This window comes from Pseudomonas sp. G2-4 (assembly GCF_030064125.1).
Lineage (GTDB): Bacteria > Pseudomonadota > Gammaproteobacteria > Pseudomonadales > Pseudomonadaceae > Aquipseudomonas.
Window position 1 is genome coordinate 3,828,782 of sequence record NZ_CP125957.1, and the last position, 461,373, is coordinate 4,290,154.

Sequence of the window (461,373 nt, forward strand, 5' to 3'; positions counted from 1 at the left end):
AGCAGCCAGGCCGAACAACTGCAACAGGCAATGAGCTTCTTCACCCTGGACACACCGCCCAAAACGGCCAGCCAGCCTTTGAGGATGGACCACACGCCGGGGCCGTCCAGCCGCAAGCCCGCCCGAACCGCCGCGCCCGCCGCGCCCAAGGCATTTGCCTACACCATGGCCAGTGCGCCGGACGAATCCGAATTCACTCGGTTCTGACGGTTCGTTCCCACAGGCTCGCTTAAAGGAGATACAGGCATGGGCGCCATCGCGACCACACGTCAAGCCGCCATCGCGGTTGAGGAAGAAGCGCAATTCCTGACGTTTATGCTCGGCACGGAAATGTTTGCCATCGGCATCCTGTGCATCAAGGAAATCATCGAGTACGGCAACCTCACGGTGGTGCCGATGATGCCGACCTTCGTGCGCGGGGTGATCAACCTGCGTGGCGCGGTTGTGCCGGTGGTGGACCTGTCGGCCCGTTTTGGTCGGCAGAACTCGGCAATCACTCGGCGTTCGTGCGTGGTGATCATCGAGGCCAACACCGAAGAAGGACACGCCCAGGACATTGGCCTGCTGGTAGATACGGTCTCGGCCGTGCTGGAAATCCCGGCTTCGCAAATCGAACCGCCGCCGAGTTTCGGAGCGAAGATCCGCGCCGACTTCATCAGCGGCATGGCCAAGGTCGACGGAAAATTCGTGATCGTGCTGGAGGTGGGCCGGGTGCTGTCCATCGACGAAATGTCCCAACTCGCAGAAGCCAGCCCGGTCGGGTTGGAAGTTGACGCCCTGTGAACGCTGACGCTTGCAAGGAACGCACTGCGAACTCACTGGCGCTCAGTGATCGAGAGTTCGGCCAGTTTCAATCCTGGCTGTACCAGGCCGCGGGCATCAACCTGTCACCGGCCAAGAAAGCCCTGGTGGCCGGGCGTCTGTTCAAGCGCCTCAAGCATTACGAATTGAGCAGCTACGGCGAGTATTTCAAGCTGATCATGAACGGCCAGCGCACCGATGAGTTACAGGTGGCGCTGGACCTGCTCACCACCAACGAAACCTACTTTTTCCGCGAGCCCAAGCACTTCGACTTCCTCCGTCAGCAGGTGCTACCCCACGCGGCCCCAGGCAAGGTCTTTCGCCTGTGGAGCGCGGCCAGTTCGTCGGGCGAGGAGCCCTACAGTCTGGCCATGACCCTGGCCGAAGGGCTGGGCACCACGCCCTGGGAAGTCATCGGCTCGGACATCAGCAGCCAGGTGCTGGCCAAGGCCCGCGCCGGGCATTATCCAATGGAGCGCGCGCGTACCCTGCCCCACCCACTGCTGGTGAAATACTGCCTCAAGGGCACCGGCAGCCAGCAAGGCACGTTCCTCATCGACCGGACGTTGCGCAGCCGGGTCAATTTCGTCCAGGTCAACCTCAACGACACCTTGCCGGAGCTGGGTGAATTCGATGTGATCTTCCTGCGCAACGTGATGATCTATTTCGACCAGCCCACCAAAAGCAAAGTGGTCGCCCGGTTGCTCCCCAGGCTCAAGTCCGGCGGGTACTTCATCGTGAGCCACTCGGAAAGCCTCAACGGCGTATCCGATGCGTTGAAACTGGTGGCTCCCTCGATTTATCGCAAGCCATGAGCGTCGCGATGATGGAAGTGGCCGAGGTGTACCTGGCGCCGGGGGAGTTTCGCTTTGCCACTTGCCCGACCCGCTTGCGCACCATCCTCGGTTCGTGCGTGGCGGTCACCCTGTGGCATCCGACACGCAAGATCGGCGGCATGTGCCATTTCATGCTGCCCAGCCGGGTGCGCTGCTCTACGGCCCTTAACGGCCTGTACGCCGACGAAGCCATTGAACTGTTCATCCGCCAGGCCAGGGCCCATCACACCGAGCCCGAGGACTACCAACTCAAGCTGTTCGGCGGCGGCGAGATGTTCCCCGAGCTGCAACGCCATGTGCCCTATGGCGATGTGGCGCGGTTGAACGTCAACGCCGCGCTGGAAATCGCCGCGCTCTATCGCCTCGACCTGATCGCCCAGGACATGGGCAGTACCGGTCACCGAAGCATCATCTTCGACCTTTGCACTGGCGACGTATGGGTCAGGCACCAACCAATAAGGACCCGGCATTAACCATGTCAAAAAAGATAAATGTATTGCTGGTGGATGACTCCGCGGTGGTGCGCCAGGTGTTGCTGGCAATCCTCAGCGACACGCCGGACATCCATGTCATGGGTGCTGCCTCCGATCCGATTTTTGCCATGGACAAACTGGCCCGCGAATGGCCCGACGTGATCGTGCTGGACGTGGAAATGCCGCGCATGGATGGCATCACCTTCCTGAAAAAAATCATGAGCGAGCGCCCCACGCCGGTAGTGATCTGTTCTTCCCTGACGCCCAAGGGCGCGGAAACCACGTTGCAGGCGATGGCTGCCGGCGCGGTGGAGATCATCACCAAGCCCACCACAGGGCTGAAGAATTTCCTGTTGGAGTCGGCGCCGGAACTGGTCTCGGCGATCCGCGCCGCAGCCCAGGTCAATGTCCGCAACCTCGGCAAGCGCCCCGCCCCGGTCGCGCTGACGCCAGCCACCAAACTGACTGCCGACGCCATGCTACCCGCCGCCAATGGCCATGCCATGGCGCAGACCACCGAACGTATTGTCGCCCTCGGCACCTCCACTGGCGGCACCCAGGCCCTGGAAGCGGTGCTGACTGCCCTGCCGCGGGTGTGCCCGGGCATCGTCATCGTCCAGCACATGCCGGAAAAATTCACCGCTTCGTTCGCCGCCCGGCTCAACAGCCTGTGCCAGATCGAGGTACGCGAAGCCCGCAACAATGACCGCATCCACCCCGGCCTGGCACTCATCGCCCCTGGCGGCAAACACATGATGGTGACCCGCAGCGGCGCGTTCTATCACGTGCAAGTGGTGGACGGCCCCCTGGTCAACCGCCATCGCCCTTCGGTGGACGTGCTGTTTCGCTCAGTGGCCAAGTTCGCCGGCCGCAACGCCACCGGCATCATCATGACCGGCATGGGCGACGACGGCGCCCGCGGCCTGAAGGAAATGCTCGACGCTGGCAGCACCACCGTGGCCCAGGACGAAGCCAGCTGCGTGGTCTTCGGCATGCCCAAGGAAGCGATCAAACTCAACGCCGCGCAACGGGTCATGGGGTTGCAGGAGATTGCCCAAGTGATTTTGCATCGGTAGCGAGGACTGACACGCGGCGCGGTGAAGGGGCTCTCGAATCAGTGTCAGCCTCGAACAAATCCCCAGCCTGACCGGAATGCCTTTGTGGCGAGGGAGCTTGCTCCCGCTGGGCTGCGCAGCAGCCCCCTCAATGGCCATTCAATCAACCTGATACACCGCGTCGCCGAGTTTTAGGGCCGCTGCGCGACCCAGCGGAGCAAGCTCCCTCGCCACGATCCTGACCACTCAGTGCTCCTTGACCAACTGCTTGAGCCGGCTCGCTTCAGGCTTTTTTGCAAAGACCTTCTGCGGCAGTAACAGCCACGCCAGTGCCGGCAGCAGGATCAAGGCACCCAGCATGTTCACCAGGAACATGAAGGCCAGCAAGATGCCCATGTCGGCCTGGAACTTGATTGGCGAGAAGGCCCAGGTCGAGACTGCCACCGCCAGCGTCATGCCGGTCAGCAACACCACCTTGCCGGTGAACAGCAGCGATTGATAATAGGCTTGGGCCAAGGTATCGCCGGCGCGCATTCGCGCCAGGATCACGCTCAACACATAGAGTGCATAGTCGATGCCGATGCCCACGCCGAGGGCAATCACCGGCAGGGTCGCGACTTTTACGCCCATGCCCAAGGCGACCATCAGCGCCTCGCAAAGAATCGAGGTGAGCATCAGCGGTAGCACCGCGCAGAGGGTCGCGCGCCAACTGCGGAAGGTTACCAGGCACAACAGGCTGACCGCGCCATACACCCAGAACAACATCTCGCGCATGGATTTCTTCACCACGATATTCGTCGCGGCCTCGATCCCGGCGCTGCCGGCGGCGAGCATGAACTTGACCTCCGGGACCTGATGTTCGGCGATGAACTGTTCGCTGGCTTCCACCACCCGGTTCAAGGTATCGGCCTTATGGTCGGCCAGGTAAACGTAAAGCGACAACATCGAGCAGCCCTGATTGAACAGCTCCCGCGGCGCTCGGGTTTGCACCGCGCCCAACGCACCGTCATTGGGGATCAGCTCGAACCATTTGAAGCTGCCTTCGTTGTAACCCACCGTGGCCATCTTGCTCAGCGCCGCCATGGAGGTGGTCGACTCCACGCCCGGCAGTTGCTCCAGGCGCCAGGCCAGCGCGTCCACCGCCGACAGGCTGGCGTAGCGGGTGCATTGATCTTCCGGAGTCTTGATCATCACCACGAAGATGTCCGAGCTGGCCGCATAGTTGCGCGTCATGAACAGTGCATCGCGGTTGTAGCGCGAATCAGCCCGCAACTCGGGGGCACCGGGATCCAGATCGCCGATCTTCAGATGCAGGCTCACGGCGAAACCGAACGCGGCCAGCAACAGCCCACCGACCATGGCGCCGATAGCCCAGCGCCGCTGGGTGAACAGATCGAGAAAACGCCACAAGGGATGCTTGGTCCGGGCCTGCAACTCGGCGGTTTCCGAACGCAGGCTGCGTTGTGCCGCCGCCGGACTGACACCGATGTAGCTGAGCAGGATCGGCAGCAGAATCAGGTTGGTGAAGATCAACACCGCCACGCCAAGGCTGGCGGTGACCGCCAGGTCCTGGATGACGCGGATATTGATCAGCAGCAACACGGCGAAACCCACCGCATCGCAGAGCAACGCGGTCATGCCGGCGGCGAACAGCCGGCGGAAGGTGTACCGCGCAGCCACCACCCGGTGGGTGCCACGACCGACGTCCTGCATGATGCCGTTCATCTTCTGCGCGCCATGGCTCATGCCGATGGCGAACACCAGAAACGGCACCAGCGCCGAATAGGGGTCCAGTTCATAACCGAGGATGGCGAGCAAACCCAGCTGCCACAGCACCGCCACCAGCGAACAGGTGACCACCACCAGGGTACTGCGCGCGCAACGGGTGTAGCCATAAAGCACCACCACGGTCACCAACACCGCCACCACAAAGAACAGCAGTACCTGGGTCAGCCCCTCGATGAGGTCGCCGACGATCTTGGTGAAGCCGGTGATGTGAATCCGCAGGTCATCGGTCTGGTACTTGTCGCGCAAGGCTTCGAGTTGCCGGGAAAAATCACCGTAATCCAGGGCCTTGCCGGTCTGCGGATTGATCTCCAGCAAGGGCACGAAGATCACACTGGACATGAAGTTACCCGCCACCAACTGACCGACTTCGCCAGAGCGGGCGACGTTGGTGCGCACCTGCTCGAGGCTGGCCGCAGAACCGTCGTAGTCGTCGGGAATCACCGTCCCCCCATCAAGCCCCTCCTCCGTCACGGCGGTCCAGCGGGTCGTCGGGGTCCACAACGACTTCATGTAGGGTCGATCGACACCCGGCAGCAGATAGAGCTCGTCGTTGAGCTTGACCAGGGTATCGAGGTAGTCCTTGGTGAAGATGCTGCCCTGGCGGACCTCCACGGCAATCCGCAACGAGTTGCCCAGGCCACTCAACTCACTGCGATTCTCCAGGAAGTTGGCCACATAAGGGTGGCCGGTCGGGATGGTTTTCTCATAACTGGCGTTGATGCCGATGCGCGTGGCTTGCCAGCCGAGCAACAAGGTCACCAGCAGACACAGCAGGATCACCAGCGGTCGATGGTTGAAGATCGCCCGCTCGGCGAAGTTGCCCGAAGCCTGGTCGAAGTCCGCCAGGCGGCCGATCACGGTTTGAGTTTTATCGTCTTTCAAGTCTGACTCCTGCTGCACGGGCCATGGCCCGATAGTGCTACACCGTGAAATTTCAAGGTTTGCCGGATATCCGCGGATCCTGGTCAGCGGCCACGCCGCTCAAACCGACGCTGGCCAGGCTGCCCTCAACGGTCTGCTGCACGGCGGCAATCGTCCCGCCGCTGCGGCTCTGTCGTTTGTCGAAGCTGCGGCCCTGGTCGTGGCTGAACAGAAGCTCACCGTTCTGGCTGGCCATCAGCAGGCTGCCATCGCGCAGTTCGACGGCGCTCGCAAGGGTCGATTCGATGCCGGTGTCAAGGCGACGCCAACTGTCGCCACGGTCATCGGACCACCAGGCGTTGCCGCGCAAACCATAGGTAATCAAGGCGCCGCTGCGGGTGCCAAGCAAGCCGAAGAAGCTGCCTTCATAAGGTGATTTCAAGGCTTGGAAGGACTGCCCCGCATCGCGTGAGCGCAACAGCAGGCCCCGCTCCCCCACGATCAGCAAGTCATGTCCCAAGGCACGGATGCCATACAGATTCAGGCCCTGTGGGTTGTCCACATGCTGCATCCACGGTTGCCAATTCTTGCCACCGTCCTCGGTGCGATAGATCTGGTTGTAGGCGCCGACAATGTAGCCGTGCAGCCGATCACTGAAGTACAGGTCAAGAAACGGCTTGTCCGGGCCATCGCTCAGTAAAAGCTGCGCCTTGCGCAGGTTGTCAGCGCCGCCCGGTTCCCCGGCATCCCGCTGCGCGGCGCGTACCGCCAGCGCCGCAGCCGTTTGGCCGTCGAGTTGTTTGTGCCAGGTTTCCCCGCCGTCCTCGCTGTGCAACACCACACCCAGATGCCCCACCGCCCAGCCCTGCTCGGCATCGACGAACTGCACCGCCGTCAGGCTGACGCTGACCGGCACGCGAGCCTGGCGCCAGGTCGTTCCCGAATCGTCCGAGAGCAGCACGATGCCGCGCTCGCCGACCGCCACCAGACGCTCCCCGGCCCGGGTCAAGCCAAGCAACACCGCCCGCGGTGCCTTGGCCGTCGCCAGTGCCGATTGCTGGAGCGCGGCGAACGTCGTGGTCGGTGCCGCGATGGCGCTATTGGCCAACAGACACGACGCCAGGACACAGGCTCCCCAGCGTCGGCCAAAACTCGCAAAGCATTGTTCAACGTTCATGTCTTATCCCACTTGGAAAATCGCCAGCGTCCGTGGCGAGCTTCACACTCGCCACGGTGCTCTCTGGTTCAACGCATGTTTTCGTTCGCCATGGCATCCGGGGTGTAGAAGGACGCCGAAGGGGTGGCGATTTTCTGGTACTGGACCGCCAGATCGTTGCTTGAAGCGTTGAGGAAGTAGGCGCCGGTATCAAGGTTGTAGCTGCCCCACATGACCTGGGACGTGAGGGCCGGCATGTCCGGTGCCAACAGCGTCAGCGAATACATCTGCCGTCCCAGTTTGCCCTGGGCGTCATAGCCGTCGACCAACAGGATCTGCCAGGAGTCTTCGTCCACGTAGTAGGTCCGACGCGGCACCACATGGCGCTTGCCGGATTTGAGCGTGGCCTCGACCACCCAGACCCGATGCTTCTCCCAGCGCACCAGGTCAGGGTTGAGGAAGTTCGGCTTGACCAGCTCGTCGCTCTTGACCAGGCCGGCGCGATTATTGTTGTAGGGAACGATCAGTTCTTTCTTGCCCGCCAGCTTCAGGTCATAGCGGTCGGTGGGGCCGAACAGCATGAACGCTTCGTCAAACAGACCGACGCCAGAGGTGACGAAGTCCGGCGTGTCATAGGCGATGTTCGGCGCCCGCCGCACTCGGCGCTGACCGACCAGGTACTGCCAGGCCGCACGGTTGGCCGGGTCCATGTCCCAATGGGTCATCAAGCCCTCACCGGCCTTGGAGGACGGCAGCTCGGTCAGCAGTTTGCCGACCTGATACTTGCCAGCGAAATTTTCCAGACTGCCGCTTTCGGCGTAGTAGGGAAACCGGTAGCTGAACAGGGCGCGGGTCGCCTGGACTTTCTTGCCACCAGCGGTCATCAGCCACGTATCAAACGGGGCACTGATGGTCTCGGCCCCCTGCCAGGACAAGCGATAGTTCCACAACACTTGCGCGCCGTTCTCCGGGATCGGAAACGGAATACCGCCGAAGGCACCGCTGACTTTCTCGGTCGCGACGTCCAAGGTGGCGCGGCCGGCATTTTTGGCGGTGTTGTCATAGACCCATTGCGGAGCCGCCGCCGAGCGGTGCGTGGGATACACGTCCAACCGATAGTCCGGGTATTTCTTCAGCAGAAGCTTGGTACCTTCCGCCAGCTGGCCGGCGTATTGCTCCATGTTCGAAGCCTTGATCGAGTCCAGCGGCTTGTCGCCGGCAAACGGATCGGGACGCTTATCGCCCGGTTTGTAGCCCGCCACGACCTTGGTATAGCCACCGTCCCAGGCCGGGATACTGCCATCGGCGTTACCGGCGCGCTCGGCACCGAAGGGCGTGAGTTCAGACTTCAAGCGTGCCACCTGTTCAGGCGGCGCCGCCGCCTGGGCCAGGCTCACGCCGGCCAGGGCCAGTGTCAGGAGGCAGGTGTTGAGTAAAGTGTTGTTCTGCATGGCGAATCCACCTTATTAGAATGAGGTTTTCACATAGAGCGAGACGAAGTCGCGGTCGGCCAGCGACTGTCCATAACTGAAATCGCCGTCCTCGCGCAGCCCGGCTTTGGGCGCGCCGAAGAAATTCACGTAGTTCAGGCCAACGTCCCAACGCTGCAAGTAGGTCGCCTTGACCCCGACGCTCCAGTCACCGGAGTGGGTGTTGCCGAAGCCCGCCTTGCTGACGGCCGAGGAACGTCCATCGAGTACCACGCCCATGCCAATCGGCACGGTCAGGTCGATCCCGTCCATCACTTGGAAATACGCCGGCTCCAGCAGCACCCGCAGCGCCGTGGCATCGCGAGTGGTGTTGGAATCCAGGGCCGCGGCGTTCTTGGTCACGCTCAAGGTACGGTTCCAGGCCAGTTCGGCCAGCGCAGAACCGCCGTCCCAGAAAGCATTGGGCGACAACAGGTAAATCGCCGACAGGTTGGCGTGGGCGGTTTTGCCCCGGGCAAACAACTCATTGTCACCGCCATCGACGTCCTGGCCAGGCGCGACCACTTGCAGATTGCTGACCAGCGGTGCGTTCCAGCGCACGGAGGTTTCACCGGCGAAGTTGAACGGCCCGTACGCGGTGGAGAAGCTGACACCGGCGGTCTTGATGTCTTCGGCGTAGACCTGGCGATAGGAACCCAGGATCGGCAACCCGGTGGCCGCCGAGGCCGGACCGTCGAGGTAGGCGTAAAGGCCACTCGGGGCTTTGTCGTGGTACTGCGCGGCGTAGAAACCCAGCTCCAGTTCTGTCCCGTCAGGCTTGTAGCGGATCTGCATACCGCCCTGCCCCGAATTGCGCGCCTTCAAGTCACCGGCATTGACGGTGTCGTTGCCAAACACTTCGCGCAACGGACCGCTGCCGTAGCCAATGGCATCGACATCGCTCAGGTAGCTGCCGGCGCCGGGGACGTTGGAGCGCTCCCACTCGAACTGATAGTAGGCCCCCACCGACAACTGCGGATTGATCTGCAACTGCCCGGAAATCTGATTGACCGGACGCAGGATTTCCTTGAACTGGGTCCCCGGCACGCTGAGCAACTTGACCACATCGCTCGGCCCCTGGGCGTTGGCGATACCGTTGCCGCCGTAGAACAGGCTTTCACCGTAGATGAGGCTGTGCCGGCCCACGCGCACCACGCCCTGGGAGTCTTCGCCAAGGTCACCGCGCAGGAACACAAAGGCGTCGAGAATTTCCGCGTCACGGCCGTGGAGCTTGCGGGTTTCGCTGAGGAAGTGGGGCTGCTCGCTGCTGTCGGTGTCCTTGTTGTAGATGTCGTCGTACCAGGCCGCGCCGCTCACGCGCAGCCCATAGTTCTTCTGGCTGAGGTCCATTTCGGAGAACAGGTCCAGGCGATTGGAGACCAGGCCGCGACTGAAATTCTTATCGCCCTGGCTCTGGATCGAAGGGTACAGACCGTTGGCGGTCGACGCGTTGGTCAGGCGGCTGTCCTGCCCCCGCAGGCGCCAGGCCTGGCTGTATTTTATGGTGTTGTCCCAACGCAGTTTCCAGTCGGTATCCCCCAGGTCCATTTGCATGGCCTGGACGCTTTCCACCATTGCCCCTGCGCTGCATAACGCCACAAACAGGGCGCAATGCCTGAAACCTGAGTACTGTTTAACGTTGTCCATGGAAGCTCCTCATTATTTTTATTTTCGGCATGGCTTTGCATGCGTGGCGCCAGCCAACACGCTTGGGTAGCGGCTTGCGCCGCGGTCTGAAGATCTGTGTTTCAGATGTAGGTGGAGGCCAATCCCCCATCGACGGGCAGATTGACGCCGTTGATCCAGCGCGACTCATCGGCGCAGAGGAACGCGATCACCGCGGCCACCTCATCGGCATAAGCAGGGCGTTTCATGCGATGGGCATCGGCCTGGGTCCGGGCCTCGCCGAGCATGCTGACAAAATCGCCAAGGATGGGAGTGAACACCGGCCCCGGCGCCACGCTGTTCATGCGCACGGAGTGCTCGAGGAACCATGGTTGCGCCTGCTGGTAGTTCCAGACAATCAAGGCTTCCTTGAAATACTGGTAGCAGGTCTCGTCCGGTACCGGGTACTCAGCGAGCCAGGCTTGCGCGGCGGCGAACCCTTCGATGTGCGCAAGCGCCTTGTGCAACGCCAGGCGCAACGGCCACTCGGCACCCAGGATCGAGGCGACGTTGACGATGCTGCCACCCGCGGCGATACGCGGCAGCAGTGCAGTGCTCAGGTGGCGCACACCCAGGTAATTGACCTTGGCCACCAATTGCGGATTCGCGGTGCCCGGTACCCCGGCAATGTTGCAGAGGCCATCGATTCGCGCCGGCAGTTGCGGCAACAGTTGGTCGATGTTCTCGGCACTGCTCAGGTCACCCTGGACAAAACCGTCCAGGGTCATGTGCGGTGCCTTGAGATCCACCCCGATCACCTGGGCGCCATGGCTGCGCAGCACGCTGGCAGTGGCTGCGCCGATCCCCGAGGAAACCCCGGTCACCAGCACAATCTTGTTGTCGAGTTTCATGTTGAGCCCTCTTATTTTTATAAACTCATTCCACGGGCCGACCACCCTCGTCGGCCGGTCTGCCTCAGAACGGGTAACGCGGCGCGGTATCCTTGACCGTCACCCACTGCCATTGCGTGTATTCGTCCCAGTCGGCCGGGCCACCCACGCTGCCGGCATTGCCTGAGTTGCCGCGACCGCCGAATGGATTGATGCATTCGTCGGCTACGGTTTGATCGTTGATGTGCAGCAAGCCGCAATTGAGTTGGTCGCCAATCGCCATCGCGCGCCCGACCGAAGGCGAAACGATGCCTGCAGACAGGCCGTACTCGGTGCGGTTGGCCAACAGGATGGCTTCTTCGTCGTTGGCGAAACTGACCACAGTGGCGACCGGGCCAAAGATCTCTTCATCGAATGCGCGCATGCCCGGGCGTACGCCTGAGAGCACAGTGGGTGGGTAGAAGAGCTGGTCAAATTCGCCGCCGGCTTCCAGTGTTGCGCCCGCCTTCACACTCTCCACGACGATTTCATGCACGCGTTGCAGCTGCCGGTTGTTGATCAAAGGCCCCAACACCGCTTCACCACGAGCCGCATTGCCGACGGTGATTGCCCGGGCTTTATCGGTCAGCCTCTGGATCAACTCTTGGGCAATCGACTCATGGACCAGGATGCGCCCAGTGGCCATGCAGATTTGTCCCTGATGCAACCAGGCGCCCCAGGCGGCATTGCTGGCGGCCAGGTCAAGATCGGCGTCTTCGAGCACAATCAACGAGTTCTTGCCGCCCAACTCCAGGGCCACTTTCTTCAGGTGACGGCCCGCCAGTTCCGCGACCTTGCGGCCCGCCGCAGTGGAGCCGGTGAAGGCGATCATTCGTACATGCGGGTCACGACACAGCGCTTCACCCGCCGGTGCACCGCCGGGCAACACCTGCAACAGGCCTTTGGGCAAACCAGCGGCTTCGAATAACCGGGCAATGATGTAACCACCACTGACTGGGGTCTGCGGATCGGGCTTGAGCACCACGGCGTTGCCGGCCGCCAGCGCTGGCGCAACCGAACGCAGGGAGAGCACCAGGGGAAAGTTGAATGGAGAAATCACCCCGACCACGCCGTGGGGCAACCGCCGCGCATATGACAAGCGCCCAGCCTCGCTGGGCAGCACCAGGCCATGGGGTTGCGACAGCAGGCCGGCCGCCTGATGCAACAAGACAATCGCCTCACGGACCTCATGCTCACCCTTGAACAGGCTGCCGCCACTTTCCCGGGCGATATACAGCGCCAGTTCGGCAAAGTGTTGCTGGGCCAGTGCCGCCGCCTTGCGAAAGATGCCCGCCCGTTCCCGTGGCCCCAGCGCCGCCCAGGCCGGCTGGGCACGCGCGGCGGTAAGACTGGCCAAGGCGACATCGGCGGCATCCGCCAGCCCGGTGACGGTCAGCACCTCGCCGGTGGCTGGCTCATACACGCTGTTGGTGCCACCTAGCGGCCGTATCCAATCGCCGTTGAAGATGCGCTCGTACCACAGCTCGTCCCGCAGAAAATCAGAGGGTTCACTTACCGACATTTCGGCCTCCCGGCTCTTGTGATTGTTATCGCCCGACGCCGCCTGGCTGAAGCGGTGAGGTCGTGTGCGTTACCAAGCGCTAGAGCAAGGGCCATGCCGACTTGCGGTAAGCCACTGCTTTTTAGGGGGTGAAGGCTCTGGCCTGAAGGTTCCAGCGCGGCCCACGACGACTGATCGAAAAGCCCGTTGCCTGGCCGACCTGGCGGCACTTGTTCAAATGATAAAGTTATGCTTAATAACTATTTACCCAGTTGATCATTTCGATCAGTCAACTCGCCCAGGGGCATAACAATGAATAATCCCCACTCGCTGTTCCCCAGCCTTGCGCTCACCGAGGAGCATTTCTCGCCACGGGGGGACAGCACCCAACTGACCGAGGGCAACTCACCGACCCTGGCCGAACTGACCGAATGCCTGTTCTTCTCCCCTGTCGATGGACGCATCTGGCTCAACGACCAGCGCATGCTGCTCCTGCACAGCTCATCGTTCGGCGCGCTGCGGCGGGAGATCATCGATCGCCAGGGCCTGGAACAAACCCGGGGCCTGTTTACCCGAACCGGCTACCTGTCCGGCGCACGGGACGCACGCTTGATCCGTGAGCGCTGGCCAGACGCCGATGCCGCGGCGATTTTCTCTGCCGGCACCCGCCTGCACACCCTCGAAGGCATGACCAAGGTCGAGCCTTTGCACTTTAAGTTCGATGCCGACTCCGGCTTCTACGAAGGTGAGTTCCTCTGGCATCACTCGTGTGAGGCCGACGAACATATTGCCGCCTACGGGATCGGCCAGGACCCGGTGTGCTGGACCGAACTGGGCTATGCCATTGGCTATGTCAGCGGCCTGTTCGGTCGCCTGGTGATCTTCCGGGAAACCGAATGCCGGGGGATGGGTCACGAGGTCTGCAGAGTGGTGGGCAAGACTGCCGAACAATGGGGCGATGTCGAGCAGGACCTGAGCTACCTCACGGCATCGCCCTCCAGTCTCGCCCCCCGGCAACGCCCGGCGCCAGCGCCCGTTCCACAGGACGACGGGGAAATCGGTGGCCTCACGCCCATTGGCGCCAGCGCCGCGTTCAATGCCGCCACCCTCGCCTTGCAACGCGTGGCACCCACGCCGGCGACGGTGTTGTTCAGCGGGGAGTCCGGGGTCGGCAAAGAGCTGTTTGCCCGCCAGTTGCATCAATGCAGCCCACGGCATGCGGCGCCCTTCGTAGCGCTCAACTGTGCCGCGATCCCGGACAACCTGATCGAAGCCGAACTCTTCGGCGTCGAGCGCGGCGCCTATACCGGCGCGACGCACTCACGCCCCGGACGCTTCGAGCGGGCCCACGGCGGTACGCTGTTTCTCGATGAAATCGCCAGCCTCAGCCTGCCGGGACAAGGCAAGCTGCTGCGCGCTCTACAGGAGCGCGAGATCGAACGAGTCGGTGGGGGCCAGCCGATCAAGGTCAATGTGCGGGTGGTGGCGGCGACCAACGTCGACCTGCGCAAAGCGGTGGCGGCGGGAGACTTTCGCGAGGACCTGTTCTACCGCCTGAACGTCTTCCCCATCACCCTGCCGCCACTGCGCGAACGCCGCGACGATATTCCGCTGCTGGTCAACGCATTCCTACGCCGCTTCTGCCAGGACTACGCCCGCAAACCCGCCGGGCTGACCATGCGCGCCCTCAAGGTGTTGCTGCGCTACGATTTCCCCGGCAACGTGCGGGAACTGCAAAACATGGTGGAACGCGGCTTGATTGCCAGCGAGGATGGCCAGGCCATTGACCTGATCCACCTGTTTCGCAACGAACCAATACCCGAGCAGCTGTACTCCCTGGACGACAACGGCAGCCTGGCGGCGCTCGACCAGAAGACCGATGCCCCACAGCCGCGCCCGGCCTTGTTGGAAACCTTGACCCGGCTGGAACAAGGCTTCTCCATTGACGGCTTGGAGTCGCGGTTGATCGACGAAGCCTTGCAACAGAGCGAAGGCAACCTGGCGGCGGCGGCACGCTTGCTGGGGTTGAGTCGTGCGCAGTTTGCGTATCGGTTGAAAAAGTATCAGCAGGCGCAGGCCGAGTAACCCTCCTGAGGCGCCACCCTCGGGTAGACCATAACGCCGCTCACTTAAGGTTTACCTGGATCCCTGTGGCGAGGGAGCTTGCTCCCGCTGGGCTGCGCAGCAGCCCTTTTTGTGAGCGCTTCGCACTCAAGCGGGAGCAAGCTCCCTCGCCACAACAGCAACCGCCTCACACAGGGGAAATTGTCGCAAGCACGCCAATCAAAAGGGTCAACGCCAAGAACCCACCCAAAAAAATCGCCATCTTCGTCATGAACATTCCTGATAGAAAAGTGTGCCGCCCAACAGCCGAACCGCAGCATTATTCTGGGGTGGGGATCGGATGGGTTACAGGGGCAGCTGTCGACGAAAAATGCGGATCAGTACAGAAAGTCAGCGGCTCCACGCCCAACTGGGTTTGAGCGAGGTGACCGTGAAAGTGCGGCGCGGGTCGTTGATGCGCAAGATGCAGGCGGACTCGTTGGCGGCGCTGGTCAAGATGTCGGAAAAACTCAAGGACACTAGAGGCCTATAGACAAGTGCTCTGTGATCACGGCTATCATGCCGCTCGCCCTGTTCATGGGCGATGTTGCAGACCACCCCTCAAGGACTCAGGTATGACCTCTCTGCCGTCACGCGCCACCCTCCTCGTCTCCAGTCTCTTGCTCAGCTCGCTGTGCTTTGCCGAAGGCGAACCAACAGACGGCAGCCTCATCAAGGACTCGACCAAGGCAGCCGTCTCAAGCTTCATTACCGCTGGCAAGAACTTGCTGGGCGGCGTCAGCGAAGGCGTGCTCGATGGCCGCGAATCGGCCCAGGGCGCCGACGGCGCCGCGATCATTTCTTCCAACGAGCAACTGAAAGACCGCGTCTCCATCGAAGTCCTGAAGCTGGAGCCCGTTGACGACACCTTCAGCGTCACCCTCGGCTTCAAGAACAGCACCGACACGCAACTGCGCCTGATCAACCTCGGCCAAACAGGCGCCTTGCTCGCCATCGACCAGGCCGGTTACGCCAACAGGCTGGCAGGGTTTGAAAACCCGGATGAAGTCACCATTCCGCCGAAGACGGCCGTGCGGCAGAAGTTTGTGTTTGAAGGGTTGAACGAGGCGATCAGTTCGGTGCGGGTTTGGGGGCAGGATTATCGGGTTAAAAAATAGGGCTGGCGCTCACTTAACCAATCGAGTATCCAGGCCAAACCGCTCCTGCGAGACAAGCCTGAACTGATCCGCCGCCAAATCGCAGCTCACCAGCAGATTCCAGGAATGCTGAGTCACCGCCGAAGGAATCAGTACAAAGGGATACTGCGCCAGCAGGTCGTCAGCAAACTGCTGCTGATTAGGCGATGGTCGAGCCGGAGCAAGCCAGTTTGGGTTCGGTACGTCTTCGGCCTGAACCACTTTGATGAGCGCTGGATCCAGCACTTCAAAACATGTCAGTAGGTGAGGCACCCTATCTAATGCGTCGAATCCCAGGTGGGCGGCGACTTCCAAAATGGCCGTAGACGGGTCAGCCGAAGCATAGATGACCCGCCGCCCAGGCGGATTCCAACGGCCACCGGTTCGTTGCGCCCCAATGCCGCTGTCCCACGTATCCTTGTAGACCTCGCGGTCAAGGCGCCAAGCGTGCCATCGGCCGTCCCAGGGCAAAGGATTCATTGATAAACTCCGTGTTCAATGCGGGTCAAGTAATCCTCCACCGCCTGAAAACCCAGCGAGTTGTCGATTAGCTCCAATGGCACGTATCCATCCAGGTACTTGCAGGGTTTTTTCAGCCAGTCCTCAGCCAACTGCTGGCTGCCAAAGACGTCGATGGCGTGCTCCAGGGTTTGGGCATACTGGAAAGCAATCGTACTCTGATGCTGGTTCAGTCGTATTGGCTTGGTCTCCTTAGCGAGACGCTGGACGGTTCTGACGGATCTCCCTGTAATGCGCTGAACCAGGTCGCGCTCCATGTACAGAGTGGACGTAGAAAGCATGTCCCTCACGTCGCTTAGGTAAAAGCCTTCCTGCGCGTACCGGATAATCAGCAGGCGCTCATCACTTTTTCGACCATGTAACAGAACCTCCGTAGGCTTTCTGGTGACATCCCTCGTCCCCGCACCTGTTTTCCCCGTGGATTTGACGGCTAGCTTGTCTGCTTGCTTCGCTGCGGACATAACGTTGACCTCATTGCGACATTTGACGTAATCATAGCGCCAAATGTCGCGACAGCGGCAAATCGGTTCGTCGGCCTTGCCGTATAAGGTTTCAGGCATCGGTCTGTCCTCACGTTGTAAAACGAAGCTGAGCGTGCCGGATACCACACAGGGCACTGAGACAACGCCAGATCGTAAGTGCAGTACTTCCGAAGGCCAACCTTAAAAAGTTGTCAGAGACTTCCTCGTTTTCTCCCAAAGCGATCACTTGCCCGTAGGACGGTGTTCAATGACAGTCTGTGTGGCTACAACATCAAACGTCATTGCCTACATCCACTACAGAATCAGCTGGCTCTCGCCCCTCTCACCGGCTCAAAATTCAACGCAAGCACACTCACCAACACGATAACCGCCCCAACAATCACCATCGTCGCCGGACGTTCGGCCAGGACTAAAGAAGCCATCAACATCGCGCTGGGCGGTATCAGGTAAAGCGCCATGGAGGCTCGGCTCACGTCGCAGTGGGACAGCACGTAAGCCCAGGCGAGGTACGCCAGCGCGCTGGGGAAAATGCCGAGAAACAACACCGCCAGGTTCACCGAAGCCGAAGCCTGTCGCGCCGCGCCCAACACCCCCGGTGCGAAAATGAACAACAGGATTGTGCCCGACCACACGGTGTAGCAAACCATGGTCAAGCCGTCGTAGCGATGGGTATGGCGCTTCTGCAAAGAGAAATACACACTCCAGGACAGCGCCGCCAGCAGGATCAATAGTCCACGGGCGTCCATGTCACCCAAGCCCCGATCCCCCGTGACCACCACGGCAGCGCCCAGCAAGCCGCACAGTACACAGCCCCATTGCCAACCGCCGACCCTGTCCTTGAAGACAAAATGCGCCAGCAACGTGCTGAACAAAGGCGTGGACTGGGCCAACACACTCGCCGCCCCGGCACTGACGCCCCGCTGGCCGTAATTAAGAGCGATGTGGTGCAGACTCACGGCAAAGAAACCCAATACCGCCAACAACGGCAAATCCCCGACACGCGGCCAGGAAATACCCTTCGCCATCGCCACGACGGCCATGAACACCGAGGCGATGAGAAACCGCACCAACGCCAGCTGACCCGGTTCGTAGGCCTGCAAGCCGATGCGAATACCAATCGGCGAATAAGCCCAGCAAAGAATCACGAACATCGTCGCCAGGATCACTTTCACGTGGCGGCTGCTGGGGTTCTTCAAGCCTTCAAACGGCACACAACGGGTTTCCATTCAGAGTTCCTGCGCACTGAGCGTCTGGTCGATTTACCCTGAAGTATCAAAACCACCCATCATCAGTACAAGTGACTTAAACTTACCCAACCATTCACTTTGGATGAGCTATGGAACTGTCCCAACTGCGCATGCTCAAGACCGTCTGCGACACCGGCAGCATCGCCCGTGCCGCCGAAGTGCTGCACTGCGTGCCGTCCAACATCACGGCACGGCTCAAATCCCTGGAGCGGGAGCTGGGTACACCGTTGTTTTTCCGTGAAGGTCGCGGCTTGCGGGTCAGCCCGGCGGGCGAAGTGTTCCTGGGATACGCGACAAAAATCCTCGGCCTGACGGAAGAAGCCCGCCGCGCGGTCAACCCCAGCCACACGCCAAGCGGACCGCTGCGCATTGGCGCCATCGAATCCAGCGCCACGGGGCGCCTGCCGCAGTTATTGGCCAAATACCACGCGCAGTATCCTCAGGTGTCGCTGGAGCTGAGCACGGGGACTTGGGCGCAGTTGCTGGACGACACCCAGCACCACCGGCTCGACGGGGTGATCGTGGCGGTAGACGTGGAACGGCCCGGACTCAAGCGTGCCGTGATGTACCGCGAAGACCTGATGCTCATCGCCTCCGAGTCCCACGGCCCCTTGCGCAACGCGGCAGACCTGCAAGGCAAGGCCATCTTCATGTGGCCCCCGGGCTGCCCGTACCGCTTGGCCCTGGAACAGTGGCTGCTGCGCCATGACCAAGTGCAACCGATCATCAGCATCGCCAGCTATGGCGCCATCGTCGGCTGCGTCAGTGCCGGCGCCGGCGTCTCACTGGTGCCTCGGGGGATCTATGAGCAATACCGCCAGGGAGCTGGGTGGACAGGGTATGAATTTCCGGAGCTGACGGGCATCGATAACCTGTTCTACTGGCATGAAAACGCTGGCCGGCACCCTGCCAGAGAAGCGTTTTTGACGATGTTGAAGACGGAGTTTGAAGGGTAGCGGCAACCCCTCTTCACAAAAGTCATTGGGCTGCGCTGAGCAGCATCCCGCTGACCATCCTTGCGCACTCTTGTGCACTCTTGTGGCGAGGGGATTTATCCCCGTTGGGCCGCGGAGCGGCCCCAAAGCTCACAACTCGGTCCACCGACCCACACAACCCCCGTGGCGAGGGAGCTTGCTCCCGCTGGGTTGCGAAGCGACCCCAACCAAGCTGAACGCGTTCTGCCTGATGCACCGCGGGGGTAGGTTTCAGGGCTGCTGCGCAGCCCAGCGGGAGCAAGCTCCCTCGCCACGGGTCCTCATCAGCCTCGGGAGTTTGGCGAGAGCCCGACGCCACCGGCTGTTCAAGGTCCTTCGATCAGCCAGGTGATTGAATGTTTGCGGGAGTCGTTCATGGCTCGGCCGGTTCCAAGCGAGGCGGACTGAAGGTGCGTTTCGACTGGAAGCTTGGGCCCGCGCTTAGCAAGGATCTGCACAATTGGACCTGAGCGACTCAGGAGAGAGATCTGCTGAAATCGGCGTGATCGGACGGTTCCTACAGAACATGAAACCGTCGGCTCGTTTCCACGTAGAAGTCTCATGATTCCTACGAAGCTCTCGGAAACCCTCACCTTGTCCGCCTTCTTCGCCAAATTTATAGTACTTCCCATCGCCAAAAAGGGTGATTAGGTTTGGCGACCTCAAAGCAGATGTACAACTTTCATTGTGACGCGGCTGAACGAATAATGCAGTTGACTCAAATTCTTTCGGAAGATCCGAAGGAATCTAAAGTATTTGCGAAGCACATGGGGGTGTACACCAAAACGGGCAAACTTACCGCTGCTTATCGCTAAATTTATCAAGACATCCCTCCGTTCGCTTTGGGCTTCCATTAATGAGATAGGGATGTCGGCAACTGTATTTACTACCCTGGCAGGCAGATCTGGACTTTCATGTTTTTATAATGTGCTGTTTTTGCTGCTTTCGAATTGTTGTGGTGTGGAGAATTTCACTGCCCCATGAAAAACTCAGACATGGAATTTAAATCAAAAGGAATAAGCGCATGAAGATGTTGAAATCTGTTTTGTCGGTACTGGCTGTTAGTATTGTGGTGGCGAGTTCAGCGCTGGCAGGTCCTCCAGTAGCTATTACTTTCAAGAATCTTGGAACAGCCGACGCTACGTACAAGATTGTTACAAACAATGAAGCCACGACTAATGCAAATTCGATCCAGAAACCAGTAACTACTGTCAAGGCGGGTGGCGTTGATACTTATACCGTTCAGAGCAATCTCTCACCTATTGCCAACTATGCGAACCTGCGCTACACCATTGGTGGGAAGACTTGCACGTTCCAGGCAACCTTCGTTGGGACAGTCGGCCCATTAGGTTCGACTACTCCAAAATGGAAAAATACGGCAACGCCTAGTGGTGGCGCAGTGTGTACGGCGAAAGTAACGTCGACCAATACCTCCACATACGCCTGGGCTGTTGTGTTTACCATGAAGTAAGGCCCAAGCCGGGCCTAGCGGGGTGGCTGCTTGCGCAGAGGCTGCCTGTGCCACTGGGCCTGCGCCGGTTTTGTTCGTTCGTTCATCGTGAAACATTACAATTTTTCTGAGTGCTGCCGATAATAATTTACTAGTCAGGCATTCAGGGATGGCTGATAACAGGGAGGACATTATCTTGGTCGTTTCAATTAATTCAAATGCATTTTCTGGCTCGCAGGTTTCCAATATGAAGGCGAGCAAAAATGAATCACTAAAGAAAAGTCAGGCAGCAACTGAGAACGCTGATGTTGGCAGTCAGAAAAATACCAGTAGCCTTTCTTCACTCTCCCTGCAGTTGAGTGAGAGTGCCGCGCGTGCGGCGGCAAGGGATTCGAGCTTGAGCAGAAAAGAGCTTAGCGCGAAAGCGAGTGAGCTTTTAAGCAAGATTTCCGGTGATCGTTATTTTGCCAACAAAAAAACCAATGATGCTGAAGTGCCTGATACTCAGGACCCGGGGTTATTGGCACGTGCGAGCAATGCAACACAATTTGTGAATGGCAGTGGTAAAAACCCATTTGCGGGTATGTCGAGCGATCAGCTCTCATTGATCATCTATGATGACAGTGGGAGTTTTACGACTAATGAGCGCCGCGCGGCGTGGAGTGAGTCATACGATCAGGAATATGCCTGGCGGCAGAAAGTTGTTGCCCATTCGATCGCGGAATACAATGAAACTGGAAAACTGACGAATTTCTTTGCTGCAGCACTTGAGCACTACAAGGATTTGCCCGCTATTGAGCAGGCACAATACCCTAATAGTTATGAGGCGAAGTTGCAGGGTTGGATAGCGCTCGATTTCAACTACAAGACCAATACCGTTGAGGGTAAGGGAAGTGCTCAGGACGTGATGGACAAGGTCTTGAATCTCGACAAGGAGACGTTTGATAACGCTGGTGCAGATGCGGTTTGAGCGGCGTAATTTCTGCCCTCTTTTTTCTTTATGCAGTACCGCCAGAGGGCTGGCTGGAAAAGATATGAACTCCCTGAACTGAGGGGCATCGATAACCTTTTCTACTGGCATGAAAACGCTGGCCAGCATCCTGCCAGAGAGGCGTTTTTGACGATGTTGAAGACGGAGTTTAAAGAGTAGCTGCAACACCCTCCCCACAAAAGCTATTGGGGCTGCGCTGAGCGATATCCCGCTGGCCATTCTTGTGCACTCTTGTGGCGAGGGGATTTATCCCCGTTGGGCCGCGAAGCGGCCCCAAAGCTTTCACCTAGGTCCACCTACCAACACAACCCCCGTGGCGAGGGAGCTTGCTCCCGCTGGGTCGCGAAGCGACCCCAACCAAGCTGAACGCGTTCTGCCTGATGCACCGCGGGGGTAGGTTTCAGGGCTGCTGCGCAGCCCAGCGGGAGCAAGCTCCCTCGCCACGGGTCCTCATCAGCCTTGCCTGTCAGCGCACGACTGAAAATGTTACATAGTTGAAGGGATAGTCCTAAACCGCACCATGACACGGAGTCTGCTTTGGAACTAGCACCACCGTTTATCCTCCATGAAACGAGCCATTGGACAGTCAACCATCACTTGGCCTCCGCCCTGCCCGGCTACCTCATGCTCGGCTCCAAGGCTCACGTGAACTCACTGGCCCAACTGCCCACACCCGCGCTAGCAGAGCTGGGCGGCCTGATGGCACACATCCAGAGCGTCCTTGAAACACAGCTCAACCCCAAATGGCTTTACATCAGCCGATTCGGCCACGACCCGCGCTACCCCATCCACTTCCATTTCATTCCGGTGTACGACTGGGTCGAGGCATTGTTTTGGAAAGATACGCGGTACAGGCTGCTGGAGACTTTTGGGAGCCAAGGGAATGCCCGGACATTGACCGACGGCGCGGAGCTGACGTTGTTCATTTGGCGGGAGTTTGGCGAGAGCCCGACGCCGCCAACCATTCAGGGGCCGTCAATTGAGCAAGTCATTGAAAGATTGCGTCAGTCATTCAAATCAGCTGTACCAGTCACATGAAAATCAAAACATCATTCGTCGCTCTACTCAGCATTTTGTCATTCATCCAAACGTCGGTCTCCTTCGCGGGCAACGCCAATGGGAAAACGCTCTATCTTCAGCGATGTGCCGTGTGCCATGGCGCGGACATCAAGGGAACAGGACCGTTGGCCAAGAAGAGCAACCCTCCAACCCCTGACCTTACGACACCCGCCTTCAAGAAACGACTGACCGATTACCCGGGTGTGATTGTCTCTTCAATCATACTTCGCCCAAATGGAAACCTGATTCCAAGGACCTTGAAAGAGAATGGCGTGAAGATCCCGCCGCACCCTTGGAGCGTCAAGGACCTGCGCGATCTACATCAATACATGAGTGACGTCATTTCAAATAAATGATCTTGCAATCAAAGACGAGTGCAGAGTCCAAGGTTCATTATTAGGTACAAAAACTATTGGGCTGCGCTGAGCGGTATCTCGCCGACCATTCTTGTGGCGAGGGGATTTATCCCCGTTGGGCCGCGGAGCGGCCCCAAAGCTCACAACTCGGTCCACCGACCCACACAACCCCCGTGGCGAGGGAGCTTGCTCCCGCTGGGTCGCGAAGCGACCCCAACCAAGCTGAACGCGTTCTGCCTGATGCACCGCGGGGGTAGGTTTCAGGGCTGCTGCGCAGCCCAGCGGGAGCAAGCTCCCTCGCCACGGGTCCTCATCAGCCTTGCCTGTCAGCGCACGACTGAAAAATGTTGAAGGAACGGGCCTAACCGCACTACGAGATATGCTCAAACCGGCGTGATCCGACTGTTCCTACAGAAGCTGAAACCGTCGGTTCGTTTCCACATAGAAGTCTCACGATTCCTACAAAGCTCTCGGAATCTCTCACCTTGTCCGCCTTGGCGGCCCAAATTTATAGTCATTCCCGTCGCCCCAAATGGCGATCAGGTTTGGCGACCTGGGATCAAGTGCAAAAGTACTGCGTTTTTTGCGAAGGCTTTGGCACACTTGCACGGCTGCCCGTTACGGCAGTTGTGCGCGGGAGACCTTCGGGTCTGCCGGTTTTCGATCCCGGTTCGCCAACCTGCGTGCAACTGCCACCCAATTGTTTGGCGACGATTGAGTGGTTAAAACCTCATTAGATCGGAGTTTCAAACATGGAAAGGTATGTTCCCATCACCGGCATCGACTGCACCCCCGCTTCCCTGCTCATCGATACCCAAGCCCCGCTTGACGTGCTGCACGCAACCGCTGATTACCGGATCCGCGTGGTGACCCAGGTACTAGAAAACATCGCGTTTCGCTCCGAGATCGCCAGCGACACGGTAGTGCTTTCGGACTTCGCACAGCTTTTGGTCATTCCGTTACGCGATGGGTGTGATTTGCTGGAGGTGATTGGTAGGCGACTTCAGGCGCATGTCGAAAGCTAGTGGAACGACGGGCACCTGAGAGCGCCCGTTTTCATGCAACTGCAGCATACGAATAGCACCTACCGCCAGCCAGAGCGACACCATCAGCGAGACGATGCATTAAGAGAGCCAAAGTGATTCTTGATGCCCTGAGAGGTAAATGACATGAGCGACAAATTCAACCCTGAGGATATGCCGGTCCTTAGCCTCAGCACTACAGCAAATAAATCAGTCTCCTTTTTTGTCCCCGAAACACCGACAGAGGCCGCAAATGCAGCCTCTCGGAGCGTCTGGCTAAACCGCCTTTCGCGTAACCACACAGCTGCGACGGCGCCTCTCACGGTGAGCAACCTCAAAAATCAACAGTAGCCGACACCTTCAGCGTACGCGGTGCCCCTTGGGTCAAATAACCACCATTAGCCGAGGCCCAGTAGTTTTCGTCGGCAACGTTCTCCAGCATCGCGTTGAAGGTCATCCCGCGGCCATCCATTTTCGTCCGATAGCGTGCGCCCAGGTCGACGCGGGTCCAGGCGGGGATGCTGTATTCGTTGGCGCTGTCAACGAACTGGCCGCCGGTGCGCAGTAGCAGGCCGTTCAGGCTCGCCCCGGGCAAGCCGGGCACATCCCAGTCGGCACCCAGATTGAACTGGAATTTCGGCACACCCACCGCCTGGTTGCCATCGTCGCGGCCGCCGGTGGTGCCGCTAAGTTCGGCTTTGGTCCAGGTGGCGCCGCTCAGCAGGCGCAGGCCGTCCAGCGGCTCGCCGAACAGGCTCAGCTCCACGCCGCGATTGCGCTGCTCGGCATCCACTCGGTAGTAGCCATCGCCGCCGAGCACGCCCTGCGGCTGCTCGATGCGGAACAGGCTGAGGCTGCCGCCGAAGGTGCCCCAGTCGAGCTTGGCGCCCACCTCGGTCTGCTTGGAGCGATAGGGCGCGAACATCTCGCCGTTGTTGAGCGCGGCGGCCGGCGCGGTCGGCCCCTGCTGCAGAGACTCGACGCGGTTGGCATAGAGCGACAGGTACTCGGTGGGCTTGATCACCAGGCCATAGGCCGGCGTGGTGATGCTTTCCTGATAGCTGGAGGTGCGGGCACCGCTGGCCGCGCTCCAGGCATCGGCGCCGATGGACTGGCGGCGCACGCCCAGGGTCAGCAGCACGCGGTCATCGAGCAAGCCCAGGGTGTCGGACACCGCCAGGCTGCGGTTCTGCACCTTGGCGGTGGTGTCCGGGTCGTGGATATCGCCGGAGACGCTGGTGGCCGGCGGCTCGGCGACGGGCTGGCCCTCATACAGATTGCCGAAGCCGCGACTGCCCGCCGCGGTGGACTCGAACGCGTTGCGCTTTTCCTGCCAGATGCCGTTGGCGGCCAGGTTGATGCGGTGGCTCACCGGCCCGGTCGTGAGTTCGCCGCGCAGCCCGGTGACGGCGCTCAGGGTCTCCTGGTCCAGCGGCGAATAGAGGCGGCCGATACGGGCGTCGCCATTTGCGCCGTAGACGTAGTTGGAAGCGTAGACACCGTTCTCCCGCGTGTATTTGCCGCCTGCGCTCAGGTAGGCGGTCCAAGTGGGCGACAGGTCGTACTCGGCGCTGAACATGCCATAGGTGTCTTCGAGCTGCGACCAGCTCCAGGGTTGCGCGTAGTTGTGGTCGGAGTCGGGTGCCGACGGCGTCTTGCCGTTGAGTGTGCTGGTAGGCCCCGTCGTGGTGAGGTAGACCACCGAGCGCCCCTCATTGACCCGTTGCTTCTGGTAACCGAGGTCCGCAGACAGTCGCAGACGATCACCGCGGTAGTCCAGACCGAGGGTGGCCAGACTGAAGCGCGAGTGCTCATCGTCCACCGCGGTCTCGCCCTCGCGCTGGGCCAGGTTCACCCGCACGCCGAAGCGGTTGTCCTCGCCGAAGCGCTGGCCCAGGTCGAGGTGTCCGCCCACTCGGCTATCGCTGGCATAGTCCAGGGTGGCGCTGCGCGTGGGGGTGTCCTCGGCACGCTTGGAGACCACGTTGATCGCCCCGCCGACACCGCTGCCCGACGGCGACACACCATTGATGAAGGCGCTGGCCCCCTTGAACACCTCGACCCGCTCGACCGACTCGGTGGAGATGATCTGTCGCGGCAGAATGCCGTACAGCCCGTTGAAGGCAATATCGTCGCTGAACAGCTGGAACCCGCGCACGACGAACACCTGGGAGAAGTTGCCGAAGCCGAACGACTGACGCACGCCCGGATCGCTGGCCAGCACATCGGCCAGGGTCTGCGCCTGGCGCGTCTCAATCAGCTCGGAGGTGTAGCTGGAGAAGGCGAAGGGCACATCTTGCATGTCCTGGTTGCCCAGCACGCCAATGCGGGCACCCCGCGCCGTCTGTCCACCGGCGTACTCGGCCGGCAGGTCGACACGGTTTTCGGCGAGCCCGCTGATGGTGGTCGGGGCCAGCTCCAACACGCCCTGCTCGGGCAGTGGCGCCAGGGTGATGGTACCGTCGTTGCCGGTCTGGAAGGTCAGGCCGCTGCCCTCCAACAACCGCTGCAGGCCGTCAACCACTGAATAGTCGCCCTTAAGCGCCTGCGCCACGCCGCTGCCACGGGTCAGGCCGGCGTCATAGAGCAGACGCACGTCGGCCTGCTCGGCGAAATCGATGAGCGCCGCGTCGAGCCGCTGGGCAGGCACGTCGAGCTCGACGGCTTGCGCCTGTGCGGCAGCAATGGCCAGGGGAAGAACGGCTAGCGCCGCGAGGAAGGGGGTCGACCGCATGCTGGTGTCCTTGACTATCAATACGAAGAAGTCGCATTTGCAAGAACAGAAGACGAAGGCGACGATGATTTCTGAACCGTCGCCGCCCAAATATTTTCTGTTTTCTTGAAGGCCCAGGCGCGGCACGGGTCTCAGCGGCGTGAGGTAACCAGAATCAAACCCGGCAGGTGCACCAGACGCACAGGCAAGGTGGTTTCGACAGCCCTTAACACCGCCTCAGGATCGTCAAGGGCGAACACGCCGGTCACCTGTACCGCGCGAGCGGCTTCGTCGACAAACAGCACCCGCGCAGACTGGCTGCGCTCAAGCTCGGCGAACACTTGCTCCAGCGGCTGGTCGCGGAAGACCAGTTTGCCGCGCTGCCAGCTCAAGCGCTGACGCGCATCCAATGCCTGCGGTGCCTGCAGTTCCCCGCCGCGCCACTGCACTTGCTGCCCGCCGACCACCGGCAGCGGCTCGCGCCCCTCACTGGAGGCCAACACGCGGCCCTCGCTTACCGCGAGGTCGACACCGCCCTCCTCCAGACGCACATCAAAGCGCGTGCCGGTGACGCGGATGCGTGCCTCGCCAGCACTGACTGTGAACGGCCGGGCCGGGTCATGGGCGACCTGGAAATCCGCCTCGCCGCGGTACAACCTGACCTCGCGGCGACCGTCGACAAACTGCCAGTCCAGCGCCGAATCGCCGTTGAGGGTCAACAGCGAACCATCGGCCAGACGCAACTCGCGCACCTCGCCCGGCTGGGTGCTGATATCGGCATACAGGCCAATCCAGGTGCCGCGCGGTAGCCACAGGGCGAGCAACAGCATCGCGGCGCAGGCCAGCGGAGTCGCCCAACGTCGATGGCGACGCATCACGCGCACCTGAGGCTGCTCGGCCGGACGTTCTATCTGGCCGAGCAACGACCACAGCCCTTCCACCTCACGCAACGCCTGCTCGTGCTCGGGCGCCGCCTGGCGCCAAGCCTGCGCGGCATCGCGATCGGCAGCGGTGGCGTGGCCAGAATGCAGCAGCACCTGCCATTGCCGGGCCTGGTCGAGAAGCGAAGGATGAGTCACGGCTGCGGGTCCATCTGCTGCTGGCAGTGTTCGAGGGCCTTCAGGATATAGCGTCCGGCCATGCTTTCCGAGACACCCAGGCGCTCGCCGATCTCACGTTGGGTCAGCCCGTCCAGGCGATTCCACAACAACGCTTGACGCAGATGCGGTGGCAAACCCTGGACCGCGCGCTGCAGTAGCTCCAAGCGCTGGGCGTCGCTTGCCGCTCGCTCCGGACCAGGCTGGGCACTGACCAATTCGATGGAGATCTCCTCCTCGATGGGGCGCGATTTTTGCTGACGGCGGTAGTCAATGATCAGGTTGCGCGCGATGCGATAGAGGAAAGCACGAAGATTGCCGATCTCCTTCCCGGACTCGCGCCGGCGAAAGCGCAGCCAGGTCTCCTGGCGCAGGTCGGCCGCCAGCTCTGCGCACTTCACCTGTCGTGTGAGGAAGCGCAGCAGTTCGCTCGAATGGCTCTCGAACTGGCCGTCGGTGGAATGAGGATCGGATGGCCTGGACACGCAAGCGACTCAAGCGAGGAGGAGTCGCGAGAATATATCAAATGATAATGACTTTCAATCACACCAAAAGCGGACACACACGGGGCGCGGCCCTCCCCCGTAAGAGGTTGAATGTCAAAGGAGAAGGCCTGCCGGACCTCCTGTTGCCAAGCCTCGAATGATCAACCTGCCGCAACCCGGCATCAGGAGATCAAGCCCAGCGTCAATGCCTTCAGGGTCGCGGCAGCTCGGGTCGAGCATTCCAATTTGCGAAATATGCTTTCCATGTGTGTGCGAACGGTGCTCGGACTGATGTCCAGCAATCGCGCCACCTGCTTGTTACTGGCGCCCCGGCTGATTTCCAGGAGCACATGACACTCCCGTGCGGTGAGTAACGAACTTTTCGGCTGATGGGTCCGGCGCTCGCCACGTGCAGCGGCGATCACCGCTTCGCAAACAGCCTTGTCGAACAAGCCACTGGCGGCATCCTGCTCCAGCTGTCTGGCCGCTTCCGATTCGTCATAGGCCGTCCTCCATGGCCTGGCTTCCCTGAGTGCGACCCAGGCTACGGAGGTGGCGAACAGTCGATGCTCGGCACACAGGGCATCCCCCATCACGCCTCGAAAGTAGCCACTGCCGTTGAGCCGTTCGTAGGCATGGGCGGCAATCTGCGCAGACCCGGCCAGTTCGCTGATAGGCCTCAGCGCCTGTTGCGTCCAGTAGGGAACCAGGTGCACCCGCTCCGCCGCGCTGTAAGGAAGCGCCCCGGCGGTGTTCCAGAGTTGGTTGGAAACGGCTGCCCGACCGAGGCCGTAAACGAGCGCTGCCTTGCCGAGCGCTGTCAGGGTCGGTTCACCTAGCCCCCACAAGCGTGCAGCTTCCATGGCGACATGTGCCACCCGCCGCGAATGCCCCGCCAGCCAGGGTAGCTTCAAGTCAATCACGTCCCCCACCAATGTCAGCGAGACGGAACGTTCGGCCTCCCCATGGGCAGGGTTTTCAGAGTGGCCTTCCAGGTCTGCCAGCCACGCCCTGGCGTTATCCATGAGCAACGACGCGAGGGATGCGGGGTAGCGCCGATCCGACTGGTCGCGGATCCAGCGCAGCGCTGCGTCCAGGCCATGTGCTCGGCTGAGAATATCCAGATCACCTGCAAGCACCACCTGATAGGCGACCTCCGGAATGTGTTCATGGGTCAAGCCCAGCGGCCGGCCAGTCCCATCGTAGGTTTCGAATACACGGCACAAGCCTGCTTCGACAGCGGCCCCCAGTTCGAGGGTTTTCGCGACTTCGCCAGAGACCTCGCAGTGCACCACGGCCAGCGGTCTCGCCTGATGCACCGCGTTCATGGCCTCTTTGCTCAGGGTCAGGTCGAGCATCGCGCGGCGGCCATCGACGTCATCACCGAGCAGATCCGCAAACCCTTCGGCGTTGGCAGTGCAGCCGGACCAGCGCAGCAAGGCGACCTGCTCCGCTACCCTCAGGTGCTCGCCATCGCCGTGTGAGGCCTGTGCCAACCTGCGCGCCAGTGCGGCAACGCGTCGGGAATGCCCAAGTGGCTGGCCCATGCTGAGGTCCCCGACCTGGCCGATCGCCCGCAGCGCTCCGCTCAATGAAATGTCCAGTTGCAACGCACTATCCATGAAAAATGCCTTGGGTCGGATAAATGACCGATGCCCACGAAGCAGGCCAGTCAGCAGAATTGAGCTCCCACACAGGAGTTCATCCAATGAAAACACTCAGATCAAAAGCCGTCACCGTCGCCTTCGCCCTTGCAAGCACATTGGCCGCGGGTGTCAGCCAGGCCCAAGATACAACGCCTTCGGTGGTAATCGTACACGGCGCATTCGCCGACGGCTCCGATTGGGCCAAGGTCGTGCCGCTTCTCCAGGCCAAGGGGGTTGCCGTTTCGGTCGTGCAAAACCCGCTCACCTCGCTTGCCGACGATGTCGCCGCTACGCAAAGAACGCTGAACAATCAGCCGGGCCCTGTCGTGCTGGTCGGTCACTCCTGGGGCGGCACCGTGATTACCCAGGCCGGCAGCGACAAGAAAGTCCGCGCCCTGGTATACGTCGCCGCCTTCGCCCCCGATGCCGGTCAAACCAGCGGCGAACAAGGCAAAGGTGCACCCACGCCCCCGGGCATCAGTCAGATCAAGGCTGACGGCAACGGTTTCCTCTACTTGACCCCAGAAGGCATGGCCAAGGACTTCGCCCAGGATCTTCCAGCGGCACAGACCGCCGTGATGACTGCGACGCAAGGCCCCATCAAGGCATCCGCGTTCGAGGACAAAACGACCGTCTCTGCCTGGAAGACCAAACCGTCCTGGTACCTGCTCGCCACCGAGGACCGGATGATCCATCCCGATGTCCAGCGTTCTGCCGCCAAGCGTATCGGCGCCACCCTGACGGAGCTGCACACCAGCCATGTGCCCCAGCAGTCGCAGCCAGCCGAAGTGGCCAAGGTGATTCTCGAGGCAGTGAAAAACGTCAGCGAGCAGTGATCGCTGCTTCGCAACGCCATTGATAGCCCTGAACTCAACCGCTGCATCGATACGGAACGGACGCATGAATCATCGGCATGATCGAAACTACGACTTCATCGTATGCGGCGCAGGCACGGCGGGCTGCGTGGTTGCTGCCCGTCTTGCCCAACAGGACAACGCACGCGTGTTGTTGATTGAAGCAGGCAACGAATACGCCGGCCCTGAGGTTGTAGAGCCGGCGCAGTGGCCGCTGAACCTCGGTTCGGAGCGCGATTGGGCATTCGAAGGACAACCCAATCCGCACCTCAACGGTCGTCGTCTTTCCTTGAACATGGGCAAGGGACTCGGGGGTGGCTCCAGCATCAACGTGATGGTCTGGGCACGCGGGCATCGATCGGACTGGGATCACTTCGCTGCCGAGTCCGGCGACTCCGCCTGGGGATACGATTCGGTACTGGATTACTACCGGAGGATCGAAAACTGGCAGGGAGTACCGGATGCCGCACGGCGTGGTTCAGGTGGCCCCGTGCATGTCGAGCAGTCGGCGATGCCTCAGCCCCTCGCCTGGGCAACACTGGAAGCGGCCAGTCGTCTGGGGATTCCCCGATATGACAGCCCCAACGGAGCGATGATGGAAGGCCCGGGCGGTGCCGCGATCACCGATCTACGCATCAACCAGGGCAGGCGCGAATCCGTCTACGATTCCTATATCCGGCCACGGCTGCATCAACCGAACCTGACGGTCCTCACCGGCGCACTGGTGGCCCGTGTCCTGCTTAGCGGCACAAAGGCGGTCGGTGTCGAAGTGCTCATCGAAGGGCAACGGCACCGCTTCTACGCCGAGGCCGAAGTCGTCTTGTCCTTGGGCGCGGTGAACACGCCCAAGGTGCTCATGCAATCCGGCATCGGCCCGGAGAGCGAACTGCGCGCCCATGGCATCGTCCCGATCAATCATCTTCAGGGTGTGGGTCAGAATCTGCAGGACCATATTGCCTTTGGCTGTACCTGGGAGTACCTGCAACCCCAGGCTGTCGGCGGCGGCGGTTGTGAAACCACGTTGTACTGGAAAAGCGACAGTCGCCTGGACGCCCCAGACCTGCTGCATTGTCAGCTTGAATTTGCCGTGCCCTCCCCGGCTGAAGTGGGTATCCCGCCACCGCAACAAGGTTGGACGATGTTCGCTGGGCTGGCCAGGCCGATCAGTCGTGGGCGCTTGCGCCTATCGGGCGCCGGGCCGTTGGATGCTCCACTCATTGAGCCGAACTCGCTGAGCGCGCCCGAGGATATGGCGGCGGCGTTTGCGTCCATCGACCTCTGCAGGGCGCTCGGGAACAGCGAAGCCTTCAACGGGCTGGTAAAGCGCGAGGTGGTGCCCGGGCCGAAAGAGCACCGCGCCATGGAGCAGTTCATCCGCCGTTCTGCCGTGTCCTACTGGCATCAGTCCGGCACTGCGAAAATGGGCCGAGATGAGATGTCTGTGGTCGACCATCAACTCCGCGTATATGGCATCGAGAAACTGCGGATCGCGGATGCCTCGATCATGCCGCGAATCACCGTCGGCAACACCATGGCTCCTTGCGTGGTCATTGGCGAGCGGGCAGCGGATCTCGTCCTCGCTGCCCATGGCATGTTCGCTCCGGCCGGTTAAAGTCTAAGCACTAGGGCCTATGCCAACGATGTTGTTCGAATCATCCTGTTCGCCAGTAAAGAAAGCGGCTCCCTCAATATGGTAGACCTTCGGTTCTTCCGAAAAATATTCCTCCAGGCCCATCATGAACAGCCGATGGTCTTCACTCTCTTCGAAACCCGGCGTGTGATCCTCGAGTGATTGCCATCGCACGATCAGGTTGAATTGCTCGGGGGTTTCAATCCCTTGCGCTAGCAAGTGGCCGAGGTAACCCTTTGCGCGGGTGAGCAAAGGAGCGACCTCGGCAAATGCACGTCTGAACATTTCAATGCGTTCTTTGTGAACGGGGAGCAGAGCAATTTCATAAATCATGGCGCACCTCGAAAATGACTGAAACGGTTAAAAGCACGCACTTACGAGATGAGCGACGGCTCGACAGCAATTGCGATTTTTCCTCGGACACCGTTGTTGGGACTCTCCAGCCGGGCATGGGCGAGTGGAATGTCGGCAAGCGAATACACGGCGCCAACATGTGGCCGCAGCTGACCTCGCTCTACCAATGCGCTCAACTCATCGAGCTTGCCGCGGTTCTGTCTTGTGAAAACGAAGTGATAACTCGCATTCTTGCCCCAGGCCTGAACGACGTTTTGCGGCTGTGCAATGTCCACGATCGTGACCACTCGACCAAGTTGTGCGAGCACGTCGGGGCTGCGTGACAATGTGTTGCCGCCGATGGTGTCGAACACAACATCAACGCCGTGGCCACCCGTTTCCCGCATGACGGCGTCAACATAATCTTCTTTTTCGTAGTCGATGATCACATCGGCACCCATGCTGCGTGCGAACTCAGCGTTCGCCTCGCGCACGGTCGTGAATACCTTTGCGCCCATGGCCTTTGCCAACTGGATCGCGACATGACCGACGCCTCCCGCGCCGCCGTGTATCAGAATGCTCTCCCCGACCCTGAGCGCCGCACGCACGATCAGTGCTTCCCATACCGTCCCGCCAACCAAGGTGAGGCTTGCCGCCTCAAGATGGCTCAGCGAGGCAGGCTTCTTCCCGATGATGCTTTCGGCAGCAACGTGGTACTCGGCATAACTGCCTGGCCCGTCGAATATTTGCGGGGTGTACCAGACTTCGTCTCCTGGAGCGAAGGTCGTCACACCTGGCCCAACTGCTTCGACAACGCCCGAAACATCGTGCCCGGTGATGGCCGGCAGTTGCACCAGGTCGGGATAGTCGCCACGTCGAACCTGGTAATCCAACGGATTGATGGAAGTTGCGTGTACCCGGACCAGGACCTGTCCCGCATGTGGCACGGGCTTGGGCACGTCGCGGAGTTCGAACGATTCAGGACCGCCAAATGATTTAAGTATCATCGCTTTCATAGTAAATCCTCGCATCTAGAAAAAGGGATATCGAGATATCTCGATATATTGCGGTAAAAAATTACAGTTCTTTGCCAATGATCTCGGCAAGTGCACTGATGGTTGCTTCATTCCGTTTGTAGTAGGTCCACTGACCGATGCGCCTGACTTCGACCAAGCCCACTCGTTGCAGAGTTGCAAGGTAACCAGACACCGTTGACTGCGACAGTCCGATACCTTCTTGAATACTACTGACGCAGACGCCCACCGTGAGAACGTCACCCTCATCCTGCGGAGGGAAGTTCTTTGCGGGATCCTTCAAGCCTTTCAGGATTTCAAGGCGTGTAGGGTTCGAGAGGGCTTTGAATACTTCGATCAATTCCATGAGCAGAGGATATCGAGATTTAGCGATATGTCAATACTAAATATCGATGCGGTCTTCTGAACCGTCGAGTTTCCATGTGTGTCTCGTACGGCATACTCAAAAGGGAAAGTCTGTCGTACCTGCTGCACATCGGAAATGAACTGCCCACGTTCCATAGGCACAGGTAGGTGACTGATTGCGCACGATGCCATGCTGGAGCCCCCGCCTCCCAACACGCGCATCCTCGACATGAGGTATTCTGCGCCGCGTCAAACACGGTCCTGGCTTGCGGTGCCCAACCGCTCGTCACGACCCTTCGATCGGTCAAAACAAGCGCGCATCTGGAGTTCTGCATGTTGATTGGACACCGGTTCGAGCGCACCGCGCAGGGTGACCTGCTCATCCACTCACGCAACCTGGTGCAGAGCGCATTTGTGCTGTTGGCAGGAACACTGGCCTTCATTTTACCGGTGGCGTTCGCCGTGTTTGTGATCGTTGATGGAGCCGCGCTGATGGCTGACGTGGATCCACTGTCCGCCATATTGATGGTGCTGTTGTGGCTGCTGATTCCTGCCCTTGGCCTGCTCCTGGTGGTGTACACCGGCATCCGCGAGACCTTGGTGTTGTCGCGAGTCGACGGTGATGGCAAGCGCCTCACCCGAAACTTTTTTGGGCGCCGCGAGCGTGTGCATTCGGTCTTCAGAATCGACGACGCCCAGTACCTCGAGCTTCGTCGCCGTCCACACGCTGAGCGAGCCCACACCCAGCTGTGGCTGATGATGCGCGATGGCACCGCGCACCGTCTGACGACCGAGAACGTTCCGGTGGTGCCGGGAAGCCAGCGCACCGACGTATGGCTGCGTGAACTGGCCGACTACCTGAACGTGGCGGTGCCCACCGAGGTCATCGAGGGTTCGGCGGCGGCTGTGAAGGTGCCCTATCGGCCTGCGCCAGCCCCCACCAGCGGTAAGGCGGTGAGGGAAGCCCGGCAGCGCCGGGAAAAGGGAGACACGCCTGCGCCTGAGGCGACCGAGAAACTCGGCATTCCCGCACGTGCCTTGCTCACGCTATTGGGTGCCTTCTTCGCGGTGCTGGAGCTGACTAACATCATTGCCTTGGTGCCGGCGCTGTTTACCGGGCGGTTGCGCGTCAGCGGCTTTCGAACGGGCTCTACAATCTTCTACTGGGCCGAGCAACCATGGAGCTTTGCAGTCAGCTTGCTGGTGGGCATCGTCGTGGGGTTGATCATTGGCGTCATCGCCTGGGGTTGCCTGCGCACGGCGATCCTGGGTCGGATGAGCTCCAATCCCTGAGAGCAGTCAATTTAGCCCGGTGCGCGCAGCGCTTCCGGCCAAGGGCTGGGCGATGTAGTGCTGCCGTCGGGCCGTACCGTGTCGCAATTGGTGGGCAATGCGGTGGCGACAGCCTATCAGCAGGCAGGATACCAAGTGGTGAGCACACCCACGCCGAGCGCCGCCAACGTGAACGTGCGCATTATCGAATACTGGTCGTGGTTCTCTCCAGGCGCGTTCAGCATCGCGGTGAATAACAAGGCCCACCTGAAAGACGCCGCGCCACTGGAGGTTATTTCCGGCGCACGCGACAGCATGCAACTGGCCACAGACAGCGATTGGAAGAAGATCAACGAGCAGGGCCTCAGCGCCATCGTGGCCGAGACAAGCAAACAACTGGGCAAGCCTAAGCCTTAAGGCGGCATCCAGTCCTGGGCGCCAGAATCAACCCGCCATGATCGGTTCGTGACGGTCTATCGTCACCCAGACCATTAGCCGTCGCCGTGGCGGATGCAGTCGCAGACATCAACGCGACGGCTCCGCCCTTCTGCGACGCGCCTCCCCCAACGCCCGGAAAACGCTGCGGCTATCATGTAGCACCCTGTTTATTCCATCAGATTGCGGGGCGAGGCCGCCCCTGCTCGACAGGTTTCAGACTTGAGTCAAATAGCGCTGCGCCACGGCGGACTGTTTGATCTGCGACATAAGACCCTGACGCGCGGTTTGCAGGACGTTCCAGCGTTCGCCTTCTTGCAACGGAGGAATGGTCACCGGTTCACGGCGGTCGAAGCCGACCAGTGCGGCATCGACCAGGTCGTCCACTTCCATGATTTCGCTCAAGGTGTTGATGTCGATACCGGCGCGGTCCCAAATCTCAGTGCGGGTGGCGGCGGGCAATACGGCTTGCACATAAACACCCTGAGGCGAAAGTTCCAGGCTCAGGCCTTGGGAAAGGAACAGCACAAACGCCTTGGTCGCCCCATAGACCGTCATGCCGAGCTCAGGCGCCAGACCCACCACCGATCCAATGTTGATGATCGCGCCCTCACCTGCTTTGGCCAGGCGTGGCGCGATGGCGCTGGCGAGTCGCACCAGCGCCGTGGTGTTGAGCGCCACCAGTTGCGCAATGCTGTCGGTGCTTTGCTCGATGAAGGTGCCGGACTGCCCGGCACCGGCGTTGTTGACGAGGATGCCGATGCGCTCGTCATCCCGCAGACGCGCTTCGACAGTGTGCAGGTCGCTGAGTTGAGTCAAGTCGGCCGCAAGCACCTCAATGGCAACGCTGTGCTTGTCACGCAACCTTGCGGCGAGCGTTTCCAGGCGCGAGTGGTCGCGGGCGACCAGTACCAGGTCATGCCCGCGTTGAGCGAAACGCTCGGCGTAAACCGCGCCGATGCCGGTGGAAGCGCCAGTGATGAGAACGGTAGGACGAGTAGTCATGATGTCAGCTCTTTTCGGGAAAATGGGGGGTGGATGCGCAATCAGAAATCAGGCCCGATTGGCCTGTGCCTGCGTGCAAGGGATAAACAGATTTTGGTCGCTCATGGGTGCTTGTTCCGTGCCCGTTGGTGAATTTCAGATTGCTGGCATTTAGGATGATGATCGAAATCTAAACTGTCAACAACTTTGATTATGGATGACATCTATGTATCATCACCCATGAATTTCCAAGCGGTAACGAGGTATCGAACATGCGAGTGAGCAAGGCCCAGGCCCAGGCAAATCGCGAACATATCGTCCAAACGGCCTCGGCCATATTTCGCGAACGCGGTTTTGACGGCGTCGGCGTGGCCGACTTGATGGCCGCTGCCGGTTTCACCCATGGCGGTTTCTACAAACATTTCGGTTCAAAGGCTGACTTGATGGCTGAGGCCTCGGCCAACAGCCTCACGCAATCGCTGATCAGCGCCGAAGCGCTGAGCATCCAGGATTTCATCGATGTGTATGTGTCCAGGGATCATCGCGACGGACGCGCCACGGGTTGCACCATGGCGGCGTTGTGCGGTGACGCGGCGCGTCAGTCCGGCGATTTGAAGTCAGCGTTCGCTGAGGGCATTGAGCGCATGTTGCAAATGCTCGGCGAAAAATACCCGACCGGGCCGGATGCGCCAGCGGGTGAGGCCAGGGAGAAAATGATCGACCTGCTGGCGCGTGCGGTGGGTGCGATCGTGTTATCGCGCGCCTGTCCTGACGACTCGGCGCTGGCGGATGAAATTCTGGCGGTGTGTCACGCAGAGATGACCGCATCGTTATCTACCAGCAAGTAAGCTCTGCGAAGCCCCTGACATCTCGTGCTGCTATTCAGCAAGCGTTACGGCAGTTTTCGACTCGTCTGATGCCGTCATTGCCAAGCCCTGAACAGAGAGGGAATAGCATCAAGCCATTGGCTCGAACGGCACTGGGTCCCCTGTTCACGCCATCATCAAATCCAGATTCTGCACCGCCGCGCCAGCGGCGCCCTTCCCAAGATTGTCAAATACCGCCGCCAACAGAACCTGTCCCATTTCGTCATTTTCACACACCACCAATCGCAGACCATCAGTCCCGTTAAGCGCCTGGGGATCAAGGTACGTCAACGCTTTAGCCGCCTGCATCGACATCACCTGTACAGAGGGTGCATCGGCGTAGTGCTGCATAAGGCAGGCATGCAAACGCCCCGCATCCACGCCTGGCGCCAACAACCGAAGTTGCAAGGGGATGGTCAGCACGATCCCTTGCCGAAAAGCCCCATAGGCTGGCACGAACATCGGCCGCTCCGTCAAACCGCTGTGCTGCTGTATTTCCGGAATATGTTTGTGTGCCAACCCCAGACCGTAGACCTGGAACGCGGGCGCTTGCGATGCACCCTCCCCCTCATGCTCCTGCACGCCGGCGCGCCCTTTTCCGGAGTAACCCGACACGGCATGAATGTTCATCGGGTAGTCCGTAGGCACAAGCCCAGCCTCCAGCAGTGGACGCAGCAGCCCTATCGCTCCCGTGGGATAGCAACCGGGATTGCTGACACGCCGCGCCGTGGCGATTCGTCCGGCCTGCTGCGAGTTCATCTCCGGGAAACCATAGACCCAGTCTGGCTGGGTACGGTGCGCGGAGCTTGCATCGATCACGCGGACAGCAGGATTGGCGATGCTCGCTACAGCGTCGCGGGCAGCGGGGTCGGGCAAGCAGAGAATCGCGATGTCGCAGTCATTGATGATTTCCGCGCGGCGTTGCGGATCCTTGCGATGTTCGGGGCTGAGCGTGACGAGCCGCAGATCGGTCCGGTTGCGTAGGCGCTGATGGATCTGCAACCCGGTAGTGCCTTGGTCGCCGTCGATGAATACATGAGGAATTGCCATGGAATGCTCCCGGACATAGGAAATCAGGAGATTCCATCTTCAGTGAACGGCTAAGATTGGAAAAGTTGAATTTATAAACGATAAAATTCAGCTTTCCTGAACATGGAGTGACGCATGCGCGAGATCAGCCTGGACCGGCTGCGCACATTGGTGGCCATTGTCGACTTGGGTTCGTTTGCCGAGGCCGCTCGGGCATTGCACCTTGCGCCCCCCACGGTCAGCTTGCATATCGCCGATCTGGAGGCGCGGGTTGGTGGCCAGCTGTTGTCACGTACCCGTGGACGCATTCAGCCTACGACGATTGGCGAAACACTGGTGGACCGCGCGCGGCGCCTGTTGGCGGATGCGGAGCAGGCGCTGGAGGACGTCGAGCGTCAGGTGCAGGGCTTTGCCGGGCGTGTGCGGCTAGGAGCCTCTACGGGAGCCATCGCCCAGTTGCTGCCGCAAGCGTTGGAGACGTTAGGTCAACGCCATCCTGACATCGATGTGCAGGTCGCGGTACTCACCTCGCAGGAGACGTTGAAGAAGCTTGCCGAGGGCTCGTTGGAGATCGGCCTGGTCGCGCTGCCCCAGCCGCCGGTGAAGGGATTGCGGATCGAGCCATGGCGCCGGGACCCGGTCATGGCCTTCTTGCCGGCGCGCTGGGACTGCCCGGATATCGTCACGCCCGGTTGGCTGGCCGCTCAGCCATTGATTCTGAATGACAACACCACCCGGCTTTCACGCTTGACGTCGGAGTGGTTCGCCACTGATGAACGCCAGCCTACACCGCGTATTCAACTGAACTACAACGATGCGATCAAAAGCCTGGTGGCTGCCGGTTATGGCGCGACGTTATTGCCGCATGAAGCCTCCACGCCATTGCCCGATACCCGGATCGTCATGAGGCCATTGCAGCCCTTGTTATGGCGTGAGCTGGGGATTGCCCACCGGGGTGGCGATGTCGAGCGGTCTACGCAACATGTGCTGGATGTGTTGTGGGGGTTGAGTGCTGGGTAGGTGCAATGACCAAGGGCAGCAATCGACCTAAAGCTGCCCTATATGGAGGTCTTCCTCACGCATAGCGCCTTGGACCGCTCAGGAAGCAGCCCAAGGCAAGGAATAACCAGGTTGGCGTTCTACACCCAGAAGTTAGCCACTCCGATCAATTGAAAGACCTCCTCTTCCGGGGGCTCGGCGAAGATGATGTCCAAGTTACGGTAACCGGAGTGGTCTCCGGCCAAGCTCAACTCGAATCGAGCCCCATCGGCGTCGGCTTCGTAGCTCTTCAAGTAAGTCAGGTTCTTGGTTTCATTGAAAATCACGTCCAACGTGCCGTTGTAACCATTTCCCAGCCGGGTAAAGCCCAAGGCGGACAAATCGATCTTGTCTTCACCCACGGTATAGTCGATCAGGCGATCAGTGTGGTTGTCGGTGGCGGTACGGTAGCTGTCGCTCAGTACGTCGAAGCGGAACACATCGTTGTTACCGCCACCCACCAATAGGTCCCGGCCCTCTCCGCCAACCAATACATCATCCCCTAGCGCTCCATAAAGACGATCATCGCCCGCGGCCCCCGCGATGATTTCGCCTCGAGCGTTGCCTTGTAAACGATCGGCCTCTTCGGTGCCCGTCAACCTGGCTTGCTGAAACAGGAGGTTGGTTTCATTCAGCGTTTGGCCCAAGTCACCGTCGAAAACCACTTCGAAGCGTTCCCCATCCGCGTTGGCATCGAAACTTTTGAGGTAGGTCCGCGTCCCGCTTTCATTGACTCGTATCGCCAGCGTTCCGTCATGTCCATTGCCCAGCCCGAGGAAGCCCATGGACGAGAGGTCGATCGTATCGACGCTGGGGTCGAAGTCGGTGATTCGGTCGCTATGGGCGGCGGTTGCGGTTCGGTAACTGTCTGTGACTGACTGGTAACGGAACGTATCGGCGCCGGTGCCGCCTGTCAGCAGGTCACGACCTTGCTGGCCATCGAGCAGATCGTTACCGGCCCCGCCAAAGATCGCATCGTCGAACGAGGCGGTACCTAGCAAGAAGTCATCATCGCGGCCACCGTCAAGGTGGTAATAGCCGTCGTCGGGATTGCCAAAGCTGTGGTCCAGGCTACCGTCGGGGTTCAACTGAACCAAGGCGGCCAGATAGCCGTCCGCGCTCGTACCTTGGCTTCCGCCAATCAATAGCTTGCCGTCGGCCAGCACGATCATGTCGGCTACGGCGAAAGGCGCGCTTTCCGAGCCCCAACTCATCTGACCCTGATTACCGAAATCGGTGTCGAGCGAGCCGTTGGCGTTGAGTCGGATAACCGTCGCCACACCGCCCGACGCGCCCGCCAGCAGGATTTTGCCGTCATCCTGGATGACGAGGGCGTCTGCGTGAACATCCAGGGCCAGGCTGCCGCCGTTCGCAAAGCTGCTATCCAGGGTGCCGTCCTGGTTGAGCCGGGTCAGGGTATCTCGCCCCGTGACCAATACCTTCCCGTCTCCCTGCAGCGAAACGTCGATCGTGCCGCTGGGGTGGATGCCGACGGACGCAGGCAGGTGCAGGATTCCGGCCTCTGCGAAAGACGAGACCAAGGCCCCCGTCGCGTCGAAGCGGGCGATATAGATCTCCCCAGAGGGATACGCAGCGCTCGCGAAAAAACTGCCGTCGCGTTGCACGGAGAACGACGCTTGCTGGCCTAGAGAGTCATTCCAGTAGAAAGGCACTGTCGCGGTACCGCCGTTCCCGAAACTCGTATCGAGGCGCCCGTCAGCCAAGGTACGGCTGACGCCTGACACCCAGGTGTCGCCCACTTTCACGTATTGCGCCACCAGGTAGCCCCCTCCCGGCTGCACCGCGGCATTACCGCCGTCCTCGATATCGAGCGACACAGGCAGGAGGGATTTACCGTCTCCACTGAAGTTGCGGTCCAGGCTACCGTTGGCATTGAACCGGACCAGGCTGCCGGTGAAGCCTGAATCCTCTTCGCCGCCCAGTCCCAGGCGACTGTAAGCGCCAAGCCAGATAGCACCGTCCGGATCGACCGTGATACCTCCGATGTTGTCCGAACCCCATAAGGTCGTGACCACCATGCCCATGTTTCCTACAGCCGAAGCGGCGGGCGAAATGCTCTGACTCATCTCCATGCCTCCGATAGCTATTTGTCGCCAAAAACAATAGACACGGTTCAGTCTGGTTGCCACTTTACGAAACGAAGAAAGGTTCTTGGACGACCTTCCCCAGGAGCTGCCTAAGTCTTCGCAAGATCCATTACCATAAGACCCCTAACCTGCAATCCGAGGCCCCTGATATGTACTGGGGAGCTCGAAAGTATCAAGGAGCGATGATGTACGGGAATCACAAGTTGGCCTGGTGTGCTTTGCTGGCGGGAGCCGTAGCACTCAGCGGTTGCACTTCGTTGCTTCAGGGCAAGCAATATGTTTTTCCCAGTCCGGATGAGCCCTCGGCTACGGTTCGCCTTAAATATGAACGCGGCACCAAGCTGGACGCCATGACTTTCAACGAAAAGGGCTGCTACGCGGGGTTCACGACACTGCCCTATACCAATGGATTTATCGAATCGCCAATGGCAGCGGGCAAAGAGCTGGTATTGACTTACTGGAACGTCGTCGGAGGTAGCCAGTGTCAAATACCTTTTTCTTTCACGCCGCAGGACGGCGCCACCTACACCTTGAAGACCGGCTTCTGGGGTCAGACCAAGACAGGCATCCTTCCCATCTTTACCAGCGACCAGTATTACTGCGGAATTGGCGTCGTTAAAAAAATCGGCGATCAGGAGAGCATCGAGCCCATTCAACAGCTACGCATCAAGACGGGTTTTGCCTGCCTTAGGTTCGTCAAATAGAGCGGGTGAGCCCATGAGGAATACGGTTCTGAAGCGTCAACTTCCCGAACCCGAAGATGCTGCAAAAGCGAAGCTTCGCAAGCTGCTGACTGCCAGCACGATTTTGCCAATGATGAATAACACCAAATGGGCCGAACTGATCGAAGCAATGCTCGGCACGCCGGAAATGAAACCAGAGTTCAGATTGCACAGTACCTTAGCTCCGAGCGGCTATTGCACAGACTGGGATGGCGACTGGCATTACCACATCCATCCAGTAGCAGAAATTGAGTGGATCGAACTCAGAGCGGTTTCGCTCGATTGGTTGCTGTCCACGCTAAGGAAACACAATCTTCCGTTTTCGCTGGAAGGTGAAACACCGCGTGTATGGGGTTACACAAGACAAGGCTTGCAGCCCGATTGGTGCTGAATCAAGCGTTTTCGACTAACGGCTTTCGGTAAAAACAGACTGAGTAGAGCCAACCGCCATTTCAGGCTTTCAACAACCGATAAAGCGATTGCGCGTGGGATACTTTCGGCCCTGCACGTTGCAGATTCCGGCGACTCTGCGAAGTGACCTCCTCAATCTCGAACGCGTGAGGCGTCAATACCACGTGCTCAATTACACGGGCCGATTGCAAGTGTGTCCCCCTTCAATCGCTCTAACCAACGATCTACGACGTTTACAAACGCTTCGAGCGTTGACAGTTTTCCGATGATTGGAGTGGCTATTGGTTTGCGTGAGCAGGTCGAGAATGGCCTGGGGCGACTGAAATATCGCCGTAGACGCGATTGAGCTGTCAACGCCAACAACATCTTCGACCGCCAGTATTACTCAACCATCGCCAACACCGTGAGCTACGGCGATGATGCCTGCGGCAATTCACATAACATTCCGTCCACTACACCGTGTTAGTGAATCATTTTTGAAGCACTTTTTATAAACCAAAGGCCACAACGGACTTCGGTAGCAGTGCTTCAAAACGCCCTTCGATAAAAATACAGGAAATCGGCTTTACGTAAAAAAAATCTAAACTATGCTGCATTGAAAAGTAAAAAATAAAAAAACCACATACGGAGCACGTCACTTATGATGCGCAGCATCCTCGCGAACGTAATGATACTATCGCTAATTGCATTCTGCTCCGCTTGTGCCATCAGCAACCAAGGAGCTGTTGATTACCGATATAACAGACCCGGCACCAACCAAGGGAATCTAAACCCCAAGTATGTTCGTTCCGAAGCCGCAGCAAACCTAATCAGCGCTGGCGATCCAATAACAGTTTCTCTAAAACAAGTTTTCGTAAAAGATTTCACTGAATACAGGAGCCTGTTGCGTGTCGTTAGAAATGAACCCACAACGGGGGATATTGCAATTGTTTCCAGCACATGCGAGGACCCTTGCAATAGAAAATTTGGAAGCGACGGAATAAAAAGCTCCAAAGTTATTTTTTACAGCAATGACGTACGCCGCGGGCAGTTTCTCAATCTATCAAACTTGCATGGCGTCTTCGGCCCAATAACTTATGGCGGAAACCCGCTGAAATTTGATTTTTATATAATAGAACTAGACACCGACGGCACCCAATTAAGAAACCTCGCTGCTAACCTTGCGGGACTTGGCGAAACTTTTTATCCGCCTGCGCATCCAGCCACTGCGATCCTTTCGTCCTTAGCTGAGGTTTTTATCAAAGATGATCAGGATGATAACATATTTACTTTTTCCTTCGATTTGAAAAGCCCGACCACTGAAAACGCTACAGCGAATCCAAGCTCTGCTGCTATTGAAGCAGGAAATTATGTTTTGATAAGAAGCGAAGACCGCACCCAACAAATTCCCTGGTCCACTCTGGCCTATAATGATGCTACAGGAAGGGTCGTTCATTCACGTTGTGCTTTAATCCCCGAGCCTACTGCGGATTGCTTTTATACAGACAACTCGTACATGGTTATTGAAGTAAGCAAAGCTAAAAACGCAGTGAGCAATGATGCTCAACAGATAATTTTTTCCGCACTAAAATCAAGTATCGCAGCAACTGGCCCAAGCATTTTAAACAACCAATTAACCGCAGAAAAAATGCAAGAAATCAGGAACAGCTTGGAAAGTACCGAGATTCGCGGTCGCGCTATACACACCCTTAAATCTATCAAGGACAGCCCGCCAAATTCACAGAAAAGAAAGCTCGCGACCCTAAACTTAGCTTCAATATGGTTCGATAGCGAAAAAGCGATACTTCCTTCAGACGTTTCCATCGTAGCTACCCAGGCCAACGATTTGTTGGGGCAGTGCACAGACTTATCAATCGAGGATGCACTTGTATATCAAGATGCAATTCGTACCAGGACGGTGGCGAACAAAGCAGCATTTGTTAATGCTCTCGTACAATGTCCATTCAGCCAATAGAGAACCTCCCATGACTCACCTACGGATAATCCTGGCTTCTATGTTTAGCACATGCATATTAGTTACTGGCTGCACAACACAACAAGACAAAAATCATGCAGTATTCATCGACGATAACGAAGCTTTGCATACTGAATACGCACATCTTGAATGGGACCCAAAGATAATTTACAACCCCGCATCTACTGGAACGCCTGAGGTAGTTTTACACGAAGTAATTTCAACATCAACGCAGCCGGCTAAAGCACCGAACTACAAAACAATTAGAGTCAATTTTGCGACTGATCGGACGCGCAACACCGTCGATGGAGAAGAACCTTTCACAGAGGTACCCAATGAAAGTGAAGATGAATTACTCTACGGCACCTGCGATGTCAGCATCCCTTTCGACCATCAAATCGGAGTCATCGAAGGTCCAATGCTTGGGTGGAAACGCCTAGAGAACCCAGAAAAACATATGGTACTCCTATCCACAAAAATTATAGGAAAAGAAGTATTTTTTGAAAATCTAGAAAGCCAAATCATCAGAACCTCAAACTCGAATGCTTTTATTTTTGTGCATGGATACAATGTCAGCTTCTCAGATGCAGCACTAAGAACCGCCCAAATGGCGCAAGACCTTAAATTTGAAGGCGCCGCTATTTTTTATAGCTGGCCTTCAAAAAAAAGCACCGCGACCTATCCTTGGGATGAACAAAACATAGCCTGGTCCGAACCTCATTTCAAAAAATTTCTATCTGACTTTCTAAGCACCACTGCAGCAGAAAATGTATATTTAGTTGGTCATAGCATGGGTACCAGAGCATTAACAAATTCACTCACCTCATTAATCCGAGAAAAACCCGAACTCACCGCAAAACTAAAATCCATAATTCTTGCCGCCCCCGATATTGACACAAGAATATTCAAAAGAGACATAGCGCCTTACCTTACCGGCGCAAATTTAAACTTAACTTTATACGCATCATCTAATGATGAAGCACTGAAACTATCCAGAAAATTCCATGGTTCCCCCAGGCTAGGCGACTCTGGTGCAAGCCTCGCGTTATTGAAAGGCATAGACACCATTGATGCTTCACATGCTGATACGAGCTTCAGTTTTATAGGGCATTCCTATTACGGAAGTAAGTCGATACTTAGTGACATGTACGATATTTTTCAAAAAAAACAAATCAAACCTGATAATCGCTTTGGTCTAGAACCCGTGGGTAAACCAGTTACCCATTGGACGTTCCGTTAAGCGCTAATCCTCGTTGTTGCTGCTGGCCCGTTGCAGTGCCGCAGACCGGTAATCGTCGTTACACCGACGCTGGCCGGCCTGATTGCCTGATCCTGGCTCGCGTCACCACCCTCTATCCTAGGAGCCATGGCCCAACCATCCCCCAACCTCATTGGACGCACCGAAGACATCTGTGCATCGCCCTACCCAAGCTCGGCCCGTATACCCCTGAAGCACTTAACTACTTGGTTGACTATGGCTTCTTCTATCACGCCTACGGGGCCGGCTTTCTCCGGTTCCGCGCTCATTGCCCAACCGCCCCCTCATACCGCCGCTGAATCCGCTCCAACTCCCCCGACCGCCGCAACTGCTCCAAAGCCTTGGCCCACGCCGCGACCACTTCATCCTCAGAGTCCAAGCTAAAAGCGATATACAACGACGAACGATAGAGCTCGATAGGAATTTTCCGCAACGTGCCCGGGGCGATGTTCAACTGGCGGCTGTAGTAAGCCACCCCCGCGTCGGTGTCGCCAACGATGATGTCGGTGCGCCCGGCGAGTAGCATGCGGTAAAGCAACTTGCTCTCGGTGGCGCTTTTGTCCAGGTTGTTGAAGCCCAGCGATTGCAGCATCGTCGGCACCAGGCCGGCATGTCGCGTGGTGATCTGCGAGGCGTGCAGCAGTTGCTCCAGGGAGTTCACCGGCGGCGCCTTGGCCAGTTGATAGGGGTGGATGGACTCTTCCACGATCGGCCCGACCCACTTGTACAACGGCTCGCGCTCCGCCGTGCGAAACAGCGAATACATGATGGTCTTTGGCCGCGTCTTCAGTACTTGGGTGGCGCGCATACTGGGCTGCAGCAGCACCTCGAACTTATCCCCGGTCAGCGTCATGATGGCCCGGACGATTTCCGTGGTCATGCCGGTGAGCTGATTGTTTTCCTGGTAGTTGTACGGTGCCCATTCTTCGGTGACGACCTGATACTCCTCGGCCCCGACCGCAGTGCCAAGCAATAGACAGAGCAGCGCTGCAGCCGGTGTCGAGTGCTTCACGTGTTCTCCCGGAGGACTGTTCGGTGTTTGTGCATGGAGGGCCTGATTCAAGAAGACAGGGTAAGCATAGACCCAAACACATGCCTGACAGTTGACACAGTGCACATTCCTGACCTTAGCAACCCCTCGACCTTGGTGTACGATCAGCGCGAACCGGATATCGACCAACGTGCACGGCGCCTGCCTTTGCGCCCTCCTCCCAGTGGCCCAACCCACATGAACCCAATCGACCCCTTGTCGTTTCAACGTATTACCACCGCTCATGGCACGCTTGAGGGTGCGATCTATTTCGATGCCGAAGAAGACCTCACCCATGAGGTGTTTCCTGAGCGCATCGTTTTTCAAACCAACTATCTGGATTACCGCAGCTATGAGGTCGATCTCTCCGAGGGCAGGATTCGGGTGCGCAAGACGTGCCTGGATAACTACCAGCGCGGCCATAAGGCACAGGTGATCGATGATGAGATGGATGACGAGGATTGGCGTGAGCTGGGCAGTGTGTGGCAGCGCTTGAGCCAAGACATGGACACCCAGGAGCACGGGCCTCGACTCGATTTGGCCGAGACCCTGGCCGACCTGTTTGATTGCCTGTTCGACGAGGCCCACGCGCAATCGCTCATTGAGAAAATGCCGACCCCTACCGCGCAGTGGGATTGGGCATGGACGCAAGTCGCGTCCGCGCTTACCGAGACCCAGCAATTGGCTGAGTTCGAATGGAAGGAGTGGTCGTCCTGTGGGGTCAATGCGGTCAATGCCCTGGCACCGCTGCGGCAGCTGGGCATTGAAATCCCTACGCCTGACGGTAAGACCCTCGAGGCTGTTAACCGCGCCAACGATTGGGAACGGGCGCTGCTGCAGTATTTCAACACACAGCTGGAAGCCCATGATTTGAAGTTGCTGGCCCTCGGCACGCATTTCGATGAATACCAGGCCTTTGCCTGCTTGCCCATGAATGGGCTGGGCCTGGTCAATGCCTTGGAGATCATGGGTAAGCTGGGCATTGTCTATAAATATTAAGCGTCCTTATGCCGCGATGTTCAGGCGTGGCGGCTGGCTAAACCTTCTTTGAGTCTCGAACCGACGCTATGAAAACTTGTGATCAATGCGGCTCCCTCATCCTCGCAGACAACGCCGCTTGCCCGCGATGCGCCGAAGAAATGCGGCTCACGGTGGAGGCGCTCGCGCCGAGGACCGAGCCATCGAAGTGGCCGAAAATCTTGAAATGGCTGTTTATCGGCTTGACGGCTGCGGTGCTGGCAGCCGCAGCCGCAATCGCCTGGATCTTGCATTCGTTGGGGCCGATGCCGTCTTTCGGTTGATTGCCACAGATGCCTCCTAACCCACCTCTACCGTTCATACAGTGAACGTTGGGAGATCTGCCCCAAGCAGGAGCCGAACACATGAAAACCACGCTTGATCACCTCGTTGTCGTGGCGCCGGACCTGGACACCGGCTGCGCGTCCGTGACAGCTGCATTGGGCGTCGACCTTCAAGCGGGCGGCGCCCATTCGCGCATGGGTACCCACAACAGGCTGCTTCACCTTGGCCCCGGGCTCTACCTGGAAGTGATCGCCGTGGACCCGTCCGCTGGAAACCCCGGCCGCGCCCGCTGGTTCGGCCTGGATCAGTTGGGTCCTCATTCACCGGCGCGCCTTGCCACCTGGGTTGCCCGCACCGATGATATCCAGGCAGCGCGTGACGCCTGTCACGATATTGTCGGGGACGTCGAACCCATGTCGAGAGGATCACTGAACTGGCAAATCACCCTACCGGCAGACGGCCGTCTTCCTTTGGCAGGTTCAGCCCCCACGCTCATTCAATGGGCCGATGGACCTCATCCGACGGATACACTCCAGGACAAAGGCTGTTCGTTGTTGGCGTTGGATGTCTTTCATACGGATCCGGAAAAAATCCAGGCGATTTTGACGGCCATGAACTTTTCCGGTCCGGTTCATCTTCATGCGCTTGAAGCGGATTCAGCGCCGTATTTGCTTGCGCATATTCAAACGCCAGGTGGCTTGAAAACATTGCCGCTTTCGAGAGGGTAAATGGCAATCAGGCGCCTGCTCAGCGCCTGGAACGCAGGATGGCAGGTCAATGGGCCAATGCAGGGGCAGAAGAGGCCTGGCCTTTTCCATAGAGGCTCAATTTCGCAACGATGCTCAGAAGCGCCAGCGCGGCAAAAATGATGCTGCTCCATACCAAATTGTGGGTGCCCAGACTTGCGATGACCCAGCCGGCCAACGACGCGCCTAGCGTGATGCCCAAGTTCGAGAATGAGATATAGAGGCTATTGGCAAATTCGGGTGCTTCACTGGCATCACGCATTAACCAACTCTGACTGATGACCAGGCCTGCGGAGTGCAGCAACCCCCACAAGAGTGTTAACAGCACCATTGCCGAGAATGATCCGCCGAGCAGATAAACCAGTACATAGATACCGATATAGAGCACCGGATAAATAATCGTGGTTCGTACGGCATTTTTTTGCAGCCAGGCGCTGAACAAAAAGTTTCCAAAAAACCCGAAAACACCAAACGCCATCAACATCGCGCTCACCCACGTTCCGTTCATGCCGGTGACTCCCTCCAAATACTCAGCAATAAAGCTATAGCCGGAGAACATCGTGGCAAATACAACTACGACGGTCGAAAGGCTGAGCCAAACGGATCCTTGCTTCAATATGTTGAGCTGGCTTTTGAACGACATTTTTTTCTGAGTGGGTAGCGACGGCATGAGCAGCAGGATCCCGACGAACGCCAAACCGCTGGTGACAGCACCAAATAAAAACGCAGCGGCGAGGGATACGTGATCTGCCATGAACGCGCTAAAAGGAACCCCCAGCACCAGCCCGACCGCGACGCCAGCGAAGACCTTTGCAGTCGCTCCCGCTCTTTTTTCAGCGGATACGGAGTTGACCGCCACCACGAGCGCCACCGCGAAAAACACCGCATGGACCAAAGCGGGCACCACGCGAAATATCAGCATGGTCGAGTAGCTGTCCGTATAGGCATTAAACAGATTGGACACAACGAATATCAGCATGATGCTCAACAGCACCCGCTTTTTATTCCACCCTGACATGAGCAAGGTCACGAACGGGCCGGTCACTGCCACCACCACAGCGTACAAACTCACCAGCAAGCCAACCTCCGTCGGACTGACTTGAAGTTGCCGTGCTAATTGCGGCAGTAAACCGATAATTGCCAACTCGGTGGTAATGACTGCAAATACCGCCAGGGCAAGCGTTAACAGTAAAAGCGTTTCTTTTTTCATTTTGATTAGTCTCTAAATACCTTTTCAAGGCATGCAGAATTACGGTGCGCCGGGCGCTGGATTGAGCGACTGGCACACATTTCATTCCTGCAGTGAATTAATCCGCCAACATTGGACAGCTCGGATACGTGGGCACAGTCTATCCAATCCCCACGGTTGGATTAACCGGCCGAAATTCCAATCACTTCATCGTTGGAGGCTAAAATCATTGAGCCTGAAGCCGGCTCCCTCGTCCTCCACGGCCCCCCGGCTAACGAGGCAAAAACAGGCCTGGATTTGATTCGGTCATCGTCACCAGTGCATCGATGATGACGCGCACCTTGCGTTGGATATACAAAGTCCGCGGCCAGATGACGTTAATCGGCATTCGAGCGCCGGCATATTGGTCCAGCACCGTCACCAACTCTCCACTGCGCAGCTGTTCATGGACTAACCACGTAGGGACCTGACACAGCCCACAGCCGTCCAGCACAGCCTTCAACAACAGATCGCCGTCGCCCAGTTCATGCCTGACGCGGATCTCCTGATCTTCAAGACCTTTTTCCCCTTTCAACAACCAGGTGGCTCGCGTTCCCCTTCGCCACCCGACAATGCAATCGTGCTCCAGAAGGTCAGCTTTCTTGTTGATCGGCGGCCGATCGCTCAGATACTCAGGGGATGCACAAATCACCAGCTGCTGCTCACCCAATCTTCGCGCGACCAGTTCAGGGTCATCTTTCAGGTCACCGATCCTCACGACCAGATCGATGCCTTCGGCGACCATATCGACAGTGCGCTCCGCGAAGGTAATGGACAGGTCCAACTGTGCGTATTGACGCGAAAGTTCGATCAGCATCGGCGCGATGTGCCGGCGGCCAAAGGCGGCCGGAAGGTCAATGCGCAGCCTCCCCCGCGGCTCGACCAGCCCCGAGGTGAGAAATCCCTCGGTGTCCTGGAGCGCTTCCATGACCCGCAGGCAGGTAGCGAAATAGGCATCGCCTTCGTTGGTCAGGCTCAATTTTCGGGTTGTGCGGTGCAAGAGTTTCACGCCCAGGCGCTTCTCCAGGCGTGACACGCTTTTCCCAATAGCCGAACTCGTGACGCCTAACTGCAGGGCGGCGGCGGTGAAACTCTCCAGCTGTACAGCCAGGATAAATTCCGGGATGCCATCAAGGTGCAGCGGCTCCATGGTCGACTCCCTATATTCAGTCCGTTCGATTATAACTATGCAGCCGGAAATGCACCGCGTCCGAAAACGTGAACCCGGGCGTCGCAGTCTGTTGACAGATTGCGTCAGCCTGTTTGGGGCTGCTGCGCAGCCCAGCGGGAGCAAGCTCCCTCGCCACGGGATTATCGCTTGGCTAGGCAGACGCATCGCCGCAAAAGGCCCTTCCCTGGAGGGCCTTTTGCGTTGCCCGTCTGCCATGTCGACCGATTTTCTGACAGGTCATCGATTGGTGTGAACCTCGCCGCCCCTCAAACCTCGGATATTTAGGACGTTTTAAAGGGTGAGCCCATGGCAATCGAAGACACATTACTGCGCCAACGTAAGGTGCTCGCCGAATTCGGTGAGCTGGCCCTGGTTTCAGACGACTTGGAGCACATCCTGGATGAGGCCTGTCGCCTGGTAGGCGAGGCATTGGAAACCCATCTGGCGAAGTTCATGTTGCTGGAAGACGACGGCCTCACGTTCATCGTGCGCAACGGTGTGGGCTGGACGCCGGATGTTGTAGGCAAAGTCCGTGTACAGGCACTGGAGCGCACCCCGGAAAGATACTCGCTCCATACCAGCCGCCCCGTCATCTCAACGGACAGAGCGACAGAAACCCGGTTTCGCTACCACGACTTTCAAACACGCAATGGCGTCCAGGCATTCGTTAACGTATTGGTCTACGGAGCGACGGTAACGCAGCCATACGGGATATTCGAAGTCGACAGCCGCAGTCCTCGGCAATTTAGCGAAAGCGATATTGATTTTCTCCGCGGCTACGGGAACCTGCTCGGCGCGGCGTTAAGGCGTGTCAATGCCTTGCAGGCCATGCGCCTGTCTGAAGAGCGACTGCGCGAAAGCGAAAGACACTACCGCATCGCCGCTGAGCTCAATCCGCTCTGGCCTTGGACAGCCGACAGCCAGGGCGCCGTGACGAGCCTGGATCAACGCTGGTATGAATACACCGGACGGACCTTCGAACAGACACTCGGACGCCAATGGTTGAACGCAGCGCACCCCGATGACCGGATGTCATTTGCCCGATTATGGAAGCGCTCACTGACGACCCTGCAACCCCTCGACGCCCAGATCCGCCTGCGCAAACACACCGATGAATATCGCTGGTTCAGAATCCAAGCGATTTGTAGCCGCGATACTGCCGGTCAATGCGAGCAGTGGTACGGCACCGTTGAAGACATCAACGAACGCGTGCAGTTGGAAGCCGCCCTGAGGGATTGGAACGATCTGCTGGAAGAGCGTATCGCCAAGCGCACCGAGCAACTTGAACGAGAACAACACGAACGCGTCCTGGCCGAGTCCAAGCTGCGGCAAAGTCAAAAAATGGAAGCGGTAGGCCAACTGACTGGCGGTATCGCCCATGACTTCAACAACCTCCTGACAGGCATCACGGGCAGCCTGGAGCTGATGCAACGGCACATCGACAATCAGCGTTATGACGAGCTGTCGCGCTACAACGCCGTCGCCCTGACGTCCGCGACCCGTGCCGCCGCTTTGACCCAGCGCCTGCTGGCCTTCTCGAGGCAACAATCACTCCAGCCTGAGGTGTTTGAACCACGGACGGTGGTGGCGGGTCTCGAAGAAATGATCCGGCGTTCCGTAGGCCCCAATATCCATGTCGAGTGCTCTTTCAGCAGTAACGACCCGATCCGATGTGATCCAAACGGATTGGAAAACGCCCTTCTGAACCTGGCAATCAACGCCCGGGACGCCATGCCCGGTGGCGGAACCCTGAAGCTGCAAGTGCGCAGCTGTGTGATCGATAAACGGTCTGCCAGCGAAAAAACGCTGCCACCGGGGCCGTACGTAGACATATCGGTTATCGACTCAGGCACGGGGATCAGCGCCGACATTCTGTCTCGGGTATTCGATCCGTTCTTCACGACCAAGCGCATTGGCGAAGGATCCGGTTTGGGCCTATCGATGATCTACGGATTTGTCCAACAGTCCGGCGGGCAAGTCAGGATTCAAAGCAGTGTCGGCGTGGGCACGACGGTGACGATGTATTTTCCGCTGGTCAACCAGCCGCCTGCGAGCATTAAACAGCCCCAATCGAACGAGACGCCGCCGCTGCAACCAGGCTGCAACGAAACCATCCTGCTGGTCGACGACGAAGCCGCCATTCGCCAAATGGTTTCGGAGTTCCTGACCGACACCGACTACCAGGTCGTCGAAGCGCTGGACAGCGTGTCGGCCTTGAAGCAAGCCGATCAGATGGGGCAGATCGATTTACTTTTGACGGACATCGGCCTGCCCGGAACCATGAACGGCGTCGGCCTGGCACAGGAAATGAGGGTCAGGTATCCGCTCCTCAAGGTGTTGTTCATCACCGGCTTTGCCGAGGGCGAAAGCCTGGTTCGCGTCGACGCAACCACCCGGATACTGACCAAACCGTTCAGTTTGAGCGACCTTGCTCAACAGGTCAGTTCGCTGTTGCACGGAAGTACTGACGGTGCGAGCCCCACCTGATCGCGCCGCCTCGATCAATGCCGCAATAGCTTACGCAGCGGAATCTCGTCCTTGCGCACCGGGGACTTGATGACGATATAGCTGAAGTACTTGGAAATGCCGATGTTCTTGTCCAGCAGGCTTTCCATGACGTCCTGGTAGTCCTGGATGCTGCGGGTCATGAAGCGCACCAGGTAATCGTAGCCGCCACTGATCAGGTGACACTCAAGCACTTCATCCACCAGGCGGATGTTGGATTCGAACTTGGCGAAGTCCTCGCGCTTGTGGTCGCTCAAGGTGACCTCGGTGAAGACCGTCACCGAGTCGGTAATCTTGGCCAGGTTCAGATGGGCCTTGTAGCTGGAGATATACCCCAACGACTCCAGCCGTTTGACCCGTTGCAGGCAGGGACTGGCTGACAGGCCCACGGCATCGGCCAGGCTGACGTTGGTCATGCGGCCGTCTTTTTGAAGCTCTACCAAAATGCTGATGTCGATCCGGTCCAGTTTCGCTAAACCTTCCATCGCATACCTCTTGCCTGCCGTTCGTAAGACAATCTTCTAACAAAATCAGCGTCGTAAAGACAGCTGATGCTGAGCCACCAGGTCCGCCATGCTGTTGATGCAGTAATCCGCCGCGCAGGGTGTTGACGGGTTTTCGCTACTGCGACAGATCAGGCAAACGGCCCCGACCTTGCGTGGACGGGCGCCAGGGCGGGTTATCTGCAGGATAGCTTCGGCATCCAGGCCATTGGCTTGCAACCAATCGTGATCCTGCAACGGGTCACTGGCCAGGGAAATAAAATCTTCAGGCTCGATGCCCAGGCGTTCGCACAGCGCCCCCCGGTCCTCGGCATCCCGATCCCCCAGCACCAGCAGGCGATAGAACTTGCGCAGGTAGAGCATCGCCCCCGGCGCGTCCTCGAACAGCGTCCAACTGGCGGCCGAGCGGGCGAAACTCATACCCTCCTCCCAACTGATCTTGAGCTTCCAGCGTTCGGCCAGTTGGCGGTGGGCGAAACACAGCAAGCCGCTGAAGCCCAGCTCGCCGAAGCGTGGATACAGGGCTTGCAGCACCTCGTCGAATTCGGCCAGCACCTGCGCCTTGTCCTGCGGCTCGCCGAGGTTCTCCAGCAGCGGCTGCAAAGCGGTCCAGATGCCGGAATCGCGATCCACCAGGACCTCATCGCAGTCGATCAACAACGCTCGATATTCAGTCAGCCTCATCTGTAAAGCCTCCGATGATGTCCCATCGCTCCACGCTCCATTGATTTACGCAGGGTGCTGGCCTTGGCAAACGCCCCTGCGCGAAGTGCTCAGCCCATGACCCGTACCAGCGCGGCGTCGAGAATCTGCAACGCTTCGTCAATCTGCGCCTCAGTCGTGACCAGCGGCGCCAGGAAGCGCAACACGTTGCGGTAAACCCCGCACTTGATCACCAGCAAACCACCCGCCCGGGCTTCGTCGATCAACCGTTGGTTCAGATCGGCATCCGGCGTGCGGGCGTCGTCCTGCTTGATCAGCTCAATCGCGAGCATGAAACCGCTGCCGCGTACGTCGCCAATCTGCGGGTAACGGGCTTGCAGGTGCAACAGCCCCTGACGCAGGCGCGCCCCCAGGGCTTCGCCACGAGCCAGCAGTTGCTCTTGCTCGTAGGCCTCGATCACCGCCAGCGCCGCCGCGCAGGACAACGCATTGCCGCCGTAGGTGCCGCCCAGGCCACCGGGCAGCGGGGCGTCCATGATCTCGGCCTTGCCGACCACGCCGGACAGCGGCAAGCCGCCGGCGAGACTTTTGGCGACGGTGACCAGATCCGGTTGAATGCCGGCATGCTGGAAGCCGAACCATTTGCCGGTGCGTCCGAAACCAGTCTGGATTTCGTCGAGAATCAACACAATGCCATGCTTTTCGGTCAGTGCGCGCAAGCCCTGCAAGAACTCGGCCGGTGCCGAAAGGAAACCACCATCACCCTGCACCGGCTCGATGATGATCGCCGCGACCCGCTCAGGCGCCACTTGCGTGGCCAACAGTTCATCCAGCGCCGTGAGTGCCATCTCACTGGTGACGCCGCGATATTCATTCGGGTACGGCGTGTGGAACACCTCTGGGGCGAACGGCCCGAAATTCTGTTTATACGGCTGGCTCATCCCCGTCAGCGTGGTGCCGAGCAAGGTGCGCCCATGGAACCCGCCGCGAAAGGCAATCACCGCCGAGCGATTGGTGTGGGCACGGGCGATCTTCACGGCGTTTTCCACCGCTTCGGCGCCGGAGGTGAAGAACGCGGCCTTGTAGTTCTCCTGGCCACCGATCATTTCGCAAAGGCGCTGGGCCAAGTCCAGGTAAGGTTTGTAGGCCACGACCTGGAAGCAGGCATGGGACACCTTTTGCAATTGAGCCTGCACCGCCGCAACGACTTTGGGGTGGTTATGGCCGATGTTCAGCACTCCGATGCCGCCGACGAAGTCCAGGTAACGCTTGCCGTCCACGTCCCACAATTCCGAGCCCTGGGCCCGATCAATCACCAGCGGGTGTGCGGTGACCAGGCCGCGCGGCACAAATCGATCACGCTGACGGAGCAGACTTGGGGTTTCTTCGACTTTACTGTTCATGGCAATTCCCATCGTGAGCCTCGCAACCAGGAAGCGGCTGCGGTGTGTTCACAGATTAAGGGTTCGACGCGATTGTCTAAGCCGAACTTGGCCGCTGATAAATCCGGATCGACTGTTTACACCCCGCCAAACAGCAGAATCCTCCAGAGGCACTACGCCCCATGGAATCTGCCGGGAGGGGCGCTTTTCAACGCAGCGGGATGCTTCTAGGCGGCCCCTTTCAACAGATCCTGCTCTGCCATTGAGGCATGCTAGAGACTCCTTAACCTCAGGCGAGAAGTGATCCATGGCCCTGCTTTATAAAGCTGACCCGGTACGCGGCGAACACTGGCGGCAGCTGTTCGCCGAACACGCGCCGGATATCGAATGGCGTGCCTGGCCGGACATTGGCGACCCGCGGGACATCCAGTACCTCGCGGCCTGGCAGGCACCGGACGACATCGAGACAGTATTGCCAAACCTGCAAGTCCTGTTCGCGTTGTCAGCCGGAGTGGACCAGCTCGACCTAAGCCGCTTGCCGATGATGCTGCCGGTGGTGCGCTTGCTTGACCCGGGCATCACCCAGGGCATGTGCGAGTACGCCAGTTTCGCCGTGCTCAGCCTGCATCGGGACATGGTGCGCTATCGCCAGCAACAGGCCGAACGCTGCTGGCAGGCGCACCGGCTGGTGCCCGCACAGCAGCGCCGGGTGGGCGTCATGGGCCTGGGTTTGCAAGCGCGGCAGATACTCGCCACCTTGCAGACATTCGGCTTTGCCTTGTCGGGCTGGGCCCGCAGCGAGCATTGCATTGAAGGCGTGGACTGTTTCGCCGGCACCGAGCAACTACCGGCCTTCCTCGGCCAGTGCGACATTGTCGTGTGCGTGCTACCGCTGACCGAGCAGACCCAAGGGATTCTCAACCGTCAATTGTTCCAGCACCTGCCCAAGGGCGCCGCCCTGGTCAACATGGGCCGGGGTGGGCATCTGGTCGAGGCAGATCTGTTGGAAGCGCTTGCCGATGGGCAACTCAGCGCGGCGGTGCTCGACGTACTGGCGCAAGAACCGGCGGTGCCGGATCATCCGTTCTGGAACCATCCGCAGATCCTGCTGACGCCGCACATCGCGGCGATGACCCAACCGGAGAGCGCCTTTGCCGTGCTGCTGGAGAATATCCGTCGGCATCAAAGGGGCGAATCGATGCGGGGCCTGGTGGACCGTGAGCGGAACTATTGATCACTCGAATAACATGTCCCCCATCAGTCCTCATAACGTTGTGTCCTGCTGCTGTTTTTTTATAAAACAGCAGCTATGACGCCCACCAAGTGATAGCATTTGGCCTTTAATTCATCTGAAGGACCAGCATGCATGAAGCAGAACGTAAGGACACAACGACTGGATAAGCTTCATAAGCTCGTAACGGCCTACACCGCCGAAGCTCATGAAGAAAAACTGCTACCCAACGATCACCCCGCGCTCGCCTGGTTCACCCAATTTAAATACCTGGACCCTGTCAGTTGGGCGCTCAATCCCAATAAAATCCCCTACGTTGCAACCACTGCGCTGGTTGACAGTTACTCCTGCCTGCCGCGAAGACCAGACATGGCCTTTACCTATCTGTGGACGGCGACCAACAGTTGTTACAACGATCTCTACATGAAGTTATCGGTTACTGCGGAAAGCTTGGGAGACTCGAAAGCCATTGAAAAATCCTTGGTTGAAATCAACAAGTTCATGCAATCGCAAATTGCGCTGCCCGCCGAGACTCCGTTGGCTCCCGATTTCAGCACGCCTCAAGCCATAACACTGGATTTCGTAAACCGCCTGCCTGACAAGACTTTACACTTCGTCGCGTCTTACATTCTGAAAGGCATGGCCATCGAGAAACATAATGAGCGTGCCACGCAAAAAACAGACGAAATAAGAAAAATTCATATCTCCTCATCCTACAAGTCATTTAAAAATAAATTTCCAGCGATGTTCAATCATTTTTACTGGACCTATGGCGAGGCCTACTCCAGCCTATGCACCATTACCGAAATGCCGGACAAAACGGACGTAAGCTTCGGAATCACCGACAATGAAAAATCTCGGAAAATCACGCATGCGCTCGGGAAAGAGATCAAAAAAATACTCATCACGATACCCATGATTGAGCAGTTCGATGATCTCGGCAAGGTCACCATAAAAGTACCCGCCCTTACCTCAGACGCCCAGAGAGTAGAGTGCCTGGTGTTTTGTTTTCTCTACGCCGCTAGAAACAACAGCGCACACGGAAACGTAGCATCGCGGGTGAACAGCATTTTTTCGGACAGCAAAAGCATCGTCGCCGCAACGTGGATGTTTTTATTCGGTTATTTCTACCTCTCCCTGATTCTCCTGTGCCTGGGCTCCATTGGACCGGACGACCTGTCCATTCACTCAACCAATGCAGCCCTGATAGATTAAAGATGACAACACTCGTGCTGAAAGCGTTGAGCGGAGAGCATTTTGAATTCGACTACCTCGTCGACCAATATGATTTCATGCGAAATGAATTGAATTTTTGGAAACCAAAAATAAAAAATCTCCAACAAAAAGGAAAATCGAGTCCCCATCAGGCCTTGGAAAATTTAGAGGCCTGCGTAGCGATATTCGAATATCACCTCGCTCAGGAAGAGAATTACCTGCTTGACGAGGAGCCGCCAGAAGAAGAACTTTCTGACGTCTGGATTTTCAGCAACTCACCCGCCACAATCAAATGGCTGGAGATTTATTCGAACGCCCCTGCTATTGCCGCCGGTTTCTACGATGCAATTTTCCTGGGAAGAAGTGACAAGCAAGGCTCATTTAACGACTTCAGCGGATACTTGGCCGCGTATGAGTTCAAACTTCCCCTGCAAAATTCTTTCGCACAGCGCTCCATCTCAGAAGCGGCGGTGATACGTGGAATTCACTCGAATTTCTTCAAGGTCAAATACAGGCTCGTAAAAAAAGCAAGAAAGGAGATGAACCAATTTGCCCAGTGGCAAAAGCAGGAAGAGAACGCCTGGGCAACCCGCCTTGAAACGCTAGAGTCCACGTATAAGGAAAAGCTTCGGCTGGAGGGCCCCGCGACCTATTGGGCAAAAAAAGCCATGGAACACCAGACACGTGGTTATATCTGGACAGGCGTACTCAGCGTTACCTTGTTTTTCTCCGTCATCGGCCTGTGGACGTCCTTCAATCTATGGCTGAGTGGTGACCGCACACCGATCGCCCTCAATCATATCGAGGGCGCGCTCATTTTCGTCACCCTTATCTCAACCTTGGCCTTTACCGTCAAAACACTCTCCAAGTTGGTTTTCAGCGCTTTCCACCTTCAACGGGATGCAGAAGAGCGAGAGCAGCTTACCCACTTGTACCTGACGCTGAGCAAAGACACGCAAGTGGACGACGAATCGAGAAAAATCATCCTTCAATCGCTGTTCAGCCGCTCGGAGACCGGTCTTATCTCCAACGAGTCCGGGCCGACCATGCCAGGGCTGACTGACCTGCTGTCTGCTTTCAAAAAGGGCTGACAGACCACCAATGAGTCATTCGGACAGCGCCTGGGTCTTTGCTGATCGCGCTTTCGCTTCCGCCCAAGCCTGAAATCCGGCCCGGTATTTACTGCTGGGCTGGCCGCTGATTTGAGCAAGAAATGTGGTCGGTAGAGCCGTTGCTGACGGAACATACCGAATCGATTTGCCGCTCTTGTCAGGCCTCGTTGCAGGTGAGATACACACACTTTCCACGGATAAAAGCCGTCCGATCAAGTGCCTCTTCAAGGGTGATCTACCATGTCCCTTTCGCAACGCCCCACTTACCTCTATCGTTCCATGACCGCCGCCGATGTCCCTGCGGCACACGCCTTGTCCGTGCAGTTGAAATGGCCCCACCGCTTGGAGGACTGGGCGATGCTGCAGCGCGTCGCCCAAGGTTTCGTGGTGGAAGATCAAGGTCGCCTGATCGGTACTGCCTTCACCTGCCCCCAGGGTAGCCACGCCACCATCGGCCTGGTGATTGTCGATGATGAGTACCAGGGCCAGGGGATCGGTCGCAAGCTGATGGAACTGGCCATCGAGGCCTGCGGATCGCGGACCGCCATCCTCAATGCGACGTTGGCCGGCGCCCCGTTGTATGCCAGCCAGGGGTTCGTTGACTTCGGGCATGTCCAGCAGCATCAGGGCCAAGCGCGGGGGCCTGCCCTCCAGGAGTTGGCCGCCGGCGAACGTTGCCGCACGTTGACCACAGCCGATCACGCCGAGCTGATCCGGCTGGCCAATGCCGGCAGTGGGCTGGACCGAACAGCCATTCTCAATGACTTGTTCGATGTCGTTGAACATGCCGTGGGCCTGGAGCAAGGCGGTCACTTGTGCGCCTTCGCCCTGCTGCGCCCCTTTGGCCGTGGTCGCTGCATTGGCCCGGTCATTGCCCAAAACCCTGAGCAGGCCAAGCACCTGATCGCGCTGCTGCTGGCCCAGGTGCCGGATGCCTTCGTGCGCATCGACATTCCCTCGAACAGCGGCCTGGCCCCCTGGTTGGAAGAAGCCGGGCTCAAGCACGTCGACACCGTCGCCCAGATGGCCCGTGGCACCCCCCCGGAGGCCACCGGCGCGGTGCGGCAGTTCGTGCTGGTGACCCAAGCCATTGGCTGAAAAAACCGTCCTCATCAACGTTGCTCTGGAGAATCATTTTCATGCTCGAACCGACCGCAGTGCTGTTGGCACACGCCGATGGCCGTCTCGCTTCAACCCCGTTCACGCCAGGTTCGCTGGGCGCCAACGATCCGTTTGACCGACTCATCGCCTATGCCGGGGCGGATGGCATGGCTGCCGGTGTGGTCCGGGCGAGTGGCCGGTTCAGCGTCGATGACTACCCCTTCAATGAAACCATCGTGGTGCATGCCGGCGCGGTCACCCTCAGGAGTCAGGCGCAAACGCTGCAGCTCAAGCCAGGTGAGAGCGCGGTGATCGGCCTGGGGACGGCCCTTGAAGTGGAGGCGCAAGCTGAGTCCCTCTGGGCATTCTGCGCTGATGTCCCGGTGGTTGACGCGCGTCATCCCGGGCTCACGGCGCTCCCCGCCCACACCCATCTCTCGCCCTCCGCGGCACCGGATGATGAGATCCTGATCAGCCCGCCGCCCCAATGTCGTTCGCACAATCTGTTTGTCGAAGAAGCGACCAACCTGCGTATCGGCGTCTGGGACTCGACGCCATACACCCGCCGCTCACGGCCGCATAAACTGCATGAACTGATGCACGTGCTCGAAGGCAGCATCACCTTGCAGACAGCCGATGGCAGCGACCTGACGGTCAACACTGGCGATACCGTGTTCGTGCCCCTGAATGCGCCGTGTGCCTGGCAGAGCAGCGTCTATGTGCGCAAGGTCTACGTCGTCAAATAGCCTGGGCTAATGATGGTCCTGTGGCGAGGGAGCTTGCTCCCGCTGGGTCGCGCAGCGGCCCCCAAAAAAGCGGTGAGCGCTTCGCACTCAAGCGGGAGCAAGCTCCCTCGCCACCGGGTTTGTCGATTGCCTCAAGTGAACAGCATTTCGCCGCCATCGCGGGCAGGCTCGCTCCCACAGGGAATCTGTGGTGAATATCAACTTTTCTATAGCCCAAAAAAAGCCCGCAGTGTGCGCGGGCAAAGGGTGTCGCAGGTCTTTCAAAGCGCGGCGGCGATGGCCTTGCCGACATCCTGGGTCGAGCCCTGCCCCCCCAGGTCGGGTGTGATGGGTCCGTTGGCGATAACCTGTTCGATGGCCTGGAGAATCCCGTCATGGGCCGCGCGATAGCGTTCATCGCCGTTGCCCAGGAAGTCGAGCATCAAGGCGCCGGACCAGATCATCGCAATCGGGTTGGCGATGTTCCGCCCGTAGATATCCGGCGCCGAGCCGTGCACCGGCTCGAACAGCGACGGGAAACGCCGTTGCGGATCAAGGTTGGCCGACGGGGCGATGCCGATGGTGCCGGCGCAGGCCGGGCCCAGGTCGGAAAGGATGTCGCCAAACAGATTGGACGCCACCACCACATCAAAACGGTCCGGCTGCAAAACGAAACGGGCGCAGAGGATGTCGATGTGTTGCTTGTCCCACGTCACGTCCGGGTATTGCTCGGCCATCAATGCCGTGCGCTCGTCCCAGTACGGCATGCTGATGGAGATGCCGTTGGACTTGGTCGCCGCCGTCAGGCGTTTGCGCGGTCGGGTCTGGGCCAGGTCGAAGGCGAACTTGAGGATCCGGTCGACGCCTCGACGGGTAAACACCGACTCCTGGAGCACGAACTCATGCTCCGTGCCTTCGAACATCTTGCCACCCACCGAGGAGTATTCGCCCTCGGTGTTTTCGCGGATCACTACGAAGTCGATGTCCCCCGCTTCGCGCCCGGCCAGGGGGCACGGCACGCCCGGAAACAGCCGCACCGGACGAATGTTCACGTACTGGTCGAAGTCGCGGCGGAACTTGAGCAACGAGCCCCACAGGGAAATGTGATCCGGGACCTTGTCCGGCCAACCCACGGCGCCGAAGTAGATCGCGTCGAAGCCCTTGAGCTGCTCGAACCAGTCGCTGGGCATCATCTGCCCGTGCTCCAGGTAGTAATCACAGTGGGCCCAATCGAGCACTTCGATGCTCAAATCCAGTTGCCACTTTTTCGCGGCCTGCTCCAAAACCCGTAGCCCTTCAGGCAAGACTTCCTTGCCGATGCCGTCGCCGGCAATGGCGGCGATTCGAAATGGTTTGCTCATCAATCGTGGCTCCCTAGTGTCTGCTCAAACGATGGCCGCATCACAGCCCACCGATGTGGAAGGCTTTGACTTCAAGGTACTCATCCAGGCCGTATTTGCTGCCTTCGCGGCCCAGACCCGACTGCTTGATGCCACCGAAGGGCGCGACTTCCATGGAGATGAGCCCCGTGTTGAGCCCCACCATGCCGAACTCCAACGCCTCGCCAAACCGCCATGAACGCCGCAGATCCTGGGTGAAGTAATAAGCCCCCAGGCCATACGGCGTGGCGTTGGCCAGGGCCAAGGCCTCCTCTTCGGTCGTAAAGCGCATCAGCGGGGCGACGGGGCCGAAGGTTTCTTCGTTAGCCAGCAACATCCCGGCGTGGGCTTCGCCCAGTACCGTTGGCTGGACGAACTGGCTGTCGCCTTCAGGAACTCCACCACAGAGCAGACGCGCGCCCTGGCTCAACGCATCGTCGATGTGCCGGGCAACTTTGTTCACAGCAGCCTGGTTGATCAGCGGGCCGATCATCACGTCAGCCTCCAGGCCGTTGCCGACCTTAAGCTTGCCCACCTCCTCCACCAGGCGCTCGGCGAAGCGCTCGTAGATGCCGTCCTGCACCAGGATGCGGTTGGCGCAGACGCAAGTCTGGCCGGCGTTGCGAAACTTGCTGAGCATGATGCCCGTGACGGCCTGCTCCAGGTCCGCGTCGTCGAACACAATGAACGGCGCGTTGCCCCCCAGTTCCAGGCTCAAGCGCTTGATGTGTTCGGCGCTCTGGCGCATCAGCAGCCGCCCGACCGCCGTCGAACCGGTAAAGGAAATCTTGCGCACCGTCGGGTTGCCGGTCAGCTCTTCGCCGATGCCGGCGGGCAAGCCGGTCACCACGTTGAACACTCCAGCGGGAATCCCGACTCGCTCGGCCAGCACGGCCAGCGCCAAGGCCGACAAAGGCGTCAGGTCCGAAGGTTTGACGATCACCGGGCAACCCGCTGCCAAGGCCGGTGCGCACTTTCGGGTGATCATCGCATTGGGGAAGTTCCACGGCGTGATCGCGGCGCAGACGCCCACCGGCTGCTTGAGCGTGAGCAGGCGTCGGTCGCCGCTCGGGGCCGGAATGGTTTCGCCATAGACCCGGCGGGCTTCTTCGGCAAACCATTTGGCAAAGCCCGCCCCATAGCGAATTTCGCCTTTGGCTTCATTCAGCGGCTTGCCCTGTTCACGGGTCATGATCAGCGCCAGGTCGTCGAGGTTGTCGATCATGGCGTGATACCAACGCTCCAGCAGCGCCGCCCGCTCCGCCGCTGGGCGCGCACGCCAGGCCGGCCAGGCGCGCTCGGCGGCCTCGATCGCGCGGCGGGTTTCCACGCCTTGCATGGCCGGCACCCGGGCGAGTACCTGGCCGGTGGCGGGGTCGATGACGTCAAGGGTGGCCGCGTTTTCGGCGCCGATCCACTGACCGTCGACGTAAGCGAGTTCTGCCAACAGGCTGGAGTCTTTCAATTGATTCTTGAGCATGGTCGCGTCCTGTTCCGAGGTATTTCCAGTCTAAGGAGATGCCACGGGGCAGGATGCTGAAAGTGCGGTTTGGGCAGTGTTGGATGCTGAAGTTTTGTGCTGGGACGGCAGGCTCTACCGAGAAGGATTCAGGCTAAACACAGCACCCTGTGGGAGCGAGCTTGCTCGCGATGGCGTCGGCCCATTCAACATGGATGCAAGCTGATCCACCGCTATCGCGAGCAAGCTCGCTCCCACAGGGGACCTGTGTTGGCGGGACATTTGGCTACCGTTTCAACGACCCCAACAGCCCTTCCAAAAACCGCTCCCCCGCGTCCATCTGGCTGATCTCGATGAACTCGTCAGGCTTGTGCGCCTGTTCAATGGAGCCCGGGCCGCAAACGACGACCGGTACATCCAGGCGCTGCTTGAACAAACCGCCCTCGGTGCCGAAAGACACCTTGGTGATGCCGGTGTCCGGGGCGGCGAAGTTTTTCAGAAAGCGCACAGCCTCGACGCTCGGATGGGTATCCAGGCCGGGATAGACGTTCAGGGTTTCGATTTCGATGTCCGCCACGCTGGAGAGCTTCTTGGCTTCGCGCACGATCACTTCGGCCCGCTCGCGAAGTTGCTCCAGGAACGGATCCAGGTCATCGGCCGGCAGGTTGCGTACTTCGAAATCCAGGGTGCACAGGTTGGGCACGATGTTCAGCGCCTTGCCGCCGACAATCTGTCCGACATGCACCGTGCTGTAGGGGACGTCGTAGTCGGCATCCTGGGCGCCCTGCTCTTGCAGCTGCTGCTGGCTCTGGCGCAGTGCCGTAATGAAATCGCAGGCCACGTGAATCGCGTTGACCGAGCGCGGCGCCAGCGACGAGTGCGCCTCCAGGCCCCGGCAGTAAGTGCGGTAGGAACCCTTGCCTTTGTGGCCGAGCACAAACTGCATGTTGGTCGGCTCGCCGATCACACACAGAAACGGCCGCACCGGCGCCAGGTGCAGCACGTCGAGCAAACGGCGAACCCCCACGCAACCGATCTCTTCGTCGTGGGACAGCGCCAGTTGCAGCGGTCGGTTCAAGGTGTGTTCGGCAGCATCGAGCATGGCGTCGATGGCCAGCGCGATGAAGCCTTTCATGTCACAACTGCCGCGCCCGTAGACCCGCCCGTCCCGCAGCGTTGCCTGGAACGCCGGGACGGTCCAGGCCTGCCCCGCCGCCGGTACCACGTCGGTGTGACCGGACAGCAGGATCCCCGGCAACTCACGCGGCCCGGTGCTGGCGAACAGGTTGGCTTTCTTGCCGCTTTCATCCTTGACGATCAGCGACTCGACACCCTTGCTCAGCAACAGCTCGCGCACGTACTCAATCAGGGCCATGTTCGATTCTGAAGAGACTGTTTCAAAGGCCAGCAGGCGTTCGAAAATAGCTAAAACCCGGGGTTTCATGAGGCCTTGCTCCGTTGCTCGGCTGAAGGGGTGAACCGGCGGATGGAGAACGGCTCGATCGAGGTACTGGTGCTACCGGTGCTGATGAGTTCGGCCATGACGTCGCCAACGCCGGGGCCGAGCTGGAAGCCGTGACCGCAGAAACCGAAAGCGTAGTACAAGCCGTCGACGTTGCCGCTGGGCCCCATCACCGGCAGGGAATCGGGTAGATACCCTTCGATGCCGCTCCACACGCGAATGATATTGAGATTGCCCACGCCCGGCAGCAGCCGGCGCATCTGGTCCAGTTGGTTGAGGATGCTGCGCGGCTCGACATGGGCCCGGCGGTTAAGCATGTCCGGCTTGCTGCGATAACCGCCGCCGATAATGAGGTTGCCCCGAGGGATCTGGCGGAAATAGATCACCTCTTCCGGGATCTTGGTGTACACCCCGATCACCGTCGGCAAGGCATAGGGCACCGGTTCGGTGACGGCCATCTGCGGGCCATTGGTGTCCAACGGTACCGGCTCACCGAACTGCGCCGAGAGCTTCTGGCCCCAGGCGCCAGCGGTAATCAACAGCTGGGCGGCGCTGAACTGGCGGCCGTCGGTGGTGGTGATGCTGAAGCCATCACCGATCTTCTGCACCTCGGCCACTTCGGTGCGTTCCTCGATCTGCGCGCCGAGCCGCCTGGCGGCCCTGGCAAACGCGGGGGCCGCCAGGCGGGGATTGGCGTGACCATCGTGAGGGGCATAAGAGCCGCCTTTCACCTCTTTGCCGAGAAACGGGAAACGCGCGTGCAGTTCGCTGCCACGATAGATCTGCAAGTCCAGTTGCGCCGCTTCCGGTGCTGCGGCGTAGGCCTCCAGCTCAGGGATTTCGTCTTCGCGATAGCACACGCGCATGTGCCCGCTGGCAATGAATTCCAAGTCGTCATCGATCAGTTCGGGCAGGCGCTTCCACAGCGCCCAGGACCGGTTCGCCAGTTCCAGTTGCCCGAGGTAACGCCCCTGGCGCCGCACGTTGCCGAAGTTCACGCCGCTGGCGTACTGACCGATCTGGTCGCGCTCGAGCAGGATCACCGATTGCCCCCGCTGCCGCAGGAAAAACGCCGCCGCCGAGCCCATCAGGCCGCCGCCGACGATCACGACATCGGCCTTGTGTACCGTCATGGCGCCACCTCTTGCGTGAGTATCGAAAGCGGCTTCACTGGCGCCTGGCCGCGTTGTCGGCCGACTTCCTGGACATTGACACCGGCCGCCGCGGCAATCACTTCGGCCCCGGCCTGGGAGCAATAGCGTCCCTGGCAGCGGCCCATGCCGACTCGGCTGAAGGCCTTGGCGCGGTTGACTTCACAGGCGCCCTTTTCACTGACGGTGCGGCGCAACTCGCCAGCACTGATCATTTCGCAGCGACAGACAATGGCTTCGTCCGGCAGGGCCTTGGCCTGCGCGGCGGGCCAGGGAAAGGCTTGGGCCAGGCCGAGACGAAAGGTATCCATCACCTTGAGCGCCTGGCGCTGCTCGGCAACGTGAGCGGCGTCCACCGGCTGCTGCAAGTCGCGCAACAACGCCATGGCAGCCAGGCGTCCGGCGTGCTCGGCGGCATCGGCGCCACGGATTTTCGCCCCATCACCGGCAGCGTAGACACCGCTGACGGAAGTGCGGCCTTCTTCGTCGAGCTCCAGCAGCCATTGACCCGAGGCCTCGTCAAAGCGCAGGCGACAACCCGCCAGGTCGGCCAATTGGGTTTCCGGCCGCAAGTGATAACCCAGCGCCACCGCGTCACAATCCACGGTCAATGTTTCCCCGTTCGCGGTGCCTACCCGTACGCCACTGACGCCGCTGACCGGGTCACCGAGCACTTGTAGCGGCGAGATCCCCAGGTGCACGGGGATCTTCGCCCGATACAGCTGCGCCAGCAGTTTCAGGCCGGTGAAGAGCAATCCTGGCCGCGCCATGAGCTTGGGCAGGGCCTTGATACGCTTGCCCAAGGGCGAGGTGTCCAGCACCGCCGCCACGTTCGCGCCGGCCTTGTGGTATTGGCTGGCGACCAGATACAGCAACGGGCCGCTGCCCATGAACACCACGCGACGCCCAATGGATACCGCCTGGGCTTTCAAGGCAATCTGCGCACCGCCAAGACTGTAGGTGCCACCCAATTGCCAGCCCTCGATCGGCATCAGCCGGTCGGTGGCGCCGGTGCAGAGGATCAGCGCGTCATAATCCACCGTCGCGTGTCGGCCCTGGCTGACACAACAACACAGCTGGCCCGGCGTGAGGTTCCACACCAGGGTATCCGGACGGTAATCGATCTGCGTGCGCAAGCGGTCGAAGCTTTCGTGCAGGTCCTTGGCCTTGTCAGCCTCGGTGCCGTAAAGCGTGACGTAGGTACGGGTGAACCCCTCGGGTTGACGCCGATAGATTTGCCCGCCATCGCGACGGTTCTCGTCGATCAGGATCGGCTTGAAGCCCGCCGCCACCAAGGTCTGGGCACACCGTATGCCGGCCGGTCCGGCACCGACAATGACTATCCGCGCAGCGGCCATATGGCCTCCGGTTGCTGAGTGATGATGTCCAGCCCTTCACGTACTTCGTTAGAGCAGGCACGCAGGCGTTCGCCGTTGCGGGTCCAGACCCAGCAATCCTGGCAGGCGCCCATCAGGCAGAACCCGGCACGGCTGCCTGGATCGAATTCCGACTGACGCAACGTCGGGCCATTGGTCAGCAAGGCCACCATCAGGGTGTCGCCCTGCAACGCCTCGACGGCAACGCCATCGACCTTCAATCTGACGGTGGGCCGGCCCTGTTCGGCCAACCTCACGAACCGACCGCTCACGCGTACGCTCCCACGATCATGCTGTTTGAATCCTGTTGGCGCTTGCGCAACGCGTCACTGTCGTGATGACAGAGGACTTCACTGCCGCCGTCGATGACTCGCCGAGGCGGCGCGGTGCAGTTACACACGCCATCGATCCGCACCGGGCAACGATTGAGAAAGGTGCACAGGCCCGGCACATCAGCGCGCGCACCTAGCGCCGGCAGCGTGCCGCAGGTCGTGGCACCGCAGCTTTCCAGCCAGCCCTGGCGCAACTCCGGCACCGAATGGATCAACAGGTCGGTGTAGGGATGGAATGGCGGCTGGGCGAACGCTTGCCGTGCGCCCGCCTGGATCTTGTGGCCGCTGTACATCACCACGATGTCGTCGCACAGCGCCCGCACCGTGGAGATGTCGTGGCTGATGAACAGGTAGGAAACCCCCAGTTGCTGGCGCAAATCACGCAGCAGTTCAAGGATCGCCGCGCCGACCACGGTATCGAGGGCCGAGGTCACTTCATCGCACAAAATCAGATCCGGTTTCGCCGCCAGCGCCCGGGCCAGGTTGACCCGCTGTTTTTGCCCGCCGGAGAGTTCGCTCGGGCGGCGCTCGGCCAGCTCCCGTGGCAAACGGACAAGATCCAGCAACTCGCCGATACGCTCACGCAGCGCCGCGCCCTTGAGGCCGAAATACATCTTCAGTGGCCGGCTCAGGATGGTGCTGATGCTGTGCATCGGGTTCAACGCGGTGTCGGCGTTCTGGAACACCATCTGGATGCGCCGGAACTGTTCGTCCGTGCGCTCGGAAAGGCTGCCGCCCAGTGGTTGGCCATCGAACGTCAACCCGCCGAGGGCCGGGGTCAGCAGCCCCGCCACCACCCGCGCCAGGGTCGATTTGCCCGAGCCGGATTCGCCAATCACACCAATGGCCTGGCCCCGGCGTACGGTCAGGTCAATGTCTTCCAGCACCCGGATCGCCGGCATGCCGTGCTGGTTCTTGTTGCCGTAGCCGGCGGTCAAGCCCTGGATGGTCAGCAGCGGCGTGTCTTCGGCCACACCGCTGGGCGGGCGAATGGTGGTGTCCGGCCGCGCCGCCGCCAGCAGGCTGCGGGTGTAGGCGTGAGCCGGGCTTTTGAGCAGCGGCGCGGTGGCACTCTGTTCAAAGATTTGCCCGCCGTTGAGTACCACAATCTGGTCGGCCATCTGCGCCACGACCGCCAAGTCGTGGGACACATACACCGCGGTCGCGCCCCGTTCGCGCACCACACGTTTGAAGGCGCGCAGCACGTCAATCTGGGTAGTCACGTCGAGGGCCGTGGTCGGCTCATCGAGCACCACCAGCAGCGGATCACTGATCAGCGCCATGGCCGCCATCACCCGCTGCAATTGCCCGCCGGAGACTTGATGGGGATAACGCTGGCCGATGCGCTCAGGGTCTGGCAAGGCCAGGTCGCGAAACAGTTCGATGGCCTTGGCTTCGAGCACCGCACGACTGCCCAGGTCATGAATCAACGCACCTTCCACCACTTGGTCGATGAGTTTTTTCGCCGGGTTGAAGGCCGCGGCGGCGCTTTGGGCAATGTACGACACCCGATTGCCGCGCAGGCGTTGCAGCTCGCTTTCATCCAACGCCAGCATGTCATGTTCGCCAATCTGCACCACGCCACCGGCCAGGCGACAACCGCGCCGGGCATAACCCAGCAGCGCCAGGGCGATGGTGGTCTTGCCGGAACCGGACTCGCCGATCAACGCCAACACTTCACCTTTCTCCAGGGAGAAACTCACGCCTTTGACGATTTCCACTTCACTCTGCGCGCCACCGGCGACCACACGCAGGTTCTCGACTCGGATCAATTCGCTCATATCAATGGCCTCCCGAACGTCGGTTACGCCGCGAAGACAGGCGGTCGATAAACAGATTGACGCCGATGGTCAGGGTGCCGATGGCCAGGGCTGGAATCACGATGGCCGGGGCGCCCTGATTCAGGCCGCCGATGTTTTCGCGCACCAGTGAACCCAAGTCGGCATCCGGCGGTTGCACGCCCAGGCCGAGAAAGCTCATGCCGCTGAGCAGCAGCACGATGAAGCCGAAGCGCAAGCCCAGGTCAGCCAGCACCGTGTTGAGCATGTTGGGCAGGATTTCCACGCAAGCCACGTACAGGCGCCGCTCGCCCCGGGTGCGGGCCACTTGCACGTACTCCAGGGCCTCGATGTTCACCGCCATGCTGCGAGCGATACGGAACGCACCCGGTGTGTAGCTCAACACTGCCGTGCACACCAGCAAGGTCACCGACGAACCGAACGCCGAAACCATGATCAGCGCCAGCATCTTGCTCGGGATCGAAATGAAGGCATCCATCAGGCGACTGATCAACTCATCCAGCCACTTCGGTGACACCACCGACAGCAGTGCGCAACCGGTCCCCAACCCGCTGGCCAGGACTGCCGCCACCAACGCCAAGCCGACGGTGAACTGAGCGCCTACCAGGATCCGACTGAGCATGTCGCGGCCCAGGTAATCGGTGCCTAGCGGGTAAGCCGCGCTGAAACTGTCGAAGACATTGTCAGAGACCACTTCCCCCACAGGATGCGGGGCCAGCCAGGGGCCGAAGATCGCCACCAGCAGCCAGATCACGCACATCGCGGCACCGACCAGGCCGAGCCAGGACTTCGCATGGTCGTCTTTGCCCAACGCCAGTGCGGCCGACGCAGGCGGGGATTTCACAATGAGATTGTTCATTGGTTTCTCAGCCTCGGATTGGAGAGGATCGCGCACAGGTCGGCTATCAGCACCAAGGTCAGGTACGCGGTGCAAAACAACATGGTGCAGGCCTGGACCAAGGCCATGTCGCGGTTCGTCACGGCATCGACCATCAGGCTCGCGATGCCGGGATAGTTGAATATCGTCTCGACGATCACCACCCCGCCCAGCAGGTAGGACAGGCTCAGGGCGATGGCATTGGCGATGGGTCCGATGGCGTTGGGCAGTGCATGGCGCAGCACCACCCGCACCGGGCTCACACCCTTCAAACGGGCCATTTCCACATAGGGGCTGTCGAGTTGATCGATCACCGCCGCCCGGGTCATACGAGCCATTTGCGCGATGATCACGCAGCACAGCGTCATGACCGGCAAGGCGTAGGTGCGCATGAACTGCCACGGCGAGGTGATCTCACTGGAATAGGACAACGCCGACAGCCAGCCCAGGTTCACGGCGAAAATCAACACCGCCAGGGTGGCGACCAGAAACTCCGGCACCGCCACCATCGTCAGGGTAAAGAAGCTGATAAAGCCGTCGATGCGACCACCGCGCCCCATCGCCGAACCAATCCCCATGACCAACGCCACCGGCACCGATACCAGCGCCGTGGCGGCCGCCAGCATCAGGGTGTTGGGGACTCGGCCGGCCATCAACTCGCTGACCGGCGTGGCATTGGAGATCGACACGCCCATGTCGCCGCTGAGCAGGTTCATCAGCCAGTGCAGGTAACGCAACACACCCGGCTGATCCAGACCCATTTTCACGCGCAAGGCCGCCACCTGTTCAGGCGTAGCGAATTGCCCAAGGGCCTGTTGGGCCGCGTCTCCCGGCAGGACCGCCGTGATGGCGAACACCACCATCGATACGATCAACAGGGTTACGATCGCCGCGCCAAGGCGCCGGCCGATCAACCACAGTGTGTTGCTATTCATCACGCTACCCTCGTGCCCTATCACGCAGCCAAAACCCAACGTTCATCAAGCGTCCAGCCAGACTTGCTCGGAGAACATGTAGCCCATGAAACCGCCCAGCGGGTTGGTGCCGTAGCCTTTGACGCGCTGATCGACGCCATCGATGTTGCTGATGAACACAGGAACACCGATGCCGCTGTGATCATGCACCAGAGCCTGCATGTCCCCGTACATCTTGCCGCGCTTGACCTCATCGGTTTCACCCCGGGCCTGGATCAGCAACTGGTCGAACTGCGGATTCTTCCAGCCCGACTCGTTCCAGGGCGCCGTGGACTGGAAGAACTGCGAGAAGATCATGTCGGCGTTGGGCCGTGGGTTGATGTTGCCGAAGCTCAGCGGGTGCTTGGCCCAGTGGTTGGACCAGTAGCCATCGCTTGGCAGCCGATTGACGTTGAGCTTGAGCCCGGCCTCCTTGGCCGACTGTTGCAGCAGCACAGCGACGTCCACCGAGCCGGTGGCGGCCGGTGAGCACATCACCGGCATGCTGATATTTTCCATGCCCGCCTTCTTCAGCAGGAAGCGCGCCTTTTCTGGATCGTAGGCCCGTTGTGGCAGGTCGGCATTGTGAAAACGTGCGCCGGGGGCGATCGGGTGGTCGTTGCCGACCCTGGCAAAGCCACGGAATATCGCCGACTTGACCTGTTCGCGATCCAGCAGCAGTTTCATGGCCTCGGTGAATTCCGGGCTTTGGCCGGGCATCTGGTCCTGGCGAATGATCAGGTCGGTGTAGTTACCCGACGGCGAGTCCACGACGCGATGTTTGGCACTGTCCTTGATGCGTGTGGTCGAGCGCGGGTTGACCTCGTTGATGATCTGCACATCACCCGAGAGCAATGCGTTGACCCGTGACGGTTCGTCGGCGATGCCAATGAACTCGATCTCGTCCAGGTACGGCAAACCCGGCTTCCAGTAGTTGGTGTTGCGCGCACCAATCGAACGCACTCCCGGCTTGAATTCCTTGACCTTGAATGGGCCAGTACCGATGCCCTGGCTGAAGTCGCTGGTGCCTTCAGGAACGATCAGCATGTGGGAGATAGCCAGGATCGATGGCAGCTCGGCATTCGGCCCGCTCAGCGTTATCTGCACTTCATGGGTGCCGTTGGCCTTGACCTCGGCAAACTGCGACGCCAGCGGCAGGACCTTGGAGCCGGTAATCGGGTCCTTGTGGCGCAACAGGGAAAACACTACGTCGGCGGCGGTCAGGCCCTTGCCGTTGTGGAAGACCACCTCTTTGCGCAGGGTAATCACCCAAAGCGTCGCGTCGGTGGTGTCGATGCGCTCGGCCAGTTCCAGCTGCGGCACCATGTGGCTGTCGAAACGCGTCAGGCCGTTGTAGAACATGTAGTGGCGCACGTAGTCCGTGGACGACGAGCCTTTGGCCGGGTCCAGGGTGTCGGCGGTGGAACTGGTGATACCAGCGACCCGAATGCGCCCGCCGGGCTTGCCTTTGCCAGGACTTGCCTGTTCGTCGGCAAGCAGCTTGCCAGCGGCACCGAACAGGCTGCCGGCGCCTGCCGCAGCCACACCCGCGACCCCGAGCATTTGCAAGGCATGCCGGCGTGACATGCCACGATTGAGCCCTTCGAAAACACGCAGACTTTCTGTACCGGTGATCAACTGGTCTTTGATGCCGTTTTTATTGTCACTCATGTCAGTTCTACCTTTCGGAAAATGATAGGGCTCGATAGCGTGCGATTAACGCATCGCGGTTGAAACGCCAAACAACGCCATGTAACTCAGTGCAAGTAGTCCTGCAGCCGGTAATACGCACCCACCAGCGGCAGGAACCAAGGCTTGCCGAAGTGTCCGGGGATGGCCGGCCAGTCGAGTTCGCGCCAAGGGTTGGCCTCGACTTTGCCGGCCATGACCTCGGCCATGACTTGCCCCATGTGCACCGACATCTGGACACCGTGGCCGCTGTAGCCCATGGAGTGATAAACCCCTCCATGCTGGCCGGCCCGGGGCAGGCGATCGGACGTCATGTCCACCAGGCCGCCCCAGCAGTAGTCGATCTTGACGCTCGCCAACTGCGGGAACATCTGCACCATCGCCGCTTGCAACACCTTGCCGCTCTTGGCGTCGGAGACGCTGTCGGACATGGCAAACCGCGCACGTCCGCCAAACAGCAAACGGTTGTCCGGGGTCAGGCGAAAGTAGTTGCCGATCATGCGGCTGGTGACATAGGAGCGACGCGCCGGCAGCAAGCTGTCGATCAACGCCTGGGGCAATACCTCGGTGGCGATCACAAAACTGCCCACCGGCACGATTCGCCGCCGATACCAGCCCAGACCGCCCTGCTGACAGGTGCCGGTCGCCAGCAGGATCTGCGAAGCGTGCAACGTGCCCTTGCTGGTGTTGACTTGATAACCGCCCGCGCTGGCTTTCCAGTCCTGCACCGCCACGCCCTGGAAGATCAAAGCACCGTGCCGGGCAGCCGCCTCGGCCAGGCCGACACCGAAGCGTCCGACATGCATCTGCACGCCATTACGCTGCAGCAGGCCGCCGTGGAACTGCGCCGAATTGACTTCCTCCCGCGTCTCTTCGGCGGACAGCAACTCGACCTCGGCATCGACCTCCCTGCGAATCAATTCACAGGTGCGGGCCAAGCCTTCGTAGTGCATCGGCTTGGCGGCCAATTTGAGCTTGCCATTGCGCTTGAGGTCGCAGGCAATCTGTTCTTGTTCCACCAGCGTGACGACGCTCTGCACAGCGCTTTCATAGGCCTGGTAATAGGCCCGGGCCTTGTCGGCGCCGAGGCTGGCGGTGAGTGCCGCGTAATCCTGGGCAACCCCGGTGCTGCAATGCCCACCGTTGCGCCCCGACGCCTCACCGATCACCCTGCCCGCCTCCAGCACCGCCACGCTGGCCCCCTTCAAGGCCAAGGCCCGCGCTGCGGCCAGGCCGGTGAGACCGCCACCAACGATGGCGACATCGACCTGCCCGGGCAATCCGCCGAGCTGGGCACCGGTGAACGCCGGTGCGGTATCGAGCCAATAGGACTCACTGCCCATGTCTAACCCCTTTCACCTTGAAGAGCGCCTGGAGACTCAGAGCCCGACCAGACCGGCCAACCCGCCGATGTCCGGGATTTGGTGGTAGCCAAAGGCGGCGTTCGCCGGCTGCTCATGCCCACGGGCAACGAAAGCCTTGTGCTTGATCTTCATGTCGTGGGCCGACATCAGGTCATAACGGAAGCTGGACGACACATGCAAAACATCCTCCGGCCCGCAGCCGAGGTTATCGAGCATGAATTCAAAAGCCGCCAGGCGGGGCTTGTAGGCCTGGGCCTGCTGGGCGGTGAAGACTTTATGGAAAGGTGCGCCGAGCTTGTCGACGTTGGACATGATCTGCTCGTCCATCGCGTTGGAGAAAATCACCAGGGGGATCTTGTCAGCGATTTTCGACAGGCCCGCCGGCACATCGGCGTGAGGACCCCAGGTAGGAACGGCGTCGTAATAAAGCTGGCCTTCGTTCCGGTACTCGACGCCCCAACGCTTGCAAGTCCGCGCCAGGGCGGTCTTGAGAATCTCATCATAAGGCCGCCAGTCGCCCATCACCTGGTCCAGCCGATAAGCGGAAAAATCCTTGACGAATTGATCCATCTGCCCGGCATTGACACGGTCGGCGAATAGCTCGCGGGTCATGGTGCCCATTTGGAAATTGGTCAACGTGCCGTAGCAGTCGAAGGTGATGTACTTGGGTCGAAGAAAGCTCATGAGTGCGGTCCTGGATTGTTGTTGAAGACATGCCGAGGCAAACATTGACGCCGTTCGTAAAGCCTCGATGCATCGCTGCATCACGTTTTCATTACAACACCATGAGACCGTGGATAAATCGTTAAAAATACCGGCCGCTTGGTACAAACCACCGTTTTGCGGGGCTCGCTCAGCAGACTTTGCGGGATGCTCCAGCCGCGGGCGTTACGCCCGTGTTTCAGTGGGTTTGCGGGCAGTTATGGTGCGTGAAACAGGCCTGCGAGGGCTGGTGTGCGGCAGAATCTACGCCTGGCGTGGGCAGCACCGGCATCTTTGTTGAATGGGCTGACGCCATCGCGAGCAAGCTCGCTCCCACAGGGGATGCGAGTGGACTTCACTCTCTCTGCTCCCCCGTAATCCCTGTAGGAGCGAGCTTGCTCGCGATGGCGATAGCCCTGTAGCAGAGCCAGCCCTGGCTCACCGCTGTTCAGGCTTTCAATTCAGCCTCCAGAAAGCTCACCAAGGCCTGTACCCGCACACTGCGGAGTTTGCGCGAAGGCACCAGCAGGTTGATCGGGGCGCTGTCGAATTGCCAATCCTCGAGCACTCGGACCAGGCGGCCGTCGGCGATGGCTTTACTGACGTCCCACTGCGAACGCAGCACCAACCCAAGCCCTTGTTCGGCCCAGCGCCGGGCCACGCTGCCATCGTTGCTCAATAAGGCTGGCTTGATCCGCAGAGTCTTGCGCCCCAGCTCATTGCGCAGATGCCACAGCGTGAAATCTTCATCGTTTTCACGAATACAAATGCAGCGGTGCTCGGCGAGTTGGTCAGGAGATGCCGGTTTCCCGTACTGGTCCAGGTAGGCAGGGCTGGCGCACAACCATCGGTCGTTTTGCGTGAGGGGCCGGGCCACCCACTGGCTGTCGCTGAGGTGGCCGATGTGAATCACGGCGTCGCTGTCATGGCGATCGGGCCAGGGGGTTTCCCGTAGATCCAGATGCAGGCAGAGCTGCGGGTGCAACCGGGCAAAACGCGCCAGCAATGGCGCGATGTGTTGGCGCCCATAGCCGAACGGTGCCGCCAGCCTGAGCGTACCGACCAGTTGATCGTCCGGCTGCTTGAACGATTCGGGCAGCGCCTCCAGTTGTTCCAGCAGCACCGCGCTCTGGCGCGAGAAGCGCTCACCATCGGCGGTCAGGCTCAGGCGCCGGGCGTCGCGGTTGGCCAAGGTCAGACCCAGCAACGTCTCCAGTTTGCGCAAACGCATGGACAGCGCCGGTGGCGAGACATTGAGGGCCCGGGCGGCGGCGCTCAACGACTCGGAGCGGGCCAGCGTCACGACCATCCTCAGGTCTTCGAGGCTAAGCATTCAGTTCAACTTAATGATTGATGACGATGCATTGAACCACAGCTTCACGCTGACTGAGTAGAGTCGAGCCTGCCCTTCATCACCGAGCCCTGTTCATGCCAGCCTCCATTGCCTCCCTCGATACCCCGGTCGCGCTCATCGACGTACCACGCATGCAGCGCAATATCCAGCGCATGCAGCAACGCATGGACGCCCTGGGCGTACGCCTGCGTCCCCACATCAAGACCAGCAAATGCCTGCCGGTGGTCCAGGCGCAAATCGCCGCAGGCGCCAGCGGTGTCACGGTATCCACTTTGAAGGAAGCCGAGCATTGTTTCGCCGCTGGCATCCAGGATATTTTTTATGCCGTGGCCATGGCTCCCGGCAAACTGGCCCAGGCCCTGACGCTGCGACGCAAAGGCTGCCGCTTGAGCCTCTTGACCGACAGCCTGGCGGCGGCCCAGGCCATCGTCGATTTCGGCAGGCAACACGACGAACGTTTCGATGTCTGGATCGAGATTGATTGCGACGGTCACCGATCCGGAGTCCGTGTCGAAGACGATTCACTCATCGAGATCGCAAGGCTACTCAACGACGGGGGTCTGCAGCTTTACGGCGTCATGACCCATGCCGGATCCAGTTACGAACTCGACACCCCCCAGGCGCTGCAAGCCCTGGCCGAACAGGAGCGCAGCGTCTGCGTCAGCGCTGCCCAACGCATCCGCGAGGCCGGGCTGGCCTGCCCACAGGTCAGCATCGGCTCGACGCCCACGGCGCTGTCGGCGACGAGTCTGGAAGGCGTCACCGAAGTGCGCGCCGGTGTCTATGTGTTCTTCGACCTGGTGATGCACAACGTCGGCGTCTGCGCGGCCGACGAGTTGGCCCTGAGCGTGCTGACCACCGTCATTGGTCATCAGCCAGGTAAAGGCTGGGTCATCACCGATGCCGGCTGGATGGCCATGAGTCGTGATCGAGGCACGCAGCGCCAGCAGCGAGACTTCGGCTATGGGCAGGTCTGTAGCGAAGACGGCGTCTGGATCGAAGGCGCACTGCTCACCAGTGCCAATCAGGAACACGGCATCATCACCCTCTCAAGCTCCGACAGTGTCGATATCGCCACGCGCTTTCCCATTGGTAGCCGCCTGCGCATCCTGCCTAACCATGCCTGCGCCACCGGTGCGCAGTTTCCTCATTACAGCGCCTGTGATGCAACGGGCGAAGTGCACACGTGGAGTCGTCTACATGGCTGGTGAGATCGAGTTGATTCACACAACCCAGGCGGCCGCTCCGGGCGGGCATTACGCCCAGGCCGTGTCGCACCAGGACGTCTTGTATGTGTCCGGGCAACTGCCGGTACGCGTCGATGGCAGCCACAGTGCCGACCAACCGTTCGAAGTGCAGGCCGGCATTGCCCTGGATAACCTGATGGCGATTCTCAGCGCGGCTGGCCGGGGTCCGACGGACCTGTTGAAGGTGACTGTGTACGTCGTCGGCATCGAACACTGGCCGGCTTTCGACCGGATCTACGCCCGTTATCTGGGCGAGCACCGCCCTGCCCGCGCCGTGGTACCCGTCCCGGCCTTGCACCATGGCTACCTGATCGAAATCGAAGCGCTGGCCCGGGGCTGACATCATTCATGAGGCCACGAGATGAACGTGTGGCGAGGGAGCTTGCTCGCGCTGGAGAGCGAAGCGCTCATCGCTTTTCTGGGGCCGCTGCGCGACCCAGCGGGAGCAAGCTCCCTCGCCACAGGTGTCCTGGGCCGTTGGTTAACCGTGGGCATCCTTGGCCCTGAAACGGGCGCCGCTACCTTTGCGAAGTTAGCCCTCCCGATACAGCAGATTATTCTTTGCCGGGCGCAACAACGGCACATGTCAGCAGGACGGCTTTGTTAGCTTATTGAGAACACTCCAGGGAGCCCGTCGGATGACCACCCACACCTCGAATCACTACAGCGTCGACCCGCAAATGTCCCGGCAGCTTTATATCAATGGCACCTGGTCGTCCCCGGCCCAACCGGCAACGCTGGCGGTGGTCAATCCGGCGACCGAGGAAGTGATCGCCGAGGTCGCCCAAGGTTCTGCCGCAGACGTCGACCGTGCGGTAGCGGCCGCGCGTGCCGCATTTCCCGGCTGGTCCGCGACACCTGTAGACGCCCGCGTATCGATCCTTGGCAAGATCCACGAACTGATCCTTGAGCGCCAGGAAGCGCTGGCCCAGGTGCTCTCGCTGGAAATGGGCGCGGCCATCGGTTTCGCCCGGGCCATGCAAGTGCCGCTGGCGGCCGAACACGTGCGGGTCGCCCGTGATGTACTGGCCACCTACCGTTTTCAGAACGTCGAAAATGGCACCGCCATTCAACGCGAACCCATCGGCGTCTGCGGCCTCATCACGCCGTGGAACTGGCCGCTGTATCAAATCACCGCCAAAGTCGCCCCGGCGATTGCCGCTGGCTGCACGGTGGTGTTGAAACCGAGCGAACTGTCACCACTGAGCGCGCTGCTGTTCGCCCAATTGGTGCATGACGCGGGCCTTCCACCGGGTGTCTTCAACCTGGTGAACGGCAGCGGTGCCGAGGTCGGCGCGGCCATGGCCGAGCATCCCGACATCGACATGATCTCCATCACCGGCTCGAACCGCGCCGGCGCACTGGTGGCCCAGGCCGCCGCCCCCACGGTGAAACGCGTCACCCAGGAACTGGGCGGCAAGTCACCGAACGTGTTGCTGCCGGACGCGGACTTCGCCAAAGCCGTACCACCGGGGGTGATGTCGGCCTTGCGCAATGTCGGCCAATCGTGCAGCGCACCGACCCGAATGATCGTGCCAAGAAACCGCTTGGCGGAAGTCGAAGCGTTGGCTGCCGCAACCGCCAATGCGATCATCGTCGGCGACCCGCAATCGGAAGCAACGGTCCTCGGCCCCATCGCCAACGAGCCCCAGTTCAATCGCGTCCAGACGCTGATCGAAGTGGGCTTGAGGGAAGGCGCCAAACTGGTGTGCGGCGGCCCGGGACGAGTACCGGGTTTCGACAAAGGCTTCTACACCCGCCCGACGGTTTTCTCACAGGTGGACAGCGCCATGCGCATCGCCCAGGAAGAAATCTTCGGGCCTGTGCTGTGCATCATTCCCTATGACACGGTGGATGAAGCGGTCGCCATCGCCAACGATACGGTCTATGGGCTGGGTGCGCATGTCCAGGGGCAGGACCTTGAGCAGGCGCGCAGCGTTGCCCTGCGTATCCGCTCCGGACAAGTGCTATTGAACTACCCGGCGTGGAACCCCATGGCACCGTTCGGCGGCTACAAGCGCTCCGGGAACGGGCGTGAATACGGTATCCACGGTTTCGAGGAATACCTGGAGATCAAGGCGATTGTCGGGTTTGGCTGATCGCCTGGTCCTCGGATCGATCCTTGCCTTCGCGGTCCCCTACGTAATGGTGCGCGAGCGCAAATGACGGTAGCCAGGCTTCGCGGCGCAGGGTCCAGCTTTCGTAGGTGGGCACCAGTTGATCGGGAGCATCGAGCGCGCCCAGGTGCACTTCGATTTCATCGTCGCTGCGGGCAAACACCGACGAGCCGCAGCGCGGGCAGAAATGGCGCCCGGCATAATCCCGTGTCTCGCCTTGGATCGTCACCGCATCCTGGGGAAACACGGCAGCGGCGTAGAAAAGCGCGCCATGGTGCTTGCGGCAATCCAGGCAGTGACAAAGGCCAACCCGATAGGGCCGCCCCGAAGCTTCGATGCGGACGTCGCCACAGAGGCAACCGCCGGTGAATCGGTCCATGGTGTGTCTCCTGCAATTTGATCCGGTTCACAACTTCTGGCTATCAATGACAGGCGCATGTTCCGCCATCAGCTCCACCACCCATGCAATGAACACCCGCAACTTGGCGCTGATGTGCCGGTTCGGCGGATAGGCCAGGTAGAGCGGCATCGGATCGAGGCGCCAATCTTCGAACAGACGCACCAACTCGCCTCGCGCTTCGTGATGCCGGGACATGTATTCGGGCAGCCAGAGCACGCCCAGCCCCGCCAAACCGGCCGCGAGGTAGGCGTTGCCATCGTCGATGGCCAGCGCGTAGCGTCCTTTGATGTGCAGGTGCTCGTTGTGATTGTGCAGGGCGTAGGGTACGGCTTTGCCGGTGCGAGCCCACAAGAAGCCGACGATGCGCTGCGGCGAATCTTCCAGTTCGCGCGGATGCGCAGGCGTGCCGACCCGTGCCAGGTAGCTCGGCGCGGCAAAGACGCCCAGGGCCAGGTCGCCGACGTGTCGGGCAATCAAGGATTGATCCGTCAGCTCACCGCCGCGCACCACGCAATCGACGTTTTCATCGATGATGTCGACGATGCGATCGCTCACGCCCATGTCGATCTGGATGTCCGGGTATCGCGCATAGAACCCTGGCAATGCCGGCACCAGGATCATCGCGGCCAGCGGGCTCGGCACGTCCACCCGCAGTCGCCCCCGGGGCAGTGCCAACGCGCCGGACAGGCTGGTTTCGGCATCGTCCATGTCGGCGAGCAGGCGGATCACCCGCTCGTAATAAACGGCGCCGTCGGCGGTGATATTGACTTTGCGCGTGGTGCGGTTGAGCAGCTTGACCCGCAGGCGTGCCTCCAACTGCTGGACCAGTTGGGTCACGGTGGTCTTGCTCATGTGCAGTGTTTCGGCTGCCTTGGTGAAACTGCCCGTCTCCACCACGCGAACGAATGCCTGCATCGCATCGAAACGGTCCATGTGTGCCTCGGTTAAATCGATCAGATTGTTTGGCTTTCACAAACAGTGATCGCCAAGGTTGCTCGTTTATCGTCCGGGCACAAGCCCCTAGAGTGGGTTCATCGTTGGTTTTGAATCAATCTTGACCCCTTGATGGAGGCACTTATGACACAGCGTGACGTTGTTTTTCCAGCCGGACGCCAGGCGCTTTATGAGCGCAATCGTTATTCACCGGCTATCCGTTCCAATGGCTTTTTATTCGTGTCGGGACAGGTGGGCAGCACTGAAGACGGTTCGCCGGAACCCGAACTGGAGACCCAGGTTCGGCAAGCGTTCAACAATCTGAAGGCGATACTCGCCGCAGCCGAGTGCACCTTTGACGATGTGGTGGACGTCACGGTCTTCATGGTTGATCCCGAATCGACCTTCGAGCGAGTCTGGAGCGTCGTTCCCGAGTTCTGGGGTAACGCACCGCATCCGACGCTGACGGCGGTGGGCGTGACGTGGCTGTATGGGTTTCAGTTCGAGATCAAGGTGATTGCCAGGTTGCCTGAAACCGTCGGCTGATCGACGGGTTCGCGAGGGGGTTGAAGGTTCTGGCATCATCGCGAGCAAGCGCGCTCCCACAGGGCATCTGGTGCCGAGCACGATATTTCTGTTCACTGAAGGTCCAGTGTGGGAGCGAGCTTGCTCGCGAAGGCGGCGGCACATTCAATATCAATGCATGCTGCCCCACCGCTTTCGCGAGCAGGCTCGCTCCCACAGGAATCGTCGGTGAAGCACCGGCTAACCTTTCACCGCTGCCTCGATCGCCGCGATGTCGATCCTGGTCATCTGCATCATGGCCTCGAAGGCGCGCTTGGCGGCGGCTTTATCAGAGCCGGTGATTGCATCCACCAGGACGCGCGGGGAGATCTGCCAGGACAGCCCCCACCTGTCCTTGCACCAGCCGCAGGCACTGGCCTGGCCGCCGTTGTCGATAATCGCATTCCACAGCCGGTCTGTTTCGGCCTGGTCGTCGGTGGCGACCTGGAATGAGAAAGCTTCACTGTGCTTGAACGCCGATCCTCCGTTCAATCCGAGACAAGGGATACCCATTACCGTGAAATCGACTGTCAGCACATCGCCCTGCTTGCCCGCCGGATAGTCGCCAGGGGCGTGATGAACGGCCAGTACCGCGCTGTTGGGGAACGTCGCCGCATAGAACTGTGCGGCTTCCAACGCAGTGCCGTCGTACCAGAGACAAATCGTGTTTTTATTATTCATCCGGGTTCTCCGAGAAGGGGGACTGGACGGTGAAGTCTAGCAGTCTCCCTATCGGATGAAGGCCGATCCCGGCATCCTCCGCAGGCCGGCAGACACTGCGCAACGATCATTACCCGGTGCTTTACGGGCTGCAGCATGGAGCCTGCAAGCCTCGTCGCCCCCCGACTAGACACTCTCCGGTTCGCCGTGATTCACCATCCAGCGAATCATGCTCGCCAGCGGCACCCGATAATGCTCGACCGTGCATTCGCCCTCGTGCTCCTGGCTGTACAACTCAAGGTAACGACTGAGCAGGATATGACGGCCATCCTCCGCCAACCGCAGCTCAAGCTCCCGACAATGCAGCGCACCCCGGCCAAGCGCTTTCACCCGCCGATGCAACACCAGCACCTCATTGTTCATCTGCGGAGCCTCCCTCCTGGCAATGGGCAGTGTCCTGCTCCACCGACCCCAGTTTCCCTTGCGCGACGAAATCGGCGCGCCGTTGTGCCACCGCGTCTCGCAGCGCCACGTAGTAATCCGGCCGGGTCTGCAGCTCATCCGTCAGCGGCAACGCCTGCGCACGACCATCGACGATGCCGCCGACGGTGTCGACCGTACCCAACGTGTCGACGGTGCTGCTGTTATCGCCGAACGGATCGACCGCAGAACTCAATACCTTGCCCGTGGCGTCCCGCAGGTTGGCAGTGCCCAGCAACGGCAGCTCCACGATCGGCCCTGGGGCGATGTTCCAGACGCCGAATGTCTGGCCGAAATCAGCCTTGTGCCGCTCGATGCCGAGCTTGCCCGACACATCGATCAAGCCGACGATGCCTGCGGTGGTGTTGATGACGAAACGGCCGAGGGTGTTGACCGAGCGCTGGGCGTTGCCTTGCAGCAAGTCGTTGATGAACACCTTGGGTTCGCCGAAGTTCGCCACGAAGTTGTGAACGCCGGTCTGGAACACCTCAGGCAGTTTGCGATAGCCACGGGCGACGGGGGCCAACGCGTAATCGTCTACAGTCCGGTTGAAGGCGAAAAGGCCGCGATTGATGGGTTCTGCAGGATCGTGAACGGCGTAGGGAACACTTTCACAACTGCCCGGCTTGGCAGCGGGTGTGCTGGTGCAGCCACTGGCGAGTGCCGTCAATACAACCACAACGGTGGATCGAACAAACAACGGAGCGGGTTTGGTGATCGGCATACAGGGTTATCTCGGCGAGGAATGGGGTGCTGCCTATGCCGGTTAAAAGCCGAACCCTGTGGCGAGGGAGCTTGCTCCCGCTTGAGTGCGAAGTGCTCACCGCTTTTTTTGGGGCCGCTTCGCGACCCAGCGGGAGCAAGCTCCCTCGCCACAGGTCCGGTGTTGGCTGGCTATTAACTGACTGACATCGAGGCCATCCTGCCGCTGTTTTTTTGCCTGGAGATTTCCAGAACATTGCCCGCCGGCAACTTTATTGCCGGATTGAAATATATGACGCAGGCCATGGATTGACCCTAGTATCGCCTCCTGTATTCATCACCCAGCGTACCCACCGTGAGCCATTTATTACTGGTGGACGATGACCTCGAAGTCCTCGCCCTCTTGCGCAAATTCCTCGAACAACATGGCTACAGCGTGGAAGTGGCCGCCGACGGCACTGCCCTGTGGCAAGCGGTCGAGCGACGGTTGCCGGACCTCATCATCCTCGACGTCATGTTGCCGGGAGACAACGGGCTGGTGCTCTGCCAACGGCTGCGTGCCGAGCACACGGTCGGCATCATCATGCTCACGGCCATGGGCGAGTTGAGTGACCGCGTCGTCGGCCTGGAGCTAGGGGCGGACGACTACCTGACCAAGCCTTTTGACGCACGAGAACTGTTGGCCCGGGTGCGCGCCGTCCTCAGGCGCACCGGCGAAGCCCGGGGCTCGTTGAACGACGCCTCCCGACCGATCCTGGAGTTCGAAAACTGGCAACTGGACGTCACCCGTCGCGAATTACGCTCGCCGGAAAAAGTCATGATCCCGCTGTCCACGGGCGAGTTCGAACTATTGCTGGTATTCGCCGAGCACCCGCGACGGGTACTGAGCCGCCAGCAGTTGCTGGACCTGGCGCGTGGCGAAACCTTCGATGCGTTCGACCGCAGCATTGATGTCCAGGTCAGCCGTTTGCGCCGCAAGCTGGAGACCGATATCACCGGCGCCGCCATGATCCGTACCGTGCGCAACAGCGGCTATCTCTTCAGCCCCCACGTGGTGAAGCGATGAAGCCGTTGCGCTCGGCCACTCATCGACCACGGGATACCGTGGCACGCTGGATCGCCCTGACCACCATGGTCGCCATGCTGACGTTGCTGGCCTTGAACGAGCTGTTCAGCCTGCTGGCCGGTGCCTGGGCGCACCCTCCCCTGATGGAAACCGGCCTGATGGACAAGGCCGCCTCCATCACCCGCATCATTGACTCAGTCGCACCGGAACAAAGGCCCGAAATTGCCAGGGCCGCCAGCGACCCAACGTTCAACGCGCAATGGTTGCGGCGCCATGAAGATGCCCGGTTGCCGGTGATTGTCGATCCGCAGTTCAGTGAAGGCTCGAGGTTCCTGCGTCAACAGTTGGGCCGGCACGACGCCCGGATAGAGGCCTACGAGCCGGGCGACTGGCCGGCCGATCAATCCGATGCACGCTACGCGGTGATCATCGAATTGAGCGACCATTCGTGGGTGATATTCTCGGTGCCCTCCCGCAGTTGGGGGCTGGGGGAATGGGCCCGCAATCTGATCATTATCGCGTTGATCCTGCTGTCGACGCTGATCGTGGCCCTGATCGCCGCGCGGCACTTGGCGGCGCCACTGGAACGTTTTGCCGAAGGCGCCAGGCGCTTCGGGGTGGATCACAGGGCGCCCCCCATCCCGGTCGTCGGCCCCTACGAAATCCGCCAGGCAATCAGCGCCTTCAACGCCATGCAGGCCCAGCTCAAGCATTTTCTGCAAGACCGCACACAAATGCTCGCCGCCATCTCCCATGATCTGCGCGCGCCATTGACCCGCATGCGCCTGCGCGGGGAGTTCATCGAGGATGCCGAGCAGCAATCCAAACTGTTCAGGGATGTGGATGAAATGCAGGCGATGATAAATTCGGCCCTGGAGTTCTTCCGCGACGATGCGCGGCTGGAACATGCCACCGCGTTCGACTTGGCTGAACTGCTGCACACCATCGTCGATGACCTGAAGGATGCCGGCACCGAGGTGTCATTCGAGGGTGCCCACCGCTTCGTTTATGTCGGCCGACCCATTGGGATCAAACGGGCGTTGATCAACCTGATCGACAACGCGATCAAATATGGCGGCGAACCGGCTGTGCAACTCAGGGCCGCTGCCGATCGAGTTGAAATCCGCATCCTGGACCGAGGCCCGGGCATCGCCTCCGAATACCATGAGCAGGTATTCGCACCGTTCTTTCGCCTCGAAGGTTCACGCAACAAAAACACTGGCGGTGTCGGGCTGGGTCTGTCGACGGCGCGGGCGACGGTGCTGGAGCATGGCGGGACGCTGAGTCTCAGGAATCGGCGTGATGGCGGGCTGGAGGTCAAGGTCTCGCTGCCATTGCATTGACCCACGCGGGGGCCCTTGACGAACAATGTTCTAAACAACCGGCGCCTTCCTCGGTAGGATGTCCGGCCTTTTGGCCTGGACCCAGCCCCTGGAATTGCTCCGATGATCCTGATCGTTTACGCCCACCCCTACCCCGACCAATCGCGGGTCAACCAGCAGATGCTCAAGCGGGCATCCAGCCATCCGGACGTGGTGGTACGGTCCCTCTATGATCTCTACCCGGACTTTGACATCGACGTCGAGGCCGAACAACGCGCCGTCGAACAGGCACGGTTGGTCGTCCTCCAGCACCCGATGTACTGGTACAGCATGCCGCCGCTGCTGAAATTGTGGATCGATAAAGTGTTCACCCACGGCTGGGCATACGGCCGGGGTACCACGGCCCTCAAGGACAAGAGCCTGCTGTGGGCCGTCACCACGGGTGGCGAGCCCGATCATTTCCAGATCGGCGCCCATCCGGGCTTTTTCGTGTTGGCCCAGCCGCTCCAGGCGACGGCTATCTATTGCCACATGCGCTGGCTGGAGCCGGTCGTGGTGCACGGCGCGTATGCCGCTGATTCCGCAGCCCAACACGCACAAATCGAACACTACGGCGCCCGACTGGCCTCCTGGAAGGAAGATTGATATGGAGACGCACAGCCTGATTGAAATGCTTATCTACCTGGGCGCGGCGACGTTGATCGTGCCGATTGCCGTCCGGTTGGGGCTGGGCCCGGTATTGGGTTATCTCCTGGCCGGGTGCGTCATCGGTCCGTGGGGGTTGAAGCTCATTACTGATGTGAAGGCCATCTTGGAATTCGCCGAAATTGGCGTCGTGCTGATGCTGTTCATCATCGGCCTTGAGCTCGACCCCAAGCGGCTGTGGGCGTTGCGCAGGATGGTGTTCGGTGGAGGGGCCTTGCAGATGCTGGCCTGTGGCGCAGCGATCGCGGCTTTCTGCGCGGCGCTGGGCCTGAACTGGACGGCCGCGTTGCTGGTGGGACTGACCCTGAGCCTGTCTTCCACGGCAATCGCCATGCAGGCGATGAATGAACGCAACCTGACGTCAACCGCCGTCGGGCGCAGCAGTTTTGCCGTCTTGCTGTTCCAGGACATCGCGGCCATTCCCCTGGTCGCCATGATTCCCTTGTTGTCAGCCCACGGTGAAACACCGTCAGGCACCGCCCTGGCGCTGTCGATTGTCAAAATCGTTGCCGCGATCAGCGTCGTCGTGCTGTTGGGGCGCTACCTAACGAGGCCACTGCTGCGCTTCGCCGCACGCTCAGGCTTGCGTGAGATTTTCAGCGCCGTAGCGCTGTTCCTGGTGTTCGGTTTCGGTTTTCTCCTGGAAGAAGCCGGCCTGTCGATGGCCATGGGCGCCTTCCTCGCCGGGGTGTTGCTGGCCAGTTCTGAATACCGGCACGCCTTGGAGAGCGACATTGAACCGTTCAAAGGCCTGCTGCTGGGTCTGTTCTTCATCGGCGTCGGCATGTCGATTGATTTCGGTACCCTGATCAATGCGCCGTTGAAGGTCATGACCCTGACCCTGGGTTTCATCCTCATCAAGCTGCTGGTGATCAAGTCCGCGGGTCGTTTCCTCAACGTCCCCGCCGGCCAGCGCTCATGGCAGGCCGTGTTGCTGGGCCAGGGCAGCGAATTTGCCTTCGTGGTGTTCGGCGCGGCGACGGTCGCCGGCATACTGACCGATCAATGGGGCAAAAGCCTGACGCTGGCGGTGGCGCTGTCCATGTGCCTGACGCCCCTGCTCATCCTGCTGCTGGATCGAGTAGAGACCGCGACCAAGAAAGACCGTCGGGAATCCGACCTCATCGACCAACAAAACCCACGAATCATCATTGCCGGGTTCGGCCGTTTCGGGCAGATCGCCGGCCGCCTGCTGATGTCCTGCGGCGTCGAGGTGGTGGTGCTGGATCACGACCCCGACAACATCGAGACGCTGCGCAAATTCGGCGTGAAAGTGTTCTACGGCGACGCCACGCGCCTCGATTTGCTGCACGCTGCGGGCGCGGGCCAGGCCGTTGTGCTGATCAACGCGATTGACGATCAGCAGGACAACCTGACGCTGACCCGGCTGGTCCAAGAGCACTTCCCCGCGTTGAAGCTGATCGTGCGGGCGCGGGACATGGGGCACTTGATCACCCTGCGGCAGATGGGCGTGGAAACCGCCGAGCGGGAAACCTTCGAGAGCGCGTTGTCGTTGGGCCGCCGTGCCCTGATGCAGATGGGCGTCGGCGCTTACGAGGCGCGCGAGCGCGCGGATCAGTTCCGTCGCCTGAACCTGCAGATGCTGGAGGAAATCGTCGCCCAGCCGGAAGACGACCTCAAGTTCCGCCACGACGCCTACCGGCGCGCCAACGCGCTGCTTACGGAAATGTTCAACGAAGACCGGGCGCGCCCTGCCGACAGCTGGCCCGAACACCATCGCAACGAGACGGATGAACAGCACAGCTAAGGGACGCGGCCTTCAGGCTGTCTAGGCCAAGCCTTCCAACTCGGCCAGCATCGACGCCGGAATCTGCAGTTCGCTCGCCGTGAGGTTCTCCCGCAAGTGCGCCACCGACGACGTACCGGGAATCAGCAGGATATTCGGCGCGCGTTGCAGCAGCCAGGCCAGTGCTACGCACAGCGGCGACGCCTCCAGGCGCGCCGCTACGGCCGAAAGGGTTTCCGATTGCAGCGGTGTAAATCCACCCAGCGGGAAAAACGGTACGTAGGCGATACCCTGCTCGCCCAGGTCGGCAATGAGTTGCTCGTCACCTCGGTGGGTGAGGTTGTAGTGGTTCTGCACGCAGACCACTTTGGCGATGCCTTGGGCCTGCTTGACCTGCGCCGCCGTGACGTTGCTCAGCCCCAACTGGCGGATGAGGCCTTGACGTTGCAGCTTCGCCAGTGTGGTGAACGCTTCTTCGATGGAACCCTCCGTGGGCGCTTGTATGTTGCCCCAGGCCCGTAGGTTGACCACGTCCAATACGTCCACGCCCAGATTACGCAGGTTGTCATGAACGGCCTGGGTCAACTCGGCCGGACTCAGTGCAGGGTTCCAGGACGCGTCGGAACCACGGACGGCACCGACTTTGGTCACGATCACCAGGTCCTGGGCGTACGGGTGCAGCGCTTCGCGACCGCCGCCTCACCGGCGTACCTCGACGCCAGGGGACGTCCCGAGCATCCACGGGATTTGCTCCAGCACGCCTGCCTGAGGGGCAAGTTTCCCAGCGGCGCCATGCCACTCTGGGAATTCGAGCGCGACGGCGAAACCGTGAGCGTCGACCCGAGCGGCCCGCTGATAGTGCGCATCGGCGGCGCGGTGGACCTGTCGGTGCAGGCCGCGGTGGATGGGCTGGGCATCGTCTACCTGTTCGAAGACTGGCTACGGCCGTACCTGGACAGCGGCGCCCTCGAGCCGGTGCTCGAACCCTGGTGGCAGCGCTTTACCGGGCCGCTCCTCTACTACCCCGGCCGCCGCTACCTGCCCTCGCCGCTGCGGGCTTTTGTGGATTTTATCCAGGCACAGCGGGATTCGCTGCCTACATAGCCTGGGAAAAATGTGGGAGCAAGCTTGCTCGCGATGACGGCCGTGAATCCAACACCCCTGCCCCTGGTCAGCCCACCCTCCCGCTCGTCTCCTCGTCGGCAGGATTTTCGAACCAAGCCCACCGCCACGGCTCGGAGATAACATGACACCGCCGAAAGCCTTGATCGCACGCTGATACCCTGGCTTGAACAGCGGGACCCAGAGATGCTTTGCGCTTCACTGCCGGGAGTTTCCGCCATGTTCGAATGTCTTGTTCAGCAGGTTTCCTCAAAGGACTCACTGGCATTTTTCTCCCGGCGAGACGCCCATGGCGCCAGCGCAGGGCTGTATATAACGGCAGACCTGAAACCACACGCTCAGCAATATGTGATCAAGCCCAGCATGCAGGTCAGCGCCATTCGCCGGCGCGGCGGGCATCTTGAGTGCATCAAGGTCCGCTGGGGCTGGTCGCCTGTCTGGTCCATGGGGACGATGGCGCCGCTGACTCACCTGCCCCTGCACCTGGTGATGCGCTCCAAGGTCTTTGATCGGATCAAACGTGAAGGACGGGTCCTGGTCGCGGTAGACGGTTGGTACGAATCGTCCGAGCAGACGATGGCGCCCCCGGCCCAACGCTTGCGCTATACGACGACCCGACAGCCGACTCCGATCTTCCTCGCCGCCCTGGCCCAGGCCAGCGAAACCCCCAACGGCTGCGATGGACTGACTCTGGTGACCTATGGCGAAATCGCCAGCAAACAGCAACGTCTCCTGGCGTTCACCGGTGAGGAGGCACTCCAGTGGTTGCAGCCAGACCTGGATTGGGAACGGGCGCAACATATCGCAGCGAATGCCGCGGTTGCCGAATCACCACTCGAACACGTGCCGGCCACCTCGCCGAAGGCCCAGGCCGGTGGCTGACCGGTTGGCCCGCAACAAGGGATCAAGGAACTCGAGAAAGCTCGGTGATGGGCGGTAAACTGGCGCACGGTCACCTTGATGCGGTGCCCCCTCACCTTTTTTCGAACCAGGGATTTCCATGGCAAACCAAGACATCACGTTTACACCTGACCCGGATCCGGACTCCATTTCCTCCGACGTCGCCGGCTTCGGCGGCCTGCTGGTATCGACCCAGATCCCGACCCGCGCCGACGGCAGCCTGGAGCTGGGGGATATCACCCTGCAAAGCGAGTGCACGTTGCAGGCGCTCAAGACCGCGCTGGAACGCGCCGGCAGTTCCATGGACCGGGTCTTGCACCTGACCATCTACCTCACCGACATGGCCGATCGCGCTGCTTTCAATGAGGTGTACCAGCGCTTCTTCGCCAAGCCATGGCCGGTTCGTGCAGCGGTGGGCGTCGCGGCGCTGGCGGTTGAGGGGATGCGCGTGGAAGTGACGGCGATGGCGGCGAAGGGCTGAACGCCCCCCTTTTTGTAGCCTTGTGAGCGGTTTTGTGGCGAGGGAGCTTGCTCCCGCTGGGTGGCGAAGCAGCCCCAAGATTGTGTGCCAAAGCAAAGAACTTGGGCCTGCTGCGCAGTCCAGCGGGAGCAAGCTCCCTCGCCACGAAGCATCCCGCACATGTCCCAAATGCGCGATTGCCACGCAAATCGTCATTTACGCACCTAGCCCGGCCCACACGGCGAGGCTAAAGTGCGCCGTGTTTCCCCTCTCACGGCGTACTTATGAATCTCTGGTTCCGACTGTTGTTGATGTTGTTCCGTCGTCCCTGGCGCAAGCCAACGGATCCCCTGGGCACCACCGTGGTGCGCATGCGGGTGTGGCCACTGGACCTGGACCTCAACCGCCATGTCACCAACGGGCGGTATTTCACCCTGGCCGACGTGGGCCGCATGGATTACGTGCTGCGCAGCGGTGCTTATAAAGTGGCGCTACGCAATCGGGCGGTGCCGATCGTGGGGGATGTCTGGGGCAAGTTCCGGCGGGAGTTGAAGCTGTTCGAGGCCTTCGAAGTGCACACCCGAATGCTCGGTTGGGACGACAAATGGACCTTCATGGAACACCGCTTCATGAGCCAGGGGCGCGTGGCCGGGGTCGTGATCATGCGGGGCCTGTTCCGCTCGGCCAAGGGCACCCTTGCACCGGGGGAATTCATCCGCGAGCTGGGCCTGGCCGAACAGTCGCCGGCCATGCCCGATTGGCTTACCGACTGGTCACAAAGCTGCGATGGCTTGAGCCTTGAGCTTCGCCAGGAGGAAGGTGGGCACCCACGCTAGCCAGCACACCACTTACCCTGTGGCGAGGGAGCTTGCTCCCGCTGGACTGCGAAGCAGGCCCAAGTTCTTTGTTTGAGCACAAATTCTTGGGGCGGCTTCGCCACCCAGCGGGAGCAAGCTTCCTCGCCACAGGGCATTGCTGATCCCCCATTGCTGCGCCAATCCCCGCCTATACTTCTCTGCCAATCCCCCCGGGGGCCTGCACTTCCAACAATAAAAAGCAGAGGTGGAACATGGTCTGGCAACAAGTCTACGATCCCTTCGGTAACGCGGTGCTGTCGACGCTCCTGGCGGCGGTTCCGGTGGTGGTGATGCTGGCGTCCCTGGCGTTCTTTCATATCAAGGCGCACCTGGCGGCGTTGCTGGCCCTGGCCTCGGCCTTGCTGATCGCGATTTTCGCCTTCGGCATGCCCGCCAATATGGCCGGTTCGGCGGCGCTGTATGGCGCGGCCAACGGCTTGCTGCCCATCGGCTGGATCGTGCTCAACATCATTTTCCTGCACCGATTGACCACCGAGAACGGCTCGTTCAAGGTCTTGCAGGATTCCCTGGCGCGCATCACCGACGACCGGCGTCTGCAGTTGCTGCTGATCGCCTTTTGCTTTGGCGCGTTCTTCGAAGGCGCGGCCGGCTTCGGTACGCCGGTGGCGGTGACCGGTGCGATCCTGATCGGGCTGGGCTTTTCGCCCCTGGCCGCCTCGGGCCTGGCATTGATCGCCAACACCGCGCCAGTGGCGTTCGGTGCCCTGGGCACGCCGATCATCACCCTCGCCAAGGTCACCGGGTTGGATGAGATGGAGCTGTCGATGATGGTCGGTCGGCAGTTGCCGTTTTTCTCGGTGATCGTGCCGTTCTGGTTGATCTGGGCCTTTGCCGGGTGGCGCAAGATGTTGGAGATCTGGCCGGCAATCCTGGTGGCTGGCGTCAGCTTCGCCATCCCGCAATTCCTGGTGTCCAACTACCACGGGCCGATGCTGGTGGATGTCATCGCCGCGCTGATTTCCATGGCCTGCCTCACGGGCTTCCTCAAGGTCTGGAAACCGGCCACGGTGCACACCTCCGCTGCGCTGTCGGGGCGGGTCGACAATTCGAAAATCGATGCCAGCGAGGATAAAACACCCGTCGCCAGCGCAGCATTTGCCAGTGACACCCGCCCCGCCGTGCTAAGGGCCTGGATGCCGTGGATCATCCTCACGGTGTTCGTGTTCGCCTGGGGTACCCAGGGTTTCAAGAACCTGTTCGATACCCGCCCGGCCATCGATCCGCAGACCCAATCGGCGCGACTCGATCCCCAGGGTAAGCCCATGCGCGAGGCGAACCCGATCTTCTCTCCCTTGGTGACCTTCGGAACCATCCATCAGCAGATCGAAAAAGTCCCGCCCGTGGTGCCCCAGCCGAAAACCGAGGAAGCGATCTACAAATTCAACTGGTTCACCTCCACCGGCAGCGGCATCTTCCTGGCGGCGATTCTCGGTGGTTTGCTGATGGGCTATTCCATTCCGCAACTGGTGCACCATTACCTGCGAACGCTCTGGGTGGTGCGCTATTCGCTGATCACCATCGTGGCGATGCTGGCCCTGGGGTTTCTCACGCGTTATTCGGGGCTGGACGCCACCATGGGCCTGGCCTTCGCCGCCACAGGTATTTTCTATCCGATGTTCGGCACCCTGCTGGGTTGGCTCGGCGTGGCGCTGACCGGCTCGGACACCGCGTCCAACGTGCTATTCGGTGGCTTGCAACGAGTGACGGCGGAGCAGCTGGGGATCAGCCCGGTGCTGATGGCTGCGGCGAACAGTTCGGGTGGGGTCATGGGCAAGATGGTCGATGCCCAGTCGATCGTGGTCGCCTCCACCGCGACCCGCTGGTACGGCCATGAAGGGGAGATTTTGCGCTACGTGTTCTTCCACTCGGTGGTGCTGGCGATCCTGGTGGGCGGGCTGGTGACGTTGCAGGCGTATGTGGCGCCGTTCAGTCATATGGTGGTGGGAGGACGTTGATCGAGTGCGCATGAATGGCTTTTGTGGCGAGGGAGCTTGCTCCCGCTCGATTGCGCAGCAATCGCAAGATCAGGACTGCTTCGCAGTCCAACGGGAGCAAGCTCCCTCGCCACAGGCAAAAGCCTTACAACAGGTCAGCTCACTGACCTTTAAAGCACGGTTTACTGAACGTTCTTCAGTTTGACCACATCACCGGACACCGAGGTGGTGTAGCCGGTCAGGACCCAGGCCCAGAACCAGTTTTCCTGGACTTGGGTATTGATCATGGCGTCGCCGCCCTTGGCCTTGATCGCCGCGGTCTGCGCACGGACGAAACGGTTGTTCTGGCGGATCGGGATCACGCCAAACAGCAGCAGGCCGGTGGCCTTCGCTTCACTGTGACCGACGACGGTGTATTGGCTGCTGTCGTATTGCTGGGTCTTCATCGGGGTGCCGGTGCAACCCGCCAGGGCCAGGCCGAACAGTGCGCAGGCGACAACTTTACTGATGTGATTCATTGAGTACTCCATGAGAAAACGCCCGGGATCCATCTCTCGGGCGGCGCGTACTCTAACCGATCAGAATCAAATTGACATTACCCGGCGGCTCCCTGGGAGGCGCCACGCAGAGCCATTCGTCAGATGCCTCTGCAGCGAAACGGGACCTCGTCGATAACATGAACACTGTGCCACAGAAGGTAATCTTGCCCATTCCGGCTGATGCGTAATGGCCGGTTCTGTTGGAGCATTTGATCATGATCGACCTGACTATCTGGAACATTACCCTCCCCGTACAGACCCCGGCGCAGGTCGTGGCGACGAAGGCCATGCCGACCCTGCGAAACAAGTATTTCGACCGCACCGGTCAACGCATCATTTTCTGGGCGCCGGTGAACGGCTCCCATACCGGCAAAAGCGATTACCCGCGCTCCGAACTGCGGGAAACCACCAAGGACGGCAAGCTGCGCAACTGGCGCTACAACAGCGGCGTCAACACCCTCAAGGGCACTTTGGCGGTAAACCAGGTGCCTTCCGAAGGCCGTGTGGTGGTGGCGCAGATCCACGCCAAGGATGCCCCCACGCCCCTGTTGAAACTGGTGTACCGCTACGCCAAGGGTACCGGCAACATCGACGTGGAATACCGGGTCAAGCCCAAGGACAAGAAGAGCCCGGTGCTCTTCAGTGTGCCGAACATGGCGCTGAACAAAGCCTTCAACTACTCCCTGCAAATGGACAAACAGGGCAAGCTCACGGTGCTGATCAACAATGCCGGCAAGCAGGTGAAGCTGGATCCGTCCTGGTACGGCTACAACTTCTATTTCAAGGCCGGCGTCTACACCCTGGATAACGTTGGGTATTCCACCGAAGGCGGGAAAGTGACCTACACCAAGCTGGACGTCAGCCATAAATGACTGACGCCCAGCCCATCGGCTCTGCGTCAGGCCTTTGAAGGCGCGACGACCGCCTGGCGGCCGTTGAAGGTAAACAGGAAGCAGACCAGCACCACCAACGCGAAACCGGCCGGGAACAGCCAGATGCTTTTCCAGTCATGGCCGCCGGCCACGGCAAAGTGATCAGTCACCTGCCCCGCCACCCAGAACCCAATCAGCATGCCCACCCCATAAGTTGCCAAGGTGATCAGCCCCTGGGCCGAGCTGCGCAGGTGCTTCGGCGCCTTGGCATCGGTGTAGATCTGCCCCGAGACAAAAAAGAAGTCGTAGCAGATGCCGTGCAGGGCAATGCCAGTGAACAGCATGAATGCCAGGTCGCCGTTATTGCCGTAGGCGAACAACAAGTAGCGCAATGCCCACGCCAGCATGCCTACCAACAGTGCCAGCTTGATCCCGAAGCGCTGGATGAACAGCGGCAGCAGCAGCATGAACAGCACCTCGGAGACTTGCCCGATGGCCATCTTCGCCGTGGGGTTGGTCATGCCGGTCTCGGCCAGGAACGGGTTGGCATTCTGGTAGTAGAACGCCAAGGGAATGCAGATCAGGATCGAGGCGATGAAGAACACCAGGTAGCTGCGGTCCTTCAACAGCCCCAAGGCGTCCAGCCCCAGCAATTGCTTGATGCCGCCGTCGCTCGCCGGGTCTTTGAGCGGGGCGGTGTTTGGCAGTGTGAAGCTGTAGAGTCCCAGGACCAAAGACGCGATGGCCGCCATCAGGAAGGTATTGCGCAAACCACCGGCCGAGATCGCTTCGCGCGAATCCCAGGCAAACACAAAGCTGATCACCACGCCCGCAACGATCCAGCCGACGGTGCCCCACACCCGGATGCGGGAAAACTCCAGCGCCGGGTCGCGCATCTGCCGGAACGCCACGGAATTGACCAGGGCCAGGGTCGGCATGTAGACCACCATGTACGCCAGCACGTACGGGTAGAACACGCTGAAATCAGGCGCCGAATACAGCTGGTACAGCAACACCGCGCCCAGCAGGTGCAGGACCGCCAGGATGCGCTCGGCATTGAAATAGCGATCGGCGATCAGGCCGATCACGAATGGCGCGATGATCGCGCCCCACGACTGCGTGGAAAACGCCATGCCGACCTGCCCGCCGCTGGCACCCAGCGTGCTGGAGAGGAAGGTACCAAGGGTGACGAACCAGCCACCCCAGATGAAGAACTGCAGGAACATCATCACGCTCAAGCGTGCATTCATTGTGGTCATGACCGTCACCGTTTTTATTTGTTGTTGTTCTTGTGGGGCAGCTAAAGAACTAAGGCCTTGCACAGCTGTTGTGGCGAGGGAGCTTGCTCCCGCTGGACTGCGAAGCAGGCCCAAGTTCTTTGTTCCAGCACAAATTCTTGGGGGCTACTTCGTAGCCCAGCGGGGATAAACCTCTCACCACAGTGTTGGATCGATTACCTTGATAGGCCCAACAGCCGTCGATTGGAGTCTTCATCGGCCGTCACCCCGGCAAAATCATCGAACGCCTTGCGGGTCTTGCTGATCATGTGCCGCTGGATAAACGCCGCCCCTTCTGCGGCGCCTTGCTGCGAATCCTTCAGGCAGCACTCCCATTCCAGAACCGCCCAGCCGCTGAAGTCGTATTGAGTCAGTTTGCTGAAGATCGATTTGAAATCGATCTGGCCATCGCCCAGCGAGCGGAACCGGCCGGGACGATCCACCCAGCCCTGGTAACCGCCGTACACGCCAGAACGGGCATCGGGGCGGAACTCGGCGTCCTTGACGTGGAACATGCGGATGCGCTCGTGATAACGGTCGATGAAGCCCAGGTAATCCATCTGTTGCAGCAGCAAATGGCTGGGATCGTAGAGAATCGCGGCTCGCGGATGATGATCGACCGCTTTCAGGAAGCGCTCGAACGAGGCGCCGTCGTGGAGGTCTTCGCCGGGGTGGATTTCGTAGCACAGGTCCACACCGGCCGCATCGAAGGCGTCCAGGATCGGCAACCAGCGCCGGGCCAGTTCAGCGAAACCTTGCTCTACCAAACCAGCCGGGCGCTGTGGCCATGGGTACAGGTACGGCCACAACAGCGCACCGGAAAACGTCGCGTGGGCCTTGAGGCCCAGGCGTTGGCTGGCGCGTGCGGCAAGCTTCAATTGCTCGATCGCCCACGCCGTCCGTGTCTCGGGCTGGCCACGCAAATGGGCCGGGGCGAAGTCGTCGAACAGCGCGTCGAATGCCGGGTGCACCGCCACCAACTGGCCTTGCAGGTGCGTCGACAACTCGCTGATCTCGACACCGAACTGCGCACAAGTGGCCTTGAGTTCGTCGCAGTAGTCCTGGCTCTCGGCGGCCCGGGCCAGGTCGATGTACTGCGTGCCCGAGGTCGGCAATTGCACAGCCTTGTAGCCTTGCGACGCGGCCCACCGGGCGATGTTGGCCAGGGTGTCGAACGGCGCTTCGGCGGACATGAACTGCGCCAGGAAAATACCCGGGCCGCGCAGGCCTGCGGGTGCTTCGAGAGGGGAAGTCATAGGGTTCTCCGGATTCATAGGGTGCAGGCCAGAGCGGTCCATTTGGCCTCGCCACGATGATTGGCAACGGCCGCCTCGATGAACGCCATGCCCCGCAAACCGACTTCGATGCCGGGTACGCCGGGGGCTTCGTGGCCACGGACATTACCGCGAATGGCGCGGGCGAAATCGCCGTAGAGATTGGCCATGGCCTCCAGATAGCCTTCGGGATGTCCGGCCGGCAGGCGCATGCGCTGGTTGGCAGCCTCGCACAACCAGGGCTGGCCGACACCGGAGCGCAGGATGCGCAGGGGTTGGTCGAGGGCGCGATGGATCAGGCTTGCCGGCTCTTCCTGGCGCCACTCCAGCGCGCCCTTGTCGCCATAGACGCGGATCTTCAGCGGATTCTCTTCACCGGCGCAGACTTGGCTGGCAATCAACACGCCACTGGCACCAGCGGTCATTTGGAGCAGCATCGACACATCATCGTCCAACTGCCGACCCTGGATGTGGGTGCCCAACGTCGCGCAGATCCGCTCCACAGATTGGTCAGCAACGAACTCCGCCAGGGAAAACGCGTGGGTGCCGATGTCGCCAATACAGCCGCCCAGCCCCGACTGTTGCGGGTCGTCGCGCCAGCCGGCCTGCTTGTTGCCCTGCCCGGCGATGTCCTGGCTGAGCCAGCCTTGAGGGTATTCCACCAGCACTTTGCGCACCGCGCCGATCACACCCGAGCGCACCATGTCCCGGGCCTGCCAGACCATGGGATAACCCAGGTACGTGTGGGCCAGGCCGTAGAGCCGGTCGCTGCTTTCAAGCACTTCCTTTAAGGCGAGCAATTCATTCAAGTTCAGCGCCGCGGGCTTTTCGCTGAACACATGGAAACCGGCCTTCAGCGCCTGGCTGGCGATGGGTGCGTGCAGGTGATTGGGGGTGACGATGACCAACAGCTCCATACGCCGGTCCGCCGGCAGCGCCGCTTCGGTGTCCAGCATGTGTTGCCAGCCGCTGTAGCAGCGGGACGCGGGCAGGCCCAGGGCCGCGCCGGTTTGCTGATTGTTCTGTCCATCACGGCTGAACGCGCCGCACACCAGCTCGAAACCGCCGTCCAGGCCAGCGGCCTGGCGATGGGCCTGGCCGATGAAAGCGCCCTCTCCTCCGCCGACAAAGCCGATTCTTATTTTCGGTGCTACAGGATTCATCGCGATTCTCTTCTGTGGCCGCTGACGATGTAACCGGTTACATCATGGCGGAAATCTAGGCTCAGTTTTCCGTCGTGTCAAACCCCACGCGTCATGAATGGGCGTTTGTGAGGCGCGCAACCTGCGGTAAGCTCCCCCTCCGTGCCGACATTCCTGGCGCCGAATCGAGGTGATCTTGTCCAATATCCGTGAAGTGGCCCGGTTGGCCGGTGTGTCGGTGGCCACGGTGTCCAGAACGCTGAAATCCCCCGAGCGGGTGCTTCCCGAAACGCGGGACAAGGTCAATGCAGCGGTGGAACAGGCCGGCTATCGACCGAACCTGATGGCCGTGCAGTTTCGCTCCCGCCGGACCGGTAACCTGGTGATCCTGGTGCCGACCATCGCCAATACTTTTTTTGCCCGGGTCATCAGTGGTGCCCAGCAGGCGGCGCAGGCGGCGGGCTACCGATTACTGTTGTGCGACACCCAGGGCCGGGCGCAAATCGAACGGGAGTTCGCCGCCCTGGTCTACGCCCACCAGGCCGACGGGGTGATCCAGTTGCGGGCCAGCGACCCGTTCGAGTCGCTTCCCCTGGGCGTCGATTCCCTGCCGCTGGTCAACGCTTGCGAAGTGGTCAAAAACGCCCCCTACCCGACCATCAGCCTCGATAACCGGGCCGCCGCCCAGGCCGTGACCCAGCATCTGATTGACCTCGGTCACCGCCGGATCGGCATCATCAAGGGACCTCGCAGCAGCCCGCTGACCCTGGACCGTGTAGCCGGTTATCAGCAAGCCCTGCAGCAGGCCGGCATCGCGGCCGACCCCAACCTGATCTGCCATGGCGACTTCACATTGAAGGCCGGTTATGAGGGGGCTGGCACCATGCTGGAGCGGGCCGATCGCCCCAGCGCGCTGTTCTGTGAAAACGATGAAATGGCCATCGGCGCGCTCAAGCGCATCAAGCAAATGGGCCTGCGGGTGCCCGAGGATATTTCCCTGGTGGGTTTTGACGACATTCCTTTCGCCGCCTATTGCGACCCACCCCTGACCACCATTTCGCAACCTGCCGAAGCGTTTGGCCAAAAAGCGGTGGAAATGTTGATCGCCCTGATCGAGAAGAAGCCGATTGCCCAACGGCATGTGTTGCTGCCCTTTGAGTTGACGGTGCGTGGCAGCACGGCCCCCTCGGCATAACCAGGAACCCGTGGCGAGGGAGCTTGCTCCCGCTGGGCTGCGAAGCGGCCCCTGCTTTGCCAGTCATCACACCGTAGGGGATGCTGGCGCATCCAGCGGGAGCAAGCTCCCTCGCCACAAAACGCCTTTGCGGTGCCTCGACTCGCCATCATCCCCGTTTGAACTACAGTGGAAGGACTCTGCATAAAGCCATAACAAGACGGAGAGTTCCCATGCGAGTCGACAAGCGCTTTACCCTTCTGGCCGCCGCGGCGGCCTTGGTGGTCACAACCGCGGCCCAGGCGGCCCCGGTGTATATCAACATCCTGACCGGAGGCACCAGCGGCGTTTATTACCCGATAGGGGTCGGGTTGTCGCAGATCTACAGCAGCGGGATCAAGGATGCCAAGACGTCGGTACAGGCCACCAAGGCCTCGGTGGAAAACCTGAACCTGTTGCAGGCTGGACGCGGGGAACTGGCGTTGGCCTTGGGCGACTCCGTGGCCGACGCCAAGAACGGCGTGGAAGATGCCGGTTTCAAGGCTCCCTTGACCAAACTGCGCGCCATCGCCGGGGCCTACCCCAATTACATCCAGATCGTCGCCAGCCAAGAGTCCGGGATCAAGACATTGGCCGACCTCAAGGGCAAGACCGTGTCGGTTGGCGCAGCGAAATCCGGCACCGAACTCAATGCCCGGGCGATCTTCAAAGCGGCGGGACTGACCTATCAGGACATGAAGGTACAGTACCTGCCGTTCGCCGAATCAGTGGACCTGATCAAGAACCGGCAACTGGACGCAACGCTTCAGTCCTCCGGCCTGGGGATGGCCGCCATTCGTGACCTGGCCTCGACCATGGCGTTGAGCTATGTGGCGGTTCCCAGCGATGTCGTGGAGAAAATCGGCAACCCGGCCTACCAGAGCGCGATGATTCCGGCCAACACCTACGACGGGCAAACCGATGCCGTACCGACGGTGGCCATCACCAACATTCTGGTCACCCGCGAGGATGTGCCGGATGAGGTGGCCTACCAGATGACCAAGCTGATCTTCGATAACCTCAATCGCCTGGGTACCTCCCATTCAGCGGCCAAGGACATAACGCTGAAAAACGCCGCGAAAAACCTGCCAATCGCACTCCACCCCGGTGCCGAGCGCTACTACAAGGAAGTGGGCGCGCTGTAGCCTCTCACGCATCAGCGGTGCTGGTCGCCGTTGATGCGTCGCGTTTTCGCACTTTGAATGTGAACAGAAGGCAGGCACCTCATGAGTGAAGATCAACACGGCATCGCCACCGACCCGCGGGACTGGCCCAAGACCCTGTTTTACGTGGCCTTGCTGTTTTCCGTATTCCAGATCGTCACCGCTGCGTTTTCTCCGGTCTCCAGCATCGTGCTTCGGGCGGTGCACGTCGGATTTCTGCTGTGGGTGGTATTCCTCAGCTACCCGGCCTACGGCAAGCAACGTCCGTGGCAACCCTTGGCCTGGGCCTTGAGTCTGGCGGGCGTGGCGACAGCGCTCTATCAGTGGGTGTTCGAGGCCGATCTTATCCAGCGTTCTGGCGATCTGACCCCTGCCGACATGGTGATCGGCGTTGTGCTGATCGCGCTGGTATTCGAAGCCGCTCGACGGGTGATGGGCATCGCGCTGCCGATCATTTGCAGCTTGTTCCTCGCCTATGGCCTGTTCGGCGAGTATCTGCCGGGGGACTTGGCCCATCGCGGCTATGGCTTTGATCAAATCGTCAACCAACTGTCCTTCGGCACCGAAGGGCTGTACGGCACGCCGACCTACGTATCGGCCACCTACATCTTCCTGTTCATCCTGTTCGGGGCCTTTTTGGAAAAGGCCGGAATGATCAAGCTGTTCACCGATTTCGCCATGGGCCTGTTCGGCCACAAGCTTGGCGGGCCGGCGAAAGTGGCGGTGGTGTCATCAGCGCTGATGGGCACCATCACCGGTTCGGGTATCGCCAATGTGGTGACCACTGGGCAATTCACCATTCCACTGATGAAGCGCTTCGGCTACAAGGCCGCGTTTGCCGGCGGGGTGGAAGCCACCTCCAGCATGGGCAGCCAGATCATGCCGCCAGTGATGGGCGCGGTGGCCTTCATCATGGCCGAAACCATCAATGTGCCGTTTGTTGAAATCGCCAAGGCAGCGCTGATACCGGCGTGCCTGTACTTCGGCTCGGTATTCTGGATGGTTCACCTGGAAGCCAAGCGCTCCGACCTCAAGGGTTTGCCCAAGGACCAGTGTCCCAGCGCCTGGAGCGCCGTCAAGGAGAGCTGGTACCTGCTGATCCCGCTCGGGGTATTGGTCTACCTGCTGTTTTCCGGACGCACGCCGCTGTTTTCCGGCATGGTCGGCCTGGCGTTGACGGCCATTGTGATTCTCGGCTCGGCGATCATTCTCAAGGTCTCGAACTACGCCTTGCGCTGTGCATTCTGGATCGCGCTGGGGGTGCTCTGCGTCGGTTTTTTCCGGCTGGGCATCGGTGTGGTCTTTGCGGTAATAGCCGTGCTGGTGGTGACCTGCTGGTTCATGAAGGGTACTCGAGAAACCCTCGTCATTTGCCTGTACGCCTTGGTGGACGGCGCTCGTCACGCCGTCCCGGTGGGGATCGCCTGCGCATTGGTGGGCAGCATCATCGCCGTGGTGTCACTGACCGGCGTAGCGTCCACCTTTGCCGGCTACATCCTCGCCATCGGCAGGGACAACCTGCTGCTGTCGCTGATCCTGACCATGCTCACCTGCCTGGTGTTGGGCATGGGTATCCCGACCATTCCCAACTACATCATCACCAGTTCCATCGCCGCGCCTGCCCTGCTGGAACTGGGCGTACCGCTGATCGTGTCGCACATGTTCGTGTTCTATTTCGGCATCCTCGCCGACCTGACGCCGCCGGTGGCGCTGGCCTGTTTCGCCGCCGCGCCAATTGCCAGGGAAAGTGGCCTGAAAATCAGCTTCTGGGCGGTGCGCATCGCCCTTGCTGGCTTTGTCATTCCATTCATGGCGGTCTATAACCCGGCATTGATGCTCCAAGGTGACAATTTATGGATGACGGCGTACATGCTGATCAAGACGTTGTTGGCGGTCGGACTTTGGGGCATGGCGTCCACCGGCTATCTGCAACAGAAGATGCCGATCTGGGAACGCTTGATGTGTTTTGCCGCCGGCGCATTGCTGGTGGTGGCGCTACCGCTGACCGATGAGATCGGTTTCGTGCTGGCCGGACTAATGATCTTCCAACACATCTGGCGCTCGCGGCGCACCGGGCGGGCCTTGGCGTGATCGGCTTGTGCCTGGGCTTGGCCGGGGTGGTCTGGGCACAGCTTGAGATCAGCAGCTTCACACTGGCGTGGAACCACACCATCGAGAAGGTCCGCTGGGAGGAAGACTATCGCGTGACCGCACAGGGACTGGTCTTGGGTGAAGCCAGGGTCAAAGGCAATGGCGCAGGCATGGACATTCCCGACGGTGCCCGGCTGGAAAACGGCAGTTGGCATTACCAGCGTCCGTTGCCGCCCCTGCAACCGTTGAAACTGGGCCGCACCCCGCAGGCCGGCGATTACGAGTTGTGCTTCGATGGCGGTTGCAGGCCGATGAGCCATTGGCTTGGGCCGCCTGCAACACGTCAGCCAACCGTGGAGCTGTGGAGTTGCGGACAGTCCTGAACCCCACAGCGTAATACTCTCGCGCAGAATAGGGCGAGGGGATGAATCCCCTCGCCACCCTCAGGCAAATGTCGCCCCCCGGGTATTCACGAACAGCGAATACAGCGAATGGCTGCCGGCCATGAACAACCGATTGCCTTCCCGGCCACCGAAGCAGACGTTAGGGCAGCGCTCCGGCAGGGAAATATGCCCGATGGCTTTGCCTTCCGGGTTGAACACCCGTACGCCATCGAGTTTTTCCAGGTCGGCCTTGGGATCACCATTGCCGCCCCAGCCGCACCAGAGGTTGCCGCTCTCATCGCACTTGATCCCATCGATAGCCGCGTAATCCAGGCCTTCGATGTGCTTGCGCCGGTCGCCCAACGTGCCGTCGTCCTTGACGGTGATCGCCCAGATCAAGCGGTTGGGTTTGGCCCGGCCTTCGACCACGTAGAGGGTTTTCTCGTCTGGGGAAAAACACAAGCCGTTCGGCCCCGCCAGGTCGTCGATGACCCGGGTGACCTTGCCGGTCTCGCCATCAACGCGGTACACCGCGTGGGGTTGGGCGGGGGTGACTTTGTGTCCTTCGTAGTTGTTGCCGGTCTGGAACGGCGGGTCGGTGAACCAGACCGATCCGTCCCGTTTGCACACGATGTCATTGGGCGAATTGAAAGGCTTGCCCTCGAAACTGTCCGCCAGCACGGTAACGGTGCCATTGTGCTCGGTGCGGGTGACGCGCCGGCCTTCGCTGGAGGTGGTGGAGCCTTCGCACACCAGCAGCCGCCCCTGGCGATCGCGGCACATGCCGTTGGAGAAGTTGGAATTCTCACGGTACACCGACAGGCCGCCGGTGATTTCGTCCCAGCGCACGATGCGGTTGTTCGGAATGTCACTGACCAGCAGATAACGGCCGTCGCCAATCCACACCGGCCCTTCCGCCCAACGCAAGCCAGTGGCGAGCTTTTCCACACTGGCGTTGAAAAGGCGCAAGTCCATGAAGCTTGGGTCAAGGATATTGATCAGCGGGTCGGGGTAACGCTGGGTCAAGGGCTCTGCCTGAGCGAGCCCTGGCAAGTTGCCCAGGGTGGCGGCAGCGGCCGAGACCACCAGGGATTTTTTCAGGAATACCCGGCGGCCCTGATCGGCGGCGGTTGCAGATTGCGAAGCATCCATCGTGCGTCTCCGTTAATTATTATTGGACGGCACGACAGTTTTACTACGTGATAAGACATCGTACAAGCATGAGCATCAGCTCACGAAAGCAACCAATCAGTCAGGGTGCAGCGGGATACGAACGGTAAACGTGGTGCCCGCTCGCGCCTTGGAGTGAACCTCGATGGTGCCCTTATGCGCCGACACGATCGCCGAGGCGATGTGCAGGCCAAGTCCCAATCCGGCCGCAGAACCGTATTGCAAGTCACCGCTGCGCAGATGCCGGATCATTGGGTTGAAGATGCTCGCAATGGCGTCTTTCTCGATAGGCTTGCCCTGGTTGTTAATCGCGATGACCGCCATATCTTCTTCAGTGCTCAGCGAAACAGTCACCGGCGTGCCCTCGGTGCCATGCTGGACGGCGTTGCCGATCAGGTTAGAGAACACCTGCTCCATTCGTGCCTGATCGAACAGCCCTTCCAGAGGACCGGTGGTTTCAAACAGGATGGTGTTTTCCGGGTGATAAGCCCGCGCCTCCTCCACCATGCCTTCGCAGGCCGCCACCAGGTCACCGTTGAAGCGCTGCACCGGAATGCCCGATCCCAGTTGGGTCCGGGTGAAATCCAGCAGGTCGCCGACGATCTTATTGGCCCGCTTGACGCTGGTGTAGATGCGCGATGAGATCTTGGTGGCTTTGGCGGGCAGGTCTCCGGCCCGCAGCAGCACCTCGGAACTCAGCAGGATCGCCCCCAAGGGGCTTCGCAGGTCATGTCCGAGGATCCCGAGAAAGATATTGCGCGAGGCATCCACCGCCCCCGAGTAACTGACGACCGACTCTGCCAAAGCTTGGTCCACGGCCTCGTTGAAGCGAATCAGGTCGGTCATGACCTGATCGTGATCCAGTTGCGTATGGGGCATCCAGAGCATCAGCACACTGGTACGCAGCGCTCGATACTCCGAGACCATTTGCTCCACCGTAAACCCTGACGACTGGCGAATGACCGCATGGGTTTCGGCAGCGGTTTCAGCCTCAGTCGACGGGGCGTCGCCGTGGGACTTGGCAATCTGCTCCTTGCGCGTCTGCGAGGTGCGCAGGTCAGCAGCGATGGTGTGCAGCATCTGCTCGGCATGATCACGCAGGGCCGCGGAATCCATGCCATGGGAGGCAGGCGTGATGGTTTTGGCGAAGTCTTCCCACGCCTGCAGTATCGGCTCGATGTTATCGAGAATGAAATCGGCCAGGCGCATGGGTCACTCCGCAATAGGGACGATGCTGTAAACAGCACACCAGTGCGGTGTTGTACAGCAAACCGCAGGATCACGTGCGAGGTCTCACGAAGTATCGTCGCCTCGACAGCACCCCGCCCTGGGGATCCAGACCTTGTTTCTTCCGACGCCGTAAGGTAAAAACCTATAGTTGTACGACAACCTATAACTAAAAAATATTGATCCTTTGAGACATCTGCCATGGTTCGCTCCACCGCTGTACATCACGCCCCCGCTCCATTACCCCGCCACCTCGCGGTCCTCGTCCTGCTGTGCATGGGCTGCGCCTTCGCCGGCAACCACGTCGCTGCCCGGGCGGCCTTCGATGACGGCGCCGGTGTGTTGCTGGCGATCCTGCTGCGCTCGGGCGGCACACTGTTAGTGTTGGCTGCGATGGTCCTGTGGCAACGCCAAAGCCTGCGCCTGCCGCCCGGTGCATGGCGTTGGCAATTGACACTGGGGCTGTTGATCGGCGCCCAGAGCCTGTGCCTGTACTCCGCCGTGGCGCGGGTGCCGGTCGCGTTGGCTCTGTTGGTGGGGAATGTCTTTCCGATTCTGCTGGCGTTGCTGACTTGGGCGCTGGGCGGGCCACGACCGACCACGCGCACCGCCGCGTTGATGGGGATGATCCTCGTGGGGCTGGTGTTCGTGCTGGAAGTGCCGGCCCGGTTATCGTCTGAACAGAGTGTCGGTCCGCAATGGCTGCTGGGGGTGGGCTTGGCCTTCTGTGCCGCCTGCGTCTTCGCCTGCGCACTGTGGATCACCGATCACAAGCTGTCCCAGGTGCGCGGTTCGGTACGCAGCCTGCTGACGATTTTCATTGTCTTCAGCAGCGTCAACCTCGCCGGCCTGACCGGCGCCCTCCCCGGCGGCTTCGACCTGCCGGCCACCAGCACCGGCTGGTATGCCCTGGCAACCCTGGTGGTGCTCTACGGCACCGGGTTTATCGTGCTGTTCATTTCCGTGCCCCGCCTGGACATGCCGCGCAACGCCCCGGTGATGAACATCGAACCGCTGGCGACCCTGTTGATCGGCTGGCTGGTGCTGGACCAAATGCTCAACCCGGGTCAGGTGATGGGTGGAGTGATTGTAGTGACGGGCATTGTATTGCTGACTTATCGCAAGGTTGAGCGGGTCAAGGTGCCGGTGGCTGAGCACAATTGAACTGACTGAACCCCATTGTGGCGAGGGAGCTTGCTCCCGCTGGGTTGCGAAGCGACCCCAATTTTTGCGACCGCTTCGCGCTCGAGCGGGAGCAAGCTCCCTCGCCACAGTTGTATCGTGCCGATGCCCCAGCTACAGGCGCACTTGCGCCGCCGGCACAATATCAATCCGCGACACCGCGCTGCTCAAGCGCCCCAGCCGGTTGTTGTGGTTAGCGATGATCTGCTCGGCGGCCATGCTGCCGTTGTCCACCGTGGAGTGAGCGTCGGCAGCCAGGACCACCTCATACCCCAAAGCATGGGCCTGGCGCACGGTGGCGTTGATGCAATAGTCGGTTTGCAGCCCGCAGATCACCAGGCGGTCGATGCCTCGGGCCTGCAACAGCGAAAGCAGATCAGTCTGGTAGAAGGCGTCCGGCGTGGTCTTGCGCACCCGTAGGTCATCTGCGGCGGTCAGCAGGTCGTCGGCCAGTTGCCAGGCGGCAGAGCCATGGGTCAGCGAGCCTTCCAGCTCTTCGTGCTGGACCAGAATCACCGTTAAACCCAGGGCCCTGGCTTTGGCGCCGAGGTCATTGATGGTCCGGATGATGCGCTGGATGTCGAAGCATTCCTCTTCGCCGCTGCACAGTCCGTTCTGGACGTCGATGATCAGCAATGCGGTGTTCATGACTTTCCCTCTTCAAGCGGTGTTGAATGCTCGCAGTCCATTAATAACCCAGCGACAACCCAGTGTTGCGACGGGGGTCATTGGCGCCATAGAAGCGGTTCTTGCCCACGGGCTTGCCGCCCAACGACGGGGCGCCCACCAGGATCGCGGCGATGTGGTTGGGGTCCTGCGGGCCGGCAAACTTGTGGCCCCAGCTCTCCAACAGTTTCAGGGTATCCGGGCTGGCCGCGAAGGTCTCCAGGTTGGTTTCCTCGGGCATCCACTGCTGGTGGAAACGCGGCGCGTCGACGGCTTCCTGCAGGTTCATGCCGTAGTCGATCACGTTGAGGATGGTCAGCAAGGTCGCCGTGATGATGCGGCTGCCGCCCGGAGTCCCCACCACCATCACCGTCTTGCCGTCCTTGGTGACAATGGTCGGGCTCATGGACGACAGCGGCGCCTTGCCCGGCGCGATGGCGTTGGCTTCGCCCTGCACCAGCCCATACATGTTAGGCACACCGATCTTGGCGGTGAAGTCGTCCATTTCATCGTTGAGGATGACCCCGGTCTTGCTCGCCATGACGCCAGCGCCGAACCAGTCGTTGAGGGTGTAGGTGACGGAAACGGCGTTGCCCCATTGATCGACGATGGAGTAATGGGTGGTGTTGCTGCCCTCGTGGGGTGCCACGCCAGGTTTGATTTTCTGCGACTCACCGGCCTTTTGCGGCTCGATCGCGGCCCGCAGTTTGGCGGCGTAGTTTTTGTCCAGCAGATGGTCGATGGGGTTCTGTACAAAGTCCGGATCACCCAGGTAGCTGTTGCGGTCCACGTAGGCATGACGCATGGCTTCGATCTGATAATGCATGCCCTGGGCCGAATGGAAGCCCAGGTCTTTCATCGGATAGCCGTCGAGGATGTTCATGATCTGGCACAGCACCACCCCGCCAGAACTGGGTGGCGGCGCTGAAATGATGTGGTAGCCACGGTAATCGCATTCCACCGGGGCCAGCTCGCGGGTCTTGTACTTGTCCAGGTCGGCCTGGGTGATGATGCCTTTGTTGGCCTGGCTGGACGTGACGAGGGCATCGGCTACCCAACCTTTATAGAAGCCATCGGCGCCCTTGGCGGAGATTTCCCGCAAGGTCTTGGCGAGGTCTTTTTGCACCAGCTTCTGGCCGACCTGCATCGGCTCGCCGTTGTGCAGGAAGATCGCGCCGGAGTCGCGCATGTCCTTCTTGAACACATCGGTGGCGGTGTCCAGCAGATCGACATCGCCCTGCTCCAGGGTGAAGCCGTCCTCGGCGAACCGGATGGCCGGGGCGATCAGCTCGGCCCGGGGTTTGCTGCCGTACTTCTGTAACGCCAGTTCCATGCCGGAAACGGTGCCTGGCACACCGACCGCCAGGTGCCCGCGGGTGCTGAGGTCGGGGACGACGTTACCGTCCTTGTCCAGGTACATGTCGGCCGTGGCGGCCAGGGGAGCCTTTTCACGGAAGTCCAGAAAGGTCTTGCGGCCATCGGCCAGTTGCAGCGTCATGAACCCACCGCCGCCCAGGTTCCCCGCCGCCGGATACACCACCGCCAGGGCATACCCCACCGCCACCGCCGCATCCACGGCATTGCCGCCGTTCTTGAGCACGTCGACTCCCACATGGGTCGCCAAGTGCTGGGCGGTGACCACCATGCCGTTCTCGGCGGCGACCGGCGCCTGGGAGGCCGCCTGGGCATACAAACAACCGAGGGTCAGGGAAGTGGCAACGAGGGCCCGCGCAAAGGATTCGAACTTCATGAGTCGGTCTCTTCTTGTTTTAAAGGGGATCGCATCAAGAGCATTAGGCAGTATGGCCCGGTTTGCGTAATGCGCCTGTTTCCTGACAGCCGGGTGACTTCAGGTTTCCCTTTGCGATAGGCTCGGCGGCTCATCCATACATGCATAAGGACATCGCCGATGACGCTGCGAATCGAACGCACGGACGCCCCGACCGACGAAGAACGCCAAGCCATCCTCGCCCCGCTGCGCGCCTACAATACGGCCAAGACCGGCGGAACAACGCCTGAATTGGTCGCCTGGCTGGTGCGCGACGAACACAGCAACGAGGTCGTGGGTGGGCTCTACGGGCGAGTGTTTTTCCGTTGGTTCTATATCGAGTTGCTGGTGGTGCCGGAACAGGCCCGAGGCCAAGGCACGGGGTCGGCGTTGATGCAGATGGCCGAAGACCTGGCCAGGGAGAAAAACTGCGTGGGCATCTGGCTGGACACCTTCGACTTCCAGGCGCCGGCGTTCTACAGGAAGCACGGTTTCACGGAGATCGGCCAGATCGACGATTATCCACCAGGCCACCAGCACTTCTTCTTCCAGAAGCGCCTGGACATCCCTGGTTGAAACGCGGGCCCTGTGGGAGATTCTATGGTGCAGGGCTACCCCCTAAATGCCTTTCGGTAAGTATTCGCTCTGATTCTTCAGCAGGGCGAATACCACTCGGGCAAGCTTGCGGGCCAGTGCCACTAATGCTTCGGTTGTGCTGAGTCCCCGGGCCCTTAGTGCCTCATAAAAACCCTTCCATGCCGCTGTGCGCCTCGCCGACATCGCGGCGTTGTGCATCAATCGACGGGCCTCTGGGTCACCTCGCTTAGACAGGCAGCGGCGTCCCTTCTTTTTCCCTGAGTCCGATATACGCAGGTCTAGGCCCAGAAAAGCGATGAAGGCATCGGCATTTCTGAAATCCCCACGCTGAAACGACGTGAGCAAACGGGCACCGTTCAACAGGCCAATGCCTTCGACTTTCATGCAGCGCTTGAGCTGAGCGCCCAAGCCAGCGGCTTCCAACTGCGTCTGGATTGTTTTCTCGAGCAAGATCTCCAGTCGTTGCATGGCCTTTATCTGGTTCTCAAAGGCCCTTTTGAGCAACGGTTCGTTGGACCAACTTTGCTTGAGGCTGACACGCGCCTGGACCAAGGCTGCCCGACGCCGGAAGAGGCTTATAAGCCGGCAATACAAGGGCGATGGCGGGGTCCACGGGTGCAACTGGTGGCCTTCGTTGTTCAAGTAGCGAGCCAACAACCGAGCATCCAGCGCATCGGTTTTAGCGCGAACTTTCACACCTTTGCGGTAATGGCTGAGCTCGTAGCCGCCGATCATGTAGATCACACAGCCTTGCGCATAAGCCAGATCGGCGAATTCCTGATGATAGATATTGGTGGCTTCGATGGCGACATCCACTGGCGCGGACAATTCCTTGAGCCACTTCTTGATCGCTGCCTTGGTGTTGGGGATCGCTTCCAGTCGATCTGTTTCTGCGTGATAAATCACCAACTCATCTTTGGCGACATCAACACCCACGATCGGCTTTGCGACAGAAACCGGCATTGCCATTGAAAATCCTCCGGGCTAAGGTTTGAACACTTGAAGGGTTCACCCAGAGGCGCAGGCTTGTTCCTATCGTCGGTCTAGGCCAGATGCATTCTTTATCGGCGCTTGGGTGAAAGGAGGAGGGGTGAAATCTCCCACGGTCTGTACTGCGGCTAACAGTCAGAATCGAGCTTTGTCCCTCCTCCTCCCTTCAAGTCCTACCATACAAGCGAGCTTGCTCGCGATAGCCATTTAACGGTCAATATTTCTGTCCACTGACCCGCCGCTATCGCGAGCAAGCTCGCTCCCACATAGGATCCGGGGCGTTAGTGCAAGCTGTTTACAAGCAGGTCGCCAGCGCCGCCAACCGGCGCTTGGCCACGAAGTCGTCATGCTTGGCGTAATAATTCAACGCGGTGCCCGTCGCACTGGCCTCCAAATCGACAAAGGACTCAGCAGAACGCGTGTAAACCGTCGATCCACCCTTCTTGCCCGGTTGCAGGTAAGCGCCGGCATCGACCCCGAACACCGCTTCGTCCTGCCAGGAAAACTGTATGCACTGGGCAACGACCTGCTCGGGTTTGTCCGAAGCCAGGGTCTTGTAAGGGGCTTGAGTCCGGGCCTGGTTCATCGCCGAACCCGCGCAGCCGGCCAGCAAGGTGGCGGCCAGGGCCACTGTCAACATACGCATTGCATTCACTCATCGAGAAAAAAACGGACTTTAGCACTGCGGCCCCCGCCTTCATGCTGCTTTACTGAAATTTACACGCGACATCGGCCAACGATTCCCGCACCCTGTCGCGCCATTGCCACCAGCCACTGCGGAACAGCCCCATGACACCCAACGCCGAGTTCTACAAACCCACCGCCGAATATGCCGACAAACTGATCAGCCAGATCGGCCAGACGCCGGCCTGGATCGCCAAGCGAATCGGCGTCACCGACAAGCGGATTCGCTACATCCTCGATGGCGAACGCACCGTCAAGGGCGAAACCACGCCGATCCAGATGACCTACCCCGAACAATTCGCCCTCGAATGCCTGGCGGCTGCGGCCAAGGCCAGCAAGAAGCAGTCACCCAAGGAGTAACCATGGCGGCAACCGAACAGCAACACGAACGGGCCCTGGAAAAATTCCTCGATGAGCGCCCCGAGCTACGCGTCGAGCTGGACAACCTCAACCCGCTGCTGGCCCAGGCCAAGGGCGAGACCGCGGCGCAGTACCGCGCCGAGCGGTTGCATGAAGCGTTCGAAGCCGAGGCCGAGCGCCTGGGCCTGTTTGCCTGGGAACTGACTTTGCAACTGACCGCCGCCTCGCCCGAGGAGTACCAGGCCCAGCGCCTGGAGGTGCACAGGGAAGTGGCGGAGATGGCGGGGATGGAGTGGGCGGAGTATTGCGAGTTGCATGGTCTCAAGGTCTAGCACAGCCCCCTGTGGCGAGGGAGCTTGCTCCCGCTGGGGCGCGTAGCGCCCCCAAAACCTGCCAACGCGGTGTGTCAGCCAAACCACAGCGGATGAGTTGGGGCTGCTGCGCAGCCCAGCGGGAGCAAGCTCCCTCGCCACCAGAGGCTCGCCTCTGCTGCCAATCGCCCCACCGCCCATAAAGCTTTATCATGGCCGCAGTTTTGCTGATCGGGTCTGTCATGAAGTTCGCCATCGCGCTGTTTTCCGCCGCCCATGCGCCCTCCTCGCGCCGTGCCCTGCTGTTTGCCCAGGCCGCGTTGGCCGGTGGGCATGAAATCGTGCGGCTGTTTTTCTATCAGGACGGCGTCTACAACGCCTGCGCCAGTGTCGTCACGCCCCAGGACGAGCAGGATCTGCCTCAGCAATGGCGCACGTTCGTCAGCGACCACCAGCTCGACGGCGTGGTCTGCATCGCGGCGGCGTTGCGCCGGGGTGTGCTGAACGACGAAGAAGCCCAGCGCTACCAGCGTTCGGCGGTCAGCGTCGAGGCCCCTTGGGCCTTGTCCGGGCTGGGTCAGTTGCACGATGCGATTCAGGACGCCGACCGTTTGATCTGTTTTGGAGGCGCGTGATGGCCAAGTCTTTGTTGCTGATCAGTCGCCAGGCCCCCTGGTCCGGCCCCGGCGCCCGGGAAGCGCTGGATATCGTGTTGGCCGGCGGCGCGTTCGACCTGCCCATCGGCCTGCTGTTTCTCGATGACGGGGTGTTCCAGCTGACGAGCGGCCAAAACGCCAAGGCCGTCCAGCAGAAAGATCTGAGCGCGAACCTGCAGGCGTTGCCGATGTTTGGCGTCGACGACCTGTTTGTCTGCAGCGACAGCGCCGCCGAACGCGGTGTCGCCATCGACACCCTGGCGCTGGCCGACATGAAAGCACTGAGCGCGCCGCAAATCGCCGCGCTCATCGACCGTTACGACCAAGTGATTACCCTCTGATGTCGACTCTGCATGTGTTGTCTCATTCGCCCTTCGGCGATAACCGTCTCGCCAGTTGCCTGCGGGTACTGGGCGATCAGGATGCGCTGCTGCTCTGCGGCGACGCGACGTACGCGTTGCAACCGGGCAGCCCACCGTTTGAACGGCTGCAGGCCGCCGGCCTGAATCTGTTCGTGCTGGCCGAAGATCTCCAGGCCCGCGCCCTGGACACGCCAGACTGGGCCGAAGCCATCAACTACTCGGGTTTCGTCGAGTTGTCGATTGAACACGACAAGGTCAACACCTGGCTATGAAGACGCTGAACCTGGGCGAGCGCACCATCGCGTTGGACAAGGACGGCTACCTGGCCGACCTTGACGACTGGTCGGCCGACGTCGCCACCGCCCTGGCCGCCGTCGAAGACATCGAGTTGAGCCCCGAGCACTGGGAGATCCTCGAATTGCTGCGCGGCTTCTATCATGAATTCCAGCTCTCCCCCGCGACCCGGCCGCTGATCAAGTACACCGCGCTGAAACTGGGCGCGGACAAGGGCAACAGCCTGCACCTGAACCGATTGTTCAAAGGCACTCCCGCCAAACTCGCCGCCAAGCTGGCGGGCCTGCCCAAACCGACGAATTGCTTATGACCGACTTCCCATCGCTGACCCTGGAAACCCCGGCCGAACATCCGTTCGCCCAATTCGTGCGCATCCTGGGCAAAGGCAAGCGCGGCGCCCGTAACCTGACCCGCGAAGAAGCCCGCGAGGCCATGGGCCTGGTGCTGGACGAAAAGGTCGAGGACACCCAGCTCGGCGCCTTCCTGATGCTGTTGCGGCACAAGGAAGAAAGCGCCGAGGAAATGGCCGGTTTCACCGAAGCCCTGCGTGAACGCCTGGTCGTCCCGGCGTTGACGGTGGACCTCGACTGGCCAACCTACGCCGGCAAGAAGCGTCATTTGCCGTGGTACCTGCTGGCGGCCAAGTGCCTTGGACAGAACGGCGTGCGGATTTTCATGCACGGCGGTGGCGCTCACACGGCGGGCCGGCTCTACAGCGAGCAATTGCTCGGGTTTCTGCAAATCCCGCTGTGCCGCGACTGGCAGCAAGTTGGCACCGCGCTGGACAACGGCGGCCTGGCCTTCATGCCGCTGGTGGACTGGGCGCCGCAGATGCAGCGGATGATCGACCTGCGCAATACCCTGGGCCTGCGCTCGCCGATCCACTCCCTGGCGCGGATTCTCAATCCACTGGGCGCCCGCTGCGGGCTGCAAAGCATTTTCCATCCGGGCTACCAGGCCGTGCATCGCGACGCCAGCGGCTTGCTCGGCGACACCGCCATCGTGATCAAGGGCGACGGCGGCGAGATCGAGATCAACCCGGACGCCGACAGCCACCTGTACGGCACCACCGGCGGCGCCAACTGGGACGAAGAATGGCCACGCCTGGCCGAGCAGCGCCATGTCAAACCGGAAAGCCTCGACGCCGAACACCTGAAAGCCATTTGGCGCGGTGACGTGGAGGACAGCTACCCGCAACTGGCCTTGATCGCCACCATGGCCCTGGCCTTGCGCGGACTGGGCCTGACTCGCGACGAAGGCTTCGATCGCGCCCAACAGTATTGGGCGGCCCGGGACCGTTCGATTTAACCGATCATTAGCGCCTAACCTTTGCGCTTTTTGTTCGAACCTATCGGAATAGACTCGTCTCCAACGTTTATTGGCCGAGGAGACCGAGATGGGTTTGTTAGTCGAAGGCCGCTGGCAGGATCAGTGGTATGAAAGCAAGGACGGCACGTTCCAGCGCGAACAGGCGCAACGCCGTCACTGGGTCACCGCCGACGGCAGCGCCGGCCCCACGGGCGAGAGCGGCTTTGTCGCCGAGGCCGGGCGCTACCATTTATATGTGTCCCTGGCTTGCCCTTGGGCCCACCGCACGCTGATTTTCCGTAAGCTCAAAGGCCTGGAAGACCTGATCGATGTCTCGGTGGTCAGCTACCTGATGCTGGAAAACGGCTGGACCTTCGACAAAGCCCACGGCTCCACCGGCGACAAACTGGGCAATCTAAGCTTGCTGCACCAGCGCTACACGGCCGACACCGCCGATTACACCGGTCGCGTCACCGTGCCGGTGCTGTGGGACAAACGCCAACAGCGCATCGTGAACAACGAATCGGCGGAAATCATCCGCATGTTCAACAGCGCCTTCGACGGCGTGACCGGCAACGGCCTGGACCTCTATCCCGAACACCTGCGCAGCGACATCGACGCGTTGAACGAGCAGATTTATCCGGCGGTGAACAATGGCGTGTATCGCGCTGGATTCGCCACGACCCAGGCGGCGTACGAAGAAGCGTTCGATGGGCTGTTTGCCGAGCTGGACCGACTCGAAGCTTTGCTGGATAGCCGGCGCTACCTGGCCGGCGAACACCTGACCGAAGCCGATATCCGCCTGTTCACCACCATCATCCGTTTCGATGCGGTGTATTTCGGCCATTTCAAATGCAACCTGCGGCGCATCGCCGATTACCCGAACCTGTCGAACTGGCTGCGGGAGTTGTATCAATGGCCGGGCATTGCCGAGACCGTGGACTTCACGCATATCCAGGGCCACTACTATGGCAGCCACAAGACCATCAACCCCAATGGGATCGTGCCCAAGGGGCCGAAGCAGGATTTCATGGCGGCCCATGATCGGGGGCGGTTGAGCGGAAAAGGGATTTGGCGTGGGGCCCGAGACTGATCCCGAGCGTGTGCTGAATATAAGGGCCTCATCGCGAGCAAGCTCGCTCCCACAGGTTTTGTGCCCACTGGAGAGCCAGTGTGGGAGCGAGCTTGCTCGCGATTGGGCGCGACGCAGTCTTCCTAGACCTGCCCCTGAGCCCCTTCGAACCACGCCAGTTTCTCGCGCAGTTGCACCACTTCCCCAACAATCACCAGGGTTGGCGCATGCACCTCATGCTCAGCCACCAAACGCGGCAAGTCCGCCAGGGTACCGGTGAACACCCGCTGGTTCGACGTGGTGCCTTGCTGGATCAATGCCGCTGGCGTGTCCGCCGCGCGACCGTGCTTGATCAGCTCGTTGCAAATCACCGGCAACCCCACCAATCCCATATAGAACACCAGGGTCTGGGCCGGGGACACCAGGTCCGCCCACGGCAAGTCACTGGTGCCGTCCTTGAGGTGGCCGGTGATGAACCGCACTGACTGGGCATAATCACGATGGGTCAACGGGATCCCGGCGTAGGCCGCGCAACCGCTGGCCGCCGTGATGCCCGGAACGACCTGGAACGGGATGCCATGGGCCGCCAGCTCCTCGATCTCTTCGCCACCGCGACCGAAGATGAACGGATCACCGCCTTTCAATCGCACCACGCGCTTGCCCTGTCGGGCCAGGTCCACCAGTTGCTGGTTGATCTGGTCTTGAGGCACGGCGTGCTCAGAGCGGCGCTTGCCGACATAGATCCGTTCAGCGTCACGCCGACACAGTTCCAGGATCGCCGGCGCCACCAGGCGGTCGTACAGCACCACGTCGGCCTGCTGCATCAGGCGCAGGGCGCGGAAAGTCAGTAGGTCCGGATCACCCGGTCCGGCGCCCACCAGGTAAACCTCACCCGGCGCGTTCGGCGCCTGGCCGGCGATTTTCTCCCGCAGCAGGCGCTCAGCCTCGGCGCCCTGCCCGGCCAACTGACGATCGGCGATCGGCCCTTGGAACACCTCTTCCCAGAACGCCCGACGCTGCTGCACGTCCGGAAACAGGCCTTTGACCTGGCTGCGAAAACGCGCCGCCAGTCCGGCCAATTGCCCGTAGGTCGAAGGAATCCAGGTTTCCAGCTTGGCCCGGATCAGCCGCGCCAGCACCGGCGCGTCGCCCCCACTGGACACCGCGATCACCAGGGGCGAGCGGTCGACAATCGCCGGGAAGATCACGCTGCACAGGGCTGGCGCATCCACCACGTTGACCGGCACGCAGCGCTTATGGGCGTCGGCCGACACCTGGGCGTTGAGGGGTTCGTCGTCGGTGGCGGCAATGATCAGGCCACAGCCGTTCAGGTCTGCTTCCAGGTAACCGCGCAGGACGCATTCGCCACCGCTGCCACTGACCAATTCCCGCAACTGCGGTTCGATCTCGGGCGCGACCACCCGCAACAGCGCGCCAGCATCGGCCAGCAGGCGAGACTTGCGCAAGGCAATCTCCCCGCCGCCAACCACCAGCACGCGGCTACCGCGCAGGTTGTGGAACAGTGGCAAATAGTCCATTTAGCCGATGACCTCGATGCCGCCCATGTACGGTTTCAGCACCTCAGGCACGCGGATCGAACCGTCGGCCTGCTGGTAGTTTTCCAGCACGGCCACCAGGGTACGACCCACCGCGAGGCCGGAGCCATTGAGGGTGTGGACCAGTTCCGGCTTGCCGGTTTCCGGGTTACGGAAGCGCGCCTGCATGCGACGGGCCTGGAAGTCGCCACAGTTGGAGCACGACGAAATCTCACGGTACTTGTCCTGGCTCGGGATCCAGACTTCCAGGTCGTATGTCTTGACCGCACTGAAGCCCATGTCGCCGGTGCACAGGGCCAGGGTGCGGTACGGCAGTTCCAACAGTTGCAGGACCTTCTCGGCGTTGGCAGTCAGGCTTTCCAGCGCTTCCATGGATTTCGACGGCTCGACAATCTGCACCATCTCGACCTTGTCGAATTGGTGCTGGCGGATCATGCCTCGGGTGTCACGGCCCGACGCCCCGGCTTCACTGCGGAAGCACGGCGTGTGGGCGACGAACTTGATCGGCAACTGCTTGGCGTCGACGATTTCGCCGGCCACGATGTTGGTCAGAGAGACTTCGGCGGTCGGGATCAGGTACAAGTCGGCCTCACCGTCGCGGCTGATCTTGAACAGGTCTTCCTCGAACTTCGGCAACTGGCCGGTGCCTTGCAACGCCGGGGCCTGGACCAGGTACGGGGTGTAGGCTTCTTCGTAGCCGTGTTCGGTGACGTGCAGGTTGATCATGAACTGCGCCAGGGCGCGATGCAGACGGGCAATCGGCCCGCGCAGCAGGGCGAAACGGGCACCCGACAGCTTGGCGGCGGTTTCGAAGTCCAGCCAGCCGAATTTCTCGCCCAGGGCCACGTGGTCCTGAACCGGGAAATCGAAGGTTGTCGGCGTGCCCCAACGGCGCACTTCGACGTTGCCGTCTTCGTCTTCCCCGACCGGCACCGATTCGTGAGGCAGGTTGGGGATGCCCAGCAGGATTGAATCCAGCTCGGTCTGGATCGCGTCCAGCTCGACCTTACCGGCACTCAATTCGCCCGCCATGCGCTCGACATCGGCCATCAGCGGCGCGATGTCTTCGCCGCGTTGCTTGGCCTGGCCGATGGACTTGGAGCGCGCGTTACGTTCAGCCTGCAGGGCTTCGGTGCGGGTCTGGACGGTCTTGCGCTGTTCTTCCAGCGCTTCGATGCGCGCGACGTCCAGGGCATAGCCACGGGATGCCAGGCGGTCCGCTACGTCCTGAAGGTTGCTACGTAACAGTTTGGAATCGAGCATGTCGGTCTCTCGTTATCAAAGTTTGGTCAGGGACAGGCCGGCCCAGGTGGCGAGCAGCCCGCCGAATACGCTAATGGCCGCATAGCCCACGGCCAGCGGCACCTGCCCGCTTTCCAGCAGGCGCACCGTATCCAGTGAAAAGGATGAAAAAGTCGTCAGGCCGCCGAGAAAGCCGACCATCAGGCCCGCACGTACCTCGATGGGCACTTCCGGGCGCATCAAAAACAGACCGTATAGAACGCCGATCAGCAGACAGCCCACGATATTAACGGCCAGCGTCGCGGTATAAAAGTGCCGGGGCCAATTTGCGTTGATCCAGTTGCCCGTGGCGAAACGCAACAATGTACCGGCCACGCCGCCGGCGGAAACTGCAAGGATCAAGGGGATCAAGGTTTTCTCCGCTGCCGTGGACTCAAGCGGTCCAGTTGCGCCAAGTGGTTGAGCTTCTCGCCGATCTTCAACTCCAGGCCACGGGGCACCGGCTGATAGAACCGTTGAGGTTCGAGTTCGTCGGGAAAATAGTCTTCGCCGGCGGCATAGGCGTCCGGCTCATCGTGGGCATAACGGTATTCATCGCCATAGCCCAGCTGTTTCATGAGCTTGGTTGGCGCGTTGCGCAGGTGCAACGGCACTTCGAGGGAGCCGTGCTCGGTGGCGCTGCGCATCGCTGCCTTGAAGCCCATGTACACCGCGTTGCTTTTCGGCGCGCAGGCCAGGTAAGTGATGGCCTGGGCCACGGCGAGCTCGCCTTCCGGGCTGCCGAGGCGCTCCTGCACATCCCAGGCCGCCAGGCACAGGCTCAGGGCCCGCGGGTCGGCATTGCCGATGTCTTCGCTGGCCATGCGCACCACCCGCCGCGCCAGGTACAGCGGATCGCAACCGCCGTCGATCATGCGCGCAAACCAATACAAGGCGGCGTCGGGGTTGGAGCCGCGGATGGATTTGTGCAGCGCCGAAATCTGGTCGTAGAACGCCTCGCCGCCCTTGTCGAAGCGTCGCCGGGTATCCCCCAGCAGGCTTTGCAACAGCTCGACGTCGATCTCGGCGTTGTCTTCGGCCAGGTCCGAGGCGTTTTCCAGCAGGTTGAGCAAGCGCCGGCCATCGCCATCGGCGGCTGAAAACAGGATCTGGAAGCCTTCATCGCTGAGGCTCAGCTGGCGCTTGCCCAGGCCGCGCTCTTCGGTCAGCGCCCGGTGCACCAGCTTGCGCATCGCCGCCTCGTCGAGGCTCTTGAGCACATAGACCCGCGCCCGGGACAGCAAGGCGTTATTGAGTTCGAACGAAGGGTTTTCGGTGGTCGCACCGATGAAAATCAGCGTGCCGTCTTCGACGTAGGGCAGGAACGCATCCTGTTGGGATTTGTTGAAGCGGTGTACTTCGTCGACGAACAGGATCGTGCGCTTGCCGTACTGCCCGGCCTGCTGCTTGGCCACTTCCACCGCCTGGCGGATTTCCTTGACCCCGGCCAGTACCGCCGAAACCGTTTCGAAATGGGCGTCCGAGACTTCCGCCAACAGCCGCGCCAGGGTGGTCTTGCCCACGCCCGGCGGGCCCCAGAAAATCATCGAATGCAGCGCGCCCTGCTCCAGCGCTTCGCGCAAAGGCTTACCGCGAGCGAGCACATGCTCCTGGCCGACGTACTCATCCAGGTTGGCCGCACGCAAGCGGGCGGCCAATGGCTGGGCAATCGGGGCGCTTCGAAACAGGTCCATGATTACTTACAAAACCTCCGCTGGGTCCTGTTGCCGACTCTATTGAACACTACAGCACCTTGTGGGAGCGAGCTTGCTCGCGATAGCGTCGGATCAGCTGAAATAGATGTGACTGACCCACCGCTATCGCGAGCAAGCTCGCTCCCACATTCGGTTCCGAGGTGCCCCGTTATTCCTGGATCACATCGGCACCCTTGGGGATGTCGAACTTGAACTTGGACGCGGCGATCGGCTCGTTGGCCTTGACCCCGGTGAAGAGGATATTGGTGCGCTGGCCGACGCTGTCGATCAGTTGCATGTCGTTGACCAAGCCGTTGCGGAACGACAGGCGCAGGCTGTCGAACAGGCTGTCCTTGGTCTTGGGCTTGAGGGTGAAGTCGATCACACCGCCCGCTTCCTTGGCACTGATGTCGAAGCTCTGGCTGATCTTGGAAATGTCGCCGGACAGCAGCAACGCCGGGGTTTGGGTCAGACGCTGGTCGAGGGTCTTGATGGTGACCTGCTCCAGGTCCGGGTCCCACAGGGAGACTTTCTTGCCATCGGACACCATCAGTTGCTCAGCCGGCGCATCGGTGTGCCAGTAGAACAGGCCCGGACGCTGCAGGGCCATGTCGCCGGCGGTTTCCTGCAACTGGGTGCCGCTGCCGTCGAGGGTCAGTTGGGAAAAGCGCGCGGTCAGGGTCTGGGACCGTTCCAGTAGCTGGGTCAGGCGGGCCACATCCTTTTCATCGGCGTGGGCCGACAAGGTGGTCAGGGCCAATACGGGCAACAGCAACATGCGAATCAGGCGCATGGGAGTCCTCATGAAGTCGTGGGGGTCGAGCGACCTGTCGCCAGGCCGCCCGGGTTGTTAGTCGCGCATCGGGCCCGGCGCCAGTACTTCGCGCGAACCGTTGGTGTTCATGGCCGTCACGACCCCGGCCATTTCCATGGCTTCGATCATGCGGGCGGCGCGGTTGTAGCCGATCTTCAGCTTGCGCTGAACGGCAGAAATCGAGGCCCGGCGGCTTTCCAGGACGAATTGCACCGCTTCGTCATAAAGCGCATCGGTTTCCGCATCGTCGTCACCGCCGCCGCTGCTGCCCTCGAAACCGCTGCCGGCTTCTTCGACACCGTTGAGGATGTCGTCGTTGTACTCAGGGGCGCCCCGCAGTTTCCAGGCTTCCACCACACGGTGCACTTCCTCGTCGGAGACGAACGCGCCGTGCACACGAATCGGCAGGCTGGTGCCCGGCGGCATGTAGAGCATGTCACCGTGCCCGAGCAACTGCTCGGCGCCGCCCTGGTCGATGATGGTCCGCGAGTCGATCTTGCTCGACACCTGGAACGCCATGCGGGTCGGAATGTTGGCCTTGATCAGGCCGGTGATCACGTCCACCGACGGCCGCTGCGTGGCGAGAATCAAGTGGATACCGGCTGCACGAGCCTTCTGGGCGATACGGGCAATCAGTTCCTCGACCTTCTTGCCGACGATCATCATCATGTCGGCGAATTCGTCCACCACCACCACGATGGTCGGCAGCTTATGCAGCAGCGGCGCTTCGTCGTGGATGTTTTCGCGGTGGTACAGCGGGTCGCTCAACGGCGTACCGGCCTCTTCGGCTTCCTTGACCTTGGCGTTGAAGCCCGAGAGGTTACGCACGCCCATCTTCGCCATCAGCTTGTAGCGGCGCTCCATCTCGGCAACGCTCCAGCGCAAGGCGTTGGCGGCGTCCTTCATGTCGGTGACCACGGGGCACAGCAGGTGCGGAATGCCCTCGTAGATCGACAGCTCGAGCATTTTCGGGTCGATCATGATCAGCTTGGCGTCTTCGGGGCCCGACTTGAACAGAATCGACAGGATCATCGCGTTCACCCCCACCGACTTACCGGAACCGGTGGTACCGGCCACCAGCAAATGCGGCATTTTCGCCAGGTCGGTGATGACCGGCTTACCGCCGATGTCATGCCCGAGGGCCAGGGTGACCGGCGACTTGTGGTTGTCATACTCAGGCGTCGACAGCACCTCGGAGAAGCGCACGATCTGCCGGTCTTCGTTGGGAATTTCGATACCCACGGTGGTCTTGCCGGGAATCACTTCCACCACCCGCACGCTGGTCACGGCCAGGGAGCGCGCCAGGTCCTTGGCGAGGTTGGAGATGCGGCTGACCTTCACGCCGGCGGCCGGCTGGATTTCGTAGCGGGTGATGACCGGACCCGGGTGGATCGAATCCACCGAGACCTCGACCCCAAACTCCTTGAGTTTGATCTCCAGCAGGTGACCAACGGCCGCCAGGGACTCGGGGGAATAGTTGAGCTGTTTCTTTTCCGCCGGGTCCAGGATCGAGATTGGCGGCAAGGTGCCTTCCACCGCGCTGTCGACGAACAGCGGCGCCTGCTTCTCTTTCTGCACGCGCTTGCTTTGCTCCGGCGGCTTGGCCGGGGCCATGGTGATGACCGGCGGCACCTGCTTCTCGCGCTCGGACATGTGCTTGCTCAACGCCTGCTCACGCTCGATCAGGCGCTCCTTGACCTTGGCCTGCTCGCGTTTGTCCGGCGTCGTCGGGGCCACCACGTCGTGGACCCGGTCGTCGACTTCACGCAGTTGCGCCACCAGTTGCTTGCGCTCGGTGCGCGCCGCCCACCAGCGGTTCATGGCCCCCTGGATCAACTCGATCAGGTCCAGGGTGATCTTGCCAGTGACGTCCATGACCTTGAACCACGACAGGTCGGTGAACACTGTCAGGCCGAACAGGAACAGGGCAATGAACAGCAGCGTGCTGCCCTGGATGTTCAGGGCGTTCCTGGCCAGGTCGCCGAGGCTTTCCCCCAGGGCACCGCCCGCCCCGGCCGGCAGGCCAGTGGGCGCGTGGAAATGGATATGGGCCAGCGCGGCCCCCGACAACACCAGGAATACCAGGCCGATCAGGCGCCAGGAGAACAGCCAGCCACTCCACTGCCATGGCTCGTGGCGCTGGCGGAAGATCTGGTAGGCCTTGATCGCCAGCAGCAGCGGGAAGATATAGGCGAAATAGCCCAGCACCATGAACAGGATGTCAGCGCTGTAGGAACCGGCCGGACCGCCGAAATTCTGCACGTCGTCGATCTTGCTGTTATGGCTCCAGCCCGGATCGTCCTTGCCGTAGGTCAGCAAGGCCATCATCAGGAACAGGCACAAGGCACCGATGGCGATCAATGCACCTTCCTTGAGCCGGTAGTGCAATTGCTGGCGCCAAAGCGGAACGACTGTTTTGGGTGCTGCGGTGGATTTCTTCAAAACGCTTCTTTTCCTGCGCCAATGGCGCGTCCATCTGTTGAATGACTATAAAAAACTGCCCATGACGAGCAGGTAAAAAAGTGAATGTGCACAACCGGTACTACTTTTACCACTGAGAGGTGCATCCAGAAAACCGCAGGTGTAGCCGAAATTTTTGATTTTTAGACCATCCTGCGTGCAAAACTCAAGCATTGTACGGGTTTGTCGGCCCCAAGGCATCGCCCGCGCGCTGGGTGACAGCATCGCCAGATACGCGGGGCACACTCGCCAATTGGAGCACGCATTCTCTTTTGTGACAAAGGCTTATGAGGTGTTTTTTATGAGCGAAGTGAAGCAGTATCTCGATGACATCCCCGTCGCTTGACGGTTAACCTCTAGGCGGGCTCTCGCTTGCGGGCGGAGCCGCCCTCCCCTACTGCAAGCCGGATAACGATGCTGACTTGGTTACAACGCAATACTTTCGATTTCCCGCCACTGGCCAAAGCCATGCGCGAACCTAACGGGCTATTGGCCGCCGGCGGCGATCTGTCCGCCGACCGGTTGATCCAAGCCTATCGCCACGGCTGCTTCCCGTGGTTTTCCGAGGGCCAGCCGATCCTGTGGTGGTCTCCGGATCCACGCACCGTGCTGTTTCCCGACGAACTGCATGTCTCCCGCAGCCTGGGCAAGCTGTTGCGCAAGCAGCGCTATGAAGTGACGTTCGACAGGGATTTTGCGGCGGTCATCAAGGCCTGCGCCGAGCCGCGGGACTATGCCGACGGCACCTGGATCACCGAAGCCATGCAAACCGCTTATCTGGAGCTGCACCGTCGTGGCTTCGCCCATTCGGTGGAGGTTTGGGACCAGGGCCAACTGGTGGGAGGCCTGTACGGCCTGGCCATGGGGCAGTTGTTTTTTGGCGAATCCATGTTCAGCCGGGCCGATAACGCGTCGAAATTCGGCTTCGCGACGCTGGTCCAACACCTCAAGGCGGCCGGTTTTGTACTCATCGACTGCCAGATGCCCACCGAGCACCTGCATAGCCTGGGTGCGCGCTCGATTCCACGCGCTGAATTTGCGGGCTATCTAAAGGGACATCTGGACCTGCCCAACCAGGCGACATGGGTTTGCTGAGCGACATTCGCGCTCCTGGCTTACAATTAAATTCAAAGCTTATCCCGAGGGCCGATCATGACCGAGTTGGCGCGTTTGAAGTTCTATGCCACTCAGCCCCATTCTTGCAGTTACCTGCCCGAGGAGCAGGCCACGACGCTGTTCCTCGACCCTAGCCAGCCCATGGATGTGCATGTCTACGCAGACCTGTCGGAGATGGGCTTTCGGCGCAGCGGCGATCATCTCTACCGGCCGCATTGCCAGCATTGCAATGCGTGCGTTCCCGCGCGCATCCCCGTGGCCCAGTTCGTCCCCAATCGCCAGCAGAAACGCATTTTCAAACGCAATGCCGATCTTCTGGTCCGGCCAGCCAAGCCTCAATTCAGCGAAGAGTATTTCGACCTGTACCAACGCTACATTGAACAACGCCACGCCGATGGCGACATGTACCCGCCCAGTCGAGATCAGTTTTCAACCTTCCTGGTGCGCGACCTGCCGTTTTCCCGCTTCTATGAATTCCGCCTCGAAGGACGACTGGTGGCCATTGCCGTCACGGATTTGCTGCCCAACGGGCTGTCCGCGGTCTACACCTTCTATGAGCCCGGCGAAGAACGGCGCAGCCTGGGGCGCTTTGCCATTCTTTGGCAAATCAACGAAGCCCGGCGCCTGGGGCTGGAAGCGGTGTACTTGGGCTACTGGATCAAAAACTGCAAAAAAATGAATTACAAAACCCAATATCGACCCATTGAGCTGCTAATTAACCAGCGATGGGTTGTTCTCAGTTAGAACCCCTTGGCTTAAACCCCCTTTTTCGGGCACAATGCACGCCGCTTTTGCCTGGCGCAGTTGCACCGGGCCATTCACTGGATACCGAGGGCTTTACTGCATGTCGAAAGAAGACAGCTTCGAAATGGAAGGCACTGTCGTCGACACCCTGCCCAACACCATGTTTCGTGTGGAGTTGGAAAATGGGCACGTCGTAACCGCGCACATCTCCGGCAAGATGCGCAAGAACTACATTCGTATTCTTACCGGTGACAAAGTGCGCGTCGAGCTGACGCCCTATGACTTGAGCAAAGGGCGCATCACTTACCGCGCTCGCTAACAAGTCAATACAAAACGCCCGGCTGATGCCGGGCGTTTTTGTTTGTCCGCGATTTACCCCTCTCTCCATGAACACACAGAACCCTGCGGGAGCGAGCTTGCTCTTGATTCGGTGGGCCAGCTTGCACCAATGCCGAATGCACCGCCGCCATCGCGAGCAAGCTCGCTCCCACAGGGGATTGATGCGAGTTCGGAATAGCAAAAAGGCGCCTTTCGGCGCCTTTTGCTTTGTTGCGGATAACGATCAGGCCATTTCGGCCGTGGTTTCGAAGTCGAAGGTCAGTTCGCCGTCCTTGATGTCGATGTGAACCACACCGCCATGTTCGGCCAGTTCGCCAAAGAGGATTTCCTCGGCCAGCGGACGCTTGATCTTGTCCTGGATCAGGCGAGCCATTGGTCGCGCCCCCATCGTCACATCGTAACCACCTTCCGCCAGCCAGCTTCGGGCCGCGTCGGTGACTTCCAGCAGCACACGCTTGTCTTCGAGCTGCGCCTGAAGTTCGGTAAGGAACTTGTCCACCACGCTTTTGATGACCTCATGGCTGAGGCGACCAAACTGGATAATGGTGTCCAGGCGGTTGCGGAATTCAGGCGTGAAGCTCTTCTTGATCACTTCCATCGCATCGGACGAATGGTCCTGATGGGTGAAACCGATCGAAGCGCGCGCCGCGGTTTCGGCACCAGCGTTCGTGGTCATGATGATGATCACGTTGCGGAAGTCCGCCTTGCGCCCGTTGTTGTCGGTCAGCGTGCCGTGGTCCATGACCTGCAGCAGCAGGTTGAAGACTTCCGGATGCGCCTTCTCGATTTCGTCGAGCAGCAATACGCAGTGTGGCTGCTTGGTGATGGCTTCGGTCAGCAGGCCGCCCTGGTCGAAACCGACATAGCCCGGAGGCGCACCGATCAGACGCGATACGGTGTGGCGCTCCATGTACTCGGACATGTCGAAGCGCACCAGTTCGATGCCCATCGCCTTGGCCAGCTGCCGTGCCGCCTCGGTCTTGCCCACACCGGTAGGACCGGCGAACAGGAAGGAACCGACTGGCTTGTCTGGCGACTTGAGACCGGCGCGAGACAGTTTGATGGCTGTCGACAGCGAGTCGATGGCCGCATCCTGGCCGAACACCGTCAGCTTCAGGTCACGCTCCAGGTTACGCAGCAGCTCCTTGTCGGAACTGGTGACGTGCTTAGGTGGAATCCGCGCGATTTTCGCCACGATATCCTCGACCTGAGGCACTTCGATGCGCTTGACGCGTTTTTCCACTGGCTGCAGGCGCTGGTAGGCGCCCGCCTCGTCGATGACGTCGATGGCCTTGTCCGGCATGTGCCGGTCATTGATGTAGCGCGAGGCCAGCTCAGCCGCGGCGCGCAGGGCTTCATCGCTGTATTCGATGTTGTGGTGCAGCTCGAAACGACCCTTCAGGCCGCGCAGGATGCCAATGGTGTCTTCCACCGAAGGCTCCGACACATCGACCTTCTGGAAACGCCGGGCCAGGGCACGGTCTTTCTCGAAAATCCCGCGAAATTCCTGGAACGTCGTCGAACCGATGCAGCGGATATCACCCGAAGACAGCAGCGGCTTGAGCAGGTTCGAGGCATCCATGACGCCACCGGAGGCAGCCCCGGCACCGATGATGGTGTGGATTTCATCGATGAACAGGATCGCCTGCGGACGCTTTTTCAGCTCGCCGAGCAACGCCTTGAAGCGCTTCTCGAAATCGCCGCGGTACTTGGTGCCGGCCAGCAAGGCACCCAGGTCAAGGGAATACACCACGCTGTTGGCCAGCAGGTCTGGCACCTGGTTGTCGACGATGCGCTTGGCCAGGCCTTCGGCAATCGCGGTCTTGCCCACGCCCGCCTCGCCCACCAGCAGCGGATTGTTCTTGCGACGCCGGGCCAGGATCTGCGCAACGCGCTCGACCTCGGCCTCGCGCCCGACCAGCGGGTCGATACGCCCCTGGCGAGCCAGCTCATTCAGATTGCTGGCATAGGCATCCAGTGGGTTGCCTGAGGAAGAAGACTCACCGCCCTCGTCGTCCTGCATATCCTGCTCACCCTCGGAATGATCGCCATGCCCCGGCACCTTGGAGATGCCATGGGCGATGTAGTTGACGACATCGATGCGCGCAACGCTCTGCTGCTTGAGCAGGAAAACCGCCTGGCTTTCCTGTTCGCTGAAGATGGCAACCAGCACGTTGGCGCCGGTGACTTCACGTTTGCCCGAGCTCTGTACATGAAAGACAGCACGCTGCAGGACACGCTGGAAGCCCAGGGTTGGCTGGGTTTCCCGATCCTCATCATGGACGGGGATCAAGGGCGTGGTGGAGTCGATGAACTCCTGCAGATCATGCTTGAGTTTATCGAGGTTCGCGCCGCAGGCACGCAGAACGGTGGCGGCAGCCTCGTTATCCAATAGGGCCAGCAACAGGTGCTCGACGGTCATGAATTCATGACGCTTCGAACGAGCCTCCTTGAAGGCAAGATTGAGGGTGACTTCGAGCTCGCGGTTTAACATAGCTTCACCTCATACCCAAGTGGTCGGCGTTAACCGTCCTTCTCGATTTCACAGAGTAGCGGATGCTGGCTTTCCCGGGCGTACTGGTTGACCTGCATTGCCTTTGTCTCGGCGATGTCGCGGGTAAACACTCCACATACTGCCCGTCCCTCTGTATGGACGGCCAGCATGACCTTGGTCGCCAGCTCGCGATTCAGGTTAAAAAACACCTCGAGCACTTCGACGACGAAATCCATCGGTGTGTAGTCATCGTTGAACAAAACCACCTTGTACATCGGTGGCGCCTGTAATGCGGGCTTTGCTTCCTGAACAGCAATGCCTGCGGAATCGTCGTCATGTAGATCCGGGCGATCCTGATTGAATGTTAGTCGAATCTGGCTGATTGCATGCATGGAAAGAAAGGTTCGTTTAGTTGGCGAATACAGTGATGGGGGCGCTTGCAGGCGATTTCAACCGCGACCACCCGGTCACCTTGACTATCGGGAAAACGGTGTTACAACCAATAGAGCCCATCGTGGGTTAAAAAGGTCCGTGGAATCGAATCCTGTCTTCAAGATTAGCCTGCGGATGAACTGGATGATACTCCAGTGATGGAGTGTGTTGCAGAGGGATGTGGGTTATGTCGGTCGTCAAGATGAGTGGCAAGGTGAAATGGTTCAACAATTCCAAGGGTTACGGTTTCATTCTCGCGGCCGGCAGGGACGATGAAGATCTTTTCGCCCACTACTCGGCAATCAACATGGATGGCTACAAGACCCTGAAGGCCGGACAGCCTGTGACATTCGACATCATCCAGGGGCCCAAAGGGCTGCACGCGGTAAACATCAGCGTGATCACCGTCGAAGATACGCCGATCCCTGTCAATGCAAGGGTCACCGAGACCCATTGACCGGCCGTCGCCGCCCTGGCAAATGAAAATGCCCGGCTCGATCACTCGAGCCGGGCATTGTTGCTACGTGCCGATCCGCTTACATGTGCGAGATCAGGGCATCGCCGAAGCCCGAGGACGACACCAGCTTGGCGCCCTCCATCAGGCGTTCGAAGTCATAGGTCACGGTCTTGGCCGAAATCGCGCCGTTGGTGCCCTTGATGATCAGGTCGGCCGCTTCGGTCCAACCCATGTGGCGCAGCATCATTTCAGCCGACAGGATCAATGACCCTGGGTTGACCTGATCCTTGCCAGCGTACTTGGGCGCAGTACCGTGGGTGGCTTCGAACATGGCCACGGTGTCGGACAGGTTGGCACCTGGCGCAATACCGATACCGCCCACTTCCGCCGCCAGGGCGTCGGAGAGGTAGTCACCGTTGAGGTTCAGCGTCGCGATCACGTCATATTCGGCCGGACGCAGCAGGATCTGCTGGAGCATGGCGTCGGCAATGGCGTCCTTGACGATGACATTCTTGCCGGTCCGCGGGTTCTTGAACTGCATCCAAGGCCCGCCGTCGAGCAAGGTCGCACCGAATTCCTCGGCAGCCACTTCGTAGGCCCATTCCTTGAAGGCACCTTCGGTGAACTTCATGATGTTGCCTTTGTGCACGATGGTCAGCGAATCGCGATCGTTATCGACAACGTATTGCAAGGCCTTGCGCGCCAGGCGCTTGGTACCCTGCTTGGAGACCGGCTTGACGCCGATGCCGCAGTCCTGGTCGAAACGGATCTTGGTGACGCCCATTTCTTCTTTCAGGAACTTGATGACCTTGGTCGCTTCAGGCGAACCGGCCTTCCACTCGATACCAGCGTAGATGTCTTCGGAGTTCTCGCGAAAGATCGTCATGTCCACGTCGCCAGGCTTCTTGACCGGGCTTGGCACACCTTCGAACCAGCGCACCGGGCGCAGGCACACATAAAGGTCCAGCTGCTGACGCAGGGCCACGTTCAACGAACGGATACCGCCACCGACCGGCGTGGTCAGCGGGCCCTTGATGGAAACCACGTAATCCTTGACCGCGTCCAGGGTCTCCTGAGGGAGCCAGGTGTCCTGGTCGTAAACTTGAGTCGCTTTCTCACCGGCATAGACTTCCATCCAGGAAATCTTGCGCTTGCCGCCGTAGGCTTTCTGAACTGCAGCGTCCACAACCTTGATCATGACCGGACTGATATCGACGCCAATGCCGTCACCTTCGATGAAGGGGATGATCGGGTTGTCGGGAACATTAAGAGAATGGTCTGCATTGACGGTGATTTTGTCACCGACAGCTGGAACCTGAATCTTTTGATACCCCATGCTGAACTCCGTTGCTTGGATTGAACATCTGGCTGCGTTCGAGCGTACCCCACTTGAATCGGCACGCAAACCCTACGTTCGGCTCATGCGGCATAAAGCGTAGCAGTAGGTGCCATACAAGGCCGAAGCTCAAGGGAAAAGCGCCAAACATGAGCATAGCCTGTCGCCCTGGCCCTGCGACGTTAAGACCAATGGACGTGTACGAAAGTCTATGAAGCATCGGCAGATTGCCAGCTACCTATGTATAATGCCGCCGCTGACCACAGGGTCACGCCGGTTGACGGCTCTATGACAGGGCTTTCGGCCAGTTAGAAGCCGGACCGTTACCGCGGCCCGACCGCTTGACGCTCGACTGATGCACCCAACATCACCGCGAAGAAACCTCGACACTCGGTTCACGGAAGACTTTGAACGAACGCGCTTACCCGGCGCCCTCGAGTTTCTGCGCATGCTTTAGCAAAGAAGAGAGTTAATCCGAATATGCCCACCCGCTCGAAGATCATCTATACCTTCACCGACGAAGCGCCCGCCCTCGCCACCTATTCGCTGCTGCCGATCGTCGAAGCCTTTACCGCTTCGGCCGATATCGCCGTGGAAACCCGCGATATCTCCCTCGCAGGGCGCATCCTGGCCAGCTTCCCCGAGCAACTGGGTGACAAAGCCGTAGCCGACCACCTCGCCGAACTGGGCGACCTGGCCGTTACGCCTGAAGCCAACATCATCAAGCTGCCGAACATCAGCGCCTCGGTGCCGCAACTGCAGGCCGCGATCAAGGAATTGCAGGCCCAGGGCTACGCACTGCCGGACTACCCTGAGACCGTGACCAGCGACGCCGACAAAGAAGCCAAGGCTCGCTACGACAAGATCAAGGGCAGCGCCGTGAACCCGGTCCTGCGCGAAGGCAACTCCGACCGCCGCGCACCGCTGTCGGTCAAGAACTACGCGCGCAAGCACCCGCACAAAATGGGCGCCTGGTCGGCCGACTCCAAGTCCCACGTGGCCCACATGAGCACCGGCGATTTCTACGGCAGCGAAAAAGCCGCCCTGATCGACGCCGCGGGCAGTGTGAAAATCGAGCTGATCGCTCAGGATGGCACCGCCACCGTCCTGAAAGAAAAAACCACCGTGCAAGCCGGTGAGATCCTCGATTGCGCCGTGATGAGCAAAAACGCCCTGCGCGACTTCATCGCCGCCGAAATCGAAGACGCCAAGCAAAAAGGCGTCCTGTTGTCGGTTCACCTCAAGGCCACCATGATGAAGGTCTCCGACCCAATCATGTTCGGCCAGATCGTCGCCGAGTTCTATAAAGAGGCCCTGGCCAAGCACGCCCAAGTGCTGGAGCAGATCGGCTTCAACCTGAACAACGGCATTGGCGACCTGTACGCCCGCATCAAGGCCCTGCCGGCCGAGCAGCAGGCGCAGATCGAAGCCGACATCCAGGCGGTCTACGCGGCGCGCCCATCCCTGGCGATGGTCAACTCCGACAAAGGCATCACCAACCTGCACGTGCCGAGCGACGTTATTGTCGACGCCTCGATGCCGGCCATGATCCGTGACTCCGGCAAGATGTGGGGCACCGATGGCCAGTTGCACGACACCAAGGCCGTGATCCCGGATCGCTGCTACGCCACCATCTACCAGGCGGTGATCGAAGACTGCAAGCAACACGGCGCCTTCGACCCAACGACCATGGGCAGCGTGCCGAACGTCGGCCTGATGGCCAAGAAAGCCGAAGAGTACGGCTCCCACGACAAGACCTTCCAGATCAAGGCCAACGGCGTGGTCCGCGTTTCCGACAGCACCGGTCGCACCTTGCTGGAGCAGAACGTCGAGGCTGGCGACATCTTCCGCATGTGCCAGACCAAGGACGCGCCGATCCAGGATTGGGTCAAGCTGGCCGTCAACCGTGCCCGCGCCAGCAGCACCCCGGCGATTTTCTGGCTGGACCCGATGCGCGCCCATGACGGCGTGGTGATCGAGAAAGTCCAGACCTACCTGAAGGACTACGACACCGCTGGCCTGGACATCCGCATCATGTCGCCGGTCGACGCGATGAAGTTCACCCTGGCCCGCACCCGCGAAGGCAAGGACACCATATCGGTGACCGGCAACGTGCTGCGCGACTACCTGACCGACCTGTTCCCGATCATGGAACTGGGCACCAGCGCCAAGATGCTGTCCATCGTGCCGCTGATGAACGGCGGCGGCCTGTTCGAAACCGGCGCTGGCGGTTCGGCCCCCAAGCACGTGCAGCAATTGCTGGAAGAAAACTTCCTGCGCTGGGATTCCCTGGGCGAGTTCCTGGCCCTGGCCGCGTCCCTCGAGCACCTGGGCGTGACTTACAACAACCCGAAAGCACTGGTGCTGGCCAAGACCCTGGACCAGGCTACCGGTGAGTTCCTGGACCGCAACAAGTCGCCTTCGCGCAAGGTCGGCGGTATCGACAACCGCGGCAGCCATTTCTACCTGACCCTGTTCTGGGCCCAGGCACTGGCCGCCCAGGATGACGACGCAGCCCTCAAGGCCCAGTTCGCGACCCTGGCCAAGACATTGACCGACAACGAAGAAAAAATCGTTGCCGAACTCAATGCCGTGCAAGGCAAGCCCGTGGACATCGGCGGCTACTACTTCGCCAACCCGGAGCTGACCAGCAAGGTCATGCGCCCGAGCAACACCTTCAACGCGGCGATTGCTGCGCTGGTGTAAGGTTGTAAGGGAACACCACGAACCCCGGCCTTGTGCCGGGGTTTGTGTTTCCAGACCCACCCATATCCCTTGTGGGAGCGAGCCTGCTCGCGATAGCGGTATAACATTCAACACTGATACTGACTGCCCCACCGCTATCGCGAGCAAGCTCGCTCCCACAGGGGGCTGCATTCCAATATGAGAATTAGAGGAGTCCCCATGGACTGGAACCCCCACATCACCGTCGCCACCATCGTCGAAGACAACGGCCGCTTCCTGATGGTGGAAGAATCCAAGGGTGGGCGCGCAGTGCTCAACCAGCCCGCCGGCCACCTGGACCCGAATGAAACCCTGATCGAAGCCGCCGTACGCGAGACCCTGGAGGAAACCGGCTGGGACGTCGAACCTACGAGCGTGGTAGGCATCTACCTGTACACCGCCCCCAGCAACGGCGTGACTTACCAACGGGTCTGTTTCGCCGCGAAGGCCTTGAACCATCGCCCTGACTATCAACTGGACGACGGGATCCTCGGCGCCAAATGGCTAAGCCGAGACGAACTGCTCGAACAGCGCGACCGCTGGCGCAGCGAACTGATCATCCGCTGCATCGACGATTATCTGGCCGGCCATTGCCACAGTCTGACGCTGATCCGCCCATCTCTTTAGCCTTGCGCGCGCGGGCCTGATAGAATCGCGTCCTTTTTCAAGACACTCATTGAATTCCTATGCGTGATCCAGCCCCTTCTGACACATCCAAGAAGCGCGTCATTGTCGGCATGTCCGGCGGCGTAGACTCTTCCGTTTCCGCCCTTCTGCTGATCGAGCAGGGTTATGAGGTGGAAGGCCTGTTCATGAAGAACTGGGAAGAAGACGACGGAACCGAATACTGCACGGCCATGGACGACCTTGCGGACGCCCAGGCCGTGTGCGACAAGATCGGCATCAAGCTGCACACCGCCAATTTTGCCGCCGAGTACTGGGACAACGTGTTCGAGCACTTCCTGGCCGAATACAAGGCCGGCCGCACGCCGAACCCGGACATCCTCTGCAACCGCGAAATCAAGTTCAAGGCGTTCCTCGACTACGCCATGATGCTCGGTGCCGACCTGATTGCCACCGGCCACTATGTGCGCCGCCGCGACATCGACGGCCGTACCGAGCTGCTCAAGGGCCTGGATCCGAACAAGGACCAGAGCTACTTCCTGCATGCCGTCGGTGGCGAACAGATCGCCAAGACCCTGTTCCCGGTGGGCGAGCTGGAAAAGCCCGAAGTGCGCGCGATTGCCGAGAAACATGAGCTCGCCACCGCCAAGAAGAAAGACTCCACCGGCATCTGCTTCATCGGCGAGCGCCGCTTCAGCGACTTTCTCAAGCAATACCTGCCGGCCCAGCCGGGCGAGATCAAGACCACCGAAGGCGAGGTCATCGGCCGTCACCATGGCCTGATGTACCACACCATCGGCCAGCGCCAGGGCCTGGGCATCGGCGGATTGAAAGACGCCGGTGAAGAGCCGTGGTATGTGCTGATCAAGGACCTGGAGCACAACGAGTTGATCGTCGGCCAGGGCAACGACCATCCGTGGCTGTTTTCCCGCGCCCTGCTCGCCTCCGACATCTACTGGGTCAACCCGATCGACCTGAGCGAACCGCGCCGCCTGACGGCCAAGGTTCGCTACCGCCAGAGCGACCAGCCCTGCACCCTGGAAAAAACCGCCACGGGCTATCGGGCCATTTTCGATGACCCGCAACGCGCGGTCACACCCGGTCAGTCCGTGGTGTTCTACGACGGCGAAATCTGCCTGGGCGGTGGCGTGATCGAAATCGCAGAGCCCTGGAGCAGCAAGGCATGACGCCTATTCAGGAACAACTGACGGCATTGGGCGGCGTGTTTCTCGCCGCCGTGCTGGTGGACCGGATCGCCAAGACCGGCCAGGCCACCGAAGCGGGCCTGGGCTGCATGCTCGGCAGCCTGCTGGTTCGCGACCCCAAGGACACCCTGGAAGTCTACGGAGGCGACGACCTGAACCTGCGTGAAGGCTACCGTGCGCTGGTCGGCGCCCTGGAGCGCGACCCCAGCGCCCTGCAACGCGAACCGCTGCGCTACGCCCTGTCGATGCTGGGCCTTGAGCGTCAGTTGGCCAAGCGTGACGACCTGCTGGAAACCATTGGCAAACGCCTGCCGCAGATCCAGTCCCAGGTCGAACACTTCGGCCCGTCCCACGAAAACGTCATTGCCGCCTGCGGCGCGCTGTACCAGGACACCCTGAGCACCTTGCGCCAACGCATCCAGGTGCATGGCGACATGCGCAACCTGCAGCAACCGAGCAACGCCTCGAAGATCCGCGCCCTATTGCTGGCGGGGATTCGCTCGGCACGGTTGTGGCGGCAGTTGGGCGGCCATCGCTGGCAGTTGGTGGTCAGCCGGCGCAAATTGCTTAAAGAGCTTTACCCGTTGATGCGCAACGAATAAGTCGCCTCAACCTGTTTTTTTGTGGCGAGGGAGCTTGCTCCCGCTGGGCTGCAACGCAGCCCCTTGTGTCCAACTGATACAACGGATTGCCAGGATTCAGGGCCGCTTCGCGCCCCAGCGGGAGCAAGCTCCCTCGCCACAAGTAATAACTAGTGTCTCGTTACGCGTAATACGCCGGTCAGTTGGCGACGGACCGGCGATGGTTTTCATGTATGATACGCGCCCCATTTCGTTGCCCGACTGTCCGAGAACACCCCATGCAGCTTTCTTCGCTCACTGCGGTTTCCCCTGTAGACGGCCGCTACGCCGGCAAAACCCAGGCCCTGCGCCCGATTTTCAGCGAGTACGGCCTGATCCGTGCCCGCGTCCTGGTTGAAGTGCGCTGGCTCCAGCGCCTTGCCGCCCACCCTGCCATCGGCGAAGTCCCGGCGTTTTCCGCCGAAGCCAACGCGGTGCTCAATACCCTGGCGGACAACTTTGCGCTGGAGCACGCCGAGCGTGTGAAAGAAATCGAGCGCACCACCAACCACGACGTCAAAGCCATCGAATACTTGCTCAAGGAACAGGCGGCCAAGCTGCCGGAACTGGCCAACGTCAGCGAGTTCATCCACTTCGCCTGCACCAGCGAGGACATCAACAACCTGTCCCACGCCCTGATGCTGCGCGAAGGCCGTGATGAGGTGATGCTGCCTCTGATGCGCCAGACCGCCCAGGCCATCCGTGAGCTGGCGATTCGCTTCGCCGACGTCCCGATGCTGTCGCGCACCCACGGTCAACCGGCTTCGCCGACCACCCTGGGCAAGGAACTGGCGAACGTGGTGTACCGCCTGGAGCGCCAGATCGCTCAAGTAGCCGCCGTGCCGCTGCTGGGCAAGATCAACGGCGCCGTGGGCAACTACAACGCCCACCTGTCGGCCTATCCGGACATCGACTGGGAAGCCAACGCCCGCGCCTTCATCGAAGACGAGCTGGGTTTGAGCTTCAACCCGTACACCACCCAGATCGAGCCGCATGACTACATCGCCGAACTGTTCGATGCGATTGCGCGCTTCAACACCATCCTGATCGACTTCGACCGTGACATCTGGGGCTACATCTCCCTGGGTTACTTCAAGCAGCGCACCATCGCCGGCGAAATCGGTTCCTCGACCATGCCGCACAAGGTCAACCCGATCGACTTCGAGAACTCCGAAGGCAACCTGGGCATCGCCAACGCCCTGTTCCAGCACCTGGCGAGCAAACTGCCAATCTCCCGCTGGCAGCGCGACCTGACCGACTCCACCGTACTGCGCAACCTGGGCGTGGGTTTTGCCCACAGCGTCATTGCCTACGAAGCCAGCCTCAAGGGCATCAGCAAGCTGGAACTGAACGAGCAGAAAATCGCCGCCGACCTGGACGCTTGCTGGGAAGTCCTGGCCGAGCCGATCCAGACCGTGATGCGTCGCTACAACATCGAAAACCCGTATGAAAAGCTAAAAGAACTGACCCGTGGCAAGGGCATCAGCCCTGAAGCGTTGCAAACTTTCATCGATGGCCTGGACATGCCTGCCGAGGCCCGCGCCGAGCTGAAGAAGCTCACGCCGGCCAATTACATCGGCAACGCAGCGGCACAAGCCAAGCGCATCTGACACACAGCTATACCTTGAGACGCCCGGCCGCGCCGGGCGTTTTTATTCGCGTCTGAAAAGTAATTTTTTTCAATAGGTTACACATGAATCCTGATATTCCTCTGCAACTCTTGGGCGGCATCACGGCACGGGAGTTCCTGCGCGACTACTGGCAGAAAAAACCGCTGCTGATCCGTCAGGCAATCCCTGACTTCGAAAGCCCCCTCGACGCCGACGAACTGGCCGGCCTGGCGCTGGAAGAAGAAGTCGAATCGCGCCTGGTGATCGAGCACGGCGAAACCCCTTGGGAAATGCGTCGCGGCCCGTTCGCCGAAGACGAATTCAGCAAACTGCCGGAACGCGAATGGACCCTGCTGGTGCAGGCCGTCGACCAGTTCGTGCCCGAGGTCGGCGAATTGCTGGAGCACTTCCGTTTCCTGCCAAGCTGGCGCATCGACGATGTGATGATCAGCTTTGCCGCCCCGGGTGGCAGTGTCGGTCCGCACTTCGATAACTATGACGTGTTCCTGCTGCAGGGTCATGGCAAGCGCAACTGGAAAATCGGCCAGATGTGCGACTCCCAGAGCCCGCTGCTGGAGCACGCCGACCTGCGCATCCTCGCGGACTTCGAGACCACTGACGAGTGGATCCTGGAACCGGGCGACATGCTCTACCTGCCGCCGCGCCTGGCCCACTGCGGCGTGGCCGTGGATGACTGCATGACTTACTCGGTGGGTTTCCGTGCACCGAGTGCGGCCGAAGTGCTGACCCACTTCACCGACTTCCTCAGCCAGTTCCTGCCGGACGAAGAGCGCTACACTGACGCCGACGCCCGCCCCGTGGCCGACCCGCATCAGATCCAGCACGACGCCCTGGACCGCCTCAAGGGCCTGCTGGCCGAGCACATGAGCGACGAGCGCTTGCTGCTGACCTGGTTCGGCCAGTTCATGACCGAGCCGCGCTACCCGGAACTGGTGGTAGGTCCGGAAATGGAAGATGACGAGCTGTTGGCCGGCCTGGAGCAAGGCGCGGTGATCATCCGCAACCCAAGTGCTCGCCTGGCCTGGTCGGAAGTTGACGACGACCTGCTGCTGTTCGCCAGCGGCCAGAGCCGTTATCTGCCGGGCAAGCTGCGCGAACTGCTGAAAATGATTTGCGCCGCCGACGCCCTGCACAGCGAAAACCTTGGCCCGTGGCTGGCCGACGAAGACGGTCGCAGCCTGATCTGCGAGTTGGTCAAGCAAGGCAGCCTGGGGTTCGCCGATGAATAAAATCCACGTTCGTGTCGCAGACTGGCAAAAGGATAACGCCGAGATCCGGCGCATTCGTGAGACCGTGTTCATTGCCGAGCAATCCGTGCCGCCCGAGTTGGAATGGGATGCCGATGACCAAGGTGCCGTGCACTTCCTGGCGTTTGAAGGCGACTTCCCCATCGGCACTGCACGCCTGCTGACCGACGGCCATGTCGGTCGTGTCTCGGTCCTCAAGGACTGGCGCGGCCTGAAGGTCGGCGATGCGCTGATGCATGCGGTGATCGCCGAAGCCGAGAAGCGAGGACTCAAGCAGCAGATGCTCAGCGCCCAGGTGCATGCCACGCCATTCTATGAGCGGCTGGGTTTTGCGGTGGTCAGCGAGGAGTTCCTCGAGGCTGGGATTCCTCATGTGGACATGGTGCGGCATTCGGCTTGACCCATCCTCCAGCAAGATGATGGCCTCTGTGGCGAGGGAGCTTGCTCCCTCGCCACAAGAGCATCCTGCAACACTCAAACGCCCCGCCATCCCTCGATGCCGGGGCGTTTTGCCGTCTACCATTCAACTTACCCCATCCGGGGCCGACAAACTGGCAATATCAAGCCTTTGTCTCGCGGAGAAATGGACATGCCTCTACGCACCTTCCTGGCCACCCTGCTGCTCAGCTGCAGCCTGTCGCTCATGGCCGCCACGGAGATCGTGCCGCTGAACTACCGTACCAGCGCCGACCTGCTGCCGGTGGCGCAGAATTTCATTGGCAAGGACGGTCAGGTCAGCGCCTACGGCAACCAACTGATCGTCAACGCCGAGCCCGGCAAGATCGAAGAACTCCGGCAATTCCTCGCCCAGTTGGATACCGCTCCCAAGCGCCTGCTGATCACGGTCGACACCAACGAAAACAACCTGCAGGGCGACCAGGGTTACTCGATCAACGGCGCCGCACCCAGCCAGACCCGCATCATCAACCGCAGCACCGCCAGCCGTGAAGGCGGCGTGCAGCAGGTACAAGCCAGCGAAGGCCAGCCGGCGTTGATCCAGGTGGGCCAAAGCGTGCCGTTCACCAGCAACCAGACCGACAGCTACGGTCGCATGCAGAGCCAGACCGAATACCGCAACGTCACCCAGGGTTTCTATGTCACGGCCAGCGTCACCGGCGAGACCGTTCATCTGAGTATCAGCACCAATCGTGACCGCATGAGCCAGGAACGTCCCGATGTAGTGAACGTTCAAAGTACCGACACAAGCGTCAGCGGGCGCCTGGGTGAATGGATCACCCTGGCCGGCGTGAATCGCCAGAATCAGGCCGACAAACAGGGGCTGACCCGCAGCTACTCGACCCAGGGCCGCGACGACATGATTTTACGGGTCAAGGTCGACACCCTGAACTGAAGCACCAAAAACTGACTGACTAGTCGTATTAGACCAAAGATGTAGTGCCTAAAAAAAAGCACTACAAAACGTTTGACGGGGCAAAAAACCGAAGGCATGATGGCCTCGCTCCCGCTAATCAGGGGCCCTGGCAAGGGCCTTCGGGTCGACGCTTGCAACTACCCTGCGAGCCGATTCGTGTCTGTACTGCCCACAAGGTGTGTTCGACGAGGTTGCGACTGGAACGAAGTTGTCCCGAGGGACGGAAGCGTAACTAGGTAACCCGGCATCACTCTGAGTTCGTATAAAGGCCCACGACGCCCGAATGCGCCCGCAGTTCGCCTCTACCTGCTCACTTTCCCCTCGAGCCATCGTTCATCCCGTCGCCTCCCCGCCTGATCCGACTTGTGCGCCCGGCCCCCTGGCCAGCGAGCAGCCTTCTACGCCAAATCTGGTGCAGCTGGCAGGAATTGTTCACCCCAAGAACGACTTTTTCTACAAGACGCGACGAGGTTTATCTCCATGGCACTGACACGCGAACAGCAAATTGCAGCCCTTGAAAAAGACTGGGCTGAGAACCCGCGCTGGAAAGGCGTGACGCGCAATTATTCCGCTGCTGATGTCGTCCGTCTGCGTGGCTCGGTTCAACCTGAGCACACCCTTGCGAAGATGGGCGCCGACAAGCTCTGGAACCTGGTCACCCAGGGCGCCAAGCCAGCCTTCCGCCCCGAGAAAGATTTCGTCAACTGCATGGGCGCCCTGACCGGCGGCCAGGCTGTACAACAAGTCAAGGCCGGTATCCAGGCAATCTACCTGTCGGGCTGGCAAGTGGCTGCGGACAACAACTCCGCCGAGTCGATGTACCCCGACCAATCGCTGTACCCGGTGGATTCGGTTCCAACCGTGGTCAAGCGCATCAACAACTCGTTCCGTCGCGCCGACCAGATCCAGTGGAAAGCCGGCAAGAACCCGGGCGACGAAGGCTACATCGACTACTTCGCCCCGATCGTGGCTGACGCTGAAGCCGGTTTCGGCGGCGTACTGAACGCCTACGAGCTGATGAAGAGCATGATCGAAGCAGGCGCCGCCGGCGTTCACTTCGAAGACCAACTGGCTTCGGTAAAGAAATGCGGCCACATGGGCGGCAAAGTATTGGTACCGACCCAGGAAGCCGTGCAGAAACTGACCGCTGCCCGCCTGGCTGCCGACGTTGCCGGTGTACCGACCATCATCCTGGCCCGTACCGACGCCAACGCCGCTGACCTGCTGACTTCCGACTGCGACCCGTACGACCAGCCGTTCGTGACCGGCACCCGCACCCAGGAAGGTTTCTACAAGGTTCGCGCCGGTCTCGACCAAGCGATTTCCCGTGGCCTGGCCTACGCGCCATACGCCGACCTGATCTGGTGCGAAACCGCCAAGCCGGACCTCGACGAAGCCCGTCGCTTCGCCGAAGCGATCAAGAAGGAATACCCGGACCAACTGCTGTCGTATAACTGCTCGCCTTCCTTCAACTGGAAGAAAAACCTGGACGACGCGACCATCGCCAAGTTCCAGCGTGAACTGTCCGCCATGGGCTACAAGCACCAGTTCATCACCCTGGCCGGCATCCACAACATGTGGCACAGCATGTTCAACCTGGCGCACGACTACGCCCGCAACGACATGACCGCCTACGTGAAGCTGCAAGAACAAGAGTTCGCTGACGCCGCCAAGGGCTACACCTTCGTGGCTCACCAGCAGGAAGTGGGCACCGGTTACTTCGACGACATGACCACCGTGATCCAGGGCGGCACCTCGTCGGTGACCGCACTGACCGGCTCCACCGAAGAAGAACAATTCCACTGATTCACACGCTTGCCTCGAGTAAGCGGCCCTTGCGGACCGAGTAAAAGCTAACCGCAAAGCCGACGATCTGAAGCCCCGACTGGTTCGGGGCTTTTTTTTTACCGGTTTTCACACTTTGAAGTGACTGACCAGCAGCTGCAACTGGTTACCCAGGCGCGCCAGCTCGATGCTGGAGGCTGCGGTTTCTTCGCTGGCTGAGGCGGTCTGTTCGGATACATCGCGCACGCTCAAAATACTGCGGCTGATTTCCTCGGCCACCGAGCTTTGTTGCACCGCAGCAGCGGCAATCTGTTGATTCATGGCCTGAATGCCAGAAACCGCCTGGGTGATGTTGCCCAGGGAGATGCCGGCCTTGCCGGCCAACTCCACACTGCTGTCGGTCAGTTCGCGGCTATTTCGCATGATGCTCGAAACCTGGCGCGTGCCGTTCTGCAAGCCCGCCACCAGGCTTTCAATCTCTTCGGTGGAATGCTGGGTACGCTGGGCCAGCCCACGTACTTCGTCGGCAACCACGGCAAAACCGCGCCCGGCGTCACCCGCGCGGGCGGCCTCAATGGCGGCGTTAAGGGCCAGCAAGTTGGTCTGCTCAGCCACCGCCCTGATCACGTCCATGATTTTGCCGATGCGCGCGCTTTCTTGTTCCAGCTCATCCATGGCGTCGACTGAGCGCCCGACTTCGCTGGCCAAGCGCTCGATCTGAACGATGGCTTGCGCGACCACCTGGTCGCCGATACGGGCCTGTGCATCGGCCTCTGACGCGACTGCACAAGCCTGTTCGGCATTACGCGCGACTTCATGCACGGTGGCCGACATTTCGTGCATGGCGGTGGCCACCTGGTCGGTCTCGGTCTTCTGACTATTGACCCCGGCACTGGTCTGCTCGGTGACGGCCGATAACTCTTCGGCGGCGCTGGCGATTTGGGTGACGCCATCGCGGATGCCACCGATCAGGTCACGCAACGTGGCGCCCATGCGCTGAATACCTTGCTGCAAGACACCCAGCTCGTCACTACGGGTCACGACCATGTCTTGCGTGAGGTCGCCTGCTGCAATGCGATCGACCACAGCCAATGTGTCCTGCAACGGCCGCGTAATCTGGCGAGTGATGATCATGGCCGCAAGAATCCCCAACAACATCGCCAAGGCAGTACAGCTCAGCTGCAGGAGGCGGGCCTGGGCGCTGTCTTCGTCACGGGAGACCAGTTGGCTGGCATACATTTCATCAGTCAGACGGGTGATGGTTTCACCCAAATCGATGGTGTCCTGCACGGCCTTGCCAATGGCCTGATTACTGGCGGTAAAGTTCTGCACGGAGCGGCGGTAAGCAATCAGCGCGGTTTCCAGCTGCTTGATGGTGTCAGCATAGGTCGGGCCGAAAGCGCTGTTGAGGGTTTCGATGCCCTTGAGCGTATTTTCGAGCTGGCGGGTGGCGGCTTGCTCGGTGGTGCTGTTGGGGTTACCGGTGTAGCCACGCACTTCATAACGCACCAGCGCCACGTCCTCTTTGGCCTTGAGGATGATCCTGTACAGCTCAAAACGGCGCTCATCCGACGCAGGCATTGCTTCTACGTCATTGATGACCTTGGCAATCAATGCCGCGCCCTTGACGGCATTGACGCCCATCTCCTTGCGCATGGCTGCGTCATCGCGATAAGCCTCGCGCATCGTATTCAGTGCCACTTGATACTGCGCACTGGCCTGCTCGATCAGCGCAAGTTTTTTCAGGTTTTCAGGTTTTCTCAACTCGTTTACAAGGCTTTTTTGCTTGGCGACAAACTGCTCCAGCGACGCCTGGATCAATGCACCCTTTTGTTCATCGCCCTTGTCCACCTGGTATTGAAAGCGAGCCCTGCGCAGGTGATCAAGACGGTTGCCGAGTTCGGTAATGCTGGTCATTCGATCAGTGCGCTGGATCATTTTTCCCAGGCTGAACCAGCCGGTCGCGGCAAGGATAGCGGTCAGAAGCAGCACAACAGCAAAGCCCAAAGCCAACTTGAGCATAACGCTCATATTCGCGATCCAAGAATTCATGACATTCCTTTGGTAATCAGCCGCGAACGATGAAAACTGACGCAGCTATCGATGAAGGGGCGATTGTCTAACCAGCATTGATATAGATGATTAGATGAGCGAGCGGCAAAGATAGCCATTTGCCATCAACTCTTCAAGGCTCTAGCTCCGGCCTCGTGCCGATTTTTGCTGGCAAAGCGGTTTCGCTTAACGTGCCAATGCCTGGGGGCGCAGGTTCTGGGTTGGCTCGACTGATCGGCCCCGATCTGACAATCCCGGTTTTTTCACCCGTTTTCTTTGAAGCAACCTACGCTGTAAGAGCAAACCTGCATCTGTGGGAGCCAGGCTTGGCCGCGATGACCGATAGGGCAGTCTGCCTCGGGACCGCGTTGCCGACATCGCGAGCAAGCCTGGCTTCCACGGAAGCAGCCTCTCATGCAGATCCAACCTTCACCGGACACCTCCCCCACAAAACTTTCGGGGCAGCGCTAGAAAAATTGATCGAACGCAGTATTGGGCAGTCCGAAAAGGAGTAAAACGTCCGACGCTGACAATTGCAGTAGCGACGATGTAAGACCGCCCTTCAGACACGACACTAAGTGCACTGTAGAAAAGGCCGGCGCAGATAATAATAATTATCATTTGGAAGTCGTTATCATTGTTACATACCGCACGAAATATTATTGATGAATAGCCGGCCAACGCCCACGGGGCCGGGGCCGCAGGGTCCTGGAGGTGCGCTATGTCCTTATTCCAATAAATAATTTCGCTATAGGAATTTTACTTGCCCGGTGTTTAGCCATAAAATCACCGCGATTGATTGCTGCGACATATCGTCACTGCGTTATTTCTATTCAAGCTCAGAGACCTTTGCTCTCTGTTAAGGATTTCCAGCATGCCCGAAGCGACAGGACTCATGGCCCACAACTGGGGCTTTGCCATTTTCCTTCTGGGTGTCGTCGGCCTGTGCGCCTTCATGCTCGGTGTGTCGAGCCTGCTCGGGTCAAAAGCCTGGGGCCGCAGCAAAAATGAACCGTTCGAGTCCGGCATGCTACCTACCGGTGGCGCCCGCTTGCGGCTCTCAGCCAAATTCTATCTGGTCGCGATGCTGTTCGTGATCTTCGATATCGAAGCCCTCTTTCTCTTTGCATGGTCTGTGTCCGTCCGCGAAAGCGGCTGGACCGGATTCGTCGAAGCTCTCGTTTTCATAGCAATTCTGTTGGCAGGTCTTGTCTACCTTTACCGGGTGGGGGCGCTTGATTGGGCTCCGGAAGCTCGGCGCAAGCGGCAAGCGAAGCTGAAACAATGAGGCTTTGGCAATGCAATACAATCTCACCAGGATCGACCCCGATGCTCCTAACGAGCAGTACCCCATTGGCGAGCGGGAAACCGTCGCTGATCCGTTAGAGGATCAAGTCCACAAAAACATCTTCATGGGCAAGCTCGAAGACGTGCTGAACAACACGGTCAACTGGGGTCGCAAGAACTCCCTGTGGCCGTACAACTTCGGCCTTTCGTGCTGCTACGTGGAAATGACCACCGCCTTCACGGCGCCCCACGACATCGCGCGCTTTGGCGCCGAGGTGATCCGGGCATCGCCGCGCCAGGCGGATTTCATGGTTATCGCCGGAACCTGCTTCATCAAGATGGCGCCGATCATCCAGCGTCTCTACGAGCAGATGCTCGAGCCGAAGTGGGTTATCTCCATGGGTTCGTGCGCCAACTCTGGTGGCATGTATGACATCTACTCCGTTGTTCAAGGGGTGGACAAGTTCCTGCCCGTGGACGTCTACGTGCCTGGCTGCCCCCCTCGCCCTGAAGCTTTCCTGCAAGGCTTGATGCTGTTGCAGGAGTCGATTGGCCAGGAGCGTCGCCCGCTGTCCTGGGTCGTTGGTGATCAAGGCGTCTATCGCGCCGAGATGCCATCGCAAAAGGAACAGCGCCGCGAACAGCGTATCGCAGTCACCAACCTGCGCAGCCCCGACGAAGTCTGATCCAGCTCTGTTCCTCTACAAGAAACGAGAACCTGGCTTCATTCTTTACGTTGACCGAAAGCGATAAATAACCATGACTACAGGCAGTGCTCTGTACATCCCGCCTTATAAGGCAGACGACCAGGATGTGGTCGTCGAACTGAACAACCGTTTTGGCCCCGAGGCGTTCACCGCCCAGCCGACCCGTACCGGCATGCCGGTGCTTTGGGTTGCCCGCGCCAAACTCGTCGAAGTCCTGACCTTCCTGCGCAACCTGCCCAAGCCGTACGTCATGCTCTATGACCTGCACGGCGTGGACGAGCGTCTGCGCACCAAGCGTCAAGGGCTGCCCGACGGCGTCGACTTCACCGTGTTCTATCACCTGCTGTCGATCGAGCGTAATAGTGACGTCATGATCAAGGTCGCCTTGTCCGAGAGCGACCTCAGCGTGCCGACCGTGACCGGTATCTGGCCGAATGCCAACTGGTACGAGCGTGAAGTGTGGGACATGTTCGGGATCGATTTCCCCGGCCACCCGCACCTGACGCGCATCATGATGCCGCCGACCTGGGAAGGTCACCCGCTGCGCAAGGACTTCCCGGCCCGCGCCACCGAGTTCGACCCGTTCAGCCTGTCCCTGGCCAAGCAACAGCTCGAGGAAGAAGCCGCGCGCTTCAAGCCCGAAGACTGGGGCATGAAGCGCTCGGGTACCAATGAGGACTACATGTTCCTCAACCTCGGCCCGAACCACCCTTCGGCCCACGGTGCCTTCCGCATCATCCTGCAACTCGACGGTGAAGAGATCGTCGATTGCGTCCCGGACATCGGCTACCACCACCGTGGTGCCGAGAAGATGGGCGAGCGTCAGTCCTGGCACAGCTACATTCCCTACACGGACCGCATCGATTACCTCGGCGGCGTGATGAACAACCTGCCGTACGTGCTTTCGGTCGAGAAACTGGCCGGGATCAAGGTGCCGGAGAAGGTCGACGTCATCCGCATCATGATGGCCGAGTTCTTCCGTATCACCAGCCACCTGCTGTTCCTGGGCACCTACATCCAGGACGTGGGCGCCATGACCCCGGTGTTCTTCACCTTCACCGACCGCCAGAAGGCGTACACGGTGATCGAAGCCATCACCGGTTTCCGCCTGCACCCGGCCTGGTACCGCATCGGTGGCGTTGCCCACGATCTGCCACGGGGCTGGGAGAAGCTGGTCAAGGACTTCGTCGAGTGGATGCCCAAGCGCCTGGACGAGTACACCAAGGCCGCCCTGCAGAACAGCATCCTCAAGGGTCGTACCATCGGGGTCGCCGCCTACAACACCAAAGAGGCCCTGGAATGGGGTGTCACCGGTGCAGGCCTGCGTTCCACCGGTTGCGACTTCGACCTGCGCAAGGCGCGCCCTTACTCCGGCTATGAAAACTTCGAATTCGAAGTCCCGCTGGCGGCCAATGGCGATGCCTACGACCGCTGCATGGTTCGCGTCGAGGAAATGCGCCAGAGCATCAAGATCATCGACCAGTGCATGCGCAACATGCCGGAAGGCCCGTACAAGGCGGATCACCCGCTGACCACGCCGCCGCCCAAAGAGCGCACGCTGCAACACATCGAGACCCTGATCACGCACTTCCTGCAGGTTTCGTGGGGCCCGGTCATGCCGGCCAACGAATCCTTCCAGATGATCGAAGCGACCAAGGGCATCAACAGTTATTACCTGACGAGCGACGGCGGCACCATGAGCTACCGTACCCGGATTCGCACCCCAAGCTTCCCACACCTGCAGCAGATCCCTTCGGTGATCAAAGGCAGCATGGTCGCGGACATGATCGCGTACCTGGGTAGTATCGATTTCGTTATGGCCGACGTGGACCGCTAAGCATGAACAGCACGCTTATCCAGACAGACCGTTTCGCCTTGAGCGAAACCGAGCGCTCGGCCATCGAGCACGAGCTGCATCACTACGAAGACCCGCGCGCGGCGTCGATCGAAGCCTTGAAGATCGTCCAGAAGGAACGTGGCTGGGTGCCCGATGGCGCGCTCTACGCCATCGGCGAGATCCTCGGCATCCCGGCCAGCGACGTCGAAGGTGTCGCCACCTTCTACAGCCAGATTTTCCGCCAGCCAGTAGGCCGCCACATCATTCGCGTCTGCGACAGCATGGTCTGCTACATCGGCGGCCACGAATCCGTGGTCAGCGAAATCCAGGGCAAGTTGGGCATCGGCCTGGGCCAGACCACCGCAGACGGCCGCTTCACGCTGCTGCCGGTGTGCTGCCTGGGCAACTGCGACAAGGCTCCGGCGCTGATGATCGACGACGACACCTTTGGTGACGTCAAGCCAGATGGCGTCGCCAAACTGCTGGAGGGCTACGTATGACCCTGACTTCCTTCGGGCCCGCCAACCGCATCCAGCGTTCGGCCGAAACCCACCCCTTGACCTGGCGTCTGCGTGACGACGGCGAAGCCGTGTGGCTGGACGAATACCAGGCCAAGAACGGCTACGCCGCCGCGCGCAAGGCGTTCACCGACATGGCCCAGGACGACATCGTCCAGACCGTGAAGGATTCCGGCCTTAAAGGTCGTGGCGGCGCGGGCTTCCCCACGGGTGTGAAGTGGGGCCTGATGCCCAAGGACGAATCCATCAACATCCGCTACCTGCTGTGCAACGCGGATGAAATGGAGCCCAACACCTGGAAGGACCGCATGCTGATGGAGCAACTGCCCCATCTGCTGATCGAAGGCATGCTGATCAGCGCCCGTGCGCTGAAAACCTACCGTGGCTATATCTTCCTGCGTGGCGAATACACCACCGCCGCCAAGCACCTGAACCGTGCCGTGGAAGAAGCCAAGGCCGCAGGCCTGTTGGGCAAGAACATCCTGGGCAGCGGTTTCGATTTCGAGCTGTTCGTCCACACCGGCGCCGGGCGTTACATCTGCGGTGAAGAAACCGCGCTGATCAACTCCCTCGAAGGCCGCCGCGCCAACCCGCGCTCCAAGCCGCCCTTCCCTGCCGCCGTAGGCGTGTGGGGCAAGCCGACCTGCGTGAACAACGTCGAGACCCTGTGCAACGTGCCGGCGATCATTGCCGACGGCGTGGACTGGTACAAATCCCTGGCCCGCGACGGCAGCGAAGACATGGGCACCAAGCTCATGGGTTTCTCTGGCAAGGTCAAGAACCCTGGCCTGTGGGAGCTGCCGTTCGGCATCACCGGGCGTGAGCTGTTCGAGGACTATGCCGGTGGCATGCGCGACGGCTACACGCTCAAGTGCTGGCAGCCCGGCGGAGCCGGTACCGGTTTCCTGTTGCCGGAACATCTGGACGCACAAATGTACGCCGGCGGCATCGCCAAGGTGGGCACCCGCATGGGCACCGGCCTGGCGATGGCGGTGGACGACAGCGTCAACATGGTTTCCCTGCTGCGCAACATGGAAGAGTTCTTCTCCCGTGAGTCGTGCGGTTTCTGCACCCCTTGCCGCGATGGCCTGCCCTGGAGCGTCAAGCTGCTGCGGGCCATTGAGAACGGTGAAGGCCAGGCCGGCGACATCGAGACCCTGTTGGGCCTGGTGGGTTTCCTCGGCCCAGGCAAGACCTTCTGTGCTCACGCACCGGGTGCCGTGGAGCCGTTGGGCAGCGCGATCAAATACTTCCGCCCTGAATTCGAGGCCGGCATCGCGCCAACGCGCGCCGGGGACCTCAATCAGGTGGTCACGCCGACCATGGTCGGCGCGTAACGACGCTTAAAAAGGCGAAGGGTCCGTGCCCTTCGCCTTTCGTCCGATGACGCCTTTTACCCAGGCTGTTTGGATTCGGACGAATAACAAGATTCCATTAGCCACGCCCGCTGACACCGGGCCAACGAAGAACTTTGAACCATGGCCACTATCCACGTAGACGGCAAAGAGCTCGAAGTCGATGGCGCAGACAACCTGTTACAGGCATGTCTGTCCCTGGGCCTCGACATTCCTTATTTCTGCTGGCACCCCGCCCTTGGCAGCGTTGGCGCCTGTCGCCAATGCGCGGTCAAGCAGTACACCGACGAGAACGACAAGCGTGGTCGGATCGTCATGTCCTGCATGACTCCCGCCACCGACGGCAGCTGGATCTCCATCGACGACGAAGAAGCGAAAGTGTTTCGCGCCAGCGTCGTCGAATGGCTGATGACCAACCACCCTCACGACTGCCCGGTCTGTGAGGAAGGCGGCCACTGCCACCTGCAAGACATGACGGTGATGACCGGCCACAACGAGCGCCGTTATCGCTTCACCAAGCGCACCCACCAGAACCAGCAACTGGGCCCGTTCATCTCCCACGAGATGAACCGCTGCATCGCCTGCTACCGTTGCGTGCGCTTCTACAAGGACTACGCCGGCGGCACCGACCTGGGCGTATTCGGTGCCCACGACAACGTGTACTTCGGTCGCGTTGAAGACGGCACCCTCGAAAGCGAGTTCTCCGGCAACCTCACCGAGGTCTGCCCGACCGGTGTGTTCACCGACAAGACCCACTCCGAGCGCTACAACCGCAAGTGGGACATGCAGTTCTCGCCGAGCATCTGCCATGGCTGCTCCAGCGGTTGCAACATCTCCCCCGGCGAACGCTACGGTGAACTGCGTCGCATCGAAAACCGCTTCAACGGCTCGGTGAACCAGTACTTCCTGTGTGACCGTGGCCGTTTCGGCTATGGCTACGTCAACCGCATCGACCGTCCACGCCAGCCGCTGCTGGCCGACGGTACCAAGCTGAGCCTGGACCAGGCCCTGGATAAGGCCGCCGAGCTGCTGCGCGGTCGCAACATCGTCGGCATCGGCTCGCCACGGGCCAGCCTGGAAAGCAACTACGCCCTGCGTGAACTGGTCGGTGCCGAGCACTTCTACAGCGGTATCGAAGCCGGTGAACTGGAGCGCATCCGCCTGGTGCTGCAAGTGCTCAAGGACAGCCCGCTGCCCGTGCCGACGATGCGCGACATCGAAGATCACGACGCGGTGTTCGTCCTTGGCGAAGACCTGACCCAGACAGCCGCCCGCATGGCCCTGGCCTTGCGCCAGTCGGTCAAGGGCAAGGCCGAGGACATGGCCGACGCCATGCGCGTGCAGCCATGGCTCGACGCCGCCGTGAAGAACATCGGCCAGGACGCACTGAACCCGCTGTTCATTGCCAGCCTCGCTGAAACCAAGCTCGACGACGTGGCCGAAGAATGCGTCCACGCCGCCCCTGACGACCTGGCGCGCATCGGTTTTGCCGTGGCCCACGCCCTGGACGCCAGCGCCCCGGCCGTAGAAGGCCTGGACAGCGAAGCAGCCGCCCTCGCCCAACGTATCGCCGATGCCCTGCTGGCCGCCAAGCGCCCACTGATCATCGCCGGCACCTCGTTGGGTTCCAAGGCGCTGATCGAAGCCGCCGCCAACATCGCCAAGGCCTTGAAGCTGCGCGAGAAGAACGGTTCCATCAGCCTGATCGTGCCGGAAGCCAACAGCCTCGGCCTGGCCATGCTCGGCGGTGAATCGGTGGACGCGGCCCTGCAAGCGGTGATCGACGGCACAGCCGACGCCATCGTGGTGCTGGAAAACGACCTGTATACCCGCACCGACAAAGCCCGCGTGGACGCCGCCCTGAACGCCGCGAAAGTGCTGATCGTCGCCGACCATCAGAAAACCGCCACCGCCGACCGCGCCCATCTGGTGCTGCCGGCGGCGAGCTTCGCCGAAGGCGACGGTACGCTGGTCAGCCAGGAAGGCCGCGCCCAGCGCTTCTTCCAGGTGTTCGATCCGACTTACCTGGACGCCAGCATTCTGGTTCACGAAGGCTGGCGCTGGCTGCACGCCCTGCGCTCGACCCTGCTGGACCAGCCGGTGGATTGGACGCAACTGGACCACGCGACTGCCGCCTGCGCCGAAAGCAACCCGCAATTGGCCCGCATCGTCGATGCCGCACCGTCGGCCTCGTTCCGCATCAAAGGCCTGAAACTGGCGCGCGAACCGCTGCGCTACAGCGGCCGCACCGCCATGCGCGCCAACATCAGCGTCCACGAACCGCGCACCTCCCAGGACACGGACACGGCGTTCTCGTTCTCCATGGAAGGCTACTCGGGTTCGACCGAACCGCGTTCCCAGGTGCCGTTCGCCTGGTCGCCGGGCTGGAACTCGCCGCAGGCCTGGAACAAGTTCCAGGACGAAGTCGGCGGTCACCTGCGCGCCGGTGATCCGGGCACCCGCCTGATCGAAAGCCAGGGCGATGGCCTCAGCTGGTTCGCCAGTGTGCCGCGCGCCTTCAACCCGGCACCGGGCACCTGGCAGGTCGTGCCGTTCCATCACCTGTTCGGCAGCGAGGAGAACTCTTCCAAAGCCGCACCCGTGCAGGAACGCATCCCGGCCGCCTACGTGGCGCTGGCCAAGTCCGAAGCCGATCGCCTGGGCGTCAACGATGGTGCCCTGCTGAGCTTGAACGTTGGCGGCCAGACCCTCCGTCTGCCGCTGCGCATCAATGAAGAACTGGGCGTCGGCCTGGTGGCCTTGCCGGCCGGCCTGGCGGGCATTCCGCCGGCGATATTCGGCAAAACCGTCGACGGTCTGCAGGAGGCAGCGCAATGAGCTGGTTCACCCCCGAAGTGATCGCCGTGATCCTGACGGTTCTCAAGGCCATCGTGATCCTGCTGGCCGTGGTGGTCTGCGGTGCGCTGCTGAGCTTCGTCGAACGTCGCCTGCTGGGCTGGTGGCAGGACCGCTACGGTCCGAACCGCGTCGGCCCGTTCGGCATGTTCCAGATCGCCGCCGACATGATCAAGATGTTCTTCAAGGAAGACTGGACGCCGCCATTTGCCGACAAGGTGATCTTCACTTTGGCACCGGTGGTGGCCATGAGCGCCTTGCTGATCGCCTTCGCGATCATCCCGATCACCCCGACGTGGGGTGTGGCGGACCTGAACATCGGCCTGCTGTTCTTCTTCGCCATGGCCGGCCTGTCGGTGTACGCGGTGTTGTTCGCCGGTTGGTCGAGCAACAACAAGTTCGCTCTGCTGGGCGCCCTGCGGGCCTCGGCCCAGACCGTGTCCTACGAGGTGTTCATGGGCCTGGCGCTCATGGGCATCGTGATCCAGGCTGGCTCGTTCAACATGCGCGACATCGTCGAGTACCAGGCCCAGAACCTGTGGTTCATCATTCCGCAGTTCTTCGGTTTCTGTACCTTCTTCGTCGCCGGCGTGGCCGTGACTCACCGTCACCCCTTCGACCAGCCGGAAGCGGAACAGGAACTGGCCGACGGTTACCACATTGAATATGCCGGCATGAAATGGGGCATGTTCTTCGTCGGTGAGTACATCGGCATCATCCTGATCTCGGCGCTGCTGGTAACGCTGTTCTTCGGTGGCTGGCACGGCCCGTTCGGCATCCTGCCGCAATTGTCCTTCGTCTGGTTCGCCCTGAAGACCGCGTTCTTCATCATGCTGTTCGTCCTGCTGCGCGCCTCAATCCCGCGCCCACGCTACGACCAGGTGATGGACTTCAGCTGGAAGTTCTGCCTGCCGCTGACCCTGATCAACATGCTGGTGACCGCTGCGATCGTTTTGATGAACGCGCCTGCGGCCGCGGTTCAGTGAGGATTTGACCCATGTTCAAATATATTGGCGACATCGTTAAGGGTACCGGTACCCAACTGCGAAGCCTGGTCATGATCTTCGGCCATGGCTTTCGCAAGCGCGACACCCTGCAATACCCGGAAGAAGAGGTCTATCTGGCGCCACGCTATCGCGGCCGTATCGTCCTGACCCGCGACCCCGACGGCGAAGAGCGCTGCGTGGCCTGCAACCTGTGCGCCGTGGCATGCCCGGTGGGTTGCATCTCGCTGCAGAAAGCTGAAACCGAAGACGGTCGCTGGTACCCGGACTTCTTCCGCATCAACTTCTCGCGCTGCATTTTCTGCGGCCTCTGCGAGGAAGCGTGCCCGACCACCGCGATCCAGCTCACACCGGATTTCGAAATGGCCGAGTTCAAACGTCAGGACCTGGTGTACGAGAAAGAAGATCTGCTGATTTCCGGTCCCGGTAAAAACCCTGATTACAACTTCTATCGTGTTGCAGGTATGGCCATTGCCGGTAAGCCAAAAGGCGCCGCGCAGAATGAAGCCGAACCGATCAACGTGAAGAGCTTGCTGCCTTAAGGAAGAAAGATGGAATTCGCTTTCTATTTCGCATCGGGTATCGCGGTGGTGTCCACGCTTCGAGTGGTCACCAACACCAACCCTGTGCACGCCCTGCTCTACCTGATCATTTCGCTGATCGCCGTGGCCATGACCTTTTTCGCCCTCGGCGCACCGTTCGCCGGTGCGCTGGAAGTGATCGCCTACGCCGGCGCCATCATGGTGCTGTTCGTGTTCGTGGTGATGATGCTGAACCTGGGCCCGGCCTCGGTCCAACAGGAACGCACTTGGCTCAAGCCCGGCATCTGGGCAGGACCGGTGATTCTCGCCGCCCTGCTGCTGGGTGAACTGCTGTATGTGCTGTTCGCTCACCAGAGCGGCCAGGCCATCGGCCACACCACCGTAGGTGCCAAGGCCGTGGGCATCAGCCTGTTCGGCCCGTACCTGCTGGCTGTCGAACTCGCCTCGATGCTGCTGCTTGCCGCAGCCGTCACGGCGTTCCATTTGGGCCGTAACGAGGCGAAGGAGTAATCACATGCCTGCTATCCCTCTCGAGCATGGTCTGGCGGTTGCCGGCATCCTGTTCTGCCTCGGTCTGGTCGGCCTGATGGTCCGCCGTAACATTCTGTTCGTGCTGATGAGCCTGGAGGTCATGATGAATGCCACCGCCCTGGCCTTCATCGTCGCGGGCGCTCGCTGGGCCCAGCCGGATGGACAGATCATGTTCATCCTGGTGATCAGCCTGGCAGCCGCCGAGGCCAGTATCGGCCTGGCGATTCTGTTGCAGCTGTACCGCCGCTTCCACACTCTCGATATTGACGCTGCCAGCGAGATGCGCGGATGAACCTTCTCTTTCTGACTTTCGTATTTCCCCTCATCGGTTTCCTGCTGCTGTCGTTCTCCCGCGGACGCTGGTCGGAAAACCTTTCGGCGCTGGTCGGCGTGGGCTCCATTGGCCTGTCCGCCCTCGTCACGGCCTACGTGATCTGGCAGTTCAACGTCGCCCCGCCCGAAGGCGGTGTGTACGTGCAGGTGCTGTGGCGCTGGATGGCGGTGGAAGGTTTCACGCCGAACTTCGCCCTGTACCTGGACGGCCTGTCCATCACCATGCTCGGCGTGGTGGTCGGCGTGGGTTTCCTGATCCACCTGTTCGCCTCCTGGTACATGCGCGGTGAAGCCGGTTACTCGCGCTTCTTCGCCTACACCAACCTGTTCATCGCCAGCATGCTGTTCCTGGTGCTCGGCGATAACCTGTTGTTCCTGTACTTCGGCTGGGAAGGCGTGGGCCTGTGCTCGTACCTGTTGATCGGTTTCTATTACAGCAACCGCAACAACGGTAACGCCGCGCTCAAGGCGTTCATCGTGACCCGGATCGGCGACGTGTTCATGGCCATCGGCCTGTTCATCCTGTTCCAGCAACTGGGCACGCTGAATATCCAGGAACTGCTGGTCAAGGCACCGGAACACTTCAAGGTCGGCGACTTCTGGATTGTCCTCGCCACCCTGATGCTGCTCGGTGGTGCCGTCGGTAAATCCGCACAACTGCCGCTGCAAACCTGGCTGGCGGACGCGATGGCCGGCCCTACCCCGGTGTCGGCACTGATCCACGCCGCGACCATGGTGACCGCGGGCGTCTACCTGATCGCCCGTACCCACGGCCTGTTCGCCCTGGCGCCGGACATCCTGCACCTGGTGGGCATCGTCGGCGGCGTGACCCTGGTGCTGGCCGGCTTTGCCGCGCTGGTACAGACCGACATCAAGCGCATCCTCGCCTACTCGACCATGAGCCAGATCGGCTACATGTTCCTGGCCCTGGGCGTCGGTGCCTGGGAAGGCGCGATCTTCCACCTGATGACCCACGCCTTCTTCAAGGCCCTGCTGTTCCTTGCCTCCGGTGCGGTGATCGTTGCCTGCCACCACGAGCAGAACATCTTCAAGATGGGCGGCCTTTGGAAGAAGCTGCCGCTGGCCTACACCAGCTTCATCGTCGGCGGCGCGGCCCTCGCGGCCCTGCCACTGGTCACCGCCGGTTTCTACTCCAAGGACGAGATCCTCTGGGAAGCGTTCGCCAGCGGTAACCAAGGCCTGCTCTATGCCGGCCTGGTGGGGGCATTCATGACCTCGCTGTACACCTTCCGCCTGATCTTCATCGCGTTCCACGGTGAAGCCAAGACCGAAGCCCACGCCGGCCACGGCATTGCCCATTGGCTGCCGCTGTCGGTGCTGATCGTGCTGTCGACCTTCGTCGGCGCCATGATCACCCCGCCGCTGGCCGATGTGCTGCCCCAAAGCGTCGGCCATGCCGGCGGCGAAGCCAAGCACAGCCTGGAGATCGCCTCGGGCGCCATCGCCCTGGCGGGTATCCTGCTGGCTGCCCTGCTGTTCCTGGGCAAGCGCCGTTTCGTCACGGCCATCGCCAACAGTGGTATCGGGCGATTCCTTTCGACCTGGTGGTTCGCCGCCTGGGGCTTCGACTGGATCTACGACAAACTGTTCGTCAAGCCATACCTTGCGATCAGCCACATTCTGCGCAAAGACCCGCTCGACCAGACCATTGGCCTGATCCCGCGCATGGCCAAGGGCGGCCACACCGCCCTGAGCCGTACCGAGACCGGTCAATTGCGTTGGTATGCGGCTTCCATGGCGGCTGGCGCCGTGCTGGTTATCGGCGCCATCGTGCTGGTAGCGGTCTGATATGAACCTTGCGAACTTGCGAAAGGAAACGAGCCCGTCATGATTCTGCCCTGGCTAATCCTGATCCCCTTCATCGGCGGCCTGCTGTGCTGGATCGCGGAGCGCTCCAGCTCCACGCTCCCGCGCTGGATTGCGCTGCTGACCATGTCCCTGGAACTCGCGCTCGGCCTCTGGCTGTGGGCGACCGGCGACTATTCATTTGCTCCGGCCCCTGGCGCCGATCCAACCTGGGCGCTTGAATTCAAGCACATCTGGATCGAACGCTTCGGCATCAGCGTGCACCTGGCCCTCGACGGCCTGTCGCTGCTGATGATCCTGCTGACCGGCCTGCTGGGTATCCTTTCGGTACTCTGCTCCTGGAAAGAGATCCAGCGTCACGTCGGCTTCTTCCACCTGAACCTGATGTGGATCCTGGGCGGCGTGATCGGCGTGTTCCTGGCGCTGGACCTGTTCATGTTCTTCTTCTTCTGGGAAATGATGCTGGTGCCGATGTACTTCCTCATCGCGCTCTGGGGTCACAGTTCTTCGGACGGCAAGAAAACCCGGATCTACGCGGCGACCAAGTTCTTCATCTTCACCCAGGCCTCTGGCCTGATCATGTTGGTGGCGATCCTTGGGCTGGTGCTGGTCAACTTCAACAACACCGGCGTGATTACCTTCAACTACGCCGACCTGTTGAAAGTGCAGATGTCCAAGACCACCGAGTACGTGCTGATGCTGGGCTTCTTCATCGCCTTCGCGGTGAAGCTGCCGGTGGTGCCGTTCCACTCCTGGCTGCCGGATGCCCACGCCCAGGCGCCAACCGCTGGTTCCGTGGACTTGGCGGGTATCCTGCTGAAGACCGCAGCCTATGGCCTGCTGCGCTTTGCCCTGCCGCTGTTCCCCAATGCCTCGGCGGAGTTCGCGCCGATTGCCATGACCCTGGGCCTGATCGGGATTTTCTACGGGGCGTTCCTGGCGTTCGCCCAGACCGACATCAAGCGCCTGATCGCATTCTCCAGCGTTTCGCACATGGGCTTCGTGCTGATCGGGATCTACTCCGGCAGCCAGTTGGCCTTGCAAGGCGCGGTAATCCAGATGCTGGCACACGGTCTGTCGGCGGCGGCGCTGTTTATCCTCAGCGGCCAGTTGTACGAGCGCCTGCACACCCGGGACATGCGTGAGATGGGTGGCCTGTGGTCGCGCATCGCCTACCTGCCGGCCATCAGCCTGTTCTTCGCGGCTGCCTCCCTGGGCCTGCCGGGCACGGGCAACTTCGTCGGAGAGTTCCTGATCCTGATCGGCTCGTTCGTCAGTGCACCGTGGATCACCGCCATCGCCACCTCCGGCCTGGTGTTCGGTTCGGTCTACTCGCTGATCATGATCCACCGCGCCTACTTCGGCCCGTCCAAGTCGGACGAAGCGCTGCGCGGCATGGACGGTCGCGAACTGATCATGGTGCTCGGCCTTGCGGTGCTGCTGGTTTACCTCGGCGTTTTCCCGCAACCGTTCCTCGACACATCTGCCGCCACGATGCATGGCGTGCAGCAGTGGCTCGGCACCGCCTTCTCTCAACTCGCTTCGGCCCGGTAAGAGCGCTATGGAATTTACGATTCAACACTTTATCGCGCTTGCGCCGCTGTTGATCACCAGCGCCACGATCATCGTGGTGATGCTGGCGATCGCCTGGCGGCGTAATCACTCACAGACCTTCCTGCTGTCGGTGGCGGGGCTGAACCTGGCCCTGCTGTCGATCCTGCCGGCCCTGAAAGTCGCGCCACTGGCAGTCACGCCGTTGATACAAATCGACAGCTTCGCCTGCCTCTACATGGCGTTGATCCTGGTCGCCACCCTGGCCTGTGTCACCCTCGCCCACGCCTACCTCGGCGATGGCGGTTCGGGTTACCCGGGCAACCGCGAAGAACTGTACCTGCTGATCCTGATGGCCGCCGCCGGTGGCCTGGTCCTGGTCAGCGCGCAGCACCTGGCCAGCCTGTTCATCGGCCTGGAACTGCTGTCGGTGCCGGTCTATGGCCTGGTGGCCTACGCCTTCTTCAACAAGCGCTCCCTGGAAGCCGGCATCAAGTACATGGTGCTGTCGGCGGCCGGTTCCGCGTTCCTGTTGTTCGGCATGGCCCTGCTCTACGCCGAAGCCGGCACCCTGAGTTTCGTCGGCATCGGCCAGGCCCTGGCGGCCACCGGGCTACCTAGCCCGATCGCGCAACTGGGCCTGGGCATGATGTTGATCGGCCTGTCGTTCAAGCTGTCGCTGGTGCCCTTCCACCTGTGGACCCCGGACGTCTACGAAGGCGCCCCGGCGCCCGTGGCGGCGTTCCTGGCCACCGCGTCGAAAGTGGCGGTGTTCGCAGTGATGGTGCGTCTGTTCCAGATCTCGCCAGTGGCCAGCAGCGGTGTGCTGAGCAACGTACTGACCATCATCGCCATTGCGTCGATCCTGTTCGGTAACCTGCTGGCGCTGACCCAGAGCAACCTCAAGCGTCTGCTGGGTTACTCGTCCATCGCCCACTTCGGTTACCTGCTGATCGCCCTGATCGCCAGCAAGGGCCTGGCCGTGGAAGCCATCGGCGTGTACCTGGTCACCTACGTGATCACCAACCTCGGCGCCTTCGGCGTGATCACCCTGATGTCCTCGCCGTACAACGGCCGCGACGCCGACGCCCTGTACGAATACCGCGGCCTGTTCTGGCGCCGTCCGTACCTGACCGCCGTGCTGACCGTGATGATGCTGTCCCTGGCCGGCATCCCGCTGACCGCCGGCTTCATCGGCAAGTTCTACATCATCGCCACTGGCGTCGAGGCTCACCAATGGTGGCTGGTCGGCTCCCTGGTGCTGGGCAGTGCTATCGGCGTGTTCTACTACCTGCGCGTGATGGTCACCCTGTACCTGATGGAACCGAACCTGCGGCGCCACGATGCCGAGCTGCACTGGGAACAGAAGGCAGGCGGCGTGATGCTGCTGGCCATCGCCGTGTTGGCGTTCTTCCTTGGTGTGTACCCGCAGCCGTTGCTGACCTTGGTCCAGCAGGCTGGCCTGACGGGTTGATCGTGTAGCGGTAGATCGCAGAAAACATAAACGGCACCTTCGGTGCCGTTTTTGCGTTTGAGGGATGATGGATTTTCAAAAACCCGTGACCGCAAGTTCCTGAGAGATCAAATCAAACCTGCGCTATAAAAGCCCCTTTACCATAGGGACACATGCCAGTTGAAGACCCGAAGGGGAATGGTAAATCGCAGGCTCCTCGCCCACGAAACCGTAGCGTCGGTAAAAGTCAGCCGCATTCAAAGTTGCATCAAGCTTGACTTCCTCCAGGCCCAATTCTCGCGCCAGGGACTCAAGGTGGTCCAGGACTCTCCTGCCGATACCCCGCTGCATAAAATCAGGATGCACAAAGATCGCGCCGATTTCGCTGTTCTCCAGGTCAAGCATTCCTGTTGCCACCGGCTCTCCGTCGATACAGCCCAGATAGAAGTGCTTCTCCATCAGTGTGTAATAGCCATCTGAGGCCGCACCAGCCGTCCAGGCCAATAGCTGCGTCTCGGTGTAGGCGTTGATGCATTGATGCCGTATCGCTAGAAGGCGAATGTCGAATGCTGTCTGGGAATCACTGTGGTCGGCTCGTCTAATCTCGAACATTTCAGTCTCCGTCAGCCATGTTCGGACGGAGAACTAAAAAAGCCCCGTCCATCTCTGGCGGGGCTTGGGGTAACACGTCAAATTCTAAGCACGCATGACCTCATGGCCCGCCAGAGGCGGTCATAGAGGAACACAGCATGTTCATTCGACGTATGTAAATCATGGGTGGATAGTGCTGTGGATGGCCGGACAAGTCAATTTCGAAGCGGCTTTGAGCAGTGGGCAGCGTGGATTCTATCCAGACTGCATGACGTCCAAATGTAGGGCTATCCTTGTGATCGGCTAACTTGCAGGCCCGGGAGGAGAGACAAGGTTGAACGTCGATTTTGAATGCGTCGTCGTAGGCGCTGGCGTCGTTGGGCTCGCCGTGGCGCGAGAGATGGCCCGGGCCGGTCACGAAGTGCTGCTGATCGAAGCCGGCGACGCCATCGGCATGGGCATCAGCTCGCGCAACTCGGAAGTCATCCACGCTGGCATCTATTACCCACAGGGCAGCCTCAAGGCGCAATTGTGCGTCGAAGGCCGGCGCCGGCTGTACGACTATTGTGAGAGCCACGGCGTCGCGACCCGCCGGCTTGGCAAGTTGATCGTCGCCAAGGACCAGGCCCAGGTGGCCGCGCTTGAAGCCTTGTTGGAACGCGGTTTGACGAATGGCGTGGACGATTTGCGCCTGCTCGATCAAAAACAGGCGTTGGACCTGGAGCCGGCCCTGGCGTGTGTCGGCGCGTTGTATTCGCCTTCCACCGGTATCGTCGATTCCCACGCCTTGATGCTGGCCTTGCAGGGCGATGCCGAAGCGGCCGGGGCGAACGTCGCGTTTTGCACCCCGCTGTTGAGTGCTCGTGTCACCGCCGATGGCTTCCTGCTGGAATTGGGTGGCACGGCGCAGATGAGCTTGTCCTGCCGCCAACTGATAAACGCCGCCGGCCTCCAGGCGCCCGCCCTCGCCCGCCGCATCGAAGGCCTGGCGCCGCAATCGGTGCCCCCTGATTACTTGTGCAAGGGCAACTACTTCAGCCTGGCCGGACGCGCGCCGTTCCGGCATCTGGTTTATCCCGCCCCGCAAGCCGCCGGCCTGGGCATCCACATGACCTTGGACCTGGCGGGCCAGGCGCGTTTCGGTCCTGACATTGAATGGGTCGAGGGTGAAGACTATCGAGTCGATCCGGCACGGGCCGAAGCCTTCTACTCGGCGATTCGCAATTACTGGCCAGGCCTGCCGGACCAGAGCCTGCAACCGGCCTATAGCGGCATCCGCCCGAAAATCTCCGCTCCCGGCGAACCCGCCCGCGACTTTCTTTTCAGCGGTAGAGCCGAGCATCAGGTGCCGGGATTGATCAATCTGTTCGCAATTGAGTCGCCTGGGCTGACCTCGTGCCTGGCGATTGCGACGCGAGTCCGGCAACTGATCGAAAGCGCTTAGCCATCAGCGCAAAGTGCAATACATTTTTCCCACCCTCTTGCAGCTTGCACGAACATGAAAAACGCAGTTAATTCAACCAATTGTTTTTAAAGGGTTTTTAAACACGCTTCGGCTGGCACGGCTGATGCAATTTACCTGACACGCGGCGTTGGCGCTTGAAGCCGGCCCGTAACCGTGAATTGCCAGGAGCTACTTATGAACGCCATCGACCTGTTGAAAGCCGACCATGAACGCGTCAAGGCCATCTTGACCCAGTTGAGCGAGTCCACCGACCGCGCCCTCAAGAAACGCACCGACCTGTTGGCAAAACTGGAAATGGAAATCTCTATCCATACCCGCCTTGAGGAAGAAATTCTTTACCCAGCGTTCAAGCAGGCGGGGGGCAAGGATGAGGCCGAGATGTATTTCGAAGCCAAGGAAGAGCACCGCACCGTCGACTCGCTGGTGCTGCCGGACCTGAAAACCACCGACCCATCCCAGCCAGAATTTGCCGGTCGCGTGAAAGTGGTCAAGGAGCTGCTGGAGCACCACATCGAAGAAGAAGAAAAGGAAATGTTCCCCCACGCGAAGAAACTGCTGGGCAAAGCGAAACTGGATGCCCTGGGTGAAGAAATGGAAACCATGAAAGCGCAGTACAAAAAAGAATTGAGCAGCGCCAACCTCGCCGCCTGATCCCTTGCTGTGGATGCTTTCAGCCGCCAAATGGCGGCTGAAAGCGTCACGGCTCGTTATTGCATCTGTTCGCGCAAGAACTCCACCAGCGCCTGTACCGGGCGAGCGCTTTGTCGATGTTGCGGGTACACCGCCGACAGCGCGAGCGGCTCGGTTTCGAAACCCTCCAATACCTTGATCAACCGTCCGTCCTTCAAGGCATCGCCAAGGATGAATGTCGGCAGGTAGGTGATGCCCATGCCGGCGATGGCCGCGTCCCTGAGCAAATCACCGTTATTGGCGCGCATGCGGCCCGCCACCTCCAGGGTCACGGATTTGCCGGGCCCACCGAATCGCCACTGGACCTGACGGCTGTGACCATAGGGCAGGCAGTCATGCTGGCGCAGGTCTTCAGGCCGCGCGGGCGTGCCACGTTGTGCCAGGTAAGCCGGGCTGGCGCAGTACACCCGCTCGATGGTCGCAATGCGCCGGGCGATCAAGGTTGAATCCTCCAGCATGCCGATCCGCAGCGCCAGGTCGTAGCCCTCCCCCAGCAGATCCACCGAACGGTCGCTCAGGTCCACCTCCACGCTGACACCCGGATAGCGCTGCAGAAAAACCGGCAAGAGGCTGCCCAGATGCGCTACCGCGAACGACAGCGGCGCGCTGAGGCGAATGGTCCCGCGAGGCTCGCTGGTCTGGCCGCTGATGCCCTGCTCCACTTGCTCGATTTCGCTGAGCAGGCGTAGCGCCGCCTCGTAGTAACGCTGGCCCAAAGGCGTAACGTCCAGCCGCCGCGTCGAGCGATTGAGCAGACGCACCCCAAGGCGCTGCTCCAGTTCCATGAGCTTGCGGCTGACGAACTGCTTGGACAGCCCCAACTTGTCCGCCGCAGCGGTGAAACTGCCCGACTCCATGACCTGGGCAAAGATGCGCATTTCTTCGAAGGGGTTCATTGTCATTCCGCGGGTGGACAGTCAGGGATCTTCTATTGGGCATTGTGGTCGGGGGGAGACAGATTGGGAAGGTGTCGCATGTGCTGCCGTCATCGCGAGCAAGCTCGCTCCCACAAGGGTTTTGTGGTGGACATAGGTTCCGAGAACACTCGATAACACTGTGGGAGCGAGCTTGCTCGCGATGACGGCGGTTCAGCTTGCCGAGAAATTGATGCCAGGCACAAAAACGCCCGCACAAGGCGGGCGTCATCCAGCAGCAACCCTTAAACTTACTTGGCCGTCAGCGCCGAGTAGCTGTTCATCAGGTTGCGGTAGTTCGGAATGCGCTGGGACAGCAGGTTGCCCAGGCCTTCGATGTCGTTGCGCCAGTCGCGGTGCAGCTCACAGGCCACCGAGAACCAGTTCATCATTTGCGCGCCGGCAGCGGTCATCCGTACCCAGGCGGCCTGCTGCACGGTTTCGTTGAACGTACCCGAGGCATCGGTGACGACGAATACATCGAAACCTTCAGCCAGCGCCGACAGAGTCGGAAACGCCACGCAGACATCGGTCACCACGCCGGCAATGATCAACTGCTTACGGCCGGTGGCCTTGATCGCCTTGACGAAGTCTTCGTTGTCCCAGGCATTGATCTGGCCTGGACGTGGGATGTACGGCGCGTCCGGGAACATTTCCTTGAGTTCCGGCACGATCGGGCCGTTAGGGCCCTGTTCGAAGCTGGTGGTCAGGATGGTAGGCAACTCGAAAAACTTCGCCAGGTCGGCCAGGGCCAACACGTTGTTCTTGAACTCGTTGGGCGAGAAGTCCTGGACCAGGGAAATCAGGCCGGTCTGGTGATCGACCAGCAGGACCACCGCGTCGTCCTTGTTCAGGCGGTTGTAGGCGGGAACGTTGCTCATGGGATGACTCCTTTGGATGGATGCTAAAACCTGTGGGAGCGAGCCTGCTCGCGAAAGCGGTGTATCAGCTTGCGGCGATGCCGGAGGATCCGACGTCTTCGCGAGCAGGCTCGCTCCCACAGAGGGGGTTGTGTGTTCGTTAAAAGGCAAAGCAGGAGCAGCCAAACGCGCCCCAGAAGCCTTGGAAATCGCTGACCGGAACGTTCGACAGGCGCGCGCGTTCATGGCTATGGGAATGCACCGTGCAAGGACCGCTGCACTGGTGGACCTGCGCTTGCAACGGTGAGGTCGGGCGCCAGTGGCCCGGGACCTTGACCACCGGCGACCAGTCCGGCAGCACCGGGACACTGGCCGGCCCAAGCTTTTCGAAGTCACCGGCGGCGTACACCACCTTGCCGTCGACTACCGTCAGCACGGACTCGATCCACTTGATGGCTTCTTCCTCGACGCTGAAGAAGTCCGCGCTCAGGGCCGCCAGGTCCGCCAGTTGACCGACCTTGATCTGGCCCTTCTTGCCCTGCTCCGAGGAGAACCAGGCACTGCCATGGGTGAACAGTTCCAGGGCGGTCAGGCGCGGCAGACCTTCTTCGTGCAATGAGAGGCCGCCGACCGTGCGGCCGCTGACCATCCAGTACAACGAGGTCCAGGGGTTGTAGCTCGATACACGGGTGGCATCGGTACCGGCGCCCACCGGCACGCCTTCGGCCAGCATGCGCTTGATCGGCGGCGTGGCTTCGGCGGCCTTGGCACCGTAGCGATCGACGAAATATTCACCCTGAAACGCCATACGGTCCTGGATCGCGATACCACCGCCCAGCGCCCGGACCCGCTCGATGTTCTTCGGCGTGATGGTTTCGGCGTGGTCGAAGAACCACGGCAGGCCGTTGAACGGGATGTCGCGGTTGACCTTCTCGAACACATCGAGCATGCGGCTGATGGACTCGTCATAGGTGGCGTGCAGGCGGAACGGCCAGCGCTGCTCCACCAGATGGCGGACCACCGGTTCCAGGTCCTGCTCCATGCCGGGCGGCAGGTCTGGGCGCGGCTCGAGGAAGTCTTCGAAATCCGCTGCCGAGAACACCAGCATTTCACCGGCGCCGTTGTGCCGCAGGAAGTCATCGCCCTGGTGCAGCTTGACGCTGCCGGTCCAGTTCTTGAAGTCGCTGAGTTCTTCCTTGGGCTTTTGGGTGAACAGGTTGTAGGCGATGCGCACCGTCAACTGCTCTTCCCGGGCCAGTTGCTCGATCACCGCGTAATCGTCCGGATAATTCTGGAAGCCGCCGCCGGCGTCGATGGCGCTGGTCAGCCCCAGGCGATTGAGTTCACGCATGAACTGGCGTGTGGAGTTGACCTGGTATTCCAGCGGCAGCTTCGGCCCCTTGGCCAGCGTCGAGTACAGGATCATCGCGTTAGGCCGCGCCACCAGCATGCCGGTGGGCTCGCCCTTGCTGTCGCGCACGATCTCGCCACCCGGCGGGTTCGGTGTGTCACGGGTGTAGCCGGCCACCCGCAGCGCGGCGCGATTGAGCAAGGCACGGTCATACAGGTGCAACACGAATACCGGCGTATCGGGAGCCGCCTGGTTAAGTTCTTCCAGAGTCGGCATGCGTTTTTCGGCGAACTGGAATTCGTTCCAGCCGCCCACCACGCGCACCCATTGCGGCGTCGGCGTGCGATCAGCCTGATCCTTGAGCATGCGCAAGGCATCGGCCAGGGACGGCACACCTTCCCAACGCAGTTCCAAGTTGTAGTTCAGGCCCCCACGGATCAGGTGCAAGTGCGAGTCGTTGAGTCCAGGGATGACGGTGCGGCCCTTGAGGTCGATGACCTGGGTGCCGCTGCCGCGCAGGGCCATGGCCTCGGCGTCGGTGCCCACGGCAATGAACTTGCCTTGGCTGATGGCTACCGCGCTGGCGCGGGGTTTCTCACGGTCGACGGTATGGAATTGACCATTGAATAGAATCAGATCGGCGTTCATCGGATTTCCTTTGACGATGGATGTGCGGACACATCAAGAGTAAATACAGTCCGTGTGTGGCGAGGGAGCTTGCTCCCGCTCGGGCGCGTAGCGGCCGCTCTTTTTGGGCCGCTTCGCAGCCCAGCGGGAGCAAGCTCCCTCGCCACAACAGCGCTTGTCACAATCGCTCAGCGATGCTCGGGCTCCAGGTGTTCGTGGGCCTTCGAAGCTTCCATCCAGGGTGCGAACAATCGGGTCGCCAGCGGCATGAACACGTACACCACCGAGAGCACGATGGTCAGGGTGATCAGGAACGTCGCCACCACGTAGTTGGAAAGAAACCCATTGAGCTGCAGCAACGGCCCCCAGATCAGCGGCACCAGCAAGGTGTGCGGCAGGATCACCAGCAGCGTCACCACCGCCTGCTTCCAACGCGGCGGAGGCGTCGAGGCATCGGCCAGCGGGGCGAACCAGAACTCCTTGTGCGGCGCGACTTCGGTCTGGTCGCCGTCGGCCAGCAAGGGCGTGGCTTCCTCCACCAGTTCACGGCGTTCGGGCGAGTCCAGCCAGCGTTGCATGGCTTCGGTGGAACAGAAGCGCAGCACGCAGGTGAACAGCGACAATCCGCCCCGCTTGCCACGGACTACGTCTACGCCCAGGTGTCCCGGCCACTGACCGGCCACCCGCACGATGCGCCGCAGCCAGGCCTCGTACGCCGCGTCCTGGCCGGCCTTGATCCGGTGCTTGACCACCAGGGTGACGATTTCGTCGAAGCCGGGTTTGGCCGGGCTCGCGGGGGATTCAATGGCTTGAGATTCAGACATGGCGAAGCACTCCAACAAAACGCGTGTTCATCGCCAGGCGTCCAGGCCCGGCCATGAATACGCTGGTAAATATGATCAGCAGCAACCAACCGAACTGCCCTTCTTCCAGGCTCCACTGCGGGTGCACCACCAGCAGCGCCACGGCCAGCAGAAACAGGATGGGCAGACACGCCAGGCGCACCAGGACACCGGCCATGATCAGCAGCGGGCACAGCACCTCGGCGAAAATCGCCAGGATCAGGGTCGGCGCCGCGCCGAGGTGAAACGGGTCTTCGATGCGCGTCAGCTCAACGCTGTAGTGCAACAGCTTCGGCAACCCATGGACCCAGAGCAAAAACAGCGCGCCGCTCAGGCGCAGGAACAACAAGCCCAGGTCCTGCAGGGAACGTTCGTCAGACATGTTCATCGGTGCACTCCGTCGGGGTCCGCCGAGGCGGCCGCCGGCAACGGTTGGGACATGTGGGTGGCAATGCGCGAGCGCAACCAGCGCTCGGCCGGGTCGTTGTCATGCACGCCGCTCCAGACCATCGACAACTCGGCGGCATTGATCTCGAACGGCGGATCCTCGGCGCGCAACGCACAGCCTTCCACCAACGCGCAGGCGGCGTAGTCGGGCACGGTGGCGATCAGTTCGGTACCCGCCAGCAAGGCCCGTAGTCCGCTGAATTGCGGCACCGCCAGCACCACTTTGCGGGCCCGGCCAATGCGGGCCAGGTCCAGGTCGATGTTGCCGCTCAAGTCGCCGGAGAACGAGACCATGGAGTGGGGCCGCGCGCAGTATTCGTCCAGGGTCAACGGCCCCGGGCGCTTGTCGCCGCGCAAGACCTTGCAGGGGATATCTCGCAGTTTCTTGCGCTTGGCATTGGCCGGCAGATCGGTGGTGTAGCTGACACCGACACTGATTTCACCGCTGGCCAACAGCGACGACATCAGCAGGAAATTGGCCCGGCGCACCACCACGATGATGCCCGGCGCTTCTTCGCGCAGTTGGGTCAGCAGCGGTGGAAACAGGCCGAACTCGGCATCGTCGGACAAACCGATGCGAAACACGTCGCAACTGGTGGACGGATCAAACGCCTTGGCCCGGCTGACCGCGCCGGAAATCGTGTCCATGGCCGGTTGCAGCTCTTGCAGGATCGCCAGGGCCCGCGGAGTCGGCTCCATGCCGCGACCGTGACGGATCAGCAGCGGATCATCGAACAGATCCCGCAGCCGCCCCAGCGCTGCGCTCACCGCCGGCTGGCCCATGAACAGTTTTTCGGCGACGCGGGTCAGGTTTTTCTCGAACATCAGTGCCTCGAAGATCACCAGCAGGTTCATATCGAGGCGGCGCAAGTCATTGCGATTCATGGGTATGGGTCCTATCGAATACCGATCCTGTGGGAGCGAGCCTGCTCGTGAAGCGGTGGCACAGTCGACATAAGTGCCAGCTGACCCACCGCTTTCGCGAGCAAGCTCGCTCCCACAGGTGAGTGCTTGATCAACCCTGGATGAACGCCAGCAGGTCGGCGTTCAACCGGTCCTTGTGGGTATCCGTCAGGCCGTGTGGCGCGCCCGGGTACACCAGCAACTGCGAGTTCTTCAGCAACTTGGCGGCGGCGATGCCAGCTGTTTCGATGGGGACCACTTGGTCGTCATCGCCATGGACCACGAGGGTCGGCACGTCGATGTTGCGCAGGTCTTCGGAAAGATCGGTCTCCGAGAACGCTTTGATGCAGTCGTAGGTGTTCTTGTGGCCGGCGAGCATGCCCTGCATCCAGAACCAGTCGATCATGCCTTGGGAGACCTTGGCACCCGGCCGGTTGGCGCCGAAAAACGCGCTGGCCACATCTTTGTATAGCTGAGAACGGTCGGCCAGGGAGGCCTGGCGAAAACCGTCGAATACTTCGATGGGCAAGCCGCCAGGGTTGGCCGGAGTCCTGACCATCAGCGGCGTCACCGCCGAAATCAGGCCAAGCTTGGCGACTCGAGCGGCGCCATGGCGGCCGATGTAGCGCGCCACCTCGCCCCCACCGGTGGAGAAGCCGAGCAACACCGCGTCCTTCAAGTCCAGCCGCTCGATCAGCTCGGCCAGGTCATCGGCGTAGGTGTCCATGTCATTGCCGTCCCACGGCTGGCTGGAGCGCCCGTGTCCACGGCGATCATGGGCGATCACCCGGTAACCGTTGGAGGCCAGGAACATCATCTGCGCCTCCCAACTGTCCGAGTTCAACGGCCAGCCGTGGCTGAAAACCACCGGCTGGCCACTGCCCCAATCCTTGTAGTAAATCTCGGTGCCGTCGCGGGTGATGAAGGTGCTCATGACATGACTCCTTGAGGGGGGGTGGATGCCTTTATGGTCCGGCCACGGGGGGTGTCTGCGTGAGTTAAACGTTGTTAATTTTTTGGGGACTGGAGTGTTAAAAAACTCCGCTTTTGTGGCGAGGGAGCTTGCTCCCGCTGGACTGCGCAGCAGTCCCAGGACTGACATCCGGGTGTGTCAGGTTTAGTAGGGTTGGGCTTTGGGGGCCGCTTCGCGGCCCAGCGGGAGCAAGCTCCCTCGCCACAGGGGTTCTGTGTTTGGAAGGTAACGGGGAAGCCCCGCCGTTGCGCTTGACGCAAAACCTGACGAATATGCTCGGGTACCGCCCAGCACCCGCACCAGAATACTGAGAGCAACATGAGCCATTACCTCAACCTGCCCGTCGAACAGACCGTGCATTTCGGCCCTTACCGAGTTCATCCTCGCCAGCGCCTGGTGCTGGAGGCCGGGCAACCGTTGCGCCTGGGACGGCGGGCGGTAGAGATTCTGCTGGTATTGCTCGAACACGCCGGGCAGGTGGTGAGCAAACAGCAACTGATCGCCCGCGTCTGGCCCACGAGCGTCGTGGAAGACACCAACCTGCGGGTGCACGTCGCGGCCCTGCGCAAGGCCCTGGGAGATGGTCAGGCTGGCCAGCGCTACATCGTCACCGTGGCGCAACGTGGCTACAGTTTTGTCGCGCCGGTGTCGCTCGAACCCCTCGAAGAACTGGCGCGCATCCCTCATCCGTCTCTGGCCCACAATCTGCCGTTGCGACGCACGCGAATGATCGGTCGCCAGGCCCTGGTAGAAACGTTGGTGGCCCAGCTGCCGCGAAAACGCTTTATCACGCTGGTGGGTACTGGTGGCATCGGCAAGACCACCGTCGCCCTGCGAGTCGCCGAACAGTTGATCGGCCACTACCGCGACGGCACCTATCTGCTGGACCTGGCAGCGCTCAACGATCCGGCCATGATTGCCCCCAACCTGTGTGCGCTGCTGGACCTGCCGTTGCAGGACGGCGACTCACCAGAGAACATCGCCCGACAGCTCAAGGCGCGGCATCTGTTGATGGTGATCGACAACTGCGAGCACCTGATCGATACCGTCGCCGTACTCTGCGAAACCCTGTTGCGCGGCGCCCCTCACCTGCATGTCCTGGCCACCAGCCGCGAAAGCTTGCGTGCCGAAGGCGAGCATGTGCAGCGCCTGGATGCCCTGGCGTTTCCGCCGCGTGAGATGCCCAGCGAGGGTTATCCCGCCGTGGAATACCCGGCATTGCAACTGTTCGCCGAACGGGCGATGGCCAGCCATGACGACTTCGAGCTGACCGACCCACAGGTGCCATTGGTGATCGATATTTGCCAGCGGCTGGACGGCATTCCCCTGGCCATCGAGCTGGCCGCTGCTCAAATCGGCCGCTTCGGGCTGGAGGAACTTCACCGACAATTGCAAGACAGTATCACCCTTCTCCACAACGACAGCGACGCCGCTCCACGCCAGCAAACCCTGCGCGCTACGCTGGACTGGAGCTTCGCGTTGCTCACCCCTTGCGAGCAGACCTGCCTGCGGCGACTGGCGGTGTTCATGGGCAGTTTCAACCTGGTATCGGCCGCGGCAGTGATCGTCGGCCAGCACGTAGCGCCCGACCAGGTGCTGGTGTCGGTCAGCCAGTTGGTCGCCAAGTCATTGCTCAACGTAGAGATCGGCGATGAAGAGGTGCGCTACCGCCTGCTGGATACCACCCGCAGCCATGCCATGGAGAAACTGGCCGAGGCCGGGGAAACGGCAGCCAGCCAGGAGCGCCACGCCGAGCGTTGCCTGACACTGATGGAACAGGCCGAAAAGGACTGGGGGAACACGCCCGCACGGCTGTGGATCGCCCGCTACGCCGCCTATCGCGATGACATCCGTGCGGCGCTCGATCGGGGGTTGGGCCCGCAGGGCTCCCACGCGGTAGCGATCCGCCTGACCGCCCGCACCCTGCCCCTTTGGCAAGAACTGTCGCTGCTCAAGGAGCACGGGCTTTACGTCAGCAAAGCGCTGAAACTCATACACGCCAGCCCCTCGCCCTGCCCAAGGTTGACCCTCGCCCTGGAACTGGCCCACGCCAGTTTCAATTACCACACCGAGGGTGGTACGCCGGCGACTGTCCGCGCCTTCGTCAAGGCCCGGCATCTGGCGCAGCAATGCCAGGACCTGACCAGCGAACTGCGGGCGGTGTCGGGGCGCATGACCGTCAACCTCAGTCTCGGCCACTATCAGGAGGCGCTGGAGCAAAGTCAGGATTTCGACCGCCTGGGCCTGCATGGAGATCCGAATCTCGCCTTGAGCACCCAACGCCTGCGAGTGCTGGCGTTGCATTTCAGCGGCGATCAGCGCGCAGCCCGGCGCGATGCCGAACAGGTGATCCAGCGCCTGGCCCAGAGCGGTCATCTCAGCCGCTTCACCCAAGGCTTCGGCGTGCAATACGATCAGAGCGTGGCCGCGCTGACGGTTCTGGCGCGCATCCTCTGGCTGCAAGGCTTTGCCGAAAAAGCCCGGCGCACCGCCAACCTCGCACTGCAGATTGCCATGCAGATCAACCATGGCATCTCGATCTGCTACACCCTGGCAATCACCGGTTGTGTAATCGCCCTCTACAACGGCGACCACTCAGTTGCCCGGGAAAGGCTTGAACTGTTGAAGCAACAGGCCAGGAAGCATTCGGTGATGCTTTTCCATGATTGGGCCTGCCACTACGAGTGCGCACTCGATGGCGCTCCCTTGGCGGCAAGCCGGACCAACGGGCTGATTCAGGATATCGTTGTCACCCTACGGGCCGACTGCGTCAGCCCGGCGCAACTTGAGCGCGCGCGCAGTGGCGCCGCGGGCTGGTGCACAGCGGAGGTCCTGCGGGCCGGCGCCGAAACCTGGCTGGCACAAAACGACCCGTCCCTTGAGGGCCGCGCCGAAGAGCAGTTGCTAAATGCACTGGCCGTGGCCCGGCATCACAATGCCCTGGCCTGGGAACTGCGCAGCGCCATGTCCCTGGCCCGACTATGGAAACGCCGGGGCCAGGACCTCGCCGCACGGGACCTGCTTGGGCCGGTCTATCGACGTTTCACCGAAGGATTCGACACCCCCGACCTACAGCAAGCCAACGCGCTGCTGCAAACGCTGAGTCAACAACTCGGGCACTGAGCGGCACGGCCCCCAGGCCTCTTGCAGCACATAACGCCGATGGAGCGTCTGCCACTGACCAGTGCGCCGCAACTTTTCCAGGACATAGGCGCGGGTGGTGTGGAGCAAGTGAAACCGAACGCCGTCCGCGCGCTGCTCGACCACCACCAGCGATTGGCTCACCAGCCGTGACAACAACCAGGGCAATTGCCCGATACCCAGCTCGGCGCAACTGATCACGGCCATCACCGCCTTGAGGGTAAAGGGTTCATCGAACACCGCCAGGCGCTGCAGCACCGCTTGCTCGTCAGTACTCAAGCGCTGGAAACTCCAATCCAGCGAGGCCTCCAGGCTTCGGTGGCGGGCCACCGCCGTGCGTCGTCCATGGCTCAAGAGCGACAATCCATGATCCAGCTGCTCCAGCACCCCAGCCACGCCCAGCGCATCGACCTGGGCTGCCGCCAGCTCCAATGCCAGCGGCAACCCGTCCAGGCGCTGGCCTATCTGGGCAAGGATGACCCAGTCGCGCTCATCCGGCTTGAAGCCTTGCTGGCGGGCACCAACCAGATCGATCAACAACTGCACGGCCGGGCACGCCGCGATCTGATGCGCAGGCGCAAGGTCCGACGCCACCGCCAGGCCCTGCAACTGCACAACGCTTTCATCCGCGATACCCAAGGGTTCGCGGCTACTCACCAACAGCGACACCCCAGGTGCCGAGTGCAGTGCCCGAGCCAGCGCCTGACAGGCGTCGAGCACATGTTCGCAGCCATCGAGCACCAGCAGCATTCGACGGGGTGCCAGTTGCCGGTCCAGGTGCTCATCTTGCAAGCCGAGCGTGCGGGCGATCTGCGCCAACAACTGCGATGAGTCGCTGACGGTAGACAGGTCAAAAAACCAGGCACCGTCGTCAAAATATTCCAGCAACAACTCCGCTACCCGCAGCACCACGGTGCTCTTGCCGACACCACCTGGACCGGTCACCGTGGTCAGGGGTTGTCGGGGCACTTCGGCCAATAACCGCCCCAGCACTTTGTCGCGCCCCATTACCGGACTCAGGCGGGCGGGCAGGTTATGCCGCTCAGGCAATCGGGAGGCCCGCCGTTCGACAGCTGCCTCCAAGGCCACGGGGGCAGCAAAGCAATAGCCCTGCCGGGGATGATTGAGGATGTAGCGACAGCCGTCCCGCCCATCACCGAAGGCCCGCCGCAGCGCAGCAATGTGCACTCGCAGGTTGATGTCTTCCACGATGCTGTCGGGCCAGACGCGCGCGATCAGCGCTTGCTTGCTGACGAAGGTGCCGGCTTGCTCGACCAGTACCTGAAGGATATCCAGGGCACGTCCGCCCAGCGCCAGCGGTTTGCCCTCACAGGTGACCAGCCGCTGCTGCCGGTAAAAGGCAAACGGACCGAAGCCCACCGCCGGCTCGGTATCGGGTTTGACGAAACTGTTCATGGGCGATCCAGCGCCGGCTAACCGGGCGAGCATGACGTTGCGGATCAGCGAACGCGTCTGCCCTGGCTCCTGCGCATCCTTTCCAGAGGGTTCGCGGTTATCTTGGCAGGCACTGCCCGCAGGACAATGCTGGCACAGGGAGCGTCACGGACATCTCGATGCCCTGGACGGACATCGAAGGCTCAACTGAACTGCTGGCGATACTGCACCGGGGTCAGGCCGAGCTTTTCACTGAACAGGAAACGCATGTGTCGCACACTGCCGAAGCCACTGCGAAATGCCACGGTCTTGAGGGGCAGGTCAGTGGTTTCCAGCAACTGGCGGGCCCGGTCGATGCGCGCGCCTTGCAGGAACTCCATGGGTGTCATTTTCACCTCACGGGCGAAGACCCGGGCAAAATGCCGCGAACTCATGGCCGCCAGCGCCGCCATGCGTTCAATGGTGAAGGGTTCCTCCAGATGCTCCATCACATGATTCTGCACCCGGGTAATGGCCGTCTCCTGCGCCGCCACCGCCGCCACCAACGGACTGAACTGCGCCTGCCCGCCCTGGCGTTTCATCACCACCAGCAGAACCTTGGCCACATCCAACGCGACTTTGCGGCCGTGGTCTTGCGCGACGATGGACAGCGCCAGGTCGATACCGGCGGTGACGCCGCCGGAGGTGATCAGGCGCCGGTCCTGCAGGAAGATCTTGTCGGTTTCCACCCGTGCCTTGGGGAAACGCCGGACCAGGCGTTCGGTGTAATGCCAGTGGGTGGTGACGCGGTAACCGTCGAGCAATCCAGCCTCACCGAGCACAAAGGCCCCGGTACAAATGGAGCCGTAGCGTGTGGCCCGTTGTGCCGCCGCTCGCAGCCATGTGTGCAGGCCCGGGTGTTGATCGTTGTAGGCCCCCGGCCCGCCCGGCACCAGCAATACGTCATAGGCCGCCCAGGCCTGGTCGATATGAATATCGGCCTGCACCATCACGCCATTGGACGCCCGCAACGCGCCGCGCTCGGTACCCAGGGTCAGCAGGTGATAACGATGGTCCGGCTCGAGATAGCGATTGGCGATGGAAAACACTTCAAGCGGCCCGGCCATGTCGAGCAGCAAAAAATCCGGGAACAACACCATTGCAACGGTTTTCATTGGGGCATACACCAAAAAATCCAGGTGAGCGCAGCGAAGCCTGATGTTCGCCAACTCAAACCCTGGAATGAAACCCCGTGGGAGCGAGCTTGCTCGCGATAGCGGAGTGTCAAACGACATTGAAGCAAGCTGAACGGACGCTATCGCGAGCAAGCTCGCTCCCACAGGGGTCGTCGTTTAATTGAGGGCATCAGTCATCCCTTGCATTATGGCGAAACGAAGCGCCTGCTGGTGACATTTGAGCATTGTCTACTCAAAACGGACAGTCTTTCGTTTTTCACCTGCTTATTGAATGGTTCGACAACCATTAACCTTCTTCTGAACCCGGCGAACGGCCACAGCCGTCCCCCACTGAACCAGGAGAACTACCATGCTGACCCTTCGCAAAGCTTCGGACCGCGGTATCGCTCGCCACGGCTGGCTGACCTCGTTCCATACGTTTTCTTTCGCCAGCTACCGCAACGTCAATGAACAGGGCTTCTCCGACCTGTTGGTCATCAACGACGACCGGGTCGCGGCCGCCAAGGGCTTCGGCCAGCACCCTCATCGGGACATGGAGATTTTCTCCTATGTGCTCGAAGGCGCGCTGGAGCATAAGGACACCCTGGGCACCGGCTCGGTCATTCGTCCGGGCGATGTGCAATTGATGAGTGCCGGTAGCGGCGTGGCCCACAGTGAGTTCAATCACAGCGCCGACGAGTTGGTGCACTTCCTGCAAATCTGGATCGTGCCCAACGTCAGTGGCGCCACGCCGCGCTATCAGCAAGAGCACTTCAGCGCCGAACAAAAACGCGGGCGCCTGCAATTGATCATTTCCCCGGACGGCACCGAGGGCTCGCTGCAGGTGCGCCAGGACGCGCGGGTTTATGCCGGGCTGTTCGATGGGCAAGAAAGCGCCACCCTGCCCCTGGCACCCGATCGTTATGCCTACGTGCATGTGGCCCGAGGCAGTGTCGAGCTTAATGGTGTGCCACTACAGGAAGGTGACGGTGTGCGAGTGCGCGAAGAGCAGGCATTGACGCTGAGCAACGGCCAGGATGCCGAGGTGCTGGTGTTTGATCTGCGGCCGCAGGAACTGCCGCAAATGCCATGAGGCCAGGATCCCGCCCCCCTGAAAAACCGATGCCTGTAGGGGCATCGGTTTTTTTGCTCTCCAGCAACCCGGATCACCCGCTACATCTCGTACGGCAACACACCGCCCGCCCGTTGATCGGCTAGTTGTGAGCACTCTGGTTGCGTGCGAGCCAAAGTCGTCTATAAAGTTCAATTCACAAGGTGGTTTTTTGACTAATAATGCTCAACCGTCCGGCTGAATTGTTGACTCAGTGTTACAAGCCGAGCAAAATGATCTCACTTTGCCACTGCCTCTCTTAGCTTCAGTTTATTCATGGAAGAATGCATGAAAACGGTCATATCGTTTGCGGTACTTTTCGTAGCGTGCGGCGCCACAGCGGACGTGCAGAAAATCAAATATAACTACGACGATTCGGATGCCGAATATGCCATCGTCTCGTTTGCAGAAAGTGGCTCCGCCATTCAGGCCACCGTACGAAGAACAGGCTCTTACTTCACCAGCTACACAAGACTGGAACTCGATTGCGCCAAACGCCATGTCCGTCACATGGGCATGTACAGCAGCGTCGAGGATCTGGAAAACGTCAAGTTTGATGAGATGCAGGGGCGAATTGTCGAGGGTACGGTAGCCGACGAAGTGGGGAAAGTCCTCTGTAATGGCTCCACCTTGACCGCCTCGCAGCCCGATGAACTGTCGGCTGAAGCACAACCCGACGACAAGAGCTGATTCCGACGCCGCTAGTCTGCGGCGTTATCTTTCGCACCCGCTGCGAAAGTCACTACAGGGCAAAATGCTCTGACATGGATGTCTTCGTATTGGATGGCGCGCGCTTTGCGACGACCCGCCACCCAATACTGCAAGACCCTTTATTTCTGCGCAGACAGAAAAAGGCAACCTGACCCGATCACCTGAAATGCCCGTCTCCCTTTGGCGGGTGGGGAAGATTCATGCACGCAAAAAAGATCTTCGAGTTTCTGATGTCGCTGCTGGTTTACGTTCTGGTCTCACTGCTTTGGTTCGGCTATGCGGTGCCGGCCATGATCGAACAAGACTCCGACCTCACATTGATCGTAGCCGCTACCGGTTCGATTATCTGGATGTGTGCCACCGGCTGTATCGTTCTGTACATGATCCAAAGGGTTCGTGCGACCTGATCGAGGGATCGGGCCGCTTGGCTGCGTTTGCTGCCCAGCAAACCCGTTAAACCACCACTTCAGCGCAACGCTTGCTTTCGCTCAAGCTTGGAACGGTAGCTGCCCGGCGGAACGCCGAAAAAATCCCGGAAACGACGCTGAAAGTGCGGCGAGCTGACGAAGCCCGTCGCCACGGCGATTTCCGTCACGGAACGATTGGTTTGCTGGATGAGTTGGCGCGCACGCGTCAGGCGCAACTCCAGGTAATAACGCGTGGGAGTCGCCCCGAGAAAGCTGCAGAACCGCCGTTCCAACTGTCGCTTGGAAATCTTCACGCAGGCTGCCAGCTCATCGATGGTCAAGGGTTCCTCGACGTTTTGCCACATCAGCTCCAGAGCCAGCTTGAGACTTTCCGGCAGCGTCGGGTCCGTCTCGACGAAGACCGGCGGCAGGTCCGTTGCATCATCGCCTGACTCATCGCACCGAAGAATCTCCTCGATGGCGCCCACCAGCGCCTGCCCTCCCGTCTTGCTGATCAACTGGAGCATCATGCGCAGCGAACTGTTCGCGCCAGCACAACTGACCCGCTCCCGGTCAATGACATAGGCCCGGCTGGACACCTTCACGAGGGGAAACATCTCCGTCATCATGGCGCGGCTTTCCGGGTGGACGGCGCATTCAAAACCATCGAGCAGGTTGGCATCGGCGACAAAAAAGACACCGTTCCACAGGCCACCCACTATCGCCCCGGACGCAGCATTGGCGCGTAGCTTGCGCCGCAGCAAAGGCAGGCCTTGCAATTTCACGCGAAAGCCCCCGGCGACGATCAAGACGTCCTGGTTTTCCGGCAATTGCGCCAGCTCGATATCGGCGGAGATGACGATCCCCAGGTCACTCGTCACCTGACACCCCGACGCCCCCACCGTCAACACCTCGTAGAGGGGCATGTCGCTCATCAGGTTGGCGGTGACCAGCGCGTCCACCGCGCCGGTAAAGGACATCATCGAAAAATTGTCCATCAATACAAACGCGACACGGATCGGCACCTGGTCGGCAGGTGGCGCCCCGAGTGGCCGATAAGCCATGTTCTTGTTTTTAAGTACGCTCTCGAATGCGCTTGGCATAGGGCCTCGTTGATACAGGGAGACGATCAGGACTTGCCTGACTCTGACGCCTTGAGAAAAAGGCAACGCGATGCAGAGCCGTCGCCGCTATCTTCCAGATTAGCGAGGTTGTCTGCAATCGCCTGCCGCAGCCGATAAGCATCCGGTTATAGCTGATCGACCTAAAGTACATTGGACTTTGGTCGATACGCTATAGGTAGACATGGGCGCGCCACCTCCAGATTCGCAACGCTCACAGCTAATGTTTCCGCCGTTCCAACTCTTATAAATACCTGCGGGAGAAGTCATGAATATCAAACAGAAGCTGACATGGGCGTTCGCGACCATCGCCTGCCTCCCGGTTATCCTGGTGGCGGTGCTCGTGGTGTTGAACCTGCGCGACGCCGCCAAAGCCAACTTCCTGGACAGCAGCGGTCGTGAGATTCGCCAGATCGACAATGGCATGAAGCAATTCTTCGACGGCATCAGCCAGAACGTTGAATTCTTCGCCAAGGACCCGCGTATTGTCGCTGCCAAAGATCTGAAAAATTACTCCGGTGCCGACGCCGCACAGATTCCCCTGCCTGAGAACAACAAGCAGCTTTTAGAGATCTTTGACCGATTCGCCAAAAGCCATCCAACCACGGCCTATCTTTCCGTAGGACTGGCGGATGGCGGCTACGCCAGTTGGCCTGACGATCCCAAGATTTCCAACTACGACCCGCGCGTGCGCCCTTGGTACAAAGCTGCCATCGCCTCTCCTGGCAACAACGTACGCACTGATGCCTATTACTGGGCACCCGATGATGTGTCACTGATTGGCATCGTCCACACGATCTCCGATTCCGCTGGCAAACTGGTGGGCGTGGTGGGCCTGGACGTGTCACTCAAGCAACTCACCGAACTGGTCAAGAACATCAAGCTGGGTGAAAGCGGCTACCTGATGCTGGTGGAAGCCAACGGCAACGTCTTGGTGGACGCCGCCGATGCCAAGCACAATTTCAAGCCGCTGGCCGACCTGGGTCCCAACTATGCCGAGCTGGCCAAAAGCAGCGATGGCGTGACCCAGATCGAGATCGACGGAGTGCCCTACATGGCCAACGTCGTGAGTTCCAAAGGCCTGGGCTGGCGCTTCATCGGCCTGATCAAGCGTGACGAAGTGATGGCCGAGGCCTCGAGCCTGACCTGGTTGATCGCCGCCATCGCTGCTGCGCTGGCTGTAGTCTTCGCCATCGTCGGTGCCAGTTTCGCCAGCGTGATCGTGCGGCCGATTCGCGGGGTTGCCAATGGCCTGCAGGAAATCGCCGAAGGTGAAGGTGACCTCACCCGCAAACTCACGGTGCAGGGCAAGGATGAAACCGCCACCCTGGCCAGCTGGTTCAACCAGTTCCTGGGCATGATCGCGCAACTGGTGCAGCGCATCGGCAGCGCCTCATCCGACCTGCAAAATGCGGCGGCCGACACCAGCGAAGTGGCCCAGAACATGAACGAAGCCGCCGGGCGCCAGCGTCAGGCTGTGGAGCTGGTGAGCACGGCGTTCAACGAGATGGTCGCCACCGCCAACGAAGTGGCCCGCTCGTGCAGCCAGGCTGCCACCAGCGCGGACGAGGGTTACCGCGACGTGCACGACGGGCAACAGCACATCGGCGAAGCCACCGGCAGTGTCCTCAGACTGAGCGAGGACCTGCAAAAGTCGACCCAGACCATGCAGGCGCTGGAACAGGACAGCAAGAACATCAACACCATCCTCGACACCATTCGCTCGATTGCCGAACAGACCAACCTGCTGGCGCTCAACGCCGCCATCGAAGCGGCACGTGCCGGCGATCAGGGTCGCGGGTTTGCCGTGGTGGCCGACGAAGTCCGCGCCCTGGCCCGGCGTACCGCCGACTCCACGGGCGAGATCGACAGCCTGCTGGGCAACCTTGCGCGGCGTACGCAGGAAGTCACCCTGCAGATGCAGGGCAGCCTGCAAACGTCGCAAACCAGCGTCGAGCGCATCCAACAGGCCCGCGACAGTTTCGACAAGATCCGCAACTCGGTGGACTCGATCCGCGACCAAAACACCCAGATCGCTACGGCCGCTGAAGAGCAGCACCAGGTGGCCGAAGACATCAACCGGCACATCGCGCAGATCCATGCCGATGCGCAGTTGGTCGAGGAGTTTGCCCACTCGGCACAGACCGGTTCGGGGCGTTTGACCGATATTTCCGGGCAACTCAAGGGGTTGGTGGGGCGGTTCAAGTTCTAGATTGTTGCACCTGAGCGGGCCAGGGACGGCTCTCTGCACGTAATATCAAGAACGCCGTGACACTCGTCACGGCGTTTTCATATCCCCTCAAGTCGTTGAGCACATAACGGCTGGACACGCCTCGGACAGGGTGCGATCCCTACCCTTTTGCCTTCAACGCATACAGACCACCGATCACCACCAACCCTGCCCCCGCTACTGTCCATAGATCAGGCAGTTCGCCGAAGACGAACAGGCCGATGAACGTGGCAAACACCAATAGCGTGTAGTTGAAGGGTTGAAGCGTACCGGCCGTTGCATACTTGAGCGCCTGGAGGAGTAAAAGCTGCGCCAGCATGCCTATCGTGGAAAGCACAACAATCAGGCCCCACTGCTCCGGGCTCGGAGAAACCCATCCTGGCAAGCCTGACAGCGTGATGGCTATCGCCCCGAAGAATCCCATGTAGAGCATATTTGTCGCGAAGGAATCATCCCGGCTGATTCGTCGGGTCAGCACGCTGAAGATTGCAAAACCCAGGGCCGATAACAGGGGAATCAGCGCGGCAAGTTCGAAAACACCGGTCCCTGGACGCAGGATCACTAAGGTCCCCATGAAACCGATGGCCGCAGCCACCCATCGACGAATGCCGATGGTCTCGCCCAGGAATGCTCCCGCCAACGCCAGGGTCATCAGGGGAAAGACCGCATACAAGGCATGCATCTCAGCCATTCCCAGGTAACGCAGCCCCAACCCGAACAAAGCGCTTTCGCCAACCCCAATCAGCGCCCGGAGGATCTGGAGAACGGGATGCTGGCTTCGACAGGCAACCCGCAGACGTCCTTGATAGACGCTATAGCCAATAGCAAACGCAAGGAAAACCCAATAGCGCACCATGACGAGCTGCGCGACCGGGAGGTCCTTGACCAGCACCTTGGTGATCCCGTCCTGGCCTGCAAAGAGCAGCATTGAAAGCAGGCACAAGATAATGCCGAGTTGGGGCCGCGGGGCATCATGCACGGTGCGCACCGCTACTGGCTTTCTCCATCGGTTTGTTACCGACATATCTCAGACTCTGCATGATGGCCCGACGCTAGTGAATCAAACCCCACAGCGCCAACAGTGGAACGTGCGTTGATCTCATTGCATGGATACAGGAAGGAGGATTGACGACAACGCCCCCTGCTCCGGGACTCCACCAACCCACGTCCTCTCGATACCAGTCGCCAGGGGAAAGAACGAGATAGAACTCAGCCGGAGGATGCTGGTGGAAGGGATAGCGGGTATCAGGCGCCATGAGTGCCAATCCCAGGGTCAAGGAGGAACATTCAAACAGTCCTCCCGGGCCGGCGATCATGCCATGCCGATGCCTTTGTACGAACCTGTCGTCCTGGCCTGCCTGGGCCTGGCGATGGGTCCAGGAGAGATGAGGCAGCAGCGCGCTCAACGCCTCCAGCAGCGCCTCCAGATGTTCATCGGTTCTGGGCGCGGCGCCGAGTGCCTGGGGCAAATAGGGCTCCAGGAACGCAGGTAATCCACGCGGCGTTTCCAACGGTTTCTTGATAACCCATTGGGCCGCGTCCAGAGCGCCCGCATGCGCCTGTATTGAATCCGGCGTGCCATGTGACAGCACGTCATGAAGTGATCGTTGAAGCCGTTGCCCGCTGTTGATGACATCCGGTTCCAACGACAAATGTTCGCGACTGTTTATCATCGTTTTTGACGCCACTCCTGAGCTGGACGAAGGATATGACAAGCTGCCCGACATCCTGCAGCGCCATCAGAGCGCGTGAAGGTTCATCGATACAGCCGGTGCCCTTCACTTTTCGTCAAGGGCGCCCAACTGCAAAACTATAGGAAAGCGGCGGTCATTGCTGAGCGGTTGTCGCGGAGGCGGTTTGACTGCCAAACATGGCCTCGAAGCGGGGCTTGTTGGCGGCGTAGTACTCTGCAACGACCTTGTCGGCCGAGCTGTCACGGGCAGCGGCCATCAATTTCTCGAGGTCAGCTGGGGGAATCTTGAAGTTGGCGAAGAACCGGGCAACATCAGGATGCTCTGCACTGAAACCTTTGCGAGCAATCGCATGGATTTGCTCGGCCCCCCCAAACACCTGCTTCGGATCATCCAGGTAGCGCAGCGGCCATTTGGCGAACATCCAGTGCGGGCTCCAGGCGTTGACCAGAGCCCATTTGTCACGCTTGAGGTTGCGATCCAGCTCGCTCAGCATTCCGGATTCTGAAGAGGCGACCATCTTGTAGCCATCGAGTTTATATTCCTTGATGGCCTTTTCCGTGAGCTTATATTGGCCGTTACCCACTTCGGAAGTCAGTATCTTGCCACCCAACTTCTCCCGCACGTCTGGCTTATTGAGATCTTCGATGGTGGCGAGTTCACTGCTAGGAATGGAAGTGGGCACCGCCATACCGATTCGCCCCTCATACAGCACGCCGAGGTCTTCAAGCTTGTCTTGGTATTTGTCATAGAACGACTTGTGCGTGTTCGGCAGCCAGACCATCGGAATCAAATCGATATTGCCGTTAGCCAGGGCCTGGAACTGAATGCCAATATCAGCGAGCACCAATTTTACCGGTTGCTTCAGGTGCTCTCGCAACGCTGTATCTGCCAGCTTTACAGCGATTTCCGTGTCCGACCAATTCACCCAACCAATACGGATGGGCGCAGGTTCCTCGGCATGGGCCACCAGGCTGCTGGTGGCCATCGCCAAGCCCGCAAGCCAGCCGATAAAAGTCTTACTGGATAACGTCATCATGGTGCATCTCCGCGTACTGTATTAATAGTTATTGGCAGGGCAGCAGAAGAATTAAATTCCCATTGGATCTATGTATGGCATGACCGACCGGACAGGCCGGATCACCCTGTTTCGACTGGATGTTAATCCTGGTTTTTATGCTAAGCAAGGAAAATGTACACCAGTGTCTCAGTCGTTGACACGTATGAACATTCAACATACCGTCATGTCACAACCAAGCCTGATGTTCTGTTCCCGGAGCGCAACACCATGTCCAGCGATCCTCTGCTGCAGCCCTATAAGATCAAGCACCTGACCCTCAAAAACCGGATCATGACCACCTCCCATGAGCCCGCGTATCCTGTCGACGGCATGCCGAAGGATCTGTACCGCGCTTACCACGTTGAACGCGCCAAGGCCGGCGTAGCGCTGACCATGACTGCGGGCTCCGCCGCTGTTTCCCGCGACAGCCCACCGGTGTTCAACAACGTGCTGGCGTACAAGGATGAAGTGGTCAAATGGATGAAGGACATCACCGACGAGTGCCACGAACACGGCGCGGCGGTGATGATTCAACTGACCCACCTGGGCCGGCGCACGCGCTGGGACAAGGCCGACTGGCTGCCGGTGGTATCACCTTCTCATCGCCGTGAAGCGTCTCACCGGTCGTTTCCGAAAAAGATGGAAGACTGGGACATCGATCGCATCATCAAGGACTACGTCGATGCCGCCGAACGCATGAAGGCGGCCGGCCTTGATGGCCTGGAGCTGCAGGCTTACGGGCACCTCATGGATCAGTTCTGGTCGCCTTTGACCAATGAACTCGACGGCCCCTACGGTGGCTCGCTGGAAAACCGCCTGCGTTTCACTTTTGATGTGTTGCGCGGTATTCGTCAGCGCTGTGGCGAAGATTTCCTGCTCGGGATTCGCTACACCGGCGACGAGGAGTTACCGGGTGGCTTCGGTGCCAAAGACGGTCTCCAGGTTTCCCACATGCTCAAGGACAGCGGCCTGGTCGACTTCCTCAACATCGTTCGTGGGCACATTGATACCGATGCCGGCCTTACCGATGTGATTCCGATCCAAGGCATGCGCAACTCGCCGCACCTGGATTTTGCCGGCGAAATCCGCTCGGCCACCGGTTTCCCGACATTCCATGCGGCCAAGATTCCAGATGTGGCCACGGCTCGCCACGCCATCGCCTCCGGCAAGGTGGACATGATCGGCATGACCCGGGCGCACATGACCGATCCGCACATCGTGCGCAAGATCATCGAAAAGCGCGAAGAAGACATCCGTCCCTGCGTCGGCGCCAACTACTGCCTGGACCGAATCTATCAGGGCGGCGCTGCGTACTGCATCCACAACGCCGCGACCGGGCGCGAAACCACCATGCCCCACGAAATCCCCAAGGCACCGGTCAAGCGCAAGGTGGTGGTGATCGGCACCGGTCCGGCGGGCCTGGAGGCAGCACGAGTCGCCGGTGAACGCGGCCACGACGTCACGGTGTTCGAAGTGGCCGACCAACCCGGCGGGCAGATCCGCTTGACGGCCCAGAGCGAGCGGCGCCGCGAGATGATCAGCATCATCGATTGGCGCATGGCGCAATGCGAACGGCTGGGTGTGAAGTTCCACTTCAACACCTGGGCCGAGGCCGAGACGGTACTGGCGCAAGCGCCGGACGTGGTGATCGTCGCCACGGGTGGCTTGCCTCACACCGAGGTGCTCAAGCAGGGCAATGAACTGGTGGTTTCCACCTGGGACATCATTTCCGGCGACGTCAAACCCGGCAAGAACGTGCTGATCTTCGACGACGCAGGCGACCACGCGGCGCTACAGGCTGCCGAGGTCATCGCCAACAGCGGTGCCAAACTGGAGATCGTCACGCCAGACCGGTCGTTTGCGCCCGAGGTGATGGCGATGAACCTGGTGCCTTACATGCGTAGCCTGCAAGACCTCAACGTCACCTTTACGGTCACCTATCGGGTCGATTCCGTAGAGAAGCGCGAAGGTCAGTTGGTTGCCAACTTCGGTAGCGATTATGGCCAGGTGCACAAGCAGCGAGTGGTCGATCAGGTCGTGGTCAACCACGGCACCCTCCCCTTGGACGATTTGTACTTCGATCTGCGCCCGCATTCGAGCAACAACGGCGCGGTCGAACAACACAATCTGATCGCCGGGAAAACCCAGAATATCGTGACCAACCCTGAGGGCCGCTTCCAACTGTTCCGGATCGGCGACGCAGTGTCGGCGCGCAACACTCATGCCGCCATCTACGATGCGCTGAGGTTGCTCAAAGACATCTGACGCCATGCCCCTGGTCCTGAGGGATAGGGCCAGGTCCCCATTTAACCTGCCCCGTTCCACTCAAGGCGTTCGGTCACCCGTGGCGAGGGAGCTTGCTCCCGCTGGGCTGCGCAGCAGACCCCATTTTGTGAGCGCTTCGCGCTCAAGCGGGAGCAAGCTCCCTCGCCACGGGGTTCATCGTGGTATCACTGGCTTCATCGTATTGTCACTGGGTTCTTGATTCGGCAGGTCTTCGATCCGCCCGGAAGTCGATCAGGCTTGGAGCCCCTTGCGGGCCACCGCCGCCCCTGCTTGCAACGCTCTGCCGATCTGCTCTTCGAAATGACTGTGGGTCATCGCCTGCAAAGCGGCGGCCGTCACGCCCCGATAAGCCACCAAGGCGTCGATCATCTGCTGAGCGTCATGGCTGACCAGTAGCTGGCTGCTGTTGACCACGACGCTCTTCGCGGCAAGCTGTGCGATGTCAGAAGGAATGCCGGCAGCCATCGCCTGATTGGCCAGCGCTGTCATCAGCAAGGCAGGAAAAGCCGGACCGGTGCCGGAGAGCGCCGAGAGGTAATCAATAAAGTCCTCTTCCTGAACTTCGGCTGCCGTGCCTACGCATTCGAACAGGCGCTGCACGAGGCTTCTCGTTGTCGCCTCTATCGCTCCAGCACAATACCAAGGCGTGAAAGACTGCTCGATTTCCACCGCTGCGTTAGGCATCGCCCGTACGACCGCCGACGCCGAAGTCTGCGCGAAGATCGTCTGCGCTTTGATCCCGGCCATCAGGGAGATAACCGTTTTGCCAGTCGCCTTGATGTTCAGCCTGGCGAAATGCTCGGGTCGAACCGCAAGGATCACGATGTCGCTGCGATCCACCAACGCCTGGTTATCCGTCACCAGGCAGGCACCTTGTTGCGCCAGCGGATGACTGCCCGAACGGTTGGAAATGACCAAGTTGCCCGTTGGCAACAATGCCTTGGCCAGCACGGCCCTGGCGATCGCGCCACCCAGCCAGCCGGTTCCGCCGATGATGCCCAGGGTTTCATGACTCATCGGCAGCGCCTTCGAACGTGTCCGTCAAGGGCACGAAAACCCCGGGCTCGATTTCGGCGTAGCCGAACTTGCCGTAAAAACGATCCAGCTCACGGGGCTTGGGGACTTTCCCGGTGAAAATGCTCACGTAATGGGGAATGCGCTGGAAGCGCACGGTAATCAATTCAGTCGTATTCATGGTGATGTAGCCGATCTGGGTCAGGTAGATCGTCCGCGCCCGCGCATCAGCACTCGGGCTGTCGTAGCCAAAGCGCCTGAACATGTTCGCCAGGGCGGTCATCCGCTGCTCATCCACGGTCGCGACCTCTTGAGCGACCTCAGCCGACTGCAACGCCCAGCTGCGTACCGCGAATTCGAATTGCGAGTCGAACAGCTGTGGGTTAAGCCAGCACTCGAACACATTCAGGATCGCCTCGGAGATGCTTTCGGCATAGCTTTCGCTTTGACGGATCAAGCCCCCCGTGTTGGTCTCCCGCCAGCGTGACAGCAAGGCCGCCAGCAGTTGTTCGCGATCCTCGAAGAACCAGTAGAAACTGGTGCGTGACAAGCCCAGGCGCTTGGCGAGCGGCATGACCCGGACGGCATCGATACCCGACTCCTTCAGGGCATCATAGGCGGCCTCCAGCCAACCCTCCGGCGACCCACGCCAACCCGTGTCCTGGGCCTTACCACGTGCCTTCCCTAACTGGGACATCTCGCTTCACCTTCTCAAAAACGTAGCTTTAATGTACGCCCACGAACCTTTAATGTACACGTGAGTACATTTCATTGACTTGCATATCCTGACCGAGCACCCTAAAAACTAGACGCCGCCGTCTCTTGATCGGGAAAGCGCTCATGGATGACAACAACGCCTGAACCGAAAGCACAAAAGAGTGTGTCAGCAAGGTGCGCCTGGATCAACCGCTCCTCCGGCAGACCTCAGTGGCTTGATTGATCCGCCCATAGCTTTGGAACGCACCTATGCAATCCGGTGATATCGATAAAAAAGTCAAAGGCTATCGCCGGTTGATACCGTCCATGACGGCTTTGCTGGAATTCGAAGCCGTGGCGCGGCTAGCCAGCTTTACCCTCGCCGCCCAGGAGCTGGGCGTGACCCAGGCGGCCGTCAGCAAACAAATCCGCTTGTTGGAAGATACCCTGGAGACCCAGCTGTTTCACCGGCTTCATCGGGCAATCAAGCTCACTCACGAGGGCTATATCCTGCACCTGGTCGTCGCAGAATCCATTCATCGAATGGCCAGTGTGTTCGACAGGATTTGCGAGGGCATCGGTGAACAAGAGATCACCATTGCGTGCACGGAGGCGTTTTCACATTTACGGATTCTTCCCCGATTAAGCGCACTACGCACGCTTCAACCGAAACTCAAATTACGGCTGATGACGCAGCAACCCGCGCCGGGTTCATACCGTGACGATATTGACCTGGGCATCCGTTTTGGCGATGGAAAATGGGAGGATGGACGTTCGCTTTTCCTGTTCGATGAGGAGGTCTTTCCGGTTTGCTCGCCGGCCTGGCTCGCCGCCAACCCGGCCCCTTCATCGATCAATGATTTTCTGGACACCGCACTGATTGACTCGGACTCTACCCTTGAAGGCTGGATGACCTGGAATCGTTGGTGCCGGGAGCTTGGCGATCAGCGCCCCAAACTGACTTATTCCTTTCGCTGCAGCTCTTACAACGATGCGATCCAGGCGGCCATCCAGGGCCATGGCATTGCACTGGGGTGGAGTCGGTTGATCGCGCACCGTCTCCATAGCGGTGAGTTAATCAGAATAACGCCCTACTCCATCAAGCCAAAAGAGGCCTATTACATGGTCATTCCGACGGGTCGAAAACCTGAGCCCCTGACCGATGTATTAGTCGATTGGCTGCGCGACGACAGTTATCTAAGCCACTGACAGTTATACGTTTCACCGGTCTACTTTTCGCATAACGCAGGGTTATGCAAGGGTGAAAATAAAGCGCGTTGACGGGATTATTTGACCTTTCAATACTGTATCTGCCGCCTCTTGCCGGCGATAAGTAGAACGAGATCAACAATGCCCCCTACCGTGAAAACTCATCGTGAACTTCTGGCCGACCGCACACCCGGACATGGCATGCCCGGCGGTTTGTTTGGACGGCAAGATATCTCTGAAACTGACCTGGATATCTTCTTCAACAAACATTGGATTCTGGTAGGGGTAACTTCCGATATTCCCGAACCCGGTGATGTTTCCACCCTCGATATCGGCAAGTCCTCTATCCTCCTGGTCCGCGATGACGACGAACAGGTACAGGCTTTTCATAATGTCTGCCGTCACCGCGGGGCACGCTTGAAACAGCCCGGCAAGTCGACGGTGGGGATGCTGGTCTGCCCTTATCACCAATGGACCTACGACCTGGATGGCAGATTGAAGCATGCGGCGCACATGGGCCAACACTTCGATCCCACCTGCAAAAGCCTGATGCCCGTTCATACCCGCGTCATTGGCACCCATGTCTTTGTCTGTCTTGGGGACGAACCACCCGAAGACGTCCTGTACCTGGATCAGGTCATGACACCGCGTTTCGCCCAATATGACATCGCCCATTCAAAGATCGCCCATGAGTCGGAAATCATCGAGAACGGCAATTGGAAGTTGGTGATCGAGAACAATCGCGAGTGTTACCACTGCGCCGCCACTCACCCTGAACTGACCGCGTCGTTCCTTCCCGAAGATTTCGGATTCTGCACCGATGGGCTCGGTGAGGATTCATTGCTGGCACTGGAGGAATATCACCGCCACAACGCCGACACCAAGCACAACTGGGAGCGCGAAGGTTATATCTGCGACGCCGTCGAACACCTGGGGGAAGATGCGGTGACGCAATTCCGCTCCCAGCGCCTGGCCATTGCCGGCAACGGTGAATCCCAGACCCTGGATACCCGCGTGGCCTGCACCCGGTTGTTTGGCGACCTCACCCGCCGCGATTTGGGCGACATGCACCTGTGGACCCACAACTCGTGGACTCACATCATGAGTGACCATGCCGTGGTCTCCTACATCATCCCCCTGGCGCCAGACAAAACCCTGGTACGGACCAAATGGCTGGTGCACGCCGATGCCATCGAGGGCGTTGATTACCAGATCGATAAACTGACCGAAGTCTGGACCGCGACCAACCTTCAGGACGCCAGCCTCGTCGGCATTACCCATAGCGGAACGCAAGACCCGGCGTACACGCCGGGGCCGTTCTCGGCCTTCACCGAAACCTATGTCGACCAGTTCTCGCGCTGGTACGCCGCACGTCTGGCCGCCCACGGTGTGTGAGGAATGAACATGACGACCTATGAAGACCTGACGCGCTCGGACAACACTGACGCCGCCCGGCGGTTTACCGGCCCAATGACCTGGGGCGCGTTCGGCACGCAATGGAACAGCGCTGAACAGAAAACCCTGCACTGTTGCGCTGTGCATCAGGAAACCCACGATGTAAAGACGTTCATCTTTCGCTGTACGGATTTCAGCGCACTGAGTTTCGAGCCGGGTCAGTTCATCACCGTTTCGCCGATCATTGCTGGGCAGACCGTCGCTCGCTGCTACACCTTGTCGTCCTCGCCCACCCGTCCCTTTGCGTTTTCCATTACCGTCAAACGGGTGCCGGGGGGACCGGTGTCGAATTGGCTGCACGACCACTTCAAACCGGGAGACAGCCTGCGCGCCAGCGGCCCGGCGGGCAGCTTCACCCCGGTCGGCCATCCCGCCCAAAAGCTGTTGTACCTGTCCGCCGGGTCTGGCGTAACGCCCCTGATGTCGATGACCCGGGCCGCCTGCGACATGGCTGGCAACTTCGACATCGTGTTTGTGCACAGCGCCCGTACACCGGCAGACATCATCTTCCATGAGGAACTGCAACGCCTGCAGGCGGCGATGCCGGGGCTGCGGGTCATCAGCATTTGCGAAGGGCTTGGCGATATCACCCAATGGGCTCAACCGACAGGTCGGCTCGATGTGTCCCTGTTAAGCCAGCACGTGCCCGACTTCCGGGAGCGGGAAGTTTTTACCTGCGGGCCTCAGGGGTACATGGCGGCCATCCAATCACTGCTCCGGGAAGCGGCGTTCGATTTCGACCATTATCATCAGGAAAGCTTTGACATTGCCGCACTGAATGAGGACCCGTTGATTGAGCCAGGCCCTTCCCTCGCCCAGCAGGACGTGTTCACGGTGACCCTGTCGCGCTCAGGCAAGACGTTCAGCATGTCGGGCAACCAGACCGTGCTGAACGCCGCCAAGAAAGCCGGCGCAATCGTGCCCTCCTCCTGCAGCCAAGGGGTGTGTGGCACCTGCAAGACCGCCTTGCTGCACGGGACAGTGGAGATGAATCACAACGGCGGTATCCGCCAGCGGGAAATCGACAAAGGCCTGCGCCTGCTCTGCTGCAGCAAGCCTACTTCTGATTTGGTCATTGATCTTTAGTCTTGCTTCACTGGAACCCGAGGTCAGGTTCCAGTGAGACAGGGCGTCCCACGTCTCCATCATCTTGGCGCTCCCAGTCAACTCTGGCCGCTGCGCTCAAGCATCACCCACCTGCGAGAATTAAAGTCGAAGTGCCAGGGGAAGCTACCCCGCTCACAATTCCAAGAATAGAGCCACTTCGATGAGTCTGACCAAGTCCCTGCCAGCGTGCCTGGCACTCAGCTTCGCCTCATTTGCCGCCCATGCAGCCGATGGCCCGCCTCCACCTTCGGTGAATCAGCCCAGCGGTATCAACCTGGGCGGCACCAGCTTCTACGACGGTTTTGCGGGGCCGCCCGGACTGACTCATCAGACCTATTTGAAGTTCAGCACCGCGAGCAGCATCAGGACCAACAAGGGCAAGAAAAACGGCGCCTTTGATGATCCGAAGATCAATGTCATCACGATGATCAATCAACTGAGCTATTACTCACCGGACACTATCGGAGGGGGCGCGCACCTGGGCTGGAGTTTACTGGTGCCGGTCGTTTCCCTGGACGGCGACTTTGGTGACAACGGCGCCAAGCTCAAGGATAACGCCACAGGCCTGGGCGACATCACGGTCGGACCTCAGGTCCAGTTCGATCCGATTGTCAACGCGACCGGCAGGCCGGTTTTCGTGCAGCGAGTGGCCTTCGACACCATTCTGCCAACGGGTAAATACGACAAACATAAAGACCTGAACCCAGGCTCCAACTACTTCTCCCTTAACCCCTACTGGGCAGCGACCTGGATGCCGGCGCCTCGCTGGGAGGTGAGCTGGAGACTGAACTACCTGTACAACTTCAAGAACGACGATCCAGCGAGCAGTTCGACGCAGTACTTTGAAGGTCAATCCGTACGCGACACCCAGTCAGGACAGTCGGCGTGGGCCAACTTCGCCGCCTCGTACGAGGTATTCCCTAACGTCTCGGTGGGCATCAATGGCTACTACTTCCGGCAGATCTCGGATGACAAGGTCAATGGAAACACCATGACCGACTCCCGGGAGAAGGTCCTGGGCATTGGCCCGGGCCTGTTCTGGAAAATTACCGAAGACAAAGCCTTCTGGCTCAACACCTATAAAGAAACCGGCGTCGAGAATCGCTCCCGAGCGGATTATCAGGTGCAGGTTCGCTACGTTCACAAGTTCTGATTGACGTGTACGCCTGCTCACGCATGAGCGGGCCCATTACCCCGAGGTGATGCTTCATGAACGCACTCGACTCCATCGACAGCAAAAAATCACTGGGCGCCATCTGCCTGATGATGGTCATTTCCCTGGGAACGCTACAGATCCAGCCGATCCTGGGTGGTGCCTTGATTGATCAACTCGGCTTGCCGCTCAACGCGATAGGCGCCATTTTCGCTGTAGAGCTCATGGCGATGGCCATCGCCTGCGGCCTCTGCGCGCTGTTCATGGCGAGCGTCGACCGGCGCCGCTTCGCCCTGGTGGCCTTGTTGATCCTGGCCGTGGGCAACCTGGTCAGCACGCAACTGCACAGCCAGGCCGGGCTGGTCATTTCCAGAATGATCTGTGGTGCCAGCGGCGGTGCGGTCATGGCAGTTGTCTACGCCACTGCCGCCCTGCGCACCTCCAAGGATGCGACCTTCGCGGTCATCAACATCGGCAATCTGCTGTGGGGCATGCTGCTGGTGACTTCCATGCCCTTGATCCTTCAAGCATTCGGTGTGAACGGTGCGTTCTCCCTCCTGGCGATCACCAGCGTGCTCGCGGCGCTGGGTTGCTGGAGGGTGCCCAAGCGCTACCCTGAAGCACATCGCACCGCCGCCGGTTCGATCCCGCCGTTCGGCCTCACGGCCTTGCTGTTGATCCTGCTGTTTGCGCTGCTGTTTTTCGGGCACTCCGCCCTGTGGGTCTATCAGGAGCGCATCGGCAAAAGCATTGGCCTGGAGCCGCAGCAGATTGGTGGCATCCTGGGGGGTAGCATCCTTGCTGGCGCCCTTGGGGCGGGCCTGGCCGGGCTGATCGGGCGGCGCCTGGGCTTGCTGTTTCCGCAACTATTGAGCTTCGGCACGGCATTGCTGGCGACCTTGATCATGGTCTATGGCACCAGCCCCATCGCCTTTGCCGCCACCGCCTGCCTGATCCATATGGTCTGGTTTTTCAGCCTGCCGTACCTGCTTTCCATGGCCGCCGAAATGGACCCTTCCGGCCGACTGGCGGGCCTGGGTAACGCCGCGATTTTCATCGGCCAAGGGCTCGGCCCGTTTGGTGCCGCACTGGTCGTTGGTGAGGGGCACTTCCGGGCGGTCGGCTGGCTGGCCGCTTCAGCCTATTTGCTAGCCTTGATCATCTCGTGTCTGGTGGTTACGCGCTTTCGCCGCGGCGTGAAGCCCTCCGGGCCGGCAATGTCGCCGCAATCAGTTTGAACATGAACGAAACCGCACATTGATGAGATATGCCCGATGAGTATTCCATTTCCACAAACCCCTGAGTTTTCCGGCGCGCTTTACAAGCCCAGCCGCGTAGAAGCCGAGGTGTTCGACCTCGAAATCGAAGGCGTTCTTCCCGCCTCGATCCGTGGGACTTTTTATCAAGTCGCGCCAGACCCGCAGTACCCGCCCATGCTGGGCACCGATATCTTCTTCAACGGTGACGGCATGGTCAGCGGCTTCCACTTTGCCAATGGCAAGGTCTCGCTGCGACGCCGCTATGTGCAGACGGATCGCTTGCTGGCCCAACGCCGTGAAGGTCGCTCGCTCAATGGTATCTATCGAAACGCCTTCACCAACGACTCGCTTGCGGCGAAGAACAACACCACCGCCAACACCACCGTCATCCCTCACAACGGCGTCCTGCTGGCACTCAAGGAAGATGCCCTGCCCTGGGCGATGGACCTCAAAACCCTGGAAACCCTCGGTGAGTGGCATTTTGACGGACAGATCAAATCAGCGACGTTCACCGCCCACCCCAAGCTCGACCCGGCAACGGGCAACCTCTTGGCCTTCAGCTATGAAGCCAAGGGCGACGGCACGCCCGACCTGGCGTATTTCGAGCTCTCGCCGGACGGAAAGCTGCTGCACGAGATCTGGTTCCAAGCCCCTTATGCGGCCATGGTGCATGATTTCGCGGTGACCGAACGGTACGTCGTGTTCCCGCTGATTCCGTTGACGGTTGACGTCGAACGCATGAAAAACGGCGGGCCGCATTTCCAATGGCAACCCGATCTGCCTCAGCTTTTCGCCGTTGTGCCCCGTAACGGACAGGCGCAAGACGTGCGTTGGTTCAAAGGGCCCATGGACGGTTTCCAGGGGCACACGCTCAATGCGTTCGACGAGGACGGCAAGGTTTACGTCGACATGCCAGTCACTGGCGGGAACATCTTCTACTTCTTCCCCCAGGCGGATGGTTATGTACCGCCGCCTGAAACCCTGGCCGCCTGCCTCATGCGCTGGACCTTCGACCTGAACAGTGACGGGGACGAGGTCGAACCGCAGCCGCTGACGGACTACCCCTGCGAGTTTCCAAGGTGCGATGACCGCTACATCGGTCGACAATACGCACACGGCTTCCTGCTCGCCTTTGACCCGGAGCGTCCCTATAACCCGGCGAACGGGCCGATACCCTTTCAGTTTTTCAACCTACTGGTCCACTTGGACCTGAAGACAGGCCTCTCCGACGCCTGGTTTCCCGGCGACAGCGCCTGCTTCCAGGAGCCTATTTTCATTCCGCGCTCTGCTGACGCCGAGGAAGCCGATGGCTATGTCGTTGCCTTGCTCAACCTCATCGCAGAGGAGCGCAGCGAGCTCGTGGTGCTGGATTCCCGGGACATGGCGAGTGGTCCCATTGCCCGAATCAGGATTCCGTTCCGGATGCGCATGTCGCTGCATGGATGCTGGGCGCCTGACCCGCGTTAGGCCCTGATGCCGATTTTTCAGGCGAAACGCAGCCTGTGTGGCGAGGGGATTTATCCCCGTTGGGCTGCGAAGCGGCCCTGAAACCGAACACCTCGGTGTTTCTGACTGATTGAATCTTCAATACTGAGGCTGTTTCTCAGCCCAACGGGGATAAATCCCCTCGCCACACCTCCTCTCCCTTTGCTTCCCCAGTTCACCAAAGGTATTGGTTCGTCAAAACAAACATAAATTCCATATTTTAGGATTTTTGTATAAATCCTACTTTACAGGATTTACTTGCAAGACTAGATTGATCCTCATTGCATCCTGTGCGCATGCCCCCTTTCTAACCAAGGAGACTCCATGAAACTCGCCAGCTTCATTGTTCAAGGTCGCAGCACCTACGGCGTCATCGAAGACGAACAGGTGATTGACCTGGAATCGGTCAAGCCAACCTTTGGCAACGATCTCAAGCAGGCCATCGCCAATCACCACCTGGGCGAACTGACGCCGGTGACACTGGCGAGCCTGCCCCGTATTCCGTTGGCCGAAGTGACATTTCTGCCGGTGATCCCGAACCCGGGAAAAGTGCTGTGCATCGGCATCAACTACGCCACTCACGTGCGTGAAACCGGTCGTGAGATGCCGACCTACCCGATGATCTTTACTCGATTCGCCGATAGCCAAACGGCGCACCTGCAACCCATCGTCCGTCCCAAGGCGTCCCACAAACTTGATTTCGAGGGCGAGCTGGCGGTGGTGATCGGTAAAACGGCGCGTCACGTCAAGCACGCCGATGCGCTGGACTATGTCGCCGGGTACGCCTGCTACAACGACGGCAGTGTTCGCGACTGGCAGAAGCACACCATTCAGTTCGTACCGGGCAAGAACTTCCCGAACACCGGTGGTTTCGGCCCTTGGCTGGTGACCGCCGATGAGATCGGCGACCCGCAGGACCTGGAATTGACCACCCGCCTGAACGGCGAAGTGATGCAGCACACCCGCACTAGCGACATGATTTTCGATGTACGCCAGTTGATCGAGTACTGCTCGACCTTCACCGAGCTGGCACCTGGGGACGTCCTTGTTACCGGCACCACGGGCGGCGTCGGCGCGTTTCGTGAGCCGCCGGTGTGGATGAAGCCAGGTGATGAAGTCGAGATCGAGATTGCTCGCGTCGGCACCCTGCGCAACATCATCGTGGACGAGCAATAAGCCATGGACAATCTACATGCCTCTGAACAACCGCCAGAACAGGAAGCCGACAGCAAAGGCTCGAGCCTGGAGCGCATGCTGCGGGTACTCGACCTGTTCACCGAAGAGAACCCGATCTGGGCCGTCGACGATATGGGCGGTGCCTTGGGCTTTACCCGTTCGACGATCTACCGCTACGTGCGTGAACTGGCCGAGGCCAACCTGTTGTTCCAGGTCGAAGCCGGGCGTTATGCCCTGGGCGCCCGGATCATCACCTGGGACCGCCAGTTGCGCCTGAGCGACCCCCTCGTACGCGCCGCGCAATCGCTGGAGCCGAACCTCCCGCAGTGGAGCGAGCAACAGGTCTGGCTGATCTGCCGACTGTTCAAGGACCAGGTCGTGTGCATTCATCAACACGGCGATTTGTTCCGTGAGGTCAGTTACTCCCGCGGCTCCCCCAGGCCTTTGTTCCTGGGGGCAACGTCCAAGGCGATCCTCGCCAACATGACCGCGCGCCAACACAGCCAACTGTTCCTGGACCACCCCGATGAGGTGCGCTCCAGCAGCCTCGGCCAGACCTGGGAGCAGTTCCGCCGCGCACTGCAGCTGCTGCGGCGCCAGGGCTATGTGGCCAGCGCAGGCGAAGTCGACCCTGGCGTCTATGGCCTCGCCGCGCCGATCTTCGACAGCGACGGCAAGGTCGTCGGCAGCATCAGTTGCGTTCGCCCGATTGGAGAACGTGACAGTGCCCAGGAAGACGAACAAGGACAGCAGATCCTTGCCCTGGCGCAGGACCTGTCACAGCGCATGGCTGCGCTCGCCAACCGCCCCAAACCACAGGGCTGAGCCATCCGCAAGGGAATAACAATGACAACCCTCAACAGTATCAGCACCCAGGTATTGATCATCGGTGCAGGACCTACCGGATTGACCCTGGCCAACCTGCTTGGCCAGGCCGATGTGGACACCCTGATCATCGACCGTAAGCCGAGCACCGTGGCCGAGCCACGGGCCGTGTCGATCGATGACGAATCCTTGCGCACCATGCAGGCCATCGGTCTGGACCAGACCGTGCTCAAGGACGTGGTTCCCGGCTACGGCGTGCACTATTTCACCCGGCCCGGCGGCCGCTGCTTTGGCAAAGTCGAACCGACCAACAAGCTGTACGGCTTCCCCAAGCGCAACGCATTTCGCCAGCCACTGTTCGAGGCCACGCTCAAGACCGGCCTGGAACGCTTCGCCAGTCTCAAGGCACGCTTCACTCACGAGTTGCTGGAGTTTCATCAAGACCACCACGGCGTGCGCGCGCTGATACGTGACGCCGATGGCGAGCTGCTGGAAGTCAACGCGGCCTATCTGGTGGCCTGCGACGGCGGCCGCAGCCCGGTACGCAAGCAACTCGGGATCGAGATGGTCGGTTCGAGCTTCTCCTCGCGCTGGCTGGTGGTCGACACCGACCAGGATGACGACCCGTTCTGGCAAACCCGCGTGTATTGCGATGCCAGGCGCCCCGTGGTTGAAGTGCCTGGCCCTCACCGTACTCGCCGGTTCGAGTTTCTTCTCAAGCCGGAAGAAACCGATGAGCACGTGCTCAGCGACACCTGCCTGCAGGCGCTGCTCCGCCCATTCAAGGGTGACGCGCCGGTCTCCATCGTGCGCAAGACCGTCTACACCTTCCACGCCCGGGTCGCCGAGCGGTGGCAAGTAGACCGCGTGTTTCTCGCCGGCGATGCCGCGCACCTGACCCCGCCTTACGCCGGACAAGGCATGAACAGCGGAGTTCGCGATGCCCATAATCTTGGCTGGAAGCTGATCGGCGTGCTGAAGGGAAAAATGACCGCAACCGCCCTGCTGTCGTACGAAAGCGAGCGTCGCGACCATGCGTGGGCCTTGATCAAGTTGGCCTTGAACCTCGGAGTGGTCATGGCCCCGGCAACCGTCCTTCGAGCGCGTTTGATCAGTTCTGCATTCACCCTGATCGGCCTGTTGCCACCGCTGCGAGACTATTTCCTGCAAATGCGTTTCAAGCCTAAACCCCGCTTCACCAAGGGCTTGGTATTGACCGAGGGCGAAGCAGGGAAATTGTCCTGCGGACAGATGTTTCCGCAACCGCTGCTCACCGATGCCCATGGCCATGAACGCCTGCTCGACGACGCCCTCGGCGCTAGCTTCGCCTTGATTCAATACGGCGATCCTACCCGCCAACGTGTCGATGAACTCAAGCACGGGTTCTGGAGCCACCTTGAAGCCAAACGCATCCTGATTCTTCCCGGGGACGTCCAGGCCTTGCCTTCGATTTCGGGCTGCACGGTGCTTCAGGACCGGCAGGGTTTGCTCAAGGGCATACTCGGCGATTCAAACAGGTTTTTGCTGCTGCGCCCTGATCGCTACGTCGCCGCGATTTTCGACAAGGCCACCGAGACAGAAGCCGCCGAATCGCTGCAGTCGCTGTTCGGTATCGCCGCGACGAGCAGCAGCGACATCGAGTCAGTCATCGCGCCGGTCTTTCACTGAACCTTCAAGCACAGAGGTGGTTATGCAAACACTCCAGACTTCCACACCTGCACGCCTGTGCTACCTGCACCTGGCGAGCAAGGACGCGCAACGGCAAGTCGATTTCTATCGGCGGATGCTGGACATGGACAGCCTGGCGCTAGCCGATGGCAGCTGGATACTCAGTGGCCCGCAACGCGCGATGCTCGTGTCTCCCGCCGACCACAGCGGCCTGCTGGCGGCAGCTTTCGACTTGAGGGATCAGGCTCACCTGGAAAAACTGCGCATTCGCTTGGTTAGCAACGGTTGTGCTGTCGAAGAGATCGACTCACCGTTGCTCCAGCCGGGGGCCTTTCAGATCCGTGACCCTCAGGGTCGGCAAACGATATTTGGGGTCTCGCGCGCCAATGCCCAGGCCAATCGGCCAGGCATGCCCGGCCGTCTGCAGCACGTGGTGTTCCAGACCACCGAGCTGGAGGCCATGATCGATTTCTACGTCAATACGGTGGGTTTTACTGTTTCGGACAACGTCGTGGATGAGCAGGCCGGCCAGCTCATGACGTGTTTCCTGCGCTCGGACGATGAGCATCATACGTTGGCGTTTTTCCGCGGTTCGAAAAACGAGTGGGATCACCACTGCTACGAAACCAACGAGTGGAATGACATCCGTGACTGGGGTGATCGCTTCGCCAAGGAACGCATCACCCTCTTTTTCGGCCCCGGCCGACATGGACCGGGCAACAACCTGTTTTTCATGGTGGTCGACGCCGATCGCAATCGCCTGGAGTTCTCGGCCGAGCTCGAAGTCACCGATGCCTCACGTCAACCCGGCGTCTGGCCCCAGGAGGAATACACGCTCAATTCCTGGGGACGGGCCTGGATCAGGAGCTGAGCACTTGCAGTGTTGACACCCTCCACTTCTTGAACGACGCAATCACCTGCCGCCAAAGGTAAGAAGCATATGACCACCCAACAGTTCATCCCCTACGCCATCAACGGCGACCAATATATCAACGGCACCTGGCGTGCGGGGCGCTCCGCACGCCGTCTGGACGACCGCAACCCATTCAATGGCGAACAACTGCTGGAAATGCCGCTAGCCTCGATTGCCGATCTCGATGACGCCTATCAGGCTGCCCATCAAGCGCAAACGACGTGGGCACTCCTGCATCCAACCCAGCGCAGCGCGCAACTTGAAAAACTCGCCCACGTCATCCAGCACCGCAGTGAGGAAATCATCGGCTGGCTGATCCGAGAGTCTGGCAGCACCCGGATCAAGGCCAGCATGGAATGGCAGTTCACGCTGAACCTGGTGCGTGAGTGCGCCACCCTGCCGATGCAGGTCGAGGGACGCATCCTCACCAGCTACAAGCCCGGCGAACAGAGCTTTGTCTTTCGCGAACCGCTGGGTGTGGTGGGTGTGATCAGCCCATGGAATTTCCCACTGTACCTGAGCATGCGTTCGGTCGTACCTGGTCTGGCGCTGGGCAATACGATCGTGCTCAAGCCCGCCAGCGACACGGCGGTGACCGGCGGCCTGCTGATAGCCCATCTGTTCGAAGAAGCGGGCTTCCCGCAGGGTACGCTCAATGTCGTGGTCGGCGCAGGTTCGGAGATTGGCGACGCCTTCGTCGCGCATCCCGTACCGAGCCTGATTTCCTTCACCGGCTCGACGGATGTGGGGCGTAATGTCGGGCGCATTGCTACCGGCGGCAAACACATCAAGCGCGTGGCCCTGGAGCTGGGTGGCAACGCTCCGCTGGTGGTCCTGGACGATGCGGATGTTGAAATCGCCGCCCATGCCGCAGTGGTCGGACGCTTCCTGCACCAAGGGCAGATCTGCATGAGCGTCAACCGGGTGATCGTCGACCGCTCGCTGTATGCCGATTTCGCGGCATTGGTGGTGGAACGCGTGCGCAATCTCAAGACCGGCGACCCGGCCAAGGCAGACACGGTGATCGGGCCGGTGGTCAATCAGAGCCAGCTCGACGGACTGCTACGTAAAATCGATACAGCCGCGAGCGCCGGCCTAAAGCAGCTGTGCGGTGGCCAGGCATCCGGGCTAGTACTGCCTGCCCATGTATTCGGTGAAGTGGGGTCCGATCAGGAACTGGCTCGCGATGAAACGTTCGGGCCCTTGTTACCGCTGCTGATCGCAGATAACGAAGATCACGCCTTGGCCTTGGCAAACGCCAGTGAGTATGGCCTGTCCAGCGCGGTATTCACCCGCGACATGGCCCGTGGCTTGAATTTCGCCCGGGGCATTGTGGCGGGCATGACCCACATCAACGACATCACGGTCGATGACCAGCCCAATGCACCCTTCGGCGGTGAAAAGAATTCCGGCCTCGGGCGCTTCAATGGTCACTACGCCCTGGATGAATTCACCCGTGCCCATTGGGTCACCTGGCAGCCCGGAAGCCATCACTATCCCTTTTGATCAGTAACCCGCAGGGACGCAGCCAGGATTGGGCAAAGTTGACCTCTTTGCCCACACAACAATAAAAATAGAGGCGAAAAATGACCAATCTAGCCTGTGTGTCCACCGATCAGGTTGTGCGTTCCGACCGGCTGATGAAGTGGAAAGAGTTCATGAGCGATCACTTGGGGCGCACACCGGACTATATCAAGCGCCTGGAGTCGACGTTCATCGACCCGTTGCATGACAGCAACTTTCAGGGCCGGCTGGAGTATGGCGATCTGGGTCAGTTGCGCTTCTGCCGCATGACTGCCAGCGCCCATCGATACTCACGCCATCTGAGCAAAGCGATCGAATCGCTCGACACGCCGCGCATGTTGATTATGCAGATTGCCGGCGTCAGCCATTTCGAGCAGGGGCAACAACGCAATGTACTGGCACCTGACGAAATGCTTCTGGTCGACTGTGGCAAACCCTTCGACGTGACCAGCACGCAAGGCTGCGAACACTTCATCCTGCTGTTCCAGGGTGCGCCCGGACAACTTACGCAAACCGGCAACATGCACCTTAACGGTCGCAACGGACTGGGCCGCATGCTGATGCATCTGGTCGGTGATGCCTACAACCAATACCCCTTGCTCAACAACAACTCGGCCGGGCTGATCGGCGACAGCATCACCGGGCTGCTGGATAACGCGCTGAAGAACAAACTGGAAGAAAAGCAACTCGAACACGACTTCCGCTTCTTCAAGCAGAACCGCCTCAAGGCCTATATCGAGCGGCACCTGGCCGACCGCGACCTGACCATCGAACGCATCGCCAACGCCGAACAGTGCTCGGTACGCAGCCTGCACCGCGCGTTTCAGGATGAGCTGGGGTGCAGCGTCAGCGAGTACATCTGGCAACGGCGTCTGGCCCGTTGCGCCGAAGACCTGCGCAGCCGGGATCATGCCCATCGCTCGCTCACCGAGATCGCCTATGCCTGGGGCTATGGCAGCAGCTCCCACTTCAGCCGGCATTTCAAATCCACGTTCGGCATGTCACCTCGCCTGTTCCGTGACACCGCGAGCGACAGCAGGATGAAATCGACGGTGGCCTGAGCAGGCTGGTGCGGATCGAGGACGAGAGGGTCGCCGTTGGGGCACCCAGGGCGACCGTTGGGCGTCCAGCCGCGTTTGTCCTATCCTTGTATTTCACCCACCCATCCGGACATGACGATGCTCGCGCCCGAATCCGCGCTTGTGCAAAGCTGGCAGCACAACGCCCACGCCTGGATCGAAGCCGTCCGCAGCGGCGCCCTCGAAAGCCGCATCAGGGTCACCGACCAAGCCATCCTGCTGGCAGTACTAGGCCGTCAACCCGAGCGGGTGCTCGACCTCGGCTGCGGCGAGGGCTGGTTGTTGCGGGCCCTGGCTGAGCGGGCCATCGAAGCGGTCGGCGTGGACGGCGATGCAACGCTGGTGGACGCTGCGCGGGCGGCAGGCTCTTCCCAGGTGCAGGTGGCGAACTACGAAGCATTGGCCCAGGCCAAAGTGGACATCGGCCGCGACTACGACCTGATCTGCGCCAACTTCGCCTTGCTGCACCAGGACATCATCCCGCTGCTCACCGCCATGAACGCCCTGCTCGCCCCTGGCGGCGCTCTGCTGATCCAGACCCTGCATCCATGGAGCGTGGCGGCGGGCAACTATCAGGATGGCTGGCGAGAAGAAACCTTTGCCGGGTTCCAGGGCCATTGGCAGCCCATGCCCTGGTACTTTCGCACCTTGTCCAGTTGGCTCAATGCCCTGGAAATGGCCGGCTTTCGACTGGCCGGCCTGCAGGAGCCGCAGCACCCGCAAAGCCCGGTGCCGCAGTCATTGCTGCTGGTGGCTGAACCACGGGGTTGAGTGGATCGCCTGAAGGATGGAAGGCGGCGGACTTACGCTCCTGAGGGCCTGCACACGCGCCTCAACGTCGACTCAATTCCAGCCACCCCCCATCACCTTGTACAACGTCACGCGGTTGCTCTGCTCAGTCAGGCGCAAGCTGATCAGGTCCTGCTGCGCGCTGTACAGCGAACGCTGGGCATCCAGGGCCTCGAGATAGCTCTGGGAACCGCCCCGGTACAAGGCATCGGACAGCTCGAAGCTTTTGCGGCTGGCGTCGGTCAATGCCTGCTGGGCCTCGATGCGTCGATCCAGGGTGCTGCGCACCGCCAGGGCGTCGGCCACTTCCCTGAAGGCGCTTTGCAGGGTCTGCTGGTAAGTCTGCACTTGAATCTCGCGTTCGGTCTTGGCGGCGTCCAGCGTCGCGCGGTTACTGCCACCGTCGAAGATCGGCAGGCTGACGCTCGGAGCAAACGACCAGGCACCGCTGCCGGACTTGAACAGGCCGGACAAAGCCGAGCTGGAGGAACCGGCACTGGCCGTCAGGCTGATACTCGGAAAGAACGCCGCACGGGCCGCACCGATGTCGATATTGGCCGATTTGAGCGTGTGTTCAGCTGCCAATACATCCGGACGCCGTTGCAGCAGGCTGGACGGAAGCTCGGCTGGCACTTGCACCAGCGCCGCCGCCGACTCCAGGTTCGCACCAGGCAACAGTTCCTCGGGAATATCGCTGCCCACCAACAGACGCAGCGCGTTGCGGTCCTGGAGAATCTGGCTTTCATAGGCCGCCGCGTCAGCCCGGGCCGACTCCACGGTGGTTTGCGCCTGAGCCACCGACAGACCGGAAGAGCCGCCCAAGGCGTGGCTGCGCTGGGTCAGTTCGTAGGTCGCCTGCTGACTGCGCAAGGTCTCCTGGGCCAGGTGCAGCCGCTGGTTGTCCGCCGCCAGGGTCAGCCAGGCCGTGGCCACTTCCGCCACCAGGCTGATCTGCGTGCTGCGCCGGGTTTCGGTCAGGGCCAGATAGTCTTCCAGCGCCTCATCCTGAAGGTTCTGTACCCGTCCGAACAGATCCACTTCATAACTGCTCAGCCCCAGTTGCGCGCTGTAGTCATGGGTAGTGGCCGCCGAACCACTGTTGGACAACGAGCCGGGCGTACGACTGTGGGTGCCACTGACGCTGGCATCGATCGACGGCAGTGATTCGGCGCGCTGGATACGGTATTGCGCCTGGGCCTTTTCAACATTCAGGGCTGCCAGCCGCAGGTCGCGATTGTTGTTCAACGCCAGGGACTGCAAGCGCGCCAGGCGGCTATCAGTGAAAAAATGTTGCCACTCGATATCAACGGCCACCTCGCCCTTGGGCGTGCTGGCGGGTGGTAGCCATTGCTCGGAGACGGGCGCCTCGGGGCGCTCATATTGCGGCGCCAGGTTGATACAGCCACCGAGCAGCGCGAGGGCGGCCAGCAGTGGCCAGTGGAACTTGATCATGCGTCACCTGACTGGGTGGTTGGGACGGAGGTGGAAGCCGTGGAAACCCGGGCAAAACGCCGACGGATCTGCACGAAGAACAACGGTACGAAGAAGATCCCCAGCAGCGTCGCCGAGAACATCCCCCCCAGCACACCGGTACCGATGGCCTGGCGCCCGGCTGAACCGGCACCGGTACTCAGGGCCAGGGGCAGCACGCCGAACATGAACGCCAGGGACGTCATGAGAATCGGCCGCAGGCGTTGACGCACGGCGATCAACGTCGCCTCCCGCAAGCCATTGCCCTGTTCTTGCAGATGCTTGGCGAACTCGACGATCAGGATCGCGTTCTTGGCCGCCAAGCCCACGGTGGTCAACAGCCCGACCTGGAAGTACACGTCGTTGCTCAAACCACTGAGACGAGTGGCCAGCACCGCGCCCACCACCCCCAGCGGTACCACCAGCATCACCGAAAACGGCACCGACCAACTCTCATAGAGAGCAGCCAGGCAGAGGAACACAAACAATACGGAGATCGCGTACAGCAAGGGTGCCTGCGAACCGGAAAGGCGCAATTGATAGGACTGCCCGGTCCACTCGTAACCGATGCCTTCGGGCAGTTGCTGGATAATCACTTCCACCGCATCCATGGCGTCCCCGGAACTGACTCCGGGCGCCGGATCACCGACCACCTCCAGCGAAGCATTGCCGTTGTAGCGCTCCAGCAACGGCGAGCCATAGCTCCACGAACTGCTGGCAAACGAGGAAAAAGGCACCATCTCGTTGTTGCTGTTGCGCACGAACCAATGGTCCAGGTCGGCCGCTTGCATCCGCGAGGAAGCTTCGCCCTGGACGTAGACCTTCTTCACCCGGCCCTGGTTAAGGAAGTCATTGACGTAGGTGCCGCCCAACGCCGTGGACAAGGTGGTGTTGATGTCGCTGGTGCTCAGGCCCAAGGCACCGGCCTTGCGATCATCGATGCTGACCTTGAGCTGCGGCGCATCGTCCTGACCATTGCTGCGTACCCCGAGCAAGCGCGGGTCCTGGTTGGCCAGCTCAATAAGCTGCTCCCGCGCGGCCACCAGCGCGTCATGCCCCAGGCCACCGAGGTCCTTGAGTTGCAGGTCGAAGCCGGAGCTCTGTCCCAGGCCCCGTATTGCCGGCGGTTGCATGACGAACACATTGGCATCACCGATGCTCGACAGCTCCATGGTTGCCCGCTGGGCGATGGATGCCGCATCCTGCCCTGCCCCGGTCCGCTCGCTCCAGTCCTTGAGCCGGATAAAGGCACGGGCGCTGTTCTGGCTGTTGCCGTTCATGCCCAGGCCGGAAATGCTGATCAGCGCTTCGACTTCCGGTTGCTCGAGCAGGTAGCTTTCGAACTGCTTCACCACGGCTTGCGTGCGGCTGTCCGTGGCCCCCACCGGCAACTGCACCTGGGCCATGAGAATGCCCTGGTCTTCATCGGGCAGGAACGAGGTCGGCAAGCTCGTATAACCGACCGCCATCACCAGCAGCACTATCCCGTACACCAGCCACCCCAGGCGTGCACGCTGGAAAATAACGGCCACCTGGCCCTTATAGCCCTCGGCAGCGCGTTCGAAGGTGCGGTTGAACCAGCCGAAAAAACCGCCTTGAGTGCCGTGACCGTTGCCGTCGGACGGCTTGAGCAGAGTCGCGCACAAGGCCGGTGTCAATGTCATCGCCACCAGCACCGAGAGCACCATGGCCGATACGATGGTGACTGAAAACTGCCGATAGATGATCCCCGTAGAGCCGCCAAAAAACGCCATGGGAATGAACACCGCGCTGAGCACCAGGGCGATGCCAACCAGGGCGCTGGTGATCTCGGCCATCGACTGGCGCGTGGCGTCCAGAGCCGACAGGCCCTGCTCGCCCATCACCCGCTCGACGTTCTCCACCACCACGATGGCGTCGTCCACCAACAGGCCGATGGCCAGGACCATGGCGAACATGGTCAAGGTGTTGATCGAATAGCCGAACAGCGCCAGCACACCGAACGTACCGAGCAGCACCACCGGCACGGTGATCGCCGGGATCAGCGTGGCCCGCAGGTTCTGCAAGAAGAGAAACATGATCAGCACCACCAGGACGATGGCCTCGCCCAAGGACTTGACCACCTCCTCGATGGACAGGCTGACAAAGGGTGTCGTGTCGTAGGCGATCACGTTCTTGAGCTGCATTTCAACCGGATAGAACGGTTCCAGCTCCTTGAGCCTGGCTTTCACCGCTTCCCCCACGCTCAGGGCATTGGCCCCGGCGGCGAGCTGTACACCCATGGCGGCAGCGGGCTTACCGTTAAGGGCGGAACTGACGTCGTAGCTTTCGCTGCCCAATTCAACCCGCGCAACATCCCCCAGCAGCACCACGGCACCGTTGCTGGTGGACTTGACCACGACATTGCGAAATTCTTCGACGGTTTGCAGCTTGCTGCGGGCGCTGATCGTGGCGTTCAACTGCTGGCCCTTCACCGCCGGCATGGCGCCGAGCTGACCGGCGGACACCTCGGTGTTCTGCGCCTCCAGGGCACTGCTGATATCCGCCGGCATCAGCGCGTATTTTTCCAACAGGGCCGGGTCTAGCCAGATGCGCATGGCATAGCCAGAACCCAATGTCTGCACATCGCCGACGCCATCGACACGGCTGATGGAATCGAGCACGGTGCTGGAAATGTAATCGCCGATCTGAGTGCCGGTGACGCTTGGATTGTCGGACGCCAGGGCGGCAATCATCAGGAAATCGGAGCCGCCCTTGGTCACGGTCAAGCCCTCGCTTTGCACCGATTGCGGCAGTCTCGACTCCGCCTGTTGCAGCTTGTTCTGCACTTGCATCTGGGCCACGTCCGGGTTGGTGCCGGCCGTGAAGGTCAGGCTGATGCTGGCACTGCCGTCCGAGCTGCTGGAGGCGGACATGTAGGTCAGGTTATCCAGCCCCTTCATTTGTTGCTCGATAACCTGGGTCACCGAGTCTTCCACGGTCTTGGCCGAGGCACCGGTGTAGGTTGCGGAAATGCGCACGGTCGGCGGCGCGATGTCCGGGTACTGCTCCAGGGGCAACTGGCTGATGGACAAGGCACCGGCGAGCATGATGACGATGGCGATGACCCAGGCAAAAATCGGTCGATCGATAAAGAAGCGCGCCATGCTCAACCCTCCTGCGCAATGGCAACAGGCGCCGCTGTTCGCATACGGCTGCGGGTGCCAGCGTTCTGCACCACAACGGTTTCACCGACCCGGACTTTCTGCCCGCCCTCGACAATCACCTGGTCACCGGCGCTCAGGCCGGCCGTGACCCACCATTGGTTGCCCACCGCGCGGTCGATGCTCAGCGTGCGTTGCTCGACCTTGCCATTGACCACCACCAGCACCGAGGTCGCGCCACTGGCGCTGCGGGTTACCGCCTGTTGCGGAATCAGGATGGCCTTGTCATCTCGCGCCTGCTCCAACACCGCCCGCACGTACATGCCCGGCAGCAACAACCGGTCCGGGTTGGCGATTTGCGCCCGCAAGGTCACCGTGCCCGTGCCCTCATTGACGCTGACTCCGCTGAATTTCAAGCGGCCTTCCTGGGCGTACGTGCTGCCGTCATCGAGCTTGAGGCGAATCCGCGCCTCGCCTTCGCCGTTGCTCTGGAGCGCACCGCTGGCCAGGTCGCGCTTGAGGCGCAACAGCTCGGTGGTCGACTGGGTGACATCGACGTAGATCGGGTCCAACTGCTGCACCGTGGTCAGGGCGCTGTCTTGATTGGCGACCACCAGCGCACCTGGGGTGACCGTCGAGGTTTCGATGCGCCCGCTGACGGGTGAGCTAATGCGGGTGTACGCCAGGTTGATGCGCGCAGTGTCGACGCCGGCCTGGGCCACTTGCAGTTCCGCTTCAGCGGTCAACAGGCTGGCCTGGGCATCTTCGTTGTCCTGCTGGCTGATGGCATCGATCTTCGCCAACTGTGCGTCACGCTTGGCCGTGGCCTGGGCCGACTTCAACGTGGCGCGAGCCTTGGCGAGGTTTGCCTGTGCTTCAGCCAACGCGGCCTTATAAGAAGAAGCGTCCAGTTGGTACAGCGCCTGCCCTGCCTTGACCTCGGCCCCTTCGACAAACAACCGTTGCTGGACGATACCCCCGACCTGCGGGCGAATTTCAGCAACCATGAACGCCTGGGTGCGCCCGGCCAATTCCGTGGTCAGCGCCTGGCTTTGCGGCTGCACGGTGATCACTGAAACCTTGGGCGGTTCCAGTGCCGGGGCGGACTCGCCGGAGCAACCGCCCAACAGGAACAAAATGATCAAAGACACCAGGAAGGCGGCGGTCACCAGGGATTTGGCGAATAATTTGGTCGACATAAATGCCTCTGCAAGACGGATGGTTCAAGCCAGGCGCCATACTGCGAGGCAAATGTGCAGGAAAATTGAAGATTGCCCGCCGCCCTTGAATCTTCATCCCACCAGGGCCTAAATGGACGGGCCACTCCTCGACTGCCCGAGCCCATGAAACTGAGCATTTCCACCAAGCTGTTTATTGCCGTAATGGCCAGCGTGCTGTTTGTCATCCTGAGCATGGGCGTAGCCAACGGCTGGAGCTTTGGCAAAGGTTTTCTCGACTACCTCAACGAACAGGCCCTGGTGCGCATGACGCCGGTACTGCCGCGCCTGTCCAGCGCCTACGAGCGCGAAGGCAACTGGGAGTTCCTGCGCAACCAGCCGGATCGCTGGTTCGAACTGCTGCGTCCGGAACCGGGAGAAAACGCCACCGACCCGCAACGACCGCCCATGCCGATGTCCGACCTGACCGGCGCGGTGTTTCGCATCGCCCTGCTGGACCAGCATAAGCAACTGGTCATGGGCTATTCGGCAATCGGCGACGACGCCCTGATGCGCCCGATCGACGTCGCCGGCAAAACCGTCGGCTGGCTGGCGGTGACGCCGTTCCAGAATGTGACCGAAGCAGGAGGCGAACGTTTTCGTCAGTACCTGGTGCGCACCAGCCTGGGGGTGGGCGTGTTCTCGCTGCTGCTGGCGATGCTGATCGCCTGGTGGATAGCCCGCACCCTACTCGACCCGGTCAAGCGGGTGGCCGCCGCCACGCACCGGTTGGCCGCCGGGGAATACAGCAACCGGGTATCGGTGTCCTCCAATGACGAAGTCGGCCAGTTGGCCCGTGACTTCAATCAACTGGCGTATACCCTGGAACGCAATGAAAAAATGCGCCGGGAGTTCATGGCCGATGTCTCCCATGAACTGCGCACTCCGCTGTCAGTGTTGCGCGGCGAGCTGGAGGCCATCGAAGACGGCGTACGCACCCTCGATCAAGCCTCGATGAAATCGCTGCAAGGCGAAGTCGGCATGCTCAGCAAACTGGTGGATGACCTGTATGAACTGTCCCTGGCCGACGTAGGCGCGCTGACTTACCGCAAGCACGAATGCGATCTCAATGAACTGCTGGACGGTTGCGTGGCGATGTTCCAGGAGCGCTGCAACGCTCGGCATCTGCGTTTGGAGCTGGAATTGCCAACAACACCGCTGCAGGTCGAAGCCGACCCGAAACGCTTGCAGCAACTCTTTGGCAACCTGCTGGAAAACGCCGTGCGCTATACCGATGAAGGCGGAGTGCTGTGCATTCGTGCCGCCAGCGAGGGCGACATCGTGCGCATCGACGTCCTTGATTCCGGCCCCGGGGTCGACGCGGATCAGTTGCCGCGATTGTTCGAGCGATTTTACCGCGGCGAAACTTCACGCAATCGGGCCAGCGGTGGTGCCGGCCTGGGGCTCGCCATCTGCCGCAGCATTGCCCTGGCCCACGGCGGCAGTCTCAGCGCCGATCACTCGCCGTTGGGTGGCCTTTGGCTGACCCTGCGCCTGCCACGGAACGCCTGAACATGCCCAATGACAGCCCGATCCTGATCGTCGAAGACGAACCCAAACTGGCGACATTGATGCGCGACTACCTGATCGCCGCCGGCTATGTGACCCAGTGTCTGGACAACGGCCTTCAAGTGGTTCCGGCGGTACGTGCCAGCGAGCCGCGGCTGATCCTGCTCGATCTCATGCTGCCTGGGCGCGACGGCCTGCAAGTGTGCAAGGAGCTGCGTAGCTTCAGCGCGGTGCCGATCATCATGATCACCGCCCGTGTCGAGGAAGTGGACCGCCTGCTGGGGCTGGACCTGGGGGCCGACGACTACATCTGCAAACCCTTCAGCCCCCGCGAGGTGGTGGCCCGGGTCAAGGCGATCCTGCGTCGCAGCCCGAATTTCATGACGGCTTCCACGCAGCGCCTGCACATTGATGAAGCGCAGTATCTGGCGTCCCTCGATGGCATAGCGCTGGACCTTACCCCCCTGGAACTGCGTCTGCTCAGCACCCTCGCCCGCTCCCCGGGGCGAGTGTTTTCCCGGGATCAGTTGCTCGACAGGATCTATTCCGATCACCGGGTGGTCACTGATCGCACTGTCGACAGCCATATCCGCAATCTGCGGCGCAAGCTCGAACAGGCTTGCCCGGGAGAGCAGCCGATCGAGTCGTTGTATGGGATTGGTTATCGGTTTCAGCTTGCTGACGCTTGAAGCATCGCTTCGAAATCGATGCTTCTGAGTCCGTTGGGCCATTGAGCGCCGGCGGGCCTTCCACTCGTCCAAGTCCGCAAGACACCCTGTTCAACAATAAGTCTCAAAAACACAAAGCCGCTGCCGATACCCAAGATAAGACCCCAGTGACTGGGTTTCAGGATTGAACGGCGGACCAGGTAATGACAGAGATTTATCTGCTGATAGCACACGGCACGGATCAGGGCGAAGCCTACGTCCTGGGTTGGTTCGATGACAGAAGCAAAGCCAGGGAAGTGGCCGAGCAAAAAGAATGGGAGGCCTACCGCGCCAGTTTGAAGGCCGAGCATCCTTGGTCAACCCACAAGCCCTTGGCGCCGGACCAGACCGACTATCGCCGCTACTGGATCAAGACCATTTCAAAGTTTGAACATGTTCCTGTGCCAAGGTCCTGGGCGGTTCATTGATTCAACCGTGAATGAATATCCAACGAAACGAGCGCTGTCGAGGGTGGTCTAGAAGATTAAGCCCACCTGATGAGAGCACTAACTATGTTGAAATTCCTTGGCGGCACCGTAGGCATCATTTTCATCATCGGTCTGATCGTGGTCATTGCGCTGTTCAAGTTCATCTTCTGATCGAGACAGCTGGACCACTGGACTGGCGTTTCATTTTCCAGCTGGAAAAAGCCCAATCCTTGCGGATTGGGCTAGGTCTTGCGGCCAATCGGCTCGCTGAATTCATGCTGACATGAGTCTTGTAGCCATTACCGGTTGGGCAGTTGCCCCTGCGGTCGCACTCGTGTCCCTGCCTCGCCAGCGTCGAGACCGTGGCAAAAACCATGTTCTGTAGCTGCAACGGCTGGGACCAGAGGTGAGAGAGTTGTCCTTTGTCAACCTTAGGACGGTTATGCGCCCCTGATCGAAGTCGACGAAGCGCATTATCGGGAATCCCTTAGAACTGTGTCACAACCGTCACCCCTGCCGTGTCAAACCGATCCATGTTCATGAGCGCATCAATCGATTGTTCGAGGCTGATGGTCTTGCCGACCAGTTTTTCAGGCGCCAGCTTACCGGACGTGATCATCTCCATCATCGCGCCGTAACGGTGAGCCTGCATGCCATGGCTGCCACAAATCTCCAGCTCGTAGGCAATGACTTTGCTCATGGGGATCGCCGGTGTGCTGTGGTCCGCCAGCATCAAACCGACCTGGACATGCCTGCCACGCCGTCTCAGATTATTGATGGAGTTGAAGCAGGTCGTTGGATGGCCCAGGGCATCCAGCGAAACGTGAGCGCCGCCCTTCGTAATCTCGAGTACCGCCTCGGTGACATCCGCCACGCGGCTTGCGTTGACCGTCGCGACCGCACCCAGCGACTGGGCAAGCTTGAGCTTGTCGTCTGAGATATCGATGGCGATAACGTTCGCCCCAATAGCGTTGGCGATCATCACTGCGGACAGCCCCACACCGCCACAGCCATGAACCGCCACCCACTGGCCCGCTGTGACTTTGCCTTGATCGACAACCGCACGGAACGACGTGACGAAACGACAACCAAGGCTCGCCGCCGTAGCGAAGTCCATGTTCTCCGGCAGCGCAACCAAGTTCAAATCCGCTTTGTGAATCCCCACATACTCGGCGAAAGAGCCCCAATGAGTGAAGCCTGGCTGAAACTGGCTATGGCACACCTGCTGGTTGCCGCTATTGCATTCTGGGCAAGCCCCACAGCCACCGACAAACGGAACAGTAATGCGATCGCCAACCTTCCATCTTGCGACATCTTTACCAACCTCAGCCACGACCCCCGCCAACTCGTGACCAGGCACATGAGGCAGCCGAATGTCAGGATCATGACCTTTCCAACCATGCCAGTCGCTTCGGCATACGCCCGTGCCAAGGACCTGAACGACCACTCCGTGACGCTCAGGGGTCGGGTCTTCGACTGTCATCAAACGAGGGGGTTGGGAAAAAGCTTCGTAAACTACGGCCTTCATGAAGATCCCTCTACTTTAGAAAAGCGCTATATCCCATCCTGGTTCGCGGACAGGCCAGGCCGCAATGTTCGCGACCAGAGAGCCTGGTGTATAGCAGTGACTGTAAGACTTTCAAGGTACAACGAGTTCGTATGAACTGGCTTATTGAGTTTCGACACCGCAATCGAGCACTATGATGGCGCCCGGATTCGAGGTGTACCTCTACCGAGCCCTGGTCTACGCGGCGCACATCGCGAGGGAAACCATGACATGAAGATTGACCACCTATTTCCCACCCTCGGCGTTCGTAGACGCCGATCCGTTTGCCGTCTTCTTTTCCTCATCGTCATCAATGTCTAACTAAATGCGGGACGCACGTGCATGAACATACCCCCCAGGGATGACCGTCGACCGTTCTTTATATTCCTCATCTTTTTGCGCCTGGGACTGACCTCATTTGGCGGCCCCATCGCGCACTTGGGTTACTTTCGCGATGAATTCGTTACGCGCCGCCAATGGCTCTCTGAGCGCAGCTATGCTGACCTGGTTGCGCTTTGCCAGTTCTTGCCGGGCCCTGCGAGTAGCCAGGTGGGCATGGCGCTGGGACTCTCTCGATCGGGTTACTCCGGGGCGTTGGCCGCCTGGACGGGGTTCACGTTGCCCTCGGCCATTCTTCTGATCCTGTTTGCGTCAGGTATCTCCAACTATGGTGACGTCATCGCCCCTGGCGTACTGCATGGTTTGAAAGTCGTGGCCGTTGCGGTAGTCGCTCAAGCCGTATGGGGAATGGCACGAAATCTATGCCCAGACGCGTTGCGTATCACGATCATGGCGATCACGACGTGTGTGGTGCTGTTGGCTCCGTCTGCATGGGGGCAGATCGGCTCAATTGTGGTAGCTGCTTTTGCCGGCTTGCTTTTATTCAAACCCGCTCGCGCCGCCGAACATGATCCACTGCCCATAAAGGTCGGTTACCGAGCAGGTTTGTTCTGGTTATCACTGTTCTTCGCTTTGCTGATCGGCTTACCGATAATGAGCCAGGTCTTTCTCAATCAGACGCTCTCCCTGGTCGATGCATTTTATCGCGCCGGGTCTCTGGTATTCGGTGGTGGTCATGTGGTGCTGCCATTGTTGCAGGCCGAAGTAGTGCCTCCGGGCTGGGTCAGCAATGAAACTTTTCTTGCCGGGTATGGTGCAACGCAGGCTGTTCCTGGGCCGCTTTTGACGTTTGCGGCATTTCTCGGCGCTTCAATGAGCGCCGAGCCCTCTGGCTGGGTCGGCGGGTTCATTTGTTTGCTGGCCATTTTTCTACCGTCGTTTCTGTTGATCGTGGGTACGTTGCCGTTTTGGGAGCAACTGCGACGCAGCGTACATGTCCAGGCTGCGCTGCTTGGGATCAATGCCGCAGTGGTGGGTTTGCTCCTGGCAGCGCTTTATCAGCCTGTATGGACAAGCGCAATCCTTAAGCCACAGGACTTCGGTTTGGCGTTGGTGTGCCTGGTCGCGCTGATGTTTTGGAAGCAACCGCCCTGGTTGGTAGTGATCGGTGGTGGTGCAGCCGGATGGCTGCTGAGCGTCGTGCTTTGATGCTCCGTTAAACCCAACAGTGCATTCTCGCCTACTGGGATTGCCCTTCCATAGCGTCCTTACCTGATCGCTTAGCTATCAACCTTATGTCACCTCAATATGCCTGGGTAAGGCGATGGAAATCAGCGCGGCCAGCAATACGAAGGCCGAGGAAACCCACAAGCAGGCCTCCAATCCGTAGCCCTGATATATCCAGCCGGACAACACAGTGCCGAGCAATCGGCCCAAGGCGTTGGACATGTAATAGAAACCCACGTCCAGCGACACGCCGTCTTCTTTGGCATACGAGACGATGAGGTAGCTGTGCAGAGAAGAGTTCACCGCGAACAGCGCGCCGAACACCATCAACCCGCCCAGCAGCACAACGTGAGGCGCGCTACCCACCGAGAGACCGAAGGCGATTGCTGCAGGCAGCCCCGCCAGCAATGCCGCCCAAACGAAGGCTGCCCGCCCATCCGGAACGTGGCCGCTTTTTTTGCCGGTGATGTTCGGGGCCAACGACTGGACGATGCCATAGCCGATGACCCAGGCCGCCAAGAAGCCGCCAACCCTCCAGAAGTCCCAGCCGAACACGCTGCTCAGGTACACCGGCAAGGCCACCACAAACCAGACATCGCGGGCGCCGAACAGGAACATTCGCGCCGCTGAAAGGATGTTGATTGCCTTGCTCTTGGACAGGATGTCGCGAAACTTGGGCTTGGCTTTTGCTTTGCCCAGGGTCCTTCTTCAACATGATCATGCTGCTGACCCAGATCAGCGCCAAGACACCCGCCATAGCCAGCAACGCACCTTTGAAGCCGATCAATGCCAGCAAGGCTCCGCCAAGAAAGAAGCCGACACCCTTGAGTGCATTCTTCGAGCCCGTGAGGATCGCCACCCACTTGTAGAGCTTGCCCTGCTGCCCATCCGGAACCAGAAGCTTGATGGAGCTCTTGGCACTCATCTTGTTCAGGTCTTTGGCAATCCCTGACAGCGCCTGAGCGCCCATCACCCAGGGGATGGTCAGCCACGCTACCGGAACGGTCAGCATCAGCAGCGCAGCTACCTGGATACCCAGCCCGATGTTCATGGTTCGGTTCAGCCCCAACCGGGCGCCAAGGTAGCCACCCACCAGGTTGGTGATCACACCAAACAGTTCGTAGAACAGAAACAACGCCGCGATTTGCAGTGGGCTGTAGCCCAATGCGTGAAAGTGCAGCACCACCAACATGCGCAAAGCGCCATCGGTGAGGGTGAAGGCCCAGTAGTTGCCCGTCACGAGCAGGTACTGCCGCACTTCTGGAGCGAGGGCCGACAACGCTTTCATGACCGCTCCTTAGACTGCCAGACCGACCATTTTGGCCAGCTCAACGGTGCGGTTGGCATAGCCCCATTCGTTGTCATACCAGGCATAGAGTTTGACCTGAGTGCCGTTGATGACCATGGTCGATAGCGCATCAATGATCGATGAGCGCGGGTCGGTGCGGTAGTCGATGGACACCAGCGGACGTTCTTCGAAACCGAGGATGTCTTTCAGCTCGTTCACGGAGGCGTCCTTCAGGAACTGATTGACCTCTTCGACGGTTGTGGCCCGCTCGACTTCAAAGACGCAGTCGGTCAGCGACGCGTTGGCCAGCGGCACACGAACGGCGTGACCATTCAGGCGTCCGCGCAGTTCCGGGAAGATTTCGGCAATGGCGGTGGCCGAGCCGGTGCTGGTTGGAATCAGGCTCATACCCGAAGCACGCGCACGACGCAGATCCTTGTGCGGTTGATCGAGAATGCTTTGGGTGTTGGTCAGGTCGTGGATTGTGGTGATCGAGCCATGACGAATGCCCAGTTTCTCGTGGATGACTTTCACCACGGGTGCCAGACAGTTAGTGGTGCACGAAGCGGCGGTAACGATGCGATGCTCAGCCGGTTTGAACAGCTGATGGTTGACGCCCATGACGACGTTCAAAGCGCCCTTCTCTTTCACTGGTGCACTGACCACAACTCGCTTCACGCCTTGGTCAAGGTAAGCCTGGAGCACCGCAACCGTCTTCATTTTGCCGCTGGCTTCAATCACTAGATCGCAGCCCGACCAATCGGTGTCGGCAATCGCCTTATTGGCCGTCACCTTGATCCGCTTGCCGTCGATGACGATGCTATCGCCTTCGGACTCGGCCTGATAATTCCAACGACCATGCACCGAATCGAAGTTCAGCAAGTGTGCATGCGTCGCCGCGTCACCCGCTGGATCGTTGATTTGCACGAACTCAAACTCCGGCCAGCTCCAGGCTGCTCGTAGCGCGAGGCGACCGATCCGACCGAAACCATTGATGCCAACTTTGATAGTCATATTGGTGTGCTCTGTATCTGTTGTCAGTGGGCGTTCGACTGGGATGTCGGACTGGCCGATGTATTCAATGCGGGATGGCAGCAACACCGGTGAATAATCCTCAGATAGAGCGCTGATTGACACGTTTCATAAGTTCCTCCGCCGACTCCTTGCGCTCGGAATAACGGTCCACCAGATAGTCCTGACGGTCGCGAAGCAGCAGCGTGAATTTCACCAACTCTTCCATCACATCCACGACGCGATCATAGAACGGAGACGGTTTCATCCGGCCGTTATCGTCGAATTCCATATAGGCTTTCGGTACGGAAGACTGGTTGGGGATGGTAAACATGCGCATCCAACGTCCGAGCACTCGCAGCTGATTGACCACGTTGAACGACTGCGAGCCACCGCACACTTGCATGACGGCGAGGGTTTTGCCCTGGGTCGGGCGTACCGCGCCCATCGCCAGTGGTACCCAATCAATCTGCGCCTTGAACACTGCACTCATGGAGCCATGACGCTCTGGAGAACACCAGACCTGCCCTTCCGACCAGAGCATCAGCTCGCGCAGTTCTTTCACACGTGGATGATTGTCAGGGGCGTCATCGGGCAGCGGCAAACCGGACGGATTGAAAATCCGCGCCTCGGCGCCGAAATGCTCCAGCAAGCGAGCGGCCTCCTCAACCAACAAGCGACTGAAAGAGCGCTCACGGGTCGATCCATACAGCAGCAAAATGCGCGGTTTGTGGGTGGAAGTCTTTTCGATACCGAGTTTGTCTGTCGATGGGAGATCAGCCAGTTCGGTATCGAGTTGGGGGATGTGTTCATCAAACATAGTCTTTGTCCTGCGCAACGGCGCTCTTGGATTCATCGAACCAGCGGCGTTTCAACCAGAGGGCTACGCCGACCAGGGAAATCAGCACCGGCACTTCCACCAACGGGCCGATCACCGTGGAGAAAGCGACCGGGGATGCTGCGGCAGCTATTGGCAGTGCAGAGAAACAGGATTTTCATCGAGCGGTCTCGTAGTTGAAGGCGGAATCAGGCGATTTTGCTTTCACAGCACACGGCGGCACGTTCGGGACGGTCACCCATTTCATCAAGGCGTTTGGCATCAGGGCTCAACCAGTGCTTGTTGTTTTCCAGCACAGTGGTCAGCACATGAAGAACCCAATCAGGGAGATTCGGGTGCAGCCGGTAGTAAACCCATTGACCTTGCCGACGGTCCGATAACAGACCACAAATACGCAATTGCGCCAGGTGCCTGGAGACTTTTGGCTGACTCTCATTCAACGCGCAGGTCAGTTCGCAAACACATAACTCGCCTTCACGGGTGATGAGCAGCATCGTGCGGACCCGAGTGTCGTCAGCCAGGCACTTGAAAACGGTGGTCGGGGTCAGATGGTCAGCCATTTCAGTTCTCAGTGTTTGTTTTTGACCAAGACGAACATCTTGATGCGCTCATGAAATGCTCTGAGTCGGGTATGCGTCCGCAGCCTGAGAGCGCGCAACGTTGGCGGTACAGACGAACAAGACACGGGCTTTGTTGGTCATTGAGAAGCCTCAGCGCATATATGGTTTTCCGAATATATGGTTTTACGTATGCAAGGTAAAGCCCCGCGTCGTAAAAACTCGGAAGCATCAGCTCCTTCCGAATAAAACGCGCTAGAACCTCGTTGGTTTGCCTGATGCCCTCGCGGCGATCAATCGTCGGCGGAAGGATGCGCCACCTCGGTGCTCATCGTTTACTCTGCGCAGCATCAAGGGGGATATCGAGGATGAAGGTTGCGCCCTGTCCAGCCCCGTCGCTTTGCACAGTCAAGCTGCCACCCATTTCCTGCGCGGCAAGCGCGCAGCTGTGCAAGCCGAAACCGTGACCGTCCTTGCGAGTCGTGAAGCCATGGGAAAAGATCCGCGCCAGGTGCTCTGGCGCAATCCCATTGCCGTTGTCGGCCACCGTGATCCGCAATACCGGCCCGTCAGCAAGGGAGGCGTTGAACGTGATGCACGGGCTGCGATCGGTCACGCTGTCCAACGCCTGCCTGGCATTGCGGATCAGGTTCACCAGAATCAGCAGCACTCGGTGCCGGTCCAGCGACAGCAGGGGCAAGTCGGCAATTTCCTTGACCACCGTGACCTCCTGGCGCGCCCGTGATCCAGCACTCATGCGCAAGGCGTCATCGATTAACTCTGGGACCGGCACTGTCTCGACAATACTGACGGCCACGGCATAGGACTGCTGGGCAGCGACAATGGTTTTGATGTGGTCAATGCCCTTGGTGAGTTGTCCGAGTTCTTCGATGATGCCCTGTTGCTCCGCCGCCACCACCTCCGCCAGCTTGAGCAGGTAGTTGGGCAGCATCTTCCCTTTGTGGTCCCGGGTGAGAAAGTCGCTCAGGTCATTGACGTGTTCGTTCATCAGCTGTGCCACCTTGCCCAGCCCCTGGGCCTTGGAGCCGCGCATCAGGCTACTGACCAGTTCTGCCGATACGTTCACGCTATTGAGGACGTTACCGACGTTGTGCAGCACCGTCGTGGCGATTTCGGCCATGCCCGCCTGACGAGATTTTGCGTTCAGCTCGGTTTGCACCTGGCTCATGCGCAGCGCCGCGCGTATGCGAGCCGTAAGCTCCAGCGGCGAGAAGGGTTTGGCGATATAGTCATCGGCGCCACTTTCCAGCCCGGAGACGCAGGCCTCGCTGCCGCCGCGGGCGGTCAACAGGATCACGGGTAAATGGGCGAAACCGGCGCTGGCCTTGATTCTGGCTGTCAGGCCAAAGCCGTCGAGCTCCGGCATCATCACATCCGAGAGAACGACATCGATAGGTCGACGCTGCAGCAGTGCCCAGGCCTGCTCTCCATCAGATGCGGTGGCGACGATGTAGTCATTGTGCAAAAGCTCGCTGAGATAGCTCAGCATTTCCGGGCTGTCGTCTACCACCAGCACCCGGGATTGCAAGGCGCGCTCCGGGGGCGGCTCATCGTTTGCGCCTTGCGTCGAAGCTGGGTCGTTGCTAGTGCCATGGCGGCCGTCGTCGAAACGCAGGTGGCGCTGTTCGGCTGTGCTCGTTGTGCCCGGTGACGATCGCTCATGCATAGTGCTGGCTTCGACCGGCACGGCGTTGTGCTCAGCCCCCAGTGGAAGTCGAACAAAGAAGCACGAACCCCGTCCGGGCTCGCTGTTGACGCCGACTTCGCCCCCCATCAGTTCGACCAGATCCTTGACCAGGGCGAGACCGATGCCTGTACCGCTGTAGTGGCGCGTGGCGGAATTGTCGATCTGGGAAAAGCGCTGGAACAGCAGCGGCAGTTTGTCAGGTGCAATGCCAATGCCCGAGTCTTGCACCGCGAGCTCAAATCGCTCGCCATCAAGGGGAGTGACGGCCAGGTGCACGGTGCCGCCAGCGGGCGTGAATTTGATGGCATTGCTCACCAGGTTGAGAAGAATCTTCTCGAAGTGTCGAGGGTCCAGGAACACCGTGCCGAGCGCGGGATCGATGCTGCAGGTCAACGTGCAGCCTTTGCCCTCGGCCACCATGGCGGCATCTTCGGCCAGCACACCCACCGCCTTGTTCAAGTCGATTGGCGCCGGACACAACTCAAACTTGCCCGCTTCGGCCTTGGAGAAATCGAGGATGTCGTTCACCCGATTCATCAAGCGCAGCGCGTTGCGTTGGGCACGGTCGATTTGCACACGCCAGTCCGCCGGCGGGGTGGTCGCCGCCGAGAGCTGTTCCAGCGGGGCGAGAATGAGGGTCAGGGGAGTGCGCAGTTCGTGGCTGACCGTGGCAACGAAATCGCTCTTGGCCTGGTTAGCCGTCTCGGCCTGGTTGCGCGCCTGGATGAGTTCAATGGCCTGCGCCTCCAGCACCTCGGTCTGCTGGTGCAGCGTGTCGGTCCGTTCGGCGACCATTCTCTCCAAGGAGGCCTGGACTTGCTGTCGTTCGGCTTCGGCCTCGGCCTCCAGCACCCGGATGCGCAGGGCATTTTCCTGGAACACCCGGACGGCGCGGGTCATGACCCCAATCTCGTCGCCGCGTCCGGCGCTGGCAATCTCGGCGTTCAGGTCGCCCGCCGCCAGCCGGCGCATGGCCGAGGCCAGGGCCACGATGGGCTGCGCGACAAACCGCGACGTGCTCCAGGCGATGGCTCCGGCTATCAGGATGGCAACGGTACCCGCGACTATCGTCGCAAGCATGCCGCGATCATTGTGGACCAGGGCGTCGGAGCGCGCTTCGCCAGCGAAGCGCGCAACCAACAGGCCGGCGCTGCGTGCCTCGTTGCGAACTTGGTCGCGCGCGCCGCTCAAGGCGCTGCTCGCTTGATCGAACCTGGCGAATGCCGTCCGGTAGCCGGCAATCTGATCGCTGACAGTCAGGGGCGTAGCCTTGGTTTGCAGCCCCACGGACGAAGGGAGAACGCGCGCGAGACGGGAGAGCTCGTCCAGGATCTTGCCGACAGAGCCCGCGACCTCGGCCGACGGTGACAGGCGAAACGACAAGGTCTGTGCCTCCAGGGTGGCAACACGCTCGGCGAAACGCTTGGACAGCGCGGCGGCATTGTTCAGCAAACCGGTGGCTGCCTGAATGTCGCTGGCGTCATGGGCAACCTGCTCGTCGACTTCACCCAACATGGCCTCGAGACGCTCGGTCACATCCCCACCGGCGGCAAGCTGCCGCAAAGCCTCGCCTCCCCGGAGCTTGGGCGCCTCGCCAAGGTGTTCGACCGCCAGGCAGGCAGCAGCAACCGCCGTCGCCAACTGGTCGAGGGTCTCTCCCTCGTGTGGCGCGCCCATCACCTCGCGCAATTGCTCGACCACGGGCGGGAGCGCCGCGCAGGCGTTCCGGGCCGCAGCGGCAGCCGCCCCATCGCCGGTCACCAGCGCCTTGGCCACATTGGCGGTAATGATCCGTTCGCCGTTGCGCAGGATATCCAGGATGCGGTGGGCGCTTTCGATGTTGCTCACCCGCACCTCGTGGTCAGCGGCGCGGGTATCCACCCTCTTCAGCCCTTCGGCGATGCCCTGTTCGACGAGGATCGTCGCCTCTCGCATCCGGCCGTAGTGGGCGGTCATGTTCTCTGTTTCGTCATCCATGGTCAGGGTCGCCGCCCGCAAGGCGGCGATCGCCGCAGCGAGCCTCTCCAGGCTGCCCTTGAGTGATTGCGCCTCTGCCACCGGAATGGCGGTGAGGCCGGCGATAGCCGTCGCCACCATGCCTTCGGCCTGGGACAGGCTCTCCTGGTCGCGGGTGGCGATAAAGTTTTCCACCCGCCCGGTGGCCCCGTTGACCGAGGCCAGAATTTCCGCGGAATGGCTGGCGGAATCCACCGCACGTACCATGCCTCGCAGGCCGTAGAGGTTCACGAGCGATACCGCCAGCATCAGGAACACCAGTGCGGCGACCGCCAGGCCAATCCTGACGGCAATGGGCCTGTCCGTGGCTGGTTTGAATGTCAACATGGCGCCTGGCCCCTCGCCCGCCGCTACTGCTTCGTCACCTCCGGCAAAGGCGTTGGTGGCGCCGTATGGTTGATCGCCGCGTCGATCATCGCCGCAACGGAAGCCTGACTGTAGAAAGGATTAGCAGCGCCGCCCACCGGCATCGTCGCGAGCCAGGTGTCCAGGTCCTTCGCGTCGATGCGTACCAGCGGCACCTCGACGAACTTCGGCACCTGCTTGCCCGCCAGAATCTGCTGGGCCACCCAGAAACCCACCTGGGAGACGCTCGGTGAGGCGGAGACCGAGACGGTCTCGTAGCCATTGGCATCGCGTTCCTGTTTCCACAGGGCGAGTTCGTCCTGACGGTTCCCCATCACGATGATCGGCAAAGGGCGTCCCGCCGCCTTGAACGCCATGGCCGCGCCATAACCGTCGCCCCCCTGAGTAGCGACCGCGTCAATGCTGGGCAGCGACGGCAGCGCCAGCGCCACCTCCTTGCGTGCGACGGAAGCCGTCCAGTTCCCGTATACGGTCTTGGCGAACCTCAGGCCCGGATAGTCGCTGGCGGCCTTGCGAATGCCGTCGCTGATGTTTTTATCGGTGGCATCGCCGGCAATGCCGCGGATCTCCAGGAGCGTTCCGTTTCCCTTGAGGCGCTCGGCGATATAGTCCATTTCCACGCGACCCATGGCGGACCAGTTGTAGTCCACGGTATAGACGCAGCGTTCGGTGACCAGGCTGGCCATGACGACCACCACGATGCCGGCGTTGCAGGCATCGCGGATCACCCCGTCGAGGGCGGTGTCGGACGCGGCCAGGATGACGATGGCGTTGACGCCCTTGACGATCAGGTCCTGGATATGGGCCGCTTGCTCCGACGCCGAGTTATTGGCGCTGACCACCGGAGCCTCCCGGATCAAATCATCCTTTTGCGCCTGGAGCGCAATCTCCTGCCAGTTGCGCACCATCACCTTGCGGAAATCGCTGCCCGCGTAGGAGTTGCTGAAGGCAATGCTATAGCTTGCGGTAGGGCCGCCAGCGATGCCGCCATCGGCCGCTTGGGCTGGGTTGGCGGCAACCATCGCCAGCCCGGTCACGCAGCCGGCGAAGCGCCACAGGATCTTGTGGATCTGTTGAGTATTCATGGGTTCTCCATCGTCCTTGGGATTGACCAACAGTACTGCACCTGCCGACAGCCTGGACCGACTGTTTGATCGGGTTGGATGAGTCGGCCTGCAGACTGGAGATCGCCGGCCCTGTGAGGTCTGGTGCAGGCATTGAGCGTCTCCCTGTACGGAGCGCGCGCGAGGGTTGTTCCGTATTGCCTTCGAAAAAGCCTGAAGCCGACCCATCTACTGTCTTTGTCGGTATAGGGCTGATGGGCGGCCAGCAAGTAGCAATGAGCATAGTCTCAGAGTGCCCGCTTCGCGCGCGGTCATGGAGGATTTCCCCAAGATGCTCCATCATGAGCTATCGTTCATGTCACGCATTTCTGATGACTCGCCGGGAACCCATTCATGAGAGATCTGCCACCGACCGCGACATTGCGCGCCTTTGAAGTCGCCACCCGGCACGCGACCTTTACCGCTGCTGCGCAGGAGCTGCATGTCACTCAAAGCGCGGTCAGTCACCAACTCAAGCATCTCGAGGACCTCTGGGGCCTGCAATTGTTCGAGCGTGGCAAGTCCTTAAGCCTTACGGCAGCGGGGGCTACGCTGGCGCCGATCGTGCGGGAATTCTTCATGAGCCTGGAGGCGACCCTGGGTGATCTACGCGAGCAAAAAGACAGGGTCCGACTCAAAGTCAGCACCACGTATTCCTTCGCGCTGAAATGGCTGCTGCCACGCTTGCCGAGTCTCTCCCGCCTGCATCCCGAGCTGTTGGTTTCGCTGGACACCACGGACAAGATCATCCACTTCTCCAGCGCCCAAGCCGATGTCGCGATCCGGCTTGGCAAGGGCATTTACCCGGGCCTGCATTCGGAGTTCCTGTTCGGCGAGCAGGTGTTCCCGGTGGCAAGTCCTGACCTTCTGCAGCGCTTCGGGACACCGCGCAACCCTGCCGAATTGTTGCATTACCCGCTGCTGACGCGAGATGGCGCCGAGATGGTACCGAGATGGGAGGACTGGTTTCAAAAGATCGGGCTGGAGTTTTTGCCGCTCAAGGAAAGCGTCAGGTTCGGAGATACCAACATGACGGTGGAGGCTGCCTTGCTCGGCCAGGGCATCGCCCTGGTGCGCAGTGGGCATGTTGAAGCCGAAATCAGCGACGGCCGCCTGGTACGGCTGTTCGAAGTCCCGTTCCCCTCACCGCTTGCCTACTATTTCGTCTGTCCACGGGGCATCGAATCGCAGCCGCACATCGTCAGCTTTCGCCAGTGGTTGATGAGTGAAGCGCTGAAAGTCCAACGCGCTTATGGGTGATGCATGAGGTTTTATTCATGAAGCAATGAGGAGACTTCTCTGTAGTCCCGGCAGTTGGCCTGCTTAAAATGGCGCATGCCTACTCATATCACCTTGCTGGTTCTTTTCGCCGCGCTCCTGCATGCCAGCTGGAATGCGCTACTGCGTGGCGGCGCCGATCGGCTGTGGTCAATGACGGTCATGTGCATCGCTGTCGCCATCGCCAGTGCCGTCGCCGCAGCGTTCATGGCTCCACCAGCGGTTGCCAGCTGGGGCTATGCGGTGCTTTCGGCGGTGCTGCATGTTGGCTACAACCTGTTTCTGGTGCGCAGCTATAGGGTCGGCGACCTGGGGCAGACCTATCCAATTGCGCGTGGATCGTCACCGGTGTTGATCACCCTGGGCGCCGCCGTCTTTGCCGGAGAAAGCATCGTTCCCAGCGCGTTACTCGGTATTGTGCTGGTGTCAGGCGGAATTATTTCGCTGGCCTTCAGGGGTCGCAACCTGTCGGTTCCCAGCCTGCCCTATGCGCTGGGAACGGGCTGTTTCATCGCTGCCTACAGCGTCACCGACGGCATTGGCACCCGGCTCTCCGGCGCGCCGCTCGCCTACACCGTGTGGATGTGCGCCTTGTGGGGCGTGTTGATGCCTATGGTGTACATCGGCGTACGCGACGCTCGCAGTCTGTTCTCCGTCCGGCCCGGAATATTGACCGCGTTGTTCGGCGGGCTGGTCTCCTTGCTGGCCTATGGAATTGTCATCTACGCCATGAACGAAGCGCCCTTGGGCGCGGTATCGGCATTGCGCGAAACCAGCGTGCTGTTTGCAGCGTTGATTGGCTACGTGTTCCTCGGCGAGAAACTCACCGCTCGCCGGCTCCTGGCGTGCGCAGTGATCGCCAGCGGCACCCTCATCATCGGCTGACACGAGCCATTTCTCACCGTTGCAGGAGGTACTCTCGATGGAAAACGTCTCGCAGGCACCGCTGATTCTGATAACCGGTGGCAGTCGCGGAGTGGGTGCCGCTACCGCGCGGCTAGCCGCCACACAAGGCTATGACGTCGCGATCAGCTACGTCGCTAACGAGCCTGCGGCGCTGGCTGTAGCGGCGGATGTAGAGGCATTGGGACGCCGGGCGCTGGTCATGCGGGCCGACAGTGCGGACCCCGAGCAGGTCGCCGATTTGTTCGCGGCCATTGATCGCTCGTTCGCACGCATTGACGTATTGGTCAATAACGCTGGGGTACTGGCGCCCCAGTCCCGCCTGGAGGACCTTGGTTTCGAACGCATGCAGCGCATCTTCGGGGTCAATGCCATCGGTCCGATTCTGTGCGCCCAGCAGGCGGTGAAACGCATGTCTTACCGTCACAACGGTCCGGGCGGCGTGGTGATCAATGTCTCTTCGGCATCGGCGCGCCTCGGCAGCCCCAATGAATATGTCGACTACGCAGCGTCAAAGGGCGCACTGGAGACCTTCACCATCGGGCTGGCCAAAGAGGTGGCCCGGGAAGGGATACGCGTCAACTGCGTGCGCCCCGGCCACATCTACACCGACATGCATGCCAGCGGCGGCGAACCGGGACGGGTCGATCGCGTCAAGGACTCGATCCCTATGGGCCGGGGTGGTCAGCCGGAGGAAGTGGCGCGGGCCATTCTGTGGCTGGCCAGCCCGGAGGCTTCATTCGTGACCGGTACATTCCTCGACGTGACCGGGGGAAAATGAGCGGGTGCGCGCCAATCAACCGGATGCTGTAACCGGGGCCGCCAGCCGCTTGCAGCCATACCCGCGATGGTCCCGGCGAGCGCATAGACACCTGCGCCAAGCACATCGCCAAGAATGAACAGGAACCACATCGGACCGATTACAGCGCGGTGCAAGGCAGGTTGGGATGTGGGTTGGCTCATTCATGGGGCGACTCGGGCGGCGGATTGCTCTAAGCGATCATCAGGCAAGGCGCCGGATGAGACGCGATTCTCCAATAATGGAAAATTTTTACGACGCCAAGGCTCCTTTCGTAGACAACCACCCAGTCGAAAAGCAGAACCGGTCACAAGCCCTGTTTATAGCGGTCAGGTTCGATGAAGTTGAAAAGCCTTATTGATCAACCAGCCGCCAGGAGCTTCTTGACTTCAGCAATGATCAAATCGATGTTGAACGGCTTTGCCAATACGGCATTGAACAATTCCGGCTTCTCCATTCCGATGTGTGCTTGCGCGCCACTCATCAAGATAATCGGCAAGTGATTGACGGAAGGCAAGGCGCGAACCGCCGTGGCGAATTCGAGGCCGTCCATGACTGGCATCATGAAGTCCGTGATGATCAAGGAAGGCCGTTCGCGCTCCAGTACCTCAAGTCCTTTTTGCCCGTTGCTGGCTTTTACGACCATGAAGCCCTCATCCTCCAGCGCGTAGCCGATAATATCTGCGATCAAATACTCGTCGTCGACGACCAGGATGGTGGTCATATCAATGCGACCCGAATCCAAGACTTAGGACGTTGAACCAGGCAGCGCTGAACGAGTGGAGACTGGTGGTTCATTTCTTGAAGCCTTTTTCAGATCTACGTCTTGGTCACGGATAACCACCTCGAATCGCGAGGGGTCATAAGCGCTATCGCGTACCTTAAGAATTGAAATTGTTCTGCTTAGTTCAGAGCAATTCTCGAAGAAGCGCATCAGTATCAGGTTATCAACGATGCTGGACAGGTCGGAGTTGGGGGAACTGACCTCGGAACCGAACAAATCGCGCATTTCCCAGGAGGCCAGCACCGTCACCCCCCTGGATCGCAGCTCGTTCATCAATGCACTGTAAAAGTCAGTAATTCGCGCAGGATTCGTCGAAACCCGGGTCATGCCGCTCAGGCTGTCAATGAATAGACGCTTGATGCCCTTTTCTTCTACCAAGCTCAACAACCGTGCGCCCAGCCCGTCCAACAGACCTTCGGTGGTGGGCTGCCAGGCAATACTCAGCGCACCGCTTTGCTCCATGCCTTTGATGTCGATTCCCAACGATTGGCCCTTCAGGCGCAACCGCTCCGGGCTTTCATAAAAACCGAAATGCAGGCCTGGCGCTTCCACTGTCGACTCACTCAGAAACTTCAGGCCCAGCGTTGTTTTACCGATGCCGGAGGGGCCCATGACCAGGGTCACGCTGGAGCTGTACAGGCCGCCGCCGAGAATATTGTCCAGTGAGGCAATACCACTGGCGATACGCGTCATGTCGGCACTGTCATTTGACGATGGGCGACTGTAAAGGCTCTCCAAGCGTGGATAGACCACCAAGCCGTTATCGTTGATCTCGCATTCATGGAGTCCCGTCAGGGCCCCGCTGCCTCGGGTTTTGCGCAGCTGGATACGACGCACGGATCGAGTGCCATACAGCTCTTCGCCCATCTCAATGACGCCATCGACCATCGTATGTTCGGGGCTGCCGTCGTCCAACCGGGAACTGGTTAGAAACAACACGGTACAGCCAGCGAAAGCAGCATGGCCTTGCAACTCGGAAATGAATTTCTTGGTGTCGATGGGTGAGTCGGCTTTTGAGCGCGCATTAAGCAAGCCATCCACCACCATCACCGTCGCTTTTTGACGGCTGATCTCGCGTCGAAGCAGCTTCACGACTTCATCGAGGCCCTCGTTTTCCAGGGTGTCGAAGGCGCTGACAAACTGGATTTCAGCCCCCACCATGGAGGCATCGAAAAAGCTCAATGTCGAAAGGAACTGGAAGAGGCGGTCATGGGACTCGGCCAGCAATGTCGCAACCAAGACACGACCACCATTGCGGGCGTGATGGAATCCGAGTTGATTGGCCAGGATAGTCTTACCAGACCCTGGACGGCCCTGAATAATATAGGAGGAACCTGAAACCAGCCCTCCCTTGAGCAGAGCATCCAGGCCTTCGATTCCACTTTGAAGGCGATTTAGCGTTTCCACAATGCGACCCTGATCTGAAAAAAGCAGGCTGTTGAAGCCGAATGGATGAATGCTAACTCCATTTTTACGCGGGAGCCATCCACTTGCAGAGCCTAACAGCACAACCCACTATCCAGAGTCCCCTGGCGCTTGATCAGGTCCCAGGCTAAAGGCAACACTTCAGTGGGCGAACCCTATATCAGCAGCACCAGTCTCAGCCGCTCAATACAGCCTTGAGCAATGGATCATTCAGGTACGCGACATTCAATCTCGTCCATGGATTTATACGCGACTGCTCCGGAGAAAAAATGTGCCCAGGGGCAATCATGAACCCCCTCGGAAGCAGTCGACGGGTTAGCTCCCTTGCATCGTCAATGTGAGGAAACCTGACCCACAAATAGAGGCTTTGCTCCGGCCTGATGAATACTTCGGCGCCAATGTCATCCAGCATCTGCAGCCCTGCCGTGGTGGCAATTTTCAGCCGCTCTTGTAGGCGGATCAGATGTCGCAGGAAATGTCCCTCCGTCAGGATGACATCGACGGTTCGTTCACAAAGCTCCGAAGTGCTGGTGTGCAACAGCATTTTCAGGTCGCCCAGTTCATCTATGACGTCTTTGCTGCCTGCGATAAATCCAACCCTCAATGCCGCAGACACCGATTTTGAGAAGCTCCCCACGTACAGCGAGCGTCGCAACTGATCCAGCGCCGACACCTTGATTGCCGATGCCGGTTTGAAATCTGCCAAAGCGTCGTCGTCCACCAGGATGAAGTTGTGCTCTTGCGCTAGCTGAACCAACCGATGGGCTTTGCCGGGGGAAATATCGGATCCCGTCGGGTTGTGCCCGACAGACTGCATGAAAAATAATTTGGGCTTATGCACAAGCAGATGCTGCTCCAGCACGTCCATGTCCGGCCCATCGGGCAATCTGGGTACGGATAGCATCCGGGCGCCTTGTAATTGCAGCTTGCCGAATAGCGGGTAGTAGCCTGGATCCTCGACAAAAACGTAGTCCCCGGGCGCTATAAACCGGCGGATTATCAGGTCCAGTGCGTGATTGGCCCCATGGGTGGTGACGATCTGGCGAGGGCTTGCGGTAATTGAGTAGGTCGCCAGTTTTTGCACCAGATGTTGACGAAGCGCTGCATTCCCCAATCGGTTGCCGTATCGGAAAAGCGTCGTTACGCCGATACGCATGACTTGCCGGGTGAACTTGTCCAAACGCAAATCCATCAGCCACTCTACGGGTGGAAAACCTTCACCAAGTGGCGAGTGACCAGGTTCACGGACAAACTGCTGCCGCATGAGCCAGATGGTGTCCATCGCCCGGGTGAAAGGTAGCGGCTCCTCCGGTTCGTTACTGCTCGGAGCTCCTTGTTTGACGAAGAAGCCCTGCCCATGGCGCGCTTCAACAAGTCCCTGGGAGGCCAGCGATTCATAAGCGTTGATCACTGTGTTTTTCGAATGGCCAAACAGGCGCATGCACTCGCGCAGGGACGGCAACCGGTCACCGACGCGGTAAGTGCCATTGCCGATTTGCTCGACCAATGAGGCCGTCAGCTGCTGGGCCAGTGTCAGCCGCGCCATCGTAATTGAACCCCTGAACCAATTATTCACCGAGGGTACAGCTTAGGTACTGTCTGTCCAAACTGTACCTTTTTTACGCTGACACATGCGAATAGGGTGACAGCCATTCAATAACAATCACTGCGCCAGGACTCTTCACATGAGTATCGATTCCCGCCTCCCCACGTTTCGCAGCCTGTCGCCCGCCGAACGCCTGGCCCATTTGCAAGCGCTGCTTGGGCTTCCAGAAGCGGATGTTGCCCTGCTACGCGATGCCGGCGCCCTCCCCTTGGAAATTGCCGACGGCATGATCGAGAACGTGATTGGCAAGTTCGAATTGCCCTACGCCGTCGCGAGCAACTTCCAAATCAATGGTCGTGACGTAATCGTGCCGTTGGTGGTTGAAGAGCCGTCGGTGGTCGCAGCGGCTTCGTTCATGGCCAAGCTGGCACGCGATGCCGGTGGTTTCCAGACCTCCAGCTCTCTGCCGCTGATGCGCGCCCAGGTGCAGATTGTCGAGGTCGAAGATCCCTTCAATGCACGTCTGAGCCTTTTGCGGCGCAAAGACGAAATCATCGAACTCGCCAACCGCAAGGATCAACTGCTTAACACACTGGGCGGAGGCTGCCGCGACATTGAGGTGCACACCTTTGCCCAGAGCCCTCGCGGGCCGATGCTGGTGGCCCACCTGATCGTGGATGTGCGCGATGCCATGGGCGCCAACACCGTGAACACCATGGCTGAAGCGGTTGCCCCGCTGATGGAAGAAATTACCGGAGGCAAGGTACGACTGCGCATTCTGTCCAACCTGGCGGATCTGCGTCTTGCCAGGGCCCAGATCCGCATTGCCCCTGAGCTGCTCACGACCGCAGCCTATAAAGGCGAAGACGTCATTGAAGGGATTCTCGATGCTTATAACTTTGCTGTCATCGACCCCTATCGTGCAGCCACCCACAACAAGGGCATCATGAATGGTATCGACCCCCTTATCGTCGCCACGGGCAATGACTGGCGCGCGGTGGAAGCCGGCGCTCACGCCTATGCCTGCCGTAATGGCCATTACGGTTCGCTGACCACGTGGGAAAAAGATGGCAAAGGTCATCTGGTGGGCACCCTGGAAATGCCCATGCCTGTCGGCCTGGTCGGCGGTGCCACCAAGACTCACCCACTGGCTCAACTGTCGCTCCGCATCCTGGGTGTGAAGACGGCGCAGGAACTGGCCGAAATCGCGGTAGCAGTCGGCCTGGCTCAAAACCTGGGCGCACTGCGTGCATTGTCGACTGAAGGAATTCAACGCGGACACATGGCTTTGCATGCGCGCAACATTGCACTTTCCGCCGGTGCCAAAGGCGAAGAGCTCAATTGGCTGGTCAAGCAGATGGTTGAGGCGAGTGATGTGCGTTCAGACAAAGCGGCTGAATTACTCAAGCAAAAGCGCGCGCAGTGATGCCCTTCTCGCGACCCATGGCCTTGTAGAAACGAATCAAACCGCATCTCTTCACGTTCATAACAATAAAAGCCCGCAGGGGCAGTGGGAGAACCCTGATGAAACCCGAACTGTTTGAAGTCTGGGGCGACACGGTAGACGGTCGCCACTTGATCTACTCCATTGGCATCGGCGCAATCGTCAGCCTCGGCACGTTCTTCCTGGCGCAGTATCTGTTTGTCGGCTGGGTAGACTCTCTGCAGATGGCCCGTGCATACGCGATGCTGGTGGGTATCGTGGGTTGCCTCGCTGGCGGAGCCGTCAGTGCGTCGCTTTTCAAACCCAAGCGCAATGTCGTAGAGCATCTGGCCGATCCGGCGTGGCGTTCAAAAATCCTGATCGAATTGGAGAGTGAATACGGCCCCCTCGGCAATCTGGCTGACCTGCCGCCAGCCACGATAGCGGAGCTGCGTGAAATGGATCTTTATGATCTGTTCGCGGATTACGAGAAAGGTCAAAGCAATTGCGCGAAAAGCTTCGATGCCCCTCCCATCGCCGCTGTCAGCGCGGGAAGCCTCAAAGGTGACCGACCATGATCGCGCCCCTGCTGGATCAGATCCTGATTGCGTTGGGCATGGGTATCCTGGGGGCGGTGGTTTTTGCCGGGATCGGGCTCATTTCGGGTAGCGATGAAACCACGACGCTCGCCCCGCTGACGTTGTTGGTCGTTCTGCTGGGCGTTCCTGCCGCCGGTGTGCTGACATTCTTCCTGGCGGGCGCGGTGGCCAAACATATGACCCATGCCGTACCGACGGCTCTCCTGGGTATTCCGGGCGATACCATGGCGACGCCACTCATGCGCGAAGCCAATTTCTTGCGCAATCTGGGCGTACCACACATTGCACTGCGCAAGATGATTTCGGGGGCGGTCATTGCTGCGTTGATTGCTGTTCCGGTGGCCGTGCTGTTCGCCGTGATGCTCGCGCCGTTCGGTGACATGATCAAGCGTGCTGCACCTTGGGTTTTCCTGTGCGCAGCGGTCGCTATCGCATGGTTTTCCAAAGGTCGCATGGCGGCGGTGCTGACGCTGATCCCTTTCGTCATGGTGATCGTGGCCCTGCAAAGCATCACCGCTCAGTATGGGGTCAAGCTCAGTGTCAGTTACTTCCTCGGCATTGCCGTCGGTCCGTTGATCGCCGCCCTGTTCTCCATGCTCGCGCCGGCCGAGCGAGAAACAATGCGACGCCAGGAGGTGCGCACCTTTTCCTTGTCTCCCGACGTAAAAAGCCGGGGCGGATTTTTCCCTAATCCGCTCAGGGTGTTAGACAGCAAACAAAGCCTGTGGACGGCCATCACTGCCGTAATCTCCAGCGCCACCTTCGTGTTCAGTCCGGTCGCCATGACCGTCATCATGGGTGAAGTCGTCGGCGCGAGGGTCAAGCACGTCTACCATCGGTTGACCACAGTCATCACCGCTCGAAACGGGGTGACCGAATCAACTTACCTCGCCGAAGCGTTGATCCCGCTGATCGCGTTCGGTCTGCCACTTAGCCCCGTCGCCGCGGGCCCGGCAGCGCCACTCTTCAATGCGCCCCCACGCTTTAGCGTCGACACCGCGACGGGCGAGGTGCACAACTTGCACTCACTGCTCAACACTTGGGAGTTCCTGGGGTACGGCATGTTGGCAGTGGTCATTGCCATTCTGATTGCTTACCCGTTCACCATGAATTACGCGCACAGAGCAGCATCCTATGTGTCGCGCAAAATTAGCCACGAAGCCGTGATCTCGACATTTGTTGGCCTGCTGCTGGTGATTGGCATTTGGGAAGGCGGCTTCCTGGGCTTGCTGGTCATCATCACCATCGGCCTGCTCGGCGGATTTCTCTCACGCTTCTTGGGCTTCAACATTGGCGTCCAGTTCATGGGCTATTACACCGCCGTACTCACGGTTCCGGCTCTCGTCGCCCTGACACACGCATGATTTCCAGCAAACCAAACAACTATATTCAGGTAACCATCATGCATAAAAGATTCTCACATCCCTGTTGTTTAAGAACGGAACGCATCAACCTTGAGTCCAAATCGACTCATTTTGTTGTACAGCCCGCCACGAGACACATTCAACCGTTGAGCAGCCAGACGGATGTTTCCGCGCGAATCTTTGAGGGCGGCGATGATTGCATTCATTTCATGGGTGCCGAGGTCCAGGGCCGTTCGAGGTTCAGGGGCACTTCCCCACGTCGGGGGTCGCCCTGGCTGCCTGATCTCCAGCGCCAGATCGCTCGGTTGGATCAGTTCGGTCATCGCCAGGTTGGTCGCCCGCTCAATGACGTTTTCCAACTCGCGGACATTGCCCGGCCAATGGTAGGCGCCAAGAATATCCAACGCCGCCGGTGAAAGGTCCTGCATCGACTTGCGTAGAGAACGGGCACAACGCGCAAGAAAATGCCGTGCCAGCAACGGCACATCGTCGCGGCGCATCCGCAGTGGCGGCACCGTCAGGTTCAGCACGTTGAGTCGGTAGTAAAGGTCTTCACGAAAGGCCCCTTCGGCCACCGCTTGACTCAGGTTGCGGTGGGTGGCGGCGATGATGCGAACATTGACGTGCAACGATTTTTTTGCACCCACCCGTGTCACCTCGCCTTCCTGCAGGACGCGCAGCAAGCTGACCTGCGCATCAAAGGACATGTCACCGATTTCGTCGAGGAAGATCGTGCCGCCATCGGCCAACTCGAACTTGCCTGCCGAGCCTCCACGAGCCGATCCGGTGAAGGCGCCTTCGACATGACCGAACAGTTCACTCTGCACCAGGTCACGGGGAATGGCTCCACAATTGACCGCCACGAAAGGGCCGTCACAACGGTCGCTGGCATTATGGATCGCCTGGGCAAACAGCTCCTTGCCAGTACCGCTCTCGCCGAGGATCAGCGTGGTCGAATCACTGCGGCTGGCAATCCGGGCCAGGTGCACGGCATCCTGAATAGCCCGTGAACGGCCCAGGATGGTTTCGAAGGTGTAGCTGGCCTGGGTGCCAATGATCCGCCGGGTGATTTCCCGGATGCGCCGGTTTTCACGCAACGAAACAATGCGACCGCCTTGCTCCAGCGGACAGACCGACACCAGGCAGGCCAGGTGGCCGCGGTCGGGCAATTCAAAGGTGCAATCCAGGTCTCGCACCCCTTCCCCGCCCGCGAGCAGGATTGCATCGGTCAACTCGCTTTGTCCCAGGCTCTTGAACGGACTGCCGAGCAGGTCGCGGCCCACGCGGAACAACTCTCGGGCGTAATGGTTGAGGGCTTTGATACAACCCTGCTCATCCAACACCACCAAGCCCTCGTTGAGCACCTCAAGGACTGTTTGTTGTTCTTCCAGCAAGGCTTGCAGCGTCATCTGCCTCGAGACCGCTTCGGCCGCGGCCTGGACAGTGCCCAGGGTATGGAAATGAAACCAGCCTGGCTCTGCCGTCAAGGTCAAGATACCCAGCGTCCGACCCTGAACATCCCTGATCGGAGCGGCGGCGCAATGCATGCGGCGCTCGCGCAGTCCCAGCCCGAAGTTCTCCTCGGCCAGCACATACACCAACCGCTCTTCAGCAATCGCCAACCCGGTGCAATTGGTTCCCTGTACCGATTCCAGCAGTCGACTGCCTATGGGCGTGATGTCCAGGCCACAGAAATACAACGTCGTGCCTTCGATATCGGTCAGATTGATATGGCCCTTTGGGTTGTAGGCGAGCAAGCCGTGCATGACTTGCGCCGCTGCGGCGATCAGTGGCCGGTTGGCTGCCAGTGTCGCGGTCAGGTCGGCGGGAGCGACAAAACGGTACTCGCCATCTGCCGGATCCAGGCCGGCATTGACGCTGCGCAACCAGGACTGCCAAATCACCCGCCGGATCCCGACAGGCCGATCTACGCGCCCCCGCAAGCACGCTCGCCAAGCCTCATCCAGCACAGTGATTGGCCCTTCGTTCAACGACGCAGGGCCAAGCGTGGTGAGGTAATCGCGGTCTTCGGCACTCAATACTGCAGGTGGTTGATTCATTATTCGGCCGCATGTCTATATTTTTGACATGACAGTATAGACATGTAATAGAAATGAACACTCGTTCAGCCACGAACGAATAAAATCCACCAAATATCAATAGGTTAACTTTTGGCACAACGCTTGCTCCCTGCTTACCCAGACGAGGACATTCTTACCGCCGAGTCGTAAAAACAATAAAGGGAGTCATGTTCATGAGCACATCCAAGACCATTCGCCTTGGCCTCATCGGCGCCGGCCGCATGGGCAGTTTTCACGGCCTGACCGCCGCCCGGTACATCCCCGGCGCATGCCTCGCCGCCATCGCCGATCCGACCCCCGGCCAGGCCGCGCGCCTGGCGGCGGAACTGGACGTGCAGAAGGTCTATGCCGATCCGCAACAATTACTGGATGACCCGGACATCGACGCCGTGCTGATTGCCGCCCCGGCCCGCAGCCATGCCGAATTGGTGATCAATGCGGCCCGGGCCGGCAAAGGTGTGTTCTGTGAAAAACCCATGGCCATCACCCTCGACGAGGCCGACCGCGCCATCGCCGCCGCTGCCGATGCACAGGTGACGCTACAAGTCGGCTTCAACCGTCGCTTCGCAAAGAGTTTCCGCACCGCCCATCTGGACGTGGTTGCCGGCCGGATCGGTACGCCACAACTGCTGCGCTCGCTGACCCGCGACCCGGCGCTGAACAACCCGGCCGCATCGCCGCAATGGGTGATCTTCCTGGAAACCCTGATCCATGACTTCGATACCCTGCGCTACTTGAATCCAGGTGCCGAAGCGGTTGAAGTTTTTGTAATGGCCGATGCCCTGATCGCACCGGACTACAAGGACAACGGGTTTCTCGATACAGCAGTGGTCACGATCCGTTTCGACAATGGCGCCATCGCCACGGCCGAGGCCAATTTCCAGGCCGTGTATGGCTACGATGTCCGCGGCGAAGTGTTCGGCAGCGCGGGCATGCTGACCATGGGCAACGTTAACGACTCTGACTTGCTGCGATACCTGGCCAATGGGGTCCAGGCTGACACCCAGCGCATGGACACCGACTTGCTGCGTGATGCCTATGTGGCCGAGCTCAACCACTTTGTCAGTTGCGTGCGCAACGGCGAAAAACCTCTGGCCAGCGGTGAAGATGCCCGGGCGGCACTGGCCATTGCTCGCGCCTGTATCGAGTCCTTCCAACTGGGCAAAACAGTGCGCGTGCAAGGAGCTCGTTCATGAGTTTCACACCGTTCAAACTGGCGATCAGCGCCGAGATGGTCTTCCTCGACCTGCCCTTTACCGAGCGAGTCAAACGCATCCATGCGCTGGGCTTCAGCGTCGAGATATGGAACTGGACGACCAAAGACATCCAAGCCCTCGTAGCGACCGGCGCGGATTTCACCTCCATGACCGGCTACATCTCGGGCAACCTGACCGATCCCGAGGATATCCAGCAACTGCTCGACAGCGCCGAGGAATCCTTGGCGGTCGCTGCTCAATTGGGTTGCCCCAGCCTGAACCTGCATGGCACCGGCCTGGGTGATCGGGGATTGCCGGTCAAACCCGTTGCCCAGACCACCGGCCGCATGTGGTTGAGCGCCTGCAAGACGCTGGAAAAAATCGCCCGCCTGGGCGAAGACACCGGTCGGGTGTTCCTACTGGAAAACCTCAACACCGAAGTCGACCACCCGGGCACGCCTTTCGCCCGTGCCGACGATACCCTGGCGCTGATCGAGGCCGTGGGCAGCCCACACCTGAAGATGAATCTGGACCTCTATCACGCACAGATCGGCGAAGGGAACCTGATCGAACTGATCCAACGCGCCGGCAGCGCCATCGGCGAAATCCAGGTCGCCGACGTCCCTGGCCGCAGGGAGCCCGGCACCGGCGAAATCCACTATCCCGCCATTGCCAGGGCCTTGTTCGGCATGGGATACAGCGGTGTCGTCGGCCTCGAAGGCTGGGCCAGCGGTGACAGCGAAGTCGCGCTTGAGCGTTTCAGACAGGCCTTCACGCTTGATGGATGAAGCCCGCGCCGAAGTCAAAACGTGTGGCAGATTTCTTCTCTCGGTGACGTACTACTCATAACAACAAAAGGAAAACCATCATGCCTCGTTGCACACTGCTTTTCGCCACCCTGCTGTTGCTTTTCAGCCAATGGGCCGCCGCCGATTATCGCATCGGCGTCAGCATCGCCAGGGTCGACGACAACTTCATGACTTACGTGCGTAACGGCCTGGACGAGGCCGCGAAAAAGGAAAACGTGCAGATTCAATTCGAGGACGCCCAAGGCGATGTGGTGCGCCAACTCAACCAGGTCCAGGGCTTTATCAACCAGAAAGTGGATGCGGTCATTGTCCTGCCGGTGGACACCTCCGCCACGGCCAACATCACCCGCGCCGCGGTCGAGGCGAAGACCCCGCTGGTCTACGTCAACCGTCACCCGGACGAGCGTACCTTGCCCAAGGGTGTCGTCACGGTAGCGTCCAATGACATTGAGGCCGGACAGCTGCAAATGCGCTACCTGGCCGAAAAGCTCGGAGGCAAGGGCAACCTCGCGATCATCATGGGCGACCTGGCGCAAAACGCTACCCACGACCGCACCGAAGGCGTCAAACAGGTGCTCAAGGATTATCCCGGAATCAAGATTGTCGAGCAGCAAAGTGCCGAGTGGCAGCGCAACAAGGGGATGGACCTGACCAGTAACTGGTTGTTGGCTGGCAGCCGTTTCGATGCCATCGTCGCCAACAACGACGAAATGGCCATCGGTGCGGCCATGGCCTTGCAACAAGCCGGCAAAGCCAAGGGCGAGATCGCAATCGTCGGCATCGACGGCTTGCCTGACGGTCTCGCGGCGATCAAGCGCGGGATGCTGGTCGCCTCGGTATTCCAGGACCCCAAGGCTCAGGCGACCAGCGCGGTACAAGCGGCGCTCAAGATGATCAAGGGAGAACCGGTCGAAACAGACGTCTGGGTGCCCTTTCAGTTGATCAAGCCTGAGCAATTGGCGGTGTTTGAGCAACATTACAAATAGCGGCCAGCTCAACACTTCGCCGCGGTCCCGGCAGGGATCAGCGGCGACTCGCAAAGCGAATCCTGTTTCGTCTATTCCTATTGAGCGACGCAGTGCGTCATGTAAAACGCGCCTGGTCACTGCCCACCCGACTCCAGAATTCTTCGGCAGATTGACTGAGTGGCGCCGTTGGACGAGTCAGATGAATTTCCAGAGGTATATCCCAGCTTTCGTCGAGAGCCCTGACTAAGCGTCCATCCAGTACTTCTTGCTCGGTAAGGCTCTTGGGCAACCAGGCCACACCTTTGCTTTCCAAGGCCATGGACATGAGTACCGCTGCAAGGTGGCTGCTAAAAAGGGGTTTGAGGTGAAGGTATTCCTCTTTGCCACGTAGTCTGTGAGTGACGATACGCCCCAATCCGGACTCGTGGGTGTATGCGAGGTATGGCAATGCCGCAGGCGAGGTGCCGAAGTTAGCGTAGGCACTCGCAAGAGGAACGAGAACGTCTTCACCCACCTTCTTTCCGATGAACTGGTCAGGGGCCAGTAGAGGTGGAACGTCGGGATGGCGGTGGCAGAGCAGAAATTGAACCTGACCATGTATGAGCATCTGCTCACAGGCAGCCATGCTAGCTGAGTGCAGCTGCACAGCCTCGATTGGAGCACCGCTCTCCGAGCTTCGAAGCCACTTGGGGAAAAATGTAAACGACAGGGAGTGAGTGGCCGCAAATTGGAGCGATTTGGCTGCCATTCCAGCTATTTCTTGAGCCTCGTTGCGCATTCTGTATAAGCGCCTGGCAGCCTCCTGGGCACTGGGCAAAATTTGCCTGCCTGCCTCAGTAAGCGTCGCGCCTTGTGGCGTTCGAACGAACAATTGCACCCCCATCCAGGTCTCCAACGAACGCACCCGGCGACTGAATGCGGGCTGGGTAACATGCCGCGCCTCAGCCGCCCGAACAAAGCTGCCGTACTCCGCAAGCGCTGAAAAATCTTCAAGCCAAACGAGTTCCAAGGGCCATGCCTCCTGTGCATAGGGTGCGGCATTAATAGCATTGGGCGGGTAGCATCGCAAAGCATAACGTGGGGTCATCAACAACAAGAGGACCCCGTCATGCGTATCGTAGACATCCGTGAAAAAACTGTTTCGATAGCCTCCCCAATCGCCAATGCCTATATCGATTTCTCGAAAATGACCTGCTCGGTTGTGGCCGTCATCACAGATGTGATTCGCGATGGAAAACCTGTCATCGGCTACGGTTTCAACTCCAATGGTCGTTATGGCCAAGGCGCACTGATGCGTGATCGCTTCCTGGCGCGAATCACTGAAGCTGACCCGGATACGCTCGTCGATCATGAGCACAACAACCTGGATCCGTTTGCCATCTGGAAAACCCTGATGACCAACGAAAAACCAGGCGGCCACGGCGAACGCTCCGTTGCGGTGGGTACCATCGACATGGCTGTCTGGGATGCCGTCGCCAAGATTGAAGGCAAACCCCTGTATCGCCTGCTGGCCGACCGCTACCGCAACGGTGTGGCAGATGACAAGGTCTGGGTCTATGCGGCGGGCGGCTATTACTACCCTGGCAAAGACCAGACCAAGCTCAAGGCAGAAATGCAGAGCTATCTGGATCGGGGCTACGACGTCGTCAAGATGAAGATCGGTGCGGTGCCGCTGGACGAAGACATCCGTCGCATCGAAGCGGTACTTGAGGTGGTTGGGGACGGTCGTCGATTGGCGGTCGATGCCAATGGTCGTTTCGATCTTCAGACGGGTATTGCTTACGCGGAAGCCATCAAGAAGTACAACCTCTTTTGGTACGAAGAGGTTGGCGATCCGCTTGATTACGCATTGCAGGCTGAGCTTGCCAATCACTACGAACTGCCCATGGCCACCGGGGAAAACCTGTTCTCCCACCAGGACGCCCGTAACCTTCTGCGTCACGGCGGCATGCGCCCTGATCGCGACTACCTACAGTTCGACTGTGCTCTGTCCTACGGGCTGGTGGAGTACATGCGCACCCTGAATGTGATGGAAGAAATGGGTTGGTCTTCTCGCCGTGTCGTTCCGCATGGTGGTCACCAGATGTCCCTGAACATCGCAGCAGGACTGCATCTGGGCGGCAATGAGTCTTACCCGGATGTGTTCCAGCCTTTCGGCGGCTTCGCTGACGGAATCCAGGTGGAAAATGGTTATGTCGGCCTGCCGGACATTCCAGGTGTTGGCTTCGAAGCCAAGTCCGCTTTGTACGCCGTAATGCGTGAGCTGGGCGAAGGCTGATCACTCTCGTTCTGCGGTCTTTGAAAGAGGCCGCAGAATCAGGCGTCACCCACCAGACGCCGCGCCACATGCCCATCACAAAAATAAAATGAGGTGCTTCCGTGGAAATCTCCAAAACCCGCTGGTACAGCCAGCTGTACGTGCAAGTGCTAATCGGCATCGTGATAGGTGCTGCAGTCGGTTACTTCGTACCTGATGTCGGAGCCAAGCTCCAACCCTTTGCCGACGGCTTCATCAAACTGATCAAAATGCTGTTGGCACCGATTATTTTCGGTACCGTCGTCGTGGGTATCGCAAAGATGGGCAGTATCAAAGAAGTCGGGCGGATCGGCGTAAAGGCGTTGATCTACTTCGAAATTCTTTCAACCATCGCCCTGGTTATTGGCCTTATTGTGGTCAACATCGTGAAGCCTGGCGTAGGTATGAACATTAACGCTAGCGCACTTGATGCAAGTGCTATTGGCAAATACAGCCAAGCTGCCAGCGAGCAAGGCGGCATCATTGATTTCTTCCTCAATGTCATCCCGCCTACTTTCCTTGGCGCATTCTCGAATGGCGTCATGCTCCAGGTCATCCTGCTTTCGGTATTGATGGGCGTTGCCCTGGTTCAAATGGGTGAAACCAGCAAGCCGCTGATCAACACCATTGATCTGTTCCTGCAAGGCCTGTTCAAGATCGTTGCGATGGTCATGCGCTTAGCGCCGATTGGGGCTGGTGCCGGCATGGCTTTCACTATCGGCAAGTATGGAATTGGCACCTTGCTTTCACTCGGTCAGTTGCTGATCGCGCTCTACGTCACAACCTTGATTTTCATCGTGGTAGTGCTGGGCACGGTTGCTCGATGGTCGGGCATGCCGCTCATGCAATTCCTGCGTTATTTCAAGGATGAAATTCTCATCACGCTCGGTACCTGCTCCACCGAAGCCGTACTGCCGCGAATGATGGTGAAGCTTGAAAAGCTTGGCTGCAAGAAATCGGTCGTGGGCATGGTGTTGCCTACGGGCTATACCTTCAATGCGGATGGCACCTGCATCTATCTCACCATGGCCGCCATCTTTATCGCCCAGGCGACCAATACACCACTGACCTTTATGGATCAGATGATTCTGCTCGGTGTATTCCTGCTGACTTCAAAAGGCTCGGCAGGCGTGGCGGGTGCGGGGTTCGTGACGCTGGCTGCAACACTCACAACCATCCACTCCATCCCCCTCGTAGGCCTGGTGTTGCTGTTAGGTATCGACCGATTCCTCAACGAAGCTCGTGCCGTTACTAACCTGATCGGTAACGGCATCGGCACCATCGCCATTGCCAAGTGGGACAACTCGTTCGATGTCGAGGCCTGCGAGCGTGAAATCGCTGCCATGAAACACGAAAAGGCAGCAAGGAAGGCATTGTTGGCGCAAAAATAATCCACAGACCGCTCCGGTTTTTGCGCTTAAAACGTGGCATGACCCGGAGTGGGTTTCCTACACGTTACTTCTTCAGGCTTTCGGGGCTGCCTGCACATAGACCATCCATCACCAGGTCCATCAATCTGACGAGACGTGAGCGCCAATCGCTCTGGGAATCCATTTGCCTTATGCTCGGGAACGAGTAGACGACATAAAAATCAGGAGGAAAAAACTTCCAAGCGTTGTTGTGCAGGCTCTTTGGGTCTGAGCATTTGCTGCCAATCGAGCTGCGCCTGGACAATGGCGACCGCATCCAGGACTTTCTGCGCCCAGCGCTCATCCTCCGGGTGCACCACGACAACGCGAAACCCGTGATCATCACCTTCAAGCTGTACCCCCTCGGAATCATCTACATGCAAGTCGATACCGAATGCCGGGGGGAACTTCGAGGGGGTGTTCGACAGCCCATGGGCCGTCAGGGCATGGTTATGCAGTACGCTGTTTACCACGCCGTCGACCCGGATGCCGTACAACATCAGCCAACGCCGGATGTAGGATGGCGTGCGACCGGACGATGTATAGACCCATATACTGCAGCCCTGGCGGCGTAGCTCCCGGGTCAGCGAGCGTGTTCCGCAACGCAGAGGCTCGCCCAGCCAGCGATGGACACAGGCCGGCAGCCGGCTTTGCTCGACGGCGCAGTGGTGCAGTTGGCAGGCCAGCGTGTCATCGATATCGAACGAAATCCGAATGCGCGGACGCTTGGGCAGGGGCATCTGGACCGCCTGCCTTAGTCGGCTGCCTGCTGCCCGGCATCTAGCCAGCGTTGAATACCGCCTCATCAATGGCCCCCTTGATAGACGGGCACGGGCCTGTCCTTGAGAAAAAACCTCATGGGATCAGGCGCCTGTTCTTCCAGGAAGGCTGCATATTTTTTCTTGATCTTGGGCAGTTCGTACAACGCCTTGACCCCATGTTTGGCGGAGTTGCGTATGACCGAGGACGGATTGAAGTAGCCCTCGGCGTTTTCCATTGTCAACACGAAAGGAGGCAAACCCGCACGCATGAGCAAATAGCTGACGATGAGCGACCCACTGCGGTTATTGCCTTCAATGAACAGTTGCGGCTTGCTGAGGATGCGCACATACACACCGGCCGCACGCTTCCAGACTGACTCACTGCGATACGCGCAGTACCAATTGAACAAATCCTTGATGCCTCCCTCAACGTTGTTGAAAAAGTGCTCCTCGGTAGCTGCCAGGTGCTGGGCGTATTCCAATCGGCGGACCGGGTCTCGACCACAGAGAACGGTGGCATTGATTTCCAGCATCAGGTTCAGTTGCTGAAGATCAAACAGGTCAACACCCCGTGCAACGTAGTCGTCAATCAACGCATAGCCTTCAAGCACATTGTGCAGCACTTCGTCAGTCAAGGGGTCACGCTGTTCCGTGAAATGCCGGCTAAGCTCGGCGAAGCGGCTCTGCACTTCACCCAGTGCTCGTTCTATCGCTAGCAAATCAAGGCGATGCGTTGCAGACATTGGTGCTCCTTGGAAACGCTTGGTAAAAAGTCTATCGGTTGCCCGCCAAATCCGTTTGGCTTCTGCAGGCATGCGGCCTTGGCCGGCCGTGTATTGCTTAGCTGAACTTGCCGCTGATGTAGTCCCCGGTCATCTGCTCGCGCGGGTTGTCGAAAATCTGCGTCGTTGGGCCCATCTCAACCAGATAACCGGTGCGCGTGCCCTGGGAAATATCCACCGAGAAAAACGCCGTGGTGTCAGCGACACGAATGGCCTGCTGCATGTTGTGAGTCACCAAGGCAATGGTGTAATCCTTCTTCAACTCAACCATCAATTCCTCGACCCGGCGGGTAGCGATCGGGTCGAGTGCCGAACAGGGCTCATCCAGCAACAGCACTTCCGGCTCGGTCGCGATGGCGCGGGCGATACACAGTCGTTGTTGCTGGCCTCCGGAAAGAGACAGGCCGCTGACCTTGAGCTTATCCTTGACTTCATCCCACAGCGCGGCGCCTTGCAGCGCATGCTTGACCCGATCACCTATATCGCCCTTGTAGCGATTGAGGCGCAGGCCAAACGCGACGTTGTCGAAGATGCTCATCGAGAATGGGTTCGGCTGCTGAAACACCATGCCAATGTAGCGGCGCACGACAACCGGATCAACGCCCTTGCCGTAGACGTCCTGTCCAAGGAAATGCACGTGACCCTCGAAACGGAAACCCTTCACCAGGTCGTTCATGCGGTTGAGGCTGCGCAGCACAGTACTTTTGCCGCAGCCGGAGGGGCCGATGAAACCGGTGATCTTGTTTTTCTCGATCGGCACATGGCTGTCACGCACGGCCATGAAGTTGCCGTAGAAAATCTTGTCCAGTTTGCAGTCCATGACTACAGGCGCCTGGGTGACAAACGGAGCGGCTATTTGCGCAGTGGATACGTTCAAGATCAGATGCTCCCGTTCTTAATACTTAGGCTTGCCGAAAATACGGCTGATGATGTTCACGAACAGCACGATCATCACCAGCACCAGTGAGGCCGCCCATGCGAGCTCGAGCTGGTTGTCGAAAGGCATCCCGGAGAAGTTGTAGATCAGCACCGCCAGCGAGGCAGTCGGGTTCATGACCTCGAGATTGCCCTGGTGGTAAATCCAGTAGTTGCTGAACAGCGCGGTAAACAGCAGCGGCGCGGTCTCGCCCGCGGCACGTGCCACAGCCAGCATGACGCCGGTCAGGATGGCCGGCATGCCCGTCGGCAGGACGATTTTCCAGATCACCTGCGAGCGGGTGCAGCCCATGCCATAGGCGGCATCCTTCATGATCTTGGGCACCATGCGCATCGACTCTTCCGCCGTCAGCACGACGATCGGCAGCATCAGTACTGCCAGCGCTACGCCACCGGCCGGCGCCGAATAGGTGCCGGTGGTCATCACAACCAAGGCGTAAGCGAACACCCCGGCCAGAATCGAAGGCAGGCCCGTGAGCATCTTGGCGGCAAACCGCGCGGCGTTCCCCAGCTTGCTGTCCGGCCCCAGCTCAGCCAGGAAGACTGCGGCCATGATGCCGACCGGCACCGCGATCGCAGCCGCGATACCGACCATCACGAAGGTACCTGCCATGGCGTTGCCGAAGCCGCCACCCATTTCGAAGCCGGTCGGCGGCAGTTCGGTGAAGACTTCCAGGTTCAGGCGCGCACCGCCACGGGTGATCAGCATGTAGAGCACGGAAATCAGCGGCACACTGGCCAGCAGCGCACCCGCCCAGACCAGGGTGGTCAGGATCAGGCTGCGCAGCGCGCGGCCTTCGAACTTGCGCTGCAAGCTGGGCATCGCGCCCGTTGGCGCCGTCAAGTCTGTTGCTGCGGTGAGATCAGTCATCACTTATTACCCCGTTGGGCATACATCATGATCATCGAACCGAAGATGTTCACGATCAGCGTAATCAACATCAGCACCAGGGCCGCATACATCAACACTTCGATCTCGTTCGGCCCGGCTTCGGGGAAGTTCAACGCCAGCAAGGCGGCAAGCGTGTTGGCCGGGGCAAACAGCGAGAGGGAAATGTTGTTGGCATTGCCGACCAGCATGGCCAGCGCCATCGTCTCGCCCAGCGCGCGCCCAAGGCCCAGCACCAGCGAGCCGAAGATGCCGGTGGCGGCGGAAGGCACCATCACTTTGAGAATTGCTTCCCAGTGCGTGGTCCCCATGCCATAGGCAGCCTGCTTGGTCTTCATCGGTACGCCTGTAAGCGCATCCTGCGAAACGGCGGCGATGGTCGGCAGAATCATGATCGCAAGCACCAGCGCCGCCGGCAGCAGCCCCGGCCCGCTCAGGGACGTGCCGAAAAAGGGTACCCAGCCGAGTTCGCTGTTCAACCAGGTTGTCAGCGGCCGGATCGCCGGAATTACTACGTAGATCCCCCACAGTCCATAGACTACGCTGGGGATGGCCGCGAGCAGTTCGACGATGGTACGGAAAATAGCGGCAAGCTTGGGCGGCAGGAAATCCTGGGTCAGGAAAATCGCCATGCTGACGCCGAAAAAGCCTGCGATCAGCAACGCGATCAGCGCGCTGTAGAGCGTGCCCCAGATAGCCGGGAGGATGCCATATTTGCCCTGGTTAACGTCCCAGACGCTGCCCAGAAGCACGTCGAAACCGTGTTTCTCCATGCCGGGAAGTGCCTTGCGTCCCACCTCGAACACCAGGGCAAATACCAGCGCCAGAATCAACACCACACCGATGCGCGCAAGCGCACGAAAGGTGCGATCAACCAGGAAATCCTTCGTCGAGGGTGGCTGGCAGGCAGAGTCCGGGTTAACCGGTACGACAAAAGGTTTGTTCATGGGCTAAGTCCGGAACGGGGGGAAAACTCTCCCGGCGTGGCGCAGACGCACACACACCGAGAGAGACCTCACGGCGTTACTGAATGTTGGCGGATGCTTTGCGAACCTGCTCGACGACCGATTGCGGCAATGGGATGTAACCCATCGAATCGGCAATCTTCTGCCCTTCGGTCAGGCTGTATTCGACCATTTCACGCATGGCCTTGGCCTTGGCCGGGTTGCCGTTGTCCTTGCGGAAGATCATCCAGGTGTAGGACGTGATCGGGTAGGACTTGGCACCGTCCGGATCAGGCAACCAGGCCACCAGGTTTTCCGGCATCTTCACTGCCGCCAGGGCCTCGGCACCGCTTTCGGCGTTTGGCACGACGTACTGGCCGGCCTTGTTCTGCAGTTGAGCGAAGTCGACTTTGGCCAGCTTGGCGAAGCCGTATTCGATATAGCCAATCGCGCCCGGGGTCTGGCGCACAGTAGCCGTCACACCATCGTTCTTCGGCGACTTGATGAACTTGTCGCTGGCCGGCCAGTTGACAGTGTTGCCCTCGCCCAGCGCTTGTTTGAAGTCTGGATTGATGGTTGCCAGGTGCTTGGTGAATACCGCGGTTGTACCGCTGGAGTCCGCACGTACAACTACAGTGATCGGCGTATCGGACAGTTTCAGGTCCGGGTTGGCGGCAGCGATCTGCGGATCGTTCCAGCGTGTGATCTTGCCCAGGAAAATGTTCGAGTACACATCGCGAGGCAGCTTGAGCCCCTTGGGATTGCCCGGCAGATTGTAGGCCAGCACGATTTCACCGGCGGTCATCGGCAACAACTGCACGCCTTCGGCGACCTTGGCGATGTCTTCATCTTTCATCGCCGAGTCACTGGCGGCGAAATCAACGGTCTTGTTCAGGAAGTCCTGTACGCCCGCGCCACTGCCCTTGGATTGGTAATCCACCGTCACATCGTCGGATTTCTTACTGAAATCCTTGAACCAGGTGAGGTAGATCGGTGCCGGGAAGCTGGCGCCGGAACCTGTCAGACGGACATTCTCGGCAGCAAATACCGAGGTGGCACTTAGAGCAACCGCAACGGCGAGTGCAGCAGTCTTCATCAGACGTTTCATTCAGGGAGTCCTTGTGATTTACGGGCTCCCGAAACTTTGCAGCAGCTTTGTTACGATTTTATGAAAGTTGAATGGCAAACGGCACTTTCGTCCCTCCTTTCCAGTGCAGCCACGCATTTTAATGTCATTCATTCGTAACAAATAACGACTAAGACTTTGCCATCCCCCACGATGCGAGTTCGCCCATGCTCTCTACTGCAGACACCTTGATACAGCGCATCCACCGTGAGCTGCTTGACCACAGTGACGAAGAGCTGGAACTGGAACTATCCGAAGACGGGCATGACCTGGATGCGCTGCTTGATGAACATGTTGAGGAAAGCAGCGAGAAGGCTGCTCGAAGGGTTTACTTCAGCGAACTGTTCCGCCTGCAAGGCGAACTGGTAAAACTGCAGAGCTGGGTAGTCAAGACAGGCCACAAAGTCGTGATCCTGTTCGAAGGGCGTGATGCAGCCGGCAAAGGGGGGGTTATCAAGCGTATCACCCAACGACTCAACCCCCGGGTCTGCCGTGTCGCCGCCCTGCCCGCCCCCAACGACCGTGAACGGACGCAGTGGTACTTCCAGCGCTATGTCTCGCACCTGCCGGCAGCCGGTGAAATCGTGCTGTTCGACCGCAGCTGGTACAACCGCGCAGGCGTTGAACAAGTCATGGGCTTTTGCAGTGACGATCAGTACGAGGAGTTCTTCCGCAGCGTACCGGAGTTCGAGCGTATGCTCGCCCGCTCCGGCATCCAGCTGATCAAATACTGGTTTTCCATTTCCGACCAGGAACAGCACCTGCGCTTCCTCAGCCGCATTCACGACCCGCTCAAGCAGTGGAAGCTTAGCCCCATGGACCTGGAGTCTCGTCGGCGCTGGGAGGCGTATACAAAGGCCAAGGAAATCATGCTTGAGCGCACCCATATCGCCGAGGCGCCATGGTGGGTGATACAAGCCGACGACAAGAAGAAGGCCAGACTCAACTGTATCCATCACCTGCTCGGCCAGATGCCCTATGAGGAAGTTGAACTCCCGGTGATCGAGCTACCGGAACGCGTCAGGCAAGAAGACTACTTCCGCAGTCCTACGCCGCCGGAAATCATCGTTCCTCAGGTTTATTGAGATACGCCAGGGGCGCCCAGTGCCAAGCGCCCTTCTACCACCTGACATGTTCCTGTCAGCCTCCCGTCACCCTGACGTCAGATCGTCCCGCCTAAAGTAACGCCAGGATTGCTCCTGCGGTGCCAGCGTCAAACCTGTAGGAGCGAGCCTGCTCGCGAAGGCGGCAGCACATCCAGTATCGATGCAAGCTGAACCACCGCTTTCGCGAGCAGGCTCGCTCCCACAGGATCCTGGCTTGACCAAAGATTTGCACGCGACGTTGCTGTTTGCTGGAGCTCTTGTCATCAGCCGGAAGGAGAAACGCAAATGAACCACCCTGACGGGCACGACAGCGCGCTTGATCAATTCATCTGGCCATTGCCAGACGGCATTCTGGACCGTAAAGACCTGTTGCTTCGCCTGCGCGCCGAACGGCGATTCATGGCCGCGCAGGACCCTGCGTGCAGGCTCGATCAACGGGACTACCTGCTTTCGCTGATCGATTCGGCATCAACACGGGCCGACGGCGCCGCGCAACGCTCAGGTTTCGATGCCCGGCGAATGCGTAGCGTCATCACCGAAGCGGCCACGAGAAGCCATTGGGGCAAGCCTTCAGGAGGTCGCCGAACGCAGGGCATCGCCGCACACTACGATGCGCAGACCTGCATGGCCGCGGTACTCGATGTCGAGCTGAGCGACGAGGGGCGCTTGATTGTGCATGACACGGTATTTGTCGCTGACCTGGGCGCTGTAGAAAACCCCGGTCGCCTACGCGCCCAGCTTGAAGGCGCGTGCCTGATGGGGGTCGCGTTCGTGGCATCTTCTGAATTTGGCGCGACAGCGACTGACCTGTGCCCGACAATCGCCCAGCGCCCCCGTTGGCCGCTCGTATCATGGCTGCCAGGGCACATCGCGGTACACCTGATCAACCCGACGGGTGCGCTCCAGGCCAGCCAGCCCAGCCAGGTGAGTTACGTACCCGTCGTCCGGGCCTTGTGCAATGCGATTTGCAAAGCCTCGGACAAGCGTACCCGCGATTTGCCGTTCAGAAGCCAATGGCTCGAAAGAGCCGGCGGACGTTAAGTCACTGCTGGGCTTCAAATCAAACCCAGCGTTCCGATAGCCACAAAAGCAGGGTAAATTATTTCTTCCAAATGAGTGAGGTTTCGCGCCATGCCTTCAACTCCCTGTGCCCCGTCCAGCATCCGTGGACAACGCGGCGCGGACCTGTTCGTAGAAGTACTGCGCAGCGAAGGCGTTCGCCATGTCTTCGGCAATCCGGGAACAACGGAGCTGCCTTTGCTCGATGCGCTCTCGGGCGTCCCTGAGATTCACTACGTGCTCGGCCTCCAGGAGGCCTCCGTCGTGGCGATGGCCGACGGTTATGCGCAGGCATCCGGCCGTCCCGGTTTCGTCAACCTCCATACAGCCGGAGGCCTTGGCAATGCGATGGGCGCCATCCTGAACGCGAAGATGGCGAACACGCCGCTGGTGATCACCGCGGGCCAACAGGATACCCGCCACGGCGTGACCGACCCGCTGCTTCATGGTGATCTGGTCAGTCTGGCCCGACCGAGCGTCAAATGGGCGGAGGAAATCCAGCATCCCGAACATATCCCGATGCTGCTGCGTCGCGCTCTTCAGGACTGCCGCACGGGGCCGACCGGCCCGGTTTTTCTTTCGCTGCCGATCAACGTGATGGAGCAGCACACCGATGCCGGTGCTGGCCAGCCGTCGCGAATCGAACGAGGTGCGGTGACCGCGGCGATTGACCCGTTGGCTGACGCCCTATCGACGGTTACCCCCGGTCGCCTGGCGATTATCGTCGGGGAGGAGGTATTCCAGTCGAATGCGCAAGTGGAAGCGGTGAGACTCGCCGAAGCACTCGGCGCGCCGGTTTTCGGGCCATCCTGGCCCGGGCATATCCCCTTCCCCACCGCTCATCCTCAATGGCGAGGAGTCTTGTCGCCCAAAGCTGCCGATATCAGCGAAACGTTCGCTGACTTCGAGGCGGTCTTCCTGCTCGGCGGCCATTCGCTGATCAGTTACCAATACTCGCAAGGCCCGGCGATTCCCCCTCATTGCCGTCTCATTCAATTGACCGGCGATGGCCACCAACTGGGCAGAGTGCATGGAACGGCGCTGGGATTGATAGGCGACATAAAGCTGTCCTTGCAGTTGTTGCTGCCGCTGCTGGATCAGACACTGGCCCCACACGGCCAGCCAATCGCGACGCTGCGAAATGTCGCTGCGCACGAGCGCAGTACCCGCCGAATCGAAGTGGCCGACCGCGCGTATCGCGAATTCAATACGCCCGTGACAACGCCTTTCGTTGCGGCCCATGAAGCTGTCCGGGCAATCGGCCCCGACGTGTGGATCGTCGACGAAGCGCCGGTCACCATCGCTCATGTGCGTGCTTGCCTGGATTCGCATTCGGCCCGCCAGTACCTGTTTACGCGTAGCGCCATCCTCGGCTGGGGCATGCCGGCGGCTGTCGGTACATCCCTTGGCCTGGACCGCAACCCGGTGGTCTGCCTGGTCGGCGATGGCTCGGCGATGTATTCACCCCAAGCGCTTTGGACAGCGGCACACGAGCGTTTGCCAGTCACCTTTGTGGTCATGAACAATGGTGAATACAACATCCTGAAAAACTACGCGCGTAACCAGGCGCACTACCGAAGTGCCGGTACTAACCAGTTCATCGGCATGGACATCCGGGACCCGGCCATCGACTTCCAGGCCCTCGCCTCCTCCCTGGGGGTTGCTTCGCGCAGGGTCGAGCGCGCCAGCGATATTGCTGAAGCGGTCGAGGATGGCATTCGCTCAGGCCGCCCCAATCTCATCGAATTACCGATCATGGCTTGAAGCTGACGGGCGTTCACCTTGGTGCGGATCCATATGTTTCAAGTCTGGAACCATTCCCTGCGCTCATCCAGTGTGTGACGGATCAGTTCGACGAGCATCTGCACTTGCGGCGTCTGCTGAGAATCGGTGCCCACGGCCATCCACAGATAACGCTGCATCGGCTGGTTGAACAACCCCGGCAAGGCCACCAGGCCACGGTCGAAACGGCTCATGTACTGCGGCAACAGGCCAACGCAGGCGCTGCAGCGGATCATCTCCAGCATCAGCTCATAGGATTGCACCTGCACCACGCCGGCGCGGCGGTGCTCCACCAGGGCATTCCACGGCGTGAAGCAGTCAAGCTGTCGGTCGGCCTGCCATTGCACCAGCATGTAATCATTTAAATCATCCAGCCGGCCCGGGCGGGTGGCCGGTCGCGAATAGCGCTTGGCGATGTGCGGCAGGTAATCCAGCCGCGCCAGCCGCTCCGGCACCTGCGTCGGAAAACTTGGCCCCGGCGCCGATGCCTGCGGATCACACAGCCACAACACAAGGTCGGCGCTGACAGCCTGCAACGACAGCTCGCTGTCCAGGGTGATGATTTGCAACCGCACGCTGGCGTTGCGGCGCAGCAACGAGATCAGGTCGCGGCCCAGGATGTCATGCAGAATCGACTCGGCCACGGCGAGTCGGATCAGTGGTTGATCGGCCAGCGGTGACGGATCGTCCTCGCCCAAGGCGAGCAAACGCGCCTGCAATTGCCGTCCTTCACGGGTAAGGGCCAAGACGCTGCCCTGAAAGCTGAACAGTGATCGCTGCAGGCGCGCTTCCAGTTGGGCCAATTGTTTGCGCAACCAGGTGGCCTTGACGTTCAGGCTGCGGGCCGCCTGCATGAAACAACCGCAACGGGCGCTGACCAGAAAACACTGCGCCACCTGGGGTTCGATGCTGGCGACCAAGGCCAGCCAGGGTTCGGGGGCGCGCGTGGGCGTGCGGTATGCGGGGACAGCCTGGCGTCCTGCTGGCTCGGTGAATGACATTAGTGACTCCCTGTCGTTTAAAGAACGATTAACCCGGTTCTCGTGGCGAGGGAGCTTGCTCCCGCTGGACTGCGCAGCAGTCCCGATAAACCCACTGCGGTTCTCCAACTGAAATCCCAAGCTGCTTTCACCACAAAAAACACTGCGGGGTGATTACCGAACCTCCTCCAAAACCTTGCTCAACTGCGCGCCATCAATGCTCAGCGTCGCGGTGTCGAGCATGCCGTCCAGGTAGGCCTTGGCGATCTGTTCCTGACGCTGGGCACGCAAGGCCTGAGTCAGGCGCTCGCGCACTTCATCCAGGCTGGCTTGGCGAGCCGGTTGCTGCTCGGTGAGCTTGATTACATGGAATCCCGCCGCGCTCTGCACTGGATCCGACACTGCCCCCACCTTCAATCGCACCACCGCTTCGCGCACCGTGGGCACCAGTTGCTGCAAAGGCTGGAAACCACTGTCACCGCCACGCTCGGCGCTGGCGCGGTCCTGGGAAAAACGGCTGGCCAGCGCGGCGAATTCAGCCGGTGAGACCTGGGCCTTTTTGCTCAGTTCCATGGCTTGCCGACGTACCGCTTCCACCGTCTGCGGCTCGGTCGCCGCGAGGAAGATCTGGCTCACCCGGTACAGCGCAGGCGCGGTCCAGTTGGCTTTCCCCGCCTCGTAGGCCTGCTTCAGTTCTTCCTCGCTGGGATACCCGGCCGGCACCTGGCTGACCGACTGTAAATAGTCACGAAAGACTATCTGCTCGGTTGCGGCACGGGTCTGGCGCTCCACCTCCGGACGCTGGCGCCAACCCTGGGCATCGGCCTGCTCCAACACGGCCTTTTCCGCCAGCCGCGCGCGAATCCAGCCTTCCAGTGCAGCCCGGTTGCCGCGCATCTGCTGGCGAACCTCGGGGGCAAGGGTGGCCAGCAGGGCTTTCAGTTCTTCGGGGCTGACCTGCTGGCTGCCCAATCGCGCCAGGCTCGGCGAGTCGGTTGTCGCTACGGCGGCTGTCTGCACCGCCGCGACCGGATCGTTGCCGGGGCGCAAGCCGAGAGTGACCGCTACGGCCACCAGGCCCAGCGCTGCGGCGCTGATGACAAAGGTTGGCTTCTTCACAGTGCGACGGCCTCCTCCTGCGTGGCGTTAGCGGACTCGACGGCGGTGTGCAACCGGGCCGCGTTCTGGCTGAACTCGCGCAGATAGACGATGAATTCCTGGAGCAGCCGGTCCCACAATTCCAGGTTGCTGCGCAGGTGCTCAGCGCTGACCCCGGCCGCCACCACCACGTCCATTTCCATCACCAGAAACTCGCCCTGTACCGACAACCGGGCGAAGCGCCGCGAGGAGTTCCACAGCTCCGCCAGCCCGGCCGGCAACTCGCCCTGCACGCGCAAGGCGCAGCTGAAGGTGAAGTCCAAGTAGTGGCCCGGCGTCGGCGTTGGATTGCCGAAACGCACCGCGTAGCCGATGCCCTGGCTGGCGCTGAGCAGTTGCACGATGCCGTTCTGCTCGGATTCGTTGACCCGATAACCGGCGGCTTGCAACACCTCAGTGAGGGACTGAGGCGTGACGTATTCAATCAATGAAGTCATGGTCGGTTCTTCCTTGCGCTATCAATGGGTGATCGAGGCTTGGGGCGCATCGAAACGGTTCTTGTAGAGTTCGTCGCCGAAGCCTTGGGCCAGCTCTTCGAAACGTACCCGGGCCTTGCCGGCGAACGGCTGGCGGATTTTCATGATGTCGGTCACGTCGATGGTTTCGTAGGCATGCAGCAGTTCCTTGGCGACTTCGTACATCTGCTGATTCTTGACCGAACATTGCTGCACTTGTGTGTCACGCTCATTCAGGTGCCCTTCCAGGCGCGCCCGTTCGGCTTCCTTGCCACGGGCCAGAACCAGCAGTTCGTCGTAGGCTTTCTTGAACTTGCCGATCTGCTCCTGGCTGGCCGCGACCTGGGCCCGGGCCTGGCTCTGCAGGCTTTCCTGGCGTCCGGCCAGTTGTTCGATCATGCCTTGGGCCTTGTCCAGTTCGGCGGTCAAGCGTTTGACCTGCCCCTCGGCTTCCTTGGCGCGGTTCTCCGCCGCTTGCCGGGCGGCACTGGCCTGGGCCTGTTCACTCTGCAAGGCCTGCAACTGGGCGGTGGTGCTGCGCAGTTGCGTCCGCAGGCGCTCTTCCAGGCCTTCACCGTGGGCGCTGCCGCTCAATAACGGACTGAGCAGCAGGCCCAGCAGCAACGCGGCTGGACAAGGGTTGATGGCTCGCCTTTTCATGAGGCCTCCCGGCGCTTAGAAGCGCGTGTTGATTTCAAGCTGTAAAACATCGATGTCGTACGGCGCGCCGTAGACCGCTTCGGAACTCAGCCAGCGACCGGTAGCAAAGACGTTGCTCGCCAGGCCGTAGTTGCCGCCCAGGAAGTACCCCTTGGCGTTGGTGCCACCCAGGTGGAACGACGAGTCGTTGAAGCCGTCCGGCAAGGCGTCCGGCTGGATGTACTTGTAGCCGGCGAAGAGGTTCCAGTCGCCCTGGCGCTTGAGTTCCAGCGAGTTGCCGAGGGTGAACTGGAGCATCCAGGCGTTGGCGCCGCTTTCCACCTCGCCGTTCTCGTTCAGGTTATTGGCGAACTGCCCTTCCGAGCGTTTGCGCATCTCGCCTTCGTCGTAGCCCAGGTTATGCACGTAGTGCGCCTGACTGCGCAGCTTCAGGTCCTCGGGCAGGTCGGTGTCCCACGCAAGGTTCAGGTCCAGCAGATTGAACTCCGAGGCCAGGCCAACGTATTGCGGTTGCGGCGTGGTGGACGGGTTGAGCGGGTTGGGCGTGATGTCCCGCAGCAGGAACACCGTGTTGCCTTTCTGCATGAAGGCCACGCGCGAGCCGTCGCTGTCGCAGCCAGGATCACCAGACCAGGGCTCGCACGGCGAGGAGCGCTTGCCCTCGATGTCGTCGAAGCGGTAATAGGCCAACGCGCCCTTGACTCGGTTGCTGTCGTTGATCGCCCAGTTGGCGCCCAGTTGCACGCCGTACAGCCACTTGTTGTCGCTCTCTTCCTTGTCGGTGCCGTTGCTGGTGCTGGTGTCGTTGGTGTACTCCACCGGGAACGCTCCGACGGTGCCGAACAGGCCAAAGTCCTGGTTGAGCTTGCGGTTGAAAATCGCCGCCACGCCATCGAAGTTCAGGTCGCCGGAGTACAGCAAGTCGGTGGAGTAGAACGGGTTGGCGATGCGCCCGCCGGTCAGAGTCAATTCTTCCGACGGCTTCCAGGTCAGGTAACCCTGGTCGAGCCAGATGTCCTTCTTGCCAAAACCTCCACCCAGGGTCTGGGTGGTGGACACCGGGTTGTTGTCTGAGCCGGTGCCGATGCGGATTCCTGCGGTCCACTCTGGGGCGATCACCGCCTTCATGCCCAGGCGCGCCCGCAGTCGAAACAGGTTTTCCCGGTCTTCACGGGTATTGAGCAAGGGCGGCAGGTTGGAACTGCTGTTGGGGTTGACGTCGTACGGCCCCCGATCATTGAGCCGGGCGAAGTCGACAATTTCGTTGCTGTTGGCGCCCGAGTAATAGCGCGATTCGTCCCGCAGGCGAATGTCGCCATCAAAACTGATGCGCGAGACCCAGTCCGGGAAGGTGTTGGGCTGGGCCCAGTTTTCCTGCTTCGCGGTGGCCATCACCTCGGCCTTGACCTGATCGCGGATCTGCTCGCGCACGATGTTCGGCACGTACTGCACCCGCACATCGCCCGGAGCACCGCTGGGTGCGACGGCGACGGCAGTGGCGGCCTGGCGGGCCTGCACGGCTTCGCGCTCGGCCTGGGCGATCAGACCGTCGGCCTGGTCCTGCTTCAGCACGCCCTGCTGCACCAGCAGGCGGATCAGATTGATCGTGGCGTTTTCCGAAGGCGCCGGGGCTGCCGAAGCGTGCCCGGCCAGGCTCAAGACAACCAGGCCGACCGCCCACGACAATCGATTCACATTGGCAATCATCTGCACACAACTCCTGTTGGCAAACTTTAAAAAATTCGGGTTAGCCCGGGCGCCGTCCCTGCAAGGACAGGCGCACGGGCAAGGTCAGGGAGGCCGGAGGCCGTTCACTCAAATGGGGAGCGGCGCGCAGGGCGGCGATCACTTGCTCATCCACCTGCGGGTTGCCGCTGGACTTGACCAGCTCGACACGGGTGATCTCCCCCACCGCGCTGAGCCAGACGTCGGCCTGCAGGGAAAACGCCAGGCTGCGCAAATCGGGGTTGTCCCGCAGCAAGCGCTGGAAAGTGAACGCCAGGAACTGGCTGTAGGTGCCGTTACCCAGCCTTCCGCCGCCAGCCCCTGCCATGCCGCCGCCCTTGCCCGCGCCAATGTTGAAAGCGTCATTGCCGGATTGGGCGTCGCCGTCCATTTGCATCGGGTTGGCCAGGTCGTCCACCGGGGACGGCGGCGCTTCTTCCTCAGGCTTGACCTCTTCGGGCTCCGGAGTCGGCTCTGGCTCGAGCACCTTCTCCTCGACCTTGGGTTCCGGCTCCTTGGGTTTTTCCGGGGGCGGCGGCGGTGGGGGCGGCAACGGAATGATGGTCGGCACCTTCGGCGCTTCACGACGCACGCCGCTCATATCGTTGGCCCATTGCCACAGCAGCCAGGCCGCCAGGCCAGCCAGTGACAGGCCGGCGGCCCACTTGAGCAGGCGCAGCGGCGAGCGCTTCACCGGGGGCGGGTTGACGGGAAGTCTGGCAGTCATGATCAGCCCTGGCTCGGTTTGCCGGTCACCAGACCGACCTGGGACAATTCCAGACGCCGCAACAGGTCCAGTACCTCGATAACTTTCTGGTACTGCACCGTGGCATCGCCGCGCACGATCACCGGGAAGTCCGGGCTCTGGGCCTTTTCGATACGCAGGCGTTCCTCCAGCTCGGCCAGGGTCACCGGGTAAGCATCGAGGAACACCTGGCCACCATCATTCACCGAGATCGCCTTGGTCTTGGCCTCCGACAGCGACACCGAGGCACTGGCCTTGGGCAAGTTGATCTGGATGCCCGAAACCTGCGCCGTGGCGGTGAGGATAAACATCACCAGCACCACCATGAGCACGTCCACCAGCGGCGTGATGTTGATGCTGTCGACCGCTGCATCATCGTCGTCATCGTGTGAAGCATTTACGCTAGCCATGGCGATGCTCCTCAGGCCGGTACGGACGATTGAACGTGCTGGGCACGGCGATGAGCCGCTTCACCGGACTGGCCTTCGCCATGCATCTCCGCCAGACGCGTGATGAACTCGTCGACGAACACCCGCATGTCGGCGCTGACTTCCTTGTTGCGGGTGATCAGGCGGTTGTAGCCAAACAGCGCCGGAATCGCGACGAACAGCCCCATGGCGGTGGCCAGCAAGGCGGCGGCCATGCCCGGGGCGATGGCATTGATGTTCACGTCACCGGCCATCGCCGTGCCGAGGAACACCACCATGATCCCCAGGACGGTGCCTAGCAGGCCGATGTACGGGCCGCCGGCAATGGCGTTGGAAAGGGTCGAGAGTTTCGAACTCAGTTGCTGGTTTTCCCGGGTGCGCACGCCGTCCATCGAGCAGCGAATCGCCTCGATGGTGGCGGCCGAGACCGACGAAGTATCGGCGCCCTGCTCGCGACGGGTGCGAATCTCCTTGACCGCCACCAGGTACAGCCGCCACAGCGATGAGTGCTGGAGGCGTTGGGCGAGGTCTTGGTCGTCGGCAAACATCTCCAGGCGCGTGCCGATCCTGGCGAACTGCTCGCGGAAGGCTTCGTTGGCGGCACTGAGACGGCTGACCGTGCGGTTCTTGCGGATCATGATGATCCACGACTGGAACATCATCAGCACCAGTACGGCGATGATCACCCAAGCGTCCAACGGCACAGCGTTGAGCAAAAAGCCCAGGCTGCCGAAACCGAAACCGGACTGCTCTTCATCGACACCGTAGGCCACCAGTTTCGATTCGGCGCCCTGGGCATTGGCGTCGGCCAACAGCAACGGTGCCGGCCGGGCAACCTTGGACAGACGGGCCTCGTCCATGGCCCCGTTGAACGGCACGAAGGCTCCAGCGGAAACGTCCGCTCCCAGGGTGATCGGCGAGTTGAACGCCGGCATCGCCAGCGCCAGGCTCGCGGTCTCGCGCCCGTTGACGTACAGCACGACCCGATCACCCGAGGCAGTCAACGCCAGGTGCTGCCATTGGCCGGGGTTCAGCGGCTGGGTCGAGACCGCACGCTGGTCATCGATCGCGACGAACGGTACGCCCTGATTGACCCCAATCAACAGACTGGCGCCGGCTTCGCGACGGGCCAGGACGATTTGTTCGCCGCTGGCCTGGTCCTGGCGCAACCAGGTGCTGAAGGTAAACGCCGCGCCGGCGCTGTGTTGCAACGAAGGGCTGGCGGGTAACAGCAGCGGCTGACCATTGAACTGCAAGGCCCGGCCGATCACGCCGTCGATACTCACGCCGGCCGCGCCCTGGGCATTGTTGCCGTAGGCCGTGGTGTCCTTGGGCGGCACGCCGGTGGCCGTGTCGAAGTGGTACAGCGCGGTGTAATCCGGATCGAAGGTCAGTTGGCCGCTGGCGGTGGCCGGGGCTTTCTGGTTGCCGTAGTACATCCACAGATCCTGGCGCTGGCCGCCCTCCACGTTCGGCACATCGACCCAAATCAACGCCATGCCCATCAACGGGTCGAAGCTTTCGATCTGGTGATTGAGCACGGTCTTGTCGTCGGCACTGACGAAACGCAGGTCCGAGCCGTCGTCCTTGACCCCGTCGAACGTGAAGTTGCCGGTGTGCAGGCGCACCAGCAATGCCGTGCGGCCCAGGGCCTGGGCGATGGCCGCGCCCTGTGGCGTGGTGTCCACCGAAATCTGTTTGCGATAGTGCCAGTCGTCCTGCCACCAGGCGTTGGCGGTGGCCGGAAGCAGCAGCCCCAGGCAGATCAACAGCGGTATGAATAAGCGTTGCATGGACATGACTCCTGGGTTCAAAACGTCGCTTGCAGGTTGAAGTGCAGGCGCGATTCCTGTTTCGTGGTATTCGGCCCGTCGAGCAATGGGTAGCCCCAGTCGAGGCTACCGGACAGCCATTTACTCAGGCTCGCGCGGGTGCCGAGGCCGACGCTTGCCAGGCTGTAATCGGGATCCTGGTCGGGCAGTTCGTCGCGCAGGTACAACTGCGCGCCTTCGGCGAAGGCATAGAAACGCCACTCCTGGACATAGCTGCCGAGAAACTTGGCCAGGGACGGCGTGCGCAGCTCCTGGGACAAGAGGTAGCCGTCGTCACCGGTACGCTCGGCGGCCAGGTAGCCGCGTACCGATGTGGCGCCGCCAGCGGAGAACTGTTCGTTGGAAACCAGCGGCCCGGACGCCAGTTGGAAGGCAGCCTTGGAGGCGGTCTGCCAGTCGTTGCCGAAGGTGAAGGTGTAGTTGCCGTCGCCCTTGAGCACCGCGAAACTGGGGCTGGCGCGATAGCGCTTGTAGTCGAACTCTTCGTCGGTGCTGCCATAGCCGAGCAGGCTACGGGTGCCCGCCACCAGACTCAGGCCCAGGCCCAACTGGCTGGTTTCGGTGTAGCGAAATCCGTTGTAGGCGAAGGTGAACGGTGCGTACTTGAGCGGTGCCTTGTCGCTGGCGCCGCCCAGGTTGAGCTCTTCGTCGAAATCCTTGAAATCCACGCCGACCGAAAAGCTATTGGCCCATGCCCCAGCGGACGGCAGACTGTAGATCGCCGACACCCCGTAGGAATGGCCCTTGCCCAACACGTTGCTGCCGCCGACGGTCGCCACGTTGCTGTCGGACTGGTAGCCGGAGAACTGCACACTCCAACGCTCGCTCAGTGGTGCGGTGTAGGAACCCGACCAGACCTTGGCGTTTTCGGTGTCCTGGGGCGCGGTGAAAAAGGTCAGCGAAACGCTGTGGCCCAGTTGCCAGAGGTTGTTGTAACCGAGGCTGGCGACCGTGCGCAGCTTTTCGGTGTCGGCGCTGTAGTCGTTGTTCAAGCCCAAGCTGGCCTGCCAGGGGTCTTGATCTTCGACCTGCAAGTCCACGTCCATGGTGCCGGGCCGCTGGCCTTCGCGCACCAGCGGCATCACCTGGCGACCGGGGGTCTTGTTCAGTTGCGCCAGCTCGGCCTGGACCTGGGCGAAGTCCGGCACCTCGCCTTCCTTGAGCGCCGGCACGTCTTCGCGGATTTCCACGGGTGAATAGTGCTTGGCACCGACCACCCGCACACGGCCAACCTTGGTCTCGCTGACCTGCAAGTAGACGATGCCGTCTTCGACTTTCTGCTCCGGCAACTCAACGAACACCGATTGGTAACCGCGAGCCTGATAGACCTTTTGCAGCGCTTCGCGGGCGCCTTCGATGTCGTCCAAGGTCTTTTGTGGACCAAGGAACGGGTACACCGCTTCCTCGATCGCCCGGGCGTCGAGCACGGTGTTGCCCCGCACGAAATACTCATTCACGTCCACCAGGCGAGCCGGCGCCGCTTCGACTTCCGGCCCTCCCTCTGCCGCATGTGCCGACGGCCCCCCGACCGCCAGCAGCAGCCAGCCCCACAGCGCCGGCCGCAATTTGAAGAAATGCTCCACATCACCCCCTGAATTCAAGATACGGCTCAATTGCTTACGGTCGATGTCGAGGCATGCCGGGCCAGCCAGGTGTGCAGCAGCGCGAAGTTCAAGGAGAACTCCGGCATTTGCAGCAAGGCACCACAAAACACTTCACCGATGATTTTCTCGATAAGCCGCACCGCTCGCGCATCTCCCAGCAGCGTGGCGAGGTCCTTGCTCAGGACCTTGAAGCTCCAGACCTTCTGGTTCAGGTCCAGGCCGACGAACCAGCGAAACAGCAGGTTGTAATTGAGTTGTTCGTAGAGTTGCTGCTCGCTGGGCACCGAATAGAGCAGCTGCAGCAGCAGGATGTGCATGGCCGTTTGCGGTGCGATCAGCATGCCGGCATCAGCATTGAGACCCAGCAGCACGTCGCGGTGCTCGGCCAGCAGGTCGTCGATCTGTGGCCGTAATAGCACCAGGGAATGACCCTGGGGGATGTAGCTGGACACTTCCTTGAGCGCGCCCTGCCAGTCATCCTGGGAAACGATCCAGACCCACGGCGCGCCATAGCGATACACCGAGACCGGCTGCTTGCGCGCCGCCTCGACGATCTTCGACAACCGCTGGTCCAGCTCCTGCATGCCCACTTTCGAATAACGTTCCATAGTCCCCATCGCCTCACTCCCGGCTTCGCGCCCCGGCTCCAAGCGACCTGAAAGGTCCCCTCGAACACGTCACACAGGCATGACGGGAATGGCGATGTGCTACCGAACTTTTGTCATGAAAGCTTCATTTGAAAAGATCTATGAGAGGTTGGCCGCGGACTCCGTGGCGAGGGAGCTTGCTCCCGCTGGGTAGCGCAGCAGCCCCAAAAAGGCTGATGGAGATCAGCCTGACACACCGAGGTGACTGGCTTGGGGCCGCTACGCAGCCCAGCGGGAGCAAGCTCCCTCGCCACGGGTGTAATGGGTGCCCGCAGACGCCCAGGCACAACAAACCCTGTGGGAGCGAACTTGATCGCGATGGCAATGACTCGGTTTTACGCCAGGCATCACAAGCTCAACCGCCCCCGCTCCTCCTCGGTCAACCGCTGCCGCGCCTGCTCATCCAATGGCCCGGCGCCCAATACCTGCACCGGACTGGCGGGATCATAGGCGCGTGGCGTCTCACGGCTGGCGCCGTCGCGGGATGGGGCCAGTTGCTCCGAGCCGAAACTCACCACTTGCACGGTAAACACCGACGCCTGGTTCTGCCGCGCCGCGTTCTGTTGCTGGCGGGCCACGTCTTCCGCCGCTTGTGTCGCCGAGGACGCCGCCGAACTGGCCGAGGTGATGGCCCCGGTGTTCACCGAGGCCGCCAGTGGCACACCGGAGGATTTGCCCTGAGTCTGGATATTGGCCGCGTTCACCACGGTCAACGCCGCGATGTTCACGTTACCCGACACCCGGATCCCCGCCTCGCCCGCATCGATGGTGCCCAGCGGCGCGATCAGATCAATGTCGCCAGGCGCCACTTCGGCAATCGGGTTGAGCGTGGCGATACCGGCGCCGGTGCTCGGCACCGACGGCGACAATGTCACGTTACCCCACGTGTCATACAAGCGCTTGGGCGGCGTGTACACCACGGTGGTCTTCGAACCGCGACCGGCGTTGATGTCGCCCTGAGCCGACCAACCGAGGATCGAGCCGCCGAAAGTGGTCATGATCCGGCTCTGCCCCAGCAGGATGCTGTTCTGCGCATACAACTGAATATCGCCCTCGCCCTGGGTAATGACCCCGGCGGTGGACGGCGGCGCATTGCCCTCGATGCCGAAGGTCTGCCCGCCGCCCGGCGTGAGCATCTGGATGCTGCCGCCGAAATCGGTGTGCACCCCCGCCCCGCCGAACATCGTGATGTCGCCCTTGTAGGTGATCGCATTACCCGCCACGTCTTTGGCTGGGAACAACAGCGCAATAGCCTCCCGGCTCCGCAAGTAACTGCCCTCGCGAACGCCACCGGCTTCGTTGTACTCACGGCCACCGGCCTTGAGTTCAGCGAAGTACACATCGCGAGCAAACACCCGCTGCTGCTCGGCCGGCAGCGCCGCGAAGTAACTGCGGGCCTCTTCGGTGTCGCCGCTGAAGCCGAAGCGTTCCTTGAGCCAGTCCACCAATTCGACCTCATAGGTCTTGGCGACTTTACCGTCCTGGTTCGCCAGGGGCACACCGGCCAAAGCCTGGTTGGCCGGGTCCAGGTACGCCTTGACGAAGCGCTGGTAATCCGCGCCGTTGAGGCCAGCGCCGGCTTGCAGCACCAGGCTCGCGCCGGGGCGCGCATCCCCCGGTACCACGGCGCCGAGGCTGGTGATGCTGACCTTGTCGTCCATCAGGATATTGCGCCCGGCGGTGATCTCCAGCAGGCCGGGGCCGGCGACGTTGAAGTTGCTGTAGAGGATGTCGCGCCCGGCGGAGACGATGGAAATGTCGGTGGGGTTGTTGTGGATGAAGAGGTTGCCGGAGCTGGTGTAGTTTCCCGTGCCCCCCACGCCGGAGTCCTCATTCAGAGACCCGCCCAGCGGTATGCCGCTGCTGACAATGTCTCGCCCAGCCATCATCCGCACAGGTCCGGCGCCTTCGTAGGCGATTCGCCCCGGCCATCTGCCTGTGGAGACTGATGCCATCGACCGTCCAGTAGTGACTGCCAGCAAGTCGCCTTCAAGCGCATAGAAGCGAGCAGGATCGTCATTGAGGGCCCACTCGCTGGAAGCGCTGCTGGTGTCAAAGGCAAACAGCGGCAATATGTTCAAACTAGGGCGAGCGGGGTTGCCATCGGCTGAGAGATTGCTGGTCTTTATGACGAAACCATCCATACCGACAAAGGCTGGCCGAAACGGTGTCGCCAGGGCCGCAGACGATGCACCGGAACGACTGACCGACATATCGCCGCCGTAGATGGAATCGCCGGCCATGAATTGCAACTCACTGTTGATGCCGGGAGCGAGCAGTAGGGCTGGACGGTTGTTGCCGTTGTAGCCTGTGTCATACAGTTCCGAGGACTTGCCATAATAAAGGCTGCCACTGGCTGCCACAGCCCTCAGGATGGACGGATAGACCACCGCCAGGTCCGTTGCGGTGCTGGATGTGAAAGGTGTCAGGTTGCCTCCCGACGTCCACAAGTCGACCGCAGTATTGGCTGTCCACAGCGTGAACCAGCTCAGGCCTGATCCGTTACTGTCACCGTCCTTGAAGCGTGAGGCGCTCATCATCGGTGCCCGGCCCGGGTCGGCGACGTCCATCACGACAAGGTCGCCCGAAGTCGTCAGGTCGAAGGTAGCGTCACCCGGCATTAGGGTCAGTCCACCAGTAGCAAACCCTCGTGTGGATTTGAAGGAGTCGTAGGCCCGCGTTTCTCCAGGGGACTGTGTTGAGACAGCATTGCCGTATCGAAGGTCGATTCGACCGATGGCGCCGCTGTCGATCTGCGCGTGGCCCCGCAGGTTGATGACCGCGCCGTTGAGATGCCCGTTCACGAACAGGCTCTCGGGATTCAAAGCACCACCCACACGCAGATTGAGATCGCCACCACCGGTCAATTGCAGGCTGCCATCAGCGCCCACACGTCCGGTGCTGCCCACCGCCAACAGCAGCCCCTGGCTACGAGAGTTGATGTTTGAGTTGAAGTCGCTACCGGCGAGTCGGTTCAACACGCCCGCGTCCCCCTTCACCTGTACATCCAGATCACCGCCGCCCAAGGTCCCGAACCCGGTGAAAGCGGCCATTTGATCAGCGCCACCGGACACCGTCGACGCGGTATAACTACCGAAGTTGATCCACCAGGCGGTCGGCTGGCTGTTCGCTGAATCACCATTGCCCTGGCGCCAGAGCCAATTGCCCACATTGGCCGAGTCCTGGCCCGTGTCGGCGGGATTCGGTCGTCCGCTAGGGGTTGCTGCAGGCGCGGTCAGGTTACCGCTGAGGTCGCCGCCGACCTTGAGCAACAGGTTACCGCCCGCGTCCGGATACCAGGCGCGATAGAGACTTTCAGTGCCGCCGTCGACCAGCTTTTCGTTGCTGCCATCCTCGTCGTTGAGCACCTTGCCGTTGGCGCCCAGGGCCTTGGGCTGGTTGTAGGGATCGCCTGGGAACGTTGGTGCTGATGAGGTGCCAGCGGTATAGATGCCGAACAACGAATCCATGCGCAGGCTGCCGCCGCTCAATAATTCCAGGTCCCCGGTGCCGGTGCGGATGACGCTCGGACGGACACTGCCGACAACCGCTTCATACTCCACGTCTGCGGGGGCACAGACACTCGGCGCCGCGTCGCAGAGTGACTGAACCGAATCAAACTGGAAAAACTGCGCAGCCGCTTGGCTGATCAGCTCGCCGGCCTTGACCTCAAAGCCGGAACCTGCCAATTCCTCCTCCGCTGCCTTGGTCCATCTGTAAGAGGCTTGAAGCGCGCAAATACCGGCGAAATCCGCACAGAAGGCGTCAACCGAGTCGTAGCCAAAATTGCTCACGATGTCCAGGTCAACGGTTTGGCCAAGCTCTACCGTGAACCCCGCGCCCGCCAGCTCATCGACCCCTTGCTGGGTCCACCGGTAGGTGCCCTTGGCAGGCACGGCTTTACCAAACATACCGTAATGGCTATCGGCAAGACGCAAGTCGCCTTGTACCGGGTCAGGCTGGACGACCCGGCTGTCCGCCGCCGCCGTATCCGCCCCAGCCACCAACCGCAGCGACCAGGACTGCGAGCCCTCGGCGAGCATCGGGGCGATAGCCCACATGCGGCCATCGCTGCCCGCAAGCTCCGGGCGCAACTGCACCGATTCGACGCCGTCCGGCAACTTCACATCGGTGCCAGAGGGGATCAGCGAACCGCGGTTCAAGACCAGGCTGCCTTCGAGCTTGAGGATATTGGTCTGCACATTGCCCGCGTCGGCCACGTTGGGCAGCGCCACGCCTTTGGGCCAGGTGAAGCCACGCAACGCTGTGGCATCGCTCAACACGCTGCCAGCGCCCAGCTGCGAGCCGGCTTCCAAAGTCTGAGCCCGGTTCAGCAAAGTGCCCGCAGCAAACAGCAGGTTGCCGGACGCATCGTGCACCGCAGCTGCCAACACCGTGCCGGCCGGCAGTTGCAACGGTTGGTCAAGGACTGCGGCCACTGGCAGTCGAGTACCCGCCGCCAGGGTCACGCCCTTGATCGGCAAGTCGTAGTTCAAGGTGGTTCCCGCCGGGAACGCCGTGCCGTCGGCCAGGGTCACCCCCGCACCGGGGACGACGATGTCGCCACCGGTGAAATCGATGCCGGGCAGCAGCACCCAGCCTTTGTCGTCTTGGGTGACGGGTGGCGGAGCGAATCCGTCGTTGATGCTGCCGTAGATGCTCAGGTCGCCGCCGGCGCGCAGGGTCAGCGCACCGACCTCGCCGGAGCCGTACACGGCGGTTTTACGAGTATGCGGATTTACACTGGCGTAGCGATAACCGGACAGGTCCAAGTCACCCTGCACCACCAGGTCACCGTCGGCAGTGGCACTGACGATTTCCACGCCGGGGCGCAGGTGGAACGCATCAGCATAGCGAGCATTATTAAGGCCGGAGAGCTTGCGCCGCATCAAATCGCTGTTGTCCAGCGCCGCGTTGATGAAGGCGAGGCTGTCCTGATGCTTGCCATCCAGGTAGGCCTGGTCGATGACCTGATAAGGACGGCCACTGGCCGCCGGATCACTGCCAAAGGCTGCGTCGTTGTATTGCCACATACCATTGACGGCGATGGACCGCGCGCCCTGGATATCCAGGTTCCCGCTGGCGTCGATGGCGATGTCACCGTGGGTGGCATCTGGCCCGACGCGCCGGGCATTGAGTTCCAGAGTGCCACGAGCGCGCCCATCATGCTGCCCCGCAGGCGCCGCAGTGCCATGGCGCAGATCGATGCGGGCACCGTCGGCCAATGTCAGCACGCCGCCCCGGGAGGTCAGGTCGACCATGGCGCGGTTCGGTGAGTCGATGATCTTGCCGTAGCTGTCCACCCGCAGGCGATTGCCGTGGGCGTCGAGTACCGCGCTGCTGCCCAGGGTCAGGGAGCGCCCGGCGGCGAGCCGGATGCTGCCAACCCGCTCGCCGCTGGCGTCGACCTTGCCGTTGACCAGCAGGCTGCCATTGTCCAAGGACACACTGATGGACGAGGCCTTGAGCTCATTGCCAATGACCAAATCGCCCTGTTTGAGCTGGAAACCACGGGAACCGAACACCTGCCCTTCGTTCAACCTTTGGTTCAAGGCCGCGAACTGCTCGCTGAGGTTACCGTTGCCGCCCAGGCGCTGGGCCTGGATCTCCACGCCGCCGGCCAGATATGGCATGGCAGTGCCCCCGGCGTCATATTCGCCCGTGCTGCTGCCGAGGATACGCCCCTGCAAATCGACCACCCCGGCCGCGCCGTCCAGCGCCACCGCACTGAGCCGACCGGCCTGGTTGTGGCGGGCCGAAAGGTCGATGCTGGAACCAGCAGCCTGGCGGATGTTGCCGCTCTGGCTTTGCAGAATCACCTCGCCACCGGCGCTGTAGCGTGTCACATCGTTGAAGGTGACGGTGCGGCCCGCCACGTCGATCAGTGCCCCATCGGCCAGGGTCAGGTCATCCGTTGCGCTCAGGGTCAGCTTGCCGCTGGGCAGGATCACCGCGCTAGCAACGTTTAGGCTCGCGCCTTTGATGGACAACTCGCCCCCAAGCCCGGAGACATTGCCCGGCTTAGCGCTTGTGCCCGCTACGTTGACCGCGCCGCCTGCGGTGATGCGGTTGACCGAGCCGGCTTCACCGGTCAGCAACGGGGTGAGGATATTCAGGTTGCCGCCGCTGTAGGCGTAGCCCGTTTTCGCGTCATAGGCCTCCTGGCGTTGATACACCGCCAGGCTGCCTTTGTGGTTGGCGGTCAGGCGTTCGCTGGCACTAAGGTTGACGTTGGCGAAGCCCAGCGCAAGACGGCCCAGGGTAGTGATCGAGCTCGGTTGGGCGAAATCGCCATAGCCGAACTCGATACGCTGGGCCTGGATGTCCAGGCGACCGGCCCCGGTGCCAGCACCGCCGGCAATCACCGAACCCGGCGCGCCAACAGCGCCGTTCCAAATCAGGTTGGCGGTGCGAATGGTCGCCACGTCACTGGCGCTGCCTGCGCCATAAATGGCCGGGGTGCTGAGCATCAGGTTATTCAGGCGCGACTTGCCGGTGGCCGGGTCATAGGTGTCGAGGCTGACGGTGCCGTAGAAATTCAGTGCTTCACGGGCCGACAGCTCGAGGGTTTCCAGGGCCGGGGCGCCGTATTCAGTATCGCCACGCAACAGGCGATCAAGAACGGTCTGGCTCAGGGTCAGACCCGCTGGCAAGACTTGGCGCGTCGCGGCATCGCTCAGAGCCTGAGCTGTGCCAACGTTGATGTTGCTCAGGGCCAGGGTCAGGTGACGGGTGCCGTAGCGCACCTGGTCGCCCAATGCCACACTGCCGCCCGAAGCGGCGACGATACTGCCCTCGGAATGAATCCGTGTAACGCCACTGCAAGCCATCAGGCTGCAACCGCCGATGTCGATGGAACCGATGGACCCCGATTCGGGCGCCAGCACGTTGAGCAAACCGTTGGAGGCGGCCAGCATACTGTAGTTGTTTGATTTCCCAGTGAGGTTATAAATGAAACCATCACGAGCGTCGTAGGCGGCCTTGCCCCGTCCGACGGTGTTGATCACGGCGCCTTGTTCCACCAACACTTCCCCGCCGCTGGACAACAGGAAAACTTCGGGAGCTGCCAAGGTCGCGCCTTCACGCAAGATCACGCTGCTCGACACCCTTTGCGGAGTGATGTAGTTGCCGCCTTGTCCATAGATTACCGAAAACTGGCCGCCGATCACTTGGCGCGAGGCATTCAATGCATTCAGGCTCTCGGCATTGAGGGTCACACCTTCGAAGCCAGCCGTCGCCCCACGCCCATCAGCAACCACCTCAAGCGCGCTCCCGACGCTCCCGACCACCGCGACAGTACCGCCGTAGCCACCGGTCTGAGGCGAAAATTTGCCGATGCCCTTGAAGGAGAACGCCTGCTCCCCCGCTCCAGGGGCCAGGTTCAGCTTCAAGGTCTTGGCGTCCACTGGCAACATTGCCCGAGGCACGCCCAGGCGAGCAGCATCGGCCAGGGCAAACTGGGCATAGCTGGTTTCGTTGTATTGCGAGTAGCGACGCAGCACATCGCCCGACGTCAGGATGACCTGACTGGACAGACTGTTGCGCTGCCCGGTATTGGCCACCGACAGCACGCCGGCAGTGGTCCAGGAACCGTTGCGCATCTGTTGCGCGCCCGTTGTGACACCTTGCCCCGCCAAGCCATTGACCTCGACTCGGAACGCCCCCGGCAACAAGGCGTAGGTGGACGGCATCAAGGTATAGGTACCCGCCGCCAACCCCGGAACACCGGCACCGATGGTGATCTGCTGGCCCACCCGCGGATCCACCGCGCCGCCTTCGGGCGCGACCGGCGCGTAGGCACTCTGGTTACCCGGTACGATAGCGTACACCGGGTTGCTGGAAAGACCCGGTAAGGTGAAGCCGCCATTGGCGCCGATTTGCACCAGTGGGTTGAAACGCGCGTCAGTAGAGCCTCCACGGCCTGAGATGAAACCGGCACCCAGCAGTTCACCGCCTCCAGAAAGATCGAGTACCGAATTTTCCTGGGCCGCCACCGACTGACCACCGAGGATAACGCCGATGTTCAGGTCGCCGTTGTTGGAGGGCACCGCGCCTTGCCCTAGCAACACAACTTTCTTGCCGGCGTACTGATAACTTTGGCCGTCGACGGTGCCGCCATAAGGCAGTACCAATCCCAGACCACTGACCGACGTCAGGCTGCCTGGCAACAGATTGACTCGATCGGTGACAGCTTCCCCTGAACCACCATTGGTACCGATTTCAAGCAACCCCAAAGGCGCGCGGACGACACCACCTTGTTCGATTTTCGCGCTGCCCAATTGCAGGCGGCCGAATGCCGAATAGGGCACCTGAGGCGTAACCTCAGTGGTACGCCGGATGACCAGGCTGCGCGCCGGATCGTAGAGCGGGGTACCGGCAGCATCTTGCCCCCAGCCATAGCCCGCCAATATCCGTGCCCCTACTCCAGTCGCCGGGTACAGCTGCGCCGCTTGCAATAACATGTCCGAAGGGGTCAGCAGTTGGGTGGTAAAGCCCGTAGGCAGTCCGTCACTGGAGAACCCAGCCAGGAATCGCAAATCCCCCCGACTGTTTAGCTGAACCTGGTCGAAACCGGCGCGTTCCAGTCCGACCGTACTGCCGTCGGCCTGCCTCACCGTGCCTTTGCTGCTGAACATCACACTGCCCTGCACATCCAGCAGATCCGCGTTGACAGAAAACACCGCCTTGTTCGCCAACGACGATATACCGCCATTGATCAAAGGTCGGGTGTAGCCCTCCATATTCGGAAGACTGGCCGCAGGGCCCGATAGCAGCACATGGGAGGCATTGAGTTGGAGCCGGGTATCAGCTGGTGCGGTTGCGCTCATTCCGAAGCTGCGGGCATACAAACTCAGGCTTTGGCCGAGAGACAGTGACACGTCGCCATCGACGCTCAACAGGCCATTGCTCAACAAGGCAAGGCTGTCGAAGCCGCCCGACTGGACCTGGTCCACGCCCAACCGGCCGTGACCGTAGACAAGGGAATCCGCCGAGGTCTCGGCTGTGTCGCCCAGCAGGGTCGCCTGGGCGTTTTCCCCCAGCACCAGCTCACGCACCTGCAAGACCCGGTCACTGACCGAATCGTTGCGGTAGTACGGCGTTTCCAGGGCCACCGACAAACTGCCGCCTGCCGCCCCTGTGCCACCCGAACGAGCGCTGAACTCGCCGTCCAGGTACAAACCATTGGCCGACGCCAGGGAAATACTGCCGCCATTGCTCGCCACCGACGTGCGTCCCTGGCCGGGAATATCCAGCACGGCCTGGCTGCCATCCGCTTGCAAACGCGCACCGTCGCGCACCACCACGAACAATTCGGACGCTGAAGCCGATCCTTTCGCGGCATCGATCTGACCGCCGATAACAATCTGCCCACCGTCGCGTACCAGGCCGTAGGTCAGGCCGCGCATATCCCGGGCGGTCACGGCCCGACTGGAGACATCGATCAGGGCGTGCTCGCCGAGCCAGATGGAACGACCGTGGCCCTGAGCATTGACTGCTTCGCCGCCTGCTCCAGTGACACTCAACCCGCTGAGGCTGACCCGCCCACCCCAGGCGTTGAGTGTGCCGTTGGCGGTCAATTGACCAATGCTGCGTATATCAATGCCTTGGCCCGGATCAACACTGATCACGCTGCCCTTACCCAGGTTCAATACCGTGCTCGCCATGTCGGCGGCGCTGGAGTTCGCGGTACCGGCAGTGAGGCTCAGGCTCGCGCCGCGACGCTGGGTCAGGACGCCTTTGATCGCATCTTCCTGATAAAGCTCCGGCGTCCAGCGCTGCAAAGCATCCGCCGGTTCTGCGCCACTGCCGGTGCTCAACGCCTGCTCGCCGAAACGGTACACCGGCATCGTCACATCGACCTTAGTACCTTCGGCCACCGTCAGGCCTTCGTTGCCGGTGATGTCATAAGCTGAGAAGCCCTTGTCGAAGAAATCGCCGCCCAGTTGCAAGGTACTCGGTTCAAGCGGCGAGCCACTGTTGCCGATCAGCACTTTGTTGGCCGCTAGCTTCAAGGTCCCGCCGCCATTCACACCGGTGCCGCGCAGTTCACCCTTTAGGGTCAAGGCGCCGTTACCGGACGACGCGCCGGTACTGGCGGTCAGGGTCAGGTCACCACCCTTGCCACCGCGGGTCTTGCCATCAGCCATAACCGCAGCACCGGAGCTGACGTCGATCAGGCTGCCCTGACGCACATCGATACCGCCGCTGCTGCGCACGGACACGACGCCGCCATTGATGAATGGCAAGCCCTGACGGTCGCCGCCGTCAAGCAGCAGGTTGCTCCACCGGCCAGCGGTGTTCAACGTCACGCCCTCGCCCAACGTGACCACAGCACGCTGACCTGTGGCGGGCGAAAGCACGACATCTCCCATCTGGAAATTATCGGTTCTGACCTGTTTAAGCACGTTACCCAAGGCAATGCGGCCACTGCGGGCCGTCAGGTCGGCGTTCACTTCGACCTGCGGCGCATAAAGCGTGATGTCGCCGCCATCGGCTACCTTGAGCGCGCCATCGACCTTGATGCCCTCAAGCGCCGCCACCTTGACCGCGCCGAGTTGGAAACCGTTGAGCAGATCGTTATCTAAAAACAGTTTGCCTTGCCGATCAGTGCCGACCACCGAGGTCAGGTCCAGGCTCGCAGCAATCTTGTCGGCCACCTTGCCGACGGTGACCTGATCGAGCGTGGGGTTCAGGCCGCTGTTGATCACGCCGCTGGTCTTGTCATAGATCGGCGTGTAGCTGCCCACCCACAACTGCGCCCTTCGGGCCACGGCGTTTTGCGATTGCTGGTAACCGTCGAGGTTGAGGTTCGGTGCCTGGGTCTGGCGTTCGCCCTGGTAGACCTCGCCGACTATCTGGCCTTCCAGCACCGCGTTGCGGGTCGACACCACCAGCTTGCCGGCATCGCGGCCGACGGTGTAGCCGGCTTCGAAGCGCTCACGCGGGGCGATCAGCGGGTTGTAGAAGTATTCGGTCTGACCCCAGCGCTGGCTGTGATCTTCGTAGCCCTTGTAGATGCCGGTGTAGAGGATGTCCCCCGGCGCCTTGGACAAGTCATACAAACGCCCATTGGGGCCCTTGAGCCAGGACTGACGCAGATAACCACTCTGCACATCCAGAGTACCGCCGGACAGATTCAGTTGCGCCGCCTGCTGGGTCACCACGTCGTTGCCGGTGAACGTCAGGGTGCCGCCTTGAGCAGCCCATTCACCGGCGCTGTGGCCTCGAGTGCCCAAATAACCGCCGACTTCCAACAGCCCACCCGCCGTGTACCAACGGTCGGTGGCGTAACCGTTGGTGCCCGCCGGCACGTAGATCAAATCACGCACGTCCACCCACACATCGTTGTTGGTCAGCTTGCCGCCCTCGCGGTTGACCGGCGCATCACGCTGCTCGTTGCCCTGCACGTTGACCTTTATGGAATTGGACTCCATTGCCACCTTGACGCCGATGGCGCCGGAGACATCGATCACCGCGCCATCGCGCACCAGGCTGCGACCGGCGGCGCTGACCGCGACCTGGCCGCCGGTGGCCAGGGTGATGGAGCCGTTCTGGAAGTCGACGCTACCGCCACTGACGATCTCGACCCGCGACTGATCGCTGCGGTCAACCACGCTGCTGAGGTTGTTGAACTGACCCGTGATCAGGTTGTTCGGCGTGCCGTCCAGGCCAGCCGGTCCGGCGTTGCGCTGGCTGTCCAGGGCACTGCCGCCTGCGGCGTCGAGCAGCACCGCCGTGGCGCTGCCCTGCCCCAGGGTCACACTGCCGGTGCTGTCGTTGAAGGCGTTGAGCAAGTGCACGGTGCCGCGGGTGTCCACTGAACTCGTAGCGATGGCCACGCCCTTCTGCTCAACCCGGTGTCCGGTGAGGGTAATGTCGCCGGTGCTGGCCTGGATCAGGCCACTGTTGATCACCGTGCCGGCGCTGCTGCCGGGCTTGAGGGACGTCGCCACCTCGTTGCCACGGGTAGTGGAGCGCAGGTTGCCGCTGGTGCCCTGGCCCCGGCGGATATAAAAACTGTCGCCCGCCGCCAGGGTGGTCTGGCCCTTAGCGGTGATGATAGAGCCGGCGTTCTCCACTTCGCTACCCAGCAACAAGGCATAACCACCACCGGCCGTAGAGGTAGCGGCGCGGTGGGTTTCGATCAGTGCGCCCTGCTGCACTTCGACCTTGCCTGCCGCGTCAGTGAAGGTCGGTTGGGTGCCGGTGGCATCGACATACAAGCCGCGCTTGCTGAATTGCTCATCGCTGATGTTGGCCGCCACCGCCGCCAGGTTGCGTACGTTGACCTGACTGCTGCCGCTGAAAATGATGCCGTTGCGGTTGACCAGCATCACCGTGCCGTTGCCCTTGATCTGACCCTGGATCTGGCTCGGTCGTGCCTGGGGATCGTTGACCCGGTTGAGCACGGCCCAGTCCGATTGCTGCTGGAAATCCACCGTGGTATTGCGCCCGACGTTAAAGGTTTCCCAGTTGAGAATCGCTTTGTCGGCGGTCTGCTCGATCTTCACCGTGGTCTTGCCGCCGGCCTGGGTCTGCTGCGGTCCCTTGGCGTTGAGCCAGCCCTGGGTCAGGCTGTTATCGACCTTGAGCCCGCCCTCGCCCAAACCGTCGGGCACGGTCTGCACCTGCCCGAATGCGGCTTGCCGCCCCGCAGCCTGGGCCGCCTGCTGGGCCGCGATGGCGGCCACGGTGTTGTTGAGGTTGGTCAGCGAACGCTGCAACTGCGCATTGGCCCGTTGCTGTTGCGCCAGGGGTGGCGGCATGCCTGGCTGCGCCGTCGCGGGCCGCCCCGCGCCACCGGCCTGGGACGCGCCCTTGGCGGCAAACCAGGCCGAACTGAACGCCGTGGCCGCCTGGGCATTGCCGGCCACCATCAGTAGGGCAATGGCCTGGGCCAGCGGCTTGAGCCGCAACAGCGACAATTCGCCATCGCGACGGGGGGCATTCAGGTTCGTCGGGGGTTTGCAGCGCAGCATCCTACTCATCCTTTCGGTTTGCTCTAAGGGTTCGCAACGCGCTGCTTTCAAGCTGCCAGCGTTGGTTATAGGGGATAGGCGGTTACAGCCGGTCGGGACCGAACGGTTGTCATGAAAATTTCATGTGGCTGTGCCGGTACGTGTGTTGTGCAAAAAATCAGCAACGACTTGCGCCGTGGCTGATTAAGGTTGGGGGTTGCTCCCAGCATGGTTTTACAGCGGACGACCTATACCGTTGCATACGTTTGGGTTGCCGATGCTTAAGGTGTTGGAAGCCGTCAGAAAAGTGGTGCGGATTGCGGTTTTCCAGGCGGCGGGTAATGGCAACAGACGGTTGGCGCTAATAGCGGCGTCGTTATTGACGGTAGGGAAAGCGTTGTAGTGACGGGTAAAGAAGTTACGCACCTGTGTGCTCTGGGTGGCATCGGCATAGCACTGGCTAAAGATCAGGTTGGTGAAGCCGAGGATCGGGTAACCGGTCGTTGGGTAGAGAAATAAGCTAGGGTCGTTTGGGTTTGCATTGAGCATTGCTATAGAAGTAAACACCGGCACCCAGTTGCCGGGGTTTGCACGATTAGCGGTGGCAGGAACAGAGAGAGTGGCTATGGCTGCCGAAATATTCGCTGGCGCAGGAGAAACACCGGCAATCCGGGCCACCTTTGTGGCGTCATCCAGGCCGGCCAACGTCGACGCAGCATAAGCCGGGCTCATATAAGTGATAGCACCTTGAGTGGCGTTCACCGCGTACATGGCACCTTCACTGTGGACGGCCGATAGAGCACCGGCGGGCGGCCCTCCGCTGTAACTGGAGGCAAAGTTGGTGGCGACGGAGAAGGTGCCTGTTTCCGCGCACTTGGCGTTCAGGAATCGGGTGAACAGCTCGGTGGTGCCACTGCTCTCGGCACGATAAACCACAGTGATTGGCCCGGTACGGCCTGATCCGGCGATCTGGCTCCAATCGGTCAGGCGGCCGGAGAATACGCCGCACAACTGGTTGACACTCAAGTCGATACCAGCCGCGCCGGCCTTGTTGAAAGGAATGGCGATTGAAGTGGCGGCCGAAGGCACCTGGATCAATGGACCCCAGGCTGCGCCGTGAGCGAAGGCGTAAGTGTCCAATTCAACGGGTCTGAGCTTTGAGTCACTGGCGACCCAATGCACGTTCTTGGTGGTAATGCCCCCCACGAACTTGCTGTAGTCGTTATTCAGAAAAGCGATCTTGCCCGCACCGCTGCCCACCCCGATATAGGGGGCGAAACCGCCGGTCAATACGCCGGATGTCTGATAAAGCGGCTGCGCCAAGGTAGTGCCACCACCGTTAACTTCGGCCATTGCCACCGGCGCGCATAAGCCGCCACACAACAATGCAACCGTTCGAGAAAGATGCTTGAACATGACAAGACTCCTGTCTTGAAATGCTGCGCCCGATCCGAGTCACTCGAGTGGTAGCGCAGCTCAAAGGTGTGAAACGGCCACCGTTAACTACGAAGAAATCAGCAACGGCTTTCGCCGTTGCTGATCGGGTATTGCAGGTCGTTCAAGCGTGGGCTTACAACGGACGACCGATGGCGTTGCAGACGCTGGCGTTGCCGATGCTCAGACCGCTGGAGGCCGTAACGAAGGAATCACGAATGGCGGTTTTCCAAGCCGAAGGCAGCGGCACGAAACGGTTGGCGGTGATGGCCGAATCGTTGTTGGTCAACGAACCGTAGTGGCGGCTGAAGAAATTGCGAACCTGAGTGGTCTGGGTCGCATCGGCGTAGCACTGGCTGAAGATCACGTTGGTGAAGCCCAGGATCGGATAGCCGGTGGTTGGGTAAACCACGACGCTTGGATCGTTAGGGTTGGCGGCGGCGGCGAATACCGGCACCCAGGCGTTCGGGTTGGCGCGGTTGGCGACGGCTGGTACTGGAACAGCAGCGATAGCGGCCGAAACGTTGGCTGGCGCAGGGGAAACACCGGCAACGCGGGCGACCTTGGTGGCATCATCCAGACCGGCCAGGGTGGTAGCTGCGTAGTCCGGGCTCATGTAGGTGATACGGCCCTGGGCAGCGTTCACCGCAGTCATCACAGCCTGGCTGCCGGTGGCGGACACAGCACCGGCTGGCAGGCCACCGCTGAAGCTGGAGGCGAAGTTGGTGGTGATCGCAAAGGAAGCGTTATTAGGCTCAGTGCACTTGGCATTCAGGAAGCGGGTGAACAGCTCGGTGGTGCCGCTGCTTTCTGCACGATATACCACTGTGATCGCGCCGGTACGACCTGAACCAGTGATCTGGCTCCAGTTAGTCAGACGGCCGGAGAACACACCGCACAACTGATCGACGCTCAAGTTGACGTTGGCAGTGCCAGTCTTGTTGAACGGAATGGCAACTGAAGTGGCGACCGAAGGCGCCTGAATCAATGGACCCCAGGCCGTGCCGTGGTTGGTGACGTAGGCGTTCAACTCAGCCTGGGTGAGCTTCGAATCGCTACCCGCCCAGTGCACGTTCTTGCTGGTGTCACCAGGCACGAAACGAGTGTAATCGTTGTTCAGGAAAGCGGCTTTGCCAGCACCGCTGCCCACGCCGATGTAAGGGGCGAAACCGGCAGTCAGTACACCGGAAGTCTGGTACAGAGGCTGAGGCAAGGTAGCACCACCGCCGTTGACATCAGCCATGGCGGCCTGAGCGGCGCAGAGGCCGGCGAGGGTCAGGGATACCGCGAGAACGTTGCGCTTAAACATGAAGAATCTCCTTTCATCGTGTTCGTACGTAGGTTGGGTGACGCGTGCTTGCCGTCATGGCGCTCGGTCCTGTGCCGATGGCGATGGGGTGAGGCCATGGGTTAGAAATTCGCAGTTTCCGGTGACAGATAAAGGAAAAAACCTCGGGAGCTGAGGGCTGTTTTTCGGGTTTTTTCCTCGGGTGTTCGAGGGCTCTGGACTGAGGGTTCAAGCTGGTTTTTCGGGGATGCGGAAAGGGTTGTCAGCGAAGTCGGCGGCAGGCCGTCGTGCAGCGGCGAAACATGACAGAACGAGGAACCCGAGTTTGTCGTAGGTAGGACTCGGGAGGTGGGTGAGATCGCAAAAAATATTATCTGCTTTTGTGGCGATGGAGCTTGCTCCCTCGCCACTGGGTTCGTACCCACCTCTGGGTGTGTAGGTTTATTGAACCAACTGATTGATCTCGATGATCGGCAGCAGCACCGCCATGACGATCACCAGCACCACCCCGCCCATGACCACAATCATCAGCGGTTCCAGCAGCGCGGTCATGCCCATGGCGCGGCGTTCGATGTCGCGGGACAGGGTCTGTGCCGCACGTTCGAGCATCGGTGGCAGGCAGCCGGTTTTTTCGCCGCTGGCGATCAGGTGGATCAGCACCGGTGGGAAGACTTTTTCCACCCGCAGCGCCGCCGCCAGGTTGACCCCTTCGCGGACCTTGGCGGTGGCATCGCTGACGCTCAGGCTCAGGCGGTCGTTGGACAACGTCTGGCGGGCCGCCTCCAGGGCTCGCAACAGGGGCACCCCGGCGCCGCCGAGAATCGCCAGGGTCGAGGCAAAACGCGCGGTGTTGAGGCCCAGCACGAAACGCCCGATCAGCGGCAGGCGCAGCACCCGCGCATGCCATTTCAACCGCGCCTGGGGCTTGCGCAGGTACATCCGCCAACTCCAGAAGCCACCGGCCAAAATACAAAAGCATAGCCAGCCCCAGGCCCGAATGAAGTCACTGGCGGTGAGCATCGCCAAGGTCAGCCCGGGCAAGTCCTGGCGGGCCTGGGAGAACGCGCTCACAACCTGCGGTACCACGTAGCTGAGCAGAAAAATCACGATGGCGACCGACACCAGCCCCACCACCCCGGGGTAAATGAACGCCGTGAGGATCTTGCCCCGCAGGTTGTTGCGTTCTTCGATGTAGTCCGCCAAACGCTCCATCACCTGGGCCAGGTCGCCGGATTCCTCACCGGCGGCAATCAGCGCCCGATAGATTTCCGGAAAGTCCCGTGGCCGCGCCGCCAGGGCTTCGGCCAGGCGCATGCCGCTGCGCACGTCGGCGCGCACCGCGCTCAGAGTCTGGGCGATGTGCTTGCGTTCGGCCTGTTCCACCGTGGCGCTCAATGCAGCTTCCAATGGCAGGCTGGCCCCCAGCAGGCTCGCCAGTTGCCGGGTGGCCCAGGCCAGGTCGTTGTCCGAGAGTTTGGCGCTGAACAGGCCGGTGCCGTTGGCCTGTGCCGTATTGCGTTCGAGCTGGACCTGCAGCGCCGTCAGCCCGCGACTGCGCAACAGGTTGAAAGCCGCGCCCTGGCTGTCGGCTTCCAGGTGCCCAACCTCGATCTTGCCAGTGGCGTCGGCGGCTTCAAAACGGTAGCGATTCATCAGGTGTCCCGTGTCACGCGCAAGATTTCTTCAGGTGCGGTGGCGCCACTGCGCACCCAGCGCTCACCGTCCTCGCGCATGCTGAACATGCCGGCCTGGCGGGCGGCAGCTCGCAGCGCCTGCTCCCCTGCCCCTTGGTGGATGAGGGTGCGAATGTCATCGTCGATGCAGAACAATTCATGGATGCCGGTGCGACCGCTGTAACCGGTCTGGTTACAGCTCGGGCAGCCCACCGGGCGCCAGGTGCCGAGGGTTGCCGGATCAGCTTGTTTGCACTGCGGGCACAACCTGCGCACCAGTCGCTGGGCGAGTACGCCGAGCATCGACGAGGCCAGCAGGAACGGCTCGACGCCCATGTCGATCAGGCGGTTGATGGCCGACACAGAGTCGTTGGTGTGCAGGGTCGCCAGCACCAGGTGACCGGTGAGGGACGCTTGTACGGCAATTTGTGCGGTTTCCAGGTCGCGGATTTCGCCGATCATGATGATGTCCGGGTCCTGGCGCAGGATCGCCCGCAAGGCCAGGGCGAAGGTCATGTCGATCTTGGCATTGACCTGGATCTGGCTGATGCCCGGCAGGTCATATTCCACCGGGTCTTCGACGGTGAGAATGTTGCTGGTGCTGGCGTCCAGACGAGCCAGGGCGGCGTAGAGGCTGGTGGTCTTGCCACTGCCGGTGGGACCGGTGACCAGCACGATGCCGTGGGGCTGGCGGATCAGATGATCGAGCTTGCCCAGCACGCCCGGGTCCATGCCCAAGGTCTCCAGTTGCAGGCGTCCGGCCTGTTTGTCCAGCAGGCGCATTACCACCCGCTCGCCGTGTCCGGTAGGCACCGTCGAGACGCGAATATCAATAGGCCGCCCGGCCACCCGCAGGGCGATGCGGCCATCTTGGGGCAAGCGTTTTTCGGCGATGTCGAGCTGGGCCATGATCTTGATCCGCGACACCAGCGCGCCATGCAACGCCTTGCGCGGCGAAACCACATCGCGCAGGGTGCCGTCGACCCGGTAGCGCACCACCGAATGGCTTTCATAAGGCTCGATGTGAATGTCGCTGGCCTCGTCCCGCGCCGCCTGGGTCAGCAAGGCGTTGATCATGCGGATCACCGGCGCGCCGTCCTGAGTGTCCAGCAGGTCGGTTATCTCGGGAATGTCCTGCATCAACCGATCGAGGTCCACCTCATTCTCTGCCGCGCCTACCACGGCGGCGGCACTGCCGGTGTCGGCATAGGCCGTGTTGAGCAGCCCGTCGAGTTCCTCGTCACGCACCCGCTCCAGCCGTACTTCACCGAACTGGCGACGCACTTCGCTGATGGACCAGCCTGGCGTGGAGGGACACACCATCAACACCGCCTCCTCCCCGGACTGGCGCAACACCAGGCGCTGGGCCTTGGCCCAGGCGTATGGGAGGGTGTTCATTGGAGCCACTCCTCTACTGCTGAAACACCCACCGTGGCGAGGGAGCTTGCTCCCGCTGGGTCGCGTAGCGACCCCAAACAGGCTGAATGCAATTTGCCTGACACACCGCGGCGCCAGGTTTTGGGGTCGCTGCGCAACCCAGCGGGAGCAAGCTCCCTCGTCACGGTGTTCATCGTCCAACCGGCTCCGTTGCGGGCACCGCCTTGATCACCGCCCTCGGCATTTGCAGCCCGGCGGGCGCGGTGCCGGGAATCGCCCGGGCCGAGGTCGGCAACTGCGGCGCCTGCACGTCCGGCATGGCCCAGCTACGCTCCGGTTGCAGCAGGCCTTGGGCGCGGCGCATGAAGTCGTAGCGGTTGAGGGTGATGCCGCGCCCCGCCGCCGTGTCGCGGATGATGTAGGGACGCAGGAACACCATCAGGTTGGTCTTGGTGACCTGACGCCGTTCGTTGCGAAACAGCGCGCCGATGCCGGGAATGGTCGACAACCACGGCACAGCATCGTTGCTCTGGCTGTAGCCGTCCTGCAGCAATCCGCCGAGGACCATAATCTGCCCATCGTCCAGCAGGATGCTGGTATCGATGGCCCGTTTGTTGGTGACGATTCCCGTGGTGCTGGAGGCGCGGTTGTCGACGCTGCTGACCTCCTGGTAGATGTCGAGCTTGACCGTACCGCCCTCGGAAATCTGCGGGCGGACGTTGAGCTTCAGACCCACCTCTTCACGGGTCACGGTCTGGAACGGGTTGTTGCTGGTGCCGCCCCCCCCGGTGACGTAACTGCCGCTGACAAACGGAATGGTCTGGCCGACAAAAATGCTCGCGGCTTCGTTGTCCAGGGTCAGCAGGTTCGGTGTCGACAACACGTTGGTGCCGCCCTTGCTCTTCAAGGCCCGGGCCAGCACCTTGAGGTCGAGGATCTTGCCAATGCCGGGGATGTCCACCGTGCCGTTGACCAGGCCCAGGTTCAGGCCCTGGGGCAATACGTCGATGCTGGTCTTGCCGTTGAGGTTGAGCCCGGTGCCACCGAGGTTGACCCCGCCGATCACGCCGCTGCCGCCCAGGTTGCCGGTCTGCCATTGCACACCGAATTCACTGGCATCGTCTTCGCCGACTTCGACGATCAGGCTCTCGATCACCACCTGGGCCCGGCGCTGGTCCAGCAGGTCAATGACCTCTCGCAGGTTGCGGTACAGCGGGTCCGGTGCGGAAATCAGCAAGGTGTTGGTGGTGGCATCGGCCTGGATGGTCACGCCACCGGCACTGAAGGCCGTGTTCTGCTCGTTCTGGGTCGTGGTGGAAGTTTGCCCGCTGCTGCCCGGGGCGTAACCATTGCTGCTGGTCGAGACTGCGCCGCTCGCAGGGCTGGTGCCGCTTTCGTTGCCCTGCCCGCTCTGGCCGTTGGTGCTGGCGCCCATGCTGCTGAGCACCGAGCGCGAATTGTCGTTGCCCTCGCCTTCGCTTTCCCCGGTGAGCAAGCCGCGCAAGGTCTGGGCCAGTTTGGCGGCCTGGGCATTGCGCAGGTACACCACGTGCAGATTGCTCGGATTGTTCTGGGCATTGTCGAGCTTGTAGATCAGGTTTCGCGCCAGCTCGGTCCGCTCGGGGCTGCCGGCGCGGATGATGATGGAATTGGAGCGCGGGTCGCCGATCACGTTGATCTTCTGGGTCTGGTCGCCGCCCTGGGTTTCCAGCAGATCCGAGACCATCTGGGCGATGTCCACGGCGATACCGTTCTGGACCGGCACCACGTCGGTATCGATGGCGCTCGGAGTGTCGATGCCCTCGATGAGCTGCGCGACACGGGACAGGTTCTCGGCATAATCGGTGATGACAATTGTGTTATTACCGGGATACGCATTGATCGGGTTGTTCGGCGAGACGATCGGGCGCAGCACCGGAATCAGGTTTACCGCATTTTCGTATTGCAGGCGAAAGGTACGGGTCAGCATGCCGTTTCCGGCCGGTTTGTCGGCGCTGTAGATCGGCCCGCCCAGCAGCTTGGCGTCGGCCTCGGGCACCACCTGGGCCACGCCGCCGACATCCACCACGCTAAACCCCTGCATGCGCAAGGCGGCAAGCAGCATGTCGTAAGCCTGGCGGGCCGGCACCTGGCCTTCGGAGACCAGGGTCAGGTTGCCTTTGACCCGCGGGTCGACCAGGAATTGTTGCCCGGTGGAGCGGGACAAGGCCCGCACTACCGCCTGGATATCGGCCTCGACGAAATTCAGCGTCACCGGTTGATCACCCAAGGGGTTGGCCGCCGGAGGGCTGCTGCGCGGCTCGCGGGCGCGGGCCGTGAGATCGACTTGGTGCCGCACCGGTGGCTTCTGTTCACGCGAAGCCTGAGCCCGTTGGCGATCCAATAGCACGTCGCCGCTGCGCTGGGTGCTGCCCAGCGGCATACCCAGCTCGCTGTCCACCAGTAAGGGAGGCTGCGATGCCGGCGGCGTGCTGGTGCACGCACCCAATGCCAGCAACAGCAACGGCGCGGCCTTGCGCCAATGACACGGGTATCGGGACCCCTTCATGAAGCTTCCTTAGCGCTTGGCGCCTGGTTCATGCGAACGGTTCCGGACAGAGTGCCGGGAGTAAGATCGGAATCGGCCGGGGCCGTGCGCTGCAAACGGGCCTCGATCACTTCCAGGGAAAATTGCGCTGGATTGCCCAGCAGCCAGTCGATCACTCCATCGGCTGGCGCGTCGGTGAAAGTGAGCTGCCAGGCGCCCGGCGCGTCGGCACCTGGCGCTTGTAACTCGTAATGATCGCCCAGGCCGCTGCCATCCAGGGTCTGACGCAGGGCGACTTCAAGGGATTGGCCCCGGACAGGTCCGCCAACGTCCCGCAACAGCACTTCGAGGGCCTCGGTCTGCGAGCGCAGCTTCGGGGTCTCGGCCTGCCAGTAAGCGATGGATTTCAGCGGCGGCTCGATCAGCGCCAGCCAGGCCAACCCGCTGCTCAGCGCTAGCGCCGCCAGGACCACGGCACGTCGCTCCCGCGTAGCCAGGCCCTGCCAGGTTGTGCGCCAACCCGTGCGAAGGCGCTGCCAACGTGTCCACAACAGGCCCGCAGATGACCTACTCATCGTCTGCTTCCAGAGTGTCGTCGGGGCTACCCTGCGTGCCCTGCCCTGCAGGGGCCACGCGCAGGGTCCAGCCCTGGTCAATGGCCGCGACCTCAATGCCGGCCTGAGCCAGGGGCACCTTCCAATCTTCTCCCGCAGTGGTTTTCTGCGCCTCGGCCACGACCTTCAAGCGCAACTCACCGGCCTCGAATACCAGCTCTTGAACATTGCCGGTCATGAACGGCATGGCACTGCCTGCCTGCTTGACCAGGCTGGCAAAGCGTTGCGCCGGGTCCAACACCAAGCCACTTTGCCGAGCGGTGACTTGCTGACGCGCCTGCTGCAAAGGGTTGAGAATCAGCGGCAGTTCAGGAAACACCTGCTTGACGCGCTGACTCATCTGCGCCTTGAGTCGTTGGCCCTGGGCGGCTTCGCGGGCGGCATAGAGATTCAGCCCGACCACCCACACCGCCAACGCCAGTGCGCAGATTCCCGCCGCCCGTCCCCAGCCGCCGCGCCCGACCATACCCTGTGTCAGCCCGGCATGCAGACCCCAGCCCGGGGCGGTACCGGTCCAACGCTGGGTAGCGGGCAAGCTATCGATCGACGCTTGCGGGGGCGACTCGCCTACCCAATGCAGGCCGGAGCCCACCTCCAGCAACCACTCACCCAGCGCTTCTTCCATCAGCGGCTGGACCGTGGCGTGCTGCAAATCGTGGCGTACCAGCAGGTGCCCGTCTTCAATGCAAGCCACTGGCCCTGGCAGCACTGGCAAAGCGTAGGCGGCCGGATAAAGGCCGCGCAGTTTCAGGCCAGCCTGAAGCAGGATCTGGCCCAGCGTGCCCAGCGACTCGCGATCCAGCCAGGCGACGTGCACCTGCCCGTCTGCACTACGTGGGCCGTGGGCCACTTGCATCTGTTCGCCGGCACCGAGCATCAGCGCCTGGGCCGCGCACGCCACTGCGGCGGAGGTTTTCGTCGCGGACAACGGCGGTAACTCCAGGCTCGTCAGCAAGCTGTCGCGCGGATGCAGGAAACACTCAACCATCAGGTGCTTCGTGCCCTGGCCAAGGGCCCTGAGACTGCTGCGTCCGGCGTCACGAACCTGACCCTGGCGATCCAGCCAGGCAAACGCCACCGGACTGTCGATGCCCAGGCCGTCCAGCGGCGCAAGGGCGATGCGCAAACGGCTCATACCCCCACCCGCGACCAGATTACCTGGGGCAAGCGGTCCTGACTGCGTTGCAGCAAGGCATCCAGCTCGACGCGCCGTTGACCGCTACGCGCCTGGCCCCGCAGGCGGAACCAGTCGCTGGTGATGCCGACTTTGACAGCGCTTGCTTCCAACTCCGGCATGCGCAGGCGATTGACGAAATCCCCACGGTTGATGAACCAGCGGCCGCCGTCGCGTTCATTGATCAGCGCCTGGGCCCGCTGCAACGACAACCCCGGCACGTAGGCGGCCAGCACCGGAGCGCTGGCGGTGTTGCCGTTGAGCCAGGTATTGGCCGGCAGGATCGTAACGTAAGGGGTCAGCGTCTCCAGCAATGCAGGGGTAACGCCCTCGACGTTGCTCAGCTCCTGCAAGGTGCGGAGCATCGGCCGTGTCGGCGCCAAGGTGCCGGGCGCGTCCCGGGAGGTACTGCGGCCACTGTCGAACGTAGTGCTCGCGGGCGTCTTGTCGGCGCGCTCCGGATTCAACAGGCGCGGATAACCGGCAATCACCCGCTCGACGATCCGCGCCCGAAGCGTGGCGGCGACGCCAAGCTGTTCGCACAGCCGCTCGAAGGCCCGCAGCTGTTCCTGATCCACCTGCTCACTGGCCACGAGGTTACGCAGGTTGAACTTGCTCTGCTCATCCTCCAGTTGCCCTTCGAATGGCGTGTCGACCAGGCCGGAGCCTGGCATAACGATAGGTTTCGCCCAGGCCTGGCCGAAGCGCGTCAAGGGGTCGCGCTGGCTGGCGTCCAAAAGCAACTGGCGGCTCACTTGCAGGCCACCCTGCAACCTTGCCATGCCCTGGATGCGCAGTTGCTCGGCTTCCAGGCTGCGGGTGAACAGGGCCTGGCGGGTGAGCATGCCGCCAGCGATCACCGCCACCACGGCGGCGATCAGCAAGGCACTGATGACGGCCATGCCGCGCTGCTTCGCCGCTGTGGGCGAATTCGTTCGCATCACGGGCCTTATAGCTGCCAGGAGCCGATATCGGCATTCACACCGTCGCCGTCAGGCTGGCCGTCGGCCCCCAGGGAAAAGATATCGACTTCACCGTTCGCGCCTGGGTTGAGGTAGTTATAGGGGCGGCCCCATGGATCGTTGGGCAAGCGCTCCAGGTAGGAACGCCAGGTGCTGTTCTTGGCATCGGCCGGCCGCTCCACCAACACCTTGAGGCCCTGGTTCATGCTGGGGTAGCTGCCGTGGTCCAGGCGATACAGCTTCAACGCCTGCATCAGCCCGCCAATGTCCTGTTTCGCCGCCGTGGCGCGGGCCTGGTCGGGTCGGTCGAGGACCTTGGGCACCACCATCGCCGCAAGGATGCCAAGGATGACCACCACGACCATGATTTCGATCAGGGTGAAACCCCGCTGCCCGCGTGGACCTGGGGTGTTGTGACGGGCGATCTGCATCTCGACGGTCCTTCGCTGGATTCGATTCGAGGCGCAGTGTTGCAAGAAAATATGTCAGTGGTATTGAAATTGCTCAGGAGCTTGCGTCGTCAAACTGTCAAGGAAAACGGCCAGGCTTGAAGGCTGCCTTCACTCGTCGAGTCGACCGATGCAACGCCCTGCCCTGCAAGCCGGTTTCACCCTGATCGAAGTGCTGGTGGCCTTGGCGATCATTGCAGTCGCCATGTCGGCCGCGGTTCGCGTGGCCGCAGTGATGACCCAGAGCAATGGCTTACTGCGGGACAAATCCATCGCCCTGCTGGCGGCCCGCAGCCAACTGGCCCAACTGCGCCTGGAAGGGCATTCAGCGCCGGGGATGAAAGTCTTCGAATGTGATCAGGGGCGATTGCCGTTGCGCTGCGAACAGAACCTGCGCCCTGCGAAAAACGGGCGGATGCTGCGGGTCGAGCTGAGCGTGTCCGACCGCAGCCGCGAGGCGCCGCCCTTGGCTCGGCTGGAAACGTTCCTCAGTCGGGAGAAGTAACCAGATGAACGCGATCCCCCGTGGCGAGGGAGCTTGCTCCCGCTCGGTTGCGCAGTAACCGCAAAATACTGGGGCCGCTACGCGACCCAGCGGGAGCAAGCTCCTTCGCCACAAGAGCACTCACCTGTAAGAGCTCTCAAGGCCGAGTCAACGAGGGCAAGCTCACCGAATCCGGCAACCGCGCAAGCGCCAGCCGGGCTTGTTCGCCACCGCGCTCGATCACTACGGCTTGCGCCTCGATCGACACCAGCCTCACCCCTGGGGCGACCCGCTCGCCGGCCAGGAAGCTGCGTGGCGGTCCGTCGTTGAGGCTCAGGATCGCCACGGCCCCGCGAGCACCGGCCATCACCCCACTGACCTTGATTTCCACCGTCGCCGGCTGGCTGGAGAACCATTGCAACGCCGGGCTATCGGAGCGCTCGGCCATGCGTTGCGGGGCCATGTCCGGGGTGCGTGACTCGGCGGAAGTCAGCAGCAGTGACGACCAGGTCGCCACCCCGGCCAGCGCCGCCAACAACCCCAGCGCCTGTACGATTTGCGCCGCGGACACTCGCTCGATGAACGTCATGGCTTGATCTCCTTTTCGATCCAGTGCCCAGCGTACGCGGCAATTCTCTCCGTTTTATTTCACATCCCTATCATCTTCACCATGCAGGATAGGTACCGATGCAAAGGAGCGCTCCCCATGTGCGGCAAGCAACGCGGCTTCACCCTGATCGAATTGATGGTGGTGCTGGTGATCGTCGGCATCGCCAGCGCCGCTGTGAGCCTGAGCATCAAGCCGGACCCGGCGAAGCTGCTGCGCCAGGATGCCCAACAGCTGGCACAACTGCTGCAACTGGCCCAGACGGAAGCGCGCACCGACGGGCGGCCAATCACCTGGCGCGGGGACGCCAAGGGGTTCGGCTTCAGCCGTCGTCTGGACCAAGGGCCGGGGCTGGACCGTTTCAAGGAAGACCCACAGTTGCGCCCGCGGCGGTGGCAGAGCCCGTCCATGGAGATTCGTGTGGAGCCCAAGCAGCGCGTCGTGCTCGATGCCGAATGGATCGGCGCCCCTGTACTCATTCGCCTGTCGGACGGCCAGAACAGCTTCAGCGTGCAACGCAGCCCCACCGGCCGGGTGCAGGTGCAATGAGCGGTCGGGAGACGGGCTTCACCTTGCTTGAAGTCATGGTGGCAATCCTGCTGATGGCGGTGGTTAGTCTGATCGCCTGGCGTGGGCTGGACAGCGTCACGCGGGCCGACAGCCATTTGCAGGCCAGCACCGAGCAGACCGAAGCATTGCTGCGGGTGTTGAACCAACTGGAGCGCGACGTCGCCCTGCGCGCCAGCATCGAGTTGAGCGAACCGGTAAAGCCCGGCGCCGACGACGCCCCCTCGACGGCCCCGCCCGCCGTCACCGTGCGCAGCACCGACGGCCAGGGTTTTCGCCTGGACGTGATCCGCGAGGCCGCCGATCTGGAGGGCGGGCTGCAACGGGTGCGCTGGTGGCTCAAGGGCGACACGCTTTACCGCGCCCAGGGCCAGTCCCGCAGCCGCTACCCTTTGCCGGCGCCGGGCGCGGGGGTTGCAGTGCTCAGTGAAGTCAGCGATGCGGGGCTGCGGTTCTGGAACAAGGAAAAAGGCTGGCGCAAACTCAGCGGCAACCTGCAGGAAAACCCGGCGGGAATCGAGATCAGCCTGACCCGGCAGACGTCCCAGGGGGCTGAACGCTATCGCCAGGTGCTGGGCCCCTTGGACTAAACCACTTAGCTCAGCACCACCACTCCACCCGGCAACTCGGTGCACTTGGCACCGTAGGCATCGCGAATCAGCAGCGCCACGCCAGCTAGCTGATCGAGGCGAAAACGGGCCTGGACCTTGCGCAGGCCCAGTTCGCGATTGAGCAGCAACAATATTCCGGGCCGGTAGCGGTTGATCTCATCGATGACGCTAGCCAGGGTCGCATCGTTGAACACCAGTACCTGTTCACGCCAGGCAATGGCAGCCGACACATCGGCGGTTTCCGGGCTGCCGATATGACGGGTGTCGTAAGTCAATTGCATGCCTGGCTCAAGGCGAAAGTGTTGGCCTTGCACCTGGACCTGTACCACGCCCTCCAGGCAGGTCGTGCAGACGCTCTGGGCGACATAGCGAATATTGAACCGGGCATGGGCGGCGCTGATCCAGCCGGCGCCGGCCTGGACGCTGATCGGCGCGGTGCTGCTGCCCGACACTTCAACCTCGCCGGCGAGCAACTCCAGCCCTTGCCTCCCCTCGGCCAATGGGCGGCGACTGAGACGAGTCTGAGTATTGAGCTCAAGGCTCACGCCGGCGCCCAGTTCGACCCGGCGCTGCTCGCCCACTTCGGTGACGTAATCCGCACCAAGCCCGGAAAAGCCACCCGGCACCGTGGCGCGGATCAACAGGAATCCCGCCGACGCGGCGATCGCGCCGCCCAGCAAGGCCCGCCGACCAAAATGCCGAGGGGCATGCACCGCCTCTGCGGCCGGTTGCAAGCCATGCCACAGCGCCTTGGCCTGCTCGAATGCCCGCGCATGCTCGGGGCTTTGCCCACACCATTGGCGCAGGGCGCGGGCGTCGGCGACGGTAGCGCGTCCCGAGGTCAGCAGGATCAGCCAGTCCCGGGCCTCGCTGGCCAATCGGGTCTCGGGCGTGTCGTCAGGGGAAGCGATGCTGAAGATATTCAAGCGCACACACACTCACCAAAGGGTCGGGTCTCTACTCTCAAGACGGTTTTCCCGCGCCGGGACCGAACCGCTGAATGACTTTTCTTTCCAGGCGTAGGGCGCAATGCCCCAGCGCTGCCTTGATTTCCTTCTCCACCATGCGTGTGGAAATGCCAAAGCGCTGGGAAATTTCCAGGTGGGGGGCTTCTTCCAGGCGCGCCGCGATGAAAATCCTGCGGCGCCGCGCCGGCAGCTCGTACAAGGCCTTTAGCAGCGTCTGCAGTTCTTTCTGCCCGCCCACCACCCGGGCCGGGTCCAGTGCTTCGTCCGAGACCTGCAGCAACTCCTCGATCTCGCTGCCGGTGAGCAGGCGGGCATCGGATTGCCGACGGTCGGCGGCGATGTTCAGGGCCATGCGATAGAGATAGGCATTGGGCTGGGCGATGTCCGGCGTGTCGACCATGCGATCGACTCTCAGGTAGGTTTCATGTAACACATCGTTGGCGAGTTCCTCGGATCCCAGGCGCCTGCGCAAGCGCACCTTGAAATCCTCATAGGAGGTGAGGAACAGCTTGACCATCGGGCTACGGCCAGTGTCTTTCATCGCCCGAGCACCTCTTCCCCTGCTGTGCATTCCATGCTTTTTCCTGATGAGTCGGGTAACAAAAGCAGGGTCACCGGCTGGCGTAGCGAACTGGGCACCGGGCGGTCGATCCTGAGGTTTTGCAAACTGTTGACCAGGGCCTTGTCGCGCAGTATATCGCCCGTGGAACTGACCAGCCGGCTGTGTTGCACCACGCCGTCGCGGCCGATCCACACTTGCAGCACCGCGCGAAAACTGCCCGGCCAGGTCAGCGGCGAATGACACAGGTTGCGCTGGATGACCGCCTGAATCGATGCCGCATAGTTGCTGTCGCTCAAACCAGGGGCGGTGCCGGGCGGCAGTGGCACCTCGCGGACCCGCACCGGTTGCAAGGTGAATGCATCTGCACGGGCATAGTGCGCCGCCAGCCCGGTGCCGCTGAGCAGCACATTCAACCCTTGGGCGGGCGTGAACAGCCCCTGAACGCCTAACGTATGGCGCCGGCTCGACAATGGGTGATCCACCAGCACCGCCATGCCAGTCGCACGGCTGAATTGCTCAAGGGCCGTAGTCAGCTCTTGGGGAGCGATGTCCAATTCCACCAACCCGGCGGCCTGCACCGGCTCGGCCAGCAAACACCACGCAACCATCAGCCATCCCAGGGGCGCCCTGGCCAATCCACGCCTGCGTCCGCCCCCGGTTATGCCCTGTTGCACGACTGATGTATCCGTTGAAAACCGTCATCCTGATGGGAATTTATGAATGTCGTATGACAACCGATACAAATCCCGCGGACCGCTCTAGACTGACAATAACGAACCATCCCCCTTGGCAGACCAAGAGGTTAGTGATGAAACACTGGATGAGCATGACAGTCGGCATGGGGCTTCTGATAGCCTTGCCTTGGGCCCAGGGTGGAGACGCCCCAGCCTGTATCGAAGTGACCGTCGGCGGCTACAAAACCCCAGACTACAATTGCCTGAGCCGACAGATGGGCAACAACCCCCATGCCGAGGCTGCTGCGCAACACACGCAGGAAGGGTTGAATGTACCGATCAACAAACGCGCGCCGAACAACATCGGCCTGGCGACCCCGGCGGCCACTGGTGTGCGCATGGGCAGCACCTTCGGCACATCGGTCAAGCCCCAGCGGCCGCCTGCGCCAGTGGTGAATTCGCCACTACCCAAGTAAGAGCTTTTGTTCGTACAAATGGACGCACTCTCGAGCGTGCTCTCCATGCTGCGAGTCAAAAGCATCTTGCCATCCCGCTTCGAGGGCGCTGTTACTTGGGCGTTCAGCTTGGCGACGTACTCACAACCTCCACACCCTCTAGCGATTTAATCGTGATACACCTACGCCGCTAACTTTACCCGCCGATAACGATGTGAATCAGATTGGAGCTGACGATGCCCCACCGCACGCCCAAACTTCTCATCGCAGCGGCTACTGCCACATTGGTCATGTCCGTCACGGCTGCAGTGGGTCCGTTTACGCTGTTTTGGACAAACGAGACGCGTAACGAACGCAACCTGGTAGAAAAGCAGCTGGACAGCATTCGCACGGTGCAGGGCTTGCTCGTGGATGCGGAGACAGGCGAGCGCGGGTATGCGTTAACAGGGATAGAGACATTTCTGCGGCCTTATTACGTCGCCACATCGCAGCTTCCGGGCGCGATCAAGACCCTTCGTGAAAACTATCGAAACGATCCGTCCGATGAAATTACTCAGGTGGAGAATTTCATAGAGAGTTCCGCACTAAAGCTGGACCACCTGGACAGGGTCATAAAGCTGCGTAGCACCCAAGGCGCGGAAGCGGCGGCGACCGAAGTCGCTACGGGTAACGGCAAACATCTCATGGACCAGGTCCGCAGCATGGGGGGCGAGCTGATTCAAGCAGAAGTTGAAGAAGTGGCTGTTCTGGACAACCAGCTTAACGCCAGCCTGCGTTGGGCCGTCGCCGTTTCCATCGCAAGCTTCCTGCTCACGCTTTTGCTGGGCCGTTTCATCTACGTGTCCATGCGTCAGACGATAAAGCGCCAAGCCGAATCTACGGCCAGCGCGCTCTCTTCAAGCACCCAACTCAGCAAAAGCCTAAAAAACCTTGAGCGGCGCAATACAGAAATAGGCTTGCTTGCGGAAATGGCTCGCCTGCTGCAGACCGAGATGAGCCAAGAGGAAACGCTTCAGCTGGTAAGCACTTACTGCCAGCAGTTACTGGAGGGCAGTAGCGGAACGCTGTACCTGTACCGCAACTCGGCTGATGCCCTGCAACCAGCCGCAAGCTGGGGCCAAGTCGAGGCTCAACTGGACGTCCTCATGGGCCCCAAAGACTGTTGGGCGATACGTCGAGGCCATTCCCACATGGTTGAACATCGTCATGAGCTTCGATGCGCCCATTACTCAACTAAATCAGAGTTTGACGATGGCGACCTTCACTGGTGCCTGCCGCTGATAGCCTACGGAGAAACACTGGGGCTTTTGCATATCCAGCATGCTGGCGGAAGCGGCGATAAGGAAGTCAGCCGCCAGTTTGCGGAAGCTGCCGCGGAGCAAACCGCGCTAGCGCTCGCGAACGGCAGGATGCGCCAGGTCCTGCAAGTCCAGTCGATTAAAGACCCGCTGACGGGCCTGTATAACCGTCGTTTCATGGAGGAGACCCTCAAGCGCGAGCTCTCCAAAGCCACACGAGACGCAGTCGACCTGAGCGTCATTATGCTCGACCTGGATAACTTCAAAAAACTGAACGACATCCATGGTCATTCTGCAGGTGACGCGGTGCTGCGAAGCACTGCGTCATTGATTATGAAGTCAATCAGAGCCACCGATGTCGCCTGCCGGTTTGGTGGAGAAGAGCTGATCATCATATTGCCGGATTGCTCCATTGAAGACGCTCTCCTGCGAGCCGAATCCATCCGGGATTCGCTGGAAAGCATGAGCCCTGCGGATGGAATACAGACGTTCAGCGTTACCGCATCCTTTGGCGTGGCCTCGACGACGCGTAGCGGGACCGATCAAGCCATACTGATCCGGGCGGCGGACGCAGCACTGTATAAGGCCAAGCGCGGGGGGAAGAACCGCGTAGCCTCGTAGTCGGTAATAGGGAGATGAGAACGTGGTTGGCGGCTCGCCTGGCATTCAATTGCACGCCGGTTGGGAAATTCCTGGGCCTTGAGGTTAATGGGGCAAGAATCTCCTTCGCGGAAAACGTCTTTTACGCGTTCGAGGACGGCAGGATCCGCGAGGTCTGGTCGGTCATCGACAAGGAAGCGATCGAAGCTCAGCTCCGATCAGAGTAGCGGATGCCTCAGGGCTGCAAGTTATCAAGGAACTACGTATGCAGGATTGTTGCATGCCTCATGCCAACGCTTTAGTGCGTCAGAGCCGTCAGAAGCTAATGCAGACAGTGATGCAGATACTAGCAATGTAGTTGCCAGGGCCAGTGTTAATTTTTTCATTGTTTCTCACCTTCGTTAGTTGAACTCCCGCGTCCAGAGCGCCAGGACATAAGCTCGCCAAAGTTGCAGGCAGAACACCAAGGCCACCAAGCCAAGCCCCAGGGTGGCGACAGGCTTGGGCTATCCTGTGATCGTTAAAGATTGAGGTCCCGAACATGGAATGTCAGGTTCGCCCCGCAACAGGCGAAGATACAGCTGCGATTAGCCGTGTCGTGATCGCCGCTCTGCGTGAGTCAAATTCACTGGATTACTCACCTGACGTTATCGCTCAGGTTGAGCGGAGCTTTGCTCCTGAAGCCGTCAGCGCATTGCTCGATAAGCGCAAGATTTTCGTAGCTTGGCTAGGCGAAAATATTACCGGCACTGCAAGCCTCGATGGTGATGTAGTCAGAAGCGTTTTCGTTGATCCTGCGTACCAAGGTGGCGGTATCGGTCGGCAGTTGATGGATGTCATTCATGCTACTGCTGCCAGCGCTGGTGTTGGAGCCTTACGGGTGCCCTCGTCGATTACTGCGGAGAAGTTTTACGCTGCGTTGGGTTATCAGAAAGTCCGCGACGAGTTTCATGGAGCTGAGCGCACCATCGTTATGGAAAAACAGCTTGAGGGATAGTCCAGGCCATTCCACCCATGTAGGCGGCAGTAGTTCAGTGACTTTACTCGCCCGCTGCATCGGTAGACCCGTCAACACGTCCTTTAGATAAGCGTACGGATGCAGTTCAGCCGGACATGCCCCGCGCCGATCACTGCACGGGTTCACTGCTTCGACGTATCTGTCTGCTGGCCCCTGGTGGCTGGCCATTGATGCGCTTGAATGCACGGCTGAACGCCGCTTGTGAGGTATAGCCCAAGCGTTGTGCGACGGCGTCGATCGACAGGTTGTCCTGCGTCAGCCATTGGCTGGCGATCCGCATCCGCAACTCGGTGGCGTATCGCAATGGAGGCACGCCGATGGTGGCTTGGAATCGCTGTGCGAACACCGAGCGTGATACGTGAGATTCAGCTGCCAGCTCCGCCACCGTCCACTCGCGTCCGGGTTGGCGATGCAGGGCAAGGATAGAACGTGCCAGGCGGGGATCTCGCAGCGCTGCCATGAGGCCTTGCGCGCTTTCAGAACCACCCTCGACCCAACCACGTACGAATAAGGATGCGGCAACTTCCGCAAGCCGAGCCATGATCCCGGCATACCCGATGCGTCCGGCGCAGATCTCACGCTTGATAGAATCGAGGATCGATTCCAACCCTGGATAACGTTGACCGCCGGTGTCCGCCACCATGACATTCGGCATCAACTTGCCTAACGCCCGCATGCCCCCAAGATCGAACTCCATGCAACCATAGAACAGGATCGCACTGGGCGTGGAAAGTGTGCTCGGGCAGGTGTTCACGCCACTGACGGCCTCGCCTAAAGGGGCTGCATCAAGTTGGTCGATATTCTGAACCGTGGCATCCAGCGCTGATAGCAGTTCGTGCCCATGGCCTTGCGGCACCAATACCGCGTCACCTGCCGATAGGTGATGTATCGCGCCATCGCCTGTCCGCAGGATGGCCGTGCCCACTGCAAGATAATGAAAGTAGGCATGCGCCGATTTGTGTTCAAAACCCAAGCCAAAGCTCGGCCCCGTTTGAACGCGGCGGTACTGAACACCGCGCAGCCGCATACCTGTCAGCAGTTCGCTAATCAATTCAGACGACAGCGCAAATTGTCCTGATTCAGTCATGTTAGGCGTTTCGATCAAAACACTAGGACTTTGCATCATAGATCATCCTGAAGCTCAACTCTAGACTGGGGGTCACGATCACTTCCCAAGGATTCTTGAGATGAGTAGCAATGTGCTTGATGCTGCACCTGGCAGCGTTGCTGGGGTAGAGCCGGCAACCTCGGCTTGGACAGCGGTTTTCTCTCTGGCCATGGGTGTCTTTGGCCTACTGACGGCTGAATACCTTCCGGCGAGTTTGCTAACACCGATGGCCTCGGACTTGAGTGTGTCCGAAGCGATGGCCGGCCAGGCCGTGACCGTCACCGCCGTGGTTGCGTTGTTTGCTGGACTCTTGGTGCCAGGTCTTACCCGCAAGCTTGACCGCCGTACCGTCTTGTTAGGTTTTTCCGCGCTAATGATTGCATCCAACCTGCTCGTTGCCATGTCGTCGAATCTGACGGTCCTGTTGCTGATGCGAGTGCTGCTTGGCATTGCTTTGGGTGGGTTCTGGAGCATGGCGGCTGCCGTGGCCATGCGGCTGGTACCGACGAAATTTGTGCCGCGCGCGCTGTCCATCATCTTCAGCGGCATCGCCGTGGGAACAGTGGTCTCCGTTCCGCTGGGCAGCTACTTGGGCGGCCTCTTCGGCTGGCGCAGTGCCTTTTATGCGGCAGCAGCGGTCGGCGTGCTGACGTTGATCTTCCAGTGGTTCACCCTACCCAACATGGCGCCTCAGAAAATGGCACGCACAGCATCCGTGCTGGAATTGCTCCGCCGTCCTGGCATTGCCATCGGCATGCTCGGATGCGTGCTCGCACACACAGGTCAATACGCGCTTTTCACCTACATCCGCCCCGCACTTGAAAGCGTCGTGCGCATCGACACCGATGGCCTGGCTTTAATGCTATTGGGCTTCGGCGTCGCCAATTTCGTCGGCACACTCGTGGCGGGTTGGCTGATGGAGCGTAGCTTGCGCCTGACATTGATCCTTATGCCTACCTTGGTCGCCGTGGCCGCGTTTGCCATGATCTCGCTTCCTCTCCAGGCGCCGGGACTGGCACTTGCCGTTGCGCTATGGGGCCTGGCTTTCGGCGGAGTGCCGGTTGCCTGGTCAAATTGGGTGGCTCGCGCGGTTCCGGATCAAGCCGAAACCGCAGGCGGGATGGTCGTCGCCGCGGTGCAGTCGTCAATCGCCGCGGGGGCGGCACTCGGTGGGTTGGTCTTCGGCTTTGGCGGTGTAGAGGGCGTCTTCATCATCGCAGGCGCAGTGATGCTGCTGGCGGCTCTGGTGATTGCTCTTCGTGTTCGGGTGGAATTGCCGAAGCAGGGGTGACGTGATCAGTCAGAGCGAGCGCTCAGCTCATTGCACTTCTACCCAACTCATCCGGGCGCAACGTCAGCACCGAAACACCCGATGAAGTCACCGCAACAGTGTGCTCGAATTGTGCGGAAAGCGCTCCGTCCTGGGTCACGACCGTCCAACCATCAGCCTCAGTCCTGACATGACTCGAGCCCATATTGAGCATGGGCTCGATGGTGAACACCATTCCCTCGCGCAGCATCAGGCCAGTGCCCGGCTTGCCGAAATGCAGCACCTGAGGTTCCTCATGCACCTCCTGGCCGATTCCATGGCCGCAATATTCGCGCACCACCGAGTAACCATTTCGCTTGGCGTGGCGTTCGATGGCCGCCCCAACGTCGCCCAGCCGCGCGCCTGGCCGTACCGCGCGGATACCCCGCCACATCGCATCGTACGTAACCTCGACCAGCCGCCGGGCAGCGGCGCTGACCTCACCGATAAGGTAGGTCTTGCTGGAGTCGGCGATATAGCCATTTTTTTCCAGGGTGATGTCGAGGTTGACGATATCGCCATCACGCAGAATTCTGGAAGGCGATGGCACACCGTGACAAACCACCTCGTTCACCGAGCAATTGAGTACGAACCCATAGCCATACTGACCTTTGCTCGCCGGACGGGCCTTGAGGTTCTCGACGATAAACCGCTCCACCATGGTATCGACCTGGAGCGTCGACATCCCCTCGAGCGTGGTTTTATCCAGCCGTTCGAACACCGACGCCAGGAGCCGGCCGGACTCCGCTAGCAGGGCCACCTGCCCCGGATTCTTGATCATGCTCAACTCATCACCAGTGGTTGGGCACGCACACCCGCGCTGTCAAGTTCACGGCGCATGACCTCGTTGAAGGTCAGCTCAGGGTTCAACTCGCACAACAGGCCGACCTTGATCCAGAAAGCGGCCTGCGCGTTGATGGAACGGCAAGACACCTTGGTAGCCCGGCGCAGTTGGTCATGCAGTTCGTCGTCGATGTTCACGATGCCCATGGGTCTAGCTCCATACGTTTCATATATTAAAAGCATATGCTTCGTATTGATAAAAACCAAGTGTAACGGTTAAACGGAGCGGCAAACGAGGGACAGTAGCGGTTTCAGGTGCGTCCACGGGCGAACGATAAACACAAAAACACATTCAAAAACAAACAGTTAACTTAGATGCAGATTTATTTTTCAAAATTATATTGCGCACAAACATTTAAGACGGTAAATTTATTTCAGCTTCTTAGCGCGCAAACATTTAACGCGCACTAAACGTCAATACGCGTTTGTACGTCACCGTCTAACGCCACCGAACCCGGCAACCGCCCTTTTCTTCTCTTACAGGTAGTTACTCATGAAAACGATTCTTTCTGGCTTGGCCTTCGCCACCGCTTTCGCAGCCGCTGGTTTTGCAAATGCTGCTGACGTCAAACCCACTGTGGTTTTGGTGCATGGCGCTTTTGCCGACTCGTCGAGCTGGAACGGCGTGGTCAAGATTCTGGAAAAGGACGGCTATCCGGTCATCGCGGCAGCTAACCCACTGCGTGGCGTCAGCAGTGACGCACAATCCGTGGCAAGCATCGTCAAAAGCATCAAGACACCGGTGGTTCTGGTCGGCCACTCCTACGGCGGTGCGGTGATCAGCGAGGCGGCGTACGGCAACCAGAACGTGAAGGGCCTGGTGTATGTGGCGGCCTTCACCCCGGAGGCTGGCGAGACCGCGGCAGAACTGTCTGGACGATTCCCGGGGGGCACCCTGGCCTCCGCCTTGTCGGCCCCGGTTGAGTTGGCCGACGGCGGCAAGGATCTCTACATCCTGCAGGATAAATTCCACGACCAGTTCGCAGCTGATGTCCCTGAGGCTGAAGCTCGCCTGATGGCGGCGGGTCAACGTCCCATCACCGTCGCCGCGCTGAATGAAGCCGCCACCGATCCCGCCTGGAAAACCATTCCGTCCTGGTTCGTGTACGGCGACAAGGATAAGAACATTCCCCCTCAGGCCATGGCGTTCATGGCAGAGCGGGCGCACTCCAAGCAGACCGTCGTGGTTAAAGGCGCCTCCCATGTGGTGATGGTTTCCAACCCGAAGGTGGTGGCTAACCTGATCGAGAAAGCCGCGCAATAAATGCCGTTGGCATCACGGGGCCCGCGTATGCGGGCCTTTTTGCCGTTGTTTCTGCCACATTGGATTCTGCGCCAGCTTGGCCGCAAACAACGCCCAGTCCCAGTGCTTTGGCACGCTCGATAGCCATGCGACCTGTATAGCCTGCCTGTATCAGCCGATCTTTTTCGCCGGGGCCTCGTGCTCCCTTGATAGCCCTGTATGGCCTTGATGAGACGCGACAAAAAGGCCTAGGATCGCAGAAGCCGAGAACAGACCTATAGCGGAGGGCGCGGAAAACGTCTTCTATGCGTTCGAGGATGGCAGGATCCGCGAGGTCTGGTCGGTCATCGACAAGGAAGCGATTGAAGCTCAGCTCCAATCAGCGTAACCCGCTACAAGCTGGTATTAACACTCGCGGTTATTGGATACCGTCGCAGGAGCGCACTGCTGTGCTTAGCTTGAAAAGCTCCTTGGACAGTTTCCATTTTCCTTCTACGGACCCTGGCATTGCACACTGATAGCGCCACATCAGTTGTTCCCATTCCTGCACTTTCGGGTTGCTGCCTTCCATTGCCGCCAAGCGATCAAAAGAGAAGTCATCGCCTGCTTCCAACAGCATGATCAACCGATTTTGATACCGCCAGATGGTCATGTCCTCCACACCCGCCAGGCGCAAATGATTGAGCACCTCAGGCCACACCGCCTGGTGATGAATTTCATATTCAGCGATCAGCGCGGGGTCATCCTTGAGGTCAAGTACTTGGCAATATCTCATTTTGGGCAGGCCGGATTAGTGTCAATTTGTTGGTCGGGCGCGGGGCGACCGCAATCGATCCGATAAAAAAGACAGGCGTTCATGCCCATGATCAATGGGGTGCCCTCGCGTATCGATCGAGTCTCATGTTTATCCAGGTACTGGCGAGTCATCGTCCACCACTCGAGGTAATCCGAAGCAAGATTGATCACGGGCCAATCGCTGCCCCAGATCACCCGCCGTGTACCAAACAACTCAAGGACGTTGTCCATGTAGGGTTGCAATGCTTGGGCACCGTCGCCTTGCGCGGCTTCAGTGAGCAGCCCCGACAGTTTGCAGTACACATTAGGCAGCGCTGCCAGACGTTGAAGGTCACGGGACCAGGGTTCGGTCTGCCGACTCGCGATATCCGGCTTTCCCGCGTGGTCTATCACAATCCTCAATGCACTATTACGCTCGGCCATGGCCACTACCCCGTTAAGGTGCTTAGGCAAAACCAAGACATCAAGACTGAGATCGTGCTCTACAAGTGCATCCATGGCGGCTTGAATCTTGTTTCCCTCGATCCAGTTGTGGGCCGGCAGCGCTTGCAACATGGCCCGCACGCCCTTGAATTTGGGGTGCCGAGCCAAGCGTGTTATCTCCTGCACAGCAGTGGTTGATGTCAGATCAACCCACCCCACTACCCCGAAGATGCTGTCGTGTTGATCAGCCAACTCCAGCAAGAAATGGGTATCGCCCAAGTGGGGGTTCGATTGAACGGCGACGGTTCCGTCGATGCCACATTCACGCAGGTGTTCAATCAAGTCATCAGGCGTGAAGTCCTTGAAGATTGGGGCTAAATCAGCCGAGGGCCAATCCCCATGGCCGCTGTTGAGACGCCAGTAATGTTGATGGGCGTCGATGCAAAGCGTCATAGGGCACCTTGGGGCAACGGCGCATCAGCATCGATCAACTCGCGTGCTTTAAGTGTCTTCCAGAAAGCCTCTGGGATGTCCTGCTCGAACCACTCGATACTCCGGTCGAGTTGCTGCGGCGTACGTGTACCCACCACACAAGACACCACTGCGGGATGCGCCATTGGAAACTGCAACGCTGCCGCGGGCAGCGGTACTTCAAACTCTTCGCAGACGGTTTTCAGCGCTTGGACTTTCGCGATCACCGCGGCGGGCGCTTCGCCATAATCAAAGTGCGTGCCCCCGGCAAGAATGCCTGAGTTGAATACGCCACCCACTACAATTGAGTTGCCCTGTCCCAGGCATTTGTTCATCAGTGGTCCAAGGCTTTGCTGATCAAGCAACGTGTAGCGTCCCGCCAGCAATGTGCAGTCCAGCTGGCATTCGTTCATGCTGTCTTGCACAACCTCCCATTCGTTCACACCCAGACCAATGGCCGCAATCGCTCCGTCCTCACGCAGGCTTTCGAGCGCTCGAAATCCGCCGCCTCTGGTCAACTGATCCCAGTGAAATTGGTGTCGTTCGCCATGGGTAAGCCGCCCGATATCATGCACGTACAGGATGTCTATCCGGCAGACTCCCAGACGTTGAAGGCTATCTTCATAGGAACGCATGATTGCGTCATATCCATAGTCGTACACGGGCCGGAAAGGCAGCGGATTGGCCCATCCATCGTCCCCATCGCGTACTGAACCATCAGCGCGCAGAAGCCTACCGACTTTAGTGCTCAGGATAAAATCCGCTCGCGATCGCTCGGCCAACTCTGTGCCGACCCGCCGTTCGGAACGGCTGTATCCATAAAAGGGGGCCGTATCGTAATAGCGGATTCCCCGATTCCAAGCGGCTTGCAGCGTTTGCGTCGCCTGATTCGCAGAGACTTCCCGGTAGAGGCCACCCACTTGTGAGCACCCCAGGCCAAACACCCCTATTTCAAGCGCGCTTTTGGCAAGCCTTCGTTTTTCGGAGATTTTCAAGTTCGCTCACTCCCTTCCGATCAATACAGGACGTTCCGAGCCTCTGAACTGTCGATGTTCGATTTATCGATCAGAAGTACGCCGGTATCGATATTCTTGGGCACTGCGGTCCCAGCGATGGCCTTGGCGACCGTGGTGACAGAATCAAGCCCCATCCTGTAGGAGCTTTGAACGATGATTGAATCGAGGGTACCGTCCTTTACAAAGTTCTGAAGGTCTTCGTTACCGTCAAATCCGATAGCCACAAGTTTTCCGGATTTTCCGGCTTGTGCAATACCGCGCGCCATTCCTACGGCCGTCGGCTCGTTGGCACCGTAAATACCTTTAAGATCGGGATTCGACGCCAGCACGTCGGTGGTTTGATTCAGCGCGTTGGCCATCTGGGACTGAGAATAAAAGGGGCCGACGATAGTCAAGTTCGAGTGCTGCTTTATGTAGTTTATGAACCCCCCCACTCGTCCAATCTCGGATCCCGCCCCAGGCACGTAGGACATAATTGCAATCTTGCCTGTCTTTCCCACCTTTTCGATCATGCGCTGCGCACAGAGCTCACCGGCCCTGGTGTTATCCGTCGAGAGGAACGATTGATAATAAGCATCGCCGTCAGTAGAAATCGTTGAGTCGATGAGCACCACCGGGATATGGGCTTCCCATGCTTGTTTAATTGCAGGCACCAAGGCGTCCGGGTCGGCAGCTGCCAGGACAATCCCGGAAACCTTGCGGTTGACCGCGTTGACCACCATGTTCACTTCATCCGCTACCGCCGATTCGGATGCTGGCCCCTGAAAGGTTACCGTCGTGTTCGGCAGTTCCTTTGCGGCCGCCTGGGCACCCTTCTGAACATTCTGCCAATAGTTGGAGTTTGCACTTTTAACAATAACCGCAATTTCCCCATTATTGGCCAGCGTGGTGGTGGACGTGAACAAGACAGCCATAACAACCGCAATCAAGTTTAGCTTTTTCATCGAAATCGATTCCTTATTGTTGTCAGTGCTTTGGTTTATCTTTTTCGGTTTCTAAGTTGGTCGACACACACCGTCAGCAGAATGACCAGCCCGATGATGATCTGCTGGGTAAAGCTGGAAACACCCAACATGTTCAGGCCATTGCGCAAAATGCCAATGGTGAACGCACCGATGATGGTGCCGGACACGCTGCCGATACCGCCGGACAAGGAAGTACCACCAATGACCGCACTGGCAATGGCATCGAGTTCATACATGACGCCTTCATTTGGCTGCGCGGAAACTAACCGTGACATCAATACACAGCCCGTCAAACCCGCGAGCACACCAGACAGTACGTAAGTGAACAAGGTCACCCGGTTGACATTGACCCCGGACAGTCTTGCTGCTTCCGCATTGGAGCCCACGGCGTAGATGTGACGCCCCAGGCGTGTACGGCTCAAGATCATCCAAAGCCCGATGGCCAAGGCGATCATGATCACTACCGGGTACGGGATGCCGGGAAAAATGACATTCGGAAAGCCATTGGCGCCGATGTTCTCTATACGAAAAAGGGTTCCATTACCCAGCGTGCCGAACCCCTTGCCCAGCCCCGATACAGGTTGAGCATCCGTCAGACGCAGGGCGAGGCCCCTGGCAACCAGCATCATCCCCAATGTCGCAATGAAGGGTGGAAGCTTTAATCGAGTGATGAAAACACCGTTAATGGCGCCGCATATTCCGCCCACTAGCAGGCCGACCAGGATTCCAACAGGAATCGAGGCCCCGGCTTTGATGGCCAACGCATTGGCTACACCGGCCAACGCCAATACCGAGCCGACCGAAAGATCGATACCACCGGTGATAATGACAGCGGTAGCGCCAAGTCCAAGGAAAGCAATAGAGGTGACCTGTAGCGCCACGCTCATACCATTGCCCATCGACAAGAACGCCTCGCTGGTACTCGCGAATACAACGATGAGGGCAAAAAGGCTGGCCAAGGCACCGAACTTCTGCAGAAGTTCTTTGCGTCGATCAGTATTGATAGCGTTTGCGGTGACGGGTTCTGCTGGCTTATCGATACTTAGGTCATTCATTTGGAATACCCCGACGCGTAATGCATGATTTCTTCTTGTGATGTGCGGCGGGCATCCAGTTCGCCGGTTGCACGTCCCTCATGGAAAACCAGAATTCGATCACTCATTCCCAATAGTTCGGGAAGCTCGGAACTGATCAGAACAATCCCGATGCCTTGCGACGCCAGTTTGTCCATCAGTTCGTAAATGGCATACTTCGCACCGACGTCTATGCCCCGGGTAGGCTCGTCGAAGAACAAAATTCTAGAGTTTCGAAACAGCCATTTACCGATCACAACTTTTTGCTGATTGCCGCCCGAAAGATAGCGGGTAACCTGATTGGGCGAAGGGGTGCGAATGCCGAGGCTATCGATGTAGCCGCGCGCGGCCTTCTCTTCATCCTTGAATCGAATGAAGCCAAACGCGTTACAGACCGCTCCCATGTTTGCCAACGTAATGTTGCTTGCAAGGGACATCTTCAAGGCCAAGCCGTCACTCTTGCGGTCTTCTGACAGGTAAGCGATTCCGTGCCGGATGGCGTCCTGCGGTTTTTTGATCGTAACGGGTTTGCCGAAAAGCTCCAGACTGCCTGTGTCCACAGGATCCGCGCCGAAAATAGCCCGTGCGATTTCAGTCCTGCCTGCACCCATCAGCCCTGCAAACCCTAGGATTTCGCCCTTGCGAAGCTCGAAATCAATCGACTGAAACGCGCCCTTCCGGCTGAAATTCTTGACGTTGAGTAATACTTCTTTCGTGGGCGCACCGGTTCGTGGAGGAAACTTTTCCTTCAACGACCGACCCACCATGTCAGCGACGATAGTATCGACCGTGGTGTCGCAGAACAGGGACGTAGAAACATAACAACCGTCCCGCATGACGGTGACCCTGTCGACGATATGTTGCATTTCGTCCAAGCGGTGGGAGATGTAAAGCATGCCGACGCCCTGCGCCTTCAACTCGTTGATCACTCGAAAAAGCTGTGCCGTTTCCGTTTCAGTCAACGATGAGGTGGGTTCATCAAGGATCAACACTCGTGCATTTAGCGACAGGGCCTTGGCGATCTCGACCATCTGCTGCTGAGCGACGGAAAGCTTGTTAACCAACTGGTTGGGATCAATATCCACCCCTAACCGTTGAAGGCACTCACGTGTGTCTGAAAGCAGCTTGCGCCGATCAATGAGACCAAATTTCACCGGCTCTCTGGCCAAGTAGACGTTTTCAGCAACCGACAGGTGCGGTACCAAATTCAGCTCTTGGTGGATGATCGCAATGCCAACCCGCTCGGCATCACTGACCGATTTAAACGTTCGCTCTTCACCTTGGTAGGTAATGGTCCCTTGGTCGGGAGTCAGTTGCCCGCTGATGACTTTCATCAGGGTTGATTTGCCGGCGCCATTCTCTCCGCATATCGCGTGCACCTCTCCTGCATTGAGGCTGAGTGAAACGCCGTTCAGCGCGAGCACCCCAGGGAAACGCTTGACGATGTTTTCCAGGCGTAAACAAGGGAGAACCGAGGCTGGTTCAACTGCAGGCCCGACGGACCGAGGGGACGAGACATTCAAGGCGGCGTTCTCATTTATTTTTATTAAAGGTCTACAGACCCATTAAGAAAATGCACTTTCCGCAATCTACACTTGAGAAAAATTATTGGCAAGACCAATTTAGTATTTTAAAAATTGGACAGACCAGTTTGAATTTTGGAAGATCAGGACGATATACGTGATCGCAACCATCGGAGTCGAACTGAAGACAATCCAACCCGGAAGCGGCAGTGGCTGAAGGGAAACCGGTGCGGAACGTCAGGCCTATGCGCGGGCCTGGCTTACCTGATCATTCGACAGCAGGAATCGGAGCCCCGGCTCAGCCTGCTCAGCGGTAAGGTGCCAGCCGTGGGCCAGGGCAATTTCCTGGCAAATTGCCAAACCCAGGCCGGCGCCATGATCTCGTCGGTGGGCAGCGCGCCAAAAGCGGTCGAACAGCAACGGCAATTGCGCGCTATCGATGCCTGGTCCTGTATCTCGTACGATGACTTTGTCGTAATGAATGTCGATGCTGACAACCGTGTTGGCCGGAGCATGCTGGATTGCGTTCTCCAACAAATTCTTGAGCAGGGTGAACAAGGCACCCCGGTCAGCCCTCCATATCACATCGTCTGCCGCGCAAATGCTCAGGCATACGTCTGCGGCTGACGCCATGCGTTGCATGTAGCCAATCGCTTCCTCGACGATCTCTTGCACCCGAACGAGGGTGAACAGGTAGTTGTGCGTCTCGCTTGCTTCCGCCAAGAGCAAAATCTGCTGCACCTGGCGGCTCATGTATTGGACGTCGCTCAGCAGCGCGTCGCGGTGGTTTCCGGCATCCTCCCTCAATTCGATCTGCGCACGGATCAGCGCCAGGGGCGTTTTCAACTCATGCGCGGCGTTACCGAGAAAATCCTGCTGCACGCGATAGCCTCGTTCGAGGCGATCCAGCGCCTGATTGAAACTGTCGACAAGTGGGGCGATTTCCGACGGTACCGCGTCGATGCTCAGGCGGGCGTTCAGGGAGCGCGGGGAGATTGCCGTGGCGGACTTGGACAGGTCTTGCAGGGGTTTGAGGGTGTAGCGCAATGTGATGTAGGTGCACAAACCGAAGGCAACAAGCAGCACAAGGCTGAACATGATGATGCCAGCGCCCACCAACGGGAGGGCCACGCGATGGAGCAGCCCCATGAATCTTGTGGTGACAGCAAGCTGGAAAAACCACGTCCGGCCTTCGTGCAAGACAGGTTCGGTGGCACCGTACAATGTCACATCGTTGTGCTCGAAATCGAAGCGACCACGCTCCAGGCGCAGCAATTCGCCGTCAGTTGGCCAGAACTGCGCCCAGGCACTCGACAGCAACACCACATTTCCGGCTTCATCCAGAATTCGGTAAGCGACTTCATGGTTCAGGCTGACGAAGGCCCATCCCAACTCATCGAAGTCCTCGTAGAATCCAACAGGCCTGCCATCGTCGTTGAAGCGGATGTCTTGCGCCAATTCTTCCACGAGGTCGGCGAAGTCCATGCGCGCCAGCAGGTCACTCTGCAACGCGACAGCGGCAGCGATCACCAGCAAGGTGATGCTGAGCAGCATGCCGGCCACATAGGCCAGCAGGATTTTCAGTCTCAGGCTATTGGGCTGAATCATCTTCACGAAGCGCATAACCAAGACCTCTGACATTGGCTATTCGCTGGCGTGACCCAATGGCGAGCAGCTTGCGACGAATACGATGAAGGGCGACATCCAGGGCGTTGGGGGTGACCGCATCACTTAGCCCCCAGGCTGCGGCCTCCAGTGTGGCTCGACGCACGACCTCATGATGCTTGCGTAAAAGTAGCAGCATGATGTGCATTTCCGCCGGTGCGAGTGTGATGCTCTGCCCAGCGCAACACAGCGCGCCAGTGTCAGGACGCAGGGTCAAATCACCATGATCAAGGTCGAGTGTACGAAACTCCACCGGCCGGCGTAGCAATGCCTTGACGCGGGCCACCAGCTCATCCATGGCGAATGGTTTGGGAAGGTAGTCATCGGCCCCGGCGTCCAGGCCTTGGACGCGGTCATGCAACGCATCGCGTGCGGTCAATACGAGGCAAGGAATGCCCAGCCCGGCGTTGCGCAACTTCGGTAACAAGACAAGACCGTCACCGTCGGGCAATCCCCGGTCGAGGATCACCGCCTGATACTGCATCTGCTGGACAGCAGCCCATGCGGCATCGATACGGCCGACCACATCGACCGCAATACCAGCAGCCGCCAGCCCATTGCACATCAACTGGGCGAGTCGTTCATGATCCTCAACAAGCAGTATCCGGCTCATCAGAAACGGTACACGTAGCCAAAGGTGAGGTTGTTCTGGTTTGACTGATCCACCAGCGGACTGTCTTTGATTTCGGATGACAATTGGGTGACCTCTGCATCGGCAAAAACAGAATTATGCTTATCGAATCGATAGACTCCGCGCAGGCCCAGCTCGATGTTTACACCGGACTTGCCTTCATAGAAACCACGATTGGCGAGCACTTCGCTCTCCCGGACGCCAAAATAGTAGTCAACATATTTGCTGTCCTGCCATGTCGCGCCAACACGGGGTGTCAGCATGATGTGCTCGTTGATCTGCCAGGTCCTTTCCAGGCCGAGGCTGACACTTTGCCCCTTGCTGTTGCCCGAAATGTCATGAACCCACTCGAGGCTGACGTCCGCCAGACCCGTTTGCCAATCGACTCTGGCGCCAGCCCAGAAACCACTCTTGCGGTCGCTCATGCCTTCGAGAATATCGGCATCGTCGTCTTCATAACCGCTTGAGTCGTATTTAGCGACCAGGCTGAAATCGACTCTATTGGTCTCGGTGATCTCAAAGCCCGGCAGTTTCAACGCCAGATTGGGACCGAACAACCGGATGTACTGGTTCTCGAACTGTATCAGCGGCAACACCTCGGTATCACGATCAATTCCCCTGTAGGGCTTCTGGGTGCTCTTGGCACCGATGCCCACGCCCCAGGACGATGAAGCTTGCGGATCGTCCTCAGCCTTCACTGTCGCCGGGAAAACCAGCGCTACGACAACTATCGCCGCAAACGCCTTGTGAATGTACGGAACGTTGAAAATCGAGACCGGCGACAAGAGCGTGCGCATAACCGTTTCCTGTAATTGCGTTGGGAAGTCGCATCATCAAGGCGCTCTTCTTACGCATTACTTACCGGAACGTATTTTCGATTTTATGGCTGGTAAGTGTCTGGAAAGTCTCACTGCCGGAAGGTCTCTCCTGTCGCCGACACAGATGAGAGCACCGCATGCCATTCCCTACAATATCTATCACGAATTCAGCCGGATCGCGGCGCGGATTGGCGGCTATCGGGCATGCACTGTCCATCGTGGCCCTGGCAAGCGTGACGATAGGGCTGCTGGGTTGCTCGTCCGGAATGTCTAAACCGATTCCGGGTGGGATCAAGCCTGTAGCGACACAATGGCATGCGCCGTTGCCCCATGGCGGGCGGCTTGAAGCAATGAGTCAATGGTGGGCACAGTTCGATGACCCTCTGCTGCTTCGCCTGCTGGAGGACGGTCAACGTGCCAGTCCGACACTCGCCCAGGCTGCCCGCAACATCGCCGATGCCCGTGCAGCGTACGTTGCCGGCCGGGCTGCCCTCCTCCCTTCCCTTGAAGCGAATGCCAGCGCGAGTCGGGGACGTAGCGATCTTGATAGCGCGAAGGGCAATAGCTACGCGGCAGGTCTACGGGCCAGTTGGGAGTTGGACATTTTCGGGAAGAATCGCGCCGCCACTGACGCAGCCTCCGCCAGGCTGGCGTCCAGCCAGGCCGGCTGGCACGATGCACGGGTTTCCCTGGCCGCCGAGATAGCAACGACTTATGTCGACTATCGCGCGTGCGAGGCACAGACCCGGGAGGCCGAGATCGATGCCGGATCGCGGGCGCAGACCGCCGGGCTGACCACGCTTGCGGTGGCTGCGGGCTTTCGGTCGCCCTCTGCAGCCGACCTGGCCGACGCCAGCGCAGCCCAGGGCCGGGTTAGCGTGGTGCAGCAGAAGGCGCAATGCGACCTGCTCGTCAAGACACTGGTTGCCCTCACGGCGCAAGACGAAATGGCGCTGCGACACGATCTTGCCAGCGCTGCCGCACGCCTGCCGCGACCGGCTGGGCTCAGCATTGCCAGCGTACCGGCTTCGGTGGTCACACAACGCCCTGACGTCCATGCCGCCGCGCTGGATCTAATGGCCGCGAGCGCCGACTCGGATCAGGCACAGGCCCAGCGCTGGCCGAAGATCACCCTGAGCGGCGACATCACGCCAACCCGTCTCCACAGCGCAGGCGTCAGCACCGATGGCGTTATCTGGGGCGTGGGGCCGATCTCCATCACCATGCCGCTGTTCGAGGGTGGCGTGCGTAAAGCAGAGGCGCAGGCGGCCCTCATCCGCTACGAAGCGACGGCGACGATTTTCACCGCCCGCGTGCGCGAAGCCGTGCGAGAAGTCGAAAACGCGCTCGTGTCCCTGCAAAGCACAGCGGCACGCAGCGCGGATACCGGCGTCGCCGTTGAAGGATTTACACGCTCATACCAGGCAACGGAATCGGCGTACCGGTCCGGAGTGTCCAGCGTATTCGAACTGGAGGATGCACGCCGTAGCCTGGTGACCGCGCGCAGTACGGCTATCGGACTGGAGCACGAGCGCATCAAAGCCTGGATTGCGCTCTACCGCGCGACAGGTGGCGGCTGGTCCACCACTGACCTGCCCCAGGCCGGCCTTCCCTCGAAATCAAACAGCAAAAAATCCCCCTAAAAGATCCTTACACGCTCTGGCGACTGCGCTGTCTCGGGCGGGCCGGCATCAGGAACGAGATGATGAACAGCACCTATTTTTACGTAGCGGCTATCGCGGGCATCGCTTTGACTGTCACCGGCATGGCCATCACCGTTACCCGCCAACCGGAGCGCAATGAACCCGTTGCCGCCAGGCCCGCGCTCACAGTAACCCTGGCCCAACTACAGTTCGATCTGATGCCCATCGAGGTCTCGGCGAATGGCAACATCATGGCTTGGCAAGAAGCCAGCATTGGCACCGAGGCGGATGGCCTGAGGCTGGTCGAGGTCAGGGTCAACGTGGGTGACGTGGTGCGGCGTGGCCAGGTCCTCGCGGTCTTCGCCGCGCATACGGTAACCGCCGAACTGGCGCAGAGTCGTGCGGCGACTGCGGAGGCGCTCGCGGCACAGGCAGAGGCGACCGCCAACGCCGGCAGAGCCCGAGAACTCCGGGAAACCGGGGCGATGTCGGCCCAGCAGATCCAGCAATACCTGATGCAGGAGCGCGCGGCCCAGGCGCGTCTGGAAGGTGCGCGGGCGGTCGAGAAAACACAGCACCTGCGCCTCGTCCAGACTCAGGTGCTGGCACCCGACAATGGTGTGATTTCCGCACGAAGTGCCACGGTGGGTGCCGTGCTGCCCTCCGGCCAGGAACTGTATCGAATGATTCTGGGTAACCGCCTGGAATGGCGCGCCGAAGTGGCCGCTGCAGACGTGGCGAAGCTGAAAGCGGGGCAAACCGTTCGGGTCAAACCGGCGGGTGGTGAGCCGATTACCGGCACATTACGCATGATTGCTCCCCTCATAGACACTCAGACCCGCAACGCAATGGTTTACGTCGATCTGCCGCAACCTGGCGCCGCGCGCGCCGGAATGTTCGCCCGCGGTGAGTTCGAGATCGAGACGCGGCGACTGCTGACCCTGCCGCAAACATCAGTGGTGCTGCGCGACGGATTCAGCCACGTGTTTCGTATCGGGGCGCAGTCCAGAGTCGTACAAACCAAAGTCACCACAGGCCGACGCACCGCAGATCGCGTGGAGATTGTCAGCGGTCTCGACCTGGCCGCCCAAGTAGTCGCTGCAGGCGGGAGTTTTCTGAATGACGGCGACCTTGTGCGCGTCGTTGCTGAGACTTCCCCTGGCGATCATCACCCGGCATCCAGCCCTGGCATTGCTCCCATCGTCTTGAAATGACGTCTTGCAACGAATAGGTGCATACGATGAGTCTGAATATTTCTTCTTGGTCGATCCGCAATCCGACACCGTCGGTGCTGCTTTTCATTCTGCTCACGGTCGTGGGCCTGATGGGATTCGTGGCGATGAAAGTGCAGAACTTTCCCGATATCGATCTGCCGACGGTCACCCTAACCGCAAGCCTGCCAGGCGCCTCCCCGGTACAACTGGAAAACGACGTTGCCCGCAAGATCGAGGATTCGCTCGCGACAATCCAGGGCGTGAAACATATCCAGAGCACATTGACTGACGGCGAGGTCAACATCGCGGTCGAGTTCAACCTGGAGAAACCCACGCAGGAGGCAGTCGACGACGTCCGCGACGCGGTTTCCCGGGTACGCGCCGACCTTCCTGGCGACCTGCGCGACCCGGTGATCCGCAAGGTTGAACTCGCTGGTTCGCCGATCCTGACCTACACGGTGGACTCCACAAGCCTGGATGGCGAGGCATTGTCCTGGTTCGTCGATAACGAACTGAGCAAAGCGCTACTCGCCGTGCCCGGCGTTGGCCAAGTGACTCGTGTCGGCGGCGTCACTCGCGAAATACGCGTGGATCTCGACCCGGCGCGGTTGCTGGCGCTTAACGCCAGTGCGGCGGACATCTCGCGCCAGTTGGAACGGGTGCAGCAAGAAGCGTCAGGAGGGCGTGTCGAGTTGGGTGCCATCGAGCAATCGGTGCGTACGATTGCAACGGTCGACTCGGCGCAGGAGGTGGCCGCCCTGGAGATCGCGCTGGGCGACGGCCGCCACATCCGGCTCGACCAAGTGGCGAATATCTACGATACAGCGGCGGAACCACGCTCCGCTGCCTTTTGGAACGATAAGCCCGTGGTGGGTTTTGAAATCGTTCGCGCACGGGGCGCAGGCGAAATCGAGGTCGCTGAGGGCGTGCGTGCAGCCATCGAAACCATGAAGAGCAAGCGCCAGGATATCGCGATCGTCGAAGCGTTCAACTTCGTCGATCCGGTGGTTGAAACCTACGATGGCTCGATGCAACTGATCTATGAGGGGGCGGTGCTCGCGGTGCTGGTGGTGTTCCTGTTTTTGCGCGACTGGCGGGCGACTTTGATTGCAGCAGTGGCGCTGCCGCTGTCGGTCATTCCGACCTTCGCGATGATGCACCTGATGGGCTTCAGCCTCAATATCGTGACCCTGCTTTCGCTATCCCTGGTGATTGGCATCCTGGTTGACGATGCGATCGTCGAGATCGAGAACATCGAGCGACACCTGCGGATGGGCAAGACACCGTATCAGGCGGCCATGGAAGCGGCTGACGAAATCGGCCTGGCCGTCGTGGCGACGACCTTTACCTTGGTTGCCGTGTTCCTGCCGACCGCCTTCATGAGCGGCACGGTCGGCAAGTTTTTCGTCCAGTTTGGCTGGACGGCGGCTACCGCAGTCTTCGTCTCGCTGGTCGTTGCCCGCATGCTGACGCCGATGATGTGCGCCTACCTGATGCGTACTCCCAAGAAACTGACCAAGCCAGAGCCCTGGTGGATGGGCGGCTATCTGTCATCGGCACGCTGGTGCCTGCGCCATCGACGCCTGACCATGACGGGCGCGTCGACATTCTTCTGCGCCGGCCTGATGCTCGCCGTGCTACTGCCTGGCGCCTTCATCCCTGCCGATGACGACTCGCAAACCCAGGTCACGTTAACCCTGCCGCCCGGCAGCAAGTTGAGCGACAGCATTGCCCTGGCTGAGCGAGCGCGACGAATCCTGAAGCAGAACACTCATGTGCGAACGGTCTATACCGCAATCGGCGCGGGGACTGCGGGTGCCGATCCCTCCGAACCGGCAACCCCCTCGGCCGCACAGGTTCGCAAAGTGGTGTTAACGCTGAACATGACGCACCGTAGCGAGCGCTCGGGACTGCGCAAGCAAGCACTTGAGCAACAATTGCGCGATGCATTGGCGGTACTGCCTGCGGTTCGGATCGCGGTCGGCATGGGAGGCTCCGGCGAAAGCTATGTCCTGATGCTCGCTGGCGAAAACAGTCGGGAGCTTGAACAGCATGCGCAACAAGTCGGGCGTGAGTTGTCTGGCATTCCTGGCCTCGGTGCGATCACGTCGACGACGAGCCTGGTACGCCCGGAACTGATCGTAAGGCCCGACTTCGCCCGAGCGGCCGATCTGGGGGTCACTTCGGCGGCGATCGCCGAAACGCTGCGTGTTGCGACGTTGGGCGACTATGACCATGCACTGGCGAAGCTCAACCTCAGCGATCGTCAAGTGCCAGTGGTTGTGCGGCTCAACGACGCTGCCCGCCGCGACTACGAACTGCTCAAGCGGCTGCCGGTGCCCGGCGCACGCGGTCCCGTGCCGTTGGACAACGTGGCGACGCTGACACTGGGCGGCGGGCCTGCCGAAATAACGCGCTACGATCGATTGCGTAACGTCAACTTTGAGATCGAATTGAACGGTCGCGCGCTTGGCGAGGTGGAACGCGCCGTGCTTGCGCTGCCCAGCGTGAAAACGCTGCCGTCCGGTATCACACAAACCGCGCTGGGGGATGCGGAAGATATGGGTGAGCTGGTCACTGGCTTCGCTGTCGCCATGCTGACCGGCATCCTGTGTATCTATATGGTGCTGATCATGCTGCTCAAGGATTTCGTGCAGCCCATGACCATCCTGGCTGCGCTCGTACTGGCAATACCCGGTGCGGTTCTCGCGCTCTACCTCACCGGTTCAGCGTTGTCGATGCCTTCAATGATCGGGCTGATCATGCTGATGGGCATTGCGACGAAAAACTCCATTCTGCTGGTCGACTACATCGTTATCGCGCGACATGCGCACGGCCTGACGCGCACGGATGCAATCCTCGACGCTTGCCACAAGCGGGCTCGGCCCATTGTCATGACAACCATTGCCATGGCTGCGGGCATGCTGCCAATCGCGCTCGGTTGGGGCGGTGATCCGAGTTTTCGTGCGCCCATGGCAATCGTCGTCATTGGCGGGTTGATCTCGTCGACCTTCCTGAGCCTGCTAGTGATTCCAGTGATCTACAGTCTCGTTGATGATGCTGCCCAGTGGGTAAGAGGCCGAACTGAAATCGCAGTGGCTGGCTCGTCCAACCTCTAAATCTCCTCAACCTGCACAGGGGCAATACCTGCATCGGTACTTACCCGAACTCACTCCAGAAACGGTAGCGGTGCCTTGGCTGCGCGAATGGCGGCGATCCGGTAATCGGCTTGCGGCAACAAATACGCAAAAAAGAAGCGGGCGGTATCCAGTTTGCCAGCGCGCAGTGGATCACTCTCGGGCAGCAACCGAGCGACACGCGCCGTCCGAGCCCAGGCAAAAGCCAACAGGGTCAAACCGCACAGTCGCAGAAAATCTCCAGCGACTCGATAGGGGTATTCGCCCTCCTCGGCTGCCTGGTCATGGACCTCTGCCTGCACGCACTCGAGCTTGTCGCAGAGCAGCGCCAGCTCAGTGCAAAAGCTGGCGCAACCTGCTGTCTGGCCGCCCTCCCGGGCTTCTTCGCGCAAAACCGTGAGCAACTCGCGGAAGGCGCGGCCCTCATCGCCCAATACTTTGCGCAATAGCAGGTCATTGGCCTGAATCTCGTTGCTGCCCTCGTAAATCATTGCGACTCGACTGTCGCGCAGGGTCTGCTCAATGGCGAACTCGGTGATATAGCCGTAACCACCGAACACCTGCAAGGCATTGCTGGCCAAACAGAACCCCTGCTCAGTGAAGAAAGCCTTGATCACCGGCGTCAACAGCCCCGCCAGTTGAAAGGCATGCTGTCGAGTCGCGGGATCTGGGTCATGCTCGGCCTGATCGAGCAAGTGTGCGGCCCAATAACCGACTGCGCGCATGCCCTCGGTGTACGCCCGCAACTCCAGCAAAGCGCGCCGTATGGCTGGGTGATAGTGGATCGGGTCGGCAGCCTCGGCGCCAATGCCGACCGGTCGATTGGGCGCACGCATTTGCTTGCGCTCCACCGCGTAGGCGTGGGCATTCTGCCAAGCGGCTTCGGCGTGTCCCAGCCCCTGCAGGCCGACGTGTAGCCGCGCCGAATTCATCATCACGAACATCGCCGCCAAACCGCGATTAGCCTCGCCAATCAGCCAGCCTTGGGCACCGTCGAACGTCAGCGAACAGGTGGCGCTGCCCTTGATGCCCATCTTGTGTTCAATACCGTCGCAGCGCACGGCGTTGCCTTGAGCGTCATCCAGGCGTTTAGGCACCAGAAACAGCGAAACACCACGACTGCCGGCGGGCGCACCGGGCAGGCGGGCCAGCACCAGATGCAGGATGTTTTCGGTCAGGTCGTGTTCGCCTCCGGAAATAAAGATCTTGTTGCCACTCAGCCGATAGCTGCCATCACTCAGCGGCTCGGCGCGGCAGCGCAACAGGCCGACGTCGCTGCCTGCCTGGGGCTCGGTCAAGCACATGGTAGGCAATGCCTCACCGCTGACAATCTGCGGCAGATAACGGTCTTTGATCCACTGCGGTGCATGGGCCTTGAGGCACAGATAGGCGCCATGGGCGATGCCGGTGTACATGGCCCAGCCGTGGTTGCTCGCATAAAGCATTTCCTGCAGTGCGGCATCGAGCAGTTGCGGCAACCCTTGGCCGCCGAACGCCTCATCACAGGCCAGCGCCGGCCAGCCACCTCCGGCGAATGACCGGTAAGCCTCGACAAAACCGTCCGGGGTACTGACCCGGCCTTCTTCGAAACGGCAGCCCTGGCGATCACCGTTGCTGTTGAGCGGCGCCAAGACACCCGTACTGAAACGTCCGGCTTCTTCCAGAACCTGAATCGCCAGTGGTAAGTCCAGGGTGTCGAATGCGGACATTTGACCCCACGCCCGAGGTGCCTGCAGCCAATGTTCGAGAATGAATTGCATGTCGCGCAGCGGCGCCTGGTAGTGCCACATGGAAAACCTCATAGCGTCGAGAATTGCAAGGGGCTGTGGCCGGTCACTATTCGCCCGGCGCTGTTCAACGCGGCGATAGTGCTCAGCCGCGGTACTGCGGGTTCTCGATCAGCACGGCCATGCCCTGCCCGCCACCGACACAGGCAGCGGCGATTCCGTAGCGCAGGTGCTGCTCGCGCAGCTGTCGGGCCAGGGTCATCACCAGGCGCAGGCCGGTAGCGGCCAGTGGGTGCCCGAGGGCAATCGAGCCGCCGCGGCGATTGAGCTTGTGGGTGTCCAACTCCAGCGCCTGGGCCACTGCCAGCACCTGGGCGCCCTGCGCCTCGTTGATTTCAACCAGGCTGATATCGTCCAGGACCAACCCGCTGCGTTGCAGCAGCAGCTGGATCGCCGGAACCGGGCCGATTCCCATGAACTCCGGCGCCACGCCGACCACCGCAGTCGCCAGCAGGTTTGCCAGTGCCGGTCGCGTACCGGTCGATGCGCGACCAACCAGCATCGCCGCCGCTCCGTCCACCACTGCACAGCTGTTGCCGGCGGTTTGCACGCCCCCCGCATGAATTGCCCGCAACCTCGCCAATGCGGGTAAATCAGTCGGTCGAATGTGGCTGTCGAGGGTGACTGCGTCTATCCGACGCGGCAGTGTAATGCCCCGTGGCTGATAGCCGTCCAGCTCGAACGACTCGTTGCGCACGGTGACGATTTCATCGGCGAACCAGCCAGAGGCCTGCGCTTGCAACGCTTGCTCATGGCTGTTGAGGGCATAGGTATCCACCGCCTCGCGACTCAGTCCATGACGCCTGGCAAGGTTTTCCGCCGTGGCGATCATGTCCAGTCCCGGTGCCGGGTCGAACAGCGCCTCCCAGAGGAAGTCCTTGAAATCCACCGACGCTCCGAGACGAAATCCGTCCCGATGGGTGTAGGCCGCTATCGGGTTGCGCGACATGGATTCGGCGCCCACACACAGCGCCAGTTCTGCGCCGTCGCGAAGTTGCTCGCCGGCCTGGCGCAGCAGCTCGAAGCCGGTGGCGCAAATGCGCTGCACCGCCAGCGCCGGCACCTGTTGCGGCACACCGCTGTAAAGACCGATGTGACGTGGCAACAAGTAGGCATCGAAGCTGGCCTGGGCCATGGAGCCGGCCAATACCGTGTCGACTGTTCGTGGATCGAGCCCGGCACGGGCCAGCACTTCACGACCGACCTTGATCCCCAAATCAATGGGCGATACCTGGGCCAGCGCACCGCCGAGGTCGATCCAAGGTGTGCGCACGGCCTCAAGGATCGCCACATCCCTGAACACCGAATATTGCCCTGGGTTCATAGCGGTTGCTCGCTTGTTGTTCGCTTGAAGGTGAGCAAAACCTAACCGGCGCCGTTAGTTATGTCAATTAACCATTAACCGTAATAATCAAATCAATACCTGTTCGGCGGGAGAGAAATCACCGAGCAATTCAATGAATGATTGCCGCAACCAACGATTGGCCGGGTCGTAATGGAAACGCGTATGCCAGTACAGATGGATGTCGTAGCCGCAAATGTCCCAAGGCAGCGCCACCAGCCGGACATCAGTGATTTCGGCAAACCGCCGTCCTACCGCCAGCGGCACGGTGGCGATCATGTCCGACTCGGCCACCAGAAACGGCACGCCCATGAAGCGCGGCAAGCTGAAACGCACACGCCGGGTGATGCCATGGGCGGCCAACTCGCGATCCAGCACACTCATGCCGCGCCCTTCGGCCTGGACCGCGACATGCACAGCAGCCTGGTATTGTTCGGCACTCAGGCTGTCACCGATGGTCGGGTGATCGCGGCGCACGATGCAGACGAACGAGTGGCTGTACAGCGCCCGATGACGGATCGAGGTGTTGAGCAACCGCGGGAAATAGCCGATTGCCGCGTCCACTTCTCCGGCATCCAGGCCCTCTTCCAACTGCTCCTGGGACAGCGCCAGAGTGCGAATTCTCAGCTGCGGTGCTTCTCTGTCGAGCATCCGCATCAACCTCGGCAGGAACACCATTTCTCCAATATCCGACATGCACAGCACCAGTTGCCGCTCGGAGTGTTCGGGAGCGAAACCGGTGGATGGCAGCACTTCGCTGCTGACCATCTCTAGAATCCGCTGCACCGGCTCGGCGATCTGCAGAGCCCTCGCAGTCGGCTGCATGCCACGGGAAGAACGGATGAACAACGGGTCATCGAATAACGTGCGCAACTTGGACAAGGCAAAGCTCATGGCGGGCTGACTGAGCCCCATGAGATCACCGGCCAGGGTCACGCTTTGCTTTTTGCGCAGCGCATCGAAGACTTTCAGCAGGTTGAGGTCGACGTCCTTTATATCCATATTTTGGATTTTATCTATAAGTCAAATAAGGTTTTCGGATTCTAGGTCGAAGCCTAGACTCGGCACAAGATCACTCAAGCGGTACACCGGATTAGCCTACTTATAAAAATAACGGAGCAAGACATGCCCAGAAAGTTGCGCAGTAATTTTCCCTACGGCTCCTATTTGTGGGCCGTGCGTGCCGCCCAATGGCGTGCCCTGGGGATTGATGAGAGCGAACTGGAAAAGCCGAAGATCGCAATCGTCAACTCTTCGTCCAACCTGGCAATCTGCTTCAGTCACCTGGACGGCATTGCCGCCGAAATAAAACAATCGATCCGCGACGCCGGCGCCCTGCCCTTCGAAATTCGCACTGCCGCACCCAGTGACTTCATCACCGGTGCCGGTGCGGGTGGCGCCTATATGCTGGCCGCCCGCGACCTCATCACCAACGATATCGAAGTGGCGGTCGAAGGCGCTCAGCTCGATGGCATGATCTGCCTGGCCTCCTGCGACAAAACAGTACCCGGCCAGTTGATGGCCGCCGCCCGACTGAACATTCCAACGCTGATCGTGGTGTGCGGGTATCAGCCAAGTGGCGAATACAAGGGCCAGCACGTCGACATCGAAGATGTGTTCATCAGTTCCATGCACGTGGTCACCGGCAAACTGCCGGTCGAAGAGCTGGTTGGCATGGCACGCAATGCCATCAAGGGACCCGGCGTCTGCTCGGGCATGGGCACCGCCAATTCCATGCACCTGGTCTGTGAAGCGTTGGGCATGGCCTTGCCCGGCAGTTCACCCATCGCGGCCAACAGCCCGCAGATGTTTGACTTCGTTCGTCAGGCCGGCAAACGCATCGTCGAAATGGTCGAGGAAGACCTCAAACCCCGCGACATCCTGACCCCTGGTGCCTTTGCCAATGCCGTGGCGACCATTCTCGCGGCCGCAGGCTCGGTCAACACCATCAAACACATGCAGGCGGTTGCAGCCGAAGGCGGCATTGATGTGGACGTCTACCAGCTTTTCAGGGAGCTGGGCAATCAAGTGCCGGTGCTGGTCGGCGTGCGTCCGGTGGGCGAACACAGCATTGAGCAAATGGAAGCTGCGGGGGGTGGTCGTGGACTACTCAAGCGCCTGGAGCCTTTGCTGCATGGCGATGTGATGACCGTCACCGGCAAAACCCTGACGCAAAACCTGCAAGGGGTAGCCATCAGCGACGATGAGGTGATCCGTGCGCTGGACAACCCCTTCGCCACCCAGCCGGCGATCGTGATGCTGCGCGGCAATATCGCGCCACAAGCAGGCATCGTCAAATATGGCATCGACCCGAACAAGATGCGCCAGTTCAAGGGCCCGGCAATCTGTTTCGAGCGCTCGGCCGATGCCATCGAAGCGTTGCAGGACGGGCGCATCCAGCCCGGCCATGTGGTGGTCATGCGCGGTGCCGGTGTACGCGGCGGCCCGGCCATGGGCGGCGGCGCCTCGAAAGTGGTGTTCGCCATCGATGGGGCCGGGCTCGGCGACCATGTGGCGATGCTCACCGACGGCCATCTCTCGGGGCTGGTGTGCAAAGGCCTGGTGGTCGCCGAGGTGGCCCCGGAAGCAGCAGTCGGCGGTCCATTGGCGCTGGTCGAAGACGGCGACATCATCGACATCGACCTGGATCTCAACACGCTCAACGCCGACATCAGCGAAACGCAAATGCAAGCGCGCCGCGCCCGCTGGCAGCCCATGGCGTCGCAGTTCGGCGGTGGCTGGCTGGATATCTACCGCAACAGCGTGTCCTCCATGGAACACGGTGCCGTGCTGGTCAAACCGCTCGACATCACCGACAAACCGGAGCAGCCGCAATGATATTGCGCGACGACGAAAAAGCCATGCTCGCCGGCGACGAAGGCCCGGCGGTGCGCAAAGCCATGGATTTGCTGGTGCGTTATGGCGAAGCCCTGGATGCGCAATGCCTGGTGGATACGCGAAACGTAGCCGGCACGATCGGCGCCACCACGCCCTTTTTGCGCCAGTACGGTGATCGTAACGGCGGTATGGATGCGGTGTTCAGCGAGTTCAACCTCGACAGTGCCGAAGTGGTCAGTATTCCCAAGGTCAAGGTCTTCAGCAGCCACCTGCAACAGGGTATCGATCCTCGACAAGCCGAACGCCAAGGCATCTCGGAGGATGTGGTACGCATCTATGAAACCGGTCAGGCCTACAGCAGCAGCCTGGGCGTGCAACCCTTGAATACCTGTACGCCTTACCAGGTCGGCAACGTGCCGGTAAAAGGCGAGCATTGCGCCTGGATGGAGTCCTCGGCGGTGATCTACATCAACTCGGTACTCGGTGCCCGGACCAATGCCGAAGGTCGGGAAAGCACTGGCGCGGCGATGCTCACCGGCAAGCTCCCCTACTGGGGTCTGCACATCAGCGAGAACCGTCGCGGCACCCACCTGATCCAACTGGATATCGAGGTCAGCACCACCGCCGACTGGGGATTGCTTGGCTACTGGATCGGTGAGCAGGTGCAGGATCGCATCCCGGTCATCGAGGGCCTGAGTCACCAACCGAACCTGGCGCGGCTCAAGCACTTTGGCGCAGCGGCGGCCTCCAGCGGCGGCGTGGAGATGTTTCATCTGGTCGGTGTCACACCGGAGGCCCGGACCCGCGAGGACGCTTTCGGCTCACGCAAGCCTGAAGGCACATTACGTTTCGGCGAAGCCGAACGACGCTGGGCCTACGAACAAGTCAACCTCACAGCGCGAGATGCCGAAGTCGATTTCGTGATGCTTGGCTGTCCCCACTACAGCCTCGAGCAGATCTGGGAGGTCTGCCAGTTGCTAGAGGGCCAACGCCTGAGCCCGAATACCGAACTGTGGATATTCACCGCGGCGTCGATCAAACAACTGGCCGACTTGGCCGGCTACACCCGCATCATCGAACAGGCCGGTGGCCATGTAATGACCGATACCTGTTCGGCGATCGGCAAGGTGGTCCCCAAGGGGACCAAGGTGGCAGCCGTCGACTCGGCCAAACAGGCCCATTACCTGCCGGCGATCATGGGGATCCAGGCCTGGTTCGGTACCACGGCCGATTGCGTGCAGGCGGCCATCGAGGGGCGCTGGAGAGGAGTACTGAAATGAGCAAGACCTTCACTCTCAAGGGCCGCAAAGTCGTCGGCGGCCGTTTCGAAGGCGAAGCACTGGTGACCCGTGACCGCATCTCCGGCTGGGGCGGCATCGACCCGCGCAGCGGCACCGTCATCGAGACTCGCCACGCACTCAAAGGCATCAGCTTCGCCGGGAAAGTGCTGGTGTTTCCGGGGGCCAAGGGCTCGTCTGGCTGGTCATCGCAGTTCCACATCGCCCGCCTCGCCGGAGTGGCGCCCGGCGCCATGTTGTTCAACGAGATGACCGCGAAGATGGGCCTTGGCGCGGTGGTCGTGCACGCCCCGGCCATGACCGACTTCGATGAGGATCCGCTGGAGCGCATTCGTACCGGCGACTGGGTCCGCGTCGATGCCGACACCGGGACCATCGAGGTGACCCCGCGCGAGCATCGCCGCGATCGGCATTTGTCAGAAGTTGCGACCGCCCTGGATCGAACACCAGACCAGCCGTAACCCGAACCCGGAATCCGCTTGCCGAAACAACCGTGACCCGTGGCCCCAGGCCAACGGGCTCGGGGTCGGCTGCCCTTTTCACACTCAAAGGTAGTCAAATGACTCATGTAATCCGCACGGTGCGCCGTACCAGCGCACCCACTGTCCAACACCTGCAGGCTGACGTGTGCATCGCCGGCGCCGGCATATCCGGAATTTCCGCGGCCCTTGAGGCCGCCGCGCTCGGCAAGCGCGTGGTGCTCTTCGACGCCCTGCCGATGCTCGGCGGGCAGGCAGTCGGCTCGATCATCGGGACCTTTTGCGGGTTGTTCTCCAATGGTCCGAACCGCCGGTTGCTGACCCATGGCATCGCCGACGGCATCCTCCGTGACCTGGGTGCCTCGGGGGATCTACACCAGGCTATCGGGCCCTTGACCACGGTGGTCTATTACGACGAAGTGGCGCTGGGTCGCTGGATCGGCCAGAAAGTCCTCGACGCCGGAATCACTGTTGTGCTCGGCGCGGTATTGCGCGATGTCGTGCGCGAAGGTTCGCGGGTACAAGAAGTGGAACTGGCCACCCGCTACGGCGATGTACGCGTGGCGGCCAAGGGCTTTGTCGACGCCAGCGGAGACGCGGCGCTGACCTGGAATGCCGGGTTTGCCTGTCGCGAGCCAGATACGCCTATCTACGGCACCCAGATGTTCGTCCTTGAGCATATCAATGAAGCGCACCTGCCCACTCGCCCACAGTTCACCGAACGGGTCAAACAAAAGGCCAAAAGCTACGGCATCGAACGCGACGACGGGTTGTTCTTTCAGTTCCCCGGGCGCGGCACTGCCGCCTTCAACATGACCCATATCGAAACGCCTCTGGATCCGGTCGCGGCCTCTCACGTCGCAATCGCTGGGCGTCAGCAGGTGGATCAAGTGATCAACTTCCTCCAATCGGAATACCCTGAGGCCTATGGCAAGGCCAAGGTGCGTGCCTACGGGTTGCCAGGTATTCGCCAGACCCGCTGGATTGTCGGGCATCATCACCTGAGCACCGATGAAGTCCGGGCGGCGACGATGTTCCCGGATGCGGTAGCGCGCACCTCCTGGCCGGTGGAACTGCACGGCGACACCAGTGGTTATCAATGGGAGCCCTTTGGTGACGATCACATCCACAGTGTGCCGTTGCGCAGCATGCTTCCCGAAGGCAGCGACAACCTCGTTGTCGCCGGACGCTGCATCGACGCCGATGCCGCGGCGCTGTCGAGCGTCCGCGTAATGGGACCCTGTATCGCGATGGGGGCCGCTGCGGCCCATGCACTGGATCTCGCCGGCCCGGACGGCAGGTTGAGCGACATACCCGCCGAGGCCTTGCGCGAGCGGCTGGCGTTCAATCTGGAATAGGATTCAAGCAGTTCGAAGCGCCCACCGCTCAAACGTGGGCGCCACTACAAAAAAATAAAAATATAGTGGAGAACGTACATGTCACAGTCCCGCACCCTTGATGTGGCGGCGCTCATAGAAGATCGCAAGCTGTCACGCTTCAACTATGTGGTGATTCTGGTCTCGGTCCTGGTCACCTTCCTCGACGGCTTCGATTTGCTGGTGCTGTCCCACACGGCTTCCTACATTGCCGACGAAATCGGCCTGGACAAGATTCAACTGGGCGAGATCTTCTCGGTCGGCCTGCTGGGGATGATGCTCGGAGGCTTCTTCTTCGGCTACTTGGGTGATCGTATCGGTCGGCGCCCCACGATCATTTTTTCGACCTGCTCATTCGGCGTGTTGACGCTGCTATTCGCCATGGCCAACAGCTATGAATCGCTGATGGTCTTGCGCTTTTTCAATGGCTTCGCCCTGGGCGCAATGTTGCCGCTGTGCTGGGCCTTGAACATCGAGTTCGTGCCCAAGCGTTATCGCTCCACGGTGGTGACCATCATCATGGTCGGATTCAGCCTCGGCAGCGCAATGGCCGGACCACTCACGGTGTGGCTAGCGCCGCATATCGGTTGGCAAGGCGTGTTCGTGTTCGGCGGCATACTGACCCTTGCCGCCAGCGTGCTGTTGTTCTTCACCCTGCCCGAATCGGTCCGGTTCCTGGCCAGCAAGCGCAAAGGCCCGGATAAGATCGCAGCGATTCTCAAGCGTATGGACCCGAACCTGGATGTGCGGTCGAGTGACCGATTCGTCCTGCTGGACGAGCCGGATATCGGCCAAAAGGACTTTCGTATCAGCCAGCTGTTCATCGGCCGATTGAAATGGCTCACGCCGATGATCTGGCTCGGCTACTCGGCCAGCTCCATGGCCATGTACTTCCTCGCCTCCTGGAGCCCGCTGGTTTACCAGTACGCCGGCTTTGATCGTGCAACCGCTTCGTGGGTCAGCTCCATCGCCTCTTTCAGCGGCGCGATGGCCGGTCTGGCGATGATGCGTTTCGTCGATACCCGCGGCCCTTACATGGTGATGATCTATCCGCTGCTGGCGCTACCGTTCCTGCTGGTATTGGGCATCACCGGCATGCAGGGAACCGCCTTTCTCATGCTAAGCCTGGTCGGTGCCGTGTTCGTCAAGGGCTCCCACTATGGAATCCTCAGTATCGCCGGGGTCTTCTACCCCAGCGCCATACGCGCCAATGGCGCTGGCTGGGCCACCTCGATCGCCAAGATCGGTTCGATCCTCGGCCCATTGCTCGGTGCTTATGTGCTGAACAGCGGCATGCCGGTGGTCAAGAGCTTTCTAGTCCTCGCTATCTGCCCGGCCGTGCTGGCGGCCAGTGCGTTGGCGATCGGTCATCTGACTCGCAGTGACCGTGCAGCAGAACCTCTGCCCGCGCCTTCGCGATCGTGACCGGCACCCTCTGATCCGTAACACCTGACCCACACACGCCCTGCCGCGTCGTCATCGACGCGGCCCGGCAAGACTCGTCCTGAAAAACCTTCATCCGCACGCCTGGAGACCAATAAAAATGAACAGGAATCGATTATTTGCCACAGCGGTGTTGCTCTTGTGCCACTTCACTAACGCCCAGGCAGACTTCGTCAAAGACAGCACCGCAACATTGACTACCCGTAACTTTTACTTGAACCGGGACTTCCGCCAGAGCGGCGCGCCCCAGGCCAAGGCCGAAGAATGGACCCAAGGTTTCTTCGCCGAATTTCAGTCTGGGTACACGGATGGCACCTTGGGGTTCGGACTCGACGCCCTGGGTGAACTGGGGATCAAGCTCGACTCGGGTCCGGGTCGGCGAGGCACCGGGCTACTGCCCTATGGGCCGAACAGCAACCAGCCAGTGGACGACTACAGCGAACTGGGCCTGACCGCGAAAATGCGCCTTTCCCGGACCCAGCTCAAAGTGGGAACCCTGATGCCGATCCATCCGCTGGCCTACTACAGTGATACCCGCTTGCTGCCTTCGACTTTCACCGGCGCCTATTTGACCTCGAGCGAGATCGACGACCTGTCCGTCACCGCGGCGAGATTGACCGAAGCCAACGGCCGCGATTCGTCGAGCAATGACGACATCAGCTACGCCGGCCAGAACAGCGATCATCTGGACCTGCTCGGCGGTGACTATACGCTGGGCAAGAACCTGACCTTGCGCTATCACCATGGCGAGCTGCAAGACATCTACCGCCAGCAATTCGCCGGTCTTGTACATGTATTGCCATTGGGCCAAGGCCTGAGCCTGCGATCGGACTTACGCTATTTCGACAGCAACGACATCGGCGCCGGCAAGGCCGGGAAGATCGACAACCGCAACTTCAACGGCATGTTCACCCTGTCGGTCGGGGCACAACGATTCTCTGCCGCGTTCCAGCGTCTGTCGGGTGACAGCGTGTTCCCGGTCATCGACACCGGCACCCCGTACGTGGCGAACCTGGTGACCTACAACACCTTCACCAAGGCCAACGAAAAGTCCTGGCAACTGCGCTACGAGTACGACTTCGCTGCGCTCGGCATACCGGGCCTGACATTCATGACCCGTTACGTGAAAGGCAGCGAGATCCGCACTCCGACGGTACGCAACGGCAGTGAGTGGGAGCGCGACACCGACCTGACTTACGTCTTCCAGCGTGGCGCGCTGGAGGGTCTGAACCTGCGCTGGCGCAACGTGACCTACCGATCCGGCGATGGCCTGACTCAGAAGCTCGATGAGAATCGCCTGATCGTCGGTTACACCTGGAAATTGTGGTGAGCCCGGCAAGCCGGAACCTGTCCGCCTGCCTCTTATTGTGTGGAGAACAACCATGACCCAGTCACGTACCATTGATGTCGCCGCCTTGATAGAGGACCGCAAGCTTTCGCGCTTCAACTACGTGATCATCTGCGCGTCGGTGCTGATCACTTTTCTCGATGGCTTTGACCTACTGATGCTCTCCCACACTGCCGCCTACATGGCCGACGACATCGGTCTGGACAAGCTGCAACTGGGTAACATTTTTTCCATCGGATTGTTCGGCATGATGCTCGGTGGTTTCTTTTTCGGTTACCTCGGCGACCGGATCGGCCGCCGCCCGACCATCATCCTGTCCAACAGCGCCTTCGGCCTGATGACCTTGCTGTTCGTCTTTGCCGACAGTTACGCATCGCTGCTGGTTTTGCGTTTTCTCAACGGTTTTGCCTTGGGCGCCATGCTGCCGCTGTGCTGGGCCTTGAACATCGAGTTCGTGCCCAAACGCTACCGCGCAAGCGTGATCACCATCATCATGGTCGGCTTCAGTCTGGGCGGCGCAGTGGCCGGTCCCTTGACCGTATGGATCGCGCCTCATTACGGCTGGGCCAGCGTGTTCGCGCTCGGCGGCATTGCGACCCTGCTGTCCAGTGTGCTGCTGTTTTTCACGCTGCCGGAATCGGTGCGGTTTCTGGTGAGCAAGCACAAGCATCCCGAGGCCGTGGCGCGGATCCTCAAGCGCCTGGATCCCGCTATCGACGTCCGCCCCGGAGATCGCTACTTCCTTGCTGATGAAGTCGATATCGGCGACCGGCCCTTTCGTATCGGGCAGCTGTTCATCGGCAGGCTGAAATGGATCACCCCAATGATCTGGATTGGCTTCGGCGCGAGTTCGATGGCCATGTACTTTCTCGCCTCGTGGAGTCCACTGGTGTATCAGTACGCGGGGTTCGACCGGGCTACCGCGTCATGGGTAAGCTCCTTCGCCTCCTTCAGCGGGGCCATGGCCGGACTGGCATTGATGCGCCTGGTCGATACCCGAGGGCCATACGCGGTGATGATCTACCCCTTGCTGTCGCTACCCTTCCTGTTGGTCCTGGGTATCGGCAATCTGCAGGGTAACGCTTTCATCGTGCTAAGCCTGATCGGCGCAATCTTCGTCAAAGGCAGCCACTACGGCATCACCAGCATCGCCGGTATTTTCTATCCAAGCGCTATCCGCGGCAACGGCGCCGGCTGGGCCGCCTCCATGGGCAAGATCGGTTCAATATTCGGGCCGCTACTCGGCGCCTATGTGCTCAACAGTGGCATGCCCGTGGTGAAGAGCTTCGCAGTACTCGCCCTCTGCCCTGCCGTATTGGGTGTGTGTGCCTACACCGTGGCGCGCATCGACAGACGCTCGACCGTGAAAGCCGAGCTTTTGACAACGTCAGAACAGTAGAGGGTAAGGAGTACGACGGCGCGCATCGACACTCCCAGCCCCCATGAGGGCAATGATCAGCAGGGCCAAAAACATGCCGCCGAAGCCCTGGGCCAAGCGATTGCCCCCTGACGGAGTAACGGCCGCCGTCAGCACTTTTATTGTCGGTCTGTCCACGCGGTGATCCTCCAAATCGGGCTCAAGGCAAATACCTTAATCGTCATCTTCGAATGCACTGCGCACGCTGCCTAAGCCTCCAAGGGGATATGCCGAAAATGGCGGCTGACAGCCCCCTCAAATCACCGTCACGCAGCCGCCGTTGCAACCACTCTGGAACGCCAGACAAAAGCCAACACCATCAGCAGCCCCAGACCCGCCATTGCCGCTCCGGCCAGGGAGATCGCCGGATACCCCAGCCCGGCATTGATCACCGCTCCGCCCAGCGCCGCACCAATCGCGTTGCCGAGGTTGAAGGCACCGATATTCACCGCCGAGGCCAGATTGGGCGCGTCCTTGGCGGCTTCCATGACGCGCATTTGTAGCGGCGGCACCAGGGCGAAGCTGGCGATACCCCATATCAGGATGGCAACGGCGGCCGGCAGCGGCCAACGCATCAGGACGGTGAACGCCAGCAGGACAACAATCAGCACGCTCAGCGAAACGATCAGGGTGCGGTCTATCGAGCGGTCGGCGGCCTTGCCACCCCACATGTTGCCCAGCGTCAACCCCACACCGAACAGCACCAGCATGGCGGTGATGTAAGCGGTGGACCCGTGGGTCTCGTTGCTGAGGATCGGTGCGATGTAAGTGAAGACAGTAAACATTGCACCTGAGCCGACTACGGTCAGGGCCAACGCCCCCAACACCGGGCCACGGCCCAGTACCCGGATTTCAGCCAGGACACCGACGCTTTGCGGCATTTGCAGGTTGGGCAAGGCGAACCACAACGCGGCCATGGTCACCCCGCCGAGGCCGGTGATCCCCCAGAATGCCGTGCGCCAACCGAACAGTTCGCCAAACCAGGTGGCCAGCGGCACTCCGCCGATGGTCGCCAGGGTTAGGCCCATGAACATTGCCGCAACCGCCCCGGCACGTTTCTCCGGGGCGACCACGCTCGCGGCGACGATGGAGCCAACGCCAAAGAACGCACCGTGGTTCAGTGAGGTCACCACCCTGGCGACCATGAGGCTGTAGTAATCGGTAGCCAGGGCTGACATCAGATTACCCAGGGTGAAAATCGCCATGAGCCCGATCAGCAGATAGCGCCGGGGAATTCTGCCAGTGGTCAAGGTCATCAGCGGCGCGCCGAGCAGTACGCCCAGAGCGTAGGCACTGACCAACAGACCAGCGGCGGGAATGGAAACGCCGAGGTCCGCAGCGATACCCGGCAACATGCCCATGGGGGCGAACTCGGTAACGCCGATGCCAAAGGCACCTATGGCGAGTGCGACAAGTGGTGGATTGATACGCATGGAAGGCTCCTTATCTATGCCGCCAATGCTACGATCCAGCCTAATCAGGCGGTAGATAGCATTTTTGGCAATCACCTTTGCGTAAGAGGCACAAATGGACTTCAACGGCAGGTCAGGTGAAATGAGCGTGTTCGCCACCGTGGCGCAGGAAGGCAGCCTGTCAGCCGCCGCGCGTGCATTGGGGCTGACGCCCTCGGCGGTCAGTCGGATCATCGCGCGTGCCGAACAACGTCTGGGTACCCGCCTGCTGTTGCGCACCACCCGAGCGATCACCTTTACCGCCGAGGGCGAAGCTTTCCTGCGCGGCGCCCGGCGTATCCTGGCCGACATGGACGAGGTCGAAGAAGCCATCGCCGACCAAGGCGTACCCAGGGGCCGATTGCGGGTCAGCGCCGCCCTTGGCCATGGGCGGCAGACCATCGTTCCCTTGGTGGCAGCCTTCAGCGCCCGCTACCCGAACATTGTCGTCGACCTCACTCTCGGTGACGAAGTCGTCGACATTCTCGGCGGCCAGGCCGACGTGGCGATACGCTTCGGCCATCTGCCGGACAGCCCGCTGACCGCGCGCAGGATCGGCGACACCGGTCAAGTAGTAGTGGCATCGCCCGAGTATCTGCAGCGCCAAGGGATCCCCCAGGAACCGGAAGACCTGCTACGACACAATTGCCTACGCTTCAACTTCCGGCGTGCCGAACCCAACTGGCCGTTCATCCGCGACGCCAGGGCGTTTTCCCTGAAGGTCAGCGGCAACATCGAATGCAGCAGTGGTGAAGCGCTGGCACAACTCGCGCGAGTAGGTGCCGGCATTGCCCGTATTGGCGAATTCACCGTGAGCGAGGATCTGCAGCGCGGTGACCTGATACCGTTGCTGGAAGCCTGGAACCCAGGCGACCGAGAACCGATTCATGCGGTGTTCGTAGGGGGCTCGGCAATGCCGGCGCGGGTGCGGGTGTTCGTGGATTTCTTGCTGGAGCATCATCGGATGTAGGCGGTGGCGTCACCCTGATCTTCCCGGTGCCCAGTGAGCGATCAGGCGATGCACTGGCTCAAGCCTGCGCGGCAGCTCTAGCCCGCGGCGGGACGGGAAATGATTGCGATATGACATCGTACAACAATTAAAAAAGAGCTTCCCATTCGCAAAAGCGCTGTTATTTTAAACACGCATCGAGCCCGCCCCACCCCATCGAAGGCGCCGGAAAACCGTTTCCAGCGAGGCCATATCCGGCCAGGGAAGCGGCGCCGAGGCTTGTCTGCCGTTGTTTTTCTAAACAGGACCGGTCCGTATCGCGCAGGCCACAAGCCTTGCCGCGTCGACCCAGGGGCACGACCCCTGCACAAGGAGGTGTCATGATCGAACCGCGATGCATTTCGTTGAGTTCCACGCAACAATCCGTCTGGCTCGACCAACTGCTATCGCCCGACACCCCCTCCTACAACATCGGCGTAACCGTGGAAATCCACGGCACGGTGGACCACGCGCTGTTCGCCGCAGCGCTGCAAGCCGTGGTGGCCCAATTCGATGCGTTGCGGCTGATGATCAGCGACCGCGATGGGCAGGTGCAGCAGCAGGTCGCCGAGCACTTGCAGGTGCCGTTCACCTTCCACGATTGGCGCGGTGAGTCCGAGGATCAGGCTATGGCCGCCATCGGGCAATTGAACCGCACGCCGTTCTCGCTCCGCGGGCAACCTCTGTGGGGTATGGAATGGTTTCAACTGTCCGACACCCATGCGCTGTGGAACAGCCGCTACCACCACCTGATCAGCGACGGCACTTCGGTGGGCCTGGTCGGCCAGGCTGTCAGCGCCGCCTATAACCAACTGCTCGTCGGCGAGCCACTCCAACGGGACCCGGTGTTGGCTCAGGGTTATCGCAACTTTGTCGCCAGCGACCGCGATTACCTCGATTCGGCGCGCCACGCCAAGGCGCGGGACTTCTGGCTGGAGCAGTTCCCGGCACTGCCGGAACCGTTGTTCCAGAGCGCTTCGCCGTCCCGCGATCTGGCCAGCGCCAGCGAGCCGCAGCCCAGTGCCCAGGCGATCTGGACCTTGGGCCACCAGCGCCTGGCCCTCATGACCCAGTGGGCAAGAACCCAGGGCGCGACGTTGAGCCATTGTCTGAGCGCATTGCTGGCCGGCTACTTTAGCCGGGTGACCGACCAGCGTGAGCGGCTGGTCATCGGCCTTCCGGTGCACAACCGCAGCAATCCCCTGCAGAAACGGACCGTGGGCATGTTCTCCTCAGTGCTGCCGCTGACGGTCGAGGTCGACCCCGCCGCCAGCTTCGTCGAGACCGTGCAAAGGGTAGCCAGCCAGACCCTGCGCAGCTACCGCCACCAACGCTACCCCCTGCAAAGTCTGCATCGTGAGTTGCGGGCTCGCGCCGGTCACCCCGGCCAATTGTTCGAGCTGATGCTGTCGGTCGAACAGTACCCCGGCGACGTCAACCTTGCTTCGGCCCGCTGCGCTCTGCGTACCTGGCACAACGGTTATGAGCGCTATCCGCTGGCAATCTATCTGCGGCATTACGAAGCCCAGGCCGAACCCTTCCTGGAATTCAACTACGACCCGCGTCTGTTCAGTGCCGAGCAGATGGCCGCGCACCTGCGGCGCCTGGAGTTCTTGACCGATCAGGTCCTCGCCGAGCCAACCCGGGCCCTGGGCGACTGGGTGCTGCTGGACACAGCCGAACGGCAGCAGATCCTTGACGATTTCAATGCCAGCAGCCGTGACTATCCGGCCGATGAACCGCTGCCTGCGCTCTTCGCCGAGCAGGTGCAACGGCGCCCCGATGCTTGTGCGCTGCTGGACGGCGCGCAGACCCTGAGCTATCGCCAGCTCGACCAACGGGCCGAGCGCCTGGCTGGGCATTTGGCGGCCTGCGGGATTGGCGCCGGTGATGCGGTGGCGCTGTGCCTGGCCCGGGGCACGGCGTTGATCGTCTCGATCCTGGCGATCCTCAAGCGCGGCGCATGCTACGTACCCATCGACCGGGAGGCCCCGACGGCCCATCAGGCGCGGGTACTGGCGGACTGTGGCAGCGCCTGGCTGCTGGTGGCGGGTGACGATCGGCCCGCACTGGAAAACGTCCGCTTCATTGACGTTGCAGCGTCAGACCATGTATTGGCCGAATCCCACCCGGCCTGCGGGACCGGCGATGTCGCCTACATCATGTACACCTCCGGTTCCACCGGAACGCCCAAGGGCGTGCAGGTGCCGCACCGTGCCATCGCCCGGCTGGTGCGCAACAACGGCTTCGCCGAGTTCACCGCCCAGGATCGCTTCGCCCTCGCCGCCAACCCGGCCTTCGATGCCAGTACCCTGGAGATCTGGGGCGCACTGCTCAACGGCGGCTGCCTGGTGGTCTGCCCCAGGGAAACACTGCTGGACGCGGCCCGCTTCAACGAGCACCTGCTGCGCCACGAAGTCAGTGTGCTCTGGCTCACCGCCGGGCTGTTCCATCAGTACGCCGAAGCCCTGGCGCCGGCCTTCGGCGCGCTGCGCTACCTGATGGTCGGCGGCGACGTGCTCGATCCGCGGCGCATCGAAAAGCTCCTGCGCAACTCGCCGCCCAAGCACTTGCTCAACGGCTACGGGCCGACGGAAAACACCACCTTCACCACCACTCACGCCATCACCCTCGGGGACGCGCTGGCCGGTGACATTCCCATCGGCCGGCCCGTGGGCAACACCCAGGTCTACGTGCTGGATGAACAGCGCCGTCCGGTGCCGATTGGGGTGGCCGGCGAGCTCTACGTCGGTGGTGATGGCTTGGCCCTGGGGTACCTGAACCAACCGCAACTGAGCGCAGAACGCTTCGTCGCCAACCCCTTCAGCCAAGCGCCCGGGGCACGCTTGTACCGCACCGGCGACCTGGTGCGCTGGCGCGCCGACGGCGTGCTGCTGTTCCTGGGCCGCAATGATTTCCAGGTGAAGATCCGTGGATTTCGCATCGAGTTGGGGGAAATCGAAGCCCAGCTCAAGGCCCTGCCGGGGATCGGCGAGGCGCTGGTGCTGGCCGATGCCCAGCAGCGCCTGCTGGCCTACTTCAGCGCCACCGAGGCGCAAGCGCCCAACGCCCTGCGCGCCCGCCTGGCGGCGGTGCTGCCGGACTACATGCTGCCGGCGGCTTTCGTCCAGGTGGAAGGTTTCGCGCTGACCGCCAACGGCAAACTCGACCGCCACGCCCTGCCCGAACCCGACGAACAGCATTTCGCCCGGCACTGCTACGAAGCGCCCCAAGGGCCAGTGGAAACCCGCCTCGCCGAGCTGTGGGCCGAAGTCCTCGGGGTGCTGCGGGTCGGTCGGCAGGACAATTTCTTCGCCCTTGGCGGGCATTCGTTGCTGGCGGTGCAGATGGTCGAGCAGTTGCGGGCCGAAGGCTGGCAGCTGGACGTGGGGACCTTGTTCAGCGCGGCGAACCTGCTCAATCTGGCACTGCTGCTGGAGAACCCGCTGGGTCCGGCCAAATCACAGGCGCTGCCTGAGGCACCCGCCATCGCGCCGGACTGCAAGCGCATCACCCCGGCCATGCTGCCGTTGCTCAGCCTGCCACAGCCGCAGGTCGACCTGATCGTGACGGCGGTGGAAGGCGGCGCCGCCAACGTGCAGGACATCTACCCCCTGGCGCCCCTGCAGGAAGGCTTGCTGTTCCAGCACCTGCTGCAACCGGCCGACGACGCCTACCTGTTACGCGCGACGCTGGCTTTCGACAGCCGCCCACGGCTGGACGCCTTCATCGCCGCCTTCGATCAGGTGATCGCCCGCCATGACATCCTGCGCAGCGCCGTGCTCTGGGAAGGCCTGGACGAGCCGGTGCAAGTGGTCTGGCGCGAGGCGCCCCTGCCGGTGGTCTGGCTGGCGGCAGGCGACGCCTTCGCCGAACAGGCCCTGGACATCCGCCGCGCGCCCCTGGCCCAGGCCTACGTACGCTTCGACGCGCCCAGCGGCCAATGGCAGTTGCAGTTGGTCCACCACCACCTGGCCATCGACCACGCCACCCTGGCGCTGCTGTTCGGTGAAGTCCGCACCTTGATGCAAGATCCGGGGCATCCGCTGCCTCCGACCGTGGCGTTTCGCCGGTTCGTCGCCCAGGCCCGCGAGCACCGGCGCCAAGCCAGCGCCGAGGCCTATTTCCAGCGGCTGCTCGGCGACCTCGACGAACCGACCCTGCCCTACGCGCTGCAGGACATCCAGGGCTCCGGCCGCGACAACCGCGAGGCCCAGCGCTCACTCGACCCCGCCCTGGCCCGCCGCCTGCGGCAACTGGCCAAGACTCAGGCGGTGGGCGTTGCTAGCCTGTTCCACCTGGCCTGGGCACTGGTGGTGGGCAAGGCCAGCGGCCGCGACGACGTGGTCTTCGGCACGGTGCTGTTCGGCCGCTTCAGTGCCGGCCAGCAGGTGGAGCAAGCCCTGGGGCTGTTCATCAATACCCTGCCCCTGCGCATCGACCTCGACATGCCCCTGTACAGCGCCTTGCGCCAGACCCATGGACGACTGACCGAACTGCTGGCCCATGAACACGCGCCGCTGGCCCTGGCCCAACGTTGCACGGCGCTGCCCACCCAGACAGCGTTGTTCTCAGCGCTGCTGAACTTTCGCCACAGCCAGGCACAACACTCGGCCCGCCCAGAGTTCGACCTGCCCGGGGTGCGCCTGCTGGGCAGCGAGGAGCGCAGCAACTACCCGTTCTGCCTGTCCATCGATGACCTCGGCGAAGGCTTTGCCCTGACCGGACAGGTCCATCGTTCAGTCTGCGTCGACGCGGTCCTTGCGCAAATGATTCGGGCCCTGGAGGTGGTGGCACAGACCCTGGAAACCGCACCGGCCACCCGAGCCTGTGCCTTGGACACCCTACCCCTGGAGCAACGCCAGCAACTGCTGGAAGCGTTCAACACCACACGGCAGGCGCATCCACGGGACACCCTGCTGCACCAGCCCTTCGAGCGGCAGGCGGCACTGCATCCCGACGCTGTGGCAGCGCAGTTCGAAACGGCCGCGGGAGCCCAGCTCAGCTATGCCCAGCTTAATCAGCAGGCGAACCAGTTGGCCCACGCCCTGCTGGCGGCCGGGGTGCGCCCCGATGACCGGGTAGCGATCAGCCTGCAACGTGGTCCAAACCTGTTGGTCGCCCTGCTCGCCACCTTGAAGGCCGGCGCGGCCTACGTACCGCTGGACCCCAACTACCCGCCGGCGCGCCTTGCGCACATGCTCGAAGACTGCGCGCCCCGGCTGGTCCTGAGCAGCCAGGCCGTGGCCGGTGGATTACCGGCCGCGGCGGTCGAATGCTGGTGCCTGGATGCAGCGCAGTTGCGGGACCGGTTGGCGACCCTGCCCACGGAAAACCCCAGGGTTGCGGACCTGGGCCCGGCGCACCTGGCCTACGTCATCTACACCTCGGGCTCCACCGGCGTACCCAAGGGCGTGATGATCGAGCACCGCAACGCCTGCAACCTGCTGCATTGGGCGTTACGCAGCTTCGACGCCGAGGAATGGCGCCGCAGCCTGTTCGCCACTTCGATCAACTTCGACCTGGCGGTCTTCGAATGCTTCGTGCCCCTCGCCGCCGGCGCGACCCTGCACCTGGTGGAGAACGCCCTGGCGTTGGTGGCCCGACCCTGCCCGGTGTCGCTGATCAACAGCGTACCCTCGGCGGTGGAAGAACTGGTCAGGGTCGGCGCCGTCCCGGACAGCATCCGGGTGGTCAACCTGGCGGGCGAACCGCTCAAGCCGCGACTGGTGGAGCAATTGTTCGCCCGCAGCGCGACGCAACGGGTCTGCAATCTCTATGGGCCAACGGAAACCACCACCTATTCCACCTGGCTGTCGATGGACCGTGCCGGGGGCTACCGGCCCGGCATCGGCCGGCCCCTGGACAACACCCGTGTCTACCTGCTCGACCGTCATCGCCAGCCGGTGCCATTGGGCGTGGCCGGTGAGATCTACATCGGCGGAGCAGGCGTGGCGCGGGGTTATCTCAATCGCGCCGAACTGACCCGAGAGCGCTTTTTGCCCGACCCCTTCGTCGACGACCTCCAGTCGCGCATGTACCGCACCGGTGACCTGGGGCGCTGGCGGGCCGATGGTTCGCTGGATTACCTGGGGCGTAACGATTTCCAAGTCAAGGTACGCGGGTTCCGCATCGAGCTCGGGGAGATCGAAACGCAGTTGCTGGGCATGCCGGCGGTGCGCGAAGCGGTGGTGCTGGCGCAGCCCGGCCCTGCCGGTGATCCGCGGTTGGTCGCCTATCTGGTGGCGCAGGTCTCGACCACGCCCGTTCCGGACTTGGCTGAAGTACGCGCCTATCTGGAAAGTCGCTTACCGGACTATATGCTGCCCAACGCCTGCGTCGCCTTGGAGCAGCTGCCACTGACGCCCAACGGCAAACTTGACCGCCAGGCCTTGCCGCTGCCCGAGGCACAGGCCAGCAGTGCTGCCAGGCAGCCGCCGCAAGGGGACACCGAACGGCGGCTGGCGGCCATCTGGACCCAGGTGCTGGGCGTCTCGGAAATCAGCCGAGACGACGACTTCTTCAGCCTTGGCGGGCATTCGCTGCTGGCGGTGCAATTACTCGAACAGTTGCGCCGCAATGGCTGGGACCTGGACATACGCAGCATGTTCGAACGCTCGACACTGGCCGCCCAGGCCCTGCGCCTGGAAAACCTGGCCAGCGCTCCGGCGCCGGCGCCAAGCGTGAGCGCCATCCCGACCCCGTGCACCCGGATCACCCCGCAGATGCTGGATCTGGTGACCCTTCCCCAGGCGCAGATCGACCTGATCGCAGCGCGAGTGCCCGGCGGCGCCGGCAATATCCAGGACATTTATCCATTGGGCCCCTTGCAGGAGGGCATGCTCTATCACCACCGCGCCCAACGCGAGGGCGATCGTTATGTGCTGCGCAGCCTGCTGGCCTTCACCGACGAGGCGCGCCTGCAACGTTTCTGCGCGGCGCTGGACCAGGTCATCGGCCGGCACGACGCGCTGCGCACCCTGGTGCTCTGGGAGGACTTGGAGGAACCCGTGCAGGTGGTGCTGCGGCAGGTCGCGTTCACGCCTCGGCGCCTGGCGCTGGAGGGTGACGACATCGCGGCGCGGCTGCAGGCCAGCGCCGACCCGCGCCACTACCGCCTCGACCTGCAACAGGCCCCGCTGATCGAGGCCAGGGTGGCCTTTGACCCGGCGCAGGAGCGCTGGCTGTTGCTGCTGTTGCATCACCATGTGGTGGTCGATCACACCTCCCTGGAATTGATGATCGAAGAGATCGCCCTGATCGAGGGCGGGCGCCCGGCGGACCTGCCGCCGCCCACCAGCACCCGAGCCCAGGTGGCCCAGGCCCGGCGACCAGAAGCGCTGGCCGCCGCCCGCGCTTTTTTCAGCGAGCAGTTGGGCGATCTGGATGAACCCACCCTGCCCTTCGACCTTGACCTGCAGACCGATCCCCGCTGGCAGGCCCTGGAACACCAGCAGCCGCTGGCGCCGGAGCTGGCGCGCCGCCTGCGTCGCCAGGCCGAGACCCACGGGGTGAGCGCGGCGAGTGTCTGCCACCTGGCCTGGGCGCTGGTGCTGGGGCGCCTGAGTGGGCGCGACGATGTGGTCTTTGGCACGGTACTGTTCGGCCGCCTGCAGGCCGGCGCCCACGCCGACCGGACCTTGGGCCTGTTCATCAACACCCTTCCGCTGCGGGTGCGCCTGGACGGCGGCGTCCACGCCACCCTGCGGCAGGTCCAGGACACCCTCAACGGTCTGCTCTGCCACGAGCAGACCCCGCTGGCCCTGGTCCAGCGTTGCAGCGCGGTAGCGCCGGGGACGGCGTTGTTCAGCGCCTTGTTCAATTACCGCTACAGCCATGCCGGCCAGGCCAATGTGCACCAGGCCATGCCCGGCATGACCCTGCTGCACAGCGAGGAGCGAACCCATTACCCCTTCAACCTGGCGGTGGACGATCTGGGCGAAGGTTTCCAGCTGACCGCCCAGACCCACCCCGACCATGCGCCGGAACGGCTGCTGGGCTTCATGCTGGCGGCCCTGCACGCCCTGGTGGAAGCGCTGGAACAGACCGACGATGGGCACATCCAGTCTTTGGACGTATTGCCCGCCGCCGAGCAGGCACAGTTGAATCGCCTCAACCCAGTGCTGTCCGTATCTGCGCCCGACGGCACCCTGCACGGACGCTTCGCCGAGCAGGCCGCTCGCCGCCCCGACGCCCTTGCGCTGATCGACGAGCACCGCCAACTGAGCTTTCGACAGCTCAATGAACAGGCCAACCGCCTGGCCCATCACTTGCTGGACCTGGGCGTACGGCCCGGGCAACGGGTCGCGGTGTGCCTGGACCGCGAAGCGCACCTGGCGATCGCCTTGCTGGCGGTGTGGAAAGCCGGCTGCGCCTATGTGCCGCTGGATCCTGATTATCCGGCTCCACGGCTGGCCTTCATGCTGCAAGACAGCGCTCCGGCGGCGCTGCTCACCCAGGAACGAGTGCGCGAAGGGCTGCCGACATTCGACGCCGGGCCGCTGATCTGCCTGGATGCCGTTCCTGCCGCCTGGCAGCAGGCCGCTGCCGACGATCCGGACATCGGCACCCAGTCCAGCGACCTCGCCTATCTGATCTACACCTCAGGCTCCACCGGCCAGCCCAAGGGCGTCATGGTCGAGCACCGCTCGGTGCTCAACCTCTGGGCCGGGTTGAACCAGCGTCTGGCAAACTTGCCGGCCGGTACGCGCTGCTCGCTCAACGCCTCGGTGGCCTTCGACGCCTCGGTCCAGCAGCTGTGTCAGTGGCTGAGCGGCCACTGCCTGGTGTTGATTCCAAAACGCGTGCGCCTGGACGCAGCGGCCCTGCTCGATTACCTGCAAAGCTGGCAGGTGACCCTATTCGACTGCACCCCGACCCAGCTGCAAGCCCTGCTCAAGCATCGCCAGACGCTGGCCCTGCCCCAGCCGTTGCCTCGTTGCCTGCTGCTCGGTGGCGAGGCCGTCCCCGCAGAGCTCTGGCAGCAACTGGCCGGCGAGCCCGGCGTGCGAGTGCTGAACGTCTACGGCCCGACCGAGTGCACAGTCGACACCACCAGCGCCTGGCTGGACCAGCATCCGCTGCCCAGCCTTGGCCAGCCCCTGCCCGATACCCAAGTGCACGTGCTCGATCATCACGGCCGGCGCGCGCCGCTGGGGGTGGTGGGTGAAATCCACATTGGCGGCCGAGGCGTCGCCCGTGGCTACTGGCAGCGCGAGGCGCTGACCCGGGAGCGGTTCATCGCCGACCCGTTCTCGGCCCAGCCCGGCGCGCGGCTTTACCGCACCGGCGACCTCGGCCGCTGGGAGCTTGATGGCAGCCTCAGCTACCTTGGCCGCACCGACTTCCAGGTGAAGATCCATGGGCACCGCATCGAGCTGGGGGAAATCGAAAGCCATCTGTTGGCGCTGCCCGGTGTTCGGCAAGCGGTGGTGGTCGGTCGTCCCGATCGCCATGGCGTGACCCGACTGATCGCGTACCTGCTGGGCGACGCGCCACCGACGCCGGCACAGGCCCGGAAGACCCTGGCCGAACGCTTGCCCGAGTCGATGCTGCCCAGCGCCTATGTGCGCCTGGATAGCCTGCCGTTGACTGCCAACGGCAAGCTCGACCGCAAAGCCCTGCACGCACCCGACGCCCAGGCTTACGTGCAGACCCGTTACGAAGCCCCCCAAGGCGACATCGAGATAGCCCTGGCGGCCATCTGGTGCGAGCTGCTGCACGTCGAGCGGGTCAGCCGGCACGACAATTTCTTCGCCCTCGGCGGCCACTCGCTGATTGCCATGGGGCTGGTGGAGCGTATGCGCCAGCACAACCTGCGGGTCGACATCAGCCAATTGTTCACCGCACCGACCCTTGCCGGTCTGGCCGCGGCCACTACTCCATTGAAGGAACTGCTCCTGTGACTGCGGATCAACTGCTGGCTCTGCTCAAACACCGCGGCGTGACCCTGTCGTTGCGCGGCGACCAACTCTCGGTGGTGGCCGACGATGAAGTGCTGGCCGACCAGGCGCTGATCGCCCTCCTGCGCAGCCACAAGCCGGCGCTGATCGAAGCCCTGCGCCAGCCCGCGGCGCAGCCCGCCAGCACCAGCGGACTGCCGGCGGGCACCACCGCCATCACCCCGGCGCTGCTCGATCTCTGCCAGCTCGACGCGGCTCAGATCGAGGGCATCGTCGCCAGCGTTCCGGGCGGTGCCGCCAATATCCAGGACATCTACCCGCTGGTGCCCCTGCAGGCCGGCATCCTTTTCCACCACCTGCTCCAGGAACGTGGCGATACCTACCTGCTGCACGTGCTACTGGCCTTCGATGACGAACCGCGCCTGCGCCGTTTCATGGACGCGCTCAACCAGGCCATCGCCCGCCACGACATCCTGCGCACCGCGCTGGCCTGGGAAGGTCTCGACGCGCCGGTCCAGGTGGTGTGGCGTCAGGCCCCGCTGACGTTGGAACTGTTCAGCCCGCCCGCGGGCGACGTGGCCACCGCGTTGCGCACCTGGACCGATCCCAGGGAGCATCGGCTGGACCTGCGCCAAGCACCACTGATGCGCGCGGTGGCCGCTGCGGATCCGGCAAACGGTCGCTGGCTGCTGCAACTGCTGCACCACCATGCGGTGATGGACCATACATCGCTGGAGCGGCTGGTGAGCGAGGTCGCGGCGATCCAGCAGGGCCGCCTGGCCGACCTGCAACCGCCACGCCCGTTCCGTGATTTCGTGGTGCGCGCCCGCCAGGGCCTGAGCGAAGCGCAACACGCGGCATTCTTCACCGAGCTGCTTGGCGATATCGACGAGCCCACCGCGCCCTGCGGGCTGCTCGATGTGCGCGGCGACGGCAGCCAGGTGCAGACCCTGGAAGCGCCGCTGGCGCTGGATCTGAGCCGGCGCATCCGCGAACTGTCGCGCCGCCTGGAAGTCAGCAGCGCCAGTCTGTTCCATCTAGCCTGGGCCCTGGTGCTGGGTAAGACCAGCGGCCGTGACGACGTGGTGTTCGGCACGGTGATGTTCGGTCGCCTGCTGGGCGCCGCCGAAGCAGCCACCGCCATGGGCCTGTTCATCAATACGTTGCCGTTGCGAGTGCGCCTGGCGGTGCCGGTGAGGCAGGCCCTGCGCGACACCCATGGGTTACTCAGCCGGTTGATCGCCCATGAGCACGCGCCCTTGGGCCTGGCCCAACGCTGCAGCGCGCTGCCCAACGGCACGGCGCTGTTCTCGGCGCTGCTCAACTACCGGCACAGCACGGCCCAGGGGCATGCCCCGGTGCTCGATGGCATGCAGGTCCTGGGCGGTGAGGAACGCACCAACTATCCCTTCAACCTGTCGGTGGACGACCTGGGCGATGGGTTTTCGCTGAGCCTGCAAATCGATCCCCTGGTGGGCGCGGCCCCGGTGCTCGGCTGGCTGCAAACGGCCCTGGATAACCTGCTCGACGCGCTGGAAGGCTCACCCCAGCGCCTGGCCTGCCATCTTTCGATACTCCCGGAGGCGGAGCGTGAGCAACTGCTGCGCACGTTCAACGCCACCGCCCGGCCGCTGCCCGAGCGGGACCTGTTGCACCTGGCCCTGGAACGTCAGGCCGAACGCCAGCCCCAGGCCATCGCCGCGCGTTTCGACGCCGCCGATGGCGCCAGCCCGTTGACTTATGGAGCGCTCAACGCCCAGGCCAATCGCCTTGCCCACCTGTTGCTGGGTGCAGGCGTGCAGCCGGACAGCCGGGTAGCCATCTGCCTGGAGCGTGGCCCGCATCTGCTGGTCGCCCTGCTCGGCATCCTCAAGGCCGGCGCGGCCTATGTACCGCTGGACCCCGCGTACCCGCGCGAGCGGCTGTCGCACATGCTCGAAGACAGCGCGCCCCAAGCGTTGCTGACGACCACCGCACTGCAAGCCAGCGTGACGGTGACGGCGGGTTGCACCGCCCTGTGCCTGGATGATCCGCAGACCCAGGTCCGTCTGGCCGAGCAACCGGCCGACAATCCGGACCCGGCGCGCCTGGGCCTGACCGGCGCGCACCTGGCCTACGTGATCTATACGTCGGGTTCCACCGGCCTGCCCAAGGGCGTGATGATCGAGCACCGCAATGCGTGCAACCTGTTGCACTGGGCGCTGCGCACCTTCGACGCCGAAAGTCTGCGCGACAGCCTGTTCGCCACCTCGATCAACTTCGACCTCGCGGTCTTCGAATATTTCGTGCCCCTGGCCGCCGGCGCGACCCTGCACCTGGCCACCAATGCCCTGGCCCTGCTCGACCGTCCGGTGCCAGTCACACTGATCAACAGCGTGCCCTCGGCGCTCGATGCGCTGGTGGGGGCCGCGGCGATCCCGGCCTCGACGCGGGTGGTCAACCTGGCCGGCGAACCACTCAAGCAGGGCCTGGTGCAAAGGATCTTCGACCACAGTGAAGTTCAGCGCGTGTGCAACCTGTATGGGCCGTCGGAAACCACCACCTATTCGACCTGGGTGACGATGGACCGCGCCGAAGGCTTCGTGCCGGGCATCGGTCGGCCGCTGGACAACACCCAGGTCTACCTGCTCGATGCGCACCGGCAACTGGTGCCCCGTGGCGTGGTGGGCGAACTGTACATCGGCGGCGCCGGTGTCGCTCGGGGTTACCTGAACCGGCCGGCGCTGACCGAGGAGCGTTTCCTCCCGGACCCCTTCGCAGCCCAGCCCGGCGCGCGGATGTACCGCACCGGCGACCTTGGTCGCTGGACCGGGGATGGGCAACTGCTCTACCTGGGGCGCAACGACTTCCAGGTCAAGGTGCGTGGCTATCGTATCGAACTGGGCGAGATCGAAAGCGCCCTGGCGCGTGTCCGGGGGGTGCAGCACGCCGTGGTCGTGGCTCGTCAGGAGCCGAGCGGCGATGCGCGGCTGGTGGCGTATTGGGTGGCCCAGCCGGAAGCGGCGCCTGACGAGGCGATACTGCGCGACGCCCTGGCGGCGGTACTGCCCGAGTACATGCAACCCAGCGCCTACGTGGCCCTGTCCGCCCTGCCACTGACGCCCAACGGCAAGCTTGATCGCAGCGCGTTGCCGGCACCGGAACAGGCCGTCAGCGGACACTTCGAAGCGCCCCTGGGTCCGCTGGAAAACCAACTGGCGACGATCTGGGGGCGCCTGTTGGGACGGCCACGGATTGGCCGCGACGAGCATTTTTTCCAGGCCGGTGGCCACTCTCTGCTGGCGGTGCAACTGGTTTCCCAGCTGCGTCAGCAATGGCGGGTCGAACTGCCCTTGGCCAGTGTGTTCGATCACCCGACGCTGCGACGCCAGGCAAGGGCCATCGAAGCCCTGGGCGCGGCCGGGCTCCACGGCGCGGCGCCGATCCCGGCCGGTCCACGGCCGGCGCGGCTGCCGTTGTCGTTTGCCCAACAACGCCTATGGTTCATCGCGCACCTGGATGCCCAGGCCAGCGCGGCCTACCACATGGCCGGTGGCCTGCGGCTGCGCGGCGAGCTGAATGAACCGGCCCTGGACGCCGCGCTGGCGCGCATCGTCGAGCGGCACGAAGCCTTGCGCAGCCGTTTTGTGTCCGACGGCGGCGAGCCGTTTCAGGTGGTGGATCACAGCCATCCGCTGGTGATGCCGTGCCTTGACCTGCGGGATCAGTCGCCGGCACAGTTGCAGGCCCATTACACCGCTGAAGCCCAGGCGCCTTTCGATCTGGCCGACGGCCCGCTGTTTCGCACCCGCCTGTTGCGCCTGGCCGAGCAGGAGCACGTCCTGCTGGTGACCTTGCACCACATTGTCGGCGACGCCTGGTCCCTGGGCGTGCTGACCCGGGAGTTGAGCGAGCTGTACCGGGCTTTCTGCCGGGGGCAAGCCGATCCGCTGCCACCGCTGGCCATCCAGTACGCCGACTACGCCCTGTGGCAACGCTCCCCGCGCCAGGCGCAACGCATCGCTGAGCAACTGAACTACTGGCGCACCCAGCTGGCCGACGCGCCCCCTTCGTTGAACCTGGCCCTGGACCGGCCGCGCCCGGCCCGACAGGACTTCACCGGGGCCAGCCTGGAGCTGAGCATCGACGCCGAGCTGGTGCGGTCCCTCAAGCACTTGAACGAACGCCACGGCACGACTTTGTTCATGACCGTGCTGGCCGCCTGGTCGGTGGTCCTTGGCCGGTTGTCGGGTCAGGATGACCTGGTCATCGGCTCGGTGCTGGCGAATCGCACCCGTGCCGAGGTCGAGCCGCTGATCGGCTTCTTCGTCAACACTCAAGCGTTGCGGGTGCGCCTCGACCGGGTCAGCCAGGTCGGCGAGCTGCTGGCCCAGGTGCGGCGCACCGCGCTGGATGCCCAGGGTCATCAGGAGCTGGCTTTCGAGCAATTGGTGGAAGCCTTGAACCCTCCGCGTTCGTTGGCCCACAGTCCGATCTTCCAGGTCATGCTGGCCTGGCAAAATGCTCCGCAGCCGGGCCTGACGCTGGACGACCTGGAAGTGACGCCGCTGTCCACCGATGAGGACAGCGCCAAGTTCGACCTGACTCTCAACCTGTATGAGCGCGACGGCGTGATCGGCGGTCGACTGACCTACGCCACGGCACTGTTCGACTCCGGCACCGTCGAGCGTCACTGGCAGGCGCTATGTTCCACATTGCAGGCGATGGCCGAGAACGACCAGCAGCCGCTCCAGGCGCTGTCGATCCTCGGCGCGGATGAACGTCGGCAAGTGCTCCACGGTTTCAATGAAACCACCCGCGATTACCCTGCCGACGAGCCCCTGCACCGTCTGTTCGAGGCCCAGGCCCAGCGCCGGCCCGACGCCACCGCGGTGCAGGACGGCGACCACTTGCTCAGTTACCGCCAGCTCGACCAACAGGCCGAGCATCTGGCGCACTGGTTGGCCGAGCACGGCGTCACCCCGGGCGCCCGGGTCGCCCTGAGCCTTGCGCGCGGCCCGCGTTTGGTCACGGCGGTCCTGGCGATCCTGAAAAACGGCGCGACCTACGTGCCCATCGACACCGCCACCCCGCTGCAGCGTCAACGCGCGTTGCTGGACGACTGTGCCAGCGCCTGGCTGCTCTGTGACAACCCGGACGCGCCGGTGCAAGGTACCGGCTACCAGACCTTGTGCCCTTGGGATCGCCTTGCGACCGCGGACGAACTCACCCCGCCGCGTCAGCCTGTCACAGTGTCGAGCGAGGCGCCGGCCTACATCATGTACACCTCCGGTTCCACCGGAACGCCCAAGGGCGTGCAGGTGCCGCACCGTGCCATCGCCCGGCTGGTGCGCAACAACGGCTTCGCCGAGTTCACCGCCCAGGACCGCTTCGCCCTCGCCGCCAACCCGGCCTTCGACGCCAGTACCCTGGAGATCTGGGGCGCACTGCTCAACGGCGGCTGCCTGGTGGTCTGCCCCAGGGAAACACTGCTGGACGCGGCCCGCTTCAACGAGCACCTGCTGCGCCACGAAGTCAGTGTGCTCTGGCTCACCGCCGGGCTGTTCCATCAATACGCCGAGGCCCTCGCGCCGGCCTTCGGCGCGCTGCGCTACCTGATGGTCGGCGGCGACGTGCTCGATCCGCGGCGCATCGAAAAGGTCCTGCGCCATTCGCCACCCAAGCACTTGCTCAACGGCTACGGGCCGACGGAAAACACCACCTTCACCACCACTCACGCCATCACCCTCGAAGACGCACTGGCCGGTGACATTCCCATCGGCCGGCCCGTGGGCAACACCCAGGTCTACGTGCTGGATGAACAGCGCCGTCCAGTGCCGATTGGGGTGGCCGGCGAGCTCTACGTCGGTGGTGATGGCTTGGCCCTGGGGTACCTGAACCAACCGCAACTGAGCGCAGAACGCTTCGTCGCCAACCCCTTCAGCCAGGCACCCGGGGCACGCTTGTACCGCACCGGCGACCTGGTGCGCTGGCGCGCCGACGGCGTGCTGCTGTTCCTGGGCCGCAATGATTTCCAGGTGAAGATCCGTGGCTTTCGCATCGAGTTGGGGGAAATCGAAGCCCAGCTCAAGGCCCTGCCGGGGATCGGCGAGGCGCTGGTGTTGGCCGATGCCCAGCAGCGCCTGCTGGCCTACTTCTGCGCCACCGAGGCGCAAGCGCCCAACGCCCTGCGCGCCCGCCTAGCGGCAGTGCTGCCGGACTACATGCTGCCGGCGGCTTTCATCCAGGTGGAAAGTTTCGCGCTGACCGCCAACGGCAAGCTCGACCGCCACGCCCTGCCCGAGCCCGACGAACAGCATTTCGCCCTGCACTGTTACGAAGCGCCCCAAGGGCCAGTGGAAACCCGCCTCGCCGAGCTGTGGGCCGAGGTCCTCGGGGTGCCGCGGGTCGGTCGGCAGGACAATTTCTTCGCCCTTGGCGGGCACTCGTTGCTGGCGGTGCAACTGGTGGAACAGCTGCGGGTACAGGGCTGGCCGCTGGATGTACGCACGCTGTTCAGCGCCCCCAGTGTCGCTGCCCTGGCCGACTGCCTGGCACAGCCCTCGGCGGTCCCGAGTCTTAAGCTTGCATCGCTGCAGGCGACGATACCTCACGGCTGCAGCCGTATCGTCCCTGAGCTGCTGCCATTGGTTGAGCTCACCCAGGCGCAGATCGATGCAATCGTAGGCCAGGTCGAAGGTGGCGCCGCCAACGTGCAGGACATCTACCCCCTGGCGCCTTTGCAAGAAGGCTTGTTCTTCCACTACCTGCTGCAGGAAGAAGGTGACACCTACCTGTTGCACACCACCCTGGCCTTCGACGACGAAGCCGGCCTGGATGGTTTTTGCCAGGCGCTGCAACAGGTCATCGCCCGCCACGACATCCTGCGTACCGCCCTGGCCTGGGAAGGTCTGGAACAACCGGTGCAGGTAGTCTGGCGTGACGCGCCGCTGCCCATCGAGGTGCTGCATATCACCGAGGCCGACGCCCTCGCCCAGTTGCAGGCGCACACCAATCCACGGCAGCGCCGCCTGGACATCCGCCAGGCGCCCCTGCTGCGGGTCGTCAAGGCCTTCGACGCCGCCGGGCAACGCTGGCTGCTGCAAGTGCTGCACCATCACCTGGTGCTGGACCACACCACCTTGGAGCGGATGGTCGAGGAAATCGTGCTGATCCAGCAGGGTCGCGCCGCGCAACTGCGCGAGCCGGTGCCGTTCCGGGCCTTTGTTGCCCACGCCCGGCACGGCCAGGACAGCGCCCGCCAACGACGGTTTTTCGAAGCCATGCTGGCGGACGTCAGCGAACCCACCGCGCCGTTCGGCCTGCTGGACGTGCAGAACACCGGAGCCCTGGACGAAGCCCGGGGCGTCCTCGACCCGACGCTGGCGCTGGCCCTGCGGCAAACGGCACGCCGCCATCAGGTGAGCGTCGCCAGCCTGTTCCACCTGGCCATGGCGTTGGTATTGGGCAAGGCCACGGGCCGCGCCGACGTGGTATTCGGCACCGTACTGCTGGGTCGTCTGCAGGGGATCGAGGGGGCGGACCAGGCCTTGGGGGTGTTCATCAACACCCTGCCACTGCGCATCGGCTTTGCGCAGACCTCGATAATCGACAGCCTGCAGAGCACCCATCAGGCGCTGCTGGGCCTGCTTGAGCATGAGCACGCGCCGCTGGCTTTGGCCCAGCGCTGCAGTGGCGTGCCGGCGGGGACGCCGCTGTTTTGCGCGTTGCTGAATTTTCGCTACAGCCTGGAGGACACGCCCCACCAGAGCATCGCCGGCATGCAGGTGCTGAGCACCGCCGAGCGCACGAACTACCCCTTCACCTTCTCGGTGGACGACCTCGGCCAGGGCTTTGGCATCACCGCACAGATTGCCGGCTCAGTGGGTGCGCAACGGGCGCAAGGGTTCCTGGAACAAGCCCTCGCCAGCCTGGTGCAAGCCCTGGACAGTAGCCCACAACGTCTGGCCCGGACCCTGGATGTGCTGCCGCCAGCGGAACTCGCGCAACTGGCCCGGTTCAACGCCACTGCGCGTCCCCAACCCCAGCGTGCCCTGCTCCACGAGCGCTTCGAGGCCCAGGCCCGGCAGACCCCGCAGGCCCTGGCAGTGCACTGCAAGGGCCGCCGGCTCAGCTACGCAGAGCTCGACCGCCAGGCCAATCACCTGGCGCGGCGCCTGCAAGCGCTGGGCGTCGGACCTGACGCGCGGGTCGGCATCCACCTGCGCCGCAGTCCGGAACTGATCGTCGCCCTGCTCGCCGTGCTCAAGGCCGGCGGTGCCTACGTGCCGCTGGACCCGGCCTATCCGGCGCAGCGCCTGGCCTACATGCTCGACGACAGCGCCCCGCTGGCGGTGCTGACCCTGGCCGACGCGGCGCTGGAACTGACGCTGGCCGACGATTGCCACCGCGTGAACGTCGATGAAGTGCTGCGCGGCAGCGAAACCGCGGCCAGCGACGCGCCGCTGGCCTCAGGGCTGGAAGGCCAGCATCTGGCCTACATGATCTACACCTCCGGCTCCACCGGGCAACCCAAGGGGGTGATGATCGAACACCGCAACGCGCGCAATTTCCTCGACTGGGCCCTGGGCAGTTTCACCCCGCAAGTGCTGAGCCAGAGCCTGTTCAGCACCTCGATCAACTTCGATCTGTCGGTATTCGAATGCTTCGCGCCGCTGTCCTGCGGCGGCACCCTGGAGCTGGTGGACGATGCCCTCGCCCTGCTCGACCGGCGTCCGGAGCTGAGCCTGCTCAATACGGTGCCCTCGGCCCTCGACGTGCTGTTGCGCGCAGAAGCCCTGGCGGACTCGTTGGAGAACGTCAACCTGGCTGGCGAGGCGCTGCCCCGGACCCTGGTGCAACGTCTGTTCGAGCAGAGCCGTGTGCGTCAGGTCAACAACCTCTATGGCCCGACCGAGACCACGGTCTACTCGACCTGGGCTGCGATGGACCGCGAAGTGGGCTTCGTCCCGCACATCGGCCGGCCCATCGACAATACTCAGGTGCACGTCCTCGATGACGCCATGCAGCGGTTGCCAGTAGGCGTACCGGGCGAGCTGTACATCGGCGGTGCTGGCGTTGGACGCGGCTACCACCGGCGGCCCGACCTGACCCGTGAACGTTTCCTCGCCGACCCCTTCAGCGATCAGCCCGGGGCGCGGCTGTACCGCACCGGCGACCTGGGCTTCTGGGACGTCCACGGCCAGCTCCACTACCTGGGGCGCAATGACTTCCAGGTCAAGATCCGCGGATTTCGCATCGAGCTGGGGGAGATCGAAAGCGCCCTGTTGGCGCTGCCGCAAGTGGTCGCGGCGGCAGTCCTGGCGGTCCAGCGCAATGGCCGCGAGCCGGCGCTGGTGGCTTACGCCGTGGCCAGTCCTGACCACGGGCCGTTGGCGCCGGCGGCCCTGCGCGACGCCTTGGCGAACCGGCTACCGGGCTATATGGTACCGGCGGTCATCATGCCGCTGGACGCCCTGCCGCTGACACCCAACGGCAAACTCGACCGCGGCGCCCTGCCACTGCCCGGCGAGGAGGCCTGGAGCAGCCAGGCCTACGAAGCTCCGCGGGGTGAGCAGGAAACCCTCATGGCCGCCATCTGGCGCGACCTGCTAGGGGTCGCCCGGGTCGGCCGGCACGACGATTTCTTCGAATTGGGTGGCCATTCACTGCTGGCGGTGCAATGGGTCTCGCGGGTGCGCCAGCGCCTGGGCCTGGAATTGCCCCTGGCGACTCTGTACGCGAACCCGACCGTTGCAGCCCTGGCCCCGCTGATGGTGGGCGCGGCGCGCTCTGCCCTGACGACGATCCCGGTATTGCCGGACACTGCCGAACGGCCGCTGTCGTTTGCCCAACAGCGGCTGTGGTTCATCAGCCGCCTGGACGCCCAGGCGAGCGCCGCTTACCACATCAGCGGCGCCCTGGGCCTGGATGGCGAGCTCGACGAAGCCGCCCTGGACCAGGCCCTGACCCGGATCGTCGAGCGCCATGCGGTGCTGCGCACCCGGTTCGTTGAACAGGACGGCGAAGTCCGGCAGGTCATCGAGCCAGAGTCGCGCTGGGGATCCTCGCGCCTGACCCTGGAAGCCAACGACGACGCCGGCCTGCGGGCGGCCCTGGCCACCGAAGCGGCGCAACCGTTCAACCTGAGCGAAGGGCCCTTGCTGCGGGCTCTACTGGTGCGACTGCAGGACCAGCGCCATGTGCTGCACCTGACGTTGCACCACATCATCGCCGACGGCTGGTCCATCGGCGTGCTGGTGGACGAACTGTCGGCCCTCTATAAGGCCTTTCGTCGGGGCACCCCTGACCCGCTGCCGGCCCTGGCGATCCAGTACGCCGACTATGCCGCCTGGCAACGCCAGTGGCTGGCCGGCGAGCGCGGTGCCGGACAGCGGGCCTACTGGCTCGCGCACCTGCGCGACGCCCCAGCACGTATCGACCTGCCCAGCGACCGGCCGCGGCCGCCGCGCCAGGACTTCAGTGGCGCGCGCCTGGCGGTCGCCCTCGATGAATCCACCAGCGCCGCGCTCAAGGAACTGGGTCGGCGCCACGGCACCTCGCTGTACATGACCCTGTTGGCCGCCTGGGCTGTGGTGGTCGGGCGCCTGGCCGGCCAGGAGCGGGTGGTGATCGGGACACCCGTGGCCAACCGCACCCGCGCTGAAGTCGAGCCTCTGATCGGCTTTTTCGTCAACACCCAGGCGCTGTGCGTCGATCTGGGAGGGGAACCGGACGTCGGCCAATTGCTGGCCCAGGTCCGCGAGCACGCCTTGGGGGCCCAGGCGCACCAGGACGTGCCGTTCGAGCACGTGGTGGAAGCGCTCAATCCGCCGCGCACCTTGGCCCACAGCCCAGTGTTCCAACTCATGTTCGCCTGGCAGAACGCGCCGCGCGGTGCTCTGGACCTTGATGGCCTGAGCCTGACCAGTGTCGCCGGCGAGCAAATCACCGCGCCGTTCGATCTGTCCCTGGAGCTGTACGAGGCCGATGGACGCATCATCGGAGGACTGAACTACGCCACCGCGTTGTTCGATCCCGCCAGTGTGCAACGGCATTGGGAGTATCTCGTCAATGTGCTGCGCCAGCTCTGCCTGGACGACCGCCAGCCGGTGGCGCGGCTGTCGCTGGTGGACGACCGGGAGCGCGAGCGCCTGTGGCACCAGCTCAATCCGGTCCCGACGCCGCTCTCCGAAGCAGGCTGGGTCCATCGACCGTTCGAACGCCAAGCACGGCAGCAGCCCGAGGCCCTTGCCGTGGAGCTGCATGGACGCGGTTTGAGCTATGGCGAACTCGATCGCCAGGCCAACCACCTCGCCGCGCAGTTGTTGGAACTGGGCGCAGGCCCGGGCCAACGGATCGCCATCCACCTGCCCCGCAGCCTGGAGATGATTTTGGCCCTGTTGGCCACGCTCAAGACCGGCGCGGCCTACGTGCCCCTGGATCCCAGCCAACCCATCGCCCGCCGGCAGTCTATTGTCGACGATTGCCAACCCTGCCTGCTGCTCTGGGATGCCCAGCGCGTCGAAGCCCTAAGGCTCGACGAGCGCTGCCCCGCGCTGTCGGTTCGCCTGGCGGCCACCGTGGGTCCGGCGGCCGTCCTGCCAGAACTGGCGCCGCCGCGGCCGGATGACCTGGCATACGTCATGTACACCTCCGGCTCCACCGGAACGCCCAAGGGTGTCGCCATGGGCCACCTGGCCTTGGGCAACCTGTTGGCCTGGCAGGCCGCCCAGGCGCTGCCCGGTCCGGCGCGGACCCTGCAATTCGCCGCGCTGGGCTTCGACGTGGCGTTCCAGGAGATCTTCTCCACCCTGGGCACCGGGGGCACCCTGGTGCTGCTGGACGAGACTCAGCGCCTGGACCTCGCCGGCCTGCCACAGTGGCTGGCGCAGGCGCGGATCGAGCGGCTGTTCCTGCCCTACATCGCCCTGGCGACCCTGGCCGACAGTTGGGCCGAGGCGCCACTGGCGTTGCCGATGCTGCAGGACGTGATCGTCGCCGGCGAAGCGCTGCGCATCAACGGCGCCCTGCGCGCGCTGTTCGAGGCTCATCCCCAGGCCCGTCTGCACAACCACTATGGCCCCACCGAAACCCACGTGGTTTGCACCCACACCCTGTCCGGTGATCCTGCGCTCTGGCCGGACTTGCCGGTGATCGGCCGGCCGATCGCCAATACCCAGGTGTGCCTGTTGGACGGCACCGGCCAATGGGTACCTCAGGGCGCGGCCGGCGAGCTGCATGTCGCCGGCGTGGCCCTGGCCCAGGGTTACCTGAACCGGGCGCAGCTGACCGCCGAGCGCTTCATCGAGCACCCTTTCGACACCAGCCCCGGCGCGCGACTGTACAAGACCGGCGACCTCGCACGCTGGACCGCCGAGGGCACCCTGCAGTACCTGGGGCGCAACGATTCCCAGGTCAAGATCCGCGGTTACCGGATCGAACTGGCCGAAGTGGAAAGTCGCCTCGATCAGTTGCCCGGCCTGCGCGAATCGGTGGTGGTTGTTCTGCCGAGCGACAGTGGTCAGGCGCGTTTGGTGGCCTATTACAGCGCCAGCGAGACTCTCTCGCCGCTGACCCTGCGTAGCCAACTGAGCGAGCGCCTGCCCGAGTACATGCTGCCCAGTGCCTTCGTGCAACTGCCAGCACTGCCGATCACTGCCAACGGCAAGGTCGACCGTCAGCGCTTGCCGGCGCCTCCCGCCGATGCGTTCGCCCAGGGTCAATACAGCGCGCCTCTGGGCGAACTGGAAACCACCCTGGCAGCGATCTGGAGCGAATTACTCGGGGTCGAGGCGGTGGGTCGTGACGATGACTTTTTCGCCCTGGGTGGGCACTCGTTGCTGGCGTTGCGCTTGCTGGCCAAGGTGCGCCATCGACTGGGCCTGGAAATGCCGCTCTCGGCGGTCTTCGCCCAGCCGCGCCTGCACGCGCTCGCCGCCGCCCTGGGTAACGCCGGGCGCAGCCGCCTGGGGCCGCTGCTGGCCAGTGACCGCAGTCAGCCACTGCCGCTGTCGTTCGCTCAGCAGAACCTCTGGCTGATCCAGCAGCTCAATCCGGATTCCACCGCGGCCTTCAACATGCCTGCGGGTCTGCGCTTGCGCGGACACCTGGATATCGAAGCGCTGCGCCGGTCGCTGGACCGCATCGTCGAGCGCCATGAAAGCCTGCGTACCCGCTTCGTTAGTGTGGCGGGACAGGCGCGCCAAGTAATCGATTTGCCCCAGGCGCTGGCCCTGACGACCCTGGACCTGAGTGCCTGCGGCGCGACGGACTGGCAATCGATCTGCGCAGAGGAAGCCGCTCGGCCGTTCGACCTCACGCGCCAATGGCCGATCCGCGCCAGCCTGCTGCGTCTGGACCACGACGACCACGTCGTCCTCGTCACGCTGCACCACCTTGTCTCGGACGGCTGGTCCATGGGCATCCTCACCGACGAGTTCTCCCGCCTGTATCAAGCGTTCAGCCAGGGGCGGGTCGATCCACTGCCGGCCCTGGATCGCCAATACGGTGATTACAGCCTCTGGCAGCGCGAATGGTTGCAAGGCGCCGAACTGCAACGCCAGCGCGCCTACTGGACCCACCATTTGCAGGACGCTCCAACCTGCGTGGCCCTGCCCACCGACCGGCCGCGGCCGCCGCGGCTGGACTACGCCGGCGCCAGCCTGCCGGTGCGCATCGACGCTGAGCTGACCCAGGGCCTCAAGGCGCTCGGCCAGCGCCACGGCACCACGCTGTACATGACCGTGCTGACGGCCTGGGCGGTGGTGGTCAGCCGGTTCTCGGGCCAGGACCGGGTGGTCATCGGCTCGCCGGTGGCCAACCGCAACCGGGTCGAGCTGGAGCCGCTGATCGGTTTCTTCGTGAACTTCCAGGCGCTGTGCATCGAAGTGGTGGACGCCCCGGCGGTGGACACCCTGCTGGCCCGGGTCAAGGACCTGGCGCTGGCCGCCCAGGAACACCAGGACCTGCCGTTTGAACAGGTCATCGAGGCGCTCAATCCGCCACGTTCCCAAGCCTACAACGCCGTGTTCCAACTGATGCTGGCCTGGCAGAACGCCCCGGCGGGCGAACTGGACCTGGGCAACGGCTTGCATCTGGAAAGCGTCGGTGCGCCGGTGACCACGGCCAAGTTCGATCTGGCGCTGGATGTGCACGAGGTGGACGGCATGATCGAAGGCGGCTTCAACTACGCCACCGCGTTGTTTGACGCCGATACCGTGGCTCGCCACTGGCAGGCGCTGCTCTCGGTGCTACGGGCGATGGTTGCGGATGACCGTCAATCGGTCGCCGACATCGACCTGCTCAGCCAGACCGAACGCGAGCAACTGCTCCATGGCTTCAACCCCGCCGTGGCGCTCCCAGCGACCACTGGGAAGCGTCTGCACCAGCGTTTCGAGGCCCAGGCGGCTCGCCGCCCGGATGCCGTTGCGGTGGAGTACGGTGAACAATGGCTCAGTTATCGAGCGCTCAACGAGCGCGCCAATCGCCTGGCCCATCGCTTGCGGGGGCTGGGGGTCGGCGCGGACAGCCGCGTGGCAATCCATGTCGAACGCAGCCTCGACATGCCCATGGCCATTCTCGCGACCCTCAAGGCCGGCGGCGCTTATGTGCCGCTGGATCCGGTCTACCCGGCCCAGCGCCTGAACTTCATGCTGGACGACAGCCAGCCGCGGGTCCTGTTGACCCTGGCTGATCTGCCGGTGGAACTGCACGTACCGGCCGGTTGCGAAGTCCTTTCCCTGGACCCGGATCGCGGCGGCTGGCGCGACCTGCCCTGCACCGATCCGGCAGCCGATCCGCACGCCAGCGACCGCGACCTGGCCTACATCATCTATACCTCCGGCTCGACTGGCATGCCTAAGGGCGTGATGATCGAGCACCGCTCGGTGTTGCGGCTGTTCAGCGCCACCGATGTCTGGTTCGGCTTCGATGAGCAAGACGTCTGGACGCTGTTCCACTCCTACGCCTTTGACTTCTCGGTCTGGGAACTCTGGGGCGCGCTGCTGCATGGCGGCCGGCTGGTGGTGGTGCCTTACCTGACCTCGCGCAGCCCCGAAGACTTCTACCGGCTGCTGGTGGAGACCGGCGTCACCGTACTCAACCAGACGCCAAGCGCCTTCTACGCTTGGATGAAGCAGACCCGCGCCGAACCCCATCGCCTGCGCTGCATTATCTTCGGCGGCGAGGCCCTCGACGGCGCGGCGCTACGGCCTTGGTTCGAGCGCCCGGACAGCCAGGGCACGCAGTTGGTGAACATGTACGGCATTACCGAGACTACGGTGCATGTGACCTACCAGCCCATTGATGCCGCCCACTGCCACGCCGGGCTGGCCCCCATCGGCCGGCCGATCCCCGACCTGCGGCTTTATCTGCTCGATGAGCGGGGCGAACTGGTGCCCCGCGGCGTGGTGGGCGAACTTCACGTCGCCGGGCCGGGCCTGGCCCGAGGCTATCTCAACCGTCCGGCGCTGGATGCCGAGCGATTCCTGCCGGCGCGTTTTGCCGGTGGCGAGGGCGAACGCCTCTACAGAACCGGCGACCTGGCGCGTTGGAGCAGCGACGGCACCCTGTACTACCTGGGACGCAACGACCAGCAGGTCAAGGTGCGCGGCTTCCGCATCGAGTTGGGGGAGATCGAAGCACGCCTCACGGCGCTGGACGATGTGCGTTCGGCACTGGTCCTGGCACGCCAGGACGAACCCGGCGATCCGCGGCTGGTCGCCTATCTGCTCGCCGAACCGGGCCGCCAGCTGGAGCCAGCGTCGCTACGGTTGGCACTGGCCGAACAGTTGCCAGCACACATGGTGCCCGGCGCCTATGTGCAACTGGAACGATGGCCGTTGACCGCCAATGGCAAGGTCGACCGCGGGGCCTTGCCCGCGCCTGACCGGCAAGCCCTGCAACAGCGCCCCTACGTTGCGCCCCAAGGCGCCACGGAAAGCTTGCTGGCACAACTCTGGGCACGGTTGCTGGGGGTCGAGCAGGTGGGTCGCGAGGACAATTTCTTTGCCCTCGGCGGACATTCGCTGCTGCTGGTGCAAATGCTCGACGCCCTGCGCCAACAAGGCCTGGGCGTGTCCGTGGGCGACTTGTTCAATGCCGCGGACCTGGCGGCACTGGCTCGTGAAGTGCTGCCCCTGGATGCCCAGGACGTCGACCAGCAGGCTCTACTGTGTATCCGCGCCGGCACGGACCAACGGGCCCCGCTGTTCTTCATCCACGAAGGCACCGGCGAGGCGCTGCCCTACGCTCGCCTGGCCCGCTACCTGGACCCGGCGCTGGGGATATACGCGGTGCAAGCCGCCGCCGAACTGGAGCAAGGCATCTGCAACGAGACGCTCGCCAGCCGCTACATCGCGTTGCTGCGCAAGGTCCAACCCCAGGGCCCGTACCACCTCGCCGGCTGGTCGGCGGGCGGCCTGCTGGCCTATGAAATGGCACGCCAACTGCGAGGCGAGGACTGTCCGGTGGCGTTCGTTGGCCTGATCGACAGCAGCCAGCCGGGCGTACTGCGCGCCGCGCCGGTGACCCTGGACTTAGACGATGACGCGCTGCGCCAGCAACTGCTCGCTTATCTGATGCAGCAGTGGCGCAATGGGGCTGATCAGGAACCGGGCGACGCCTGGCACGCTGGCCTCGACCTCGATGCGCTGATCACCACGGCCCAGGAACGTGGCTGGCTGCCCGGCGGCTTTGACCGCCAGGCGCTGGACCGTCGCGCCCGCCTCAACCTGACCCTGCGCAACGCCATGGTCCGCTACAGGCCGGCTCCCCTGGGCCTGCCGGTGCACTTGTTCAGCGCCACTTCGCCTGTGCCGGGCTTGTCCAGTCCAAACGGGCTCGGCGCCGACTGGCGGGATCTGCTGGGCAGCGATCTGCTAGAGCAACGCATCGAGGGTGATCACTGGTCGATCATGCGTGACCCTGAGCCGTTGCAACACCTGGCCCAGGCGCTGGAGCAGGCCTTGAGCCAGGTCGAACGGGATGCCGATGAACCGCGCGGCGGCCAGACCTGCTTTGTCTTGCAGACCGGCGCGGCGCAGGCGCCTTGCCTGTTCATGATGCCCGGTGCCGGGGCCAACGTCGCCAGCTTCGTGCCACTGATCCAGCAACTGGATGTGCGCTTGAACGTGGTCGGTCTGCAGGCCCGCGGCTCCGACGGGCGCTGCGAGCCACACGGGACGGTGCAGGCGGCCGCCAGCGCCTATGTGAAGGAGATCCGCAGACGGCAGCCGGATGGCCCGTATTACCTGCTCGGCCATTCGTTCGGCGGCTGGCTGGCCTTCGAAGTGGCCCGTCAGCTGCTAGCCGAGGGCGCGCTGGTGGCGCCGGTGGTGCTGCTCGACAGCCGCACGCCCGGCCCGCGTCTGGCCAGCGACCCACGCCACGCCCTGGCCCGTTACGTCGGCTTGCTGGAGATGGATGCCGGGCGCGACCTGGGCCTGGACATCGACCGCCTCGCCAGCCTCGAAGTCGACGAGCAATGCGCTCAACTGCTGGCGAGCATGCGAGCGGTCGGGCTGATGCCGGCGCAAGCCCGGGCCGATGCGTTGCGCGGGCCGCTGCGGGTGTTCCAGGCCAACCTGGCGACGCAGTACCAACCAACACCGCCCTACCCCGGGCCCGTGGTGCTGGTCGAGGCTGGCCAGCGCAGCGCCGAACCGGACGACCCGGCGCGACGCTGGGAAGCGTTCGCCCCCGACTGCAGGCGGCAAGTGCTCGAGGATTGCAATCACTTGTCGATTCTCAAGTCCCGTGCGGCGCCGGCCCTCGCCGGTTTGCTGCGGCACCATTGGCCCGCGATTGAGGCGCTGCCGAACCATGACGATTGAACCTTCGCTACGCCCATGGCTGTTTGCCTGGGGCGCCCAGGTCGCGTCCACCCTGGGCTCGGCCCTGGCGGCGTTCAGCCTGGGGATCTGGTTGCTGCAGCAACACGGCAGCGTCACCGACTACGCCTGGGTCATCGCCCTGTCAGCCTTGCCCGGACTGGTGCTGGCGCCGCTGGCCGGCTGGTTGGTGGACCGCTGTGAAGCGCGTGCTTTGCTGTTGGGCGTGGAAGCCTGTGGCGGCGCGGCGGCGCTGGCGCTCTGGTGGCTGTTCGAATCCAACGCCCTGGACCGATGGCAGGTGTACGCCTTCGCCGCTGTGAACTCCAGCACCCTGGTGGTGCGCATGCTGGTGTGTCAGGCGGCCATCCCGCGACTTCTGCGCAGCCCCCAGGCGATCGGCCGGGCCAATGGCCTGATGCAATTGATGGTGGGCTTGCCACAGCTGATCGCCCCTACCCTGGCGGCGGTGCTGCTGGGTAGCGTCGGGGTGGCGGGGGTGCTGTTGCTGGACCTTGGCGCCGTGCTGTTATGCGCCACCGTCCTTATCTGGATCGGCCTGTTCGTCAGCGCCGTGCGCGGCACCGGCCAGGGCCGCGTCGACTTAGAGGGCGGATCGTCGGTGGTCCTGGCAGTGCTGCGCGGGCGTCCGGCGCTGTGGGCGTTGCTGGCCTACCTCGGGCTGGAGCACTTGATGCTCGGCCTGGCCTCGGCGCTGTTGTCGCCACTGGTGCTGGAACGCCACTCGGTGCTGGTGCTGGGCACACTGATGACCTGCGGCGGCCTGGGCATGCTCGGCGGCTCGCTGTGGGTGGTGGCCCGGCCGCCGGCGCGGCTGATCCGCACTGTATTGCTCGCCGACCTGCTGCTCGGCGCCGCCGTCCTGACCATCGGCGCCAGCGCTTCGCCGGTGGTGCTATATGTGGCCGCCTTCGTCGCGTTCGGCTGTTTTTCCCTGAGCACCAGCAGCGACCAAAGTTTCTGGCAACGCAGCCTGCCCGCCAACGCCCTCGGCCGGGTCTTGTCGGCCCGGCAGATGGTTTGCCTGCTGGCAATGCCCATTGGCGCCCTGGGCGCCGGCGCATTGGCCGACGGCTGGGCGATCACATTGATGAGCAAAACCGGAGAGTGGCAAGCCAGACTGGCGCCGCTGTTGGGAACGGGCAAGGTGGGCGGCCTGAGCCTACTGTTTGCCGCGGCAGGCCTGTTGTATGTGCTGCTGGCCAGCCTGGGGCTGGCCTTCGGCCCCTTGCGGCACCTGCAGCCAGAGTTGCCGTTATCCGGCGCGAAGCTCGACCAAGGGCCTGGGGCAAGCGGCGCGACAGAGCCGACTGCTTAGAGCCCATTAAAAAGTCAGCAGCCGCAGAACTTCATGGCGCTGCGCTCGGCGCAATAATGGGTGGCTAGGGTGATGATGAAACTCGGAACTGCCCGGCGGAATGCGTGGAATTGAGCTTATCGAGCAACGTACATTGCACAACCGGCCCCTAACACGCCGCCCCTCGCCATAAAAATCATAACTTTCAAAGGAATTGGATTGTCATGACCACACTGGATAACGCTTTTCACAAGCTGCATCAGAACGGACTGCTGGTCTTGGCCAATGTGGCCGATGCGGGCGGTGCGCGTATCGTCGAACGCTTGGGCGGCAAGGCTGTAGCGACCAGCAGCGTGGCCATTGCCTGGTCCCATGGTTATCAGGATGGCAACAAGCTGCCTCTCGACCTGCTGAGCACCACCGTCAAATCGATGGTACGAGTGCTCAACGTACCGCTCACGGTGGACATCGAAGGTGGCTACTCGGATGACCTGGAGCGGGTCGGTCAGGTGATTGACGCCGTCATCGTGGGCGTGGTGCGCTCGGAGCTGTGGCCCGGGCAGACATTGGCCGAGCGAGTAACCATGTCCTCGACCACTTGACGATCGGATTGGGCCTGCGCCGAAAAGGCAACGGCAGACAGGGCGAGCACTACAAGATTTGACGTCCAGGACACGCGAAACCTCCTATGGAAAACATCGGCCCCAACACCATTTAAGCGTCGGCTAAAAAACGTGACAACGATTGCGAGAGCGCGTCAAACACCAGCGAAACACGCCGCACCCGCTTCAGGTCGTGGTGCATCGCGATCCAGATGTCAACCGGGAAGTCCACTTGTTCGGGCAGCACGCGCACCAGATCGTGACGGCGCGCCAGTTGACTTGAGCACACGCCGATACCCAGTCCCGCCCGCAGCGCTGCGAACTGGGCCAGATGATCGTCGCTGCGAAAGACCACATGTTCTCCGCTACAAAGAAAACCCTGTTGTGCCAAGAACGCCTGCTCAGTCAAATTGCGGTCCGGACCGATGACAGGGTATTCGCTCAGTTCATCTGCGCATCGAGGCCGACCTCGGTGCTCGAGCAACCCCGCCGTCGCATACAGGCCCACACGCAGGTCACCCACATGGCGAGTGATGATGGAGGCCTCGACGGGACGACGAATGCGTACGGCCACATCCGCTTCCTGCAATGCCAGATCTTCCAGGCGATTCGATACGCTCAGTTCGAGCGCTATTTGGGGCTGAGCAGCGCGGATCTCGTGCAGCATCGAAGGCAGTATCTCCACGGCCAGCAACTGATTGCTGGTGACCCGTACAATTCCGCCAGACACATTGGCCTGCGCGGATGCCGCACGGGCAAACGCTTCGGCGGCCAATGCCATCGATTGGGCATGGCCAGTCAACTCTCGGGCGTTGTCCGTGGGCATCAATCCCGCTGGCGAACGGACGAACAGGCTCGTTCCCACGCTGCGTTCCAGCGCGTCGATACGTCGTCTGGCGGTGGCTTGAGCGATGCCCAGCGCTCGTGCGGCTGCGGACAAGCTTCCCGTTCGAAGAACGGCCAGGAAAACACGCTGGGTTTCCCATTGAAGTTGCGGGAGGTGCATACATTTCCTATGTGCCGGTAGAAAGGTTTGATCAGTTTTACTGAAGCCGAATCTTGTGCATGCTTTACCGAAGTGATGCGCTGCTTCAAGCGCCCAGTTGTTCAAATACGAGACTTTACTTATGAAACTTGCCGGTGGTTGCCGTTGCGGCGCCGTATCCTATCGTTCACTCAGCGACCTGCAGGTCGCCATCTATGCTTGTCATTGCCAGTCTTGCCAGACCTGGAGCGGCAGCAGCTTCGCGCTGCATGCCATGCTGCCCGGTAACGCGTTTATCCTGGAAGGCCCGACCCTCGAATATACCTATGAAGACCAAAGGCAAGTCGCGCATCACTGTCTCTGTGCGACTTGCCATACGCGCATCTATAACACCACTTCGGCCGCGCCTGGTTTTTGGATTCTGCGCGCAGGCACGCTCGACGACAGCGCATCCTTGAGCCCCGTTGCGCACATCTGGGTCAAGCACAAACAGCCTTGGCTGAACCTGCCCGTCAACATCGCAACCTGGCCAGAAAGCCCCACGCCCGAGGCGTTCGCGGCAGCTTTGAACGCGGGGGATCGATGACTGAAATGAGGTATCCAGCCGCCTTAGCAAAATGGCTCAGGTAAACGGGCACCTGCCGAAAGCGCGACCAATGCATTATCCAGGTTTGCCGCGGTGTCCGCTTCTGGGCCGATTGCGGCAATCCGCGTGTCGCCATGACTTGAGCCTTGGTCGTGGGGAGGATGATGGCGGTCTATGCCTATCACCTTGGCCCCGGCGCTCGCGAGGTGATACACAGTGGCGGCCCCAATTGCGCCTAGACCTAGCACCGCAACGTCATATTGCTGCATCTCATCTTCCTTAGTTTGCCGGCGGTTACACGGAAAATGTGTGCGTCGTTACGTATGCCAAGGCTAACCAATCCGTTGGCTAAGCTCACGCGTTTTGCCAATTGGCCTGCATAGTTGAGGGGTGTCTGTGGCTTCACGAGGCTGGCTAGATGACTTGGCCGGACGGATACATTTCTGCTGGAGTGACAATATTTAATCCGCGCCCTCCTTACATTTAACAAAAACTCTTATTCCTGCAGACGTCCATTGCCTAATCGAACTAACAAATTAAAGTTCACCTAAGTCTTCATCTACTTCCAGTCAGCCCTAACCTCTAACAACGACCTCAAGAAGGTATAGAGCAAAATTGCGGCGAGAGCGGCGGCGGCTATCAGCGTAAGCCAGAGGATGACCAACAGGGTGAATGTGACGCTGTTGTTTAACTCTCGAAAAATGCCGAAGGCGAAAGCTGTGTACCAAGACACACCCGAAACTGCACCGGATGCGAGAAACAAGGTAGCTCTCCTGCGGGAGACTCCAAAGAGCAGGGGGCGACTCAAGTCGCGTAGTGCTTCTGGCAACACAAACGCGTGGATGATTATTCCATTGATGGTCAGGACGATCACCACAATGACCTTCGCCCAAAGTTTAGGGTTTTCAAACTTTTCCGGCGACTCCATCGCGTAAAGAGCAAGGAAACCAAGGCCTGAGAGCCATAAAAGGCATAGTCCAAGGGTGACCTCGTCGCTGATGAAGTGAAAAGTGCGTCCGATTTCAACGGGGAGGCTACCCTTACGCATCCAACGCAAAATCCAGAGATCTAGCATCGTCGCCCCGCCGAGACCGAAGCACATACCGAGCAGGTGTATACCTACTAGGAATGTCAGGACCTTTAGCTGTGGGAGTGGATCAGGCAATGGAACACTGAGCGGAAGTGTGTCCGCAAGCAAGTTTCCACTGCTCGAGAGCGCAAGTAGGCTGCCGAAAATCATGAAAGACGTTCGTAGTTTCATTTATGACGACCTTAGACTAGCGTTCTTATTTGAACGCGTGCGCAGTGTGTTGATTGGAGAATAAGGTCCTTGAATTCTCAACGTTATGGATATAACGTGATTGCCGGGACAGGACGTTAAAGCCTGCTCCCGCAAGTTGCTAATAAAGCGGACGCTATTTGCATAGTTGCTGCAATCAGGAGGATAAATTTGAAACCAGCCACGGGATAAACGAGGCTGGCGACGATGGCTTCACATCAGCCGGTTGCATGGACGAAGACTCTACTCATGAAGGAACCGGTGCTTGAGCATCGATCAAGCTCTGGCTCTTCAGTTCATCCCAAAAGGCTGCCGGAATACCGACCTTCATCGCCTGTACATTGGAAACGATCTGCCCCGGCGAACGTGCCCCCGGAATGATCGCGGACACTTGCGGATGTGCTGCCGCGAACTGCAGGGCGGCAGTATGAATATCGATGCCATGTCGGCTGGCAACCGCCATGATTCGCGCGCGCTTTTCCACCGCTCCGGCAGGCAGATCCGGGCTGAAGTTGTATCGGCTGCGCCCCCCCAGAAATCCATCATTCAGTGGTGTTCCAACCACGGCGCTGGTGCCCTTCCTGCTCAACGCCGGAAAGGTGTTGCGCAACGCATCGCCGTGGTCAAGGAGGGAATACTGGCAGGCAAGCAACACGATGTCGGGAGTCGGGTCATAACCGGCTACCGCCCGAACCACGGCATTCGGCGTATTGACTCCGAAGCCCCATGCCTTGATGAGACCCTCATCACGCATCTTTTCAAGCTCGACCATCGCCCCTGTGCGCGCAATTCGATACGCCGCTTCCCAACCGCCTTCCAGTTCGGTGTTATCGGGCGAGATGTCATGGATAAAGACGATATCGATACGTGGCAGCCCTAGACGCTGCAGACTGTCTTCCACGGAGCGACGCGCGCCTGCAGCAGTGTAGTCATATCGGTAGTTGAAGGGCGCCGGCGACTTCCAGATAGCATGGTCCGCGCGCTGGCCACCAGCGGCCGTCAATACGCGGCCGACCTTGGTGGACACCACATAGTCGTCTGGATTTTTGCCGCGCAGGAAGCGGCCTAGACGATATTCACTCAAGCCAAACCCGTAGAACGGCGAGGTGTCGTAAAGCCTTACACCTGCCTCCCAAGCAGCCTGCAGAACCAAGCCCGCCTGCTCGTCGCTGATCGGCGCAAAGATATTGCCGATCTGCGTCCCGCCCATACCAAAGCGTTGAGGCGTCATGTATCTCATTGTATGCGAGGGTAAATTGACGGGCAGGTCTGCACGCACGATCCGTCCTTCGGTACGCATCACGCTTCCAGGCTCCGTCAGCGAAGAGGGCACCGGGGCAGTAGCTACCGAACTTGCGATGCTCGATGCTGGCAGCAAAGCGGCTGCAACAGTACCCACTGCCGAATAGGTAAGAAAATCTCGTCTGTCCATCCAACTTTCCTTTCGCGATCAAGGTTTCACGGGATCATCGAAGCCGGTACACGTACTAGAAGTTAGAACAATGAGGGTTGGCCGGGTGACCCTAATGCGCCATATTTTCTGCACAATCCTGCCGATGCTCTTGTGCTGGTCACGCACTCTCAGCAAACTCGAGCATTCCGTAAATTGGGGGGGATGTGATGACGAGCGGTGCTTTCTCGCAGTTCGGTTTCAGCCGTGTGCATTCCCTGACCTTGCGCGATCCGATGCAGCTCACCGAACGCTCCCAAGCGCTCCAGCGGCTTATCGAAAAAGTCAGCCTGCAGATTGGCTTGAACGAGGTTTGCACAACGTCGATTCCAGGCTTGAGCTTTTATCGAATAGCCGAGCTAGGTACGCCCACGTACTGCATTTATGAGCCTTGCGTGGCCATTATCCTGCAGGGCGCGAAGGAGATCTCGTTCGGCGAGGAAGCCTGTGGGTTCGGGCAAGGGGCGTTTTTCGTCACTTCAGTCGATATCCCCACACTGGCTCGCGTTACCGCGGCTAACGAGCAAACCCCTTATTTATCCGTTGTGTTGAAGCTCGATTTTTCCATGCTCAATGAAGTGATCCTGACCCTGGAACCGCCAAAGCAGGAAATGGCTACTGAAGCGCGGGGCTTCGTATCCGGTGTGGCGACGAGCGAGATGCTCGATGCGTTCGCTCGACTCGCCACGCTGATCGAACGGCCGCTTGAAGCAGGCTTGATGTCGGGCCTTATCAAGCGGGAGATATACGGTAGGCTGCTGCTCAGTGAAGCGGGGCATTTGTTGCGCAGCGTCACTCGCGATGGTTACCGAGATAAGGGCATCGTAAGAGCCGTCGAATGGCTAAAATATCACTACGATAAACCGTTGCAGATAGCCGACCTCGCCGAACGATCAGGCATGGCCAGCTCCACGCTGCATCACCGTTTTCGCAAGCTGACAGGCACCAGCCCCCTTCAGTATCAAAAATCGCTACGGCTGCAAGCCGCGCGTAGCCTGATGTTGACCGAGCGGATAGACGTCAACACCGCTGCGTTGCGAGTCGGCTATGAAAGCGTTGCCCAATTCAGCCGCGAATATGCCCGGCGCTTCGGAGCGCCACCCTCGAGAGACATCAAGCACGCACGGGAAAATGGTGGGCGGCTCGATTAGCTGCGCTAAGCATCATATCGGTGATCCGGGTGTCGGCTATGGTCTCGGCGAAGCCGTAGCCGAACAGACCGGCGGGTGTCTGGAAGCCGGGCCGAACCTCACCCGCAAGCACTCGCCGGGCAGCTTCTGCAGCGGCCATCGAGGTAAAGGTATAACCGTTAACTGTATCAAGCCCCGAGCGTGCCACCGTACCGTCCGCGCCGGTGACTTCTACCGCCGCATGGTAGCGATTCGCTGCCCGTTCTTCGATGCTCGGCCCGGCAGGGAGAGCTTGGACATTTCCGGTTGGAAATGCTCCCTCGGTGACATGAACGAAAGTTTCAATATGACTCCGGTCTTTCTCACGACCGGCAAGAACGAGGTCAAGTCCAGCGGATGCAGCATGCTCCGCCGCCATGCCGCCGGTGTAGCCTGCGGCGCCATAAATCATCAGCTTTCTCATAAAGGCCCTGCTTTCTGGGATGGCTATTCGAGAGAGGCATCGATGCGTGCGATCAGCCCGTCGGTATTTGTAACTCGCCAATAAAAGGTATCTGTGATCCCCGCCAGGGCAAAACCGCAATAAAATTGAGACAAGCATGACAATTTACACACCGCAACAGCGGCTTTCCAATCTGGACCTCACCCGTTTTATCCACTGATACAAACCGTCACAACCCATCATGCCTTAGATCAGCGCCCCGCCTGACATTCATCCCAAACACCCCGCATCAGTTCCTTCAGCATCAGCGCCTCGCCCCAGCGATCCGTTATGTCGCGCCCATCACTCCCTGTGATCGCATAGGGTGGCGGCCCAAGTTCACAGGTGAAGGACAGGCTCGCGGGTGTGTTCGGTCGCGCCAGCCAATCCTTGATTCCGTAACGCCACCAGCCTAGAAACCGGTCCAACCAGGGGCGATGCTGGGTAAAGGTCAAGGGCACCTGGACCTGCTCACTATTAGCGACTCGCCCGTGAAAACCCCAACTGTGTCGTAGGATGGTGTGAATCTGTTCGTCGTCTTCGGCCGCGGCCGACTCAGGCAATTCGCGGCCCACGACGTAATGGGACAAGTCAGCCAACAACTTGAGGTCGGGCATCTGCGCGAGCAAGTCGAGGGTGAACAACAGGTCACTGGTGAGACGATAGCGGTGGGTTTCCAGCAGGATCGGAAAGTCCACCTGCTCGGCCAGACGCTGCCAGCCTTCGATCAGAGTGATCGCTTGTGCCAGCGTGCGCGGCCGGACGTCGGCTTGCAGCGTGAGGTGGTGGCAGCCGTAACGGGAGGCAACCTCAAGTGCTTGCGCCAAGTCATTCACGGTGCGGGGAAACAGTTGACCTTCGATTTGCAGGCCTTGCGCCTTGGCAGCGGCATGCAGACGTTCGGCCTGTGGCGCGATCCAGAAATGGTCGGTGATCCCATCGAAGCCAGCAGCGGCAATCTTCTCCACCTGCGCCTCCAGGGAAAGATCGCATTGACCACGGTGATCTTGCATGGCCCACAGGGACTGAAATACCAGGAACTCACGCATGTCAGGGCCTTAGTAGATGTTTGAGAGGCACATCGGCGTCGGCCAACGCGTCCACAGAGAGTGGGGTCAGGTTGGCAATCAGCCGTTCACACAACTTGATGTCCTTGGCAACGCTGTTGCCCTGCCCCCAACCGCAGGCCCCTTGCAAACGCTGGTAGGTGTCCAGGTAGAACAGCAGCAGACCACCGTCTGCCAGGGTGCGAACGGCCGAAGGTGGCGTCGGTGAGATCACGCCCACCGTCTGCAAGCCCCAGTCGTACTGATCAGACCAGAAGCCGGGAACACCCTCGAACGGCAACTCGCCGCCCAACAGATTCAATGCCGCGTGACGGCCCTGGGTCTCGGCATTGCGCCAGGTTTCCTGGCGCTGGAATAACGCGTCGGCGTGCAGGCGAAACTCACACACATCGCCGGCGGCAAAGATGTCTGGCGCGCTGGTGCGCAACTGGGCATCGACTCGAATTCCCTGGCCCACCTCAAGCCCCGCCGCCGCGGCCAATTCGATGTTGGGTTGCATGCCGATACCGACCACCACCCAGTCACAGGGCAACACCTGGCCGTCCACCAGTTGCACCGCCTCAGCGCGCTCGATGCCTTGTACCCTTTCAAGCGCTACGTTCAGCCGCACGTCCACGCCCTGTTGCCGATGCAAATCCAACAAGGCCTGGGACACAGCTTCAGGCAATACTCGCCCGGCCAGTCGTGGCCCGGCTTCCAGCAACGTCACCTGACAGCCTAAGGTTCGGGCCGTTGCCGCGACTTCGAGGCCGATAAAGCCACCGCCGATGATCACCAGGCGCGTGCCGGGCATCAATGCGCTGCGCAGGGCCAGGGCTTCGTCATGGGTGCGCAGGTAAAGCACGTTGGCCAGAGGTTCAGGCACCAGGGACAAGCGACGCGCTCTACCCCCGGTTGCCAACAGTAATCGGCTGTAGGGCAACCAACGTCCGTCGGTCAATTGCAGGCGGTGGTGCTGCGGATCCAGGCTTTTTACCGGATTGCCCGCCAGGTGTTCGATGTTCAGTTCAGTGAGCCGGCTATCGCTCCACAGGCTGCAATCGTCCAGGTTCATCGTGCCCTGCAGCAAGCCCTTGGACAGCGGAGGACGCTCGTACGGCAAATGAAGTTCATCGCCGATCAGGATCAGCCGACCGGTATAACCCTGCTCGCGCAAGGTCAGCGCCGCACGGCCACCGGCATGGCCGGCGCCGACGATAATCAGTGGAGCATTCATGGCGTGCACTCCTGGCGGTCAAGCCGAAATGGCGAGCAGAACCCGCCCCGCGTCGACCCGTACCGGATAGGTCTTGAGATTGACGCACACTGGCGCCCCCAAGGCTTTGCCGGTGCGATAGTCAAAGCGCCCGTTGTGCTTGGGGCACTCGATGACGTGGTCCATCACCAGGCCGTCAGCCAGGTGGATCGACTCGTGAGTACACAGGCCAGCAGTGGCGAAAAACTCGTTGTCAGCAGAGCGGTAGATGGCATAGGTATGCGGACCGTGGTCGAAGCGAATGACGTCTTCTTCATTGATTTCGCCCACGGCGCATACATCGATCCATTGATCGTTCATGGCGTTTTCTCTTGTTCGGGATACAGCCGGAAGGTGTCAGCCCAGGGTGGCTTCAGCCTGTGGATGAGCGTCGGTGGCAGGCCTTGAGCTACCGACGGGGCGTCGCACGAAATACGTCGGGTCCTTGCGCTGCTTCAAGAGGGTCGGAATGATTTCCTTGAAGGCCTCGCCTATGTTGGCGTAAGGCGGCGGGCAGTCGTGGCGGATCTCTTCATGGAGTTGCGCCAGGGCGTGGTACGGCACCATCGGGTACATGTGGTGCTCAAGGTGATAATTCATGTTCATGTACAGAAAGCGCAGTACCCGGTTCATATAGATGGTGCGGCAGTTGCTGCGGTGGTCCAGCACGTCTTCCGCCAGGCCCACATGTTGGGTGAGGCCAAACAGGTAAGATAACCAGCCGCCATACAGGATGGGCAGGCCGATATACATCAGCGGCAACCAGCTGTGCAGGTAAAGTGCCGCGCCAAAGACAACGGCGTAAATCACGAGCCAGATACGGGCCGCCAGGAACACCTTGGGCCACTCGGACTCAGGGATGAACGTCTGTTCCTCGGCATCCATTTTGCCAACCGCGTGCCGGCACACGCCCCCCATCGTCTTCAGCAGCAACGGGATCTGGAACAGGCTGAGCAGCATCATGAACAAGCTCGGTGGACGCGGCTCGACGATTTCCGGATCGCGGCCGACGACGATGGTGTCGGTATGGTGCCGTGCATGGCTCCAGCGCCACACATGGGGCTCGAACATGCACATGAAGCTCGCCACCTGGTAGAGCGCATCATTCATCCAGCGAGTCTTGAAAGCCGTGCCGTGGCCGCTTTCATGCCAGCGCGGGTTGGAGGCGGTGGCGTACAGAACGCCATACGCAAGAAAAAACGGCACACAAGCCCAAGTGCCCCAGAACCAGTAGCCGCCGAAGCCGGTGATCAGCAGGGCCAGCAACCAGATGGCGGTGTCGAGCAAGGCCGGGCCGTCGCGGCGCTGCATCAGTTGCTTCATGCGTTGACGGGAGATGGGCGACTGGTACCAACTGGCCGATACAAGGCCTTTTTCAGCCGCGCGGGCGGCTTCAGGGCCGGTCAGGCGATAGTCCCGAGTAGAGGCTGTGTTGTCTTGAGGCATTGTTATTGTTCTCCGCAAGCGTGAGATGTCAGGTGCTTTGCGTAAGAAAATATAGAGAGCAAGGAAGCCCCCCTCAAGGTCTTGAATACATTCCCTATCAAGCTATCATCCAGCTCCTGCGGGGCTTGATAGTTTTCTATCAAGACGCTTTGAAGGTTCATCATGAATAACAATAAACGCCCCACCATCGCCACGGTCGCCGAACACGCAGGCTTAAGTGTCGCCACCGTCGACCGCGTGCTCAACGCTCGCGCCCCGGTTAATCCAGCCACTGCCGAACAGGTGCTTCAGGCCGCCGAAGCCGTGGGTTATTTTGCGGCGCGGCTGATCGGCCAACGCATTCTCGAACGCCGCCCCACATACCGTTTCGGCATCCTGCTGCTGGGCACCGCCCAGGCGTTCTACGCCAACCTGGCCCAAGCCATCACCGAGGCCGCGCAACGCCAGGTCGGGGCCAACCTGACCTGCCAATTCGAATACGTTTTTGATCGCACCCCCAGCGCCATCATCGCCCAGATCGAACAGTTGGCGGTGCAGTGCGACGGCCTGGCGGTGGTCAGCTTCGCCCACCCGCAGATCAACGCCGCCCTTGCCCAGATTCGCGAGGCCGGCGTGCCCGTGGTGGCACTGCTGTCGGGCATTCATGAGGCGGCGACCGAGCCCTATGTCGGCCAAGACAATCAGGTAGTCGGGCGCACGATGGGGTGGCTGCTGGCCCGCACCTGTGGCGCGCGCAAAGGCAGCATCGGCATTCTGCTCGGAGGTCATCGCTTTCTTGGCCACCAGGCGCGGGTCGAAGGCTTGCACAGTTACTTGGCCGAACACGCACCTGGGCTGCGCCCGCTGGAGCCGCTGATCAATCTGGACAACTGCGACATCACCGAAGAAGCAACCCTCGACCTGCTGGTTCGGCATGACGATTTGCGCGGGCTATGCGTGGTAGGCGGCGGTGGCGACGGGATTATCAACGCGTTGGCGCAACTGCCCAAGCGCCCGACGCTGTGCTGCATTTTGCAGGAGTCCACCGAGCTGTCACGCCAAGCCCTGGCCCAGGGTTTGGTCGACGTGGTGATCGACTCTCAGCCGCGCCAGACTGCAACGGCGCTGGTGGATCTACTGGTGGAATTGCAGACTGCCGAGCAGTTCGATCCTGTGCGTCACCGGGTGCATATTCCGCTGCAGATTGTGACATCGGAGAATTCCCAAAGCTGATGGGCTGGCGGCACAACCTGTTCGGCCCTTGATCGCGCAATTTTGGCTACCTTACCCCGCTGCACCGCCTGATCCGCTTCCTGGTCGTCAAACCAGCATTTGGTCTCGGGCCTCCTTCAGATTCGCAGTCGTCCGCGACGCCCTTCCCTCTGGCTAACACTTCCCCCTTGCCGGATGTGTAGGGGGACTTTCACTTTCGAGTCAGCCACCGGCCAAAAGATGGCAACGAAAAGGGCCGAGACCTGCGAAATCAACCGAGATGTTTAAGCGACTTCGTGTCGTACTTCACCCGATATATCGTAGCTGTACGCCTCACCGCCCATCAACCATCGACCGCTACAAGATCAATACCAATCCTGATGCAGTGATGTACTCCGAGCAAGGGAGCAATACCTTCCCTCCTTTTATCACCTTCCGACCAGAAATCCGTTTCAGGGACTTGTGCTTCCGGTATTATGGTATACCATAAGACGCATAAGTATCCTTCCCTACACGGAGCAGCTCATGAGTTTCGAAATTCGCAAGATCGTCAGCTATGTCGAAGAAACCCTCATTGAAGGCGGCAAGGCCAGCGATAAGCCGGTGATCATGGTCGGGTTGGCGGTGGTGATGAAAAACCCTTGGCTGGGCCGTGGTTTTGTCGAAGATCTGAAGCCGGAAATCCGCGCCAACTGCTCCGACCTCGGTGCGCTGATGGTCGAACGCCTGGTGGGCATTATTGGCGGCGCGGAAAAAATCGAAGCCTATGGCAAGGCCGCCGTGGTGGGCGCCGACGGTGAAATCGAGCACGCCTCCGCCGTGATCCACACCCTGCGCTTCGGCAACCACTACCGCGAAGCGGTCAAGGCCAAGAGCTACCTGAGCTTCACCAACAAGCGCGGTGGTCCGGGCACCTCGATCCAGATCCCGATGATGCACAAGGACGACGAAGGCCTGCGCTCGCACTACATCACCCTGGAAATGCAGATCGAAGACGCGCCGCGCGCCGACGAAATCGTCGTGGTGCTGGGTTGCGCCGATGGCGGTCGCCTGCACCCGCGCATTGGCAACCGCTACATCGATCTGGAAGAGCTGGCCGCCGAGAGTGCGCAGTAATCCAGTCCGGGCCACGACAATAATAAAGGCATGCAGGAGCGCTCCATGATTCGGCTCACCGCTGAACTCACCCCGGCGGGCACCAGTTACCTGGCGACCGGCCAAGGCCAGCCCGTGGTCTTGATCCACGGCGTCGGCCTGAACAAAGAAATGTGGGGCGGCCAGGTGGTTGGGCTGGCCACGAAATACCGCGTGATTGCCTACGACATGCTCGGCCACGGCGCCAGCCCGCGCCCGGAAAGCGGCACCCCCCTGCTCGGCTATGCCGATCAGTTACTGGAGCTGCTCGACCACCTGCAATTGCCCCAGGCGAGCGTGATCGGTTTCTCCATGGGCGGCCTGGTGGCGCGGGCCTTTGCCTTGCATTACCCGCAACGCCTGCAAGGCCTGGTGGTGCTCAACAGCGTGTTCAACCGCAGCGCCGAACAGCGCGCCGGGGTCATCGCCCGCACCGCCCAAGCCGCCGAGCACGGACCGGATGCCAACGCCGAGGCCGCCTTGTCGCGCTGGTTCAGCCGCGAATACCAGGCGGCCAACCCGGCACAGATTGCCGCGCTGCGCCAGACCTTGGCGCAGAACGATCCGCAAGGTTACCTGACCACCTATGAACTGTTCGCCACCCAGGACATGTACCGCGCCGATGACCTGGGCAACATCCACGTACCAACGCTGATCGCCACCGGCGAGCTGGACCCGGGCTCGACGCCGGAAATGGCCCGGCAGTTGGCCGAGCGAATTCCCGGCGCCACGGTTGCCGTGCTCGCCGAGCAGCGGCATATGATGCCGGTAGAGTCGCCACGCCTGGTCAACCAGATGCTGCTGGAGTTTCTCGACACGGCAAACGCCCGACAAAATCCAATCAAGGGGATCGTTGCATGACACTCGCACGTTTTTCTATGTGCATCGGCGGTGAATGGGTCGATGCCCTGTCCGGCAAGACCTTCGAAAGCCTGAACCCGGCCCTGGCGCAACCCTGGGCCGAGTTGCCCGACGCCGACGAAGCCGATGTCGAGCGCGCCGTGCAGGCGGCGCAGACGGCTTTTGACAGCCCGGCCTGGCGTGGCTTGACTGCGACCGCACGGGGTAAACTGCTGCGACGCCTGGGCGACCTGATCGCCGAAAACAAAGAACAGCTGGCCCAGCTGGAAAGCCGCGACAACGGCAAGCTGATCCGTGAAACCCGGGGCCAGGTCGGCTACTTGCCAGAGTTTTTCCATTACACCGCTGGCCTGGCGGACAAGCTCGAAGGCGGCACGCTGCCGCTGGATAAGCCAGACATGTTTGCCTACACCGTGCACGAAGCCATGGGCGTCGTCGCGGCGATCATTCCCTGGAACAGCCCGCTGTACCTGACGGCGATCAAACTGGCACCGGCGCTGGCGGCCGGCAACACCATCGTGATCAAACCGTCGGAGCACGCCTCGGCGACCATTCTCGAACTGGCGCGCCTGGCCCTGGAAGCCGGCATTCCGCCAGGCGTGGTCAACGTCGTCACCGGCTACGGCCCCAGCACCGGCGCCGCCCTCACCCGCCATCCGCTGGTGCGCAAGATCGCCTTCACCGGCGGCGCCGCCACGGCCCGGCATGTGGTGCGCAGCAGCGCCGAGAACTTCGCCAAGCTGTCCCTGGAATTGGGCGGCAAGTCACCGAACATTATCTTCGCCGACGCGGACCTCGACAGCGCCGTCAATGGTGCGATTGCCGGGATCTATGCGGCATCGGGCCAGAGCTGCGTGTCCGGCTCGCGGCTGTTGGTGCAGGATGAAATCTACGACGAATTCGTCTCGCGCCTGGTTGAGCGCGCCCAGCGTATCCGCATCGGCAACCCGCAGGACGACAGCAGCGAAATGGGGCCGATGGCGACCGCGCAGCAACTGGCAGTGGTCGAAGGCCTGGTCGCCGATGCCCTCGCCGAAGGCGCGCGCCTGCGCCTCGGCGGCAAGCGTCCGCAGAACCTGGGCGAAGGCTGGTTCTACGAGCCCACTTTGTTCGAATGCGACCACAACTCGATGAAGATCATGCAGGAAGAAGTCTTCGGGCCGGTGGCTTCGGTCATCCGGTTCAAGGACGAAGCCGAGGCCCTGGCGATTGCCAACGACTCACAGTTCGGCCTCGCCGCCGGCATCTGGACGCGCGACCTGGGCCGCGCCCATCGCCTGGCCCGGGATGTGCGTTCCGGGATCATCTGGGTCAATACCTACCGCGCGGTCTCAGCCATGGCGCCCATCGGCGGTTTCAAGAACAGCGGTTACGGACGCGAAAGCGGCATCGATTCAGTGCTGGCCTATACCGAACTGAAAACGGTGTGGATCAATCTTTCCCAGGCGCCCATGCCTGATCCGTTCGTGATGCGCTAGGAGTCCTGAAAAATGATCGAACCCGGCATCTACAAAGAAGTCATGAGTTCCTTCCCTTCCGGCGTCACAGTGGTCACCACCCTCGACCCGGACGGGAATATCGTCGGCATCACCGCCAGCGCGTTCAGTGCGCTGTCGATTGATCCGGCGCTGGTGCTGTTCTGCCCCAACTATGCCTCTGACACCTACCCGATCCTGCGGGACAGCAAGCAGTTCGCCATTCACTTGCTGTCCGCCGACCAGACCGCTGAAGCCTATGCGTTTGCCGGCAAAGGCAAGGACAAGGCCAAAGGCATCGACTGGCACCTCAGCGAGTTGGGCAACCCGCTGCTGGGCAAGGCCACGGCCATCATTGAGTGCGAGCTGTGGCGCGAATACGACGGTGGCGATCACGCAATCATCGTCGGCGCGGTGAAGAACCTGATCCTGCCGGAGCAACCGGTGACGCCGATGATTTATCACAAAGGCAAGTTGGGGCCGCTGCCCGCGCTGGCCTGATGGCTATACACCTCCCCCTGTGGGAGCTTGCTCGCGATAGCGGTGTGTCAGTCACATGGATGTTGGATGTGCTGCCCTCATCGCGAGCAAGCTCGCTCCCACAGCTTCTTCACTTTTCAGGGAGCGCGCATGAGCCCGGTAGCCTAGCAACTCTTTAGCCAGCCAGCCTATATCGACGATTTTGAGAGCACACAGCGATGAGCAACGATAAATACGAACAAGGCCTCAAGATCCGCACCCAGGTGCTGGGCGAAGCCTATGTGCAGCGCTCCATTGAAAACGCCGACGACTTCACCCGGCCCTTGCAGGAAATGGTCACCGAATACTGCTGGGGCCATGTCTGGGGTCGCGAGGGGCTGTCGCTCAAGGAACGCAGCATGATTAACCTGGCGATGATCTCGGCGCTCAATCGCCCCCATGAACTCAAGCTGCATGTGCGTGGCGCCTTGCGTAACGGCCTGAGTCGTGAGCAAATACGCGAAATTCTGCTTCAGGTCGGTATCTATTGCGGTGTCCCCGCGGCCGTGGACAGTTTCCGGCTTGCCCGTGAAGCCTTCGCCGAAGCCGATGCCGAGGCCCCCAGTCAACCCTCGGCTGTTTGATCTGAACGTGCACGAATGTTGCCCGTTTGGCATGGACAGCCATATTAGAGAGCGGACCCCATGAAACGCCTGCCACTCGACGACAGCTTCAAGGTCAATCGCAACCCCATCACCCTGCGCGAAATCGTGCTGGATAAACTGCGAAGCGCCATCATGAACTTCCAGCTTTTGCCGGGAGATCGCCTGGTGGAACGGGACTTATGCGATCGCCTGGGCGTAAGCCGCACGTCGGTGCGCGAAGCCCTGCGCCACCTCGAATCCGAAGGCCTGGTGGAGTTCGCCGATGCGAAAGGTCCGCGGGTGGCGATCATTACCCTGGCCGATGCCGGCGATATCTATGAATTGCGTTGCGTGCTCGAGGGCTTGATCGTCCAGCTGTTCACCCTGCGGGCCAAGGCCAAGGACATCAAGGCGCTGGAGAAAGCCCTCGAGGAAAACCGCAAGGCCCTCAATGATGGCGAGTTGCAACAAGTCATCGATTCGGTGCAAGGCTTCTACGACGTGCTGCTCGAAGGCTCCGGCAACCATGTCGCCGCCACCCAGTTGCGCCAGCTGCAGGCCCGCATCAGTTACCTGCGGGCGACGTCGGTGTCCCAGGAAAACCGGCGCGGCAGCAGTAACCAGGAAATGGAACGCATGGTCGACGCGATCAAGAGCGGCGACCCCCTGGCCGCCCACCAGGCGTGCGTCGACCACGTGCGCGCCGCCGCCAAGGTCGCCCTGGAATACCTCAAGCGCAAGCAGGAAGAGACCGGTGACATCCCTGAAATCACGGCGCCCATCGCCTTGAAAGAACCGCGCATAGGTCGCTGATATGTTCAGCCCGAGCTTTTGTCCAAAGTGTGGCGGCAGTGACTTGAGTCACCGCCTGCCAGCGGGCGATACCCATGAGCGCCTGATGTGCGGCGGCTGCGGCTACATCCATTACGTCAACCCGAAGATCATTGCCGGCTGCATCATCGAGCAGGACGGTAAATACCTGCTATGCCAACGCGCCATTCCACCGCGTCCCGGCACCTGGACCCTGCCGGCCGGCTTCATGGAAGGCGGCGAGACCACCGAACAGGCGGCACTGCGGGAAGTCTGGGAAGAAACCGGCGTACGCGCCGAGATCGTATCGCCCTACTCCATCTTCAGCGTGCCGAAGATCAGCGAGGTGTACATCATCTTCCGCGCCATCGCGGTGGAGATCACCGGCCAGTTCGGCCCGGAAACCCTCGCCTGCCAGTTCTTCGCCCCCGAAGACATTCCCTGGGACAGCATCTATTACCCGGCCATCCGACAGATCCTCGAGCGTTATATCGAGGAGCGCCAGGCCGGGGTCTACGGCATCTACATCGGCAACGACGACAGCGGCAAGATCCATTTCATCCGCTGAGCCCCTGTAGGAGCTGGCGAAGCCTGCGATCTTCTGATCTTGATCTTTCGCTCCAGACTCAATTGGCAGGGGAAAGATCGCAGCCTCGTTGCACTCGACAGCTCCTACAGTGGAATCCCACCCTCGACAATGATCACCTCGGCCCGGGCCACGCCCTCGCGGTGCCGTTTCGCCTCCTGATATTGCTCGCTGTGGTAACAGGCCAGCGCCTGCTCGTAAGAATCGAACTCGATGACCACGCTGCGTTGCGGTGTCGGCCGACCTTCCATCGCTTCGCTGCGCCCGGCCCGGGCCAGCATCCGCCCGCCATATAAAGCGAACGCCGCCGGGGCGCGCTGGGTGTATTGGCTGTATTGATCGGGGTCGGTGACATCCACGTGAGCAATCCAGTACGCCTTCATAGTGACCTCTTGGTTTATTTTGTATTATGGTATACCAATAAATATACCCACCAAACACTGAGAGTTCCAGCATGGCCTTCAACAACATCGAAGAAATCATCGAAGATTACCGGCAAGGCGAGATGGTGCTGCTGGTCGATGACGAAGACCGGGAAAACGAAGGCGACCTGCTGATCGCCGCCGACCGCTGCACCGCCGAGGCCATCAGCTTCATGGCTCGCGAAGCGCGCGGGTTGATTTGCCTGACCCTGACCGACGAGCACTGCCAGCGCCTGGGTCTGGAGCAGATGGTACCGAGCAACGGTAGCGTGTTCAGCACCGCGTTCACGGTATCCATCGAGGCCGCTGTGGGCGTGACCACCGGTATTTCCGCCGCCGATCGTGCGTGTACCGTTGCCGCCGCCGTAGCCGCCAATGCAGGTCCCACGGACATTGTGCAGCCCGGTCATATCTTCCCGCTACGCGCCAAGGAAGGCGGCGTGCTGACCCGCGCCGGTCACACCGAAGCCGGTTGCGACCTCGCTCGCCTGGCCGGTTTCACTCCCGCTTCAGTAATCGTCGAAGTGATGAACGACGACGGCACCATGGCTCGCCGCCCTGACCTGGAAGTATTCGCACGCAAACATGGAATCAAGATCGGCACCATCGCCGACCTGATCCACTACCGGCTCAGCACCGAACACACCGTAGTGCGCATCGGTGAACGCGAATTGCCGACGGTGCATGGGACGTTCCGGCTGATCACTTTTGAGGACCGTATCGAAGGTGGCGTGCACATGGCGATGGTCATGGGTGACATTCGTCGAGAAGAACCCACCCTGGTGCGAGTGCATGTGATTGATCCGCTGCGCGATCTGGTCGGCGCTCAGTACAGCGGCCCGTCCAACTGGACGTTGTGGGCCGCGCTGCAACGGGTGGCTGAAGAAGGTCGCGGCGTGGTGGTCGTGCTGGCTAATCATGAGTCGTCGCAAGCGCTGCTGGAACGCGTTCCACAACTCACCCAGCCGCCACGGCAGTTCAGCCGCTCGCAATCGCGCATTTATTCTGAAGTAGGGACAGGGGCGCAGATTCTGCAGGATCTCGGCGTGGGCAAGTTGCGTCATCTCGGCCCGCCACTGAAATACGCAGGCTTGACCGGTTACGACTTGGAAGTGGTCGAGAGTATTCCGTTCACCGAATGAGTCCGGGGATGCCACCTTTTCCGCGCAGGCACTACTGGGTGACCTGACGGCAAAAAACGCTTTTGGCTGATAGCCGGTAAGGCAAAGTGCTTGCACAAAGTTTGGAATACCATAATATGATATTCCACAGACCGAATGATTCAGCCAAGTGCGCCCACAAGGGAAAGCACCAATAACAGCCCTTGGCACGGTCGCCTTTAGAGGCCAGATGGACCTACTGCTCCCGATAGGCGGGCATTACCAAGCCCGCTCAAAAACACAACAAATGAGGGCGTGAAAATGGTGTTGAAGAAAAGTGCAGCCGCAATCTTTTTTGCTGGCCTGTTGAGCGTCACCAGCCAGGCGACGATGGCCGCTGAAAGCGTCAACTTCGTCAGTTGGGGCGGCAGCACCCAGGATGCGCAGAAGCAAGCCTGGGCCGACCCGTTCAGCAAGGCCAGCGGCATCACCGTGGTCCAGGACGGCCCGACGGACTATGGCAAGCTCAAGGCCATGGTCGAAAGCGGCAACGTGCAGTGGGATGTCGTCGATGTCGAAGCGGACTTCGCCTTGCGCGCCGCTGCTGAAGGCTTGCTCGAGCCCCTGGATTTCTCGGTCATCCAGCGCGACAAGATCGACCCACGCTTCGTGTCCGATCACGGCGTCGGTTCCTTCTACTTCTCGTTCGTCCTCGGCTACAACGAAGGCAAGCTCGGCGCCGGCAAGCCCCAGGACTGGTCCGCACTGTTCGACACCAAGACCTACCCCGGCAAACGCGCCCTGTACAAATGGCCAAGCCCCGGTGTGCTCGAACTGGCCCTGCTGGCCGATGGCGTCGCGGCCGACAAACTCTACCCGCTGGACCTGGACCGCGCCTTCAAGAAACTCGACACCATCAAGAAAGACATTGTCTGGTGGGGCGGCGGTGCGCAGTCGCAACAACTGCTCGCGTCCGGTGAAGCCAGCATCGGCCAATTCTGGAACGGTCGGATTTATGCCCTGCAACAGGACGGCGCACCCGTTGGCGTAAGCTGGAAGCAGAACCTGGTCATGGCCGACATCCTGGTCATCCCAAAAGGCTCGAAAAACAAGGCAGCGGCCATGAAATTCCTGGCCAACGCCAGCAGCGCCAAAGGCCAGGCCGATTTTTCCAACCTGACCGCCTATGCGCCGGTCAACGTCGACAGCATCGCACGCCTGGATTCGGTGCTCGCCCCCAACCTGCCGACCGCCTACGCCAAGGATCAGATCACGCTTGATTTCGCGTACTGGGCCAAGAACGGTCAGGACATCGCGACACGGTGGAACGAATGGCTGGTCAAGTGAAAATATCAGCAACGGCAGCCCCTCGCACCGGGAGCGCCCTGGGCGCCGCCGGTGCGGTACCGGCCAAGGCGGCGACGCACACCCCGTCGCTGGCACAGCGCTGGCGCGGGGTCGGCAACCTGGCGCCCGCCCTGCTGTTCCTCGGTTTGTTCTTCCTGGCGCCGCTGATTGGCTTGTTGTTGCGCGGCGTACTGGAGCCGGTGCCCGGCCTGGGTAATTACGAGCAACTGTTCGCCAATTCGGCCTATGCCCGGGTGTTGTTCAACACCTTTTCGGTGGCCGGGCTGGTGACGCTGTTCAGCTTGCTGCTGGGCTTTCCGCTGGCCTGGGCCATCACCCTGGTACCCCGTGGTTGGGGCCGCTGGATGCTGAATATCGTGCTGCTGTCGATGTGGACCAGCCTGCTGGCCCGCACCTACTCCTGGCTGGTGCTGTTGCAAGCCTCGGGGGTGATCAACAAAGCGTTGATGGCAATGGGCATCATCGATCAGCCACTGGAGATGGTGCACAACCTCACCGGGGTGGTGATCGGCATGAGCTACATCATGATCCCGTTCATTGTCCTGCCATTGCAGGCGACCATGCAGGCCATCGACCCGATGATCCTCCAGGCCGGCTCCATCTGCGGCGCCAGCCCCTGGACCAACTTCTTCCGGGTGTTCCTGCCGCTGTGCCGGCCGGGGCTGTTTTCCGGTGGGCTGATGGTGTTCGTGATGTCCCTCGGTTACTACGTGACCCCGGCGCTGCTGGGCGGCGCGCAGAACATGATGCTGCCCGAATTCATCATCCAGCAGGTGCAGTCGTTCCTCAATTGGGGCCTGGCCAGTGCCGGCGCTGCGTTGTTGGTGGCGATCACGCTAGTGCTGTTCTACTTCTACCTGAAGCTCCAACCGGAATCCCCGGTGGGCGCCAGCAACGCGAGGTAAGCCGTCATGCTCCTGACTCCCAATGCCATGAGCCGGCGCATGCGGTTCAGCCTGTACTTCACCACCGGCCTGATTGCGCTGTTTTTGCTGCTGCCCATTGTCTTCATTGTGCTGTTGTCGTTCGGTTCATCCCAGTGGCTGGTCTTCCCGCCACCGGGTTGGACGTTGAAATGGTACGGCCAGTTCTTCTCCAATCCGGACTGGATGAGTGCGGCGCTAACCAGCCTCAAGGTCGCCGTATTGACCACCGTCTGCGCCGTGGCGCTGGGCTTGCCCACCGCGTTTGCCCTGGTACGCGGACGCTTCCCGGGCCGGGAAATGCTCTACGGTCTGTTCACCCTGCCGATGATCGTGCCGCTGGTGATCATCGCGGTAGCGGTGTATGCGCTGTTTCTCAAACTCGGCTACACCGGGACGATGTTCGCCTTCGTGGTCAGCCACGTCATCGTCGCCCTGCCGTTCACCATCATTTCGATCATCAACTCGCTCAAGCTGTTCGACCAGTCCATCGAGGATGCCGCCGTCATCTGCGGCGCCTCGCGCCTGCAAGCGGTGTTCAAGGTGACGTTCCCGGCGATCCGCCCGGGCATGGTCGCCGGCGCGCTGTTTGCGTTCCTGGTGTCGTGGGACGAAGTGGTGCTGAGCGTGATGATGGCCAGTCCGACCCTGCAAACCTTGCCCGTCAAGATGTGGACCACCCTGCGCCAGGACCTGACGCCTGTGATCGCCGTCGCTTCGACGCTGCTGATCGGCCTCTCGCTCTTGGTGATGGTGATCGCCGCTGCCCTGCGCCGGCGCAACGAAATCAGCGCCTGAACGCCTAGGAGAATACGATGAGTGCCGTCAAAGACCCCGCACAACAGAACAACAAGACCCTGGTCAGCCTGCGCAACCTGAACAAGCACTACGGCGATTTTGCCGCCGTGGACGATATCTCCCTGGACATCCAGGACGGTGAATTCCTGACCTTCCTCGGCTCCAGCGGCTCGGGCAAGAGCACCACGCTGTCGATGCTGGCCGGGTTTGAAACCCCCAGCAGCGGCGAGATCCTGGTGGACGGCAAATCCCTGGTCAACGTGCCGCCGCACAAACGCGACATCGGCATGGTATTCCAGCGTTACTCGCTGTTCCCGCACTTGTCGGTGCGCGACAACATCGCCTTTCCCCTGGCGATCCGCAAATTGGCCAGCGCTGAACGTGAGCGCCGGGTCGATGCCATGCTCAAGCTGGTGCAGCTGGGAGAGTTCGCCCATCGCCGTCCTTCGCAACTGTCCGGCGGCCAGCAACAGCGCGTGGCGATTGCCCGGGCGCTGGTCTATGAGCCACGCATCCTGCTGATGGATGAACCCCTCGGCGCCCTGGACAAGAAACTCCGCGAAGACCTGCAGGATGAGCTGCGCCAACTGCATCGGCGCCTGGGCATCACCATCGTCTACGTCACCCACGACCAGGAAGAGGCCATGCGCTTGTCCCAACGCATCGCGATCTTCAGCCACGGCAAGATCGTTGGCCTGGGCAGCGGCTACGACCTCTACCAGAACCCGCCGAATGCCTTTGTGGCGTCGTTCCTGGGCAACTCCAACTTCCTCAAGCTCAAGGCCCAGGGCAATGCGGTGGCGAGCTTCGAAGGCCAGTCGCTGTCGATCCGCCTGACCGCAGGGCTGCAAACCGATCAGGACGTACTGCTGATGGTGCGCCCGGAAAAAGCCTTGGCCTTGAGCGTCGAACAATCGGCCCAGGAACCCTTGGCGGCCGGCTGGAATGAAGTCTCGGCCAAAGTCGTCGAGGTGCTGTTCCTGGGGGAAAGCCAGACCTGCAGCGTGGTGACGTCCAGCGGCACCGCCATGACCGTCAAGGCGCTGTCCGCCGCCGGCATGCCCCTCAAGGCTGGTGACCCGGTGCGTGTGCGCTGGGCCACCGCCGATGCCTGCGTCTACACCCAATGGGTCGAGAGCGATCTGAATAAAGCCGCCGGGGCCCATTGATGAACGCTGTCTGCCCCTCCAGAAAAACCATACCCGAGGATTGGCCAATGATCGACGCCGCCGTTTACAAACAAGTCATGGGCTCGTTCCCGTCCGGGGTAACGGTCATCACCACGCTCGATGACGATGGGCAAATCGTTGGCCTCACCGCCAGCGCCTTCAGTTCTTTGTCGATGGACCCGGCCCTGGTGCTGTTCTGCCCCAACTACAGCTCCGATTCCTACCCGGTGCTGATCAAGAACAAGCACTTCGCCATCCACGTGCTCTCCGGTGGGCAGCAGAACGAAGCCTACGCGTTCGCCCGCAAAGGCAAGGACAAGGCCCAGGGCATCGAATGGACCCTGAGCGAGTTGGGTAACCCGTTGCTGAGCAATGCCACCGCCATCATCGAATGCGAACTGTGGCGTGAATACGAAGGCGGCGACCACGCGATCATGGTCGGTGCCGTGAAGAATCTGATCGTGCCGCAACACACACCGGGGCCGCTGGTTTATTGCCACGGCAAGATGGGCGCCCTGCCCGTCCTCGCCTGAACCGATCGTCAACAACAAGAGAAAGCACCATGAAATTTTCCCTGTTTGTACACATGGAGCGTTGGGACGAAAGTGTCAGCCATCGCCAGTTGTTCGAAGACCTGAGCGAGCTGACCCTGATGGCCGAGGCCGGTGGTTTCAGCACCGTGTGGATCGGCGAGCACCACGCCATGGAATACACCATCTCGCCAAGCCCGATGCCGCTGCTGGCGTACCTGGCCGGCAAGACCACCACGATTCACCTGGGCGCCGGCACCATCATCGCGCCGTTCTGGCACCCGCTGCGGGTGGCCGGCGAATGCGCGCTGCTGGACGTGATCAGCAACGGGCGCATGGAAGTCGGTCTGGCCCGTGGCGCCTATCAGGTAGAGTTCGACCGCATGGCCGGTGGCATGCCGGCCTCCTCCGGTGGCCAGGCGCTGCGGGAAATGGTCCCGGTGGTGCGCGCCCTGTGGCAAGGCGACTACGCCCATGACGGTGAGATCTGGAAATTCCCCACGTCCACCAGCGTGCCCAAGCCGATCCGCAAACCTCACCCACCGATGTGGATCGCCGCCCGCGACCCGGACTCGCACAATTTCGCCGTCGCCAATGGCTGCAACGTGATGGTCACGCCGCTGATGAAAGGCGATGAAGAAGTCCTCGACCTGAAAAACAAGTTCCAGGCGGCCCTGGACAACAACCCTGATGTGCCACGCCCGCAATTGATGGTGCTGCGCCACACCCACGTGCATGCCGTGGACGACCCCGAAGGCTGGAAGGTTGGTGCCCTGGCGATTTCCAGGTTCTACCGCACCTTCGATGCCTGGTTCGGCAACAAGCAGGTGCCGGTCAACGGCTTCCTGGCGCCAAGCCCGGAAGAAAAGTTCGCCGAGCGTCCGGAGTTTCAACTGGAGAACATCCGCAAGAACACCATGATTGGCACGCCGCAGGAAATCATCGAGCGGATCAAGTACTACCAGGAACTGGGCGTGGATGAGTTCAGTTTCTGGTGCGATAACAGCCTACCCCACGCGGAGAAGAAAAAATCCCTGGAGCTGTTCATCAAACACGTGGTCCCGGCGTTCCGCTGAGTCCACCACCCTGCACCTCGGAGACGAAACCGGGGGGCTGACTGACGTGCAGGGTCGATTCCCATGATCACGCCGGGTGCGATTCCCGGCGTTATTCCCTCGCGCAACGGTGTATTCAGCGTCCTCGCCGATCCATTCTGCGCTCGAAAATCGCCCCCTCGATACCCAGCACTTCACGCGTGTCGGCATAGATCCCGACGCCCTTTTCCCAGACATGCTTGATCGACTGATCAGCGCAACGAATCCGGTAATTGAGTTCGAACGGCTCCTGCCGTGACAAGGCATATTGCACCTCGCGCCAGACGTAATCGGCATCCTGCGCCAGGATCAGGCTGTTATAGGTGAATTCATGGTTGTCCAACAGCCGCTCCGGTGGATATCCGGTCAGTTGCAGGCAACCGGCACTGACGAACTCCATAGTCCAGTCGCGGTTGTTGCGGCCGCGATAGATCAGCCCCGGCATGCTGTCGAGCAAGCTCATGCTGCTACGCTGGCTGGCCTGCAAGGCAATTTCACGCCGCTTGTGCGCAGTGATGTCGCCGGCCACCAGATAAAAACCCTGAGGCCCGCGCTTCAGGCTGACGTCGAACCAGCGCAGCTCCCCCGAAGGGTGGACAAACCGCAACCGCTGGTTGAAGGAGGTTTCGGGGCGTCGACGCAGTTCATGCAGGGCCTGACGCCACAACGAACGGTCTTCTTGGTGCACATAGTCGATGAGGTTGCGTTCCGTGCCTGGCAGGTCCATCAGTTCGACCCAGGCCAGGTTGAAGTGGGCGATCTGACCGTCATCGCGCAGTTCGAGCAGGGCCGCCGGAAAGCGATCCATCAGGTGCAAGGGCAGTGTCTGCACAAAAGCCTCTGGTCGCTCCATCATCTAATGACGCTCCTCGTGTCTCACCGACGCCGCGTTGTGCACCCACGCCGCCAGCTCCAGGCGCGAGTGCAGGCTGAGCTTCTGCAACAGATTCCTCACATAGATTTTGACCGTACCATCGCTGATCCCCAGCTCCCGGCCGATCTGTTTATTGCTCATGCCAGCGGCGATCAGGGCCAGGGTCTGTCCCTCGCGCTCGGTCAGGTTGCCGGCGTCGAGCGGGTCCGAATCGTGCGCAGGCCGGGTCATCGACTCGCCCTGATCGGCCAGCAGCGCAATCAGGGTTGAATCCAGAACAATCGCACCCTTGTGGCAATTGCGCATGTAGTCCAACAACGCATCAGGCTCGGTTTCCTTGAGCACATAGCCACTGGCTCCCAGGCGCAGGGCGGTCAACAGTTCGGCGCGATCCATCGATGCGGTGAGCACCACCACCTGGCAGTCGAGGCGTAACTGACGCAGTTCGTCGAGCACTTGCAAACCGCTCAAACCGGGCATGTGCAGATCAAGCAAAACCTGCTGCGGTGCCAGGCTCACGGCCAGGTTGATGCCTTCGCGGCCACTGGCGGCCTGCCCCACCACTTCGAAGTCGTCGCTGGCACCGAACAGCTGTGCCAGTCCTTTGCGAAACAACGGGTGATCATCGATCAGTAATAAGGTCGTGCAGTCCATCGAAACTCCCCTGTGGCAGGTCTTGGTGACGGCGAAGTCCAAGGTGTACGCGGACTCCGTGCGGGCGGATCGCCTCAATGGTCAGTCGGGCGCCGATGCTCGCGGCGCGCTCGCGGATAATCGCCAGGCCGAAATGGTTTTCCTCCCCTGAGGCAGGGCTCAGTCCGATGCCATCATCCTCCACCGAAACAGAAGCATCACCGTCTTGGTTCTGCCGCAACTCGATGCGCACATGCCGCGCATGGGAATGGCGTACCGCATTGGCCAGTGCCTCGCGAATGATCTGCAGAATCTGTAATTCGGTTTCCGGGCTCAAAGCGTCATCAGCCAGGCGATTGTCCAGTTCAAAAACGATGATGCAGCGTCGCGAAAACTCGGCGATAGAGTCAGCCAGGGCCTGGCGCAGCGAGCGCCCGTCCATGGTCAGACGAGCGCTGGTGATCAGCTCGCGCACCTGACGTTGCAGCTGACTCAAGCCGCCGCACAGTTCCTGCAATACGGCGCTGGCCTGCGCAGGCTCACCCAACTGCGACTGCAGCGAACGCGCCTGGAACGACAGGTAGCCCAACTGCTGAGCCACCGAATCATGCAGCTCACGGGCCAGGGCGCCGTGCCGGGATGTAGCCTGTTTGCGCTGTTGCTCACGGGTGTAGCCGCGCAAGCGCACGGTGACGCAGACCGCCTGCGCCGCCTCCTCCACCAACTGGCGCCAGCTTGCGTGGACCGGATTTGGGGTATCGAGCAACAACACCCCTTTGCTCGAATCATCGCTGTGCGGCAAGGCACACAGGAGCCGATGTACGCCCCGTTGCCGGCAAGGGTCACAAGCCTGAGCCGCATCCGGCAGTGTCGAGTTACGCCAAGGGCAACGCGCAACGTCCTGACAGCCCTCGAGCAATCCGCGCCGTGCCGGCCCCAGATCTTCGCCGTCCAGGATCAGATTCAGTCTGCAGGTCGGCAGCAGCGCTTCGAAACGGTCCAGAAAACCCGACAAGGCACCGTCAGCGTGCACCTGACACAAGGGCAATCCGGCCAGCAGTTTGCGCACGCTGCGCGCCTGCTCGGGGCGGATACGCCCCAACCAGAGCGGCCACCACTGCGGTCGTGTTCGCACTCTCGATAACCCCCCGTCCGGTTGCTCAGCCATGAGTAAAGAGCAGCAACTTCCATGCCCCGAACAAGCGTTGCGCAGGGCTTATCTCCAAAGACATAGCCCTTTTTCCGGATTGAGAAGATTTTCCCCATAGGAAAGTATCTTCCCCAACAGGAAACAAATTCCCAGTTCAACGCCAGGAAAGCCCACATGACGGATAGACAAAGCGCCGCCCCGGACCGACTTCACAGCCTCCCGCGCTATCGCCAGCCGCTGCCTCGTGAAAGCGTCACCCGGCACATCGTGGTCATGCAGTCGGCGGCTGCCTGCGCGCCCTTTGTCGGGGAACTGGAACAGCCCTTGGTGCTGAATGGCGAGAACGCCGACTTTTCCCAGCGCCTGCATCAGGTGCTGGCCAGCGCCACCGTCGGCAGTCATCTCTACATCATGGGCGACGAGGCCTTTATCTGGCGCATCCATGGCGAAGCCCGCTGTGCCGGGCTGGAGGATGACGAGATCGACATCACCCGCACGATTGCCGGTGCGCGCCTGGTGTACTGCGTGCACTGCGGCCTGACTCAGGCCACCGGGCCAGCGCCGCTGCTGGCCTGCATCGCTTGCGACGTAGCGCTGGAAGTCCGCGAACATTTTTCCCGCCGCCTCGGGGCGTATCTGGGCGTCTGCACCAACCCCGACCAGCCTTACGCCGCAGGCCGGTCATGAGCGCCGCAATCGAAGTGCGAGTCAGCGCGGCGAGAATGCTTACCCCAGTGGTGCGCGAATTCACCCTGCAAGCCTGCGCCGAGCCATTACCGGTTTTCTCCCCTGGCAGTCATGTGCAGGTGCACCTGCCCCTGGCCGAGGGCAAGGTGCGCAATGCCTATTCACTGACCAGCGACCCGGCGGACAACCAGCATTACCGCATCGCCGTACGCCTGCAGGAGACCTCCCGCGGCGGCTCGCGCTACCTGCATCGGCAAGTCCAGGTCGGGGACAGGCTGCAGATTTCGGCACCGGCCAATCTGTTCGCCCTGCACTCGACCGCCAGCCTGCACATTCTGATCGCCGGAGGCATCGGCATCACGCCGTTCATGGCCTACATCGCGGCCCTTGAACAACGCCAGGCTCACTTCGAATTGCACTACCTCTGTCGTCCAGGCCAGAGCGATGCCTATGTCGAGGCGTTGCAACAGCGGCTGGGATCACGTCTGCACACCTACCCCAGCCGGCCGGACCTGAGCCGGATCTTGCGTGATCGACCGCTGGGCAGCCACGTTTACACCTGCGGTCCGCAACCTTTGCTCGATGCGGTTCGGCAACAGGCCAGGGCCCTTGGCTGGCCGCCCGGCCGGGTGCACTGGGAAGCCTTCAATGCCGCACAACCGGGCCAACCCTTCGACCTGGTACTGCTGCGCAGCGGCCAGCGCTTACGCGTCGGCGCCGAACAAAGCCTGCTCGAAGCCCTGGAGTCCGCCGGACTGCAGATCCCCAATCTGTGCCGTGGCGGAGTCTGTGGCCAATGCATGACCCGCCATGTGGCCGGCGACATCGAACACCGCGACAGTTTCCTGAGCCCCGCCGAGCAGGCTGACTTTCTCATGCCCTGTGTCTCCCGCGGCTGCGGCCCTTGCGTTTCGCTGGATCTTTAGGAGTCGACCATGACCATTCAATCAAGCCCCCTGCAGAGTTACCGAGACGACTTCAGTTTTCGCAACAGCCCCGCGGCCATCCGCCGTTTTCCCTTCCCCTTCACCGAGGACAGCTACCTGTACTCGGTGAACATCGAACCGGCGATTTCGCGGGATCCAGGCTCGATCTACCAGCACGGGTTCGACATCGACGAACACTACCGTTCGGAAATGGCCGAACGCGCCCTGGTACTGGACAAGGATCCGCGCCGCTACCTGGTAATGCCGCACATGCAAGTGGCGGCCTGGGACGCGCTGCAGATGCTCATGGAGCACCTGGCCGCCGACTATCCGCAGTGGTTCACCCTAGAACGTGACAATGATCGCTGGCATTGGCGCAACACGCTGCTGAACATCGAACAGCACTTTGTGTTCGGTGATGCCACCAGCCTGCCCTGCGAACCGTTGGAGTTCATTGGCCGACAGGTACAGGGGGATTTCGCCCTCCTCGATCAACGCGACGGCGATCTGTACATGGACGCTGGCCTGGTCACCAGCCCGGCCGACTGGTCCCTGGCCTTCGACGCCGGCATGAGTTTCAAGCAGTGGCATTCGCCGGTACCCATGGCCCATCAGATGGGCATTTTCGACCGCGCGCTGAAGTACCTGCTCAACTTGCAAACGGGCCAGCCGGTGCGGCGCCTGAACTGGACACTGACGATCAATCCGCGCCTGGACTCCTCCCCCGAGACTTTCCATGAATGGGGCGCCGACCGTGGCCGCATCAGCGCCGAAAACGTCGGGCAACAGGTTCACCTGCGGGTCGAGTTGCAAGTGATGACCCGTCTGCCGCGCAGTAACGCGGTGATGTTCAGCATCCGCACCTACCTGATCAGCATGCAGGAACTGGTCACCCAGCCCGGCTGGGGCTGCCGCCTGCACCGTGTGCTGCGCGACCTGCCCGAGCCGATCGCCGACTACAAGGGCATGAGTCGTTATCGACAGACCCTGGTGGAGTGGCTGAGCCGCTTCGACCCGCAAGCCTGACCCCTCACCTACTTTTCCCGACAAGGATCTTCACATGACTCACTCATGGCGTATTTCCGCGCTGGCCGAACGGCACCGCGCACTCGGCTCGAACCTGGAAGACTGGAACGGCATGGGCACTGCCTGGACCTACGACAGCGACCTGGCCGATCACCATCAGGCGATCCGCACCCGGGCCGGGCTGATGGACGTGTCCGGGCTGAAAAAAGTCCACTACGTCGGCCCCCACGCCGAGAGCCTGTTGCAGTGGGCCACCACCCGCGACATCGCCAAGCTCTACCCCGGCAAGTCGGTGTATGCCTCGATGCTCGACGAGGACGGAAAATTCGTCGATGACTGCATCGTCTATCGCACCGGCCCCAACGCTTTCATGGTGGTCCATGGTGCCGGCAGTGGCCACGAAATGCTGGTGCGTTCATCTCAGGGTCGCCAGGTGGCGGTGCTGTTCGATGACGACTTGCACGATCTGTCACTGCAAGGGCCGCTGGCGGTGGATTTTCTCGCCGAGCACGTCCCCGGAATCCGTCAGCTGCCCTATTTCCATCACCTGCAAACCCGCCTGTTCGATCGCCCGGTGATGATTTCTCGCACCGGTTACACCGGCGAGCGCGGCTACGAGATCTTCTGCAAGGCCGCCGATGCCCCGGCGCTGTGGGACACGATCCTCGAACAAGGCGCGGGCCTGGGCATCATCCCTTGCGCCTTTACCGCCCTGGACTGGTTGCGGGTGGAAAGCTCGCTGATGTTTTTCCCCTACGACAACTCGCAGATGTACCCCTTCGCCGATCAGAAGGCTGGCGACACCCTGTGGGAAATGGGCCTGGATTTCACCGTCTCCCCGGACAAGCGCGAATTCCGAGGCGCCGAAGAGCACTTTCGGTTGCGCGGCCAAGAGCGCTTCAAAATCACCGGCGTGTTGCTCGAAGGTGTCCGAGCCGCGGAGGCCGGCGACACCTTGTGGCAGGGCAACCAGCAAGTCGGGGTGATCACCTGCGGCATGTATTCGCGCCTGAGCAAGCGCTCCATGGCCATCGCCCGGATGAGCGTTGCCTGCTCGAATCCAGGCATTGCCCTGCAGGTGCGCGGCAGCCAGGAAAGCGCTGCGGTGACCCACGCCCTGCCCTTCGACGACCCGGAAAAAACCAAGCGCACGGCCAAGGGCTGAGCCTCCAACACTTTATCCAAGGGACCCTCGATGGACACCTCTAACGAACATTACATTCTCAAGATCAATTGCCCGGCAGCGTCCGGCATCGTTGCCGCGATCACCACCTGCCTGGCCGGACAGCAGTGCTACATCAGCGAGCTGGCGCAATTCGACGACGAGTTCACGGGGCAGTTTTTCATGCGCGCGGTGTTTCGTTTCAACTCTGGCGTGACCGGCGATGTCGGCGCTCTACGCGAGGGTTTGGGCGACCTGGCCGGCGGCTTCGACATGCAGTGGCAGCTGTTCTGCAGCAGTCAACCAACCCGGGTGCTGCTGATGGTCAGCAAGTTCGACCACTGCCTGACTGACCTGCTGTACCGCCACCGCAAAGGCGAGATGGACATGCACATCACCGCAGTGGTCTCCAACCATCTGGACCTGCGAGCCATGGCCGAACGCGAAGGCATTCGCTTCATCTACCTGCCGATCACCAAGGACAGCAAGGCCAGCCAGGAAGCCGAGTTGATGCGCATCGTCGAGGACACTCAGACCGATCTGGTGGTGCTCGCCCGCTACATGCAGATTCTGTCCGACGGCCTGTGCCAGCAGCTGTCCGGCCGGGCCATCAACATCCATCACTCGTTCCTGCCCGGTTTCAAGGGCGCCAAGCCGTATCACCAGGCCTACGACCGTGGCGTGAAGTTGATCGGCGCCACCGCCCACTACGTCACCAGCGACCTCGACGAGGGGCCCATCATCGAGCAGGAAATCCAGCGCGTCGACCACACCCACCTGCCCGATTCACTCGTTGCCATCGGTCGCGACACCGAAACCGTCGCCCTTTCCAAAGCCCTGAAATACCACCTGGAACACCGGGTATTCATCAACCAGGACAAGACGGTGATTTTTCGCTGAGCGAACCCTTTTTCGAATCACAGCCACGAGAAACGACCATGACCACACGCGTAGCAATCATCGGCGCCGGCCCTTGCGGCATGGCTCAACTGCGGGCATTTCAATCGGCCAGGGACCAGGGAACGCCCATCCCGGAACTGGTCTGCTATGAAAAACAGCACGACTGGGGCGGCATGTGGAATTACACCTGGCGCACCGGTCTGGATGAAAACGGCGAACCGGTGCACGGCAGCATGTACCGCTACTTGTGGTCGAACGGCCCGAAGGAATGCCTGGAGTTCGCCGACTACACCTTCGAAGAACATTTTGGCCGCCCCATCGGCTCCTATCCGCCACGGGAGGTGCTCTGGGACTACATCAAGGGCCGCGTAGAAAAAGCCGGGGTTCGCGACTACATCCGTTTCAACAACGTGGTGCGCCAGGTCACCTTTGACGAAGAGACTCGCCGCTTCACGGTGGTCGCCCAGGACCACGGCAGCGATACCCAGACCTCGGAAGAGTTCGACTATGTGATCAACGCCTGCGGGCACTTTTCGACGCCGATGATGCCGTACTTCCCCGGATTCGAGCAGTTCGGCGGGCGCATCCTGCACGCCCATGATTTCCGCGATGCGCTGGAGTTCAAGGGCAAGGATCTGCTGATCGTCGGCAGCAGCTATTCTGCCGAAGACATCGGCTCCCAGTGCTACAAATATGGCGCCCGCAGCATCACCAGTTGCTACCGCACCGCACCCATGGGCTATGACTGGCCGGCCAACTGGGAAGAAAAACCGCTGTTACAGCGCCTGGAAAAAAACCGCGCGTACTTTATCGACGGCACCCACAAGCACATCGATGCGGTGATCCTGTGCACCGGCTACAAACATCACTTCCCCTTCCTACCGGACGAACTGCGCCTCAAGACCGACAACCGGCTATGGCCGATGAACCTGTACAAGGGCATCTTCTGGGAGCCCAACCCGCAGCTGATCTACCTCGGCATGCAGGACCAGTGGTACTCGTTCAACATGTTCGACGCCCAGGCCTGGTACGCCCGAGACGTGATCCTGCAACGCATCGCCCTACCCGACCAGGCACAAAGGGCCGCCGATAGTCAGCAATGGCATGCCCGTGAACAGCAGCTTGAAACCAATCAGCAGATGTTCGAATACCAGGGCGCCTATATCCAACAACTGGTGGACGCCACCGACTATCCGAACTTCGATATCGCCGCGGTCAACGACACCTTCCTGCACTGGAAGCACGACAAGGCCCACAACATCATGGGTTACCGCGACAAGTCCTACCGATCGCTGATGACTGGCACCCAGTCGCCCCCCCACCACACGCCTTGGCTGCATGCCCTTGACGACTCCATGGCGGCGTACCTCGCTGAACCGCCGATGTCCGTCAAGTCGATCGGTTGACCCGGGAGCCTCACCATGAACGCACCTCGTGTTTCCAGCCCGCGGGAGCCCGGACTCTTTGCCCGGGCACCGGCCCTGGAGCGCTATCGGGTGGCCGCTGGCGGCCTGACCCTTGTCGCGCTACAGCCCGGCGACAGCCTGCAAGTGATCGATCTCGAAGGTCGGCAACCTTGCCAATTGCTGGCCGTGGATAGGCTCGGTCGCAGCGCCTTGGCAGCCTGGGCACTGAGCGGTTCGACGGCCTGCGGATTTATCGGCGCACGGCTCGCCGAACCGACCTTGCAGGCTCGGCGTATCAACCAGGCGTTGAGCCGACGCGGGATTGATCCGCAACATCTGCCCAGCGCCGCGTCACTCTGGGACGAGGACAGCCCCGCCGGCTTCAGCCGCCGCTTCGTCGCCAGCGATGAGCTACTGGTGATCATCGCGGCGCCCGCCGGACCGACCGCCGTTGACCGGCAATATCGGCCTAGCGAACTCAGGTCATGGGTGACACGGGCCAATCCCTCGCCCCTGCTACTCCCCGCGTTGCCAGAACCGTTGGGTGAATTAATTGACGAGTTCACCATTAGCGCCGGCACCGCCCACAGTTACACCGTCGGCAAAGGGCAGTACGTGCAGGTGCTGGACGTCGCCGGCCGCCAGTGCTCGGATTTCGTCGCTCTGGACCGGTGGGCTCTCGATCGCGGCCAGGAACTGGACCTGGACCAGACCGTGACCCGCACCCTGAACGGCAGCGCCTACCCGGCACCGGGGATGTTCTCGAAGTTTTTCGACCGGCAGATGCAGCCGATGCTGGAGGTGGTGCGTGACACCGTCGGCCGCCACGATTCCTTCGCCCTGGCCTGCGCCGCGCGCTACTACGAGAGCCATGGCTACTTCGGGCACGACAACTGCAGCGACAACCTCAACCGAGTGCTCGCGCCCCATGGGGTCAAGGCCTGCAATGGCTGGCCGGCGATCAATTTCTTTTTCAATACCGGGATCGACGCCCACCAGCAGATGACGCTGGACGAGCCCTGGTCGCGTCCCGGCGATTACGTGCTGCTGCGGGCCATGACCGATCTGCTGTGTGGCAGCACCTCGTGCCCGGACGACATCGACCCGGCCAACGGCTGGAACCCGACCGATATCCAGATCCGCATCTATAGCGAAAAGGAGCGTTTTTCCATCGCCATGAGCACTCGAACCACGGCCGATGCCGACCCGATTCTCACCCGTGAGTCCGCGTTCCACTCACGCACCAGCGCCTTGACCGGCAGCTTTACCGACTACCGCAATTGGTGGCTGCCGCTGCGCTACGACGGCTATGGCGCCATCGAGGAATACCTCGGCTGTCGCGAACGCGTCGCGGTGATGGACCTGACCGCCCTGCGCAAATTCGAAATCATCGGCCCCGACGCCGAAGCCCTGCTGCAGTACTGCCTGACCCGGGATGTGCGGCGCCTGGCGGTGGGCCAAGTGGTGTACTCGGCGATGTGCCACGAGCACGGCGGCATGCTCGACGACGGCACCCTGCTGCGCCTGGGCCCGGACAATTTCCGCTGGATCTGCGGCGAGGATTACGCCGGGGTCTGGCTACGCGAACAGGCGCAAAAGCTCGGCATGAAGGTCTGGGTCAAATCCGCCAGCGAGCAGATTCACAACCTGGCGGTCCAGGGCCCGATGAGCCGTGAACTACTCAAACAGATGGTCTGGACCCCACCGACCCAACCGAGCCTGGAAACCCTGGGCTGGTTCCGTTTCCTGGTGGGCCGCCTGGACGGTTACGACGGCTGTCCGCTGATGATCTCGCGCACCGGCTACACCGGCGAGTTGGGTTACGAAGTCTGGTGCCAGCCCGAGGATGCCGAGCAGGTCTGGGACCGGATCTGGCAACTGGGCCAACCCTTGGGCCTGGTGCCACTGGGCCTGGAAGCGTTGGACATGCTGCGCATCGAAGCCGGGCTGATTTTCGCCGGCTACGAGTTCAGCGACCAGACCGATCCGTTCGAGGCCGGTATCGGCTTTTCCGTGCCGCTGAAAAGCAAAACCGACGATTTCATCGGCCGGGATGCGCTGTTGCGGCGCAGCGCCTGCCCCGCTCACAAGCTGGTGGGTCTGCAACTGAGTGGCAATGAAGGCGCCCACCACGGCGACCCGGTGTACCGCGGCCGAGCCCAGGTCGGGGTCATCACCAGTGCCTGCCGCTCGCCGCTGCTGGCCAGCAATATCGCGCTGTGCCGGGTCGACGTGGCCTGCGCCGACGTCGGCACGACGCTTGAGATCGGCAAAGTCGATGGCCTTCAGAAGCGCATCAGCGCCACGGTCACCGCAGCGATTTTCTACGACCCGGACAAGAGCCGGGTACGCAGTTGATCGATCACACGAGCCTGTGCGCCACCCGACTTTGACTGCCCCACTACCACGCTACTCAGACATGGGAATACGAAGATGGAAGCGACTACGTTCGAGGCCGTACCGCAGGCCGCCAGCTCAGTGGGCAGCCTGCACCGCAAGATCGATTGGCGCGGGGCTTTCTGGGTTGCCAGTGGCGTGCCCGCGTTGGTGCTGTTCTCTATCGGCGCGATTGCCGCCACGGTGGGCAAACCGGCCTGGATCGTCTGGATCGTATCGATCCTGTTCGGGTTTATCCAAGCCTTCACCTACGCTGAAATCGCCGGGCTGTTCCCACACAAATCCGGTGGCGCCTCGGTCTATGGTGCAGTCGCCTGGGTGCGTTACAGCAAGCTGATCGCACCGGTTTCGGTGTGGTGCAACTGGCTGGCCTGGTCGCCGGTGCTGTCGATCGGTTCAGGGCTGGCGGCCGGTTACATCCTCACCGCCTTGTTCCCTGCTGATGCGCTGATCAACACCTGGCAACTGACCCTGCTTGACCTGGGCTGGGTCAAGAGCGGCCTTTCACTGCGGATCAACGCAACGTTCGCCATCGGCCTGTTGATTTTACTGACCGTGTTCGCCGTGCAGCATGGCGGTATCTTGCGCTCGGCACGCCTGACTCTGGTGCTTGGCGTGACCTCGCTGATTCCTCTGTTGTTGGTGGGTGTGGTGCCGTTGTTCACCGGGGATTCGACCCAAGCCAACTTCCTGCCCCTGTACCCGCTTGCCCATGACTCGGCCGGGCAAGTGATCGACGGGCCTTGGGACATGTCCGGTTGGTCGTTGATGGCCGGCGGTCTGTTCATGGCCGCATGGTCCACTTACGGTTTCGAAACCGCAGTGTGCTACACCCGCGAATTCAAGGACCCCAAGCGCGACACCTTCAAGGCCATTTTTTACGCCGGCCTGCTGTGCATTCTGGTGTTCACCCTGGTGCCCCTAGCGTTTCAAGGCAGTCTGGGACTCGGGCAACTGGTGACCCCGGCGGTGCTCGATGCCAGCGGCGCGGTGGTCACACCAGCGGTCTACAGCGGTTTGCTGTCACCCGCGATCTACAGCGGCATGGGCGTCGGCCAGGTGATGGCGGACAGCATCGGCGGCGGCAAACTGGTCGCCAACATCGTGCTGATCATGCTGGTCCTGGCCACCCTGCTGGCGATCATGACTTCGATGTCCGGCTCGTCGCGCACCTTATACCAAGCGTCGGTGGATGGCTGGCTGCCGAAGTACCTGGGCCGCACCAATGAACACGGCGCGCCCACCGCCGCGATGTGGACCGACCTGTCGTTCAACCTGCTGCTGTTGCTGATGTCCGACTATGTCTTCGTGCTCGCCGCGTCCAACGTCAGCTACATTATCTTCAACTTCCTCAACCTCAACGCTGGCTGGATCCATCGCCTGGATCGTCCCGACTGGATCCGCCCCTACAAGGCCCCTACCGTGCTCCTGGCAGCCGGTGGCGTACTGAGTTTCGTCAACCTGGCATGCATGGGTCTGGGCGCCGATATCTGGGGCGCGGGAACCCTGATGACCGGCCTGCTGCTGGCGCTGTTGATCCTGCCGGTGTTCTGCTACCGCCACTATGTGCAGGACAAGGGGCGCTTCCCGGACGCGGTGCTCAGTGACCTGTACATTCAGGACGATGCCGGTCAAAAACGCGCCGGCTGGTTGCCTTATGCCACGCTGATCGCGGGTGTGCTGGTGGTGTACGGTTGCCATCAACTGGTAGCCTGAGCGCCCTTGCCAGCAGGTCTCTGATGGATCATCGGGGCGCAACGACGCCTCGATGATCACTTCGCGCCCCTATCAATCAAACGACGGTGACTCTTTTGACCAGCACCATCCCTGCACTTGCCCGCGTTATCGACGGCAAAGCCATCTCTGCCCAGGTTCTCGACGAAGTTCGAGAAGAGGTTCTGCTCCTGGCCGCACAGCAGATTTACCCCGCCTTGGCCGTGCTACTCGTCGGTGCAGACCCGGCCAGCGAGGTCTACGTGCGCAACAAACTGCTGCGGGCCAAGGACGTCGGGATCCGCTCCCTTGAATACCGTCTGCCGGAAACCGCCAGCCAGGTGCAAATATTGGAACTGATTGCGCAGCTCAATGCCGATGCCACGGTGAACGGCATCCTGGTGCAGCTGCCATTGCCGGTCCATGTCGACGAAGGAGCGGTGATCCATGCCATTGATCCGATCAAGGACGTGGACGGTTTTCATCGCGAAAACGTCGGCGGCCTGGTGCAAGGCATCGAAGTCCTGACACCCTGCACGCCCAGCGGCTGCATGCGCCTGCTGCACGAAACCTGTGGTGATGTGAGCGGCTTGCACGCCGTGGTCGTCGGGCGTTCGAACATCGTCGGCAAACCCATGGCGACCTTGCTGTTGCAGGCTCACTGTTCGGTCAGCGTGGTGCACTCACGCAGCGTCGATGCCCCGGCGTTGTGTCGACTGGCCGATATCGTCGTCGCGGCAGTGGGCCGTCCTGGGCTGATCGATGCCAGTTGGCTCAAGCCTGGAGCGGTGGTGATCGATGTCGGGATCAATCGTATTACTGACGAATCCGGCAGCCATCTGGTGGGCGATGTCGACTACGCCAGTGCGCGCACCGTCGCCCGTGCGATCACGCCGGTTCCGGGAGGTGTGGGGCCAATGACCATTGCGTATCTGCTGAAGAACACCCTGATCGCCAGTCAATTGCAGCGTGCCGCTCAGGCCCGTGAGGAGAAATCTGCCAGCCACCTGGCTGAGATTTGAGCACCACGAAAACGGCCCACTCGAAGGTGGGCCGTGTCGTTGAACAGTAACGATTAGTGGTTGTAGGCGCGCTCATTGTGCTCGGCCAGGTCCAGTCCCATCTCCTCCACCGACTCATCGGCGCGCAAGCCGATCACCGCGTTGATGACCTTGAGAATGATCCAACTGATGGCGAAGCAGTACACCGTCGTCAGCAACACGCCCTTGATCTGCGCCACGACCTGAGCGCCCATGCTCACGCCTTCCACCAACCCGCCCAGGGACGGCACGCAGAACACGCCGGTCAACACCGCGCCAATCATTCCGCCGATGCCGTGCAAGCCGAACACGTCGAGGCTGTCGTCATAGCCGAAGCGGCGTTTCAGCACCGTGACGCTCAAGTAGCAGAACACCCCGCACAGCAGACCGATGGCCAACGCGCCGCCTACGCCCACATACGCACACGCCGGAGTAATGCCGACCAAACCGGCCAAAGCACCGCTGGCCAGGCCCAAAGCACTCGGCTTGCCGACCTTGAACCACTCGGTGAACATCCAGCCGAGAACCCCGGCACAGGCACCCAGTTGCGTATTGAGCATGACAATGCCCGAAGTGCCATTGAGACCGCCGCCGGAACCGATATTGAAGCCGAACCAGCCTACCCAGAGCATTGCCGCGCCGGCCATGGTCAGGCTCAGGTTGTGGGCGGGCATCGGCGTGTTCTGATAGCCCTTGCGCTTGCCGAGAATCAGGCACGCCGCCAATGCAGCGACGCCGGCATTGATATGCACCGCAGTGCCACCGGCAAAATCGAGAACGCCCCAGTTATGCATCAAAGCGCCCGAACCACCCCAGACCATATGGGCGACGGGCGCATAAACCAGGGTAAACCACAGCGCCATGAACCACAGCGCTGCCGAGAACTTCATGCGTTCGGCGAATGCACCGGCAATCAGCGCTGGGGTGATGATCGCGAAGGTCATCTGGAAGGTCACGAACACGCCCTCTGGAATATCCCCCACCAGGCTCTCCGGGGTCATGCCCACCAGAAAAGCCCGGTTCAAACCGCCGACGAAACTGTTGAACGTCACCTGCCCCTCAATCATGCCGGTGCTGTCGACCACCATGCTGTAGCCATAGATCACCCACAGCACGCCGACCAGGCCGGCGATGCCGAAGCACTGGGTGAACAGCGAAAGCATGTTTTTCGCCCGCACCAGACCGCCGTAAAACAAGGCGAGACCCGGTAGACACATAAACAGCACCAGCACCGCGGCAGTAACCATCCAGGCGGTGCTGCCGGTGTTCAAAGTGGGGGCGTCGGCTGCCTGGGCGAGCGGCGCGAGCGCGCTGGACGCCAGTAAGCCAAGAAGGGATTTGCCGAGAAGACGATTGACCATGTTCAAAGCTCCTGCGAAGAAAGGTGGGTGTCGGGCAGCGAGCAATAAAGAATGAGATACGGGCCTTTTCGGCCTCTCGAATATAAATGCCATGAACAGGACTTGTCGGAGCGAGCTTGCTCGCGATAGCGGTGAGTCAGCTTGCGTCGGTTTTGACTGTGCCACCCTCATCGCGAGCAAGCTCGCTCCCACAATTTTTCGGGGCGTTCACTTACATTGCGCACGCCACAAATCCCTTGTGGGAGCGAGCTTGCTCGCGATAGCGGTGGGTCAGCTTGCGTCGGTTTTGACTGTGCCACCTTCATCGCGAACAAGCTCGCCCCCACCGTTTTTTGTCAGTAACCGGTACCGGAGCCCGGAACCCAGTTGGTCCCCGCCAGCGGCACCCGGGCCATGGCGGCCGACTCCACCGTCAGTGCGACCAAATCCTCGGGATCGAGGTTGTGCAGATGCGACTTGCCGCAAGCCCGGGCCATCGTCTGCGCTTCCAGCACCAGGACGCGCAGGTAGTTGGCCAAGCGGCGGCCACCCTCCACCGGATCCAGTCGCTTGGACAGTTCCGGATCCTGGGTGGTGATACCCGCCGGGTCGCGGCCGTTCTGCCAGTCATCGTAGAAACCGGCGGCCGAGCCGATTTTCTTCAGTTCCTCGTCCAGGCGTGGATGGTTATCGCCCAACGCGATCAGCGCCGCGGTGCCGATTGCCACTGCATCCGCCCCCAGCGCCATCGCCTTGGCGACATCGGCACCGTTGCGAATCCCTCCGGAAACGATCAACTGAACCTTGCGGTGCATGCCCATCTCCTGCAAAGCCTGTACCGCCTGAGGAATGGCCGACAAAATCGGAATCCCCACGTGTTCGATAAAGACTTCCTGGGTCGCCGCCGTCCCGCCTTGCATGCCATCGAGCACAATCACATCCGCCCCGGCCTTCACGGCCAACTTGACGTCGTAATACGGCCGGCTGGCGCCGATCTTCACGTAGATCGGTTTTTCCCAGTCAGTAATTTCCCGCAGTTCGGCAATCTTGATCGCCAGGTCATCCGGGCCGGTCCAGTCCGGGTGACGGCAGGCGCTGCGCTGGTCGACACCGATCGGCAAGGTGCGCATGCCGGCCACACGCTCGGTGACCTTCATGCCCAGCAACATACCGCCGCCACCGGGTTTGGCGCCCTGCCCCAGGACGATTTCGATGGCGTCAGCCTTGCGCAGGTCGTCCGGGTTCATGCCGTAGCGCGACGGCAAGTACTGATAAACCAAATGCTGCGACTGGCCGCGTTCCTCCGGGGTCATGCCGCCGTCACCGGTGGTGGTGCTGGTGCCCGCGATGGTCGCGCCACGGCCGAGGGCTTCCTTGGCATTGGCCGACAAGGCGCCGAAACTCATGCCGGCGATGGTCACCGGAATTTTCAGGTGGATCGGCTTCTTGGCAAAGCGGTTGCCGAGGATCACATCGGTGCCGCATTTCTCCCGATAGCCCTCCAGCGGGTAACGCGAAACGCTGGCACCGAGCAGCAACAAATCATCGAAGTGCGGCAGTTTGCGCTTGGTACCGCCGCCGCGAATATCGTAGATGCCCGTCTCGGCGGCACGTTGGATTTCCTGGATGGTCAGGCGGTCGAAGGTGGCTGACTCGCGCAGCACTGGAGTGGCTGCTTTTTGGTTAATCGGGTCGCTCATATCTGTTCTCCTCGCGCGGATCAGTACGCGGACGCGTTATCGACTTTGAAGTTGTACAACTGACGGGCCGAACCGTAACGCTTGAAGTCAGCCGCCTTATGCTCGAAACCAGCGCGGTTGAGCAGCCCTTGCAGCTCTTCCAGGTGCTCGGCGCGCATCTCTTTTTCGATGCAGTCCGAGCCGAGGGACTCGACGGTACCCTTCACGTAGATGTGGGTTTCGTACAACGAATCGCCCAGCGCATCGCCGGCATCACCACAGACCACCAGGCGCCCGGCCTGGCCCATGAAGCAGCTCATGTGGCCGATGCTGCCGCCGACCACGATGTCGATGCCCTTCATGGAAATCCCGCAACGCGCCCCGGCGTCGCCTTCAATCACCAGTAACCCGCCATGGGCCGTGGCACCGGCCGCTTGGGAGGCGCTGCCTTTGACCCGGACGTAGCCGGACATCATGTTCTCGGCGCAACCGACACCAACGTTGCCGTGGACGGTGATCGAGGCCTTTTGATTCATGCCGGCGCAGTAGTAACCGGCGTGGCCCTGGATATCGATGGAGACGGCTTCGTTCACCCCGACCGCGAGGTTGTGCTTGCCGTTGGAATGAGTCACCAGCCACTCGTGATCGGTCACGTTATTGACCTGGTCATGCAGCGCCTGATTGAGGTCTCGCACGGTGGCAGTGGAAAGATCGATAGTTTTCATATGTGCGCTCCTTAAGCTGACTCGCGTTCCCAGATGTACATAGTGGCCGGTGCCGGCTCCCAGACCCTGGCGTGTTCAATGCCCGGCAGGCTCGACAGCGCCTGATATTCCGAAGCCATGGCGACGTAGTCGTCGGTCTCGGCGAGGATCGCCGGCTTGCAGGCGATCGGATCGCGGATCACCGCAAAACCGTTGCGGGTGCCGATGGCGAAGGTGAAGAAACCGTCGAGATCCTCCAGCGAATGATCCAGCGCCTCTTTCAGCGAGTCGCCTTGCTGCAGGCGCCAGGTCAGATAGCCGGCGGCCACCTCGGTGTCGTTGTCGGTCTCGAAGTGAATGCCTTCGCGCTTGAGTTCCTGACGCAGGCGGAAGTGGTTGGACAGCGAGCCGTTGTGCACCAGGCACAGGTCGGCGCCGGTAGAAAACGGGTGGCTGCCCTCCATGGTCACCGCGCTTTCGGTGGCCATCCGCGTGTGGCCGATGATGTGGCTGCCCTTCATACTGGCCAAGCCAAAACGCTGGGAAATTTCCTCGGGCAAGCCCATGCCCTTGAGGATCTCGATGCTCTGGCCAGCACTCATGATGCGCACGCTCGGGGCCAGTTCGGCGAGGGCCAGACGTACCGGCGCCTCTTCGGCATGGATCTTGAGCACTGCGGCACTGGCGTTCTGGAACCAATCCAGCGAACAGCCAAGGCGCCCTTCCAGTTCACCCATCAGGGTTTTCCAGTCGAAGCCTTCGGTGGTCGCCTGCAGGGTCAGCTTGACCCAGCCGTCCGCCACTTCATCGCCATAAATGGCGAAGCCGGCACTGTCCGGGCCACGATCGGTCATGGCCTGCAACATCGGTTCAAACAGCTTGCCGAGCTGGGATTCCAGCTGCGGATTTTTCAGGTAAAGACCTACGATTCCACACATATCAAGTCTCCTTCGAAGGCACTGAACACCCGACGCCGCGCCGCGTGCCCGAATGGTTGTCAAAACACACAGTCAGAAAAATTCGGTGTAGCGCTGGATCTCCCAGTCGGAGACGTGGCGGCTGTATTCCACCCATTCCATACGCTTGAGCTTGATGAACTCGTCTACGATCTGCGGACCGAGCATCTCGGCGAACAGCGGGTCGGCTTCGAGCGCGTCGCAGGCTTCCTTGAGCGATTGCGGCAGGGTCTTGATGCCCCGCGCGGCGATCTGCTCCAGGCTCAGGCTGTAGAGGTTTTCATTGCAGACGTGGTCGATTTCCAGCTGCCGATCGATGCCATCCAGGCCGGCGGCGATGATCGCGGCGCTGACCAGATAGGGGTTGCAACCAGCGTCCGGCAGACGGAATTCGAGGCGCCCGTAAGGCACCCTCACCATGGCCGAACGGTTGTTGGCGCCGAAGGCGATAAAGGCTGGCGCCCAGGTCGCACCGGACAACGAATTACCCACCACCAGACGCTTGTAGGAGTTGACCGTCGGCGCGGCGAAGGCACACAGCGCCGGACCGTGGGCAAGCAGACCCGCGGCGAAGTGATAGGCCATTTTCGACAGCCCCATGCCGCTCGGATCACTGGCGTCATGGAACAGGTTTTTATTGTCGGCGCTGCTGATCGACAGGTGAAAGTGCATGCCATTACCGGCGCGCTTCGGGTCGGGCTTGGGCATGAACGAGCAGATCATGCCCAGGTCATTGGCGATCTCGCCGGCAGCCATGCGGAAGAAGGTGAAACGATCCGCCGAGGTCATGGCGTCGCTGTAGGTGTAGTTGATCTCGAACTGGCCGTTGGCGTCCTCGTGGTCGATTTGATAGACCTCGAAATCCACCGCCTGCAAGGCCTCGGTCAGGCGCTCGAGAAACACCCGGGAACGCGACAGGCCTTTATAGTCGTAGCAAGGCTTGTCCAGGTTGTCGCTGGGGTCGACCAGTTGCAGCTTGCCGCTCTCATCGCGGCGCATCAGGTTGAACTCCGGTTCCAGACCGGTGTTGAGGGTCCAGCCCTTTTCCGCCAGGCGTTGCACTTGCTGCCCCAGCACATAACGGCTGTCATACGGATGCGGCTTACCGTCGACGTGGCCAACGCACACTACCCGCCCGTAACCCGGCTGCCAGGGCACCGGGGTCAGGGTGGACAAGTCGCCGCGAGCCATGAAGTCAGGGCCGTGGGGTTCCATGCCCATGCCGCTGATCGCAAACCCGGCAAAACCTGCTCCCTCTTCAGCCACGGTCTTGAGCCCACAGATTGGCACCGACTTGGTCTTGGCCGCACCGTGTATATCCACAAATTGCGCAAGTACGTATTTGATCCCGTGCTTGTCGATGATGCGCTGGGTTTCTGCTGGCAACATTGCTCGTCACTCCTCGCGAAAGGCAAAACATCTTGAATGGGCCTTGACCGTCTTTTTATTCCTAAAAAGAAAGTTATTTTCCCAATAGGAATGCAAAGCCCTTGCCAGATTCGCGAGTGAACGCAGAAACGCCGTGACAGGCGCTTTTGTGCTGTATATATGGGAATATTCTTTTCCCTGTGAGAATACTGCCCACAGGCAAGGCGCCAAGCAGTGCCATTTGCACTTTCTCAGTGCGAAACAAATATTACTGAACGGAAAGTGTGCAGGACCTGATGACTATGTCGACCGAAACCGCCCCGCGCCTCAAGCTTGAGCAATACCTGGGATTGCAGATCAAGCGCCAGCGCCAGGCTCAGGATCTGAAATTATCTGACGTGGCCAAGATTGCCGATATCAGCCAGGGCATGCTGAGCAAAATCGAAAATGCCCAGGTGTCCACCAGCCTCGACACCTTGAGCCGTCTGTGCGACGTGCTCGGCCTGCCACTGTCGAAGCTGTTCAGCGAATACGACCAGCAAGACGGTAGTGCGTTGCTGGTCAAGGCTGATCAGGGGATGGAAGTGGTTCGACGAGGCACCGAGAAGGGTCATACCTATCATCTGCTCAATCACACTCGTGGGCCGAAGAAAAGTTTTGAGGCCTATATGGTCAGCATGGATGATGCGAGTGAAGAGTTTCCGACCTTCTCCCACCCCGGCACCGAATTCCTCCACTTGCTGGAAGGTGAGCTGATCTATCGCCACGGCAATCAGCTTTACCGAATGGAAGCTGGTGACAGCCTGACGTTCGAAGGCGAAATCCCCCACGGCCCCGAGCAGCTGGTGCAGGTGCCGATCCGCCTGTTGTCGATCATGAATTACGGCAACGACAAAGAATAACGCCCCCACTTCCCTTGCTTTGCCCTGTCTTGAGGCCGACCCAGCGTCGGCCTCACGAATTTTCCTGTCAGTTAAAAAACTTTCTTGAAAGCTCTGGACGCGGCGCGACCATTCCCCTATAAAGCCACAACCAGGAATAATTTATTCCCAACAAGAAAATACGCTCATGGATGAGCCTGCTGTCCGTCGATGATTTTTTTCGCTATGCGATGAGCTGCCGCCATCATCCCGAGGACGTGTCATGCAACACGAAAAAAACCATTTCATCATCAAGATCACCTGTCCCGCGGTGTCCGGCATCGTCGCTGCCGTCACCACCTACCTAGCGGACAATGGTTGCTACATCGGGGAGATGGCGCAATTCGATGACGATTTCAGCGGCCGTTTTTTCATGCGTGCGGTGTTCCGCTTCAACGACAGCCATCAGGGCGACATCCAACAGATCAAGGACGGCTTCGCCGACGTCGCCCAAGCATTCGACATGACCTGGGAATTGCACGACACCCGCGAGCCGATGCGTGTCCTGCTGATGGTCAGCAAGTTCGACCACTGCCTGACCGACCTGCTCTATCGCTACCACAAAGGCGAGATGGACATGACCATCACCGCCATCGTCTCCAACCACCTCGACCTGCGGCCCATGGCTGAACGCGAAGGCATTCGTTTCATCTACTTGCCGGTGACCAAGGAAACCAAGGCTCGACAGGAAACCGAGCTGATGAAGATCGTCGACGACACCGGCACCGAACTGGTGGTATTGGCGCGCTACATGCAAATCCTCTCTGATGACCTGTGCAAGCAACTCTCCGGGCGGGCGATCAACATTCACCATTCGTTCTTACCCGGCTTCAAAGGAGCCAAGCCTTATCACCAAGCCTACCAGCGTGGTGTGAAACTGATCGGCGCCACCGCTCATTACGTCACCAGCGACCTCGATGAGGGACCGATCATTGAGCAGGAAGTACAGCGCGTCGATCACGTCTACCTACCCGACGACCTGGTTGCCACCGGCCGTGACACCGAAACCGTGGCCCTGTCCAAGGCGGTCAAGTATCACCTGGAGCACCGGGTTTTCCTCAACCAGGACAGAACGGTGATCTTCCGGTGAACGCATACAAACTGATCGACGGAAAGGCCACTGCCGCCCGCGTCCTGGTGCAGGTTCGCGAGGACGTGGAGCGCCTGCGCGAGCAAGACATTCAACCGGCCTTGGCGGTGATTCTCGTGGGCAGCGACCCTGCCAGCCAGGTCTATGTGCGAAACAAGATCCTGCGCGCCGAAGAAGTGGGTATCCGCTCGCTGGAACATCGGCTGTCCACGGACACCAGCACTGAACAGTTGCTCATTCTGATCGCCCGACTGAATACCGATCGCTCAATCCACGGCATTCTGCTGCAACTGCCGCTGCCTTCGCATATCGACGAATTACGCGCACTGGAGGCTATCGCTCCGGACAAGGATGTAGACGGGTTTCACAGTCAGAACGTCGGTGGTCTCAGCCAGGGTCGCACGGTACTCGCGCCCTGCACCCCCAGTGGTTGTTTGTATCTGCTGGAACAAACCTGCGGCGATCTACGCGGCAAGCACGCGGTGGTGATCGGCCGCTCGAACATCGTCGGCAAACCCATGGCCGCGTTGTTGCTGCAGGCCGACTGCTCGGTGACCGTCCTGCATTCGCGCAGCCCGGATCCGCAGGCCCTGTGCCGCCAGGCAGACATCGTCATCGCCGCCGTGGGTCGCCCACGATTGATCGACGCCAGTTGGCTCAAACCTGGCGCAGTGGTGATCGACGTCGGCATCAACCGCATCGAAGAGGATGGCCGCAGTCGCCTGGTGGGCGACGTCGACTTCGACAGCGCCCTGGCACACGTCGCGGCGATCACCCCGGTGCCCGGTGGTGTCGGCCCGATGACCATTGCCTTCCTGATGAAAAACACTGTCACCGCAGCCCTTGCACAACACCGGGCCCTACGCAGCCAATCGGAGGCCTTATGCCATTCAATCTATTGAAATACGGGCTGAGTTCGGAGTACCCGGTGGAAGTGGATTTGCCGCCACCGAAGGAACTCAAGTCGAGCTATGACGTGGTGATCATCGGTGCCGGCGGCCACGGCCTGGCCATCGCTTATTACCTGGCCAAGTACCATGGCATCACTAATGTCGCGGTGTTGGAGAAGTCCTACCTGGGCGGCGGCAATACCGCGCGCAACACCGCGGTGATCCGCTCCAACTACCTGACCAGCGAAGGCGTGCGTTTCTATGCCGAATCGGTGCGGATGTTCCAGGGGCTTTCGAACGAGTTCGACTTCAACATCATGTATTCCGAGCGCGGCCAACTGACCCTGGCCCACACCGATGCCACGGTGCGTTCGTTCCGTCAGCGCGCCGAGGTGAACAAACACTTCGGCGGCCGTACCGAAATGATTGATCGCCAGCAGATTCGCGAGCTGGTACCCAGCCTCAACCTCGATCCCGGCCACTTGCCGGTGATCGCCGGCCTGTGGCATATCGACGGCGCCACCGCGCGCCACGACGCCGTGGCCTGGGGTTACGCCAAGCAGGCGGCCAAGCGCGGTGTGGAAATCCATCAGCTCACCGAAGTCCAGGACCTGATCATCGAGAACGGGGCGATCATCGCCGTGAAAACCAATCGCGGCACGATCAAATGTGGTTGCGCGGTGCAAGCGATTGCCGGGCACAGCTCATTGCTGATGACCAAGGCCGGGATCCGTTCGCCGATCCAGACCTTCCCGCTACAAGCGATGGTCACCCAGCCGTTCAAGCCGTTTCTTGATCCGCTGGTGAGCTCCTCCGCCCTGCACTGCTACGTGCAACAAACCAGCCGTGGCGAAGTGGTGTTCGGCGGCGGATCCGATCCCTATCCGCTGTTCAACACCCGCTCGACGCTGGACCTCAAGGAAAGCTTGCTAGCCCATGCGATCGAGATGTTCCCGTTCCTGGCCAACGCCAAGCTGATGCGCCAATGGGCCGGGATCACCGACATGACCCCGGATTACAGTCCGATCATGGGCTTGTCGCCGGTGAAGAATTACTACCTCGACGCGGGCTGGGGTACCTGGGGCTTCAAGGCCACGCCGATCTGCGGCAAGACCATGGCCGAGTTGGTGGCCAGCGGCGGCAAGGTGCCGGATCTGATCAAACCTTTCGGCCTCGAACGTTTCTCGACCTTCCAGCAAGTCAACGAAATGGGCGCCACGGCGGCCAGTCACTGACGGAGAGCGGACTATGAAAATCATGACTTGCCCGCTCAACGGGCCGCGCAATATCAGCGAATTCACCTATGGCGGTGAATTCAAGCCGATGCCTGACCCGGTCAGTTGCAGCGATGCCGAATGGGCCGACTACGTGTTCAACACCGACAACCTCGCCGGTGTGGTGCGCGAATGGTGGATGCACACGCCATCCAGCTACTGGTTTCTGGCGGAGCGTCACACCGTCACCGATGAAATCCTGCGGACCTTCGACCCCAAAGAGCTCTTCAGCACCCGTGTCGAATTCAACGCCGCCGCCAAGGAGATCGCAGGATGAATCGCCTCCCCGCCCCCATGGGCTTGCTGATCGACCGTGATCAGCCGCTGGATTTCAGCTTCGACGGCCAGCGCTATCAAGGCTTGCAGGGCGACAGCATCGCCAGTGCCTTGCTGGCCAACGGACGCTTCCTGATCTCCCGCTCGTTCAAATACCATCGCCCGCGTGGCCCTCTGACGATGGCCGGCCAGGACGCCAACAGCCTGGTGCAATTGCCCGAAGAACCCAACGTACTGGCTGATGCACACGCGTTGTCCGCTGGGTTGCAGGTGACGGCGCAGAACGTCAACGGCTCGCTGGATAACGACCGCGACGCCTACCTGGGCAAGTTCTCCAAATTCATGCCAGTGGGCTTCTACTACCGCTCGTTCTACAAGCCCAAAGGCATGTGGAAGGTCTGGGAGCCGATCATTCGCAAGAAGGCCGGCCTCGGTGTGCTTGACCTGAAGTTTCAGCCTGAATACTACGACAAGGCCTACCTTTTCACCGACCTGGCAGTCATCGGCGCAGGCCCCGCAGGGCTCCATGCGGCGCTGACGGCAGCCAACGCGGGAGCCAAGGTGTTGATCATCGAGCAACAGCCGATTCTCGGCGGTTCCCTCACCTATGCCCGCTTCGATATAGAAGGTAACAAGGCTGAAAACCTACGTCGCGAACTGCTCGCTGCGGTCGAGCAACACGCCAATATCCAGATCTTGACCGAGGCCACGTGCAACGCCTGGTTCACCGACAACTACCTGCCGGTGATTCAGGGCAAACGCCTGTACAAGGTCCGCGCCCGCCAGTGCCTGGTGTGCAGCGGCGCGTTCGATCAGCCGGTTATCTTTCGCAACAACGACCTGCCGGGCGTGATGCTGACCAGCGCCGCGCAACGACTGATGAAACTGTATGCGGTCAAACCGGGTAAACGCGCCGTGGTGCTGACGGGCAACGATGACGGTTACCTCGCCGCGCTGGATCTGCATGATCAGGGCGTGGAGGTCGTCGCCGTGGTGGACCTGCGCCAGGGTCCTTCGGACGAATCCTTGCTGCGCGCACTGGCGCAACGCAAGATCTACCATCAGAGCAACAGCACCGTCTATGAAGCCCTGCACGAGAAAGGCATGCGCCATATCAACGGCGTCGACGTGCGCAAAATCACCGCACAAGGCCAGGTCGCCGAGAGCGGGCAACACCTGGAGTGCGATTTACTGTGTATGTCCGCCGGTTACATGCCGGTCTATCAACTGCTGTGCCAGGCCGGCGGCAAACTGGCCTACGACGATCAGCGGGCCGAGTTCACGCTCAGCGGCCTACCAAAGAATCTGAATGTCGCCGGCTCGGTCAACGGTCGTCACCAGCTCGATAACGTGATTGCCGATGGTGTGAATGCCGGTGCCGATGCCGCCCTCGCGCTGGGTCTGGCAGTCGGCACGCAACGCGCGCCATTGAGCGGCGAGGCTCGGGTCAACTTTAATTGGCCAATCTTCCCGCACCCCAAAGGCAAGGACTTCGTTGACTTCGACGAGGATCTGCAAGTAGCCGACATCGTCAACGCCACCCGGATCGGCTATCGCGACGTGCAACTGGTCAAGCGCTACTCCACCGTCGGCATGGGCCCGTCCCAGGGTCGTCACTCGGCGCTGCCGACCGCGCGGTTGGTCGCCTGGGCCACCCAGCGCAACATCAGTGAAACCGGCGTAACCACCGCGCGACCGCCGTTTGTTGCGGAAAAGCTCGCGCATGTCGCCGGTCGCGCGTTCGACCCATACCGGCAAACGCCGATGCACGCTTGTCACCTGCAAGCCGGAGCGAAGATGATGCCCGCCGGCATCTGGCAGCGCCCGGCCTATTACGGCAACGCCAAGGATCGCGAGACATGCATGCAGGCCGAAGCCCTGCACGTGCGCAACAAGGTCGGCATCATCGATGTCTCGACCCTCGGTGGCCTTGATGTGCGCGGCCCGGATGCGGCCGAACTGCTCAATCGGATGTACACCTTTGCGTTCCTCAAGCAGCCGATCGGCCGCTCCCGTTACGCGCTGATGACCAATGAGCACGGCGTGGTAATCGACGACGGCGTCTGTGCGCGCTTTGCCGAGAACCATTTCTACGTCACGGCCACCACCAGCGGTGTCGACCGGATCTATCAGCAAATGCTCAAGTGGAACGCGCAATGGCGCCTCGACGTGGATGTCGCCAACGTCACCGCGGCCATTTGCGCGGTGAACCTTGCCGGGCCGGACTCGCGCAAGGTGTTGGAACAGGTCTGCACCGACCTCGACCTGAGCGCCGATGCCTTCCCTTATCTGGGCGTTCGCCAAGGCACCGTGGCCGGCATCAAGGCTCGGTTGTTGCGGGTCGGTTTTGTCGGCGAACTGGGCTATGAAATCCACGTACCCGCGCGTCATGGGCTCAAGCTCTGGGACGCACTGATTGAGGCCGGCAAAGCACATGACATCCGCCCCTTCGGCGTCGAAACACAGCGCCTGCTGCGTCTGGAAAAAGGCCATGTGATCATCAGCCAGGACACCGACGGCATGACTCACCCGGCGGAAATCGACATGGGCTGGGCGATCAGTCGCACCAAGCCGTTCTTTGTCGGCCGCCGCTCAGTAGACATCCTCGAAGCTCAGCCACTGAAACGCAAACTGGTGGGTTTCAGCCTGCCAAGGAACAGCCCGCAACCGCTTGAGGGACACCTGGTGCTCAACGGCCCGGACATCAGCGGGAATGTCACGTCCTGCGAATATTCCGCCACCCTTGGCAAGATCATCGGCCTGGCCTACGCCGGCATCGACCAAAGTACTCCGGGGCAAAAAATCCCGATCCGTGTCGAAGGTGGCATCGTAGTCCAGGCCGAGGTGGTGCCGTTGCCCTTCTTTGATCCAGACAACCAACGCCAGGAGCTTTGAGTCATGACCAGTCTGAGAGAACAACACAGCATCGCCCGGCAACCCCTGACGCCGTTGCCGGGGTGCTGCCTGGCGGACCTCACCGACCTGCCACGGGTGGGTTTTCGCGGTGCCCATGCTGCCGAGTACCTGCGCAGCCGCGGCTTCGTGCTGCCGGATGCGCCCAACCGTGCGGTGATTCAAGCCGATGGCAGTCAAGTAGCGCGGCTGTCACAGACCGAATACCTGCTGCTCGGCAGTCCAAAGGATCAAGGCCAACGAATGGCGGATGAGGAAGCCCAGTGGGAACTGGACCACCGCGCCAACTATCTGCTGCCGCGCCAAGACAGTCACGCCTGCTTTCAACTATCGGGAGAACACCTGAGCGAGGTGATGGCTAAACTATGCGGCGTCGACTTGAGTTTGCAGGCGTTCGGCCCGGGTACAGTGGCGCAAACCTCCGCGGCGCGGATCAACGTGATCGTGATCAATTCAGACACCGTGCAACAAAGGAGCTTGCACATCCTTTGTGACCGGGCGTCGCGGGAGTATTTTCGGGAGGCGTTGGAGGATGCAATGCAAGAGTATTGAGGTCTGGCTACGGCTGTGACAACGCGCTGACGCTGCCGCCCTACTGGCCATGCATGCTGAGACGAAATTCCGTTCTGAGCATGCATGGGCAGATGCCGACAGTAATGACAATGCCGCTTGTAAATGTCACGCACAAAAAAACGCCACTCATTGAGTGGCGTTTTTTGTGAATCTTGGAGCGGGAAACGAGACTCGAACTCGCGACCCCGACCTTGGCAAGGTCGTGCTCTACCAACTGAGCTATTCCCGCGTCTTGGTGTGGCGCATTCTATAGCTTCAGAATACGCCGTCAACCCTTTGATTCAAAAAAGTTTATTTCGGGTCCACGTCAGTCCGCAGATGCGGCCAGGCGGCGCGCAGGTATTGGACCATCGACCACAGCGTCAAGCCTGCGGATATCAGCAGCAGCGCATAGCCCAGCAGCACCCAGAAACTGAAGTCCGACGAGTTGGCCAGCAGGATCACCAGGGCCAGCATCTGCGCGGCGGTTTTCCATTTGCCGAGGTTCGACACGGCAACCTGGGCGCGGGCGCCCAGTTCGGCCATCCACTCCCGGAGTGCCGATACGACGATTTCGCGACCAATGATCACCGCCGCCGGCAAGGTCAGCCAGAGATTGCCGTGTTCTTGCACCAGCAGCACCAGGGCCACTGCCACCATCAGCTTGTCGGCCACCGGGTCGAGGAAGGCGCCGAAGGGCGTGCTTTGCTCCAGGCGTCGGGCCAGGTAGCCGTCCAGCCAGTCTGTCGCGGCGGCGAAGGCGAACACCGAGGCCGAGGCCGTGTAGCTCCAGTGGTACGGCAAATAGAACAGCAATATGAAGATCGGGATGAGCAGGACGCGTAGAACGGTAATCAGGTTTGGGATATTCATCGGCACAACTGGCTACGAGGTTGACGGGCATTCTACTCGCTGTGCAGGTTTGCATAAATCAACTCAGCGAGCTTTTTACTGATACCGGGTGCTTTGGCTATCTCTTCGATGCTGGCACGAGACAGCTCCTGCAATCCACCAAAATGTTTGAGCAAGTCACGTCGCCGCGTCGGGCCGACCCCCGCCACACCTTCCAGCGTAGACGTACGGCGGGTCTTGCCGCGACGGGCGCGGTGCCCGGTGATCGCGAAACGGTGGGCTTCGTCACGGATCTGCTGGATCAGGTGCAACGCTGGCGAATCGCCCTTGAGGGTGAATTCATGGGCGGCATCGTTCAGGTACAGGGTCTCGAAGCCCGCCTTGCGGGTTGCGCCCTTGGCCACACCCAGCAGGATCAAGTCAGGGACCATCAGCTCATTGAGCACATCGCGGGCCATGGACATCTGGCCCTTGCCGCCGTCCACCAGCAGGATGTCCGGCAGCTTGCCCTCCCCGTCCTTCAGCTTGCCGAAGCGCCGCATCAGCGCCTGGTGCATTGCCGCATAGTCATCGCCTGCCGTCACGCCTTCGATGTTGTAACGGCGATAATCGGACTTGATCGGGCCTTCCGGACCGAACACCACGCAGGAAGCCACGGTGGCCTCGCCACTGGAATGGCTGATGTCGTAGCACTCCAGCCGTTGCGGTGGCTCGTCCAGCTTGAGGACCTCAGCCAGGGCATCGAACCGCGCCGCCACGTGCTGGCGGTTGGCCAAACGAGCACCCAAGGCCTGTTCGGCGTTGGTCACGGCCAATTGCTGCCAGCGCGCCCGGGTGCCGCGAACGCGGTGGCTGATGGTCAGTTCACGACCACGAAGCGTATCGATGGCCTCAATCAAGGCCGGAAAGTCTTCATGGACCACGTTGACGATCAACTCGGCAGGCAGGTCGCGCTCTGGACTGCTGACATAATACTGGCCCAGAAAAGCCGCCATGACCTCGGAGACGTCTTCCTCGATACCCACTTGAGGGAAGAAGTTCTTGCTGCCCAGCACACGACCGCCGCGCACGCTGATCAAGTGCACACAGGCGCCGCCCGGGTTGATGAACGCGGCGACCACATCGACGTCGCCACTGCCGCCCTCCATGCTTTGCTGGTCCTGCACGCGCCGCAGCAGCCCGATCTGGTCGCGCAGCTCGGCGGCGCGCTCGAACTCAAGGTTGACCGCCGCGTCTTCCATCGCCGCTGACAGCTCGTCGGTCAACGCGTTGCTGCGACCTTCCAGGAACATCACCGAGTGACGCACGTCCTCGGCGTAGACCTCGGGCTCGACAAACCCCACACAGGGCGCCTTGCAGCGTTTGATCTGGTATTGCAGGCAAGGGCGGGTGCGGTTCTTGTAGTAGCTGTCTTCGCACTGGCGCACAAAAAAAGTCTTCTGCAACAGGCTCAGGCTTTCACGAATCGCCCCGGCGCTGGGGTAAGGACCGAAATACCGACCCTTGGCCTTCTTCGCCCCTCGATGAATGCTCAGGCGCGGGAACGCCCCGTCGGACAGAAACACATACGGGTAGGATTTGTCGTCACGCAGCAGGATGTTGTACGGCGGGCGCCATTCCTTGATCAGCGTCTGCTCGAGCAGCAAGGCCTCGGTTTCATTGGCGGTGATGGTGGTTTCGACTTGTGCGATACGCCCCACCAGGGCAGCAGTCTTCGGTGCGAGACCCGTCTTGCGGAAGTAGCTCGCCAAGCGTTTCTTGAGGTTCTTGGCCTTGCCCACATAGAGCAGGCGCGCGTCGCTGTCGAACATGCGGTACACGCCTGGGCGACCGCTGCAAGTGGACAGGAACGCGCTTGGATCAAACAATTCAGTCATTTTCAGGCGCTGGCATCGACCATGCCGTGGCGCACCGCCAGAAGTGTCAACTCGACGTCGCTGCTGATCGATAGTTTCTCGAAGATACGGTAACGGTAGGTGTTGACGGTTTTGGGCGACAAGCACAGCTTATCGGAGATGATCTGCACCTTTTGGCAACCAACGATCATCAAGGCAATCTGGATTTCCCGCTCCGACAGCGCATCGAAGGGCGAATCGTTGGTCGGCTGGAACGACTTGATCGCCAACTGCTGGGCGATTTGCGGGCTGATGTAGCGCTGCCCGGCAAAAACCAGACGAATGGCCTGGACCATCTCGTTCAAACCGGCGCCCTTGGTGAGGTAACCCGCCGCGCCAGCCTGTAACAACCGGGTGGGGAACGGATCTTCTTCGCAGACGGTTACCGCGACCACCTTGATGTCCGGGTGGCTGCGCAGCAGTTTACGCGTGGCTTCAAGACCGCCGATGCCAGGCATCTTGACGTCCATCAACACCACGTCGGGTTTCAACTCACGCGCCTTGATCAGCGCCTCTTCACCGGATTCAGCCTGGCCAACTACCTGCAGACCGTCGATATCAGCCAGCATTCGTGTAATGCCCGTACGGACGAGATCGTGGTCGTCGACCACTAACACCCTAATCAAGCAGACACCTCACGATTTGGTCTTATTTGGGTTGCCCCACACCTTAGCAAAAAAGCAATCGACAGACCTAGCGCAAAGGGACAGATAAAAGTTACAACGCATCTTCATACGTCGCCCCCTTCAAGGCCTCAAGCACCGGTATCTCGCTGCATCCTCAGGAAACACTCATCCTCGCCGACGACGCGCAGCCCCATGCGTTCGTAGAGGGCCCTGGCCGGATTATTCTTGAAAACCGTCAACCGCAGCGCCGGCCGACGTTCCAGCGTCACCATGTCCCAAACCTGTCCGATCGCCCAGGTACCGGCGCCCTGCCCGCGAAAGGCTTCGTCGATTTGTAATTCCCGGATATACAAGGCCCGGGCGTCCCGGCTGAGGCTGGCAAAGCCCAGCCTCTGGTCCCCACGGCAGATGATCCAGTTCTGGCGGATGATCCACGCCAGGTCGAAGGCTTCGTCCTGCCACAGCAAATCATGCTTGAGGTAATAGGGAAGCATGTTGTCGCAGGTCAGTTGCCGGGCGAAGTCAATGTCGTCGGTCGTTGCCGCACGCCATTCAAAGCTCATGCGCACCTCGTCAAAGCGTTGCCACCGGCATGACTTGCCCTGCCCAACCATCAGCGTCGCGGCGAGCAATCACCAACACCTCACCCGTGCCTGGGGCTGCCGCGATCAGCGAGCCGTCCGGGCCCCAGACCGCACTGCGGCCGGCCGACGCCCAGCCACCAGTGGCTCCACCATGATTGGCCATCAGGACCGTCATGGCATGTTGCTTGGCGTAACCTTGCAACAACGTCGTATCAGGCAGGTAGCCACCTTCGGTGATCAACACACCTGCGGCATACACCGTAGCGCCCTGCCCGGCTGCGGCGGCGGCATGGCTGGGGTGAGAGAAATCGGCACACACCGCCAGTGCGATGTGATCCTGCCCCATCTCCAACATCGAGCCGCCATGGCCCGGGGCGAAGGCGACCTCTTCCCCAGGGTGCAAATGCTGCTTGCTGTACACCCCGAGGGAGCCGTCGGCGCCGAGCACCAACGCACCGATCAATACCGGCGCGTCAGCCGCCAGGCGAATCGGCATGCCAACCACTGCGGTCAGACCAAGCTCACGTGCCAGCTCACGCAACGGTTGCAGTACGGGATCCTGCGGCAGGATGGCCAAGTCCGCCGCCAGGCCACGTTCGTAGCCAGTGAGTGACAGCTCGGGGAATACCAGCAACTGCACGTTCTGTTCAGCGGCAGCCTGCATGAAACGCTGATGACGCAAGAGATTGGCGTGGACATCCCCTGCGATGGAAATCGACTGGGCGGCGGCGAAGGCTGGAACGGTCATGGTTATCCCTGGAAGGCGGCGCAAGCCTGAAGTTTGTCATAAAGCCCACCGGACTCAAGCCAGGATGAACAATTGCATGTCGGCGATAGAATTTTCTGATTGAACCGACGCCCCGCCCTCTAGTAAGCTCGGGTCCATTCATCGGAGACAGACCATGTTCAACGCCCTCACACTGCTTCAAACCGCCAGCGCCCCGCGCTCGGTTGCGGCTGCCTGGGCGAACAGCGTGCACACTCCGGTCAGCTTTTATTTTGGGTATTGGTTTAGCCACTGGCGCGCCTGATACCCAACCGGCGCCCATTTTAAACGGGTCGCCTTCCAGAGTTTTCCAAACCCCCGGTCGGCCTCCCGACCGGGGGTTTTGTTTTTTCCGGCCACAACATTTGCAACACCTACACATTTTGAGGATTGAGCCATGAACAACGCCACTTATTACCGTTACGACAGTTTTTCCGCCTGGCGATTTACCAGCCACCGCTCGGGACAGCCTGCCGCCTCCGATCGGTCACCTACCGGTGGCAAGCCTCAATTGCGGGCCAATACGGCCAATTGTCGAACACCCCAATAGGACCTGTGCGCGGGAACGAACCCGCCGCTCGTCCAGGAAGCCTGATCATGAATTCGTCCGTCTCTGCTTTGCCGCTGTCCACGCTCAACCCTGCCAATGAAGCCCTGACCCTGCGTCTGCCCAGCTCATTGCAACTCAAGCATCAACTGCCCCTCAGCACCGCGCTGAGCCAACAGGTGAGCGCCCATCGCCAGGCCATCCGCGCGATCCTCGACGGTGAAGACGCCCGTCTGCTGGTCATCGTCGGCCCCTGCTCCATCCACGACCCGAAATCCGCCCTCGAATACGCCGCCAACCTGGCTCGTGTTGCCCATGACGTGAGCGACAGCATGCTGCTGGTGATGCGTGCCTACGTGGAAAAGCCCCGCACGACCGTGGGCTGGAAAGGCCTGGCCTACGATCCGGGCCTGGATGGCAGTGATGACATGGCCGCCGGCCTGACGCTCTCCCGGGAGCTGATGCGCGAGATGCTGCAGCTCGGCCTGCCAGTCGCCACCGAGCTGTTGCAACCCATGGCTGCCAATTACTTCGATGACCTGCTCAGCTGGGTTGCCATTGGTGCTCGCACTACCGAATCACAGATCCATCGGGAAATGGCCAGCGGCCTGGGCATGCCAGTGGGTTTCAAGAACGGCACGGACGGTGGGGTCGGCATTGCCTGCGACGCTATGCGCTCGGCGGCCCACCCCCATCGACATTTCGGTGTCGACAGCCAGGGCCATCCGGCGATTATTCAGACCCCGGGCAACCCCGACACCCACCTGGTGCTGCGCGGCGGCCATCGCGGACCGAACTACGACCGCCAGAACGTCGCCCAGATACACAGCGATCTGACCCGCCTGAAGATACCCGCGCGGATCATGGTCGATTGCAGTCACGCCAACAGCGGCAAGGACCCATTGCGCCAGCCGCAGGTGTTCAATGACGTGCTGGAGCAACGCCTGCAAGGCAACCGTGCCCTCATCGGCATGATGCTGGAAAGTCATCTGTTCGAAGGCTGCCAGTCGCTGGGCCCGTCGATGCGCTACGGCGTATCGGTCACCGACGGTTGCCTGGGTTGGGAAGCCACCGAGCAGCTGTTGCGCCAGGCCCATGGGAAATTGCTGTCCACTTGAGACTTTCCTGGGTTATGTGGCGAGGGCGCTTGCTCCCGCTTGAGTGCGCTCACACAGAAGGGCTGCTGCGCAGCCCAGCGGGAGCAAGCTCCCTCGCCACAGGCTCTTCATCTGTTCAACGCTGCACCTTGGAACGCACCTGGACCGTGACCTCTCCGGATTGTTGGGTGACATCATCCAGGCGTTCGACCTGATAAAACACGCGCACCGATCGGTCGCGCTGGTCCTGCCAATACGCCGCAGGCACCACAAAGCTGAGCGGCTGACCGGCCGTGGCCTAGGTGATTTCCCGCTCGTCTACATGGACGTAATTGCCGTTGCACTGAAACCAGACCAATTCGCCGGCCTCCAGTCCGGCGCCGTCGATAACGACCGTCAACCCACCCTGAAGCTCATCGACATCCAACATCCCCTCCGCCACTCCCAGGATCCGAGGCGCCTTCAGCGCAGGGCGCACCAACGGGCCTATGTGCAACGACAAGGGCTCGGCGCGGCGTACCGAATGCCCGTGCCGGACAACATAAGCCAAGCCCAGTTCGTGGCCGACATGGGGGGCGATTTGCGAATGATCGACCCAGAACGATACCTCACGGCCGACTGCGTGGGCCTCTATCTCCAGCACATCGCGCCAGAGCGCCTTGGCCTCCCGGCTGGCAATCAGGATCAGTCGGTCTCCTACCGCCATTCTGGGATAGGGCCGGATGGTCAAACGCGTGCCTTCCGGCACCCGAGCCGGATCAAGGCTGCCACCCACCGCGTCGTCGGCAACGGCGGCCAGCAGTAGCAAGGGCAAGTCACCGATCTGCAGTTGCAGGGACTGCGAAACCAGCGTGGCCGGCAATTGTTTGCCAGTCACTCGGTAGGATATCTCCAGCGAGCCGCCATCCAGCTCGGCGATATGCGGCTCGCGCACGACGAAAACCACGTCTCGCCCAACCTGGCGCTCCGTCACGAACCGACTTTCTTCATGCCGGTAGGGCTGGGCGTCTGAATTGAGCCCGTGCCAACACAACACCAGTTCATCCCCACACGCCATCATCGGATAGGGTTTGACGATGATGACCGCCTTCCTCCAGGCGGGGTTGATCACGCCTGCCTTGGCAGCAGGCAGAGAAGGTGCCGGCAGCCTCGCTGGCGATCTGAGCAGGGTTTTATGGGGGGATCGGTAAGTGGTCATGTATAGGCTCCAGTCCTTGGATAAGAGGCACCGTTCACATGACGGCGCCCGACAAAGCCATTAAAACCCGACCGTCCCAACCCCACAGTCAGACAAGACAACAAGGGCAGTGGTCCCTGGCGCTTGAAGCTGTAGCTGCAAACTACAGAGGCTATCGGAAGTATCCAGATACCTTGGGCTCCGCTCGGCTTCCAGGACGATTCTTCCCACTTTTATTAGTCCAGTTTCAATAAGTCACTGCGGTTTCTTCCTACACCACCCAACAAAAGCCTGCATTAGAGTGAGGTCGCAATCTCAACGTGAACCTCTTCGAAAAAGGTACGAACATGCAACGGAATGCAACCACTCAATTTCCCATCTTGCTGGTCCATGGGTTGTTCGGGTTTGACAGGGTCGGCGGCCTCGAACTTTTCCACGGCATCAAACAGGCACTGCGCCTCGCCGGTGCCCGGGTGTTTATCCCCTACTTGTCGGCGACCCATTGCAATGAGGCCCGGGGCGAGCAGTTGCTGGCGCAGATGGATCGGGTCCTGAACGATACCGGCTCGGCCAGGGTCAACCTGATCGGCCACAGCCAAGGTGCGCTGGCCGCCCGCTATGCCGCCGCCGTGGCGCCCGACAGGGTTGCCTCGGTAACCTCGGTCAGCGGCCCTAACCATGGCTCCGAACTCGCCGATTTCCTGCACAAGGCCCTCACCCCGGGACGGTTGCCGGGGCCGGTAGCCAGTAGAATCGCCACGCTCTTCGCCGACTTCATCTCCTTGCTCGGCGGTCAGACTCAGCTCCCCCCCGCCGCCGTCGCGGCACTGACAGCGCTGACCACCGAGGGCGTAGGCGCATTCAATGACAAATATCCCCAGGGCCTGCCGAAGAACTGGGGGGAAAGTGGGCCGAACAGGGTCAACGGTGTGCGCTATTACTCATGGAGCGGCACGTTGCCGGACGCACCGGGAGAAGGACGCCAGGCAATGGACCCCGTGCATGCTTTCTGCCGCGCCTTTTCCGAATACTTCATTACCGAAGCCGGGCAGAACGACGGCATGGTCGGACGTTTCAGCTCGCACCTGGGCAAGGTCATTCGTTCCGACTATCCCATGGACCACATGGACACCCTCACCCCTGGAGCTGGCCAAGCACGCAACGGTATGGACCCGACGGAGCTTTACCTGCGTCACGCCGAGCGCTTGCGCAAAGCTGGCCTTTGATCGCCAGGCTCAAGGTTTTGACGCAATTTTGACAACAAGCCGCTAATGAATCCGGTAGGCTCAACACCTTTAAAAATATTGAAAGGAATTACCCCATGGCCAAAGCCACTGCCCGCCACATCCTGGTTGCCACCGAAGACAAGTGCAACGAACTCAAAGCCCAGATCGAAGGTGGCGCCGATTTCGCCGAAGTCGCCAAGGCCAACTCCTCGTGCCCATCCAGCCGTCAAGGCGGCGACCTGGGTTCGTTCGGTCCGGGCCAGATGGTCAAGGAATTCGACACCGTGGTATTTAGCGCCCCGATCAATGTGGTCCAGGGTCCGGTCAAGACCCAGTTCGGTTATCACCTGCTGGAAGTGACCAGCCGCCAGGACTGATCCCGACTTAACGACATAACGGCCCGCCCTTCGGTGGGCCGTTGTGTTTGGGTCACATGAGGGGCTGGCGATCCACGCGCTGCTCGCGTACAAATCGTGCTCATCGATCACCCGGCTTTAAGGCTGACAATGCGACTGGCATTTCCTTCACTGCTGTTCACTGCCGTGGCCCTGCTGACAGGCGCCGTTGGCGTGGATGCCGCACCGCAACATGCCCTGACCGTATACGGCGAACCGGCCAAGTACCCCGAGGGCTTCGGCCATTTCGCCTACACCAACCCCCAGGCTCCCAAAGGCGGGACCATGCGCCGCTCGGCCATCGAGATCGGCCATTTCGACCATGTGCTGCCATACATCGACAAAGGCATCGGCGTCAGCCAGATCGACGGGATGTTGTATTCGCCACTGGCCCAGCGTTCGCTGGATGAACCCTATACCGTCTACGGCCTGGTGGCTGAGAAGATGGAACGCGCCGACGACGGCCTGTCCCTGCGCTTCTACCTGAACCCCAAGGCCCGCTTTGCCGATGGCCAGCCCATTACCGCCGAGGACGTGCGCTACAGCTTCGAGCTGCTGATGACCCAGGGCAGCCTGCGCTATCGCTCCCAGTTCGCGGCCGTCAAAGGGGTCGAGGTGGAATCCGAGCGCACCGTCCGATTCGACTTCAAGAACAACGAAAACCGCACCCTGCCCCTGGACATCGCGACCCTGCCGGTCTTCCCCGAACACTGGTGGAAGACCCGCGACTTTGCCAGCGGGGGCGGCTACGAGGCACCACTGGGCAGCGGACCGTACCGGGTCGGCAAGGTCGATTCCGGGCGCAGCATTACCTTCAAACGCAATGCCGACTGGTGGGGCAAGGATCTGCCGGTCAGCCGCGGGCTCTACAATTTCGACCATTTCAGCATCGAGTACTTTGGCGACACCGATGTGGCCCGCCAGGTGCTGCGCGGCGGTGCCTACGATTACAACCGCGAATTCTCCGCCACCGGCTATTCCATCGGCTACGACAGCCCGGCGCTGCGCGACGGTCGCCTGCAAAAGGCTCACCTGGCCACCGAGGCGCCCCAGACCGCCCAGGGTTTCGTGTTCAACCTGCAAAAACCGCAGTTCCAGGATCGCCGGGTCCGCCAGGCGCTGGCCATGCTCTGGGATTTCGAATGGAGCAACCGCCAGATGATGCGCAACCTCTATGTGCGTCAGCAGAGTTTCTTTTCCAACACCGATCTCGCCGCCCGACAACTGCCCGATGCCGGCGAGCTGGCGATCCTCGAACCGTTGCGCGGACAAATACCCGACGAAGTCTTCACCCAGGTCTTCCAGGCCCCTAAGACCGACGGCAGCGGCGTGATTCGCGACAAGCAATTGCAAGCCCTGGCGCTGCTGGAAGAAGCCGGCTGGAAACCCGAAGGCGACCGCCTGGTGAATGCCGAGGGCGAGCCACTGAGCTTCACCTTCCTGAACACCCAGAACGGTCTGGATCGCCTGTTGCTGCCCTACAAGCGCACCCTGGCGCAAATCGGCATCGACATGAGCATCCGGCGCATCGACGCGTCCCAATACGTCAATCGCCTGATGAGTCGCGACTACGACATGATCATCACCGGCTACCCCGTCAGCACTTCGCCAGGCATGGAACTCTACAATTACTTCGGCTCAGCGACGGCCAACGACCCGGGCGCCAACAACTACATGGCCCTGCAGAACCCGGCGGTGGACGCCCTGATCGACGGGCTGGTCAAGGCCACGACCAAAACCGACATGCTCCGCCACGCCCACGCCCTGGATCGCGTGCTGCAATGGAATTACTACTGGATCCCCAACTATTACCCGCCGGGCAGCTCGACGGTGTGGTGGAATCGCTTCGGCATTCCGAAGGTACAAGCCAGCAATGACGAAGCCATCGAGAGCTGGTGGGAAGTGAGCACCACGCCGTTGACCAACGAGCAGATGACCGCCGAGCGCATCAAGCGCGGTACACCCGGAGGACCGCATTAATGTGGGCTTATATCGCGCGGCGCCTGCTGCTGATCATTCCGACCTTGGTGATCATTCTGCTGGTGAACTTCGTCATCGTGCAGGCCGCGCCAGGGGGGCCGGTGGAACAGGCCATCGCTCACCTGCAAGGCATCGGCGGCGCCAGCGTCGGCAGTTCGGGCAACACCATGACTGGCAGTTCCCGGGCCAGTCGCGGTCTCGACCCACAGTTGATCAAGGACATCGAAAAACAATACGGCTTCGACAAACCGGCCCATGAACGCCTGTGGCTGATGCTCAGCAGCTACGCCCGCCTGGACTTCGGTAAAAGCTTCTTCCGCGGCGCCACGGTCACCGACCTGATCCTGGAAAAAATGCCGGTGACCATTTCCCTCGGGCTCTGGGCAACACTGATCACCTACCTGGTGTCGATTCCCTTGGGGATCCGCAAGGCCGTGCGTCACGGTTCCGCGTTCGATGTGTGGAGCAGCACGGCGATCATCATTGGCTATGCCATGCCGGCGTTCCTTTTCGCGATGTTCCTGATCGTGGTGTTCGCTGGCGGCACGTCGTTGAACTGGTTTCCGGTGCGCGGGCTGGTGTCGGATAACTTCGAGTCGCTGTCGACCCTGGGCAAGATCGCCGATTACTTCTGGCACCTGGTGCTGCCGGTGACGTCCCTGGTGATCGGCGGCTTCGCCACCCTGACGATCCTGACCAAGAACTCGTTCCTCAATGAAATCACCCGCCAGTACGTGGTCACGGCACGGGCCAAGGGCATGAGCGAACGGCGGGTGCTGTATGGCCACGTGTTCCGCAACGCGATGCTGCTGGTGGTGTCCGGTATTCCACAGGCGTTCATCAGCGTGTTTTTTGCCGGCTCGCTGCTGATCGAGGTGATCTTTTCCCTCGATGGCCTGGGGCGTATGAGCTACGAGGCCGCCGTATCCCGGGACTATCCGGTGGTGTTCGGCTCGCTGTTCATCTTCACGTTGTTCGGCCTGCTCATCAAACTCATCGGCGACCTCTGCTACACCCTGGTGGACCCGCGCATCGACTTCGCCGCGAGGAATGCCTGATGTTCAAGTTTTCACCCTTGGGCCGCCGGCGCTTCGAGCGTTTCAAGAAAAACCGTCGCGGCTGGTGGTCGCTGTGGCTGTTCATCGGTTTGTTCATCCTGACCCTGGGCGGCGAACTGATCGCCAATGACAAGCCGCTGGTGGTGAGCTACCAGGGCTCGCTGTATTTCCCCGTATTCAAGCGCCACACCGAGCAGGAGTTTGGCGGGCAGTTGCCGTTCCAGGCCGATTACCGCAGCAGCTATGTGCAGAACCTGATCCACAAGGACGGCGGCTGGCTGTTGTTCCCACCGATCCCGTTCAGCGACGACACGCCCAACTATGACCTCAGCCAGCCGGCCCCGAGCCCGCCCTCATCGGTGAACTGGCTGGGCACCGATGACCAGTCCCGGGATGTGCTGGCCCGGGTGATTTTCGGGGCGCGAGTATCGATCCTGTTCGCCCTGGCCCTGACCGCCATCAGCGCGCTGATCGGCATTGCCGCCGGTGCGTTGCAAGGTTATTACGGCGGCTGGGTGGACTTGCTGGGGCAGCGCTTGCTGGAAGTCTGGTCCGGACTGCCAGTGCTCTATCTGTTGATCATTTTGTCCGGCTTCGTGGAACCGAATTTCTGGTGGCTGCTGGGGATCATGGCGCTGTTTTCCTGGCTGGCCCTGGTAGACGTGGTACGGGCCGAGTTCCTGCGCGGGCGCAACCTCGAATACGTGAAAGCCGCCAGGGCCCTGGGGCTCAGCGACCGCAAGGTGATCGTCCGGCACATCCTGCCCAATGCGATGAACGCCACCCTGAGTTACCTGCCTTTCATTCTCACCGGGGCAATCTCGACACTCACGGCCCTGGACTTCCTCGGGTTCGGCATGCCGGCCGGTAGCGCGTCGCTGGGCGAGTTGATCGGCCAGGGCAAACAGAACCTGCAAGCGCCATGGCTCGGGCTGACGGCGTTCTTCACCCTGGCGCTGATTCTTTCCCTGTTGGTATTTATCGGCGAGGCGTTGCGAGACGCGTTCGATCCACGCTCTTGAAAACAGCCATGAAGCGGAACCTTGAGATGAGCGACAACCTGATCGAAATCCGCGACCTGAACGTGGCCTTCAACGACCAAACCGTGGTGCGCAACCTGTGCCTGGACATCCGCCCCGGCGAGTGCCTGGCGCTGGTGGGCGAGTCGGGCTCGGGCAAGTCGGTGACCGCCCATTCGATCCTGCAATTGCTGCCCGAGAACGAAGCCCGCACCACCGGCAGCGTTCGTTATCGTGGTCAGGAATTGGTGGGGGCCGACGCCCAGACCCTGCGGGAGCTGCGCGGTAACCGGATCGCGATGATTTTCCAGGAGCCGATGACGTCGCTGAACCCGCTGCACAGCGTCGAAAAGCAGATCGGTGAAACCCTGATGCTGCACAAGGGCCTGGGTGGTAAAGCGGCGCGCCAACGCATCCTGGAACTGCTGGCCTTGGTGGGCATCCAGAAACCCACCGAACGCCTCAAGGCCTACCCTCATCAACTGTCGGGCGGCCAGCGGCAACGGGTGATGATTGCCATGGCCCTGGCCTGCGAGCCGGAACTGTTGATTGCCGACGAGCCGACCACCGCGCTGGACGTAACCGTGCAGCGCAAGATTCTGTTGCTGCTCAAATCCCTGCAACAACGGCTCGGCATGTCATTGCTGTTGATCAGCCACGACCTCAATCTGGTGCGCAGCATCGCTCAACGGGTCTGTGTGATGAAGGCCGGGGAAATCGTCGAACAGGCGCCGTGCGAAGCCCTCTTCAGCGCGCCGAAACACCCCTACAGCTGCGAGCTGCTGCATGCCGAACCGGAAGGCGAGGCCCTGCCCCGGGACGACCGCGAGGACGTGTTGCAGGTACAAGACCTGCGCGTGAGTTTCCCCCTGGGCGGCGGTCTGTTTCGGCGCAAGGAATACCTGCACGCCGTGGACGGCATCAGCCTGAGCATCCAGCGCGGCAAGACACTGGGCATCGTCGGCGAATCCGGCTCCGGCAAGTCCACGCTGGGCCAGGCGATCCTGCGGCTGATCGAGTCCGAAGGCAGCATTCGTTTCCAGGGCCAGGCCCTCGATCATCTGTCGCAGAAAGCGCTGCGGCCATGGCGCAAGCAGATGCAGGTGGTGTTCCAGGACCCGTTCGGCAGCCTCAGCCCGCGGATGTCGGTGCAGCAGATCATCAGCGAAGGCCTTGAGGTGCACAGCCCGTCCAGTGCCGAGCAGTGCGAAGCCCAGGTGATCCAGGCCCTCAAGGAAGTCGGCCTCGACCCGCAGACCCGCCATCGCTACCCCCACGAATTCTCCGGTGGCCAGCGCCAACGCATCGCCATTGCCCGGGCGTTAGTGCTCAAGCCGGCGTTGATTTTGTTGGATGAACCCACATCGGCCCTGGACCGCACGGTGCAAAAGCAAGTGGTCGCCCTGCTCCGTCAGCTCCAGGAAAAGTACGGCTTGACCTACCTGTTCATCAGCCATGACCTGGCAGTGATTCGCGCCCTGGCCCACGACATGATCGTGATCAAGGACGGCAAAGTGGTCGAGCAAGGCGCCAGCCATGACGTGTTCGACTCACCCCAGCATCCCTATACCAAGGAGTTGTTGGCGGCGGCGCATCCGGGGTGGGCATAATGCGGCGCATGACCTGGCTCCGTATCGCGCCCATCGCGAGCAAGCTCGCTCCCACAGAGGGCTGCGTCGCGCCGAAGATCGAGTGTGGGAGCGAGCTTGCTCGCGATGACGGCCTGACAGGCACTACCTAATCCGGATCCGACCATGAACCCCACCGAAAGCCTCAAGGATTACAAGCGCGTGCGCACGCTGGCGATCCGTTCGTTGTTCGAGATCATCGAGCAGTCCAGCGAAGGCACGGTGATTGTCGACCGCGATGCGAATATCGTCTGGATGAACGAACGCTATGCCCGGCGCTTCGGCCTGAACTCGGCGCAGGAAGCCATCGGCCGGGCGTGCGAGAGCGTGATCCCAGGCAGCCTGTTGCGGGAAGTGGTGCGCACCGGGCGACCGATCCTGCTGGACATGCAGGACACGCCCAAGGAACCGCTGGTGGTGATGCGCCTGCCGATCCATGACAGCGCGGGCGCGGTGATCGGCGCCATCGGTTTTGCCTTGTTCGATGAATTGCGCAGCCTGTCGCCAATGCTCAAGCGCTACCTGAGCATGCAGGAAGAACTGGCCTCCACTCGCTCGTTGTTGCGGGCGCGGCAAACCAAATACAACTTCGCTCATTTCATTGGCACCAGCAGCGCCGGGCTGGAGGTCAAGCGGCGTGCCCGGCGCAGCGCCAGCGCCGATTCGCCAGTGTTGTTGCTCGGCGAAACCGGCACTGGAAAGGAGCTGCTGGCTCAGGCCATCCACAGCGCTTCGCCGCGGGCGCACAAGGCGTTCGTCAGCATCAACAGCGCGGCGATTCCTGAATCGCTGCTGGAAGCCGAGTTCTTCGGTACCGCTCCAGGGGCCTTCACCGGTGCCGACCGCAAGGGCCGCGCCGGCAAGCTGCAGATTGCCCAGGGCGGCACGCTGTTCCTCGATGAGATCGGCGACATGCCGTTGCCGCTGCAAAGCAAACTGCTGCGGGTGCTCCAGGAAAAGGAATACGAACCGGTGGGTTCCAACGAGGTGCTGCAAAGCGATGTGCGAGTGATCGCCGCCACGTCCATGGATTTAGAAGCGGCCATCAAGCGCGGGGAGTTTCGCGCCGACTTGTATTACCGCCTCAACGTGCTGCCGATCCAGGTCCCACCGCTGCGCGAACGCCTGGATGACTTGCCGGCCCTGAGTGAGGCGATCCTCGAAGAACTGCGCAGCCAGCATGAACTGAACCGCGAAGCCCTCGACCTGTTGGGACAACACGCCTGGCCGGGCAACATTCGCGAGCTGCGCAACGTGCTGGAACGGGCCGCGCTGCTCAGTGACGACCTGGTACTGACAGCGGCGGACATCCGCGCGGCCATCGGCACATTCACACCAGTCACCCGCACGGCGAGCCCGAGCCTTGAGCCGCTGCCCCATGAAACCTTTAGCCAGGCCCGGGCGCGATTCGACCGGCACCTGATCGAAACCACCCTCGCGCAATGCGGGGGCAAGGTGGTCGAGGCGGCTGAGCGGTTGGGGCTGGGGAGGTCGACGCTGTACAAGAAGATGGTGGCGTTGGGGATTGTAGAGTCTCATTAAGGAGACTTGTATCTCCAGATATAGACAATCCCTTTCAGAGCGCTTTGCGCTCATCGCGAGCAAGCTCGCTCCCACAGTGGACGGCGTCATCCCTATAAACACGGTCGACCTGTGGGAGCGAGCTTGCTCGCGATGAGGCCAGCACAGCCCACAAAAATCTCAAAACAGAGACAAAATTCCAAACCCCTTCGGCGAAACTCAATAATTTCCTTATATTTCATAAAGTTACCAAACTGGCACAAAACTCGCTAAAGCCTCTCCCACCGCTTCACCACAACAATAACAATCCAGGAGACACACCATGAGTGTGATCATTGCCTTGGCAGCCCTCACGCTGCTGATGGTCGCCGCCTACCGTGGCTACAGCGTTATCCTCTTTGCCCCCATCGCCGCCCTCGGCGCCGTCCTGCTCACCGACCCTTCCGCCGTCGCCCCTGCGTTCACCGGGGTGTTCATGGAGAAAATGGTCGGTTTCATCAAACTGTATTTCCCGGTGTTCCTGCTCGGCGCGGTGTTCGGCAAGCTGATCGAGCTGTCGGGCTTCTCCCGCTCCATCGTCGCGGCGGCGATTCGTCTGCTGGGTACGCGCCAGGCCATGCTGGTGATCGTGCTGGTCTGCGCCCTGTTGACCTACGGCGGCGTGTCGTTGTTTGTGGTGGTGTTCGCGGTCTACCCGTTTGCCGCCGAGATGTTCCGCCAGAGCAACATCCCCAAGCGCCTTATCCCGGCCACCATCGCCCTGGGTGCGTTCTCGTTCACCATGGACGCCCTGCCCGGCACGCCGCAGATCCAGAACATCATCCCCAGCACCTTCTTCAACACCACCGCCTGGGCCGCGCCGTGGCTGGGCGTGATCGGTACGATCTTTGTGTTCAGCCTCGGCATGCTGTTCCTGCAACGCCAGCGCAACAAGGCCCTGCGCGTGGGTGAAGGCTACGGTACCGAACTGCGCAACGAACCGGAAACCGCCGAAGACATCAAGCTGCCCAACCCCTGGATCGCTGTTTCGCCGCTGCTGGCCGTGGGGATCATGAACCTGCTGTTCACCCAGTGGATCCCCCAGTGGTATGGCAAGACCCACAGCCTGGCACTGCCGGGCATGGCGACACCGGTGACCAGTGACATCGCCAAGCTCACCGCGATCTGGGCCGTGCAGGCGGCGTTGCTGGTGGGCATCATCATGGTCCTGCTGTTCGGCTTCCGGGCCATTCGCAGCAAATTGGCCGAAGGCAGCAAGAGCGCGGTGGGTGGTGCATTGCTGGCAGCGATGAACACCGCTTCGGAATACGGTTTCGGCGCAGTGATCGCCTCGTTGCCGGGCTTCCTGGTACTGGCCGACTGGCTCAAGAACATTCCCAACCCACTGGTCAACGAAGCCGTGACCGTCACGCTGCTGGCGGGCATCACCGGCTCTGCGTCGGGTGGCATGAGCATCGCCCTGGCGGCAATGTCGGAAAGCTTCATCAGCGCCGCCAACGCCGCCAACATTCCCCTGGAAGTGCTGCACCGGGTAGCCGCCATGGCCAGCGGCGGCATGGACACCCTGCCCCACAACGGCGCGGTGATCACCCTGCTGGCCGTCACCGGGCTGACCCACCGGGAAGCCTACAAAGACATTTTCTGCATTACGCTGATCAAGACCCTCGCGGTGTTCTTCGTGATCGGTGTGTTCTACGCCACTGGCATTGTGTGAGGTTCCTATGACATCCCCTCTTTCGGGCAAGACCGCCCTGGTCACCGGCTCTACCAGCGGCATCGGCCTGGGCATCGCCCTGAGCCTGGCCAAGGCCGGCGCCAGTTTGATCCTCAATGGTTTTGGCGATGCCTCGGCGGTGATCGCCGAGGTGAAACAGTTTGGCGGCAAGGTCGGCCATCATCCCGCCGATGTCAGCGACCCGGCGCAGATCGCCGACATGCTCGCCTACGCCGAGCGCGAGTTCGGCGGCGTGGACATCCTGGTGAACAACGCCGGGATCCAGCACGTGGCCGCCGTGGAAGATTTCCCCGTGGAGCGCTGGGACTCGATCATCGCCATCAACCTGTCCTCGGTGTTCCACGCCACCCGCCTGAGCCTGCCGGGCATGCGCGCCAAGGGCTGGGGGCGGATCATCAACGTCGCCTCGGTGCATGGCCAGGTCGGCTCGGTGGGCAAGGCGGCGTATGTCGCGGCCAAGCACGGGGTGATCGGCCTGACCAAAGTGGTCGGCCTGGAAACCGCCACCAGCAATGTGACGTGCAATGCCATCTGCCCCGGCTGGGTGCTGACGCCACTGGTGCAAAAGCAGATCGACGACCGCATTGCCGCAGGCGTCGACCCGCAACAGGCGCAGCATGATCTGCTGGCGGAGAAACAGCCATCCCTGGCGTTCGTCACCCCTCCGCAACTGGGGGAACTGGTGCTGTTCCTGTGCAGCGAAGCCGGTAGCCAGGTGCGGGGCGCGGCGTGGAATATTGATGGTGGGTGGTTGGCTCAATAACACCACAACCCTCTGGCGAACATGCTGTTTGTGGCGAGGGAGCTTGCTCCCGCTGGACTGCGCAGCAGGCCCAATAGGCGGCCGCTGCGCAGCCGAGCGGGAGCAAGCTCCCTCGCCACGAAAAGCACCTTGTGCTGCAATGTTTGTAAGCCCCATAAAAAACAAGAGGCCTTCCCATGTCCGACATCCTCTGGCAACCCACCCCCGAGCGCATCACCCAGTCGCGCATGAACGCCTTTCGTCAGTTCGTCAACGCGCGGCATCACCTGCAACTGGACGACTACCCGGCCCTGCACGCCTGGAGCATCGACCAGCGCGAAGCCTTCTGGCAGGCCATCGTCGATTTCTTCGAGATCCGCTTTCATCAAGCGCCCAGCGAGGTCCTGGTGGAAGGCCCGCAAATGCCCAGCGCCCAGTGGTTCCCGGGGGCGACCCTGAACTTTGCCGAACACTTGTTGCGCCGCCGCGACGAGGCTGTCGCGGTGGTCGCCATTGACGAAAACGGCGGCCTGGAACAATTGACCTGGGCCGAACTCGCTGCCCACATCGCCGGCCTGCAAAAAAGCCTGCAAGCCGCTGGCGTCACCCAAGGTGACCGGGTGGCCGCGTGCATGCCCAACACCTGGCAGACCCTGGTGGGCATGCTCGCCACCACCAGCCTGGGGGCCATCTGGTCGTGCTCGTCGCCGGACTTCGGCACCCAAGGCGTCATCGACCGCTTCGGCCAGATCGAGCCCAAGGTGCTGATCACCTGCGCCGGTTACCGCTACGCCGGCAAGGTCATCGACCAGCGGACCAAGGTCAATGAAATCCTCGAACGGCTGCCGTCGTTGCAGCAGTTGATCGTGCTGCCCTATGCCCAGCCTGATGCACGCACGGATGATTTCAAGACCCCGGCCAGCGTCGCGCTATGGGATGACGTCTACCAAAGCGGCGGCGAACCGCAATTCATCGGCGTGCCCTTCGACCATCCGCTGTACATCCTCTATTCCAGCGGCACCACCGGCGTGCCGAAGTGCATCGTCCACGGCACCGGTGGCGTACTGCTGCAACACGTCAAGGAACATGGCCTGCATGTCGACCTCGGCCGCGAGGATCGCCTGTTCTACTACACCACCTGCGGCTGGATGATGTGGAACTGGCTGGTATCGGCCCTCGCCGTGGGCAGTGCAGTGGTGCTCTACGACGGCTCGCCGTTTCATCCCGGCCCCGAGCGCCTGCTGGACCTGATCGACCAGCAGCGCATCAGCGTGTTTGGCACCAGCCCAAAATACCTGGCCGCCTTGGAAAGCCAGGGCCTGAAACCTCGGCAAAGCCATGAACTGAGCAGCTTGAAGACCCTCCTGTCCACTGGCTCGGCGTTGGCCCCCCATAGTTACGATTACGTGTACCGCGACTTCAAGGCCGACGTCTGCCTGGCCTCGATGTCGGGTGGCACCGATATTGTGTCGTGCTTCGTCAACGGCAACCCGCTGGCGCCGGTGCGCCGGGGCGAGATGCAAGGCAAGAGCCTGGGCATGGCGGTGCAGGTCTGGAATGAAGCCGGGCAAGCGGTCATCGGCGAGAAAGGCGAACTCGTGTGCACCCGGCATTTCCCGGCGATGCCCATTGGCCTGTGGAACGATCCTCACCGGGAGAAGCTCCGTGCCTCCTACTTCGCCCAGTTCCCCGGCGTGTGGGCCCAAGGTGATTACGCCGAAGAACTGCCCCATGGCGGGCTGTTGATCCATGGACGCTCCGACGCCGTGCTCAACCCCGGTGGCGTACGCATCGGCACGGCGGAAATCTATCGGCAGGTGGAAAAGGTCGAAGCGGTACTGGACAGCGTCGCCATCGGCCAGCAATGGCAGGGCGATGTGCGGGTGGTGCTGTTCGTGCGTCTGCGCGAGGGCGTGACGCTGGACGAGGCCTTGGCGCAGCAAATCCGCCAAGTCATCCGCGCCAATACCACACCGCGTCATGTGCCGGCGAAGATCCTCGCGGTCAGCGATATTCCCCGGACCATCAGCGGCAAAGTGGTCGAACTGGCGGTGCGCAACGTGGTGCATGGCGAGGTGGTGAAAAACACCGATGCCCTGGCCAATCCAGAGGCGTTGGAGCAATTTCGGGATCGGCCGGAGCTGACTACCTGACGTTGGCTATCTGTTGCCCATGAGGGCCTCTTCGCGAGCAAGCTCGCTCCCACAAGGGGTCAGCGGTGAACATAAAAATCGCAGTCACCCGAGAACCCTGTGGGAGCGAGCTTGCTCGCGATGAACGATAACGCGGTCTAACGTTGAAGAATCAATCCACCAACCCCCACTCCCCCGCCGCTGGGTCAGCTGGAGGCACCGCGCCCGACTCGGCATGCAACTTCAAACGCAAGCGCAGGTTGTTCGCCGAGTCAGCGTTTTTCAGCGCTTCCTCTTCATCGATAGCCCCTTCCACCACCAGGTTGAACAAGGCCTGGTCGAAGCTTTGCATGCCCAGCTCCTCAGACTTTTCCATAATCCCCTTGAGCTCGCCAAGCTCATTGCGCCGGATCAAATCGGCCACGGTGGGCGATCCCAGCATGACCTCCACCGCAGCCCGACGCTGGCCCGTACGGGTGCGCACCAGGCGCTGGGAGACGAACGCCTTGAGGTTATTGCCCAAGTCATTGAGCAACTGCGGCCGGCGCTCTTCCGGGAAGAAGTTGATCACCCGATCCAGCGCCTGGTTGGCGTTATGGGCATGCAGCGTGGAAATCACCAAGTGCCCGGTGTCGGCAAAGGACAGGGCATGTTCCATGGTTTCGCGATCACGGATCTCACCGATCAGCACCACGTCGGGCGCCTGGCGCAGGGTGTTCTTCAGCGCAGCATGAAAACTGCGGGTGTCGACACCGACTTCCCGCTGGTTGATGATGGATTTCTTGTGCCGATGGATATACTCCACCGGGTCTTCGATGGTGATGATGTGGCCGCTGCTGTTGCGATTACGGTAGTCGATCAACGCCGCCAGGGAGGTCGATTTGCCCGACCCCGTCGCGCCAACGAACAGCATCAGCCCCTGCTTCTGCATAATGGTGTCCAGCAATACCAGCGGCAGTTTCAGGTCTTCGAAGCGCGGAATGTCCAGTTTGACGTTGCGTATCACCATGGACACGTCGTTGCGCTGCTTGAAAATATTCACCCGGAACCGCCCGACACCGGCCATCGATATCGCCAGGTTCATTTCCAGTTCCCGATCGAACTCAAGGCGCTGTTCGGCGTCCATCAAAGACTCGGCGAGCCCTGCAATGTCGCCGACCTTGAATGCCTGGTTACCCAAGGGTTTGATCACGCCCTCGAATCGCGCGCACGGCGGCGCGCCGGTGGACATGTAGAGGTCGGAGCCATCCTGGCTCGCCAGGATTCGCAACAAAGGATCGATTTCCATGGACTGAAACTTCCGCGAGACATCAATTGAAACAAGCTGACCCGAGCATGAAACCCTTCAGACCAACCCGCGCTTACCTTCTTCAGAGGATAGTAGACGCCGAGGCACTGACACGACTTCCAGGGGTTCCGCTATGAACGCAATACCCTCCGGCAGCGACATACAGAGTCTGATTGCCCAACGGGACTGGACCACCAGCCCCTTGGGCGCTGTCGAAACCTGGCCGCAAAGCCTGCGCACCGCCGTGGACATCGTGCTCCACTCACCGATGCCGATGGCCTTGCTGTGGGGCCCCGAGCTGACCCATTTCTACAACGACGCCTATGCCGGATTGGCCGGCGACAAGCATCCGCGGGCGTTCGGCCAGCCGACCCATACAGCATGGCCCGAACTGAGAGACGTCAACGCACCGATTTATCGCAGCGTGTTGCAAGGCCGCACGCACAGCAGCCGCGACCAGCAATGGCGCCTGCCCTTCGCCGGCCGCCTCTGCGACCTGTGGCTGGACCTGACCTACAGCCCGGTGCACGACGAAAGCGGCTCCGTCGCCGGTATCCTGATCACAGCCTTGGAAACCAGCGAGCGACGCCGACTGGCCCAGGAATTCGAACGGCGCTCCGAGGCCAGCCTCAAGGCCCAGTACGAGAGCGAGGAACGTCTGCAACTGGCCCTGGCCGCCACGGATGCGTTGGGCACCTGGGACTGGGATATCAGCGAAGATCGGTTCATTGCCGACGCACACTTCGCCCTGTTGCATGGTGTCGATCCGAGCCTGTCGCGCCAGTTGCCTATCACCGCCTATCTCGAGGGCGTGCACCCCGAAGACCGGGCCACGGTCGCTCGCAGCATCAAGCACTGCATCACCCACGGCACCGAATATGCCGAGGAATACCGTCTGCTGCGGCCCGACGGCGAGCTGCGCTGGGTGTTCGTGCGCGGTCGTTGCTACAAGGACCGCCACGGCCGGCCCAAGCGCTTTCTCGGCGCGGCCCTGGACCTGACCGAGCGCAAGCACACGGAGCAGGCCCTGCGCCAGAGCCAGACCGAGCTGCAACTGATCATCAATGCCATGCCGATCCTCATCAGCTATGTGGATCGTGAAGAGCGTTTCCGGCTGAACAACAGTGCCTACCTGGACTGGTACGGCCTGACGCCCCAGGAGCTGTACGGCAGGACCATCCGCGAAGTGATCGGCGAAGAAGCCTACGCGGCTCGTGCCGAACAGATCGCTGGCGCCCTGGCGGGCAAACCCTGCAGCTTCGCGGTGCAGTCGGATCATCGCGACGGCCGGCCACGCCATGCGTTGATCAACTACCTGCCCCGCCATGGGTCGGACGGTACGGTGAACGGCTTCTACATCTTTGTAATCGACGAGACGGAGAGCAAGAAAACCGAGGAAGCCCTGCGTAACCTCAACGAAACCCTGGAAGAGCGGGTCATCGCCCGTACCCAGCAACTGGCCGAAGCCAACCAACGGTTGCAAAACGAGATGTTCGAGCGCGAGCGCGCCGAAGAAGCCCTGCGTCATGCCCAGAAGATGGAAGCCGTGGGCCAGCTCACAGGCGGCATTGCCCATGACTTCAACAACATGCTCACGGGTATTCTCGGTAGCCTCGACCTGATCCAGCGCTACATTGCCAGCGGTCGCGCCGCCGAAATCGGCCGGTTTACCGAAGCGGCGGTGTCCTCGGCCAATCGCGCTGCCGCCCTGACCCACAGGCTGCTGGCATTCTCCCGGCGCCAGTCGCTGGACCGCAAACCCATGGACCCCAACCAGCTGGTGCACTCACTCGAAGACTTGCTAAGCCGTACCACCGGCGACCATATCGTGCTGCGCTTACAACTGGCCGATGAGCTTTGGCCAGTGAACACCGATGTCAGCCAGTTGGAAAACGCCTTGCTCAACCTGGTGATCAACGCCCGGGACGCCATGCCCGACGGCGGCGAACTGACCATCGAAACCGCCAATGTCTATCTCGACGGCAATGACATCAGTACCCTGGAACCGGTGAAGGCTGGCGACTACGTGATGATTGCCGTCAGCGACAATGGCAGCGGCATGACGCCCTCGGTGCTGGCAAAAGCCTTCGATCCGTTCTTCACCACCAAGCCCATCGGCCAGGGCACCGGCCTGGGCCTGTCGATGATCTACGGGTTTGCCCAGCAGTCCGGTGGGCACCTCAACCTGGACAGTGTTCCGGGCCAGGGCACACGCGTGCAGTTGTACCTGCCGCGGCTGCACGTCGCGCCCGCCGAACAGCCCGCGGCTTCATTGACTATCGACGCACCTGCGGCGATTGCCGGGGAGACCGTGCTGCTGGTCGAAGACGAGCCTGCGGTGCGCATGCTGGTACTCGATCTGCTGGATACCCTGGGCTATACCGCCCTTCAAGCCCAGGACGCCAAGTCGGCCCTTCCCCTGCTGGAGTCGAACCGGCGCATCGACTTGCTGGTGACCGATGTCGGTCTGCCGGGCATGAATGGCCGGCAACTGGCGGAAATCGCCCGCCAGCATCGGCCCGACCTGAAAGTACTGTTCATGACCGGATATGCGCAGAAAGCCGCCGAACGCCAGGGGTTCCTCGACCAGGGCATGGACCTGGTCGCCAAGCCTTTCACCCTCGATCTGCTGGCGAACAAGATTCGGACGATGATCAACCATGGCACCTGACTTGAGGCATAATCGCCGCCCCGTAACGTTCAGGTCAGCGCTGCAATGAAAGCCCAAGCCCGCCATATCCTGGTGAAAACCGCCGAAGAGGCCGAACAGCTCAAGCAACGCATCGCCAAGGGCGAAGCTTTCGATGTGCTGGCCAAGAAATACTCCACCTGCCCCTCCGGCAAACGCGGCGGTGACCTGGGTGAAGTGCGACCAGGGCAAATGGTCGGCGTGATCGATGCGGTGATCTTCAAGAAGCCCCTGCGGGTGGTGCATGGGCCGATCAAGAGCAAGTTCGGCTATCACTTGGTGCAGGTGTTTTATCGGGATTGAAATGACATTGCCCTGACAACCTGACCCTGTGGCGAGGGAGCTTGCTCCCGCTGGCCTGCGAAGCAGGCCCCAACAAACAGAAACGGCTGCTGCGCAGCCGAGCGGGAGCAAGCTCCCTCGCCACAGGACACACCCAACTTCCGGTGCAGTCAGTCCTTGGGCATCAACGCCCCCGGCACCTGGATCACCCGGCTCGCCAACAAATGCCCCGCCTCGGCCGCCTCCTGCGGAGTGCCACCCAGCAACCGGCTCGCCAGGTACGCGGCACTGAAGGAATCTCCCGCCGCCGTGGTGTCCACCACCCGCTCGACCCGTTGAGCGGGAATCTCATAAGACTCGCCATCGCAACGAATCAGACACGCCTCGGCACCGCGCTTGAGCACCACTTCCGGCGTTCCGAATTGCCCATAGGCGGCGAATACCGCGTCACTGTCGGCATAGCCGAACAGCGCCTGCTCATCCTCCACGGTCAGCAACGCCAGTTCCACGTAGGGCAGGACGCTGCGATAGGCCGCGCGGGCCGCTTCGACAGATGCCCAGAGCCTGGCTCGGTAGTTGTTGTCGAACACCACCTGCGCCCCGCGCCGACGCGCTTCGATCAGGGTCTCGATGAGCTTGCCCCGGCCCTGCTCGCCGAGCACCGCCAGGGTGACGCCACTGAAATACAGCACATCGTAGTCCAGCAAGGCAGCCAGGATCGGCCCGGCAGCCGGGGTGAGAAAGCAATCACGCACCGCCGCCTCGTTGCGCCAGTACAGAAACCGCCGCTCACCCGCCGCATCGGTCTGGATGCAATACAAACCCGGCAAGCGGCCGGGCAAACGCTGAACCCGTTCCAGGCCGATGTTTTCCGCCGCCCAGCTTCGGCACATGGCATCGCTGAAACTGTCGTCGCCCAGGGCGGTGACATAGTCCACCGAACCGTTGTCACCCAAGGCGCGGGACAGGTACACCGAGGTGTTCAGGGTATCGCCGCCGAAGCTTTGCAGCAGGCTGCCGTCGGCGCGTTGTTGCAGTTCAATCATGCACTCGCCGATCAGGGCGATGCGGGGTTTTGGGTTGCTCATGGATGATCCTGATGTTTCGGTGGTGTCTGGCAGGCCGCTATCGCGAGCAGGCTCGCTCCCTCAGGGGGATCGTGGCGACCACAAATGTTGTGTTCACAACAAATCCAGTGTGGGAGCGAGCCTGCTCGCGATAGCCACAACTCGGTCCAAAGGCTAGAAACAAGTCTCCATGCTCTCCACCACCCGCAACCCCTCGTCCACCAGGCACCCCACCCGCCACTTATCAAACGTCAGGCATGGATGCGAAGTACCGAACGAGATGATGTCGCCCACCCGCAACTCAACCCCAGGCGCCACTGTCATGAACGCATGCTGATCCATCACTGCCGTCACCTTGCAGCTGCTCACGTCGTCGCCCACCACTGAATCCGAACCTGGTTTATAGCGTTTGAGCGGCACCGGCAGTCCGGCGTCGTAGGCCACGTCGCGCTTGCCCAGGGCGATCACCGCGAAGCCTGGCTCCGGCAACGATTGCACATGGGCCCAGACTTCCAGGGCCGGACGCAGGCCTTCGTGCAGGTCGTTGCGCCGCTCCAGCACACAACACTGGGCTTCCTTGTAGATGCCGTGGTCATGGGCCACGTAACTGCCGGGACGCAGCACACTGAGAAAACGCCCGTGGGCATTCCGGGCTTCGAAGGACTCGGCGATCAGGTCGTACCAGGCCGAACCCGAGGCGGTGATGATCGGCTTGTCGATGGCGAACGCGCCGCTGTCCTGCAACTGCACCGCGAGCCCCACCAAAGACGCTGCAAAGGCGCGGATGCCACTGATGGCGTGGTCACCGTGGATCACCCCTTCGTAACCTTCGATACCGGTCAACGCCAGCGCCGGTTGCGCCCGGATCGCCTCGGCCAGGGCCAGTACCTCGGCCTCGCTCCGGCAGCCACAACGACCGCCAACCACGCCGTACTCGATCATCACGTTCAGCTTCATACCGCGCGAGGCGAAGAACGCCCCAAGATCAGCAACGTTGTCGGGATGATCGACCATGCAATGGAATTCAAACGTTGGGTCGGCCAGCAAATCGGCGATCAGTGCCATGTTTGGCGTGCCCACCAGCTGGTTGGCCATCAACACCCGGCGTACGCCGTGGGCGTAAGCGGCACGGGTCTGCACGGCGGTAGCGAGGGTCAAGCCCCAGGCACCGGCATCGAGCTGACGACGAAACAGCGCCGGGGTCATGCTGGTCTTGCCGTGGGGCGCCAGTTCGGCGCCGCTGTCGGTGACGAACACTTGCATCCAGTGAATGTTGTGCTCCAGTGCTGCGCGATGCAGCACCAGCGCCGGCAGGCTGACGTCCTTGAGCAGGTGGGCGCCGACGGGGGCCGCGCCCTTCTCTACGTCAGCATTGGAAATGGCAGAAGACATGTTCGAACTCCTCACAGGCAGCGCTGCTGTCTATTCGTTGATGCGCCGGGCCAGGTTGTTGGCGCTTTCGATCAGCACCCGGCGGTAATCGGCATAATTGTTCCTGGCATCCGCCCGGGGGGCGACGATGCACAGGGTCGCGATGGCCACGCCGCGGGGGTCTTTGACCGGCGCGGCGAAGCAATGGGTGAAGGTGTCGGCGACGCTGTCGAAAGAGAAAAAGCCGTCGAGGCCGGCCTGGCGGATTTCCTTGAGGAATTGCTCCAGGGGCAGGCGCTCACCGTCCGGCAGGATGAAGTCGTCGGGGTCGATCAAGTCGACAATTTGCTGGTCGCTCAAATGCGCCAACAGCAGGCGACCGGACGCCGTCCAGGGAATCGGCGCGTTTTCGCCAATGTCCGATGAAATGCGGAAATGCCGCTCACCCTCCTTCATCAAGGCCACAGTGTATTTGCGCCCATTGAGCAGGCACATCTGGGCGGTTTCACGGGTCTGGCTGACGATCTCCTGCAAGGCGTGATCGGCCTCGCGACTCAGGTCGAAATGCCGCAGGTGCGCCTGTCCGAGAAAGTACAACTGACGGCCCAGGTAGACGTGACCGTCCTTGCCCACCGGTTCGAGGATGCGCCGATCCAGCAGTGACGCCACCAGCTCATAGACCGTGGACTTGGGGCTGCCGATACCACTGGCAATATCGTTCGGACGTAGCGGCTGGCCGATTTCCTTGAGGAAATCGAGGATATCGAACGCCCGATCCAATCCCCGGGCCCGGCGTTTGATGGTGTCTTCGGTCATGTCTTCGGTTCCTGGTCATTCACTCATAGACGCTTGCATTTCGTGGCGAGGGAGCTTGCTCCCGCTCGGCTGCGCAGCAGTCGCTCATGGGGCCTGCTGCGCAGGCCAGCGGGAGCAAGCTCCCTCGCCACACCGGCCTAGCATGCCAGCGTTTCTGGATTCAGGCCTTTTTCTTGTAGGCCACACAATCGATCTCGACCTTGCAATCAACCATCATGCTCGCCTGCACACAGGCCCGGGCCGGGGCGTGTTCAGGGCTGAAGTATTCGCTGAACACCTTGTTGAAACTCCAGAAATCCCGCGGGTCATCCAGCCACACGCCGCAACGCACCACATCCTTGAGCTCGTAACCGGCCTCTTCGAGAATCGCGACCAGGTTCTTCATGGTCTGGTGCGTCTGCTCGACGATCCCGCCGACAATGATTTCGCCGTTCACCGCCGGCACCTGGCCGGACACATGCAACCAGCCATCGGCCTCCACGGCGCGGGCGAATGGCCGTGGCTGACCGCCGCCTGCGGAACTGCCGGTGCCGTAGCGCGTAATGCTCATGGGTGTTTCTCCTTGCTTGGATAAATTAAAAACTCAACTGAATCAAAAGCGGGTGTTCTTGAGGAACTCCGCCAGCCGCGGCGACTGCGGCCGCTCGAACAATTCTTTCGGTGGCCCCTGCTCTTCGATGCGGCCCTGGTTCATGAACACGATCTTGTCCGACACCTCGAAGGCAAAGCGCATTTCGTGGGTCACCAGCAACATGGTCATGCCGTCCTCGGCCAGGCCCTTGATCACGTTCAGCACTTCACCCACCAGTTCCGGGTCCAGGGCCGAGGTGACTTCGTCGAACAGCATCAGGCTGGGGTTCATGGCAATCGCCCGGGCAATCGCCACGCGCTGCTGCTGGCCGCCAGACAACTGACCGGGGAAGTGATCGCGCCGTTCCAGCAGGCCAACCCGCTCCAGCCATTTCTCGGCCAGGGCCACCGCTTCGTCCTTGGGCAGTTTTTTCACCTTGAGCAGACCCAGGGTGACGTTCTGCAACGCGGTCAAATGGGGAAACAGGTTGAATTGCTGAAAGGCCATGCCGGTCATGGCGCGGTGCCGGGCGATGACTTTTTCGGCATGGCGCACGCGCTTGCCGCCGACGTCGTCATAGCCGATGGATTCGCCATCGAGCACGATCTGGCCGCCCTGGAATTCTTCGAGCATGTTCACGCAGCGCAGCAGCGTGGTCTTGCCCGAACCGCTGGAGCCGATCAGCGTGACCACGTTGCCGCGCTGCATGCTCAGGTCCACGCCCTTGAGCACTTCCACTGGGCCGTATTGTTTGCGCAAGCCGCGAATGTCCAACAACGGTTGGGTGTTGGCAGGAGTCGAGATATCAGTCATGGCAAGGCCACCCGCTTTTCAATGTACCGCCCGAACAATTCGATGGCGTAATTGATGATAAAAAAGAGAAACCCGGCGAACAGGTAAAACTCCAGGGTCATGAAAGTCCGGGCGATGATCTGCTGGGTGCTGAGCAGCAGTTCGGCGACGCCGATCACCGACAGCAGGGTCGAGGCCTTGACGATCTCGGTGGAGGAATTGACCCAGGTCGGCAAGATCTGCCGCAGCGCCTGGGGCAACAACACATAACCCAGCGCCTGGAAGAACGTCAGGCCGATGGCCTGGCTCGCTTCCATTTGCCCGCGCGGCAATGCCTGTAGGGCGCCGCGCACAATCTCGGCCACATGAGAGCCGCAAAACAGCGTCAGGCCCAGCACACCGGCCTCGAATGCGCCGATCTGCCAGCCCAGGGCCGGGGCCATGTAGAAACAGGCCAACACCAACACGAACACGGGGGTACCGCGAATCAGGTCGACGTAGAAACGAAACGGCGCACGCATCCAGACCCGGCCGTAAGTCAGCACCAACCCGGCCATCAGGCCGATCACCGTGCCCAACAATATCGCCAGCACCGAACACTGCACGCTGGTGAGGAAACCGGCCCACAAGGTGTCCCGGGCGACCCACAACTCATGCAACCAACTGGGTGATTCGTACATGGGACACTCCTAACGGCGGATCGCCAGGCGCTGCTCGAAATAGCGCAGCAGCATGGCAATGAGGTAACAGGCCGCGACATACAGAGCCGTGGTCACCAACCAGGTTTCGATCACCCGATAGCTCTCCACGTTGATCTTGCGGGCGTAATAGGTCAGCTCCGGGACGGCAATCGCCGCCGCCAGCGAGGTGTCCTTGAACAGCGAAATGAAGTTGTTCGACAAGGCCGGCAATACGTTGCGCAGCATCACCGGGACGGTGACATAGGCTTTCACCTGCCATTCGCCCAGGCCGATGGCCAGCCCCGCCTCACGCTGCCCCTTGTGAATGCTCAACAACCCACCGCGAAACACTTCGGTCAAGTAAGCCCCGGCGTACAACGAGAGGGTGATGACGAACGAGGGCAGCTTGTCCAGGCGAATGCCCAGGCTCGGCAAGGCGAAGTAAATCAACAGGATCAGCACCAGAATCGGCGTATTGCGGATCACCGTGACATACACCGAGGCCAGCACCCGCAGGACGCGATGCTTGCTCAGCAGCGCGAACGCCATCGCCAGGCCGATCACGCAACCGATGGCGATCGACACCAGCGCCAGGGAAAGCCCCAGGCCGAGTCCCGCCAGCAAGGTGTCGAAATCGCGCCAGACGGCGGCAAAGTTCAACTGATAATTCATGGTCAGCAGTACCTTCGACGGGGCGCCCTGAAGTGGCGCCCCGGGCTCACAGGGTCATTTGAACTCAACAGGAAAACCAATCGCCGGCGACGGCAGGTCCACGCCGAACCACTGCTTGAACGATGCGGCGTAGGTGGGGAATTCCACGCCGGTCATGGCTTCATGCAAGGTGGTGTTGACGAAGTTCAGCCAGTCCTGATCGCCGCGCTTGACCGCGCAGGCATAGGTTTGCGGGCTCCAGGCGTAGGCCGGGCTGCGATAACGGCCGGGGTTCTGCACCATCAGGTATTTGACCGAGGACTGATCGGTGGCGGCAGCATCGGCGCGACCGGAGTTCACCGCCTGGTACATCAGGTCAACGCTGTCGTACTGGTCGACCTTGGCCTTGGGCAAGGCCTGATGCACCAACTCTTCGGCGTACACATTCTGCAGTACCGCCACGGTGACACCGTCGCCGCCGGCCTTGAGGTCTTCGATCTCCTTGTACTTGCTGTTGTTCGGTAGCAGCAGGCCAACGCCTTCGCGGTAGTACGGCAAGGTGAACGCCACCTGCTGGGCGCGGCTGGCGGTGACGGTGATGAACTGGCAGCTCATGTCGACCTTGTCGGTCAGCAGGTTGGGAATCCGCGCATCGGAAGACTGCACCACGAACTCGACTTTCTCAGGATCATTGAACAGCCCCTTGGCGACCATCCGTGCGATGTCGATATCAAAACCCTGCAACTTGCCATCCGCTCCCTGGAAGTGCCACGGCGCATTGGTACTGCCCGTGCCCACGATCAATTTCCCACGTTGCAGCACGCTATCGAGCTTGCTGTCGGCCGCCTGGGCGACACCCACGGCAGCCGTCGTGGCCGCGAAGAGAAAAACACACGCTTTGAACAAGGATGGTCGGCGTTGCATGGCAAGCACTCCAGGATGAGTTTATTCCGCTATACCGGAACATGGTATGTAACAACGGAATAGACAGCAGAAAGTGTGCCACAGAGTTCAGGCCCATGGGCAGGGAAAATGGAAAGTTAAGGAAATCAGGGAGATGAGAAAAACAGACCCGCGGACGCCGGCGCTCGCACGTGAATGCTGTTGCTACCGTTAGCTACGACGCACGGGTAATAAGGCCCCAAACCGGGTACTCGCGCACCGAAACGGAGCCACTCTGGAGTTGTAAATGGATACCTGTGGGAGCGAGCTTGCTCGCGATAGCTGTGGATCAGTCAATGTTGATGTTGAATGACCTGACGCTATCGCGAGCAAGCTCGCTCCCACAATTGTTCGGCGGTGTGCCTGGCCTATTTGCGCTTGTAACTCTTGCTGCCGCCAGGCGTGAGGCAATAGACCCCACCCCGCGGACCGACGCAGTAATTGCCACTGCCGCACTGGCAACCGTCGGATGATTTGAGCAACGACTGCGGCCGAGCCTCATTGCGAAGCCCCAGCACAGCAGAGCAGGATTTCTTCGAAGCGCTGATGGAGCCGTCATTACACAGGAAGGTATCGCCGTCACACCCGGCAATACCGCCCTTGCGCCCGGAACACGGTTGATTGGCGGCGATGGCTGAAGTACCCAAGGCCAACAACAGGATCGCGACACAGGTGCGAAGTAAAGCGGACGTTCCGTGACAGAGGTTCATGACAGCTTCCTGGCTGATAGATGGCTCTATGCTAGCACTGGAAAGAGTTCCACAAATGCTATCGGGTAAATTTGACCATTACCGCTTGGCTGCCTCGTCATAAACCTGGCCGCGCTCGCGCTTACCCACTGCAATCACCGTGACGACCAGCACATCATCTACCACGCGGTAAACCAGTCGATAACCCGCACTGCGCAGCTTGATTTTATAAGCGTTGCCCAACCCGGCGAGACGGTCGGCCGGAACATGCGGATTCACCAGTCGCTCTACAAGCTTTTTTTTGAATTGCTCCCTGAGTGTTGCCCCCCAATTTCTGCCATTCCTTCCATGCCTTATCGGAAAACTCCAACTCATAGGTCATCGAGAGAAACCTTGATCGTTGGATCGTTTTCACGCTCGCGGCAAAGAGCAGCCAACTCCATGTCCTCAAGCCGGTCCATCATGGCTTCATATTCCCTGGCAGGGACGCAATAGAACGCGGGCTCATTACGATTGAGGATCGCTACAGATAATCCTCCACCGGCAGCAACGGTGCCCATTGGGTTTTTCTTGAGCTCAGAAATGCTGGCGACTACTTGGGAAAGCACGATATGTGTCATGAACCGAGTCCTTGAGTACTCTTAAGCGCTAAAAATAGCACTCTAAAACACCCCTTGGCACTGCTCAGCGCCCACAAAACCTCACCCTCGACAACATCCGCAAATCCCCCTCGCGGTAATAGTCATCGCTCCAGCTGTCATCCACCGCCAGCGGCTTGACCTGTTTGAGGGCGAGTTTTTTCGCGAAATAGCGGAAGCGATAGTGCTCATAGAAACGCAGCAACTCCAACCCGTAACGGTCCGCCAGGTGGGTGTCGCCTTGGATGATCAGGTAGTTCTCGTCGTTACCGCTGCTGGCGGCGGCGCTCAGGTTGTGGCTGCCGCTGATGATGGTCGGCGTGTCGCTGGTGAAGTCGGTGACGATGGCTTTGGTGTGTACCAGCAGGTTGCCCTTCTGGCCTTTCATGTTTTCCCGCAACCAACCTTCCAGGCCGGTGTTGAGCAGCGCGGTGGCGGCGAATTCGGCGGTGCGATCGGCATGGAAGCCGGTGATGCGGCTGGTGGTGTTTTGCAGGCCGTAGCGCAACACGTCGTCATTGGGCTGGCCGAGCAAGGCGTCGAGGATGCGCTCGGGCAAGACGAATGCGGTGACGAACAACAGGTCCTTTCGAGCCGCATTGATGATATCGACGAAACGGTCCAGATCGCCCTCTCCCGTGCGTGGCGAAAAACCGATGAACAACTGTTCGTCCGGGGCCATGGGATTGTTCTGATTGACCCATTCACGCGTGGCCCCGACGTCCTGCGGTACCGCCCAGATCTGCTCGAACACCTGGCGATAGCTGTCGCTCACCCGGGGATCGTCCAGTACATGAATCACATTGGCCTGGCGGTAAACGCCGTTGGCGGTGAAATTGGTACTGCCGCACAACACCGCCTCCGGTTGTAACGCACCGCTGCCGTCGACCCTACTCAGTACGATGAACTTGTCGTGGAAGATGTTGTGGGTGACCCGCCCGCGCTTGTTGGCCGCGGGCAGTTTTTCGAGGTTGGCTTCGTTGCGCAGCGTGGTGTCGTCGCCTGGCTCGGCATGGTAAAGCACGCGCACTTGGGCGCCGCGAGCGTGAGCGGCATTGACCGCGTCGACAATCACCGGCAATTCGTATTCATAAATGGCGACGTCCAGGGCCCAGTTGGCATCCAGCGCCCGGTCGATGAAACCGGTCAAGCGCCCCAGCAAACCATTTTCCAACCAACGGCGCGGGGCATCGGGCCAGTCATCGATAGACAGGTTTTTGTTGGCGCTAATCAACGCGTCCACTTCGGGAAACTTGCGCTGGAACGCCTGGCTGGCAGCCACGGCCCGATTGAATATCACCCGCTGGTTGGTCGGCTGACCGTCGTCGCTGGTGATCGTGACGGCCAGGGATTCCCCCAACTGCGGCGCATCGGGGCTGCCATAGGCCAAGTGCACGCGGTAGTGGATCGTCACGCCAGGGTTGACAGCGTAGTCGGCCCAGCGAAATTTCTGCAACGGCGCCTTGTCGCTGGGGGTGGCGTGGAACTGGGGAAACGTGTGGGCCTTGTCGGGGAAGGTCAGGCTGTTGAACAGGAACAGCCAGGGTTTGTCGCCCTGCTGCTTCTCGATGGCAAAGCCCAGCAGGCCCTTGCGCCGGGGTTCGGCCAGGTCCATGGCGAGCAGCACGCCGTTGGTGCCGGCATAGGCCTTGACCCGAAAATCGTCCTGGGGATTGGTGACGAGTACGCGCATGGTTCACTCCTGTGACGGGCTGCCTGAGCATAGTGCAGTGATGCGGGTCAGGTGGGCAGGTCATTGGAACCGAGTGGATGCCATCGCGAGCAAGCTCGCTCCCACAGGGGACCGGGGTGTTCATCATTCATGTGTTCACAAAACCGTGTGGGAGCGAGCTTGCTCGCGATGGGGCCCTGACGGTCACAGAACCTTTCAATCAGCCTCATCGATATGCCGATACTCAGCCCCCAACCGCCCCGCCAACTGCCGGACCCGGCCCAGGCGAATCGGGCCGCGCTCGATGTCGATCAACAGGCACGGGCAATCCAGGGAGGGCAGTGACAGCCCCTCCTTCACGCGCCCATCAGTCATCACCAACACCCGCTGTTGCTCCGCCGGGAAGCGTTTGCGACGTGCGGTCAACCAGCGTCCGGCCTCGTTCAGCGCCGCCAGCAACGGTGTACCGCCGCCAGCGCCGAGCCCATCGAGCCAATCCCGCAGCCCGGCTGAGGCCTTGAGCCCTTGCACTTGCCAAGTCGGGACTGAGCCGCTGGCGGTCAACAGCGCCAAGCGGGCGCGTTGCCGGTAAGCATCGTCGAACAGCTGCGCCAGCAGGCCCTTGCCATCGCTCAAGGCCCGATGGCGGCGAGTCGAGGCCGAGGCGTCGACGATCACCAGCCACAGTTCATGAGCTGAACGCTGGCGGCTGTGGAAACGCAAGTCTTCCCATAGGCGTGGGCGCCCATTGAGCAGCGTGCCCGGCCAATTCACCGCACCGCTGGCCGCCGCTTTGCTCCGGCCCTGGCGTCCCTGCTCCAATTGTCCTGCACGGGGTCTGGCATTCGCCCCCGCCGTTGAACGAGGGCGAATGCCTAGGGCTTTTTTGGCCAGCTCGGCACATCACGCCGGGCACCGGTGGGCAATGCCCGGGCCGGCAGGTCACCCCATTGGCCTTGGCCTTCGTTGGGCTTGGCGGTTTCATTCGCAGCCGTTTGCGGCGCTTGGGACGACGCCGGTGCCGAGTGCCCGCGACGCCGATGGCGCAAGGCAAACTCGGCGACCGCATCGATGTCTTCATCGGCAATCCCATCCGCCCCGCGCCAGGCGGCATGGGCTCGGGCCGCCCGCAGCCAGACCAGGTCGGCGCGCAAGCCATCGACCCCGGCGGCAAAGCAGCGCTCGGTGATCTGCGCCAGCGCCCAATCATCCAAGGCAATTCCGGCCAACCGATTGCGCGCCTGTTGGCAGCGTTCACGCAGCTGCTGCTGGGCCGCCTCCCACTGCGCGCAGAACGCCGCCGGATCACTGTCGAAATCCAACCGCCGGCGAATGATCTGCCCGCGCTCAGTCGGCGCGGTGTGACCGTCGAGGGCCACGTTCAAACCGAAACGATCGAGCAACTGCGGGCGCAGCTCGCCCTCTTCCGGGTTCATGGTGCCGATCAGCACAAAGCGCGCCGGATGCCGATGGGAAATGCCGTCACGCTCGATCAGGTTGGTACCGCTGGCGGCCACATCCAACAGCAGGTCCACCAGATGATCAGGCAACAGGTTCACTTCATCGACGTACAACACGCCACCGTCGGCCTTGGCCAGCACGCCGGGAGAGAACTGCGCGCGCCCTTCCCCCAGGGCCACGTCCAGATCAAGGGTGCCCACCAGCCGCTCTTCGGTGGCGCCCAGGGGCAAGGTGACGAACTGACCGCTGGCCAGCAGATCCGCCAGGCCCCGGGCCAAGGTGGACTTGGCCATGCCACGCGGGCCTTCGATCAGCACACCGCCGATTTTCGGATCGATCGCGGCCAGGCACAGGGCGAGCTTCAGGTCATCGGCGCCGACCACGGCGGAGAGCGGGAAATGGGGGGTGTGGGTCATATCGAATGCCTAATGAATGTGCGAGGTTCTCCTGTGGCGAGGGAGCTTGCTCCCGCTGGGGCGCGAAGCGCCCCCCAGGACTTGAGGTCCCAACACCCTTCCAGAATGACGACTGCTGCGCAGCCGAGCGGGAGCAAGCTCCCTCGCCACAAGTGCACGTCTCCTGTCCGCATTTCAGCCATCCTCCTCGATGTCCAACAACAAATTCTCCAACGCCTCGCGATACTCACCCGGCTCTTGCCACATCCCCCGCTGCTGCGCTTCAAGCATGCGCTCGGTCATGTCCCGCAGGGCGTCGGGGTTGTGCTGGCGGACGAAGTCCCGGGTGTCGGGGTCGAGCAGGTAGGCATCGGCCAGCAAAGCGTACTGGTGATCGTCGATCAGTTGCGTGGTGGCGTCGAAGGCGAACAGGTTGTCCACCGTCGCCGCCAATTCGAACGCGCCTTTATAGCCGTGACGCTTGACCCCGTCGATCCACTTCGGATTGGCCGCCCGGGAACGGATGACGCGGTTGAGCTCTTCTTTCAACGTGCGGATCTTCGGCAGGTCCGGCTGGCTGTGATCGCCATGGTAACTGGCCGCAGTTTCGCCGCTGAGGGTCTCCACCGCTGCCAGCATGCCGCCCTGGAACTGGTAATAGTCGTTGGAATCGAGCAGGTCGTGCTCACGGTTGTCCTGGTTCTGCAGCACCGCTTGCACCTGGCTCAGGCGTCGAGAGAACTGCTCCCGGGCGGCGGTGCCTTCATCGCTGCCGCCGTAAGCGTAGCCGCCCCAGTTCAGGTACACCTCGGCCAGGTCCTCGCGACTCTGCCACAGGCGACCGTCGATAGCGCCCTGCACGCCCGCGCCATAGGCACCGGGCTTGGCACCGAAGATCCGCCAGCCGGCCTGGCGAGCCGCCGCGCCTGGCTCAAGGCCAGACGCCAACAGGGCTTCGCGTTCGCCACGCACCTTGGCCGCCAAGGGGTTCATGTCGTCCGGTTCATCCAGGGCGGCGACGGCCTGCACCGCCGCATCGAACAGCCGGATCAGGTTGGCGAAAGCATCCCGGAAGAACCCGGAGACCCGCAGCGTGACATCGACCCGCGGCCGGTCCAGCAGGCTCAACGGCAGGATCTCGAAATCATCGACCCGCTGACTGCCCGTGGCCCACACCGGACGCACGCCCATCAGCGCCATGGCCTGGGCAACATCATCGCCGCCAGTGCGCATGGTGGCGGTGCCCCACACTGACAGGCCGAGCTGGCGCAGGTGATCGCCATGGTCCTGCAAGTGCCGCTCAAGGATCAGGTTCGCCGATTGGAAACCGATGCGCCACGCCGTGGTGGTGGGCAGGTTGCGCACGTCCACCGAGAAGAAATTGCGCCCGGTGGGCAACACATCCAAACGCCCGCGACTCGGCGCACCGCTGGGGCCGGCCGGCACGAAGCGCCCGTTCAAGGCATCGAGCAAGCCACGGATTTCCGCCGGACCGCAGGCGTCCAGCCGCGGGGCCACGACGGAGCGCAGGTTTTCGATAATGCTGTCCACCGTCTCCCAGCCCGGCGCATTAAGCTGCTCGACCACACCGTCCAGTGCCTGCTCGATCAGCTGCGCGGCGAACAGTTCCAGGCGTTCACGCGTATCGCCAGCGGTGCGCCAAGGCTCATCGCTGACCCGACGCAAGGCCTCGGGACAATCACCCGCCCAGGGCTCCGCCAGGGCGCAATCCAACGGATCGAAGCCCAGCCCGAACGCCTTGGCCAGCGCCCGCAGCAGACTCGACTGCGCGCCCTTGCCGTCGCCCCGGGGAATGCGCAACAACGCCAGCAGGGTGTCGATGCGCAGCCGTCCGCTGGGCGATTCGCCAAAAATGTGCAGGCCGTCGCGGATCTGCGACTCCTTCAAGTCGCACAGGTAAGTGTCCAGGCGCGGCAGCCAGATCGCCGCATCGGCGTCACTGTCGAGGGCCGCGTCGAGTTGCAACTCGCGGTCGATGTGCGTCTCGCGCACCAGGTTGAGGATGTCCCGTTGCAGTTCCCGGGCGCGGCGCGGGTCGAGCAATTGCGCCTCGTAGTATTCGTCGGCCAGCAGCTCGAGGTTACGCAACGGCCCGTAGGTTTCGGCGCGGGTCAGCGGCGGCATCAAATGGTCGATGATCACCGCCTGGGTACGGCGCTTGGCCTGGGCGCCCTCACCCGGGTCGTTGACAATGAACGGATAGATGTTCGGCAGCGGCCCCAGCAGCGCGTCCGGCCAGCAACTCTCCGACAGCCCGACACCCTTGCCCGGCAGCCATTCGAGGTTGCCGTGCTTGCCGACGTGGATCACCCCGTGGACGCCGTAGGTGTGGCGCAACCAGAAATAAAACGCCAGGTAACCGTGGGGCGGCACCAGGTCCGGGTCGTGGTACACCGCACTCGGATCGACCTGATAACCCCGGGCCGGCTGGATCCCGACGAACGTCAGGCCCAGGCGCAGGCCGGCGACCATCAGGCGACCGTCACGGAACATCGGATCTTTCTCGGGCGCGCCCCAGCGCTCCAGCACCGCTTGGCGATTGGCCTCGGGCAGCGCGTCGAACATGGCCTGGTAAGCATCGAGGGCCAGGCTCTGGTGACACGGACGCAGGTCGAGGCTGTCCAGATCGTTGCTGACCCCGCCGAGCAACTGCTGGATCAACGCGGTGCCGCTCGCGGGCAATTCGGCTGGCAGCGGATAGCCCTCGGCCTGCATGGCTCGCAGGATATTCAGCGCCGCCGCCGGGGTGTCCAGGCCGACGCCATTGCCGATGCGCCCGTCCCGGGTCGGGTAGTTGGCGAGGATCAGTGCTACACGCTTCTGGGCGTTGGGCAGGCGCGCCAGGGTGGTCCAGCGCCGCGCCAGTTCGGCGACAAAATCCATGCGTTCCGGCACCGCCCGATAACAGACCACGTCGCTCTGGCTGCGCTCGCTGCGCCAGGCCAGGTCCTTGAAACTGATGGGGCGACTGATGATCCGCCCGTCCAGCTCCGGCAAGGCAATGTGCATCGCCAGGTCCCGTGGCCCCAGGCCCTGTTCGCTGGCGCGCCAGCCCGGTTCGTTGTCCTGGGCGCAGATCGCCTGGATCACCGGGATGTTGCGTCGGAACGGTCGCAGGTGCGGTGCTTCCGGGCTGGACTGGGCGAAGCCGGTGGTATTGAGGATTACCCCGGCTTCCACCGCATCCAGCCAGTCTTCGACCAGCGCCAGGCAAGCGGGCTCCTTGAGGCTCGCCACGGCAATCGGCAACGGGTTGAGCCCCGCCGCTTGCAGGCGCTGGCAGAACACGTCGATGAAGGCGGTGTTCGCCGCTTGCAGGTGGGAGCGATAGAACAGCACCGCCGCCACCGGTTGGGCGGCCTGCCAGTCGGTTTGCCAATCGTCGAGGCTGGCGCTGGTTTTTCCGGGATGGTAGATCGCCGTGCGCGGCAATACTTGCGGTTCGGCCCACGGATAATCGCGGCCGAACCATTGGCTGGCGAGGTTATGGAACAGGTCCAGGGCATTGCCCAGGCCGCCCTGGCGCAAGAACTGCCAGAGCCGGTCGCGGTCTTCGAAGGGCACGTTGCTCAGGTCGCTGAGTTCCGGGTCCGGACGATCGTCCCCCGGCACCAGGATCAATTTCACCCCGCGCCCGGCCAGTTCCATCAGGCGTTCAATGCCATAGCGCCAATACCCGATGCCGCCGTGCAGCGACAACAGGATGACCTTGGCGTGACGCAGCACGTCTTCGAAGTACAGGTCCACCGAGGCGTGGTTCTGCACTTGCATCGGGTTGGCGAGGCGAAACTCGGGATAATCGCCCGGCAATTGCTTCGCCGCTTCGGCCAGCAGCGCCAGGCTGGAGTCGCCGCTGCACAGGATCACCAGCTCGGCGGGGGTTTGTCCCAGGTCGGCAATGTTGTCATCCGACACGAAGCCGCCGGGCTGGGTCCTGAGCAGGTGCATGGCTTAGGCGCTGAGGGCGGCGCGCAACTGCGCTTCAAGCAGCGCCGCGTCCAGCGCCTGGCCGATCAACACCAGGCGGGTCACCCGCGCTTCATCGGCGCCCCATTGGCGGTCGAAATGTTTGTCGAATCGCGTGCCGACGCCCTGGATCAGCAGGCGCATCGGCTTGCTCGGGATCGCTGCGAAACCCTTGACCCGTAGCACGCCGTGCTGGACCACCAGTTGCGTCAATGCATCCAGCAGCAGGCTTTCGTCGGCTTGGGGCAGCTCGATGGAAATGGAGTCGAAGGCGTCATGATCGTGGTCGTCATCGTCGCCGTCATGGTGGTGATCGTGATGGCTGTGGCGACCGTCGATGTGTTCTTCGGAGCCGGCGCCCAGGCCGATGAGTACTTCCAGTGGCAGGCGACCGCTGCTGGCTTCAATGACCTTGACCGCCGGTGGTAGCTCTTCGGCCACTTCCAGACGGACTTTCGCCAGGTCTTCCGGGCTGATCAGGTCGGCTTTGTTGAGGATTACCAGGTCGGCGCTGGCCAGTTGGTCGGCGAACAGCTCGTGCAGCGGTGATTCGTGGTCCAGGTTCGGGTCGAGTTTGCGCTGGGCATCGACCTGATCCGGGAAGGCCGCGAAGGTACCGGCGGCCACGGCCGGGCTGTCGACCACGGTGATCACCGCATCGACGGTGCAGGCGCTGCGGATTTCCGGCCACTGGAAGGCCTGGACCAGGGGCTTGGGCAGGGCCAGACCGGAGGTTTCGATGAGGATGTGGTCGAGGTCGCCGCGTCGCGCCACCAGCTCGCGCATCACTGGGAAGAACTCTTCCTGCACCGTACAGCACAGGCAGCCGTTGGCCAGTTCGTAGACGCGGCCGTTGGCTTCTTCTTCGGTGCAACCGATGGAGCACTGCTTGAGGATCTCGCCGTCGATACCCAGTTCGCCGAATTCGTTGACGATCACGGCGATACGCCGGCCCTGGGCGTTATCGAGCATGTGCCGCAGCAAGGTGGTTTTACCCGAACCGAGGAAACCGGTGACGATGGTGACGGGGAGTTTGGCCAGTGTTTTCATCGGATGCCCTTTGGCAAGGTGGCGGGCAAACGGGACGACAACCGCTGGCAAAGGCGCGCGCGGAAGATTTCGCCACCGGATCACCCCGCCCGGTTGTAGTGAGAATCTGTGTCGAGGCAGGTCTCCTGGCTGACGGTGGGCCAGTCTTTCGACTGGCAATTGCTGCGCCTTCCCGCGCGCCCCGGATATAAAGGGGTATGCACAGTGGCCTTGCAGAAACATCACCGTTCACAGTTGCGGGGGCAGCCGCGGCTTGGACCGCGTTCCCTTCTTAGCTTCGGCGCAGGCCGAAGAACCTCGAAGGCGCAAGGCTACGCAGGGTGTGGGGGCGGGTCAATGTCCGCAAGCAAGATGCAGGATGCTGTTGTGGCGAGGGAGCTTGCTCCCGCTCGGTTGCGCAGCGACCGCAAAGAGCCGGGGGCCGCTGCGCTGCCCAGCGGGAGCAAGCTCCCTCGCCACAACAGCCCTCGTCTGCCCTTGTACATTGACGCCCCGCCCCCGCCCATGCTCTCCTGTGCATGGTTTGCGTAGCGGGTTCTGTTAGCTCAAATTCGGATGCCGGAAGTCCATAGCCAAGGCGCTGTGACGAGTCATAGCCCGCTATGGCGAGGAACAGCAACGCAGGATATGGATTTCTGGCGCCGAAGTTGGGCTAACAGAACCCGCTACACAAACCACTTGTTACGGGTGCCCTTCACAGGGTGAAACGGGAAACCGGTGAATCGTGTGCTTTACTCCAAAGCCACGTCAGTCCGGTGCTGCCCCCGCAACGGTAAGCGAGTGAAGCGTCTAAACCACTGTGTCTCACGACATGGGAAGGTGATGCTTGCAGGCAAGGCTCAGCCCCTGCCCCTCGCGAGCCCGGAGACCGGCCCATGACTCATGCATCAACAACCCGCGGTGGGCGGGCGCTGTTCGAACCCTGGCGGGCCTTCGCCCGGGGTTTCATTGCGCTCGATTCACCCGCTGACAAGACCAGAGGGAAGCGCCATGTCGACCATCAGCAGCACCGCCCGCACCGCCAGTAGCACCACCACCCTGAGCCAACGCCTGAGCGCCGCGATCTTCGCCTCGATCCTGGGCGCCGGCCTGGTCTATTTCGCCGGTTTCTCCCACATTGAAGCGGTGCACAACGCCGCCCACGATACCCGCCATAGCGCCGCATTCCCGTGCCATTGAGACCTGACGACATGATCAAGCGTATTGCCCAGACCGCCGGTTTCAGCGGATTGCTGGCCGCCCTGCTGCTGACCCTCCTGCAAAGTTTCTGGGTATCGCCGCTGATTCTGCAGGCCGAGACTTTTGAAAAGGCCCCGACCTCCGAGGTCCATGAACACGCCGACGGCGTTGCCCACACCCATGATGCCGAGGCCTGGGAGCCGGAAGACGGTTGGCAGCGTGTGCTGTCCACCACCGGGGGTAACCTGGTGGTCGCGGTGGGTTTCGCCCTGATGCTGGCGGGCCTGTACACCTTGCGCGCGCCGACTCGCACATCCCAAGGGCTGCTCTGGGGACTGGCTGGTTATGCCACGTTCGTCCTGGCGCCGACCCTTGGCCTGCCGCCGGAACTGCCCGGCACCGCAGCGGCCGACCTGGCCCAGCGGCAGATGTGGTGGATCGGCACCGCCGCGTCCACGGCGGTGGGCATTGCCCTGATCGCCTTCGGCAAGCATTGGCTGCTCAAGTTGCTGGGCGTGGCGACGTTGCTGGTGCCCCATGTCATCGGTGCGCCGCAACCCGAAGTCCATTCGATGCTGGCGCCAGAAGCGCTTGAAACTCAATTCAAGATTGCCTCGCAAGTGACCAACGTCGCGTTCTGGCTGGCCCTGGGCCTGATCAGCGCCTGGCTGTTTCGCCGTGACGGCCAAGCCCACCACAACGCATGAACAACGGGCCGATGCTGGTGGTCGGCCTCGGCTGCCAGCGCGGTTGCCCGGCCAGCACGTTGCGGGCATTGCTCGACCAGACGCTGCTGGCCCACGGCATTGCGCTTGATCAGGTGCAGGCCCTGGCCAGTATCGACCTCAAGCGTGACGAGCCGGGCCTGCTGGAATTGGCCAGGCAATTGATGCTGCCACTGACCTGCTTCAGTGCCCGGCAGTTGGCCGGATATCAGGATCGGCTCAGTCACCGCTCCGAAATCGCCTTCGAGCGCACGGGCTGCTACGGCGTCGCCGAAAGCGCGGCCCTGGCCCTGGCCGATCAGCTAGGCACGAAGCCCGCAACCCTGCTGATTTCCCGCCAGAAGGCCCCCAGCGTCACGTTGGCGTTGGCGCTCGTGTCGTAAATCCCGATAATTCGCCCTCAGGATCATGAGCGATCTTCATCTGGGCGACGCTTACTCACTTTTACAGGAGCCGGTCATGACCGTTTACTTCATCGGCGCCGGCCCCGGCGACCCGGAACTGATCACCGTCAAAGGCCAGCGGCTGATTCGCAGCTGCGCGGTGATCATCTATGCCGGTTCCCTGGTGCCGGCGGCCGTGCTTGAAGGCCATCGCGCCGAACAGGTGGTCAACAGCGCCGAGCTGCACCTGGCACAAATCATCGAGTTGATCAAAACCGCGCATACCAAGGGCCAGGACATCGCCCGGGTGCATTCCGGCGACCCGAGCCTGTACGGCGCCATCGGCGAGCAGATTCGCTGCCTGCGGGCGCTGGATATCCCTTTCGAAATCATCCCGGGCGTAACCGCGACCTCAGCCTGCGCAGCCTTGCTGGGTGCAGAACTGACCCTGCCTGACGTCTCCCAAAGCGTGATTCTCACCCGCTACGCGGACAAGACCGCGATGCCCGCCGGGGAAGAATTTGCCAGCCTGGCGCAGCACGGAGCGACCATGGCGATTCACCTGGGGGTCAACCATCTGGAAAAAATCGTCAGTGAACTGCTGCCCCACTACGGCGCGGATTGCCCGATCGCGGTGATTCACCGGGCAACATGGCCGGATCAGGATTGGGTGCTGGGGACGCTGGACGATATCGCGGCAAAGGTGCAAGCCAAGGGCTTTCGCCGTACGGCGTTGATTCTGGTGGGACGTGTGCTGGGGAATGACCTGTTCAGCGAATCGTCGCTGTACCGAGCCGGACATGCGCATCTCTACAGGCCCTGACTCGATCTGACAAACTCTGAAGCAATTGTGGCGAGGGAGCTTGCTCCCGCTGGACCGCGAAGCGGTCCCCCGGCAACCCAAGCGCCCATCACGAAGAGCACATCGGTTTCCTTGCGATTGCTTCGCAATCGAGCGGGAGCAAGCTCCCTCGCCACATAAACACCGTTCTACCTGCGCAGCGAACACCTATCAGTAGTAGGCGTTTTCTTTCTGCGTGTGGTCGGTCACGTCGCGTACGCCCTTGAGCTCCGGGATACGCTCGAGCAAGGTGCGCTCGATGCCTTCCCTGAGGGTCACGTCGGCTTGGCCGCAGCCCTGGCAGCCGCCGCCGAACTGGAGCACGGCGATGCCGTCTTCCACCACGTCGATCAGCGAAACCTGGCCGCCGTGGCTGGCCAGCCCCGGGTTGATTTCGGTTTGCAGGTAATAATTGATGCGCTCGTTGACCGGGCTGTCGGCGTTGACCATCGGCACTTTGGCATTCGGCGCCTTGATGGTCAGCTGGCCGCCCATGCGGTCGGTGGCGTAGTCGACCACCGCATCATCCAGAAACGCTTCGCTGAACGAGTCGATGTAGGCGGTGAAGCTCTTGAGCCCCAGCGCGGTGTCTTCGGGTTTTTCTTCTCCCGGCTTGCAATAGGCAATGCACGTCTCTGCGTACTGGGTGCCAGGCTGGGTGATGAAGACGCGGATCCCGATACCTGGGGTGTTCTGCTTGGACAGCAGGTCAGCCAGGTAATCGTGGGCGGCATCGGTAATCGTAATGGCGGTCATGGGAACTCCTCACAGGCTTGCCGGCAGTTTACGCCAATCATCGCGCCGGACAAAGTCCTAGTATTTTTGTCGGGAAAGAGCCGCGCGTGTCGGCAGATCGTAGGAGTGAAATGCCACGCTGCCTGCGTTTAAGCCAACATTTGCCGGAACAGCCTTGGAAAGGAGTATGAGCAAAATTCATGCAAATGCCGTCCATGATCAAATCTCGCACAGGTTTGTTATCATTCCGGCCTTCGTAATGGTCTTTTTTCCCCAGGTAGTCCTATGTCCGATCGCAGTGCTCGCCTTTATCTTCTCCAGCAAGCCCTCAAGGAACGCATCCTGATCCTCGACGGCGGCATGGGTACGATGATCCAGAGCTACAAGCTCGAGGAGCAGGACTACCGCGGCAAGCGCTTTGCCGACTGGCCGAGTGACGTCAAGGGCAACAACGACCTGCTGGTCTTGAGCCGCCCCGACGTGATCGGCGCCATCGAAAAAGCCTACCTGGATGCCGGCGCCGACATCCTGGAAACCAACACCTTCAACGCCACCCAAGTGTCCCAGGCCGACTACGGCATGCAGGCCCTGGCCTACGAACTGAACCTGGAAGGCGCGCGCCTGGCCCGCAAGGTGGCCGACGCCAAGACCCTGGAAACCCCGGACAAACCGCGCTTCGTCGCCGGCGTGCTCGGCCCGACCAGCCGCACCTGCTCGCTGTCCCCGGACGTGAACAACCCTGGCTACCGCAACGTAACCTTCGACGAACTGGTGGAAAACTACACCGAGGCCACCAAGGGCCTGATCGAAGGCGGCGCTGACCTGATCCTGATCGAAACCATTTTCGACACACTGAACGCCAAGGCAGCGATTTTCGCCGTGCAGGGCGTCTACGAAGAACTGGGTGTCGAACTGCCGATCATGATCTCCGGCACCATCACCGACGCCTCCGGCCGCACCCTGTCCGGCCAGACCACCGAAGCCTTCTGGAACTCCGTGGCCCACGCCAAGCCGATCTCCGTGGGCTTGAACTGTGCCCTTGGCGCCAGCGAATTGCGGCCGTACCTGGAGGAGCTGTCGAACAAGGCCAGCACCCATGTCTCGGCGCACCCGAACGCTGGCCTGCCCAACGAATTCGGCGAATACGACGAATTGCCGGCCGAGACCGCCAAAGTCATCGAGGAATTTGCCCAGAGCGGCTTCCTCAACATCGTCGGCGGTTGCTGCGGCACCACCCCGGCGCACATCGAAGCCATCGCCAAGGCCGTGGCCGGCTATGCACCGCGACCGATTCCAGAGATTCCCCGGGCCTGCCGCCTGTCGGGCCTGGAACCGTTCACCATCGATCGCAGCTCGCTGTTCGTCAACGTCGGCGAGCGGACCAACATCACCGGTTCCGCCAAGTTCGCCCGGTTGATCCGCGAAGACAACTACACCGAAGCCCTGGAAGTGGCCCTGCAGCAGGTCGAGGCCGGTGCCCAGGTGATCGACATCAACATGGACGAGGGCATGCTCGATTCGAAGAAGGCCATGGTGACCTTCCTCAATCTGATCGCCGGCGAACCGGACATCTCCCGCGTGCCGATCATGATCGACTCCTCGAAATGGGAAGTGATCGAAGCCGGCCTCAAGTGCATCCAGGGCAAGGGCATCGTCAACTCCATCAGCATGAAGGAAGGCGTCGAGCAGTTCATCTATCACGCCAAACTCTGCAAACGCTACGGCGCCGCCGTGGTCGTGATGGCCTTCGACGAAGCCGGCCAGGCCGATACCGAGGCGCGCAAGAAGGAAATCTGCAAGCGCTCCTATGACATCCTGGTCAATGAAGTTGGCTTCCCGCCGGAAGACATCATCTTCGATCCGAACATCTTCGCCGTCGCCACCGGCATCGAGGAGCACAACAACTATGCCGTGGACTTCATCAACGCCTGCGCCTACATCCGCGACGAACTGCCCTACGCGCTGACCTCCGGCGGCGTGTCCAACGTGTCGTTCTCGTTCCGTGGCAACAACCCGGTGCGCGAGGCGATCCACTCGGTGTTCCTGCTGTATGCGATCCGCGCGGGCCTGACCATGGGCAT

381 protein-coding genes, 1 tRNA gene, 13 pseudogenes and 2 riboswitches (2 of these 397 only partly in view) are annotated in these 461,373 nt (G+C 61.1%); of the genes and pseudogenes, 205 read left to right on the forward strand and 190 right to left on the reverse strand.

The features are described 5' to 3' along the window. The 5 genes in view from QNH97_RS16620 to QNH97_RS16640 are tightly spaced (at most 39 nt apart) and all read left to right on the forward strand, a layout consistent with a single transcriptional unit that may run on beyond the window. Window positions 1-207 carry the end of a methyl-accepting chemotaxis protein gene (locus QNH97_RS16620; RefSeq protein WP_283552983.1) on the forward strand. 1,452 nt of this gene lie to the left of the window's left edge, so 207 of the gene's 1,659 nt are visible here — the last part of the coding sequence; its start codon lies beyond the left edge, outside the window; its stop codon occupies window positions 205-207. A gap of 39 nt (window positions 208-246) precedes the next feature. Next, window positions 247-783: a chemotaxis protein CheW gene (locus tag QNH97_RS16625; RefSeq protein WP_283552984.1), complete on the forward strand. Its 537-nt coding sequence runs from the start codon at window positions 247-249 to the stop codon at window positions 781-783. Further along, window positions 780-1,616, forward strand: coding sequence for a CheR family methyltransferase (locus QNH97_RS16630; protein WP_283552985.1), 837 nt, complete (start codon window positions 780-782; stop codon window positions 1,614-1,616). Before QNH97_RS16625 ends, QNH97_RS16630 begins: the two co-directional genes overlap by 4 nt. Beyond that, a complete protein-coding gene (gene cheD / locus QNH97_RS16635; protein WP_283552986.1) occupies window positions 1,613-2,110 on the forward strand; it encodes a chemoreceptor glutamine deamidase CheD in 498 nt (165 codons plus the stop codon). Before QNH97_RS16630 ends, cheD begins: the two co-directional genes overlap by 4 nt. A gap of 2 nt (window positions 2,111-2,112) precedes the next feature. Beyond that, complete coding sequence (locus QNH97_RS16640; protein ID WP_283552987.1) at window positions 2,113-3,186, forward strand: protein-glutamate methylesterase/protein-glutamine glutaminase; 1,074 nt, start codon at window positions 2,113-2,115, stop codon at window positions 3,184-3,186. A 225-nt stretch (window positions 3,187-3,411) separates the two neighbouring features. On the opposite strand, the gene QNH97_RS16645 is transcribed toward QNH97_RS16640, so the two are convergent. The 6 genes from QNH97_RS16645 to QNH97_RS16670 all read right to left on the reverse strand — a co-directional run bounded on the left by QNH97_RS16645 (window position 3,412) and on the right by QNH97_RS16670 (window position 12,495). Beyond that, the gene (locus tag QNH97_RS16645) at window positions 3,412-5,835 is read right to left on the reverse strand and encodes an efflux RND transporter permease subunit (protein ID WP_283552988.1); all 2,424 of its coding nucleotides are present in this window, start codon (window positions 5,833-5,835) and stop codon (window positions 3,412-3,414) included. A gap of 52 nt (window positions 5,836-5,887) precedes the next feature. Next, the gene (locus tag QNH97_RS16650) at window positions 5,888-6,991 is read right to left on the reverse strand and encodes a WD40/YVTN/BNR-like repeat-containing protein (RefSeq protein WP_283552989.1); all 1,104 of its coding nucleotides are present in this window, start codon (window positions 6,989-6,991) and stop codon (window positions 5,888-5,890) included. A gap of 68 nt (window positions 6,992-7,059) precedes the next feature. Next, window positions 7,060-8,421 carry a DUF1329 domain-containing protein gene (locus tag QNH97_RS16655; protein ID WP_283552990.1) on the reverse strand — a complete coding sequence of 454 codons (1,362 nt, stop codon included), beginning with the start codon at window positions 8,419-8,421 and terminating at the stop codon, window positions 7,060-7,062. 15 nt (window positions 8,422-8,436) lie between these two features. Then, entirely contained in the window at window positions 8,437-10,086 is a 1,650-nt protein-coding gene (locus QNH97_RS16660) for a DUF1302 domain-containing protein (RefSeq protein ID WP_283552991.1), read from the reverse strand. A gap of 101 nt (window positions 10,087-10,187) precedes the next feature. Beyond that, window positions 10,188-10,955, reverse strand: a complete 768-nt coding sequence (locus QNH97_RS16665) for a coniferyl-alcohol dehydrogenase (RefSeq protein WP_283552992.1) — start codon at window positions 10,953-10,955, stop codon at window positions 10,188-10,190. Window positions 10,956-11,019: 64 nt separating this feature from the next. Then, entirely contained in the window at window positions 11,020-12,495 is a 1,476-nt protein-coding gene (locus QNH97_RS16670; RefSeq protein WP_283552993.1) for a benzaldehyde dehydrogenase, read from the reverse strand. 291 nt (window positions 12,496-12,786) lie between these two features. On the opposite strand from QNH97_RS16670, the gene QNH97_RS16675 reads away from it, so the two are divergent. From QNH97_RS16675 to QNH97_RS16685, 3 genes and pseudogenes are all read left to right on the forward strand, one after another. Then, window positions 12,787-14,559: a sigma-54-dependent Fis family transcriptional regulator gene (locus tag QNH97_RS16675; protein ID WP_283552994.1), complete on the forward strand. Its 1,773-nt coding sequence runs from the start codon at window positions 12,787-12,789 to the stop codon at window positions 14,557-14,559. Between the two features lie 379 nt (window positions 14,560-14,938). Further along, window positions 14,939-15,070 (forward strand): annotated as a pseudogene (locus tag QNH97_RS16680) (LuxR C-terminal-related transcriptional regulator); the annotation flags it as partial. A gap of 82 nt (window positions 15,071-15,152) precedes the next feature. Further along, window positions 15,153-15,695 carry a hypothetical protein gene (locus tag QNH97_RS16685; RefSeq protein WP_283552995.1) on the forward strand — a complete coding sequence of 181 codons (543 nt, stop codon included), beginning with the start codon at window positions 15,153-15,155 and terminating at the stop codon, window positions 15,693-15,695. 9 nt (window positions 15,696-15,704) lie between these two features. Here QNH97_RS16685 and QNH97_RS16690 read toward each other — a convergent pair whose 3' ends face one another. From QNH97_RS16690 to QNH97_RS16700, 3 genes are all read right to left on the reverse strand, one after another. Then, a complete protein-coding gene (locus tag QNH97_RS16690) occupies window positions 15,705-16,193 on the reverse strand; it encodes an RES family NAD+ phosphorylase (RefSeq protein WP_283552996.1) in 489 nt (162 codons plus the stop codon). Next, entirely contained in the window at window positions 16,190-16,693 is a 504-nt protein-coding gene (locus QNH97_RS16695; protein WP_502944545.1) for an Xre family toxin-antitoxin system antitoxin, read from the reverse strand. Before QNH97_RS16695 ends, QNH97_RS16690 begins: the two co-directional genes overlap by 4 nt. Before the next feature lie 323 nt (window positions 16,694-17,016). Beyond that, window positions 17,017-17,940: a DMT family transporter gene (locus QNH97_RS16700; RefSeq protein WP_283552998.1), complete on the reverse strand. Its 924-nt coding sequence runs from the start codon at window positions 17,938-17,940 to the stop codon at window positions 17,017-17,019. A 110-nt stretch (window positions 17,941-18,050) separates the two neighbouring features. Here QNH97_RS16700 and QNH97_RS16705 point away from each other — a divergent pair, with 110 nt between their 5' ends. The 7 genes and pseudogenes from QNH97_RS16705 (at window position 18,051) to QNH97_RS16735 (ending at window position 23,816) form a co-directional block, all read left to right on the forward strand. Further along, entirely contained in the window at window positions 18,051-18,917 is an 867-nt protein-coding gene (locus QNH97_RS16705) for a LysR family transcriptional regulator (protein WP_092167272.1), read from the forward strand. 1,042 nt (window positions 18,918-19,959) lie between these two features. Next, window positions 19,960-20,406 (forward strand): hypothetical protein, encoded by a 447-nt coding sequence (locus QNH97_RS16710; RefSeq protein ID WP_283552999.1) that lies wholly within the window; start codon window positions 19,960-19,962, stop codon window positions 20,404-20,406. Window positions 20,407-20,554: 148 nt separating this feature from the next. Continuing rightward, window positions 20,555-21,355, forward strand: a complete 801-nt coding sequence (locus tag QNH97_RS16715; protein WP_283553000.1) for a hypothetical protein — start codon at window positions 20,555-20,557, stop codon at window positions 21,353-21,355. Window positions 21,356-21,379: 24 nt separating this feature from the next. Then, window positions 21,380-21,535: pseudogene (locus QNH97_RS16720) on the forward strand (LysR family transcriptional regulator); the annotation flags it as partial. Window positions 21,536-21,913: 378 nt separating this feature from the next. Next, the gene (locus QNH97_RS16725) at window positions 21,914-22,414 is read left to right on the forward strand and encodes an HIT family protein (RefSeq protein ID WP_283553001.1); all 501 of its coding nucleotides are present in this window, start codon (window positions 21,914-21,916) and stop codon (window positions 22,412-22,414) included. Then, window positions 22,411-22,791, forward strand: a complete 381-nt coding sequence (locus QNH97_RS16730; protein WP_283553002.1) for a c-type cytochrome — start codon at window positions 22,411-22,413, stop codon at window positions 22,789-22,791. Before QNH97_RS16725 ends, QNH97_RS16730 begins: the two co-directional genes overlap by 4 nt. A 752-nt stretch (window positions 22,792-23,543) precedes the next feature. Next, entirely contained in the window at window positions 23,544-23,816 is a 273-nt protein-coding gene (locus tag QNH97_RS16735) for a hypothetical protein (protein ID WP_283553003.1), read from the forward strand. Window positions 23,817-24,147: 331 nt separating this feature from the next. Here the strand turns inward: QNH97_RS16735 and QNH97_RS16740 are convergent, their stop codons facing one another. From QNH97_RS16740 to QNH97_RS16755, 4 genes are all read right to left on the reverse strand, one after another. Continuing rightward, a complete protein-coding gene (locus QNH97_RS16740; RefSeq protein ID WP_283553004.1) occupies window positions 24,148-26,547 on the reverse strand; it encodes a TonB-dependent receptor in 2,400 nt (799 codons plus the stop codon). A gap of 131 nt (window positions 26,548-26,678) precedes the next feature. Next, window positions 26,679-27,605 carry a FecR family protein gene (locus QNH97_RS16745; RefSeq protein ID WP_283553005.1) on the reverse strand — a complete coding sequence of 309 codons (927 nt, stop codon included), beginning with the start codon at window positions 27,603-27,605 and terminating at the stop codon, window positions 26,679-26,681. Then, the gene (locus QNH97_RS16750) at window positions 27,602-28,108 is read right to left on the reverse strand and encodes an RNA polymerase sigma factor (RefSeq protein ID WP_283553006.1); all 507 of its coding nucleotides are present in this window, start codon (window positions 28,106-28,108) and stop codon (window positions 27,602-27,604) included. Before QNH97_RS16750 ends, QNH97_RS16745 begins: the two co-directional genes overlap by 4 nt. 182 nt (window positions 28,109-28,290) lie before the next feature. After that, window positions 28,291-29,730 (reverse strand): HD domain-containing phosphohydrolase, encoded by a 1,440-nt coding sequence (locus QNH97_RS16755; protein WP_283553007.1) that lies wholly within the window; start codon window positions 29,728-29,730, stop codon window positions 28,291-28,293. 86 nt (window positions 29,731-29,816) lie between these two features. Here QNH97_RS16755 and QNH97_RS16760 point away from each other — a divergent pair, with 86 nt between their 5' ends. Together QNH97_RS16760 and QNH97_RS16765 are read left to right on the forward strand one after the other, a co-directional pair. Then, window positions 29,817-30,590, forward strand: a complete 774-nt coding sequence (locus QNH97_RS16760) for an alpha/beta hydrolase (RefSeq protein ID WP_283553008.1) — start codon at window positions 29,817-29,819, stop codon at window positions 30,588-30,590. Window positions 30,591-30,654: 64 nt separating this feature from the next. After that, window positions 30,655-32,220: a GMC family oxidoreductase gene (locus QNH97_RS16765; protein WP_283553009.1), complete on the forward strand. Its 1,566-nt coding sequence runs from the start codon at window positions 30,655-30,657 to the stop codon at window positions 32,218-32,220. 3 nt (window positions 32,221-32,223) lie between these two features. Here the strand turns inward: QNH97_RS16765 and QNH97_RS16770 are convergent, their stop codons facing one another. The 3 genes from QNH97_RS16770 to QNH97_RS16780 form a co-directional block, all read right to left on the reverse strand. Further along, entirely contained in the window at window positions 32,224-32,571 is a 348-nt protein-coding gene (locus QNH97_RS16770; protein ID WP_283553010.1) for an antibiotic biosynthesis monooxygenase family protein, read from the reverse strand. Window positions 32,572-32,612: 41 nt separating this feature from the next. After that, window positions 32,613-33,587, reverse strand: coding sequence for a zinc-dependent alcohol dehydrogenase family protein (locus QNH97_RS16775; protein WP_283553011.1), 975 nt, complete (start codon window positions 33,585-33,587; stop codon window positions 32,613-32,615). Between the two features lie 61 nt (window positions 33,588-33,648). Further along, window positions 33,649-33,951 carry an ArsR/SmtB family transcription factor gene (locus tag QNH97_RS16780; protein ID WP_283553012.1) on the reverse strand — a complete coding sequence of 101 codons (303 nt, stop codon included), beginning with the start codon at window positions 33,949-33,951 and terminating at the stop codon, window positions 33,649-33,651. A gap of 332 nt (window positions 33,952-34,283) precedes the next feature. Here QNH97_RS16780 and QNH97_RS16785 point away from each other — a divergent pair, with 332 nt between their 5' ends. Continuing rightward, window positions 34,284-35,243 carry a hypothetical protein gene (locus tag QNH97_RS16785; RefSeq protein ID WP_283553013.1) on the forward strand — a complete coding sequence of 320 codons (960 nt, stop codon included), beginning with the start codon at window positions 34,284-34,286 and terminating at the stop codon, window positions 35,241-35,243. 57 nt (window positions 35,244-35,300) lie between these two features. After that, complete coding sequence (locus QNH97_RS16790) at window positions 35,301-35,639, forward strand: hypothetical protein (protein ID WP_283553014.1); 339 nt, start codon at window positions 35,301-35,303, stop codon at window positions 35,637-35,639. Window positions 35,640-35,873: 234 nt separating this feature from the next. On the opposite strand, the gene QNH97_RS16795 is transcribed toward QNH97_RS16790, so the two are convergent. Next, window positions 35,874-36,662, reverse strand: coding sequence for an SDR family NAD(P)-dependent oxidoreductase (locus tag QNH97_RS16795; protein WP_283553015.1), 789 nt, complete (start codon window positions 36,660-36,662; stop codon window positions 35,874-35,876). Between the two features lie 251 nt (window positions 36,663-36,913). Here QNH97_RS16795 and QNH97_RS16800 point away from each other — a divergent pair, with 251 nt between their 5' ends. Then, window positions 36,914-37,489, forward strand: coding sequence for a TetR/AcrR family transcriptional regulator (locus QNH97_RS16800; protein WP_283553016.1), 576 nt, complete (start codon window positions 36,914-36,916; stop codon window positions 37,487-37,489). Window positions 37,490-37,633: 144 nt separating this feature from the next. Here QNH97_RS16800 and argC read toward each other — a convergent pair whose 3' ends face one another. Then, window positions 37,634-38,557 (reverse strand): N-acetyl-gamma-glutamyl-phosphate reductase, encoded by a 924-nt coding sequence (argC, locus tag QNH97_RS16805; protein ID WP_283553017.1) that lies wholly within the window; start codon window positions 38,555-38,557, stop codon window positions 37,634-37,636. Window positions 38,558-38,671: 114 nt separating this feature from the next. Between argC and QNH97_RS16810 the strand changes: the two genes are divergently transcribed. After that, complete coding sequence (locus QNH97_RS16810) at window positions 38,672-39,556, forward strand: LysR family transcriptional regulator (RefSeq protein WP_283553018.1); 885 nt, start codon at window positions 38,672-38,674, stop codon at window positions 39,554-39,556. A gap of 119 nt (window positions 39,557-39,675) precedes the next feature. Here the strand turns inward: QNH97_RS16810 and QNH97_RS16815 are convergent, their stop codons facing one another. Next, on the reverse strand, window positions 39,676-41,661 hold the full coding sequence (locus QNH97_RS16815; protein ID WP_283553019.1) for a M10 family metallopeptidase C-terminal domain-containing protein: 1,986 nt from the start codon (window positions 41,659-41,661) through the stop codon (window positions 39,676-39,678). A 206-nt stretch (window positions 41,662-41,867) separates the two neighbouring features. Between QNH97_RS16815 and QNH97_RS16820 the strand changes: the two genes are divergently transcribed. The 4 genes from QNH97_RS16820 (at window position 41,868) to QNH97_RS16835 (ending at window position 46,009) form a co-directional block, all read left to right on the forward strand. After that, window positions 41,868-42,386: a hypothetical protein gene (locus QNH97_RS16820; protein WP_283553020.1), complete on the forward strand. Its 519-nt coding sequence runs from the start codon at window positions 41,868-41,870 to the stop codon at window positions 42,384-42,386. A gap of 13 nt (window positions 42,387-42,399) precedes the next feature. Next, window positions 42,400-42,795: a DUF6678 family protein gene (locus tag QNH97_RS16825; protein ID WP_283553021.1), complete on the forward strand. Its 396-nt coding sequence runs from the start codon at window positions 42,400-42,402 to the stop codon at window positions 42,793-42,795. Between the two features lie 660 nt (window positions 42,796-43,455). Then, entirely contained in the window at window positions 43,456-44,769 is a 1,314-nt protein-coding gene (locus tag QNH97_RS16830) for a hypothetical protein (RefSeq protein WP_283553022.1), read from the forward strand. A 10-nt stretch (window positions 44,770-44,779) separates the two neighbouring features. Continuing rightward, window positions 44,780-46,009, forward strand: a complete 1,230-nt coding sequence (locus QNH97_RS16835; protein ID WP_283553023.1) for an alpha/beta hydrolase — start codon at window positions 44,780-44,782, stop codon at window positions 46,007-46,009. A gap of 283 nt (window positions 46,010-46,292) precedes the next feature. Here QNH97_RS16835 and QNH97_RS16840 read toward each other — a convergent pair whose 3' ends face one another. Further along, window positions 46,293-47,039, reverse strand: a complete 747-nt coding sequence (locus tag QNH97_RS16840; RefSeq protein WP_283553024.1) for a substrate-binding periplasmic protein — start codon at window positions 47,037-47,039, stop codon at window positions 46,293-46,295. Window positions 47,040-47,255: 216 nt separating this feature from the next. Here QNH97_RS16840 and QNH97_RS16845 point away from each other — a divergent pair, with 216 nt between their 5' ends. Together QNH97_RS16845 and QNH97_RS16850 are read left to right on the forward strand one after the other, a co-directional pair. Next, window positions 47,256-48,056 carry a DUF6630 family protein gene (locus tag QNH97_RS16845; protein WP_283553025.1) on the forward strand — a complete coding sequence of 267 codons (801 nt, stop codon included), beginning with the start codon at window positions 47,256-47,258 and terminating at the stop codon, window positions 48,054-48,056. 383 nt (window positions 48,057-48,439) lie between these two features. Beyond that, entirely contained in the window at window positions 48,440-49,087 is a 648-nt protein-coding gene (locus tag QNH97_RS16850) for a VOC family protein (RefSeq protein WP_283553026.1), read from the forward strand. A 46-nt stretch (window positions 49,088-49,133) separates the two neighbouring features. Here the strand turns inward: QNH97_RS16850 and QNH97_RS16855 are convergent, their stop codons facing one another. Continuing rightward, window positions 49,134-50,315, reverse strand: a complete 1,182-nt coding sequence (locus QNH97_RS16855; RefSeq protein WP_283553027.1) for an MFS transporter — start codon at window positions 50,313-50,315, stop codon at window positions 49,134-49,136. A gap of 250 nt (window positions 50,316-50,565) precedes the next feature. Continuing rightward, entirely contained in the window at window positions 50,566-51,483 is a 918-nt protein-coding gene (locus tag QNH97_RS16860) for a LysR family transcriptional regulator (RefSeq protein WP_283553028.1), read from the reverse strand. Between the two features lie 327 nt (window positions 51,484-51,810). On the opposite strand from QNH97_RS16860, the gene QNH97_RS16865 reads away from it, so the two are divergent. Continuing rightward, window positions 51,811-53,991, forward strand: coding sequence for an ATP-binding protein (locus QNH97_RS16865; RefSeq protein ID WP_283553029.1), 2,181 nt, complete (start codon window positions 51,811-51,813; stop codon window positions 53,989-53,991). A gap of 14 nt (window positions 53,992-54,005) precedes the next feature. Here the strand turns inward: QNH97_RS16865 and QNH97_RS16870 are convergent, their stop codons facing one another. The 3 genes from QNH97_RS16870 to gabT form a co-directional block, all read right to left on the reverse strand. Continuing rightward, entirely contained in the window at window positions 54,006-54,494 is a 489-nt protein-coding gene (locus tag QNH97_RS16870; protein ID WP_003203167.1) for an Lrp/AsnC family transcriptional regulator, read from the reverse strand. Between the two features lie 45 nt (window positions 54,495-54,539). Next, window positions 54,540-55,196 carry an HAD family hydrolase gene (locus tag QNH97_RS16875; RefSeq protein ID WP_283553030.1) on the reverse strand — a complete coding sequence of 219 codons (657 nt, stop codon included), beginning with the start codon at window positions 55,194-55,196 and terminating at the stop codon, window positions 54,540-54,542. An 89-nt stretch (window positions 55,197-55,285) separates the two neighbouring features. Further along, window positions 55,286-56,578 carry a 4-aminobutyrate--2-oxoglutarate transaminase gene (gabT, locus tag QNH97_RS16880; protein WP_283553031.1) on the reverse strand — a complete coding sequence of 431 codons (1,293 nt, stop codon included), beginning with the start codon at window positions 56,576-56,578 and terminating at the stop codon, window positions 55,286-55,288. Between the two features lie 286 nt (window positions 56,579-56,864). Between gabT and QNH97_RS16885 the strand changes: the two genes are divergently transcribed. The 5 genes from QNH97_RS16885 to QNH97_RS16905 all read left to right on the forward strand — a co-directional run bounded on the left by QNH97_RS16885 (window position 56,865) and on the right by QNH97_RS16905 (window position 61,962). Further along, complete coding sequence (locus QNH97_RS16885) at window positions 56,865-57,791, forward strand: 2-hydroxyacid dehydrogenase (RefSeq protein ID WP_283553032.1); 927 nt, start codon at window positions 56,865-56,867, stop codon at window positions 57,789-57,791. Between the two features lie 132 nt (window positions 57,792-57,923). Further along, window positions 57,924-59,003: a hypothetical protein gene (locus QNH97_RS16890; RefSeq protein WP_283553033.1), complete on the forward strand. Its 1,080-nt coding sequence runs from the start codon at window positions 57,924-57,926 to the stop codon at window positions 59,001-59,003. Window positions 59,004-59,005: 2 nt separating this feature from the next. Next, window positions 59,006-60,094: a DUF6161 domain-containing protein gene (locus QNH97_RS16895; protein ID WP_283553034.1), complete on the forward strand. Its 1,089-nt coding sequence runs from the start codon at window positions 59,006-59,008 to the stop codon at window positions 60,092-60,094. A 261-nt stretch (window positions 60,095-60,355) separates the two neighbouring features. Beyond that, entirely contained in the window at window positions 60,356-61,213 is an 858-nt protein-coding gene (locus tag QNH97_RS16900; protein WP_283553035.1) for a GNAT family N-acetyltransferase, read from the forward strand. 41 nt (window positions 61,214-61,254) lie between these two features. Next, the gene (locus tag QNH97_RS16905; protein WP_283553036.1) at window positions 61,255-61,962 is read left to right on the forward strand and encodes a cupin domain-containing protein; all 708 of its coding nucleotides are present in this window, start codon (window positions 61,255-61,257) and stop codon (window positions 61,960-61,962) included. Between the two features lie 260 nt (window positions 61,963-62,222). Here QNH97_RS16905 and QNH97_RS16910 read toward each other — a convergent pair whose 3' ends face one another. The 13 genes from QNH97_RS16910 to QNH97_RS16970 form a co-directional block, all read right to left on the reverse strand. Then, window positions 62,223-63,302: a tartrate dehydrogenase gene (locus tag QNH97_RS16910; protein WP_283553037.1), complete on the reverse strand. Its 1,080-nt coding sequence runs from the start codon at window positions 63,300-63,302 to the stop codon at window positions 62,223-62,225. A gap of 40 nt (window positions 63,303-63,342) precedes the next feature. Beyond that, window positions 63,343-64,800, reverse strand: coding sequence for an NAD-dependent succinate-semialdehyde dehydrogenase (locus QNH97_RS16915; protein WP_283553038.1), 1,458 nt, complete (start codon window positions 64,798-64,800; stop codon window positions 63,343-63,345). A 265-nt stretch (window positions 64,801-65,065) separates the two neighbouring features. Continuing rightward, the gene (gene argE / locus QNH97_RS16920; protein WP_283553039.1) at window positions 65,066-66,223 is read right to left on the reverse strand and encodes an acetylornithine deacetylase; all 1,158 of its coding nucleotides are present in this window, start codon (window positions 66,221-66,223) and stop codon (window positions 65,066-65,068) included. Then, window positions 66,220-67,374 (reverse strand): NAD(P)/FAD-dependent oxidoreductase, encoded by a 1,155-nt coding sequence (locus QNH97_RS16925; protein ID WP_283553040.1) that lies wholly within the window; start codon window positions 67,372-67,374, stop codon window positions 66,220-66,222. Before QNH97_RS16925 ends, argE begins: the two co-directional genes overlap by 4 nt. Next, window positions 67,371-68,750, reverse strand: a complete 1,380-nt coding sequence (locus QNH97_RS16930; protein ID WP_283553041.1) for an FAD/NAD(P)-dependent oxidoreductase — start codon at window positions 68,748-68,750, stop codon at window positions 67,371-67,373. The genes QNH97_RS16925 and QNH97_RS16930 overlap by 4 nt, the downstream gene beginning before the upstream one ends. Then, entirely contained in the window at window positions 68,732-69,040 is a 309-nt protein-coding gene (locus tag QNH97_RS16935; RefSeq protein ID WP_283553042.1) for a (2Fe-2S)-binding protein, read from the reverse strand. The genes QNH97_RS16930 and QNH97_RS16935 overlap by 19 nt, the downstream gene beginning before the upstream one ends. Beyond that, on the reverse strand, window positions 69,037-70,881 hold the full coding sequence (locus tag QNH97_RS16940) for an ABC transporter ATP-binding protein (protein WP_283553043.1): 1,845 nt from the start codon (window positions 70,879-70,881) through the stop codon (window positions 69,037-69,039). The genes QNH97_RS16935 and QNH97_RS16940 overlap by 4 nt, the downstream gene beginning before the upstream one ends. 1 nt (window position 70,882) lies before the next feature. Next, complete coding sequence (locus tag QNH97_RS16945; protein WP_283553044.1) at window positions 70,883-71,758, reverse strand: ABC transporter permease; 876 nt, start codon at window positions 71,756-71,758, stop codon at window positions 70,883-70,885. Continuing rightward, on the reverse strand, window positions 71,755-72,711 hold the full coding sequence (locus QNH97_RS16950; protein WP_283553045.1) for an ABC transporter permease: 957 nt from the start codon (window positions 72,709-72,711) through the stop codon (window positions 71,755-71,757). The genes QNH97_RS16945 and QNH97_RS16950 overlap by 4 nt, the downstream gene beginning before the upstream one ends. Before the next feature lie 45 nt (window positions 72,712-72,756). After that, window positions 72,757-74,400, reverse strand: coding sequence for an ABC transporter substrate-binding protein (locus tag QNH97_RS16955; RefSeq protein ID WP_283553046.1), 1,644 nt, complete (start codon window positions 74,398-74,400; stop codon window positions 72,757-72,759). Between the two features lie 86 nt (window positions 74,401-74,486). After that, a complete protein-coding gene (locus tag QNH97_RS16960; protein WP_283553047.1) occupies window positions 74,487-75,761 on the reverse strand; it encodes an NAD(P)/FAD-dependent oxidoreductase in 1,275 nt (424 codons plus the stop codon). A 36-nt stretch (window positions 75,762-75,797) separates the two neighbouring features. After that, complete coding sequence (locus QNH97_RS16965) at window positions 75,798-76,466, reverse strand: haloacid dehalogenase type II (RefSeq protein ID WP_283553048.1); 669 nt, start codon at window positions 76,464-76,466, stop codon at window positions 75,798-75,800. 466 nt (window positions 76,467-76,932) lie between these two features. Continuing rightward, window positions 76,933-77,817: a LysR family transcriptional regulator gene (locus tag QNH97_RS16970; protein WP_283553049.1), complete on the reverse strand. Its 885-nt coding sequence runs from the start codon at window positions 77,815-77,817 to the stop codon at window positions 76,933-76,935. A 95-nt stretch (window positions 77,818-77,912) separates the two neighbouring features. On the opposite strand from QNH97_RS16970, the gene QNH97_RS16975 reads away from it, so the two are divergent. The 3 genes from QNH97_RS16975 to QNH97_RS16985 all read left to right on the forward strand — a co-directional run bounded on the left by QNH97_RS16975 (window position 77,913) and on the right by QNH97_RS16985 (window position 81,184). Next, window positions 77,913-79,049, forward strand: coding sequence for a DSD1 family PLP-dependent enzyme (locus tag QNH97_RS16975; RefSeq protein WP_283553050.1), 1,137 nt, complete (start codon window positions 77,913-77,915; stop codon window positions 79,047-79,049). Continuing rightward, on the forward strand, window positions 79,039-79,425 hold the full coding sequence (locus tag QNH97_RS16980; RefSeq protein ID WP_283553051.1) for a RidA family protein: 387 nt from the start codon (window positions 79,039-79,041) through the stop codon (window positions 79,423-79,425). The genes QNH97_RS16975 and QNH97_RS16980 overlap by 11 nt, the downstream gene beginning before the upstream one ends. A 298-nt stretch (window positions 79,426-79,723) precedes the next feature. Then, window positions 79,724-81,184 (forward strand): aldehyde dehydrogenase family protein, encoded by a 1,461-nt coding sequence (locus QNH97_RS16985; protein ID WP_283553052.1) that lies wholly within the window; start codon window positions 79,724-79,726, stop codon window positions 81,182-81,184. Here QNH97_RS16985 and QNH97_RS16990 read toward each other — a convergent pair. Both QNH97_RS16990 and QNH97_RS16995 read right to left on the reverse strand, forming a co-directional pair. After that, window positions 81,159-81,581 carry a GFA family protein gene (locus tag QNH97_RS16990; RefSeq protein ID WP_283553053.1) on the reverse strand — a complete coding sequence of 141 codons (423 nt, stop codon included), beginning with the start codon at window positions 81,579-81,581 and terminating at the stop codon, window positions 81,159-81,161. The two genes, QNH97_RS16985 and QNH97_RS16990, sit on opposite strands and share 26 nt — an antisense overlap. A 27-nt stretch (window positions 81,582-81,608) precedes the next feature. After that, entirely contained in the window at window positions 81,609-82,535 is a 927-nt protein-coding gene (locus tag QNH97_RS16995; protein WP_283553054.1) for a LysR family transcriptional regulator, read from the reverse strand. A gap of 144 nt (window positions 82,536-82,679) precedes the next feature. On the opposite strand from QNH97_RS16995, the gene QNH97_RS17000 reads away from it, so the two are divergent. Then, window positions 82,680-83,081 (forward strand): RidA family protein, encoded by a 402-nt coding sequence (locus QNH97_RS17000; RefSeq protein ID WP_283553055.1) that lies wholly within the window; start codon window positions 82,680-82,682, stop codon window positions 83,079-83,081. Window positions 83,082-83,300: 219 nt separating this feature from the next. On the opposite strand, the gene QNH97_RS17005 is transcribed toward QNH97_RS17000, so the two are convergent. From QNH97_RS17005 to QNH97_RS17015, 3 genes are all read right to left on the reverse strand, one after another. Beyond that, window positions 83,301-83,780 carry a VOC family protein gene (locus QNH97_RS17005; protein WP_283553056.1) on the reverse strand — a complete coding sequence of 160 codons (480 nt, stop codon included), beginning with the start codon at window positions 83,778-83,780 and terminating at the stop codon, window positions 83,301-83,303. Between the two features lie 165 nt (window positions 83,781-83,945). Continuing rightward, window positions 83,946-84,182, reverse strand: a complete 237-nt coding sequence (locus QNH97_RS17010) for a hypothetical protein (protein ID WP_283553057.1) — start codon at window positions 84,180-84,182, stop codon at window positions 83,946-83,948. Next, window positions 84,172-84,963 (reverse strand): MlaA family lipoprotein, encoded by a 792-nt coding sequence (locus tag QNH97_RS17015; protein ID WP_283553058.1) that lies wholly within the window; start codon window positions 84,961-84,963, stop codon window positions 84,172-84,174. The genes QNH97_RS17010 and QNH97_RS17015 overlap by 11 nt, the downstream gene beginning before the upstream one ends. Before the next feature lie 333 nt (window positions 84,964-85,296). Between QNH97_RS17015 and QNH97_RS17020 the strand changes: the two genes are divergently transcribed. The 4 genes from QNH97_RS17020 to kefC all read left to right on the forward strand — a co-directional run bounded on the left by QNH97_RS17020 (window position 85,297) and on the right by kefC (window position 89,802). Beyond that, a complete protein-coding gene (locus QNH97_RS17020) occupies window positions 85,297-86,007 on the forward strand; it encodes a response regulator (RefSeq protein WP_283553059.1) in 711 nt (236 codons plus the stop codon). Beyond that, window positions 86,004-87,350 carry an ATP-binding protein gene (locus QNH97_RS17025; protein WP_283553060.1) on the forward strand — a complete coding sequence of 449 codons (1,347 nt, stop codon included), beginning with the start codon at window positions 86,004-86,006 and terminating at the stop codon, window positions 87,348-87,350. Before QNH97_RS17020 ends, QNH97_RS17025 begins: the two co-directional genes overlap by 4 nt. A gap of 102 nt (window positions 87,351-87,452) precedes the next feature. Continuing rightward, window positions 87,453-87,974: a glutathione-regulated potassium-efflux system oxidoreductase KefF gene (gene kefF / locus QNH97_RS17030; protein ID WP_283553061.1), complete on the forward strand. Its 522-nt coding sequence runs from the start codon at window positions 87,453-87,455 to the stop codon at window positions 87,972-87,974. Between the two features lies 1 nt (window position 87,975). After that, entirely contained in the window at window positions 87,976-89,802 is a 1,827-nt protein-coding gene (gene kefC / locus QNH97_RS17035; RefSeq protein WP_283553062.1) for a glutathione-regulated potassium-efflux system protein KefC, read from the forward strand. Between the two features lie 21 nt (window positions 89,803-89,823). On the opposite strand, the pseudogene QNH97_RS17040 reads toward kefC, so the two are convergent. Then, window positions 89,824-90,471, reverse strand: a pseudogene (locus QNH97_RS17040) (oxidoreductase); the annotation flags it as partial. Here QNH97_RS17040 and QNH97_RS17045 point away from each other — a divergent pair. From QNH97_RS17045 to QNH97_RS17065, 5 genes and pseudogenes are all read left to right on the forward strand, one after another. Beyond that, a pseudogene (locus QNH97_RS17045) lies at window positions 90,445-90,885 on the forward strand (LysR substrate-binding domain-containing protein); the annotation flags it as partial. The pseudogenes QNH97_RS17040 and QNH97_RS17045 sit on opposite strands and share 27 nt — an antisense overlap. A 237-nt stretch (window positions 90,886-91,122) precedes the next feature. After that, the gene (locus tag QNH97_RS17050; RefSeq protein ID WP_283553063.1) at window positions 91,123-91,785 is read left to right on the forward strand and encodes an SOS response-associated peptidase family protein; all 663 of its coding nucleotides are present in this window, start codon (window positions 91,123-91,125) and stop codon (window positions 91,783-91,785) included. Between the two features lie 118 nt (window positions 91,786-91,903). After that, a complete protein-coding gene (locus QNH97_RS17055) occupies window positions 91,904-92,284 on the forward strand; it encodes a RidA family protein (RefSeq protein WP_283553064.1) in 381 nt (126 codons plus the stop codon). A gap of 263 nt (window positions 92,285-92,547) precedes the next feature. Further along, window positions 92,548-93,099 (forward strand): thioesterase family protein, encoded by a 552-nt coding sequence (locus QNH97_RS17060; RefSeq protein WP_283553065.1) that lies wholly within the window; start codon window positions 92,548-92,550, stop codon window positions 93,097-93,099. 233 nt (window positions 93,100-93,332) lie between these two features. Beyond that, a complete protein-coding gene (locus QNH97_RS17065) occupies window positions 93,333-95,096 on the forward strand; it encodes an L-lactate permease (protein WP_283553066.1) in 1,764 nt (587 codons plus the stop codon). Between the two features lie 161 nt (window positions 95,097-95,257). Here QNH97_RS17065 and QNH97_RS17070 read toward each other — a convergent pair whose 3' ends face one another. Then, window positions 95,258-95,593 (reverse strand): hypothetical protein, encoded by a 336-nt coding sequence (locus QNH97_RS17070; protein WP_283553067.1) that lies wholly within the window; start codon window positions 95,591-95,593, stop codon window positions 95,258-95,260. A 236-nt stretch (window positions 95,594-95,829) separates the two neighbouring features. Here QNH97_RS17070 and QNH97_RS17075 point away from each other — a divergent pair, with 236 nt between their 5' ends. Continuing rightward, complete coding sequence (locus QNH97_RS17075; protein WP_283553068.1) at window positions 95,830-96,486, forward strand: polysaccharide lyase family 7 protein; 657 nt, start codon at window positions 95,830-95,832, stop codon at window positions 96,484-96,486. Window positions 96,487-96,512: 26 nt separating this feature from the next. On the opposite strand, the gene QNH97_RS17080 is transcribed toward QNH97_RS17075, so the two are convergent. From QNH97_RS17080 to QNH97_RS17090, 3 genes are all read right to left on the reverse strand, one after another. Further along, window positions 96,513-97,745, reverse strand: coding sequence for a nucleoside permease (locus QNH97_RS17080; RefSeq protein WP_283553069.1), 1,233 nt, complete (start codon window positions 97,743-97,745; stop codon window positions 96,513-96,515). A gap of 194 nt (window positions 97,746-97,939) precedes the next feature. After that, window positions 97,940-99,037 (reverse strand): sugar phosphate isomerase/epimerase family protein, encoded by a 1,098-nt coding sequence (locus tag QNH97_RS17085; protein ID WP_283557499.1) that lies wholly within the window; start codon window positions 99,035-99,037, stop codon window positions 97,940-97,942. Beyond that, on the reverse strand, window positions 99,034-100,200 hold the full coding sequence (locus tag QNH97_RS17090) for a Gfo/Idh/MocA family protein (protein ID WP_283553070.1): 1,167 nt from the start codon (window positions 100,198-100,200) through the stop codon (window positions 99,034-99,036). The genes QNH97_RS17085 and QNH97_RS17090 overlap by 4 nt, the downstream gene beginning before the upstream one ends. 175 nt (window positions 100,201-100,375) lie before the next feature. Here QNH97_RS17090 and QNH97_RS17095 point away from each other — a divergent pair, with 175 nt between their 5' ends. From QNH97_RS17095 to QNH97_RS17110, 4 genes are all read left to right on the forward strand, one after another. Further along, complete coding sequence (locus QNH97_RS17095; protein WP_283553071.1) at window positions 100,376-101,374, forward strand: LacI family DNA-binding transcriptional regulator; 999 nt, start codon at window positions 100,376-100,378, stop codon at window positions 101,372-101,374. A gap of 212 nt (window positions 101,375-101,586) precedes the next feature. Next, entirely contained in the window at window positions 101,587-102,537 is a 951-nt protein-coding gene (locus tag QNH97_RS17100; RefSeq protein WP_283553072.1) for a TAXI family TRAP transporter solute-binding subunit, read from the forward strand. A gap of 81 nt (window positions 102,538-102,618) precedes the next feature. After that, a complete protein-coding gene (locus QNH97_RS17105) occupies window positions 102,619-104,646 on the forward strand; it encodes a TRAP transporter permease (protein ID WP_283553073.1) in 2,028 nt (675 codons plus the stop codon). Next, the gene (locus QNH97_RS17110) at window positions 104,643-105,029 is read left to right on the forward strand and encodes a DUF1850 domain-containing protein (protein ID WP_283553074.1); all 387 of its coding nucleotides are present in this window, start codon (window positions 104,643-104,645) and stop codon (window positions 105,027-105,029) included. Before QNH97_RS17105 ends, QNH97_RS17110 begins: the two co-directional genes overlap by 4 nt. Window positions 105,030-105,089: 60 nt before the next feature. Here QNH97_RS17110 and QNH97_RS17115 read toward each other — a convergent pair whose 3' ends face one another. Together QNH97_RS17115 and QNH97_RS17120 are read right to left on the reverse strand one after the other, a co-directional pair. Beyond that, the gene (locus QNH97_RS17115) at window positions 105,090-106,181 is read right to left on the reverse strand and encodes an SMP-30/gluconolactonase/LRE family protein (protein WP_283553075.1); all 1,092 of its coding nucleotides are present in this window, start codon (window positions 106,179-106,181) and stop codon (window positions 105,090-105,092) included. Between the two features lie 96 nt (window positions 106,182-106,277). Next, window positions 106,278-107,408 (reverse strand): sensor histidine kinase, encoded by a 1,131-nt coding sequence (locus QNH97_RS17120; protein WP_283553076.1) that lies wholly within the window; start codon window positions 107,406-107,408, stop codon window positions 106,278-106,280. 294 nt (window positions 107,409-107,702) lie between these two features. On the opposite strand from QNH97_RS17120, the gene QNH97_RS17125 reads away from it, so the two are divergent. Further along, window positions 107,703-108,590, forward strand: coding sequence for an EamA family transporter (locus tag QNH97_RS17125; RefSeq protein ID WP_283557500.1), 888 nt, complete (start codon window positions 107,703-107,705; stop codon window positions 108,588-108,590). 132 nt (window positions 108,591-108,722) lie between these two features. On the opposite strand, the gene QNH97_RS17130 is transcribed toward QNH97_RS17125, so the two are convergent. Next, window positions 108,723-109,256: a cysteine hydrolase family protein gene (locus tag QNH97_RS17130; protein ID WP_283553077.1), complete on the reverse strand. Its 534-nt coding sequence runs from the start codon at window positions 109,254-109,256 to the stop codon at window positions 108,723-108,725. Between the two features lie 40 nt (window positions 109,257-109,296). After that, window positions 109,297-111,024 carry a gamma-glutamyltransferase gene (ggt, locus tag QNH97_RS17135; protein WP_283553078.1) on the reverse strand — a complete coding sequence of 576 codons (1,728 nt, stop codon included), beginning with the start codon at window positions 111,022-111,024 and terminating at the stop codon, window positions 109,297-109,299. Window positions 111,025-111,183: 159 nt separating this feature from the next. Between ggt and QNH97_RS17140 the strand changes: the two genes are divergently transcribed. Further along, window positions 111,184-111,618, forward strand: a complete 435-nt coding sequence (locus QNH97_RS17140) for a GNAT family N-acetyltransferase (protein ID WP_283553079.1) — start codon at window positions 111,184-111,186, stop codon at window positions 111,616-111,618. A gap of 42 nt (window positions 111,619-111,660) precedes the next feature. Here QNH97_RS17140 and QNH97_RS17145 read toward each other — a convergent pair whose 3' ends face one another. Next, the gene (locus tag QNH97_RS17145) at window positions 111,661-112,608 is read right to left on the reverse strand and encodes an IS110 family RNA-guided transposase (RefSeq protein WP_283553080.1); all 948 of its coding nucleotides are present in this window, start codon (window positions 112,606-112,608) and stop codon (window positions 111,661-111,663) included. A gap of 316 nt (window positions 112,609-112,924) precedes the next feature. Then, window positions 112,925-113,275: a hypothetical protein gene (locus tag QNH97_RS17150; protein WP_283553081.1), complete on the reverse strand. Its 351-nt coding sequence runs from the start codon at window positions 113,273-113,275 to the stop codon at window positions 112,925-112,927. A 143-nt stretch (window positions 113,276-113,418) separates the two neighbouring features. On the opposite strand from QNH97_RS17150, the gene QNH97_RS17155 reads away from it, so the two are divergent. The 8 genes from QNH97_RS17155 (at window position 113,419) to QNH97_RS17190 (ending at window position 117,697) form a co-directional block, all read left to right on the forward strand. Beyond that, window positions 113,419-113,673, forward strand: a complete 255-nt coding sequence (locus QNH97_RS17155) for a hypothetical protein (RefSeq protein WP_123414265.1) — start codon at window positions 113,419-113,421, stop codon at window positions 113,671-113,673. A 2-nt stretch (window positions 113,674-113,675) separates the two neighbouring features. After that, window positions 113,676-114,005 carry a DUF6388 family protein gene (locus QNH97_RS17160; RefSeq protein WP_283553082.1) on the forward strand — a complete coding sequence of 110 codons (330 nt, stop codon included), beginning with the start codon at window positions 113,676-113,678 and terminating at the stop codon, window positions 114,003-114,005. Window positions 114,006-114,226: 221 nt separating this feature from the next. Then, the gene (gene tusD, locus QNH97_RS17165; protein ID WP_283557501.1) at window positions 114,227-114,619 is read left to right on the forward strand and encodes a sulfurtransferase complex subunit TusD; all 393 of its coding nucleotides are present in this window, start codon (window positions 114,227-114,229) and stop codon (window positions 114,617-114,619) included. After that, on the forward strand, window positions 114,619-114,981 hold the full coding sequence (tusC, locus tag QNH97_RS17170) for a sulfurtransferase complex subunit TusC (RefSeq protein ID WP_283553083.1): 363 nt from the start codon (window positions 114,619-114,621) through the stop codon (window positions 114,979-114,981). Before tusD ends, tusC begins: the two co-directional genes overlap by 1 nt. Beyond that, a complete protein-coding gene (gene tusB / locus QNH97_RS17175) occupies window positions 114,981-115,274 on the forward strand; it encodes a sulfurtransferase complex subunit TusB (protein ID WP_283553084.1) in 294 nt (97 codons plus the stop codon). Before tusC ends, tusB begins: the two co-directional genes overlap by 1 nt. Further along, entirely contained in the window at window positions 115,271-115,606 is a 336-nt protein-coding gene (locus tag QNH97_RS17180; protein ID WP_283553085.1) for a TusE/DsrC/DsvC family sulfur relay protein, read from the forward strand. The genes tusB and QNH97_RS17180 overlap by 4 nt, the downstream gene beginning before the upstream one ends. Further along, on the forward strand, window positions 115,603-116,604 hold the full coding sequence (locus QNH97_RS17185; protein ID WP_283553086.1) for a glycosyl transferase family protein: 1,002 nt from the start codon (window positions 115,603-115,605) through the stop codon (window positions 116,602-116,604). Before QNH97_RS17180 ends, QNH97_RS17185 begins: the two co-directional genes overlap by 4 nt. Window positions 116,605-116,692: 88 nt before the next feature. After that, window positions 116,693-117,697, forward strand: coding sequence for a glutathione S-transferase family protein (locus tag QNH97_RS17190; protein ID WP_283553087.1), 1,005 nt, complete (start codon window positions 116,693-116,695; stop codon window positions 117,695-117,697). A gap of 122 nt (window positions 117,698-117,819) precedes the next feature. On the opposite strand, the gene cysG is transcribed toward QNH97_RS17190, so the two are convergent. The 6 genes from cysG to QNH97_RS17220 form a co-directional block, all read right to left on the reverse strand. Then, on the reverse strand, window positions 117,820-119,214 hold the full coding sequence (gene cysG, locus QNH97_RS17195) for a siroheme synthase CysG (protein ID WP_283553088.1): 1,395 nt from the start codon (window positions 119,212-119,214) through the stop codon (window positions 117,820-117,822). Next, window positions 119,215-120,495 carry a serine--tRNA ligase gene (gene serS, locus QNH97_RS17200; RefSeq protein WP_283553089.1) on the reverse strand — a complete coding sequence of 427 codons (1,281 nt, stop codon included), beginning with the start codon at window positions 120,493-120,495 and terminating at the stop codon, window positions 119,215-119,217. It abuts the gene before it with no gap. Window positions 120,496-120,510: 15 nt separating this feature from the next. After that, window positions 120,511-120,885 (reverse strand): fluoride efflux transporter CrcB, encoded by a 375-nt coding sequence (crcB, locus tag QNH97_RS17205; protein WP_283553090.1) that lies wholly within the window; start codon window positions 120,883-120,885, stop codon window positions 120,511-120,513. Next, window positions 120,882-122,207, reverse strand: a complete 1,326-nt coding sequence (locus QNH97_RS17210) for a replication-associated recombination protein A (RefSeq protein ID WP_283553091.1) — start codon at window positions 122,205-122,207, stop codon at window positions 120,882-120,884. Before QNH97_RS17210 ends, crcB begins: the two co-directional genes overlap by 4 nt. A 169-nt stretch (window positions 122,208-122,376) precedes the next feature. Next, a complete protein-coding gene (lolA, locus tag QNH97_RS17215) occupies window positions 122,377-123,000 on the reverse strand; it encodes an outer membrane lipoprotein periplasmic chaperone LolA (RefSeq protein WP_123341670.1) in 624 nt (207 codons plus the stop codon). A gap of 57 nt (window positions 123,001-123,057) precedes the next feature. Beyond that, window positions 123,058-125,463, reverse strand: coding sequence for a DNA translocase FtsK (locus tag QNH97_RS17220; RefSeq protein WP_283553092.1), 2,406 nt, complete (start codon window positions 125,461-125,463; stop codon window positions 123,058-123,060). A gap of 432 nt (window positions 125,464-125,895) precedes the next feature. Here QNH97_RS17220 and aat point away from each other — a divergent pair, with 432 nt between their 5' ends. The 3 genes from aat (at window position 125,896) to infA (ending at window position 127,660) form a co-directional block, all read left to right on the forward strand. Further along, window positions 125,896-126,576, forward strand: coding sequence for a leucyl/phenylalanyl-tRNA--protein transferase (aat, locus tag QNH97_RS17225; RefSeq protein ID WP_283553093.1), 681 nt, complete (start codon window positions 125,896-125,898; stop codon window positions 126,574-126,576). Between the two features lie 57 nt (window positions 126,577-126,633). Next, window positions 126,634-127,341, forward strand: coding sequence for an arginyltransferase (locus QNH97_RS17230; protein WP_283553094.1), 708 nt, complete (start codon window positions 126,634-126,636; stop codon window positions 127,339-127,341). 100 nt (window positions 127,342-127,441) lie between these two features. Continuing rightward, window positions 127,442-127,660, forward strand: a complete 219-nt coding sequence (gene infA / locus QNH97_RS17235; protein ID WP_002553999.1) for a translation initiation factor IF-1 — start codon at window positions 127,442-127,444, stop codon at window positions 127,658-127,660. A 243-nt stretch (window positions 127,661-127,903) separates the two neighbouring features. Here infA and clpA read toward each other — a convergent pair whose 3' ends face one another. Both clpA and clpS read right to left on the reverse strand, forming a co-directional pair. Then, window positions 127,904-130,174 (reverse strand): ATP-dependent Clp protease ATP-binding subunit ClpA, encoded by a 2,271-nt coding sequence (gene clpA / locus QNH97_RS17240; RefSeq protein WP_003203340.1) that lies wholly within the window; start codon window positions 130,172-130,174, stop codon window positions 127,904-127,906. Between the two features lie 29 nt (window positions 130,175-130,203). Next, entirely contained in the window at window positions 130,204-130,566 is a 363-nt protein-coding gene (gene clpS / locus QNH97_RS17245) for an ATP-dependent Clp protease adapter ClpS (RefSeq protein WP_015094394.1), read from the reverse strand. A gap of 242 nt (window positions 130,567-130,808) precedes the next feature. Here clpS and QNH97_RS17250 point away from each other — a divergent pair, with 242 nt between their 5' ends. Continuing rightward, entirely contained in the window at window positions 130,809-131,063 is a 255-nt protein-coding gene (locus QNH97_RS17250) for a cold shock domain-containing protein (RefSeq protein WP_283557502.1), read from the forward strand. A 79-nt stretch (window positions 131,064-131,142) separates the two neighbouring features. Here the strand turns inward: QNH97_RS17250 and icd are convergent, their stop codons facing one another. Further along, on the reverse strand, window positions 131,143-132,399 hold the full coding sequence (gene icd / locus QNH97_RS17255) for an NADP-dependent isocitrate dehydrogenase (RefSeq protein WP_283553095.1): 1,257 nt from the start codon (window positions 132,397-132,399) through the stop codon (window positions 131,143-131,145). A 480-nt stretch (window positions 132,400-132,879) separates the two neighbouring features. Between icd and QNH97_RS17260 the strand changes: the two genes are divergently transcribed. From QNH97_RS17260 to aceA, 9 genes are all read left to right on the forward strand, one after another. Further along, window positions 132,880-135,105, forward strand: a complete 2,226-nt coding sequence (locus QNH97_RS17260) for an NADP-dependent isocitrate dehydrogenase (RefSeq protein WP_283553096.1) — start codon at window positions 132,880-132,882, stop codon at window positions 135,103-135,105. A gap of 198 nt (window positions 135,106-135,303) precedes the next feature. Then, on the forward strand, window positions 135,304-135,750 hold the full coding sequence (locus QNH97_RS17265; protein ID WP_283553097.1) for an NUDIX hydrolase: 447 nt from the start codon (window positions 135,304-135,306) through the stop codon (window positions 135,748-135,750). Between the two features lie 59 nt (window positions 135,751-135,809). Beyond that, a complete protein-coding gene (gene mnmA / locus QNH97_RS17270; protein WP_283553098.1) occupies window positions 135,810-136,934 on the forward strand; it encodes a tRNA 2-thiouridine(34) synthase MnmA in 1,125 nt (374 codons plus the stop codon). Beyond that, window positions 136,931-137,554: a high frequency lysogenization protein HflD gene (gene hflD, locus QNH97_RS17275; protein WP_283553099.1), complete on the forward strand. Its 624-nt coding sequence runs from the start codon at window positions 136,931-136,933 to the stop codon at window positions 137,552-137,554. Before mnmA ends, hflD begins: the two co-directional genes overlap by 4 nt. A 257-nt stretch (window positions 137,555-137,811) precedes the next feature. After that, on the forward strand, window positions 137,812-139,182 hold the full coding sequence (purB, locus tag QNH97_RS17280) for an adenylosuccinate lyase (protein ID WP_283553100.1): 1,371 nt from the start codon (window positions 137,812-137,814) through the stop codon (window positions 139,180-139,182). An 83-nt stretch (window positions 139,183-139,265) separates the two neighbouring features. Then, window positions 139,266-140,432 carry a ribosomal protein uL16 3-hydroxylase gene (locus QNH97_RS17285; protein WP_025212992.1) on the forward strand — a complete coding sequence of 389 codons (1,167 nt, stop codon included), beginning with the start codon at window positions 139,266-139,268 and terminating at the stop codon, window positions 140,430-140,432. Further along, complete coding sequence (locus tag QNH97_RS17290) at window positions 140,425-140,850, forward strand: GNAT family N-acetyltransferase (RefSeq protein WP_025212991.1); 426 nt, start codon at window positions 140,425-140,427, stop codon at window positions 140,848-140,850. Before QNH97_RS17285 ends, QNH97_RS17290 begins: the two co-directional genes overlap by 8 nt. Before the next feature lie 189 nt (window positions 140,851-141,039). After that, entirely contained in the window at window positions 141,040-141,801 is a 762-nt protein-coding gene (locus tag QNH97_RS17295) for a secretin N-terminal domain-containing protein (protein ID WP_283553101.1), read from the forward strand. A gap of 501 nt (window positions 141,802-142,302) precedes the next feature. Continuing rightward, a complete protein-coding gene (aceA, locus tag QNH97_RS17300) occupies window positions 142,303-143,628 on the forward strand; it encodes an isocitrate lyase (protein WP_283553102.1) in 1,326 nt (441 codons plus the stop codon). A 108-nt stretch (window positions 143,629-143,736) separates the two neighbouring features. Here the strand turns inward: aceA and QNH97_RS29540 are convergent, their stop codons facing one another. Then, a complete protein-coding gene (locus tag QNH97_RS29540; RefSeq protein WP_502944546.1) occupies window positions 143,737-144,654 on the reverse strand; it encodes a methyl-accepting chemotaxis protein in 918 nt (305 codons plus the stop codon). Further along, window positions 144,640-145,659, reverse strand: a pseudogene (locus tag QNH97_RS29545) (methyl-accepting chemotaxis protein); the annotation flags it as partial. The gene QNH97_RS29540 and the pseudogene QNH97_RS29545, both read right to left, overlap by 15 nt. Window positions 145,660-146,533: 874 nt before the next feature. On the opposite strand from QNH97_RS29545, the gene QNH97_RS17310 reads away from it, so the two are divergent. From QNH97_RS17310 to nuoN, 13 genes are all read left to right on the forward strand, one after another. Continuing rightward, on the forward strand, window positions 146,534-146,947 hold the full coding sequence (locus QNH97_RS17310) for an NADH-quinone oxidoreductase subunit A (RefSeq protein ID WP_030141323.1): 414 nt from the start codon (window positions 146,534-146,536) through the stop codon (window positions 146,945-146,947). A 10-nt stretch (window positions 146,948-146,957) separates the two neighbouring features. Further along, complete coding sequence (locus QNH97_RS17315) at window positions 146,958-147,632, forward strand: NuoB/complex I 20 kDa subunit family protein (protein WP_283553104.1); 675 nt, start codon at window positions 146,958-146,960, stop codon at window positions 147,630-147,632. Window positions 147,633-147,705: 73 nt separating this feature from the next. Beyond that, a complete protein-coding gene (gene nuoC, locus QNH97_RS17320) occupies window positions 147,706-149,490 on the forward strand; it encodes an NADH-quinone oxidoreductase subunit C/D (protein ID WP_283553105.1) in 1,785 nt (594 codons plus the stop codon). Between the two features lie 2 nt (window positions 149,491-149,492). Continuing rightward, complete coding sequence (nuoE, locus tag QNH97_RS17325) at window positions 149,493-149,990, forward strand: NADH-quinone oxidoreductase subunit NuoE (protein WP_003180060.1); 498 nt, start codon at window positions 149,493-149,495, stop codon at window positions 149,988-149,990. Beyond that, window positions 149,987-151,345 carry an NADH-quinone oxidoreductase subunit NuoF gene (gene nuoF, locus QNH97_RS17330; protein WP_283553106.1) on the forward strand — a complete coding sequence of 453 codons (1,359 nt, stop codon included), beginning with the start codon at window positions 149,987-149,989 and terminating at the stop codon, window positions 151,343-151,345. The genes nuoE and nuoF overlap by 4 nt, the downstream gene beginning before the upstream one ends. 141 nt (window positions 151,346-151,486) lie before the next feature. Then, the gene (gene nuoG, locus QNH97_RS17335) at window positions 151,487-154,201 is read left to right on the forward strand and encodes an NADH-quinone oxidoreductase subunit NuoG (RefSeq protein WP_283553107.1); all 2,715 of its coding nucleotides are present in this window, start codon (window positions 151,487-151,489) and stop codon (window positions 154,199-154,201) included. After that, window positions 154,198-155,205 carry an NADH-quinone oxidoreductase subunit NuoH gene (nuoH, locus tag QNH97_RS17340; RefSeq protein ID WP_283553108.1) on the forward strand — a complete coding sequence of 336 codons (1,008 nt, stop codon included), beginning with the start codon at window positions 154,198-154,200 and terminating at the stop codon, window positions 155,203-155,205. The genes nuoG and nuoH overlap by 4 nt, the downstream gene beginning before the upstream one ends. A gap of 11 nt (window positions 155,206-155,216) precedes the next feature. Further along, on the forward strand, window positions 155,217-155,765 hold the full coding sequence (gene nuoI, locus QNH97_RS17345; protein WP_214912771.1) for an NADH-quinone oxidoreductase subunit NuoI: 549 nt from the start codon (window positions 155,217-155,219) through the stop codon (window positions 155,763-155,765). 9 nt (window positions 155,766-155,774) lie between these two features. Further along, window positions 155,775-156,275 carry an NADH-quinone oxidoreductase subunit J gene (nuoJ, locus tag QNH97_RS17350; RefSeq protein ID WP_283553109.1) on the forward strand — a complete coding sequence of 167 codons (501 nt, stop codon included), beginning with the start codon at window positions 155,775-155,777 and terminating at the stop codon, window positions 156,273-156,275. 4 nt (window positions 156,276-156,279) lie between these two features. Further along, a complete protein-coding gene (gene nuoK / locus QNH97_RS17355) occupies window positions 156,280-156,588 on the forward strand; it encodes an NADH-quinone oxidoreductase subunit NuoK (protein WP_041073214.1) in 309 nt (102 codons plus the stop codon). Then, window positions 156,585-158,438, forward strand: coding sequence for an NADH-quinone oxidoreductase subunit L (gene nuoL, locus QNH97_RS17360; protein ID WP_283553110.1), 1,854 nt, complete (start codon window positions 156,585-156,587; stop codon window positions 158,436-158,438). Before nuoK ends, nuoL begins: the two co-directional genes overlap by 4 nt. A 39-nt stretch (window positions 158,439-158,477) precedes the next feature. Then, a complete protein-coding gene (gene nuoM / locus QNH97_RS17365; RefSeq protein WP_283553111.1) occupies window positions 158,478-160,010 on the forward strand; it encodes an NADH-quinone oxidoreductase subunit M in 1,533 nt (510 codons plus the stop codon). A gap of 7 nt (window positions 160,011-160,017) precedes the next feature. Continuing rightward, window positions 160,018-161,481, forward strand: a complete 1,464-nt coding sequence (gene nuoN, locus QNH97_RS17370) for an NADH-quinone oxidoreductase subunit NuoN (RefSeq protein WP_283553112.1) — start codon at window positions 160,018-160,020, stop codon at window positions 161,479-161,481. A gap of 123 nt (window positions 161,482-161,604) precedes the next feature. Here nuoN and QNH97_RS17375 read toward each other — a convergent pair whose 3' ends face one another. Continuing rightward, complete coding sequence (locus QNH97_RS17375) at window positions 161,605-162,072, reverse strand: GNAT family N-acetyltransferase (protein WP_283553113.1); 468 nt, start codon at window positions 162,070-162,072, stop codon at window positions 161,605-161,607. Window positions 162,073-162,385: 313 nt separating this feature from the next. Here QNH97_RS17375 and QNH97_RS17380 point away from each other — a divergent pair, with 313 nt between their 5' ends. Next, window positions 162,386-163,495, forward strand: a complete 1,110-nt coding sequence (locus tag QNH97_RS17380) for an NAD(P)/FAD-dependent oxidoreductase (RefSeq protein ID WP_283553114.1) — start codon at window positions 162,386-162,388, stop codon at window positions 163,493-163,495. A gap of 195 nt (window positions 163,496-163,690) precedes the next feature. Then, on the forward strand, window positions 163,691-164,167 hold the full coding sequence (locus QNH97_RS17385; protein WP_283553115.1) for a PA2171 family ribosome-binding persister protein: 477 nt from the start codon (window positions 163,691-163,693) through the stop codon (window positions 164,165-164,167). 56 nt (window positions 164,168-164,223) lie between these two features. On the opposite strand, the gene QNH97_RS17390 is transcribed toward QNH97_RS17385, so the two are convergent. The 7 genes from QNH97_RS17390 to QNH97_RS17420 all read right to left on the reverse strand — a co-directional run bounded on the left by QNH97_RS17390 (window position 164,224) and on the right by QNH97_RS17420 (window position 171,084). Further along, window positions 164,224-165,102: a LysR family transcriptional regulator gene (locus QNH97_RS17390; protein WP_283553116.1), complete on the reverse strand. Its 879-nt coding sequence runs from the start codon at window positions 165,100-165,102 to the stop codon at window positions 164,224-164,226. 269 nt (window positions 165,103-165,371) lie between these two features. Further along, a complete protein-coding gene (ycaC, locus tag QNH97_RS17395) occupies window positions 165,372-166,001 on the reverse strand; it encodes an isochorismate family cysteine hydrolase YcaC (RefSeq protein ID WP_014337664.1) in 630 nt (209 codons plus the stop codon). A gap of 139 nt (window positions 166,002-166,140) precedes the next feature. Beyond that, complete coding sequence (locus tag QNH97_RS17400) at window positions 166,141-167,979, reverse strand: amidohydrolase (RefSeq protein WP_283553117.1); 1,839 nt, start codon at window positions 167,977-167,979, stop codon at window positions 166,141-166,143. Window positions 167,980-168,146: 167 nt separating this feature from the next. Continuing rightward, a complete protein-coding gene (locus QNH97_RS17405; protein ID WP_283553118.1) occupies window positions 168,147-168,782 on the reverse strand; it encodes an antibiotic biosynthesis monooxygenase in 636 nt (211 codons plus the stop codon). Next, window positions 168,775-169,188 carry a DoxX family protein gene (locus tag QNH97_RS17410; protein WP_283553119.1) on the reverse strand — a complete coding sequence of 138 codons (414 nt, stop codon included), beginning with the start codon at window positions 169,186-169,188 and terminating at the stop codon, window positions 168,775-168,777. Before QNH97_RS17410 ends, QNH97_RS17405 begins: the two co-directional genes overlap by 8 nt. Continuing rightward, window positions 169,185-170,132: a LysR substrate-binding domain-containing protein gene (locus tag QNH97_RS17415; RefSeq protein ID WP_283553120.1), complete on the reverse strand. Its 948-nt coding sequence runs from the start codon at window positions 170,130-170,132 to the stop codon at window positions 169,185-169,187. The genes QNH97_RS17410 and QNH97_RS17415 overlap by 4 nt, the downstream gene beginning before the upstream one ends. A 130-nt stretch (window positions 170,133-170,262) precedes the next feature. After that, complete coding sequence (locus tag QNH97_RS17420) at window positions 170,263-171,084, reverse strand: alpha/beta fold hydrolase (protein ID WP_283553121.1); 822 nt, start codon at window positions 171,082-171,084, stop codon at window positions 170,263-170,265. 357 nt (window positions 171,085-171,441) lie between these two features. Between QNH97_RS17420 and QNH97_RS17425 the strand changes: the two genes are divergently transcribed. Next, entirely contained in the window at window positions 171,442-174,246 is a 2,805-nt protein-coding gene (locus QNH97_RS17425) for an ATP-binding protein (protein ID WP_283553122.1), read from the forward strand. Here the strand turns inward: QNH97_RS17425 and QNH97_RS17430 are convergent. Together QNH97_RS17430 and QNH97_RS17435 are read right to left on the reverse strand one after the other, a co-directional pair. Then, window positions 174,193-175,680, reverse strand: coding sequence for an ATP-binding protein (locus QNH97_RS17430; RefSeq protein WP_283553123.1), 1,488 nt, complete (start codon window positions 175,678-175,680; stop codon window positions 174,193-174,195). The genes QNH97_RS17425 and QNH97_RS17430 overlap by 54 nt on opposite strands. Before the next feature lie 182 nt (window positions 175,681-175,862). Then, complete coding sequence (locus QNH97_RS17435) at window positions 175,863-176,813, reverse strand: GlxA family transcriptional regulator (protein WP_283553124.1); 951 nt, start codon at window positions 176,811-176,813, stop codon at window positions 175,863-175,865. Between the two features lie 370 nt (window positions 176,814-177,183). Between QNH97_RS17435 and QNH97_RS17440 the strand changes: the two genes are divergently transcribed. From QNH97_RS17440 to QNH97_RS17450, 3 genes are all read left to right on the forward strand, one after another. Then, on the forward strand, window positions 177,184-177,906 hold the full coding sequence (locus tag QNH97_RS17440; protein WP_283553125.1) for a pirin family protein: 723 nt from the start codon (window positions 177,184-177,186) through the stop codon (window positions 177,904-177,906). A 306-nt stretch (window positions 177,907-178,212) separates the two neighbouring features. Then, on the forward strand, window positions 178,213-178,614 hold the full coding sequence (locus QNH97_RS17445) for a hypothetical protein (protein ID WP_283553126.1): 402 nt from the start codon (window positions 178,213-178,215) through the stop codon (window positions 178,612-178,614). Between the two features lie 221 nt (window positions 178,615-178,835). Further along, on the forward strand, window positions 178,836-179,042 hold the full coding sequence (locus tag QNH97_RS17450) for a hypothetical protein (RefSeq protein ID WP_283553127.1): 207 nt from the start codon (window positions 178,836-178,838) through the stop codon (window positions 179,040-179,042). Between the two features lie 59 nt (window positions 179,043-179,101). Here the strand turns inward: QNH97_RS17450 and QNH97_RS17455 are convergent, their stop codons facing one another. Further along, a complete protein-coding gene (locus QNH97_RS17455) occupies window positions 179,102-180,145 on the reverse strand; it encodes a GlxA family transcriptional regulator (protein ID WP_283553128.1) in 1,044 nt (347 codons plus the stop codon). 442 nt (window positions 180,146-180,587) lie between these two features. Here QNH97_RS17455 and QNH97_RS29550 point away from each other — a divergent pair. Together QNH97_RS29550 and QNH97_RS29555 are read left to right on the forward strand one after the other, a co-directional pair. Beyond that, window positions 180,588-181,466 (forward strand): annotated as a pseudogene (locus tag QNH97_RS29550) (cache domain-containing protein); the annotation flags it as partial. 204 nt (window positions 181,467-181,670) lie between these two features. Continuing rightward, window positions 181,671-182,375, forward strand: coding sequence for a methyl-accepting chemotaxis protein (locus tag QNH97_RS29555; RefSeq protein WP_502944547.1), 705 nt, complete (start codon window positions 181,671-181,673; stop codon window positions 182,373-182,375). Window positions 182,376-182,514: 139 nt separating this feature from the next. Here the strand turns inward: QNH97_RS29555 and QNH97_RS17465 are convergent, their stop codons facing one another. The 3 genes from QNH97_RS17465 to QNH97_RS17475 all read right to left on the reverse strand — a co-directional run bounded on the left by QNH97_RS17465 (window position 182,515) and on the right by QNH97_RS17475 (window position 185,123). Further along, window positions 182,515-183,417: a DMT family transporter gene (locus QNH97_RS17465; RefSeq protein ID WP_283553130.1), complete on the reverse strand. Its 903-nt coding sequence runs from the start codon at window positions 183,415-183,417 to the stop codon at window positions 182,515-182,517. Between the two features lie 28 nt (window positions 183,418-183,445). Then, the gene (locus tag QNH97_RS17470; RefSeq protein ID WP_283553131.1) at window positions 183,446-184,066 is read right to left on the reverse strand and encodes a dimethylsulfonioproprionate lyase family protein; all 621 of its coding nucleotides are present in this window, start codon (window positions 184,064-184,066) and stop codon (window positions 183,446-183,448) included. A 154-nt stretch (window positions 184,067-184,220) separates the two neighbouring features. After that, complete coding sequence (locus tag QNH97_RS17475; RefSeq protein ID WP_283553132.1) at window positions 184,221-185,123, reverse strand: glycine betaine ABC transporter substrate-binding protein; 903 nt, start codon at window positions 185,121-185,123, stop codon at window positions 184,221-184,223. A 249-nt stretch (window positions 185,124-185,372) separates the two neighbouring features. Here QNH97_RS17475 and QNH97_RS17480 point away from each other — a divergent pair, with 249 nt between their 5' ends. Further along, on the forward strand, window positions 185,373-187,409 hold the full coding sequence (locus QNH97_RS17480) for an NADH:flavin oxidoreductase (protein WP_283553133.1): 2,037 nt from the start codon (window positions 185,373-185,375) through the stop codon (window positions 187,407-187,409). Window positions 187,410-187,661: 252 nt separating this feature from the next. On the opposite strand, the gene QNH97_RS17485 is transcribed toward QNH97_RS17480, so the two are convergent. Both QNH97_RS17485 and QNH97_RS17490 read right to left on the reverse strand, forming a co-directional pair. Continuing rightward, entirely contained in the window at window positions 187,662-188,447 is a 786-nt protein-coding gene (locus QNH97_RS17485; RefSeq protein ID WP_283553134.1) for a pyrroline-5-carboxylate reductase family protein, read from the reverse strand. Then, window positions 188,437-189,141 (reverse strand): TetR/AcrR family transcriptional regulator, encoded by a 705-nt coding sequence (locus QNH97_RS17490; RefSeq protein WP_283553135.1) that lies wholly within the window; start codon window positions 189,139-189,141, stop codon window positions 188,437-188,439. Before QNH97_RS17490 ends, QNH97_RS17485 begins: the two co-directional genes overlap by 11 nt. A 269-nt stretch (window positions 189,142-189,410) precedes the next feature. Here QNH97_RS17490 and QNH97_RS17495 point away from each other — a divergent pair, with 269 nt between their 5' ends. The 13 genes from QNH97_RS17495 to QNH97_RS17555 all read left to right on the forward strand — a co-directional run bounded on the left by QNH97_RS17495 (window position 189,411) and on the right by QNH97_RS17555 (window position 204,764). Then, window positions 189,411-190,349, forward strand: coding sequence for a LysR substrate-binding domain-containing protein (locus tag QNH97_RS17495; protein WP_283553136.1), 939 nt, complete (start codon window positions 189,411-189,413; stop codon window positions 190,347-190,349). Between the two features lie 141 nt (window positions 190,350-190,490). After that, the gene (locus QNH97_RS17500; protein ID WP_283553137.1) at window positions 190,491-191,744 is read left to right on the forward strand and encodes an aromatic ring-hydroxylating oxygenase subunit alpha; all 1,254 of its coding nucleotides are present in this window, start codon (window positions 190,491-190,493) and stop codon (window positions 191,742-191,744) included. 9 nt (window positions 191,745-191,753) lie between these two features. Then, entirely contained in the window at window positions 191,754-192,890 is a 1,137-nt protein-coding gene (locus QNH97_RS17505; protein WP_283553138.1) for an FAD-binding oxidoreductase, read from the forward strand. A 181-nt stretch (window positions 192,891-193,071) separates the two neighbouring features. Further along, complete coding sequence (locus QNH97_RS17510; protein WP_283553139.1) at window positions 193,072-194,064, forward strand: SphA family protein; 993 nt, start codon at window positions 193,072-193,074, stop codon at window positions 194,062-194,064. A gap of 56 nt (window positions 194,065-194,120) precedes the next feature. Continuing rightward, the gene (locus QNH97_RS17515; protein ID WP_283553140.1) at window positions 194,121-195,302 is read left to right on the forward strand and encodes an MFS transporter; all 1,182 of its coding nucleotides are present in this window, start codon (window positions 194,121-194,123) and stop codon (window positions 195,300-195,302) included. A 36-nt stretch (window positions 195,303-195,338) separates the two neighbouring features. After that, a complete protein-coding gene (locus QNH97_RS17520; RefSeq protein WP_283553141.1) occupies window positions 195,339-196,790 on the forward strand; it encodes a carotenoid oxygenase family protein in 1,452 nt (483 codons plus the stop codon). 342 nt (window positions 196,791-197,132) lie between these two features. Then, window positions 197,133-197,984, forward strand: a complete 852-nt coding sequence (locus tag QNH97_RS17525) for a fumarylacetoacetate hydrolase family protein (RefSeq protein ID WP_283553142.1) — start codon at window positions 197,133-197,135, stop codon at window positions 197,982-197,984. Window positions 197,985-197,987: 3 nt separating this feature from the next. Then, window positions 197,988-198,809: an IclR family transcriptional regulator gene (locus QNH97_RS17530; protein WP_283553143.1), complete on the forward strand. Its 822-nt coding sequence runs from the start codon at window positions 197,988-197,990 to the stop codon at window positions 198,807-198,809. A gap of 21 nt (window positions 198,810-198,830) precedes the next feature. Next, window positions 198,831-200,477, forward strand: coding sequence for a bifunctional 3-(3-hydroxy-phenyl)propionate/3-hydroxycinnamic acid hydroxylase (locus QNH97_RS17535; protein ID WP_283553144.1), 1,647 nt, complete (start codon window positions 198,831-198,833; stop codon window positions 200,475-200,477). 22 nt (window positions 200,478-200,499) lie between these two features. Continuing rightward, the gene (locus tag QNH97_RS17540) at window positions 200,500-201,348 is read left to right on the forward strand and encodes a VOC family protein (RefSeq protein ID WP_283553145.1); all 849 of its coding nucleotides are present in this window, start codon (window positions 200,500-200,502) and stop codon (window positions 201,346-201,348) included. A gap of 69 nt (window positions 201,349-201,417) precedes the next feature. Then, window positions 201,418-202,896, forward strand: a complete 1,479-nt coding sequence (locus tag QNH97_RS17545; protein ID WP_283553146.1) for an aldehyde dehydrogenase family protein — start codon at window positions 201,418-201,420, stop codon at window positions 202,894-202,896. 80 nt (window positions 202,897-202,976) lie between these two features. After that, entirely contained in the window at window positions 202,977-203,975 is a 999-nt protein-coding gene (locus QNH97_RS17550; RefSeq protein ID WP_283553147.1) for a helix-turn-helix domain-containing protein, read from the forward strand. A gap of 117 nt (window positions 203,976-204,092) precedes the next feature. Then, the gene (locus QNH97_RS17555; protein ID WP_283553148.1) at window positions 204,093-204,764 is read left to right on the forward strand and encodes a class I SAM-dependent methyltransferase; all 672 of its coding nucleotides are present in this window, start codon (window positions 204,093-204,095) and stop codon (window positions 204,762-204,764) included. Window positions 204,765-204,836: 72 nt separating this feature from the next. Here QNH97_RS17555 and QNH97_RS17560 read toward each other — a convergent pair whose 3' ends face one another. The 3 genes from QNH97_RS17560 to QNH97_RS17570 are packed head-to-tail and all read right to left on the reverse strand — an operon-like array spanning window position 204,837 to window position 210,573. Continuing rightward, a complete protein-coding gene (locus QNH97_RS17560) occupies window positions 204,837-206,234 on the reverse strand; it encodes an efflux transporter outer membrane subunit (protein ID WP_283553149.1) in 1,398 nt (465 codons plus the stop codon). Then, on the reverse strand, window positions 206,231-209,377 hold the full coding sequence (locus tag QNH97_RS17565) for an efflux RND transporter permease subunit (protein ID WP_283553150.1): 3,147 nt from the start codon (window positions 209,375-209,377) through the stop codon (window positions 206,231-206,233). Before QNH97_RS17565 ends, QNH97_RS17560 begins: the two co-directional genes overlap by 4 nt. 2 nt (window positions 209,378-209,379) lie before the next feature. Further along, window positions 209,380-210,573 (reverse strand): efflux RND transporter periplasmic adaptor subunit, encoded by a 1,194-nt coding sequence (locus QNH97_RS17570; RefSeq protein ID WP_283553151.1) that lies wholly within the window; start codon window positions 210,571-210,573, stop codon window positions 209,380-209,382. A gap of 144 nt (window positions 210,574-210,717) precedes the next feature. Between QNH97_RS17570 and baeS the strand changes: the two genes are divergently transcribed. The 4 genes from baeS to QNH97_RS29560 all read left to right on the forward strand — a co-directional run bounded on the left by baeS (window position 210,718) and on the right by QNH97_RS29560 (window position 213,406). Next, on the forward strand, window positions 210,718-212,103 hold the full coding sequence (gene baeS, locus QNH97_RS17575; RefSeq protein ID WP_283553152.1) for a sensor histidine kinase efflux regulator BaeS: 1,386 nt from the start codon (window positions 210,718-210,720) through the stop codon (window positions 212,101-212,103). 2 nt (window positions 212,104-212,105) lie between these two features. Continuing rightward, the gene (locus QNH97_RS17580; RefSeq protein WP_283553153.1) at window positions 212,106-212,789 is read left to right on the forward strand and encodes a response regulator; all 684 of its coding nucleotides are present in this window, start codon (window positions 212,106-212,108) and stop codon (window positions 212,787-212,789) included. 182 nt (window positions 212,790-212,971) lie between these two features. Beyond that, a complete protein-coding gene (locus QNH97_RS17585) occupies window positions 212,972-213,235 on the forward strand; it encodes a hypothetical protein (RefSeq protein WP_283553154.1) in 264 nt (87 codons plus the stop codon). 69 nt (window positions 213,236-213,304) lie between these two features. Further along, complete coding sequence (locus QNH97_RS29560) at window positions 213,305-213,406, forward strand: small membrane protein YohP (protein WP_502944384.1); 102 nt, start codon at window positions 213,305-213,307, stop codon at window positions 213,404-213,406. Window positions 213,407-213,722: 316 nt separating this feature from the next. Here QNH97_RS29560 and QNH97_RS17590 read toward each other — a convergent pair whose 3' ends face one another. Further along, window positions 213,723-214,763: a zinc-dependent alcohol dehydrogenase family protein gene (locus QNH97_RS17590; RefSeq protein ID WP_283553155.1), complete on the reverse strand. Its 1,041-nt coding sequence runs from the start codon at window positions 214,761-214,763 to the stop codon at window positions 213,723-213,725. Window positions 214,764-215,123: 360 nt separating this feature from the next. Here QNH97_RS17590 and chrA point away from each other — a divergent pair, with 360 nt between their 5' ends. Next, on the forward strand, window positions 215,124-216,329 hold the full coding sequence (gene chrA, locus QNH97_RS17595) for a chromate efflux transporter (RefSeq protein WP_283553156.1): 1,206 nt from the start codon (window positions 215,124-215,126) through the stop codon (window positions 216,327-216,329). An 84-nt stretch (window positions 216,330-216,413) separates the two neighbouring features. Here the strand turns inward: chrA and QNH97_RS29370 are convergent, their stop codons facing one another. The 7 genes from QNH97_RS29370 to QNH97_RS17630 form a co-directional block, all read right to left on the reverse strand. Then, complete coding sequence (locus QNH97_RS29370) at window positions 216,414-216,713, reverse strand: MFS transporter (protein ID WP_350356190.1); 300 nt, start codon at window positions 216,711-216,713, stop codon at window positions 216,414-216,416. Then, on the reverse strand, window positions 216,706-217,635 hold the full coding sequence (locus QNH97_RS17600; protein WP_350356191.1) for an MFS transporter: 930 nt from the start codon (window positions 217,633-217,635) through the stop codon (window positions 216,706-216,708). Before QNH97_RS17600 ends, QNH97_RS29370 begins: the two co-directional genes overlap by 8 nt. Before the next feature lie 9 nt (window positions 217,636-217,644). Beyond that, entirely contained in the window at window positions 217,645-218,649 is a 1,005-nt protein-coding gene (locus QNH97_RS17605; protein ID WP_283553157.1) for an ArsJ-associated glyceraldehyde-3-phosphate dehydrogenase, read from the reverse strand. Between the two features lie 100 nt (window positions 218,650-218,749). Then, window positions 218,750-219,466, reverse strand: a complete 717-nt coding sequence (gene arsH / locus QNH97_RS17610; protein ID WP_283553158.1) for an arsenical resistance protein ArsH — start codon at window positions 219,464-219,466, stop codon at window positions 218,750-218,752. 206 nt (window positions 219,467-219,672) lie between these two features. Next, window positions 219,673-220,044 (reverse strand): metalloregulator ArsR/SmtB family transcription factor, encoded by a 372-nt coding sequence (locus QNH97_RS17620; RefSeq protein WP_283553159.1) that lies wholly within the window; start codon window positions 220,042-220,044, stop codon window positions 219,673-219,675. Window positions 220,045-220,369: 325 nt separating this feature from the next. After that, window positions 220,370-224,092 (reverse strand): ATP-binding protein, encoded by a 3,723-nt coding sequence (locus QNH97_RS17625; RefSeq protein WP_283553160.1) that lies wholly within the window; start codon window positions 224,090-224,092, stop codon window positions 220,370-220,372. A 23-nt stretch (window positions 224,093-224,115) separates the two neighbouring features. Continuing rightward, complete coding sequence (locus tag QNH97_RS17630) at window positions 224,116-225,216, reverse strand: ABC transporter substrate-binding protein (RefSeq protein WP_283553161.1); 1,101 nt, start codon at window positions 225,214-225,216, stop codon at window positions 224,116-224,118. 372 nt (window positions 225,217-225,588) lie between these two features. Between QNH97_RS17630 and gcvA the strand changes: the two genes are divergently transcribed. From gcvA to QNH97_RS17645, 3 genes are all read left to right on the forward strand, one after another. Continuing rightward, window positions 225,589-226,494 (forward strand): transcriptional regulator GcvA, encoded by a 906-nt coding sequence (gene gcvA / locus QNH97_RS17635; RefSeq protein ID WP_283553162.1) that lies wholly within the window; start codon window positions 225,589-225,591, stop codon window positions 226,492-226,494. Between the two features lie 75 nt (window positions 226,495-226,569). Further along, the gene (locus tag QNH97_RS17640; RefSeq protein ID WP_283553163.1) at window positions 226,570-227,397 is read left to right on the forward strand and encodes an EamA family transporter; all 828 of its coding nucleotides are present in this window, start codon (window positions 226,570-226,572) and stop codon (window positions 227,395-227,397) included. A gap of 37 nt (window positions 227,398-227,434) precedes the next feature. Continuing rightward, on the forward strand, window positions 227,435-228,196 hold the full coding sequence (locus tag QNH97_RS17645; protein ID WP_283553164.1) for an SDR family oxidoreductase: 762 nt from the start codon (window positions 227,435-227,437) through the stop codon (window positions 228,194-228,196). Between the two features lie 29 nt (window positions 228,197-228,225). On the opposite strand, the pseudogene QNH97_RS29565 reads toward QNH97_RS17645, so the two are convergent. From QNH97_RS29565 to QNH97_RS17660, 4 genes and pseudogenes are all read right to left on the reverse strand, one after another. After that, window positions 228,226-228,378 (reverse strand): annotated as a pseudogene (locus QNH97_RS29565) (amino acid permease); the annotation flags it as partial. Window positions 228,379-228,575: 197 nt separating this feature from the next. Continuing rightward, window positions 228,576-228,938: a response regulator gene (locus QNH97_RS17650; protein ID WP_283553165.1), complete on the reverse strand. Its 363-nt coding sequence runs from the start codon at window positions 228,936-228,938 to the stop codon at window positions 228,576-228,578. A 24-nt stretch (window positions 228,939-228,962) separates the two neighbouring features. Then, complete coding sequence (locus tag QNH97_RS17655; RefSeq protein WP_283557503.1) at window positions 228,963-230,408, reverse strand: ATPase domain-containing protein; 1,446 nt, start codon at window positions 230,406-230,408, stop codon at window positions 228,963-228,965. A 190-nt stretch (window positions 230,409-230,598) separates the two neighbouring features. Next, complete coding sequence (locus QNH97_RS17660; protein WP_283557504.1) at window positions 230,599-231,969, reverse strand: aminotransferase-like domain-containing protein; 1,371 nt, start codon at window positions 231,967-231,969, stop codon at window positions 230,599-230,601. Between the two features lie 139 nt (window positions 231,970-232,108). Here QNH97_RS17660 and QNH97_RS17665 point away from each other — a divergent pair, with 139 nt between their 5' ends. From QNH97_RS17665 to QNH97_RS17675, 3 genes are all read left to right on the forward strand, one after another. Beyond that, a complete protein-coding gene (locus QNH97_RS17665; protein WP_283553166.1) occupies window positions 232,109-233,395 on the forward strand; it encodes a hydroxymethylglutaryl-CoA reductase, degradative in 1,287 nt (428 codons plus the stop codon). Window positions 233,396-233,493: 98 nt separating this feature from the next. After that, the gene (locus tag QNH97_RS17670; RefSeq protein ID WP_283553167.1) at window positions 233,494-233,970 is read left to right on the forward strand and encodes a hypothetical protein; all 477 of its coding nucleotides are present in this window, start codon (window positions 233,494-233,496) and stop codon (window positions 233,968-233,970) included. After that, a complete protein-coding gene (locus tag QNH97_RS17675; RefSeq protein ID WP_283553168.1) occupies window positions 233,967-235,355 on the forward strand; it encodes a tripartite tricarboxylate transporter permease in 1,389 nt (462 codons plus the stop codon). The genes QNH97_RS17670 and QNH97_RS17675 overlap by 4 nt, the downstream gene beginning before the upstream one ends. A gap of 68 nt (window positions 235,356-235,423) precedes the next feature. Here the strand turns inward: QNH97_RS17675 and QNH97_RS17680 are convergent, their stop codons facing one another. Then, a complete protein-coding gene (locus tag QNH97_RS17680; RefSeq protein WP_283553169.1) occupies window positions 235,424-237,415 on the reverse strand; it encodes a sigma-54 interaction domain-containing protein in 1,992 nt (663 codons plus the stop codon). A 194-nt stretch (window positions 237,416-237,609) separates the two neighbouring features. Between QNH97_RS17680 and QNH97_RS17685 the strand changes: the two genes are divergently transcribed. The 3 genes from QNH97_RS17685 to QNH97_RS17695 all read left to right on the forward strand — a co-directional run bounded on the left by QNH97_RS17685 (window position 237,610) and on the right by QNH97_RS17695 (window position 240,427). Next, window positions 237,610-238,632 carry a Gfo/Idh/MocA family oxidoreductase gene (locus tag QNH97_RS17685; RefSeq protein ID WP_283553170.1) on the forward strand — a complete coding sequence of 341 codons (1,023 nt, stop codon included), beginning with the start codon at window positions 237,610-237,612 and terminating at the stop codon, window positions 238,630-238,632. Beyond that, on the forward strand, window positions 238,629-239,420 hold the full coding sequence (locus tag QNH97_RS17690; RefSeq protein WP_283553171.1) for a TIM barrel protein: 792 nt from the start codon (window positions 238,629-238,631) through the stop codon (window positions 239,418-239,420). Before QNH97_RS17685 ends, QNH97_RS17690 begins: the two co-directional genes overlap by 4 nt. Window positions 239,421-239,500: 80 nt before the next feature. Then, on the forward strand, window positions 239,501-240,427 hold the full coding sequence (locus tag QNH97_RS17695; RefSeq protein ID WP_283553172.1) for a sugar ABC transporter substrate-binding protein: 927 nt from the start codon (window positions 239,501-239,503) through the stop codon (window positions 240,425-240,427). A 97-nt stretch (window positions 240,428-240,524) separates the two neighbouring features. Here QNH97_RS17695 and QNH97_RS17700 read toward each other — a convergent pair whose 3' ends face one another. Continuing rightward, entirely contained in the window at window positions 240,525-241,418 is an 894-nt protein-coding gene (locus QNH97_RS17700) for a LysR family transcriptional regulator (protein ID WP_283553173.1), read from the reverse strand. A 99-nt stretch (window positions 241,419-241,517) separates the two neighbouring features. Here QNH97_RS17700 and QNH97_RS17705 point away from each other — a divergent pair, with 99 nt between their 5' ends. Both QNH97_RS17705 and dctA read left to right on the forward strand, forming a co-directional pair. Further along, entirely contained in the window at window positions 241,518-242,687 is a 1,170-nt protein-coding gene (locus tag QNH97_RS17705; protein WP_283553174.1) for a mandelate racemase/muconate lactonizing enzyme family protein, read from the forward strand. A gap of 101 nt (window positions 242,688-242,788) precedes the next feature. Further along, the gene (gene dctA, locus QNH97_RS17710; protein WP_283553175.1) at window positions 242,789-244,096 is read left to right on the forward strand and encodes a C4-dicarboxylate transporter DctA; all 1,308 of its coding nucleotides are present in this window, start codon (window positions 242,789-242,791) and stop codon (window positions 244,094-244,096) included. 64 nt (window positions 244,097-244,160) lie between these two features. On the opposite strand, the pseudogene QNH97_RS17715 reads toward dctA, so the two are convergent. The 7 genes and pseudogenes from QNH97_RS17715 to pstS all read right to left on the reverse strand — a co-directional run. Next, window positions 244,161-244,268: pseudogene (locus tag QNH97_RS17715) on the reverse strand (TetR/AcrR family transcriptional regulator); the annotation flags it as partial. 28 nt (window positions 244,269-244,296) lie between these two features. Then, window positions 244,297-244,920 (reverse strand): hypothetical protein, encoded by a 624-nt coding sequence (locus QNH97_RS17720; protein ID WP_283553176.1) that lies wholly within the window; start codon window positions 244,918-244,920, stop codon window positions 244,297-244,299. Beyond that, entirely contained in the window at window positions 244,920-245,618 is a 699-nt protein-coding gene (locus QNH97_RS17725) for a hypothetical protein (protein ID WP_283557505.1), read from the reverse strand. The genes QNH97_RS17720 and QNH97_RS17725 overlap by 1 nt, the downstream gene beginning before the upstream one ends. A gap of 97 nt (window positions 245,619-245,715) precedes the next feature. Next, window positions 245,716-246,477, reverse strand: coding sequence for a phosphate ABC transporter ATP-binding protein PstB (gene pstB / locus QNH97_RS17730; RefSeq protein WP_025214260.1), 762 nt, complete (start codon window positions 246,475-246,477; stop codon window positions 245,716-245,718). 75 nt (window positions 246,478-246,552) lie between these two features. Then, window positions 246,553-247,464: a phosphate ABC transporter permease PstA gene (gene pstA / locus QNH97_RS17735; RefSeq protein ID WP_123343322.1), complete on the reverse strand. Its 912-nt coding sequence runs from the start codon at window positions 247,462-247,464 to the stop codon at window positions 246,553-246,555. Beyond that, window positions 247,464-248,429, reverse strand: coding sequence for a phosphate ABC transporter permease subunit PstC (gene pstC / locus QNH97_RS17740; RefSeq protein WP_265028743.1), 966 nt, complete (start codon window positions 248,427-248,429; stop codon window positions 247,464-247,466). The genes pstA and pstC overlap by 1 nt, the downstream gene beginning before the upstream one ends. Window positions 248,430-248,505: 76 nt before the next feature. Further along, the gene (gene pstS, locus QNH97_RS17745; RefSeq protein WP_283553177.1) at window positions 248,506-249,534 is read right to left on the reverse strand and encodes a phosphate ABC transporter substrate-binding protein PstS; all 1,029 of its coding nucleotides are present in this window, start codon (window positions 249,532-249,534) and stop codon (window positions 248,506-248,508) included. Between the two features lie 185 nt (window positions 249,535-249,719). On the opposite strand from pstS, the gene ppk2 reads away from it, so the two are divergent. From ppk2 to QNH97_RS17760, 3 genes are all read left to right on the forward strand, one after another. Then, window positions 249,720-250,637: a polyphosphate kinase 2 gene (gene ppk2 / locus QNH97_RS17750; RefSeq protein ID WP_283553178.1), complete on the forward strand. Its 918-nt coding sequence runs from the start codon at window positions 249,720-249,722 to the stop codon at window positions 250,635-250,637. A gap of 306 nt (window positions 250,638-250,943) precedes the next feature. After that, window positions 250,944-251,699: a molybdopterin-dependent oxidoreductase gene (locus QNH97_RS17755; protein ID WP_283553179.1), complete on the forward strand. Its 756-nt coding sequence runs from the start codon at window positions 250,944-250,946 to the stop codon at window positions 251,697-251,699. A 90-nt stretch (window positions 251,700-251,789) separates the two neighbouring features. Then, window positions 251,790-253,481: a thiamine pyrophosphate-binding protein gene (locus QNH97_RS17760; RefSeq protein ID WP_283553180.1), complete on the forward strand. Its 1,692-nt coding sequence runs from the start codon at window positions 251,790-251,792 to the stop codon at window positions 253,479-253,481. Window positions 253,482-253,519: 38 nt separating this feature from the next. Here the strand turns inward: QNH97_RS17760 and QNH97_RS17765 are convergent, their stop codons facing one another. From QNH97_RS17765 to gspG, 20 genes are all read right to left on the reverse strand, one after another. Further along, window positions 253,520-254,500: a LysR substrate-binding domain-containing protein gene (locus QNH97_RS17765; protein WP_283553181.1), complete on the reverse strand. Its 981-nt coding sequence runs from the start codon at window positions 254,498-254,500 to the stop codon at window positions 253,520-253,522. A gap of 153 nt (window positions 254,501-254,653) precedes the next feature. Then, a complete protein-coding gene (locus QNH97_RS17770) occupies window positions 254,654-255,598 on the reverse strand; it encodes a peptidylprolyl isomerase (protein ID WP_283553182.1) in 945 nt (314 codons plus the stop codon). Continuing rightward, window positions 255,595-256,074, reverse strand: a complete 480-nt coding sequence (locus tag QNH97_RS17775; RefSeq protein WP_283553183.1) for a YbjN domain-containing protein — start codon at window positions 256,072-256,074, stop codon at window positions 255,595-255,597. The genes QNH97_RS17770 and QNH97_RS17775 overlap by 4 nt, the downstream gene beginning before the upstream one ends. A gap of 21 nt (window positions 256,075-256,095) precedes the next feature. Continuing rightward, a complete protein-coding gene (locus tag QNH97_RS17780; protein ID WP_283553184.1) occupies window positions 256,096-256,752 on the reverse strand; it encodes a DNA repair protein in 657 nt (218 codons plus the stop codon). Window positions 256,753-256,767: 15 nt separating this feature from the next. Continuing rightward, the gene (locus QNH97_RS17785; RefSeq protein ID WP_283553185.1) at window positions 256,768-258,459 is read right to left on the reverse strand and encodes a putative porin; all 1,692 of its coding nucleotides are present in this window, start codon (window positions 258,457-258,459) and stop codon (window positions 256,768-256,770) included. Between the two features lie 40 nt (window positions 258,460-258,499). After that, entirely contained in the window at window positions 258,500-259,204 is a 705-nt protein-coding gene (locus tag QNH97_RS17790) for an energy transducer TonB family protein (RefSeq protein WP_283553186.1), read from the reverse strand. Between the two features lie 2 nt (window positions 259,205-259,206). Then, a complete protein-coding gene (locus QNH97_RS17795) occupies window positions 259,207-259,632 on the reverse strand; it encodes an ExbD/TolR family protein (RefSeq protein ID WP_003201710.1) in 426 nt (141 codons plus the stop codon). Window positions 259,633-259,643: 11 nt separating this feature from the next. Continuing rightward, window positions 259,644-261,443: a DUF2341 domain-containing protein gene (locus QNH97_RS17800; protein ID WP_283553187.1), complete on the reverse strand. Its 1,800-nt coding sequence runs from the start codon at window positions 261,441-261,443 to the stop codon at window positions 259,644-259,646. A 17-nt stretch (window positions 261,444-261,460) separates the two neighbouring features. Then, window positions 261,461-263,065, reverse strand: coding sequence for a ShlB/FhaC/HecB family hemolysin secretion/activation protein (locus tag QNH97_RS17805; RefSeq protein ID WP_283557506.1), 1,605 nt, complete (start codon window positions 263,063-263,065; stop codon window positions 261,461-261,463). A 26-nt stretch (window positions 263,066-263,091) separates the two neighbouring features. Continuing rightward, a complete protein-coding gene (locus QNH97_RS29570; protein WP_502944390.1) occupies window positions 263,092-263,694 on the reverse strand; it encodes a transposase in 603 nt (200 codons plus the stop codon). 386 nt (window positions 263,695-264,080) lie between these two features. Next, window positions 264,081-276,713 (reverse strand): filamentous hemagglutinin family protein, encoded by a 12,633-nt coding sequence (locus QNH97_RS17815; protein ID WP_283553188.1) that lies wholly within the window; start codon window positions 276,711-276,713, stop codon window positions 264,081-264,083. A gap of 213 nt (window positions 276,714-276,926) precedes the next feature. Then, window positions 276,927-278,108: a substrate-binding domain-containing protein gene (locus tag QNH97_RS17820; RefSeq protein WP_283553189.1), complete on the reverse strand. Its 1,182-nt coding sequence runs from the start codon at window positions 278,106-278,108 to the stop codon at window positions 276,927-276,929. Window positions 278,109-278,262: 154 nt separating this feature from the next. Beyond that, window positions 278,263-279,435: a substrate-binding domain-containing protein gene (locus QNH97_RS17825; RefSeq protein ID WP_283553190.1), complete on the reverse strand. Its 1,173-nt coding sequence runs from the start codon at window positions 279,433-279,435 to the stop codon at window positions 278,263-278,265. Between the two features lie 420 nt (window positions 279,436-279,855). Then, window positions 279,856-281,067: a type II secretion system inner membrane protein GspF gene (gene gspF, locus QNH97_RS17830; RefSeq protein ID WP_283553191.1), complete on the reverse strand. Its 1,212-nt coding sequence runs from the start codon at window positions 281,065-281,067 to the stop codon at window positions 279,856-279,858. Then, the gene (gspE, locus tag QNH97_RS17835; RefSeq protein ID WP_283553192.1) at window positions 281,067-282,485 is read right to left on the reverse strand and encodes a type II secretion system ATPase GspE; all 1,419 of its coding nucleotides are present in this window, start codon (window positions 282,483-282,485) and stop codon (window positions 281,067-281,069) included. Before gspE ends, gspF begins: the two co-directional genes overlap by 1 nt. Window positions 282,486-282,654: 169 nt before the next feature. Further along, a complete protein-coding gene (gene gspD, locus QNH97_RS17840; protein WP_283553193.1) occupies window positions 282,655-285,012 on the reverse strand; it encodes a type II secretion system secretin GspD in 2,358 nt (785 codons plus the stop codon). Next, complete coding sequence (locus tag QNH97_RS17845; RefSeq protein ID WP_283553194.1) at window positions 285,009-285,566, reverse strand: type II secretion system protein M; 558 nt, start codon at window positions 285,564-285,566, stop codon at window positions 285,009-285,011. Before QNH97_RS17845 ends, gspD begins: the two co-directional genes overlap by 4 nt. Then, a complete protein-coding gene (gspL, locus tag QNH97_RS17850) occupies window positions 285,559-286,740 on the reverse strand; it encodes a type II secretion system protein GspL (protein ID WP_283553195.1) in 1,182 nt (393 codons plus the stop codon). The genes QNH97_RS17845 and gspL overlap by 8 nt, the downstream gene beginning before the upstream one ends. After that, window positions 286,737-287,720, reverse strand: a complete 984-nt coding sequence (gene gspK, locus QNH97_RS17855; protein WP_283553196.1) for a type II secretion system minor pseudopilin GspK — start codon at window positions 287,718-287,720, stop codon at window positions 286,737-286,739. Before gspK ends, gspL begins: the two co-directional genes overlap by 4 nt. Window positions 287,721-287,728: 8 nt before the next feature. Beyond that, the gene (gene gspG / locus QNH97_RS17860) at window positions 287,729-288,172 is read right to left on the reverse strand and encodes a type II secretion system major pseudopilin GspG (RefSeq protein ID WP_283553197.1); all 444 of its coding nucleotides are present in this window, start codon (window positions 288,170-288,172) and stop codon (window positions 287,729-287,731) included. 148 nt (window positions 288,173-288,320) lie between these two features. Between gspG and gspI the strand changes: the two genes are divergently transcribed. Continuing rightward, entirely contained in the window at window positions 288,321-288,695 is a 375-nt protein-coding gene (gene gspI / locus QNH97_RS17865) for a type II secretion system minor pseudopilin GspI (protein WP_283553198.1), read from the forward strand. Window positions 288,696-288,831: 136 nt separating this feature from the next. Here gspI and QNH97_RS17870 read toward each other — a convergent pair whose 3' ends face one another. Further along, window positions 288,832-289,263 (reverse strand): type II secretion system protein N, encoded by a 432-nt coding sequence (locus tag QNH97_RS17870; protein ID WP_283553199.1) that lies wholly within the window; start codon window positions 289,261-289,263, stop codon window positions 288,832-288,834. A 117-nt stretch (window positions 289,264-289,380) separates the two neighbouring features. Between QNH97_RS17870 and gspH the strand changes: the two genes are divergently transcribed. Next, on the forward strand, window positions 289,381-289,830 hold the full coding sequence (gene gspH, locus QNH97_RS17875) for a type II secretion system minor pseudopilin GspH (RefSeq protein ID WP_283553200.1): 450 nt from the start codon (window positions 289,381-289,383) through the stop codon (window positions 289,828-289,830). Further along, window positions 289,827-290,438, forward strand: coding sequence for a PulJ/GspJ family protein (locus QNH97_RS17880; RefSeq protein ID WP_283553201.1), 612 nt, complete (start codon window positions 289,827-289,829; stop codon window positions 290,436-290,438). The genes gspH and QNH97_RS17880 overlap by 4 nt, the downstream gene beginning before the upstream one ends. Before the next feature lie 5 nt (window positions 290,439-290,443). Here QNH97_RS17880 and QNH97_RS17885 read toward each other — a convergent pair whose 3' ends face one another. Genes QNH97_RS17885 through QNH97_RS17895 form a run of 3 tightly spaced genes read right to left on the reverse strand, consistent with a single transcriptional unit; the run spans window position 290,444 to window position 292,597 of the window. Then, on the reverse strand, window positions 290,444-291,385 hold the full coding sequence (locus tag QNH97_RS17885) for a FecR family protein (RefSeq protein WP_283557507.1): 942 nt from the start codon (window positions 291,383-291,385) through the stop codon (window positions 290,444-290,446). Between the two features lie 37 nt (window positions 291,386-291,422). Then, a complete protein-coding gene (locus QNH97_RS17890; protein ID WP_283553202.1) occupies window positions 291,423-291,968 on the reverse strand; it encodes a sigma-70 family RNA polymerase sigma factor in 546 nt (181 codons plus the stop codon). Beyond that, a complete protein-coding gene (locus tag QNH97_RS17895) occupies window positions 291,965-292,597 on the reverse strand; it encodes a TonB C-terminal domain-containing protein (protein WP_283553203.1) in 633 nt (210 codons plus the stop codon). The genes QNH97_RS17890 and QNH97_RS17895 overlap by 4 nt, the downstream gene beginning before the upstream one ends. A gap of 200 nt (window positions 292,598-292,797) precedes the next feature. Here QNH97_RS17895 and QNH97_RS17900 point away from each other — a divergent pair, with 200 nt between their 5' ends. The 4 genes and pseudogenes from QNH97_RS17900 (at window position 292,798) to QNH97_RS17915 (ending at window position 296,013) form a co-directional block, all read left to right on the forward strand. Beyond that, a complete protein-coding gene (locus QNH97_RS17900; protein ID WP_502944391.1) occupies window positions 292,798-293,139 on the forward strand; it encodes a hypothetical protein in 342 nt (113 codons plus the stop codon). Window positions 293,140-293,354: 215 nt separating this feature from the next. Next, window positions 293,355-295,037, forward strand: a complete 1,683-nt coding sequence (locus tag QNH97_RS17905) for a diguanylate cyclase (protein WP_283553204.1) — start codon at window positions 293,355-293,357, stop codon at window positions 295,035-295,037. A gap of 26 nt (window positions 295,038-295,063) precedes the next feature. Next, window positions 295,064-295,243, forward strand: a pseudogene (locus QNH97_RS17910) (ester cyclase); the annotation flags it as partial. Between the two features lie 314 nt (window positions 295,244-295,557). Beyond that, window positions 295,558-296,013, forward strand: coding sequence for a GNAT family N-acetyltransferase (locus tag QNH97_RS17915; RefSeq protein ID WP_283553205.1), 456 nt, complete (start codon window positions 295,558-295,560; stop codon window positions 296,011-296,013). A 15-nt stretch (window positions 296,014-296,028) separates the two neighbouring features. On the opposite strand, the pseudogene QNH97_RS29575 reads toward QNH97_RS17915, so the two are convergent. Then, window positions 296,029-296,112: pseudogene (locus tag QNH97_RS29575) on the reverse strand (transposase domain-containing protein); the annotation flags it as partial. Window positions 296,113-296,143: 31 nt separating this feature from the next. Continuing rightward, a complete protein-coding gene (locus tag QNH97_RS17920) occupies window positions 296,144-297,160 on the reverse strand; it encodes an AraC family transcriptional regulator (protein WP_283553206.1) in 1,017 nt (338 codons plus the stop codon). A 61-nt stretch (window positions 297,161-297,221) separates the two neighbouring features. Here QNH97_RS17920 and QNH97_RS17925 point away from each other — a divergent pair, with 61 nt between their 5' ends. Further along, the gene (locus QNH97_RS17925; RefSeq protein WP_283553207.1) at window positions 297,222-298,433 is read left to right on the forward strand and encodes an MFS transporter; all 1,212 of its coding nucleotides are present in this window, start codon (window positions 297,222-297,224) and stop codon (window positions 298,431-298,433) included. A 22-nt stretch (window positions 298,434-298,455) separates the two neighbouring features. On the opposite strand, the gene map is transcribed toward QNH97_RS17925, so the two are convergent. Continuing rightward, on the reverse strand, window positions 298,456-299,232 hold the full coding sequence (gene map / locus QNH97_RS17930; RefSeq protein WP_283553208.1) for a type I methionyl aminopeptidase: 777 nt from the start codon (window positions 299,230-299,232) through the stop codon (window positions 298,456-298,458). A 2-nt stretch (window positions 299,233-299,234) separates the two neighbouring features. Beyond that, entirely contained in the window at window positions 299,235-299,441 is a 207-nt protein-coding gene (locus tag QNH97_RS17935) for a ParD-like family protein (RefSeq protein ID WP_283553209.1), read from the reverse strand. 346 nt (window positions 299,442-299,787) lie between these two features. Here QNH97_RS17935 and QNH97_RS17940 point away from each other — a divergent pair, with 346 nt between their 5' ends. Both QNH97_RS17940 and QNH97_RS29580 read left to right on the forward strand, forming a co-directional pair. Further along, window positions 299,788-300,558, forward strand: coding sequence for an alpha/beta fold hydrolase (locus tag QNH97_RS17940; RefSeq protein ID WP_283553210.1), 771 nt, complete (start codon window positions 299,788-299,790; stop codon window positions 300,556-300,558). Window positions 300,559-300,862: 304 nt separating this feature from the next. Then, entirely contained in the window at window positions 300,863-300,925 is a 63-nt protein-coding gene (locus QNH97_RS29580) for a hypothetical protein (protein ID WP_502944548.1), read from the forward strand. A gap of 30 nt (window positions 300,926-300,955) precedes the next feature. Here QNH97_RS29580 and QNH97_RS17950 read toward each other — a convergent pair whose 3' ends face one another. The 9 genes from QNH97_RS17950 to QNH97_RS17990 form a co-directional block, all read right to left on the reverse strand. Then, on the reverse strand, window positions 300,956-301,312 hold the full coding sequence (locus tag QNH97_RS17950) for an L-rhamnose mutarotase (RefSeq protein WP_283553211.1): 357 nt from the start codon (window positions 301,310-301,312) through the stop codon (window positions 300,956-300,958). Beyond that, a complete protein-coding gene (locus tag QNH97_RS17955) occupies window positions 301,309-302,208 on the reverse strand; it encodes an amidohydrolase family protein (protein ID WP_283553212.1) in 900 nt (299 codons plus the stop codon). The genes QNH97_RS17950 and QNH97_RS17955 overlap by 4 nt, the downstream gene beginning before the upstream one ends. Next, window positions 302,205-303,221: an aldo/keto reductase gene (locus tag QNH97_RS17960; RefSeq protein WP_283553213.1), complete on the reverse strand. Its 1,017-nt coding sequence runs from the start codon at window positions 303,219-303,221 to the stop codon at window positions 302,205-302,207. Before QNH97_RS17960 ends, QNH97_RS17955 begins: the two co-directional genes overlap by 4 nt. Window positions 303,222-303,241: 20 nt before the next feature. Further along, window positions 303,242-304,186 carry an ABC transporter substrate-binding protein gene (locus QNH97_RS17965; RefSeq protein WP_283553214.1) on the reverse strand — a complete coding sequence of 315 codons (945 nt, stop codon included), beginning with the start codon at window positions 304,184-304,186 and terminating at the stop codon, window positions 303,242-303,244. Between the two features lie 35 nt (window positions 304,187-304,221). Beyond that, the gene (locus tag QNH97_RS17970) at window positions 304,222-305,262 is read right to left on the reverse strand and encodes an ABC transporter permease (protein WP_283553215.1); all 1,041 of its coding nucleotides are present in this window, start codon (window positions 305,260-305,262) and stop codon (window positions 304,222-304,224) included. Continuing rightward, window positions 305,259-306,803, reverse strand: coding sequence for a sugar ABC transporter ATP-binding protein (locus tag QNH97_RS17975; protein WP_283553216.1), 1,545 nt, complete (start codon window positions 306,801-306,803; stop codon window positions 305,259-305,261). Before QNH97_RS17975 ends, QNH97_RS17970 begins: the two co-directional genes overlap by 4 nt. Window positions 306,804-307,046: 243 nt before the next feature. After that, entirely contained in the window at window positions 307,047-308,426 is a 1,380-nt protein-coding gene (locus QNH97_RS17980) for a sensor histidine kinase (protein ID WP_283553217.1), read from the reverse strand. Then, window positions 308,395-309,081 carry a response regulator transcription factor gene (locus tag QNH97_RS17985; RefSeq protein ID WP_283553218.1) on the reverse strand — a complete coding sequence of 229 codons (687 nt, stop codon included), beginning with the start codon at window positions 309,079-309,081 and terminating at the stop codon, window positions 308,395-308,397. Before QNH97_RS17985 ends, QNH97_RS17980 begins: the two co-directional genes overlap by 32 nt. Further along, a complete protein-coding gene (locus tag QNH97_RS17990; protein WP_283553219.1) occupies window positions 309,081-309,896 on the reverse strand; it encodes a MipA/OmpV family protein in 816 nt (271 codons plus the stop codon). Before QNH97_RS17990 ends, QNH97_RS17985 begins: the two co-directional genes overlap by 1 nt. A 287-nt stretch (window positions 309,897-310,183) precedes the next feature. Here QNH97_RS17990 and QNH97_RS17995 point away from each other — a divergent pair, with 287 nt between their 5' ends. The 3 genes from QNH97_RS17995 (at window position 310,184) to QNH97_RS18005 (ending at window position 315,893) form a co-directional block, all read left to right on the forward strand. Next, complete coding sequence (locus QNH97_RS17995) at window positions 310,184-311,560, forward strand: efflux transporter outer membrane subunit (RefSeq protein WP_283553220.1); 1,377 nt, start codon at window positions 310,184-310,186, stop codon at window positions 311,558-311,560. A 62-nt stretch (window positions 311,561-311,622) separates the two neighbouring features. Then, window positions 311,623-312,774: an efflux RND transporter periplasmic adaptor subunit gene (locus tag QNH97_RS18000; RefSeq protein WP_283553221.1), complete on the forward strand. Its 1,152-nt coding sequence runs from the start codon at window positions 311,623-311,625 to the stop codon at window positions 312,772-312,774. A gap of 26 nt (window positions 312,775-312,800) precedes the next feature. Continuing rightward, entirely contained in the window at window positions 312,801-315,893 is a 3,093-nt protein-coding gene (locus QNH97_RS18005) for an efflux RND transporter permease subunit (protein ID WP_283553222.1), read from the forward strand. 50 nt (window positions 315,894-315,943) lie between these two features. Here the strand turns inward: QNH97_RS18005 and QNH97_RS18010 are convergent, their stop codons facing one another. The 3 genes from QNH97_RS18010 to QNH97_RS18020 form a co-directional block, all read right to left on the reverse strand. Then, complete coding sequence (locus tag QNH97_RS18010) at window positions 315,944-317,701, reverse strand: acyl-CoA dehydrogenase (protein WP_283553223.1); 1,758 nt, start codon at window positions 317,699-317,701, stop codon at window positions 315,944-315,946. Between the two features lie 82 nt (window positions 317,702-317,783). Continuing rightward, window positions 317,784-319,022, reverse strand: a complete 1,239-nt coding sequence (locus tag QNH97_RS18015) for a thiolase family protein (protein ID WP_283553224.1) — start codon at window positions 319,020-319,022, stop codon at window positions 317,784-317,786. A gap of 87 nt (window positions 319,023-319,109) precedes the next feature. Then, window positions 319,110-320,042 (reverse strand): LysR family transcriptional regulator, encoded by a 933-nt coding sequence (locus tag QNH97_RS18020; protein WP_283553225.1) that lies wholly within the window; start codon window positions 320,040-320,042, stop codon window positions 319,110-319,112. Window positions 320,043-320,165: 123 nt separating this feature from the next. Between QNH97_RS18020 and ilvD the strand changes: the two genes are divergently transcribed. The 7 genes from ilvD to QNH97_RS18055 all read left to right on the forward strand — a co-directional run bounded on the left by ilvD (window position 320,166) and on the right by QNH97_RS18055 (window position 329,221). Next, entirely contained in the window at window positions 320,166-321,878 is a 1,713-nt protein-coding gene (ilvD, locus tag QNH97_RS18025) for a dihydroxy-acid dehydratase (protein ID WP_283553226.1), read from the forward strand. Continuing rightward, window positions 321,875-323,158, forward strand: coding sequence for an aconitase X (locus QNH97_RS18030; RefSeq protein WP_283553227.1), 1,284 nt, complete (start codon window positions 321,875-321,877; stop codon window positions 323,156-323,158). The genes ilvD and QNH97_RS18030 overlap by 4 nt, the downstream gene beginning before the upstream one ends. Next, window positions 323,155-323,637: an aconitase X swivel domain-containing protein gene (locus QNH97_RS18035; RefSeq protein ID WP_283553228.1), complete on the forward strand. Its 483-nt coding sequence runs from the start codon at window positions 323,155-323,157 to the stop codon at window positions 323,635-323,637. The genes QNH97_RS18030 and QNH97_RS18035 overlap by 4 nt, the downstream gene beginning before the upstream one ends. 98 nt (window positions 323,638-323,735) lie before the next feature. Further along, a complete protein-coding gene (locus QNH97_RS18040; protein ID WP_283553229.1) occupies window positions 323,736-325,013 on the forward strand; it encodes an FAD-dependent oxidoreductase in 1,278 nt (425 codons plus the stop codon). Between the two features lie 78 nt (window positions 325,014-325,091). Further along, window positions 325,092-326,456 carry an MFS transporter gene (locus tag QNH97_RS18045; RefSeq protein ID WP_283553230.1) on the forward strand — a complete coding sequence of 455 codons (1,365 nt, stop codon included), beginning with the start codon at window positions 325,092-325,094 and terminating at the stop codon, window positions 326,454-326,456. Between the two features lie 118 nt (window positions 326,457-326,574). Continuing rightward, window positions 326,575-327,804 carry an OprD family porin gene (locus QNH97_RS18050; RefSeq protein WP_283553231.1) on the forward strand — a complete coding sequence of 410 codons (1,230 nt, stop codon included), beginning with the start codon at window positions 326,575-326,577 and terminating at the stop codon, window positions 327,802-327,804. Between the two features lie 52 nt (window positions 327,805-327,856). Then, the gene (locus QNH97_RS18055) at window positions 327,857-329,221 is read left to right on the forward strand and encodes an MFS transporter (protein ID WP_283553232.1); all 1,365 of its coding nucleotides are present in this window, start codon (window positions 327,857-327,859) and stop codon (window positions 329,219-329,221) included. Here the strand turns inward: QNH97_RS18055 and QNH97_RS18060 are convergent. Together QNH97_RS18060 and QNH97_RS18065 are read right to left on the reverse strand one after the other, a co-directional pair. Then, a complete protein-coding gene (locus tag QNH97_RS18060; protein ID WP_283553233.1) occupies window positions 329,210-329,377 on the reverse strand; it encodes a hypothetical protein in 168 nt (55 codons plus the stop codon). The two genes, QNH97_RS18055 and QNH97_RS18060, sit on opposite strands and share 12 nt — an antisense overlap. 128 nt (window positions 329,378-329,505) lie before the next feature. After that, window positions 329,506-330,672: an MFS transporter gene (locus QNH97_RS18065; RefSeq protein WP_283553234.1), complete on the reverse strand. Its 1,167-nt coding sequence runs from the start codon at window positions 330,670-330,672 to the stop codon at window positions 329,506-329,508. Window positions 330,673-330,766: 94 nt separating this feature from the next. Here QNH97_RS18065 and QNH97_RS18070 point away from each other — a divergent pair, with 94 nt between their 5' ends. The 5 genes and pseudogenes from QNH97_RS18070 to QNH97_RS18090 form a co-directional block, all read left to right on the forward strand. Further along, window positions 330,767-331,660, forward strand: coding sequence for a LysR family transcriptional regulator (locus tag QNH97_RS18070; protein WP_283553235.1), 894 nt, complete (start codon window positions 330,767-330,769; stop codon window positions 331,658-331,660). Between the two features lie 359 nt (window positions 331,661-332,019). Continuing rightward, window positions 332,020-341,583 (forward strand): non-ribosomal peptide synthetase, encoded by a 9,564-nt coding sequence (locus tag QNH97_RS18075; RefSeq protein ID WP_283553236.1) that lies wholly within the window; start codon window positions 332,020-332,022, stop codon window positions 341,581-341,583. Continuing rightward, complete coding sequence (locus QNH97_RS18080; protein ID WP_283553237.1) at window positions 341,580-359,393, forward strand: non-ribosomal peptide synthase/polyketide synthase; 17,814 nt, start codon at window positions 341,580-341,582, stop codon at window positions 359,391-359,393. The genes QNH97_RS18075 and QNH97_RS18080 overlap by 4 nt, the downstream gene beginning before the upstream one ends. Beyond that, a complete protein-coding gene (locus QNH97_RS18085) occupies window positions 359,383-360,729 on the forward strand; it encodes an MFS transporter (protein WP_283553238.1) in 1,347 nt (448 codons plus the stop codon). The genes QNH97_RS18080 and QNH97_RS18085 overlap by 11 nt, the downstream gene beginning before the upstream one ends. A gap of 203 nt (window positions 360,730-360,932) precedes the next feature. Next, window positions 360,933-361,235 (forward strand): annotated as a pseudogene (locus tag QNH97_RS18090) (isocitrate lyase/phosphoenolpyruvate mutase family protein); the annotation flags it as partial. A gap of 187 nt (window positions 361,236-361,422) precedes the next feature. On the opposite strand, the gene QNH97_RS18095 reads toward QNH97_RS18090, so the two are convergent. Next, window positions 361,423-362,316, reverse strand: coding sequence for a LysR family transcriptional regulator (locus QNH97_RS18095; protein WP_283553239.1), 894 nt, complete (start codon window positions 362,314-362,316; stop codon window positions 361,423-361,425). Window positions 362,317-362,437: 121 nt separating this feature from the next. On the opposite strand from QNH97_RS18095, the gene QNH97_RS18100 reads away from it, so the two are divergent. After that, window positions 362,438-362,881, forward strand: coding sequence for a GFA family protein (locus tag QNH97_RS18100; RefSeq protein ID WP_283553240.1), 444 nt, complete (start codon window positions 362,438-362,440; stop codon window positions 362,879-362,881). Between the two features lie 98 nt (window positions 362,882-362,979). Here QNH97_RS18100 and QNH97_RS18105 read toward each other — a convergent pair. The 3 genes and pseudogenes from QNH97_RS18105 to QNH97_RS18115 form a co-directional block, all read right to left on the reverse strand. Next, window positions 362,980-363,150 (reverse strand): annotated as a pseudogene (locus QNH97_RS18105) (FAD-dependent oxidoreductase); the annotation flags it as partial. A gap of 290 nt (window positions 363,151-363,440) precedes the next feature. Beyond that, window positions 363,441-364,142, reverse strand: coding sequence for a hypothetical protein (locus QNH97_RS18110; protein WP_283553242.1), 702 nt, complete (start codon window positions 364,140-364,142; stop codon window positions 363,441-363,443). Between the two features lie 265 nt (window positions 364,143-364,407). Next, entirely contained in the window at window positions 364,408-365,592 is a 1,185-nt protein-coding gene (locus tag QNH97_RS18115; protein WP_283553243.1) for an aldo/keto reductase, read from the reverse strand. Window positions 365,593-365,780: 188 nt separating this feature from the next. On the opposite strand from QNH97_RS18115, the gene QNH97_RS18120 reads away from it, so the two are divergent. Next, complete coding sequence (locus QNH97_RS18120) at window positions 365,781-366,761, forward strand: AraC family transcriptional regulator (protein ID WP_283553244.1); 981 nt, start codon at window positions 365,781-365,783, stop codon at window positions 366,759-366,761. Here the strand turns inward: QNH97_RS18120 and QNH97_RS18125 are convergent. The 5 genes from QNH97_RS18125 to QNH97_RS18145 form a co-directional block, all read right to left on the reverse strand. Further along, window positions 366,724-367,203 carry a saccharopine dehydrogenase family protein gene (locus QNH97_RS18125; protein ID WP_283553245.1) on the reverse strand — a complete coding sequence of 160 codons (480 nt, stop codon included), beginning with the start codon at window positions 367,201-367,203 and terminating at the stop codon, window positions 366,724-366,726. The two genes, QNH97_RS18120 and QNH97_RS18125, sit on opposite strands and share 38 nt — an antisense overlap. Window positions 367,204-367,433: 230 nt before the next feature. After that, a complete protein-coding gene (locus QNH97_RS18130) occupies window positions 367,434-368,270 on the reverse strand; it encodes a sugar phosphate isomerase/epimerase family protein (protein WP_283553246.1) in 837 nt (278 codons plus the stop codon). Window position 368,271: 1 nt separating this feature from the next. Further along, window positions 368,272-369,504: an NAD(P)/FAD-dependent oxidoreductase gene (locus tag QNH97_RS18135; RefSeq protein WP_283553247.1), complete on the reverse strand. Its 1,233-nt coding sequence runs from the start codon at window positions 369,502-369,504 to the stop codon at window positions 368,272-368,274. An 18-nt stretch (window positions 369,505-369,522) separates the two neighbouring features. Continuing rightward, window positions 369,523-369,843, reverse strand: a complete 321-nt coding sequence (locus tag QNH97_RS18140) for a MocE family 2Fe-2S type ferredoxin (protein ID WP_018608132.1) — start codon at window positions 369,841-369,843, stop codon at window positions 369,523-369,525. Between the two features lie 36 nt (window positions 369,844-369,879). Then, complete coding sequence (locus tag QNH97_RS18145) at window positions 369,880-370,968, reverse strand: fatty acid desaturase family protein (RefSeq protein WP_283553248.1); 1,089 nt, start codon at window positions 370,966-370,968, stop codon at window positions 369,880-369,882. Between the two features lie 162 nt (window positions 370,969-371,130). On the opposite strand from QNH97_RS18145, the gene QNH97_RS18150 reads away from it, so the two are divergent. From QNH97_RS18150 to QNH97_RS18185, 8 genes are all read left to right on the forward strand, one after another. Beyond that, window positions 371,131-372,180 (forward strand): LacI family DNA-binding transcriptional regulator, encoded by a 1,050-nt coding sequence (locus QNH97_RS18150; protein ID WP_283553249.1) that lies wholly within the window; start codon window positions 371,131-371,133, stop codon window positions 372,178-372,180. A 504-nt stretch (window positions 372,181-372,684) separates the two neighbouring features. Beyond that, entirely contained in the window at window positions 372,685-373,275 is a 591-nt protein-coding gene (locus tag QNH97_RS18155; RefSeq protein WP_283553250.1) for an amino acid synthesis family protein, read from the forward strand. A gap of 45 nt (window positions 373,276-373,320) precedes the next feature. Next, complete coding sequence (locus QNH97_RS18160) at window positions 373,321-374,154, forward strand: alpha/beta fold hydrolase (RefSeq protein WP_283553251.1); 834 nt, start codon at window positions 373,321-373,323, stop codon at window positions 374,152-374,154. Then, on the forward strand, window positions 374,151-375,632 hold the full coding sequence (locus QNH97_RS18165; RefSeq protein ID WP_283553252.1) for an aldehyde dehydrogenase: 1,482 nt from the start codon (window positions 374,151-374,153) through the stop codon (window positions 375,630-375,632). The genes QNH97_RS18160 and QNH97_RS18165 overlap by 4 nt, the downstream gene beginning before the upstream one ends. Window positions 375,633-375,644: 12 nt before the next feature. Then, complete coding sequence (locus QNH97_RS18170) at window positions 375,645-376,130, forward strand: flavin reductase family protein (RefSeq protein WP_283553253.1); 486 nt, start codon at window positions 375,645-375,647, stop codon at window positions 376,128-376,130. 197 nt (window positions 376,131-376,327) lie between these two features. Next, window positions 376,328-376,732: a carboxymuconolactone decarboxylase family protein gene (locus QNH97_RS18175; protein WP_283553254.1), complete on the forward strand. Its 405-nt coding sequence runs from the start codon at window positions 376,328-376,330 to the stop codon at window positions 376,730-376,732. Between the two features lie 60 nt (window positions 376,733-376,792). Further along, complete coding sequence (locus tag QNH97_RS18180) at window positions 376,793-377,545, forward strand: GntR family transcriptional regulator (RefSeq protein WP_283553255.1); 753 nt, start codon at window positions 376,793-376,795, stop codon at window positions 377,543-377,545. 1 nt (window position 377,546) lies between these two features. Beyond that, complete coding sequence (locus tag QNH97_RS18185; RefSeq protein ID WP_123413404.1) at window positions 377,547-378,110, forward strand: NUDIX hydrolase; 564 nt, start codon at window positions 377,547-377,549, stop codon at window positions 378,108-378,110. Between the two features lie 104 nt (window positions 378,111-378,214). Here QNH97_RS18185 and QNH97_RS18190 read toward each other — a convergent pair whose 3' ends face one another. Beyond that, window positions 378,215-378,511: a DUF1330 domain-containing protein gene (locus QNH97_RS18190; protein ID WP_283553256.1), complete on the reverse strand. Its 297-nt coding sequence runs from the start codon at window positions 378,509-378,511 to the stop codon at window positions 378,215-378,217. 71 nt (window positions 378,512-378,582) lie between these two features. On the opposite strand from QNH97_RS18190, the gene ribBA reads away from it, so the two are divergent. From ribBA to QNH97_RS18225, 7 genes are all read left to right on the forward strand, one after another. Then, window positions 378,583-379,692, forward strand: coding sequence for a bifunctional 3,4-dihydroxy-2-butanone-4-phosphate synthase/GTP cyclohydrolase II (gene ribBA, locus QNH97_RS18195; protein ID WP_283553257.1), 1,110 nt, complete (start codon window positions 378,583-378,585; stop codon window positions 379,690-379,692). A 279-nt stretch (window positions 379,693-379,971) separates the two neighbouring features. Continuing rightward, window positions 379,972-380,997: an ABC transporter substrate-binding protein gene (locus QNH97_RS18200; protein WP_123344296.1), complete on the forward strand. Its 1,026-nt coding sequence runs from the start codon at window positions 379,972-379,974 to the stop codon at window positions 380,995-380,997. Continuing rightward, window positions 380,982-381,923 (forward strand): ABC transporter permease, encoded by a 942-nt coding sequence (locus QNH97_RS18205; protein WP_283553258.1) that lies wholly within the window; start codon window positions 380,982-380,984, stop codon window positions 381,921-381,923. The genes QNH97_RS18200 and QNH97_RS18205 overlap by 16 nt, the downstream gene beginning before the upstream one ends. A gap of 6 nt (window positions 381,924-381,929) precedes the next feature. Next, window positions 381,930-382,739 (forward strand): ABC transporter permease, encoded by an 810-nt coding sequence (locus QNH97_RS18210; RefSeq protein WP_283553259.1) that lies wholly within the window; start codon window positions 381,930-381,932, stop codon window positions 382,737-382,739. Between the two features lie 17 nt (window positions 382,740-382,756). Further along, window positions 382,757-383,908 carry an ABC transporter ATP-binding protein gene (locus tag QNH97_RS18215; protein ID WP_283553260.1) on the forward strand — a complete coding sequence of 384 codons (1,152 nt, stop codon included), beginning with the start codon at window positions 382,757-382,759 and terminating at the stop codon, window positions 383,906-383,908. A gap of 47 nt (window positions 383,909-383,955) precedes the next feature. Continuing rightward, complete coding sequence (locus tag QNH97_RS18220; RefSeq protein ID WP_123344299.1) at window positions 383,956-384,441, forward strand: flavin reductase family protein; 486 nt, start codon at window positions 383,956-383,958, stop codon at window positions 384,439-384,441. 29 nt (window positions 384,442-384,470) lie between these two features. Then, the gene (locus QNH97_RS18225) at window positions 384,471-385,514 is read left to right on the forward strand and encodes an LLM class flavin-dependent oxidoreductase (RefSeq protein ID WP_123413399.1); all 1,044 of its coding nucleotides are present in this window, start codon (window positions 384,471-384,473) and stop codon (window positions 385,512-385,514) included. Window positions 385,515-385,629: 115 nt separating this feature from the next. Here QNH97_RS18225 and QNH97_RS18230 read toward each other — a convergent pair whose 3' ends face one another. Genes QNH97_RS18230 through QNH97_RS18240 form a run of 3 tightly spaced genes read right to left on the reverse strand, consistent with a single transcriptional unit; the run spans window position 385,630 to window position 388,174 of the window. Beyond that, on the reverse strand, window positions 385,630-386,388 hold the full coding sequence (locus tag QNH97_RS18230; protein ID WP_283553261.1) for a PAS domain-containing protein: 759 nt from the start codon (window positions 386,386-386,388) through the stop codon (window positions 385,630-385,632). After that, a complete protein-coding gene (locus QNH97_RS18235) occupies window positions 386,389-387,060 on the reverse strand; it encodes a response regulator (RefSeq protein ID WP_283553262.1) in 672 nt (223 codons plus the stop codon). Then, window positions 387,029-388,174, reverse strand: coding sequence for an ATP-binding protein (locus tag QNH97_RS18240; RefSeq protein ID WP_502944393.1), 1,146 nt, complete (start codon window positions 388,172-388,174; stop codon window positions 387,029-387,031). The genes QNH97_RS18235 and QNH97_RS18240 overlap by 32 nt, the downstream gene beginning before the upstream one ends. Window positions 388,175-388,363: 189 nt before the next feature. On the opposite strand from QNH97_RS18240, the gene QNH97_RS18245 reads away from it, so the two are divergent. From QNH97_RS18245 to QNH97_RS18285, 9 genes are all read left to right on the forward strand, one after another. Continuing rightward, complete coding sequence (locus QNH97_RS18245; RefSeq protein ID WP_283553263.1) at window positions 388,364-388,876, forward strand: dimethylamine monooxygenase subunit DmmA family protein; 513 nt, start codon at window positions 388,364-388,366, stop codon at window positions 388,874-388,876. Further along, a complete protein-coding gene (locus QNH97_RS18250; RefSeq protein ID WP_283553264.1) occupies window positions 388,873-389,802 on the forward strand; it encodes a PDR/VanB family oxidoreductase in 930 nt (309 codons plus the stop codon). The genes QNH97_RS18245 and QNH97_RS18250 overlap by 4 nt, the downstream gene beginning before the upstream one ends. Before the next feature lie 9 nt (window positions 389,803-389,811). Beyond that, window positions 389,812-390,828: a heme-dependent oxidative N-demethylase family protein gene (locus QNH97_RS18255; protein WP_283553265.1), complete on the forward strand. Its 1,017-nt coding sequence runs from the start codon at window positions 389,812-389,814 to the stop codon at window positions 390,826-390,828. A gap of 34 nt (window positions 390,829-390,862) precedes the next feature. Next, a complete protein-coding gene (locus QNH97_RS18260) occupies window positions 390,863-391,993 on the forward strand; it encodes an aminomethyl transferase family protein (RefSeq protein ID WP_123413392.1) in 1,131 nt (376 codons plus the stop codon). Window positions 391,994-392,023: 30 nt separating this feature from the next. Then, window positions 392,024-392,890 (forward strand): formyltetrahydrofolate deformylase, encoded by an 867-nt coding sequence (purU, locus tag QNH97_RS18265; RefSeq protein WP_283553266.1) that lies wholly within the window; start codon window positions 392,024-392,026, stop codon window positions 392,888-392,890. 38 nt (window positions 392,891-392,928) lie between these two features. Next, window positions 392,929-394,296, forward strand: a complete 1,368-nt coding sequence (locus tag QNH97_RS18270; protein ID WP_283553267.1) for a trimethylamine monooxygenase — start codon at window positions 392,929-392,931, stop codon at window positions 394,294-394,296. A 15-nt stretch (window positions 394,297-394,311) separates the two neighbouring features. Beyond that, window positions 394,312-396,654 (forward strand): trimethylamine N-oxide demethylase, encoded by a 2,343-nt coding sequence (locus QNH97_RS18275; protein WP_283553268.1) that lies wholly within the window; start codon window positions 394,312-394,314, stop codon window positions 396,652-396,654. Window positions 396,655-396,729: 75 nt separating this feature from the next. Beyond that, window positions 396,730-398,409: an APC family permease gene (locus QNH97_RS18280; RefSeq protein WP_283553269.1), complete on the forward strand. Its 1,680-nt coding sequence runs from the start codon at window positions 396,730-396,732 to the stop codon at window positions 398,407-398,409. Window positions 398,410-398,495: 86 nt separating this feature from the next. Next, the gene (locus QNH97_RS18285; protein ID WP_502944394.1) at window positions 398,496-399,428 is read left to right on the forward strand and encodes a bifunctional 5,10-methylenetetrahydrofolate dehydrogenase/5,10-methenyltetrahydrofolate cyclohydrolase; all 933 of its coding nucleotides are present in this window, start codon (window positions 398,496-398,498) and stop codon (window positions 399,426-399,428) included. Between the two features lie 53 nt (window positions 399,429-399,481). Here the strand turns inward: QNH97_RS18285 and QNH97_RS18290 are convergent, their stop codons facing one another. The 5 genes from QNH97_RS18290 to glnT all read right to left on the reverse strand — a co-directional run bounded on the left by QNH97_RS18290 (window position 399,482) and on the right by glnT (window position 405,514). Continuing rightward, on the reverse strand, window positions 399,482-400,807 hold the full coding sequence (locus tag QNH97_RS18290; protein WP_283553271.1) for an ammonium transporter: 1,326 nt from the start codon (window positions 400,805-400,807) through the stop codon (window positions 399,482-399,484). 335 nt (window positions 400,808-401,142) lie between these two features. Beyond that, a complete protein-coding gene (locus QNH97_RS18295) occupies window positions 401,143-402,486 on the reverse strand; it encodes an FMN-binding glutamate synthase family protein (RefSeq protein ID WP_060742973.1) in 1,344 nt (447 codons plus the stop codon). A gap of 20 nt (window positions 402,487-402,506) precedes the next feature. Further along, a complete protein-coding gene (locus QNH97_RS18300; RefSeq protein ID WP_060742974.1) occupies window positions 402,507-403,190 on the reverse strand; it encodes a GltB/FmdC/FwdC-like GXGXG domain-containing protein in 684 nt (227 codons plus the stop codon). Between the two features lie 11 nt (window positions 403,191-403,201). Then, window positions 403,202-404,107 (reverse strand): class II glutamine amidotransferase, encoded by a 906-nt coding sequence (locus tag QNH97_RS18305; protein ID WP_283553272.1) that lies wholly within the window; start codon window positions 404,105-404,107, stop codon window positions 403,202-403,204. Window positions 404,108-404,179: 72 nt separating this feature from the next. Further along, window positions 404,180-405,514, reverse strand: coding sequence for a type III glutamate--ammonia ligase (gene glnT / locus QNH97_RS18310; protein ID WP_283553273.1), 1,335 nt, complete (start codon window positions 405,512-405,514; stop codon window positions 404,180-404,182). A gap of 281 nt (window positions 405,515-405,795) precedes the next feature. Here glnT and QNH97_RS18315 point away from each other — a divergent pair, with 281 nt between their 5' ends. The 7 genes from QNH97_RS18315 (at window position 405,796) to QNH97_RS18345 (ending at window position 413,408) form a co-directional block, all read left to right on the forward strand. Then, on the forward strand, window positions 405,796-406,395 hold the full coding sequence (locus tag QNH97_RS18315) for a helix-turn-helix domain-containing protein (RefSeq protein ID WP_003200568.1): 600 nt from the start codon (window positions 405,796-405,798) through the stop codon (window positions 406,393-406,395). 241 nt (window positions 406,396-406,636) lie between these two features. Then, window positions 406,637-407,503: a formyltetrahydrofolate deformylase gene (purU, locus tag QNH97_RS18320; protein ID WP_060742977.1), complete on the forward strand. Its 867-nt coding sequence runs from the start codon at window positions 406,637-406,639 to the stop codon at window positions 407,501-407,503. Further along, entirely contained in the window at window positions 407,500-408,405 is a 906-nt protein-coding gene (gene folD, locus QNH97_RS18325) for a bifunctional methylenetetrahydrofolate dehydrogenase/methenyltetrahydrofolate cyclohydrolase FolD (RefSeq protein WP_283553274.1), read from the forward strand. The genes purU (QNH97_RS18320) and folD overlap by 4 nt, the downstream gene beginning before the upstream one ends. Next, complete coding sequence (locus tag QNH97_RS18330; RefSeq protein ID WP_283553275.1) at window positions 408,387-409,628, forward strand: FAD-dependent oxidoreductase; 1,242 nt, start codon at window positions 408,387-408,389, stop codon at window positions 409,626-409,628. The genes folD and QNH97_RS18330 overlap by 19 nt, the downstream gene beginning before the upstream one ends. 13 nt (window positions 409,629-409,641) lie before the next feature. Beyond that, window positions 409,642-409,944 carry a sarcosine oxidase subunit delta gene (locus QNH97_RS18335; protein WP_123413380.1) on the forward strand — a complete coding sequence of 101 codons (303 nt, stop codon included), beginning with the start codon at window positions 409,642-409,644 and terminating at the stop codon, window positions 409,942-409,944. Further along, entirely contained in the window at window positions 409,941-412,838 is a 2,898-nt protein-coding gene (locus tag QNH97_RS18340; RefSeq protein ID WP_283553276.1) for a 2Fe-2S iron-sulfur cluster-binding protein, read from the forward strand. Before QNH97_RS18335 ends, QNH97_RS18340 begins: the two co-directional genes overlap by 4 nt. A gap of 3 nt (window positions 412,839-412,841) precedes the next feature. Further along, window positions 412,842-413,408, forward strand: a complete 567-nt coding sequence (locus QNH97_RS18345; RefSeq protein WP_283553277.1) for a sarcosine oxidase subunit gamma — start codon at window positions 412,842-412,844, stop codon at window positions 413,406-413,408. Between the two features lie 174 nt (window positions 413,409-413,582). Here QNH97_RS18345 and QNH97_RS18350 read toward each other — a convergent pair. The 6 genes from QNH97_RS18350 to QNH97_RS18375 all read right to left on the reverse strand — a co-directional run bounded on the left by QNH97_RS18350 (window position 413,583) and on the right by QNH97_RS18375 (window position 418,113). After that, a tRNA-Gly gene (locus QNH97_RS18350) sits at window positions 413,583-413,658 on the reverse strand. A gap of 62 nt (window positions 413,659-413,720) precedes the next feature. Beyond that, window positions 413,721-414,281: a CDP-diacylglycerol--glycerol-3-phosphate 3-phosphatidyltransferase gene (pgsA, locus tag QNH97_RS18355; RefSeq protein ID WP_283553278.1), complete on the reverse strand. Its 561-nt coding sequence runs from the start codon at window positions 414,279-414,281 to the stop codon at window positions 413,721-413,723. 32 nt (window positions 414,282-414,313) lie between these two features. Further along, entirely contained in the window at window positions 414,314-416,137 is a 1,824-nt protein-coding gene (uvrC, locus tag QNH97_RS18360; protein ID WP_283553279.1) for an excinuclease ABC subunit UvrC, read from the reverse strand. Window positions 416,138-416,139: 2 nt separating this feature from the next. Continuing rightward, complete coding sequence (gene gacA / locus QNH97_RS18365; protein WP_003182764.1) at window positions 416,140-416,781, reverse strand: response regulator transcription factor GacA; 642 nt, start codon at window positions 416,779-416,781, stop codon at window positions 416,140-416,142. A 128-nt stretch (window positions 416,782-416,909) separates the two neighbouring features. Next, window positions 416,910-417,344, reverse strand: a complete 435-nt coding sequence (locus QNH97_RS18370) for a GNAT family N-acetyltransferase (RefSeq protein ID WP_283553280.1) — start codon at window positions 417,342-417,344, stop codon at window positions 416,910-416,912. A gap of 10 nt (window positions 417,345-417,354) precedes the next feature. Next, complete coding sequence (locus QNH97_RS18375) at window positions 417,355-418,113, reverse strand: carbon-nitrogen hydrolase family protein (RefSeq protein ID WP_283553281.1); 759 nt, start codon at window positions 418,111-418,113, stop codon at window positions 417,355-417,357. A 415-nt stretch (window positions 418,114-418,528) separates the two neighbouring features. Between QNH97_RS18375 and QNH97_RS18380 the strand changes: the two genes are divergently transcribed. After that, window positions 418,529-418,681, forward strand: coding sequence for a hypothetical protein (locus QNH97_RS18380; RefSeq protein ID WP_283553282.1), 153 nt, complete (start codon window positions 418,529-418,531; stop codon window positions 418,679-418,681). 47 nt (window positions 418,682-418,728) lie between these two features. Continuing rightward, complete coding sequence (locus QNH97_RS18385; protein WP_283553283.1) at window positions 418,729-419,796, forward strand: 3-deoxy-7-phosphoheptulonate synthase; 1,068 nt, start codon at window positions 418,729-418,731, stop codon at window positions 419,794-419,796. Between the two features lie 277 nt (window positions 419,797-420,073). Here QNH97_RS18385 and QNH97_RS18390 read toward each other — a convergent pair whose 3' ends face one another. Beyond that, window positions 420,074-420,973, reverse strand: a complete 900-nt coding sequence (locus QNH97_RS18390) for a hypothetical protein (RefSeq protein WP_283553284.1) — start codon at window positions 420,971-420,973, stop codon at window positions 420,074-420,076. Between the two features lie 326 nt (window positions 420,974-421,299). On the opposite strand from QNH97_RS18390, the gene QNH97_RS18395 reads away from it, so the two are divergent. The 10 genes from QNH97_RS18395 (at window position 421,300) to QNH97_RS18440 (ending at window position 434,409) form a co-directional block, all read left to right on the forward strand. Beyond that, complete coding sequence (locus QNH97_RS18395) at window positions 421,300-422,178, forward strand: esterase/lipase family protein (protein WP_283553285.1); 879 nt, start codon at window positions 421,300-421,302, stop codon at window positions 422,176-422,178. A 95-nt stretch (window positions 422,179-422,273) separates the two neighbouring features. Continuing rightward, a complete protein-coding gene (locus QNH97_RS18400; protein WP_016781241.1) occupies window positions 422,274-422,555 on the forward strand; it encodes a peptidylprolyl isomerase in 282 nt (93 codons plus the stop codon). 129 nt (window positions 422,556-422,684) lie between these two features. After that, window positions 422,685-424,553, forward strand: a complete 1,869-nt coding sequence (locus QNH97_RS18405; protein WP_283553286.1) for an extracellular solute-binding protein — start codon at window positions 422,685-422,687, stop codon at window positions 424,551-424,553. After that, entirely contained in the window at window positions 424,553-425,611 is a 1,059-nt protein-coding gene (locus QNH97_RS18410; RefSeq protein WP_283553287.1) for a microcin C ABC transporter permease YejB, read from the forward strand. Before QNH97_RS18405 ends, QNH97_RS18410 begins: the two co-directional genes overlap by 1 nt. Next, window positions 425,611-426,633, forward strand: coding sequence for an ABC transporter permease (locus QNH97_RS18415; protein ID WP_283553288.1), 1,023 nt, complete (start codon window positions 425,611-425,613; stop codon window positions 426,631-426,633). Before QNH97_RS18410 ends, QNH97_RS18415 begins: the two co-directional genes overlap by 1 nt. A 26-nt stretch (window positions 426,634-426,659) precedes the next feature. Next, window positions 426,660-428,240, forward strand: coding sequence for an ABC transporter ATP-binding protein (locus QNH97_RS18420; protein WP_283557510.1), 1,581 nt, complete (start codon window positions 426,660-426,662; stop codon window positions 428,238-428,240). A 144-nt stretch (window positions 428,241-428,384) separates the two neighbouring features. After that, complete coding sequence (locus QNH97_RS18425) at window positions 428,385-429,800, forward strand: sigma-54 interaction domain-containing protein (RefSeq protein WP_283553289.1); 1,416 nt, start codon at window positions 428,385-428,387, stop codon at window positions 429,798-429,800. Between the two features lie 301 nt (window positions 429,801-430,101). Next, window positions 430,102-431,493, forward strand: coding sequence for a GntP family permease (locus QNH97_RS18430; protein ID WP_283553290.1), 1,392 nt, complete (start codon window positions 430,102-430,104; stop codon window positions 431,491-431,493). Between the two features lie 7 nt (window positions 431,494-431,500). Next, window positions 431,501-432,277, forward strand: a complete 777-nt coding sequence (locus QNH97_RS18435) for a 3-hydroxybutyrate dehydrogenase (protein ID WP_283553291.1) — start codon at window positions 431,501-431,503, stop codon at window positions 432,275-432,277. A gap of 176 nt (window positions 432,278-432,453) precedes the next feature. After that, on the forward strand, window positions 432,454-434,409 hold the full coding sequence (locus tag QNH97_RS18440) for an acetoacetate--CoA ligase (protein ID WP_283553292.1): 1,956 nt from the start codon (window positions 432,454-432,456) through the stop codon (window positions 434,407-434,409). Window positions 434,410-434,560: 151 nt separating this feature from the next. Here QNH97_RS18440 and QNH97_RS18445 read toward each other — a convergent pair whose 3' ends face one another. After that, complete coding sequence (locus QNH97_RS18445; protein ID WP_283553293.1) at window positions 434,561-435,676, reverse strand: PilT/PilU family type 4a pilus ATPase; 1,116 nt, start codon at window positions 435,674-435,676, stop codon at window positions 434,561-434,563. Window positions 435,677-435,809: 133 nt separating this feature from the next. Between QNH97_RS18445 and QNH97_RS18450 the strand changes: the two genes are divergently transcribed. Together QNH97_RS18450 and QNH97_RS18455 are read left to right on the forward strand one after the other, a co-directional pair. After that, window positions 435,810-438,347, forward strand: a complete 2,538-nt coding sequence (locus QNH97_RS18450) for a PAS domain-containing hybrid sensor histidine kinase/response regulator family protein (RefSeq protein ID WP_283553294.1) — start codon at window positions 435,810-435,812, stop codon at window positions 438,345-438,347. 45 nt (window positions 438,348-438,392) lie between these two features. Next, window positions 438,393-438,668, forward strand: coding sequence for a peptidylprolyl isomerase (locus QNH97_RS18455; RefSeq protein ID WP_003182808.1), 276 nt, complete (start codon window positions 438,393-438,395; stop codon window positions 438,666-438,668). Window positions 438,669-438,817: 149 nt separating this feature from the next. Here the strand turns inward: QNH97_RS18455 and QNH97_RS18460 are convergent, their stop codons facing one another. From QNH97_RS18460 to cobW, 16 genes and pseudogenes are all read right to left on the reverse strand, one after another. Next, a complete protein-coding gene (locus QNH97_RS18460) occupies window positions 438,818-439,735 on the reverse strand; it encodes a sugar kinase (protein ID WP_283553295.1) in 918 nt (305 codons plus the stop codon). A 153-nt stretch (window positions 439,736-439,888) separates the two neighbouring features. Then, window positions 439,889-441,106 (reverse strand): amino acid deaminase, encoded by a 1,218-nt coding sequence (locus QNH97_RS18465; RefSeq protein ID WP_283553296.1) that lies wholly within the window; start codon window positions 441,104-441,106, stop codon window positions 439,889-439,891. A 30-nt stretch (window positions 441,107-441,136) separates the two neighbouring features. Further along, a complete protein-coding gene (locus tag QNH97_RS18470) occupies window positions 441,137-441,901 on the reverse strand; it encodes an IclR family transcriptional regulator (RefSeq protein WP_283553297.1) in 765 nt (254 codons plus the stop codon). A 160-nt stretch (window positions 441,902-442,061) separates the two neighbouring features. Next, complete coding sequence (locus tag QNH97_RS18475) at window positions 442,062-442,451, reverse strand: RidA family protein (RefSeq protein WP_283553298.1); 390 nt, start codon at window positions 442,449-442,451, stop codon at window positions 442,062-442,064. Window positions 442,452-442,493: 42 nt separating this feature from the next. Further along, window positions 442,494-443,285: an amino acid ABC transporter ATP-binding protein gene (locus QNH97_RS18480; RefSeq protein WP_283553299.1), complete on the reverse strand. Its 792-nt coding sequence runs from the start codon at window positions 443,283-443,285 to the stop codon at window positions 442,494-442,496. Next, window positions 443,282-443,944, reverse strand: a complete 663-nt coding sequence (locus QNH97_RS18485; RefSeq protein ID WP_283553300.1) for an amino acid ABC transporter permease — start codon at window positions 443,942-443,944, stop codon at window positions 443,282-443,284. Before QNH97_RS18485 ends, QNH97_RS18480 begins: the two co-directional genes overlap by 4 nt. A 9-nt stretch (window positions 443,945-443,953) precedes the next feature. After that, on the reverse strand, window positions 443,954-444,616 hold the full coding sequence (locus QNH97_RS18490) for an amino acid ABC transporter permease (protein WP_014338685.1): 663 nt from the start codon (window positions 444,614-444,616) through the stop codon (window positions 443,954-443,956). Between the two features lie 54 nt (window positions 444,617-444,670). Continuing rightward, window positions 444,671-445,519: a transporter substrate-binding protein gene (locus tag QNH97_RS18495; protein ID WP_283553301.1), complete on the reverse strand. Its 849-nt coding sequence runs from the start codon at window positions 445,517-445,519 to the stop codon at window positions 444,671-444,673. A 386-nt stretch (window positions 445,520-445,905) separates the two neighbouring features. Beyond that, window positions 445,906-446,247 carry a YdcA family protein gene (locus QNH97_RS18500; RefSeq protein WP_283553302.1) on the reverse strand — a complete coding sequence of 114 codons (342 nt, stop codon included), beginning with the start codon at window positions 446,245-446,247 and terminating at the stop codon, window positions 445,906-445,908. A 78-nt stretch (window positions 446,248-446,325) separates the two neighbouring features. Beyond that, window positions 446,326-446,608, reverse strand: a pseudogene (locus tag QNH97_RS18505) (type II toxin-antitoxin system RelE family toxin). Next, the gene (locus QNH97_RS18510) at window positions 446,598-446,846 is read right to left on the reverse strand and encodes a type II toxin-antitoxin system Phd/YefM family antitoxin (RefSeq protein ID WP_063321995.1); all 249 of its coding nucleotides are present in this window, start codon (window positions 446,844-446,846) and stop codon (window positions 446,598-446,600) included. The pseudogene QNH97_RS18505 and the gene QNH97_RS18510 overlap by 11 nt, the downstream one beginning before the upstream one ends. Window positions 446,847-446,910: 64 nt before the next feature. Further along, window positions 446,911-448,557, reverse strand: coding sequence for a phospholipase D-like domain-containing protein (locus QNH97_RS18515; RefSeq protein WP_283553303.1), 1,647 nt, complete (start codon window positions 448,555-448,557; stop codon window positions 446,911-446,913). Between the two features lie 195 nt (window positions 448,558-448,752). Next, window positions 448,753-449,358: a vWA domain-containing protein gene (locus QNH97_RS18520; RefSeq protein ID WP_283553304.1), complete on the reverse strand. Its 606-nt coding sequence runs from the start codon at window positions 449,356-449,358 to the stop codon at window positions 448,753-448,755. A 53-nt stretch (window positions 449,359-449,411) separates the two neighbouring features. Next, the gene (locus QNH97_RS18525; RefSeq protein WP_283553305.1) at window positions 449,412-450,413 is read right to left on the reverse strand and encodes a magnesium chelatase ATPase subunit I; all 1,002 of its coding nucleotides are present in this window, start codon (window positions 450,411-450,413) and stop codon (window positions 449,412-449,414) included. Window positions 450,414-450,587: 174 nt separating this feature from the next. After that, window positions 450,588-454,361, reverse strand: a complete 3,774-nt coding sequence (cobN, locus tag QNH97_RS18530; RefSeq protein ID WP_283553306.1) for a cobaltochelatase subunit CobN — start codon at window positions 454,359-454,361, stop codon at window positions 450,588-450,590. A gap of 3 nt (window positions 454,362-454,364) precedes the next feature. Next, window positions 454,365-455,429 carry a cobalamin biosynthesis protein CobW gene (cobW, locus tag QNH97_RS18535; protein WP_283553307.1) on the reverse strand — a complete coding sequence of 355 codons (1,065 nt, stop codon included), beginning with the start codon at window positions 455,427-455,429 and terminating at the stop codon, window positions 454,365-454,367. Between the two features lie 98 nt (window positions 455,430-455,527). After that, window positions 455,528-455,744, reverse strand: a riboswitch (cobalamin riboswitch). Window positions 455,745-456,097: 353 nt separating this feature from the next. Continuing rightward, window positions 456,098-456,320, forward strand: a riboswitch (cobalamin riboswitch). A gap of 99 nt (window positions 456,321-456,419) precedes the next feature. Here cobW and QNH97_RS18540 point away from each other — a divergent pair. The 4 genes from QNH97_RS18540 (at window position 456,420) to cobM (ending at window position 458,539) form a co-directional block, all read left to right on the forward strand. Further along, window positions 456,420-456,608 carry a CbtB domain-containing protein gene (locus tag QNH97_RS18540; RefSeq protein ID WP_025214547.1) on the forward strand — a complete coding sequence of 63 codons (189 nt, stop codon included), beginning with the start codon at window positions 456,420-456,422 and terminating at the stop codon, window positions 456,606-456,608. An 11-nt stretch (window positions 456,609-456,619) separates the two neighbouring features. After that, a complete protein-coding gene (locus QNH97_RS18545; protein WP_283553308.1) occupies window positions 456,620-457,315 on the forward strand; it encodes a CbtA family protein in 696 nt (231 codons plus the stop codon). Further along, on the forward strand, window positions 457,312-457,716 hold the full coding sequence (locus QNH97_RS18550; protein WP_283553309.1) for a cobalamin biosynthesis protein: 405 nt from the start codon (window positions 457,312-457,314) through the stop codon (window positions 457,714-457,716). Before QNH97_RS18545 ends, QNH97_RS18550 begins: the two co-directional genes overlap by 4 nt. 76 nt (window positions 457,717-457,792) lie before the next feature. Continuing rightward, window positions 457,793-458,539 (forward strand): precorrin-4 C(11)-methyltransferase, encoded by a 747-nt coding sequence (gene cobM / locus QNH97_RS18555; protein WP_283553310.1) that lies wholly within the window; start codon window positions 457,793-457,795, stop codon window positions 458,537-458,539. A gap of 189 nt (window positions 458,540-458,728) precedes the next feature. On the opposite strand, the gene nfuA is transcribed toward cobM, so the two are convergent. Then, on the reverse strand, window positions 458,729-459,313 hold the full coding sequence (gene nfuA, locus QNH97_RS18560; RefSeq protein WP_135844710.1) for a Fe-S biogenesis protein NfuA: 585 nt from the start codon (window positions 459,311-459,313) through the stop codon (window positions 458,729-458,731). A 264-nt stretch (window positions 459,314-459,577) separates the two neighbouring features. Here nfuA and metH point away from each other — a divergent pair, with 264 nt between their 5' ends. Beyond that, window positions 459,578-461,373: the start of a methionine synthase gene (metH, locus tag QNH97_RS18565; protein WP_283553311.1), read on the forward strand. Its footprint extends 1,915 nt past the window's final position; only the first 1,796 of its 3,711 coding nucleotides appear in the window; it begins with the start codon at window positions 459,578-459,580; the stop codon falls past the right edge of the window.

Excerpts from the sequence above, each read along its gene's own strand:
- QNH97_RS16965 (WP_283553048.1), bottom strand. The coding sequence starts at position 76,466 with ATGAGCTTTCTTCGACCCAAGTACATCACCTTCGACTGCTACGGCACG.
- QNH97_RS18315 (WP_003200568.1), top strand. The coding sequence starts at position 405,796 with ATGTCGACCGAAACCGCCCCGCGCCTCAAGCTTGAGCAATACCTGGGA.
- QNH97_RS17665 (WP_283553166.1), top strand. The coding sequence starts at position 232,109 with ATGAGTATCGATTCCCGCCTCCCCACGTTTCGCAGCCTGTCGCCCGCC.
- QNH97_RS17310 (WP_030141323.1), top strand. The coding sequence starts at position 146,534 with ATGCCCGAAGCGACAGGACTCATGGCCCACAACTGGGGCTTTGCCATT.
- QNH97_RS17790 (WP_283553186.1), bottom strand. The coding sequence starts at position 259,204 with ATGACTGCCAGACTTCCCGTCAACCCGCCCCCGGTGAAGCGCTCGCCG.
- QNH97_RS17640 (WP_283553163.1), top strand. The coding sequence starts at position 226,570 with ATGCCTACTCATATCACCTTGCTGGTTCTTTTCGCCGCGCTCCTGCAT.
- map (WP_283553208.1), bottom strand. The coding sequence starts at position 299,232 with ATGATCAAGAATCCGGGGCAGGTGGCCCTGCTAGCGGAGTCCGGCCGG.
- QNH97_RS17550 (WP_283553147.1), top strand. The coding sequence starts at position 202,977 with ATGACCAATCTAGCCTGTGTGTCCACCGATCAGGTTGTGCGTTCCGAC.
- QNH97_RS17555 (WP_283553148.1), top strand. The coding sequence starts at position 204,093 with ATGCTCGCGCCCGAATCCGCGCTTGTGCAAAGCTGGCAGCACAACGCC.
- QNH97_RS17185 (WP_283553086.1), top strand. The coding sequence starts at position 115,603 with ATGACCGACTTCCCATCGCTGACCCTGGAAACCCCGGCCGAACATCCG.
- QNH97_RS18480 (WP_283553299.1), bottom strand. The coding sequence starts at position 443,285 with ATGACTGATATCTCGACTCCTGCCAACACCCAACCGTTGTTGGACATT.
- QNH97_RS16860 (WP_283553028.1), bottom strand. The coding sequence starts at position 51,483 with ATGGAGCCGCTGCACCTTGATGGCATCCCGGAATTTATCCTGGCTGTA.
- QNH97_RS16815 (WP_283553019.1), bottom strand. The coding sequence starts at position 41,661 with ATGAGTCAGAGCATTTCGCCCGCCGCTTCGGCTGTAGGAAACATGGGC.
- baeS (WP_283553152.1), top strand. The coding sequence starts at position 210,718 with ATGAAACTGAGCATTTCCACCAAGCTGTTTATTGCCGTAATGGCCAGC.
- gspD (WP_283553193.1), bottom strand. The coding sequence starts at position 285,012 with ATGAAGGGGTCCCGATACCCGTGTCATTGGCGCAAGGCCGCGCCGTTG.
- QNH97_RS17775 (WP_283553183.1), bottom strand. The coding sequence starts at position 256,074 with ATGACTTCATTGATTGAATACGTCACGCCTCAGTCCCTCACTGAGGTG.
- QNH97_RS16700 (WP_283552998.1), bottom strand. The coding sequence starts at position 17,940 with ATGGAAACCCGTTGTGTGCCGTTTGAAGGCTTGAAGAACCCCAGCAGC.
- QNH97_RS18170 (WP_283553253.1), top strand. The coding sequence starts at position 375,645 with ATGATCGAACCCGGCATCTACAAAGAAGTCATGAGTTCCTTCCCTTCC.
- QNH97_RS17605 (WP_283553157.1), bottom strand. The coding sequence starts at position 218,649 with ATGACTATCAAAGTTGGCATCAATGGTTTCGGTCGGATCGGTCGCCTC.
- purU (WP_060742977.1), top strand. The coding sequence starts at position 406,637 with ATGCAACACGAAAAAAACCATTTCATCATCAAGATCACCTGTCCCGCG.
- cheD (WP_283552986.1), top strand. The coding sequence starts at position 1,613 with ATGAGCGTCGCGATGATGGAAGTGGCCGAGGTGTACCTGGCGCCGGGG.
- QNH97_RS16820 (WP_283553020.1), top strand. The coding sequence starts at position 41,868 with ATGTACGGGAATCACAAGTTGGCCTGGTGTGCTTTGCTGGCGGGAGCC.
- QNH97_RS18180 (WP_283553255.1), top strand. The coding sequence starts at position 376,793 with ATGAAACGCCTGCCACTCGACGACAGCTTCAAGGTCAATCGCAACCCC.
- QNH97_RS18300 (WP_060742974.1), bottom strand. The coding sequence starts at position 403,190 with ATGAAAACTATCGATCTTTCCACTGCCACCGTGCGAGACCTCAATCAG.
- QNH97_RS17755 (WP_283553179.1), top strand. The coding sequence starts at position 250,944 with ATGAACCACCCTGACGGGCACGACAGCGCGCTTGATCAATTCATCTGG.
- nuoN (WP_283553112.1), top strand. The coding sequence starts at position 160,018 with ATGGAATTTACGATTCAACACTTTATCGCGCTTGCGCCGCTGTTGATC.
- QNH97_RS18235 (WP_283553262.1), bottom strand. The coding sequence starts at position 387,060 with ATGGACTGCACGACCTTATTACTGATCGATGATCACCCGTTGTTTCGC.
- QNH97_RS17870 (WP_283553199.1), bottom strand. The coding sequence starts at position 289,263 with ATGACGTTCATCGAGCGAGTGTCCGCGGCGCAAATCGTACAGGCGCTG.
- QNH97_RS18225 (WP_123413399.1), top strand. The coding sequence starts at position 384,471 with ATGAAATTTTCCCTGTTTGTACACATGGAGCGTTGGGACGAAAGTGTC.
- QNH97_RS17150 (WP_283553081.1), bottom strand. The coding sequence starts at position 113,275 with ATGCGTATGTTGACAGTGGCCCTGGCCGCCACCTTGCTGGCCGGCTGC.
- QNH97_RS16980 (WP_283553051.1), top strand. The coding sequence starts at position 79,039 with ATGGCTGGTGAGATCGAGTTGATTCACACAACCCAGGCGGCCGCTCCG.
- QNH97_RS18485 (WP_283553300.1), bottom strand. The coding sequence starts at position 443,944 with ATGTACGAATCACCCAGTTGGTTGCATGAGTTGTGGGTCGCCCGGGAC.
- QNH97_RS18305 (WP_283553272.1), bottom strand. The coding sequence starts at position 404,107 with ATGTGTGGAATCGTAGGTCTTTACCTGAAAAATCCGCAGCTGGAATCC.
- QNH97_RS18125 (WP_283553245.1), bottom strand. The coding sequence starts at position 367,203 with ATGAGAAAGCTGATGATTTATGGCGCCGCAGGCTACACCGGCGGCATG.
- QNH97_RS18340 (WP_283553276.1), top strand. The coding sequence starts at position 409,941 with ATGAATCGCCTCCCCGCCCCCATGGGCTTGCTGATCGACCGTGATCAG.
- QNH97_RS17620 (WP_283553159.1), bottom strand. The coding sequence starts at position 220,044 with ATGGCTGACCATCTGACCCCGACCACCGTTTTCAAGTGCCTGGCTGAC.
- QNH97_RS16865 (WP_283553029.1), top strand. The coding sequence starts at position 51,811 with ATGGCAATCGAAGACACATTACTGCGCCAACGTAAGGTGCTCGCCGAA.
- QNH97_RS16990 (WP_283553053.1), bottom strand. The coding sequence starts at position 81,581 with ATGGACCGATTCACCGGCGGTTGCCTCTGTGGCGACGTCCGCATCGAA.
- tusC (WP_283553083.1), top strand. The coding sequence starts at position 114,619 with ATGGCCAAGTCTTTGTTGCTGATCAGTCGCCAGGCCCCCTGGTCCGGC.
- QNH97_RS18470 (WP_283553297.1), bottom strand. The coding sequence starts at position 441,901 with ATGACCGAAGACACCATCAAACGCCGGGCCCGGGGATTGGATCGGGCG.
- QNH97_RS17660 (WP_283557504.1), bottom strand. The coding sequence starts at position 231,969 with ATGGCGCGGCTGACACTGGCCCAGCAGCTGACGGCCTCATTGGTCGAG.
- gabT (WP_283553031.1), bottom strand. The coding sequence starts at position 56,578 with ATGAACAGTAAAGTCGAAGAAACCCCAAGTCTGCTCCGTCAGCGTGAT.
- QNH97_RS17720 (WP_283553176.1), bottom strand. The coding sequence starts at position 244,920 with ATGAGGCGGTATTCAACGCTGGCTAGATGCCGGGCAGCAGGCAGCCGA.
- QNH97_RS18545 (WP_283553308.1), top strand. The coding sequence starts at position 456,620 with ATGATCAAGCGTATTGCCCAGACCGCCGGTTTCAGCGGATTGCTGGCC.
- QNH97_RS16970 (WP_283553049.1), bottom strand. The coding sequence starts at position 77,817 with ATGCTTAGCCTCGAAGACCTGAGGATGGTCGTGACGCTGGCCCGCTCC.
- QNH97_RS17980 (WP_283553217.1), bottom strand. The coding sequence starts at position 308,426 with ATGCGCTTCGTGAAGATGATTCAGCCCAATAGCCTGAGACTGAAAATC.
- QNH97_RS17105 (WP_283553073.1), top strand. The coding sequence starts at position 102,619 with ATGAGTGAAGATCAACACGGCATCGCCACCGACCCGCGGGACTGGCCC.
- QNH97_RS17390 (WP_283553116.1), bottom strand. The coding sequence starts at position 165,102 with ATGAACCCCTTCGAAGAAATGCGCATCTTTGCCCAGGTCATGGAGTCG.
- QNH97_RS18270 (WP_283553267.1), top strand. The coding sequence starts at position 392,929 with ATGACCACACGCGTAGCAATCATCGGCGCCGGCCCTTGCGGCATGGCT.
- ribBA (WP_283553257.1), top strand. The coding sequence starts at position 378,583 with ATGGCCTTCAACAACATCGAAGAAATCATCGAAGATTACCGGCAAGGC.
- QNH97_RS18065 (WP_283553234.1), bottom strand. The coding sequence starts at position 330,672 with ATGCGTATCAATCCACCACTTGTCGCACTCGCCATAGGTGCCTTTGGC.
- nuoG (WP_283553107.1), top strand. The coding sequence starts at position 151,487 with ATGGCCACTATCCACGTAGACGGCAAAGAGCTCGAAGTCGATGGCGCA.
- cobW (WP_283553307.1), bottom strand. The coding sequence starts at position 455,429 with ATGAAAACACTGGCCAAACTCCCCGTCACCATCGTCACCGGTTTCCTC.
- QNH97_RS18550 (WP_283553309.1), top strand. The coding sequence starts at position 457,312 with ATGAACAACGGGCCGATGCTGGTGGTCGGCCTCGGCTGCCAGCGCGGT.
- QNH97_RS17915 (WP_283553205.1), top strand. The coding sequence starts at position 295,558 with ATGGAATGTCAGGTTCGCCCCGCAACAGGCGAAGATACAGCTGCGATT.
- QNH97_RS17880 (WP_283553201.1), top strand. The coding sequence starts at position 289,827 with ATGAGCGGTCGGGAGACGGGCTTCACCTTGCTTGAAGTCATGGTGGCA.
- QNH97_RS17080 (WP_283553069.1), bottom strand. The coding sequence starts at position 97,745 with ATGACCACAATGAATGCACGCTTGAGCGTGATGATGTTCCTGCAGTTC.
- QNH97_RS18185 (WP_123413404.1), top strand. The coding sequence starts at position 377,547 with ATGTTCAGCCCGAGCTTTTGTCCAAAGTGTGGCGGCAGTGACTTGAGT.
- QNH97_RS17210 (WP_283553091.1), bottom strand. The coding sequence starts at position 122,207 with ATGGACCTGTTTCGAAGCGCCCCGATTGCCCAGCCATTGGCCGCCCGC.
- QNH97_RS16755 (WP_283553007.1), bottom strand. The coding sequence starts at position 29,730 with ATGGATAGTGCGTTGCAACTGGACATTTCATTGAGCGGAGCGCTGCGG.
- QNH97_RS16775 (WP_283553011.1), bottom strand. The coding sequence starts at position 33,587 with ATGAAAGCGATGATACTTAAATCATTTGGCGGTCCTGAATCGTTCGAA.
- QNH97_RS18450 (WP_283553294.1), top strand. The coding sequence starts at position 435,810 with ATGAACGCAATACCCTCCGGCAGCGACATACAGAGTCTGATTGCCCAA.
- QNH97_RS18250 (WP_283553264.1), top strand. The coding sequence starts at position 388,873 with ATGAGCGCCGCAATCGAAGTGCGAGTCAGCGCGGCGAGAATGCTTACC.
- QNH97_RS17385 (WP_283553115.1), top strand. The coding sequence starts at position 163,691 with ATGAACGCCATCGACCTGTTGAAAGCCGACCATGAACGCGTCAAGGCC.
- clpS (WP_015094394.1), bottom strand. The coding sequence starts at position 130,566 with ATGCATGCAATCAGCCAGATTCGACTAACATTCAATCAGGATCGCCCG.
- QNH97_RS29560 (WP_502944384.1), top strand. The coding sequence starts at position 213,305 with ATGAGAGCACTAACTATGTTGAAATTCCTTGGCGGCACCGTAGGCATC.
- QNH97_RS17765 (WP_283553181.1), bottom strand. The coding sequence starts at position 254,500 with ATGTCATTCACCGAGCCAGCAGGACGCCAGGCTGTCCCCGCATACCGC.
- QNH97_RS17820 (WP_283553189.1), bottom strand. The coding sequence starts at position 278,108 with ATGTTCAAGCATCTTTCTCGAACGGTTGCATTGTTGTGTGGCGGCTTA.
- QNH97_RS16655 (WP_283552990.1), bottom strand. The coding sequence starts at position 8,421 with ATGCAGAACAACACTTTACTCAACACCTGCCTCCTGACACTGGCCCTG.
- QNH97_RS17100 (WP_283553072.1), top strand. The coding sequence starts at position 101,587 with ATGCGAGTCGACAAGCGCTTTACCCTTCTGGCCGCCGCGGCGGCCTTG.
- QNH97_RS17450 (WP_283553127.1), top strand. The coding sequence starts at position 178,836 with ATGCACGCAAAAAAGATCTTCGAGTTTCTGATGTCGCTGCTGGTTTAC.
- QNH97_RS17120 (WP_283553076.1), bottom strand. The coding sequence starts at position 107,408 with ATGCGCCTGGCCGATTTCATTCTCGATAACATCGAGCCGATACTGCAG.
- QNH97_RS17580 (WP_283553153.1), top strand. The coding sequence starts at position 212,106 with ATGCCCAATGACAGCCCGATCCTGATCGTCGAAGACGAACCCAAACTG.
- QNH97_RS17005 (WP_283553056.1), bottom strand. The coding sequence starts at position 83,780 with ATGAATAATAAAAACACGATTTGTCTCTGGTACGACGGCACTGCGTTG.
- QNH97_RS17070 (WP_283553067.1), bottom strand. The coding sequence starts at position 95,593 with ATGAATCACATCAGTAAAGTTGTCGCCTGCGCACTGTTCGGCCTGGCC.
- QNH97_RS17420 (WP_283553121.1), bottom strand. The coding sequence starts at position 171,084 with ATGAGCACCTTCATCACCCGCGACGGCACCGAGATTTACTACAAGGAT.
- nuoJ (WP_283553109.1), top strand. The coding sequence starts at position 155,775 with ATGGAATTCGCTTTCTATTTCGCATCGGGTATCGCGGTGGTGTCCACG.
- QNH97_RS18245 (WP_283553263.1), top strand. The coding sequence starts at position 388,364 with ATGACGGATAGACAAAGCGCCGCCCCGGACCGACTTCACAGCCTCCCG.
- QNH97_RS17230 (WP_283553094.1), top strand. The coding sequence starts at position 126,634 with ATGACCGAGTTGGCGCGTTTGAAGTTCTATGCCACTCAGCCCCATTCT.
- QNH97_RS17475 (WP_283553132.1), bottom strand. The coding sequence starts at position 185,123 with ATGATGACGTTATCCAGTAAGACTTTTATCGGCTGGCTTGCGGGCTTG.
- QNH97_RS18190 (WP_283553256.1), bottom strand. The coding sequence starts at position 378,511 with ATGAAGGCGTACTGGATTGCTCACGTGGATGTCACCGACCCCGATCAA.
- nuoE (WP_003180060.1), top strand. The coding sequence starts at position 149,493 with ATGAACAGCACGCTTATCCAGACAGACCGTTTCGCCTTGAGCGAAACC.
- QNH97_RS16710 (WP_283552999.1), top strand. The coding sequence starts at position 19,960 with ATGAAGATGTTGAAATCTGTTTTGTCGGTACTGGCTGTTAGTATTGTG.
- QNH97_RS17055 (WP_283553064.1), top strand. The coding sequence starts at position 91,904 with ATGGCAAACCAAGACATCACGTTTACACCTGACCCGGATCCGGACTCC.
- QNH97_RS18395 (WP_283553285.1), top strand. The coding sequence starts at position 421,300 with ATGCAACGGAATGCAACCACTCAATTTCCCATCTTGCTGGTCCATGGG.
- QNH97_RS18440 (WP_283553292.1), top strand. The coding sequence starts at position 432,454 with ATGTCCGACATCCTCTGGCAACCCACCCCCGAGCGCATCACCCAGTCG.
- QNH97_RS17985 (WP_283553218.1), bottom strand. The coding sequence starts at position 309,081 with ATGAGCCGGATACTGCTTGTTGAGGATCATGAACGACTCGCCCAGTTG.
- QNH97_RS16850 (WP_283553026.1), top strand. The coding sequence starts at position 48,440 with ATGAAAACCACGCTTGATCACCTCGTTGTCGTGGCGCCGGACCTGGAC.
- QNH97_RS18445 (WP_283553293.1), bottom strand. The coding sequence starts at position 435,676 with ATGGAAATCGATCCTTTGTTGCGAATCCTGGCGAGCCAGGATGGCTCC.
- QNH97_RS17470 (WP_283553131.1), bottom strand. The coding sequence starts at position 184,066 with ATGATAAACAGTCGCGAACATTTGTCGTTGGAACCGGATGTCATCAAC.
- QNH97_RS29570 (WP_502944390.1), bottom strand. The coding sequence starts at position 263,694 with ATGGAACGTTATTCGAAAGTGGGCATGCAGGAGCTGGACCAGCGGTTG.
- QNH97_RS17375 (WP_283553113.1), bottom strand. The coding sequence starts at position 162,072 with ATGTTCGAGATTAGACGAGCCGACCACAGTGATTCCCAGACAGCATTC.
- nfuA (WP_135844710.1), bottom strand. The coding sequence starts at position 459,313 with ATGACCGCCATTACGATTACCGATGCCGCCCACGATTACCTGGCTGAC.
- QNH97_RS18370 (WP_283553280.1), bottom strand. The coding sequence starts at position 417,344 with ATGAGCTTTGAATGGCGTGCGGCAACGACCGACGACATTGACTTCGCC.
- QNH97_RS18040 (WP_283553229.1), top strand. The coding sequence starts at position 323,736 with ATGACTCATGTAATCCGCACGGTGCGCCGTACCAGCGCACCCACTGTC.
- QNH97_RS18380 (WP_283553282.1), top strand. The coding sequence starts at position 418,529 with ATGAACAACGCCACTTATTACCGTTACGACAGTTTTTCCGCCTGGCGA.
- QNH97_RS16760 (WP_283553008.1), top strand. The coding sequence starts at position 29,817 with ATGAAAACACTCAGATCAAAAGCCGTCACCGTCGCCTTCGCCCTTGCA.
- hflD (WP_283553099.1), top strand. The coding sequence starts at position 136,931 with ATGACGCCTATTCAGGAACAACTGACGGCATTGGGCGGCGTGTTTCTC.
- QNH97_RS18290 (WP_283553271.1), bottom strand. The coding sequence starts at position 400,807 with ATGGTCAATCGTCTTCTCGGCAAATCCCTTCTTGGCTTACTGGCGTCC.
- QNH97_RS17955 (WP_283553212.1), bottom strand. The coding sequence starts at position 302,208 with ATGACGCTTTGCATCGACGCCCATCAACATTACTGGCGTCTCAACAGC.
- nuoF (WP_283553106.1), top strand. The coding sequence starts at position 149,987 with ATGACCCTGACTTCCTTCGGGCCCGCCAACCGCATCCAGCGTTCGGCC.
- QNH97_RS16945 (WP_283553044.1), bottom strand. The coding sequence starts at position 71,758 with ATGAACAATCTCATTGTGAAATCCCCGCCTGCGTCGGCCGCACTGGCG.
- QNH97_RS18420 (WP_283557510.1), top strand. The coding sequence starts at position 426,660 with ATGAGCGACAACCTGATCGAAATCCGCGACCTGAACGTGGCCTTCAAC.
- QNH97_RS18205 (WP_283553258.1), top strand. The coding sequence starts at position 380,982 with ATGGCTGGTCAAGTGAAAATATCAGCAACGGCAGCCCCTCGCACCGGG.
- QNH97_RS17545 (WP_283553146.1), top strand. The coding sequence starts at position 201,418 with ATGACCACCCAACAGTTCATCCCCTACGCCATCAACGGCGACCAATAT.
- QNH97_RS16855 (WP_283553027.1), bottom strand. The coding sequence starts at position 50,315 with ATGAAAAAAGAAACGCTTTTACTGTTAACGCTTGCCCTGGCGGTATTT.
- QNH97_RS16690 (WP_283552996.1), bottom strand. The coding sequence starts at position 16,193 with ATGAATCCTTTGCCCTGGGACGGCCGATGGCACGCTTGGCGCCTTGAC.
- QNH97_RS17725 (WP_283557505.1), bottom strand. The coding sequence starts at position 245,618 with ATGTCTGCAACGCATCGCCTTGATTTGCTAGCGATAGAACGAGCACTG.
- QNH97_RS18500 (WP_283553302.1), bottom strand. The coding sequence starts at position 446,247 with ATGAACCTCTGTCACGGAACGTCCGCTTTACTTCGCACCTGTGTCGCG.
- QNH97_RS17440 (WP_283553125.1), top strand. The coding sequence starts at position 177,184 with ATGCTGACCCTTCGCAAAGCTTCGGACCGCGGTATCGCTCGCCACGGC.
- nuoM (WP_283553111.1), top strand. The coding sequence starts at position 158,478 with ATGATTCTGCCCTGGCTAATCCTGATCCCCTTCATCGGCGGCCTGCTG.
- QNH97_RS17845 (WP_283553194.1), bottom strand. The coding sequence starts at position 285,566 with ATGAGTAGGTCATCTGCGGGCCTGTTGTGGACACGTTGGCAGCGCCTT.
- QNH97_RS17405 (WP_283553118.1), bottom strand. The coding sequence starts at position 168,782 with ATGTCTGAATCTCAAGCCATTGAATCCCCCGCGAGCCCGGCCAAACCC.
- QNH97_RS17570 (WP_283553151.1), bottom strand. The coding sequence starts at position 210,573 with ATGTCGACCAAATTATTCGCCAAATCCCTGGTGACCGCCGCCTTCCTG.
- QNH97_RS18095 (WP_283553239.1), bottom strand. The coding sequence starts at position 362,316 with ATGCACCTCCCGCAACTTCAATGGGAAACCCAGCGTGTTTTCCTGGCC.
- QNH97_RS16975 (WP_283553050.1), top strand. The coding sequence starts at position 77,913 with ATGCCAGCCTCCATTGCCTCCCTCGATACCCCGGTCGCGCTCATCGAC.
- QNH97_RS18210 (WP_283553259.1), top strand. The coding sequence starts at position 381,930 with ATGCTCCTGACTCCCAATGCCATGAGCCGGCGCATGCGGTTCAGCCTG.
- QNH97_RS17060 (WP_283553065.1), top strand. The coding sequence starts at position 92,548 with ATGAATCTCTGGTTCCGACTGTTGTTGATGTTGTTCCGTCGTCCCTGG.
- gspI (WP_283553198.1), top strand. The coding sequence starts at position 288,321 with ATGCAACGCCCTGCCCTGCAAGCCGGTTTCACCCTGATCGAAGTGCTG.
- QNH97_RS17920 (WP_283553206.1), bottom strand. The coding sequence starts at position 297,160 with ATGATGCAAAGTCCTAGTGTTTTGATCGAAACGCCTAACATGACTGAA.
- QNH97_RS17435 (WP_283553124.1), bottom strand. The coding sequence starts at position 176,813 with ATGAAAACCGTTGCAATGGTGTTGTTCCCGGATTTTTTGCTGCTCGAC.
- QNH97_RS18515 (WP_283553303.1), bottom strand. The coding sequence starts at position 448,557 with ATGCGCGTACTCGTCACCAATCCCCAGGACGATTTTCGGGTCAAGGCC.
- QNH97_RS18495 (WP_283553301.1), bottom strand. The coding sequence starts at position 445,519 with ATGCAACGCCGACCATCCTTGTTCAAAGCGTGTGTTTTTCTCTTCGCG.
- QNH97_RS17315 (WP_283553104.1), top strand. The coding sequence starts at position 146,958 with ATGCAATACAATCTCACCAGGATCGACCCCGATGCTCCTAACGAGCAG.
- QNH97_RS29540 (WP_502944546.1), bottom strand. The coding sequence starts at position 144,654 with ATGGTCGTGACCCGTAGTGACGAGCTGGGTGTCTTGCAGCAAGGTATT.
- QNH97_RS17500 (WP_283553137.1), top strand. The coding sequence starts at position 190,491 with ATGCCCCCTACCGTGAAAACTCATCGTGAACTTCTGGCCGACCGCACA.
- QNH97_RS18155 (WP_283553250.1), top strand. The coding sequence starts at position 372,685 with ATGAGTTTCGAAATTCGCAAGATCGTCAGCTATGTCGAAGAAACCCTC.
- QNH97_RS17795 (WP_003201710.1), bottom strand. The coding sequence starts at position 259,632 with ATGGCTAGCGTAAATGCTTCACACGATGACGACGATGATGCAGCGGTC.
- QNH97_RS18255 (WP_283553265.1), top strand. The coding sequence starts at position 389,812 with ATGACCATTCAATCAAGCCCCCTGCAGAGTTACCGAGACGACTTCAGT.
- QNH97_RS29555 (WP_502944547.1), top strand. The coding sequence starts at position 181,671 with ATGGTCGCCACCGCCAACGAAGTGGCCCGCTCGTGCAGCCAGGCTGCC.
- QNH97_RS17935 (WP_283553209.1), bottom strand. The coding sequence starts at position 299,441 with ATGGGCATCGTGAACATCGACGACGAACTGCATGACCAACTGCGCCGG.
- QNH97_RS18075 (WP_283553236.1), top strand. The coding sequence starts at position 332,020 with ATGATCGAACCGCGATGCATTTCGTTGAGTTCCACGCAACAATCCGTC.
- QNH97_RS18145 (WP_283553248.1), bottom strand. The coding sequence starts at position 370,968 with ATGCCTCAAGACAACACAGCCTCTACTCGGGACTATCGCCTGACCGGC.
- QNH97_RS16765 (WP_283553009.1), top strand. The coding sequence starts at position 30,655 with ATGAATCATCGGCATGATCGAAACTACGACTTCATCGTATGCGGCGCA.
- QNH97_RS16960 (WP_283553047.1), bottom strand. The coding sequence starts at position 75,761 with ATGGGCAGTGAGTCCTATTGGCTCGATACCGCACCGGCGTTCACCGGT.
- pstA (WP_123343322.1), bottom strand. The coding sequence starts at position 247,464 with ATGACTGATCTCACCGCAGCAACAGACTTGACGGCGCCAACGGGCGCG.
- QNH97_RS18000 (WP_283553221.1), top strand. The coding sequence starts at position 311,623 with ATGAACAGCACCTATTTTTACGTAGCGGCTATCGCGGGCATCGCTTTG.
- aat (WP_283553093.1), top strand. The coding sequence starts at position 125,896 with ATGCTGACTTGGTTACAACGCAATACTTTCGATTTCCCGCCACTGGCC.
- QNH97_RS17075 (WP_283553068.1), top strand. The coding sequence starts at position 95,830 with ATGATCGACCTGACTATCTGGAACATTACCCTCCCCGTACAGACCCCG.
- QNH97_RS17190 (WP_283553087.1), top strand. The coding sequence starts at position 116,693 with ATGGGTTTGTTAGTCGAAGGCCGCTGGCAGGATCAGTGGTATGAAAGC.
- QNH97_RS17780 (WP_283553184.1), bottom strand. The coding sequence starts at position 256,752 with ATGAAAAGGCGAGCCATCAACCCTTGTCCAGCCGCGTTGCTGCTGGGC.
- QNH97_RS16915 (WP_283553038.1), bottom strand. The coding sequence starts at position 64,800 with ATGCTCAAGAATCAATTGAAAGACTCCAGCCTGTTGGCAGAACTCGCT.
- QNH97_RS17630 (WP_283553161.1), bottom strand. The coding sequence starts at position 225,216 with ATGAATACTCAACAGATCCACAAGATCCTGTGGCGCTTCGCCGGCTGC.
- QNH97_RS16715 (WP_283553000.1), top strand. The coding sequence starts at position 20,555 with ATGGCTGATAACAGGGAGGACATTATCTTGGTCGTTTCAATTAATTCA.
- QNH97_RS17265 (WP_283553097.1), top strand. The coding sequence starts at position 135,304 with ATGGACTGGAACCCCCACATCACCGTCGCCACCATCGTCGAAGACAAC.
- QNH97_RS18465 (WP_283553296.1), bottom strand. The coding sequence starts at position 441,106 with ATGTCTTCTGCCATTTCCAATGCTGACGTAGAGAAGGGCGCGGCCCCC.
- QNH97_RS17485 (WP_283553134.1), bottom strand. The coding sequence starts at position 188,447 with ATGAGTCATGAAACCCTGGGCATCATCGGCGGAACCGGCTGGCTGGGT.
- QNH97_RS18330 (WP_283553275.1), top strand. The coding sequence starts at position 408,387 with ATGCCATTCAATCTATTGAAATACGGGCTGAGTTCGGAGTACCCGGTG.
- QNH97_RS16800 (WP_283553016.1), top strand. The coding sequence starts at position 36,914 with ATGCGAGTGAGCAAGGCCCAGGCCCAGGCAAATCGCGAACATATCGTC.
- QNH97_RS16910 (WP_283553037.1), bottom strand. The coding sequence starts at position 63,302 with ATGAGCAAACCATTTCGAATCGCCGCCATTGCCGGCGACGGCATCGGC.
- QNH97_RS18230 (WP_283553261.1), bottom strand. The coding sequence starts at position 386,388 with ATGATGGAGCGACCAGAGGCTTTTGTGCAGACACTGCCCTTGCACCTG.
- QNH97_RS16895 (WP_283553034.1), top strand. The coding sequence starts at position 59,006 with ATGACAACACTCGTGCTGAAAGCGTTGAGCGGAGAGCATTTTGAATTC.
- QNH97_RS17250 (WP_283557502.1), top strand. The coding sequence starts at position 130,809 with ATGAGTGGCAAGGTGAAATGGTTCAACAATTCCAAGGGTTACGGTTTC.
- chrA (WP_283553156.1), top strand. The coding sequence starts at position 215,124 with ATGAACATACCCCCCAGGGATGACCGTCGACCGTTCTTTATATTCCTC.
- gspL (WP_283553195.1), bottom strand. The coding sequence starts at position 286,740 with ATGAGCCGTTTGCGCATCGCCCTTGCGCCGCTGGACGGCCTGGGCATC.
- QNH97_RS18045 (WP_283553230.1), top strand. The coding sequence starts at position 325,092 with ATGTCACAGTCCCGCACCCTTGATGTGGCGGCGCTCATAGAAGATCGC.
- QNH97_RS16940 (WP_283553043.1), bottom strand. The coding sequence starts at position 70,881 with ATGAGCGAATTGATCCGAGTCGAGAACCTGCGTGTGGTCGCCGGTGGC.
- QNH97_RS18165 (WP_283553252.1), top strand. The coding sequence starts at position 374,151 with ATGACACTCGCACGTTTTTCTATGTGCATCGGCGGTGAATGGGTCGAT.
- QNH97_RS17760 (WP_283553180.1), top strand. The coding sequence starts at position 251,790 with ATGCCTTCAACTCCCTGTGCCCCGTCCAGCATCCGTGGACAACGCGGC.
- QNH97_RS17950 (WP_283553211.1), bottom strand. The coding sequence starts at position 301,312 with ATGAGATATTGCCAAGTACTTGACCTCAAGGATGACCCCGCGCTGATC.
- ppk2 (WP_283553178.1), top strand. The coding sequence starts at position 249,720 with ATGCTCTCTACTGCAGACACCTTGATACAGCGCATCCACCGTGAGCTG.
- QNH97_RS18055 (WP_283553232.1), top strand. The coding sequence starts at position 327,857 with ATGACCCAGTCACGTACCATTGATGTCGCCGCCTTGATAGAGGACCGC.
- gspF (WP_283553191.1), bottom strand. The coding sequence starts at position 281,067 with ATGAATCGCTACCGTTTTGAAGCCGCCGACGCCACTGGCAAGATCGAG.
- QNH97_RS17530 (WP_283553143.1), top strand. The coding sequence starts at position 197,988 with ATGGACAATCTACATGCCTCTGAACAACCGCCAGAACAGGAAGCCGAC.
- QNH97_RS16835 (WP_283553023.1), top strand. The coding sequence starts at position 44,780 with ATGACTCACCTACGGATAATCCTGGCTTCTATGTTTAGCACATGCATA.
- QNH97_RS18540 (WP_025214547.1), top strand. The coding sequence starts at position 456,420 with ATGTCGACCATCAGCAGCACCGCCCGCACCGCCAGTAGCACCACCACC.
- gspK (WP_283553196.1), bottom strand. The coding sequence starts at position 287,720 with ATGCGAACGAATTCGCCCACAGCGGCGAAGCAGCGCGGCATGGCCGTC.
- QNH97_RS16785 (WP_283553013.1), top strand. The coding sequence starts at position 34,284 with ATGTTGATTGGACACCGGTTCGAGCGCACCGCGCAGGGTGACCTGCTC.
- QNH97_RS16660 (WP_283552991.1), bottom strand. The coding sequence starts at position 10,086 with ATGGACAACGTTAAACAGTACTCAGGTTTCAGGCATTGCGCCCTGTTT.
- QNH97_RS17800 (WP_283553187.1), bottom strand. The coding sequence starts at position 261,443 with ATGCAACGCTTATTCATACCGCTGTTGATCTGCCTGGGGCTGCTGCTT.
- QNH97_RS17130 (WP_283553077.1), bottom strand. The coding sequence starts at position 109,256 with ATGAACACCGCATTGCTGATCATCGACGTCCAGAACGGACTGTGCAGC.
- QNH97_RS18435 (WP_283553291.1), top strand. The coding sequence starts at position 431,501 with ATGACATCCCCTCTTTCGGGCAAGACCGCCCTGGTCACCGGCTCTACC.
- QNH97_RS17000 (WP_283553055.1), top strand. The coding sequence starts at position 82,680 with ATGACACAGCGTGACGTTGTTTTTCCAGCCGGACGCCAGGCGCTTTAT.
- QNH97_RS18220 (WP_123344299.1), top strand. The coding sequence starts at position 383,956 with ATGATCGACGCCGCCGTTTACAAACAAGTCATGGGCTCGTTCCCGTCC.
- QNH97_RS17510 (WP_283553139.1), top strand. The coding sequence starts at position 193,072 with ATGAGTCTGACCAAGTCCCTGCCAGCGTGCCTGGCACTCAGCTTCGCC.
- QNH97_RS17560 (WP_283553149.1), bottom strand. The coding sequence starts at position 206,234 with ATGATCAAGTTCCACTGGCCACTGCTGGCCGCCCTCGCGCTGCTCGGT.
- QNH97_RS17490 (WP_283553135.1), bottom strand. The coding sequence starts at position 189,141 with ATGTCCCAGTTAGGGAAGGCACGTGGTAAGGCCCAGGACACGGGTTGG.
- QNH97_RS16625 (WP_283552984.1), top strand. The coding sequence starts at position 247 with ATGGGCGCCATCGCGACCACACGTCAAGCCGCCATCGCGGTTGAGGAA.
- QNH97_RS17900 (WP_502944391.1), top strand. The coding sequence starts at position 292,798 with ATGAAACACTGGATGAGCATGACAGTCGGCATGGGGCTTCTGATAGCC.
- QNH97_RS17650 (WP_283553165.1), bottom strand. The coding sequence starts at position 228,938 with ATGACCACCATCCTGGTCGTCGACGACGAGTATTTGATCGCAGATATT.
- kefC (WP_283553062.1), top strand. The coding sequence starts at position 87,976 with ATGGAGACGCACAGCCTGATTGAAATGCTTATCTACCTGGGCGCGGCG.
- QNH97_RS16875 (WP_283553030.1), bottom strand. The coding sequence starts at position 55,196 with ATGAGGCTGACTGAATATCGAGCGTTGTTGATCGACTGCGATGAGGTC.
- QNH97_RS17670 (WP_283553167.1), top strand. The coding sequence starts at position 233,494 with ATGAAACCCGAACTGTTTGAAGTCTGGGGCGACACGGTAGACGGTCGC.
- QNH97_RS18295 (WP_060742973.1), bottom strand. The coding sequence starts at position 402,486 with ATGAGCGACCCGATTAACCAAAAAGCAGCCACTCCAGTGCTGCGCGAG.
- ggt (WP_283553078.1), bottom strand. The coding sequence starts at position 111,024 with ATGAAGTTCGAATCCTTTGCGCGGGCCCTCGTTGCCACTTCCCTGACC.
- QNH97_RS17180 (WP_283553085.1), top strand. The coding sequence starts at position 115,271 with ATGAAGACGCTGAACCTGGGCGAGCGCACCATCGCGTTGGACAAGGAC.
- purU (WP_283553266.1), top strand. The coding sequence starts at position 392,024 with ATGGACACCTCTAACGAACATTACATTCTCAAGATCAATTGCCCGGCA.
- QNH97_RS17465 (WP_283553130.1), bottom strand. The coding sequence starts at position 183,417 with ATGTCGGTAACAAACCGATGGAGAAAGCCAGTAGCGGTGCGCACCGTG.
- QNH97_RS18405 (WP_283553286.1), top strand. The coding sequence starts at position 422,685 with ATGCGACTGGCATTTCCTTCACTGCTGTTCACTGCCGTGGCCCTGCTG.
- QNH97_RS18455 (WP_003182808.1), top strand. The coding sequence starts at position 438,393 with ATGAAAGCCCAAGCCCGCCATATCCTGGTGAAAACCGCCGAAGAGGCC.
- cysG (WP_283553088.1), bottom strand. The coding sequence starts at position 119,214 with ATGGACTATTTGCCACTGTTCCACAACCTGCGCGGTAGCCGCGTGCTG.
- gspH (WP_283553200.1), top strand. The coding sequence starts at position 289,381 with ATGTGCGGCAAGCAACGCGGCTTCACCCTGATCGAATTGATGGTGGTG.
- QNH97_RS16845 (WP_283553025.1), top strand. The coding sequence starts at position 47,256 with ATGAACCCAATCGACCCCTTGTCGTTTCAACGTATTACCACCGCTCAT.
- QNH97_RS17140 (WP_283553079.1), top strand. The coding sequence starts at position 111,184 with ATGACGCTGCGAATCGAACGCACGGACGCCCCGACCGACGAAGAACGC.
- QNH97_RS16670 (WP_283552993.1), bottom strand. The coding sequence starts at position 12,495 with ATGTCGGTAAGTGAACCCTCTGATTTTCTGCGGGACGAGCTGTGGTAC.
- QNH97_RS16905 (WP_283553036.1), top strand. The coding sequence starts at position 61,255 with ATGCTCGAACCGACCGCAGTGCTGTTGGCACACGCCGATGGCCGTCTC.
- QNH97_RS16695 (WP_502944545.1), bottom strand. The coding sequence starts at position 16,693 with ATGTCCGCAGCGAAGCAAGCAGACAAGCTAGCCGTCAAATCCACGGGG.
- QNH97_RS16665 (WP_283552992.1), bottom strand. The coding sequence starts at position 10,955 with ATGAAACTCGACAACAAGATTGTGCTGGTGACCGGGGTTTCCTCGGGG.
- QNH97_RS18150 (WP_283553249.1), top strand. The coding sequence starts at position 371,131 with ATGAATAACAATAAACGCCCCACCATCGCCACGGTCGCCGAACACGCA.
- QNH97_RS18130 (WP_283553246.1), bottom strand. The coding sequence starts at position 368,270 with ATGCGTGAGTTCCTGGTATTTCAGTCCCTGTGGGCCATGCAAGATCAC.
- QNH97_RS16740 (WP_283553004.1), bottom strand. The coding sequence starts at position 26,547 with ATGCGGTCGACCCCCTTCCTCGCGGCGCTAGCCGTTCTTCCCCTGGCC.
- QNH97_RS16995 (WP_283553054.1), bottom strand. The coding sequence starts at position 82,535 with ATGGACCGTTTCGATGCGATGCAGGCATTCGTTCGCGTGGTGGAGACG.
- QNH97_RS17295 (WP_283553101.1), top strand. The coding sequence starts at position 141,040 with ATGCCTCTACGCACCTTCCTGGCCACCCTGCTGCTCAGCTGCAGCCTG.
- QNH97_RS16870 (WP_003203167.1), bottom strand. The coding sequence starts at position 54,494 with ATGGAAGGTTTAGCGAAACTGGACCGGATCGACATCAGCATTTTGGTA.
- QNH97_RS16890 (WP_283553033.1), top strand. The coding sequence starts at position 57,924 with ATGAAGCAGAACGTAAGGACACAACGACTGGATAAGCTTCATAAGCTC.
- QNH97_RS18030 (WP_283553227.1), top strand. The coding sequence starts at position 321,875 with ATGATATTGCGCGACGACGAAAAAGCCATGCTCGCCGGCGACGAAGGC.
- pgsA (WP_283553278.1), bottom strand. The coding sequence starts at position 414,281 with ATGAATATCCCAAACCTGATTACCGTTCTACGCGTCCTGCTCATCCCG.
- QNH97_RS17535 (WP_283553144.1), top strand. The coding sequence starts at position 198,831 with ATGACAACCCTCAACAGTATCAGCACCCAGGTATTGATCATCGGTGCA.
- QNH97_RS17675 (WP_283553168.1), top strand. The coding sequence starts at position 233,967 with ATGATCGCGCCCCTGCTGGATCAGATCCTGATTGCGTTGGGCATGGGT.
- QNH97_RS17625 (WP_283553160.1), bottom strand. The coding sequence starts at position 224,092 with ATGTTGACATTCAAACCAGCCACGGACAGGCCCATTGCCGTCAGGATT.
- QNH97_RS17065 (WP_283553066.1), top strand. The coding sequence starts at position 93,333 with ATGGTCTGGCAACAAGTCTACGATCCCTTCGGTAACGCGGTGCTGTCG.
- QNH97_RS17990 (WP_283553219.1), bottom strand. The coding sequence starts at position 309,896 with ATGCGCACGCTCTTGTCGCCGGTCTCGATTTTCAACGTTCCGTACATT.
- lolA (WP_123341670.1), bottom strand. The coding sequence starts at position 123,000 with ATGCGCCTGATTCGCATGTTGCTGTTGCCCGTATTGGCCCTGACCACC.
- QNH97_RS18345 (WP_283553277.1), top strand. The coding sequence starts at position 412,842 with ATGACCAGTCTGAGAGAACAACACAGCATCGCCCGGCAACCCCTGACG.
- QNH97_RS17905 (WP_283553204.1), top strand. The coding sequence starts at position 293,355 with ATGCCCCACCGCACGCCCAAACTTCTCATCGCAGCGGCTACTGCCACA.
- glnT (WP_283553273.1), bottom strand. The coding sequence starts at position 405,514 with ATGTTGCCAGCAGAAACCCAGCGCATCATCGACAAGCACGGGATCAAA.
- argE (WP_283553039.1), bottom strand. The coding sequence starts at position 66,223 with ATGAAACCCCGGGTTTTAGCTATTTTCGAACGCCTGCTGGCCTTTGAA.
- QNH97_RS16925 (WP_283553040.1), bottom strand. The coding sequence starts at position 67,374 with ATGACGGTACACAAGGCCGATGTCGTGATCGTCGGCGGCGGCCTGATG.
- QNH97_RS17825 (WP_283553190.1), bottom strand. The coding sequence starts at position 279,435 with ATGTTTAAGCGCAACGTTCTCGCGGTATCCCTGACCCTCGCCGGCCTC.
- QNH97_RS16770 (WP_283553010.1), bottom strand. The coding sequence starts at position 32,571 with ATGATTTATGAAATTGCTCTGCTCCCCGTTCACAAAGAACGCATTGAA.
- nuoI (WP_214912771.1), top strand. The coding sequence starts at position 155,217 with ATGTTCAAATATATTGGCGACATCGTTAAGGGTACCGGTACCCAACTG.
- QNH97_RS18015 (WP_283553224.1), bottom strand. The coding sequence starts at position 319,022 with ATGAACCCAGGGCAATATTCGGTGTTCAGGGATGTGGCGATCCTTGAG.
- QNH97_RS17285 (WP_025212992.1), top strand. The coding sequence starts at position 139,266 with ATGAATCCTGATATTCCTCTGCAACTCTTGGGCGGCATCACGGCACGG.
- QNH97_RS17480 (WP_283553133.1), top strand. The coding sequence starts at position 185,373 with ATGTCCAGCGATCCTCTGCTGCAGCCCTATAAGATCAAGCACCTGACC.
- nuoH (WP_283553108.1), top strand. The coding sequence starts at position 154,198 with ATGAGCTGGTTCACCCCCGAAGTGATCGCCGTGATCCTGACGGTTCTC.
- QNH97_RS18385 (WP_283553283.1), top strand. The coding sequence starts at position 418,729 with ATGAATTCGTCCGTCTCTGCTTTGCCGCTGTCCACGCTCAACCCTGCC.
- QNH97_RS18100 (WP_283553240.1), top strand. The coding sequence starts at position 362,438 with ATGAAACTTGCCGGTGGTTGCCGTTGCGGCGCCGTATCCTATCGTTCA.
- QNH97_RS18035 (WP_283553228.1), top strand. The coding sequence starts at position 323,155 with ATGAGCAAGACCTTCACTCTCAAGGGCCGCAAAGTCGTCGGCGGCCGT.
- QNH97_RS18110 (WP_283553242.1), bottom strand. The coding sequence starts at position 364,142 with ATGAAACTACGAACGTCTTTCATGATTTTCGGCAGCCTACTTGCGCTC.
- QNH97_RS17505 (WP_283553138.1), top strand. The coding sequence starts at position 191,754 with ATGACGACCTATGAAGACCTGACGCGCTCGGACAACACTGACGCCGCC.
- QNH97_RS16675 (WP_283552994.1), top strand. The coding sequence starts at position 12,787 with ATGAATAATCCCCACTCGCTGTTCCCCAGCCTTGCGCTCACCGAGGAG.
- QNH97_RS16930 (WP_283553041.1), bottom strand. The coding sequence starts at position 68,750 with ATGGCCGCTGCGCGGATAGTCATTGTCGGTGCCGGACCGGCCGGCATA.
- QNH97_RS17400 (WP_283553117.1), bottom strand. The coding sequence starts at position 167,979 with ATGAACGCCGATCTGATTCTATTCAATGGTCAATTCCATACCGTCGAC.
- QNH97_RS16985 (WP_283553052.1), top strand. The coding sequence starts at position 79,724 with ATGACCACCCACACCTCGAATCACTACAGCGTCGACCCGCAAATGTCC.
- QNH97_RS17590 (WP_283553155.1), bottom strand. The coding sequence starts at position 214,763 with ATGAAGGCCGTAGTTTACGAAGCTTTTTCCCAACCCCCTCGTTTGATG.
- cobM (WP_283553310.1), top strand. The coding sequence starts at position 457,793 with ATGACCGTTTACTTCATCGGCGCCGGCCCCGGCGACCCGGAACTGATC.
- QNH97_RS18375 (WP_283553281.1), bottom strand. The coding sequence starts at position 418,113 with ATGACCGTTCCAGCCTTCGCCGCCGCCCAGTCGATTTCCATCGCAGGG.
- ycaC (WP_014337664.1), bottom strand. The coding sequence starts at position 166,001 with ATGAGCAACGTTCCCGCCTACAACCGCCTGAACAAGGACGACGCGGTG.
- QNH97_RS17025 (WP_283553060.1), top strand. The coding sequence starts at position 86,004 with ATGAAGCCGTTGCGCTCGGCCACTCATCGACCACGGGATACCGTGGCA.
- QNH97_RS18020 (WP_283553225.1), bottom strand. The coding sequence starts at position 320,042 with ATGGATATAAAGGACGTCGACCTCAACCTGCTGAAAGTCTTCGATGCG.
- QNH97_RS16735 (WP_283553003.1), top strand. The coding sequence starts at position 23,544 with ATGGAAAGGTATGTTCCCATCACCGGCATCGACTGCACCCCCGCTTCC.
- QNH97_RS18510 (WP_063321995.1), bottom strand. The coding sequence starts at position 446,846 with ATGACACATATCGTGCTTTCCCAAGTAGTCGCCAGCATTTCTGAGCTC.
- QNH97_RS18260 (WP_123413392.1), top strand. The coding sequence starts at position 390,863 with ATGACTCACTCATGGCGTATTTCCGCGCTGGCCGAACGGCACCGCGCA.
- QNH97_RS18410 (WP_283553287.1), top strand. The coding sequence starts at position 424,553 with ATGTGGGCTTATATCGCGCGGCGCCTGCTGCTGATCATTCCGACCTTG.
- tusD (WP_283557501.1), top strand. The coding sequence starts at position 114,227 with ATGAAGTTCGCCATCGCGCTGTTTTCCGCCGCCCATGCGCCCTCCTCG.
- QNH97_RS17160 (WP_283553082.1), top strand. The coding sequence starts at position 113,676 with ATGGCGGCAACCGAACAGCAACACGAACGGGCCCTGGAAAAATTCCTC.
- QNH97_RS16955 (WP_283553046.1), bottom strand. The coding sequence starts at position 74,400 with ATGAGTGACAATAAAAACGGCATCAAAGACCAGTTGATCACCGGTACA.
- QNH97_RS17145 (WP_283553080.1), bottom strand. The coding sequence starts at position 112,608 with ATGGCAATGCCGGTTTCTGTCGCAAAGCCGATCGTGGGTGTTGATGTC.
- QNH97_RS17445 (WP_283553126.1), top strand. The coding sequence starts at position 178,213 with ATGAAAACGGTCATATCGTTTGCGGTACTTTTCGTAGCGTGCGGCGCC.
- QNH97_RS17690 (WP_283553171.1), top strand. The coding sequence starts at position 238,629 with ATGAGTTTCACACCGTTCAAACTGGCGATCAGCGCCGAGATGGTCTTC.
- QNH97_RS17415 (WP_283553120.1), bottom strand. The coding sequence starts at position 170,132 with ATGAATCGCAATGACTTGCGCCGCCTCGATATGAACCTGCTGGTGATC.
- QNH97_RS17495 (WP_283553136.1), top strand. The coding sequence starts at position 189,411 with ATGCAATCCGGTGATATCGATAAAAAAGTCAAAGGCTATCGCCGGTTG.
- infA (WP_002553999.1), top strand. The coding sequence starts at position 127,442 with ATGTCGAAAGAAGACAGCTTCGAAATGGAAGGCACTGTCGTCGACACC.
- QNH97_RS17685 (WP_283553170.1), top strand. The coding sequence starts at position 237,610 with ATGAGCACATCCAAGACCATTCGCCTTGGCCTCATCGGCGCCGGCCGC.
- QNH97_RS18215 (WP_283553260.1), top strand. The coding sequence starts at position 382,757 with ATGAGTGCCGTCAAAGACCCCGCACAACAGAACAACAAGACCCTGGTC.
- QNH97_RS16685 (WP_283552995.1), top strand. The coding sequence starts at position 15,153 with ATGACCTCTCTGCCGTCACGCGCCACCCTCCTCGTCTCCAGTCTCTTG.
- QNH97_RS17455 (WP_283553128.1), bottom strand. The coding sequence starts at position 180,145 with ATGCCAAGCGCATTCGAGAGCGTACTTAAAAACAAGAACATGGCTTAT.
- nuoC (WP_283553105.1), top strand. The coding sequence starts at position 147,706 with ATGACTACAGGCAGTGCTCTGTACATCCCGCCTTATAAGGCAGACGAC.
- pstC (WP_265028743.1), bottom strand. The coding sequence starts at position 248,429 with ATGAACAAACCTTTTGTCGTACCGGTTAACCCGGACTCTGCCTGCCAG.
- QNH97_RS17085 (WP_283557499.1), bottom strand. The coding sequence starts at position 99,037 with ATGAATCCGGAGAACCCTATGACTTCCCCTCTCGAAGCACCCGCAGGC.
- gspE (WP_283553192.1), bottom strand. The coding sequence starts at position 282,485 with ATGAACACCCTCCCATACGCCTGGGCCAAGGCCCAGCGCCTGGTGTTG.
- QNH97_RS18005 (WP_283553222.1), top strand. The coding sequence starts at position 312,801 with ATGAGTCTGAATATTTCTTCTTGGTCGATCCGCAATCCGACACCGTCG.
- QNH97_RS18175 (WP_283553254.1), top strand. The coding sequence starts at position 376,328 with ATGAGCAACGATAAATACGAACAAGGCCTCAAGATCCGCACCCAGGTG.
- QNH97_RS17115 (WP_283553075.1), bottom strand. The coding sequence starts at position 106,181 with ATGGATGCTTCGCAATCTGCAACCGCCGCCGATCAGGGCCGCCGGGTA.
- QNH97_RS18430 (WP_283553290.1), top strand. The coding sequence starts at position 430,102 with ATGAGTGTGATCATTGCCTTGGCAGCCCTCACGCTGCTGATGGTCGCC.
- uvrC (WP_283553279.1), bottom strand. The coding sequence starts at position 416,137 with ATGACTGAATTGTTTGATCCAAGCGCGTTCCTGTCCACTTGCAGCGGT.
- QNH97_RS16900 (WP_283553035.1), top strand. The coding sequence starts at position 60,356 with ATGTCCCTTTCGCAACGCCCCACTTACCTCTATCGTTCCATGACCGCC.
- QNH97_RS17995 (WP_283553220.1), top strand. The coding sequence starts at position 310,184 with ATGTCTAAACCGATTCCGGGTGGGATCAAGCCTGTAGCGACACAATGG.
- QNH97_RS17290 (WP_025212991.1), top strand. The coding sequence starts at position 140,425 with ATGAATAAAATCCACGTTCGTGTCGCAGACTGGCAAAAGGATAACGCC.
- QNH97_RS18120 (WP_283553244.1), top strand. The coding sequence starts at position 365,781 with ATGACGAGCGGTGCTTTCTCGCAGTTCGGTTTCAGCCGTGTGCATTCC.
- QNH97_RS18335 (WP_123413380.1), top strand. The coding sequence starts at position 409,642 with ATGAAAATCATGACTTGCCCGCTCAACGGGCCGCGCAATATCAGCGAA.
- QNH97_RS16650 (WP_283552989.1), bottom strand. The coding sequence starts at position 6,991 with ATGAACGTTGAACAATGCTTTGCGAGTTTTGGCCGACGCTGGGGAGCC.
- QNH97_RS17925 (WP_283553207.1), top strand. The coding sequence starts at position 297,222 with ATGAGTAGCAATGTGCTTGATGCTGCACCTGGCAGCGTTGCTGGGGTA.
- QNH97_RS18390 (WP_283553284.1), bottom strand. The coding sequence starts at position 420,973 with ATGACCACTTACCGATCCCCCCATAAAACCCTGCTCAGATCGCCAGCG.
- QNH97_RS18050 (WP_283553231.1), top strand. The coding sequence starts at position 326,575 with ATGAACAGGAATCGATTATTTGCCACAGCGGTGTTGCTCTTGTGCCAC.
- QNH97_RS17785 (WP_283553185.1), bottom strand. The coding sequence starts at position 258,459 with ATGATTGCCAATGTGAATCGATTGTCGTGGGCGGTCGGCCTGGTTGTC.
- gcvA (WP_283553162.1), top strand. The coding sequence starts at position 225,589 with ATGAGAGATCTGCCACCGACCGCGACATTGCGCGCCTTTGAAGTCGCC.
- QNH97_RS17090 (WP_283553070.1), bottom strand. The coding sequence starts at position 100,200 with ATGAATCCTGTAGCACCGAAAATAAGAATCGGCTTTGTCGGCGGAGGA.
- QNH97_RS17425 (WP_283553122.1), top strand. The coding sequence starts at position 171,442 with ATGAGCCATTACCTCAACCTGCCCGTCGAACAGACCGTGCATTTCGGC.
- QNH97_RS17525 (WP_283553142.1), top strand. The coding sequence starts at position 197,133 with ATGAAACTCGCCAGCTTCATTGTTCAAGGTCGCAGCACCTACGGCGTC.
- QNH97_RS17940 (WP_283553210.1), top strand. The coding sequence starts at position 299,788 with ATGAAAACGATTCTTTCTGGCTTGGCCTTCGCCACCGCTTTCGCAGCC.
- tusB (WP_283553084.1), top strand. The coding sequence starts at position 114,981 with ATGTCGACTCTGCATGTGTTGTCTCATTCGCCCTTCGGCGATAACCGT.
- QNH97_RS17895 (WP_283553203.1), bottom strand. The coding sequence starts at position 292,597 with ATGGTTGCGTGGTGTTTGCTGGCCGAGCCGGTGCAGGCCGCCGGGTTG.
- kefF (WP_283553061.1), top strand. The coding sequence starts at position 87,453 with ATGATCCTGATCGTTTACGCCCACCCCTACCCCGACCAATCGCGGGTC.
- QNH97_RS16810 (WP_283553018.1), top strand. The coding sequence starts at position 38,672 with ATGCGCGAGATCAGCCTGGACCGGCTGCGCACATTGGTGGCCATTGTC.
- QNH97_RS17050 (WP_283553063.1), top strand. The coding sequence starts at position 91,123 with ATGTTCGAATGTCTTGTTCAGCAGGTTTCCTCAAAGGACTCACTGGCA.
- QNH97_RS17705 (WP_283553174.1), top strand. The coding sequence starts at position 241,518 with ATGCGTATCGTAGACATCCGTGAAAAAACTGTTTCGATAGCCTCCCCA.
- QNH97_RS18160 (WP_283553251.1), top strand. The coding sequence starts at position 373,321 with ATGATTCGGCTCACCGCTGAACTCACCCCGGCGGGCACCAGTTACCTG.
- serS (WP_283553089.1), bottom strand. The coding sequence starts at position 120,495 with ATGCTCGATTCCAAACTGTTACGTAGCAACCTTCAGGACGTAGCGGAC.
- QNH97_RS18275 (WP_283553268.1), top strand. The coding sequence starts at position 394,312 with ATGAACGCACCTCGTGTTTCCAGCCCGCGGGAGCCCGGACTCTTTGCC.
- pstS (WP_283553177.1), bottom strand. The coding sequence starts at position 249,534 with ATGAAACGTCTGATGAAGACTGCTGCACTCGCCGTTGCGGTTGCTCTA.
- QNH97_RS18490 (WP_014338685.1), bottom strand. The coding sequence starts at position 444,616 with ATGAATTATCAGTTGAACTTTGCCGCCGTCTGGCGCGATTTCGACACC.
- clpA (WP_003203340.1), bottom strand. The coding sequence starts at position 130,174 with ATGTTAAACCGCGAGCTCGAAGTCACCCTCAATCTTGCCTTCAAGGAG.
- QNH97_RS18140 (WP_018608132.1), bottom strand. The coding sequence starts at position 369,843 with ATGAACGATCAATGGATCGATGTATGCGCCGTGGGCGAAATCAATGAA.
- QNH97_RS17260 (WP_283553096.1), top strand. The coding sequence starts at position 132,880 with ATGCCCACCCGCTCGAAGATCATCTATACCTTCACCGACGAAGCGCCC.
- mnmA (WP_283553098.1), top strand. The coding sequence starts at position 135,810 with ATGCGTGATCCAGCCCCTTCTGACACATCCAAGAAGCGCGTCATTGTC.
- QNH97_RS17515 (WP_283553140.1), top strand. The coding sequence starts at position 194,121 with ATGAACGCACTCGACTCCATCGACAGCAAAAAATCACTGGGCGCCATC.
- QNH97_RS18475 (WP_283553298.1), bottom strand. The coding sequence starts at position 442,451 with ATGAGCATTACGCGCTACGGCACCGGCAGTTCCGCAGGCGGCGGTCAG.
- QNH97_RS17540 (WP_283553145.1), top strand. The coding sequence starts at position 200,500 with ATGCAAACACTCCAGACTTCCACACCTGCACGCCTGTGCTACCTGCAC.
- gspG (WP_283553197.1), bottom strand. The coding sequence starts at position 288,172 with ATGCAGATCGCCCGTCACAACACCCCAGGTCCACGCGGGCAGCGGGGT.
- QNH97_RS17970 (WP_283553215.1), bottom strand. The coding sequence starts at position 305,262 with ATGAATGACCTAAGTATCGATAAGCCAGCAGAACCCGTCACCGCAAAC.
- nuoK (WP_041073214.1), top strand. The coding sequence starts at position 156,280 with ATGCCTGCTATCCCTCTCGAGCATGGTCTGGCGGTTGCCGGCATCCTG.
- QNH97_RS18070 (WP_283553235.1), top strand. The coding sequence starts at position 330,767 with ATGGACTTCAACGGCAGGTCAGGTGAAATGAGCGTGTTCGCCACCGTG.
- QNH97_RS18280 (WP_283553269.1), top strand. The coding sequence starts at position 396,730 with ATGGAAGCGACTACGTTCGAGGCCGTACCGCAGGCCGCCAGCTCAGTG.
- QNH97_RS18115 (WP_283553243.1), bottom strand. The coding sequence starts at position 365,592 with ATGGACAGACGAGATTTTCTTACCTATTCGGCAGTGGGTACTGTTGCA.
- QNH97_RS17430 (WP_283553123.1), bottom strand. The coding sequence starts at position 175,680 with ATGAACAGTTTCGTCAAACCCGATACCGAGCCGGCGGTGGGCTTCGGT.
- QNH97_RS18525 (WP_283553305.1), bottom strand. The coding sequence starts at position 450,413 with ATGACCCACACCCCCCATTTCCCGCTCTCCGCCGTGGTCGGCGCCGAT.
- QNH97_RS18085 (WP_283553238.1), top strand. The coding sequence starts at position 359,383 with ATGACGATTGAACCTTCGCTACGCCCATGGCTGTTTGCCTGGGGCGCC.
- QNH97_RS17410 (WP_283553119.1), bottom strand. The coding sequence starts at position 169,188 with ATGAACATGTCTGACGAACGTTCCCTGCAGGACCTGGGCTTGTTGTTC.
- QNH97_RS17680 (WP_283553169.1), bottom strand. The coding sequence starts at position 237,415 with ATGAATCAACCACCTGCAGTATTGAGTGCCGAAGACCGCGATTACCTC.
- QNH97_RS17520 (WP_283553141.1), top strand. The coding sequence starts at position 195,339 with ATGAGTATTCCATTTCCACAAACCCCTGAGTTTTCCGGCGCGCTTTAC.
- QNH97_RS16730 (WP_283553002.1), top strand. The coding sequence starts at position 22,411 with ATGAAAATCAAAACATCATTCGTCGCTCTACTCAGCATTTTGTCATTC.
- QNH97_RS18200 (WP_123344296.1), top strand. The coding sequence starts at position 379,972 with ATGGTGTTGAAGAAAAGTGCAGCCGCAATCTTTTTTGCTGGCCTGTTG.
- QNH97_RS17585 (WP_283553154.1), top strand. The coding sequence starts at position 212,972 with ATGACAGAGATTTATCTGCTGATAGCACACGGCACGGATCAGGGCGAA.
- QNH97_RS18425 (WP_283553289.1), top strand. The coding sequence starts at position 428,385 with ATGAACCCCACCGAAAGCCTCAAGGATTACAAGCGCGTGCGCACGCTG.
- QNH97_RS17890 (WP_283553202.1), bottom strand. The coding sequence starts at position 291,968 with ATGAAAGACACTGGCCGTAGCCCGATGGTCAAGCTGTTCCTCACCTCC.
- QNH97_RS16950 (WP_283553045.1), bottom strand. The coding sequence starts at position 72,711 with ATGAATAGCAACACACTGTGGTTGATCGGCCGGCGCCTTGGCGCGGCG.
- QNH97_RS16825 (WP_283553021.1), top strand. The coding sequence starts at position 42,400 with ATGAGGAATACGGTTCTGAAGCGTCAACTTCCCGAACCCGAAGATGCT.
- ilvD (WP_283553226.1), top strand. The coding sequence starts at position 320,166 with ATGCCCAGAAAGTTGCGCAGTAATTTTCCCTACGGCTCCTATTTGTGG.
- pstB (WP_025214260.1), bottom strand. The coding sequence starts at position 246,477 with ATGGACTGCAAACTGGACAAGATTTTCTACGGCAACTTCATGGCCGTG.
- QNH97_RS17155 (WP_123414265.1), top strand. The coding sequence starts at position 113,419 with ATGACACCCAACGCCGAGTTCTACAAACCCACCGCCGAATATGCCGAC.
- QNH97_RS17695 (WP_283553172.1), top strand. The coding sequence starts at position 239,501 with ATGCCTCGTTGCACACTGCTTTTCGCCACCCTGCTGTTGCTTTTCAGC.
- QNH97_RS17565 (WP_283553150.1), bottom strand. The coding sequence starts at position 209,377 with ATGGCGCGCTTCTTTATCGATCGACCGATTTTTGCCTGGGTCATCGCC.
- QNH97_RS18400 (WP_016781241.1), top strand. The coding sequence starts at position 422,274 with ATGGCCAAAGCCACTGCCCGCCACATCCTGGTTGCCACCGAAGACAAG.
- QNH97_RS17815 (WP_283553188.1), bottom strand. The coding sequence starts at position 276,713 with ATGCTGCGCTGCAAACCCCCGACGAACCTGAATGCCCCCCGTCGCGAT.
- purB (WP_283553100.1), top strand. The coding sequence starts at position 137,812 with ATGCAGCTTTCTTCGCTCACTGCGGTTTCCCCTGTAGACGGCCGCTAC.
- arsH (WP_283553158.1), bottom strand. The coding sequence starts at position 219,466 with ATGTTTGATGAACACATCCCCCAACTCGATACCGAACTGGCTGATCTC.
- QNH97_RS18135 (WP_283553247.1), bottom strand. The coding sequence starts at position 369,504 with ATGAATGCTCCACTGATTATCGTCGGCGCCGGCCATGCCGGTGGCCGT.
- icd (WP_283553095.1), bottom strand. The coding sequence starts at position 132,399 with ATGGGGTATCAAAAGATTCAGGTTCCAGCTGTCGGTGACAAAATCACC.
- QNH97_RS17125 (WP_283557500.1), top strand. The coding sequence starts at position 107,703 with ATGGGCTGCGCCTTCGCCGGCAACCACGTCGCTGCCCGGGCGGCCTTC.
- aceA (WP_283553102.1), top strand. The coding sequence starts at position 142,303 with ATGGCACTGACACGCGAACAGCAAATTGCAGCCCTTGAAAAAGACTGG.
- QNH97_RS16780 (WP_283553012.1), bottom strand. The coding sequence starts at position 33,951 with ATGGAATTGATCGAAGTATTCAAAGCCCTCTCGAACCCTACACGCCTT.
- QNH97_RS17965 (WP_283553214.1), bottom strand. The coding sequence starts at position 304,186 with ATGAAAAAGCTAAACTTGATTGCGGTTGTTATGGCTGTCTTGTTCACG.
- QNH97_RS16640 (WP_283552987.1), top strand. The coding sequence starts at position 2,113 with ATGTCAAAAAAGATAAATGTATTGCTGGTGGATGACTCCGCGGTGGTG.
- QNH97_RS16885 (WP_283553032.1), top strand. The coding sequence starts at position 56,865 with ATGGCCCTGCTTTATAAAGCTGACCCGGTACGCGGCGAACACTGGCGG.
- argC (WP_283553017.1), bottom strand. The coding sequence starts at position 38,557 with ATGGCAATTCCTCATGTATTCATCGACGGCGACCAAGGCACTACCGGG.
- QNH97_RS16795 (WP_283553015.1), bottom strand. The coding sequence starts at position 36,662 with ATGACTACTCGTCCTACCGTTCTCATCACTGGCGCTTCCACCGGCATC.
- nuoL (WP_283553110.1), top strand. The coding sequence starts at position 156,585 with ATGAACCTTCTCTTTCTGACTTTCGTATTTCCCCTCATCGGTTTCCTG.
- QNH97_RS16830 (WP_283553022.1), top strand. The coding sequence starts at position 43,456 with ATGATGCGCAGCATCCTCGCGAACGTAATGATACTATCGCTAATTGCA.
- cobN (WP_283553306.1), bottom strand. The coding sequence starts at position 454,361 with ATGCACCTGCTCAGGACCCAGCCCGGCGGCTTCGTGTCGGATGACAAC.
- QNH97_RS18415 (WP_283553288.1), top strand. The coding sequence starts at position 425,611 with ATGTTCAAGTTTTCACCCTTGGGCCGCCGGCGCTTCGAGCGTTTCAAG.
- QNH97_RS17645 (WP_283553164.1), top strand. The coding sequence starts at position 227,435 with ATGGAAAACGTCTCGCAGGCACCGCTGATTCTGATAACCGGTGGCAGT.
- QNH97_RS18010 (WP_283553223.1), bottom strand. The coding sequence starts at position 317,701 with ATGTGGCACTACCAGGCGCCGCTGCGCGACATGCAATTCATTCTCGAA.
- QNH97_RS18460 (WP_283553295.1), bottom strand. The coding sequence starts at position 439,735 with ATGAGCAACCCAAAACCCCGCATCGCCCTGATCGGCGAGTGCATGATT.
- QNH97_RS16705 (WP_092167272.1), top strand. The coding sequence starts at position 18,051 with ATGGAACTGTCCCAACTGCGCATGCTCAAGACCGTCTGCGACACCGGC.
- QNH97_RS17600 (WP_350356191.1), bottom strand. The coding sequence starts at position 217,635 with ATGAAAGCGTTGTCGGCCCTCGCTCCAGAAGTGCGGCAGTACCTGCTC.
- QNH97_RS17015 (WP_283553058.1), bottom strand. The coding sequence starts at position 84,963 with ATGCCGATCACCAAACCCGCTCCGTTGTTTGTTCGATCCACCGTTGTG.
- QNH97_RS17010 (WP_283553057.1), bottom strand. The coding sequence starts at position 84,182 with ATGAACAATGAGGTGCTGGTGTTGCATCGGCGGGTGAAAGCGCTTGGC.